This is a genomic window from Marinobacter sediminum (assembly GCF_023657445.1).
Taxonomy (GTDB): domain Bacteria; phylum Pseudomonadota; class Gammaproteobacteria; order Pseudomonadales; family Oleiphilaceae; genus Marinobacter; species Marinobacter sediminum_A.
The window spans coordinates 803,217-1,264,589 of sequence record NZ_JAGTWY010000001.1 but is presented as its reverse complement, the minus strand read 5'-3'; the positions used below and the strand labels follow the sequence as shown (position 1 = coordinate 1,264,589).

The window sequence follows — 461,373 nt, the reverse complement described above, 5'->3', positions numbered from 1 at the left end:
CCGTTTCCCATGGTCGCAGACGATAAGCCTTGGATGCAGCGGAACTGGTCACTGCAGCTTACCTTGCCGCCCCTCGGAGCCGTCGTTCTGAGGCCAGCATCATGAATCGGGTGCTGTTTGCGACCAGCGAGGTCTATCCTGTGGTGAAAACCGGCGGGCTGGCCGATGTATCGGGAAGTTTGCCCGAGGCTCTTTGTCGAAGCGGATACGATGTACACATTCTCCTGCCGGGCTACCCTTCCGCTATTGCGGCAGCTCGCAAGGCAGGTTCAAGGCGTAAAGCACGATTCAGCATTGGCCAGTACGACGTCAGCCTCTGGCGCACCCGACTTCCGGGTACTGCGGTTACACTGTGGCTGGTTGATTGCGCCCCCCTGTTTGACCGGCCAGGCAATCCCTACCAGAACGACGAGGGTGAAGACTGGTGGGATAACGCCCATCGCTTTCATCTTTTTGCCCGGGTAGGCGTCATGATGGCAATGGGAAGAGCGGGCCTGAGCTGGGTGCCCGATATTGTTCACTGCAATGACTGGCAAAGCGGTCTGATACCCGCTCTCCTCAACTCCTGCCATAATCGCCCCGGAACCGTATTTACCATTCACAACCTTGCCTATCAGGGTCTGTTTTCATGGGACATGTTTCGGGCGCTTGGTCTTCCGGATTCACTCTGGCGACTTGAGGAGCTGGAATTCCACGGTCAGCTATCGTTTATCAAGGGCGGCCTTGTGTTCAGTGACCAAATAACCACGGTCAGTCCCGGATACGCAAGGGAAATCCAGAGCCCCGAATTCGGCTATGGCCTTGATGGATTGCTTCGCCACCGGCAGGCCCGGCTTTCCGGTATTCTCAACGGCATTGATACCCGCCAATGGAATCCGGAAGACGACGAACATCTGGAATTCCACTATGGAAAAGATCACCTTAAAAGTAAGGTTCAGTGCCGAACCAGGCTTCAGCAGGAGCTGGGGCTGGAAGTGAACGGTGCACCGGTGCTGGGATTTATAGGGCGACTGGTTGAACAAAAGGGTCTGGACTGGCTGCTTGATGTGATGCCACCGCTACTGGAACGCGGTTGCCAGTTTGCCTTGCTCGGCTCCGGAGAGGCCCGGTATGAGGAACCACTGAAACGCCTGGCCCGGGGATGGCCGGAGCAGGTCTCACTAACCCTTGGCTATAACGAGTCACTCGCACACCGCATCACGGCCGGGAGCGATTTGTTCCTGATGCCTTCACGGTTTGAGCCCTGCGGCCTAAACCAGATGTACAGTCTCCGTTACGGCACGATTCCGGTGGTCCATGCTGTAGGTGGTCTGAAAGATACCGTCTTTGACCCGTCAGAGGCAGGGATGAACGCGGCCAACGGATTCTCCTTCCGTGACCCCGATGCTGCCAGCTTCCTGGAAGCCATCGAACGTGCTCTGGACTGCTTCAAAAGCAGGAAGACCTGGCGTCGGCTTCAAGCCAATGGCATGTCCGCCGACTACTCCTGGAAGCAGAGTGCCAGGCACTATGGGGAGCTTTATCAAGAGATATTGGCCCAACGACAACCGTCTTTGCAGGCTTGATGTGAGCGTTTGCCCAAAAGGAGGCAACCAACATGCATAAAGTTACCCATTTCCGGCTCGAAGCGAGTCCGAGTATCCCGGAAGCTCTGGAACGACTCGACGAACTGGCCAACGACCTTTTCTATAGCTGGAACCATGGCGTGCGAGGCCTGTTCGCGCGAATTGACCTGCCCCTATGGCAAAAGGTGGAGCACAATCCCAAGCTCTTTCTCCGGCGAGTGGCTCAGGAACGTCTGGACGAAGCTTCCGAGGATCGCGCGTTCTTATCAGAATATCGAAGAGTTCTGGGCAGTTACGATGCATATCTCGAGTCCGAACCAGGTCCCGAAGTGGCCGAAAGGCTGGACCCGGAAACCTCTTTGGTTGCCTATTTCTGTGCCGAATTCGGCTTTCATGAAAGCTTCCCGATCTACTCCGGCGGGCTCGGCATTCTGGCAGGGGATCACTGCAAGGCAGCCAGCGATCTGGGGCTTCCCTTTGTCGCCGTCGGGTTGTTGTACCAGCAGGGCTATTTCATCCAGAGCATTGATCCGAAGGGGCACCAGGTTGCCAGGTACAAGTCTCATGCCAGCGATGAATTACCGATCACTCCAGTGGAAAAGGACGGCGAACTCCTGAAGGTCTCTGTGCCCTTCCCCGGACGTTCAGTGGTAGCGCGCGTCTGGGAAGCCCGGGTGGGTCATATCCGGCTATACCTTTTGGATACCCATACCGACGAAAACAGCCACGAAGACCAGGAGCTCACGTTACAGCTCTATGGCGGCGACGAATCAACCCGTATCAGCCAGGAAATGTTACTGGGGATCGGGGGTACCCGCGTGCTTGAGGCGCTCAACCTTAAGCCGACGGTATGGCATATCAATGAGGGGCACGCCGCCTTCCAGATACTGGAGCGGTGTCGCCAGGCCATGGCCGGTGGGCTGGACTTTGAGTCCGCCCTGGAAGCCGTTGCCGCAGCCACGCTATTCACGACACACACACCGGTGCCGGCCGGGCACGATGTCTTCACCAGGGAACTGATGAACCATGCACTAGGGACCTATCTGGAAGAGTCGGGGCTGGATTTTGCAAAGGTGTTCGGGCTTGGCTCAAAAACCGAAGGTGATACGTTTAATATGACCAGCCTTGGTCTCCGGGGCTCACGGTTCCACAATGGTGTCAGTCGTATCCACGGCACTGTGGCATCTGTTATGGAAGGCGATATCTGGCCCCAGATTCCGGCCGACGAGAATCCTATCGGGTACATAACCAACGGTGTTCACGTGCCAACGTTTCTTGCCCCCGAATGGTCCAGCCTGTTTGATATACAGACGCCCGCCTGGAAGAGCGAACTGCGTAATCCGGAATTCTGGAGTTTTGTCGACGGCATTCCTGATTATCACTACTGGAGTGTGCACAAGGCCCTTAAGCAACAAATGGGAGAGTACGTTGTCGAGAGGCTCGGGTATCAGCATGCCCGCAATGGTACGGGGCATTCAGTAACCGATCGCATGACACGTCAACTTGTCTCGCCGGACAAGGACACACTGGTAATAGGCTTCGCCAGGCGCTTTGCGACATACAAGCGGGCCACGCTGATATTTTCGGACCTTGAGCGGCTTGAGCGCATTCTGACAGATCCGGAGCGGCCAGTGGTACTGGTCTTTGCAGGCAAAGCCCATCCGAAGGACGATCCCGGACAACACCTGATCAAGGTGATTCATGACCTTTCCATGCACCCCGCCCTGATCGGCCACATCATTCTTCTGGAAGATTACGACCAGGCCATGGCCCGAAGATTGGTGAGTGGTGTCGATGTCTGGCTGAACACCCCGGAATATCCGAAGGAAGCCAGCGGCACATCGGGAGAGAAAGCAGCTATCAACGGTGCGCTTAATCTCAGCGTACTGGACGGCTGGTGGGGCGAAGGCTATGACGGTCAGAACGGCTGGGCGATTACTCCCCGGGACACCGGTCTGGACCCGGAATTTCGCAATGAGGAAGAAGCCCGAGATCTATTGGACCTGCTGGAATTCGAGATCGTACCGCTTTATTACGACCGGGCATCACAGGGATACTCGAAGGGTTGGGTAGAGCGGTCCAAAAATTCCATGAAGTCGATTATGCCCCGGTTCAACGCCCAGCGAATGGTGATGGACTACGTAGAGCGCTATTACCGCCCTGCCTCTGACCAGGGTAAAAAAATGGTTGCGCAAGATGGTGCAGTGGCTTCTGAATTGGCCGGATGGAAGCAGCGGATCCGTGAGGCATGGCCCGGTGTCTCGCTCAGAGTCCAGGGTTGCGTTGAGAGTCGTTGCTCTTTTGATGAAACCGTCGAACTGCGGGTGGAAGCTGAACTCAATGGCTTAACGGCCGATGATGTGAGAGTCGAGTGTCTGGTTAATCCGGAATGTACCGGAAGCCATGAGTCGTCCGGCCCGGATCATTTTCTGCTGGAGCAGGTAGAGCAGCGCGAAGGAGTAACCGTCTTCGCAGCCCGGATTCCTCCGCCGTATCCTGGCTTGCAAACACTGAAGCTGCGAATGTACCCGTTTTCCGACTCACTCTCCCACCCACTGGAGATGGGAGCCATGCTTTGGGTTTAGAGCACGTGTTTACGGATGAAGCGGCCGATATCCAGAACTTCCTCAAGACACACGCTGTGTTCCATGGGGAAGGTCTGATAGGTCGGGCTGAATCCCATCGCCTTGAGGGTTTCCACACTCCGGACACCGAGTGATTCCGGAACGACCGGGTCAAAGCTGCCATGATAGATGCTGATGGGAATCTCGGCGTTTGCCTCAGAGACCTGAATCGTTTTTGCCGTTGCGAAATAGGTGGACAAGGCAAGAACACCGGCCAGACGCTTCGGGTAGCTCAGCCCCAGTTCATAGGCAACCGCCCCACCCTGCGAAAATCCGGCAATGATGATTTTTTCTGCAGGCACTCCACGCTCTATTTCCCGGTCTACCAGCTTTCCAACCGACCCGGCGGAACTCATTAACTGATCGGTGTCCACGATCCGATCAATGTCCATGGCCTTAATGTCGTACCAGGCCGGCATTGTCATACCGCCGTTGATCGTAACGGGCATATTCGGAGCATGCGGAAAAATAAATCGTACCGCGGCATCCTCTGGCAAACCCAGTTCGGGAACCACCGGTTCAAAATCGTGCCCGCTGGCACCAAGGCCGTGCAGCCAGATCACTGTGGCCGTTGGGCCAGGGGCGGTTTCCAGTTCAATATACTCAAGATCCTGCACTCAGTACCTCACTATAAATCGGTGAATATGTTGCCGACATCAGCCGGTGACCTGCTGGTCGTCATTGGCTTCCAGCGCAGTAGTGACCGGGTTGGCATACATGTCGAGAAGATAGGGACGGATTGCCGCATCACAGCCATCCAAACGCCGTTCCAGCTCGGCTTCGGCTGCTTCCAGTTCAGCAGGAGACCAGGTTTCTGCCGTTACTACCGAATCACTGACCCGTTCCGGCGTGGAGTGTGCTTCCGGGTGAATGCCCCGAAGCTGATGGGCGGCCAGGTTAGACGCATGCAGATGGTAATTAGCGTGCATTTCCCGGTCGATGCGGGAAGACAGTTCTTTCGGTGTCTCAGGGCAATCCATGATAGGTGCACCGAAATGCACGTGCACATGGCCCTTGAAACCTGTAAGCCCGCGCATTATCTGATCGGTGTCTTCACCCTCAGTCTTGGTGTAGCTACCGGTTCGTGCGCGCGTTTCCAGTTCCTTTGCCTTGTCTACATCGCAGGGGTCGTATTCATAGGCAATCGACACCGGCACGATGTGAAGACGGTTCATGGCTTCGGCGAAGCTCAAACCGCTCTTTTTACAGCTCATGTAGAACATCTTGATGATCGCAGGATCGGTAAAGTCCAGCCCGTCTTTGGCCCGACCCTCTCGCTGGGCGATCCAGATGCTTTGGTTGGTCTCAATGCTGTGATTGATGAACGCAGAGAGCGTGATGTACGCATCGCGCATTTCCCGTGGACTGGTCATGTTCCGTCTTACAACAAAGCTCTTATTCAGCCTCATCATCTCGGCGAACACGCGATTGGAAAGAAGGTTGTCTCCAATCGCAATCCGGGTGGTATGAAAACCGTTCTGGAATAACAGGTAATTCACCACCATCGGGTCGAACACGATATCCCGGTGGTTCGAAATGAACAGATGGGCGCTGTGTTTATCAAGATTCTCCAGGCCACTGGCCGTCACCCGGGTTGTGGTGTGGTCCACCAGTTCTCCAACGTAGGAGGAAAGCCCTGCCTGTAGATCATCAACCCGGTGATACTTGCCAAAATGGCTCGCCAGCCAGCGGCGGACGAACACCCGCAGCACTGCGGGAGCCCACCGGGCAAGGGTCGGTGATTTAAAGCGGCCGACCATATCCAGAAATTCCTGATCATTGACCAGGCGACGGATGGCCGGGCCGGTTTCTTCGTCCGAATAAGGACGGATGGCATCAAAGTCCTGCATGTAAGCCCTGTTTTTTCGGTGTCTGACACAGAATGCCGTGAAACGGTAGTTTGAAAAGGGCGGTATTGTATCGTTTCTCTGGCTGCTTTGCCTCCATACTGCGCTTGATCTGGCCAACCATGGCAATGAATCTGTTATCATTTGCCGCCGTTGCCTGCGCGGCCCCGTATTCCTGCACCTATTCCGGCTCGAAACCGGACAACCGGTTACCCTATGCACTTTGAACAGGATTTTGAACAACTGGCAACAGAACGTCCGACTGCGTCCCGAAAGGAGCCGGAACAGGTACTCCACGAAGTGTTCGGTTATGAGGCGTTCCGCCCCTTGCAGGGAGACATCATCCGGGAAGTGGTAAACGGCGGTGATGCGCTGGTTCTGATGCCGACCGGCGGCGGCAAGTCGTTGTGTTATCAGGTGCCAGCGCTGGTGCGCCCCGGGACCGCCATTGTCATTTCCCCGCTGATCGCACTTATGCACGACCAGGTTGCGGCCCTGAAAGAGCTCGGAGTAAAGGCCGCATTTCTGAACTCCACCATGGATTTCGAGCAGGCCAGGGAAACCGAATACGCCCTGATGACCGGCGAACTGGATCTCCTCTACTGCGCTCCGGAACGCCTGATCCAGACCAGAACCCTGGATCTGCTGCATGACGCTTCCATTTCATTGTTTGCCATCGATGAAGCGCACTGTGTTTCCCAGTGGGGCCATGATTTCCGTTCCGATTATTTGCAACTCAGTATGCTGGCTTCTGAGTTTCCCGGGGTGCCCCGCATCGCCCTCACTGCAACAGCCGATGAACGGACCAGGAAGGAAATTGCGGAACGGCTGACACTGACCGAGGCTCGCCATTTCGTTAGTGGCTTCGATCGTCCCAATATCCAGTACCGAATTGCCCCTAAAATTAATGCAAACAAACAGTTACTGGATTTTATTAAAGCGGAACATGATGGTGATTGCGGCATCGTTTATTGCCTGTCGCGCAACAAGGTGGACGCGACCGCAAAGATGCTGGCAGGTAAAGGCTACACCGCTCTGCCCTACCATGCTGGCCTGCCATCGGAAGATCGCGCCAGGCATCAGGAGCGATTTCTTCGGGAAGACGGCGTTATTATCGTGGCCACCATTGCCTTTGGTATGGGTATCGATAAGCCCGATGTCCGGTTTGTGGCCCACCTCGATCTGCCCAAAAGTCTGGAAGCCTATTATCAGGAGACTGGCCGGGCCGGCCGCGACGGAAAGCCGTCTACCGCCTGGATGGTTTATGGCCTGCAGGACGTGATCAAGCTACGGCAGATGCTTGAGGCCTCCCAGGGGAACGATCATTTCAAACGAGTGGAACGTCAGAAACTGGACGCCATGCTTGGTTTGTGCGAGGTGACCCGGTGCCGCCGCCAGGTCCTGCTGCGCTATTTCGGAGACATTCTGGAGGAACCTTGCGGCAACTGTGATACCTGTCTGACCCCACCAGAAACCTGGGATGGAACCGTTGCAGTTCAGAAAGCCCTCTCCTGCGTCTATCGCACGGGGCAGCGATTTGGTGTCACCTACCTGATTGATGTTCTCCGGGGATCCGAAAATGAACGCATTCTTCAGTCCGGTCACCACCAGGTTTCCACCTATGGAATCGGCACAGAGCTTTCCTCAAATGAGTGGAAATCCGTGTTCCGGCAACTGGTTGCAAACGGATTTTTAAGAGCCGACCCCGAGGGCTACGGTGCGCTTCAATTAACGGAAGAGTGTCGGGCGCTGCTGAAAGGCGAACGGCAGGTCGAATTGCGCAAGGACCCAGTCGTCAAAAAAACCACCGGCCGTTCTTCAGGAAGCCGCAATGGTCCGGGCTTCAGCGAGCAAATCACGGATCAGGCGGGTTGGGACGCATTGCGGGCCTGCCGTAAAGAACTGGCGGACAAACAGGGCGTGCCTCCCTATGTGATTTTCCACGACACCACCCTGTTCGACATGCTGGAGCGCAGGCCCCGCAATCTTGATGAACTGGCAGAGGTGAGCGGCGTCGGGGCCGCCAAGCTCAAAAAATATGGCGAGATTTTCCTGGACGCCATCGTTAGGCTTGATCGGGCCTGACAGAGCCGGTGGATCACTCCGCCGGCTTGAAGCCTTTCTTTCTTACCCGATAGTGAGCGACAGACGTGGCCACGTGATTTCCTTCCTGATCGTGCAACAGCCCTTCCAGCGAAAATTTAGCCCTTCCGGTAGTGTCTGCCTCTTCGAGAATGGCTGTGACCTGCTCCGGTGAAAGGGAGAATTCAACGGTGACATCGGAATTTGCAGGCTGCATGAACTGTAAGGTCATTTCTTTCAGGATCGGTGTATAGGCAGGCCCGAGGTCAAAGAGCGAGAGCACTCCACCGGGAATCTCCGCGACTAGAAAATAGGCCCCGGCATACATACTTCCGAAGTGGTTCTTGTTGCCTTTCAGCTTGATTTTTGCCCGCACATAACCTGGCGTTACTTCCTCCACGCTGAACCCGTTCCTAGGTGCAAATGGGATGGAAAGACCGATGATTCGGTTTACAGCAGCGTAGCCACTGGTTTTTCTCAACCATGCCAGCGGCGTGGCCAGGGTGGCCTTGGGGTCTGTGCCTGCGACCCACTGTCCGGTTGCGCCAATGATGTTGTCGATAAGTGCCATAACGTCGTTCTGCTCATGAGAAAGTCCCGATGATTGCAATCACCCCTGCCTACCGCAAGATTCTTTTACATAATTTTTGAAAGTTTAAGCGTTTCTCCCACATTTTTTGTTCTAAAGTGGGGACATTTGGCGCGTTTTACCGCTCAATCCCGGAACCGATTCCGGCGACAGAAAGGATTCTGAACTTGAAACCAGCCGCTGCCATGTCATACAACATCAAGGCGCGAAACCAGGGTTGCCATAAGCTCTTTGTGATCTTGTGCCTGCTGTTTACATCGCTTCTTTTGCTTCCGAACGCTTATGGCTCATCAGACGAGACCCGTGACTACATCCTCTGGTACCGAAACTACGACAGCCCCGCCATTCGCGCTCTCGTTGAACTCGCACTGAAGGAAACCCCCGAATACGGGGCGTTCCGCCTGGTGAGAAGCCAGGAGCTCAGTCAGGGGCGGGTCCTTCGCGAACTGAGCCGGAAGCAATCGAGACTGGTTGATATTGCCAATGTTGCCACCGCCTCTGAGAGAGAACGTTTTCTGACCCCGATACCTATTCCGGTTGATGGAGGCCTGCTTGGCCTTCGTGTTTGTATCGTTCTCCCCGACAAACTTCCGCTCTTCGACGGTATTCACACGCTCGACGACCTTAAAGATGCCGGTATACGCATTGGTCAGGGTATACACTGGCCGGATACGCCCGTTCTGGAGTCCAGCGGAATTCAGGTGGTTACCCACTCACGCTATGAAATTCTGTTCGGAATGTTAAGGAACGAGCGATTCGAATGTTTCGCACGGGGAGTGAGCGAGGTTTTGTATGATCTTGAGATCGAACAAGACCCGAACCTTTTGGTGGAACCGGATCTATTAATTGCGTACCCCATGCCCTCGTTTCTTTTTGTGGGGCCACAGGACCAGGAAACTGCTCAACGGTTACAGCTCGGCATGGAGCGCGCAATCAACGATGGTAACTTTGCCGGTTTTCTCAAGGATTTCTATGGGCGTGCAATTAAAGTCCTGAATCTGGACAGGCGAAATATCATCGTTCTCGATAATCCGTTCCTCAGTGAAGAATCTCACAATATCGGACGACTGACGCAGGAAGACCTGCGTCGCCGCCTCGAAGTTCTGAGCAATTAGATTCTGAGACGGGAAACATTCTGGTCCAGGGTATGGCGTATGCTCCAACTGCATAAATGTCCGTGAACTTGAGTTTCAGCCTGTAGTGCGAAGTCTTTCGTTCCTTCTGATAAACTTCAACGAATTAACGCCATTTACCAGAGCGTTTTCTTTTCTACCAAAACGGGAGCCGACCTTAATGGCCCACGAAGAACTGCATCTTAACCTCCGCAATCTGACGCTGAACGACTATGGCCAGCTTCAGACGCTGATGGATCGGATTTATGACGATATCGGAGGAGCGTGGCCCGAGGAGACAATCAAGGCTCTTGTAGAACAGTTCCCGGATGGCCAGATTTGCATTGAAGACAATGGCCAGCTGGTGGCGGTTGCCCTGACTGTCAGCGTACAGTACGAACGCTTCAGTAACCCGCACACCTATGACGACCTTATCCTCCGGAACGAAAAGATCTGGCATAACGCCAAAGGCGATTCCCTTTACGGACTGGATGTATTTATTCACCCGGAATACCGGGGCTACCGTCTTGGTCGGCGCCTCTATGAGGCGCGAAAAGAGCTTTGCCGCTCCATGAATCTCAGGGCGATCCTCGCCGGAGGCAGAATTCCGAGCTACTACAAATACTCGGACCAATACTCCCCCGCAGAGTACATCGAGCGAGTAGATCGTAAGGAAATCTATGATCCGATTCTGACCTTCCAGCTATCCAACGATTTCCAGGTCACACGCCTGATGCACAAATACCTGCCGGAGGATGAGAAGTCCCTCGGGTATGCAACGTTGCTGGAATGGCGAAATATTCTCTATACCCCGCCGTCTTCAGTGCTCAATGTGAAGAAGACCCAGGTAAGACTGGGTGCAGTACAGTGGCAGATGCGTGAGTTCACGTCCGTTGAAGAGGTGCTGAAGCAGGTAGAGTATTTCGTAGATGCCCTGTCGGACTACAAAAGTGACTTCGCCGTGTTCCCGGAATTCTTTAACGCACCTCTGATGGGCCTGACCGACCAGATGGATCAGACGCGTGCGATCCGTTTCCTGGCTGGATTCACGGAGCAGTTCCGGGACGAAATGTCCGACATGGCTGTCAGCTACAACATCAATATAATTACCGGCTCGATGCCCCTGCTGGAAGATGACCGCGTTTATAACGTTTCTTACCTGTGTCACCGCGATGGCCGGGTGGACGAACAACGCAAGATTCATATCACACCGCACGAACGCCGGGACTGGGTACTTGAGGGTGGAAGCGAGTTCGAGGTATTCCAGACCGACGCCGGCCGGGTCGCGATCATGATCTGCTACGACATCGAGTTTCCCGAGCTTGGCAGGATCGCGGCCAGCCAGGAAGTGGATGTGATCCTGGTACCGTTCTGGACAGACACCAAAAACGGCTACCTGCGAGTTCGCCATTGCGCCCAGGCCAGGGCCATCGAAAATGAATGTTACGTGGCTATTACTGGCAGCGTTGGCAACCTGCCAAAGGTTGAAAACCTGGACGTCCAGTACGCCCAGTCGTCCGTATTCTCTCCATCGGACTTTGCCTTCCCCCACGATGCGGTCATGGCAGAAACAACTCCGAACACGGAAATGATCATGTTTTCCGACATGGATCTAGAGAAACTCAAGCTGGTTCGTAACGAAGGGTCTGTTACCAACCTGAAAGACCGGCGGGTTGATATGTACGAGTTGAAAAAGAAGTGAGTTTGAGCCTTCTTGCCCTGCAAACCAGTTGAAGAACTGTCTGAGGGCATTACCGTAGGACATTGAAGACGTTGTCAAACTATGAATCAGTGTCTATTGTTTAGACAATATCCAGCCCGCCTTGGGTCAGGCGGGTTGTTGTGGATACGGAAATCACCAGAGATGAATTGGAAATGAACGAAGCACTACCGGATCTAGTCGCATATTTTCGGGTCAAAAAGGGCCTGTTTCGTAAGGAGTTGGTTGAAGCAGCTCTCTATGGACTCGACTCTTATGGCTGTGTGATGAAAACGGACAAGGTTTTTGATCCAGGCGATAGCGTCATTCTGGATTTGGTGATGGACATGCCGTTCGACGAGATCCGGGCAGAAGGCGTAGCCGGCCTCGTGACAGAGAGAAGAAAGCACTGCAGTAACTTCTTTTACTCCATTGATTTTGTGGAACTCGATGTAGAAGGGAGCTCGCCGTTAACGGAAAAATTGCGCCGTATTCGGGAAGTGCTCTCAAAGAAGCAGTCTCTGAAATCAAGACGTTCCCCCGGGTCCATGTCCAGCTTCGGGCAAATGGCCTGACCGTAAATTGTCGTCCCAACCCCGCCCCAAGGAGATATTCCATGGCAAAGAAAGCCAAACAGAGCGTTGATAAGGTCGTAAAAAAGGTCAATAAGGAGTTCGAGAAAACGTCCTCCCAGATTGAAGGACTGATTAACGACGCAGTCAAGCAGTTCGACAGCCTGCAAAATCAGGTTCAGGATCCGGTTCGAAAGCTTCTGAAAGAGGTGGATGAACTCCGTGATCGTGAAATGAAGCGCTTTAACGAAGAGTTTGAACGTCGTCTGAACGAGTTTCATGAGCTTCAGAGCGCCATTCTCGAGCGGCTCGGGATGACATCCAAAGAGGCTGGCAAGAAAGCGAAAAAGCTGACAGACGAGGTCAGCAAGGAAGCCAAGTCGGCAGCCAAAAAAACCGCGCCCAAAAAAGCGGCAAAAAAGGCTTCGGCGAAAAAGGCTCCTGCGAAAAAGTCTGCGGCCAAGCCCGCTGCTAAAAAGTCTGCTGCCAAGCCGGCTGCTAAAAAGCCCGCAGCCAAAACTGCGAAGCCAGTGAACAAAAATGATCTGACCCTGGTGAAGGGTATCGGCCCTGCTACAGCAAAGAAAATGAAGGATGCCGGTATTACCTCCATCGACCAGATTGCCAATCCGTCAGATGCTGATCAGGAAAAGCTGAAGGCATTTTCCGGCGTAAAAGGATTTGACCAGTTCAGTACTGAAGCCAAGAAAATCAACTGATGCGAACGCCTGACCAGCCTGTATTACGGGACATTGTCCTGATTGGCGGCGGGCACAGCCACGTCGGGGTACTGAAGCGGTTTGCTATGAACCCTGTCCCCGGCGTGCGTCTGACCCTGATCTGCCGTGATACCCACACGCCCTACTCCGGAATGCTGCCCGGCTATGTTGCCGGCCACTACACCTATGACGACGTCCACATTGATCTGAGCAAACTGGCTGAATATGCCGGCGCGCGTTTTTACCGTGACGAAGCCATTGGCATCGACAAGGATCGCAAGCACGTTATTTGCCGAAACCGGCCCGATGTTCCATACGATATTCTGTCCATCAATATCGGCTCTTCGCCCCGGGTGAACGATGTTGAAGGTGCGTCAGAATATGCGGTTCCGGTGAAGCCGATAACCGGGTTCAACAATCGTTGGCTCTCACTGCTGTCACGCATCGAAAATCATGATGGGCCACTTACCGTTGGGGTTGTTGGTGCTGGTGCCGGCGGCGTTGAATTAACACTCGCGATGCAGTTCCGGCTGCAAAACGAATTGAAACAACGTGGCAAAGATCCTGACCAACTGCATTTTCACCTTTTTGATGCTGCCGACGAGATTCTTCCCACTCACAACCCAAAAGTCCGCGAGGTTTTCCGTAAAGCGCTCTCTGACCGGGGGGTTAAGGTACATCTCGGGTCTGCGGTCAAAAAGGTTGAGCAGGGCTTCTTGCTGACAGAGTCCGGGCAAAACCTTCAGACCGATGAGGTGCTGTGGGTGACAAGGGCCGGTGGCCCCGCATGGCTCGCCGATACAGGACTCGAGCTTGATGATGGCCTGTTTATTCGTGTTCGGGATACGCTGCAAACCGAGAACGACGACAATATTTTTGCGGCGGGTGATATTGCCAATGTGGTTAATCACCCTCGGGAAAAAGCAGGCGTCTTTGCCGTTCGTCAGGGGCGGCCGCTGGCCGACAATCTCAGGCGCGTGGCTCTGGGCAAAACAGCAAAAGATTTCCATCCTCAGAAAAAATGGCTGGCATTGATCAGCACTGGCAACAAGTTTGCGGTCGCTTCCCGTGGCGACGTGCAATTTGCTGGTTCCTGGGTATGGCGCTGGAAAGACTGGATCGATCGACGGTTCATGAAGAAGTTCACAGACCTTCCGCCCATGGAAGACGACGCCAAACTGCCCGATACCGGCGCAGCCCAGAACGCCGAAGAGGCGTCGCAGGCTATTTCGGCCGTTGCCATGCGTTGCGGCGGCTGCGGTGCAAAGGTTGGGAGCACGGTGCTATCCAGGGCCCTCGGTGAGCTCAAGCCGATAGAGCGGGAAGACATCATTATCGGTTTGCACGCCCCGGATGATGCCGCCGTACTTCGGGTTCCGCCTGGTAAGGCGGTGGTCCACACGGTGGACTTCTTCCGTGCCTTTATTGACGACCCTTATGTGTTTGGTCAGGTTGCAGCCAATCATAGCCTGGGCGACGTTTTTGCCATGGGTGCAGAAGCCCAAAGCGCCACGGCAGTCGCAACTGTTCCTTACGGCATCGAATCAAAAGTGGAGGACGTGGTCTTCCAGATGATGTCGGGTGCCGTAGAAGTGTTGAATGAGGCTGGATGTGCATTGGTGGGAGGCCACACAGGAGAAGGCAAGGAATTGGCTCTTGGTTTTGCCGTAAACGGCCTGATCGACCCTGAAGAGGTGATGAGCAAGGGTGGCCTGCGGGCCGGTGATGTTTTGATCCTGACCAAACCGATTGGTACTGGCACCCTGTTTGCCGCCCATGCCCGGCTTGCGGCCAGGGGCAGATGGGTTGATTCGGCCCTCGCTTCGATGATCCAGTCAAATAAGCTGGGCGCAGAATGCCTTCGCCGGCATGGTGCCAAAGCGTGTACGGACGTCACCGGGTTTGGTTTGCTGGGCCATCTTGTCGAAATGACCCGCCCGTCCGGCGTGGATGCGGAACTGGACCTGTCGGCTATCCCGGTATTACCGGGCGCGGAGGAGACGGCAGCTGCCGGCATTCTGAGTTCGCTGCAGCCGGCCAATATCCGGCTTCGCCGCGGCATTCGGGATCAGGAAAAGTGGATCAATCATCCGCGGTACCCACTGATCTTTGACCCCCAGACTGCCGGAGGCCTCCTGGCGAGCGTTTCCGCCGACCAGGCAGAGGCCTGCGTCCGCGAACTGAAAGCACTTGGCTATCCTCATACCGCGATTATTGGTCGGGTAACTGCCCAGGACATGGCAGGGGCTATCGAGCCGATTTCGTTGAAAGACTGAGCGCTCACGCGCTCAATCAGCCCTGCCCCCGGGGTGAACGGCGCTGGACAGCGAGCTCCAGCGCCTGTTCCAGGGTATGACGCTCATTATCTGGCGTAAACTTCGGTGCAAGCTCGCCCACCTGGTGTTCCAGACGCTCAAGAAATGTGGGATCGGTTTCTGCCCGGAGAAGCATGGCCGCCAGCATTCGTTCGTCACCTACGGGGTAATAGCCGCCATAGTCCTTCCCGAGAAGTCCCCGGTTTCCTGGAATATCTGAGGCAAGAACTGGCACGCCAGCCCGACACGCCTCGGAAACCACATTCGCCCCGCCTTCCATGATGGAGCTGATCACCATAACGCGGCTCTCAGCCATCAGTTTTGCTATGTCTGGCTTATCCAGTTCACCGAGCCATTGAAACCGGGGGTTCTCCCGCATTTCTCTTTCAGCAGCGGCCTGCCATTGGCTGTCATGAGGCTTTCCGGCACAGAGGACCCGCACCCGGGATCCTTCCGGCAGCAGTCGTGCTGCCAGAGCGGCCCTGAGCGAGTCCTTTTCCTCCCTCAGGTGCCCTATTACACAAACGTCAAATGTTGCCCTATCGCCGCCTCGAGCAGGCAACCCTTGAGCGACATCCGCGGACTGAAACAGCGTCACCAGCTTATCCGCGTAGTGTGGGGGGATATCCTGCGCAACCAGGGCATGTAGTCCGATCAGGACGTCCGCTGCCTCCATGGAAGCCAGGGTGTCGGTTGGATATTCGTGCTGATGACGGTAGATGTCCGTTCCGGTCAATACCACGATGAGCGGTGCTTCCGGCCAACAACGACGGAACGTTTCTATAGCCTCGTGGCTGCGCCATGCGTGCAGGGCCACGAATACGTCGCAGGGGGCGCCATGATACTCGGTTACCACCGAAGCCTGGTGGCCGCCTTCCTCAAGCAATGCCTTCCACCGCTCTGCAGTGGCGCGGTTTCCAGCTTTGGACCCGGGAGCTGCCGGCGTTATCATTATTATTTTCATAGGTCTCTCGAAAAAAATCGGGTTCCAAACTACAGTCCCTGAGGCTGAGCCAAACATACGTGCAAATCGTATAGCTGTTCAGAGTTAAGGTAAATCAAGGTATCCTTTTGGCGTCATGGATGCCGATGCAACCTCACCGCCATGCAATTCAATCCCAAATGTAAGGAACTCAAATGACTTTGAAGCTTATACGGAACATGATGCTTTCCAGTCTTTTCCTGGCGACTGCCACGACCGCCGCCGCGGAAACGTTCGTTTTTACCGCCATTCCTGATGAGGACGAGACCAAGCTGGTTGAGCGATTCAAGGGCGTAGCGGACTACCTCTCTGAAGAGCTTGACGTGGATGTTCGCTATATCCCGGTGAAGTCCTATGCTGCGGCCGTATCGGCGTTCCGCAACAATCAGGTGCAGCTGGCGTGGTTCGGTGGTCTCTCCGGCGTTCAGGCCCGCCGACTCGTGCCAGGCTCTGAAGCTATCGCCCAGGGTGTCGAAGACGAAGCCTTCCAGACCTACTTCATTGCCAATAGCAGTACCGGTATTGAGCCCGCCACAGATTTCTCCGAGCTGAAAGGTGAACTCAAGGACAAAACTTTCACGTTTGGCTCTAAAGGTTCGACTTCAGGCCGCCTGATGCCGGAATTCCACATCCGTGAAACCTTCGGCGCGCAACCCGATGACTTTTTCTCCCGCGTGGGCTTCAGTGGCAATCACACCCGCACCCTGCGCCTGGTCGAAGCAGGCACGTACGAGGTTGGCGCACTCAACTTTCAGGTATGGCAGAAAGAGCTTGAGGCCGGCAACATTGATACCGACGCCGTGCAGGTTATCTGGGAAACGCCGGCCTATCCGGATTATCAGTGGACGATCCGTGGCGACGTAAACGAGCGTTTCGGAGACGGTTTCAAGGAGCGCGTGAAGCAGGCTCTGCTGGGCCTGGATGACGCAGAGCTGCTTGAGAGCTTCCCACGCTCGGGATTCATCCCCGTGACCAACGACGCCTATGAGCCTATCCGGACGACCGCGCAAGAGATTGGAATCCTCGATTAATGTCCGGTTTCGATCTTTCCGGTCTTACGGCGTCTTTTGGTGGGGAGCGGGTAATAGGACCGCTCTCCTTGTCCATCAAGCAGGGGCAACATGTTGCGCTGGTCGGTAAAAGCGGCGCGGGCAAATCCACCCTTGTGCGATTGATCCATGAACGCGTAAACCGGGATTCCTCTCTGGTTCCACAGGATTTGGGGCTGGTCAACGCACTGCCCGTCTTTCACAACGTTTTTATGGGCCAACTGGACCGTCATTCGGCCTGGTATAACACGTTGACCCTTGTCCGGCCCTTCGCGGCGGACAAAGAGGCGGTGCGTGATTTACTGCGTGATCTGGGAATGTCCGAAAAGCTCTGGATTCCGACAGCGTCTCTTTCTGGCGGGCAACGTCAGCGAGTCGCTATCGCCCGGGCAATGTTTCGAAATGCCGCGCTCCTGCTTGCGGACGAGCCGGTTTCTGCGCTGGACGGCCCCATGGCTCACCTGGTCATGAAACGTCTTACCGATGGTTTTGCCACCAGTGTCATTGCGCTTCACGACGTTGAGTTGGCTTTATCCTACTGCAGCCGTATTGTGGGTATTCAGGACGGGCAGATTGCGCTGGATGAAACCACCGACCGACTGACTGCGTCTGACATCATGTCTCTCTATTAGGTAAAACGGCTGCTTCATGCTTTCCTCTCCCACGGTCAGAACCAGCCTGATTTTCCTTGCCATTGCTGTGCTGGGTCTGTTCTTTGCGGACATTTCCATCACCGCATCGAATCCGTGGCGTGATCTCGGCAACTTCTTCCTTGGCGTAGCAACACCGAATTTTTTCAGCTCCGAAGGTCTGATGACCGCACTGCTTCGCACGATTGCATTTGCGTTCGTTGGTGTCGCGCTGGGAAGTGTCTCCGGGTTTTTGTTGGCACTGGTGTATCGCTTTTTGCCCGTCCGGCTTTTTTGTGCCTTCATACGCGCCATTCATGAGCTCTTCTGGGCCCTCATCTTTCTGCAGTTCTTCGGGTTCCATCCGCTGACCGGCGTGCTGGCCATCGCCATTCCCTACTCAGGCATTTTTGCCAAGGTGTATTCCGAAATACTGGACGAAGCGGATCCCGAACCGGGCCGCCTGCTGCCACCCGGAGCCGGAGTTATTTCTGCGTTTCTGTACACGCGCATCCCTGATTGCTGGGTACAGATGAGAACCTACACCGCATACCGGCTCGAGTGTGGTTTGCGGTCCAGTGCAATCCTGGGCTTTGTGGGTCTGCCCACGCTTGGCTTCTATCTTGAAGCGTCTTTTTCCCAGGGGCACTACTCGGACGCCGGGGCCATGCTCATTCTCTTTTACATTCTGATCGCAACCATGCCCTTGTGGGTCAAACCGAAGCTCCTGCCGGTTTATGTACTCGGTGCGCCCTTTTTCCTGGGCGAGGGTCTGCCCATTGTGTGGGGCAACGTCGCACGCTTCTTCACCCAGGATATCGTCCCGAGCCCCCTGCGCAATGGCGAGGGTGTCGAGGGGCTCTTGCCCTGGTTCAATGACCTGATGATCAACGAGGCCCTGCCCGGCATCTGGAATACGGTGGTGCTGACCCAGATTGCGCTTGTGGCAACCGGTATTCTTACCCTGCTCGCGTTTCCGTTGATTTCCAATCATTTTGGCGGCCCCATCCGCCGGACGTCCGGGCATGTGTTTCTGGTTATCGCCCGGTCCACGCCGGAGTACATCCTTGCCTACATCCTGCTGCAGCTCTGGGGGCCATCGATGCTTCCGGCCGTGGTTGCACTTGCTTTGCATAATGGCGGCATTATCGGGCACCTCATTGGCCGTCAGACCAATTCAATCCATCTAAGGCCTGACGCGCCAACCGGCTTTAATCGCTATACCTGGGAGCTGGTGCCCAGAGTGTACCGGTCATTCCTGGCCTTCCTGTTCTATCGGTGGGAAATTATTATGCGGGAAACGGCCATTCTGGGGATTCTGGGAATCTACACGCTGGGCTTCTACGTCGACAGCGCTATCCAGAACATCCGGTTTGATCGCGCCATGGTGCTGATCCTCATCACCGCCCTGCTCAATATTGGCATTGATGCGCTTGGCCGCTTTATTCGACGCAGGCTCGCATTGCAGACCATGCCTACCTGTTAACCCGCCGTGGGCTGCGATGCCTGTCACACTTCCGTCAACTGGGCCAATTGAATAGTTGGTTCTGCCAAGCCGTTACCGTCACCGATAAGTTACATCCCGTTACACTCTGCTTACCTAAAGTAACTTCGGGATATTCGGCAAATGATGAGCGGGTTGGTTCTGGTCTCTCAGGTTGGCCTGTTAGCGCTGGTAGTGCTGCTGGGCCTCAGGATGCTGGCTCTGGCTCGCTCGCAGCCGCTGACCACAAATCCCTTCACAAAAGGCCACTCAGCTTTTCAAAAGCCTCTCCGCCCGGCCAGGCAAATGACTGCGGAGGACCGCACGGCTCTCTATACCCAACTGCACATATTGGCGGGCTTGCAGGAACGCGAGTGCCGAGTGAATGGTATTGAGCTGAAAGATGCTCCCGAGCCCGTTCGCAGTTACGCGGCAGCGTGGCTTTATGGTGCCGCCTGTGCACTTTGTGATCAGCATTCCCGGCATTCCGAAGCCCTCGAGGGAATGGTCTCACAGATCGCAAGCCGGAAAACCGGGATTCGACAGTCCCATGCGGTGCAGGCAATGGCTACCCTGACATCAAGTAGCGCTCTGCTGGCGTGTTTTCGGGGTGGCCTGGAGGGAGCAGGGTTCTGGCAGAAACACCATCATGTGTCGCCGCGCCATAGTTTGTATGAGGCGATTACAACCAACGCTTTTATCTGACAGCCGGCGATGGAGCATTCTCCAGTTCCCAGTCACTCCCCAGAGAAACCGACTCCGTATGGTCGGGCTGGTCTGCCGGCGTACCGTCAATAGCGGGCCGGCTGAATCCGCCATCATCGGTATTTTCCATGGATTCCACGTCCACTGAGCGGACCATGTAGGTATTGCCGCCGGAAACGACCCGGGCCCGGTGAGTCAGCCCGAACACAAAACGGCAATAGTCCAGTTTGAGCTGAACCAGATCCTGTTCGGCTTTGCGAATCTTGCGCAACAGCACTTTTTGAACGCTATCTCCGTAATCCATCCCGTTTTCCCTGGAGTTGGCGGTAAGTATCAAAGAGTTTACACAATACTGGCACGTTGTCAGCTCTGGGCGGTGAGGGTTTTGCGGCCATTCACAGGCTGTGGGCCTGAAACACCATCTTTATCGGAACGCCCTCGACAGGCGCCTGCCCCTGTTGCAGGTCAATCCGCCAGATCATATCGGACCCGGTACTACAGACGGGGGCGGTAAAGCGGGCGGAGAATTCCCCCTGGCCCTGCCGGGCCAGCGGTACCGGATATTCCCCCATGTACATGGATTCGCCACGCAGGACCGCAAGCAGCCGCTCTGGTGCCCCAGGTGCCTTGATCTTCAATCGATACTCCGTGCCTTGACCGCCCTCGCCCAATACTGAGAGCTCAGCCTGCCACTGATCCGAATCAATCACCCATTCACAGGGCCCGGCCAGCAGATCGCATTCTTTCTTTTCGATCCCGGCGGCTCCGCTGTCCGTGGTTCTCAGCAGCCGGGGGCCAAAAACCGCTGCCGAAAGCAGTAGAATGATCAATCCCACAACCATGACTGCTCGTAACATACCCGTACCTCAAAAAGCCAAAGCGGCATTATGGGGATAATCCGCAGCAAGGCAAAGGTTTCTAAATCGGCGCCAGTCATGAGAAAATACGGCGCCTCCACTTTTGACCAACTTTCAATACAGGACACGCCCGTGCAACCGGATATTTCCGTAAAGCACCTCAGCAAGGTCTATGACGACGGTTTCCAGGCCCTCAAGGACATCAACCTGGAGATCATCCGAGGCGAAATCTTTGCCCTTCTCGGTCCTAACGGAGCCGGCAAGACCACGCTGATCAGTATTATCTGCGGCATCGTGAATCCCTCAAGTGGCGAAGTAAAAGCTGCTGGCTACGATATTGCGAAACAGTACCGGAAGGCCCGTGAATCTATTGGCCTTGTTCCCCAGGAACTAAACACGGATTCCTTCGAGACGGTCTGGAATGCGGTTTCTTTCAGCCGGGGCCTTTTCGGTAAAGCACCCAAACCTTCGCACATCGAAAAAGTCCTGAAGGACCTCTCCCTGTGGGATAAACGCAACAACCGCATCATGTCACTCTCCGGAGGCATGAAGCGCCGGGTGATGATTGCCAAGGCCCTGTCCCACGAACCCCAGATCCTGTTCCTCGATGAGCCCACAGCCGGTGTCGATGTTGAGCTCCGCCGCGACATGTGGGAGATGGTGCGCAAGCTTAGAAAAAGCGGGGTAACCATCATCCTCACCACTCATTACATCGAAGAAGCCGAAGAGATGGCGGACCGTATCGGGGTTATTCGGGAGGGTGAAATTATTCTGGTGGAAGAAAAGGACCACCTGATGAGTAAGCTTGGCAAAAAGGAGCTGCGCCTTCATCTTCAGAACAGGCTCGACAAGCTCCCGGGAGAGCTTACTCTGGAACCGATTGAATTGTCTGAAGATGGATATGAGCTGATTTACACCTTTGATTCCCAACAGGAACAGGCCGGTGTTGCCCGCCTGCTTCGCACCCTGGGTGATCTTGGCATTGACTATCGGGACCTCCAGACTCGCGAAAGTTCCCTGGAAGAGATTTTTGTCGGCCTGGTGCACGAGTAACCCGCCTGACCCATTGGAGAAAGGCATGAACCTTTACGGCGTCCGCGCAATCTACAATTTCGAAATGGCCCGTATGAAACGCACCTTGATGCAGAGCGTGCTGGCACCCGTCATTTCCACGTGCCTCTATTTTGTGGTGTTTGGCTCGGCGATTGGCTCCCGCATGGGCGACATCGACAGCGTCAGCTACGGAGCGTACATCATTCCCGGACTGGTGATGCTGTCGTTGCTGATGCAAAGTATTTCCAACGCGTCTTTCGGCATCTACATGCCCAAGTTTTCGGGCACTATCTACGAAGTCCTCTCGGCACCGGTCTCTTACGTTGAAGTAGTGCTCGGGTATGTCGGGGCCGCTGCCACCAAGTCGGTGATCCTGGGGCTTATCATTCTGGCAACTGCCCGTCTGTTTGTAGACTACAGCGTGTTGCACCCATTCTGGATGGTCTCGTTCCTGGTGCTGACAGCCATCACCTTCAGTCTTTTCGGGTTCATTATCGGAATCTGGGCGGACGGTTTCGAGAAGCTGCAAATTGTACCGCTGATGATCGTCACTCCGCTGGTGTTCCTGGGCGGCACATTCTACTCCATCGATATGCTCCCTGAGGTCTGGCAGACCGTCAGCCTGTTCAACCCGGTGGTTTATCTGATCAGCGGCTTTCGCTGGGCCTTTTACGGCGTAGCTGATGTGCATATTGCGATCAGTGTAGGCATGACACTGGGATTCCTGACAATGTGTATGGTCGCAATCTGGTGGATCTTTAAAACCGGCTACCGGCTGCGCTCATGAGGAGGTTCCGCAGGGCTCTACATGCCGTGGTTTTGTTGTCAGTAACCCTGACCTCGGCCTGCTCTGCGGACTCAGCCATTCCCCAACCCCGACTTGAGACCACGGCGGCGTGCTTTGTCACGGCGGAAAAAAGCATTGCGGTCACCCTGGAGCTCGCCCGTGATTCCCAGCAACGCCAGAAAGGGCTGATGGGGCGGGAATCCATAGCACCAGGCAACGGGATGCTTTTTATCTATCAGCAAACCCGAAGCGCAAGCCACGGGTTCTGGATGTATAAAACCCTGCTCCATCTCGATATCGGGTACGTGGCAAGGAACGGTGTTATCGGGAGTATCCGGAAGATGACGCCCTGCACATCCTCTAATGGCGGCAACTGCCCCACCTACCCGGCGGGAGTCGAGTTTACCTACGCGGTTGAGATGAACGACGGTTTCTTTGAGGAGAACGACATAGAAGTCGGGGACCGATTGTTAATCGGTGCCCCCAACTGCCGTAAAGACTGATTAACCGGCTGGTCTTCAGCTGTCCTTCCATTCTGGCTTGCGCTTTTCCAGAAAGGCACAGATACCTTCCTGGGCATCATTCGCCTGCATGTTCTCTGCCATTACCTTTGAGGTGAATTCGTAGGCGTCAGCCAGCGGCATTTCAAGCTGCTTGTAAAAGGCCTCCTTGCCGACTTTGAGGGTGTAGCCTGATTTCCCCGCAATGGTCCGGGCCATGGTGTAGACCGTTTCGTCCAGAACCTGTTCATCCACGACACGATTTACCAGCCCAATCTTTTCCGCTTTCAGTGCACCAATCAACTCCCCCGTCAGAAGCATTTCCATGGCGTGTTTGCGGGAAACGTTGCGGGATAGTGCCACCATGGGCGTTGAGCAGAACAGCCCGATGTTGACGCCCGGAGTGGCGAACCGCGCAGTATCCGCTGACACGGCGAGGTCGCAACTGGCAACCAACTGACAGCCCGCTGCCGTCGCCACTCCGGCAACACGTGCAATCACCGGCCTGGGCAGGTTAACGATCTGCTGCATAACCTTGCTACACTGATTAAACAAGGCAAGCTGGAATTCGTGGCTGTCGAACTGCTCGCGGACCTCTCGTAGATCATGGCCCGCACAGAACACCTGACCGGAAGCCGCCAGAACCACTACCCGTGTTTCCGAATCATCGGCAACCAGGTCCAGCTCTGCCGAAAGTGCTTCCAGCATGGCCATCGAAAGACTGTTACGACGTTCGGGCTGATTCAGGGTGAGTGTCGTAATGCCGTTTTCTGAATATTTTTTGACCAGTGGTTCTGCTGCTGCCGTCATAACTGTACCCTTCCGGCTGATTCATATTTCAAAAGACTTATAGTTTCAGTATTAATCAGAGCTGGTGAACTGTCGAAGAGACTTTTGTAGGGTGCTCAGATAGGTAGATGAATGGTTGTTATCACCCCCAATAGCCCATAAGCATAAACTACCATCGGGAAAGAGAGCGGTGCTATCAACCGCGATTAACCCGCACCGAAACGGCTTAGCCGTGACCGACGCCCACCGACAACTGTAATACCATTAAATATGACCGAAAATAAACAATTGCGCCGCGAACTCGAAAAGCAGATGGCCGAAGCCGGCTCCTATCAGCAATGGTACGAGGCTGCGGAAAAGCTCGACGACCTGGAAGGCGCCATCGCCTGGCGCGAAGAGTCCGCCAGTGAACTGCTGCATGAAAGCCTTATTCGTGAGCACATGGACGCCATGAGGCGCTGCAGGGAACAGGGCGATTCCCGTGGGCTTATACGGGTCTTGCAGGAAAGTCTGTACCGACACCTGGGGGAGCTGGCTAACCCGGATCTGTATGTCGTCGCCTGGACGGGCACCAAGTACGTGGTAAGCGATTTTCTCGATGAAGTGGAGCAATCCATGAACTTCATCTGCGATAACGATATGCCCGGCGTCACAGCAGAACAGAAACTGCGCCTGTTCCAGGACGCGGAGCGGGTTTACGGTCAGCCGGCGCTTATGCTCAGTGGCGGCGCGGCCTTCGGTATCTATCACATCGGCGTAACCCGGGCGCTCTGGCAGCAGAACCTGTTGCCCAATGTGATGGCCGGATCCAGTATGGGCGCAATTGTGGCTGGCGCTATCTGTACCCGCACCGATGCCGAGCTGGAACGATTTTTCAACGAACCAAGTGAAATCCACCGGGAGGCGTTCCGCTGGCTGGAACCCGAACGAATCTGGCGCAAGCGCCACGCCATGGACCAGAAGAAACTCCTGGAACACATCCGCGCCAACACCGGAAGCATGAGCTTCAAGGAGGCTGAAGAGACCAGCGGTCGCACCCTCAATATCTCGGTCTCTCCCACGCGAACCCGGCAGAAGCCCCGGCTGCTGACAGCCCTGAGCTCACCGGAAGTGCTCATAGACTCCGCGATTCTTGCTTCCTGTGCCGTACCCGGCATCTACCCGCCGGTAACTCTTCAAGCCAGGTACTCCGAAAAGGGAAGCAACCATTCCAAGCCCTACATGCCATCTGAGCGCTGGATCGACGGGAGCGTGCATGGTGACCTGCCATTGATGCGGATGGCGAGGCTGCACAACGTCAACCGGACGATTGTGAGCCAGGCAAACCCGCATGTTGTCCCCTTTATCAGTCATCATCACCAGCGTGGGCCCAAAGCCATGGCTAAACAGGCCGCAACGTCACTGGCGCATGCACAGCTGTCGACGATCCTGAAACTGACCCGCAACGCGTCTTTCTCGGTTGTCCGGCCTCTGCTGGAGCAGGCTCACGCCATGACAGACCAGACCTACCTGGGCGATATCAATATCCATTTCCCCTTCCGGCTGTCGCTGTATCCCAAGCTGCTTGCTAACCCGAGCCCGGAGGACCTCAATATGTTCATTCATCTTGGGGAACAGGCCACCTGGCCCCGACTGGCCATGATTCGTGACCAGACCCGAATCAGCCGGACCTTCTCCAACTGCATTGCCCGGCTGAAGCAGGCCCGCGACAAACAGCAAACCGGCACGGAGTAACCTTTTGCACACGACCCGTATCAAGGGACTGACGATTGCCGCCCTCGGTGTCCTGTTCATTACACCGGACGCCCTGCTGGTCAAAATCACCTCCGTGGAACCGGTGGTCTTCCTGTTCTGGCGCGGCCTGTTACTCACCGTCAGTTTTTTCGCCATAAGCTGGCTGAGGTATCGCTCCCGGCTGGTCGGGGAAATACGCCGCTGTGGCTGGAAAGGGGCGTTCTGCGCCTGTGCGTTTGCCGTTAGCACCCTGGGCTTTGTGGTCGGGATGAAGAACACGGCCGCAGGTAACGTTCTGGTGATTCTCAACACGGCACCCGTTATCGCGGCGCTGATTGCCTGGCTGATCTGGAAGGAAACCCTGCCTCTGAGAACCTGGGTAATCATCGTGGTGTGCGTGACCGGTGCCACCATTATGGCTATCGGCGAATTGGGCCGTGGCGATCCTCTGGGACTGGTCATGGCAGCGGTCGCAGCTACCGCGCTGGCCTCAAACCTCAATGTGGCGCGATCAAAACCGGATTCGGATATGAGTGTTGTGCTCATGTTCGGGGCACTGGCACTTGCCGGTGCAGCGGCCCTTGCCGGAGGCGTTCAGCTTCCCAGTGCCAGAGATAGTTTCTTCATCGCCCTGCTCTGCCTGGTGTTCCTGCCGCTGGCATGCATTCTGATTCAGATCGGCCCCCGCTACATCCCGGCGGCCGAAGTAAGTCTCATGTTACTGCTAGAAACCGTTCTGGGTTCGTTTCTGGTCTGGCTATTTCTGGGCGAAGTCCCACCAACGCTGAGTCTTGCCGGCGGCGTTGTTGTATTTTCCGCGCTCGCAACCCATGGCTGGATGGAGGTGAGTCGATATCGCCGGGCAAAACGGACGCTTGGATAGTGGCGCTTCCGGCCCTTCACCACACTGACCCTATAAACCAATCAGTTACGGCTCCGGAAGCGCCAGGTGTACAAGGATTTTGCTGCTGGAATGGCGCTTCTATGTACAAGAAAGCCCCTTCAATGAGGGGCTTTCTTGTACATTTTAACGGGAGGTTCTCCCCGATCAACCAGATTTGGGTTTCGTGAAATCCAGGGCCCCTCTTTAAGCGACAGGGGGCCGGTCAGATCGGGCCGGGATCAGTCGTCGGCGTCTTCCTTCAACGCCTTCGCTCTTTTCAGATTCTCTTCCGCTTTGGGGAAATACCGCGGCGATACCTCGATAGCCTCCTCGAACAGCCTGATGGAAAAATCCACGTCGCCGTTCAACATGGCGATGTAACCCACATTGTTCAGTGCCGCCGGATCACTGCGGTCCGGGGACAGGGTGTTGATTGCGGAATCATAACGACCGGTGCGGGCACGGGCAATTGCAAGGTTATTGAGAATGCGATCCGAGTCGGGGAAAGCACGAGTGCCCCGGCTGAGCACGGCGATGGCCTCGCCATAGTCATGGGCCATCATGCGAGAATAACCCTGGTTGTTGATCAGCATTTCCATGTCGCCGGCGATGGACAGTGCCTTGTCGTAGTACTTTTGCGCCTGGTCGAATTCACCGACCATGTCAGCGGCCACGCCACGGCCATTCCAGCTGCGCCAGCGCTCCGCGTCTCGGGCCAGCACTTCCTTAAAGGACTTTTCCGCCGCCTCGTAGCGACCCAGGCGCAAGCGGGCAAGCCCACGCAATTCATGGGCATCTACATTTTCCGCTGCCTGATCCAGGCCCTTGTTGGCCCAGTGCAGAGCCTGCTCCGCATCGCCCTGACTGAGCAGGCTTTCACCCAACCCCACCATGGCGGCAACATTCTCCGGCTCTTTTTCCAGAACCCGGTCATAATGTCTCTGGGCAGCTGTTTCATTGCCCTGTTCGCGGGACAAAGCAGCCGCCTCCAGCAACTCCGGCACGTCCGGTTCACGTACCGACGGCTTGTCTTCGTTCTGCATGCCGGCACAGCCGGCGAGCAAGGACAACGCCAATGCCAGAAAAACAATACGCATCAATAACTCCCTATTCGAAACTGCCAATCAGGCCGGCGGCGATTTTTACCAGTGCCGGTCCCAGTACTACAAGAAACAGCGCCGGAAAGATGAAAAAGATAATCGGAAAAGTCATCTTCACCGGCAGCTTGGCGGCCTTTTCACGGGCGCGTTGAATACGGACCTCGCGCATTTCTTCAGCGTGTTCCCGCAGGGCCCGGGCAATACTGGTACCGAAGTGCTCCGCCTGGACAAGAATCGACACCAGCGACTGCATCTCGGGCATACCTGTGCGCTCCGACAGAGCACGCAGCGCTTCGTCACGGGCCTTGCCGGCACGCATTTCCAACGATACCAGGTGAAGCTCCTGGCTCATGGACGCGGAAGTGTGGACGATTTCACGAGCCACGCGCTGAATCGCCGCATCCAGACTGAGGCCGGCCTCAACACAAACCACAAGCAGGTCGAGCACATCCGGGAACACCTCGGTCAGCTCCGCCCGACGCTTTTGCTCACGGTGCAGCAGGTAAATATCCGGCGCCAAAAAGCCGAGAACCGCAGCCGTCACCAGCCAGAGTACGGCAACTTCCCGTTCGGTGGTGTGAAATCCGGCCAGAAGGATGGGCAGAAGTACCAGCAGCGGCAACGCAAAGGCAAGCAAGACCTTGAGCGCCATAAACACATGCAGCGCTCTGTCACTACGATATCCGCACCGCACCAATTGCTTGCGCATGCGCGATCGCTTCCAGTCATCGGTGGGCAACACTAACCCGCCCATGGGCGCAAGCCAGCGCACGGTGAACGCTCCCTCACGCCGAACCTCACCGGCATGATGATGTTGTCCTTCGGTCACCTCCCTGAGGCGACGCTGAACCGGCGATTTCCCGCTGCCCAGCCAGAAACCGAGCGCACCCACGCCCAGTACGGTAGCAACAAACACCATCCCTAGGGTCAGCGCATAGAGCATGGTTCCTTCAAACATTTCGCGTCTCCCGCTATACCCTGAAGTGCACCATACGGCGCACTATCCAGTAACCCATTCCCATGAGCAACAATTGAACACCCACGATGACCAGGCCCAATTCGGTGTTGAACAGCACGGCCAGATAACCCGGGCTGAGCACTGCCAGAATCAACGCGACAACGAAAGGCAGCGCCACGAGGATATTGGCCGAGTATTGCATCTCGGTTGAGAGAATCTTGATCTCCCGGTAGGTGCTGGCCCGCGCGCGCATTATGTGAGAAATCTGATTGAGAATTTCCGCCAGATTACCGCCGGTGGTGCGCTGGATAAGAACTGCGGCGATGAAGTAACGGATCTCCTCGTTTCCGCTCCGCTCTCCCAGATGATGCAGAGCATCTTCCATTTCCACGCCGTAGTTAAGTTCATCGAAGACGGCGCCGAATTCGGTGGCAATGGGGTCCGCCATCTCATGGGACACGGACCGAATGGCTGCCGAAAACGGATTACCGGCTCGCAGGCTTCGGGCAATATAGTCCAGTGCATCCGGCAGTTGCTGGGTAAAAAGGTCGCTGCGACGGGTCTTTTTCCTCACCACATAGATGTGCGGCACAAGAAACCCAAGCACCAGGGATAACGGCAGGGCAATCAACATCAATGCCCCGACCGCCCAGTAGAGAATGATGAATAACGCCAGCGACAGGCCCAGTTGGATGAGAATGAAGCGCGACACTGTAATACTGACACCTGCCTGCTCCAGCAACCGATCCAGAGCATGGGAGCGCGGAATCGAGTCAAGCAACCGGTTCAGGAACGGAACCTCACTGAAATGCCGTTCTCTGAGGATGGATATTGCCTCGCGATGTTTCATGCCCATGGCGGACATGGCGCGAAGGCGCTTGCTCACCTTGACGCTGCGCTCCACGTTGAGGCTGCGCCAGAGCAGGTAGCCCCCTTCGATCAGAGCCAACACGGCCACAAAGGCGAGAAAGGAAATAATGTAAACGCTGTACACGGACGCTTCCATGGTCGACTCCTATTCGAAGACCTTTTCCGGGTCGAAAATATCCTCGTCCACGCGAACGCCGCGCTCTTTAAGCCTCGCCATCAGCTGTGGCCGAACCCCGGTGGCACGAAACTCGCCAAGAATCTTCCCACGAGCATCCACGCCCTTGCGCTTGAACACGAAGATCTCCTGCATGTTGACGACCTCTTCTTCCATGCCGGTAATTTCCGAAATGGACGTGATGATCCGGTGGCCGTCAGCGAGGCGCTCCGTGTGCACCAACAGATGCAGAGCTGCAGAAATTTGCTGCCGGATCACGGAAGGCGGGATTGGCACACCGCTCATGCCCACCATGTGTTCAAGCCGCGTCAACGCATCGCGCGGCGAGTTGGCATGGACGGTTGACAGGGAACCATCATGACCGGTATTCATGGCCTGGAGCATATCCAGCGCTTCCTCGCCACGAACCTCACCGACAATGATGCGATCCGGGCGCATTCGCAGGGCGTTACGGACCAACTGTCGCTGGCGAGTTTCCCCCCTGCCCTCGATGTTGGGCGGCCGGGTCTCCAGGCGCACCACATGGGGCTGCTGCATTTGCAGTTCGGCTGAGTCCTCAATGGTAATGATGCGCTCGTTTTCCGGAATAAACCCGGACACCACATTGAGCAATGTCGTCTTACCGCTACCGGTACCACCGGAGATAATCATGTTGATCCGGCCCTTGACTGCAGCCTTGAGGAAATCGCTCATGTCCGGCGTCAGAGTACGGAAGTTAAGCAGGTCTTTGGCCGTGATTGGATCCACGGAAAACTTCCGGATCGACAACACCGGTCCATCCACCGCCAACGGCGGAATAATGGCATTTACCCGGGAGCCGTCTGCGAGGCGCGCATCCACCATGGGAGACGACTCGTCCACACGACGCCCCACACTGGAAGCGATCTTCTGGATGATACGCATCAGATGGTCATCGTTCTGGAAACGAATATCGGTCTGCTCAAGCACACCGTGGCGCTCCACGAAACACGAGCTGTATGTATTAACCAGGATATCCGACACGCTCGGGTCAGCCAGCAAGGGCTCGATGGGGCCGAGGCCCAGCACTTCGTTCTGGACGTCTTCGATCAGTTTCTCGCGCTCACGCGCATTGAGCACAAGACCTGTCTCGTCGATGATCTCCCGAACCTGGATAGCAATCTGCGTGCGAACTACATCGGCTTCCAGCTGGTCCAGTGCCCGGAGGTCCAGGCGATCCATCAAACGCCGGTGGACATCTGAACGGACCGCCTGCATGTCCTGTCCATTCTGTTTTTCGGTGTCGTTAACGGTCATCAGTCCCCTCCGTGCATTATGCGCCGGCCTTCTGGCCCGTGAAAATTCGCTTGAACAGGCCCGGCTTACGGGTCGCTCCCGGACTCACTTCCGCCGCGACGGTCTCGGCCATGTGACGAATATCTTTTGTCAGCTTGGATGTAGGCGCCACCGACGACAGCGGCTGCCCTCTGTCCTGCGCCGTAATGGCGGCAGTGTAGTCGTTGTGAAGCCTGACAATGTGCTCGACCTTGAGCGCATCAGTGATCTGCTTTTCGTTTACCGAGCCGTGCTTGGCCTCCGCACGGTTGAGCAGCACATCCACCTTATCGGGACTCGCATTGAAGGTTGGCATCTGATCAAGGATGGTCTTGGCATCGCGTACGGTGGTCAGACCATTCTCAATAACCAGCATGAAGTGATCAGAGATCCGCAGAAGCTCCTCGGTCCAGTCATTGAACAGTCGCGGTATGTCCAGTATCACGATGTCATGGGTGTCACAGGCGACATCCACCAGCCGACGCACTTCCTTCGCCGTGATATCGGACACCCTCGACAACCCACCCGGTGAAGGCAGCACGGCGAGACCACTTGCATGCTTCTGCAGAACCGCATCCAGCATGGTGCCATCCAGCCGACTGGCCTGACTCAATGCCTCCATTACGGTGGATTTGGCCGGCATGTCGAGAAACAGCGCCACATCACCGAACTGAATATCGAAGTCGATGATCGCGACCTTCAGGTCATGACGGGAGGCCACCTCATGGGCCAAGTTCACGGCCAGGGTGGTGGCGCCGGAACCGCCCTTTGCATTCATAAAGGCAATGACCTTGCCTCTTGCTTCGTCCATGGTTTCCCTCTTTCGATCCAGCAGTTCCGACATGATTTTCCTGTATTCATCTTCATCCAGCGGCAATGCCAGCGTATCCCGAACACCGGCGCGCATCAGGCGCCGCATGATTTCCATGTCCGCATTGTCATAGGTCACGAACACTTCGATTTCCGGGTGCGCTACGATGAACTGATGCAACAACTGGAGATCCGCCTCGCTGTGCCCTTCCAGTTCATAGATGACCACATCGGCACTATCGACGAGCTGCTCCGGGTCCTGCCCTCTGTGCAGAAACTCGGATTCAAATGTCCATTCGGCACCGTCGCCCGCACGGCGGAATGCCTCCGAGGTTTCCTGTTCGCTGTAGAGCAGTTTGATATCCAATACCGTGGTCATAATCGCTTCCTGTATCCAACGCACATCGGCTTCAAGGCACTGATGGCGTATGCAGATCCTCTGTTGTCCGTGTGGAGCGAAAATCAGGCAGGGTCAACTCGCCCTCCACTCCGATCAGGTTGGGGACTGCCAGCTCGTATGTGACATTCTCCAGAGCCACCTCGACCTGCCGTATGGCCAGCTCCTCCGGGCGTCCGGAAAACCCCGTAGATGAACAGCGATAGGTGACTCGCACGTTAGCGCCGTCGACCCAGGGGAGGTAACCCTGAACTGTCTCCAGCAAAGTGCCGCAACTGGCGTCCCCACAGGTCACCGAAACCTCACCGCCCGGGCAACTGAGCCCCGACAAATCGGTAACCGGCGTGGAGACAATGGCATATCGGCTAGCCGCGCGCGTGGCTTCACTGGCCTTGCTCCAGGTGTGAAGCAGGATGGCCATTTCGATAATGGCAAAGAGCAGCATCATAAAGATGGCAATGGTAATGGCCATCTCCACCATGGCGGCACCGCGCTGCTTCCTGACGCTGTTAATCACCAATGTAGCGCTCCTCGCTCTCGGCATGGAGGTTGATCAAATTCTCCTCCATGAAGGGAATAACACTTTTTCCGAAAATGGCATCGAATTCAGCGGCCGCACTACCCATCACCACACAGGCATCGCTGGCACCCGCTATGGGCCGGGACTCCACGGAAAAACTGACACCGCCGGCATCCAGACCGGGCAGCAGGGCATTACCTGTTCCCGCTTCATTGCCATAGACCACCAGATTAGTGGCAGAGGCTTGTGCGCCAGCCCAGGTGGAACCCGTGGAGCAGTCATCATCAATGGCGTCATAGCCACGGGCCAGATAACGAACACCGGATTCCACGCTCTTGCCAAGAATGTTTTTCTGGTAAAGCGCCCGTCCCAGCTCGGTAATCCCGAATGCCAGTATCAGCAGAATCGGCAACAGGATGGCGAACTCCACCAGCGCGGATCCGCGAGTGTTATTCATAGAGCTGGACATCCACATGGTAGTCCGCCTCCGATTCATCGCCCCAGCCCACATATTCGCCGTAGATCTCACCCACCGGGGGACCTTCGGCCTTGCGCATCATAAAGATTTTCGCGAAACCGTCATGACCAAACACCGGCGCAGTCCTCTTGCCGCCAGTAAGGCCAAGAGCCTCACAACTCAACATGGCGACGTGGAACAGACGCCGCCGTGCATTGGAAACCGGCGGCGGATAGTCACCGGTATATACATGGGACGGATCCGGCTGACCGGCCGCCGACACTTGCCCGTTATCAATTTCCCAGCTATAGACCTGCCAGCGGGAAGGGGGTGCGGCATTGTTCCAGCCGTTCGGCGCCGGCAGGCCCGGATGAGCACTGTTCCAGTAGCCCATAAAGTCCCAGTCGCCGGTGCCATAACGTCCGTCCTGGGGCAGCGTATTCTGGTCCGGCGGGTATTCCATGACGTTCGGCGCCGGAGGCCAGTCGGCCGGCGCACTCGGACTGTTGAATGGTGCCGGCGGACCATAGTCATCCATGCGTGTATTGAGAGCGGCCGCCGTCTTATTGGTCATGTTACCGGTCTTGGTGGTAACAATAGGCGGTTGGCAACCAGTCAATCCTTCGTCGGCCAGATACAGGGCCACGTCACTGGCACCCGGCCCACCGGCCAACGGCTCGAGAAAACCGAAGTTGCCGTGGGTCCATTGATTGGCACCCTGCTGCTTGAGCTGAATGTGGCCGCCCACCGGCATATCGTCACGAAAATTACCGCCACTGCTTTCGAACGGATCACAGATGGCCATGGGCGGATAATTACACTGGAAGAAGGTACGACCGGCCACGGCACGAGCTTTCAGCTCCACCTGCTCCAGCGTTTCTTCACCCAGGGCCTGCAGGACCGGCAGGAAAATCAGATCCAGGGTGTAACGCCCCTCTTCGGTGGCCAATTCCGGGTCCAGTCGCACCTGGACATAATGAGACTCGGCATCGCTGGTTGCCGCGAACTTGTTTGGCTCGACTTCACCGCCACCACAGAAATCAGCAAACCCCGGAATGTCCGCCTCGACATCCTGGTTGCTGCCAATAACACAGAAAAAGGTAATGGCATCGTCCGGCAATCCCCGTTCGCCAAGCAGGTCAGAGGCTTCGGCAAAACCGCTATCATGCTCAAGAAGATCCCGGGCGGCGGCTCGCGCGCGCTCGCGCGCGCCGTCCCGGCCATTCAATTCCACAGCGGCCGCCAGTGCCGCGGCATCGGCCGCGTTTTGCATCTGCATGCGCAGCACCAGCACTCTGCCGACATCCAGCGCCAACGCCGCGACGCCAATCAACACCACCATCAGCAGAGCCATCATGGCGAGATAGGCGCCACGGTTGCGACCGGGCATGGAACCGAAAGCCTTCATTACTCGGACACATCCCGGATCAGGCGTTCGTCATCCGCATCCGCCTTCTCGGAATGATACTCCTCCACAGCCTGGTCGGCTTTGATGCCATCCATTGTGTGAGGCGGTTGCGGCCCCTTGCCGGCACCGGGGTTAAGCACCTGGGCGTCGCGATTTAGCGCCGTGCTATTGCCCCAGTCCGGACCCAGCGACTCTGTGTGAGTGCAGCCTCCCAGCACGATCAGTGCCGGCATCAGAATCCATGCTTTCATTGCTTCTCTCCTTTCTGAACCTGGTGGCCAAAGCTGCCTCCCATGCCACCTGAGGTATTGGTCTCAGGCGCGACTGACTTGTCGCTGCCTTCCAGGTTACGCTGGGGGCTCGGATAATGCTGTTGCCAGCCCATCAGATACTGGTCCAGTCGATTGGCCGGCAGGAATACCTGGGTGGGATCGGCAAGACTCCCGGCCTCGCGAGGTGTTACCAGTCGGGGGGTTACGATCACCACCAACTCGGTTTCGTTGCGCTGGTATTCCGTGGAGCGGAACAGAGCACCCAGTACCGGGATACGACCCAGTCCGGGCACTTCATTGACCACGTCGTTAAGGTTGTTTTGCAACAGGCCGGCGATGGCAAAAGACTGACCATCACCCATTTCGACCGTGGTGCCGGCACGCCGCGTGGTAATACCGGGAATATTGAAGCCCGCATTCTGGAAGCCGATGGCGTCATCCAGAGACGAAACTTCCGCGTTCAGCTTCACATTGATAGTCTGGTTATCCAGAACCGTGGGCGTGAACTTCAGACCCACACCGAATTCGCGATAGTCCACGGTAATGGCACCAGCAACGGCACCGGATTGACTCACCGGAATGGGGACTTCACCACCGGCGAGGAAGCTGGCCTCCTGGCCGGACAGTGCGGTCAGATTGGGTTCGGCGAGAATCTTGGCCAGGCCATGACGCTCCAGAGCGCTCAGGGTCGCTTCGATACTGTCCACCCGGCCACCGGCGTTACCGCTGACAACACCGGAGAGGAACGGCGTGTTGTTGGGCACGAGGCCAGTGACGATATCAAAGACATCATCGTTCGTCTCGAGCAAATCCAGTTGTACGCCCAGTTCACGCAATGACTGGCGGGAGATTTCGGTGATGCGCACTTCCAGCATCACCTGGGAGCCACCCGCCACCTGCATCATATTGACGACCTTGTCCTCCGGGACAAAGCTCTCAGCCACTGAAAGTGCTTTCTTCAGCGCCGCCGGGCTGCTCACCTGACCGGACAGAATCACCGAGTCGTTGGAGCCTCGAACCTCGATGCCGTCCTCCCTGGGCAGCACCTCCCAGACCTTGCGCTTGATCTGATTAAGGTCATAACCGACCACCACATCCATCACGGCGATCAGGCTCTGGTTCTTGTCCCGAAATACCAGATTGGTGTGCCCCGGTTTCATGCCCAAAATCAGCACCTGCCGGGAAGACAGCAACTTGATATCTGCAATATCGGGACTGCCGATGACCACCTGATCCAGCGGCGAACGTGAATAGATGATCTGTGACTTGCCGATGGACAAATGCAGCTCGGTGGTTTCGTGGCGATCGCCGAACTCCAGCACATAGCGATCGGCAGCCTCGGCCATGCCGGTGACTGCCACAAGCAGGAAGGCTAGGCTCCGCATCAGTTTTCCGTATTGATTGGTCATTGCATTAATCACCATGTTTCTCCTTATCGGGCGGCGTCGGACTGCTGGTCCAGAGGCTCGCCTTCCTTCACTTCTTGCTTGCGAATATCGAGACCGCGAATGACTTCCACGCTGGGACGACGCTCGCGCTTGTAGATCTTCGTCTTGCGATTTTTCTCGATGGTGAGAAGGTGCTCGTAGCTGGCCACCTGCTCCTCGATCAGGGATGCATCGAATTCGTTACGCAGCATCAATCCCACCTCACCGGTGGCAATGGCCAGATTGACGCGCTGCCCGTCAAAAGGCGTCACCAGCAAGGTTACAGCGTTGGCCACATTGGGGTCGGTTTCCGATTCGCTGCTCTCCTGATCCACACCCAACACGCGCGCGTTCTGGATCAGCATCCGCGTCACCGGACGTTCGTCACGGCGCCCCAGGTTGGTGGTATGCAGCACATCCACATAATCGCCGGGGCTGACAAAGCCCGCGACGCCGCGAATTTCATTAACCGGCATGGTGATCGCCCGCATATCTTCGGGAATGCGCGCCGGCAGCCCCCCACGCGCACCATGAGGGGAAAGCTTGTAGGGCAGCAACGGCTCGCCCCGACGGGTTTCCCGCAGAACCACTGGCGGCTTGTCGCCCATCACTACATCAATGGACTGATAAGCATTCTCCGGAACACTCTCCTCCGGCCACTGAACGACCTGCAGCATCAGACGATCCAGGCGTGTCGTGATCTTCAGGTTACTGGCGGCCACCACCACGGGCACCGTCTTGACGACTTCACCCTCGGAGCGAACTCCGACCTCCTGCTGTAGGTAGGTATTCGCAAGATAGACAGTCACGCCGCCCAAGATGAGCGAGACCGCCAGAACAATTAGCGCCCGAATCTGCATGGAAATCTCCTTTTAACGGCCGGACCGGCCCTTGCTTCAAAATGCGATCCACCCGTATGTGGCGATCGTGCCCACCGCTATAGCGAGAGCATAGGGAAGCCGAACGTCTTGCTCGGCCTCGTCTGGCCGTACATACACCCCGCGCCGCGAAACCATGCTTAGTGACAGCGATGCCCAGTACCGCCTGACGGCGGAACCGAGAATGCCTTCATGAAGCAAGGCGCCAAGCGCGAGAAACAACCCACTGATGCCGATGGCCGCCAGTATCGGCCAGACCAGTTCGGGACCCACCAGCGCCCCGATCGCCGCCACCAGCTTTACGTCACCGCCACCGATCCAGCCGACCAACCAGAACGGCAATCCCACCAGCAGGGCGGAGCCCATACCGGTCAGTGCGTCCAGTCCGCCGGTAACGCCATTCACCACCACGCCCAACACCAGGGCGAGCGCCCACGCCGGAAAAACCAGCAGATTGGGAATGCGGCGATAGCGCAGGTCGCTGACCACTGCGGGAACCAGCAACAACAGGAGCGCGGTGACAGTGATCATGGGTTGCGTCATGACTTATCTCCCAGACAAAAGGCGGGCAGCCTCAGCTGCCCGCCTTTTGACCCGGCGTACGCTGCCGGTTCGGTATTACCCTGATTCTGCGTCGCCCTTCTGTAGTTCCGTGACCACACTGTTGAAGGCATCGTTAATCTCGTTGCCAAGCACGCCGATGATGACGATGGAAGCGGCAGCGATCAGAGCCACCAGAACGGCGTACTCGACCATGCTGGCGCCGGACTCGTCTTTAATAAATTTTTCGATGATGTTTTTCATTGCAATCTCCTTGCGTTTTGTAATTGCCTGGCACTGACTTTTCAGCTACCGGACTACTTTCAGCTGGCATGCCCGCCTGGGACCATATTCGCAGCGCCGAACGATCACCCGTCTGCCAAAGATCACCGTACCCTCCCGGCGGAAGGTAAAATTGACCAGAATCAAATTGTTATACAGGTCCGCCGCAATAGTGACGACAAACAGGCCCAAATAGTGATTGAGATCAATTGATGAAAGCGGGCAGCCCGGTAACCCTATAATAAATAAAGCGATATCGGCACAAAAAAGCTCCATGCGAAGCTCGGCACACCCTAAAGTAAAAAGCACAAACATTAAACCCGCATTAACTATGTGTAATATCATTGAGCCGAGGTTTATCAATCAACCGTCGATCCGGGCAGCTCTCCATAAATGGCGATGTAGAGGAACAGGTACTCACCCATGACCGTGGTCTTGGCGACACCCCGGTGACACAGGTTGGCAATCTGTCGGCCACCCTCTGAGATGGTGTCCTGCATGTGGTAGTGAACCAGGGGCGTCAGGTGTTGCGGTATGCCGGGGGGCGGAACAGGCGGGCCAAAGGCCCGCGCTTTACCCGCACCGGCCGGCCAGGAACGGTAGGATGGGCGACCCAGAAATACGCCATTCAGTCACCGGCTTTGTGTGAAAGAACTCCAATACCGCTTCAGGACACTCAGCCCGGAAAATGTCGAACAACTCGTCCTCGCTCACCCACTTGAACGCCACATTCACGCGCTCCGGTAACTCACCGTTGTAGGTCGGGCAGATAAAGAACGCCGTGCACTCATCGTCGAAGTAATCCAGAAGCTGGCTCTTCCTGGCGCCAGAGGGATAATCGAAGTACACGTACCGTGGGTCGTAGTCACGCTCCGGCATCGTCAGACTCTCCACGCCAGTGGCAGTCGCTTGATGCCTGAACGCTTCATTTCCTGTCCCTCTGTGTACCCCCGAACTGTGAGGGCACAAAGAGGGGTACAAGAAAAGCAATTATAGTGTGGATTAGTCTGGTACGGCTCTGATCGTCAATTCCCCGCCAAGCCCTGTGTTTATTGGCTTTCTGGGGCGGCTGCGATTAGTGAGGGTCTTTGAAATGGTGCTCCGGGCCGGAATCGAACCGGCACAGCCTTGCGGCCGAGAGATTTTAAGTCTCTTGTGTCTACCAATTTCACCACCGGAGCATCGGGGGGGGGTTGGACGGGCAGAATTGTATAAGGGCGCGTTCGGTAACGCAATTCCGATTCCCTTCTCCCCTGAAAATCAGGCTTCTACTGACTTTACGGCCCGGCCTTTATAGACGTAACCGGCTATCCTTGGCGACTTCGGGATATAGAGGTTTTCGAGTTCCTTGATTTCAAATCCCCCTCGGCGAATCAGGTCGGCGATGTCGCGGTTCAGGTGGCAGCCGCCAGCCAGTTTTTTCCATCCAGGGGTTATCCGATGCTGCCATTTCCGGATGCCGGTATCCGGGGATTCACCATGTTCCAGGAACAGCAATTCGCCCCCGGGTTTTAGCACCCGCTTCATTTGCTCAAGGGCTGCGTTCCAGTCCGGGATGGTGCACAGGGTGAATGTCAGCAACACGGTATCCACGCTTTCATCCGCCAGCGGGATTTTCTCACCGGGTAAATCCAGCCATTCAACGTTGATGGGGGAGCGCGCCAGGTTCTGCTGCGCTTTCCGGCGCATGCCGTGGGAGGGTTCCAGGCCGTAAACAAGGTCGACGCTGTTCGCATCATAAAACTCAAGATTGATGGCAGAGCCCATACCTACTTCAAGGACCGTTCCCCTGGCATGAGGAACCACCTGACTGCGCAGTTTCATAACCTGGCCCATGGAGCAGGCGCTGTCTATTATGTGAGGGAGTATCCGGTCTTCGTAAAAGCTCATTTGCTTCACCACAATTGTTGTAAATCAAGGCTGCGACAAGATGCCCCTATCGGATTTGCCCGTAGTTTAAGTAGCATGGCAACTAACTGCCGGTAATAACAATACACAATATGAGCCCAGGCAGCGGCCGAACGGGAAGCTTGTCCCCGTTTTTTTTGATGTGTGAGTTACCGGAGGGTTCCCATGGAACTAGATCCTCTTATCCTATCGCGAATCCAGTTCGCATTTGTGGTGTCGTTTCACGCTATTTTTCCGGTATTTACTATCGGTCTTGCCTCCTATATCGCTGTACTCGAGGGCCTTGCCTTCAAAACAGAAAATCCGGTGTGGATTAAGCTGTCTGCGTTTTGGACCAGGGTATTCGCCGTCGTCTTTGGTATGGGCGTGGTTTCGGGCATTGTGATGTCGTTCCAGTTCGGCACAAACTGGAGCAACTTCGCCCAGGCAACGGCCAACTATCTCGGGCCTATCCTGAGTTATGAGGTCGTCACCGCCTTTTTCCTGGAAGCGGCGTTTCTGGGGGTGTTGCTGTTCGGCCGGGATAAGGTTCCGGCGGGACTGCACCTGTTTGCGGCGATCATGGTGGCAACCGGTACCTTTATCTCTTCGTTCTGGATTCTTTCGGCCAACAGCTGGATGCAAACTCCGGCCGGGTTTGAACTGCGCGAAGGCGTTTTTCATGTTACCTCCTGGAGCGAGGCCATCTTCAATCCCTCCTTCCCCTATCGCTTCATGCATATGGCGCTGGCATCCTTCCTGACCGGCGGATTTGTGGTCGCCGGGGTGAGTGCCTGGTATCTGCTGCTCGGCCGAGAGGTTGAAGCCAACCGAAAGGCGCTGTCCATGTGTCTCTGGTTGTTGCTCTTTATTGCCCCGGCCCAGTTGGTTGTGGGAGATTTTCATGGCTTGAACACGTTGGAACACCAGCCCACGAAAGTGGCAGCGATGGAGGGTAACTGGGAAACCTCACGAAATGTCCCGCTCCTCCTGTTCGCGATTCCGGACCAGGAAAACCAGCGAAACCTATACGAAATTGGCATTCCCAGCCTTGCCAGTATGATTCTCACCCACGATTGGAATGGTGAGGTGCCAGGCCTGAAGGACGTGCCGGTTGAGGAGCAACCTCCGGTCGCCATCGTGTTCTGGTCGTTCCGGGTAATGGTGGCTCTGGGCATGCTGATGATTGCCTTTGCCGTGGCGGGTCTGCTTTTGCGGGCCGGTGGTCGGTATGCACGTAATCCGTGGTTCCTCCAGGGACTCCGGTTCATGAGTATTGCCCCGTTCTTTGCGGTGCTCAGTGGCTGGTTCGTCACCGAAGTGGGCCGTGCCCCCTGGTTGGTCTACGGGATCATGAGCCAGGCGGAGTCAGTCACGCCTTCCCTTACCGGTGGCATGGCGCTCTTTACGCTCATCGGCTATATCGTTGTCTACGGTCTGGTGTTCACCGCCGGCGTTTATTATCTGATGCGGGTTCTCTATGTGGGTCTGGAAGAGCGTCATGATGAGGACGAGCACGAAGCCGAGCGGCCCAAGCGGCCATTCTCGGCGGCCCATGTGCCGTTTGAAATTGAAGAAGACGATCATCACCGTAAACCGGCCAACCAGGGAGGTCTCTGATTATGGAACTGTTTGATCTGCCCTTGATCTGGGCGTTTATCATCGGCTTCGGGATCATCATGTATGTGCTGATGGACGGATTCGATCTGGGCGTAGGCATTCTCTTTCCCTTCGCGCCCAACGAAGAAGCTCGGGATACCATGATGAATTCCGTAGCGCCGGTATGGGACGGCAACGAGACCTGGCTGGTACTGGGTGGCGCCGGACTGCTCGCGGCCTTCCCGATGGTGTACTCCATCTTCCTGCCCGCACTCTATATTGGTGTTTTCCTGCTGCTGGCCGGCCTGATCTTCCGGGGCGTGGCCTTTGAGTTCCGCTTCAAGGCCCGCACCTCCCGGTACCTCTGGAACTGGGCCTTTGCCGGTGGTTCCACCGTGGCTGCCTTCGCCCAGGGAGCGGTGGTTGGCGCCTATATCCAGGGCTTTGAAACGGCGAATGGTGTCTACGTGGGTGGTGCGCTGGACTGGCTTACGCCGTTTACCGTGCTTACCGGCCTTGGCATGCTTGCCGGCTATTCCCTGCTCGGATCCACCTGGCTGATCCTGAAGACCGAGGGCCGGCTGCAGGAATGGGCCTACAGGATCACATTGCCCCTGTTGGCTGCAGTGCTTGTGGTTTTCGGGCTCATCAGCGTATGGACGCCGTTTGTGGACGAACTGGTCCGGGACCGCTGGTTCTCCAACCTGAGCGTGATCTGGATTCTTCCGGTGCTCACCCTGCTGTGTGCCTATCAGATCTTCCGTTCCGTACGCGGCCGTTATGAGGGATTGCCGTTTGTCGCCACCATGGGGCTCTTCATTACCACCTATCTGGGCCTGGTCGTCAGTCGCTGGCCCTATGTGGTGCCACCGGACTACACACTGTGGGAAGCCGCTTCAGCGTATGAGTCCCAGCTCTTCCTGCTGCTTGGGCTGTTGTTCGTGATTCCTATTGTGCTGGCTTACACCGCATGGACCTACTGGGTATTCCGGGGCAAGGTTCGCGCGGGCGAAGGCTACCACTAAGTGGCAGGGCATCCGGGCGAACGCGAACGGGCAGGAGCTGGGGAGGTTTCTCCGGCCCCCGACCCTGGCCAGGTTAAAAACTGGCTGGCAGCGCTCGCCCAAAGCAACCGGCGGTGGATTCGGGCAACTGTGCTTGCGGGAATTGTCGTCGGCTTAGCGACCATTGCCCAGATGGTCTTCCTGGCGCGCATTGTCCATCAGGGCATTATTGAAGATATTCCCGTTGCCAGCCTGTCACCGCTTTTCGCTGGTCTCATATTGGCTATTGTTCTACGCGCCCTCGCCCAGGGGTGTCAGGCGCGTTTCGCTGCCGGTTGCAGTGAGCACGTCCGTGTCGATGCCAGACGACAGATTCATCGTCACTGGCAACGGACCGGCCCTGTGGCCATCGGGCATTCGTCTGCGGGCGAACTGGCCCGCGAGTGGATTGATCATGTCGAGGCGCTGCACGGCTACTTCGCCCGCTTTCTGCCCCAAATGACCCTCTCCCTGATTGTGCCGCTGACCATCCTGGTCCTGGTCTTTTACCTGGACTGGCTGGCCGGTATTTTTCTGCTGCTCTCTGCGCCGCTCATCCCTCTCTTCATGGCATTGGTCGGGATGGGCGCGGAGAAACTGAACCAGCAGCATTTCGAGACCATCAGCCGGCTCTCCGGACAGTTTCTGGACAAGGTGCGCGGGATTACCACGTTGCAGCTCTTTGGTCAGACTTCGGAGGCCACTGAGCTTATCCGGAAGCGGTCAGACCGCTACCGATATATCACCATGAAGACACTCCGGGTGGCGTTTCTCTCTTCGGCAGTACTGGAGTTTTTCTCCTCCGTTGCAATCGCCGTCGTTGCGATTTACCTAGGCTTTGGGCTGTTGGGCTCAATCACCTATGGGCCGTCGGACGAACTTACGCTGTTTTCCGGCCTGCTGATTCTGCTACTGGCACCGGAATTTTTTCAGCCGCTGCGGACACTCTCACAGCACTATCATGACCGGGCTGCAGCGTTGGGCGCGGGGGCGGAAATACTGGCCAGGCTGAACACGGATTATGAAGGTAAACGTCCTGTTGAGGGGGTTGCCGGCGACCGCCCTACCGATAATTGCGACGAGATTCGCGTTGACGGGGTTTCTCTTGCCTATCAGGAAGGCAAACCGATTCTTCGCAACCTTGGCCTCACTGTCCAGCGAGGCGAGTGTGTTGCGCTTACAGGACCCTCTGGCGGAGGCAAGTCTTCCCTGCTCCACCTATTGGCCGGATTCATGCGTCCGGACGCAGGCTCTATCGTAGTTCTTGGTCAGGCTCCCGGTGAGTTCAGCTTTGGCTGGTTGGGACAAACCGGGTTTCTGGTACATGGCACCTGGGCGGACAATCTCCGGCTAACTACCCCCGATGCATCCGACATTGCCATTGAAACGGCACTGCACAATGTCGGGCTCGGACCGCTTTTGGGAGACCGAAAAGACGGTATCTACAGTCAAGTGTCGGAAGACGGACAGGGACTCTCCGGCGGCCAGGCGCGACGCCTGAGCCTGGCGAGAATCTTCGTTGCGGATTATGATCTTATCCTGCTGGACGAGCCTACGGCAGGCCTGGATGCAGACAGTGAGGCCTTTGTACTGGCGAGCCTGAGAAAGCTTGCCCTGGCCGGCAAGACACTCATTTTTTCCACTCATCATCACGCGCTTCTGACGCTGGCGAACCGGGTCTTGCTGGTCTCTGACGGGGAGGTTCGCGATGCATGAACTCATGCCATGGCTGCGACTGATTTTCTGCCGACCCGGTCGTCTCGTTCTGGGTGGTGTGTTGATTTTCCTGACTCTGCTTTCCGGCATCGGCCTGCTGGCGCTTTCCGGCTGGTTCATAACCGAGACAGCCCTGGTTGGTCTTGCTCTGGCTGCCGGTCTTCAGGCCAGTATTAATCTTTACGTGCCAGGTGGTGGTATCCGGTTCTTTGCGATTTCCAGAACGGTCTCACGGTATCTGGAGCGGGTCTATAACCACGACACCGTGCTGCGCCTGCTGACGGATATACGCGTTGACCTGTTCGGTAAACTATCAACAGCCAGTCGTGGGAATCGTAGCAGCCTTACCGGCGCACAATGGCTGTCCAGGCTAACGAGCGATGTAGACGCCCTGGATACCCTCTATCTCCGGCTTATAGCCCCTTTCTCGCTGGCGCTCCTGGTAACGGCCGTGGTGGTCGTTGTGACAGGCATTCTGTTCGATGGCGTGATCGCACTTGGCCTCGCAAGTATTCTTGCGGCTGCCCTGCTACTGGCAACGCTTGGTGTTTATCTCCGCACCGCCGGAATCGCCCGACGGCAAAGCGACCGGCAGGAGCAGCTCCGCACGGCTGTGGTAGAGCACCTCGAAGGCTTTGCGGAGCTGACAGCTGCGGGGCGGACGGGAAAACATGCAGCCTGGCTGATGCGACAGGCACACCGGTTTACATCAGAACAGGCGAAGGCCGATGGCCGGGTGGGCTGGCATCAGGCTATGACCCATTTGTTGATAAATCTTGCGGCGGTATTCGCCCTGTGGACGGGCTTTACGCTTTTCGAAAAAGGGCTGGTCTCCGGGCCGGTGCTGGTTTTGCTGCCTATTGCGCTGCTGGGACTGGCGGAAATCTACGGGATGCTTCCAGACGCCTTCGGCAAACTTGGAGGTACCCAGGCCTCGGCTAACCGGTTGAACCATGGCAGCCAGCCGCCGGAGGAGCTGACGACCGTCGGGCACTCACGGGAGAAACTCCCCCCGGGTCTGTCATTGCTGGCGCAGGATCTAAGCGTGAAACACGACGATCATGCCCCGCTGTTTACTCACTTTGATTTGCAGCTGAAAAAGGGCGAGCGGCTTGGGATTATCGGGCATTCCGGCAGTGGCAAATCGTCCCTGGCTGACACCTTTGCCGGTCTTGTAACGCCATTTCGTGGGACCGTGGTGACCGAGAAATTTAGCTACCTCACTCAGAGCACCGTTCTTTTCGAGGATACGCTCCGGGCGAATCTGTTGTTGGGGAATCCCGAGGCCGGCGATGCCGAGCTCTGGCGTGTGCTTGAGCTGGTGGGGATGGCCGATCGATTTGCCAACGAGCCGGATCAGCTTGATACCTGGTTGGGTAGCGCCGGCAGCCGTCTGTCCGGTGGCGAGGCCCGGCGTATTGCTCTGGGTCGGGTGCTGCTAAGCCGGGCTCAGTTGCTGATCCTTGACGAACCGTTTACCGGCGTTGACGCGGGAACCCGAACGGCCATCAGCCAGAGATTGAACCGGTGGCTCGAAGGCAGAACGGTGATCAGCCTGGCCCACGGGCCGGATGCCCTTCCGGACACCGACCACGTGATTCACTTATAGACGTCAGTACCCGGTTTTAACGGGTCTCGAGCACGTCAAAAGTCAGCCCGGCCTTGCTGGTCAGACGCTCCATCAGTTTACCGTCCAGCAGCGATGAAGGCGTCCAGAAGCCGCCCGGCTGGTCGGCTGGCAAATCGAAGGCCAGACACATGCCCGCTTCACCCAGCATCTTGCTGGTCGAGCCGTAGCCGGGGTCCCTGTCTCCTGTCACCTTGGTGATGATGGTCTTGCCGTCTGCTGTACGGCCAACAAACCGCAGATCGTAGTAACCTGCTTCCTGGGCCTCCGGGCTTGGACCTTCACCCGGCTGTGGTACAAACTTTTCTACCAGCCAGCGAGTGGGCTTGATGGCAGAGGCCGTGAAGAACGCGCCGAGGCCCCCTGTTATACCGTAAGCGGCCAGTCGCCCTTTCATTCCGCGGCCAGTCATCATGGCCTCGTCATAGGTGAACTCTTTGCCGTAGCGCGCGTTTTGCAGCGCGTTTGAACGGTGAACAATCCGGGTATTGATTGCGCCCATCACAAATGGTGCCAGCCAGGCATCAAACGTTTTGTCGTACTCGGCGCCTTTCAGGCTCGGCTGCCGCGTCTCAGACCGGTGATCCGGTGGGCAGATGGAAAACGGGTTGGCAAGCTCCTTGCGCAACTTCGGATCTGCCGCCGCTTCTTTGGCAATGTTCATCATCGATGCCACAGTGCCACCCGAGAACTCACCTTTCATAACCTTGACCCGCATGCGGACATCCTGGCAAGGCGTGCCAAAGAGCTCCTCTGACTGATTCTGCAGGAACCACACTCCCATATCCGAAGGAATGGAGTCGAAGCCGCAACAATGGACAATTCGGGCCCCGGAGGCCTTCGCCTCATCCTCGTAACGATCTACCATTTTACGGATCCACTGAACCTCGCCAGTCAGATCGCAGTAATCGGTTCCGGCGCGGACACAGGCCTGTACCAGTGGTTCACCATAGAGCGCATAAGGGCCAACCGTAGAAATAATGACACGGGTCTGTTCGCACATGCTTTTGAGGCTGCTCTCATCCGCGGCGTCGGCGAGAATGACAGGAAGCGCTGCTCCGTCTTTGCCTAACCCGTTTTTCAGCGTGTTCAGTTTTCCTTCAGAGCGGCCGGCAATAGCCCAGTTAACTGATTTACCCACTCCGTAGGTGTCGAGCAAATAACGAGTAAGTATCTGCCCTACAAAACTGGTGGCGCCGAACACAACCAGGTCGTAGGTCGTTTCTGCTGTTTTAGTCATTGCTCATCCTTACTGTACTGTGTGATTGAGTGTACGAAATGGGGTCAGGCGGCGGAGGCTGGCGCCCGAGCGCCCATAAGACGCATGAACATGGCAACACCGAGCCCCCAGAAGCCGTTCAACATCAAACCGCCCACCCAGGTTTGTGCCGAGACATCAAGCCCCTTCATGGGAAAGACCACCAGCATAGCGACGGCGGTCGGGCCAATAGCACCCAGCAGAACATGCCCCAGCCAGAACCCTATGCCGGCCAGGCGGCCGAGAATCAGCCAAAGTACAATGCCCCAGAGCCCGCCGAAGAAAGCCAGAGACACAACTGCCGGTACTCCGAATGGTGGAACGGGAGCCAGATTAAACGGTGCAACCGGGACCATACCGCCCAAATAGAACACCATAAAGAGACCCTGATGAAAAATAAGGGTTGCCAGGAAACCGGCAATCAATGCCTTGAACCAAACCATGATTTCTTCCTTTAGCGTTAGGTGGTCGGTCTTAACTGTTTGATTCTGCATAGTGACAGATCATACTGCAAACGATCTTGCCAGTTTTGCCGCCGGTCTACTTTCCCGGGCGCATTCCCACTGACGTCGTCCGGGCCAATCGCTTGTCATCCGTACTCAGGCAAACTGCAGGGCACCAATTGCACGATACCGTGGAGGTTCGATTTGACCACATTCCTGGTAATACTCAGCCTGCTACTCGTTCTTTTCAGCGGATTTCTATGCTGGCAGGTTCGGGAACAACGCAAGCTCATTGCCCAGATGATGGAGAGCGACAACATAACAGGCCCGGAGCAAGACCCGGAGCTCATTCTTACGTTACGGGTAGTGAATCCGATTGCCCTGGCCAAGCGCGAATCCCGGTCGGCCCGTGTGTTGGCAGACAAGCTGCCTGTGATGGTCCGCAAAATGGTTTATCAGGAAGTGATGAAGGAACTTGAGGAAGAACTGGCCGAACGGGAAATTGACGTGAAAATGCAGATTGAATATCGATAGGAGCACTGCATCATGATCACTACAGCCATTGCGTCCGCCCTGCTTCTCATTGCCACCGGTGGGCTCTGCTATGCCTATTGGCAGCTCCTGCTCTGCCGCAGACAGACCAGAATCCTGAACTCTCACCGCCGTGCAGCAAACAGTGCTATCCAGAAAAGCCGAATGGATCTTATGGAGGTTCGGAACCGGGCCAGACTTCTGGAAGATTCCGTGTCCGGCGGTGCCAGTGCCGTCGAAAAGCTGCATAAAGCTATCTCGAACACCACGTTTGGCCTGATCGACCTATTCTCCCGGGATGAAGAATTCCGGAAGAGCGCACGCAAGGCAAGGGAAACGCACGATGAGACCAGCCAACAAATCTATCGGACCGTGCGGACCACGAACAAGGCCCTGCACATCCTGGCGGATACCCTGATTATCGGGAAGGCGGAAAAGCGGATTGTCTCCAGAAAACCCGGAGAGAAAGGTTCTGCAGACGGTAGCCGCTGATTGCCTGGAATCACAACTTCTCAAAACGCTTCAGTACCACGTCCACGGTGACGTCCAGTGATTCAAGTGCGGCTGCTTTCTCAAGACCCTCGGCATTGGCCCGGTAAAGATGTGGAGTCATCGCCAGCAGGTCCGCAATCCGTTCCTTGTCAGGCAGGGAAACCTCAAATCGTAACGCTGTGGAATCGATCAGGCGAAAGCCATCAGGAGACATTGCCCCGGCCTCACCGGATGGTTTCAACTCGGGATAGATAACCTCACGCAGTTCCCGGAGGTGATCTGCCCCGGCATCAACCTGCACCAGTTGTCCACCGGGCCTGAGCACTCTGGAAAACTCGCTGTAGACCGGGAAACCAAACAGGCAAAGAACCAGATCAACCGACGCCTGCAAGGCTGGCAGGTTGGCGTTGCTTCCTACCACCCATCGTACCCGGCGATCCTGTTTTGCTGCCGCCAATACCGCCCATTTCGATATATCGACACCCATCAGGGAAAGACTGTTTTGGCCGTCAACGGAAGATGCCAGCCGGCGGAGGTAATACCCTTCACCTGAACCTGCATCCAGTATCGAGACAACTCGGTCAGTGGGCAGCGCTTCAATAACAGCGTCGTTTACCGCATGGGAAATCGGCTCGTAAAAACCTTCATTCAGGAATCTTTGGCGGGCGGCCACCATCTCCTTGCTGTCGCCAGGCTCCAGTGAGCGTTTCTTTTGAACCGGTAAAAGATGCACGTACCCCTGACGGGCCACATCAAAGCTGTGCCCATTTTCACAGCGCCAGCTTTTGTCTATGGGGGCGAGAGGGCATCCGTCCAGCGGACAGGCCAAAGCGTCAAAGGGGGTTATCGTCATTGCTCTCGTATCCGTTCAGGCATCCAGAAATCGTTTTCATGGGTGGTATTTTATGAGCACCCAACAAAAAAGGCACCCGTAGGTGCCTTTTTCAAGCTATTCAGAAAGTTACAGAACTTTCTTCAGCTCTTCTTCAAGCTGCGGAACTGCTTCGAACAGGTCCGCTACCAGGCCGTAATCGGCAACCTGGAAGATCGGAGCTTCTTCATCCTTGTTGATCGCAACGATCACCTTGGAGTCAGACATACCGGCCAGGTGCTGGATGGCACCGGAAATACCAACAGCGATGTAAAGCTGCGGAGCAACAATCTTACCGGTCTGGCCAACCTGCATGTCGTTCGGAACGAAGCCGGCGTCAACCGCAGCACGGGAAGCGCCAACAGCTGCGCCCATCAGATCGGCAACCTGCTCCAGCATCTTGAAGTTGTCGCCGTTCTGCATGCCGCGACCACCGGAAACAACGATACCGGCGCTTGCCAGATCAGGACGGTCAGACTTGGCCAGCTCTTCGCTTACGAACTGGGACAGGCCAGCGTCTTTTACAACGTCCAGTTGTTCAACGGCGGCAGAGCCACCTTCGCCAGCAACCGGGTCGAACGCGGTCGGACGAACAGTAACCACCTTGATGCTGTCACTGGATTTTACAGTGGCAATGGCGTTACCAGCGTAGATCGGGCGAACGAAGGTGTCTTCGGACTCCACACGCATGATGTCGGAAACCTGGGCAACGTCCAGCAGTGCAGCAACACGTGGCATGAAGTCTTTGCCCACGGTGCCAGCGGCGGCCAGGATGTGGCTGTAGCCCTTACCTACTTCGGCAACCAGCTCACCCAGGTTTTCGCCCAGGAAGTGACCATAAGCAGCGTTATCGGCAACCAGTACCTTGTTAACGCCTTCGGCCTTGGCAGCTGCTTCAGCAACGGCACCACAGTTCTCACCGGCAACCAGTACGTCGATGTCTCCGCCGATGGCCTTGGCAGCCGCTACAACATTCAGGGTAGCCTGTTTCAGGCTGCTGTTGTCATGTTCAGCAATTACAAGGATGCTCATTTAGATCACCTTCGCTTCGTTCTTCAGTTTATCGACCAGCTCAGCAACATCAGCCACTTTGACACCTGCCTGACGGGAAGCGGGTGCTTCAACCTTCAGAGTGGACAGGCGCGGAGCAACGTCGACACCCAGATCAGCCGGGCTCACCGACTCAAGCGGCTTCTTCTTGGCCTTCATGATATTCGGCAGAGAAGCGTAGCGCGGCTCGTTCAGACGCAGGTCGGTGGTAACAACCGCCGGCAGGTTCAGGGAAAGGGTCATCAGACCACCGTCTACCTCACGGGTAACGTTAACCTTGTCGCCTTCAACAACCACTTCGGAAGCGAAGGTGCCCTGAGCCATACCGGTCAGCGCGGCCAGCATCTGGCCAGTCTGGTTGTTGTCGGAATCAATGGACTGCTTGCCGAGAATAACCATTTTCGGCTCTTCCTTCTCGACAACAGACTTCAGCAGCTTGGCCGCTTCGAGAGACTGAACCTCTTCATCTGTTTCTACGTGGATACCGCGGTCCGCGCCCAGGGCAAGTGCAGTGCGAATCTGCTCCTGGCATGCTTTCGGGCCGATAGAAACCACCACGATTTCACTGGCAACACCCTTTTCCTTCAGGCGAACCGCTTCTTCAACCGCGATTTCACAGAACGGGTTCATTGCCATCTTGACGTTGGCGAGATCAACACCAGTGTTGTCCGGCTTGACACGCACCTTTACGTTGTAGTCGATTACTCGTTTTACAGCGACCAGAACCTTCATAGATTCCTCGTTCTTCTACGATGGGTTTAAAGACTCGCAATCAGAAACACTCTTTAAAGGACCCCGCAGTAGCGGTTAACAGAGCATTCTTGATTCCTGTCGTATCGGTATGAAGCTAGAATTATGGGCCTTCAGACCGAACGTTACAAACAGCTTCCTCACGCGGGGCCTGCTGTCACGGCGGACTAATACTGCAGGCAAAGGTTGAGCGGGTCAATAGCCCCGTTCGACGCGCCAGGAGCGTTTTTAAAGCCGATTGACCGGTGTTGACTCGGCATCGCCGTGAGACGATACTAAAAAACGACTCAGAACACACGATGTTTCGGTGTTCACGTACAATGCCAAAGGTCAGCCAGAATTTCAAACAAACGTTTGTTTGATTCTTCAAATACGCTATCCTTTTGTCTGGACGAGTTGGCGAATTCAGCCTTTTAGAGTCGTCTATAGGCATTTTTACCGGTATGATGACGCCCCTGAATTCGCCTGTGGGCACACAATATCCATTCAAGAAGTTTGAGGAGACCAACGTGGAACGCGAATCGATGGAATTTGATGTTCTGATCGTCGGCGGCGGCCCTGCTGGCCTGTCGGCAGCTTGTCGTGTCATGCAGTTGGCACAGGAAGCTGGCGATGAACTGACCGTATGCGTGGTAGAGAAAGGGTCTGAAATCGGCGCGCACATCCTGGCCGGTACTGTATTCGAGCCCACTGCCCTCAACGAGCTCTTTCCGGACTGGAAAGAAAAAGGTGCCCCGCTGAACACGCCGGTCACCCGCGACGATATTTTCCTGCTGAAAGACCAGGACAAAGCGACCAAGATCCCGAATGGTTTTGTGCCCAAGAACATGCACAACCACGGCAACTATATTATCAGCCTCGGTAACCTGTGCCGCTGGCTCGCCGAGCAGGCAGAACAGCTGGGCGTTGAAGTTTATCCTGGCTTTGCGGCTTCCGAGACCATCGTTGAAGATGGCCAGGTTAAAGGCATCATTACCGGTGACATGGGCGTAGCCCGTGACGGTTCCGAAAAAGACGGCTATATGCCGGGTATGGAGCTGCGCGCCAAATACACCCTGTTCACAGAAGGCTGCCGCGGCCACCTCGGTAAGCGTCTGGTCAACGATTTCAAGCTGGACGAAGGCAAGGATCCGCAGCACTACGGCATCGGTATCAAGGAGCTGTGGGATATTGATCCGTCCAAACACGAGCCGGGCCTGGTTGTGCATACGACCGGCTGGCCACTGAAGGAGAGCGGTTCCACCGGCGGTTCTTTCCTGTATCACCTGGAAAACGGCCAGGTTTACGTGGGCCTGATCACGGATCTTTCCTACAGCAACCCGCACTTGAGCCCGTTCGAGGAATTCCAGCGCCTGAAACTGCACCCGGAAATCAAAAAATATCTCGAAGGCGGCAAGCGCGTTTCCTACGGCGCCCGCGCGATCACCAAAGGTGGCTACAACGCCCTGCCGAAGATGAGCTTCCCGGGTGGCCTGCTGCTGGGTTGTGATGCCGGCACCCTGAACGGTTCCAAGATCAAGGGCTCCCACACAGCCATGAAGTCGGGCATGCTGGGTGCAGAGGCAGTTTTCGCGGCGCTCAAGGACGGCAAGAGCGGTGAAGAGATCAGCAGCTTCCAGAAGAAGTTTGAAGACAGCTGGCTGTTCAAGGAGCTATATGCGGAGCGTAACTTCGGCCCGGCCATGCACAAATTTGGCAACGTGGTGGGTGGTGCGATCGCCTTCTTTGAGCAGAATATCCTGCGCGGCAGTCTGCCGATTACCTTCCACGACACCACGCCGGACTATGCAACTATGAAGCCTGCTTCCGAGGCGAAGCAGATCAGCTATCCGAGGCCGGACAACAAGCTGACCTTTGACCGCCTGACCTCGGTGTTTATTTCAAACACCAACCATGAGGAAGATCAGCCGGTTCACCTGCAACTGACTGATCCGGAGGTCCCACTGCGGGATAACCTGCCAAAGTACAACGAGCCCGCGCAACGCTACTGCCCGGCCGGCGTGTATGAAGTGGTCGAAAAAGACGACGGCAGCGGCAAGAAGTTCCAGATCAACGCCCAGAACTGTGTTCACTGCAAGACCTGCGATATCAAGGACCCTGCACAGAACATCAACTGGGTGACCCCGGAAGGTGGCGGCGGCCCCAACTATCCGAATATGTAAGTTCGGATTCCGGTTAAAAACGGCCCTTCATGGGCCGTTTTTTTTGGCCTTCGGATTTTTCTTCAAGCCATAAAAAAACGGCTCCCGTGGGAGCCGTTTTCGATAACGCTTCAGAACAGCTTAGTGAGCGTGACCGTGCTCTTGCTCTTCGTCAGTCGCTTCGCGAGCTTCTACAACTTCAACGTCGAAGTGCAGAGTTTCGCCTGCCAGCGGATGGTTGGCATCGATGGTTACGGTCTCATCGCCAACTTCCACAACACGAACAACCTGAGGGCCGCCCGGAGTCTGTGCCTGGAACTGCATGCCCGGCTCGATGGTGTCGACACCTTCGAAAGCGGTAAGCGGAACCGGCTGAACCAGCTCTTCATTGACTTCGCCATAGCCTTCAGCAGGCTCTACAGATACCTTGACCTGATCGCCAGGGTTCTTTTCGTTCAGCGCACTTTCCAGTCCACCGATAATGTTCTGCGCACCTTCCAGGTAAGACAGCGGCTCGCGACCTTCTACACGGGAGGAATCAAGCTCTTCTCCCTGGTCGTTGGTGAGCGTGTAATGGATGGTGACAACACGAGGTTGGGCCATGTGATCTCCTTGCGAGTCGCAATGACTGTTTAGTTGAATTAAGGCAATCGAAAGTGATCTTGGACAGCCAAACTGCACAGAGGGACTAACGACCACCGGGCCTCGTTAGAGAGCCAGGCTCATAACAAGTATGAAAACACAGTTTAACAAGTGACATAGTGCGTTTTCTACCGTCATTTTTGGGGGCACCGTAGGGGTTTTCAACCACTCTGCCCGATTTTGTAGAAAATTCCGTGACTAAACACGCCCAGAACCGGGTGGCCGTCCTCATTTCTCTCTACAACATGCTCCGCAAGATCGTAATAGGCGGCAGTAACCAGGCGAGCTTCCACGCCATGACGAAGCCAGACAACCGGCCGGGGCTCTTGAGAGCCGGGGTAAGTGCCAATCTCGAGGGGATGGTGTTTGCCGATTTCCAGGTTTTCGCCCACGTTAGTGGTGAGTGAAATCACCTGCCGGTCGCCCTGCCCCTCCACCTGCAGCGAATGGGCCAGAAGCGGGGTGTCCTCAACCTGAATCCGCCACTTCTCTACCGGTGTCACCAGGTAATACTCGCCATCATCTTCCCGGCGCAGAATGGTGGAGAACAGCCGTACGATCGCTTCCCGTGCAAGCGGCTCGCCCTTGAAGATCCACTGCCCGTCCCGGCTGATGCGTAAGTCCATGTCGCCGGACAACTCGGGATTCCATTGTTCAAGAGGCGGATTGGCGGGATTTTTCACGGTTTCCTTAATCTGTGATGCAAGACTTTCCGGATTCGTGCTCATAAAGGTGGCTCCCGGCCAGGTGAATTACAACCCGCGCATCCATTCCGCCCGAAGTGGCGCTGCTCCGGGGTTGGTGATAGCCAGATTTACCTGGTCCAGCATTTTCTGCTTGTCCCGGCCCAGAGTGCCCTTGAGAACCAGATAATTGGAGGCGTGATCACTACGGAAGATCGTTTTCTCAAGTTCCAGGTTTTCAAGGAACAAACGAATCTCCTCAAACAGGCCCTGCTGGGACAACGGTACAAAATCGTCGCCAAAGCCCTCCCGGAAGCGCTCTTCGCCTTGCGGGAAGCTCACCACCAGCGTTGACAGATAATCCGGCTGGGTCTCGTTGCAAAGCGTGGCGGTGTTAATGGCATGTTGCCGGGAAAGCGTCTCGCCGCCCAGGCCATTCAGGACCATGACAGAACTGGTCAGGCCGGCTTCACGGATTTTAAGCAGGGCCGACCGGGTGGACTCCCAGGTTTCGCCCTTGTTGACCCGGCGCAGGATTTCATCGTCGCCGGATTCCATGCCGATATAGAGGATCTCTAAGCCAGCCTCTTTCAGCTGCGCCAGCTCTTCCACAGTTTTCTTTGCAAGGTTGCGCGGTAGGCAGTAGCTGGAAACCCGCTGCAGATCCGGAAAGGCACTCCGAAGCTGGCGAAGAATTTCGAGTAGCCGACGCGTGGGTAACACCATGGCGTCCCCATCCGCCAGGAAAACCCGGCGAACACCGCCCAGGCTCCGGGCTGCATTCTCAATGTCCTGGAGCACGTCATCCGGCTTACGGGCCCGGAACTTCTTCTGAGGCTGGGTGTACATCTCGCAGAACGTACATTTATTCCATGAGCAGCCATTGGTTACCGGGAGAATCAGGGATTTGGCTTCACTGGGCGGCCGGAAGACCGGCTCAACGTAATCAATCGGGAAGCTGTACATACAGAGGTCTCACTAAAAAATGTGCCGATGCGGTGAGAGATCAGGGCAAAAACTGGGCTTTCAAGTCCGCGCAACCGGGACCCACCACCGGCATATCGAGCAGAACAGCCTGGGAGGTCATGAACGGAATACCTCGCCGGTGACCATCCACCAGCAAAGTAGCCAGACTGCCAACAAAAGGCATATGGGATATCACCATAAGCGGCGACACCTCGCTTTCCAGTAACGCATCAAGGCACTGTCCCGGGTCATCGTCCGGGGTGATAAATGGCTTTTCTGCCACCGGGCAGTTCAGTATTTCCGAGGCAATGGCGGCGGTCTGTCTGGCCCTGATGTAAGGGCTGCTCCAGATCAGTTTCGGCCGCCAGGGAGATTCAGCAATTTGTGCGGCCGCTTCCGCGACATGATCTCTGCCAGACTCGGTCAGCTCACGCTCCTGATCCAGCGTGTGCCAGCCGGCTTCACCGTGGCGCATGATGAGCAATTGCACAGACAAACCTCCGCTCGATTGCCTTATTCGCTGATGGTGCGCGGCAGAATGAATTCCACATCGGAATTCTGAACAGCCATCATAAGACTGTTAATAACGGCACTGATGGAGGCTGTCCCATATAAAATCTCGTACAGGCCGCGCACCAGAGGCATATATATACCAATATCCGAAGACTTTTCCTGCACCAGTTTCAGGGTGTAGATGCCTTCTGCGACCTGCCCTAATTCGGCGACTGCGTCGTCCAGATTTTTGCCCTTACCTACAGCATAGCCAACACGGTAGTTCCGGCTCTTGGAAGACGTACAGGTGACAATCAGGTCGCCGACACCGGCGAGCCCCATGAAAGTCATCGGGTTAGCGCCCAGGCTAACTGCGAAGCGGCTCATTTCGGCGAGCCCGCGAGTAATAAGCATGGCCTTGGCGTTCTCGCCCATGTCCAGCGCCGTCGCCAGTCCAGACACGATGGCGTATATGTTTTTCAGTGCACCGGCCAGTTCGACGCCATAGATATCGACATTGGCGTAAACACGAAAATACTCACAGCCAAGCAGGTCCTGGACGGTACGCCGAACGTCCGGGTCCTTGGCAGCGATGACCGTTGCCGTCAGATCGCGGTTTACAATCTCACCGGCCAGGTTCGGGCCGCTCAGGACACCAATTCGGCAGCGAGGAATCTCCTCCTGGAGAATCTCACTCATGAGCTTGAAGCCGCGTTCCTCGATGCCTTTGGTGAGGCTGACAACAATCTGGCCATCGCGGAACTCATCGCTGTGCTCCCGGATAACAGCGCGAAAGGCCTTGCTGGGAATGGCAACAAAGACGACTTCCGCCCGATCGACGGCACCGGCGAGATCGGTGGTAGGAAGAATGTCTCCGCTGAGTTCGACATCCGGCATATAGCGGCTGTTGACGCGCGTATTCTGTATTTCCTCCACCTGGGCTTCATCACGCATCCAGAAATGAACGCGGTGGCCATTTTCGCCCAGCACCTTGGCCATGGCGGTACCGAAGCTGCCGCCACCAAGAACCGCAACGTCGTGTGCTGGCCCTCTGGCCCCGTTGTCTTGAGGCTCGTTCTTTTCAGGCATAATTAATCCGTTGTGTCGTCTGATCGGGTGAGAATCCGAATTGTACCCGTTATACAAGTCGCCGGAATGGTACCGGGTCAGCCGGGCTCTTCACATTCCAGTGCGCGCACCAGATTCTTGAACTCTTCCCTGTTCCGGCTGTTAAGCCCCATCAAAACCTTGTGCGCATCGAGAACCTTATCCCGAACCTGCTGTTCACTGGCTTTTAATACAGGAATTTCTTCAAGCTCTTCAATACGGGATGCGGGTTCGCGGACAATGATAAAGATCTTGTTGAATCCCATGGAAGTGATAATGCGGGTGATATCCGGGTTGGTGGAAATCAGTGTGGGCAGGAAGTGGCTTTGTTTCTGGGCCGCCATGGCAATCTTGGCCAGCAGACCCAGCGTGGTGCTGTCTATGATCTCCGTTTCCGTGAGATCAACCACCACTGTCTTGAACTCGGGATCCTCGGTAATAGACTCAACCAGATTGTCCAGCGTCGAACACAGGTTCAGCCGGATTTCCCCGATAAACTTCAGGACGTATATGCCCTGTTTTTCAGCTTGCAGGATCTTGTAACCAGCCATAGCCATGCTTCGCACTGCCACTATTTCGACGACGTGTTGTCGGTACCATTTATGGTATCAGTAACCGATACAATAGCGATATCGTCCGGTAACTCCGTAATCTCGTCGAGATCCAGCGCCTCGCTCAAAGATGGGATAGTGTGACGACCTCCTGATACGAGTTCAAGTAGCGTCCGTTCCTTTTCATCGAGACTTTTCGCCTTTATGACCTCCAGAATCCCGTCCGAGAACAGGATCAGGTGGAATGGTTTGCCTAAAGGCACCTCATAGACTTCCCATTCGGGGGTCTCGAACAAGCCCACCGGCAGCCCGGTACCCTCCAGGAAAGCAGTTTCTCCGCCCTCAAAAGAGAGAATGGGCATCGGAAAATGCGCGCCGACGGCATAGCGTAATGTACGTTTGCTGAGGGTAATTATGCCTACAAATACCGTGACGTGTTTTCCAAGCCCGGTGTCCAGTAGCTCTGAGTTGATACGCTCAAGAAAACGCTCGGGATAGAGAATGTCATCGCTGGACTCCCGGCGCAGATTACGCTGCAGGCGATTGGTCAGGTTTTTCAGCAGAACCGTCACAAAGGCAGAGCTTGCACCATGCCCCGATACATCCGCTATGTAGACCAGAACCTTGTCATCGGAAATGCGGAAATAGTCCAGGAAGTCGCCGCTAAGGTAAAGGGAGGGCTTGATCAGATGGTCTACCTGCAGCCCGGCCAAACCCTGATCACGATCCGGAAGCATTCGTAACTGAACCTTACGACCCGCACGCTGATCCGCCCGGAGTTCGGCGATACCATCGCGCAGATCACGGTTGGCCTCTTCCAGCTCCTGGCGGTACAGCTGATTAAGACGGTTTACGCGGACCCGGTCGAACAGCTTTTCAATGACGTCGTCGAGAGCGCCTTTGTCATCATTGCAGGGTTTGAGGACGAAATCTGCTGCCCCCGCCCGGAGCGCGCGGACCACGTCCGCGCTGGCTTCACTGGAGGAGCAGGCGACGACTGGTGTGAAAGTTTCGGCCTCTTCCAGCCGGTTAGCCAGATCCCGGATTGCTTCCGGGGACAGGTCTGCAAAGATGACATCCGGAATGTTATCTTCGAACAGAGAAACGGCAGACGAAAGATCCGGATAGCCGGTAACATAGAAGCCTCGGGCTTCCAGATAGCGGGACAGATCCGCACGTGCCTTTTTGTCGGCATCAATGATCAGTATGCGCTCGGTGCGCGAAGTCATGGTTACTGCCCTAAACTACCAGCGATAAACGGAAAATCGGCTTCAATAAGCCTATTTTGGCACGACCCTGTGATATAACAAGGCCAGTTTCGGGAATTCGGGAGATTCATAGCGATGAGACGTGCCGTAAATGATTTACTCGGTGCTTACGACAAGCTGATCATGGATCCGGTACATGGCGGGATTCCGCTTTACCGGCACGAGATTCAGGTTATTGACCACCCGCTCTTCCAGCGCCTCAGGAATATCTGTCAGAACGACATCCTGAGTCTGGTATTTCCCGGCGCAACCCACTCCCGTTTCCTTCACAGTATCGGCGTTATGCATGTCGGTACCCGCATGTTCCGCTCCATGATTGATGCCTATCTGCGTGAGCGGCAGCTCAGCGAACAGACTGATCTCAGCCTCAGTCAGCTGGATGCCATCGATTACCTGGCGAAAACCATTCGCCTGGGTTGTCTTCTGCATGACAGTGGCCACTCGAGCTTTTCGCACCAGTTTACCCAGGCACGGCGTATCCGGGAGCTGATGTCCCGGCCAAACCGCTTCAGGGATCTCTGGTACGGCGTTGATTATTCCGCTTATCACTCGGAAGAGCCGGAAGAGCTGGAGCATGAGCACTATTCGGTCAGGGTTGCTCACGATGTGCTTTCTGCCATTGATCTCGAGGGCGCCGGACTGTTTGCCCGGGATGTGATCGGCATCATGGAGACAACGGACGTGCGCCCAAGTGAGACGTTTCGCAGGCATGCACGAACCTTCTGGGGCTTTATTGCCGGGGAAGACGCAGAGTCGGGATCACTGATCAGCGACGATATCCCCCGTTTGGTGATGGACTTGCTCTCTTCCATAGTCTCGGGCGAAATCGATGCCGACCGGGCCGACTATATGCTTCGCGACGGGTTCCATTCCTCCGTAACCATTGGTGGCTTTAACCTGGACCATCTGCTCAGCAATCTACGGTTTGGCTGGGATGTTTCTGAACCGTGGCTCGGGCTGGCGATCACCCAGAAAGGCCTGGGTGCACTGGAAGACTTTGTCTACAGCCGGCACCAGATGTACCGGAAAGTCTACGCCCACAAAACCGCCCTGGGTTTTGACTGGTTGCTCCGTGAAGCTATTAATGAAGTTCTTGAAGACCCGGAAAGCTTCGAATGGGTAGATACCTGTCTGAACGACATGGGCTTCTTTGCCGAACTCACGGACAACTTTTTCTGGGAAGCTTTCCGCAAGGTTGCCCGCAGGGATCCGGGAAGTTTTTCCTTCTGCATCGTTAACAGGGTCAAACTGAACCACCTGGACACCCGGGAAGACCTGTCTGAGAAAGGTATCGCCCGTCACAGTGCATGGCTGGCCCAGGAGCTCAAACTCAACCCGGACCACGTTGTAACCTGCTCCATGAGGGCCCGGTTCTCAAACATTCAGGACAACTTTAACGGCATCAAGGTATTGACCCGTGATCCCATCGACCGAAAAAGATCTCTCAAAAAGATCACGGATGTCAGTGCCTTTTTCAGCAAATTCAGTGATGGCACGATCACCCACTTCTACACCCGCCCGGATGTGACCACCGCTGATATCGAAGGTCTGGCAGAGTAACTTCAGCTATCAGGGACCATGGTCCGGATGAGACTGCAGGCGCTATTAAAGGCACCCTCAACCCGGCCGCCACTGAGCCAGTCACCCGCGATCCCAATCCCGTCTTCGGAAAACCAGAGATGGCCGGGCTGGTCTCCACCTTCGGAGCGGGCATACAGCCAGCGGTGGGTGACCACCTCATCCGGCTCATCGTCGAATCCCGTGACTTCCCGGAAGGCATCAATTAACCGGGCCGCAGCCTGCTCAGCGGGCGTATCGACATTCTGTTTCGTCCACTCCGGGTCGCCATGAAGTACCCACCACTGGCCAGAATCTTCACGCCCGGGCTTGCTGGAATTGTTGGCTACCCAATAAAGCACCGGGTGATCCGTTCGCATGCCTTCATGGTGAGACCATGGGGTCTGCTCAAAATGAATGGCGACTGCCCAGCATGGCAGAACCCGCTCGACCGGGTCGTCCAGATGGCTCGCCAACTCCGCAAGCCCGCTGTCTGCAAGTAGATCTCTCGACTGTGCCGGCGGTGCAGTGATAATGACCTGATCAAAATGACCGAGAGGGTTTCCGTTTACGTCTTCCAGAGCCCACTCCGAGTCATTTCGGGTCATTTTCCCCACCCGCGTTTCGGCAACTACATTCACATGGGCCGAGAGTGCCCGGGTAATCGCCGTCATCCGCGGCGTGCCAACGTAACGAGGCTCTTCCGGAAAGCTGCTCCACTCTCCACTCGAATCACGAAACCCGAACCGCCCTTGCCAGGTTTCGAAGCTTTCCTCACCGGCGTATTTCCGGAGAAACGGCAAAAAGTCAGGGTTTCGTGCGGTAAAATACTGGGCGCCGATATCCGCCGAGCCCCCACTGACCCGTTTCGCTGCAAGCCTGCCCCCCGGACCGCGACTTTTTTCAAACACGCTTACATCGTGACCCTGCTCTTGCAGGATGATCCCGGCTGTTAGTCCAGACAAACCTGAACCAACGATGGCAATGCGGCGTATAAGTGGTGTCTGAAAGGATTCATTAAACATAGTTACTGGTGCATCCAAAATCAGTGGTTAGATCGTACAAACCCGCAAGTATGATCTCCGGCCGAAAGCGCTTACGAGGCTGTTCAGTTTCATTTACACGAAGAAGGGCAATAAGGGTATGACCCGAGTGCAAAACTGGCTTACAAACATTCTGAGATGGTTCGATTCTGCCGCTGGTTCGGATCACATCGACACCAGTTCACGGTCTTTCAACGTAATCCGCGTCATTCCTTTTATAGCGCTCCATCTGGCTTGCCTGCTGGCGCTGTACACGGGGGTAAGCGCATTTGCCGCAGTCTTTGCACTGGGCTTCTTTCTAATCAGGATGTTCGCCATCACAGGTTTTTACCACCGCTACTTTGCCCACAAGACCTTCAAGACCAGCCGGCCCGCACAATTTGTTTTCGCTGTCCTGGGCGCCAGTGCAGCTCAAAGGGGGCCACTCTGGTGGGCAGCTCACCATCGCCACCATCACCAGCATTCCGATAAAGAGCAGGACCTGCATTCCCCGCACCAGGGTGGCTTTTGGTGGTCGCACGTCGGCTGGTTTACCTGCGACGCAGGCTTCGCCATGGATGAACGCAGGGTAAAGGACTGGCTGAAGTACCCAGAGCTCCGTTTCATCAATCGCTTCGATTCCATTGTGCCTGCGCTGGCGGCAATCGCAATCTATGCTTTGGGTGAAGCACTCGAAGCCTGGGCGCCCGGGCTTGGAACCAATGGACTCCAAATGCTGGTCTGGGGATTCTTTATTTCTACTGTCGCTCTGTTTCACGCGACCGTCTCAATCAACTCCTTGTCCCACGTCTGGGGCAAGCGCCGCTTTGAGACCTCCGACGACAGCCGTAACAATTTCTGGCTGGCTCTGCTCACCCTCGGGGAAGGCTGGCACAATAATCATCACCGGTGGCCTCAGTCCGCCAGGCAAGGCTTCCGCTGGTACGAGATCGACATCACCTGGTACGGGCTCTGGCTTCTGTCACGTCTGGGGATTATCTGGGAACTCAACCCGATACCGAAACATATTAAGGAAGAAACACGCCAATTGGACAAGATGAAGAGGACACGTTCATGAGCACCGCGTCAGTTATTGAAGTCGGTTCCCGTAACTCCGCCGTTCCTGCAACACTTGATCACTTCAAGGCACTGTTCAATGAACTGGACAAGGGCAACCTGAACAAGCTTCCCCAGGTTTACAGCGAAGATATCCGGTTTCAGGATCCTCTGGGTTCAATAGAGGGTCTCGATGAGCTCACCCAGTACTTTGCCGGCGCCTATGCCAACGTAATCAGCTGCCGATTCGAATTTCAGGACGCTGTGGTAAATGGCCCCTTTGCGGCGATTCCCTGGGTCATGCATCTTCAGCACAAGCGGATCAATAAGGGTCGGGAGGTAAAGGTAGACGGAATAAGCCACCTGCAGATACAGAACGGCATGGTGTGCTATCACCGTGACTACTTTGATGCCGGCCAACTACTATATGAAAACCTGCCATTGGTAGGTGGTGTTATTCGCTGGGTGAAGGACCACGCAGGATGAACATGCGTCTTCAGGATACATCGAATATCTGGATAACCGGTGCGAGCTCCGGAATTGGCGAGGCGCTGACCGAGGCGCTCGCTCGCGGAGGCCACCGGTTGATCATCACAGGGCGGCGAAAGCAACCTCTGGAGCAGCTCCAGTCCCTGGCCCCTGACCGCATCATGCCGGCCCCCGGAGACACCACCAGCAAATCCGATCTGAAGGATATTGCCGGTGTACTTGAGGACCAGGGTGACCTGCACATGGCGATCCTCAATGCCGGAACCTGTGAATACCTGGACATCACCCACTACAACAGTGATGTCATTGAAAAGAACATCCACACCAATGTGATTGGAACGGCACGATGCCTGGATATCGCCTTACCGGCGCTCAGGCGAACCCGTGCCAAGGGTCTCGCGGCAACGCTGGTCATTGTCAGCTCGTCCGCCTGGTGGTTTCCATTTGGACGGGCGGAGGGATATGGAGCTTCAAAAGCTGCGCTGACCTACTTCGCACAGTCCCTGCGAGCCGATCTGGCCGCGGAGGGCATTGATGTGGTTGTTGTCTCTCCCGGTTTTGTAAAAACCCCGTTAACCGATCGGAATGATTTCCCTATGCCCTTCCTCGTAGAGGCTGATGATGCTGCAGAGCGCATAGTGAGCGGGCTGGCCAAAGGCCACAATGAGATAGCCTTTCCGAAGCGTTTCACCTGGATGCTTCGCATCCTGGGAGCACTGCCCCGGCGAACGATCGACAAGATGGCAGCCAGCATGTCCCGCAAGAATAATCATTAACAGGATCACAATGGATGAGTAACGAGCGTCAGCGTATTGCTGTTATCGGGGCCGGCGTTTCCGGCCTCACGACCGCCTGGCTATTGGCCGAAAAGCACGACGTACAATTATTTGAAGCCGGTGACTACGCCGGTGGCCATACCAATACCGAGCAGGTGGACGCGGGAGGCCGTAGCTGGCCGGTAAATACCGGCTTTATCGTCTTCAATGACTGGACTTATCCGAACTTCATGCGCCTGATGGATCGGTTGGAAGTTCCCTCCGAAGTCAGCGATATGAGTTTCAGTGTGGACTGCAGCGCAACGGGGCTTCAATACAACGGCACCAATCTGAACACCCTGTTCGCGCAGCGCTCAAACCTGTTTAACCTGCCCTTCCTCAAGATGGTCAGAGAAATACTCCGGTTTAACAAGGAATCCCGTGCGGACCTGCAGGCTGGTGTTATCAACGATGAGGAAACACTGGGCGAATACCTGAACCGGAATGGTTATTCCCGTTATTTCCGCAACTATTACATTGTGCCGATGGGCGCTGCGATCTGGTCTGCCCCGGAAATCGTGCTGGAGCAGTTCCCGATCCGCTTTTTCCTGCAGTTTTTCAACAACCATGGAATGCTGTCTGTGGATGATCGCCCGACCTGGAGAGTCATCTCCGGCGGATCTGCACAGTACGTCCGGAAGATGATGGAACGTCTCGGAGACCGTACCCACCTCAACAGCCCCGTTGAGGGCGTAACACGGGATGAAGAAGGCGTCACGGTTCGGGTAAATGGAAAGGACGAGCGGTTCGATCAGGTTGTTCTTGCCTGTCACAGTGACCAGGCACTGGCCATGCTGGCCGATCCTTCGGATGAGGAACGTGACATCCTCGGTGCCATAGGCTTCCAACAGAACGACGTTGTCCTGCATACAGACAGCAGCGTTTTGCCGGATAACCGCAGAGCCTGGGCCGCCTGGAATTACTACATTCCTGCCCACAGCACCGAGCCCGTATCTGTCACTTACAACATGAACGTTCTACAGAACTTTGACGATGCGCCTGAGACCTTTTGCGTAACCCTTAATCGCAGCCATGACATTGCCCCGGATAAGGTGATCAAACAGTTCAGTTACGCTCACCCTGTGTTCACCCTGGAGGCCGTTGCAGCCCAGGGTCGCTACGACGAAATTGGCAATCGCAATCGCACCCACTATTGCGGCGCATACTGGTTTAACGGCTTTCATGAAGATGGCGTTTGCAGTGCGTTGAGAGTGACACAAGCCTTCGGGCTGGAGTTATAGCAATGAACAGCCAATGGCTGGAAGGCTCCGTCCGGCATCGCCGGAAATACCCTGTGCAGCACGAATTCGAATACAGCACCGGCATGCTGGCGCTTGATGTGGATGAATGGAATCAGGTGACGGAGATAAGCCCCCTTTTTTCGCTGGAGCGCTTCAACTGGTTGTCTTTAAAGCGTAAGGACTATTTCCGACCGGAAGCCGGCCCACTGTCTTCCGCGCTTCGTGATTACGTAGCCGAGGCAACGGGTTGGCGACCAGATGGCACCATAGAGCTTGTAACCCACCCTCGCTACTTCGGTTATGTATTTAACCCGGTCAGTTTCTACTTCTGCTACAGCGCGGGAGACGCGCCCGGTGAAGGTGCTGTGCCGAGGGTCATTGTCGCCCAGATCACCAACACTCCCTGGCATGAACGGCATGCCTACTGTCTTGAGACCACCGGAGCCGACCCCAATGACGCGGGCTGGCGTAGCGAACAGTTCGGCTTCAGCAAACGGTTCCACGTTTCTCCGTTCAACGGCATGGAGCAGCATTACCAGTGGACGTTCAGTTTCCGCGGTCCGGACCTGAGAATCCATATGAATGTTCTGGAAGAAGGCAAAAAGCATTTTGATGCCACCGTTGTAGTCCATCGCACCCCTCTCACTCGTAAAGAAGTACATAGAAGTCTGCGGAAGTTTCCTCTCGAGGCAATCAAGGTTTCGGCGGGAATTTACTGGCATGCCCTGAAACTGAAACTGAAGGGCGCTCCGTTTTACACGCACCCGGACAAGCTATCCGCAGACGATCCTGCCTACCGGCGGGGTTCAGATGATTCAGGCCTGGATATCTCCGGGACCGGAAACCTTAACAAGAAACGTGGAAGGGTAAGTTCATGGAGAACCTGAATACCTCAATACAATCAGTTGACCAGCAAGAGCGCGCTCGCCCGGTATTTAGTCGCATTGCCCGAAATCTGGTGATTCAGCAGCTAAGCCAGCTCCAGGACGGCCTTTTGACAATACGCGAAACCGGTTTCGACGATCTTGTTTTCGGAGACGGCGACCTTGACCACCAACCAGCGGAGCTGGTGATCCATGATCACAGCACCTGGAAGGACCTGCTGACCGGAGGCAGTGTTGGCGCTGCCGAGGCGTATGTGTCGGGTGACTGGTCCAGCCCTGATCTTGTCGCCCTGCTCCGGTTCTTTACCCGCAATGTGGATCGCATGAACGAGTTCGAGGACCGGTTCAGCTGGGTCACCAAACCCACGCTCAAGGGCCTGCATTGGCTCAACCGGAACACGAAAGAAGGCTCCCGAAAAAATATCAGCGCCCATTACGACCTGGGCAACGACCTCTTCGAGCTTTTCCTGGATACAACCATGATGTACTCCTCTGCGATCTATCCGAGCGAGGACTCAACGCTGGATGAAGCGGCAGTGCACAAATTGGATACGATTTGTCGCAAGCTGGACCTTCAGCCCGGTGACCGGGTCATGGAGATCGGCACTGGCTGGGGCGGCTTTGCCATTCATGCCGCCAGGCATTATGGCTGTCACGTGACGACGACGACGATTTCAAAGGAACAGCTGGAGTTGGCGAAATCCCGGGTCAGAGCAGAAGGCCTGGAAAACAGCATTACTCTCCTGTTTGACGACTACCGTGACCTCGAGGGGCAGTTCGACAAGCTGGTGTCGATCGAGATGATTGAGGCAGTGGGCCCGCAGTTTCTGGACAGCTATCTATCCCAGATCAATGCGCTGCTAAAGCCTGATGGTTTGGCGTTGATACAGGCCATCAACATGCCGGAACAGCGCTATCAGCGTGCCCTGAAGAACGTCGATTTTATCCAGCGGTTCATTTTCCCGGGGAGCTTTATTCCGTCTTTCGGCGCGATCCTTGATTCCGTCCGTAGCCAGAGCAACCTGGTGCTGACTCACGCCGAAGATATTGGTTTCCACTATGGCCGCACCCTGCGTGACTGGTGCGAACGGTTTATGGCCAAAACAGACAAACTCGAATCCCTTGGCTACGATCAGTCATTCCGTCGGCTGTGGCATTTCTATTTCGCCTACTGTGAAGCGGGCTTTAGTGAGAGAGCAATCGGTGTATCCCAGATACTCCTGGCCAAACCGGGCAATAAACGTGGGAATATACTAAGCGTATGATTGCCTCAAAAACCACGCGCAATATACTGAACTTCCTCATCTTCCAGATTGGCTGGCTGATGTGCATCCTGTATCCGGGCCTGCCGGCTGCAGGCCTGGTCGTGCTGTTCCTGGTATTGCACTTTGTGCTGGTCAGCCAAAGACGAATGAGTGAGCTGCAGTTTATCGGACTCGGTACCGTGGCTGGCGCAGCTCTGGATTTGTTGTGGTTCCGAACGGGCGTCCTGGCGTCCGTAAGTGGCGAGGTGCTGCTCACCCCACCCTGGCTTGTTGCTATCTGGGCGATCTTCATGACGACCCTGAGCCACTCTCTGGACTGGATCAGCCGCAAGCCCTGGCTGCCGTTCGTTCTGGCCCCCATCTCCGGTCCATTCGCTTACTGGTCCGCCAGTGAGCTTGGCGCGGTTGATTTGCCCCAGCTCATTCCATCTCTGATAGCGCTGGCAGTCGGCTGGTTTGTGGTGTTTCCCCTGCTTCTTTCTCTGCGGAAATCCCTGTACCCGGAGCTTGTCCAGTGAAGACAGTTTCAGTAATTGCTCTGGCTGGTATGGCCCTTGCGGCAGGTCCAACCATGGCCGCTACGATGATCTTCACTGGCACGGCAAAGGGGGCTCAGGGCGAAACCCTGTACCAGGAAACACACACCGCCACTGGCTCATGCATCGATGGGCTATTCCAGCCGCAATCCAACCAGATTGACTACCGCTGGCCCGACAGGGATGAAGTATTCGCCCGCAAGGCACTGGAATACCCTGGCTCAAAGCTCCGCCCTGTCGTTGACTTCCGACAGCCGGAATTCAGTGAGTCGCTGAGTATCCGGTATCCAGAGTCCGACGTGCTGGTCATCGACTGGCAAATGCCAAAAGGTGAAACCCGGACTTTTGACGTGCCCTATTCCAGTGACGTGGTGGTCGACGCCGGCTTTGATAACCTGGTTCGCAAGCACTGGTCTCAACTCATTCAGGGTCAGTCTGTAGAGTTTCGGTTCCTGGGCCCAACCCGTGGCGAACACTATGCTTTCGTGCTCGAACCAACGGAAAGCGCCGAGGTTGGCGCAGATTATGTTTTCCAGATACGCCCAACCGGCATGGTCCTGAGTTTTCTCGTCGATCCTATCGTTCTTGGGTACGATGAAAACGGCGCGCTTACTGACTACCTGGGGCTGACCAACATCCGCGAAAACGCAGACGCTAATTACACGGCCCATATCCGCTATTCCGTGGATAACTGGCCAGAATGTGAACTGACACCCTGACCCCGTCACCCTTGCCAAGGCATTCCCCCTCTATCAGTATGCTAAACTCCCCGGCGGAACCAACGCCGGAGAACCAGCGCTCATGATGTTCGTGTCTTTCAACGTCAATAGTATTCGTACCCGATTGCATCAACTAGAAGCCGTAATCGAAAACCTGAACCCGGACTTTATTGGTCTTCAGGAGACCAAGGTCAGGGATGAGGAATTCCCAATAGAAGCGATTCAGAAGCTCGGCTACCACGTCTATTTCCATGGGCAGAAGACTCATTACGGCGTTGCGTTGCTGTCACGAAAAGAACCCGACAAAGTCATTAAGGGCTATCCTTGGGATGGAGAGGACTCGCAGCGACGCCTGATTACCGGATGCTTCAACGTGAACGGTGAGAAACTGGTTGTCATCAATGGCTATTTCCCCCAGGGCGAGAGCCGCGACCATCCGGTCAAATTTCCGGCCAAGGAAAAGTTTTATGCCGACCTTATGAGTTACCTGGATGAGTTGAAGCAGGAAGGTGGCCAGGTGGTGGTCATGGGTGACATGAACATCTCCCCGACCGACAAGGACATCGGCATTGGCGCTGATAATGCCAAACGCTGGCTCAGAAGCGGAAAGTGCAGCTTCCTGCCGGAAGAACGGGAGTGGCTGGGCCAGGTTGAGCAACGCGGTTTCACGGATGTGTTTCGCTACCTGCATCCGGAAGAAGCTGATACCTTCAGCTGGTTTGACTACCGAAGCAAGGGGTTTGAGCGAGATCCCAGGCGTGGCCTGCGAATTGACCTGATCATGGCCAGCGACGGTCTTCTCACAAAAGCAAAGGACGCCGGTGTCTCTTACGATATCCGGGGCATGGAACGCCCGTCAGACCATTGCCCGGTCTGGGCGAGCTTCGAACTTTAGGGATTGGCCGGGCGCGATATGGCGAAAATTAAAACCCGCGACCGTATTCTCGATACCAGCCTGGCGCTGTTTAACAGCGTCGGGGAGCCGAATGTCACCACCCTTTTGATATCGGACGAAATGGATATCAGCCCCGGTAATCTTTATTACCACTTCAAAAGCAAGGGTGACATCGTGGAGGAGTTATTCGAGCGGTATGAGGCGGAAATGCTGGATTTATTGGCTGTACCGGAAGATGCGGATATCAGCCTGGATCAGAAAGGTTTTTTCCTTCACTTGCTGTTCGAGAGCGTTGCCCGCTACCGTTTTATTTACCAGGACCTGGTCAATGTCCTCTCACGCTATGATCGGTTGCAGTCACGATTTCGGCGCATTCTCAAAAAGAAGACATCCGCTTTCATGACCATCTGTGAGAGTTTCCGGCGTCAGGAAATGATGGATATTGAACCGGAGCAACTTCAGTCACTTTGCGAGCAGTTAACGCTAACAGCTTGTTACTGGAGTAGTTTTGATACTCTATCCCATCTTAATGACCGGGAGTCTGTTGATCCGGGCAGAGGTGTTTATCAGATGATGCACCTTGTTATCCCCTTCCTGCAGCCCGCGGAACAGGAAGAGGCAAAACTGATGAGCAGGGACTACCTGTAAACCAGAGCTACCCCTCTTCGTCGTGGCCGGATTGTTTCTGCAGGCGCACCAATTCACTCTCCAGGGCTTCGATCCGTCGCTCCAGGGCTTCGATCTCATCCCGACGATGGATTCCCAGCCTTCTCAGCGCCCCGGACACGCGTTCGTCGAACAGGTGTTCAAGTTTGTCCCAGGTACCGGTGGCCCGATCGCGAACATCGCCCACCCGGTCTTCAACAGACTTGATCTGTTTCTCAACCGCGCCACGGGTTTTGCTCTCAAGTTGCTCACCTTCCTGGACCAGCCGATCAAAAAAACGTCCGGTGTCTTCTTCGGCTTTCGTGTACGCCCCAAGGCCAGCAAGCCAGATCTGGCGAGCGGAACCCTTGATTTTTGCAGCCAGTTGCGGATCATTCTCCGGCTTATTGTCGTTTTCGTCAGACATGTAACAACCTCGGGGACAGAATATTGCTATAGGCCTCTATTGTATTACAGTGTGAGGAGGATTTCAGTCAGGCTGAAAACCGCGTCACCAAAGGCCGCAGTATAAACACGCATCCAATATGAAAAAATGTTTTCAAACGAAAGTGAGTCTCGCTTGAAGTGTTCAAAATATAGTCAATACTTCCCTATACCGGTGTCCCTGCTGATGCCGGTTTGTCTGGAAGTCTTTCATGGATACTACTCGCACGCCTCTGCCCGGCACACATTGCCGGGCTTTTTTTTGTTATTATTGCCCCCAGTTATATCCTTATTCCACTATTGAACCATGAAAAACCTCGGAGACACTGAATGATCGAAATTGCCTGGAGTAACTTTACTCCCTGGTCCGCGCTTGTGGGCGGTATTCTTATTGGCCTTGCAGCTGCCAGCTTCCTGCTTCTGAACGGCCGGATTGCCGGAATTAGCGGCATACTCGGCGGCCTGCTCACGCCAGCTCGTGGTGACATTGCATGGCGGCTTGCCTTCCTCATCGGGCTGATCGGCGCACCAACTGTCTGGATTCTGGCTTCAGAAATGCCTGCCATAGAGATCAACGCCGGTTACCCAGCTCTCATTATCGCCGGCCTCTTGGTCGGCATAGGCACCCGCTACGGTTCGGGGTGCACCAGTGGCCACGGCGTATGCGGCCTTTCGAGGCTATCCCTGCGATCTCTGGCAGCCACTCTGAGCTTTATGGCTGCGGGGTTCATCACTGTTTTCGTTATTCGTCACCTGCTGGGAGCCTGATGCCATGAAATACTCTATTGCGTCTTTCATTTCAGGATTGGTTTTCGGACTTGGCCTTATTGTCTCCGGCATGTCGAACCCGGAAAAGGTTCTTGGTTTTCTCGATCTTGCCGGCCTCTGGGACCCTTCCCTCGCATTCGTTATGGGAGGCGCCATCCTGGTGGGCCTGGGCGCTTTCGCCGTGGCCAGGAAACGCACATTGTCGTTCCTCGGCTTCAACATGACGATTCCCGGGCATACCCACATCGATAAGCGCCTGGTCATCGGTGGACTGACCTTCGGTGCTGGTTGGGGCATTGCAGGTTTCTGCCCGGGGCCCGGTCTCGTCGCACTTGGCGCAGGCGAGAGCAAGGCCATGGTTTTTGTGGCTGCTATGTTGGCCGGCATGGTGATCTTTGAAGTAATTGAACGCGCGCGAACAAAAGCCTGACTGAATTCATCAATTTCTTGAGCCGCCGGTCTGACACGCAGCAAGAGCTGTGCGATCATTGCGGCAGCTCGTTTACTGTCCTCGGAGACAAAAACCTATGGATATCAGAAAGATCGATGACACTATTTCGGTAGCACCCCAGATTTCTGTCGCCGAAGTAGCGGAGGCTGCCCGCCTCGGTTTCAAGACCCTGGTTGCCAACCGCCCGGACCAGGAAGAGCCTGGTCAGCCGACAATGGCAGATATCGCAGCCGCAGCCAGCGAGAACGGTCTCGACTGGGTTTATATGCCTGTTGAATCCGGCAATATCACCGACCAGGACATAGAGCGCTTCGCGCCAATGATCCGGGATGCCGAAAAACCCGTATTGGCTTTCTGCCGCTCAGGAACCCGTTGTACCGTACTCTGGGCACTGAGCGCGGCCCGTAACGCCCCGGCTCCTGAAATAGTTGATAAAGCCCGCAACGCAGGCTATGACATCAGTGGACTCGCGCCCCGAATGGCCCAGCAGGCCAAACACGGAGGCTGAAGGGCTGACCGGTTCCCCCAAGAATTAACGATCAGGATTCAGCGAATGCAGTTCAAAGGCTCAGAGAATTTCAGCCACAACCAGGCCGAGCGTCTCGGTATTCTGGTAACCAATCTTGGTACTCCCGACGCCCCCACACCATCCGCACTCCGTCGGTACTTGGCCGAATTTCTCTCAGACCCGCGTGTGGTAGAGCTTCCCCGCCCTCTATGGTGGCTCATTCTTCACGGCATCATCCTGCGGATCCGACCAAAACGCAGTGCTGAGGCTTACTCGGGTGTCTGGCAGCCAGAGGGCTCACCTCTGCTGATTCATACGGCGAAGCAGGCAGAAGGCATTCGCGAGGCCCTCAAAAAGAAATACGGCCCCAATGTCGTTGTTGGCTTCGCCATGCGGTACGGCAACCCATCCATCCCAAATGTACTTGATGAAATGCAGAATCAGGGGGTACGAAAGCTTCTGGTTTTACCTCTCTACCCCCAGTATTCCGCGTCAACATCGGCCTCGACCTTTGATGCAATCGCAAAGGACTTCAGCAAACGACGCTGGTTACCGGACTTTCGCTTTGTGTCCCACTACCCGGATTTTCCTCCATATATCGAGGCGATGGCGAGGCACATTGAGGCGCACTGGGCGAATCACGGTCGCAACGAGAAGCTGATTCTCTCTTACCATGGCGTACCCCTTAAATACCTCATGAAAGGGGATCCTTACCATTGCGAATGCCACAAGACCTCTCGCCTGCTGGCTGAGCGGCTTGGGTTGAGCAAGGAAGATTACCTCACCACATTTCAGTCCAGGTTTGGAAAAGAGGAGTGGCTCAAACCCTATACGGACGAGACCCTCAAGTCCCTGCCTGGAAAGGGCGTAAAATCGGTGGATGCGTTCTGTCCCGGTTTTTCCTCGGATTGTCTTGAAACAATTGAGGAGATAAACGAGGAAAACCGCGGGTACTTTATGGAGTCGGGCGGCCAGGCATTCAGCTATATTCCGGCGCTTAACGCCACCCCAGGACATATCGATGCCCTGGTGAAGCTCATCGAAGAAAATCTTCAAGGATGGCAGGTACCCAAAAATGAGCCCGAAGAGCTTGCTGATCGCCAGAAAGAGGCAGATGAGCGAAAAGAGGCCACATACCCTGGCCGTGATATCTAGTCGATCGCAACCGACAAACTGCTTATAGCAACAAGCCTGGGCTCATCATATCGGCGTGCTCAGGCTTTCCCGCCTTCCCCTGAACCTGAAAGCTCCGGGACCGCCTGGCAGAGTGTGCAGTCTTCCATATCCACGGCCGCGCCACCAGCTTCGACGTAACGAACCCTGTGACTTGCGCGCCCACGATTGCTCGACACCGAGAACTTTCGATTCTCGCGTAAATCGCGCTCCTCATGTGTTTCTGTAAACTTTTTCGAGTCAGACATGGAGACCTCCATCATGTGCCACAGACATTATGGGGACGGGACAACCACAAACAAAATAGGCAATAACACGGGGTTAAACGTGAGGTCTGTTTTGCCATGAGCCGCCGTGTTCCGGTGCCCGCGTTTCAGTTTGTAACCAGACCGGTTAAGTCCTATGGTGAAAATTGGAATGCATTGACCCGCTGAATCTGCCCCTTGAGAACTGCCCGGCCTAACGGCTCCGCTCACCTGGCGCATTTCATTGTGGGCTTAGTTCTGAGCTAACCAGTAAGGAGAAGCTAGCATGTCGATAACGTCAGAAACGCAATCAGCTACAGATGTATCAGGCTGGCTCGACCCAACCATGGACTCGGTACGCGGGACGGAAACGCCCAAGGATCCGAACAAAGGCTACATTGCCCTGCTTGGCTGGAGCTTGAATGCGGTCAAGGCCGCGCAGAAGTTCGACCGTCGCTATATTGTGGTCGCTCCCGATTGGGCTGCGGATTTCTGCACCGCAAACAAGATACCTTTCATTCCATGGGATTTTACCCGCCTGAATGACCGGTCCATGGAGATTGCAGAAAGGCTAAAAGCGGAAGGCGTTGATGTAGCGCTACCTCTCTTCGAGGAAACCGTCGAGTGGTCAGGGGCGATCAACTCAGTCCTGTTTAAAGAACCTCATATGTACGGCCAGTCTATTTTGTTTCGTGACAAAGCCCTGATGAAGCGCCGCGCACAACTTGGCGGTATTCGCGTCGGGATCTTCGAGGAGGCATATGAAAAAGACGACATTGTCCGCTTCATGAGGCGCGTCAATCAGACACTCTTGCACCTTGAGGGTGACCCGGACGACCCGATTCACGTCAAGGCCTTCGACAAAGCCGGTTGCCTCGGCCACCGAATGATTCGCAAGGTAGAAGACATTGACGCCATTCCGCCGGAAGAATATCCCCTGCTGATGGAAAGTCACCTGAGTGGCTGGGAGTTTGCTGTCGAGGCCTGGATCCACGACGGGAAAATCAAGTTCCTTAATATTTCCGAATACGTCACGCTGGGTTACTCGGTGTTCGTCCCCGCTACCAATGAGCTAGAGAGCTGGCGCAACGCGATCACCAAGCAGATCGAACTGCTGATCAAAACCTTCGACATCAAATTCGGGTTTATCCATCCCGAGTACTTCGTTACGGCTGACGGCGAAATGTATTTTGGGGAAGTTGCGTATCGTCCGCCGGGGTTCAAGGCGTTCGAGCTGATCGAGCGAGCCTATGGATTCAGCGCTTACCAGGCATCAATGCTGGTGTTCGACCCCAAGAGCACGAAAGAAGAAGTCGATGCCTTTTTCCCCCGCGAAGTGGTCGACGCGAAGGGCTACGCCGGTTGCTTCGGTGTGTATCCAAGACGTCGTGTGATCAGCAGGCTGGAAATGCCCAAAGAAACGGTTGAACACCCCTACTTCGAGTCTCACGAATTGGTCCCGCCTAAAGAAGAGACGGTTCCTGACCGTTTAGCCTACGGCACGCACTGGGGCCTGATCTTCTTCTTCGGTGACGACCCCATCAAGATGCGGGACCTGCTCAAAGCCCAGGAAGATCTGGACTTCTACGTTTAGAGGCTGTGCTCAGCGCGGCTATGGATTTGGCATGGAACGCCGCTGCATCGGACGCGGCCGCACAACCGGGGTCATCCGCCAGGACATTAAGCGCTGGCACCGGTTTCCCTGCCAGCGCCTCGCTCACAGCATAGGCGCTATCAGCCAAAGCCTTGGCGTTGTAGCCGCCTTCCAGCATCAGTACCAGTCGGCCATCACAGAGCTCGTCGGCCAGGCCGCTCATGCGCTGGGTGACGGCCGCATAGCCGGTCTCGTCCATGGCGCAGACCATGTCGAGGTGATGGCAGTCGAAGCCGGTGGATACCAACACAATATCGGGCCGGAATGCATGTGCCGCCGGCCTCACCACCTGCTCGAACACCTTCAGCAGCGCGGCGTTGCCAAAACCAATGGGCAGTGGCACGTTGAGATGGTAACCGAGACCGGCTCCAGCTCCGGTTTCAGCCAACAGGCCGGTGCCCGGGTAGAACGGTGCCGCGCAGTGGCTATCGACCACCAGCACGCTGGGGTCGTCATAGAAAATGGCCTGGGTGCCGTTGCCGTGATGCATGTCCCAGTCCCAGATCATTACGCGGTCATAGCCAAGCGCTTTGCGCGCATGCGCCGCAGCGACTGCCAGGTTGTTATAAAGGCAAAAGCCCCGGGCACGGTCGGCCGGAGCATGGTGACCTGGCGGACGCACGATACAGAACGCCCGCCGGGCTTCACCGGCGGTGATAGTTTCGATCGCGCCGATCCCGGAACCGGCCGCCAGGCGGGCCGCCATCACACTGCCCGGCGACACTGCGGTCGTGTCTTTGGCCAGCCAGCCGGACTGTCCATCCAGAGACTCGATATGAGCCACATAGGCTGCATCATGTGCCCGCTCGAGCTGAGTGGCGCTGGCCGGGTCTGGCAGCATCCACCGCACGCCGTCGATGGGCTTGATAACCAGCCGATCGACGATCGCGGTAAGGCGCTCCGGACGTTCCGGATGGCTATAGGTGTCCAGGTTGCTGTTGGGATACTGCAGCTCAATCATTGCCTTGACGGCGTCGGTCCATTCGGGACGGTCAGGATCCCAACCGTGTGGATTGTGACCGAGCATGCGGAAGTCGTAATAGATCAATACGGTCGCCGTCATAGCTGTCATCCCAGACATGGTGTTTTGACCTGCCCATCTCGGCAGCATGGATATACTGATATGGTCACTTACCAACACACAGCCCTAGTTGAGAGGGCTCGCCATGAAAGAGTCTAATTTAGAAATCAGTGAACATAAAACCCGGTCGGTCAACCCGAAGCACCGATGAATTGCTTTTTATACAAGCATTCCAACACACCAGTGCCTAAGTTCACCTCTGACGGGCGGCGAAAAACACCGTTCCAACAACACAAAGGTCAATACTGCCGCCTGTGCTTCTGAACAACGAAAGAAGCTTAGGCATCGAATGGCTGCAGTTAATTGTAGGGCCTTAGCTCAGGCCGGAAATTAATACTGTAAAGCCTGCTTAGGTCGCAAAGCGAACGTTCAGGATTAGGTTACGCCCAGCTCACGCGACGGTTTCGAGTTGTAAAACGATAGTTCAAAAAGCGCGGAGCCTGCGCCCTACCGCTTGAAAAGCCTCCTAAGAAAAATATTTCCAATTTAGTTGATCCATAAACTAGTTAGTTCAGTACTAAATCAAAACCGAGGATGTTTTGATGGCGAACACTGAACTTACCCAAACGCGAGCCGACTCCTGGCGCGCCGTTGTTGAAGCCTACCAAGTCTGCAGTCAGCGGTATGGCTCAGCCCTGAATCACGTCGACCTGACGCCCGCTCAGTTCGAGGTAATGATCCTGATTCGTTCGCTCAAGCAAAACGCCACACCAAAACGAATCGCTGAACGACTGCTGGTGACCAAGGGCAACATCACCGGGGTGACCAATCGCCTGCTGTCCCGAGGCTTGATTGATCGGCAAAGCCACCAAACCGATGGCCGATCCCTTGTATTCGAGCTCACTTCTCAGGGCCATCATCTTCTCCTGGACGCCAATAAAGTGGCCGCTGAATTTGTTCGCCAGCAGCTGCAGCCATTCACCGATGAAGAAGTTGCAATTGTCGGGCGTCTGATGCGCCAAATGAAACAGCACCTGTTGTCGATGGACGCATACAGCATTGTGAAAGCCGCCCTGGATTAGGCGAAACCTCTGGAGAATGTTCATGTTGAACTCACCGTTTCTCTCCGTGCCACCTGCCAGCTTGAGAGCGCTGGAACTCAGAGCTGCAGCCGACGTGCTGGCATTGCCACTCTGGATGACCAGACTTGCGTCACGCAACGTCACGGATATGGGCCAGAACAGGGCCGTGTTCGTTCTACCGGGGTTTGGAGCAAGCGACAGGGCCATGGCTCCGATGCGCTATTTCTTGCGGCGCCATGGCTTCAATCCACTGGAATGGGGGCTCGGCGTCAATAAAGCCGGCCTGGATCTTCCCCACGATCCGCACATGCTGTCCTGGGACTTCGAGATACCCGAAAAAGTCGCAGGCGAGACCGGTGTTCCCTATCTGTGTGATCAGATGGTAGAGCGGGTATCACGTTTCTGCGAGGAACATTCAACCACCGCATCGCTGGTAGGCTGGAGCCTCGGCGGAACCATCGCCCGTGAAGTCGCAAGAGATCTGCCACAGTATGTCGACCAGGTGGTCACCTTGGGTTCACCGGTGATCGGCGGTCCCAAATACACCAGTGCGGCAGGCCTTCTAAGTAAGCGGGGCTTAGATCTCGACTGGATTGAGCTGGAAATAGAAAGACGCAATCAGAAGCCAATCAAGCCACCCGTCAGCGCCATCATTAGCCGAACCGACGGAATAGTGGACTGGTCCGCCAGCATCCTGGCCAATGACAGCACCACCCGCTACATAACCACCGACGTCTCCCATCTCGGGATGGGCATCAACCGGCACATGATGGAGCTTGTGCTGCAGGAACTGACCCGTGAGCGGAAGGCGCAATGACAGAATCCCGAAACTCAGAACGGGTGGTCCTGTTTGTGCCGGGTGCAATGACCGGTGATTGGATCTGGGAAGACAATTTTGCCCAAGCCTTCTCTGAGGCCGGTTACATCGTAAGAACCATGAGTTTTCGTGGCCATGGCGCAGGCTTGGTTGAGCGGATGTCACTGCGCTTCGACGATTACGTCAAAGACTGTGTCACGGAGATATCCAGATGCAGTCGTGCGCCTCACATCGTTGGCCATTCGCTCGGCGGCCTGGTGGCCCTCCATGCAGCCACCCGAGTGCCGGTCGAATCAATGGCATTGCTGTCACCGGCACCTATCGGTGGGATGACTCGGAGCATCGCATCGCTGGCTGCGACGTCCCCGATGTCCGTTGTCAAATTTTCGGCCGCGCTCTTGAACGCGCGCGTTACGCGTTATGGCACGCCACCCCTGGGCGTGTATTCGCCTTCATGCGAACCCGAACGAGCCAACGCCATCACCGCCCAGCTCAAGTCTGAGGCGTTACCGGTCATTTTAAAGCTCCTCGCGCCGCCAACGCTGGCAGTGGATAGACTCGACGCCAATCGAATTCTGATGGTTGGCGCCGAAGGCGACATGATTATTCCAGCCTCTGAAGTCAGGCGCTCTGCCACTTTTATCAATGCACGATTCAAATCCTACAAAGGGCTGAGTCACACATTTCAGGCGGAGCGGGAGTGGCCGGTTGTCGCTAATGATCTTCTTCGTTTCTTTGCGAGAACTTAGCACCAAATGGCTCATCCCCGATGCCTGCTAGGGTCGCAAAGCGAACATTCAGATCGACCACAAAGCAGACCTTTTTGCCGGCCCGAATGACCCCGTTACTTTCCCTCACCCGCGCTTTCAGAAGAGTTTGCCAGTGCCTCGGGTCAGTATTTTGACAACGACAAAGGTCAACTCGGTCCGCCCCATGCGAATGCTTTGAATAATCGGCAATGCCAGAGGACTGTCGTGGCGATCGAAGATGTTCTCACGCAGGCAGGTTAACCCTGCGCTGAGACCTGTATGACTAACTTCCCTGCGTACCGTTTTGCCATGAAATCCTTCTGAGCCTGCAACACATCATGCAGAGCGTATGTCTTTGCCACCACGGGCCGGATTTCATCCAGTTCAATGTAGCCAATGAGGTTTTCGAAAACCTGCTTGGGCTGCCAGGTGGAACCGAGCAGAGTCAGATCCTTCAGATATAGCGTGCGCACATCCAGCTCCACCATCGGGCCGGCAATGGCACCTGAGGCCACATAACGGCCGCCTCGCGTGAGCACGTCCAACAGTTCCGGCCACTGCGGACCGGCTACCAGGTCTGCCACCACGTGAACGCTGTCTTTCTCCAGAACGTCCAGCAGTGGCTGGCCCCTTGCAATCACCTGATCAGCGCCGAGCTCTCGGACTTCGTCAAATTTGGATTCACCACAAATGGCGATTACTTCTGCCCCACGGCGCTTAGCCAGTTGGATAGCGGCTGACCCGACGCCCCCTGAGGCACCGGTGATCACGATCCGTTCGCCGGACTCCAGTCCGGCCCTGTCCAGCATGCCTTCGGCGGTTGAGTAGGCGCAGGGAAACGAAGCCAGCTCGGCGTCGCTCAGTGTGCTGTTAACCGCAAACACTTCGCTGGATCGCGCCACGGCGTACTCGGCGTAGCCGCCATTGCACTCGGAACCGAATGTGATGAGGTTGTAGGAGGACGGGTTATCAGGCGCCTGTTGCATGGGGCGAACCAGCACTCGCTCGCCGATCCGTCCCCGGTCCACGCCCTCTCCGACCGCAATGATGGTTCCGCACACATCCGCTCCCTGAATACGCGGAAAGCTCAGGGGCTTTCCCGACCAGGTACCGTCTTCCTCGTTGGCCGTCTCAAATCCGCCTGCCGCTCCTTGATCCGTTCCCGTTGTCACGCCCTTGGAATACCAGCCTGTGCGGGTATTTATGTCGGTGTTGTTGATGGCACTCGCGCCGACCTTGATAAGCACCTCACCCGCGCCGGCCTTGGGCACGTTAAGGTTCTTCCGGAATTCGAGTTTATCCAGACCGCCATGACCAGTGAGAACTACTCCTGTCATGGTCTCAGGGATATCGATGTGGCTCATGGTGTCATCTCCTCGCTCGTGCCGGACCTATTGGTCTGATCAATTAATCGTCAATTGCAATAACTATGGCGGCATCATAGAACTGCAGAGTGATTCACTCAAACGAATATTGTTGATATGCTAATTTAGGTTTTGTGATACACGAACGAAGACGAATCCTATGAAACCCTTACTGGATCTGGACCTGTTGAACACCTTCGCCGCTGTGGTAGAAGCAGGCGGTTTTAAAGAGGCATCGAGTCGTTTATACCGCTCGCAAGCAGCTGTCAGCATGCAGATCAAACGACTTGAAGAACAGCTGGGGCAGCGACTCCTTGAGCGTAGCAACCAGGGCATCAAGCTTACGGAGCCCGGTAAGACGATGCTGAGTTACATTGACAGGCTGCTGCGTCTGAATAACGAGACGCTGAGTGCGCTTAGCGCGGAGCCCCTGCGAGGTCCGGTGCACTTCGGAATACCCACAGATTATGCCCACCCGTTCCTGCAGCAGTTCATTCCTCGTATTCGGGAGGCCTTTCCCGAGCTGGTGCCCCGGATTACCTGTGGCCGCAGCCGTAAGCTCCGGGAACTGGTAACCACCGGGGATCTGGATGTGGCCATTGTTACGGGCGAGCCTCAGTTCGCCCCGGAGAAAAACTTGTGGTCGGAAGCACTGTACTGGTATGCCCCGGCCGGGCTACCGATCAATACAGAGGAAGCGCTCCCGGTTGCCTTGCTGGAGAGCGACTGCGCGTTGCGGGATCTCGCTGCCTCGGATCTGAGGCAATCCGGCTTGGACTATCATCCGGTACTGACCAGTTCAGACATGGCCAACCTACGCTCGGCGGTCGAATCAGGACTGGCAGTGGCCCTTTTGCCAGAGTCGTCGATTACGTCCTCAAGGGTTCGTCCTTTACAAATCGATCAGCTACCCGGGCAAAGGCTGCTGACCATGAATATAATTGACGCAGGCACCCTGAGCCCCAATTTCATGCAGCCCCTTCAGGAATGCGTCTTGTCGGCTGCACGGGCCCTTGTCAGAGGTTGATGACCAGACACACAGACAAAGCCGGTATTACTGAAGAAGTCTAGGCACACCCCGATATTCTTTAAATACTTCGCCTCTCCGCGATCAGTAGGAACGGATCATTGGACATCAGGTGCCAATGTTATTAGATGATCGCGAGGAGGAGGCATCGAGAATCCTTTTATTTAGGGTAGTTGGGAAGGCGTAGAGGTCGCAAAGCGGACATTCAGGTTAGCCAGGCCGAGGCTTCTCAAAGCGGCGGGTAATTGATCGGTAAATGTCAGCTAACAATGGCTCCGAACCTGAACATCAACTGGATCGAGATCAAGCCTGCTCGATACTTCAAATTTCACTTGCGCGATCCGAGACAAATTGCCGGATTCGATGTGAGCTCGCGCCAAACCGGCGCACCTTTATCTCATTCAGAATGTTTTGCGAGTATCTGATCACGCTTGCGATCGTATCGCTCGTTTTCTATGCGAAGCTTCTCTTCAAATTTCCGATACGCCTTGTCCACTTTGCGATCAAGCTTTTCGCGCTTTTTCTCAATCTTTCCTGGTTTATCTTCTTTTCCAGCCTCGCGCCTGAATTCCTGCTCCGCTTTGTTTAAGTTTCTTTCTAGTTCTTCTTCCAGCTTCGTTACCTTACGATCATACTCGCTATCCAAGCGGCCAAGCTCATTGACCGATTCTTCGTTGAGGTCTGAGGGGGCCGGACGATAATCGTCATGATCGCCGTAACCGCGGTCGAGAGGATCAATGCCGGTTTTGCGACGAACCTCTGCTCTGGCAGCGTCGGCAGTTTGGTGAATCACGTCCGTTATGATGTCATCGACAAGTTGTTCACCGGTCGATTGGGCATAGCCGGCTGTTGATAGACAAAGGCCTGTCGCTAACGCAATCGCTATCATTGACTTGTTCATATCGGAGGGAATCCTTGTGCATCGAGTTGTTCGTGAATCGATTATAATCCTATCACGAAGGCCACATTAAATTGCTGTTGTCTCGCAGTATTGGTGGATGGCCAATGTTCGCTTCTGTTTAGCTGAGCTCAGAGGATGCCCTGGTCGCAAAGGGAACATTCACGTTGGGCGATCAGCGCCAAGCTTAAACCGCCGTTTCAAAAAACGTAAATGAAGCCAATACCAATTTCCGCTTCATAATTATTGCGAGATATTGGGCTATCTTTAACGTCGCTTCCATAGGCTTCGTAAAGGGCTTCACCGAATACCTGCCAGCTCTCGTTCAAGTAGTTTCGATAATTAACATTGAAACCAGTTGACCTATACCCGCTATCAACATCGGTTTCTGGAAGACCTGAGTCTATGGATTGTTGTGTGTTCACACCAAAGTCACGGTTGGCTAATTTACCATCGTGGAAAGTGACAACAGCACCAACTTCCCAGCCAGTGCCGTTGGGTTGGCAACCCAAGCAGGTTCCTGCGCCGAATATCCCGAGCGTTCCGATCTCTCCGGTCAATACACGGCCGTCCAGAAAATAGCGCCAATCTTCTGCAAGGGCATAGCGCATTTCCAACAGCGCTGTAACCCCAGAATTCGATTCGCCTAACCCATCCAGTCTGCCATCTTCTGAGTCGCCCTCTTCACGGCCTTCTTCGTAGCCTAAAGAGGCTTGAAACAACCAGGCATCCTTGGCCAATGTTCGCCACCCAATTGCTTCACCTGCCCAGAAAAAAATATGGTCACTGGTACGCCACTGAACACCTCCAGCCGGATCAATCTCAAGCTCGAACTCGTCCGAACCCTCATAAGCAGACTCATATTCAATTCCCAGCCCTAGCCCAACACCCCAACCATCACCATTTGTAAAATCAACGATAGAGGGAAGCGGCACCAGAGGAGTTTTTGGCTCTGTCGCACTTACCGATCCAAAACACGAAAGAGCGCCAAGAAATAGGGCTACTTGGAGGACTATTTTTTTCATTGTTTCTTTTCCTATCAACCAGCAGGTGGTGATGCGGCTTGCTTTTCTACATCTTAGATCATTAGCTTTAATTTGTTCTGAAGCGCATGCCTCGGCATCTTTCAGTGTGAACTTTTAACTTCGCTGGAGATTGATTTTAGGGAGGCTGAACGGTCGCAAAGCGGACATTGGGATCGGCCGATCAAGGCCTGTGATGGACCTCAAGCTGTGATCTTGAGCATCCGACACACTGATTCCTCAGTAAAGGCCAGGAATCAGCCGGTAGCGCACCCGTCGGGTGTAGTCCCGGTAGCCTGGCAGCTCTTCGAGCAAAGTCTGGTCTTCAAGCACGGTTCTAGTCACCGAGATGAGCAAGGCCATTGCTGCTGGAATAAGTGCCCATACCGAGCCCAGAGCAAGAACAAATCCGAAGAGTGCAAGACTATTTCCAGCATAGCCTGGGTGCCTCACGAACCGGTAGGGACCGGTATCACAGACCACATGACCTCGATCTGTCTGGATACTTACCACACTCAAAAAGAAGCGATTCTCTACCACGGCCCATGCAGCAAAGGTGTAACCGGAGGCGATAACAATGAAGCCTATTACGCTGAGCCAGATTGGAAATTCGGGGGACCAGTTATAGCGATGGTCCAACCCTGCTGCCAACCAAGGTCGCCACCACATATGAAGAGAACCAGTGGTATCAGGCAATACGCCACTACTAACCTGAGCCACTGGCGAAATGAAACCGCGTGGGTCGTTTTTTTATCACTCATCATCACTGATACATCTTTTCCAAAGATTAAGCGTTCGTGTGTGGCTGCCCCGGGTTGCGTTCACTACGCCTGGCCATACTCCTCGAAAGACTGCTCAACGCCCCAATGAACCCGGTACACCACATACCGAGAAATTTGAAGTTCCTCCTTTTCAAACCACTCTCGTTGTTCCAGCGCTTTCATTGACGGCCAACTTTCCACACCGATGTAGTCCCACTCATCATCACTTTTCGTACAGTCGATCATGGAAATTGCCTTCATGCCCAAAGCGTCGAGGTTAGCCCGGTCACGAGCCATGAACTGCCCTTGCTCTTCCTCGGATAGTTGAAAAAAATCCGGCTTCATCTTGGCAAAAAATACTCTGATTATCGGAGTTGCATTGTCCATGGGGAGATGTGCCATTCAGTGGTTAACTGGGAAAGATAGCGCTGCAGCCATGCAGCGACCTTCGAATGGTTCAGAAGCTTTCAGTCTCTGCGAGGGAATATTGGGACCCATTTTCTGACCGATCCGCGGCCAAAGGCGTCTCCCACAAAAAATTCCGGCGGAGTGCCCGCAGGCTCGCTCAACGATGCGCCGTAATAACTTCTCACCCAGGATTCATTGTAGCCTGCGAGGCTAATCAACGTCGGAAATACCTGAAAATGGCTCGTTTGGTCATAATTCGTTGATTGCGATGCCTCAAATCGCTCCAGGGTTTCCGGGTCGTTCGAGAAAACCATCATGGGCACAATACCTTCGAAACGGTTCGCTCTCGGCCTGCAGTGTGTGGCCAATGTCCCGTCATCGACTATGTTTTGTCCATGGTCACTCGTATAGATGATGACGTACTTCCTGAATTCGTCGCTTTCAGACAACAAGTCCCTGAACCAATCATCCACGCTCCAGCGCATTCCATTAATGTATGAATTCAGGGATCTTTCTCGATCATTCATTGGCTCACCTGGAACGAGAGCCGGAGTGAAGAGCTCGAACCCGTCGGGATAGCTCCTGAAGTACGGAAAGTGAATGCCATACTTATTAAGCATTATAAAGGTCTTGCCTGGTTGTTTGAGGAGATCAGTTAACCTGTCGCGAGCCATTGTGTCGCTGTCATAGGCAATGTCCTGGCGAAGCCTTAGTATTTCGTCTACGTGAATAGCTTCATGCTCATTCATGAAGTTCTGGTAGTTCGCCCACTCCTCTGCGCTCTGAGCATCCAGGTAGACATTGTCATACCCTGCCCGCCCGGTAAGTTGCCAGATCGACGGTATCTTTAAACTCCTCTCAACCCGATCCGGGATCGCCTCTTTTCTGACCCCTGTCCTGAGGATGAGGTTGGAATAATCACTGCAGTTTGAAGCCGAAGCGGCCATACCGAAATTCACCAGTCCCTCTTCCACCGAGCGTAGATAGGGGGTCGTATCTTTCACGTACCCATTGATGCCAAGAATGTCCGCTCGGATACTTTCATCGACAATCAGAACTATTTTCTCAACCTGCGATTCAAAAGAACCGGAGTAGCTGACCTCTGATCGCTCTCCCCTGTAAAGATCGCTTTGGCCCGCAAATGCAAGTAGTGCCGGCACCCTGAAAAAAGAGGGGTATCGATCAAAAATGCCATCGCTAATTAGCAGAGCGATGAAGACAAGCGGTACTGTGATGACTGGAACGGCGTAGAGCCTCCCGAGAATATTCAGCTTGAAAAGGCGAGGCAAACGTTCGACGACAAGAATAAGCGGTACAAGGACTATGAGAAGCGGCAGTACGGCCAGACCAATATTCTCAACCACAGCCCCGGCCCACCACTGGAAGTAACTCACGATCAGGTCTGCCTGCTGGAAATCGATAGGTCCGTTTGAGACGAGGAAGGATCCGATATTGGAAAGATAGAAAAATATAAAAAACGGGAGGGTGATTGTTCGAAACAGACTGCGGCCACCGAAAAAGACCAGAAACACGCCAGCCAAACTCCACAGGAAAACCACCACCGACAGGACAAGCTCGGTTATAAGGCCTTGGCCCCACAAAAACCGAAACGGGTAAAAAAAATCGTAGAACATACCGAACTCTACGAGCAAAACAATTGAAACCGCCGCGAGGCCGATCGCCTTTCTCAAACCCTGATTTGCCATATAATCCTCGCCACGCCGGTCATGCAAGACAGGCCGAATGCCGTCACCTTACAGGCAGACCTTGGCTTTCTCCCTTTTCGAGGTCGCCTTTTTTGGCCTCGTCGTTCGCATTGTTATGTATTTTTCACTTTCTCGTTATCAGGCTATTAATCGACAACGAGAGTCCGTTAAAACTAAGCCATGTCGGTTTGCCGTCTCTCGTTGCCTCAATATGCAGGTGTGGCTCAAGCGTATTTCCTGAATTGCCGATTTCAGCCAACGGCTGGCTCTCGGTTACGACCTGGCCAGGCCTTACCATAATGCTTTCTTGCCTCAGGTGAGCCATCAAAATATCCCCCATGGGACACAGCAGCACTATGTAATTACCTTTCGGGTGCTTTGTATCGGGGTGTCCCGGAGGATTATCCGGCAAGCTGTCACGAACCTCTAAAATTCGCCCGTGGCATGGACTGTAGAGTTTCTCGCCAAAGATTTGATAGTCACTCAGCACTCGCGGCGGTATATTTTCTGCCTGATTGCCGAGCGGGTTTAGCTTAACGATATCTATGGCCTTCTTGTTGCCGGCCAGCGCATGGAAAGGATTCGTCACTATACTGCCGCCCCCTTGTAGCACGTAATAGGTGCCTGATCTGAGCGGAAAAGTTACGTCAATCGTCCGCCCAGATGGATAATAGGACTTTAGGGCCAGAGCATTCAGAACCGCAAAAAGAAGAAAAACAAATATCGAGGCAATCGGGATTCGATCAGCGCAGATTCCAAAGTGAGGGTTACGGCGTTCTATTCGGAAATAAGACAAAACAACGGTTAAGGCGAATAGCACGAGAAAAACGTATCGCAAGTAATAACTCGTGAAGGCCCAAGGTCCCGTCATAAAAGTGAAAGCAATGATACTTCCGCACGCCAATACCCGCGCGATCCAATTCGGCCAACTGCACCGTTGCAGACAGAGCAGCCAAGCCAGAGTGATTCCTGACAAAAACACCGGGTAAATCCCGAATAAAACGGGAAGGTTTTCACTCATGATGCGGACTCAGAAACGGATAGCATTTAGCACCGATGCATGGGCTCCAGCTGCTTTAGTCGCTTCAGCTCTGACGGACCCAGGCCGGCTCGAATCGTTCCTGCAGCCATGCCTTGATCTCGTCGGACTCTTAGAGCCAGCGCTCACTGCCGTCATCCCGCTGAACCTTCAGACAAGGCACTTTAATGGAGCCGCCACCGGCCTCCAGCGCTGCACGATACTGCGGGTAATGCTGGGCATTGCGGGTTTCAATGTTCAGGCCAAGGCGGGCAATTTCCTTTCGTATCTTCATGCAGAACGGGCAGGCGCTAAACTGGTAAAGAGCGAGATTTTTGCTGGCCTCGTCAGCGAGGGCCTGCTCTTCAGCGGTGCGGGAAAGGCTTTTGGGGGTATTGAGTTTTTCGCTGAGCAAAATAAAGGGCGTCAGAATCAAGCGCAGGGTGCGGAAAAAATAACGGACAATAACTCTCATGGTTAAGGCTCAAACTCGGGATTGAAGGTGGCCTGCCGCGTGTCGGCATTCAGGCATGATCTGCGTACTTTATAGCTGTGCATAGTGATATCACCGTGTAACCATCTCCTAAAATCGTTGCATGCTTGGTTAGAGTTATTTTCACATCACAGGCTGTCATTCGAAATGAGTAAATCCTGCCGAAGCCAGCCTCTACCAGCGAGAAAATCTCATGAATAAGAATAGCAGCGAACTCCCCAAAACCTTCGTTTCCTTCAGCAAGCGATTTCCGGAGCTGCAACAGGCTCACGAATAGGTCGGCAAGACCCTTGCCGAGGCTGGCCCTCTGGATGAAAAATGCGCGCTTTGGTGAACTGGGGGTTTGCGTGGGTGCCGGACGCCAATCAGCATTGCAATCCCATGTTCACCGCAGTCTCGAACTGGGCCTCACGCGCGAGGAAATTGAGCACGCGCTGGTGCCGGGCATGAATTCAATAGGCTTTCTAGAGACTATTGCCGCCTGGCAATGAGCTCAGGACGTACTCAGCCAAGAATAAGATTTATCTGAAAAATCAGGGTGGCAAGCTCCCGCTTCCGAAGCCTCATTTTCCGGCCGGGAATTGCGCTCCGGGATAGAAGCGCGAAACGTCGGGAGTCTAAAGCGCCCTCAAAGAGCAACTAGGTGAGACTGCCACTACGCCCAGCCTTAAACGGGAGAAAAATTGAGGCCGCGAATGTCCGCTTTTGTTTAGCGGCGCCCCTATTGGCGAACTCGCGGCTTAAAAAGCGGTGTTAAAACCTATCTTAGGCTACATAAAACGGGTGCCTATTCCGCTAGAGGCAAACCGAGTAACAGAGGTAAAATTCGCCCGGTTTTCAAACCTGTTTTATACAAGTGTATAAAAGTCGCGTTGCGTAAGGACGCTTTCGGACAATTCGGAGAAAGGATAGAGGATCGGGATATGCTGAAAAGCTTGAAAAAATGGCGGTGGGCCAGGGATTCGAACCCCGGGAAGGCTACAAACCTTCGGCGGTTTTCAAGACCGCTGCATTAAGCCACTCTGCCAGCCCACCGTTTTTTCCATTACTGCCTCTGAGACAGCGGTGAGCATGATACCGGAATTGCCTGTGCTGTCAACGCCCTGCATAAAACCCGCCTCATTTTTAAACATTAACTCTATTTAATGGAATCCATGGGGTAGTTTTCGGTCGTAAATGATTGAAAGTCCAGAAAGCGGCACTATCATCTATCGTAGATTCCTCAATCTGTTTCATTTACAGTTCATGGATGTTCCGCGATTAAAAAGCAGGAACCCAACGGAGAGAAAGATGCAAAACCGAGAGAGTACATACCAGCAGAATCGGGGAAACATGATTGCCCGCGGCTCTGCCACGGATGCGATCAGCCCGGAAGCTTCCAAAGTTCTGAAAAATACCTACACATTGCTGGCAATGACGTTGCTGTTCAGCACAGTAATGGCAGCAGCATCCATGTATGTCGGCCTTGGCCGCGGTACCAGCCTGCTCTGCAGCCTGGGTGCTCTGGCGTTGGTCTGGTTCGTTCTTCCGCGGACAGCAAACAGTGGCGCTGGCATTGGCGTGGTCTTCGCTTTCACCGGCCTTCTTGGGCTCTCTCTTGGCCCGACACTGAATTATTACCTGCAGTTTTCAAACGGTAGCCAGATCGTTATGCAGGCCCTTGGTGGAACTGCACTCGTCTTCTTCGCCCTGTCCGGATATGTCCTGACCACGAAGAAAGACTTCAGCTTCATGCGAGGCATGCTGGTAGCCGGCCTGGTTGTTGTACTGATTGCCGCTCTGGGTGCCATCGTTGCAAGCTTCTTTGGCGTCGAGATAACAGCGTTCAGCCTGGCAATTAGTGCCGCCATCGTTTTCCTGATGTCTGGCTTCATCCTTTACGACACAAGCCGCATCATTAACGGCGGTGAACAGAACTACATCATGGCCACCACCGGGCTGTACCTGAACATCTACAACTTGTTCCTTGCCCTGCTCCACCTGATCTCCGCGTTCAGCGGTAACGATTGATACCAGGGCGTGCCCCGGAATCAATAAGCCCCGGCTCTTGCCGGGGTTTTTGCTTTCTGTAAACTGAAAAGCCTTCTGGCAAGACGCATCAGCATGACCGACTCAAGCTCTGAATCGTTTACCCTGGTTATTACCGGCGCCCCCTATTCCTCCCAGGCGCCCCAGACCGCGCTGGCATTTGCCAGGGCGGCTCTTGAGCAGGGCCATAGCCTCGACCGGGTGTTTCTTTACGGCGACGGCGTGCACCTGGCCTCTGCGCTGGTCACACCGCCATCTGATGAGACTCACTGGCCCCGAACGTGGGCCGGCTTTTTGCAGGAGCACGGTGTCCCCGGCATCGCATGCATCGCGTCGGCCCTGCGCCGTGGCCTGATCGACGAAGGTGAAAAGCAGCGTTACGAACTCACTGCGAGCAACCTGCTGCCTCCATTTACCATTGCCGGACTCGGAGAATGGGTGGAAGGCAATATCAAATCTTCAAGAACCCTCTACTTCCACGCTGGAGATTAGTATGGGTATGCTGATTATCGTGGATCAGCCTCCTTATGGCACCTGGGCTGGCCGTGAGGCACTGGACATGGCCTTTTCGCTGGCAGCATTCGACCAGCCCGTGACACTGCTCTTTACCGGCACTGGCGTGAACTGGCTACGTAAGGGGCAGGATGCGTCAGCCATTGAGCAAAAATCGGTTGAAAAAAACCTGGCGGCGGCCCCGGTTTTCGGGATAGACACCATCCTGGCCGATCGCATGTCATGCCAACGCTATGGCCTCAATGCAACGGATTTGCCGGATGGAGTGACCCTTACGTCCGCGGATGCTCACCTTCTGGCACAATACACACAAACGGTTTTCTCCGGCTGACGGGGATTCAGTGGGATGATCACGGGTGATGACTATGATTTCGCTCAACACACTGCATATTCTTAACAAGACGCCAGAGCATCCCCGCTTTAAGGAATGCCTGAGTATGCTCGGAGCTGACGACGCCCTGCTACTAACAGAAAATGGAGTGGTGGCTCTCGAGGGCGCTCACAACCTTAAGGCAGGCCGACTCTATGCCCTCAGCTCCGATGCCTGCGCCAGAGGACTCGGGAAAAACCCGGGCGAAGCCCACTACGTAGACTATACGGAGATGGTGGCTCTTACACTGCAAGCTCAACGGGTAATCAGCTGGTAAGCCATGACCAATACCGCACCCCCTAAACGAAATAACGAAGGCTTCCTGGAGGATGCCTGGACCTGGAGTCCGGCAGTCGCCGAGAACATAGCTTCTGAAGACGGGCTGACGTTAGATGAAAACCATTGGGAAATCATTAGCTTCCTGAGAGATTTTTACAAACAACATGAAATCTCTCCACCCTCGAACAGGCTTTTTGTCAAAGCCGTCAAGGAAGCGATGGGCGAGGAGAAAGGCAATAGCATTTACCTTATGCAGCTTTTCCCGGGAACACCTGCCAAAACTGCCTGCCGGATCGCTGGCCTGCCCAGGCCGACAAACTGCCTTTGACCATTAGTCGCCGGGTTTCTCCCCGTTACGCTCGCTGCCGGATTTTCTCTCCAGGTCAGCAGCGTTTCCGAGAAAACTGCTGAGTCCGTTTTCAAACAGCCCGGACCCGAACTTCAGAAACTGACGGGTAGAGTCCTTTACGGTGCCGTCCAGGGCATTTTCGGGCAGTTCCCGCAGCGTTTCAGCAACCCCCTTTTTTACACCACGGGTTACACCAGGCTCGATTTCCCTGGAAGCAGCAATCAACTCTTCTACCTTCCGGTCGAGATGTGGACGAACAATCCATTCCCAGAAACCCCAAAGCACCAGACCGACGCTGGTTGCTGTCGCCAGAACCTGTATTGCAATCACTCCCCATACCGGCATCTTGCCTCTCCTTGTGCCCGATAGAAGCTCGAACACTGATCATTGCTTAAAATGGCAGGTACACCAGCGAGAAAAACTGAATAGCGCCGGCCAGAGCCCCAAAGATACCACCTACGAACATCAGCTGAAGCTCCTCCTCCCGAAAGGCGGGCCGAAGGATATTCTGAAACTCCCGGGGAGCCAGAGCCTTCATCTGACCCGAAAGGACCTCTGCAACCACCGGCGCCCGCTCTCGATTAAAGGCCGGGTCACTGAACACATCCCGTGTGGCCAGTATTGCCTTTTGGTTCATCGCTTTTTTGAGCTCAGTGTAACCGGTCATGCCAACGGTAACTTGTGCCGTCAGCCTCATGACGGCCGAATTATCCAGCAGAGGTCGTAAATGCTTCTGGATAATGGCTCGGGTTCTGTCACCACGGCCTCCGTTAATCATGGCATCGGCCACTTTTTCAACGGTGATCAGCTCTTCTGCCACAAGCCTGGCCCAGACATCACCTATCTCAGGCTGCCTGCGCAGAAAAAGACCCTGAACTTTCCAGAACAGCACTCGTCTTGGTTTGACTGGTGAAAAAATCAGGTTGATGGCAATCCAGTTCGTGATAAATCCGACAACAAAGCCCCCTGCCGGTAAGAGCCAGGGCTCCGGGTAATGACTCCAGAGCGGTGCGAGGAACGCGCCCAGTATGCCACCAACAATGGCGCCCCGATTGATCACGGACTTTAACTCCACCGCGCCGGCCTGTTTGAAAATGCGGTTCATAAAATCCGGGTGCTGCTCCAGCTCACGGCTCAGCAAGGCTTTGAGATCGACCAGGTCATCAAGATCATCGCCAAAGTCCTCAACCAGCTCTTCCACGCGGGAAGGCAGCTGCTCCCTGGCCCACCGGTAGATCCGGTTTTTCGCAAACAGTGGCAGGTTGTCCCACAACACCGGCTGAATTTCGTACATGACTTCGTCAATGTATTCATCCAGCCTGGGGGTTACCTGCGAAATGACCTGTTCGACGATCTTTTGGGGCTCAAGTTTCCGGTAAACGGCATTCAGGTCACCGAAATGCTGCAAGGTCTGGTCAATGCAGATATGGGCCATTTTCTCGGCCTTTCTGGGTATCACCCCCTGCCAGCCAATGAACCCTACCCCTATAAACTGAACGGGGTAGAAGGACATCTGGATAGCTAGCCAGTTCGTAAACCAGCCCACTGCAGCAGCCACGATGGGCACGGACAGAAGTGCAACGTCGATCAAGTGAAACCCCGGTTAAACTTTTTGGCCGGTGATAATGCCGTTAGTAGGCAAACAGGATAATACCTGCGTGCTGTCTCTGCTTCTATGGCGAATGATGGAGCAATTGAACTCACGGGACATTGGCCGTGCAGCCATGATCGGGGCGGAGTTGCGGCAGATTGGCAAGTTCCGGGGGTGCGCCGCGCCGTCGGAGGCCCGGGGCACCCTCGAAGAGTGTGCTACTGGTAGTAAGCGTTCTCGGTGTTCGAGTGATCTGTGACGTCGCGAACGGCCGTGATTTCGGGCACGCGCTCTTTCAGCGTTGACTCGACGCCCTGTTTCAGGGTCAGGCTAACGGCAGAACAGCCTTGGCAGCCACCACCGAAACGCAGAACCGCCAAAGACTCATCAACGATTTCAACAAGGGAAACTTCACCACCATGGGCGGCGAGGCTCGGATTGATCTCGGACGCAAGAATGTAGTTGACCCGATCCGGCAACGGAGCATCGTCGTCAATCTTGGGCACTTTGGCGTTTGGCGCCTTGATCGTCAGTTGACCACCCATCTGGTCTTTCGAATAGTCCACGTACGCTTCCTCGAGGAAAGGTACGGAGTTGTGATCCAGATAAAGTGTGAATTTGTCCAGATCAACCTGCTCATCGGTCGGGACAATCTCATTGGGCGGGCAATAGGCCAGGCAGGTTTCGGCGTTTTTCGTGCCGGGCTGGGTTACGAAAATACGTACGCCCATGCCTTCAACGTCCTGCTTTTCAATAAGTTGTGCAAGATAATCCCGTGCGGGATCTGTCACAGTAACCAATGCCATGTTTTCAACCCGTTTGAAAGTTTGAGTTCATTTTAAGGGACTTCGCGTGAACATGAAAGACCTAGTAAAATAGTCAGGCTTTGAGGGCATAATGAGTTTCACCTATGACGCAGTCTTGCGACGCACCGGTAAATCCGGCACCCGAAAATGGCCATTGGTACTAAGACGGGCTTGCACATTTTTGCTATGATCCCGCGCCACTGACACTTATACGACGCTATAAACGACTTCCTGGAAGTATTGATATGACCGATCGCAACACCCGCCTTAAACAGCTTCACAAAGCTCTGCAGGAGCGCATTGTTATTCTTGACGGCGGCATGGGCACCATGATCCAGAACCTGAAACTGGATGAGACGGCGTTCCGGGGCGATCGGTTTGCCGGTTACGAAAGCGAAGTTCAGGGCAATAATGACCTGCTCAATCTCACGCAACCTGCCCTCCTCCGCAATATTCACGCGGATTACCTGGATGCGGGCGCAGACATTATCGAAACCAACACGTTCAACTCCACCCGGCTTTCCCAGGCCGATTACGGTCTTGAGTCGATCGCAAAAGAGCTGAACGTGGCGGCCGCCAAGCTCGCCCGTGACATTGCCGATGAATTTACTGCCAAAAATCCGGATAAGCCGCGCTTCGTCGCCGGCGCCGTTGGCCCGACTTCCCGGACGGCATCTATCTCTCCGGACGTGAACAACCCAGGCTATCGCAACGTCGATTTCCAGTCCCTGGTCGACAACTATTACGAAGCGGTGGAAGGCCTGGTAGAAGGCGGTTGTGACCTGATCCTGATCGAAACCATCTTCGACACCCTGAACGCAAAGGCTGCGATCTACGGCACCCAGCAGTATTTTGAAGACAGCGGTATTGAGCTACCAATCATGATTTCCGGAACCATCACCGACGCCTCCGGCCGCACTCTCTCCGGCCAGACGACGGAAGCCTTCTGGAACTCCGTGGCTCACGCCAGGCCCATTTCCGTCGGGCTGAACTGCGCCCTCGGTGCAGACGCTCTGCGGCCATACGTTGAGGAGCTTGCCACCAAGGCTGAAACTTATATCAGCGCGCACCCCAACGCCGGTCTGCCAAATGAATTTGGCGAATATGACCAGACCCCTGACGAGATGGCCGAAATCGTGGAAGGGTTCGCACGGGATGGTTTTCTCAATATTATTGGCGGTTGCTGCGGCTCCCGTCCGGATCATATCGAGGCGATTGCTCAGGCCGTTGCAAAACACCCTCCCCGGAAGATTCCCGAGCGCGATAAGGCCCTGCGCCTTTCCGGTTTGGAGCCGTTTACCGGCGATGAAAACACCCTGTTTATTAACGTGGGTGAGCGCACCAACGTAACCGGCTCCAAGCGATTCCTCCGCCTGATCAAGGAAGAGCAATACGAGGAAGCACTCAGCGTAGCGCGGGACCAGGTCGAAAATGGCGCCCAGATTATCGATATCAACATGGATGAAGGCATGTTGGAGTCGAAGGAAGTGATGGTGACCTTCCTGAACCTGGTAGCCTCCGAGCCGGACATTTCCCGCGTTCCCATCATGATTGATTCTTCCAAATGGGACGTAATTGAAGCTGGTTTGCGCTGCATCCAGGGCAAACCGGTGGTAAATTCCATCAGTCTGAAAGAAGGCGAGGAAGAGTTTATCAAGCGGGCAAAAGACTGCATGCGCTACGGTGCGGCGGTTGTCGTCATGGCCTTCGACGAACAGGGCCAGGCGGATACCTATCAACGCAAAACCGAGATTTGTAAGCGCTCTTACGATGTCCTCGCAGGTATCGGCTTCAACCCGGCGGATATCATTTTCGATCCGAACATCTTTGCCATCGCAACCGGCATTGAGGAACACAACAACTACGCCGTCGATTTCATCAACGCGACCCGCTGGATCAAGGAAAACCTGCCCTACGCCTCAATCTCGGGGGGCGTGAGTAACGTGTCGTTCTCGTTCCGGGGCAACGATGTGGTTCGTGAGGCGATCCATTCCGTGTTCCTTTACCACGCCATCAAGGCGGGCATGAACATGGGCATTGTGAACCCTGGCCAGCTGGTGATTTACGACGAAATCGATCCGGAACTCAAAGAGCTGGTGGAGGACGTCGTTCTCAACCGCCGGGACGATTCCACAGACCGGCTTCTGGAAATTGCCGAGCGCTTCAAGGGTAAGGGTGGCAAAACCCAGGAAGAAGACCTCGCCTGGCGCGAATGGCCCGTTGAAAAGCGACTTGAGCACGCGCTGGTCAAAGGAATTACCAACTACATCCTTGACGATACCGAAGCCTGTCGCCTCAACGCGAAGCACCCTATCGAAGTCATCGAAGGTCCGCTGATGGATGGGATGAACGTGGTCGGCGACCTGTTCGGCGACGGCAAGATGTTCCTGCCCCAGGTGGTCAAAAGTGCGCGTGTCATGAAACAGGCGGTTGCCCACCTGATTCCGTTTATCGAAGCCGAAAAGACCGAGGACCAGAAGGCCAAAGGCAAAATCCTGATGGCCACGGTGAAAGGCGACGTACACGATATCGGCAAGAACATCGTGGGCGTGGTGCTCCAGTGCAATAACTACGAGGTCATCGATATGGGCGTTATGGTGCCCTGCGACAAGATCCTCGAGAAAGCGAAAAAGGAAAATGTCGATATCATCGGCCTGAGCGGACTGATCACCCCGTCCCTGGACGAGATGGTCCACGTCGCCAAAGAAATGCAGCGTCTGGACTTCGACATCCCCCTGATGATCGGTGGCGCGACCACATCCAAGGCACACACTGCCGTCAAGATCGAGCCCCAGTACAAGAACGACATTGCGCTGTACGTCTCCGATGCATCCCGCTGTGTAAGCGTTGCTTCACAGCTGCTGAGCAAAACCGCGAAGCCCGCGTTGATCGAAGCGTCCCGTACCGAATACGACGACATCCGTGAACGGAGAAAGAACCGTGGGGACCGAACCAAACTGGTTTCCCTGAGAGAGGCCAGAGAACGCGCACCAGAAGTCGATTTTCGGGACTACGAGCCTGCCAGGCCGGCATTCACCGGCATCAAGGTTTTCGAAGAGTATGACCTGAAGGAACTGGCGGAGTATATCGACTGGACGCCGTTCTTCATTGCCTGGGACATTTCCGGGAAATACCCCGCCATTTTTGATGACCCCAAGCGAGGGGAAGCGGCTCGAAACCTGTTTGACGATGCCCAGAACATTCTCCAGCGCATGATTCAGGAAAAACGGGTGACAGCTCGCGGTGTGATCGGGTTCTGGCCGGCCAGCCGCCGTGGAGACGACGTTGTCGTTTACAAGGATGAAGGCCGCACCGAAGAGCTCACCGTTTTGCATCACCTTCGTCAACAGGATGAAAAGGCTCCGGGCAAACCCATGATGGCGCTTTCCGATTTCATAGCGCCCGAGGGTTCCGGTGCCTGTGATTATGTGGGCGGATTTGCGGTTACCACCGGCGTGGGTGCTGAAGAGTTCTCCGAGGAATTCAAGAACCAGCACGACGATTACAATGCCATTATGGTCAAGGCTCTGGCTGATCGGCTTGCGGAGGCCTTTGCCGAGAGAATGCATGAGCGGGTCCGCCAGGAATTCTGGGGCTATGCGGCGGATGAAAAGCTCGGCAATGACGACCTGATCAAGGAGCGTTACCGTGGCATACGGCCCGCTCCGGGCTACCCTGCCTGTCCGGACCATACGGAAAAGGCCACACTTTTCAGTCTGCTGAACGCCACTGAAACCACCGGTATCGAGCTGACAGAACACTTCGCCATGTTCCCGACAGCAGCAGTATCCGGCTGGTATTTCGCCCACCCTGAATCAAAGTACTTTGCAGTGGGCAAGATTGGCGCCGATCAGGTTGAGGACTATGCTGAACGCAAAGGCATATCCAAAGCCGAAGCAGAACGCTGGCTGGCACCCAGCCTCGCGTATGACCCGGCGGAGTAAGAAGCAGGGCTAACCCAAAATTCCGGACCAGAGGGGGAGATATGACAGGCACTTCCGACAATGAGAACAATAAAAACCGGAAAACGGGTGGCCCCGGCGTATTGAAAATCATGCAAAGCATTCTTGCCGGCGCTTTTGGTGTGCAATCAGACAAGCGCCGGGAAGAGGATTTCTCCAGTCACAGCCCCTGGCCTTACATCATTGCCGGCGTCCTTTTCACCGCTGGCTTCGTAGTGGGGCTGATCCTCATTGTCCAGATGGTTCTTTCCAGCCAGTGATCTACTGCCCGGACACCCACACTACTGCAAATGCCACGACGAGCATCACCAGCAAAACGGCAGCTACCGCATCGGCCTGACTGTCTGAACTCGCGTTTTTCTTCATCGGACTTTCCTCTTTGGGATCTTTTGAATGGGATCTTCTTTTTCTTTACAGGAGGACCTTCAGAGCCCCCTAACCTATCCCACAGTAAAGCCTTCAATTTGATGCTCGTCCAGTCTAAGGCGCTTTCTCCTTATCGCCTGAATCGATAAACATATCTTGAAATAATCATTTTAAGAATAAAAACACGATGATATCCTGCCTCGCAGATATAAGGACCCGAACTACCGGGCCGCCCGGACAACGTCCGGGACGCCGCAACGACGCTTTAAAGCAGGACGTTCCATTATGTACGTATATGACGATCACGATCGGCAAATTGCTGCCGAACGGGTTGCCCAATTCCGGGACCAGACTGAACGAGCCATGGCGGGCGAACTCGCCGAGGAAGAATTTCTTCCGCTTCGCCTTCAGAACGGTCTGTACGTTCAGCGTCTTGCCCCTATGCTGCGAATCGCTGTGCCTTACGGCATGATGAGGGCTGACCAGCTTCGCCGTCTGGCCCGGGTCACCCGGGATTACGACAAGGGCTATGCACACTTCACCACCCGCCAGAACGTTCAACTGAACTGGCCGGCGCTCGAAGACGTTCCGGATATACTCGCGGAACTGGCAGAAGTGGAAATGCACGCTAACCAGACCAGTGGCAACTGCATTCGTAACACAACAACGGATCAGTTTTCCGGCGTGCAGTCTGATGAAATTGCGGATCCCCGCCCCTATTGCGAGATTATTCGTCAGTGGTCCACATTTCACCCGGAATTTGCCTTCCTGCCCCGGAAATTCAAGGTGGCAGTGAATGCTTCAGAGAAAACTGACCGGGCAGCCATCCAGGTTCATGATATCGGCCTGCAGATGGTGCGCAACGAATCCGGAGAACTCGGCTTCCGGGTGCACGTAGGTGGCGGCCTGGGCCGAACACCCATGGTTGGCCCTGTGGTTCGTGATTTCCTGCCCGAGCTGGATTTGCTGACTTACCTTGAAGCGGTGCTTCGCGTGTACAACCGCTACGGGCGTCGTGATAACAAGTTCAAGGCGCGCATCAAGATTCTGGTAAAAGCCCTGACTCCGGAGGGTTTTGCCGAGAAGGTGGAGACCGAGTGGGCGCACATCAAAGATTCTCCCACCCGCCTGACACCGGAAGCCATTGAACGCATTCAGGCCTACTTCACCGAGCCTGACTATGCCTCAACCGGCAATGCAACTGACTTGCTGGCTGAGCAGCGCTTCGAAAACCGGGCATTCGACCAGTGGTTGACCCATAACGTAGACACCCACAAGAAGCCCGGCTATGCGATTGTCAGCCTGACCATGAAAAAGACCGGGACAGCTCCCGGTGACGTTACCGATCGTCAGCTCGACCAGATTGCCGACCTGGCGGATGAGTTCAGTTTTGGCGAGGTGCGGGTAACCCACCAGCAGAACGTGGTCCTCGCGGACGTTCGCCAGGATCGCTTGCTGGAACTCTGGCAGGCCATAACGCCAATGGGCTTCGGTACCGCCAACCTTAACACCCTGACGGACGTCATCTGCTGTCCCGGTGGCGACTATTGTGCCCTGGCCAACGCAAAATCCATCCCGGTGGCGGAGGCCATTCAGCGCCGTTTTGATGATCTCGACTACCTGTATGACCTTGGCAACATTGACCTGAATATTTCAGGTTGCATGAACGCCTGTGGGCATCATCACGTTGGCAATATCGGGGTGCTGGGGGTCGACAAGAAAGGTGAGGAATTTTACCAGATCAGTCTTGGCGGCTCGTCCCATCATGACGCCACAATCGGCAAAATTCTGGGGCCATCATTTGCCCGGGAAGATATGCCAGACGTACTCGCCAAGATCATTGACGTATTCGTCGACAAACGCACTGAGGAAGAAACCTTCCTCGATACCTATCGTCGAGTTGGAATAGATCCTTTCAAGGAGCGGGTATATGCCTAACGTAATTCACCAGGATGGCAGCATTCGTCAGGATGACTGGACCCTCGTTGCGCGCCCGGCCGAGGGTGAATCCCTCGACATTCCCCAGCAGCCTGCCCTGATTCCGGCAGATCTATGGCTTGCTGGTCATGAGCATTATGTCGGACGTGACGATATCGGGGTCTGGTTCGACAGTCATGACGAGCCAGAAATCCTGGAAGGCAAGGTGAACGAATTGCCGGTCATCGCAGTCAATTTCCCGAAGTTCAGCGACGGTCGCGGCTATAGTATTGCCCGGCTTCTTCGGGAGCGCTTCGGCTATGGTAACGAGTTGCGGGCCGTTGGCGACGTACTTCTGGACCAACTCCAGTTTATGAAACGCTGCGGTTTCGATACTTATGTCTTGCGTCCGGACAAGGACATCAACAAGGCCGCGCGTTGCCTGAACTTCTTCAGCCAGGGTTACCAGGCAGCGACCGACACGCAAACTCCGCTTTTCCGGCGCAGGGCTTCCTGAGCCCTGCCCCAGGAAGCAATAAGTCTGATACGAGGGGGAGTGCCTTTCAAACCCCGCTAAATCAAGCCAATTAAGTGACTGGGCTTTGCCATCCGTGGCTATGCGGGCTGGAAAGATTCCCCCTGGTTGGAGCCAGCTACCAGCCTACTTCGAGTGGTCCAGAACGATTTTTCCGGAAGACTCGCCCTTCAGAAACGCCTTCAGCGCGTCATCAAGCTCACCCCGGCCAATATCGCGAGCTGAAGCCTCGGTTTTCGGGCATGCCCAGTCGCCGGAGAACTTTTTCCACACCGATTCTTTTTCGGCCAGAGGGATTTCAACCGAGTCGACCCCGAGCAGGTTAACACCGCGCAGAATGAACGGCAGTACTGTAGTCTGAAGGCCAGGCCCTGCGACCAGACCACAGCATGAGACTGAGCCCCCGGGTCTGATTTGCTTGAGAAGTTCAGCCAGCGGGGAACCGCCTACCGTGTCCACCGCATTGGCGAACACTGGCTTAACAAGGGGCTTCTTTTCTTCGGCCAGGGTTTCTCGGCCGACCACTTCTGCCGCTCCAAGGGCTTTCAGCTCGTCCGCATGGTCAGCCTTGCCACTGATAGCGACCACTTCAAAGCCCAGCTGTGCCAGCAATTCCACTGCAACGCTACCAACAGCTCCAGACGCGCCGGAAACAGCGACTTTGCCCTGTTCAGGACTCGCCCCCATGGTCAGGAGTTTCTGGACGCAAAGTCCCGCTGTGAGACCGGCGGTGCCATATATCATGGCCGTTCTTGCATCCCAGCCCGACGGCATGGGTACACACCAGGCAGCGGGTACACGGATGTACTCGGCAAAACCACCATCATGGTTCATACCGAGGTCGTAACCGGTGACAATCACAGGAGTGCCGACGGCAGGCGTACCAGTGGCGGACTCCACCACCTCGCCCCCGGCGTCAATGCCCGGTGTATGGGGGAAGGAGCGCGTTACACCCTTGTTGCCGGACGCCGAAAGGGCATCCTTGTAGTTCAGCGACGAGTGACTTACCCGGATGAGAACCTCACCCTCGGGTAAATCTGCAGTATTCAGGGTCTTTTCAGCCCCGACGTATTCGCCGTTTTGTTCTTCAACACGCCAGGCTTTGAATTCGGTATTGGTTGTCATAGTTTTGCCCCGTTTCTGTCAGCTACTGGATTTTCTGATTGCGGAAGGCACTCAGAACTTTCCAGACGGTGTGTTCGAGCGCGGCACTGGTGGCTAACCCGAGCTTTTCCGGGAGAGACCGTTTACGCTGATACGCAACAGAGACTACGTCTGCCCTGTCACACGCTTCAATGAGATATTCGTCGGAGGTTTTTATCTCATCAACGAGTTTCACCTCCAGGGCCCGCTTTCCAAACCAGATATCACCATTCGCCACCGCAGCGATATCGACGTCAGGACGGCGTTCGCTGACGTACTCCTTGAACAGAACATGGGTATCTTCCAAATCTTCAAGGAATTTCTGACGGCCCTTCTCGGTGTTCTCCCCGAATATGGTCATGGTTCGCTTGTGCTCGCCCGCCGTAAGGACTTCGAAATCCACATCATTCTTTTGCAGGAAACGGTGAAAATTCGGAAGCTGGGCGACCACGCCAATGGACCCGACGATTGCAAAAGGAGAAGCAATGATTCGATCAGCAACACAAGCCATCATGTAACCGCCACTGGCAGCGACTTTATCGACACAGGCTGTCAAAGGAATGCCTTTGCTTCGGATCCGGTCCAGTTGCGCCGCTGCCAGGCCGTAGGAATGAACCAACCCGCCGCCACTCTCGAGCCGGATGACCACCTCATCACTTTTGGGGTCTGCCACACTGAGAACGGCAGTAATGGCGCGCCTCATGGTATCGGTGTCGCTGGCCTTTATGTCACCATCGAAATCCAGGACGTAAATCCTCGGCTTACTCTCAGGTTCGGAAGCACCTTCTTTCTTCTTTGCCTTATTTGCCTTCTTTTCAGCCTTCTGCTCTTTTTTCTGCTGCTTTTCGAAGGATTTTCTTTCCGAATCAGACATCAGTCTCGCCTGAATGGTTTCACGCAACTTGCGGTATTTTTCGTTAAGTTTCCGAATCTTGAGCTCACCCGCATCTTCATGGTCGTCACGATCCTTGTGCGCCGCAGACATGATGATAGAGATCACTATCACCGCTGCCACCACAAAGGTAACGACCTTGGCCAAAAACAAACCGTATTCTGTCAGGAACTCCAAAGTGCTTCTCCAACTGATTGTGCAAATGCGAAAGTGTAACTTACCGAATTTGTTCTGATAAGAAGAGCAAAAAGATTAAAACAAGCGTTCGATCGAGCTTGACACACTATGCCACTAACCATAAAGTCGGATTGCGAGGTCGGCTCTAACCGAGCTCCCGCCAAGGCTTACACAGCCAGGGACATCAAAGCCGTCGTCATGACAAGACCACCACCAAAAAGGGTAAACCAATGTCTGTAGCTCAGGTATTTGAACAACTCGAACAGAATTTCAACGCAGACGCGGCTCAGGGCCTGGATCTGGTTTTTCAGTTCGATATCGAAGACGACAAAACCTATAACCTGGTCATTAATGATGGTGCATGCAAGCTGCACGAAGGCGCCAACGACGATCCTTCCGTTACCCTGATCATGAACGCCGACACCCTGAAGGGTATCGTATCCGGTGAGACCGATGGCATGCAGGCATTCATGGCCGGCCAGCTGCGCGCCGAAGGTGACATGATGCTCGCGACCAAGCTGGGCGAACTGTTCAAAATGGGCTGATTGCCCTTTCGGACACGTAAAAAAACCTGCGCCACGCGCAGGTTTTTTTTATACCCGATAAATCATTATTGATCCCACAACTGGACCGCTTTGCGCGCCTCTTCATTCACTGGCACCGCAACGAGACCAGAGACAGAAAGGCGCACATCAAACATCGCGCCATCCCTCATTGGCATAAACGTAGCGTTGCTATAAACCCCTTCAACAAACGGCAGATTGAATTGCCTGTCCAGCGCCCAAAGGTCCGGCCAGATCCGCTCACTGAGACCAACAACCGAGCGGGGTGAGCTGCGTTCCTGCTCCAATGAAGTATATCGCCCCGCCAACCGCTCCAGGCGATAGCCGGGGGCAATGCCCAGCCAGCGTAACGGACCGGAGAACCGGATTATCTGGGCATCTATCTGCCACTGGTCACCCCTGAGCGTTTCTGTAACAGGGCTTTCACCGGATGGTTGAAGGGTTACGCGCCAGATTTCATCCCCCTGGCGCTGGGTGGCTATAGACGCGACGGTCTGCAAACCGTGAATTGACCGGTATCCGCCAATATTGATCGCAATAACCAGTGAATAAAGCCCGAGAAAGATTAACCCGAAGACTGCCATCCCCTTCAGCCAGTCAAGCAGCCAGTGAGGACGAAGAAAGAAAAGAAGGCCTCCAATAACCAGTGCCGCCCCAAAGGAGGCAAGCACGATCGTTGCGACCACAAAAGACATAACGCTACAAACCTACGTCGTCCAGAGAGGTTTCAGCGAGCTTGAGCAAGTCTGTATTACACTCTTCACGCTTACCAATACTCTCAATGTAGTATTCGAGCGAGGTCAGCGCATCCGCCAGCGCCTCAAGCACCTGCATCGCCGGCACGTCACTGGCATCCAGCAACCGCTCCTGAATCGATGCTGCAACACGCTCCAAAACACCGGCCGCTGCCGGGTCATCCAGCATCTGCAAACCACCCCAGATACTGTGAAGCGTTGCCGGCAAATTCGCCAGATGGAGCTTGTCGTAGTCCGATTCCATAAAGGCAGTTATCGCCCGCTTGGCAAGTGTCAGAGCCCCACGGGCCTCGTCTGCAACAACAAAAAATGCTTCTCGCAAATAAGGAGATTCTTCCCGACTGCGCTGCCCGCTTGCCAAGGCGTCGGTTTCTGACGTGATGCCACGGATAACGATCTGCATAACGGCATCTTCGATACCGAGGACGGAGTCTGCCAGCCTGTATAACTCGTCGTCACCGGGCAAGCGTGAATCCTCCTCCCATGCCCGAAGTTTCGTAGCCTCCTCACGGGAAACGGACGCAAGCTGATTGAGGTCGAGCATAACCAGGGTATTGGCAAGGCGTTCCAGAGCATCTGCGATGGACGAAAATTCAGCAAGATCCGGCTCGATCCCCCGCTCGATGATATCCAGCTTATCCTTGAGCTGATTCAGCTCGTCCTGAAGCGCCTCAGAAAGTGACCTGAGAACATCGGAACCAGGCCCATACAGCCTGCGAGCATGCGCCTCCAGCATGGCATCGGGATAATCAGCCGGGGTCAGATTATAGGCGGACAAAATTTCGGTCACTTCCGGATTAGCCGAACCACTGCGGTAGAGGATGTAGATCAGATCCCTAATGAGGGAGTCCGGCGCATCTTTAGCTGTCGCCACCTTACCGACATAAACCACTTCCCGGGCGTATTTCTCAATACGCATGAACATCCGTTTGCGAGCTTTGGTGAGGACCATCGCCCGATCAAGCATCGTATCTGCGACAGTTGCCACAAGGCACCACATCTGACCCATGGGCGCATCCTGACAAAGACGGGCAAACCCGCGAGCAGAACGGCTTATAAGCTTTTTACTGACGACATCGTTGCGCTCCCTCAGAACACCCAAAAGCGCAACCTGAAAGGTCAGGCGCATACGACGCGCGAGAATCTCGTACTCCGATTCATCGCCCTCAAAAGGGTGTAACCCTATTGCCGAGCAATAGTTCGGACGTTCCTTGACATCGACGTCGAAAAAGCAGGATTCCGGATACGGTTTTTCGCGGCGGGCTTCGCGTAAATCGTTAATGACAGGCAGCAGCAATTCAGGATGGTCTTCCCGCTGCTGATGGTAGTACTCGACGTAACGACGAAGAATAAACAGCGCGCTATTGAGTGTTGTGAGCAGAATGTTCTTGTCGTCATTGGCGCCGACAGGAACATCGTTGGCCATCGTCACCGCTTCCTGACACAACAGAATCCCTCCCCTGAGCTCTACCAGGATAAAGATTCCGCGAAGCTGGTTGATGAAGTCCACACAGTTCTGGAGATCTTCGCCACTCTCACGGTTTTCCTGAAAGCGTTCAAGGCTGGATTCTGCCTGTTTGATAGTCTGCTCAATTTCATTTTTGACCAGATCAAACGACTGCGATTTCGTCGCCAGAGACGATTGCACCATAAACGCTTCCTGTTAAATGCGCGGAGACTACCGCTTCCTCATAATGACTGTGGTTCGCTGTGTGGGCCGCAAACCTTTTTGTTATGAGCCGGCTGAACCCTTCCCGGCCAATACCGCTCTTATACAGCGACGTCCGCGAAAAAATGGCGAACTTATCATTACTTATAACACAAAACTCAAGTAGCTCAAGAAAGGCAGAATGTAACATTTGGTACACCCCGACACAGTTCTCATTCCGTTTGCTCAAGTTTTCCCCACACAGTCCCTCCTGCCTTTTTCTCCAGCATTGACATGAATTCTTCATGGGCACCCATTTCGTCATCAGACGCACGGACGACAGAGAGCCTGCTCCGGTCAGCAGGCAACCTGCGGATACCTCCGGAAACACCACCGCTATCGGAACCCGCATCCAGAGAAAGGGCCGTTTGGCCACCGGTCAGAAGAAGGTAAACGTCCGCCAGGATTTCCGCATCTAGCAAGGCGCCGTGCAGGTCCCGGTTACTGTTGTCGACCCCGTAGCGCTTGCACAGTGCATCCAGATTATTCTTCTGACCCGGATGCTTTTTGCGGGCAATGGCCAACGAATCCACGATGCCGCAGTTCTCTGCGGTTTTTCTGACTGGTTTGAGGCGCGCAAACTCAGAGTCCATGAAGCCCACGTCGAAGGCCGCGTTATGGATGACCAACTCGGCACCCTTGATGAACTCGAAAAATTCGTCGGCGATTTCGGCGAACCTGGGCTTGTCCACCAAGAATTCGTTGGTGATACCGTGGATGGTTATCGCCTCAGCCTCCACTTCCCGCTCGGGATTGATATAGACGTGGTAGTTTCGGCCGGTAGGCTGTCGCTCCATCAACTCGACGCAACCGATTTCGATAATCCGGTGTCCTTCTGAAGGGTCAATACCGGTCGTCTCTGTATCCAGTACGATTTGTCTCATGACACTTGCTACTCACTATTGTCAGTTTCAGGCGTTAGTCAGTTCGGCCACGCCGCGATTAGCCAGTTCATCGGCCAGTTCGTTGTCGGGAATGCCTGCATGACCCTTGACCCAGTGCCAGTTAACCCGGTGCCTGCCTACCTCCGAATCCAGCTCCCGCCAGAGATCCTCATTTTTTACTGGTTTCTTTGCTGCAGTTTTCCAACCATTTCGTTTCCAGCCGGACATCCACTCGGTAATGCCCTTGCGCACATACTGGGAATCGGTATAGAGCTCAACCTCACAGGAGCGCTTTAGTGCCTCCAGCCCCCGAATAGCCGCCATCAGCTCCATTCGGTTATTGGTTGTATTTGCCTCTCCGCCATGCATGGTTTTACGCGCATCACCGTAGCTCAGAACCACGCCCCAGCCGCCGGGACCGGGGTTGCCTTTGCATGCGCCATCGGTATAAAGAACTACCTTGCCGGACATGACTTCTCCTATCACTGAATCATTCTTGTGGGGTGTGCATACGCCGACGTGCCAACCCCCTGGAAGCACCGACCGTTCCCGTACCGGGAAGCGTGATTACTTTTGCCTGGCGCCAGGCCGGACGCCGAGGAATTCGGGCGCAAACCCGTTTTTTGGCAAGGATACAGTAATAGGCACCCACAGGCAGGAGGGTCTTTCCCGAAAGCATCAGATCAATACGACTTTGGGTCTTGCGTCCACTTCGCTGAACGGGAAGACGAAAAAAGCGGGTAACGGACAGTTCAACATTGAATCCCAGCAGATGAAGCCAATCCTCCATGCGCCCACGGAGCATGAAGCGACCACCCCAGGGGCCTTCCCGATGCCGCGAAACAAGCTTTCTTGCCCCCCATAAACTCATTGGGTTGAAACCAACCAGGGCAATCGAGCCCTCACCACGGAGTACCCGGGCCGCTTCACGAAGAACCTGATGAGGATAGCGGGTGAAATCGGCAGTGTGATGCAGCACCACAAGATCCATGGAATCGCCGGGGAACGGCAGCTCATCGGCATCACAAATGGCGACACCATCCGGAATGTCCGGATACCAGCGAGGTGTGGTAATGATTTTCTGGGAGAAATCTGTACCAGTGGCAAGGGGCAAACGATGGCTGACACCTACCTGCAACTGCCTGGCCCCCGTGAGTCGCCCCAGTTCGTTCTCCAGCATAAGCCTCTGATCCGCCAGCAATGCCCGACCGAGAGGAGTCTGGAACCATCGTTCAAAACCCTCGTTTCGGGCCGGATAATCGATTGCTTTAGGCTCATTCACGCCGTGTCACTCCCGCAAACCACAGATCCCGTTGTTGGGGCCGTGTGTTTAATGCTCTATCATATCAGTCACATTCGTCTAGCACATGTGGGGTCTTATGCTCACCATTTCTGCCATTCCTGCGTTTAGCGACAACTATATCTGGTGCCTTTCAGACCCGGAAAGCTGCAAGGCCCTGGTGGTGGACCCCGGCCAGGCAAAACCCGTTCTTGATCATCTGAAAGACCGGAACCTTATCCTCGACACCATTCTCATTACGCATCACCACCCAGACCATGTCGGTGGCGTGGACGAGCTGGTAAAAGCCTTTCCGGACTGCCGCATCACCGGGCCTGCGGAGTCTCCCTTCCAGGGCTCCACCAATGCGGTCCACCCCGGTGATGAGGTGATCTGGGAAACCATGACCTTCCAGGTACTCGGGGTGCCCGGGCATACACTGGACCATATTGCCTATTTCTCTGACGTTGAGGTGAACCAACGGCCCGTGCTTTTCTGCGGAGACACCCTGTTTGTCTCGGGCTGCGGTCGGCTTTTCGAAGGAACTCCGGAGCAAATGCGGCAATCCCTGCAGACCCTGCGTGCCCTTCCAGACAGAACTGCGGTCTATTGTGCCCACGAATACACGCTCGCCAACCTGAAATTTGCCCGCAGCTGGCTGCCCCAGGACGAGGGGCTGCAAAGCTTTGAGCATCGCTGCAAAGAGCGACGGGAAAAGGGAGAACCAACGGTACCGTCGATTCTGGGTGAGGAAAAAAAGTTAAACCCGTTTCTGCGCTGGGATGACCCGATGGTCGTTGATGCTGCCAGGAACTACTGTGCGCGCAACGGACTGCCTGCCGATTCCGAGAATGCCATCTTTGCTGCCATCAGACATGGCAAAGACAACTTCTGATCGGTTAACAATTTCTCTCAAGGCCGTAACGAGAGGTTTCTTGACCGCCCGAAAAGGCGTCCCATAGAATTAGTAAGACTTTGTGGACGTAACCCACTAAATATGCCGGATTTTCAGACATACGATCCGGCTTCAACTCTGAGCCGGAAGTATTCTATGTCGGTCAAACGATTGTCACTGCTCGTTCTAACAGGTGCCCTTGCCAGTGGCTGCAGCGTCTTTGAACAACCGGGTGATTCCTGGGTAAACCCCACCACCTGGCTCAACGATGCAGACACGCAGGAAAGCTTTGGCAACCCTCTGGAATCCGATGAAGTCACCGTCGCAACGGGCGATGAAAGCCTGAAGCAATCGGTTGAATCCGGACAGGAAGATGCTGCAACACCTGAAGCCGCACTGGATGAGGCCATTGCGCCGGAACTCCGGGTGGCCGCCCGGGAAGCCCGTCAGAAACTTGATAATCCCGAGCAGCAGACAGCGGATGAGTCGGCACAGCAAACCGATCTCTGGCAGCGCCTCAGGAGTGGATTTGCCCTGGATCACGACATAGACAATGATCGGGTCCGCGATCAGCTCAACTGGTACTCAACACACCCTGGCTACATCAACCGGGTGGTCGAACGCGGCAGTCGGTACCTTCATTACATTCTGTCAGAGACGGAGAAACGCGGGCTCCCCACGGAGTTTGCGCTGCTTCCCGTGGTTGAGAGCGCCTTCGACCCATTTGCCTATTCCCATGGCCGCGCAGCCGGTCTCTGGCAGTTTATCCCATCAACAGGCAAGTACTTTGGCCTGACCCAGAGCTGGTGGCATGATGACCGCCGCGATGTGGTTGAAGCCACAGACGCTGCACTGACCTACCTGGAGCGGCTGACAGGGCGTTTTGACGGCGACTATACGCTTGCATTGGCGGCGTACAATAGTGGTGGCGGGACCGTCTCCAGTGCTATGCGCCGGAACCGCAAGCTGAACCGGCCGCAGGACTTCTGGTCACTTCAACTTCCTCGCGAAACGCGTCATTACGTGCCGAAACTGATCGCGCTGGCCAAGATCTTTGATAAACCGCAGGACTATGGCATTGAACTCCCTGCCCTGAAGGACGAGCCCTACTTTGAGATCGTTGAAACCGGTTCCCAGCTGGACCTCGCAGAGGCCGCCAAACTGGCGGCCGTCGATGTGGATGAAGTCTACCTGCTGAATCCCACTTACAACCGCTGGGCCACGAATCCCGACGGCCCTCACCGGCTCCTGGTCCCGAAGGAAAGCGCCGAAACATTCCGGACCGCCCTGAAAGAGATTCCGGCCAAACAAAGGGTTTCCTGGCAGAACTATCGGGTGAAGTCCGGTGACAGCCTGATCACTATCGCCCGTAAGTTCTCTACCACGCCTGCGGTTATTCAGCAGGTAAACAAACTCAACAGCGACCTGATCAGGATCGGCCAGAGATTAATGATACCTTCGGCCAGCAAAGGTTCGGATACCTATGCCCTGAGTGCCTCCCAACGCCTCGAACGAAAACAGGACCGCAAACGGGATGGCAACAAAGTCCGCTACACCGTAAGGAGCGGCGACACGTTCTGGGATATCGCCCGGGAGCACAGGGTCTCTGTACGAGAAGTCGCCGCATGGAATGGCATGGCGCCAGGTGATCCTCTGATTCCCGGCAAGAAGCTGGTAATCTGGTCAAAAACCAGCCAACCCACGCTCGTGGCTTCCAACAGCACCAGGGGCAACGCCATGGTCAGGAAAGTTGGATACCGCGTCCGCAAGGGTGACTCGCTATCGACAATCGCCAGCCGGTTTGCGGTGAATGTGCGGGACATCGCAAGCTGGAACGACCTCAACACCTCGCGTTATCTGCAACCGGGACAAAGTCTGGTACTCTACGTCGATATTCGGAACAGCCCCTAGCTCACAGAGCACGAGAGCTGGAACTTTCCGTAACGACAAGAATCATAAGGGCTCTCCAGGGGCCCAACGGTGCGCCGAATCGGATTTCGGTGCACCGGCCTGACATTCCGGAACGTGCGAGAACTATGACAAGCATACGGACAGCCTCATACCTTACGTCGATCCTCACTTCCCTTACCTTGCTGGCCACTTCTTCCCCCTTGTTCGCCAGCGTAGATACATCGGATTCCATCGCGCCTCAGGCCGGTATAGCGATGCACGGTTCGCCCAAATACCCCGGCGACTTTGCACACTTTGACTACGTGAATCCGGATGCTCCGAAAGGCGGCACTCTGAAAATGGCGGTTGTCGCCAACGGCTTTGATTCGTTCAACCCATTCGATATCAGGGGTGTAGCAGCGGCCGGTATCAGCACCTACCTGTACGATACCCTGCTTGAATCCTCCGCCGATGAACCTTTTTCTGCCTACGGTCTGATAGCAGAATCTCTTGAGACGCCGACCGACCGCAGTTACGTCATCTTTAACCTTCGCAAAGAAGCCCGTTTCCATGACGGAGAGCCCATTACGGCTGAAGATGTAAAATTCTCGTTTAATATACTTACCAACGAGGGGCACCCGTTTTTCCGAAACTACTACGCGGACGTTTCCAAAATCACGATTGAGAGTCCCCACCGTGTCCGCTTCGATTTCGGGGAAACCAAAAACCGCGAACTTCCCCTGATTCTCGGTCAGATGCCCATTCTGCCGGCTCACTACTGGGAAACCCGGGATTTTGGTGAGAACGGACTTACACCGCCTGTTGGTAGCGGCCCCTATCGTATTGGCGAATTTGAGGCCGGACGCTCCGTCACCTATGAGCGTGTGAAGGATTACTGGGCCCAGAATCTCGGGGTTCGCAACGGCCGGTTCAACTTTGACAGCATTCGCTATGACTACTACACGGATGACACCGTGGCTCTGGAAGCGTTCAAAGCGGGCAACTTCGACTTCCGCCAGGAAAGCTCAGCCAAGAACTGGGCAACGGCCTATACCGGACCAAAATTTGATGCCGGCAAAATCGTGACCGAAGCTATTGAACATCACCGGCCTACTGGCATGCAGGGTTTCGTGTTTAACACCCGCCGGAAGGTCTTCAGTGATCCCAGGGTGCGCGAGGCACTCGCGTATGGATTTGATTTCGAGTGGGCGAACAAGAATCTGTTCTACGGACAGTACACCCGAACTGGCAGCTACTTCGAAAACAGTGACCTCGCCTCTTCCGGGCTTCCAGAGGGTCGCGAACTTGAGATTCTGGAACCATTCAGGGGAGATCTGGCCAAGAAGGTATTCACAGAAGTCTATACTCCGCCCGAAACCGACGGGCAGCAGGGATTGAGAAAGAATCTCCGGGCCGCTCTGGAGCTACTGCGTTCTGCCGGCTATGTTGTCCGCGACGGCAAGATGATCCATGAAAAAACCGGTGAGCCCCTGGCCTTTGAAATCCTGCTTTTCCAGAAGAGCTTTGAACGGGTTGTCCTGCCTTTCAAGAATAACCTGGCCAAACTCGGCATTGACGTGTCCGTCCGACTCGTGGACAGCAATCAGTATGTCCAGCGAGTGCGGGAGTTTGATTTTGACATTATTACCCAGGTCCTGCCCCAGTCCGACTCCCCCGGCAATGAGCAGCGGGAATACTGGCACTCATCCAACGTCGACGCGGTTGGGTCCAGGAACTATATGGGTGTTAACGATCCCGTCGTGGACGAGCTTGTCAGTATGGTTATCCAGGCACCGGACCGTGAGGAGCTGGTCCAGCGAGTCAGGGCACTTGATCGTGTGCTGTTGCATGGCCACTATGTTATTCCCCACTGGTACCTTGCCCGGGATCGCGTGGCTTACTGGAAGCGGTTCGTGCGCCCCGAAATGACGCCCAAGAACGGTTTTGACCTGAACAACTGGTGGGTAAAGCCCTGAGCAACCGATTCTGAACCGAGTAGTAACGGAAGGAACCCTGCGCTAGATGGGTATCTATATTCTCCGAAGGCTGGCCCTGATTATCCCGACACTGATCGGGATAATGCTGCTGAACTTTGTCATTGTTCAGGCCGCCCCGGGTGGACCGGTAGAACAACTGATCGCCGAAATGGAGGGGCATGGTGGCAGCGCTCTCGCACGGGCATCCGGTGGTGACACCGGCAGCGAAGTCTCGACCGCTTCAGGAGACAGCCGGGGTTCCCGGGGCATTCCCGACGAACTTCTGAAAGAAATTGAAGTGATGTACGGCTTCGACAAGCCACCCCACGAGCGTTTCTTCAAAATGCTTGGCGACTATGCCACCTTCGATTTCGGCGACTCCTTCTTCCGGGAAAAAAGCGTTATCGACCTGATTCTGGACAAGATGCCGGTGTCCATTTCGATCGGGCTCTGGTCCACTCTGATCATCTACTTTATTTCCATTCCCCTGGGCATCCGCAAGGCCGTTACAGACGGTTCCCGGTTCGATGTATGGAGCAGCTCCGCCATTGTGATTGGCTACGCTATTCCCGGGTTTCTGTTTGCCATTCTGCTGATTGTGCTGTTCGCCGGCGGGAGCTATTTCGACTGGTTCCCTCTCAGAGGCCTGACTTCGGCTAATTTTGATGACCTCACCTGGTACCAGAAGGTTGGCGACTATTTCTGGCATCTGGCACTCCCGGTAACAGCTAACGTCATTGGCGGCTTTGCCACCCTCACGCTCTTGACCAAAAACTCGTTCCTGGATGAGATCGGCAAACACTACGTCGTCACCGCCAAAGCCAAGGGCCTGGACGAGCGGCAGGTGCTCTACGGCCACGTATTCCGCAATGCCATGTTGATTGTGATTGCCAGCCTCCCGGGGGTCCTGGTATCCCTCTTCTTCACCGGATCTCTGCTCATTGAGGTTATTTTTTCACTGGACGGCCTTGGCCTTCTGGGCTTTGAGGCGGCACTGAACCGAGACTACCCGGTGATTTTCGGAACACTCTATATATTCACGCTCATGGGTCTGGTTCTGAAACTGGTGAGCGACATTACCTACGTGCTGGTAGACCCCCGCATTGATTTCGAAAGCCGGGAGGGGGCCTGACCATGAGATCCCTAACCCCGATCCAGGAACGCCGCCTCAAAAACTTTCGGGCCAACCGTCGCGGATACTGGTCGCTATGGCTGTTCATCGTCCTGTTTGGCCTCGCCCTGGCCGCAGAGTTCCTTGCCAACGATTCGCCTCTCATCGTCTCCTATAAGGGCGACCTTTACTTCCCGGTCGTCGAATCAGTACCGGAAGAAACCTTCGGTGGCTTCCTGCCCACGGACGCGGATTACCGTGATCCCTTCATCGCCCAGGAAATCAAGGACAACGGCTGGATACTCTGGCCGCCGATTAAATTCAGCTACGACACGATCAACTATGACCTTGATGTCCCCTCACCTGCACCGCCTAGCCCAGAAAACTGGCTGGGAACAGATGACCAGGGGCGAGACGTGGCCGCACGTGTCATCTATGGTTTTCGCATCTCCGTGCTGTTCGGTCTTACCCTGACCTTTGCCAGCTGCATTGTCGGGGTGGCCGTGGGTGCAATACAGGGTTATTACGGCGGCAAAATCGATCTCCTTGGCCAACGCTTCATCGAGGTTTGGTCCGGGCTACCGGTGCTTTACCTGTTGATCATCCTGTCCAGTATCGTGCAGCCAAACTTCTGGTGGCTGCTCGGGATCATGCTTCTCTTCAGTTGGATGGGGCTGGTAGATGTGGTTCGTGCCGAATTCCTGAGGGCCAGAAACTTCGAATATGTTAAAGCCGCGAGGGCGCTGGGGCTGGATAACAGAAAAATCATGTTCCGGCATATCCTACCGAATGCAATGGTGGCGACCCTGACGTTCCTGCCCTTCATTCTGACGGGCGCCATCACCGGGCTGACGTCCCTGGATTTTCTGGGTTTTGGCTTGCCGTCCGGCTCTCCTTCTCTCGGCGAGCTGATCGCGCAGGGCAAAGCGAACCTTCATGCGCCCTGGCTCGGAATCTCCGCGTTCGTATCGTTGTCCATCATGCTGACGTTGCTGGTGTTCGTTGGTGAAGCCGTGCGCGATGCCTTCGATCCGAGAAAGAACTGATATGAGCAAATTGCTTCAGATATCCGATCTATCCATCTGCTTTGATCACGGTCCCCGGGTCGTCGACTCGCTCTCGTTTGCCATTCAGGAAGGTGAAACCCTGGCCCTGGTTGGTGAGAGTGGCTCCGGCAAATCCATCTCCGCACTTTCGGTCCTGCGACTACTGGATGAACGACACGCCAGTTACCCGACCGGAGAGATCCATTTCCGCGGCGAGGACATGCTCAAGGCCAATGATAAGCGGCTGCGCCAGATTCGGGGGCGCCAGATCAGTATGATCTTCCAGGAGCCAATGACCTCCCTCAACCCGCTTCATACGGTGGAAAAGCAGATTGGGGAAACCCTGGCTCTGCACAAGGGCATGCGTGGTCCACAGGCCCGAGAGCGCTGTCTTGAACTGCTGGAACTCGTCGGCGTCCAGAACCCGGAGAGTCGCCTAGGAAGTTACCCCCACCAATTATCCGGCGGGCAGAAACAGCGGGTCATGATCGCTATGGCCCTGGCCAATGAACCCGACCTCCTGATCGCGGACGAACCGACAACGGCGCTGGATGTGACGGTGCAAAAACAGGTTCTGGAGTTGCTCCGGGAGCTACAGCATAAACTCGGTATGGCGATTCTGCTTATTACCCATGACCTGACCATTGTCCGGCGATATGCGGACCACGTTGCCGTTATGGAGCAGGGAAAGCTTGTAGAGTATGCGGAGACGCCGACATTGTTCGAGTCACCCCAGCATGCCTACACCCGGAAACTACTGGATGCAGAGCCCCCGAAGGCACCGTTGGCGCTGGCAGAGAGCGGCGAGCCGCTTCTGAAAGTGACAGACCTGGATGTCCGGTTCCCGACCCAGAAATCCCTGTTCGGAAAGGTGAAGGCCTATTTTCACGCGGTTAACACCGCCAGCTTCAGCCTGGACAAGGGCGAAACCCTGGGCATTGTGGGTGAAAGTGGCAGTGGCAAGACCACCATCGGCCACGCCTTGCTGAAACTCACAGCCAGTACCGGCAGCTTTCAGCTTGGAGGCAAGGAACTGGCTGACCTCACGCAAAAGGAGTTTCGTCCCTGGCGTCGTCGGGTACAGATTGTATTTCAGGACCCCTTCGGAAGCCTGAGTCCGAGAATGTCTATCGCTGAAATCGTGCGGGAAGGCCTGGAAATTCATGACCCCGACAATCTCGCCAGCCATGACCAAAAGGTTATTCAGGCCCTGACGGACGTCGGGCTGGACCCGGAAGCCCGCCATCGCTACCCCCATGAGTTTTCCGGCGGACAACGCCAGCGCATAGCCATAGCCCGGGCTCTGGTACTGCAACCGGATCTGATCATTCTCGACGAACCCACGTCGGCCCTCGACCGTACGGTGCAGAAACAGGTTATCCAGCTCCTTCGAGATATACAGGGCCGCTATGGTCTAAGCTATATTTTTATCAGTCACGATCTTTCGGTCGTAAGGGCGCTGAGCCACAAGCTTCTGGTGCTCCAGCATGGGAAGATCGTGGAGTACGGAGACGCCGCTGAGATTTTCCAGTCACCCCGTGCAACTTATACCCGGGAACTTCTGAGTGCGGCTTTTTTCTACCAGAACACCACTACGACCAATTGAGTGTTACCCCAACCGCAAGGGTTCGGGGATAATGCTCCAAAATCAGGAACACAGGGAGAATTACCCATGGGATTACTCAGTGGCAAAAGAGCACTGATCGTTGGCGTAGCCAGCAAACTATCCATAGCCTACGGCATTGCCGAAGCATTCGCCCGGGAAGGGGCCGAACTGGCGTTTACCTACCAGAATGAAAAGCTCCAGCCGCGTGTGGAAAAATTTGCCGAGGGATGGGGCAGCAAACTGACGTTTCCCTGTGACGTAGCCAGCGATGAAGAAATCGAGAATGTCTTCACCGAACTCGGCAAGCACTGGGACAACATTGACATCATCGTGCATGCAGTGGGTTTTGCACCGGGACACGAGCTGGATGGTAACTACGTTGATGTAACGACCCGAGAAGGTTTCCGGACCGCCCACGACATCAGTTCTTACAGTTTTGTGGCATTGGCCAAAGGCGCACGCAAGATGATGCACGAAGGCAGCTCACTGATCACCCTGAGCTATCTTGGTGCCGAACGGGTTCTGCAAAACTACAACGTAATGGGCCTCGCCAAGGCGTCACTGGAGGCCAATGTCCGTTACATGGCGGCCAGCCTGGGCAGGGACGGCATTCGGGTGAACGGCATCTCGGCTGGACCAATCAAGACCCTGGCAGCCTCCGGCATCAAGAGCTTTCGCCGCATGCTGGCCGAAAATGCCAAACGTGCACCTCTCCGCCGGAACGTAACGACCGATGAAGTAGGCAATGCAGCGGCGTTCCTGGGCTCGGATATGTCCAGCGGCATTACCGGTGAAATCATGTACGTCGATGCCGGCTTCAACATTACCGGTATGGCGGAAATGGAAGACTGAGACCGCCACGCGTTGGTTCCTCAGAAAGTAAAAAAGCCGGCTTCATGCCGGCTTTTTTCTTGCTCCGAAGTTTATTCCTCCGCCATCGCCGAGGCTACAGCCTCAACCCACTCCACATAGGGAGTGCCATCAGACTCGATAATCTGAACTCCCACAAGGAAGGCAGAGTCGTTCGGGCGGCACCAGACAACCTCGACCGTCAGTTTGAACTCTTCGGACTGGTTGCCCAGTGATACAGACGCCGTGAGCAAGGCCCCAATGGATAAGGGTTCGCTGGAGAAAAGACAGAGCCCCCGTGCTGAAATGTCACGAATCCGACATATCAGGTCGCGACCACTGCCTCCGTCAGCCGTTCCGGGAACCTCCGACTCCAGTTCAAGGATCGCCCTCGCACGCGCCGTCAGACGGTAATCAGAGCGATTGTCCTGTCCGCGCGCCCCACCATCAGAACTGCCAAAACTGTAATCAGTGTCGATCATTATTGTTATTCCTGCTTTCGTTTCTCATTATCAATTCCTGCCTACGCGAATCCGACCCACGACACGGCTCAACGTATCATCAAACTCGGCTGAACTGCCCAGTACGCGGATACGCCCGTCAACAATGCCTTCGACCAGCTCACCTTCCGTGAACTGCCTTCGGTTGAGGCCCAGACGGTCCACAAACACCAGCTTGTGAGAAGCACTGATTCTTACTGCCAGTTTCAGACGACGAGGCTCGTCCGCAGATGTTTCCGGGGACAAAACGATCCAGCCACCAAGCTTGATACCATCCAACTGTTTCTGGGCAAGAAGTACTTTTTCTCTCTCAAGCCGCTCCGCTTCGGCCTGTTCGTCGGCAAGCCGCTGTTGTTCCGCTTCCTGCTGCTGATGCTTGAGTTCATCCTCCCGGGCCGCTGCCTGTTCCTTGCGGTCTTGTTCAACGGCTTCACGTTCCCGCCTGAGCACCTCGGCGCGCTCTCGAGCTTCCTGTGCTGCCTTCTCGCGCTGCCTGCGTTGCTTGTTACAAACGGTGGCAAGCAGGTCCACGGTTTCCACCAGCACCTGGCCAAAGGGTGTCAAAGTCGGCAGTGGACGGATGCTGCCCTCAGCGCACGCAGCCTCGAAAGCCTGCCATGGCTGTAAACCCAGCTTTACGCCGGCACCGTTCGTCCAGAGTATTTCCGAGGTGTCTGTCAGCAGAGTAAAGAAGTACCGGCGATGCTCCCGGGCACCCTCGCCCTCCACATACCATTGGCCCTCCGCTTCACTGGCAACGCTGGCTTCTGGCGGGCTGAAGTGCAGCCACGAACCATCCCAGCTGAACGCCTCTGGATTCGGGATCGCCTCAGCCAGTTCAGGGGTCTCGCCCCGTAGCCTGGTCATCATTACCTCCTCGATACCCGCGAAGCTTTGGGCAGGGAGCGGCTTGCCAAAGACCCGGTTCCAGACGTCCAGTATACGGTCCCCAATCTGTTCGCCTACGTGGTAAAGCCGATCGCGATCTTGGTCGGACAAGGAGGGATCACCGATCCAAACCAGCCACTCCAGGAGTTTCGAGCCATGCCGAAAGGCCTCGCCTTCAACACCGGCGTCCCAGACAGATTGCTTCAGCAAACCATGCCAGTGCTCAAGTATAAAGCGGGTCACCGAGGGTGGAAGGCTGCGCCCCTGTAATGCCCGTCCGATAAGGGCTCGGGCGGTCTGATCCGAGCGACGCTGGCGAGCAGCCCCCTGTTCCGTCGCCTGCAACCTTTCTCTCAGTTTGATGACCTGTGCATTGCGTTTAACCGCATCCTCGCGCCATTGACGACAAAAATCATCAACTGGCTCCGAGCCCCCTGCTTTAAAGCTATCGGACACCGCGACCACCAGCGCGTCCAGCTGGTCCAGCAGGCCCTTTGCCGAGCGGCCACCCGAATGGCTCCAGCCCCGGTATTCGTGAAGGCTGTCCAGCCACTCAATCAGGGTATCGCTGAAGGCTTTCGGGCCTTCGAGATTCATGCGCCAGGCCAGATAAAAACGCAATCTGGCAATCCGGCGAGCCAGCTCCTGGTGCAGACCGCTGGTTTTCAGGAACACGTCCATAATGCGATCAGCGATGTAGGCCGCATTGACTTGCCGGGCCGACCAATCGAGATCGACAGACCGAATGACACGGGTGACCCGCTCATCCCTCTGCTCGGTCCAGCAGGACAGCAAAAGCGGACGCCAGTCGCTCACAGATTCCGGGGAAAGCTTACCGGCCGGATAAGGCAGGTCTGGGACACGGATGCCATCAAGGACTTGGCCGATTTTGCCGGAAACCGCTTTTCGGGCAGCTATATCTCGCGGTTTCTGCCTGTTTTGTGACATCCGGTCCCCGTACGTAAGAAGCGTTGAAAAGGCCTACCAAATGACGCAGTATAACCACCTCGTCGGGGTTTATCGCAACCGGAGACCGGCGTTATTCGCGTTAATATGCAATCCGGTTGGCATTTATTGGCCACTGGAGTTGCAACGATCAGAATCGGGGAAACAGAACAACATGTCGGGCAACAAACTAGAGAATCTTAACGTGGCGAGCCAGGAACCTCTGATTACTCCTGAAGCGCTTAAACAGGAGATGCCGCTCTCCGACAAGGCTGCTGAAACCGTAGCCAATGGCCGCCAGGCGATCTATGACATCATGGACGGGAAGGATCACCGCCTGTTCATCGTTATCGGCCCCTGTTCTATACACGATGTTGAGGCTGCACGGGATTATGCCCAGCGGCTGAAGAAGCTGGCAGATGAAGTCAGTGACACCCTGCTGATCGTTATGCGCGTCTATTTTGAAAAGCCCCGCACCACCGTAGGCTGGAAAGGCCTTATTAATGACCCGCACCTGAACGACACCTTCGATATCGAACAAGGGCTGCACATCGGCCGTCGCCTGCTTCTCGATATCAACGAACTGGGCTTACCTGCCGCAACCGAGGCTCTCGACCCGATTTCCCCGCAATACCTTCAGGACACCATCGCCTGGTCGGCCATCGGAGCCCGTACCACTGAATCACAGACTCATCGCGAGATGAGCAGTGGGCTGTCAATGGCCATCGGCTTCAAGAACGGGACCGATGGCAGTCTTGATGTTGCAGTGAACGCCATGAAGTCCGTCTCGCATCCCCACAGCTTCCTGGGTATTGACCAGCAAGGGAAAGCGGCCATTATCCGCACCAAGGGGAACAACTATGGCCACGTCGTTCTTCGTGGCGGTGGCGGCAAGCCAAATTACGACTCGGTAAACGTTGCTCTGTGCGAACAAGCATTGGATAAAACCAGTCTCCGGAAGTCAGTTATGGTCGACTGTAGCCACGCCAACTCCAACAAGGATCCTGGATTGCAGCCCCTGGTTATGCAGGATGTGACCCACCAGATTCTGGAAGGCAACAATTCGATTCAGAGCCTGATGGTCGAGAGCAACATCAACTGGGGAAGTCAGTCCATTCCGGAAAATCTGGCGGACCTGAAATATGGGGTGTCGGTGACAGACGCCTGTATCGACTGGCCAACCACCGAAAAGGCCATTCGGGAAATGCGTGACAAGCTGAAGGATGTTTTGCCCCGTCGCAAGATCGGGTAATAATAACTGTCCGATCCAGACAAAAACGGGGAGCCAGAGCTCCCCGTTTTTTTATCCATACCCTGCCCGGGCTTTAATGACTGCCTTATACGCCCGCGCCCGCTCTCGCAGGTAAGCCGCCAACCCAGTCCAGCCGGTCACGCAACGCCACTACATGGCCGATAATCACCAAGGTAGGGGCCTGCACCTGCTGTGCATTTACCCGCTCGACGATATCTGAAAGGTTACCCGTAACCACAACCTGCTCCGGGGTGGTTCCTTTGGACACCAGAGCGACTGGCATCTCTGGCGACATACCGTGAGCAACTAACTGACGACAGATAACCGGAAGACCCACCAGCCCCATATAAAACACCAGAGTCTGGTTGTTCTGGACGAAATCTTTCCAGGGTAAATCACAGGTATCGTTCTTAAGGTGGCCGGTGACAAACCTGACGGACTGGGCGTGATCGCGGTGCGTCAGTGGGATACCGGAATAGGCGGCGCAGCCCGATGCCGCAGTGATGCCCGGTACTACCTGAAACCTGACGCCTGCTGCTGCGAGGGTTTCGATCTCCTCGCCTCCCCGCCCGAAGATGAACGGATCACCGCCTTTAAGGCGAACCACTTTGTACCCCTTTCGAGCCAGATCAACGAGGCGCTGGTTGATCTGGTCCTGAGGCAATACGTGGTTCGAACGCTGTTTGCCTACATGAATCATTTCAGCGGTTTCCGGCACCAGGGCCAGAATCTCAGGAGAAACAAGACGGTCGTACAGTACGACCTGGGCGGAGGTAATCAGCCGCCACGCCTTGAGTGTCAGCAGCTCCGGATCTCCCGGCCCCGCACCTACCAGCGCCACTTCGCCGGCCGAGTTGTTCGGGTTATGTGTTATCGGGTTAACCCGGTACCGAACTGGTGCTGGTGTTGCGGCGATGCCCTTCCCTGGCGTATTTCCTGACTGATCACTCATTGAATTCGATCAATGCCGCCCATGTACGGCTTCAATACATCCGGAATCACAATACTGCCGTCTTCCTGCTGATAATTCTCCATCACAGCGATCAGGGCACGGCCTACAGCCAGGCCAGAACCATTCAGAGTATGCACCGGTTCCGGCTTTCCGGTTTCCGGATTGCGCCAGCGGGCGTGCATGCGTCGAGCCTGAAAATCACGAGTGTTGGAACATGAGGAGATTTCACGGAATTTCTTTTGTCCGGGCAACCACACTTCCAGGTCGTAGGTCTTTGCTGCCGAGAAGCCCATGTCGCCACCACAGAGGGTGACAACCCTGTATGGAAGTTCCAACAGCTGCAGTACCTTCTCGGCATGTCCTGTGAGTGCATCCAGAGCTGCGTCGGAGTCTTCCGGCCGTACGACCTGTACCAGTTCAACCTTGTCAAATTGGTGCTGGCGGATCATGCCACGGGTGTCACGTCCGTATGACCCCGCTTCACTCCGGAAGCAAGGGGTGTGACAGACCAGCTGCAGAGGCAGCTCACTGTTATCAAGAATGGTATCGGCAACGAGGTTGGTCGCAGGCACCTCTGCTGTCGGAATCAGGTACAGCGGATTCTCGCCCTCGGTTTTGAACAGGTCTTCCTCAAACTTCGGAAGCTGCCCGGTACCGTATAGCGTATCGGCATTGACCAGATAAGGGACATAAGCTTCGGTATAGCCATGCTCAGCGGTGTGGAGGTTCAGCATGAACTGAGCAAGGGCACGGTGCAGGCGGGCAATCGGACCACGCATCACGGCAAATCGCGAATGCGCCAGGCGGGTCGCAGTCTCGAAATCCAGTCCTTTCAGCGCCTCGCCAAGCGCGACGTGATCCCGGGCTTCGAAATCAAAAGCCCGCGGTGTACCCCAGGTTCGGATCTCAACGTTATCGTCTTCGCTTTCACCGGCAGGCACGCCCTCGTCTGGCAGGTTGGGGATACCGGCCAGGAAGCCATTCAACTCTTCCTGCAGCGAACGCAGCTCATCTTCCGCTTCGGATTTCTGCTTTTTCAGGTTCTCCACTTCATCCAGCAGCGGCTGAATATCTTCTCCCGCCGCCTTCGCCTTGCCAATGGACTTGGACTGCTTGTTCTGCTCGCCCTGCAGTGTTTGCGTACGCACCTGAATGGCACGACGGCGCTCCTCAAGCTGCTCGAAGGTGGCAACATCAAAATCAAAATTCTTGATGGCCAGCCGACGGGCGATCTCTTCAGTCTGAGTACGGACACGTTTTGGATCGAGCATGGTTATCCTGAGTTTTCCGGTTAGCGAATTGAGTTAAAAAGACACGTCATTATACCTGCACTGGCGCTTGTGGCTACCGCGCGGCCCGCTCAGGGATAACGTTTGCGGGCACTGCCCGCGTTACGCTGGTCCAGCCGCTCCCGCTTTTCACCGAGTTTGATTTCAAGACCACGGTTTACCGGCTCGTAGTATCGGCGCTGATGGATATCTTCAGGCAGGTACGATTCACCAGCGGCAAAAGCTTCGGGCTCGTCATGGGCGTATCGGTATGACTCACCGTAGCCCATACTCTTGAGCAACTTGGTCGGGGCATTGCGGAGGTGGACCGGAACTTCATAGTCCGGGTCCTGGCGCACATCGGCCATACAACGGTTGAAGGCGTTGTAAACTGCGTTACTCTTGGGCGCCATCGCCAGGTATGTAACCGCCTGAGCCAGTGCCAGCTCACCTTCCGGGGAGCCAAGGCGCTCCTGGGCATCCCAGGCATCCATACTGAGCTGGAGCGCACGGGGATCTGCGTTCCCTATATCCTCACTGGCGATGCGAACAAGCCGTCGAGCCACATAGAGTGGATCGCAGCCTCCATCGAGCATCCGGCACATCCAGTAGAGAGAACCATCGGGGTCAGACCCTCGCACTGACTTGTGAAGTGCAGAGATCTGATCGTAGAAAACGTCACCACCCTTATCAAACCGCCGCAGACTGGTCTGCATGACCTGTTCAAGCTGCTCGCTGGCAATACGGTCATGGCCTTGTTCATCCGGTTCAGCCAGGTCTGCAGCCACTTCCAGTATATTCAGCGCCCGTCGGGCATCGCCACCTGACGCCGAGGCCATCACCTCAAGGACATCCTTTGATACCGACAAACGCCCGCCAAACCCCTCCTCAGATACCAGGGCCCGCTCAAGCAGGCTGAGCACATCCTTTTCTTCAAGATTCTTCAGAACATAAACACGGGTCCGGGACAGTAGCGCGCTGTTCAACTCAAAGGATGGATTTTCTGTGGTGGCGCCCACAAAGATGAAGGTGCCGTCCTCAATATGGGGTAGAAAGGCATCTTGCTGGCTCTTGTTGAACCGGTGAACCTCGTCAACAAACAGCAGAGTATCTCTGCCTTCGGATTGTTTTCGGTTTCGGGCCCGCTCCGTCACGGCGCGAATTTCCTTCACGCCACTGAGAACCGCGGAGATGGTTTCAAAGCTGAGATTGCTGAGGTTGGCAAGGAGCTTGGCAAAGGTGGTCTTGCCCACCCCGGGAGGCCCCCAGAGGATCATGGAATGAAGCTGACCCTGTTCAACGGCACGGCGCAAAGGCTTGCCAGGCCCAACCAGATGGGACTGGCCAACGTAATCGTCCAGAGTGCCCGGTCGCATCCGTGCCGCCAAAGGCCGGAAACCGGTCTGATCCTGAAACAGGCTGTCCTGCATCAGGCTCCGTCCCGGATGATGTCCACGCCCTCCGGATACTCGAGGGTGAAGGCATTGCTATCGACCGGTTGATTCAGGCGAATTTGATCAAAGCTGAGAACACTCAACTGCGACAGCGAATCCTTCATGCGCATTTCCTGCAGCTCGCCATCAAAAAACGTCAGGCGCAAGGAAACAAACAGGGAATCCGGGCTGCGAGGCTCCAGGGTGAATTCCCGGGTGTGATCACCAATCGAGCGCCGGGATACTTTGTAGGTTTCATCGAGATTACCTACCTCCCCGCTGAGCAGGAGCGCCGGCGTCGTTTGGACGCGTTCGTCCAGCGTGTGGACAGTTACCTGCTCAAGGTCGGGATCATAGACCTCTACGGTATCGCCATCACTGACAACGAACTGCGACAAAGGTGCACTGGTTTCCCAGTAAAACAGGCCCGGCCGTTTCGCTTTCAGTGACCCGCGGGTTTCCTGGACATGGTGCCCCCTTTCATTAACAACGATCTGAATAAAATCCGCCTGAAAGGACTTATAACTCTTCAGAACCGAGGCCAGCTCTCCGGCTGCGTCACGCCCGTTTCCAGTGGCCTCTGAGGCCTTTACGGAAACCGCAAATACAGTGGCGAGCAGCAGGGTAAACAGTTTCAACAGCAGACTCTGTTTCATTCAGTGTTACTCCTAATTTCTGGGTGGCGGCGGCGCCAGAACTTCCCGGGCACCGTTATGCCCGGCGGCGCTGACAACACCCGAGGCTTCCATGGCATCGACCAGATTTGCAGCCCGGTTATACCCAATCTTGAATTTACGCTGAACGGAGGAAATCGATACCCGACGGCCCTCAGTGACAAACGCCACTGCTTCGTCGTAAAGAGCATCGCCTTCGCTGTCTCCCCCTCCCTCAGCCAGGCTTGGCACACCAGGGAGGCTCTCACCCTCGGCGCCATTAAGTACATCGTCCACGTATACCGGTTCACCGCGGGCTTTCCAGGCACTGACGACACGGTGAACCTCATCATCATCAACAAAAGCGCCATGAACACGGACCGGGAGACCGGATCCGGGCGGCAAATAAAGCATGTCACCATGGCCCAGAAGTTGTTCCGCACCCCCCTGATCAAGCACCGTTCGGGAGTCTATCTTGGACGAGACCTGGAATGACATCCGGGTGGGAATGTTGGCCTTGATCAGTCCCGTTATAACATCCACAGATGGTCGCTGGGTCGCGAGGATCAAGTGAATACCAGCTGCCCGGGCCTTCTGGGCGATACGCGCAATCAGTTCCTCCACTTTTTTACCGACAATCATCATCATGTCGGCAAACTCGTCGATTACCACCACAATGAACGGCAGGGTTTCCAGCTCCGGGCGTTCCTGTTCGTCATTCGCAACATACTCATCCGGCTTCCAGAGCGGGTCGAGCAGCGGCTCGCCGGCGGCAGCAGCGTCCCTGACCTTCCGGTTGTAACCGGCAAGATTACGCACGCCGAGACTGGCCAACAGTCTGTACCGGCGCTCCATCTCGGCAACACACCATCGAAGTGCGTTGGCCGCCTCCTTCATGTCCGTTACTACCGGAGCCAGCAGATGGGGAATGCCGTCATAGATGCTCAGCTCCAGCATCTTGGGGTCTACCATGATGAAGCGAACTTCTTCGGGTGTTGCCTTGAGCAACATGCTGAGCAGCATGGCGTTCACGCCCACCGACTTGCCTGAGCCGGTAGTACCGGCAACCAGCAAATGCGGCATCTTGGCAAGATTGGCCACCATCGGATTGCCACCAATGTCATTCCCCAGGGCAAGGGTCAGTGCCGAGGAGGAGTCTTTAAACACACGAGCCCCAAGCACTTCACTCAGGCGAACCATCTCCCGTTTCTCGTTAGGGATCTCAATCCCAACCACAGACTTGCCGGGGATAACTTCTACGACACGGACGCTCAAAACAGCAAGCGAGCGGGCAAGGTCCTTGGCCAGATTCGATATCTTGCTGACCTTCACACCGGCTGCAGGTTTGATTTCAAACCTCGTGATCACCGGGCCGGGATTAACCTCAACCACCTCTACAGACACGCCAAAGTCAGCCAGCTTTTCTTCAAGCAAGCGGGACATGTGTTCGAGGGCTTCCTCCGAGTAGCCGCTTTCCTTGTGTTCCTCCGGAGGATCAAGCAGGGAAATAGGTGGAATCGGGCTTTCGATATCCTCAAGCAGTGACGGCTGCTTGCTTTTTTTATCCTTGCTCGCCGGAGGTTGATCGTCCTTTTTAAACGGAGAAATCTTGAGAGAACGACCTGAGGCCTGGGGCTTTGGCGCCTCAGGTGCAACCTTCTCTTGCGGCGGCGCTGCCGGCTCGGCAACCTCACGCGAGCTGAAGCTTTCAAGGCGCGCAGGTTCAGGCTCCTCAATGGCAGACAAACCATCGAGTTCGGGTTCCCTGCGCTCGGCTACCGGTTTTTCCGCTTTCTTTGGTTTGCGCGGTCCAAACCCCGGAATCTTGTGCCACCATTTCGAGCTCGTCTTGTTGTCTTTCCCGGTGCCACCGGTTTTTGGCGCAACCACTCGATCCTCAACAACCGGGGGCTCGACTTTTGGCGCGTCTTTTTCTGGTCTGGCTTTCGCACTTTTCTTTTCAGGATCGGACGAGAACAACCTCTTGAAAGCCATACCGACACGAAGTGTAAGCCCGCCAACCTGGTCCATCAGCCAAAACCAGGAAAGACCGGTCGTAACCGTCAGCGCAAACAGGAATATGGCAATGAGCAATAGCGTGGTCGCAGGCAAATTGAAGAACCGAACCATCGCGTCAGAGACCGCTGTACCCAATACCCCTCCGGAGGATGCACCGAGGCCAAAAACGGAATACAGGGATAGCAGGCTGGTCGCAGACATCAGGATCAGGAAAAAACCACCAAAACGCATCAGGAACAATGGCCAATGCAGATCAAGGGAGTCATTCCTGCGCCGAATCAGCATGATGGCATAACCGGCGATCATAACCGGAAACAGGTAGGCGACATGGCCAAAGAAATCCATAAAAAGACTGGCCAGCCAGGCTCCGGTGCGTCCGGCATAATTCTGGACATGGGTGTCGTGGCCGATACTGGCCCAGCCGGGATCAGACGAACTGAACGTGACCAAAGCCATCGCAAGGTAGATACAGAGGGCGATCAGCGCGATGACCGCGCCTTCCCTGGAGCCCTGTGCCACAAGACGGCGAAAGCGCAGCTGCTTCTCGGTCAGTTCCTGTGGTGCTTTCTTCGCTTTTGCGGATTCGGCCATGAATACTCAAACGTTTCCATTGCTTGGGTTCTGAAGCACCTGAAAGCCACGTTGCAGATCGGTTTTCAGGTCTTCGACTGCTTCTATGCCCACGGAAAGCCGGACCAGGTTCTCGGTGATACCCGCCGCTGCCTTGTCTTCGGGTGACAAACGACCGTGGGTTGTCGTGGCCGGATGGGTGATGGTGGTTTTCACATCTCCCAGGTTGGCAGTAATCGAAATCATCCGGGTAGCGTCTATGAAACTCCAGGCCTCTTCACGAGCACCCTTCAGACGGAATGACAACACCCCGCCAAACCCGTTCTGCTGCTTTTTGGCGAGTTCATGCTGCGGATGACTCGGAAGCCCTGCATAGAACACTTCCGCCACCTCCGGTTTCTGCTCCAGCCACAACGCCAACTCTAACGCATTGTCGCAATGGGCACGCATACGGATTGGTAAGGTTTCCAGGCCCTTCAGAAAAACCCAGGCATTAAACGGGCTCATGGTCGGACCGGCTGAACGAAGGAAGCCATAGACCTCCTCCATCAGCTTCGACGGGCCTACGACAACACCACCGACGCAGCGTCCCTGACCATCAAGGTACTTGGTTGCGGAGTGGATGATAATGTCAGCACCATGTTCCAGTGGACGCTGTAATACCGGTGTGCAGAAACAGTTGTCCACAACAAACAAAGCGTCGTTGCCATGGGCGAGGCGTGCGAGCCCTTCCATGTCGGCAACTTCGCAGAGGGGGTTGGACGGCGTTTCGATGAACAGCATCCGCGTTTCAGGACGGACCACACTGTTCCACTCGTCCATATCCGTCAGACTGACAAAGGAGGTTTCCACCCCGAACTTCGCCATGTACTTCTGGAACAGAACATTTGTCGTACCGAAAACACCTCTTGAACATACGACATGGTCACCACTTTTCAGCAATGCCATGCAGGTGCTGAGAATTGCTGCCATACCAGACGAAGTAGCAACGGCCCGTTCTCCGCCTTCCATCGCAGCGATCCGTCCCTCAAAGGCCTGAACCGTCGGATTGGTGAAACGGGAATAGATGTTACCGGGCTCTTCACCGCCAAACCTTGCGGCCGCCTGTGCAGCGCTGCCATAGACGAAACTGGAGGTGGGAAAAATCGGATCGCTGTGCTCAAGTTGACCGGTGCGAATCTGGCCAGCCCTTACCGCCAGGGTATCCAAAGACATACCCTCCAGATCCGATTCCGGGATCCAGACATTTTCTTCACGGCGAAAGGTCATGCACGTCTCCTGAACAGGCTCTGTGAACGGTTAATCTTCGTCATTATACAGATCGATGATGCCGTTATCCCCGGAACCCCCGCCTTGCTGCGTAGCACGCTTGTCGTCATTGCGCGCTGCGTCCAGACGGTCCAGATAGGCCTGATCCACATCACCGGTTACATAATCACCGGTGAACACGGAACATTCCCAGCCTTCAATATCGTCATTCACATCGCTTACGCACGTTATCAGGTCTTCCAGATCCTGATACAGGAGCCAGTCAGCACCGATCAACTCCTGGATCTCGTCCACCGTCCGTTCATGGGCAATCAGTTCGCTGGCAGACGGCATATCGATGCCGTATACGTTCGGATAACGAACCGGGGGCGCTGCCGACGCAAAGTACACCTTGCGGGCTCCAGCATCCCTGGCCATTTGCACGATTTCCTTACAGGTGGTTCCACGCACTATGGAATCATCAACCAACATGACGTTCTTGCCGCGAAACTCCAGATCAATGGGATTGAGCTTCTGGCGAACAGACTTCTTCCGCATTTTTTGGCCTGGCATGATAAAGGTCCGGCCGATGTAGCGGTTTTTGATGAAGCCTTCGCGGAACTTCACACCAAGGCGATGGGCCATCTGCATGGCAGACGTGCGGCTGGTGTCAGGGATGGGTATAACCACATCAATATCGTGGTCGGGACAATCTCGAATGATCTTGTCTGAGAGGGTTTCGCCCATCCTCAGGCGAGCCTTGTACACCGACACCTTATCAATAATGGAATCCGGTCGGGCAAAATACACGTGCTCGAAAATGCAGGGATAGAGGTGAGGCTCCTCGGCGCACTGCTCGGTGTATAGCGTGCCATCGGTTTCAACATACACAGCCTCACCCGGCGCAATATCACGAACCAGAGTAAACCCAGCGGCACTGAGGGCGACGCTTTCGGACGCAATCATGTACTCCTTACGGCCATCTTCGGCCTCACGTACCCCATAACAGGCCGGCCGGATTCCGTTGGGATCGCGGAAACCAACGATGCCATAACCGGTAATCATGGCGATAACAGCGTAGGCACCGCGGCAACGCTTGTGAACCGCCCTGACCGCAGAGAAAATTTCGTCTTTGGTGGGGTTCAGCTTGCCAAGCTTTTGAAGCTCATGGGCAAAGACGTTCAGCAACACCTCGGAATCAGAGTTGGTGTTGATATGACGAAGATCCGTACGGAACAAATCGTTGCTCAGGTCGTCCGCATTGGTCAGGTTGCCATTATGGGCAAGGGTAATCCCGTAAGGGCTGTTAACGTAAAACGGCTGGGCTTCGGCGGAGCTGGAACTGCCGGCCGTCGGGTAACGAACGTGGCCGATACCGACATTGCCCACGAGCCTGCGCATGTGGCGGGTATGAAAGACATCGCGAACCAGTCCATTGTCCTTGCGAAGATAAAATCGTTCATCCTGAAACGTAACAATGCCCGCCGCATCCTGGCCCCGGTGCTGAAGAACGGTCAGCGCATCATAGAGCGACTGATTCACGTTGGAAGTACTGACGATGCCGACGATGCCACACATGGATACGGTAATCTCCGAGTGTTAAAACTGAATGTTAGCGGGACGCGGACGCGGGTTCCACGCTTTCCTGCTCATGACTAGTTTCTGATGCGCCCTGGCCATCCGAAGCCGGTCCCAGAAAACGGGCAAATTCATCACCCAAAGTGCGCCGTGACCAATCCTCCACGACGGCCAGTCGATTGATCATGATCGATTCCCGCCACCAGGTATCCTGCGCCAGCGGTGTATATCGGGTAAAGGCAATGCCGACGATCACGACGACAACACCACGCAACAGCCCAAATCCCATACCCAAGACCCGATCGGTTGCGGACAGCCCAGTCGCGCGAACCAGGTGACCGATCATATTGTTAATGATCGCGCCGACGATCAGCGTTCCGAAAAAGAGTATCGCAAAAGCGGCGATCAGGCGGACCAACGGTGTCTCGACCGTACTCTCAAGAAGAGTCTGCATTTGGGGGTGAAAGGTTCGGGCAAGTATAAACGCGCCCACCCAGGTAACCAGAGACAAAGCTTCCTTGACGAAGCCCCGCTTCAGGCTGATGAGCGTGGAAACTGTAATCAGGGCGATGACGACCCAGTCAATCCAGATCAGCTCTTCCATGGAGAACCCGGTGAAAAAAAGGAAGCGCGAATTCTATCAGGAAACGGGTCGCCACCAAACTGCCTGGAACGCATAAACAGTCAGAAATGACGGTTATTTGTCACCGGTTGTGACCAGACTATTGAGACTGAAGGCCTGATCAAGGACGCGTTTCGCTGACTCCGCATCGGATTTACTGGCAAAGGGACCACTGAACACGCGGGTGAGCGTGGTATCGGCACGAACAACTTCCTGCAAGTGCGAGCCATACCCCTTTTCGCGAACTTGATCCCTCAGGCGCCGGGCATTTTCAGCGTTTCCAAAGCTGCCAAGCTGAACAACCCATGCGTCTTCCAGGGACCGAGTATACTCTATGGATTCAGGCTCGGCGCTATCTTCTGCAACACTGGCGTCTCCAGCAGGCTCAGGAGCGTCGGTAACGTTTTCAGATTCAGGTGCCGGCTCCTCAGTGGGCATGTTACTGACATTTCCGCCTGCTTCAGGATTTTCGGCGTCTTCAACAATCTTGTAGGCGGGCGCTTCACTGGCAGGCTCGTCAGAATCTCCGCTGCCCGTTGCCGAAGCAGGTTCCTGGTAAGACGGAGGGGCAACCGTCTCAGAGTCGGGTGCCGTTACCTCAGGAAAAGGCGGTTCTTCCGGAATATTGATCGTTGTAGAGGTGCGCTCGGAATGGGGTTCATCAAACACCATGGGAACAAAGATAACTGCCAGGGAAACCAGTACCAGCGCCCCGATTATTCTTTGCTTCAATCCATCCACGTTTTTCAGCTCCCGTTTATTGATGACCCACTGCGCAAGGGCTAAGGACCTGATACTAACTGTCTACCCGACAGAACTCAAAGCGTGAGGTCCCGCCATGGACAAAGTTTAAGACACATCTCCGCCCAGCCGGGCACGAGCCTCCGCCACAGTGTAAAACGAACCAAATACGATGATCAGGTCCGTTTCTTCCGCCTCACTCAGGGCACTATTGATCGCTTCGGTCACCGTTTGCCGGTGTTCAGAGACATGGATCCCGGACTCGTCAGCCCTGGCCCGGAGCGATTCCGAAGAAAGGCCCCGATTTACTGTCAGACCAGCGAGCCACCAGACATCCACTACCGACCTCATAGCCTCGAAAACGCCCTCCACGTCCTTGTCGGCCAGCGCGGCATAGACAGCATGAACCCGCTGCCCTGCCCGCTTTAGCGAGGCAAGCCGACTCGAAAGCCATCTTGCTGCATGGGGGTTGTGTCCGACATCGACGAAAATGTCCGGGTTACGCCCCATTTTTTCAAAACGCCCGGGCACCCTCACATCAGCAAGGGCTTCCTCAATAACCTCAATACCAAGATCTGGCTGAAGCAAGCGAATGGCAACAACGGCAGCGGCTACACTTTGCACCGGCAATGGTCCGGCAGGAACACGAATCTCACTGCCCTGGTAACTTATCAGAGCAGTCGCCCCCGCTTCCCCAGAGGCTTCAGGCTCGCGCAGCTGGTATTCACGGCCCGCAAGTGACAGAGGAACCTTTTGAGCCGCAACCTGCTGCAACACGGAGCGAGGCGGATCGACGTCGGCATACACCGCCGGAATGCCGGGTCGCAAAACGCCAGCTTTCTCAAAACCAATGACTTCGCGGTTGTCACCCAAAAAAGCCACGTGATCGATGTCTACCGACGTGATGATGACCAGATCGGCATCCAAAACATTGACTGCGTCGAGCCGGCCACCGAGTCCCACCTCAAGAACCCAGTCGTCAACGCCTGCCTCATCGAAGGCAACAAATGCGGCAAGGGTTCCGAACTCGAAATATGACAGCGAAACGTTTTGACGTGCCGCCTGGACCCGCTCAAACGCCGATACCAGTGCGGCATCGTCAATATCGACGCCGTTGACCCGTACCCGCTCATTGTATTTTTGAATGTGCGGTGACGTATACGCCCCGGTACGACGGCCCGCGGAATGCAGCATTGCCTCCACTGCAGCGACGGCACTCCCCTTACCATTGGTTCCCGCGACTGTAATGATCCGCGCATCCGGCTTTCGCGGGAAAAGGCGCCGCAAAACCACAAGCACCCGGTCAAGACCGAGATCAATTTCAGTGGGATGAATCGCTTCAAGGTAGGCAAGCCACTGATCAACAGTGGCGCCAGCCCCCGGTTGTAACAGGGGCTGGACCGACTGCTTATTCGGGGGGGACATCGATTTCCGGTTTTTCGCTAACTTCAAATTCGATCGGCTCTTCCGTTCCCGGACGTTCCTGACCAGAAAACTTCGCCAACACGTGAGCAATACGCTCGCGCATCTGGTGACGGTGGAGGATCATGTCAATAGCACCATGATCAAGCAAAAACTCACTACGCTGGAAACCTTCAGGCAACTTCTCGCGCACGGTCTGCTCGATAACCCGTGGACCGGCAAACCCGATCAACGCGTTTGGTTCAGCAATATTGAGGTCACCCAGCATTGCCAGGCTGGCAGAAACACCACCGAAGACAGGGTCTGTCATCACCGAAATATACGGGATACCTTGCTGCTTCATGCGCTCCAGCACAGCCGCAGTCTTGGACATCTGCATCAGCGACAGGATCGCCTCCTGCATCCGGGCACCACCACTTGCAGAAAAGCATACCAGGGGAATCCTCTGTTCAAGCGCCACGTTCGCCGCCTGCACAAATTTTTCGCCCACTACCTGTCCCATCGAACCACCGAGGAAGTTGAATTCGAACGCACAGGCAACGAGAGGAACACCGAGGGTCGTACCTCTCATTGCAATCAGGGCATCCTTTTCTCCGGTCGATTTCTGTGCCTGGGACAGACGATCCTTATAGCGCTTGCTGTCTTTGAACTTCAGGCGATCCCAGGGCTCCAGCTCTGAGGCAATCTCTTCACGACCATCGGGATCGAGGAACACATCAAGACGACGGCGCGCAGTTACCCGGAGGTGGTGGTTGCACTTGGGGCAAACTTCCAGATTTTTCTCAAGTTCCGGCTTGTAGAGAAACGCACCGCATTTAGGGCATTTCTTCCACAACCCCTCCGGCACACCGGTTCTCTGCTTGGATTCCGAGCGAATCTTGCTCGGCATGATCTTGTCCAGCCAGTTACTCATGATCTCATCCTGTCCTTTGAGGCCTGTCCGTACCGACCTCCCTATCAGGAGGCCAGACTATCCAGTGCTTCGCGCATCGGGTGGAGCAGATCCGTCAGCGCTCGCTTGAGCTGGTCGATATCTGCCTGATTTCTAGCTATTGTATCGACCAGAACACTACCAACAATTACACCATCGGATACCCGGCCAACCGCAGCAGCTGTTTCGGCGTCACGAATACCAAAACCGACACCGACCGGAAGTGCGGTCAGCTCGTGAATATGCGCAACCTTGGAAGCTACCTCTTCCACATTTATTTTGGCAGCACCTGTCACGCCCTTGAATGAAACATAGTACACATAACCGGAAGAGTGCTCGCTAATTGCTCGAATGCGATCATCCGTTGTGGTTGGCGACAAGAGGAAAATCGCGTCCAGCTCACGCTGAGTGAACAGCGGCGCCACGTCATCCGCCTCTTCTGGCGGCAAATCCACCGTCAGGATGCCATCCACACCGGCATCCGCAGCAGCATCAGCGAAGACTTCGTAGCCCATGGCCTCCATCGGGTTAAGATAACCCATCAGGACCACAGGGGTATCGCCGTCCTTCTTACGGAATTCCTTAACCATTCCGATGACCTGCCGCAACGACGTTCCATGCACCAGCGCGCGCTCGCAAGCTAGCTGAATAACCGGCCCGTCCGCCATCGGATCGGAAAAAGGCACACCCAGCTCAATGATGTCCGCACCCGCCTGCACCAGCGTATGCATTAGCTCCACCGTCAGGTCGGGATGGGGATCACCGGCTGTAATATAGGGAATAAGTGCCTTTCGGCCCTGTCCTTTAAGGGTTTGGAGAACCCCTTCAATTCGGCTCATGCCTGCTCCTGTCTAATTTTCAGACCACAATGCCTTCTAGCTTGGCAACGGTATTTATATCTTTATCGCCCCGACCGGACACGTTTATCACGACGGTTTGATCCTTATCCATGGTAGCCGCGAGTTTGATGGCATAGGCCACCGCGTGCGCGGTTTCCAGAGCGGGCATGATGCCTTCAACACGGGTCAGCTTACGGAATCCTTCCATCGCTTCATCATCAGTCACAGAAACGTAGTTTGCCCGACCGATATCTTTCAACCAGCTATGCTCCGGGCCCACACCAGGATAATCCAGGCCGGCGCTGACGGAATGAGTACCGGCAATCTGACCATTCTCATCTTCCATCAGGTAGGTGCGGTTGCCATGAAGCACACCGGGGCGACCGGCACATAAAGGCGCCGCATGCTTCCCGGTATCAATACCCAGACCACCCGCTTCAACACCATAAAGACCGACTGACTCGTCCCCGAGGAACGGATAAAACATACCAATGGCGTTTGATCCGCCCCCTACACACGCTACAAGGGCATCAGGCAGCTTACCGGTTTTCTCCAGGCACTGACGGCGGGTCTCGCGACCAATAACAGACTGGAAGTCACGAACCAGCATTGGATAAGGGTGTGGCCCGGCAACCGTTCCGATGATATAGAAGGTGTCGTCAACATGAGAGACCCAGTCGCGCATAGCCTCGTTCATTGCGTCCTTAAGGGTGCGCGTACCACCTTCAACCGCATGAACCTCAGCGCCGAGCAGCTTCATCCTGAAAACGTTCAGTGACTGCCGCTGGACGTCTTCTGCACCCATGAATACATGACATTCCAGGCCGAGACGTGCACACACGGTAGCCGTCGCAACACCGTGCTGCCCAGCCCCCGTCTCCGCAATAATCCGCGTCTTCCCGAGAAAACTGGCGAGCAATGCCTGACCAACGGTGTTGTTTACTTTATGAGCACCGGTATGGCAAAGATCTTCACGCTTCAACCAGATTTGCGCGCCACCAGTCTCGCGGGTCAGGCGCTCGGCAAAATACAGGGGCGTTGGCCGGCCAACATAGTCCGCAAGCTCTTTGTCGAACCGCGCCTGGAAATCAGGATCCTTTTTAAGGCGGTTGTATTCCTGCTCAAGAGTCATCAGGGAATCCATGAGCGTCTCGGAGACAAACCGTCCACCAAAGGCCCCGAAGTGCCCCCTTGCATCCGGCAGTGCGCTAAGCATTTCTTCAGTCAGTTTTACAGACACGGTGAACCTCTTTAATAAAGTCGGAAATTTTCTCGATATCCTTTATGCCTTTGGCCCGCTCAACACCACCACTAACGTCGACGGCCCAGGGTCTCACCTGCTCTACGGCGCGGGATACGTTATCAGATGACAATCCACCGGCCAATATGAGCGGCAAAGGGCGATTCTCCGGGATCAGATCCCAGTTAAACGATTGCCCGGTACCTCCGTAGCGATCAGGATCCCACGCATCGACCAGTAGTCCTGATGCACCTTTATATGCGTCAAATGCCCGTTCAATGTCGCCGGATTCACGAACCCTTTTCGCTTTGATCCAGCGCCGGTTGAATTGAGCACAGAAGCTGGCCGTTTCATCGCCATGGAATTGCAACAAATCCAACGGCACACGACTTAGCACTTCACAAACATCTTTTTCCTGTGGATTAACAAACAACCCTACAGCCGAAACAAACGCCGGTACCTTTTCAATCAATGCCTCAGCCTGTTCGATCGTCACTGACCGCGGGCTAGGCTCATAAAACACGAAACCAACCGCATCGGCACCCGAGTCAACCGCTGCTTCAACATCCTCTACACGGGTAAGGCCACAAATTTTAACTCGCGTACTCATGAGTGTTGCACCGATTGCTTGCGATGGATATGGGTGGGGGAAATGGGCCTGTTTTGATCGCGTGTAAACCAGGGCCTCAAAAACCCAGGGCCACACTCCGCCTCGGGAATAGCATATTCTTCCGGGTAACCAACATCCACCAGATACAAGCCGTAGGGCGGTGCCGTAACCCCCCCAACCGTTCTGTCCCTGGCATCAAGTATCTCACGAATCCATTCCACAGACTGCTGTCCGGTTCCAACCGCCATGAGTGCACCTGCAAGGTTCCGCACCATGTGGTGGAGAAACGCATTGGCCTGAACATCTATTACGACGAATTCACCACGACGGGTTACCGAGATTTGCTCCATAAACCGTATCGGGCTACGGGATTGGCAGCCGGCTGCGCGGAACGATGAAAAATCATGTTCACCAACCAGAGCCTGGGCAGCCTGGTGCATTCGATCCGCATCCAGCGGCCGGAACGTCCAGCTAACCTGGCCACGCTGGATGCCAGGCCGTACCGGACCATTGTAAATAACATATCGGTAGCGCCGATAAACCGCCGAAAACCGGGCGTGGAAATCACCTGTCCCGTTTCCAGCCCAGTGAACCGATATATCGTCTGGCAATGCTGTATTGATGCCCATTACCCAGGACCGAAGGTTACGGATTGAAGGCGTTTCAAAGTGGGCAATCTGATAACTGGCGTGGACACCGGCATCCGTTCGTCCGGCGCATACAAGATCCACTGGGTGGTTTGCTACTTTTGCCGCCGCTCTGGCCAGCTCTCCCTGGACAGATCTGACGCCTGACTTCTGGAACTGCCACCCGTGAAACTTGCAGCCATCATATTCGAAGGCAATTACGACGCGTCCTGCGCCGATGGCGTTGTCAGTAGTGAGTTGCTGAGATTCGAGAAACAAGGGCTAACCCGGAAGAGTGATTTCATAAAAAACAAAGCGCCGGCTTTTGCCGGGAGAAGTCCCGGCGGCCGGCGCCTGCTGTCTTGTTGACCCGATTATAACCAATCAGGACAGTTTTTTAAGGAGATCCTGCGCTTCGGATTTCTGATCCTCATCACCCTCAAGGGCTACTTCCTCAAGAATATCGCGAGCGCCATCACTGTCCCCCATCTCAACGTAGGCTCTGGCAAGATCCAGCTTTGTTGCCGCCTCGTCGGTTCCGGCCAGGAAGTCGAAATCATCGTCATCGCCGAGATCGCGTTCATCGATATCAAGCGATTCTGACTCCGGTACTTCACCACCTACTTTCTCAGAGGCTACAGGCAAGTCAACGCCATCATCGGAAGCTTCGGAGGACTCCTCCTGTTCAGCTACATCTCCAGGGGAACCCAGATCCTCCAGCTCTTCTGCACCGGATACTTCCTCTTCCGGGCCAGCAGATTCGCTCTCCCCAAGAACATCACCTTCACCAAGGGTGTCCTCGAGCCCAAGTTCCTCGTCCAGGGAAGAAGTTTCTTCTTCCTGCTCCGAGGAGTCAGATGAGTCGGAGAACTCTTCCATCAACGCCAAATCTTCATCGGACACGTCCAGCTCAAGATCATCCAGAGAGGACTCCTCCATTTCCTTGCCACCAAGTTCCTCTTCTTCATTGGCAACCTTGTCCAGCTCGGCATCGAGCTCATCAAGGAAAGACTCGTCCAGAGAATCAGCCTCACTCTCTGCGCTGCTTTCGTCAGACCGCAGCGTTGTTTTTTCACCCGGCTCATCCTCGTCCAGCGCCAGACTCAGGTCATCGCCAGCACTGTCCTTTTCGGCTTCGGCAGGTTCGGATTCGTCTTCTAGTGAGGACTCCAGGTCAACGTCTTCGGACAGGTCCTGAGTATCCTCAGGCTCCTCCAACTCCATCTCAAAGGCGGCAGGCTCTTCATTTTCATCAAGGTCCAAATCATCTGTACCGGTCGACAAATCCTCACTATCAGAATCCGTGGAGGTGCCGGAAAGATCATACTCAATGAAGCCTTCTTTACCTTCACCTTCCGACTTCTCATCGGCTTTCGACTCTTCGTCCGCCACAGCAGAAGTCTCGGCGCCTTCAAACTCGCTCAAATCGAAGTCGGCCAGATCCGAGTCAAAATCACCAAACTCGTTCTCAACCTTTTCTTCCCGCTCGGAGTCGTACTGATCAGCCAGCAATTCATCAGAAAGCTGATAATCTTCTTCGGATTCAACCGGAACCCTGGCTTCGCCTTCCTCCTGGGTGCTTCCGAACGAATCAGATCGAAGTTCAGACTCAAGATCGTCAATGCTCGGCATCGACTCGGCCTCTTCGAGCCTCGAACGCAATTCGGAAGCCGAGGAAAGCGCTTCTTCGTCATCCAGCGCTTCAATTTCACCGAACTGCTTTTCAAAGGACTCACGATCCTGGATGTCCGCGTAAACGCCAAGCAGTTTCAGTCGGAGGTCGACGCGGCTGGGCTCACGTGAAATAGCAGTTTCGAGAGACTGGGCAGCCTGATCGTGGCGGCCATAAGCAATGTAAGTATCGGCTTCGGTGACAGCGTCGCCAGCAACCATTTGTTCGGATTCATCGTCATCGAGACTCAAATCAAAGGAGTCTGTGTCGTCATCCGACTCACTGTTCAATTGCTCATAGAACGCCTTTTCGCGATTTGCATTGCGGCGGGCCAGTAGAAGGAGCAGCAGAAGCAACAGAATCAAGCCGCCACCAAGTGCAATCTGATACATCAGATTGTTGGTGATCAGATCAATGATGTTACCCGGGAACGCCTTCTCGGCTGCAGGCGCCTGAGATACAGGCTTCGGCTCAGACTGGGCTGCAGCCTCCTCCTCAGTCGCTGTTGGCGCAGCTTCAGCAGTTTCAGCGGGCTCAGCTTCCTGAGCGACCGGTTCGACAGCGTCTGCAGGTTCGGGTTCTTCAGCACCGGCCATATCGGTGTCGCCGGCACTTTCGCCCTCAGCGGCCACCATATCATCTGCCGCTACCGGCGCTTCACCCGTGCCCATTGACTCGCTTTCAGAGCCTTCTGCAGGCACCGTCTCGGCTTGCTCACCGGCTTCTTCTGTCGCAGCCTCACCAGGCGCAGAAGTGTCCGCACCCTCTTCGGTCATGGCAATTTGCTCATTGCCGGCGGCGTCTGTGCCCGCTTGGCTTTCCGCAGGAGCCTCATCACTGCCGGCTTGGCCAGCCACGGACTGGAGATCGGAGAGCTGGGTATTCTTTAGTTCTAACAGCCGCTGGAGGGTTTCGACCTGATCCTGTAAGTCGTCAACACGGTTGTTCAGCTCATCATTCTCACGACGAGCACTCTCAAGCTCCTCCATGGCTACAGCAGAACCTGCGTCAACACCACCCGGGAGCTGACCATCACCGCCAGCGGAACCACCTTCACTGGTTTCCCGGCTATCGTTCTCCGCTACCAGCAGTTTCAGCTCGTCACCACCCGCAGAAGCCTGAGCGGGAGCTGGAGCGGCCTGCTCCGGGGTGCTCTCTGAAGCGTCAACGGTTCGCTGGGGAGACTGGAAATCACGGTTTTGCTCACCGACCACTCGGGTGGCTTCCGCACGGGTGCGACTCTGAATCTGATCGAGAGTAGGTACCCGCAAAACTTCACCGCGCTTGAGGCGATTAATATTTTCGCCGATGAAGGCATTCGGATTGAGGTCCTGAAGGGCGAGCATCACCTGCTGCATGGATACGCTGCTGTCCGGTCGGACACGGGAAGCAATGGTCCACAATGTATCGCTCGGCCCGGTCGGCCCAAAGGTTTCTGCCTGATAGCCCCGGCTAAGCGTTTGCTCGGCCTGCGCCTGACGGCGAACAGATTCCGCGCTACGTGTCGATGTGGGCTGGCTGGCAGCTGCAGCCGAGCTTGTTGAAGGCGCTGCGACGCGTTCCTCAACACCCGACTCTTCAGCATAAACAGGGGGGTCAACCAGAACTGCGTATTCGCGCATCAAACGCCCACTCGGCCAGGTCAGCTCGAGCAGAAAGTTCAGATACGGTTCACGCAACGGCTCCCTGGAGGAAACGTTTACCGCCAGACTACCGTCATTCTGTGTAATAACCTGGAACCGCAGTTTACTCAGAAACTGGTTGCGGCTGAGCCCGACTCTCTCATAGGCGGTTTCCGAAGCGATGTTGACGAATACATCACCAGGATCCACACCGCGGCTCTGAGGCAGAACAATTTCCGCGTCCAGGGGCTCATTCAGATAGGACTGAAGTTCAATTTCTCCAAGCCCGAGGGCTTGTGCGACGCCGGATCCGAGCCCTCCCGCCAGAGCCAGGGCAACCGCAAGCTTGCGTACCTTCATGCTTTTTCCTTTCCAGTCTCCGTTATTCGTTACTGCTCTATTTCAAACAGAATCGGACGAGGTTGGATGACTTCCGTCTGGATAATTCTAGTTATTATGTCGTGTTATCAACGCTCAATTCGGCAAGTATTGTTGATAACATCCCTTTTATCAATCAATCAGCTGCATTCCTTGCACCATTTTTTTATCAATCGAGCGGAACTCCCTAGCGCTCTTGAAAATAACAGGGGCGAAGGCTGAAATCAGCCTTCGCCCCCAACCGGTTTCCTGAAACCGGACACAGTTGGCATTAATTACCCCTGTGTAACATTTCTTAACGCTCCTGCAGGACTCGCAGCATGCGTCTAAGGGGCTCGGCCGCACCCCACAATAACTGATCACCAACCGTGAATGCGGAGATATACTCCGGACCCATGGTCAGCTTCCGAATTCGGCCAATCGGCACGCTAAGAGTGCCAGTGACCTTCGCCGGAGTCAGCTCTTCGATTGTTGCGTCACGATCATTTGGGATAACTTTTACCCAGTCGTTCGCCTTCGCAAGAATGGATTCAATCTCCGAGACCGGAATGTCTTTCTTGAGCTTGATCGTCAGGGCCTGGCTATGAGAGCGCATGGCACCGATCCGGACACAGATTCCATCAATAGGAATCGGATTATCGGAGCGACCAAGAATCTTGTTGGTCTCGACGCCTGCCTTCCACTCTTCCTTACTCATACCATTATCGAGCTGCTTGTCGATAAAAGGAATGAGGCTGCCAGCGAGGGGCACCTGAAAATGCTCGGTCGGGAAAGTCCCGGAACGCATGGTCTCTGTAACCTTGCGATCAATCTCGAGAATCGCTGAGGACGGATCTTCCAACTCAGTTCTGACACTGCCGTTAAGCTCACCCATCTGGTTCAGCAATTCCCGCATGTTCTGGGCACCGGAACCGGAGGCCGCCTGATACGTCATGGGAGAAACCCACTCGATCAGATCCTGCTCCAGCAGACCACCAAGGGCCAGCATCATCAGGCTCACCGTGCAGTTACCGCCAACATAGTCTTTGACGCCCTTTTCCAGCGCGGCATCAATGACATTGCGGTTAACCGGATCCAGGACAATGACGGAATGATCAACCATGCGCAGGGTTGATGCTGCATCGATCCAATAGCCTTCCCAGCCTGCATCACGCAGCTTCTGGTAAACTTCCGTGGTGTAGTCCCCACCCTGACAGGTGACAATTACATCCATGGATTTCAGAGTGTCTATATCGAAGGCATCCTGCAGCGGAGGTACACCTTCTTTGCCAACATCGGGGGCCGGCTTCCCGGTCTGGGAAGTCGAGAAAAACACCGGATCAATATCGGCAAAATCGTTTTCTTCACGCATGCGCTGCATGAGGACTGAGCCTACCATGCCACGCCAACCTACAAGTCCAACTCGCTTCATGTGCGACCCTTGAACCTCTGTTTATGCCCGCCCTCTACGGTTATCGCTGGCAGGGACAGGATGGATGATCCCGCAGCAACAGCATGTTGTTGCCGTCGGGTCTCAAATTCGACTGGAACCGGAAGCTACAGCTTACAACGCCGCCAACACGGCGTCTCCCATTTCCCGGGTGGAGACCTTACGGCCGTTCCCGGACATGATGTCAGCGGTGCGCAAACCCTGATCCAGTACTTCGCTGACTGCCGCTTCGATGGCTTCAGCAGCCTTTTCTTCGCCCAGGCTGTAACGCAACATCATTGCAGCACTGAGAATCGTAGCCAGCGGATTGGCAATGCCCTGACCGGCGATATCGGGTGCTGAACCGTGGCAAGGCTCGTACATGCCTTGCTTTTCAGAGTTCAGCGATGCCGATGGCAACATACCGATCGAACCCGTCAGCATAGCCGCTTCGTCCGAAAGAATATCACCAAACATGTTGCCAGTCACAATCACATCAAACTGTTTGGGTGCCCGTACAAGCTGCATTGCGGCATTATCCACGTACATGTGGCTAAGCTCGACATCCGGGTATTCGCGGCACAGGTCGTTCATGATTTCCCGCCACAAAACAGTCACTTCCAGCACATTAGCCTTATCGACAGAGCAGAGTTTCTTGCCACGCTGCTGCGCCGCTTCGAACGCAACGCGACCGATCCGACGAATTTCCGATTCTGTGTAGGCATAAGTGTTGTAGCCCTGGCGCTCGCCGTTCTCAAGCTCCCGAACACCTCGGGGCTGACCAAAATAGATACCACCCGTGAGCTCACGAACTATCATGATATCAAGACCGGAGACGACTTCCGGCTTGAGGGACGAGGCAGACGCCAGCTGTGGATACAGGATTGCCGGCCGCAGGTTCGCAAACAGCTCCAGATTTGAGCGCAAGCCCAGCAGACCCTTCTCAGGCCGCTGCGCCATCGGCAGGCCATCCCATTTGGGTCCGCCAACAGCCCCCAGTACTATGGCGTCGGCCTTCCTCGCTTTTTCCAGGGTCTCATCCGGCAAAGGGCTATCAGTTGCGTCAAGCGCAGCGCCGCCAACCAGAGCGGTTTCGAAACTGAGTTCAAGGCCGAACTGGTCGTTAACCTTGTGCAGCACCTTTTCGGCTTCAGCGACAATTTCCGGCCCGATACCGTCACCCGGCAACATCAATACGGTTCTGGACATAATCCCTTCCTGTGTCAGATCACTTCAATTTGTAAGAATCAGTTTCCGGCGCCAAACAACCAGGGTGCGGTCTGGCGACGCTTGTCTTCGTACCCCATGATTACCTCGGCGTCCTCCAGGGTTACACCGATATCGTCCAGGCCATGCAGCAGGCAGTGGCGGCGAAAGTCGTCCACATCAAAACCGAAGGACTCTCCGGACGGGGTCGTAACCGTTTTGGCCTCAAGATCAATGGACAGTTGATATCCTTCTTGCGACTCGGTTTCGTTAAACAGCTTATCAACAATTTCTTCTTTAAGAACAATAGGTAAAAGTCCATTCTTAAAGCAGTTATTGTAAAAAATATCAGCGAAACTCGGTGCAATAATCACCCGAAACCCGAAGTCCTCCAGGGCCCACGGCGCATGTTCACGGCTGGACCCACAGCCAAAGTTTGCACGTGCCAGCAGTACACTGGCATTCCTGTACCGATCCTGGTTCAGGACAAAATCAGGGTTAACTGGCCGCTGAGAGCAGTCCTGATCCGGCTTACCTTCATCGAGGTAGCGCAGCTCATCAAACAGGTTCGGACCAAAGCCGGTGCGCTTGATCGATTTCAGGAATTGCTTGGGAATGATCATGTCCGTATCCACATTGGAACGGTCCATGGGGGCTACCAGCCCCTTGTGTTGCGTTAATGCTCGCATGGTCTCTCTCCTGTGGATCAGTTCATCAATTCGCGGACATCAATAAAGTGGCCGGTGACCGCTGCGGCTGCTGCCATTGCGGGACTGACCAGATGCGTGCGGCCGCCAAAGCCCTGACGACCCTCAAAGTTCCGATTTGAGGTAGAGGCGCAGTGCTCACCCTGCCCCAGCTTGTCGGCGTTCATGGCCAGACACATGGAACAACCCGGATCGCGCCATTCCAGACCGGCTTCAAGGAAAATCTTGTCCAGGCCTTCCTGCTCTGCCTGGGTTTTGACCAGGCCGGAACCGGGAACGACCATCGCCTGCTTGAGGCTTGGCGAAACCTTACGCCCCTTGACCACAGCTGCGGCTTCACGCAGATCCTCAATACGGCTGTTTGTGCAAGAACCAATGAACACTCGGTCCAGCTTGATATCGGTAATCGGCATGCTGGCTTCGAGCCCCATGTACTTGAGCGCACGCGCAATGCCTTCCCGCTTGATGGGGTCCTGCTCTTTTGCCGGATCCGGGACCGTGCCATCGACACCAACGACCATTTCCGGAGAGGTTCCCCAGCTGACCTGCGGTTTGATTTCCGAACCATCCAGCTCGACGACCTTGTCGAATACCGCATCGTCATCGCTGTGCAGTGAGCCCCAGTATTCAACTGCCGCATCCCACTGATCGCCTGTGGGCGAAAACGGACGCCCTCTGACGTAGTCGATGGTCGTGTCATCGACCGCCACCATACCCACACGGGCGCCGGCCTCAATAGACATGTTGCAGATGGTCATGCGTGCCTCCATGCTCAGGTCACGGATGGCTTCGCCACCAAACTCAATAGCATGGCCTGTCCCGCCTGCGGTACCAATCTTACCGATAATTGCGAGCACCACATCCTTGCCGGTCACACCGGCCCCAAGCTTTCCGTTGACCTTCACCAGCATGTTTTTCATTTTCTGCTGGACCAGGCACTGGGTCGCCAGCACATGCTCGACTTCCGAAGTCCCGATACCATGGGCAAGACAACCGAAAGCACCATGGGTCGAGGTATGGGAGTCCCCGCACACGATACTCATACCCGGCAAGGTTGCTCCCTGCTCAGGCCCGATAACGTGAACAATACCCTGACGCTGGTCCTTGATCTTGAATTCAAGGATGCCGAATTCATCGCAGTTCTTGTCGAGGGTTTCGACCTGAATCCGTGAAACCGGGTCAACGATACCCTCGATCCCCTTTTCCCTGTCGGTCGTCGGAACGTTATGGTCCGGAACCGCCAGATTGGCATCAAGACGCCAGGGTTTGCGACCAGCCAGACGAAGCCCCTCAAAGGCCTGCGGCGAAGTTACTTCATGCAGTAACTGCCGATCGATATAGATTAATGCGGAACCGTCATCCCGCTGCTTGACCAGGTGGTCGTCCCATAATTTGTCGTATAACGTCTTGCCCGCCATGATTACTCTCTCATCCTTCGGGTTTTCTGATTTTGACTGCTATGGCGCTATCTTACTCCTTCCCGACCAATAACCCCAATTCATGTTTTTTATCCATTGCATTCCTTGCAGGCATACTTTAGTTTCGGTTTCATAAAGGACTCAAACTGGTGTAGCCGAGCATGGACTCAAATTCTCTACGGGCATTTTTAGCCATCGTTGACCATGGCTCCTTCTCCGAGGCTGCCGAGGTTCTGCACCTCACGCAGCCGGCAATCAGCAAGCGGCTCGCAGCTCTCGAGGTTCAGCTTGGAGCATCGCTCGTCGATCGCAGTCACCGGCAAATCCGGTTAACGGATGCGGGTACGCGACTCCTTCCGCACGCCCGCCGGATTCTGGATGAAATCCACAATGCCCGGGTGGCACTCTCGCCGGATTCAGCTCATGTGGAGGGCGAGCTCCAGATCATCGCCAGCCACCACATCGGCCTCCATCACTTGCCCAACTGGCTTCGGCGGTTCAAGAGAGAGTATCCCCAGGTGGATCTGAATCTGCAGTTCATGGATTCTGATGCGGCCTACGAGCAAATGCGTAAACGCAACGCTGAATTGGCTTTCGTGACCTTGAGCGACAGCATGGAACCAAGCTTCAACGTATTTGCACAGTGGCCCGACCCAATGGTGTTTGTTACGGCGGCAGATCACCCACTCGCGGCCCTAAAGCATCCGACGCTGGAAGATCTCTCAAAACACCCTGCGTTATTGCCCGATACGGCAACTGCGACCTACCGTGTCGTGAGTCGGCTGTTTCTGGAGGACAATCTGCACCTCAACCCCCAGATGCCGACCAACTACCTTGAAACCATCAAGATGATGACAAGTGTCGGGCTGGGCTGGAGTGTACTGCCGCTGCGCATGGTGGATGACGGATTGCGTCCGCTGGAAATCGGGCATTCTGTTACCCGTGTACTGGGAGGAATCGGGCTCGCCGGTCGTCAGTTGAGCAACGCAGCGAAAGCACTGCTGGCCATCGTTCAGGAAGAGGAATTGGTTTAAGCCTCAAACCTCCTCTGGCTCCGGCGGCGGCCTGAGGCCATGCCAGGTAATAGCAATAGCAACCGCCATTGCAACCGCGCCACCCCAGAAAGCAGCAGAGGTACTGAAGCCATCCACCAGAAACCCAGATAGCCATGCACCCAGAGCACCACCGGCACCGAAGGTCAGCCCGCTATACAGCGCCTGCCCCTGACCGTGATGATGCTTACCAAAGAACCCCTGAATATACTGAACCGAAATCGCATGCAAAGCCCCATAGGAAGCGGCGTGCAGGCACTGGGCAAAGATCAGCACAAACACTACATCCGTCACCTCGGCTATAAGCACCCATCGAATCATCGTAAGCACCAGTGAGCCAATAACAATCTGCCTGACGGTCAGTCGATGGGTTAGCCTGTGCATTACGAGAAAGAGGCCGATTTCGGCAATGACACCCAGTGACCAGAGCAAACCTATCGGCAATTTGCCATAGCCGTGCTGTTCAAGGTGAATACTGAAAAACGTGTAATAGGCGCCGTGCGAAACCTGCAGCAGGAAGTTCATCAAGAAGAATGCAACCACCGCTGGGTGCGTCACGATAGCCTTTAAACTGCCCTTCGGCGCCTTTGGCTTGCGCTCACCCTTTTCCGACGGGACCAGGAATGCAGACACCGCGATGCCTGCGAACACTGGCAAAAGCAACCACGGAAGACTCTGAATCGGCACAAACTCCAGGATCCCACCCACAGCCCCAACGGCTACAATGAATCCGACCGACCCCCATAGCCTGACCTTTCCGTACCTTTCCTTTTGCCGGCCCAGCGTCCTGAGAGTTATGACTTCATAAAGCGGCAGAATGGCATTCCAGAAGAACGTAAATGCCAGCATGACCAGCAGCAGACCATAGAAGCCGGGTTCAAGAAACACGCCTGCAAAGAACAGTGATCCGGTAATCGCCCCGAACCTCACAAGACGAACACGCTGTCCGGTTCGGTCGCCGAGCCAGCCCCAGACACTCGGCGCTACGATCTTGGTTAACTGAATGGTCGCCATCAGGGTGGCAATTTGAAGATAGGAAAAGCCCTGGCCGTCCAGATAGAGCGACCAATACGGCAGGAGCCCGCCAAGGAGGGCAAAAAACCAGAAGTAAAGGTTGGAAAGTCGCCAGTAGATATTCAACTCTCCCAAGCCAGACTGACCGGCTTCACGGAGACTGAAGCCGGTGCTACGCGTCGGAAAGCCGTATGGAGCAGCTGTTAAAGCTGCCCGAGCACCGGCGTAGAAACAGACACATCGCCATTCTGACCGCGATGACGGAGGTAGTGGTCCAGCAACACAATCGCCATCATCGCCTCTGCGATAGGCGTAGCGCGGATACCTACACAGGGATCATGTCGCCCGGTCGTGATCACCTCTACCGGGTTGCCATTCACATCAATACTTTGGCCCGGCAGACGCAAGCTGGACGTCGGTTTCAGCGCAATGCTGGCGACAATCGGTTGCCCTGAGGAAATCCCGCCAAGGATCCCACCAGCGCTGTTCGAGAGAAACCCCTCCGGCGACATCTCATCCCGGTGTTCAGTGCCTTTCTGCTCAACACTGTCAAAACCTGCGCCTATCTCAACACCCTTTACCGCATTGATACTCATCAGCGCGTGCGCGAGATCTGCATCCAACCGGTCGAAGACCGGCTCACCAAGCCCGGGAGGAACACCATCCGCGACCACGTTAATGCGGGCACCAATGGAATCACCCTCCTTCCTGAGCGCATCCATATAGGCCTCCATTTCGGCGACCTTGTCAGTATCCGGACAGAAAAACGGGTTCTGGTGAACCTCATTCCAGTCAAATTTCTCGGCTTTGATGGGACCAAGCTGTGAGAGGTAGCCCCGTATCTGGATACCAAGACGCTTCTCAAGGAATTTTCTGGCAACAGCCCCGGCCGCAACTCGCATGGCAGTCTCGCGGGCAGAGGAACGGCCGCCGCCCCGATAATCACGAACACCGTACTTGTGCATGTAGGTGTAGTCGGCATGGGCCGGGCGGAACTGCTCCGAGATTTTGGAGTAATCTTTGGAGCGCTGGTCTGTATTTTCGATCAGGAGTCCGATCGGGGTACCGGTGGTTTTCCCTTCGAAAACACCTGACAAGATCCGGACCTCATCAGCCTCACGCCGTTGCGTGGTATGACGTGAAGTACCCGGCTTACGGCGATCCAGATCCCGCTGCATATCGGCTTCTGAAAGCTCCAGTCCCGGAGGACAGCCGTCGATGATGCAACCCAGGGCGGCACCGTGACTTTCACCAAATGTGGTGACAGTGAACAATTTTCCGAAGGAATTTCCTGACATGATTCAGTATCTTATCCAGTATTTATAAGAACTTGGTTTAAGCTTTGCCCTGCCATTGCCTCAAATCTTCCGCACTCACCAGGAAGACGCCGTCACCACCATTTTCAAAGTCCAGCCAGGTCAATGGCAGGTCCGGATAGAGTTCATCCAGAGCGACCCAGCTATTGCCCACTTCCACTACCAGCAGACCGCCCGGGGTAAGATGATTGGCAGCCTCGGCGATGATCCGATGGGCAATCTCCAGACCGTCTGAGCCTGCCGCTAATCCCAGCTCCGGCTCATGACGATATTCATCCGGCATAGCCGCCAGATCCTCTGCATCGACGTAGGGCGGATTACTCAGAATGACATCGTACTGGCCATCAATATTCGCGAAAACATCCGATTGTACGGTACGAACCCGATCACAGACACCATGGAGTTCAATATTGGATGCCGCAACTTCCAGTGCATCGGTCGATATATCGGACAAGTCCACTTCCGCTTCGCCAAATACGCTCGCCGCGCCAATTCCAATACAACCGCTTCCCGTACACAAGTCGAGAACACGCCCGACCGCTTTATCACCGAGCCACGGCTGAAGCCCCTTTTCGAGGAGTTCCCCGATCGGTGAACGAGGCACAAGCACGCGCTCGTCCACATGGAACGGCATACCCATGAACCACGCCTCGCCAAGCAGATAGGCAAGCGGGACACGCTCATTGATACGACGATCAATTCGTTCATGTATCAACTGACGCTCCTCACGAACGAGCCGCGCATCCAGAAACAGGGTATTGTTTTCAAGGGGCAGGTTCAGGGAACGCATGACAAGATGGACCGCCTCATCCCAAACATTGTCGGTGCCATGGCCAAAATACAGCGGTGAAGCAGCAAAACGCGAAGACGCGTACCGCAGGAAATCGCGGACACTTTGAAGATCATCAATATGGCTGGTCACAGATATCGGTTCCCGTTCGGAGCATGTCAGCGCGCGATTATACGCTGTTTAGCAACTGTACTGCAGCCTCCCAAGGGGACTATTCCGGGTCAGATTGCCATAGGGCCAGAGCTGTTCCGGCTTTCCTCAAAGCGATCCAGGGCGGCCGACATCCGTTCCCGTCCAAGCTGAATCAGTTCCGGTGCCTTATGGTAGTCGTAACTGCGGCAGGCGTTCTTCGGCACGTTAACGAGCAAATCAGGGGGGTATCCCGCAATTTTGTACTGAACGAGGGCACTCTGCATGGTTTCTATGGTGAGGTTCATGACATCAAACTTGCCGATACCCAGCTTTTCCCAATCAATGGTCTCGTGATCGTCATGATGCTTCTTAGCGGCAAGTTTCTTGTCTTCGGCCTTGTGGTGTTCTTTTTTCCGAATCTCACGGGAAATCTTGTCTTCAGGAGTCCCGCCATCGTCGGGTTTGCGCGCTCCAAGGGATTTAAGGGTGTCCCAATCAAACCAGCGCGAAGCCTTGTCCCGAATCGTATCCATCCACTCATCCATATCCGCGCCCTCCTCACCACCGGTAAAAGCAGCATCGGGAATACGCTGGCGCTTGTCATCCTCGCCACTCAGATTCACCGCCACAACGATGTCGGCATGGGAAGAAATCGTTGGAATAATAGGGAGTGGATTCAGCAGTGCTCCATCGACCAGGACACGGCCCTGGAGAACCAGGGGGGTTACAACACTGGGGATGGCAACCGAAGCACGGATTGCCTGGTCAAGTGGCCCCTCCTGAAACCAGATCTCCTTGTGAGCCAGAAGATCCGTGGCAACAGCAGTGTAGGCAATTGGAAGGTCTTCAATGCGGGTATCGCCTAGCATTTCCCGGACGACCGAGAATATCTTTTCTCCGCGAATGGCACCGCTTGAGTTAAACGTGACATCCAGCAGTTTCAATACATCGAACTGACCCAGCCCCGTAACCCAGTCCTTGTAATCCCGCATTTTGCCGGTCGCGAACATGCCACCGACCAGTGCGCCCATAGAACAGCCGGAGATGGCAATAATGTCGTAGCCTCGCTCTACCAGGACCTCTATGGCGCCAATGTGCGCGTAGCCTCTTGCGCCCCCGCTTCCCAGTGTCAAAGCGACCGTTTTACGCCGCCCGGTCTGGGAAGGTGACTTCGAAGGAATCCCGGACGCTGCCGGTGACACATCCGAGCTTCTGACAACTGTGGACAGGCTGTCGGTGCTGCCTGATTCCCCGTTATTCCCTGGCTCGCGCTTCTCATCATCCCTGGATGTGCCCATAGCCGTTTACCTCGTAATAACCGTCACTTCCACCCGATCACCCTGGCGTTCAGGATCCGACAACGGGATAGCAGGGCCGACAACAATAAGTTTTTGCTGCTCCCCTGAAACGCCAGTCTTTGCGAGCACTTCCGAAAGGGATTCCGTCGCCTTGCGCGCGCGCGCCAGGGACTGCTCCAGCGTTTCGTCCTCACCCAGAGACGAAAATCCAGTGAGAACAACCACCGCTCCTTCACTGGATGACCACTCACCGATTTTACGCCGATCTGTAGCCGACCAGTCAAATCGATAAGTGACACCACCCTGCCAGGATACGATGACGGGGCCATGAATCCGGTCATCAACGCCCCCTAGGCCAGGAATCGTTACACCAGGCTCAACTTCCAGGTGCTCTACCCAAACATATTCCCTCAGATTCCCGCGGGTAACTGTATAAACAAGGGTCAACCAACGGCTACCATCGCTCGCTACACTTCCAGCAATGAGGTAATCCTGGCTCTCATCACGACCATACAGCACCCTTTGCCCGAATATCTGGTTCGCCCAGACATTGCTCCGACCACATTCAACGCCGGTGCATTGATAAAGTATCTGAGCCCCCCTTGCCTGCAACAGAGTGATGTAGTGGTCCCTTGCCTTTTCCCGGCTCGAGTCCCGGGCAATTTCATAGAGCCGCCCCTCTCCAAGCACGGGCAGTCGTGCCATGGTTTCAGAGCGGATCTGGTTGTTTACCTCCCGAATTGGACTGAAAAGCACCAAATGCCCGGGCGAGCTAATGGTAGTGGTCGTCTCCAGAGTGGATTGTGGAAACGGCTCAGGCGCAGCAGCAGGGATTACGGCCAAAGCGGAAAGTGGCAACAGTCCTGCCAGTGCGATGGTATAGAGTGAAATAAGGCGTTTCAGCAAGGGATTACTCATCAGTTAGGAATTGTTTGACCGCATCAGCGACTGGGCGGGTATCACCATCCAGATGGCAATGATGGCCTCCCGGCACCTGAGCGACCTCAAGTGTTTTGATAACGTTCGCTCGCTCGTCGAGCCCTTTTCTGGCAGACAACAAGCCCTTCTCAGCCCTGACAAACTGAGTGGGCGTCCTTATCGCCGTCAGGGACGCCAGAACCTGCTCTTCGCTCATCATCAGCGGAGAAGGATGCCTCAAACGCGGATCTGTCCGCCAGACGTAGCCCTTACCTTCCGCCTTCATGTTCCGCGGGGTCAGGGTAAGTGCCGCTTCCGGACTCAGGGGACTTAGTCCGCCCTCCCGCGCCCTGGCTGCCGTTTCTATATCCGGATAGACAACCTGCCGGCCAGAACCGGCAATGCGCTTCTTGATAGCTTTACGGAGCTGGGGAACCGTTTCCTCAACAGGGCGGCTGATTGCCCCGAGGCTGTCAATCATCACAAGCTTCCGGACCCGTTCCGGGAAAGCAGCCGCATAAAGCGCTCCTACAATACCGCCAAGAGAATGTCCGACCAGATCCACTTGTGAATCTCCGGCCTCAAGGAAATGGGTCTCCACAAGTTCGGCCAGGTCGGCCACATAATCCATGAGCAGGTAACTCTGGCCTTCCGGCCTATGGCCAGAGTGGCCGTGACCAGCCATATCGACGGAATGAACACCGGATAGCCCGGTCAGCTCAGGCGCAAGCTTAACGAAGGTCAGGCTGTTATCGAGCCAACCGTGAAGCATCAGAACAGGACGACGACATTTGGCTTGCGGGCGGGCCGGCCAACTCAGGCCGGCAAGACGAATATGCTTAAGGGTCCAGACGGATTCACTGAACGATGCGGCGCTCTCTGCAGCAGCCGTGGACATGGCAATATCATTCATGGCAGACACAGGCCTCACATTGTATGCGTGGGCCGATCAGAACTCAGTGAGCCAGCCAGGTAAGATTCGATCTTGGTGCGAGCAGTTTCATCGTCTCCGTTGAACTGCACACCAATGCCGGCCGCACGGTTGCCTTGCGCGCCCTTTGGTGTAATCCAGATGACCTTCCCGGCGACAGGAATCTTTTCCGGCTCATCCATCAGGTTCAGCAGCAGAAATACCTCATCACCCAGCTGATACTGCTTCTGGGTCGGAATGAACAGTCCACCCTGGCGGATGTATGGCATGTATGCGGCGTAAAGCACCGCCTTGTCCTTGATGGTCAGGGTAAGAATACCACTGCGTGCACCAAATCCGGGCCCCATAACAGACACCTTTCTTGTGTTTCACGGTTACTCGTCTTTCAGGGATACAAAACCCCTGTCTTTTCGCAATCATAGCAGTTGTTGGCGGCGAAAGTGCAACGGCCTTTGATTAAGCCGTTATCAACCTGCCCGGCGCTTCACCGGCATCAGCTTTTGCCACGCAATCAACAACCTGCTGGCCTCCAGTTCCGGGTTGGCGTTGTAGACACCTGCCGCCCTGGACTCCTTAACCATGTCCATCAGTTCGTGGGCCCGCCAGGCCGGATTGGTACGTGCCAGAAATCCCAGCATCTCTTTGGCTTCCGTATCGACCGCCTCTCCACCAGCACTCATTCGCGCCAGGTCTGCAGCCCAGACTTCAAATAACCAGAGGCTGTTATCCAGCCCCAGCGCCTTAAATGACTTGGCCGCTTCGGCAACGGGGATTTGCCCCTTCATAAACAGCTTGAAGCGCTCAAAGGCTTCATCCCGCAGCCCAATGAAATCCCCTGTCGCGTAATCCAGTGCCAGGCGCGGTGCGTTGCCAGAGAGCACCAGCGCCTTGGCCAGAACTTCGGCCGACGGCCTTGCGGACTCATCCATCGCCTGAACCTTTTCAACCAACCAGTGATTCGCTGTTTCCGAATCGGGAGTGGGTATGGTTAAGATCTGACAACGTGAGCGAATCGTTGGCAAAACCGGGCGGCCACTCTCCTGCAGCAACAGCAGAGTTACGTCGGGAAGCGGTTCCTCCAGGGTCTTTAACAAGGCATTGGCAGCGTTAATATTTAGTTGATCGGCACGATCAATAATCGCGACCTTGTGATGGGCCACCTGGGGGGATGCCACTGCAAACGCCGATAGTGCCCTTATCTGATCGACCTTAACCATCTTGGACTTTTCCGGCGCGTAGACCCGTACATCAGGATGACTTGATGCCCGGTAGAGTTCGCACTGTTTGCAATGCCCGCAGGCAACAGGCTCTCCGTTGTCCCGGTTTACAGGATCCGCGCACAGGAGCAGCTCAGCCACGGCGTTCGCCCAGGCTCGCTTACCCACCCCGCATTCACCGGTGATAATCAGCGCATGGGGAAGCCGGTCTTCTGTCAAACGATTCTGGATCACGCTCCAGGCGCGCTTGAGCCAGGGCATATCACGGGCAATGTCGGTCACGAGCGTTTTCCTGCGGTTGAATGCGAGCGACGTAGCTGTCGCTTCATAGTGGTGAGTATGCGTCGCATGCGTTTCAATTCGACATCATCACCTTCAGCGGGCGCATCGCTATAATAATGGCTGTTAACGATGCGGGCAAAAAGTCGCGCAGAATCAGCCGCGACAGGTTTGGCTCTTGCCAGGCGTGACGCCAGTGCAGACGGCGTCTCTCCGGTGCGCACCGGGACGCCAGCGCTCGCACATAGCTGGTGCCATGACCCGAGGATTCTCCGGAACCGATCCCGGTGTTCTCCACGGCGCATCTGCCAGGCCGACAACAAGCCGGCAATAAGAAGCCCGACACCGACGATACCGGCCGTGAGATAGCCAAGCTCCCTCATTCCAATACCGCCTGGCAACCGGGACATCAGGTCCATCTGGCTCTGCCCCTGATAGCCAACGATCCAGCGTTGCCACTGATAGTTGATCCGGTCCAGCTGCAGGCTCGCCCACTGGACAAGCGCAAGATCGCCGTACCTTTGTGGTGACGCCCAGTCGTTCTCCAGGAACGACCCCTCATCAGCCACCGCGTCCCGCAAGCCGGATTCAATCCGCTCCGGGGCAATGGCCGCCGTGGGGTCTATCCGGACCCAGCCGCGGCCGCCGATCCAGGCCTCCACCCAGGCGTGGGCATCGTATTGCCGGACGATCAGATAATCCCCTCCGGCTCCGTTCTGACCGCCCTGATACCCGACGACAACTCGCGCAGGGATGCCCGCCGCGCGCAACACAAAGGTGGTGGCCCCCGCATAATGGGCGCAAAAGCCCCGCCTGGCATCAAACAGTAACGTGTCGATGCCATCTTCGGGCATTTCGGGAGGCCGTAGTGTGTAAAAATAGGCCTGTTCCCGAAAACGGGACAGCAAAGTCCTAACAACACCGAGGTCGTCAAGCCGGCTTCCCAGATCCCGGGCGAACTCTCGGGAACGAGCATTCCCTCCCGACGGGAGCTGCAGATATCGCCTTGCCTCGGCAGGTGCAAGTTGGGCGTCATCGTATACACCTGCCCCCTCTGGCCCCAAACGATACCGGACCGCCGAATCTGCCGGGCGGCGGAAACGGAAAAGATCCTCCGATTCCTCGATAACATTGTCGGATAGCGCACGAGACCCCTCCAGCCCGAAGGCCCAGCGCTGATCCGTAGGCTCCAGTAGCACGTCGTATTCCCCGGATTTGAGGTCGCCGATGCCCCCATCCACCGCAACCCGTCCGGGTCGCTCAAACACTTCAGTGCGGCCCTGTTTCCAGGTTTCTCCATCCAGGTAGTCCAGTATCAGACCGCGCCAATACCGGTCACGATATTCCGGCATTTCCCCGCCGAAGGTCACCCGGAAAGCGCGCTCACTACTCTGGGCAAGGCTGGATATATCGCCGGGGCGCATTGTGTCGCTAATCCCCGTTCTTGCCTCGCCCGAAACCAGGGGGACACTCCAGAGCGGCGCCATGCGCGGAAAGAAGATAAACAACAGCACCACAATGGGAAGAACCTTCACCAGCAACAACACGAGCCGTCGCCAGCCTGACTGCATGCCCTTTGGTAAATCGGGTGCGTTCAGGACCTGTAGCCCAACCAGCAAAAGCGCGATGGAAGTCAGGTTGACCAGCGTCCAGAGAATTTCCTGGTGAAAAAGAAAGTTCACCGTGGTCAGGTACACCAGAATAAAAAAGAGCACGTAAAAATCCCGTACGGTTCGGGTCTCCAGCCATTTCAAGCCAACAGCAAGCACAAAGAAAGAAGCCGCCGTATCCACGGTAAACCGGCCCTGAACCGTAGCCACATAGACCGAGATCAGCACAAGCATGATGCCGGTTCGCAGCCAGCGGCCGGGCAAGCGCACGCGACCATATTGTGCCAGCCATCGCCATGCCGCCAGCACAACGCAAGCGGCAACCAGCCAAAGCGGGAGCCGATCCCACTGAGGCATCAGCGACAGTGCGAAACTGGCGATGAGCCAAAGCAAGGCCCTGGAAGGCAGGCTGACTGATGCCGACGCATTGGTCGGCTCGCCAGGGGAAAGCCGGTACCTGCCACTCATACCCTCGCCCCTCTTTGGCGATCCATCGTGTTATCAACGCCTCTGACGCGGGTTCCATGGGCCTGAGGCACCGTATCTCGGGGCTTTTCCTCACCCCAGACAGCAAGCGCACGGAGACACCTCAACGCATGGGCCGGTCCGGAATCCGGCTCTATGATCTGCCCAGGCAGATTCAGTCCAAACCTGGCCCCCACACGCTCCCTCTCCCGAACAAGCCATGCCAGGTAACTCAACCGTAATTCATTATCCATTCCCGGAAAGGCGTTAAAATCCAACCAGTCGGGGCTGCCGCTTTCTCCTTCCCAGTCCGCTACAACCATTTGCCCGTTCCTGGCAAAGCGCTTCCACATCACTCTCTGGCTCAAGTCACCTTCCCGCCAGGGACGAAGGTCTACGTGATCATTCCCTTCGACAGAACGCGCAATGGATGACTCATCGCCGTCATCGACTGAACTCAAAACGTCCGGGGCCGGCAAGGGTCTGGGAAAAGCGATCGCCGCTGAGATGGGCCGAACCCAGGACCATGCTTTCAGAAGCCCAAACGGAAATCGGGTTTCAATACGAATGCGGTCAGGCCGAAGGTACCCTCGGTGAGCAGATGGCACCGGCAACACAAGATCCTTAGCCTGGCCGGCCGGAACATGCATTGGCGCAAGTGAAGATTCCTCACAGGAAAGAACAACGGCAATGGCATCATCCCGCCCTGCTGTCGCACGAAACCGAAACGGAACCTCCTCCCCTGCGGTGCCCTCTCCGGGTTGAACCAAGCTAAGCTCCAGGCCAGACAAATTGCGGTGGGTCTGGTGCATGGCTCCGACAAAGACGGCGCCAAGAAGAAACGTGATGAGATAAATCAGACTGTTCTGGTAGTTGATTCCGGTAATCAACATGATCAACAGCAAGGCACCAAACACGACACCTGGACCAGTGGGCAGGATGAAGATGTTTTTCTGGTTAAAAATCTGGGCATCCGAACGGGGAATACGGCGATTCACCCATCGTTGCCAGCGCTTCCTGAAGAATTTTCTCATTGTACCCTTGAGGCCGGTGTATTTATGAAAGGTTCCGGGAATATACCCCCGTCTTTACAGGGCTTTATAACAATACTGGAAATTCAAAGATTCTGATCACAAACTCGACAGATCCGGCTTGAATTAGTCAGAGACAAGCAGAATACTCCCTTTAAGGAGTGCGCTGACCAAAGCAGTGTCAGAATCGTCCTGTATCAGCGTTATCACATGAAAAGGCCCGATTATGAAACGCCGACACCTGCTTGCCGCCTCAATTGCCGGTATCACTGCAGCCCTTCCGGTCATGGCAGACGTTCAGACCATGACATCGGACGAAATGGTGGAAACCTACGTAAAGGATTCTGCCGTCATTGTGGTCCCCAAAGAACGGAGAAAGTCTGAAGCGGACCGACAGCGTATCATCCGCTCGCTCACAATTTCTCCTGGCGAACCTGTGTTGAGCGAAGCCGAAGAAGAAGCTTACAGGGATGCCCTGCAGCGATACGTTGATGAAGGGAAAACTGATGCCCTCGAAAGCGCCGAGGAAGAATTTCTGAGGCGGGCCCTGCTGCTTCCCCAGGAAGAACTGGCGAACGCACAACCACTGGCAGAATTTACCCCGACGATTCCGCCCCTGGTTTTTGGGCAGCAGATGGAGATTCCGGATGAGCCGTTTACCCAGACCTTCCTGAATGATCAGCTGGGCATCGGTTTTGACGGACAGAACCTGAACTTCTCGATCGGTAACCCGCCGGGCATAGATCAGATTCAGATTCCACAAGCGATCAACCAGGGCCCTATCAGCCTGACACCCAGGCCGGGCGGCGGGTTTGATCTTTCTATTGCGGTTCCGGATCGATAACCCGGACCTTTTAAACGCAAAAAAACGGCAGCCCTCGGGTTGCCGTTTTTCTTTGGGCCTCATAATTTCAAGACCCAAAAAAACGCCCCGCAATGCGGGGCGTTTCACCAGTTCTGGTGTCAGGTCAGATTAGTGACCGTAGACAGCCAGCTTGGTGTTGGTAATCGCAACGTTATCCATTGCGACGGAACCGATGGAAGTACCACCGATTTCGATGGCGCCGACGGACATGTCCATGTAAACGTTGTTAACGTCAACGCGCAGCACGCCAGTTGCAGTAGAAGCACCCAGACCGGCGCCTTTGTAGACGTCAAGGTTCACGTTAGCATAAGCGGACAGAACGCCCAATTTTTGCGGATCGGTGAGGCCAAATTCGCCGTCAGCGTCTGCACTAAATACAGAACCATCGCCATCATAGTCGAAGTTTTTGCCGGCACCGGTGATAACCATGTCACGGATACCAACGCCGAGGAACTCAACGTCGAAGTCCATGTCCGTCACGTCGAACGCAGCAGCAATGTTCAGGTGATCAGTTGCGGTATCGACTGAGATATCCAGCTGAGCCAGGTTACCATAGCCGCTCATGTTGGAGATCAGGGTAGTGCTGTCAGTACCGGTAGCGCCAGCCTGCAGCTCCATGGAGCCAACAGTCATACCCCAGTCGATCGGATTGCCGTCGAGGGTGTGAACTGCAATGGTGGCGTCGCCGTCATCAGCAACGTCGATATCAATCTTCAGTTGGTCCAACAGGTCGTTATAACCGGCAGTGGCACCCTCAGCAGTGACACCGGCACCACCAAGAACGATGTCATTAACCGCGAAAGAGCCTTCATCGGTGTATTTGAACTGACCGATGCTAACCTTGGTTTCCAGCTCGATGGTCACACCGGCCTGGCCGGTAACGTTACCCATCGCGCCGTCGTTCATGGCTTGCAGTTCAGCGTTGGCAGCAAACGGAGCCGCGGCGATAGCTGTTGCAAGAGCAATTTTTTTCAGGCCTTTCATTCTTATCTCCTTATAAACTCATTTTGTTCTTATCTGAGTCTTTTAGTTTTGGGTGTGGAGTCCGTTACTCCACAATTCCATTTAAGATTGTTTTACAGTCCTAGTCCGTGACTGCATTCACACTTCTTTACCCAGCACTTACAACCTGAAACAAATCGCGACTACTTCTCATCTCAACCCTGGTTAGCAAGAGCCTCAGATTTGTTGTCATAAAACATTTGAAAAGGCTTTTTGCTCGTAACCGGCTCTGAATAATATACTTTCCCGTTCTTCACCTCGAAAGGAATGACTTTATTTCCTGAAATCCCCAGTCGATGCTCATGCTCAATCACCAAGGCTTCCTTGTCGCTATCTTCATTGACTTTACCCGTGTACAGAATTGCCGCCGCATTGATCTTGCCCCGCCTGGCGATAGATTTTAGGGCAGCCCGGTACATGAGTATGCGTACCTGCGCCGGTGCATCGCCGGCCTGCGAGTCCAGATTGATCCGTTTTACCGTCTTACCGTCGTCAAGAAGCATCCACGCACCAGGCATATTAGGTTTGGCGTCCGCCAGTTCATCAGAGTACTCATCTGTCGCCTTTTCCGTCAGATAAACGACCTGACGCTGACCTATTACCGCGTATTGCGCCAACTCTTCTTTGGTGAGCTTTCCATCAGAAATCACGCTGTTTTCCGGAACCTCTGCTGTAGGAGCTTCTTCTGCACTCACCAACGGCGCAGCGAGAAACACAGAGAGCAAAGTGGCATTCAAAAGGGACTTTTTAAGGTACGCCATGGCTTATTATTCCTGTTTTATTTGCGATGATTACCACGCGACAAATGGCCGACTCGGTTAGAATACCGATACTCCGGTTCACAGCAGGCCGTCGCGGTATGTGACTCTTTTATTAGATCAGTGGCACTCGCGCACCGACAATGCCCGTTTTGTGGCCTGATTATCATTCTTCCGATTTTTCCGAGGGCAAATTGAATCTCCCCGTCACATCACCGATTAATCAACATCAGTACGAGCACTTGCGATCTCATGCCGCTCGTGAGTCTGACTTTGTTTATATCGGGAGCGTTGGAGAAGGTCCGAGCCGCGGCTCATACAGTGGGTTTTCCGCCTGCACCATTGAGTCCTTATCCCTTGATTACCCGCTCTCAGCTCCGAACGATATCAGGGCTCTGGAGGCCAGGATGGAATCCCTCGCGGATCGCTTTCGCGTCCACCCCGAACCAGCAGGCAAAGACTATCTGACCGGTGGCTGGATCGGGTTCCTCAGTTACGAACTCGGATATGTGAAAGAAAAACGGCTGGCAGATCTCTGCCCGGATTTGCCGGTGCCGCTACTCTCTGCCGGGTTTTATCTCTGGACAGCCAGCCACAATCGAAGCACCGATACCTACTACCTCTGGATTCACCCGGAATGCCCTACCGGGCTACGCCAGACACTGGACCACTGGATGTCGACGGCGCCTCCTTCAGACCCGGAGCCATGGCGAATGGCCTCACCGTTCACAGCCCGCCAATCGCCGGAAGCATTCAAAAAAAGCGTAGAGACGATCCGCGAATACATTGAGGCGGGCGATTGCTACCAGGCAAACCTTTCCCAGGAATTCACAGGCAGCTACAAAGGCGACCCGTGGCAGGCTTTCCAGGCGCTGGCAACCGCCAACCCGACCCCATACAGCGCCTACATCCGGGTGGGCGATGCGTCCGTTCTATCCGTTTCTCCGGAGCGATTCCTTCAAATCAACGGGAAGGTTGTCACCACAAGCCCGATTAAAGGGACACGCCCACGAGGATCAACACCTGCAAGCGATGCAGCCTACGCCGCTGAACTGGAAGCCTCGACAAAAGACCGCGCGGAAAACCTGATGATCGTGGACCTGCTGAGAAACGACCTGAGTCTGAACGCGGCAAAAGGCAGCGTCATTGTCGACAAGCTGTTTTCACTTGAATCTTTCAGGAACGTTCATCATCTGGTGAGTCACATTCGGGCTGAGCTGGCAGACGGTGTCACTCCGATGAAAGCCCTCCTCGACGCTTTCCCTGGCGGCTCTATCACCGGTGCACCGAAAATCCGGGCCATGGAGATCATCCGGGAACTGGAGCCACACTGGCGTGGCCCTTACTGCGGGTCTGTGTTCTATCGCGGCCTCGACGGCACGCTCGACAGCAATATTGCGATCCGAACCATGCTTTGTGACGGTAAGGGCACAATACGCTGTTGGGGGGGAGGAGGAATTGTTGCGGACTCTGACCCTGAAAGTGAGTATCAAGAGACCCTGACCAAGGTCAGACCGCTAATGGAATTTCTCGAACGCTTTCAGGGGGCGAGCTAGAATCTTGCCCCCATGGTCAGGGCTGGTCACGCGCTGTGAACAGCACTCGCCTTGAGAAACTCCTGCTTCAGTTCCTCAAAGTCATGAACCGCGGGAAACTGCGGGAACTCATCAATCACATTCTGGGGTGCATGGAACAGAATGCCCTGCTCTGCCTGCCCCAGCATGGTGGTGTCATTGTAAGAGTCACCGGCGGCGATCACCCGGTAGTTCAGCAACTGGAATGCGCGAACTGACTGGCGCTTCGGGTCCCGCTGGCGCAACAGATAGTCGGTAATCTGTCCATTATCAGCCACTTCGAGTTTGTGACACAACAAAGCCGGGAAACCCAACTTGGCCATCAGCGGCATGGCGAACTCGTAGAAGGTGTCAGACAGAATAACCACCTGGAAGCGTTCACGCAGCCAGTCGAGAAACTCCCGCGCACCCGGCAGCGGATCCAGCTCGCCAATAACTTCCTGGATCTGTGGAAGACCATAGCCGTGCTGGTCGAGGAGCCTCAGTCGTTGCGTCATCAGCACATCGTAATCAGGAATGTCACGGGTAGTGGCCTTGAGTTCTTCAATACCGGTCTTCTCGGCAAACGCGATCCAGATCTCCGGGATCAGTACTCCTTCGAGGTCAAGGCATGCGAGTTCCACAGTGGTCTCCTGATTAACGGTTTGGTGTGCCGGAGCAGAACAGCCCCGGATATCAGCGCCGTATGATAAGAAAATCCGGCAAGGAATGCATCGTGCATTACGCGCTAGCGATTTTCATGCAGCAGGAATAACCATATAGATCGTCATTCCTTCAGGCTATGAGGCATTTAATGGTAACCTTTTCACACATTTAGATCAGGTAGTGATGAAATGACCGACATCCAACAGCTGCAGGATGAGCTCGAAGGCCAGAGCCCCCGTTCAATCCTCAAGGCTGCCTTGAAGCAGTACGACAGCATCGCCATTTCCTTCAGTGGCGCAGAAGACGTTGTGCTGATAGAAATGGCCCACAAACTCACCGACAACCTGCAGGTGTTCACCCTGGATACCGGCCGTCTGCATCCGGAAACCTACGAGTTTGTCGAACGCGTCAGAAAGCATTACGGAATAGAGATCGAAGTTCTCTGCCCGGATACGACACAAGTCCAGAACCTGGTAAACAAAAAAGGGTTATTCAGCTTCTACGAAGACGGCCACTCTGAGTGCTGCGGCATCCGCAAGGTCAATCCCCTGAAACGGAAGCTGGCGACGGTCGATGCCTGGATTACCGGCCAGCGCAAGGACCAGAGCCCCGGCACCCGTAATGATGTCCCGGTCATTCAGGAGGACACAGCGTTCTCTACAGAAGAAAAAACCCTGATCAAGTTCAACCCGCTCGCCAACTGGACATCAAAGGAAGTGTGGGACTATATCCGGATGTCCGAAGCGCCATACAACGAGCTGCACGAGAAAGGATTTGTGAGTATTGGCTGCCAGCCCTGCACCCGTCCGGTGCTGCCGGGTCAGCACGAACGCGAAGGCCGCTGGTGGTGGGAGGAAGCCACAAAGAAGGAATGCGGGCTCCATGCAGACAACCTGATCGCCAGCAGTTGAACGGAAATCAGGCAACAAAGCCCACCTGATTAATAGGTGGGCAACTCCACGTCCTTGAACAGCTCTTCTATTTCCGTTCTGCTGCCCTGATGCGCTACAGCTTCATCCACTTTTTCCTTGGTGAGATGCGGCGCAAACCGTTGAATAAAGTCGTACATATAGCCTCGCAAGAACGTCCCCTTCCGGAAACCAATACGTGTCACGCTCGGTCGGAAAAGTTTTCGGGCGTCAAGGGCGACAAGATCCGGATCCGCTTTCGGGTCAAAGGCCATACTGGCAATGATGCCAACGCCAAGTCCGAGGCGAACATAGGTCTTGATAACGTCAGCGTCAGCGGCGGTAAACACAACCTTCGGAGTCAGTCCCTGAGACTGAAACGCCTCATCAAGCTTGGACCGGCCGGTGAAACCGAACACATAGGTCACCAGGGGATATTCAGCCAGTTCCGACAGTGTCAGCTCAGGTATTTTCGCCAACGGGTGATCCTTCGGGACGATGACACTGCGATTCCACCGATAGCAAGGCATCATGATCAGATCGTTGAAAAGCTCCATGGCCTCAGTGGCAATGGCGAAGTCCACGGCTCCGTTCGCCGCCATTTCGGAGATCTGCATCGGGGTGCCCTGGTGCATATGAAGGGACACGTCAGGATACTCTTCAATAAAACCGCTGATAATCGACGGTAACGCATACCGGGCCTGGGTGTGCGTTGTTGCAATGCTAAGATCCCCACGGCGCTGGTTACTGAACTCCTGGGCGATCTTCTTGATGCCTTCCACCCGGCGAAGTATTTCTCCTGCTTCCCGGATAATGATTTCACCACCGGGTGTGATTCGGGTCAGATGTTTTCCACTGCGGGCAAAAACCTCCAGCCCCAATTCATCCTCAAGCAGACGAATCTGTTTCGAGATTCCCGGTTGAGACGTAAAGAGACTTTGAGCGGTTGCGGACACATTCAGATCGTGATGCGCAACTTCCCAGATATATCGCAACTGTTGTAATTTCATTGACTCTGTTGCTCCCTGGATTCCCGGCCTTCGGCAGATTGCATGTTCGAGAAGATTATTTGCTTTCGCCAAGAATACGCATAAAAATATTATTTTTCATTCTTTTTGAGTCTAGGCAATGCCTCTCAGACAGTTTAGACCAAAATTGCATTCCCGCAGGTAATGACGCAACGCTTTGTTTCTATAGCCCTTGACTTGTATGTACCAGAGCACACAATCCGTAATCGACACTTTCCGCATTCAGGGAACCAATGCTGCTTAACACCAAATTTCTTCGGCCCACATCTGATCCTCGCGCTGTACGTCGTGATCGGTTGAGCGAGTTATTGGATCCCCGGAGCCCGAAAAGACTGAACCTGGTCATCGCCCCTGCCGGCTTTGGCAAGACGACCCTGGTTGCGCATTGGTGTTCCCGCACCCCGTCTGCAACCGCGTGGCTTTCGCTTGATGAGCACGACGATGAATCCCGACGGTTCTGGCAGTATCTGATAGGCGCTTTTGAGCATTCAGGCCTGGCAGGTGTCGAAGACTGCCGCAAACAACTCGGTCATAACTCCGTGGACGCGGTTACCGCGGCAATCACGGGCCTTATAAACATTTTGTCTGCCGACGGTACTCCGTGGAATCTGGTTCTCGACGACTTTCACTTCATCCGCGGTAATGAGATCCAACGCCAGTTTGCTTACTTTATTGACTACCTTCCGCCGGGCATCACGGTAACCATTGCTTCCCGTACCGAGCCTCCCCTGCCGCTCGCACGCTGGCGGGTCCGGCGGTGGGTGCAGGACATTCATCCCGGATTGCTCGCCTTTTCGGAAGAGGAATGCCGAGCATTTTTCCATGACACAATGGGGCTCAACATCCCGGAGGAGGAAGTACGCTCCATATGCCGCAGAACGGAAGGCTGGGTGGCGGCCATGCAGCTTTCCGCGCTATCCGGCGGTGTGCAGCCCAGCCCTGGTAAAGGCGCGACGGCAACCAACCTTAAATCAGCCCATCTCGATGTCGACGAGAGGCATATCAGCGATTATGTTCTGGCCGAAGTGCTGGACCAGCAGTCAGAGGAAGTCTCCCGGTTTCTTCTGGACACAGCTTGTTGTCCCCGGCTGTGCGCCTCGCTGTGTGACGCAATTCGGGGTGCAAACGACAGCCAGCAGCAACTTCAACAGTTACTCACCCAGAACCTGTTTCTGATCCCCCTGGACACCCACAACGAATGGTTCCGCTATCACGATCTTTTCCGTGACGCCCTGCTTCAGAGAATCGGGCAAAGGGACCCCGAGAGAGCGTCGAGACTCCGACAAAAAACCGTTGAATGGTTGCTTGATCACGCCCATGTACAAGAGGCCATTGCCCAGATCGTCCATCACCAGGACTGGCCACGGCTGGCCAATGTGCTCGCAGAACATGGCAACAACCTGATTCACGGGGGCTACCACCTGCCCGTGCTTGACTGGATTCAGGCCCTGCCCGACGAGTTCGTGAAAGAGAGCCCCCAATTGCAGATGCTGAGAGTGTGGGGGCTGTTTTTTGCCAACCGGGTGGACACGCTCGAACCCCTTCTGCTCTCGCTCGAAGATCTTCTGGACCGTCAGGTGGCCGATTCTCATCCGGACGCCGAAGGCGCCCTCGGCCTGCAGAGTGAAATATCACTGATTCGCTCCTACCTGGCGAGAACCCGCAGCGATGATAAGAACGCCAGTGACCTGACACGACAGGTGCTCAAGGATATCGACCACACCCAGATTCCCCTCAAGTCCGTCACTTACTATGGTCTCGGCCTGGACTATTTTGGTAAAGGCGATCTTGCAGACGCTGAAGAAGCGCTTCAATCGGCAGTGCGGTATGGCCAGGTTGAGCGAAAGCCCAGCACCGTGCTCTCCAGTGGCGGCCTGCTCGCGTGGATCCAGTACAATCGTGGCGATATCGAAATGGCGCTTGATACCTGCACCGAGGTACGGCGCTGGGTCGACCAGCATTACGCTGACCCCAGTCAGCCGCGCCTGATCTCCTGCTGGCAAAACAGTGCCCTTACCGAAATTTACCGGGAACGCAACGAACCACAGCTGGCGGCAACGCATCTGGCCCCTCTTCTGGAGCATGTTCGTGGTGGCACCGAAGCAGGCCAGCACGTTGTGATCCAGTACGTTCGAGGTCACCTTGCTTTCAGTGAGGGGCGTTTTCAGGAGGCGATAGAAGTGCTGGAAGATGCCGCCGACATGGGCCGCAGGCGCAGGGATCATATTGTTTTTGAGCCACCCGCAAGTTCTGCGTTACTGGCCCGCTGCTTTCTGGCGACCGGGCACCCGGAAAAAGCCCGCGCCTGCCTCGGCTCACCGGACGATGACAGGTTCACCAATCCACTGAACCGGGAGCAGAACCTGATCAGTATTGCCCGGGTAAAGGTTGCGCTTGACCAGCCCGGAGAAGCCCAGGAAATACTTTCGAAATTGATTCCTGCCGCAGAACGATCTGCCCACAACCGACACCTGGTCGAGATCCTTTTGGTTTATGCAGAGGCTCTGGATTGTCAAAACCGGCGCCAGGAGGCTCAGGAAATGCTGAATCGCGCCATTATCAAAGCTGCTGATGCGGGGTTCATGCGCCTGTTTGCCGAGGAGAGTCCGCGGTTAAGGGCCTTGCTGTTGGACTTACCATTGCTGAAAGCGCCAGGATCCTGGAATACCAACCTTGTCACCATGCTCAGGGAACAGGCGAACGCAAAAAGTGAGCCTTCTGATGCTGCATCGCCGACGCCCGTAATCAAAACCAACGCCGAAGCCGCTCCCCTTCAGGAACCCCTGAGCCACCGGGAAAAGCAGGTGCTCACGCTGATCAATGAAGGTCACGCCAACAAGGAGATTGCGGCGACGATGGAGGTGGCGCCGACCACCGTCAAGGCGCACATCCGAAACCTGTATGGCAAGCTAGGTGTAGGCCGACGCACCGAAGCGCTTGCCCGGGCCCGGGATCTGGGATTGCTGGATTCGTGAGTCAAATGCAACCATTTTGAGACTTGCGTCACATTTTGCGATCTCTTTTTACGCCGACTACGCCCTTTGGACGATCCGTCTACGCCCTCGATTCCCCTATTATTCTTCCAACGGTGAGGCAAACACCTCACCCTGAATTCTGAAACTTCAGGCCTTCAGATTTCTTGTTCCGCGTTGTTTCGACGCCCGGGTTCGAAAGAACCCTTTTGATGAGAGCCAACCCGCGAGGGCTGGCTCTTTTTTTATGCCAGGAAGATCAGTGGGAATCAGCGCTCAATAATGCGCCGGAAAGGCGGCAATGCGTCCAGCAGCAGCTGCCCATAACGTCGGGCAACGATGCGTCGGTCGAGGATAGTCACCCGGCCCGTATCATTTTCGGTGCGCAGTAAACGGCCTACCGCCTGCACCAGCTTGATGGACGCCCCCGGAACCGTAATTTCCATGAACGGATTGCCTCCCCTCTGGGTCACCCACTCGGCAAGGCTCGCTTCAATAGGATCATCCGGAACGGAAAACGGTAATCGGGTGATGACAACGTGGTGCAGGTACTTCCCTGGCAGGTCGATACCCTCGGCGAAGCTTGCGACACCAAACAGGACGCTCGGGCGGCCGGCATCCACGCGACTGCAATGCTGGCGCAACACCTCGCCCTTTGCCATATCATCCTGGGTGATGATCAGGTCCGGGTACTCGGGCGCAAGTGCATCCCGAACCTGCTGCATCTGACGCCGGGATGTGAAAAGTACCAGTGTGGCCTTCTCCCCGGCCCACAGCCCTGGCAAGCGTTCAATCAGTTCATCCACGAATGCATCGTCGGTAGGCATCGCCGACATGGCCGGAACCTCCACAGTGGCCATTTCAGCGTAACGGAAAGAGCTGGGGACGACGAGATAACGCGTCGCTTCTGGCAGTCCGGCACGAGTCCTCAGACGATCAAACCGGCCAAGGGCGGTCAATGTAGCGCTGGTCAGAACCGCACCATAGGTTCGGGACCAGAGGCGGGAGTAAAGGAGGTTATCAGCCAGAACCGGAGAACTATACAAGGTGATGTCTTCCGCATGATCCCACCGTTGTTTCAGGGCCCACCGGGCCGGTGGAGGACTTCTGTAGCTGGAAGCGCCGGTTCCAGGCTGCCCCGCCCCTTCCTTCTCATCTGCAGTCTTGGCCTGCTCACTCCCCGTTTGCTCACTCCAGGCCGCCCACAGCCGCAACTGTTCCTCAGACCGACTGTGAAAGGAGCCAATCACCGGGAACCAGGCTTCGGCCGTATCCCGGTCTATCTCATGCTCCTTCCGTTCATCAAACGCGCTCTGGAGTTCATCTGCCAGGGAACCAAGTTGACGAACCAGGTTAGCGGTAGCAATGCGCGTTTCTGCTGCAAGTTCTGCCAGCCCATCGGGCAACTCCCCTTCCGGATAGCGCCACTGCGCTGTCCGGCGTTCCTCATTGAACTCCCAGCCGGTATTCTGCTCAGCTTCTTCATAAACCCGGCTGAGTGCCAAATCCACATCACGGGAAGCTGTGCTGATTCGATCCAGAGTCTTTGCACCCTGGGTAGCGGGCGCCAGGTAGGGCTGCATTTTGCTTAACGCCTGGGACAGTTGTTTTAGCCACTGCCGGGTAGAGTTCAATGGAACAGACGCCGCAAAATGATTAAGCGCCTTGTCCGGCAAGTGGTGCGCCTCATCGAAGATGAACAGGGCATTTTCAGGTTCAGGCAGGATAGCCCCGCCGCCCAATGCCAGATCTGCCAGAACTAAATCATGATTGGCCACAACAATGTCTGCGTCATCAAGATCCTTACGGGCATCAAAGAAGGCGCAACTGTCGAAATAGCTGCAATGACGGTTTGTGCACTGGCGGTGATCGGTGGTTACCTGGCGCCAGACATCATCCGGAATCTGCTCCGGCCAGTGATCCCGATCACCATCCCACTCTCTGGAACCGTAGCTCGCCAGCATTTCCTCAAAAAAGGCCCGGGTGCCTGGTTCTTCACTTTGATGACCGTCGAGCAGAAACAGGGGCATGGTATCGCTGTCACCATTTCCCTCGTCATGCAGACGGGCTTCCAGTCGGGACATGCACAGGTAGCGCCCACGGCCCTTGGCAAGGGTCCAGCTGAAATCCATTTTGCTGTGCTTTTTCAGGTCTGGCAGATCTTTAAGTACGATCTGGTCCTGCAGGGCCACGGTTGCAGTGGAAATCACCAGCGTTTTCCCTAGCGCCTTTGCGACCGGAATGGCCGCTATCAGGTACGCGAGGGTCTTGCCTGTACCCGTACCCGCCTCAACCACGCAGGTCGAAGGTGGTGATGTCCGTTGCCCGTCGTTGTCGGTAATATCGCCCATATAGCGGGCAATCTCGGCGATCATCAGGCGTTGGCCGTAACGGGCCCGTATGTCTTTGCCCGCCAGAACATCCCGATATCCCTGCTGAATCTGCTGTTTGATTTCATCCGTTAAGGCCATCAGCGCGGGCTCACCCAGTCCCGGACAATACCAACCCGGAAACGCTGACCCTGCTTGCTCAGGACCACGCCATCCTCAGTAATATTATCGACAACAAGCCCTGAAAAGCTGTCGCCCCTGCGCAGGTAATTGTTGTTGATCATCACACGGCGTGCAGCAGGATCGGAGGAGTATATATGGCTGTTAAAGGTCAAATCAGGAACACTCTTTTGAAAAGAAAGGGGTAGCTCAACCAGGTGCGGAACCCTGCCAGTCAGCTCGGGTTCCGGCAACGCCGGATTGTCACTGGCCGGCGAAGAAGAGGGCACGATAATAGTCGGGCGTTCACGTTCGGGCAGGACATCGACATTGAGGCCGCTCTCAGCCAAAGCCTGTTCAGGCTCTGGTGGTTGCTTCACCAATACGTCCCTGGTATTGGTTCCATTGGCCGTGACCGCATCTTCGGAAACTGCCGCGGCTTCAGCGTTCCCTGCCGTTTCCGCCGTGACTGCAAGCGGCGTTACTTCCGGGATGGCGGGTACAGGTTCCGAAGGTGAAGACGTTTCGATCAGGTCACGCGGGAACATGTCAGGCCAGAAAATCACGGCCAGCACCGCCGCATTCAACAGTAGCGCAACAGTGATCCACACAATCGGAGAAACCGGCTTTTTTCGGGGGCGGTGAATCAACTGAACCTGCTGACCCAGATCCGGTATCTGGCCCTGGCGGCGCTCTGTCTCCGATTTTCTGAGTGCATCCAGTATGTAGGACATAAGACTAACCCCGCCCTGGACGCTCTGATGGAACCAGTCTGGGAACGGAGATTTCCAGGTCGTTGTTCATCTGAATAATGGTCATGGCTCCTGCTATGCCGTCGACAGTCAGGCCTTTGCGCTCCTGATACCAGCGGACCTGGGCTTCCGAAGGCATTCGCTTGACCTTTGCGCTCTCGGCTGAGGACTTACCAAGTTTGTCAGCCAGCTCCATCATTCGCGATCCAATCCACAACTGCTCGCCGGCCCCATTGCCGTAGAACTTATCACCAGTCTGGAACTCCGGTAAACGCCAAAGCACACGATACTCGCCAAACCAATAGGGTTCGATACTGGCAAACGAGAATTCCCGAGATCCATCCGACAGCATAATTTCAGCCAGGTCGCCTTTCAGGCTGCGCAGGACCACATAGCTCCGGTTTCCCGCCCCATCCTGAAGCAAGAGTATTGAGGGCCGGTTGAGAAACTCCAGACTTCTTCGGCTACCCTGCTTTTCAAGGCAGCCCATGCCCTCCTCCAGCGCAAAGTCACACGCCATGGGAAACTCGGACGGCCGATACTCTCGCCCCCAGACATCGAACAATAACCGGAAGGCATCAGCCAGGTTCACCGTCTGTTCGGAAAAACTGAAAGTCGCCGGTGCCTCCCCTGCTTCCGGAACTCCCCCCGACGGTTGCCCCGATTCCATTTTTCCATCCGGCTGTTCCGATAGGCTATCGGGGGCCTCACGCTCTATGACACCAGACGGTTGCACAGGTGCGTTTTCTTCAACGGGCACGGCACCCTTTAGAGGCCATCGCTCCAATAACCATGCCGTTCCAATTACTGCCAATAGAAAGGAGGCCAGAAGCATAAGGTATCGTGATCGATCAGCAGCCTGTCCGCTTCTGCCCGATACCTTCCCGGTAGCAGCCCCCCGGACCTCTTTCGCGGCCTGGCGGATATGAGCAGTGGTAATCTGATGCTCACCTTCCGCATAGGCACCCAACAGGGCACGATCACTGATCAGGTTGATGAGGCGGGGAATACCCTGGCTTTGCCGGTACAGCTTCTGAATCGCACCAGGGGAGAAAATGTCTCCGCGCATACCGGCAACACTCAGGCGATAGCGCAGGTAAGCCGCCAACTCGCCTTTGCCAATCGCGTCCAGGTGGTAGCGTGCGGTGACCCGCTGATTGAGCTGTCGAAGCTCTGGCAACTCGAGAATCTGTTGCAGTTCCGGCTGGCCCAGCAAGACGATCTGGAGCAGCTTCTTTTCGGCCGTTTCGAGGTTGGTCAAAAGACGCAGCTGTTCCAGCACATCGGCGGACAGGTTCTGCGCCTCGTCAATCATAAGGACTTTGTGTCGGCCTGCGGCGTGGGCTTTCAGCAAATCCTGATTGATCAGATCAACCAGTTCCTTGATGCTGGCCCCGATACCGTGCGGGATCTCCAGTTCATCGCAGATGGAAGACAGCAGTTCCCTGGCGGAGAGCCGCGGGTTCAATATCAGTGCGATATCGACGTTGTCCGGCACATTTTCAATGAAACAACGGGAAACAGTGGTTTTTCCGGTACCGACTTCACCGGTAATGACGATAAAGCCGCCCTGCCCCTTAACACCGTACATAAGGTGGGCAAGCGCTTCTTTATGGCGCTCGCTCAGGTATAGATACCGAGGGTCAGGCGCTATGGAAAACGGGGGTTCCCGAAAGCCAAAAAATTCGTAATACATGGGTATCCAGTCTGGTACTCAGGCGTCGGGTTGATCGGCCAATAGCCAGCCCCGGCTTTGTATCGCGGTATCATACCGCCCGGCTCGCGAGGCTGTCACCCTACGAAACCCCGGTATCGGCATTACTTATCAGCCTGAGCTCTGCGGTATGCCGGGTCTGCTGCTTAAGGCGCCGGACACAGCGCTCCAGGGTCTTGGAGATCCGGGCGTGGGAACGAATCATGGAGATTTTGGGCCAGGTCGCGCGCTCACCTGCCAGGATCATCTCCCGGACATAGGCAGGCTCAGGATTGGACAGCATGCGCCGATAATCCCTGAGTGAGTATGACGGCGCTATGGTCACATCACCTGAATAACGTTGTGCCATGATCGTATACAACTGGCCCGACACCTGACGGAGTAACTCCGGCTTAACCCGTTTTCGCAGATAATCAAAAACCCCCTGGCCATGAAACTGGACTTCCGACTTCAGCAGATGCATGGGCAGGCTGGAGATCGACAGTTTTTCGTCCTGGCCACGGTTACTGAGGAAAGGAACTACATGCGGGTTGGTCTGACTGGCAATCGTAAAGTTCACATCATACAGGTGCATAAGACGTTCGATCGGAAGGTCGCTTACCACCGAACCGTCCACGAACTTCAACTTCGGCATGTATGGCAGAGCATTGCCATGGATGTCCTTTTTCATCAATGTCACCGGTGGGAAAATTCCCGGCACTGCAGCACTGGCAAGCACGGCACTCCAAACCATGAGATAGGGAGAGGTATAACCGCACAACAGACGCGCTTTTTGATGGGTCTGCACCGGTGACGCGCTTACATTGATGGAGCGCCCGGTCCGCTGGTATGCCTCCTCAAACGTATATTCGCCGATGTTGGCCTTCAGACAGGAGCGGAGCTGTTCCTGATCCATCAACCCATCGCCCCTTACAGCGCTCAGTAGCCCGCGCCATTTCCACGCCTTGAGGTCATGGTTTTCGGGAACCAGCATTTCGGGAATTTCCGCGTCGGTGTGAACTCCGAGCATACCGGCAATAATGGCACCAATACTGGACCCGGCAATCACCTGCGGCAACAGTCCCTTCTCCCAGAGTGCTTTGATGACGCCAAAGTGAAACATGCCCAAAGTAGCGCCGCCGCTCAGCAGCAGCGCGGGGCGGCCATAGCTGGTCAGGGTATCGCGAAAAAACTGGAGTTTGTCAGCAATCGGAAAGTCGGGGACCGGATGATCACACAGAAAGTCTAGAGCTTCGCATACCTGGGTGATGTACTCCTCGATAAGGTGCTTGGTGCCCACCCTGGAGCGCGTGTAAAGAGCCGGATTCCCCATATTTCCGAGATCATGGTGCAACCCTTCCCTTATCGCCCTTTTCAGCCGATCAAAATCATTTTGCTGCCGATATTGCTTGAGGTTACTCAAACGATCATAAACAAGCTCGTAATGATAAAATTCAGAGGCAAAATCTTCCTTCCAGTCGGCGTTACCTTCGAGGAAATCCAGTTCCAGTGCCGCCGCCTTCCACACCTCGTAATTTGGCGCTTCAGCCAGCATCTTCCGGAATTTGCTAATCCTTGGATCCTTGATCACCGCTGACCTCCCAATTCCACTCGCCCTACTCAGAAACCCTCAAGCATCAGATCTTCATCGTCGCCGCTAGCAAACGGATCCTCCACCACCTTACCATCATTAATCATGAATTCTCGGCGCTGAAGAAAAGCATTGCGCACAAAGATGTACCGATCTCCGGAAATAAAGCTCTCCGCCGGAATCAGATCGGCCCGTTTATCCACGATCTGAAGCGCACGCGCGTAGTAGTTTTCCGGACTCTCAACATAATTCCAAAGAGACGGGAGGACGAAGCCATCGGTAGCTAGACCACCAAAATGTCGGGGATTGGATGGCCCAAGAAAGGGAAGCATGAGGTAAGGCCCGGAGGGCGAGCCCCAATACCCCAGAGTCTGGCCGAAATCTTCCGGTCTTTCCGGCAATTCAAAGACGGTAGCCACATCAATAAGACCGCCAAGGCCAAACACCGTGTTGTAGGTAAAGCGACCGGCCGCGACGACCGCCGACTCGCCCTTCAGCTGCAACAGACTGTTGGTGAAATTTCTGACTTCCTGGAGGTTGTTGAAGAAATTGGTGATCCCCCGGTCGGCAAAGTTCGGCATAAAGGTGCGGTAAGTCTGGGCTACCGGCTTAAGGACCCAGCGATCAATAGTCTCATTGAACCGGAAAACCTTGCGATTCCAATCTTCGTAGGGATCTTTTGTGTCAACACGGGCTGCCCCCGCAGGCGCGGGTTCCAGCATTGCCTGTGCTGAAACCTGACAGACAGGCACGGAGGACAACAGCGTCATCAGTATCAGGGCGGAAGGCCAGCGCCGGGAAAAAAGTTGTCTCATCGTCAGCTCTTGGGTTGTTAATAACGTTACGATTCATCAAAAATACCGGCGCTTTTTTATCATTATTCAAACCGTTGTTTTGAAAGAACCCGATGTCGGTACCGGGAAATCATGTCAACAGCCTGTCCCCAGCGACCCTTCGCTGGGGCGACATAAATGCTTACAGCCACGTCAACAATACGGTTTATTTCCACGTTTTTAGAGGAAGCCCGGATGGTCTGGCCACCTCTCTTGGTCTATGGCCCCTAATGAGCCCCCAGGCCCGCCATTATAAAGGCCGGCGCACCATTTCTGGAAGAGCACAGCCACCCGACCACCGTGGTGGTTGAAACATACGCCGACCTGGTCGGGAATGCCAGCCTCGAACCCGGCTCAGTTCTCATGGATACCGATAAGTTGAGGATTACGCGGGAGGGGTTATGCGGAAACTGTGGACACTGACAGAAAAACGGGGACATCAGCCCAGCTGCCAGGCACTCGGGAGGCCCTGGCAGCCGAACAGAAACTCAATCATCGGCGGCGAACGACCACGCTTCCGATTGAATAGCCGGCACCGAAGGAGCAGATTACCCCGAGGTCGCCGGCGTTGAAATCCTCTTTGTGTTTGTGGAAGGCGATGATGGAGCCTGCCGAACTGGTGTTGGCGTATTCATCCAGAATAACTGGAGCCTCATCCTCCGTGGCATCACGACCCAGCACTTTCCGGGCAATGAGCTGATTCATGTTCAGGTTGGCCTGATGCAACCACATGCGACGCAGGTCACCCGGGGCAAGTGACAACCCCTCCAACTGGTTCAGAATGGTTTCGGCTACCAGTGGTGAAACCTCCTTGAACACTTTCCGTCCCTGCTGGATGAACAACTTGTCAGGCTTACCAATACCGGACTCATCCGCTCGATTGAGAAAACCGAAATTGTTACGGATGTTATTGGAGAACTTGGTCTTCAGGCTCGTGCCGAGAATTTCGAAACCCTGCCCGGCACTGGTATCTTCCTCTCGCTCCACCAGGATGGCCGTACACGCATCGCCGAAGATGAAATGGCTGTCTCGATCCCGGAAGTTCAGGTGCCCGGAGCAGATCTCGGGACTTACCACCAGCACAGATCGTGCGGCTCCATTCTCGACAGAATTCACGGCTGCCTGAAGGCCAAACGTGGCAGAACTGCATGCAACGTTCATATCATAGGCAAAACCGTTAACCCCGAGGGCCTGCTGCACTTCGATGGAAATGGCCGGGTAGGCCCGCTGCAGATTTGAGCAAGCAACAATTACGGCGTCCACATCATCAGCGGTCTTGCCAGCCTGTTCCAGCGCTTCTTTACAAGCCACCAACGCCATCTCGCACTGCACAGAGGGCTCGTCATTACCTCGGTCCGGAATGAAGGGGATCATCCGTTTCGGATCGAGAATGCCGTCCTTGTTGATAACATGCCGACGCTTGATGCCCGATGCCTTCTCAATAAAGGCCGAAGAAGATGGCTGCAACGGCGCCACATCGCCCCGAGCAATGTCGTCCGCATGCTCGGAGTTGAAAAGCTCAACGTACTGGTTATATGCCTCAACCAGCTCGTCGTTATCGATGGTTGCCGGCGGTGTGTACAGGCCGGTTCCGCTAATGACGGCTTTAATCACGCTAACCCCACGTCATGGTTATGAAAACAGAAGACTTGAATTTCATGCTGCCGGAAATACTAACACAGTCTTCGGCTTTTGCCCGCCAGCAAACCGTGCAATGGGCACCGGATTAGTGCAACACGCCTGCTATCGAACTAGACCCGGGTCAGTTCCCACTGTTTGTCCAGGCGTTTAACGGAAACCGTCACTACTGTGCCCAGTTGCTGTGCGAAGAAGGAGACACGGAACTCCTCCAGCATCCAGCGGTACACAGTCAATTCCGGATCCCGCACCCCCTGACGTTGCTGCTCGTCCCGCTTGCTGGCATAACGGGACCACAAGGGCTCAATGGTGTGCAGAAATTCTCGTTCCCGCCCCATTTCCCGTGACATCTTCTCTAACCGGATAAGGGCCGCCTCAAAGTAGCGTCCAAACTCTGCCAGCCATTCCGGAGGTGTCTGCACGAGAAATCCGGGATAGACCAGATTCTGCAACTGGAATTTCAGATCCGCCATACTGTTGGCAAGGGCAAGATTGATCTTTCCTTTCAGCTGCTTTGCAACCTTCTGATACCCCGACATCGCCTGATACAAACGCTCATCGGCCGCTTCCAGCGCAGGAATAAAGTCACCCCGGTGGCGATCAAAGAGCGCCTCCAGGTCGTTCTGGCTGCGGGGCAGTTGCTCGCTGAGAAAATGCTGCATAGCGGTTGCCAACAGTAAATCATCCAGAAGCACCCTTGCCTGGCCAACCGGAGCGAACATAAGGGCAGATTGCTTGAACCGCGGCAACTTGCGTTCAAGATCATCGAGAGTTCTTCCGAACCGGTTCAGGATCAGGCGGGCAATGGCCTTGCGTGTCATGTCCTCAGCTGTCAGCCGGTCCAGGCACCGAATCTGACGAACGCTCTTACCCAGGTCTTCCAGCGCAGGGTACACCGTGACCTGCATGCCGCCCTTTTCAGTCTGAACCTGCTCTGGCAAATCGCCAAACTGCCATTCGGCATACTCGCCGGACGGTTGATTTTCAGAAGTTTCACTGGTGGCATTGGCCAGAGCCTCCTCGGCCTTCCCTTCAAGCTGGCCCTGAAGTTCGTTGGTTTCCCTTCCTTCTGCCATCACCTTTCCGCCGTCTCCCAATACACGGAGATTCATGCGCAGGTGCCTGGGCAATTCAGATTCAGGCCAGGCCTGAGGGTCAATCTGCACACCGGTCATACGCCGGAGCTGGTCTCCCAGCTGAAGCGCCAATGGCTCGTTGGAAGGCTGCATATTGGCAAGGGCTGCGTCGACAAAATCAGGTACGGGAACGAAATTCCTTCGCAAAGATTTGGGCAGGCCTTTGACCAACGCTACGCACTTTTCCCTCAGCAATCCGGGCACCAGCCATTCCAGCCGCCTGGAAGGAATCTGCTTAAGCGCCATAAGCGGCACCTGAAGTGTTACGCCATCCCGTTCACTGGTGGGTTCAAACTCGTAGCTGAGCGGGTAACGTACCCCCTCCCATTCCAGGTAATCCGGGTAAAGCTCCGCAGCCTGCGCGTCCACCGGGCGCTGCAGGATATCTTCGTCAGTAAGCTCGAGGCTCTTCAGCTCTTCCGCAGACAGCTCTTTCCACCAGGCCTCAAAGTGGCGACCACTTACAATGTCCGTCGGTAACCGCTTATCGTAAAACGCCACCAGGACTTCATCATCCACCAACAAATCCCGGCGCCGGGTTTTCTTTTCCAGGTTTTCGACGGTATCGAGCATCTCCCGGTTGCGGGCGATAAATGGCGCTTTCGAATGATAGTCACCTTCCACCAGCGCCCGTCTTATAAAGAGGTTTCGGCATTCGGCCGGATCTACCTTGCTATAGGCAATACGCCTTCTGGGCACAACATCAAGGCCATACAGAGTGACCTTTTCGTAGCCCATCACCTGGGCTCTCTTCTGTTCCCAGTGCGGTTCAAAATAATGATGCTTGACCACGTGCCCGGCGAGAGGTTCGATCCATTCTGGCTGAATGGCTGCAACCATACGGGCGAACACCCGGCTGGTTTCGACAATCTCCGTCGCCACAATCCATTTGGGGCCGCTCTTCGAGACTTTTGAGCCCGGGAAAATCATGACCTTGCGGTTGCGGGTGGCCAGATATTCCTTCTTCTCGACCTTGACGGCCACCTGGCCAAGAAGGCCAGCAAGAATCGCCTTATGCAAGGCTTCATAACTGGCAGCATCCTTGTTAAATGCCAACTTCTGTTCACGGCAGATCAGAGTGAGCTGGCGGTGAATATCTCGCCACTCACGCATGCGCATCCAACTCAGGAAACTTTTCTGGCAAACCTTCTTCATCTGGTTCTGAGACAACTCCTGACGCTGTTCCTCGTAGAAGTTCCAGATGTTCAGCAGTGTTAAAAAGTCCGATTCCTTGTCATTAAACGGCGCATGGGCCTGGTCGGCAGCCTGCTGTTTGTCCTGGGGTCGCTCTCTGGGGTCCTGAACACTCAGCCCGGCTATAATGATGAGCGTTTCATGCAGACTGCCGTGAGCGGCCGCTGTCACGAGCATGCGCGCAAGACGCGGATCCAGTGGCAGCCTGGCCATGGTCCGCCCCAGTTTGGTCACACGCCGCTTGCCATCGACCGCACTGAGTTCTTCAAGGAGCTTGTACCCGTCGTTCACCTGGCGGCTATCGGGAGACTCCAGAAACGGAAAGTTGCGTATTTCACCAAGACCGGAGGTGGCCATTTGCAGAATAACGGACGCGAGGTTCGTGCGCAGAACCTCCGGATCAGTGTATTCCGGACGATTGATGAAATCAGTCTCGTCATAGAGTCGAAAGCAGATACCCGGGGCAACCCGCCCGCATCGCCCAGCCCGCTGATTGGCACTGGCCTGGGAAATGGGCTCAATGGGCAGGCGCTGGATTTTGGACCGCACACTGTAACGGCTGATACGAGCAACGCCCGTGTCGATCACATAACGAATACCAGGAACCGTCAGAGATGTCTCCGCCACGTTGGTGGACAGGACAATCCTCCGCCCACGATGAGACTGGAAAACCCGGTTCTGCTCCTGGTTGCTAAGGCGTGAATACAGCGGCAAAACCTCGGTGTGCTTGAGATCCACATGCCGTAGTACTTTGCTGAGGCTACGGATTTCCCGTTCCCCTGGCAGAAAGACCAGCACGTCGCCAGGAGGCTGTTTCTCCGAGCGCTCGTGATGTTCAATTTCATCCAGCGCACCAAGTACCCCATCCGTCCAGCCCTGGTCACGATCATCTTCATCGCCGGCCAGGGGTCGATAACGAATATCTACCGGGTATGTGCGCCCGCTGACCTCAATAACCGGCGCCTGGTCGAAAAACTCACTGAACCGGTCCACCTCAATGGTGGCGGAAGTGATAATGACTTTGAGATCGGGACGCTTGGGAAGCAGCTGTCTCAGGTAGCCCAGCAGAAAATCGATATTAAGACTGCGTTCGTGGGCCTCATCGATGATCAGTGTATCGTAACGATCGAGAAACCGGTCATGCTGGACTTCAGCCAACAATATCCCGTCCGTCATCACTTTGACCCGGGACTGTTCCGACGTATTGTCCGTGAAGCGCACCTGGTAACCAATTTGCTGGCCCGTCTGCTCGCCCAACTCCTCGGCGATTCGGGCCGCCACACTGCGGGCCGCAATCCGGCGCGGCTGGGTATGGCCGATCAGGCCGCGAATACCACGACCACTGTTCATACAGATCTTGGGAATCTGCGTTGTCTTGCCGGAGCCGGTTTCACCGGCGATGATGACGACCTGATGATTCTCGATTGCCTCCCGGATATCGTCTACCCGCTCCGATACAGGCAGGCTCTCCGGGAATGTTGCAGGCTTATGAAGGCCCTGGCGCTGTTTTACCTTTTCCAGCCCCCGCTCCAGCCACTTCGACATTTTCTCCAGATCTTTTGGCCCCGGATTGCCTTTATTACGGGCCACGGTTTTTACGATCCGCGCCGCTTCCTGCTGGTTGCACGCATCCAGCTGCTCCATCATGGCCTTGACAGAGGTTTTCCCATCGGGCTTGAGGTTCGAGGTGTCAGTGCTGGTGTGTGTCATCGAAATGCGGAACTGCTCTCATTCAGTGTCAATCATTGGGAATGGCGACAGTCTATCGGGAAAGAGCTCCGCTTAAAAACGCAAAAACCCCGCCTGGGCGGGGTTTTCATACCAACGAGCTCAATCACCGGAAGCGGGCAAGCCAGGCTGCCCGCCCAGATTTACTTGTTGTTGGCTTCATCACGCAGTTCACGACGCAGAATCTTGCCCACATTGGTCTTGGGCAACTCCTCACGGAATTCGAAGTGTTTCGGAACCTTGTAGGCGGTCAGGCGTTCCCGACAGAATTCCTTCAGTTCGTTTTCAGAAACACCCTCAGCCGTGGGGACCAGGTAAACCTTGACTGCTTCACCACTCTTGGCATCCGAAATACCGACCGCGGCACACTCAACAACCTTCGGGTGACCGCTTACCACGTCCTCGATTTCATTCGGGAATACATTGAAGCCGGACACAATGATCATGTCTTTTTTCCGGTCGACAATGCGGATAAACCCGTCTTCCTGAATCAATGCAATATCACCGGTTTTCAAGAAGCCATCGTCAGTAAAGGACTTCCGGGTATCTTCAGGACGCTGCCAGTAGCCGCGCATCACCTGGGGCCCCTTAACGCAGAGCTCGCCCGGCTCACCCAGGGGTGTTTCATTACCTTCGTCGTCAATGGTCTTCACCTGGGTTGACGGTATTGGCAGACCAATAGTGCCCAACTGTATGGCGCTCTGTGGGTTGAAGGTGACAACCGGTGAGGTCTCTGTCATGCCGAAACCTTCGGCAACCTCACAGCCGGTTACTCGCTGCCACATTTTGGCGGTGTCGCTGGTCAGCGCCATGCCGCCGGAAGACGTCAGTTTCAGACTTGTGAAATCCAGGTCCTGAAATTCTTCGTTATTGCACAGCGCAACGAACAGTGTGTTCAAGCCCAGGAAGGCCGTGAATTTGTGGTTTTTCAGCTCCTTCACAAAACCCGCAATGTCACGTGGATTTGGAATCAGAACGTTGTGCGCTCCGGCTTCCAGCATGATCCCGCAGTTCAGGGTAAAGGAATAGATGTGATACAGCGGCAGTGGCGCAATCACCACTTCCTTACCGTCCTGCACAGTATCTTCCATCATTGGACGAACCTGGAGCAGGTTTGCCACCAGGTTGCCATGGGTCAGCATAGCGCCTTTGGCAACGCCTGTTGTGCCACCGGTGTACTGGAGAACAGCGATATCATCCTGCTTGCAATCAACCGGTGTAAATTTTTCACGGGCACCGGCGCTGAGCACAGCCGGCAACTTGTGTGCCTGCGGGATGTTAAAAGGAGGCACCATTTTCTTGACGTGCTTGACCATTGCATTCATCAGAGTCCGCTTGATAGGCGAATGCATGTCCGCGATTTCCGTCACGATCACGTGCTCAATGCCGGTTTGGGGCAGAACCTTTTCAGCGTTCTCCGCCATATTGGCCAAAACGACCAGTGCCTTGGCACCAGAATCGTTGAACTGGTGTTCCATTTCACGCGTTGTATACAGCGGGTTGGTGTTCACCACAATCAGGCCCGCGCGCATGGCACCGAACACGACAACAGGATACTGGCTGATGTTTGGCATCTGCACCGCAATCCGGTCTCCAGGCTTGAGATCGGTCTTGTTTTGCAGCCATGCCGCAAAGTTGCGACTCTGAGTGTCCAGGTCACGGTAAGTGAGAGTTGCGCCAACAGCACTGAAGGCCGGGCGGTCCGCATACTTCTTTACGGCCTGCTCGAACACATCCACCATGCTCTTGTACTTGTTCAGGTCGACCTCGCGCGGCACGCCGGCGGGGTATTTATCCTGATAGAACTGCTCAAAATCCATCACCATCTCCTGTTTGGCGTTTTGATTTTATTGATTCACCAGTGCAAAGCCGATCAAAAATCAACCCTACAAAAGTATCAGCCTCAAAAAAGTCGGGAGAGAATAGCAGTTTTGTTAACGATGAGGTAGTTTTCGGGGCACCAGCCAGAACACTTGTATTCAAATGACAAAGGTGCGGAACACATTATGAGCGACACCCTTGATACTCTTGAAAATATTACCTATGACGAGCTGAATGAGGGTGACACTGCAACCTTCACGCGCACACTTTCAGAAGACGAGCTCGTCCTTTTCGCTGCGGTGTCAGGCGACGTAAATCCGGTGCACCTGGATTCCGAATTTGCCGCCAGGTCCATGTTCAAGGAGCGTATTGCGCACGGAATGTGGAGCGGTTCGCTGATCTCGGCAGCACTGGCAACCGTTATGCCGGGGCCTGGCACAATTTATCTGGAGCAAAACCTCAGTTTCAAACGCCCGGTAAAACTGGATGACACACTTACTGTGACGCTTACCGTTTTGCGAAAGGAGCCCAGGAACCGGGTCGTGGTCCAATGCGATGTGCGTAACCAGAATAACCGACAGGTCGTTGGTGGCGAGGCAAAGGTCATCGCGCCAACCGAGAAGGTGTCACTTCATAAACCGCGCCTGCCAAAAATCACCATCGAAGCGTGATACCCGACTTGCAGGGTAAACTGGAACAGCCTCAGCATCTTCCCCGGCTCTAACCGGGGAGGAAATCCACCGGGAAACGGACCTTCCTGGCTTCAACATTGTCAGAGCCAAAATTGAACAGCCGAACCCTCATGGCAATTCGACGTTCCAGGGCCGGATTCTCCAGCTCCGAATTGACGACATCACAGGCCGAGACCGAACCATCCGGTTCAATAACAAGCTCCAGCAAGACTTTGCCCGCCAGCGTCGGATCCTGGCGCAATTCACGGCGGTATAGCGAGTAGAGAGCTGTTTTCTGTGTGGCAAAGACTTTGCGAATGTTGCTCATCGCCCTCTCTCCGGCCGACGGCTTCGGAGCCTTTGCCCCGGCAACCTTCCGGACCGGCTCTGATGTGGGTTTAACCTGCTTCACCTGATGGCTGTCGACCGCTACCCGGGCACGGGGGGCGTCAGCATCCTCAACCCCTCCACTACCCTGCAATGCAGTCTCGGACTCTGTAACAACCGGGTCTCCAGAAAGTCCCTCGGCACCAGCATTTGCCTGTAAGCGCTTGGCTGGTGCTGGCTTGGATGCCCTCAAGGACGCCAACCGGTCTTTCATCGCCAGCAGGCCTGAACTGGACGCCTTTTCACGAGCCTGCTCAACAGTCTGTCGTTCAGGTGCGTTCTGAACAGGTTCGGGATCTTGCTCCGGCTGAGCCAGTTGGGGCTCAGGCAAATCAGGGGAAGGCGTTGTTACTTCAGGTTCCGGTTCCGCTTCCGGTTCCGGTTTTGGTTCTGGTTCCCGCCCCGGCTGTATTTTCTCAGGCTGCGCCGGAGGTTTGGGCCGCTCAATCAAACGCGCAAGCTGTGGCGGGACCTTTTCAGCCTCCGAGCGTTCAATTTCGGGCACCTCAAGTGTCGGAATGAGGAACGCGGGTGGCACAAAAACGATGAGGGTTAACCCGAGAATCACGCCAAACCGACGCCTTTCTCCGGCGTCTGCGCTCCAGGGTAAACCGGGTGACGCCCCCATTTCCTTTTGGGGTTCAGCCATTACGCACCTCCGCCTCGACCGCAAGCCGAACCTGACGGAACTGCTCGTCTACACAGGTTTGCATAATCTTGCGCAACAACCGGTAATCCGTATCACGGCCCGCCATGATGGTGATTTCGAGTCCCTGCTCCGGAACCCCGGACCGACGGGCTCTGCGATAGGCAAGCTCATCAGACAAACCCGCAATATGGGAATCGCCCACCTCGATACCTTCAATACGGGCGACTTCACGACCCTGAACCAGGATTGATCCGCCATTCACCTGAACCGTCAGATTCTCCACGGCTTCGTTTTCAGATGTGGACTTCGGCAAGGGCACATCCGCGGTATTCTGCATTACCTTTACATCAGAAGAGTTAACCATCAGGAAGAACACCAGGATGGTGAAGATATCCATTAGCGAAACCAGATTCAGGCCACCGGTCCTGTGCATTCGGCCATAATGCCGTTGAACTCTCCGGGCTCTCCGCGACTTTTTCATGCGCCCTCCCGGTTATGCGCCGGATTCACAGCAGCCAAAGGGCGATCCTCCGGCGCATCCATCAGTGACACATCCGGAAACAACTCCCCCTCAACCACGCTTGCAGCAACCACCGCCGGATAAGAGCGAACCGTGTCCATGGCCTTTACCAGGGTCTGGTAGTCGATATCCGGCCCGACCTCGAGGGTGACGTCGGTCTTATCCGGCACACGTTTTTTGATCTGTTTGAGCACAGTCCTGAGGCTCTCAAAGTCCTGTTCGGCGCCATTAACCGGTAAAACCCGGATAACGCCGCGGTTACTGTCAGCCACCTCAATCCCTGCCGGTATCAGGGTCACGATCAGATTCAGTTCCTCAGAGGCCGGAGCCTCTCCTGCCTCCATGCCAGGAAAGTTAAGCTCAATTGTGCGCACCTGGCTGAACACCATTCCCAGAAGCAAAACCGGCACCAGCACAATCATCAGATTCATAAAGGCTGTAATGTCCAGTTCGGGGGAACGGCTGGATTTTCGATGTCGGCGTCTCATGCAACCTCACTCAGCAGCTTTTCCAGTTTCAACGGGCGTTATCACGCTGCTGCGCTCTGATTCGTCGGGTCAGAAACTATATTGAGTAACTTCACGCCCGCCATTTCGAAGCTGTCCACGATTTCGTTGGTGCGGGTTTGCAGGACTGCGTGAAACATCAGCATAGGGATCGCCGACATCAAGCCGAAGGCGGTAGTGTTCATGGCCACAGAAATGCTTTCGGAAAGCAGGCTGGCCTTCTGGGAAGGGTCAGCCGCCGCAACTGCGGTGAAGGCAGAAATCAGACCGATAATGGTGCCCAGCAGTCCTAGCAACGTTGCAATATTGGCGAGCGTGGCCAAGTACTGCGTGCGTTTTTCCAGCCGGGGAAGCACCTCCATCAGGCCCTCCTCCATTGCATACTCAATGTCTTCCCGGCGACTGTTATTAAGGAGTCGACCAATTCCGGCACCCATGATGGAGGCGATGGCACTGTCCGAGTTACTGGCGGCTTTCATTGCCTGCCGATAATCCCTTCTCTGCAAGAGCGGTAAAATCCCTTTCTCAAACGCGGTGCGGTTTCGGTGCCGAACCGCTGCAAGATAGAAAAAGCGCTCGAGGGTTATTGCCAATCCGATCGCAAGGACCACGGCGATGGGGTACATGAAGGGCCCACCTTCCTGGAAAAACCGTACCATTGTATCCAGCATGCTTACTCTCCGTTTTTACTGCACTGTCACGGCTGAATCCATTTCCGGACTCAGAACTAAAGGGTTCAGGGTTTGACGGAACAGCCGATGACGCTCCAGCGCCCTCGGGGCTATCGGCTGCACCAGTTGCGGCACCTTGTCATCAAGGTTGGCTCTTGGCCTGCGCGGCAAGCTGGGGGCCTGCCATGGCAGAATATAAAGCACCCTTGGATCGTCTTCGCCGATACTGGCGGAAATACCTTCAACTTCCAGGCGCACAGACGATGATTCTGGTGCTGGCTCAGAACGAACACTCAAGGTTAGGAAAGCCAGAACGAAGGCTGCCAAAAACAACTCCGGGCTTCGCCGGAACGGTCCATAAAGGCGTGCGACCAAATTCATTTAATCCAGCCTCCGCTGCAGGTCCGCAATCCAGCCCGCCACGGTTTTATCCCCGGCACCACTAATCTCCCGGTATTCCTCGTAGTGCACCAGTGCCTTCTCAAGATCCAGCAAATAAAGCTCGGCAATCACCGCAAGGTTGTAATGCAGCTGGGCAACGTCGGGCGAATACTGCAAACCGGCTTCCAATAAACGCACGGCTTCTTCAAAGCGATGTTCTTCCTTAAGGAGTAAGGCGAGGTTGTTCACGGTGACTGCATCTTCCGGATTCAGCTCAAATGCCTGATGCCAGGCCTCTACGGCGGCCATATTGCGACCCTGCTCATAGGCCCGCTTGCCTTCAAGGGCGTATTTCATTGCCACTTCCGGGTTCGTAGGTGTTGGTTCGGGTTTCTTGACTGCGGGAGCCGAACACCCGGCCAAACCAGCCAGAACAACAATTACCAACACATAACGGATGAGTGATGTCTCAGGCACCATCGTTGGCCTCCCTATTCCAGCTCATCCAGCGGACCGAACGGTTGTAACGGCCGGGATTGAGCTCCGCCAAAACTGCCAGACTCTTACTGACCCAGGCGTCAAATCCCTGAGACGTAATGCGCCGGTGATTCTCTGAATGTAATCGGATTGCCTTTTCCTCAAATGGAAAGGCCTCTTCTTCAAGCAACATCTGATACTGCATACGTTCAAGCTCGTTAAGGTCCCCCGGTACAGACGACGTCATCAGGTCGCGAGCGAGCAACCGATAGAGCTCGGCACGACGGTACAGGGACTCAGAGCGGACCGCTTCCCCGCCCAGGGTTTCAGCGTCCAGGAATCTCTGCCGGGCTGTCTCGAGAGCCTTCTGCTTCCGATCCAGGGATTCATTCAGGGGCTGGATTAACTCCACACTGCTAAAGGTTGCTGCTGCCCTCGCTCCCAGCGCGAGCGAATTCCGTGCAGCCCAGGAGAGCGTGTGTTCGGAATGCCATTGACTGGCAAGCTCGCTGGCGACCAGAGCCTTGCGCCAGCTCGCAGGTTCGTTATCAGATTCGACCAAACGGTGGCGCATGGTCTGCAACCGGATGTGCTGCTCGGCAGTTTGTGGGACAGGATTGGTAGCGAGATAGTCCAGATAAAGCTGGTTACGTCTCTTGATTTCACCCGTTTGATGGAACAGTGCCGCAGCCCTGAGCCGGGCCGGCCAGGGATCAGCAGCACCGATGGATGCATTCAGAAGTTCAGAAGCTGCACGAACCGGCTGGGCAGAGGAAACATAGGCATAAACCAGTTTGTCACTGACCCTGCCAGTAAGCGGATGCTCCGGAAAGTCATTACGGAATTGTTTTAATTCGTCGATGGCTGCAACCAGCTCGGATGCTTTCAGAAGAGTGTTGGCAGCATCAAAGCGCCCCTGAACAGCAATGGCTGAGCCGGGAAGTACCGCTTCTATTCTTCGGAAATGACTTACAGATGCGTCGACTCTACCGGCTTCCGCATCCTGCTCACCCTGTCGGTAAATAACGGTCGCGAGCTGCTGCAGGACGGAGTCTTTCGCATCGGATTCCAGGTCCTCAACGGTTCCTGTTTCAATAAAGTCCAGTGCCTGTTTCCAGGCACGTTCTGCCAATCCGAACTCTCCCCGGCGTTGCCTGACTTTGGCCGTCACGATCCAGCCAGCATACCGCTCAGACGATGAGGCCCGATCATTCCCAATCGCTTTTTGACCATACTCCAGAGCAAGGGCTCCGTTATCTGAAGAGAACCATCGGGTCGCAAGGTCTGCCATCAAACCCGGCAGGCGAGTATCTTCAGGGAATCGGCTGGCGAAACGGTCAGCCTCGGTCGAGAACGCCGTCAAATCCGGTGCAAACCCCTCCTTCTGTTTAGCGCCATCAACCCCGTCACGAAGCAGGGCAACGGCGGCCCACCCGGCATCTGAAGCCTCTGAATACTCGTCAGTTTCGTAGGCAGCCGACCTGAAATCCGCCAACGCTGCTCCATACTGCCCAGCTTGCAGTCGGGCATCACCCGCCAGGCGCAGCACGGCACCGTCCTTTTCCAGGCGCTCTGCCAGAGCCTCATAATAATCACCCGCCAGCGAAAAGGCATTGACGGCCGAGCTGCGACTGCCCTGTTCAGAGGCAATAAACGCCCGATTGTAGTGGTAATCGCCCAACTGCCGGCTGAACAGTTGCCAACGCGCCTGGTCAGATTCGTCAAGGACAGCATATTCGCTGGCGCTTCCGAACATTGCGATATAGTCCGCCTTCGCTCCCCGAAGTTGGTCTTGCGACCCTGCCCGGCTCCAGACATCAGCAATCTGGGCCATGAACCCCGGGTTTTCGGAATGCCCTGGCGCATAGCGAACAAAAGCACGGTTGACCGCGACACTCGCATTAAATTCTCCATTGATCGCGTAGTAGTCAGCCAGCCTGTCGAAAACAAGGTACTCCCAATGCCGCGCAGGCGCATCGCCAAGCCAGGACAGGAGGGTTTCGGCACCATTGCGCCGGGCCGCCATCAACGCGAGGACCCGGAAGGTATCGTCAATCGCATCGACATTGGACTCATTCACGTCGGCAAGACTTTCCTGCGTTGGCAGGAACTCGTCGAGAACGGAAAGAAACGTCTTACCGGCACGGTCCCAGGCTGGGGCCCCCTGTTTGAACTGGCTCCAGCCCAGCATGTAGCGCGCCTTGGCTTCCAGGCCGTCAATGCCTTCCGAGCCGATCAGCGCCTGATATCCGGATTCCGCCTCTGCGAACTCACCGGCCGAAAAAGCTGACTCGGCAATCCGGAACCGGGCCTCCGGAACAAAGGCCGATTTTGGATAGAGCCCTACCAGTTGCCTGAGCCGGTCGATCGACGCCTCAGTCTGTCCGGTCAGTGCGTGAGCCTTCGCCATCTGGTAGAGCAATTCGTCCAGCCTTCCGCTGAAAGAACCACGAGCGAGAATCGATTCGTAACTGTCGATCACCTGATGGTATATGCCTTCCTCTTCTGCGACCGAGAATCCAATGTCCTGCCCCGACTGATCCCGGATGTTGGTCAGACGATTGAGGGCGTCCACCCGGACCTCAGGCTCATCAGAAGTTCTGAACAGACGCTGATAGCGCCGGGCAACCTCAGCAGGCGAAATAGCGGGCAACGGACGCGACTCAAACTTGAGAAAAACCGGGCGCATATCACCGATGGTTTCTCCATCACGCCCCAACTCAACACGGAATGTTTCTTGAGCCAAAGCCTGATTAACCAGAGACAATGCGCAGATGAATCCGACAACCAGGCGATTCATGGCTTCCCCTCATCCAGGTTTTCGAGGGCCAGGTATTCGTAGAGGTGGGCAATCTGCTGCTCGGTTTTGTCGAGGGCAAAAGCCATCCGCCGGTCCTGCTCAGCCACATACTCAAGGGCAAGACTGTCGAGTTTTTTTCCGGCTTTGTTCGTCAGATGATCAACCGAGGTTCGGTATTGATCGGTCTGCGCTTTGAGTGTCCTGGATTGCTGAAGTTGATGGCTGAGTTCTGACGGACGTCCGGCGACTCGGCCATCGAGACTGGTCAACCGGCCGGCTGTGGTCGCCAGTGACTGACTCAGCGCTTTCAGTTTTCGCCTCTGGGCGTCGGTCGTGGCACTTTTTGACAACTGCTCCAGGCCCGCTTGCAGGACCTCCTGCTCATGAAGAAGACCGGAAGCGGACACGTGTCCCCCGGCTCCTGCAATGCTTTCCAGCTGTTGCTCAAGAGTCTCGATAAACACCTTCAGATCACTAGCCTGGCGATCCAGGGTATGGCCCAGAGCAACCAGATCCGCCACTCGACTCACCGCAGCCTGCGCCGCCGGTCGCTCAAGGAACTCGAGTAAATACGCCATTCTCGGCTGCGTCAGGGTCCGGCTGTCGGCAAGAAACCATTCGATGTCAGAGTCACGGGCGTCTTCAACAAGTGTTTTGTAGGCGCCCTGTTCGCCGATTCTGTCAGCCAGCTTTCTGAGCGTTACCCGTTCACTCTCATAAGCAGCATTCGCCGCAAGGTATGCTTCCCCTGCCTGCCCCAGATATCCGGAAAGGTCATACCCACGTCCCATTCCAATCCAGGCATCGGCAACACCCGGGTATGCCAGCGGGTACTTTTTCGCCCTGTGCCAGCTCTGCATTGCAGCCCGCTGATTTCCCCGTTCGGACAACGCCAGACCATGTAAATAGAGAGCCTGAGGCGTGCTGAAACTCTCAAGTGACACGTTCTCCAGAAAGCCAATTGCCTTCTCATATTCACCGTGCTGATAAGCCAGGTAACCGGCCCGTACCAGCAGGCGGCTCCTCAGCTCCGCATTCCTGCCTTTTACTTGATCCCTCTCTGCCATCGCCAGGGCGACCCGAAGTGCCACAAGAGCACGGGCCGGGTTCAGGTCTTCCCGGGCGTAGTCGCTGGAGAGGTTCAGATACCCCACACCTGTCCAGTAGCCCTCGTCCATACCGGCCAGGATCTGCCCGGCCTTGTCCGTGGCACCACTGGATCGAGCCAACTCGGCCAGCTCGTATAACGCCTGTTGCCGGGTTTCCCCGAACCCTGCCCTGGCAGCCAGGTGGAACCACTCTTCCGCCTTTTCAGGCTCCCCCCTACCGGATAGATGCCGCCCCAGAATCAGTGCTGCCTGGCCTCTGTGATACTGGCCTTCAGCCACTTCTCGAAGCGACTCAGTGCCCTCGCTGACCTTCCCGCTCTCCAGCAGCAGCCGCGCATGGAGGAATTCACCGGATTCACCCTCAAGGCTATCGGAAAACGCCATTACGGGGGTCAGGTTGCCAGTCGCGAGGGCGTAGCGTGTCAGTCCTGCTACCAGTTCCTGTGGCATCAGAGGCGAAGCCTGGACAGCCCCCGCTGAGGCTAACAACAGAGCAACGCTTTGGACGCCAACCTTGAACAAAACTGATTTCCAGAAACGGAGCCTCATAGCCGCTTACTTCCACTCAACAAAAGAAACCCGGGGTTCATAGTCCGGAGCGCGAGCATCCAGACTCACCTGCAAACGCAGTGTCCCCGGTTGTTTCTGAAAGCGATGGATCGCCTCCCTGCGAACGAAGTGGTCATTGGCGGAACGCGCGGTAACTATTGTTTTTAGCTCATGGGCGCCGTTAGGGAGGTTTCCGGTAAAGAGCTGTTGAATCCCGCCTTCTTCCAGAGAGCCCCGCTCACGTTCTGAATAGAGGTGTGACGCCACAGGCTTGCCATTGACAAAAAGCTCAACTGAATCGAGATCCAGCGAATCACGAGTGCCAAGTGTCAGGAAAACTGCCAGTCGCGTATCCGCTGGATGAAGGAGCTTTTGCTCCAGTGCATATACCTGTGCGGAGTGGTCTGACACGGCAGCCCTGAGCTGCTCAATCTCGTCATCGATACCAGATGCTGATGCCATTGCCGGGATAACGAGGACCAAAGCCACACAGCCACAGCCCGCCCAGTGCGATGGGATTAATCGACGCTTTGCAGATTGTTGTATGCCGACCATAGCTCTTCTGCCGCCTCCTGCCATTCTCATCTCGGGCAAACTTTTGTAACAAACCGGCAGAAAGCGTAACACTTGGTAACGTCCAAGAACGGTATCCAGATCACCAAATGAAAAACGTTCAGTGGGAAAGTAAAAGTGTCGAGGAATTTGACAGGCAAACCGAAAAGGCAGGCATGAAAATGAGGGGAAAGTAGCGGACTAAACCATAGGATGCTGTTTAGTCGAGGTTTATTATTAGTGGCCCTTTAATTGCTAAAAAGAGGGTGGTGGGGAAGCCTTTCAGGCAACCCCTCTTGATATGCCGAGCTTTGCCGATGCCCTCAACCGCATCGGCTTTTTTTATTTGGTCAGTTGCTTCATGGCTGACTCCAGCCCGTCGATGGTCAGCGGATACATGTGATCGTTGACCAGTTGCCTGGTCATACCCAGCGACCCGCCCGTTCCCCAATAACTCTCAGGCAACGGATTCAGCCAGACCACCTTTCGGAAATGATCCGAGATGCGCTGAAACCAGGTAGCTCCAGCCTCTTCATTCCAGTGTTCAATCGAGCCACCAGGATGGGAGATCTCATAGGGCGCCATGGTGGCATCACCCACGAAAATAACTTTATAGTCCGGGCTGTACTTGTGAAGTATGTCCCAGGTACTGGTAGTCTCGTTCATTCGCCGGATGTTGTTCGTCCACAGGCTTTCATAAACGAAATTATGAAAGTAAAAATACTCCATGTGTTTGAACTCAAGACGCGCCGCTGAGAACAGCTCCTCGCAGACCCGCACATGAGGGTCCATGGAGCCACCCACGTCGAAAAAGATCAGCACTTTGACCGCGTTGTGCCGCTCCGGGACCATTTTCAGATCCAGATAGCCGGCGTTGCGGGCGGTTGAACGGATGGTATCGTCCATATCCAGCTGATCAGCAGCGCCCTGTCGCGCAAATTTCCTCAGGCGACGCAAGGCCACTTTAATGTTGCGGATCCCCAGCGTAATGCTGTCATCCAGGTCCTTGAACTCGCGCTTCTCCCAGACCTTGACCGCACGACCGTGGCGCCCGTTCTTCTGACCAATACGAAAGCCTTCCGGATTATAGCCGTTAGCACCGAAGGGCGAAGTACCCCCCGTACCAACCCACTTGTTACCACCGGCATGGCGTTCGTCCTGCTCCTCCATCCGCTTCTTGAACGTCTCGATCAGCTCTTCAAGGCCGCCCAGAGAGTCGATTTTGGCCTTGTCTTCCTCGGACAGGTTCTTTTCGAATTCGGCCCGGAGCCAGTCATCCGGGATCAGCATTTCCATCAGATCATCGAGATTCTCGATGCCCTCAAAGTAAGCCTTGAATGCGCGATCAAACTTGTCGAAATGACGCTCATCCTTTACCAGGCAAAGTCGTGACAGGTAATAGAACTCTTCCATATCTGCAAACGCCAGACGCTGTTGCAGAGCTTCCAGCAGGTCCAGAAACTCACGCAGGCTAGCTGGCACTTTTGCCCGGCGCACTTCGAGAAAAAAATCAATCAACATAAAGCGAAACTCTTGCTGCGTATCAGCTGCGACGACGGGCCATGAAGGCCAGTTTCTGCAGCAGGTGTACGTCTTGCTCGTTCTTCACCAGGGCGCCATACAGTGGCGGCAACGCGGAGCTGGTGTCCTTCTCCTGAAGCATTTTGGCAGACAGTTCGTCCGCCATGAGCAATTTCAGCCAGTCGATCAATTCAGAGGTGGACGGCTTCTTCTTAAGGCCTGGCACCTTCCGAACATCGAAGAACACTTCCAGTGCATCACGGACGATTTGCTGCTGCAATCCCGGAAAGTGAACATCCACGATTTCCTTCATGTTGTCATGATCCGGGAAGCTGATGTAGTGGAAAAAACACCGGCGAAGGAAGGCATCTGGCAACTCCTTCTCGTTGTTACTGGTGATAACCACGATCGGTCGCTGTCTGGCTCTAACGAACTGCTGAGTCTCGTAAACATAGAACTCCATGCGGTCCAGTTCCAGCAGGAGGTCGTTCGGAAACTCGATGTCGGCCTTGTCGATTTCGTCGATCAGCAGGACGACCTGCTCATCCGCATCAAAGGCTTCCCACAGCTTGCCCTTGACGATGTAGTTGCTGATGTCCTTGACCTTCTCGTCACCCAGCTGTGAGTCCCTGAGGCGCGATACGGCGTCGTACTCATACAGTCCCTGCTGCGCCTTGGTCGTGGACTTGATATGCCAGGGGATCAGCTTCATTCCCAGTGCCGAAGCCATTTCCTCAGCCAGAAGCGTCTTGCCGGTGCCAGGCTCGCCCTTGATCAGCAGCGGACGCTGAAGCGAAATCGCTGCGTTGACGGCCATTTGCAGGTCATCGGTGGCTACGTAATTTTCGGTACCGGTAAACTTCATGAGTCTTATCCTGTTGGTTACTTTTTCTGATCTTTGTCTTCAGTTTTCTTTTTAGGCGCCTCATCCGACGCCTCTAAGTCATCGTCTTCGTAGTCGGGAAGATCGTCGAATTCGGAAAGATCGAAATCTTCCAGACCAAACTCATCCTCGTCATCCTCGCTATCCGGCTCGTCGGCTACTTCATCCAGCTCGGGAATGGCCTCGTCCTCATCAGACGCCGCACTGGAATCGACGACAGCATCTGCAACAGGGATGTCCTCATCCTGGGCATCGACGACAGCTTCAGGTTCTGCCGGATCATCTTCCGGGACCGCTTCGTCCGTCACCTCCGGAATTTCCTCTGAATCAGGTTCTGACTCTGGCGTTTCGACCGGTTCCGGGACTTCAGGCTCAAGTTCCTCATCCAGGTCAGCGATGGTTTCCCGTTCTGCTGCGGCCTGGGCAGCCGTTCGGTTCTTGCGTTTCTTTACTGCAAACCAGGCAAGCAATAGAACCGCAAGACCACCTCCCCCCGCTCCGAGCATCCACAAGGGGAACGGCAACTGGTTCGTTTCGTCGTTTTCGATCGCTAAAGGCTCGGTATCAGCAGGCTTCTCAGCCTGTGGCTGCTCCGCCTGGCTGACGTCAATTGGGCTCTCGATAGTGGGCGCCGGCCCGGCTTCTGATTCCTCTCTGGCAACAGGTTTCCCTTCCTGTTCAGGCTCAGAGGCTACCTGTGGCGGTTTTTCTTCACCGGGGCCATCATCCTCCTGAACAACAGGCTCCACTGGAGCAGCGCCCTCAGGAACACTGAACCTGGCCGTTGCGGTAAACTTGCGCCCGAACGTCTGGCCGTCTGCCACTACGTCAATTCGGTAAACTCCCTCAGCCGGCAGCCGGCCAATAGAGTCGGAATAAACGCCATCTTCTGGCGGCTGTTCCGCGGAAAGAACCTTGGTGCCGCTTCGACCATCTTCGGACGTTATTGTAAGGCTGACGTTCAAGACTTTGAGGAAGTCCTGGTTGGTGATTTTCTCCGCACTTTCGAAGAATGCAATCCGCAAATCAACGGGAGCTTGCTCTGAAAATGTTGACGGAACCGGACTGACCACCATCCGCAAGTCGCTGACAACTGTCACCCGACTGCCCTCGCCCAACTCCCCTTTGATACGCCAATCACCCGCTAACGGTTCGTTAACCGTTACCAGATCATAGCCGGCCTCTCTGGCCCAGCGCATGTTTTCCGGGGGGCTGGACAGCGTCACAGCGACACCATCGGGTCGCACCAGCTCCAGCTCCCGGGTGGCCCCTGTTTCATCCTGCCCCCAGAAGATCAGAGCAGTAAACTCTTTTACATCGTCATCCACGGTGAAGGCATTGCCTTCAATAGGAATCTGTTCCTGAGGAACCGCCGTGTTCAGAGCCTCCAGAAATACCCGGTTCAGTGCTTCCGCGCTCTCCGCTATCTGGAAACGCCCTCCGGATTCGCTGGCGAGCTGCTTAAGAAATTCAGCATCCGCCTGGGAAGACAGGGCAACGGGATGCAGCGTTGCGCCCTGGGCCACGAGTTCCGGAAGAACTGTTTGAAGAATTCGTTGCTCTTCCAAACGATTACGTTCCGGATCATCCGAAATATCGACCTTGCCATCAGTCAGCAGAATGAAATGGGTATTATCAAGAACCCCGTTGGTGTAGTAGCCATCGCTTGCAACCTCAATGGCCTTGCCAAGGTTAGTTCGCAGGGCAACAGAGTTAATCTGGCGGGAGCGATCGATAGCCGTCTGGCGCCACTCATTCGTAACGTCACGGTGGGGAACGAGCATATTCACGAACTCCCCGAAGGTCCAGAGACCCGCCGTGGTTCCTTCCGGGAGCATACGGGCAAGGAGCCTGACCGCTGGCTGCCTCAGGTTGTCAGGATCGTTATCCTTCATGGAGCCCGAAATATCAACGATAACCCGGATATCGGACTGGTCCGGAAGTGCGAGTTCCGGCGCCTCCTGGGCACGCGCTAAGGCTGGCAAAACGATGAACGTCAGAACGGTCATCGTCAGAAATTTACGCATTATCGATCTCGGGGATTATCCATTTGGTTATTTCTGATCTTCAAGTTAACGCCGGACAAGACGGTAGCGCACAAGATCCAGAACCCAGACAAGCAACATCACAAGGCCGGCAATGCCGAGGTTAAACAGCGCCCGCCCCGCAGCGTCTGCTTCGCCCAGAATCAATTCGTAACCGCCATAGAGCCAGGCAGGGATCCACCAACCAGCCAGATCCGGTGACTCAACCGGTGTCAGAATCAGTACCACCAGGGCGGCATGCAACAAGGTCCTGAGCCCGTAAAACGGAAGAAAACGGAACAAGGCCTTCATCATGTAGAAAAACACGACGAAGGCGATTGCGTATGCAGCCCAGAAAATGCCAAAGGCCAATTGTGCGTCGGTATCAATCATTACAGCATCCAGTGAATGATGTGTTCTTCCCAATCTTCTTCGGGGACCTGGTCCTCGGAAACCGTTTTGTGACGGATTGAAATACCCGCCTCATGAACCGAATCGGGACTGCCACTCCTTAACGGGTGCCAGTCCGCCAACGGTCTGCCTTCGGCCAGGGTACGGTAGGCACAGGTGTAAGGGAGCCAATGGTAATTGTTCACGGTATCCGCTGTCAGCACTGTACACCCGGGCACTTTTTTCAATCGCTCGGAATAAACCGTGCAGCGACAGGTTTCCTGATCCATATAACGACAAACTAGATCGGTATGGTAAACCTCGCCGGTATCTTCATCCTCCAGCTTGTTCAGGCAGCACTTTCCACAGCCGTCACAGAGTGACTCCCACTCGCCAGAGGTCATCTCGCTCAGGCGTTTTCGTTGCCAGAACGGAATCTGCGCAATCATCTATCCTGCTGCTCCGGTTTTCGGCGAAAATCGACCACATATCCACCCTGCTCTTCCGGCATTTGCAGGAAAAAATCCTTTTCTTCGAGGGCATCCAAAATCTGCCTGCCGTTCGTTCTGGCCAGTTTCCGGTCCGGTGTCAGAATAAGATCCATCGAATGGACCGGCTCTCCGAAAATAACGGTAAGACTTTCTGGAAGCTCTTGCCAGTTCTGTCCCCGGCGAACAAACAGGTAAGTGTCATTTTTCTTGCTGCTGCGGAACACAGAAACAAATTCTCGTTCTTTCATGATGTCAGCAATTCCTCAATTTCGGGTCTGACAGGAGCCAGTATCTGTTCGCGCCAGCCATGGAAAAACGGCTGGCCACTCAGACTTTTTTCCTGGACCACCTTTTCAAGTCGTTTTCTTGGCGCAAGCAATTCAACAGGTATATCAGCATGTTCAGCAGCTTTTCTGAATAAGCGCTTTAAGATTTTGAGAAAGGCCTGCTGGTCCCTGTTGAGCGGAGGCGCAATGCGTTCCAAGCCTGAATTATCTGCGTTAACGGCGCCTTCAACAAGGTGTTGCAGTGTTTCACCATAGCGCCTGACAGCCCCGGTCGGCAGCCCTTGAATGTTGGACAGCTCCCTCAGGGACTTTGGCATTTTGTCGGCAATCGCAATAAGCAAAGGGTCTGCCAGCACCCGATTACGGGGACGATCCCTGCGTTGGCACTCCTGCTCTCGCCACTTTACCAACTCCTTCAACACGCCCTGTTGCTGCGGGGTTAGTGTCCAGCCGCCCCGCAATTTCAGGTAATGTGTTCCGGGGTCGTCCTGTTCTGCCAATTCGTCAGCAAACCGCGTTGATTCTTCGGGAAGCGCATGCTCCAGGCCCCGCTCGCGCAAATGGCCCATCACCCACCGGTACATCGGTTCCAGAAACCGGATATCGTCTACAGCGTAACGCTGCTGGGCATCTGACAAAGGCCGGGCCAGCCAGTCGGAGCGGGTCGCCGACTTATCCAGAGTCTCACCGAACAGTGTCTCTACCAGCCGGGCGTACCCCAGAGAAAAACCCGCGCCAGCCATCGCCGCCCCGATCTGAAGGTCCAGCACTCCCTTCGGTTCAATGCCCAGCCACTGGCGAAACAACTCCAGATCCTCGCTCATTGCATAAAGGAGTTTTGGTGTTTCGGTATCGGACAATACCTCCCGAAAACCCTTCGATCTTTCTGCAACGGCTGGATCTACCAGACAGAACTCCCCGTCCAACCCCAGTTGCACGAGCCCTGGTATTGGGTGAAAGGTATTTACCCGTTCGAATTCGGTATCCAGTGCCAGAGGGCTGCCAGGGGCCTTGGCCAGCCATTGATCAAGAGCCTCTGGCTCCCGGATCCAGTGAATCGTGTCAGGTGCCGGAGGTACATCAACAGCCGGAATGGATGGTGCCATAGAAAAGCCTGGTAGGGTTTATTCGGAGAGTGGTTTGCGTCCGCGGAAAGCGTGGGTCAGCGTAAAGCCGTCCACATAACCCAGCTCGCCGCCGACAGGAATGCCGTGGGCGAGCCGAGTGATCAGGATCTCGCGTCCATCCAGTCTGTCAGCGATATAGTGGGCCGTCGCCTCACCTTCAACCGTCGGATTGGTTGCCAGAATAAGTTCAGTAACGCCCTCCTGGTTTATCCGCTCCAGCAGTCGCTCAATCCCGATCTCTTCCGGCCCCACGCCATCGATTGGCGAAAGATGACCCATCAAAACAAAATAGCCCCCTTTGTAATCGCCTGCCTGCTCGATAGCCAGCAGATCCGAGGGGCTTTCAACCACGCACAGTGTGCCATTGCTTCTCGATGGCGTTTCACAAATACCGCATAACTCTGTATCAGCAAAGTTCTGACAGCTTTCGCAACGGCGCACACCGGTCATCGCGTTTTCCAGCGCATCTGAAAGACGTGTGCCACCGGAACGACCACGCTCCAGCAGATGGAACGCCATTCGCTGGGCTGTTTTCTGGCCGACACCCGGCAGACAGCAAAGGGATTCAACAAGTTCATCAACCAGCGGGCTGAACGCCATGAAAAGACCTCAAACTGCAATTCAGAGGGAAGATCCTGCCTTAAAAAGGCATCTTGAAACCGGGAGGCATTCCCATTCCGGACATCATGCCCGACATTTTGTCTTTCTGGTTGGCTTCAACGCGACGAACCGCGTCGTTAACCGCCGCCGCCAGAAGGTCTTCCAGGATTTCCTTCTCTTCGGACAACAATGATGGATCGATGTCTACCTTTCGAACATCGTGACGACCATTCATGGTTACCTTCACAAGCCCCGCGCCCGCTTCGCCAGTTACTTCTGCCTTGGCAATCTCTTCCTGGGCCTTCTGCATATCTTCCTGCATCTTCTGGGCTTTTTTCATCAGGTCGCCCATATCGTTCATCATGTCTTATCTCCTGCTTGTCTCGATCGGCCGGATACTCTCTTCGACTACCCGTGCCTCAAATCGTTCAACGATGGACTGCACTGCCGGATCTTTCCGGATAGACTCCTCCGCAGCCTGCTGACGGACTTTACGCAAGCGCTCCTCATAAGCCGCCGGCGTATGAGGGCCTGGACTGCCCCGCTCTATACGTAACTGAATGGTGTCACCAAACCGACTTCTCAAGCCTGCAAGGATCTTTTCCTCATGCCGCCCGTTCAACAACCGGGCATGGCCATCGTCAATGGTGAGAACAATGGTTTCATTTTCCCATGCCATAGCACCATGACTGGCCAGATTACCGGGCATTCCGACGATCCCCAGTGAGCGGAAATCCCGTTCCCAGACAAACTCTCCGTCCTGCTCCTCAACCGATTCGAATTCAGGTTCCGCAGAGGTTACAGGCTCAGACCTGTGCTGAGGTTCTGGGGCCGGCTCCGGCGCCCGCGATTCTTCAGCCACCGGGTCGACACTGGGTTCTACAAGAGACTGACTGTAATCGGTGGGCTCCTGGTACCTCGCGTCCTCATCCGGCACTGAAGCCTCGGCCTGTGCATCAAGGCTCGCCAGCCAGGAATCATCAGCTGGCGGCTCAGGTTCCGGCGGCAGGCCGGGCTCGGGAGCTTCCGGATTTTGACCCTCTTTCGGGAGCGGCGCCGGTTCTGGCGGATCAACGACAGGTTTTACCTCGGCAGCCCGTTCCTGCAGGTCTTCAGCCTGACTTGACTCAACCGCAGGTGCAGCCTGATTGGCTTGCGCAGGCTCGGGTTCATCCCGGGATTCTCCGGCACCTGACTGCCCAGCGGAGCTCACTGCCGGCGGCTCTCTCCTGTCCGCACCCGGGCGAAACGCAAGCATCCGCAGCAGGGTCATCTCGAAACCCATGCGCGCATCCGGTGTGATCGCCAGATCCTTTCGCCCCATCAATGCCGCCTGATAAAAGAGCTGTGCATCTTCGGCACTTAGTCTGCGGGCCAGTGCCTGCACCTGCCCGGCATCGCCCAGGGCATTATCTGCGCTGCCCGGTACAACCTGCTCCATGGTCACACGATGAAACAGCGAAAGAAGATCGGCAAGAATCACACTGTAATCAGGTGCAAAGTCAGAGACCCTGCCTATTTCCGCCAGCATTCCGGGACCATCACGCTCAACCAGCGCATTAACCAGACGCTCGATATCCCGCTGATCGATGGTTCCCAGCATAGTGCTGACATCGTTGGCTGCCAGCTTCTGGTTGCCAAAAGCAATCGCCTGATCGGTGAGACTCAGGGCATCCCGCATACTTCCATCAGCCGCGCGTGCCAGAAGCCATAAGGCCGGCTCTTCAAAAGGAATCTGCTCAGCCGTCAAGACATGCTGGAGATGACCGGCAATGTGTTCGGGTGTCATCCGCTTGAGATTAAACTGCAGGCAGCGTGAAAGCACCGTCACCGGCAGCTTTTGGGGATCCGTAGTCGCGAGCAGGAATTTAACGTGGTCGGGCGGCTCTTCCAGGGTCTTCAGAAAGGCGTTGAACGACTGGTTGGTCAGCATGTGCACCTCATCAATGAGGTACACCTTGTAGCGGCCGCGGCTGGGCGCATACTGGACGTTATCGGTGAGTTCCCGCATATCATCAACGCCAGTTCGGGACGCGGCGTCAATTTCGATCAGGTCGACAAACCGGCCTTCCTGAATCTCCCTGCAACTGGAACACTCGCCGCAAGGCTTTGGCGTAATACCGGTTTCACAGTTCAGGCAGCGCGCCAGCAGTCGCCCAATGGTCGTTTTGCCAACACCGCGGGTGCCGGTAAACAGATAGGCATGGTGCAGGCGCTGATTTTCCAGGGCATGAATCAATGCCTGGAGCACATGTTCCTGGCCCACCATATCCTCGAACGTGCGGGGGCGCCATTTACGGGCAAGTACCTGGTAGCTCATGTTCCATCAACTGCTGTGAAAAACGGGATTAACCTTAGCATGGACCCGCGTTGATAAGAAGCAAAGATCGACCGCAAAAAGTCGGCGAAAAACATCCGGAACGCGGGAAAATCAGGGGATTACAGAAATCGAAGGGGAATATGGGGGTGACCCCATCAGCGACACTCCGGCACACAATTCCACCGCTTCGGCTGCTCCCTTCCGGGCCTGACCGGGTTCACGGTTTCATGTTGCGGAGGCACCAATGGGGCCACCATAACGGCGTTTCAGGAGATTCCCCTGAAAGCGGCGCGCATATTAGCAAAAGGGTTGGTGGACTACAACGGGCAATCCCGTCGAAATCAAAAACCGGTTCGTTAGAGCGGCAGTGGCACTTCGTCCTGGCGGAACCAACAGGCAAGACTATAGCGGGTGCGGTTGGCAGGAAGTACCTCGTGGGGAATCTCCTCGCTCAGGAACAGTGCCATGCGCCCCAGCTCCGGCAAAACCAGCCCGCAGACTTCGTTGTCATTTTCCTGATTAAACACCTGCAGCGCGCCACCATCTGCAGCCTGCCAGTTCTCATTCAGGTACAGCACCAGACTGACCACCCTGGAAGCCCGCCCCTGAAAGCTGTCCAGGTGCTTCTTGTAAAAGTCCCCGGGCTGATAGGTGGCATAGTGGGTTTCAAATCGCTTCAGACCCAGGAACAGTCGGCGGTTCAGGCCTTCGCGAAGGGCATCAAGAAATTCGAACAGGGCGGCCTGAGGTGTCGTTATCCCCTGAAGCCAGGCAATCTTGTCTCTGCGTACCGAGCGGTCGCGCATGAGGTCATTGCCACGGCCGATACCCGCCTTTTTCATGGCGTCAGTACGGTGCAGAATCCCAACTTCAGCAGCAAGCGCCTGCAGCAGCCCCGTGCCCATCCGCTCGCGCACGTCCAACGTCACCCAACCGTGACTGCAGAGACCGTCCGCCAACTCATCAAGCCATTGCTCGCTACCCTCGCTTAGAGGCTGCAGATGACCGGCCGTGGGAGGTAACTCGTCCCCGGCAACGGCGTCCAGCAAAGTATCGACAGACCTGACCAACGGATCATTAATGGCGGTGACAACCGGATTATTCATTGAGAGCTTCCCTGTAAATCTGCTGGTATTTTATGCGGAAATCTCGCCCGAACGTCAGTTTTAATTTACTCTCATGGTACGCAAATACACTTAACTCAGTACGACCTCAGAAACCAATCATGTCTGAAAGCAGTAACAGACCGCCAATCTCGCTTTCCCCGGGCCAATGGTCTTTCACCCGCTGGAACACCATCGGGCAACTGGAGGCACTGGAAGTTCATCACCCCCTGTTTCAGGCGACCATCTTTCTTCAAGGGGCTCATCTGGCCCACTTTGCGCCTCAAGACCAGATGGAGTGGCTTTGGCTGAGTGACACCGCCCGCTTCGAGCCAGGCCGGCCGATCCGGGGGGGCGTACCCATCTGCTGGCCCTGGTTCGGAGATCCTGCCCGGAATCCTCCCGAAGTCCGCAAGCGGATCCATAGCGACGCTGCTCACGGCTTCGCCCGGTCGGTCTTGTGGAAACTGGAAGATGTACGGGAAAGCGCCCATGAAGTGGAAATCAGCTTATCACTCGACGCTAACGAAGATTTCGCGGATGTCTGGACCGGACATGCCCTGGCACTGCTAACTTTCAGCTTTTCAGTCAGGGGCTGCCAGCTCGCACTGACAACAACCAATCTCGACAGCAACCCGATGGCTTTCAGTCAGGCACTGCATACCTACTTTTCTACGGCCGATATTTCCCGCACCCGCGTCCTGGGCTTAGGCACAAGCAACTACATCGACGCGCTGAACGACTGGGAGTATTGCACTCAGGATGGCCCGGTCTATTTTGAGGGTGAAACCGACCGGATATACGAAAGCGGAGAGCCTCTGACCATCGTCACTCCGGCAGGCAGCCGAAAGCTAACGGCCGTTGGGAGCGACTCGACGGTGGTCTGGAATCCAGGACCGGACAAAGCTGCCAGGCTCTCGGATTTTCCGGACACAGCCTGGAAAACCATGCTGTGTGTCGAAACCGCCAATGCAGCCGGAGACTATCGCGTGCTTAATGAAGGCCAGAGTCACACACTGGGCGTTTTCATAGGACGAACGTGACCACGTTAATGAACCCGATATCCAATAGGGAGTCAGCATGAGCCTGGCATCGTTTCTCAAATCCAGACTGATTCCTGCCGAGCTGGACCAGCATATTAACCGTATCCGCAAACCCATCGGAAGTCTGGGCTACGACCCCTGGGGATACAACAATGAGGCCATGAAATACGGCTTTGCGCTCACGAAGCAGCTTTATGAAAAATACTTCCGCGTCGAAGCACACGGGGTGGAAAATATTCCGGCAGAAGGCCCGGTGCTGATCATTGGTAATCATAGCGGACAACTGCCCCTGGACGGCATTCTGGTCGGCTACGCTCTGGCCGCCCGTCAAGAAAACCCGCGAATTCCGCGCGCAATGATTGAGCGCTTTTTCCCTACCGTCCCCTGGCTTGGCAACCTGCTTAACGAAGTGGGCGCAGTGCTGGGTGACCCGGTCAACTGTGCCAAGATGCTCGCCAATGACGAGGCCGTTATTGTATTCCCGGAGGGTGTAAGGGGCTCGGGAAAGCTCTATCACGATCGCTACGAGCTGAAACGGTTTGGCAACGGGTTCATGCACCTCGCCATGAAATACAAGGCACCAATTGTTCCCGTAGGCGTCGTGGGGTGCGAAGAAACCATACCTGCTATCGCGAACATCAAGCCTCTCGCAAAGGCCCTTGGCATCCCCTACGCTCCGGTTGCAATGCCCGTTGTGTTGCCAGCGAAGGTCCACCTCAACTTTGGCGCGCCCATGCATTTTGATGACCTTGAGATCCCCGAAGAACAGGTCACTGAACGTGTGGAGAAAGTAAAGGCTGAGATAAACCGGCTGATTGACAAGGGATTGAGCGAAAGGAAAAGGCTGTTCTGATGACCAACCAACGAAGACCACACATACTCGTGACCGGCGCTGCTGGCGCCCTCGCAAAGAGAGTTATCAATCAACTTCGCGATCACTGTGACCTGGTTGCCGTAGACTTCCGGGAACAGGTTTATCTTGGTGATGACATTCCCAGCTACTGCATCGATTTCAACAAGCGGGTGTTTGAAGACCTGTTCCGTCGCTACAAATTCGACGGCGTGATCCATCTCGGCCGAATCCAGTCCAGCCAGCTCACCCGAATGCGGCGCTACAACGCAAATGTCCTTGGCACCCAGAAGCTACTGGACCTTAGCCACAAATACGGGATCAAACGCGTGGTGGTGCTTTCCACATTCCATGTGTATGGCGCTGTTGCCTATAACCCGGCACTGATTGACGAATCAGCACCCCTGAAAAGTGCCGGCTTGAGTGCGGATCTGGTGGATTCTGTTGAGCTGGAGAATCTGGCCAACATTTACCTCTGGCGGTACCCGCAGCTGAACATCACAATTTTGCGCCCCTGCAATATTGTCGGGCCCGGTGTACGCAATACCATCAGCTCGCTTCTTGCCAGCGGGCGGGCCCCAGTGCTAGCCGGATTCTCACCCATGATGCAGTTCATCCACATTGACGACATGGCCGATGCCATCGTACTGGCTTATAGAAAACCCGCCCGGGGTGTTTTCAATGTCGCGCCGCAGGATTGGATCGCCTATCAGCATGCCCTGAAACTCTGTGGCTGCAAACGAATACAGATCCCTTCGGTTCCACCGATAGTTCCAAGGTTGATACTTCGCACACTCAACCTGCGAAGTTTTCCTTCGTATCTTATGGCGTTTTTCAAGTATCCTGTCGTTATTGACGGCAGAGCGTTCGCCAGGGAATTCGAATTCCAGCCAAAGCGTTCGCTCAAGGAGATTTTCCGGTTCTATCGGGAGAACAAACATCCCGTGTGATACTGGTATAGCCTTCGATAATCGTCGAGATACTCACGCAGGATGCGGGGATGCTAAGTAACTTCAGCCTAATCAGTCATGCCGCAGCGGCCATCACCTTCGGACTGCTCTCAATACTATTGGCTGCAAGGTACTTAAGGCGAGACGTAGACCGCGCCCTTTTTCTTGCCGCACTTGTTACAACCTTGTGGTCCTCAGCCCTTGTTACACAGAGCCTGTGGGGATTCCCCGGTTTCTTTATACGCTACCTGCTTGAACTCCTTCGCTACGCGGCATGGATCCTGCTCCTTTTTGCGATACTCCGCGATGCATTTCGCCAGGGAAGTCTCACGGGGCAGCTAAAACATGTTCTGGGCATTTCCACCGTCGCTGTGCTCTTTGCCTTGATCGGGTTTGGTCTACTCGAGTACGTGTTCGGATTATCCATACTGAGCGGTAAAACCAAGCTCCTGGGTCAGATTGCGCTCTCTCTTCTTGGCCTGTCCCTGGTTGAACAGATCTGGCGGAACTCGCCGGGATTTGGCCGTTCAAGCATGAAATACCTGTGCATCGGCATAGCAACGCTCTTTGGCTTCGATTTCTTCATGTATACCGACGCGTTGCTGTTCGGACAGGTATCGGATTCCTTCTGGAATGCCCGTGGATTCGTCAATGCGTGTCTTGTTCCGCTCTTTGCCGTCAACGTAATCAACACCGTCAAACAACCAGTTGATTTTCAACTCTCACGCTCCGCCGTTTTCCATGCCGGCACAATGATGTTCGCCGGGGCCTACCTTCTGTTCCTGGCCATCGGAGGATATTACGTCCGGGTTCTTGGCGGCGACTGGGGCGAAGCACTGCAGGTTCTGCTCTCCACCCTCTCTCTGACCTTCCTGGCCACCCTGCTCCTTTCGAGGCGGATACGCGCCAAACTGATGGTATTAATCAGCCGGAACTTCTTCGACTACAAGTACGATTATCGTGAAGAATGGCTGAAAATGACTCGTGAGCTTGCCGACTTCAGCAATGATCCTCCGCTCCCACAAAGGGTAATCCGCATTCTGGCCGGGCTCGTGGAAAGTAATGCGGGCGCCATCTGGATCAAAAGTGAGCAGGACACCTACGTTCTTAAAGCCTCGGTGAATGTCTCGACCCCGAAGTTCACGATCATTGACGAGGATGCGGAGCTCGTGCGGTTCTTAAATGAACGCGAATGGATTGTAGACCTCAACGAATACCGCACCGATCCACTGATCTATAACCTTCTTGAAATACCCGATGCGATCGCAAAAACACCAGAGGGCTGGCTGATCATCCCGCTCTATCTCGGTAATGATCTTTATGGGATTGCACTGGTTGGCAACCCCTATGCCCGTGTAGAACTGAACTGGGAAAACTTTGACCTGATCAAAGTGGTAGCCCGGCAGACATGCAATCTGCTGGCGCAGGCTGATGCGCAGAACCGGTTATCACGGGCAATGCAGTTTGAGGCTCTGAGCAAGGCCTCCGCCTTCATGGTCCATGACCTCAAAACGGTGATTGCCCAACTGTCACTGCTGGTGAAAAATGCCCCGAAGCACCGCGACAACCCGGCATTTATCGATGACATGATCCAGACAACCGACCACGCGGTTCGGAAAATGTCCAATCTGGTAGACCATATTCGCAAACCGACTGAAGAAACACCCGGAGAATCCGCGGCACTGGACCTGACCGGACTCGTTAAAGACCTCCTGACTCACTATAGCCGCCAGCGTCCAGAGCCCCACCTGGAAGGCGACCCTCCCGCTACCAAGATAAACGGAGACGCCGAGCAACTGAGAAGTGTGCTTGGGCATCTCATCCAGAACGCACAGGACGCAACACCGCCCGATGGTGAAGTCACCCTTACGCTGAAAAATGCCAGAGGCAATGTCGTATTGTTCATTCAGGACACTGGCGTTGGCATGAGCGAGGAGTTTATCAGTGAGCAGCTGTTCAAGCCGTTCGCCAGCACCAAAGGCTTGACCGGTATGGGGATCGGGGCATACCAGGCACGAGAGTATATCCAGAAGCTTGGAGGCAACATCGACGTTACCAGTGAGCCCGGCATTGGCTCATGTTTTTCCGTTCGTATCCCTCTGGTCGAAAAGGACACGGAATCCAACTCGGCAGACCAGACATGGCTGATATCTGACGGGTTTCAGTCACGGGAAAACGCCAATTAATCGACACATCAATACTTCAATGCAAACGGCCATTGCAAAGTGTCAATGTTCGGTTAAGAATCAGGTGTATGGAAATATTCCAAAAAAGGATTTGTTGCTGTTGTGAGTAGACGACTTCTGATAGTAGAAGATGATCCGGGCCTGCAAAGCCAGATGCGCTGGTGTTTCAGCGAGGATCTGGAAGTAACAGTAGCCTCTGATCGGGACTCTGCGCTTGCCGCTTTAAGGCGAGTAGAGCCCGAAGTGATCACACTCGATCTTGGACTCCCACCTGATCCTGGTGGAGCCTCCGAGGGGTTTACCCTTTTGGAAGACATCCTCCGGCTTGCTCCCATGACAAAGGTCATCGTTGTCACCGGTCGTGAGGACAAGGAAAATGCGGTCAAAGCCATTGGCATGGGCGCATCAGACTTCTATCAGAAGCCCCTTGACGCAGATATACTGACCTTTGTCGTTAATCGGGCCTTCCGTCTCGCAGAACTGGAACGGGAGAACCGGGAGCTTGTCGCCGACAGAGAACAAGGCAACAACATCAAAGGCATAGTGGCTTCTAGCCCGCAGATGCTAGCCGTGTGCCGCACACTGGAAAAAGTGGCACCTACCGACATTACCACCCTGATTACCGGTGAAACTGGTACCGGCAAGGAACTGCTGGCCAGGGCCCTTCACGACCTCAGTTCGCGTGCCCGTGAGCCCTTTGTCGCCATTAATTGCGCCGCTATTCCCGAAAACCTCCTGGAAAGCGAGCTTTTCGGCTTTGAGAAAGGCTCCTTCACCGGAGCCACGCAATCCAAGAAAGGCAAAATTGAAAACGCCAATGGCGGCACCCTCTTTCTGGACGAAATCGGCGACATGCCCATGGCGCTACAGGCCAAACTGTTGCGTTTCCTGCAAGAGAGAGTGGTCGACCGAGTCGGCTCGGTAAAAGCAATCGCAGTTGACGTTCGCGTGGTCTGCGCCACCCACCGGGATGTAAGACAACTAATTGATAGCGGTGACTTCAGGGAAGATCTTTACTACAGAATCAGTGAGATCACCCTCGATGTGCCTGCACTCCGCGAGCGCGAGGGCGATGCCCTGGTTATAGCCCAGTCCCTCCTGAAGTCCCTGGGTAAGCAAATGGACCGCCCTAACCTCTCCTTTAGTGAAGATGCAATGAGCGCCATCAATAGCTATCCGTGGCCGGGCAACGTTCGAGAGATGATCAATAAGATAAAAAGATCCACCATTATGGCAGATAGCAAACGTGTGACCGCTGACGATCTTGAACTCAATGACGATCTAGAGATCCAAGACCACCAACTTAACCTGCGGAAAGTGCGCGAAAAAGCGGAGAGTACGGCAATTCTACAGGCACTTCAGTGCTGTAGTTTCAATATGGCGCAGGCCTCGCGCCTGCTGGGTGTTACCCGGCCAACGCTATACAACCTGACCGACAAATACCGGATAAAAACTTCATCCGATCATCAAGTGCCTGACTAGCGGGCAAGGAATCCAAGACAAGACCTAAAAGGGAAAGGAACAGGGCCATGAAACCAGTGTCAGCAGCACGTGCCACCCTTCTTTCAGTCGCCATTTCGCTAACCCTCGCTGGCTGTGGTAGCGAGAACAATGAAATGAGTCCAGAAGAAATTCAGTACATCAGCCACCTGGACCAGTCGCTTTTTTTCCAGCGTCAGGGTGAGCTCAAGGCCAGTACGCTGGAGGCACGCAGCGCGATTGAAATGCAGCCAGACCGCGTTGAGCCGTACCTTGTCATCATCAATAACCTGCTTACCGCGGGTGATGCACGCAATGCGGAGCGGCAGCTGGATCAACTTTTCTCAAGCATTGACGAAGAGTCCATAAGCCAACAAAACCTGAACGATGCGGCACTCATTAGAGCCGAAGCCAACCTGATGCAGGGCAAGTTCGACGAAGCTCTCGCGGCCCTCGATGCACTAGAAGAGCCCGATCGCGTTCAACAGCTCAGAGGCGAGCTGATCAAAGGGGATGTGCACTTGGCGGCAGGTCGCCCGGGCGCGGCCAGGAAGGCCTACTCAATTGCTCAAGACATTGATCCAAGGGAGGTAGAGCCACTGATCGGGCTGTCGAAAGTAGCTTACAGCCAAAACGAGCAGGAGCAAGGAAATGAATACCTGGCGCAGGCAGAAGAGCTGAATCCGAACAATGTGGAACTCTGGCTCTGGAAAGCCAGACTGGCCCATAACACCGGCGACTGGGCTGACGCCGAGCAGGCTTACGTCAATGCACTGGAGACAATCGGCCAGTTCGATGTGATGACCTACCAAAAGTTTGAAACCATGTCGGCACTAATTGATGCCTTACGGGAACAGGGCAAGTCCTCAGAAGCCTTTGTTTACGAGGAAATCCTCGCTAAATCAGCGCCCGGCACCATTCGAAGCAACCTGATAGCAGCTCAGGAGGCCTTCAACAAAGGCGACCTGAACGACGCCGCACGCTATCTTGAAGAAGTACTGGCCCAAGCACCTGGGCAGGAACAGGCCGCATTGATGCTGGGCATCATCCGCTATCGCCAGGGCCGACCTCAAGAAGCCGAAACCCTGCTAGCGCCAGTTGCAAACATGGGAGACTCTGAACAGGCGAGAAAACTGCTGGCAGCTACCCGCCTCCAGATGCGCAACCCCGAGGGTGCGCGGGAAATCCTCGCCAACCTGGAAGACCAGGATTCAGACCCCGAAACCCTGGCACTCGTGGGCATTGCCTCGCTGGTCAGCGGCGATACGGAGAGCGGTGAGCAGTTCATCGAAAAATCCCTGGAAATTGCACCAGACAATAATGGCCTGCGGCTGCGGTATACGACGTATCTGGTGCGCACAGGCGAAATTGAAAGGGCCATCGATCAGGCCAATCAGGTACTGAAAAACGATCCCGAATCAGAGCAGGCACGATTGCTGATTGTACAGGCGTATGTATCTGCCAACAAAAACGATGCAGCCATCGCCGCTGCTTCCGACTGGGTAAAAGAGCAACCAAAAAGTGTTGCCGCACTGGTTACTCGTGGCAATGTCGCTGCCAATGCCGAAAATATCGCCGAGGCGAAACAGTATTACCAGAGAGCCGCAGAAGCGGATAGTGATAATCCTGCCGGACTTAACGCCCTTGGCAACCTCGCACGGCTACGCAATGAGCCGGACCAGGCAAAAGACTACTTCCGCCAGGCCATTGAGCTGTCCCCTGACGACCGTCAGGCACTTCAAGGTCTCACCTCCGTAATGGAACGAGAAGAACTGACAGCGCTGATGGAACAGGTACGTGAACAACATCCAAATGCCTACGGCCCCAGGCTGATATTGCTGGAATCGGCGCTGATCGACAATAACAGCCAACGGGCCGATGACCTGACAGCAAGCCTGATGGAACGTGAAAACGAATCCAGCCCGGCTCCGGCAGAATCCGTGGTTGCATCCGTTTATCACCGCATTGCGACCCAACTTGCCCAGCGGGAACGACTGGGTCAGGCATCCGATGTGCTACGTCGAGGACGCATACTCTTCCCGAATAATGAAGAAATCGGCATTCAGGCGGCTGCTATCCAGTTCACCGAAGGCAACACAAAAGAGGCCCGGGACATCCTTAGAGACGTGAAACAACAACACCCCGAGTCCGCAGCTCCATTCCGCATCGAAGCCCGTTATTTTGAAAGGCGGGAAGAGTACCAGGAAGCCGCCGAGCTCTATCAGCTTGCCCTTGAGAAGGAAAAAACTGCCGAACTAGAGGTTTCATATGCCCGGACCCTCGCCAGGTCAGGACAGCGCGACAAGGCTACCGAAGCCCTCGAAAACGCGAGCCAGGCGTTCCCGCGCAACCCTCAGATTTTGATGAACCTTGCCATGTTGCATCAGGAAAACGAGGCGCCTGAAAAGGCGATACCACCCTACGAACAATTGCTTGAGATAACTCCCAGGAACGTGATCGCGCTCAATAACCTGGCGTGGATCTACCATCAAAAAGGCGATGACAGAGCCATGGAACTGGCCAGGCAAGCCTTCGAATTGAACTCCGATAATGCCGCTATAGCGGACACCTATGGCTGGATCCTTTACAAAGCTGGGGAAACGGAAGAAAGTCTGCCAGTGCTGGAGAAAGCCCACGAACTCCAGCCTGATTCAGAGGAAATTGCCATGCATCTTGCCGAAGCCTATCGTGCCAACGACCGCGATGCTGATGCAAAACGTGTTTTGGAGAAGTTTGGGGGCCAGGGTTAAAACTGTTTAGAGATCGGCCATGGCCCCGTGGGACTTAATAGATCGTTGCGCATGGCCTAATCGAGCTATCCCCGATAGTGCCTATCAACCTGGGTAACAATTATCGGCATGATTTCTTTCACCAGGTCACCAACAGCGGCTTCGCCATCACAGTCGTCACACGCCACACCGAAAACAACCAGCGAAGCGTCCGTGCGTGTGCTAAAAAAGCTAACAACCTGGGCAAGCTTTGCTCGCCACTGATCGGTCTCCCATAGACCGGCTACATAGTAACCATAGGCCAGTTGAATCCTTTCTCCGGACGACAGGTTACGCAGAGTCACACCCTGCATAGGGATGTCTGAGGGAGACATTACCGTGAAAAACCGCTCTGGCATCCACTCCTCACTGTCATATATGCGGTTCCAGTACTGAACAAGTTCCGCTCTATGGCGCTGATACTCGTAACTATAGACCCCCACAAACAACCGCTGCGCTGCTCCTTCCTCACCGGTAACTGTCTCACGATCGAACAGGGTTTGGGCAAAAACCAAGTCCGGATTCCGCATTTGTGGTCGCCAGCCACTAAGCCGGTTTCCGAACAACGGGGCATAACGCTCCCCGTTAAGGCTGAAGTCAAAAGCATCCGGCGACGGCTTTATCTGCCCTACAGAAGATGGAAGAAACACTAATACAATAACCGGCAGTGCTGAAGCCGTTAATGTGCCAGCCCAAAGTCGTCGGGGGTGTCTTTCAGTCACACCTTTTGCAAGTTCGCCTGACGGCTTCTGCTCTGCTTTGCTAAGTTCCAGCTTCCGCCCAATGAAAAATAAAGGCACCAGAGTCGCCGCAAACACCCACCAGCCGAAGTTATCGTGATTTCTGATCAGGCTCGATTCCATGTTGGTTTCGTAACCCATATAAATGATTACGAATACTCGAATCCAGTTTGCCAGCAATGCAAAGCCTACCGCTGTCAGGAAAAAGACGATCCTTGAACGCAAGCACCTGAAATTCAGCTCGCCATACAACGCAGCAAGGGATTGGCCAACCAACAGATACCGCAAACCAGAGCAACCATGCGCCACCTCAAAGGTGCCTACGCCAATCAGGTGTACAAAGACCCCCTCCACCTCGAAATCAATCTCAAAAAGCCCGAGTAACAGTTGGTTTATTTCAACGGTCATTAACTGGAGCGTCCAAGACAGGTAATCCCACACCGGCACCGCAAAGAAAAGTAAACCAACGGGGATAATGAACGCCTTCACCTGTCGCCATCCCAGCAGGATAGCAAGCGCGCCAAGTAAAAGAGGAACAAGCGTTATTTCCTGAAGCGCCTGCAGACGCAGTATATCGCCCAGGCCATATGCCATTAATGCCAGAGCAAACGGAAACAGCCAGAAGGAGTAAAATCCGGGAACGGGGGATTCCCGTTTTACCGTCCGTACGATCAGGACAACGGAAACCAGAAGAAGCAACAAACCATGGGAATAGGATTCGTCAAACTTGAACCAGCGACTGACAATGCCTTCAACGGTTGGCCAGATGACGAGAAAAAGGGCACCGAATACTATAAGAAACGGAAATACCCTCTCAATCAAACTACGAAAATGCATCCTTTCAATCGTCATGCGTCTACATCCCTTACATGTCAGCCAACTCCAAGCATATTGTGCCTGCATGTAGCGGTTTACGCCACGACAGGATCACAACCAGATCCTGCTAATACCACTCCTTTCACCGTCGCATCCTTTGTCATCGCCGAGGCACGATTACGCGGTAAAGCGCTCGCCAGACAACCGGGGCCAGCGGCGCTTGCCAGAATGCGCGGGCAATGGCGCCAATGGCCATGCCCCTTTCCCGCACACTGGCAAAATATCGCGCCTTGCGACAGAAAAAACGGGCCAACCCCCAGCGGCGCTCTCGGACAGACAGCGCCTCACCGTAATGCTCCAGAAATGTGCGGATAATCCGCTCGTTTGCCGCAAACCGCCTGCGCTTGTCGGAGGAAATCTGATCCGCCATCACACGGTATGAGGCAACAATGCCCGGCTCGTAGTGGAAAAGGTACCTTGCGGAAAACCTCAGCCATAGCTCGTAGTCATCAGCAACGCCCACTGAAGTATCAAAACCACCCATCTCATAAAAACACCTGCGCCTCACGAGAGCCGTGGTAATACTTACGCTGTTGTCAGCCAACAAGTACCGTGTGATCGACCCTGAATAACGCCTCATGTTCTCTAGACTGATAACCGCCCCCCGCTCATCAATCATGGCCTCGTCACCATGGACAATATCAACGTCGGGATTTGCCTGAAGAACAGCCAACTGTCTCTCCAGCTTGCCCGGCGCCCAGAGGTCGTCGGAATCGAGAAAGGCGATAAAGTCTCCCGTCGCCTGCTCGAGGGCATGATTACGGGCATGGCTCTGGCCCTGGTTTTCCTGGTAGAAATAACGCACCCGCCCATCAGCCAGGAAGGGCTCCAGGACTTTGCGGGTATCATCAACAGAGCCATCATCCACAACGATTAGCTCAAGATCAGCGTACGTCTGCGCCAGGACACTCGCGACGGCATCCGGCAGAAACCGGGCCCTGTTGTAGGTCGGCGTCACTACGCTAACGGTTGCCATTGCAAGTCCCCTACATCTTCCACTTCAGCGTAAGCGTTCATTTCACGACGTAGCTGACTTACTTCGCAAACACATTATCCGGATTTTCAAGCACGTTCCGGACGTTATGTATAGTCTCTGGGTTCCAGTTTGGCGGGTCCCAACGCATGTTCGTCTCGATAACCACAGGGCCGTCCTCTGTAATTGCAACGTCCCACCCCAACGATCGGATAGGTTTAAAACACTCAGCATTTTTAATGACTAATTCTTTTGCGTGCTCCCATAACGGTATCGTAAGTTCCTGAAACTTTCGTTTGGTTCTGGGATGAACATCAAATCTATACCACAGCATATCCGGACTTCTCGTAATCGCAGACTCAAGCTGGCCTGACTCTATATCTATCGGTGCGATAAAATTGCCCAGCGAGCCATGCTGGAAGTTGTCGATCGCAGCATCCCCACCAATGACCTTTAGAAAAGCATCAATGATAAAAATCTTCCCACGTTTATCAACGTGGGTATAAATTCTCATAGTTTGAAGATGTTTTGTGCCAGAAAACTCGGATAACGCAGAATGTGATTGAATTCGTTCCTGAACAATCCAGCTCGTCAACTCTGGCAGGTCGAACATATAATTTGCCAGCTCTTGCACAGAGTCAAATTTGATGTTGTTCACTTCTATCCGGCCTTCACGGACCAAAGGCACCAGGAGACCACGACCGTAACTATGCCGGCACGGTTTAATAACAACTTTATCCAGATCAAGCCGGGATATTACCTCTGCCCACGCGCTTTTGGTTGCAGGCACCGGGCGCCCTGAGGAAATGCCTGACGAATTGCGGAAAAGAAGAGCCAGGCACTTAGGCGTCTGTATTTTATTTGCATCGCAAAAAGACTGAAAGATTCCCTTATCCTCAGTCACCCAAAACCAGTCTTGGGGGTTAAGGCGTGACTGTAGGACCGAGCACGTCCTTTTGCTTAGATAGTCTGAGTATTGACGCGCCCCGGAAGAAAATGCACCGTATTCAAGTGCCTCCATCGGGCGCATCTTGGTTTCCCATGTGAAACGCAACGCTTGAAAAAATAAACGTATTCTTGTGCCACCATAGTATTTGACACAGAGACCAGCAACTATATATGCCTCTTGAATGAGGGAAAAGTTATCTTTATGTCGACGCCATAACTTTTTCATTTAGGATCTCAACGCCTTTTATTTTGAAAGTAACGAAAACCGGAACGAATACTTCGATTTAGATATTTATCGTCAATTAGTTTTATGATTTGCCTGGTTATAGAAATTGAGAGGGATTTTCGAAGAGCTTGCGCCATAGATGCATCGCCTTGCTCCATTGCAAACCTGTGCAAATCTTCAAACTTACCTCGATAATCCGGCGGAAGGGATAATTTAGCAACGTATGCAGGGGAAATAGAACTCAAAAAAGCATCAGTCTCTATGCCAAGTATTTTCAAGCTGATCATCGTGCTTATGCACTTTAAACACCGGCCACAATTTCTGTCTGGATATTTCCAGCAGACAACCAGGTTGTCGAGCACGGTTTGAGACCTCTCCGCAATTCTCTGAATTTTTTCGGAGCGCTCAAGGTCTGCCGTGTCATGAACGATCTCTGTTACCTCAGTAGACCAAAGATTGTCCGTCAAAGGATGTGTTCCCCAGGGACGCAGATCTCGATAGGTAAAGCTGCTAGGCACAATACATTTAGCTGGTTGCAGCAGCAAGGCAACACTTGCCAGGCAAGCTCCATGACTCCAGTGACGCCCGATGCCGTACAACCTGTCAAATTCATAAAAGTTCGTTTCTACGGGAATGATTTCCTTTCCGAAAGGCTCTGACAAATCTTTTAGCCTCTGAGAATTAATCGCAAACTCTTCCGGAGAAACGTGAAAGTCAAAACCGTTGATGTAAACCAAGTGGGTAATTTCACTTTCATTATTAACAAGAGTATATAGACCATCAACGCCGCCCGAGAAAAAGCTACAAACCATTTCGTTGCCGGCACGCGACATCGCGGCCTGAACATTAATGGTGAAAGGTCTTAAATCTGGTTTCCAGGTTTCGAATATGCGTTGCAGACGTTTAAAATTTGCAAGAAGACGAGGCGAGGCCGTCTGCGAGTCTTTAACCTCCAGAGGCTGATCTGACCGAGATGCTGCGAAAAATGAAGCTGCCAAGAATGGTTCAGCAGAAGACGAGACTGAAAACTTATCGGGAAAGCGATACCAAAGCCGATATCCATCTATTAAGGCAGAAACCTCCACCTGGTTTTCTATTTTTCTCGAGCTGATGCTGCTAATTATCATGAGTTTTGCCTAATTCCTTTAACCAAAACAACAGGTCGTTAATTTACCTTACAGCCCGAATTTTAATGCCGTCAGCGGATCCGACTTCACAACCGTGCAAGTCGATTTAGTGATCTTCGCAACCCCTCCGGGAGAAAAGCCTGCGCCCGATAAATTCCTCGCATGAGCGGGTGACGCGCAAACTGAACGGTTACAAACTGAACCGTTTCTCCCTGGAAGCGGCTTTTGTAAAAGCTGTTTTTGCCATAACCAGCAAGCAGATCGTAATAACAGACGCTCTCGGCACTGAAGCATTCCTCAATGGCATAACCTAGATGCAGAGTTCCCAAAGCCACCTTCCGGTCAAAATCCTCCTGAAATCCCGCTTGCAAATTGTACCTGCTAGATCCCGCCAATATATCGTAAAGGACTGATACGGTTTTTCCGTTCAACTCCAGAGTTGTCAAAGCCAGCTGATGCGATTCAAGGCGAGCTATGACCTTTTTGTGAAAGGCGACAGCGTTGTCATCGAAACAGTTCTTTCCCCATCTATGCCGATGGAACTCATTTAAATGCTCGAAAAAAACCGCCACCTGTTCCTCGGTGACACGTGTTAAAACGAGATCTCCCCTCTTTTGCTTGATGTATTCGCGTCGATTATAAAGCTTAAGGCGTGTGTTAGCTCCGAGTTTGCCGAGCCACTCCCGGAATGACCCTTCTGTAGGTACGCGCACCCCGAAATCTCTGGCCCGAGGTACCAGAGCAATTTTTCTACCTCCAAGTAATAAGCCCTTTTTCCAGCGGGAAAGCTCAGGCAACAATTGGTCGCATACGATCATTTCATGCCAGTTGAGCCGGGAGACCTCTGCCAAAAGAGCATTTGTGACAACAGCCCCCATTCCTTTCTTGATGATAAGGCTTGAATACTCTGTACGGACAGTCGGGCTAATATGCCAGGCGTTACCCAAAAAGTGGGCGCGGCGAATTCGCAGCCCGAAAGGAGATAAAAAATCATGTAGATAAAACGGCGCGAGGCCAACAAGGCGTGAATTGGTGTCATAAGCTCCAAAGAGCGCCAGTTCCAACCCCAGGGCCTTGCCCCAGATTTCCCACCAGGAAAAAAGCCAGGGCCAACTCATAAAAAGCGGGTCAGCATCGCTACTTTCCAACACTTCCTGCCATTCCCCCGCGAGCTTGCCGAAATCATCAGCGGTAAGACGATGCACGGAAACAGAGGGTTCACTCACAGAAGTGTCTGTGTTTGAGCGCATTCTACCGCCTGCCTTTCAACAAAATTGCCGCCAAGCTGCGCCATGGCACCATCACAAAGGGACGATACTTCAGCGCCGTCCCAATGTTTTGCATTGCAAGCCACTTATGCCCCGAACGTGCCAGGTAGCGTGCCTTGCGTGAGTAAAAAAATGCGAAAGCCTCATCAAATTGCCCTTCAGTTAATGCTTCCGGGTAGTTCTCTCGAAAGTCCTTAATGATTGACTCGTTAGTCTCGAAACGGGCTTCCTTGTTAGAGGAGATCTGGTCATCCATCACCCGATAATAGGCCAGATAACGGGGAACGTATCTGAAGCGATAACGAGATGAAAATTTCAGCCAAAGATCATAGTCGTCCGCTACTCTGCGTTTTCCGCTCATGCCACCCATCTCTTCAAAGCATTTGCGACGCGCCATCGTCATATTCATACCGACGCAGTTATCCTTGAGCATTTGGAAGGCGATATACCCCGAGTGTCTTTTTATATTTTTCCGGCGGAGTTCGTTGCCCTGTTCGTCGATAGTGATGCCATCCCCATATACAATATCTGCGTCTGGAGTCTCGTCAAATGCAGCTAACTGTGATGCCAGATGAATTGGCAGCCAGATATTATCCGAGTCCAAAAAACAGATGAATTCGCCGCGGGCGTGCTCGAGAGCCAGGTTTCGCGCCACGCTCTGGCCCTGATTTTCCTGATAAAAGTATCGCAAGCGTTGATCAGCAAGAAACGGCCCCAATACTTCCCGAGTATTGTCGGTAGAGCCATCGTCCACAATGAGATGCTCGAAGTTTTGATAGGTCTGATCCAGAACGCTTTGCACGGCCTCCGCGATAAAATCCGCGCGATTGTAGGTCGGCGTAATAATACTGACCAGTGGCTCTTCCTTTAGCATTGCCCTTCACCCGCTTACAGTTTGTTTGCTTTTGTGGTCACGGCATCCATCTATTTGCATGGGCCCTGCACGATTTCCAGCTCTCCCGATTCCATTTCGGAAAGAAATTGATTTTCTTCAAACCCGGAACTTCAACGGAGAGGTGATACATCAATTTGAAACTCTCATTACATGCCATAGAGTTTCTCACCGAACTAAGATTATTCACCCCGACAAAGCTCACCGACTGTTCAAACCCCTGCTCCGCCAGCAGGCTCTTGCGCTGTAAATCAAGAAACCTTTGCAAGCAATGACCACGATATTCCGGTTTTACGTAGCTGAGATGCAGGAGGCCCGAGCTCTTTTCAGTGAGGGGAACTTGCGCAAACGAAGGCCATTCAGTATTCCGACCCAAGGCAACCCAGCTCATTGCCACATACTGGTTTTCGTGCTTCGCAACGATACACCTGTCTGCCCGGCCAGAAGTGAGTGCGAGGTTTTTCCTTACCACCTGACCTGTTGATCCAAAGTACCCTCCCTCTTTGCAGAGATTTACCAACAATAGATCTTCCGCCGGCTTCTCAACGATGTAAAAATCAACGGTAAGGGTTTTAGGGTAAACGTGCGAATATTGCTCTAACAGCCCGCTTTCCAGTGAATCAGAAAACAGGAAATAGGCATCCAGATCAAAACGAAATGCCCGCCGCAAAAGGTTTCTAACCGCCCTCATACGGAATGCTTCCTTGAGAGCGCTTTTTTTAGATGTGCTCGAAACGGTTTTGTGTCCCGCAAATCGAAATATAGAAACTGAAAATGGCGAATAAAACCGAGCGTTCTGATTAACTGGACGCTAGCCTTCAGCAATCCCATCGACTTGGCGTATCGATAGGCTGACAACTCATCCACCCAAATGCAATTTGCTTTGGTCTTTTTAGCAAATCGGCCCTCGTCGTCAATTCCGAGATACTTTTTTACCAAAACTGCGGTAGGATTATTTTCATAAGCCAAAGCCACTCCTGACTGATAGTCATTTCGACCCACCGTTGGCTCAGTAACGAGAAACTTTCCGGTTCTTGGATCACGCTTGAATTCGATAGACCCTAGACCGGTCATTTTCAGCCTGATGGCAATTGACGTTGCAAGCGAAATCAACTGAGGTGCGTCTATCAATCGGCAAACAGCGGTTGACCCACCCAATGGTGGCCATTGCCATAACTTCTGACCAGCATGTTCGGCTAACATCACGCCGTTCTCATCAAACGCGAAAAGCACGAAAAAGACCTCAGAGTCACCCCCGGGAATCCATTCCTGGAGGATGTAACGGTCGGAGAGGCGAAATGGGTCAGAAGACCGAACAAACTCGTTCAACTCTTTCTCTGAATTCAACAAGAAAAACTTCTTATTCTTATGCACGGTATCCCAAGCCGACGTGCGCACCAGGGGTTTCAGTATGCAGGGGAAACTTAAATCTGCCGCTAAATCAATCAGACCATCAAGGCTTGCCACGATTTCAGATCGTGGCACGTCGACCTCATTCTCAAGGGCCCATTGATGGAATCGAGTTTTATCCATCATAATTTCGCCCTCCATGCGGGGCGGAATCGGCACGATAAAATATCGATCCAGCTCCTCAAGCCGCGCCCAAGCGGAGATTACATGGCTATCCTGGGAAAAAAGCAATATAGGACGGCCTGGAAATTCGGCCCCTTCTGCTTTTTTTATCAACGAATCAAGCTGCTCGTCCGGGCTTCCGGGTAAATAAACCAGTCGATCCCAATGCCTGGATTTAATCGAAGGTGAGCCTCTCTCCTGAAAAATGCCATTAACCGTGACCGGCAAGCCTTTCAGCGCGCGCGCGGTCGTAAGGCCTGTAGGCGTATCTGCTCCGGTAATGATCACGCACGGAAATTCAGACATTCACGCGGGCCCGTTCGATGATATAAGGTCCGCACTGCCTGTGTTCGCGAGCCATGCCTGAAACATCAAAATACCCCACAACTCAAAACTGTAGTCTTCCCGGCCTGAAAGATGTTCATGCCACACCTGCCGAACCATGTCTGCTTTCCAATAGCCCTGCTCACGCAGGCGGGACGGTTCCAGCAACTCTTCTGCCCACTCACGCAAAGCCCCCCTCAGCCAGGCTGATACCGGAACAGCAAAACCCTGTTTCGGCCGATCAATCAGCTCCCTTGGCACATGGCGATAAAGTACGGACCGAAGCACCTGCTTACCGACCTTCCCGTTCATATTCAGTGATGCAGGCAGTCCCATGGCAAACGACACTACCCGATGGTCCAGCATGGGAATACGGGTTTCCAGGCTGCAGGCCATGGCGGCGCGATCCACCTTGGTCAGTATATCGTCTGGCAAATACCAGTTCAGGTCCCGCCACATCAGGGTTTTCAGATCATTATCCGGCACCTGGCCCGGAAGCGTCCCCGTCAGCCCATAACTGCCCTCACCTGGCTCCACCAACGCCATGGCCGGATCGGGCCAGAAAGATACAGATTGCCGGTAAAACTCAGACAGGCTCCTGGCAGAGGCAATCGCTCTGGCCCGCGCCAGACGGAACCGAATTGCTTCCACACTGCGCCCTTTCTGGGATGGCACCAGCGCACGGATGGCCTGAGCGGTCACGCCGGACGGCAGCCGACCGGAGAGCCCTTTCAGACGAGACCCAAGCGAACCGCGCCGCTGCCACCCACGAAGCATGCTTGGGTAACGAGTGTAGCCGCAGAACAATTCGTCACCACCATCACCAGACAGTGCAACAGTAACGTGTTTGCGGGTCATTTCACTGACCAGGTACGTGGGCAGCTGAGAAGAATCCGCAAACGGCTCATCGTAGATCTGCGGCAAACGCGGTACCAGATCCCTTGCATTCTGCTCTGTTACATATAGCTCAGTATGGTCCGTGCCCAGATGGCGCGCCACCGCCGCCGCGTGCACAGCTTCATTAAACCCCTCTTCATTGAAACCAATGCTGAACGTTCTAACAGGCTGACTAGCCTGTTTTTGCATCAGCGCCACGATCGTGGAGGAATCCACACCACCGGACAAAAACGCTCCCAAGGGGACGTCCGAAACCATCTGATCACCGACCACTTCCTCAAGCAACGTTTCGAGATGGGAAGAGGCACCGTCCAAGGTCCAGTCCCGGCCATCATCAAACTGATCTTCCAGGCGCCAATAGCGAGAGGGTTCAGGCAGCACCCCGGGCACTAGCTGATCCAGGTCCAGACTAATGAATGACGCGGGGAGCAGTTTATGGATACCGGAATAGATAGAATGGGGCGCTGGAATAAGGTTGTGACGCAACAACAACGGCAACGCGCCACGATTAATCTCCCCTTTCCAGGAGGGATGGCGCGCAAGAGCCTTGAGTTCTGAACCAAATAGAAGGGTACACCCCTGCCAGCCGTAATACAGCGGCTTTTCTCCCATCCGGTCCCGGGCGAGATAGAGCTTACGCTGGCTCCTGTCCGCCAAGGCAAAGGCAAACATCCCGTTGAAACGGGCCAGTGCCTGCTCCACGCCCCACGCCTCGAAGGCGGCAAGCATGACTTCCGTATCGGAATGACCGCGAAACCGGGCACCGGCGCATTCCAGTTCTGTTTTCAGGTTGCGGAAATTATAGATCTCACCGTTAAAGGAGATCACGTAACGGCCAGACTCCGATACCATGGGCTGGGCACCAAGTTCAGACAGGTCGATAATAGAAAGGCGGCGGTGACTCAGCCCCAAACGCAACTCCCCGTCAAACCAGACACCGCCCCCATCTGGCCCCCGGTGCAAAATAGCCTGCCCCATTCTATTCAGTAACGTTTCACACTGGTCTCTGGGACCAGGCAACTCCGGCCCGACAAATCCTGCGAAACCACACACTTAGAAAACTCCCTTTTTCATACACCCTGCCTGAAACGCGCAGGCACCAGTCGCTTTAGCACGTCACGTTCGTCCTTCCCAATGGAAATAAACCAATACAATAGGCCATACACCGCTCCAGATACCACAATGGCGGCGACAATATCGAAGTAGCCGGGCAGCCCGTACTCAAACCGCCACCAGGCTAAGCCACCGCCCATAACCGTCGCCGGAATAGTGGCCGGCAGGATCGCGTGCTTCACATATTGAAGCATGGTGATTCCTAAATTATCAGCAACAACCTTGAGGAATATTGGCATTGAGACAAATACCGGCAACACCGAACCCAACGCCGCACCTATAACGCCGTACTCCAAAACCAACCATATGCTTAAGCCCAAATTAACAAGTGCTGCCGGAGGTGCCACTTTCGCAAAAATCACATGCTTGTTAATAGCGGTCAGATAACGACTCGCAAATGGGTTGAGCTTTGGAACACCCATGTAGATAACCAATAGAATGAGAATTGCATCGACCAATGCTGGATCAAACTGACCGCCCATCCAAATGGCAATGAAGGGCCCTCCTACGAGACAAATGCCCACACCCATAGGTATAACCAACGCAACCAGCAACTTGCTAGCCAGAAGATAAACAATTTTACTTTTTTCTCGCTCGCCCCTCGCATCAAGGTCGCTGAACAACGGCATAAACGTGTGACTCAACGTCATGCTTATCGTTGCCATATAGGTTACGAGTGTAGCCGGTATCGTATAAACAGGGATCATTGCCGGGCTCATTATCGTACCGATAACAATTCGGTCGGACATCTTTTCTACTTTTCCCGCCGCACCCTGAATAAAAGATTTAAAACCAAAAACCAGCATTTCTTTGAATTTTTCGCGGGAAAACAGGCGCAAATTCGGATAAATTGCGCCCACCATTGGTCTCATAAGTATAGCGGCAAAAATGATCAGTTTAATTATCGTAGTGATAGCGGCTAACAAAGCTAAGAGTGCCAGACCGTTTTCCGGAGTCATGTAGTGATACGCCAGCACTGAGATAAATAAAATAGAAAAAATATTAACCAAGTTCTTGAAGTAGTAACGCTGTAGGCCTTCAAGAAAACTTTCACAAACAAAGCCCGGAAACAGAAACATCAACTGAGCACCGACCAGCAGCAGAAAAAGCATGTACTTCGTGCTACCTTCCATGCCCTCCGGGTTAAGTATGTCGGGGAAGGAAAGCGCCCAAAGCCAGAAGAACAGTCCAAGCACTACACCAACCAACGTCATAAACACGAGACTGGTGCCATAGACAGTCAATAGAGATTCCCGGTCATTCTGCGCGTTATGCATGGACGCAAACCGACTCACCGTTGGGCGCATGCCTAAGTCCAGCATTCCCATATAGCCGACCAGAGCAAGCACCATTTCCCGCAAGCCATAGTCGTGGTGCCCCATTAGCTTAAGGTATATTGGCGCCATAATGAACGTCGCCACCATGCTAACCATAAGTTGGGCAACATTAGAGCCGGTATTAACTAAAACTCGTTTCAACATTGATTCTACAATCTTGGTTAAGCGATTTGTTTTGCAATTATCAGGTATTCAACCTTCAGCCAGACATCATCGAATAGAAGAATAATTGGCATTAACTGCGCGACTAGCATCATGACCAACACATTGGAGCCTGTATCTGCCATGATAAGACGAAAAAGTTACCTATCCTTGGCTGCGACTGTGGCGTATAGCTCAGCGAGATGCCGAGCGGGACGTTCAATGCCAAAACGCGCCACAGCGGCTGGTTGATAGACCTCGAAGACTTGCCGTCGACGCTCAATGTCATCAATCTCTGCCACCAAGGCCTCCGCCAGTGCCGCTGCATTACCGACAGGAACCTGTCTGGCTGGGCTACCGTCAAGCACTTCTCGAAGCCCGATGGAATCACTTCCAACGATTGGCACCCCTGCCGACAATGCCTCCATGGCAACAAGTCCGCAAGCTTCCCAGCGGGAGGGCATTGCGATCAAGTCAACCCCTTTCAACGCACCAGGCATGTTATCCGTCTTGGGCATCTGGTGGAAATAATCACGCAGCCCCAATTCTTCAAGATAAGCATAATCTTCACGAATAAAGCCACCCCAGCCAAATGTGACTACATGAGGCATAGGACTTACTTTCAGACGTTTTCGAACAATATCCATGGCATCCACCAAGACTCTGAAGCCCTTGGGGCTCATGAAGCGCCCAAAAAAACCGATCAGTGGCACGTCAGTTGACAAGCCAATTTCTTTCTTGAGATCAGAAGCTGTTCCGAACTGGAAAAATTTGGCGTCTACCCCGTGAAGAATCGGGTGGACTCTCTCATTAGGAACACTTGGGAAGAACTCTAAAAAATTACGCTTTGCATCCTCAGTGACGGTATGAACCGCAGCCATTCGATTAAACAATTGCGCCATCAACAGGCGTTTTATGTGGCCCCTGAAACCGAGAAACAAAGGCTTGGTGAACATATCATGCCCCGTCATCAAGTGAGGCGTAGTGTTACCAGTTAAAGCCAGCTGGGTAAGCAAGCCGGCCGAGAAGCCATGAGAGTGCACAAGGTCATACGAGTGTTGCCTCGCCAGTTTTCGTACCTGCCTCATAAAACCGGCTTTACCGGGATCGGCGGAGACCAGTTCAATACGGCCTGCCGGGAGAAATGTTGACAAAAAACCTTCTAACCCACCTTGATCTGGTGCTAAAAGGGTAAAGCTATAGCCCTCAAAAGCTGGCTGACCGTAAACGTAGCGAAAGAAAGTGCGAATGCCGCCTCCTGGCTGCAAAGCGGTCATCAAAACCTTCATTGGCTCGTAGCTCCCTTCATTACTTCTCCCAACTTCAAAGTCGCATGGATAGTGCGCCAGCCTAAGGGTTCAAACACCGATCGATACCTAAGAAAAGCATTTCCTTTTTCGACCATTCAAGGCCTCAGAGGGGCGGCTGTCTTACCTGGTTTTTTCCTTTCCGGTAAGCACCTTCAGCGCCCGAACCGGGTCCAGCGCTCCAGACTTTAACAGGTGCCCTAACGCAGAGGCACTGTTATTCTCGCGCCAACAAACCTGAGCCATTCGGAAATTAAGTAACGCGCGCCGCTTGCGAACAGTAGATTTATTATACGAATAACGGGCCTGAGCACGGCGAAGAATCTCGAAACCATTCTCCCAGCGTTTACGCTGGCCTTTATTGCTGATCGAATCACCATGGCGGCGATACTGAAAAACCTTGACCGGAATAAACGCGAATCTGGTTTTCTCAGCTATCCTGATCAACATGTCATGATCTTGAGCTGCCCGAAACCCCTCCTCGAAACCACCAACCTGCTCATAGATAGAACGACGTACCAAAGCGTTCACCGGCAAAGAAAAATAACAATCCAGCAACACCGTATTTGGGTCATTCGGTTCAATATGATCCGGAGAAAGAATGTTATAGAGCCACCGCCCCTCCTCATTTACCGCTTCACCCATACCATACACAAGCCCAACCTCTGGGTGAGCCTGAAGATAATCCACCTGAGCGCGGAGCTTGCCTGGCAAGAAAATGTCATCGCTATCAAGTATGGCTATAAGTTCACCGGACGCATTCTCAAGCGCCCGATTCAATGCGACTGATTGCCCTCGATTAGCGCGGTTTGGATGGGTTAAAAGCTTCAGATCTCCCTTCTCCGCATATTCAAGAAGAATCTCGTACGTTCCATCTGTAGAACCGTCATCAACGACGATAAGCTCCACCCGCGGATAGTCCTGCGAAAGCACCGATTCCACCGTTTTCCTAATATACTCAACTCGGTTGAATGCCGGCACAACCACGGAAACTAATGTCTTCCCTGAACCGTCCATTTTTGACCTGCTATCGGTTGGTTAGTCTAAAATTTCGATTAAAAATTTAACATCTAAAAGCCATTTTTTCATGGCTACACACGAGATTTCGATAGCGGGTTCTGGCTCGTTAAAACCCACAATGTATCACGAGATAGCAAGACCTTATCTTCGTACACGGTCGGCTAAGGGATAACTGGAACTGGGCTTGTTCGCTTGGTCGTTTTGTAACTTTGTATCACTGGTTGAAGGCAATTCCTGTTCAACGAGACGCCCAAACGCAATCACCAGGCCACCCAAAAGATACCAATAGTACTGGGATAACCCCCAATAGTTCAGGCTGTACACCGCGTACATCCAGAACACCGCAATAAGACACTTATTCAACCGCGAATAATAGGATTGCTCGCTTCTGTTCAAGGCCGCAAATTGCGACCGAACGACGGAAAGCTTACGGGCAATCTGGTAAAGAAAACGTAGAAAAATCACAAATCCGATCAACCCCAATTCAATCATCAACTCGGCATAAAGATTGTGGCTCGCTCTGCGATTTCCCAATTTATTAGCTTTTGCTTCAGGTGTAGTCCCAAGACCGTGGCCCACAACAGGCCGCGTAAGACCCAGCTTGAACTCCCCCACCATTCCTTTAAGACGCCCTTCCGCAGTCGCACCCCCTTTGGTATCGCTATCAACCAGGGATAGATAACGATCTTTCTGGATAGGTGTCATTACATTCAGTGCACCCACAACAACCATAACAGCCACGAAAATCAGCTTCATCTTGTGCCGTGATTCCTTGAATACCAGAAACGCAACAACCAATAGCGCAATGAACGCACCTCTGGACATGGTGAGTATCAGTGCGTATAAAATCGCCGGCATCATAGCCAAGTAAAGCAGCTTGGATTTCCAGCCCAAGGGCCACAGCAGATAATGAAGGAACGGAATGGCAGTAACGATCACAAAACCCAACTCGTTGGGGTTGATCACATCCGCCGGAGCCCCGGCGAGTCGAGCCGCAAATTCTCCCCCACCCAGATGCGTGGAGCTCCCCCAGTAACCTTGTGTAATATGAAGATACAGCGGTTCCAACACACGAAACACCTGGCAGAAAACAAACACTCCGATAAACCATTTCAGTCGCTTATCCGTGTCAATAATCAAGGCAGTGAAGAAAAGAAAAGCAACGGCTTTGACGAAGGGGTCAATGTTTGTGCGAACGACACTCCCGGGCCATTCCACCAATGGCAGGCTGATAACGAGATAACCAAACAGCACAAAGAGTGCTTTGAATATCGGGTCCTGAAAGCGGCCTTTTAGCTTGTCACGCTGTAAAAACAGCAAAAGACTGATGGCGGCGACGGCCACCAATGTTGGCCTGATCACAGCGTAGCCAGGAATTCGAACTGAGAAGCGAAGAAAGAAATCGAGGATAAAATACAGATAAAGAACAAAGCTGAACTGGTTTACAATCGTTGTATCCAGTTTTGCAAGGGCGCTCCGCTTTTCATCCTGAACAGAAGCCATCATTTCCTGTTTCATGGTGCTGAATAATCCAGCTCAAGCTTTCGATCACCTTTTACGCGATGCCCCAAGAGCTCAAGACCCGAAACAGCTTTATCGAACTGAAACATATTGTCTCCACTGGCGTGCCGACGCATAAGATACCTGTCGCTGATACCCAGGGAATCGGGGAACGCCGTTACCGCCCCCAGGAAGCCAGCCTCTCGAACCACTTCCGGCAGGAAATGCTGAAAATCCGACGGTTGGCCGTTGGGGTAGCAGAATGTGCGGTCCTGCTGCCCGAGATGTTGATTCAATGCATCACGGCAACCGAATATTTCATCCCTTGCCTGAGTCTCAGTAACCCGCCCCAAAGATGGGTGGGTTACTGTATGCCCACCAATCTCAATGTCCGCTTCTTGCATTCTCTTCAGCTCATCCCAGCTTAACGGTGCAAAGGACTCCGGTATTTCATCGGGAAAGACAAGCCCCAGCTCGCAGGCCAAGGCGGATATGAATTCATGTTTTACTTCGTCAGGTAGCGAGAGGGCGTGGGCAATCGAGCGTTTCCAGAGCTCGTTTCGAGATTCACCATTTAAGGCACCTTGGCTCACTGTGAAAGAACCAATAGTGAATTCCCGGCTGATATGGGAGAGCTGGCCCAGAATCCAGGTAATCTTGTCCGGCCACAGCCATAGCCGTCTGTCGATGAAGCCCGTTGTTGCAAACAAGGTTGCAGGAACGCCATGACATTGAAGAATGGGAAAGGCGTGCTCAAAGAAGTCCCGGTACCCATCATCCACCGTAATCACGATCGCATGCGGGGGCATACGGCCATGTTCACGATGATATTTCATCAGCCCGACCAGGGAATAGGGGTTGTAGCGCTCCCGAATATGCCTGACCTGCTGCTCAAAACACTCAGAGCTTGCCCAGCCTTTTACCGGTGAGTCTGAGAAACGATGGTACATCAGAATACGGGGCTGATTTCGACAGATCTGCCGAGCAAATTGGTACCCACCCATCGGGCCAATCTTACGGATTGATCTCGACAACAGCTCCATTAGCCGCTCCTCTCGGGTCAGATAAGCCCTTCATATATTTCCTGATGCTTTGCCACCATAGTCTCCATACTGAAACGCTCCCTGGCACGCCTGAAAGCATTGTCGCCTATTCGCTGGCGTAATTCACTACTGTCACTCAACCTCTGCAGATGGCTCGCCAGTGCTGCAACATCACCGCAGGGATACAGATACCCGGTTTCGCCATGCTCGACCGCCTCCGGGTTTCCTCCCACATCACTGCAAACCACCGGTAATCCCGCCTGCATATACTCAACAATGGCATTCGAAAACCCTTCAGACTCTGAGCATAACAGGCCAATATCCAGAGCCTTGAGGCAGGCTTTTACGTCCGCTCTTGGACCGAGAAAATGAACCATTTCAGCGACACCCTGCTCTGAGGCCAGCAACCGAAGGTCCGTTTGGTTGCCGTCTCCGATCAATATCAGGTGTACATCGAGGCCGCTTTGATGAAGCTGACCGATCCCCTTAACGGCATCCTCCATTCGCTTGATTGGACGAATATTAGCGACCAGCGCGACGAAAACGGAGCTCGGATGCTTTTCCCGAAGGCCTGTAACGTCAGCTGGCATGTCACAAGATGCCTCCTCTGCCTGGTAGCCATTATAAACCACATGAACTTGTGACGGATCGAACGGTTCCGTCCTTAGCGTCACTTGCTTCACCGCATCACTGTTTGTGATAACAGCAGAAACAAACCGACCAGATACAGCCAGCATTGTTCTATAGGCCGGAGTATACCAATACCCCGTATCGCGCCGGGAAATAATGGTTTTTATGCCATTCAACCGGAATACCGGAGGGCAGATAATAGAGGGATCATTAAAAAATACATGGGCAAGGCGAATCCCGGAGGCTCTGAACTTCCGAGCGAGCTTCCACATCGCAGCCCAGGTTACAGGAGCGGATAAACGTGTGTGCCCCAGAACATGATATTCACATGGGAAGCCGTTATCCTGCAGATATTCAGAATCGCAAAACACCAAAAGAATGGGCTCAAACCTTACTCTGTCCAATCCTTTAATCAGATTAAACATCTGGCCTTCCGTGCCCGCATTGGGATTGCGGAAGTGGTCTATGACAAAAAGAATTGGCTGAGGAACTTCCTGCTGTGACATTACCTTTGCTTCCTGCTGAAACTCCTTGCCCCGAACCCGAATCTAAACATGCCCACAGGCAAGGATAACAGAGAAGGTCCGGGCCAGGTTTAAGGCCCCCCGGCGGTAGCCAGATACGGCAATACCTTTAACTCGCCATTTTCCCGCCAGTTGTTCTCGCCGTAACGGAAGAATGGAACGGCCTTGCACCGCGAATCGCAGTCCTGCGATAAAAATAACTCTAGCCAGCGTTTCTGTAAATTTTTGTTTAGATGGCGATCTGGTCTCGTTAGGTTTATGCGCCTAGTGTACGATTCTGGGAAACCTTACCGCAAGACGAGCCGGAGATTATAGTTATGCCCATCCCATCCCTTATCGCGCCCAGAACGCTTTTCCTAGGCGCTCTAATCGCCGCAGGTATTGGCCAAGCGATGGCAGCAAACGCTGTTTTTGAGTCCTATTCAGTTGAAAAGCAGACCGAAGATGAATCCTCGCTAATCGTAATGATCGAGGGGACTGGCTTTGGCGCCAAGCAACAGACGGCGCCCATTCTATGGTTGTTCGGAGATGACGTCCGCCAGAACGGTCGAACGATCGATTATCCTTCCTTTAATTTCGGCGATTCTGTTGCCACCAACGAAGCTAAAATATGGGAGCATGTTGATAGTTCGGTCGTTTATCACTCCAATTCGCGTTATCCCAAACTTAGCCATTCCTACTTTGTGGGCAATGACGGAACAGTAAGAAATCCTCTCGCGTTCGGTGGTAGCAATCCACCTTACGCAGAAAAGATTTACCTCTCGGCTCGAATCAAGCCTGTTGAAGCCTGGCATGGATTTCGGTCAATCGGCTTTGACGACATTGCTGGGAACTTCGATCTAGGTCCTTCGCGCTATGAGGCTGGTGAAAAAATTTCCGTATTGCATGCTGATGGCATCAACCAGACCGAAGGCCGCATCATCTATGCAGATACGGAAAACAGGTTCGCAACCATCAAAACAAGCGAGAATTGGGGGAAGTCAGACTTGAACGGCGCAACGCTTGTCGGTCAAAGAACAGGCTCGAAAATGGCGCTCAACGCAGATCAACATTATGCTTTCGCAGTCGGGTCAAAGTACTTAAGGATGTGGTCTGGTGGTAAACCGGGGATGTATAGCACCATGTCAACTAACCGGTTAATCGTCGGTTACCGCGACAGTTCGGGTAATCTCGTGGCAAAGCCAGAAACCTCCGACGGCTCGCAGGATACAGGCTACGGTATCCCAAATCTCACCAGTAAACTCGACTGGCGCCTGCTGGAAACGTTTATTGATCAGGAAACTGACATTCTCAGCGCCTATGTTGATATTGATAATAGTGGACGGAGGTATTTGGATAATTTAGACATTTCAGACAAGAATAAACTCATGGATCGCTCTCCCACCATATCACAGCTAGGTCTGGATGCAGCAGGTGGTGCGGACTCTATTGATGCCGCGTTGTATTTCGGAGAAATATATTTCGACAATACACCCAAGAGAATTATGATAAGCAATAAACAAACATATGAGGAGGCGGGAAGCGAGCTAGAAATACAATTCCCTATTCAGTGGACAGATAATAAAGTTCAATTTGAGCTCAGAGCGGGCGAACTAGACACAAATGAAACTCTCTATGTATATGTCTTTGACGAAAACAGTAACCCAAATTATGAAGGGATCGAGATTTGCATATCGTGCAAGCTAGGAGTGCCTGCCCAGATTGATCTCGATGTAAAATAAATAGTTTGTAAATTATTTTGAGCTTAAATTGCACAGAGGTATCTCTGCTTTCCAGCGGCACTAAAGTAAACTCTGTAACTCCCTGCAACTGAGTATTCTTTTGGAAAAGGTATTCAGTTGTAGCAGTGCATAAATACTCATGTAAGACACTCTATAGAGTAGAAACCCTCTCCATAAAACTGAACCACTGTTCCTCCCATAGTTGACGCTCCGCTTCAGAAAAAGCGCTCATTTGCTCACCGTATAATTGAATATTACAGCATACTTTGGTAACTGCCTCAGCTATAGCTTCCGAATTTGGCTCTGTATGAAACGCATGCCCTTGATAAAACCCTAAAAGCGCTTCGGTTTTTGAGGTGATCAGCGGCTTTTTCGCCGCTGCCGCTTCATAACCACCACAGACAATAACCCAGTCAGAGGTAGTAAGTACCATGATTACATCGCAGGAAAACACGTAAGCATCGTAATCTTCTTTGGATATGAAACCAAGCAAATGCACATTGGACGGCAGGTTTTTTGAGTTCGGGTCAAGTCCGGCCTTTTTGTAATTTCCCGTGATGTGAATATGGAAACTCTCGTGGAGTTGGCTTGCAGCTTCTATTACTCTCATATAAGGCTCGTCCGGAGCATAGGTACAAACAAAAAGTACATTTTTTCCGGCCGGCAGGTCTAGTTTCTTTTGGGGTGTTCGTATATCCGGAATCTTATCGTGCAAAATAATTGCCCTGCCTCCCTTTTTCTCCACCAGATTTTTAAGAAAATCATTAGTGACTATGGTCAAGTCAGCCACTCTAAGGCTGAATTCACTGCAAAGGATTACAAACCAAACTGCGGGATTAATGCTCATCCTCTTTCCCAACCTGAAATTTGTATGCCGATCTACAACCAGTGGAAAGCGAAGAAATAGCTTCATCAGTGCGGCCAAACCGGCGAGAACACGGCTTGGATTTTGAACTACGACCAGCCCTTTTCTGTATCGAAAAATGATCAAAACTGTTTTCAGCGTTTTGAATAGATGCCGGAAAATAAAAGTTTCATTTGATGTCACAAAGTGATAGTCAGCATCCAACTCTTTCGCCAGTTCAGTTGAACGTCGGTGATCTTCCCAGGTAATCCAACAGATTTCTCGTCTCAAGTTATCAACCTTAGTGAATGTGTTTCAGATTTCTTTGATGCCTGTTAATAAACAGATCATGCTCTTCAAAGGCTTTATAAACTTCGGGATTTTTAAGGATAGGCCCTCGTGCCCGCTCTAAGCCTACATTATCGTAGCCAGAATTGATTTCAATCAGTAATGGGCCGTTCAAAGTCACAGCGATGTCCATACCAAGCAGTGGATAAAAATCAAACGAATCCTGCACATGTTTCGCTAAACAAATAACCTCACCCCAGAACGGTATTTTATAGCCCTCAAAAGCAACACCGGAAGTTGGGTGGGCATTAAAAATATGACCTAGCCGGTCAAAAGCAACCTGCGCCAATTCTCCCGTTCTAATATTTGCGGAAACACAAATTCCGCCTTGGCTCAGATTATCTACCTTACTATTTCCTACGCCAAAACGTGCGTAGGTGCCAACGATCACCACCTCACCATTTCTTTTTCTGATTGTGACCACCCTAATGGTATTAGTAGACGTGGAGATCCTGCTCATATCTTTATGCTGGGAGATGAACGCCTGGACAATCAATTCACCCTCAGCTCTCATTCCCGCTATTGGGATAACCTCACCTTTTCTGATTGCCCTTACAGAGCCGTCCGCGAGCTCTGTGCAGGTGATATCCCCACCGCCTTTACCAGACCGAGGTTTGAATATCAGACTGTAAAACCCCGTTTCAGCCAGGTTTTTTGCAACATCCTGAACATACTCCCCCTTTTGGACCACTCTGATCACTTTAGGGGTCAATATATTATTGGCTCTGCAAAGCATTTCAGAGAGGACCTTATCCTGAAATACGATTTCATAGGTTGCCGGTTGCACATGTCTTCTTAGCTGTCTGCGCTGGTAAGGGTCGTAGTTTGATCCGTAATAATATACCCATTCGGACCTGTTTTTTTCCCATAACCGGCACGGTGAGTAGTTATCTGGGAAATATTTAAACCGGAAGAATATATACAAAAAATCGAACGCAACCTCAATTTTGCTTTTTGTACATTCGCTCCAATTTACTTGCACAAAACAATATGGCAGCGCAATAAACCGGAGAAACCGCCTGAAGTAGGGGACACTGGCTTCTCTGATCCGAAAAACCTTCTGCTTGCCCCGATCGGAAAGTGCTTCCAAATCAATTTTCATGTTAATACAACGCCACTAGCAGTCTCACGAATTCTCTGTACGAAATAGGACTTTTCGGCTAATTCGACAGATTTTTCGCCGACGAATACATTAACAACAATATCTCGACCTGTTTTTTCTCGAATACTATTTTGGATGAACTGCTGGAGACTTACCGGGCCATTCGAAGGTACTGAACTGATGTACAAATCAATCGCACCAAATTCACTTTGAATTATACGAAAACTGAACACCTCGTTTTCCATACACTGGTATTCATTCATGGCATAGCCCAAGTCCACTGAGTGAAAACGAGTCTCAGGATCAATATAGGCAAAACGATGTATGGTCCGTCCCTCTAAAGCTGCCAAATAGTGGGTGCCTCCAATCACAGTACATTCGGAATCTTTTATCATCCCGGAGTCCCCAATGTCATAATTAATGAAGCTTGTTGATTTCCGTGAAACGTCTGAAACCAGAAGCGATCCATAGCTCTCCCTCACCACAAGCCAAGGATTTACAAAGTGGCGATGGCCCGTACCGCACTCAAATGCCACAATATCAAACTCAGTAGCTCCATACTCTTCAACTACTGGTGCCTTGAAGACGGCGGTCAAATATTCTTTCTGTGCTGGCATTATTGTTTCTGCAGTGCAAATCACGCATTTTGGAGGCATGAATCTTAAGGATTGTTTGTCTACCAGTGCTGCAGCTTCAAGCAAAAGAGATGCGTACCCATACAGATAGTCAGGTTTCCAGCTTAATATGCACGCCACCGATTCCTCAGCTTGGTCACCCATTGGAAAACAAACTTTTCTATTGAGAGCGAAGTCCTTGAGATTGCTCTTCAATCCGTGTCTTGGCCTACCCCAGAATCTCGCCTCTCTCTGGCCAAGCTTTATTCCGTAGTGACGAAAACAATAGTCACGAACTCCTAACATGCGGCCAAGCTCAGTCCGGCTAAGCGATATTTGAGTTGGCTCTCCGGTGGTACCTGCTGTATGGCGCCCAAATTTGCCACTGCTCTTATTACCCAACAGGTTATCTTGACGCCTTAGCGCCTTCTTCGACAGTGAGGGTGAGCTGAAGAGTTTCTCAAGACTGCTTACCTCTTCCCCGTCTGCGTTTAATGGCCTGTTTTTATAGAGTAGTACTTCGAGTTCCTTGTTTCGATCAGACTCTGGCAAAGCCCATAAAGTCTTAACTTCTTTCCTGTATTTTGACACGTGCAGGCCCATACAAAGAAAAAATAGACGCGTGAGTGCGTACCGGAACTTTCGAATCACGGTCTCTGCCCCATCACTGTGTTATAGAGTGATAGGTAATTGTTTGCCATAGCCTCTGCCGAGTAATGTCGCGCTACGGCTTGGGCCGACCACTTTATTTTCTTTTCAGACCTTGTATTCTTTAGCTCGTTCATGATCGCACCTTCAAGAGCAGTCGGCTCGATGGAACCGGTGATACGGCCTCCCTCGCCGAAACCCAGTACCTTGGGCATTTCACCCACTTGGGACACTAATACCGGGGTTTCTATGGCCATAGCCTCAAGCAGTGTAATGGGTAACCCTTCTGTAAGTGATGGCATAACGAGAAGCCGGGCCTGCCGAAGTAATGAAGGTACGTTGTTACAATAACCTGGCATTAATACGGCTTCGCTGAGGCCTGTTTCGTCAATCAGGCTTTCCAACGTGTCCCTTTCTTTGCCCTCTCCGACCAGAATCAACGATGCTCCGTTACTTTCCTTTTTCACTTCCATGAAAGCGCGCAGAAGATGATCAAAGCCCTTTTCCCGCGATAGGCGACCGACGGCGACAATCACAAACTCACTATTATTTATGAACTGCTGAGTGTGATCATCGAGGGCATTCGCTGATCTTTTTCTCAGCTCAGGTATATTTAGGCCATTGGGTATCACTCTGGTGCTTGGGGAGTTTTGCAACCTCTTCGGAATATCACGCTTCATTGCCTCCCCGACAAGAACCACGCCATCCAGTCGTTTAATTGCAATGCGGTCCAGACATTCATAGATCCACATTTTAGTGAAAGGCTTCGCGTGCACGTACCCGTGTAGGGTTGCAAGCACAGGAAGTTTCCTCAGAAACCTGGGAAACAACCCCACCAGCACATTGAACTTGAAGCCATGGGAGTGAAGAAGTTGGTAGTTTTCCCTCTGCGCCCACTTGAGGATGCGCCACGCTTCAATTAGATTGAGCCCTGGCGCCATTCTCCAGGGAGTTACAGGCAAAGCTAGTCTTTTCGACTCGGCCTCGATTGGTTTTTCTTCAACCTGATGTTCGCCGGCGCTTAAGATCATTGGCTCGAGACCCTGATTCACCTGTTCCTGCACTAGAGTCAGCAGCATCTTTTCCGCACCATACAGGCCACCGCTATCAATCAGGTGTAATACTTTGAGTCCCATAACGGGGGCTAACCCTTCCTTGGATTCCAGATGACCTTCTTCTCTCCCTTCATAAAGGCAACGCACGCTTTATAGGAAGCAACATTCAGAAGCATGAAATAGTAAGGTATCGAATAAATGACGGACAGCGGCTGTCCAACCGCTTCCCGCTTGTGTCCTGTCCAGGCCAGGGCCAGGAAAATAACCAGCCCCAGAAATGCCAGTGTGTAGACGCCGCGGGCCGGCGCTAGTAGCAGTGTTGCCAATGCGAGCGTTGCCAGTGGAATAAAGGCGGCGTAGCGAAGCAGCTTGTGGGAGATTAACTGCCAGGCGAACACCGGATCCCGGAAGGGGTTCATTAGGTGCCGCATGTCTTTGAGGGCCCACAAGGCACGCAGGCTGACCCTCACCCGCATGCTCAATTCACTGTTACTGTCGATGAGGGCTTCTTCTTCCAGCAAGGCCTTGGGTTCGTAAACGACCCGGTAGCCCTGCTCTACCACTTTCAGTGGCTGCACAAAATCTGGCAACTGATCTGCTCGCAGGGGTTGGTATAGCGCTTTGCGCATGCCGTCGATACCGCCGTCGACACCGACCACTGAACCAATGAGGGTTTCCTGTTCGCGCAACCAGTTCTCGTATTTCATGTAAGCACTGCAGCCATCCCCTACCAGGGTGCCGTCGTCGTTCACATAGACCATCTTGCCGGTGACGTAGCCCACTTTCGGGTCCGCGAAGTTACTGCAGAGCTTGCTGACGGCCTGGGTATCCCACTGGGAGTTGGCATCGGAGAAAAGAAGGATCTCGCCGGTGGTTTCCGGTACCAGGGTGTTCAGGCCAGCGGTTTTACCCTGACGGGGTATCTGGCGAAATAGGCGAATGGGAAAACGGGCAGAGCTTGCCACGCGCTCTATGATCTCATCGGTGCCATCGTCCGATTCGTCTGAGATGACAAGGATTTCCAGCTTGTCCGACGGATAGTCCAGCGCTAGTTTGTTCCTTAGGGTGGCTTCGATATCGTTTGCTTCGTTGTAAGCTGCAACGAGGATAGATACCCTCGGAACATAATCTGCTGATTTTTGAAAGGGTGCTGGTCTGACTGATGCAACAACCTTCACAACAAATGGGTAGCCGAAATAGATGTAAAACAAGACGAACATCGAGAACCAGAACACGAACTGCATTATTCCAGCCCGCCTGCAGTCTCATATCTTGTTGAAGGCGCTGTTTCAGAGTCAAGAAGCCCTTGGGTACGAAGTACGTCGCTCATGGTGGTAAATGAAAAATCGCCCAAGAGTTTTGCCAGCCTTTGTTCACACACATCCAGGTTGTTGTAGTGCCGGAATTTGGAAAACCACTTCACATTAAGTCTGGGCTGGCCGGAATCTATCTCCCAGGGGTGTAGGTAAAAGACGAAAGGCTTTCCTTGCCGATTGAGGGACGCTAGACCGAACCGGCTGAACCAGTATGGGAACAAGCGGAAATATCCACCTCCAGCAATAGGGAGAATATAACCCGGCAGTTTCAAAGTGCTGAGTGGAAACTCGGCCAGTTCATAGCCTTTATCAGTATTCAAACGGTGTGGCCAGCGAGGGGTACCCGGCATTCCGTAGCGGTCGTGGTGAATCGGGAAAATCGATGAGTCCCAGGTAAATCCTTGCTCCGCCAGAATATCCAGTGCCCAACGGGAAGCATTGGTGATGGAGTAGCTTGCTGCGCGGTAGCCGGTAACCGGTTTGCCCAGAATATCCTCAAGAATGCCTTTGGAACGAATGGTTTCCTCTCGAAATACATCCGGGGTCTGGTTGTAAATCAACTGGTGGCTGTAACCGTGGCTGGCCAATTCATGGCCTTCATCCGCGATGCGTTTGACGAGTTGAGGTGAGCGCTCAGCAACCCAGCCCAGTGTAAAGAAGGTTGCTTTAACGCCTGCTTTTTCAAACAGAGCCAGAATACGGTCTGTGTTGGCTTCTACGCGGTACTCCATGCTAGACCAATTCTCATATTTGACGGCCTCGGCCAGAGCCGCGACCTGGAAGTAGTCTTCTACATCGATAGTGAGCGCATTCTGGACTTGTTCTGTCATCGCAAAACCCCAAACACATCCTGTGACATTACCGAAAACGGTATTTCAAGCCTATCAACACCCAGTTCTCATCATATTCCCGGCTAGCAACGTCGCTTTCCTTCCACTCATGCCCAAAACTAGTGGCTATGTCAAAATCCCGACTTGCTTGGTAAGTAAGTCCGAACTGGATTCGGGCGGCCTCATCGTCGACTTTGTCCTGTTCAAACTTCGAATACTGATACCGAAACGCTGTGGAACCACTCATTTTCTCACTCACGGGCCTTGAGTAACCGAGATTCAAGCCCACACTCTCTTCTAGTTGGTCCGATTCCAGATAATCAGACCTGTTTGCAAACAGATCAACAGTCAAATTACCCTGATCCGAAAACTGTTTGTTAATGCCGGTGGAAAGGGTGCTGACTTCCACCGTGATGGCCTCGCGCAGGTTGAATTCAAACTCCCCGAAACGGATATCAAAACTGGATGTTCGGTCGGTCAGCTCCCGGGCGCCTTTCAGATACCAGTCCGTGGTTGGTGTCACTTCACGGATCAGGTTTAGCTCTCCTACCCAACCATCACTCTTGGAGTTACTGCCTAAATTACTGTCGAAGCGGCTCTCTATCTCACTAATACCAAACGCTCCGGATAATATCGTTGTTGACCAGAGCTGGCTAAAGGTCGCACGCATGGTCTGAACATCGATCTCGTCTCCGGAATCGAGTTCCGTGCTGCTGTATGAAACACTGAGGCCTCCATTGAACGTCTGGCTGAACAGATGGGTCCAGTCAACTGAGCCAATGTAGCGCTTGCTATCCGTTTCTTCCGGTTCGCTGAAATCGGTATTCTGGTATTTTGTTTCAAAGGTGACGGTGTCGAGGTCAGTCAACCGCCAGAGGTAACGGGGGCCAGTACTGAATACGTTTTTGCGGGTTCGGTTATCAGGTGTGTTGCTCTTTGTTGAATCTTGGGTCACTTCCCTGAGGTTATTATCCAGATGCCAATAAAGGCCTGTTGCCACCTCGCATTGGCTGGCAAGATCCATACTTGCGTAGGCTTCACTGTCGAACGAATTATCCAGCCAGTCAGAATACCCGAGCGTACCAGTAAAAGTTGCAGCACACCGGCCAGGATCCGTTATGTAGGATGCCGTAAGGTAGGTACGGCTCTCCAGATCGCTAGTTTCATTGCTGGCGGATTTTCTGGCATTGTCCGTGAACCTCGCGTCCTGACCAGCCTGGATCCCCAATTGCGCAAAACTTGCCATGGGTACCAGCGCGAGTATGCCTGCCAGGCAACAAAGACCCCTGCAGCGGCGTGTCCCTGCCCCATTCCGGTTAGCCATTGATGATCGCTCCAACAAATTTTTCCGGATTGAATGCCGTAGCCGCCTGTTCTGCTGTGGCGGAGGTGATCTTGCCGTGCGGAATTACCAGCATTCCGTAATCACAGAGTTCGGTCAGTATGCGGGCATCTGGTGAGTCACTGATGGAACCCGTATCTAGCACGATAAATCGATCCGGATAACGTCGACGTACCGCTTGGATAAACTGCTTCATGCGGAAGGATGTAAAAAACTCTGCAGGGGTTTCCCGGCGGCTACCGGCAGGTATTAAGCGCAAGCGCGGGATACCCGTGGGGTAAAGAATCCTGCCAATGTCATAATCCGGATCGTCCAGAAAATCCGTAAGCCCGGCCTCCGGTGTAATATCAAGCAGACTATGCAAGGAGGGCTCTCTCAGATTACAGTCGATGACCAGCGCCGTTTTCGCCTGGTCAAACGCAAACGCTGCGGCAAGGTTAAGCGCAATAAAAGAAGACCCCGCACCTTCACTAGCGCCGCTGACCACCAGAGTAAAGTTATTCCCTCCAGAGAGCTCAAGGAGTTTTGTGCGCAGGTCCCTGAACTTATTGACCAAAGCTCGATTTTTCGACTCCGGATAAATGATTCTGCGCTCATCCAGATCGTCGGGTGTAAGCCTGTGCGGCTCCTGCATACGCACAATTTGTTTACTAATAACATACTTGTCAACGGCGCCAGGCCCAAGTTCGAGAGAGCTCGGCACGAGCATCTTGGAATCATCTGATTCCCCATGGCCAAGTTCTCTCTTGAGCTTTTCCTTACGTTTGAGGAAATACGCGCCCTCCTCAGTTGCCATATTGTCTGCCTTCTGTTCTTCTTCCGCTGAATCCCGCCCACTCAGACCAGCCCGATCTTTTCTCCATTCAGACATCAGATAACCCCCAACTGAACGAGCGCAACAATCGTGACATACACTGCAACGGCCAGCACAACCAGCACACCGATGACACCAGTAACTTTTCTGTCCCGACGTTTCTCGTAAGGTGTTCGGACTTCCGGGATTTCCGCCAGTACAGGTAAGCCAAGATCATCCTCCAGCTGTTTTCGGGCCCTTACGCGGGGGTCGATCTGGAGAACACCGGCCGCTAAGCCGAACGGAGCAAGTGCGCCGAGAATCAGGCCTGCGGAGGCAAACAGAGGAAACTTGGGGCCAATCGGACCCAGTGGGTATTGGGCGGTCTCGTTGATGCGGAAATTCAGGCCCTGACCTTCAATGTCGAGGTGCATGGATACCCTGGCTTTTTCACGGCGTTTGAGCAGGTCGTTGTAGATCTGTTCGTTAACTTCCATGTCGCGGGTTAGCTCAGAAAATTGTGCCTTGTTCTCCTGTATCCGCTCCATACGCTTTTCCTGCTCGGCAATCAGCTTTTCAAGCGAACTAATACGTGATTCCTGGGTGCGGATGCTGGCCCGGGTTTTAGCCACTTCTGCGCTGATGTCCTGGTAAAGCGGGTTGACCAGCTGATCACCTTCACCGATGGCCTGGTCCAACTCACCGCTTTGGGCAGCTCTATCCCTTTGATTTCTCAGTTCTGCAATCTGTTCCTTGAGGATAACAATATCCGGGTATGTATCGTGGTATTGCAGCCGCATTTCATCAAGCACGGCTTCTTTTTGACGGATATTGCGGGTATAAGCATCCGCAGTTCGGCCCTGGCTGAGCATCGGTTGTACGTTCTGCAGCTCGGAGTCCAGCGACTCAGCCCGTGCTATCAGTTCAGTACGCTCCATCTCGGCCAGCTCGAGTTGCCTGCGCAGATTGGCCATGCGCGAATTTGCCTCGCCCTCAGTGCCGTCGACATTCTCGGAGAGAAACTCTTTCAGTTTCTGTTCTACGTCGGCGAGAATCGATTCGTAGTTTTTAACCTGCTTGTCGATAAAATCGTAGGCGTTGCGGCTTTCCTTGCGTTTTTTTGCCGAGTTCTCTGCGATAAAAAGCTGTCCCAAGCGCTGTGCAATGCGAAAGGCCTGCATGGGTGATTCGGAGGTGTAGCCAATACTGAAATAGCGGTCGCCACGGGGGCGCACGTTCATGTTGGCGCGAAGCATGCCGACCCTCCGCTCCAGTGCCTCGCCCGTGACCTGGTCTGCATCCTGCCCGAATATGTCTCTATCCTTCGCAATCTGCAACATTAGGTCCCTGGACCATAGCATTTCCTTGACTGCGGACGTGCGCTCGCTTATCTCCGTGGTTACGGCACTGCCTTCCATCAGTGGACGAATAATGTTCTGATCATCCACAAATATCACGACCTGAGACTGATACTTATAGGGCCAGACAAACCCCGCACCCAATACGGCGAAACTGACAATTGCGAACAGGAGGAAGGCCAGCCATTTTCTTGACCGTACCTCTCTGATCGCTTCTGAAGGGATCTGACTTAATGGAAGTGCCATCTTTCTTACCTGTTAACCGGGTTCCGAAGTCTGCTTTAAAGAACGGTTGTAGCCAACCCTAAAAGTTCCGTTCCGGCACCGTCAGGATATCCCCAGGCCGCATGCGGTAGTTGGTGGATACATCACCCTTGTTCAGGATGTCGTCCAGACGAACTGGGATCGCTACCATCTTGTCTCCCACAAGGCGGTAAAGTATCGAATCATTAAGCTTGGCAAAGGGGTTCGCACCGCCGGCGCTCAACACCATGTCCAGAACCGTCATTCCAGACCTGTGAGGCACAGAGATGGATTGATTGACAGCACCGGTTACCCGTACACGGTCACTGAACTCATGGCTGCCCATGGAGGTAACGACAACAGTCACCTGAGGCTCACGAATGTATTCCGCTAAGTCCAGCTCAATTTCATCGGCGAGCTGTTCTGGTGTTTTCCCGGTGGCTTTGACATCGCCGATCAGCGGCATGGAAACCCTTCCGTCCGGCCTTACCGGTACGCTGATACTGAGATCTGCGTTGCGCCAGACAGAGATCTGGACTGAGTCCGTTGGCCCAAGTATGTACTCGTCTACGCTGGTTGAGGTCTGAAGACTGAGGGCTTCGTTGATGGCTTCCTGCGAAGAGGGCTGCGGGCCAGCACAACCCGCAACTAATGCTGCCGCAGTCAGGGACACCAGAAGCCCCTGCAGTGAATACTTCGATGACATTGTCATTCCTCTCTGATTCCGTGTCTCTATCCATGTCTCGGGGAGAACTGATCCCGAAACTACCTTGATCCCTTTTTGAACAATACCACTTCTACTGTCTGAATTATAATCAGCAAGTCCAGCAAAAGGCTCTGATTCTTGATGTAGTACAGGTCGTAGCGGAGTTTTTCTCGCGTGTCCTCTTCGTTGTCTGCATAGGCAAAACAAAGCTGGGCCCAGCCGGTCAAACCCGGTTTGACACGGTGGCGTTCGCTGTAAAACGGAATCTTTTCGGACAGCTGCTCCACGAACACCGGTCGCTCGGGGCGTGGGCCAACAAACGCCATGGTACCGTTCAGTACATTGAAGATTTGTGGCAGCTCGTCAATTCGTACCTTGCGAATAAACTCGCCTACTTTGGTTACGCGGACATCGTTTTGACTCGCCCAGACGGCACCGTTTTTTTCGGCGTCAGTAATCATCGAGCGAAACTTGTGGACCTTGAACACGCTGCCGTTAAGCCCTACTCGTTCCTGGCTGTAGAAAATGGGAGCCTTGAAGCCGTCCTCGATCTTGATGGCGATGGCCGTCAACAGCATTAATGGCAGGCTGGCCAACAGCAGGGCGCTGGCCGCAAGAATATCCAGGGACCGTTTGCCGAAACCAAATACCGAGGAAACTGTGAATCCGTCAGAGAATACCAGCCAGCCTCTGGTAACCATTTCCAGGGCCACTTTTCTGGATTCACGTTCATAAAAGCTGGCGCCATCAACAATTCTCACGCCTTCCATTTTGCATTCCAGCAAGTCTTCCATGGGCAGCCCCTTACGTCGGTCGTCCACCGCCACCACGATTTCATGCACAGGATTCTTGATAATGTACTCCTGCAAGCTGGTCGTAATGTTCAGCAGATAGTCTTCGCTGATTTCGATCGGTTCGTTCGGCAGGGGGGCAAAACCCGTGAGAATAAATCCCTTTCGGTTGAAGGGTGTTTTGAGGTCCTCGTGAATTTGCTTTGCGCGGTAACCGGCACCCAACACCAGAACTTTCCGTTTGAAAGCTTCCTTTCCAACGGTTGCGAAGAAAATGGAGCGCACAATACCCAGCAGGAAAAAGCCGAAAACAGACCCCGTGGTCAGTACACTGCTGGAGCCGGTGTACCAGAGCCAGTCCACCGCAAGCAGGTGGGCAAAGCCGCATAAAGGAATACTTACAATCAACGCCATCATGGTGCGAAGCATCATGCCCGACATGCCTTCTTCCAGGCGGGACTGGTGCACTCCGATCGCCACCATGACCAGGAGGTTCATTGCTGAAAACACGGTAGCTGATGGCAACACGAAAGTCAGGTTTTCAAGAAAGAAGGAAAGGTCACCAAAGTAACCAAAAAACACCGCCAATGCGAAGGCGAACCCCAGCACCAGAAAGTCAATAAGACCGAGGATGACATACGGAAGGTGGATGTAGTGCTTGAACAATCTGACGTGGGCCACGTCAACTCCTTTTGCTGTTTACAACAGTAAAACGCATCCAATGCGCTATACACAGCTATACATGCAAAATAGTTTAATGCAATTTCCAGTTACTGCAATCGCAAGCAAACAAAACGAATCTTCTTGACTCCAAAGGAAACTGACAAACCAAATCTCCGGAGTTATCACCTTCCTCCCTGTATCTAGCTGTGCTCCTGCTTGCGCTTCCGAGCCAATAGAAGCCCGACAAGCGCAAGACCTAAAAGTGCCAACGTTCCTGGTTCAGGAACCACAACTTTACCGATGGTTACGTTGTCCAGCCCGTAGCCATCACCTGAGTCGTTGGAAAAAATGGACACTGTCCCCAGGCCCGCACTATCAAACAGAGTTATGTAGAAAATGCTTCCGTTACTTACCCCACCTTCGAAAATGTCTGTGAAGTTGAAAAAATCGTCACCGATTGCGATACGGCCATTTGCGTCATTGGGATCTGTCATATAGAAGCCCATGGCATTGTAACCGGCTACCGGTGAAATGCTCATCTCCTCGGCATCCATACTATCCAGCCAGTTGTCACCGGAGACAGGATAACGGCCATTAAAAGGGCTTGTCCCTGCGTCAAGAACAGCAAGGCCTTTGTCACAATCATAACCGGAACTACCGCAAAGACCGCCAGAACCGGCGGCTTCACTGGTAAAAGTGCCGACCCCGGCCTGGGAAATGAAGGTTATCGACTGCTCACCGGGGTCATTATAAGTTATCCCATCTTTCTCAAAAGATTCGAAGGTTTCGGTAATGGCACCCTGCACCGTGGCAAGGAAGCTATTCTCTGCATTGCCGGAAGCCGAGTCACCCTGCGCGCTAATGGACAGAATAGGTGCTGCGGAGGCCAAAGAACAGATGCCAAAAAGCAGTCCGGTTGCGACGATGGTCGTCAGCTTGGTCATATCAGTACTCCATTTACCTGATGTAATTCGCTTTCTATGGAGTACCCAATGCATGGCTCGTGCCACAAGAATATTTTCTTAAATACCAGTTACTTATCACACCCTGTTTTTCACTATGTAAAATAAACTGACATACCTGTAACGCTCTCATATCACTTTCAAATCACGAAAAAAGCCACAAACTCATGAACCGGCGTGCCTTCCAGCGCTTTCTGATCCTTGCAGAGCTGATAAATCCGATCACAGCGCTGGGCCGGGAATCGGGTAGCAAGGTTGTTCTTGAATTTGTCTTCCAGTAGCGGAATGCCTTCTTTCCTACGGCGGCGGTGGCCAATGGGGTACTCAACGGCCACCTTGTCAGTACTGCTGCCATCCTTGAAGAACACCTGGATGGCATTGGCGATGGAGCGCTTGTCCTCTTCCAAATACTCACGTGTATACCTTTCATCTTCCACTACTTCCATTTTCTCCCGGATGCTATCGATGATCAGGTGGGCGTTGTGGAAGCTGTCTTCGTAATGCTCCGCAGTCAGGCTGCCGAAGATAAGCGGTACCGCTGCCATGTATTGCAAGCAGTGATCCCTGTCCGCGGCATTCGCCAGCTTGCCCTGTTTGGAGATAATGCGTATGGCGGACTCGTGGGTGGTAATCACAATCCGGTCGATCTCGCCGAGACGGTCTTTGACCTGCGGGTGCAGTGTAACGGCAGCCTCTGCAGCTGTCTGGGCATGGAACTCCGCAGGGAAAGAGATCTTGAACAGGATATTTTCCATTACATAGGAGCCGAAGTTCTGGGATAAAGAAAACTGACGTTTATCCTCGGGCTTGAGTTTCTGGTCTTTGTTAGTTTTGCTGAAAAGAACATCGTAGAACCCCCATTGGGCAGCTGTCAGCGCACTCGGAATACCCATCTCTCCGCGCATGGCAATATCGGCCAACCGCACTCCACGGGAAGTCGCATCCCCCGCCGCCCAGGATTTTCGGGAACCTGCATTCGGCGCGTGACGGTAGGTGCGCAGTGACTGGCCATCGACCCAGGCGTGAGACAGCGCCGACAAGAGTTGCCCCCGGCTTGCGCCCATCAGCTTTGCGGTGACAGCGGTAGATGCCACTTTGACCAACACCACATGGTCCAGCCCGACCCGGTTGAAGGAGTTCTCCAGTGCCAGCACACCCTGGATTTCATGGGCCATGATCATAGCTTCAAGCACATCTTTCATGGTCAACGGTTCTTTACCTTCCGCCACCCGTTTCTGGGAAAGGTGATCCGCTACCGCAAGAATACCCCCCAGGTTGTCGGACGGATGGCCCCACTCCGCGGCCAGCCAGGTGTCGTTGTAGTCCAGCCAACGGATGATGCAGCCAATATCCCAGGCCGCTTTTACCGGGTCCAACCTAAAAGAAGTTCCGGGAACACGCGCGCCATTGGGGACTATTGTCCCCTCGACAAGAGGGCCGAGGTGTTTTGTGCATTCTGGAAATCGCAGGGCAAGCAAGCCGCAACCCAATGTGTCAATCAGGCAGTTTCGCGCTGTCTTCCAGGCCTCTTTGCTTTTTATCCGATAGCTAAGGGTGTAGTCGGTAATCTTTTGCAGGAGGTCGTCGTAGTCCGGGCGTTCGTTAAGATCGAATGTTGCTGACATAGCAAGAGCTCCAAAGTGTCTCTTTTCGTGCTGCCCGAACCTAGCTCAAGGTTTGGTGCAGGCAATCCTTAATGCTGAGTATCAAAAAAGAACAACGCTTAATTGTTTCAATAACTTATATAATTTCAGATCAGCTGAACGGCTCCAAATTACTCTCATTGATAAGTTATAACGCAAACTAAGTTAATTTGTTTTAATAAATAGGTCCCGCCGTATTTCTCTAATTTCACTTCAACTGTTTGTTTGCAACTCAGTTCTCTCACTCAAATCGTTTTCAAAGCCGTAATGCTACAATATAGTTAATCGTGCGCTAACGAGCCTATAATTCTGCGCCATTGATGAACAACCTGTCAGCAAGCCTTAACGACGTATTCATCAATTCTTTGATAAACCTTGGAAACGCCAGTGAATAGCACTTCTACTGAGTCTGCCATTGCCGAATGGGCCGCTATCCTGGGTGATTCCGGGATAGTCGCGGCTGGCGCAGCAGATTTTGGCGCCTCCACAATAGGAACGAAGCGTTCTATTCCGGCTGTGCTTCGCCCAGACAACCAAGAGCAGGTCGCAGCGGTTCTGAAAATCGCGCAACGGTGGCAAGTTGCCATCTATCCCGTGAGCACAGGCAATAACTGGGGCTACGGCAGTGCCAACCCGGTTGAGGACGGCTGCGTTATCCTTGATCTTAGCCGGCTTAACCGTATTTCTGATTTTGATCCCGAAATGGGCGTTGTTACTGTAGGGCCCGGCGTAACCCAAGGCGCCCTGAGGGACTTCCTCGATCACCATGATGGCGACTACCTCGTTCCTGTGACCGGCGCGGGGCCCACATGCAGCATTCTTGGCAACGCGCTTGAGCGTGGCTACGGCATCACGCCGATTACGGACCATTTTTCCGCGGTGACAAAGATTGAAGCGATCATGCCCGATGGTACCCTTTACCAGACGCCGCTCAGCGAACTTGGCGGTACGGAAGTAGACGGGCTTTTCAAATGGGGCGTCGGCCCTTATCTCGACGGGCTTTTCAGCCAAGGGAATTTCGGCGTGGTTGTGAATATGACCATCGCCCTTGCACCGATTCCCGAAACCGTAACTGCGTTTTTCTTTTCCACAAAAGATGACGCCAGACTGGAGGCGCTGGTGCCCACCGTCAGGGCCGTGTTGCGAGCGCTTGGTGGTTCGGTAGCAGCGATCAACCTGCTTAACAGCCAACGCATGCTCTCGATGATGACGCCCTTCCCTGAAGACAAGGCCGTTGACGGGGTTTTACCCAGCCACGAAGTCGAAAGTCTTGCTTACAGATATGGCGTTCCTGCTTGGAGCGGGGTTGGTGCAATTTATGCGACAAAGGAGGTAGCCCGAGCGGCCCGACGCACACTACGGCGGCTTCTCGGCCCAGTGACCGACCGTCTCGTTTTTATCAATCAGCGAAAAGTTGACATGGCACGCACCATTGCCCGCGTACTGCCCGGTAGGCTGGCAACACGGGTTAAGGGCATGGCGGATACGCTCTCCGGCGCACTGGAAATCATGCATGGCACACCCAATGATGTCGCGCTGTCGCTGGCCTATTGGCGATCAGGCAGCCTGCCCGATACCGGACGACCAAAAAATCCCGCACGCGATGGCTGCGGACTCATATGGTTTGCGCCGCTGGTTCCGATACGTGGAAAAGACGTTCGCCGCTATATCGATATGATTGAAAGAATATGCCCGCAGTACGGTGTCAATCCGCTAATCACGTTGACCACAGTAAACGATCGCTGCTTCGACTCTACCGTTCCCCTGCTCTTTGATCGCGGGGACGCAGACGCAACAGCACGGGCCAACGACTGTTATCGAGCATTGTTCAACGCGGGGCAACAAGAGGGCTTTCTGCCCTACCGCCTCAACATCGACGGAATGGGCGCCCTGAATACCGGCGATTCCGCTTTCTCAAGACTCACCAGTCAGCTGAAAGCTGCCGTTGACCCCAACTTCATCCTGGCGCCCGGACGTTACGTGCCCAGAGTCAAGCATTCCGAGGTCTGATGAGCTGTAGCCTCGATACACCCGTAGTACGCCGTCCGTTCAAGTTAAGGCGGTGCTTTTTTTCACTGCGACTATCGCTATAACAGCTCCCTGAACAGGGACGAATGAGGACCTAACAATGCGCAGAGATTTTTCTCTTCAGCATGAAACAGGAAGCACAAAAAGCCAACAACATCAGGAAGATGTCAGCACCATTTTCAACTCGGTATTCAGCGTAGAGTTGGCGACCTCTCCAGAGGCGATTAACGAGGTCTTCGAAGTTCGGTATCAGGTTTATTGCATTGACCGGCCTTTCGAGGACCCCAATTGCTTCATCGATAAACGCGAGCACGATGCATACGATTCGCGATCGGCACACGCTTTAATCCGACACCGGAAAACAGGACACAGCGTCGCAGCCGTTCGTCTCGTTATGGCGGGTGATAATCCGGAACAGTCCGAATTTCCCATGGAAGGCCCGTGCGTCCATCGGATGAACCAGCGCGCACAGGACGCAATTGCAGGCGCACGCCGTGAACAGGTCGCAGAAATATCCCGGATGGCGGTAAGCCGGGAGTTTCGGCGGCGCCTCAATGAGGAACAATCAGTCTCCGGGATCAGTGAGATGGCTTGCTATAAAGATTCGGAAAAGGGCAAACGCGCCGTGCCGTATATCAGCCTGGGGCTTTTCACTGCCATTCTCCAGATGTCGGTCAAACATGGCATAACCCACTGGATGGCGGTTATGGAGCCGGCACAGCTGCGCCTGCTAAAGCGATTTGGCGTGCAATTTGATCATGTGGGCCCCGTACTGGAGTACCATGGCCTCCGACGGCCTGCCTTCACCGAAGCCGCATCACTGATTGCAGGCATAAAGAAGCGCCGCCCGGATGTCTGGTCGCTGATTACCGATGCAGGTCGGTACCTGCCAGCGAGGCCAAATACTGACTAAAACGAAAGCCAGTTTAGTTGCTTCGCCCCGAGCATCTGAGCGATTCTGAATTGCCCTCAGTACTTTGGATTTAGGTAAGAGCTAAAACTGAAAAGCCCCCGCTTCTGGGCGGGGGCTTTTTTATCAACACTGCCATCTGAACGTGATGACTGATCAAACGTTATGACTTCGCAGCTTTTTTCCTGCGTGACAGACCAAGTCCGGCGAGGCCCATGCCCAGCAGCGCCAAGGTGCCTGGCTCAGGTACCTTTTTAGCCGCGATCCGGAACTCTGTATCGAAGTTGTTAACCGAGTTCTCTTGAGTCAGAAGACCAACGCATCCTTTTGTAGCATTTGCTTCCTCACAGGTGGCGTCGTCCAGAGTTGTGAGACCAAGCACCGAGAGGAATACCGTATACTCGTATTCACCAATAACGAATGACTGAGCGAACTCGAATCCGCCTGAACCGTTATCTACAGCATTCAGGTCATCAAAATTGTCTATGGTGAAAATGTCATCACACGCAGAGGTTGATGGAAAACCACAATCTGCAGCGTCATCTTTATTGTACGTTTCGCTAAAGAAGCTCAGGAAGGTAATAGATGTCGGGCCAAGAGACGGAAGGTCAGGAACAGCAGGATCTAACGTCAAAGTTGAAGTGAGATCGAAGCCAGTCAGCGCAACATAGTCGGCATTGATCGAGTTATTGGTATGGGTAAATACGCCACCGTCAACAGCTCCTAAGTTGGTAATTAAGCCACTTGCTGCAGAAACGTTGGTGATCGCAACGGATGACCGATCGTCAGCATCAGTGCCTCCCCATGATATTTCATTGGTGCCAACAGATTGAGTGCCATCATTAACACCGTCTGCGGCAGTAAAAGTCGCATTATCGAAGGCGCTGTCAACAGTATATCCCCAATCGGTAATCATAACAGCGCTGGCAGACTGAGCGACCAGTGCAAATGGCACGACAAGAGATGATAGAAGGGTTCTTTTGAGTACGGTGTTCATTTTGATCTCTCCTTAGACTTTGGGCGCTGACTGTTGAAATTCGGAAACCCAATCAACGTTACTAACACTCTAAGCAGGATTTGGGCCATTAAACTTTTTTCTTTTATTTTCATGGTATTGTAGAATTTTAGAACAAGCGCCCGGATTCAGGTGTAAATACTTTCGACATTGCCCTCCCCCCTAGAGTGCCTATTGCAGGCGTCACACGATCGTTGGCAGGAAGTGAGATTCGACGGCTCATCAAAGACTCATCCGAAAAGCGCTGTTATAGCTCACTGAAATCGCGAGAAATCCTCGATGGCGCTTATTTTTGGGAGATGAAAGGAAAGCAGAACAACGAAAAGAGAACAACGACCAGACACTATGTCAGAGCGCTTTACACTTTGACTTAATGCCCCTGCCAATAATCCAAGTCAGCCCCGTGCCCCATTTGATACAATAACTTTCCAGAGAAAATTTAAAACATATAACCATATGGTGACTTTCAAGTATCAACCCCTTTACCCTAAACAATGTAAATAATTTTGACGTCTGCGTGACCTAAAATCTCTAAGAGTAATTAAGTGAACCTGACCTTCTGCCAACTTCCTGCCAGCAGGCGGCGATCGTTTCTTGCCCCCATAATAGAAAACGCCCGGTGCAATGAGCCGGGCGTTTCGGGCCGAAACCAATTGTGGGCATTGTCAATAGGTAAACTATCCGCCGCGCTGAGCCAGATAGGCAATTTCGCCAGGCACCCTCACCCAGCCTTCCATCAAAACTCGCGCACTGCGACTCATAATGGCTTTGGTTGCCGTCCACTGGCCATCCACTTCTTGTGCTTCCGCACCAACCCGCAAAGTGCCGGACGGATGCCCGAAGGTGACATGGGTTCGGTCTCCGCCGCCAGCGGCGAGATTCACCAGAGTTCCGGGAACGGCCGAAGCAGTCGCAATGGCCACGGCTGCGGTACCCATCATGGCGTGGTGAAGCTTGCCCATGGAAAGTGCCCGGACCAGTACGTCCACATCCCCTGACCCGATGCTCTTGCCGCTTGAGGCGACATAGTCCGAAGGTTTCGCCACGAACGCCACTTTCGGCGTGTGCTGGCGGCTGGCAGCCTCCTCGACATTCTGGATCAACCCCATTTTCACCGCACCGTGGGCACGGATGGTCTCGAACATTGCCAGGGCTTTCGGATCGCTGTTGATGTCATCCTGCAACTCCGTTCCCTTGTACCCGATGTCTTCGGCGTTGACGAAGATGGTGGGAATGCCGGCGTTGATCATGGTGGCTTTCAGCGTGCCCACACCGGGCACTTCCAGATCGTCTACCAGGTTACGGGTCGGGAACATGGAACCTTCGCCGTCGGCGGGATCCATGAATTCCACCTGCACTTCCGCAGCCGGGAAGGTAACGCCGTCCAGCTCGAAATCGCCGGTTTCCTGCACCTCACCGTTGGTGATGGGCACATGGGCAACAATGGTTTTCCGGATATTGGCCTGCCAGATCCGGACAGTACAGGTGCCGTTTTCCGGGATACGATCCCTGGCGACAAAGCCACCGTTTATGGCGAACGCGCCAACCGCTGCCGTCAGGTTGCCGCAGTTACCGCTCCAGTCGACAAACGGCTTGTCGATGGAAACCTGGCCAAACAGATAGTCCACATCGTGATCCGGCTGCGTCGGCGCCGCCAGAATCACTGTCTTGCTGGTACTGGAGGTCGCGCCCCCCATGCCATCGGTTTGCTTCTGGTAGGGATCGGGGCTGCCGATCACGCGCAGCAGCAACTTGTCCCGGGCTTCACCCGGGACCTGGGCGGTTTCCGGCAGGTCCTGCAGCCGGAAAAACACGCCTTTGCTGGTGCCGCCACGCAGGTAGGTGGCAGGCACTTTGATTTGCGCTACATGTGTCATGCGGCACCTTCCGATTGCAGGAAATCCTCTGCAAAACGCTGCAGCACGCCGCCTGCGCTGTAGATGGAGACTTCTTCAGCGGTATCCAGACGGCAGATGACTGGCACATGTTCGGTGCTGTCATTCTTTCGGTGGATAACCAGCGTCAGCTTGGCGCCGGGCGCCGGAGTGCCTTCTACGTCGTAGGTTTCGGTGCCGTCGAGGGCCAGAGTCTGGCGGGTGGTGCCTTCCTCGAACTGCAGGGGCATCACGCCCATACCTACCAGGTTGGTACGATGAATCCGCTCAAAGCCTTCAGCCACAATCGCCTCAACACCGGCCAGAGCGACGCCCTTCGCCGCCCAGTCACGGGAAGAACCCTGACCGTAGTCGGCGCCGGCGATGATGATCAGCGGCTGTTTGCGCTCCATGTAGGTTTCAATAGCTTCCCACATGCGGGTGACCTTGCCTTCCGGCTCGATCCGCGCCAGCGAGCCCTGCTTCACGTTGTCGTTTTCATCCCGAACCATTTCGTTGAACAGTTTCGGGTTGGCGAAGGTGGCTCGCTGGGCCGTCAGGTGGTCGCCCCGGTGCGTAGCGTAGGAGTTAAAGTCTTCCTCCGGCACGCCCATTTTGTGCAGGTATTCACCGGACGCACTGTTCATCAGGATGGCGTTGGATGGCGACAGGTGATCTGTGGTGATGTTATCCGGCAACACCGCCAGAGGACGCATACCCTTGAGGGCTTTCTCGCCCACCATGCCACCTTCCCAGTAAGGCGGGCGGCGGATATAAGTGCTCTGCGGGCGCCACTCGTACAGCGGGTTGGTGTTGGCCTGAGCATCCCGGGTAATGTCGAACATCGGGATATAGGTGCTACGGAACTGTTCCGGCTTCACGCTGGATTTCACGATAGCATCGATTTCCGCGTCGTCTGGCCAGATGTCCTTCAGGGTGACGGGATTGCCGTCTTTGTCGTAGCCCAGAGCATCCTTCTCGATGTCGAAGCGAATCGTGCCGGCGATGGCGTAGGCGACAACCAGCGGCGGCGACGCCAGGAACGCCTGCTTGGCGTAGGGGTGAATCCGGCCGTCAAAGTTCCGGTTACCGGAAAGCACGGCGGTGGAGTACAGATCCCGGTCGACAATTTCCTTCTGGATTTCGGGGTCCAGCGCGCCGCTCATACCGTTACACGTGGTGCAGGCAAAGGCCACCACACCGAACCCGAGTTGTTCCAGCTCCGGCATCAGTTTGGCTTCTTCCAGGTACATTTTCACCGTCTTGGAGCCCGGTGCCAGGGAGGTTTTAACCCAGGGCTTACGGGTCAGCCCCAGCTTGTTGGCGTTGCGGGCGATCAGGCCTGCAGCAACCATGTTGCGGGGGTTGCTGGTGTTGGTGCAGCTGGTGATGGCGGCGATGATGCACGCGCCGTCCGGCATCTTGCCCTCTTCCTGCTCCCATTCACCGGCAATGCCGCGCTCTGCCAGCTCGGACGTCGGCAGGTGTGCATGGGGGTTCGAGGGGCCGGCCAGGGTTCGGGATACCTTGGACAGGTCAAACTTCAGAACGCGCTCGTATTCGGCGTTTTTCATGCTGTCTGCCCAGAGGCCGGTTTCTTTGGCGAAGTTTTCGACCAGCGCGACCTGATCATCTTCACGACCGGTCAGCTTCAGGTAATCGATGGTCTGGCCGTCGATATAGAACATGGCCGCGGTGGCACCATACTCCGGAGTCATGTTGGAGATGGTAGCACGGTCGCCCACGCTGAGACTGTCGGCGCCTTCGCCATAGAATTCCAGGTAGGCGCCTACCACTCTTTCCTTACGCAGGAATTCGGTGATAGCCAGGACCATATCGGTACTGGTGATACCCGGCTGCAGTTTACCGGTCAGTTCCACACCGACGATGTCCGGCAGGCGCATCATGGAGGCACGGCCAAGCATAACGCTCTCGGCTTCCAGACCGCCGACGCCAACTGAAATGACGCCCAGGGCATCGACCATCGGGGTGTGGCTATCGGTACCTACGCAGGTATCCGGGAAAGCCACTCCATCACGGCTCTGAACCACCGGAGACATCTTTTCCAGGTTGATCTGGTGCATGATGCCGTTGCCGGGGGGAATCACGTCCACATTCTTGAACGCGGTCTTGGTCCAGTTGATGAAGTGGAAACGGTCGTCATTGCGGCGATCTTCGATCTGACGGTTCTTCTCGAACGCATCTTTCTCGAAACCGGCATGCTCTACCGCCAGGGAGTGATCCACGATCAGCTGGGTGGGAACGACCGGATTGACCTTGGCCGGGTCACCGCCCTTCTCCGCAATCGCATCACGCAGGCCAGCGAGATCGACCAGTGCCGTCTGGCCCAGGATATCGTGGCAAACCACGCGGGCCGGATACCACGGGAAGTCGAGATCGCGTTTGCGTTCGATCAGCTGCTTCAGTGAATCCGTCAGCGTCGCCGGGTCGCAGCGGCGAACCAGCTGCTCAGCCAGGATTTTGGAGGTGTACGGGAGTTTATCGTAGGCGCCAGACTGGATGTCTTCCACCGCCTGACGGGTATCGAAATAGTCCAGGTCGGTGCCCGGAAGGGATTTACGGTATTCAGTGTTCATAGGCAGTAGCTCGTGTCAGGGAATCGAAGGTTCAGGCGGGGATGGGCACCCGGAGTTAACTGGGTGCCCTTCCGCTTTTACGGGCGCTCGTCGATAGGCACCCACTTCGAATCCGCCGGGCCAGTGTAATCGGCACTCGGACGGATAATGCGATTGTTTTCACGCTGTTCTTTCACGTGGGCGGTCCAGCCAGACACCCGGGACATGACGAAGATGGGGGTGAACAGCTCCGTAGGAATGCCCATGAAGTGATAGGCTGAGGCATGGAAAAAGTCGGCGTTACAGAACAGTTTCTTTTCACGCCACATGACCTCTTCACAGCGAAGGGAAACCGGGTACAGCACGGTGTCGTCCACTTCGTCTGCCAGTTTCTTTGACCATTGCTTGATAATGGCGTTACGCGGATCCGATTCCTTATAGATCGCGTGGCCGAAGCCCATGATCTTCTCTTTGCGCTCCAGCATACCCATCAGACCTTCCTCGGCCTCTTCCGCCGTCTTGAACTTCTCGATCAGGGCCATGGCTGCTTCGTTTGCGCCACCATGCAGCGGACCACGCAACGTACCGATAGCGCCGGTCACACAACTGTGAATATCAGACAGCGTAGAGGCACAAACGCGGGCTGTGAACGTAGAGGCGTTGAATTCATGCTCAGCGTAAAGAATAAGGGACACGTTCATCACGCGTTCATGCAGTTCGCTGGGCGTTTTACCGTGCAGCAGCTCAAGGAAGTGCCCACCGATGGAGTCGACGTTACTCTCGGTCTCAATGCGGATGCCCTCGTGGGCAAAACGGTACCAGTAGGTGATGATGGACGGGAAAGCCGCCAGCATACGATCGATTTTATCGTCCTGCTCACTGAAATCCTGCTCGGTTTCAAGGTTGCCCAACATGGAGCAGCCGGTACGCATAACATCCATGGGATGTGCGTCTTTGGGGATCTGCTCCAGCACGGTCTTCAGGGCGGCCGGCAAGCCACGCAGGCTGTGCAGTTTTTCCTTGTAGGCATCCAGTTCCTGGCGATTGGGCAGTTTACCCCGCAGTAGGAGGTATGCAATTTCCTCGAACTGGGCCTTTTCCGCCAGATCGGCAATGTCATAACCGCGATAGGTCAGGCCAGCGCCACTCTGGCCAACGGTACACAATGCAGTCTGTCCGGCTACCTGGCCACGGAGGCCCGCCCCTTCCAGTTTTTTTGCTTCAGCCATCGTTGCTTCCCCTCATCTTTACTTCAATCGTGAAACCGGGGGGCAGATGGTGCTTCCATCAGCCCCCGTAATAATCAGTCTTTGCTCTGCTGGAACAACTGATCCAGCTTCTGCTCGAACTCGTGATAGTTCAGGAAATCGTAGAGTTCCATCCGCGTTTGCATCAAATCAACCACATCTTTCTGGTCGCCTTTCTCGAGGATATTCTGGTAAACCGCTACCGCCGCCTTGTTCATGGCGCGGAAGGCACTCAACGGGTACAGAACCATATCAGCTCCGGCATCAGCCAGCTCTTTACGGTTGTACAACGGTGTGGCACCAAACTCCGTGATATTGGCCAGAATCGGCACATCCAGCGCTTCGGAAAAGGCCTTGTAATGCTCAAGCTCGGTCACGGCTTCGGCAAAAATGCCATCCGCGCCCGCCTCGACACAGGCCTTGGCACGCTCAATGGCAGCCTCGAGACCTTCCTTCTGGAAAGCGTCAGTGCGGGCCATGATAAAGAAGTCATCATCCTGGCGAGCATCAACAGCGGCTTTGACGCGGTCGACCATCTCTTCCTGGGACACAATTTCCTTGTTCGGGCGATGGCCGCAACGCTTCTGCGCCACCTGATCTTCGATATGGACAGCCGCAGCTCCGGCACGTTCCATTTCGCGGATGGTGCGGGCAATGTTAAAGGCGCCACCCCAGCCGGTATCTATGTCCACCAGCAGAGGCAGGTCAGACGCAGAAGTGATACGACGAACGTCTTCAACGACATCGTTCAGTGTGGTCATGCCGAGATCCGGCAGACCGTAGGAAGCGTTGGCCACGCCGCCGCCAGACAGGTAGATGGCCTGATGCCCGACTTTCTGGGCCATCATAGCGGCATATGCGTTAACAGTGCCTACAATCTGCAGGGGCTGGTTTTCTTTCAGGGCCTTGCGGAAGCGTGCGCCCGGGGAAAGCTTGCTGGACATAATGCTTTTCCTTTTTTTATCAGATGGTTAAAACGCCTTCTTGAACCTTTTTCTCAAAATTTCGGCGAGCGGCGTTAATGTGTCGTTTCATCAGGAATTCGGCGAGTTCACCATCGCGCTGGGCAATGGCTTCGACGATACGGCGGTGTTCACCAAGCGCCCGGTGGGGGCGCCCGGTGGAGGTGCTTAACCGGTAACGGTACATCCGCACCATGTAATACAGGTCGCCCAACAGCATCTGGGCCAGTTTTGTGTTGCGGCAGCCGGTGGCAATCCGGTAGTGAAAATCATAGTCACCTTCGGCCTGATAATAGGCCTGCCCCTGAGCCTCCTCAATCATCTTCTCGTGAGCATCCAGCGTCGCCTGAAGGTCAGAGATTTCCTCGTCCGTCATGCGCTCTGCCGCCTGGCGCGCAGCCAAGCCTTCCATCACCTCACGGATCCGATATAGCTCCATGAGCTCTTCCGTGCTGACAGATACCACTTTTACACCGGCATGGGGGCGACGAACAAGCAGACCACGAGACTCCAGACGCCCTAACGCTTCACGCAACGGCCCGCGGGTCAGGTTAAAGCGGGAACAGAGCTCCACTTCCCCGATTTTCTCGCCGGGGGCCAGGTCGCCCATAACGATTGCCGTTTGCAGACAATCGAAAGCTTCGTCGGCACGGGTTTGGGTTTGAATTGCGGCTTGGCTCATACTTTTGTCAACAATGTTGAACGGAATGAATAGAAAAGTACGCCTGGGTTGGCTTATTGTCAACAATAAATCGACCAAGAACGGATGCATTGTCGACATAAATAGAGTACAGGGATTGAAAGTCAAAGACTTACACGCTTTTTCCGTTCATGGGAACCCAAGTTGTTAACAAAAGGTCTAACACCACCTTAAAGCCGGTCCTGCACAAATAGCGCTCATTAATGGTGCATACTCAACGCATGTAGCGGGAGATCAGCCTGCATGAACCTCCTTTTAGACTGCCGGGGCTCCATTTATACAAGCAACTTGGTTACACTCGGCACACTTTGTGAATGCACTTTCAGATACGCAGTTGTGGCTCATGGCAGAAACCAAAACCAAAGGACGATTCGTATGATCAAAAAATGCCTGTTCCCCGTTGCTGGCTACGGGACCCGCTTTCTTCCCGCGACCAAGGCCATGCCCAAGGAGATTCTCCCGGTTGTTAACAAGCCTCTCGTTCAATACGGAGTTGAAGAAGCAGCGGAGGCCGGTATTCACGAATTCGGCTTTGTCACTGGCCGAGGCAAACGCGCCATCGAGGACCACTTTGATATCAGCTATGAGCTGGAGCACCAGATTGCCGGCTCCGGCAAGGAAGACTTGCTGGCATCCATCCGGGACCTGATTGATCACAACAGCTTCGCCTTCACCCGTCAGAACGAGATGAAGGGCCTGGGCCATGCCATTCTTACCGGACGGAACCTGGTGGGCGACAACCCCTTTGCGGTTGTGCTTGCCGACGACTTCTGCATCGGCCCGGAAGGCGAAGACGGCGTCCTGGCGCAAATGGTAAAACTGTATAACCAGTTCCGCTGCTCTATTGTGGCCATTGAAGAGGTCCCCGAAGACGAAACTCACAAATACGGGGTGATTGCCGGCGAATCCATGAAAGATGGCCTTTACCGCATTACGGACATGGTAGAGAAGCCTGCGCCGGAGGATGCGCCGAGCAACCTTGCCATTATCGGCCGTTATATCCTGACGCCGGACATCTTCGATGTCATTGAGCGCACGCCACCGGGCAAGAACGGTGAAGTTCAGATTACGGATGCGCTACTGGAGCAGGCCAAAAATGGCTGCGTTCTGGCCTACCAGTTCAAGGGGCGTCGCTTTGACTGTGGCAGCATTGACGGGTTTGTGGAAGCAACCAACTACGTTTACGAGAACATCTACAAGAAAGGCAAGTAAACGCCGATTCAGCGGCCAAGTATCTGAAGGATCATGCGCCGGTTTTCCGCGGAGGTTTTACGGAACCGGCGCAGCAGTTCAACCTCTTCATCGGATAACTGAACCCGGTTAATCTCGAGCTCCAGTTCTTTCAGTGCAACCGAGAGATCATCACTGTTGCTGAAGGCCAGTCCGGGCAGTTCCAGCTGGCCGCTATCACCGGATTCATCCAGATCCAGCATGCTCTCCAGGGGCGTTTCAGTCCTGATGCAAAAATCCAGAAGCTCTGTCACACTCGGGTAACTACGCTGTCTGGCGTCGGACGCCTCCCAGCTTTTTACCCGGGCTTCGTCGACACCACACATCTCGGCAACATCTCCGGGAGAGTATTGCCCAGCCTCCCGCGTCCGTCTCAGGCGGCGATTGAAGGTTTGCAGGTATCGCATAGCTGATTGCCTCTACCCTGTAACGGGACGCCAGGATCTCCGGGGGTCATACGATCCGGAAATGCAGGAAAAAGTGAATCAAAGAAGAAATGTAACGTACATATAGGCTTGCACACAATCTGCCTCTAATGAATCCAAAGGCAATGGAACAGGATGTTTATGGCCGAGAAACCACTGGACACCGACGCTGCCTGGGAGCTGGTGCTCAACGCAGTAAACCGCAGGAATGTGACATTGCCACTGCCTGAGAGCCAGCAAGATGCTGTCAGAGTCAATGGTCATGGCAGCTGGCATCTTTTACACCCGGCCACGGAAGCCGCAAGAAACCTGCTCTCGGTATTTATGCCTCTCTGCCGGCCACTTGAACAGGACTCTCAGCCAAGGGTTATCGGTCAGTTGGGCCAAAGCCTGGATGGGCGGATTGCAACGGTCACCGGGTGCTCCCGCTTTATCAATGGCGACGACGGTATCACCCACCTTCACCGAATTCGTGCCGTATCCGATGCTGTCGTGGTTGGCACAGGCACTGCCGTCACCGACAACCCACGCCTGACAGTACGCCGCTCCAGCGGCCCCAATCCGGTTCGAGTCGTCATTGATCGTCATCGCCGGGTGCCAGACAGTCATCACCTGTTCACCGATGGCGAGGCACCCACCCTCAGGCTGGTTGCAGGGCGCTATCAGCCGCAAACCCTATCGCTGGCCCCGGGCACAGTGGTGGAGGTGCCCTGCCTGGGCGAAACCGTCGAGAACGTGCCCGCAGATCCTGCCGTTATTCTCAAGGTATTGAATAATCTGGGTTTGAGGAAAGTTTTCATTGAGGGCGGCGGCGTTACCGTCTCGTCGTTTCTCAAGGCCGGACTGCTCGACCGCCTGCACGTGATGGTCGCTCCAATGATAATCGGCAGTGGGCGGCCAGCGTTTTCCCTGCCGGAAATAGACCTGCTTGATGATGCCTTGCGACCACGGGCACAGCTTATTAATCTCGGCAGCGATATGCTGTTTGATCTGGATTTCTCCCAATGAACCCAGTCACTGGGCGGGCTGCCTTTGTTTCACTCCCCTGAGCAGGACCAACAGCCCCGGGAGGCCGGACACAAACACCAGAACACCATAGCTCACACTCAGCGCCACGCCCTGCTCCGAAGGCAGCCCCGCCAGGGGCCATAACAGCGCCGCAACACCCTCACGGACACCCCAGCCAGCCACGGTGACAGGAATCACCATGCTCAGCAGTAAAAGAACGGACAGAGCTGTAATGAGGAACAAAGAGGCCACGCTGTGCACATAACCGGCACCCTGTGCCAGTACCAGAAACGCGGCCAGGTAGCTGGCCAGTAAAAGTAGCGAACTCGAAAGCTGAACTGGCAACGCGGGCCAGCCGAGCAGCGAACGCCTGAGATCTCTGCGAAGCTGACCCAGATAATCAGCCAACCGACCGCTTAGCCGGCTTACTAGAAAAAGCCCGGCAATGACTGCCACCAGCACAATGATAAGTAGCCAGAGTCGATCGAACGGCACCGCCAGGACGTGTCCATTACTGGCCAACCAGACAACCGCAAATACGACGGCCATTGCCAGCACCAACTGCCCGGACAGGCGCTCAATCGCGACACCGTGCAGGGCGGCAAGACGCTGGCCGCTATCGGCACTGTGGCGCCAGGCCCGGTTGACGTCGCCAAGCACACCACCAGGCAACACTTGATTCAGAAAGGTCGCAAGATAGTACTCTCGTACCGCCAGACCATAGGGCAGTGAGAGGCCAAGCCTTGAAACGGTATAACGCCAGCGCCAGGCCGAAACCATAACCTGAACTACGGTCACCGCAAGAGCCGAAAAAAACACCACAGGAGACAGCCTTGCCATTTCCCGCCACAGGAGCGCTGTATCGACGGTGAAAAAAACAAGACCGATCAACGAGACTGCAACAACCCAGCGCAAGACTGGCCGAATCCGCCCACGCAAGACTGTCATCGCATGTCTTCGTTGGGCGGTAATGCCAGCAAATCCAGGTGGTGCACGGTTATTCTGAGCCCACCTCCGGCCAACTGATGTTTCCGGTCAGCCAGCCAGGCAGATAATCGCTCACCCTGGGTCGGATCCTGCTCAAGAGCGGCATCAACCCAACCCTCCATCAGGCGCTCCGCCAACTCGGAATCATCGCCGTTCAGGTGCCAGGGGCTTTCTGCAAGAGTCACCAGATACCCCGCCTGGGCCAATCGGTTTTTTAGAACCAGACTCGCATCGGGACCCAGCGCAGCGCCCGCCCCTTTGTCGCCGTGCTGATGCCGGTTAACCAGGTTTTGCAGAAGCTCATCATCCGGATGTGGCGGGGCCAGTTCAAACGAACCGCTGTAACTCAAAACCACCAGCAAGGCAGCCCGTCGGGACTGTGCGGCATCGGCCAGAGACGCCAGCCAGCCCTCCGAAACCAGGTCGATCAACGCCGAGGCGGTGATCAGTTTCGCATCAGCGGGCAGACTCTCTTCCAGAGACGCCGCCGTGAGGCGCCTCCGGAGAACAGTAAAGGGAACGTCCAGACGCTTAAGTCGTTTTCCAGCCTCCCTCAGAAGCTCATCGTCATGATCCATTAGCAGCCACTGCTGCGGCAACTGCAGACGAGGTACCAGATAAACGGCATTGGAACCTCGGCCCACACCCATGTCGACAATATGCACAGGCGTCTGCCGGCTGCCAACGCTCTGCTCTGAATACAACGACTGCAGCCAGTGATTCAGGGTATCGGTAAGCAACACTGAGCGGGCGGCGTGATCCACCGGCTCCCGCAATGCCAGCCATCGACTGTCAAAGGTACTGTGGTGAAGCCGGATCTCGAAATAGGCCAACGCACTCAATATGTCACTTGCCGTATCTGCCCAGCGTCTTACCCTCAGGGACTCCAGCGCAGCGAGATTGGTGGCGTCTTCCAGCTCTTGCGGGTTTTCCAGCCAGGCCCTGAGACGGGCAGTCAGGGCTCGTACATCTCCGACACTGTACTGAACAACACCCGGCCGCGCCGATGTCTGGGCCAGAGCACCACCGGTGGAAGAAATCACCGGCAAGCCCGCGGCGATCGCCTCATCAATGACCATGCCGTAGCCCTCGTACAGGGAAGGCAATACAAAGATCTGCGCCGACCGGTACAACTTCCCGAGGGAGTCACCGCTGACCTCGCCCGTCAGGGTAATCCGATCCTGCAAACCAAAGGCACTCAACATGTCCGCCACCTTTCGCCCATAGCCAGGATCACGTTCGAGCGAGCCCGCCAACGTACATTGCCAGGGGAGATCGGTCAGACTCGCAAGTGCTTCGACCAACTGATCCTGGGCTTTGCGCGGCGAAAAATGGGCGACAGAAAGAAGATGAGGCCCCTCACCACTGGGCATTTTCGCAATAGGTTCCGGGTTCGCCTCAGACAGCCTCTCAACACCGGGTACAGCGGTCTTGATACGCTCGGCAGCGACGCCGAAATCCGCGAGCCGATCGGCGGTAAAATCGCTGGTGGTGATGACCTTGCCGACAACGTCGAGAGCACGCCGTTCAGCCTCAAAAAACCATTCCCTGTCCACCTCCGAAAGTCCGGTTTCGTCAGCCAGTGGATGGTGAATCAGGGCGACCAGGTTCAACCGCCCGGCATGTTTCCCGAAAACCTCTGAAGGCATACCGCTCATCGCCAGACCATCCAGCACCACACAAGTGCCCGGCGACAAACGTCCCAGACACTGATCCATGGCTGCAATGGCTGCCTTATCAGGCCGGGGGAACCGACCCTGCAACCCCGTGATGCGTGTCTTACATCCAGTCAAACCCAGCGCATACGCCACCATACGGACATAGCGATATCCACCGGTATTCTGGCCGGGATCACCCGGTACAACGAATTCGATAACGGGGATCGAATCAGATTCCGGCATGGTAACTGGCCCAGGCGATATGAGACTCGGACAAGGTCACCTTCAGGCTCGAAATGCCCTTGCCCGATTCCCCGAGGCATCCTGACCGGACCGCTTCGGCCAGGCGGTCAAAAACCACGCCGGCCATAAATTCCGTGGTGGTGTTGCGCCCCCGAAAAGTCTCCAGCTCGTCCAGGTTGTGCATATTGAACTCGGCCAGCACCTCCTTGAGCACCTTAGACGCCAGGCCGATGTCGACGACCAGATCAACCTCATCCAGATGCTCCCGTTCAAAGGACACATCAACCACATAGGTGGCACCATGAGTTTTCTGGGCCGGGCCAAATATCTCCCCATTAAAGCTGTGGGCAATCATCATATGATCCCGCACCGTCAGACTGAACATAGAACCTCCTCGGGCAATGATTGAAGATCAGTAAACAATTCGGTGACACAGAGTCTGCGAGCCATCCGTCAGGATCCTTGCCATGGTTTCGGGCATCTCGCTGAACCGGCTCTCCCCGCTAATCAGCACATCCAACGCATCATCCCGGAGTAACTCCAGTGCAAGTTGCATTCGCTTCTGGTAATTCCAGCGGGGCTGTCGCACCGGCGGAATCTGGCCAACCTGGCTCGATTTGATGGTTAAACGGCGGGAATGGAAAGTCCTTCCCAGGGGCACTTCAACCTGGGTGTCTCCGTACCAGCTCATTTCCACGATCGATGATTCAGGGCCTGCCAGCTCGAGTGCCGTATTCAAACCTGAAGGGTGGCCACTGGTATGAAACACCAGGTCGTGATCATCCGCATCAACGGACGTCGCAAAGGAAAGCCCCAGCCGCTCAGCGACCGCCTGCCGCTCTGGGTTCACGTCGACAGCGGTCACGCGGGTTCCCGGTATCCGGTTTGCCAGCCATGCCACCAGCAGCCCCACAACCCCCAGACCCACTACTGCAATCCGGTCGCCGATGCCGGGGGCACCGTCCCATAAGCCATTTATGGCGGTTTCCATATTGGCGGCCAGAACAGCGCGGGCTGGCGGGAGGTCCCCGGGAAGAGAGGCGACTGCTCCAGCAGGAACCCGGTAACGTGTCTGATGGGGGAAAAGGCAAAAAACGGCAGTGCCCTCAAGATGGGCGGGGCCCGACACCACCCGTCCCACATTGGCATAGCCGTATTTCACCGGAAACGGAAAATCACCCTGCTGGAAAGGAGCCCGCATTCGGTCGTATTCACTAACGGGCACCTGTCCCTGATAAACCAAAGATTCGGTGCCTCGGCTGACACCGGAAAAGAGGGTCTCAACGGAAACTGCGGGCTCGTCAAATCCCGGTGGGCATGCATCAATCGGGGCAGGAAAAATATCCCCCTTGCCTTCGCCGGTCACCCACCAGGCCAGAGAATCCTTCAAACTGCTATCATTACAAGAGTCAAAACTCACCAGGCACTCCCTGTGTCTCGGAGGAAAATCGGCGCGCAAACTGCTCAGAGGCAGGAGAGTCCGACCGGGCTGGCGAATCGTAAACACATCAGGACACAACGCGTTGTCCGGTGTGTGATCCGCCTGACGTGATCAGGCGCTGCAAAGCTATACGCTGGAGCTTGTTTATGGATCCTAACAAAGATTCAGCATCAACCGGAGTTCCATCTTCGCTTGATCTGGCCTGGGGCCTGACTCTCACGACGATACTGTGCCTCGGGGCTATTCGGCTTTGGGCACTGCCCTACGCGCCCCTGTTACTCGCTGGTAGCCTGTATGCCGGGCTCAGTGTTTGCGTGCTTAAGTACTGGCCTGCACGCCGTGACTTTGGATGGGCCAATCGAGCCACCCTCCTGCGCGGGGCCATGGTTATTTCACTCTTCGCCGTCGCGCCTTTCAGCGGGCAAATGGGCACCGGCCTATGGCTGTACGGTATAACGGCATTGATCGCACTCGTTCTCGACGGGGTAGACGGCAAAATCGCCCGTAAGACCGACTCCCAAACCGCTTTCGGTGCCCGTTTTGATATGGAACTGGATGCGCTTCTGATCCTCGGACTATGCCTCGCTGTGATTGCGCTCGAGAAGGCCGGCATCTGGGTAATTGCCCTGGGTCTCATGCGATATGTTTTTGTTGCTGCCGCCCATTTCCGGGCATGGCTTAACCACCCCCTGCCAGAGAGCTTCCGACGCAAAACCGTGTGCGTCTGGCAGATTGTGACACTTATGGTGGCCATTCTGCCGCCAGTCTCTCCCCTATTCGCCAGCACGACGCTGGCAACGGCGCTTATGCTGCTTGCCTGGTCTTTCTTTGTGGATGTTCGCTGGCTCTACCAAAGGAGTTATTCCCATGAAATGGTCTAGCAAAGCTTCATTATCTCCACTTTGCGCCTTGTTTGCCGTAACCCTCGTTGCCTCTCCGCTGGCAACTGCGGAGCCAGAGAAGTTTGTTGTCGATGATGAACACTTCTCCATGGCCTTCGAAATCATGCACATTGGGTATGCCCCGGTGATGGGCATGTTCCGGGAAGTCAAAGGGGAATTTGTCTATGATGAGGAAACAAAGGAGCTGAGCGCGGGCGAACTGGTATTCAAAAGCAACAGTGTGTTTACCAACCATGAAAAACGAGACGACCACCTGAGGAAAGATGATTTCCTCCACACCAGCCAATACCCGCAAATCACCTTCACCGTAACCTCATTTGAAACAACCGGCGAAAACACCGGGACAGTGGTCGGTGATCTGACCATGCTCGGCCAGACACATCCGGTTGAACTCGATGTAACACTCAACAAGGCTGCGGTGTATCCCATAGGACATGAGGATTACACCCTGGGTATCACCGCCACGACAACACTGAAAAGAAGTACCTGGGGAATGACCTATGGTCTCGACCCGGCTCTGGTGGGCGACGAAGTCTCACTGAAGTTTGGATTCGAGGCGAACAAGGATTCGGGCTGGTTCTGAGGTTGCGGTTCCCCGGCCCCGGCGCTGACCATATAAAGGCTCATGGACGAGCCTCCACACCCTCGGCAGTTTTACTATCTTTATTTTTTAGTTCGCAAACTATACATTGTTCCGCTCTCCCGACTCACTGGCCGATGGTTTCGCGAATCCTCAATGTCTGACACACATAAATCCGACCTGCTACTCGTTGCCGTTACGCTTCTGGCCGCGATCAGCTGGATGTTCTCCAAGGAGGCTGTTCTGTTAATGCCTCCTCTGCTTTTCATGGCGGTAAGGTTTCTGATCGCCGGTTCGTTGCTTGCCGTTATCGCCCGCCGGTCCCTGATGCGGCTGAGCGTTGACCAGATCCGCCGAAGCGTTGGCGTTGGGTTAGTATTCGGAGTCGCCATGAGCTGCTGGGTAATGGGACTGTTCCACGGAACCAGCATGGGCGAAGGCGCCTTTCTGACCAGCCTCGGCGTGGTGATTGTCCCCATCATCGCCAGGCTTGTTTTCAAGGAGCAACAACCGCCAAGCACCTGGCTGGCCATTCCGATCGCTGTCGCCGGACTTGCCCTGCTGTCACTGAGAAACGGCTTTCAACCCGAGCCCGGGCAGATGTTCTTTGTCGCCGCCGCGTCGATTTTCGCCCTCTATTTCACGCTCAATACCCGCGCCGCTAACCAGCGAACCGTCACCAATCGACGTGGCGAAACCGTTCAAAAGCATCGGGTTCCCGCGTTACCTCTTACTGCTTTGGCGTTGCTGACCGTAGGTCTGGTCACACTCACAGAGTCCGTAATACTGGAATCCTGGCAGGGAACTTTCACGGACTCAGGCCCCTTGCTGATCTGGTGGGTACTCGCCAGCGCCGTCATTGGAACCGCGGGGCGTTTCCTGACCCAGACCTATGCCCAGAGTCTTTCCGCACGCAGCCATGGTGTCGTTATTCTCGTTCTGGAACCGGTATGGGTAGCCCTTTTCGCCGCCGGGTGGTTTGGGGAAACCATGACCTCCATGCAATTGGGTGGGTGCGGGCTGATCTTCGCAGCGCTGATCGTCAATCGTTGGGGCGTGTTGAGCAAAGCACTCAAGGTCTGGCTGAGGAATCGGAAAACCGCATAAAAGTGGTTGACCGGATACGGGAGAATCAGTATATTGCGTCCCCGTTGCAGGACACAGGACCATAGCTCAGTTGGTTAGAGCGCTGCCTTGACATGGCAGAGGTCGGCAGTTCGAATCTGCCTGGTCCTACCAATCCTGCAAAGAAAGTCAGTGACTTACGGGCGACGTGAGAACTGGCTTTTTTTATGTCCGGCCACTTTCCGGAACCGCCCATGCGAACCTCCATAGACCTTACCCTCGACCACACCGAAACCGCAGTGGATGCCCTGGCGACAGCCTCAGGGCTGCCAAAGCAGCGAATCAAGGACGCCATGAATAAAGGGGCGTGCTGGTGGACGCACAAAGGCAAACAGGTCCGGCTTCGCAAAGCAAAACGGGAAGCCCGGGCGGGAACACGGCTGCAGCTGTTCTATGACGACGTGGTGCTTGCCCGCAAACCGGAAGCCGCCGAATTGCTTGAGGATCGAGGACGCTATTCAGTATGGTTCAAGCCACACGGCATGCTCGCACAGGGCTCCCAGTGGGGAGATCACTGCAGTCTGTTGCGTTATGCGGAGGTTGAACTTGCCCGCAACTGTTTCCTGGTGCACCGGCTGGATGCCGATGCCGCTGGCCTGATGCTGATTGCACACGACTCCAAGGCAGCCGGAGCGCTGTCCCAATGCTTTGCGGGCCGGACTATGGCCAAGCACTACCAGGCCCGGGTAACGGGACTCCTTGAGGCCTCTGACCGGCTTATTGATGCCCTGGTTGACGGAAAATCCGCAAAGAGCCGCGTGACTACTCTTCATATCAATGAGGAAAGCCAAACCAGTCTCGCCCTCGTGGCTATCGAGACTGGCCGAAAACACCAGATTCGCAGACATCTGGCGGGCATCGGGCATCCGATTATCGGTGACCGACTATACGGCCACCCTGCCAAGGTACCCTTGCAGCTACTGGCCTGTACCCTCGAATTCGACTGCCCACTAAGCAGGCAGCGCGCAACCTTTGAACTGCCAGGTCGCCTCAACGACCTGACCGGGCAGCCATAAAAAAGCCGGCGAGAACGCCGGCCTTAGGTACAGCTAGACTGCCAAATCAGACTTTGTAAAAATCCCGATACCAATCCACAAAATTGGCGATACCTTCCTCAACGGTCGTTGACGGCTTGTAACCCACGTCTGTGATCAGATCATCGACATTGGCGTAGGTGGCTGGCACGTCACCCGGCTGCAGGGGCAGCAGGTTTTTCTCGGCCTTCTTCCCGACCTGCTCCTCAATAATCTCTATGAAGCGAGACAATTCCACCGGGTTGTTACTGCCGATATTGTAGAGGCGATAAGGGCCTTTACCGGTACCGGGATCCGGGGTCTCGCCGGTCCAGTCGGGATTGGGCTCGGCCACATGATCCAGCGTGCGGATTACACCCTCAACGATGTCATCAATGTAGGTGAAATCACGTTTGTGATGACCATGATTGAAGACATCAATGGGCTCACCGGCCAGAATTTTTTTGGTGAAAATAAACAGCGCCATATCCGGCCTGCCCCACGGGCCATAGACCGTAAAGAATCGCAGCCCGGTGGTTGGCAGGTTGTAGAGATGGCTGTAGGTGTGCGCCATCAGCTCGTTGGCTTTCTTGGAAGCCGCGTAAAGGCTCAGCGGGTGGTCAACGTTATCATGTACCGAGAATGGCATGGTTTCGTTGGCACCATAGACAGAGCTGCTGGACGCGTACACAAGATGCTTCACGCTATTGTGGCGACAACCTTCCAGGATATTCATGAACCCCACGAGGTTGGCATCAACATAGGCATGAGGATTCTCGATGGAATAGCGAACGCCGGCCTGTGCCGCCAGATGAACTACCCGCTCCGGTTTATGTTCGGCGAAGAGCGCCTCCATAGCGGCACGATCAGCAATATCCTGGCGAACCTCGGTGAACCCCGCCTTGCAGGTCAATCGCTCAAGGCGGGCCTCTTTCAGGCTCACATCGTAATAGTCATTGACGTTATCAACGCCGATGACCTCATCGCCCCTGTCCAGCAGACGATGGGCCAGGTGAGAACCTATAAAACCGGCCGTTCCGGTGACGAGAATCTTCACGTTTCCTGCTCCTTAAAACGCTACGCCTGCACTGATAAATGGACCGTCGATGTCCACGTCCAGACGCTCGTTGCCGTCTTCATAATCGATCGACATCTGACGATATCCTGCGCGCAGCTGGAGAACAGCGATTTCATACTGGCCATAGGCGTTGAAATCATGGATGGAGTCGCCGTCGAAGCTGATGAAGTTCCCTTCGGCGCCGAGCGAGACGCCTGTTAGAGGCAGGTCAAAGCGCGCAGCAAGGTAACCCATGGGAAGGACACCATCAATCTTGGTTTTACTTACCTGCGTTCCGCCAACCTGCTGAACGATCAACTCTCCAGACAGGTCACGGGCGGTCAATCCCAAATCCAGGTTCGCCCAGTTATCCAGCACTTCGTAATACAAAGTAAGATCCAGTTGTTCGAGATCCAGATCGGACTGAACATCACTACCGAGAATGATTCCGCCGAAATCCGCATCCAACTGTCCCCGACCACTCTGCTCTACCAGGGTGTAGTTAAGGCGTACGTTCGGCAGCACGGGAACCGGGTGTTCGAAGTACAGTGACGCATTGGCATTTGAGTCACTGTCCAGATTAAGGTTGTTCTCGACATCGACGACATCACCGCTGTCAGACGCTTTGCCGGACAGCTCAGAGTCCCAGTAGCTCACGCTGGCGCCAAGACCAACCACATCAGCCTGGGCCAAAGGCGCCGCCAGAATCATTGAACCGCCCATAGCAACCATCAGTTTTCGCATAAAACACCTTTCTGCAATTGTTGTCTTTATCTATCAGTCGAACTGGATGCCAAGCCTGCGACCGACTTCTTCATAGGTCTCAATCACGTCTCCCAGACCCTGGCGAAAACGGTCCTTGTCCATCTTCCTGCGGGTTTCCTTATCCCAGATCCGGCAGCCGTCGGGACTGAATTCATCGCCCAGAACAATGTCACCGTCGCTGCGACCGAATTCCAGCTTGTAATCAACGAGCAGCATGCCTGCTTCTGCAAACAGGGCGTTCAACACGTCGTTCACCTGATAGGTGAGCTCTTTCATACGTGTGAGCTCTTCGGTTTTTGCCCAACCAAAGCTGACAGCGAGAGACTCATTGACCATGGGATCATGCAGTGCATCGTTCTTGAGAAACAGCTCAAAAGTTGGCGGATTGAGTTCCAGGCCCTCTTCAACCCCCAGACGACGGCAAAGGCTGCCCGCAGATACGTTGCGGACCACACACTCCACCGGAATCATATCCAGGTTCTTGACCAGCGATTCGGTTGAAGACAAAAGCCCCTCAAAGTGTGTGGGCACCCCGGCCGCTTCCAGTTTTTCCATGATGAAGGCATTGAACTTGTTGTTCACCATGCCCTTTCGGCTCAGCTGTTCTTTCTTTTCGCCGTCGAACGCAGACGTATCGTCACGAAACTCCATGACAAACCGTTCTGGATCGTCGGTCTTATAGACCGATTTTGCCTTGCCCGCGTAGAGCTCTTCCCGCTTTTCCATCAAAGGTCTCCGAAGTGGGGCCGGTTTTAACGGCCGCCCACTGAATCAGTATAGGTAATCGAAAAGTTGTGTCAGCAAGTCCGGAGCGCCATGGTCTCCGTCGTAGCTATCCAGCCGCTCTGCGGTGATGACGATTCCGTCGGCATGCTCTTGCAGAGTAATGGTATGGGTGTGCTGGGGCTTTTCCTTGTCGCTGAACCAGTCGAACCAGCCGGATTCGCGCTCATCTTCCGTCCGGAAATCAACATAAAACCACCCTTCGCTGCGATTCAGATCGACAACGCCGATGCCCGCCTCGGTCAGTGAGCGGCTAACTTCGGCCCATGAGCGGCCATAATCCAGGAACATCCGGATCGCCACGGCGTCATCATTTTCAGAAACGAGCTTGACCAGCGGGGTGCTGACCATACCGGAAGCAGCTCGGGAGAACGACTTGTTCTCTTCCCTCGCTTTCAGGAACTCACCCATGTCGGCAAGCAACCGCTTTTGAAGTGCCAGGGCATCCGGGCCCGGATCGGTAACACCTGACCAGGGAATAAGTTCGTCCGGCTGACTGTCTTTCGACAGTCTACGAACCTGAACCTCAGTTGTCTTGCGCCGGACGCCGGGCGCCATTCGCACCTGGAGGACAACCTCCGGCTCCCGGGCGCTCGGATCGTCGGTCAGCTCAACCAGCTGACGGGCCCGCTTGCTGAAGTTTACAAGTTCACTCTGCAACAGTCCGAGCTGGGGACTATCGTATTCAACACCCAGTCCCCGGTCTGCCATATAGGCGTTGGCAGCAGGCCAGATACGACCGGGCACATCGTTCACCAGCAACCAGACACGCCCATCGAGCTCTTCGATAACATAGTTTTCCTCGAGAATCTCCGAGGTCATGTCGGGCGGACGCGGAATATCGGACGGATACATTTTGCTGGCGTCCGCCACGGAAATATCGCGAACGGGCATCTTCTGGCTGAAACGGGATTCGTCTGCACTCTCCGGCAACTGAAGAGACTCACCTTCTTTTGCGTTCACATAGCGCTCGGAACGGTCTTCCATCACGCCGCACCCGGAGACTGCTGTCAAAAACAACAGTCCGGATGAGAGAACCAGATATTTGGCAGACAGGGTACTACGGGTTCTTTGAAGAACCGACATCGGGTTACTCCGGGTCAGAGATGATTTCAACAAACTCAGAGCACACCTGAGGCTTTCAGAGCGTCTTCGACTTCGCCATGGAATTTCTCGCTCAGAGGCGTCAGTGGCAGACGAATACCCTCACTGATCAACCCTATATGATGCAGTGCCCACTTGACCGGAATCGGGTTCGCCTCAAGGAACAACTTCCGGTTCAGTGGCATGAGCAGCTCATTCAGACGCTCGGTCTCCTCACGATTGCCGGCAATAGCGGCTTCACAGAGCTGTGACATACCTTTAGGAGCAACGTTAGCCGTTACGGAAACGTTCCCTTTGCCTCCGGCCAGCATCAACTCCGCCGCAGTGGCGTCATCACCAGAATACACGGCCAGACGACCATCCAGCGCTTCGATCAGTTCAGCGCCCCGGGGGATATTCCCGGTGGCATCCTTGATCGCGACAATGTTTGGTATGTCAGCCAGACGGAGCACCGTTTCGTTGAGCATGTCACAAGCGGTTCGACCCGGAACGTTGTACAGCATCTGCTTCATGCCCGGCACCGCCTCTGCGATAGCCTTGAAATGCTGATACAAACCTTCCTGAGTCGGTTTGTTGTAGTAAGGAACAACAAGCAGACAGGCGTCGGCACCCAGTTTGTGAGCTTCGGTGGTCAGTTCAATCGCTTCACGCGTACTGTTACCGCCGGTGCCCGCGATTACGGGAATTCGGCCATCAACGCGTTTTATGATGTGACCGACAACCTGGCAATGCTCTTTGGGGTCCAGGGTTGCAGATTCGCCGGTGGTGCCCACAGCAACAATGCCGTGCGTGCCGTTTTCAATATGAAAGTCCACCAGTCTATCCAGCTCCTCCCAGTGAATGTCACCGTTGGGATGCATGGGTGTGACCAGTGCGACAAGGCTACCCGTAATCATAAAAGCTCCGTCCGAATAAAACCGATATGGTAATGTTGGGCACGAACTGACACAAGGGAATTAAAGGAGATGTCATGTCATCCGTCGAACTGAACAAAACTGTGCCGGACTTTGAAGTGCCGGCCACCGGAGATCAAACCATACGTATGGCGGATCTTCGGGGGCAAAATGTGGTGATTTATTTCTACCCTAAAGACAACACGCCCGGCTGCACAACCGAAGGTCAGGACTTTCGTGACCGGATGAAGGAGTTCGCCGAACTGGATACCGAGATCTTTGGTGTTTCCCGCGACGGCCTGAGAGCTCACGAGAACTTCAGAGCGAAGTACGAGTTTCCATTCCACCTGATTTCAGATAAAGACGAAACACTGTGCAAATTATTTGACGTCATCAAGCTCAAGAAACTGTACGGAAAAGAACATATGGGTATCGAGCGCAGCACCTTCCTGATTGATTCGAAAGGTACTCTGCGAAAGGAGTGGCGTGGGGTCAAGGTTAAGGGCCATGCCGACGAAGTGCTCGAGGCAGTCAAAGCCCTCTGATCACGCATCAAGGTTGCCCGGCGGTCGGTGGAGGTGCGGATTCCTTTACCGGCCATGCGGAGAATACTGCTTTGAGCATGGTTGCCAATGGAATTGCGAAGAACACGCCCCAAAGCCCCCAGATGCCCCCGAAAAACAATACCGCCACAATAATCGCTACCGGGTGTAGATTGTTCACTTCCGAGAACAGGACCGGCACGAGAACATTGCCATCAAGCGCCTGGATAATGCCGTATACCGCCATGACCCAGATGAAATGACTGCCCCAGCCAAAGGCAAACAATCCAATAACGGCAACCGGAATCGTGACGACTGCGGCCCCAATGTAGGGAATTACTACACTCAACCCCACCAGCAAGGACAGAAGCGCGGCATAGGGCATACTAAGGAACTTGAACCCAATATAGGTGGCACCCCCAACAATCAGAATCTCAAGGGCCTTACCCCGGACGTAATTGGCGCATTGAAGATTCACCTCATGCCAGATCCTGAACATCATTGGGCGCTGGGAGGGTAAAAGACGCGAAATTGCGCTAAGCAACACTTCCCGGTCCTTGAGGAAAAAGAACACCAGAATAGGCACCAGCACCATATAGATCAGAAGCGCCACGAGATCCGGAATACTTGAGAGCGAAAACGACACCAGCCACTGTGTCATGTGCCCCACTTCCGTAGAGACCTGCTGATACAGCGTATTCACCGCCTCCGCAGAAACCAGCTGGGGGTATTCTTCCGGCAGTAGCTCAAGGTAGGACTGCAATTCTCTGAAAATCCGTGGGGTTTCGCCTGCCAGGTTGCTGACCTGGGTCCATATCAACGGCAACAGGCCAAAAATAAATCCGACCAGCACCCCGAGAAACACCAGGAAGACCACAATGATGGAAATCGGCTCAGGCAGGCCCAGCCCGTTCAGTTTGGTAACAAGCCCCTGAAGGATGAAAGCCACAATCAGGGAGGCAATGGCCGGCGCAAGCATGGCCCCAAACCAGATAACAAAAATCGTTCCCGTCACAAGAATCAGAAAAAGAATGACCGCTTCTTCATCTGAAAAGTATTTGTGCGCAAGACCGCGTAATATCCTGATCATTGGTGTCTCCGAAAGATTAACCGCCGCACTTTATCATAAACCGGTACTGACCATGAGCTTCCGAGGAAGTCAGGAGCTGATGCCTGGAAAGCTCAATAAACGCAGGAATATCACGGGCAGAGCCGGCATCCGTGGCAATAACCTCAAGCTCCTCTCCGGGTGACATGTTATTGAGTTCCAGCTTGGTTTTCAGCAGGGGCATCGGGCAACGAAGCCCGGAAGCATCCAGAGTACGGTCAGCCATAAAAAAGGGACACCATTGCAATAACAGTAAGCGGATTTAACAGGCACGCATTATGCCGACAGTGATAATGTATTGCACCACAATCGTGTTTAACCAGAAGTTCAGAACTTTTTATCGTAACCTGCTGTCACACAAACGGTTCGAAGCAAAGGCAAACTGCATTACATGAAAGTGTCCAAAACCAGGTTTTACCAAACCCGCAGGCTAATCCGGGCCTGTTTTCTGGCCATCAGCCTAGCGACGGTTTATTCACCTGCAATTGCACAGGAAACCCGATTACCCAGCATTGGCGGCAGTGGCGGAGGTCTCATCTCGGGCCAGCAGGAATCCGACATTGGCCAGCAGGTGATGGTTTCCATACGCCGATCCGCACCGAGAATTACCGACCCGCTGGTCTACGACTACCTCAGTGCAATCATTTACCGACTCGTCCCCTCTGCCCCGCTGCAGAACAGGAATCTGACACTTGCCCTCATCGACAGCCCTGCGATTAACGCCTTTGCCGTGCCCGGGGGCATTGTCGGTGTAAACGGAGGCCTGTTTCTCAACGCCGCCACCGAGCAGCAGTTTGCCTCGGTACTCGCTCACGAACTTGCCCACCTCAGTCAGCGCCATTTTGCGCGACGGCTGGAACAACAGGAAACCAGCGCCCCCCTCACGCTCGCAGGCATGATTGCCGGCATCGTGTTGTCTGCGGTGACTCAGTCTGACATCGGAATAGCCGCTATTGCAGGCACTCAGGCCCTTGCCGTGCAGAACATGCTGTCCTATAGCAGGTCCAACGAACAGGAAGCAGACCGGGTTGGCCTGGACATCCTGGCGACAGCTGGCATGGATCCGCGGGGAATGCCGGAAATGTTCGAGATCATGATGCGCCAGAACCGGCTACAGGGGAACCAGGTTCCGGAGTACCTTTCCACCCACCCTTTGACCCAGAGCCGGGTATCCGACACACGAAACCGCGCGGAACAATACCCCCAGCAGGACATTCCTGACGGCCAGGAGTACCACCTGATTCGTAGCCGGCTTCAGGTGCATTACGCATCTTCCCCCGAAGTCGCAATGCAAACCTTTGAAGCCTATCTTAACCGTCCTGATGCCAAACGAAACGACGCTATTCGCTACGGCCTCGCTGTCGCTTACCTGGAAAATGGCCAGCCGGACAAGGCGGCAGATGTCCTGAAAGACCTGCTTTCGCGGAATCCCGGCCGCATTACCTTTCAGGTAACCCTGGCAGAGGTCCTGATTGACCAGAAACGCCTCGGAGAGGCCAGAAAACTTCTGCAAGAAGCGCTGGCACGAAATCCGGGCAATTACCCGATTACGTTCACACTAGCGCAGACTGAAATCGCTGACGGGAACGGTGTTGCCGCCGCGGAACACCTGCAGCAACTCGCCAGACAGCTGCCCGCACAGGAACACCTCTGGCTAACGCTTGCCGAGGCTGAAGGCATGGCACGGAATATCGTCGGTGTGCACCGGGCGCGGGCAGAATACTACGCACTGATGGGAGATCTGGAATCAGCCCAGCGACAACTCAGACAAGCCCAGGAAAAACTTCCGGCAGGCTCACCGCAACGCCAGGTCGTTACCGAAAGGCTGGCCGAAATAACCAGCCGACTGAATGCCAGGAGGAACAGCTAGGTAGAAGGACAGCCCCAACTTTCCATAATCTTCCCCCCAGCAATCTCAAGCGTTGCCAGCTGCCTTGAGGTTCATGTTCGAGGTGAAATCCAGCATCCGCCTCAGGGGCTTGAGCGCCTTTTTCCGAAGTTCCTCATCAACCAGAACTTCCTGGTCGCCGCTTTCCAAAACATGCAAAAGATTCTCAAGGCCGTTCATCGCCATCCAGGGGCAGTGAGCACAGCTGCGACAGGTCGCGCCGTTACCGGCGGTCGGCGCTTCAATCAGCGTCTTGTTCGGCGCCAACTGCTGCATCTTGTAGAAGATGCCGTTATCGGTCGCGACGATGAATTTCTCGTTTGGCAGCGTCTGAACAGCGTGAATCAGCTGCGAGGTTGAACCCACCACATCCGCCATTTCTACCACTGCGTCCGGAGATTCCGGATGAACCAGCACCGCGGCGTCAGGATAGAGGGCTTTAAGGTCTTCAAGTCCTCGGTACTTGAACTCTTCATGGACAATGCAGGAACCATCCCACAACAACACATCAGCACCCGTCGTCTTCTGAACGTAATGCCCAAGGTGCTTATCCGGTGCCCAGAGGATTTTTTCACCACGAGCGTCCAGGTCTTCCACGATAGCCTGGGCGCAGCTGGACGTTACAACCCAGTCTGCCCTCGCCTTCACAGCTGCTGAGGTGTTGGCATAAACGACAACCGTTCTGTCCGGGTGCTGATCACAGAACTCTGCAAATTCATCTGCCGGGCACCCTACATCCAGGGAACAGGTAGCCTCCAGCGTTGGCATCAGTACCCGTTTTTCCGGATTAAGAATCTTGGCAGTTTCTCCCATAAAACGCACACCGGCGACCACAACTGTGGACGCAGGGTGCTGGTTACCGAAGCGAGCCATTTCAAGAGAATCCGCGACACAGCCACCGGTTTCCTCGGCCAGACGCTGAAGATCCGGATCGGTGTAGTAGTGAGCCACAAGGACTGCATCCCTGGCCTTCAGGCTCGCCTTGATGCGGGCCTCCAGGTCAGCCTTTTCTTCAGCACTGAGCGGTTTTGGCTCAGCGGCATGAGCAAGGTGTTCATGAACAAGGATACGATCTTCAGCTCGTGTCATTACTGCGTCTCTGTGTTGCATTGTCTTTTGGAGTATATCATTTCAAACCCTGTTTTCATGGTCCTGAAACCAGCCTGTAACGAACCTCTGAACGGGAATTGAGAGACCTCTCCGAGTAGGTAAGAACGTATACGCAAAAAAAAAGAGCCCGGAGGCTCTTTTTTTCACAAAAACCTTTAAGGCTTCTGTTATTTGGTGGGTCGTGAAGGATTCGAACCTTCGACCAATTGGTTAAAAGCCAACTGCTCTACCAACTGAGCTAACGACCCGCAACTACTGACCAGCGCCTGAGACCCTGATCGATCCCGAAGTGACTCAGCACACTTCCGGATCTCAAATTTGGTGGGTCGTGAAGGATTCGAACCTTCGACCAATTGGTTAAAAGCCAACTGCTCTACCAACTGAGCTAACGACCCAAACGAGGCGCATATAGTAATGATTTTTCGGCGTTGATCAACCCCTTTTTCCAGGTTTCTCAACATTTTTGCCATGGCTGTTCCTCAGCCTTTATCAGACTCCAGAAACTTTCGGGCAAGTTTGGCAGCACTGCTGTTCGGATAGTCTTTTACTACGCTTTCCATTCGTCTTCTGGCATCCTGGCTCTCACCCAGTCGATCAAGAGTAACACCAAGCTTATAGACTGCATCCGGCGCTTTGCGGTGGTCCGGATAGCGGGTAGCCACGATGGTAAACGCCTGTTTGGCCTGTTCAAGCTGGGGCTTGACGAGATAGACCTCACCCAGCCAGTAATAGGCATTGACTGTCAGATCGCCCTCCGGGTACTTGTCGATAAACTCATACAGCCGGCTGATCGCCTCGTCGTACTTCTTCTGATTCCGGATCAGATCCTGAATCTGCCCGTAGGCCTCCCGCTCTTCAGCATCGGGCTGACGGTATTCCTTTGCGACCATCCCGGCACTGGCGCCGCCGTCTTCCGCCCCGGATCCGCTTGCAGGCGCTGCGGCTTTCGTCGATACCTTTTCAGAAAGGTCCAGAATACGCTGATCAAGATCGATATAGCGGTCTCTGCCCTGCTCCTGCAGACGGTTGATAAGATGCCTTTGCTCCTCCACCTGGCCCTGCAGGCGGCGCACCTCTCCCTGCAATTGCTGAATCATGTAGAACAGCTCGGCAGTGGCCTGACTGCTGTTAGCCTTTCGCTGTGCTTCCGAGGCGTTAGACTGGAAAGCGGGCGTAGATGACTGCGCCAGGGCCACGCCCGCTTGCCCGAAGGCAAGCGAGAGAGCCACTGTCGCCATGAGTCGTTTTCTCATGGTAATTCCTGACTTCAGGTGGGTTTACTCGAACACGAGTTCCACACGACGATTCTGGGCCCAGGCACTTTCAGTGGAACCCATGACCGCCGGCTTTTCTTCACCATAGCTTACGGTTTCCATCTGGCCACGTGAAGCACCGTTCACGATCAGGAAGCGCTGGACAGCATTGGCACGACGCTCTCCCAATGCCAGGTTATATTCCTTGGTACCGCGCTCATCGGCATGGCCTACCAGGCGAACCTGCTGGCCGGGGTTGGCAGACAGGAACTGTGCATGAGCGACCAGAACATCACGAGCCTCTGGCTTGATTTCCGCGGTGTCGAAGTCGAAATAGAACGTCGTGATATCACGCAGTGCGTCCTGTTCAGCCCGCTGTTGGGCTGCCATCCGCTCTTCTTCCGTCAGCGCTGAGGAAGAAACACCGCCCTCGTCATCACCGCCGTATACAGTGGAGCCACCTTCCTGGTCAATCGGTTCAACGTCAGAGCCATAGGCGCCTCCATCGACCGTTTCACCTGTAGAACTACAGCCGGCGAAAAGACCGACAGACAGCAACAGTGCAAATACCTTGGTTTGAGCTGACAATTTCATAATCATTTCCTTTCAGTTGGTTGACTTGTGTCCTTAAGAACTAAACAGGCGACACCGGGCCAGTTGCTAGCGAGCCAGCGGCCCCCATGCAGGTTCGCGCACATCCCCTTCCGACGCCGGCAGGCTGTAGGCAGCCCCTCCATCGGCCGAAATCACGGTAAGCACGCTGCTGCCGCCGTGTTTTGTGGCATAGATCAGCATTCGGCCATTGGGCGAAACACTCGGAGATTCATCGGATTCTGTCCGGGTGAGGACGGTCTCTTCACCGTTTTTCAAATTGGTTCTGGCAATATGGAATGCCCTGTCCCGCTGATGCACGTAGTAAACATATTTACCATCGTTGTCCGGCCTTGGGCGGGCATTGTAACGACTGCCAAACGTGATACGTCTCGGCTCTGCGCCTGTACTTTTCTTATGATAGATCTGCGGTCCACCGGACCGATCCGAGGTGAAAAACAAGCCTTCTCCGGTATGATCCCAGCTCGCTTCGGTATCAATGGCCCAATGGCTTGTAAGCTTGGTCAGTTGCCGATTCTGCAAATCCATCCGGTATATTTCAGCGTTGCCATCCTTCGACAGGGTCATCAGTATTGACCGACCGTCCTCAGACCATGCCGGCGCCGAATTGAGACCGGGAAAATCTGCGATTTTGGTACGCTTGCCGCTCGACAGCTCGTGAACAAAAATTACTGGCTTACCAGTCTCAAACGATACGTAAGCAAGCTTTTTACCGTCCGGTGACCAGGCGGGCGAGAGCAGCGGTTCCTCGCTTTCCAGCCGTATTCGCGCTCGCTTGCCGTCGACGTCACTCACCTGCAGACGATACCTTGGCTTGCCGTTAAACGTGTCGAGGGTGATATAGGCCAGCTTGGTCGAGAAAGCGCCCCGGACGCCGGTAATCGCCTCATACACCTTATCGCTGATGTGATGAGCGAGCGATCGCATATTGGACGCGGGGGCTGCCGCAGTTTCACCCAGAATCCTCTCTTCGGTGTTTACATCGAAGAGCTCATAGCGAGCCTGAACACGATCAGCGCTTCTTGTCAGCCCGCCCACCAGGACATAACGCTGCCCTAATAGTCGCCAGTCTCGGAAAAAGACTTCCTCACGTTTGGACGGCAGGCTCAGCATTTTTTCAGGTGACAGCGTGCGAAATTCCCCACTCATAGTGAGATCGCTCTGAACCACATTACTGACTTTGTCCCCGGGAGGAATCGCTCCGCTCTCAGCGAACGGGACAACCGAAATGGGAATAGCCGAGTCAGCGCCCTCGGTAATCCTTATCAACAACTCACCATGGGCAGAGGCCGCTGCCAGAGAAAAAAGGACCACGGTTGCGAGTAATCTGCGTAACGGCATAGTACGAATCCGATAGGTCATTGTGTTGTCCGCTTACTTATCTCAAACGGCGCGGGTTGAATTCAATCTCGAACTGACGGAAATACCGCTCAAACGTATCCCGCTCGTCCGGAATCGGGTAGCGACCGACACCTCTCACAGCACTCAAAGCCGAATTGTCGAATGCGGTATTACCACTGCTACTGACAAGTCTTACATCTGCCAGTTCGCCGGTTGGTAACAACGTTATTTGCAGCCGGGCCACCATGTCTTCGGTAGCCGAAGATGGCAAATACCATGCGTTCTTCAGCCGTTCGCGGATAAGCGCCTGATATTTTTCGCTTTCCGTCAGCATCTGCGCTTCCCGGGCTCGTGCGGCGGCCGCCTGGGCCTGCCTCTGGGCTTCGGCCTGCTTGGCTTTCTCCGCCTCGTCTGCCAGCGCTTCCAACTGCTGTTCTTTCAGACGACGCTCAGCCTCCTGCCGCTTTCGCTCTGCCTCCTTGCGGGCCTCTTCTTCCCGTTTCTTGCGCTCGGCTTCTTCCCGCTTACGCTGCTCCTCCAGACGGCGCTGTTCTTCCTCCGCCTTCCGTTTTGCCTCTTCCTGTTTTCGCTTCTCTTCTTCAGCCTTCTTACGCTGGCGTTCCTTGGCTTCCGCTTCAGCCTTCTGACGCGCGGCCTCTTCTTCTGCTTTAGCCTTTTCCTCTTTACGCTTTTGGGCCAGAGCCTGCTTACGCTTACGTTCCTCTTCGGCTTTTTGTTCAGCCAGCTCACGGGCTTTTTGCTCAGCCGCCTTGCGAGCTTCTTCCTGTCGCCGCTCTTCTGCCTCGCGCTTTTGCTCCTCGGCCCTTCGCTCTTCCTCACGATCAGATTGATCGACAGGTTCCACTACAGGGCTTGGCTCTGGTTGCTGAGAGATCAATCTCGCCGAAATACTTCGGGGCGGTGGCTCATGATCGGGACTGGTCCAGGTCCACCCTGCCAACGCAATGCCAATAATCAGCAGATGCAACGCTACCGACAACGCAACCGGCGATTTCCACGGCGGCGTCCCGGTGCTGGTTACTTCACGCTCATGACCTTTCACAACAACCCTGCCTGCACCGGTATCACTTCTCGTCCAAAGGCGATTCGGTAATCAAACCGATACTGGTCGCCCCCGCACCCTGCAATTCCGCCATAAGCCGAACCACGATTCCATACTCAACATGCTCGTCGCCGCGCACCAGTATCTCGCTAGCAGCCCTCTGGGACAGGATCTTGGTGACCTTCTCGCGCAGCTCCCCCAACGACATTGGGTCGCTGCCTTCGTCCCCAATTTCAACGTAATACGCCCCATTGGTGTCTACCGATACAACAATGGACTCCACATCCTTATCAGCCTGGATGGGATCGGACGTTGTTTCCGGAAGATCTACTTTCACACCCTGAGTAAGCATTGGTGCAGTGACCATGAAAATCACCAGGAGCACCAACATCACATCAATGTAAGGTACGACGTTTATCTCCGACATCGGCTTACGCCGATGTTCCGGCATCATTCCCATGCCTTTCATAGCGTTATGCTCCGGTCTTTGAGGAAAAGGCCATTATGCCGAACTCTTTTCACTGCTATGTACCCGCCGGTGCAAAATGCTTGAAAACTCCTCAGCAAAGGTTTCGTAGTTCTTGAGCAGCGCATCAGACATAGCAGAAAAACGGTTGTAGGCAATCACCGCCGGAATGGCCGCAAAGAGGCCCATGGCGGTTGCGATCAAGGCCTCGGAGATGCCGGGCGCTACCGTTGCCAGGGTAGCTTGTTGCACCTGGGCCAGACCGCGGAACGAGTTCATAATGCCCCAGACAGTGCCGAACAGGCCTATGTAAGGACTCGTTGAACCGACAGTGGCCAGGAACGGAAGATGCGTTTCCAAACGCTCCTGCTCCCGGGAGAATGCTACCCTCATCGCCCTTTGCGAACCTTCCATAACGGCGTCAGCGTCGCGACTCTGCTGACGAAGACGGGAAAACTCCTTGAACCCTGCACGGAATACAGACTCCATTCCGGAGAAAGGCGTCGGCTCGGCATTCACCTCCCGATAAAGCTGCCCCAGGTCCATGCCTGACCAGAACCTTTCCTCAAAGGCGAGTTGAGCCCGCCTGGCTTTTCGGAAGACCTGCAGACGCTGAAATATCAGGGCCCAGGACATGATTGATGCCAATGCAAGCAACAGCATAACGAGCTGTACCAGCACACCGGCATTGGAAACGAGATACCAGACTGAAACTTCGGATTCCACCTTTTACTCCTGGCTTGTTCTGTTGTTCGCTTCGACGGTTTGAATACTTTTCTTGAGCAATTCCTGCATACTTTCGGGTAAACGCCGGGGGCGACCGGTGTCCAGCGCCACACATGCTACCCTTACGTCTGCCTCACACAGCAATTTCCGATCATCAGCCCGGAATACCTGCTGCCGAAACCCCATCCACACTCTGCCAAATCCGACCGGCTCCGCTGTCACAAGCAACTGGTCATCCAGACGAGCCGGCACGGAATAGTGAATTGCCATTCGCTGCACAACGTAACTGATATTGTCCACCAGCCCCGCGCGCAAACTCACGCCACAGTTACGTACCCACTCGGTACGGGCGCGCTCCATGTAATGAAGGTATTTCGCATGAAACACGATACCACCGGCATCAGTGTCCTCAATGTAAACCCGGACAGGTAACTCAAATAAGGTGCCCGCTGCCTGCTCAAGCAAAAAGATCATCCTCCCTGCCGGATTTCGGCGCCAGAGCGCCAAAATGCTCGTAGGCATTGGAGGTTACCATTCTGCCCCGCGGTGTCCGAATCATATAACCCTGCTGAATCAGGAAGGGCTCCAGAACATCCTCAATCGTGCCCCGCTCTTCGCTGATCGCTGCGGCCAGGCTTTCAACGCCAACAGGACCGCCATCAAACTTCTCTATCATTGCAAGCAGCAGGCGACGATCCATATGATCGAATCCCTGACTATCAACCTTGAGCATGTTCAGCGCCTGATCGGCTATATCCGAGCTGATATGGCCGTCCGCACGAACTTCAGCAAAGTCCCGAACCCGACGCAACAAACGATTGGCAATTCGCGGAGTGCCTCGTGACCGACGGGCAATTTCAAAGGCCCCGGTCTCATCAATATCCACGGAAGACAGCCGGGCGGACCGCACAATGATGGAGGTAAGGTCCTCGGTGTTATAAAACTCGAGCCGCTGGACAATACCAAAACGATCACGCAAGGGGGACGTGAGCAGACCGGCGCGTGTCGTCGCGCCAACCAGGGTAAAGGGAGGCAAATCCAGTTTGATAGAACGGGCAGCAGGACCCTCTCCGATCATGATATCCAGCTGGTAGTCTTCCATGGCTGGATAGAGCACTTCTTCCACCGCCGCGCTGAGACGATGGATTTCGTCGATAAAAAGAACGTCACCCTCTTCCAGATTGGTAAGCAGCGCGGCGAGATCACCGGCCTTTTCAAGAACCGGGCCGGAGGTTGTCTTGATTGAGACCCCCATCTCGTTTGCAATGATATTGGCAAGCGTGGTTTTGCCAAGTCCCGGCGGGCCAAAAATCAGCACATGGTCCAGCGCTTCCTGGCGACCACGCGCCGCAGAGATGAAAATATCCATCTGTTCCCGCACCGCAGGCTGGCCAACGTACTCAGCCAACAAGGTGGGGCGAATAGCCCGATCATGTACTTCTTCGTATTCACCGGCCCGTGCTGAGATCAGTCGGTCGGATTCGATCATGGCATCACCCGTTTTTGGGGAATCAACATCATGCCTGTGCGCCCGCCTATGTTTAACGTTGCCCCAATTGTACAAACGGGCCCTAGCGTGTCACGTTACGCTCTCTACACGTTTGGCGCCATACAGGCGACACATTAAACTGGCGTCATTACGCCGGTATCATATTACGCAGAGCGAGACGGATCAGAATTTCGCTGGACATCCCCTCTTCCGCAACCTTGTTGATCGCCTTGGCTGCCTCCTGAGGCTTGTAACCCAGCGCGATAAGCGCCTCTTCGGCTTCCGCTCGCGCGCCTGGCCCGCGAGCGGAAACTTCCGTCGGGACCGCTTCAGATCCGGAAGTCCCCGGAGACGTGGGCACAAACTGTCCCTCAAGTTGCCCTATCCGATCCGTCATTTCAATAAGCAGGCGTTCAGCGGTCTTTTTGCCAACGCCCGGAAGTTTGACCAGGGCATTCAAGTCACGTGCCTCGATGCAGCGAATGAACTGTTGGGCATCAAGGCCCGAGAGAATCCCGACCGCGAGTTTAGGGCCAACACCATTAACCTTGATGAGCAGTCGAAACAGGTCCCTGTCCAGACGGGATGCGAAACCGTAGAGACTCTGGGCGTCTTCACGAACCGCAAAATGGGTATGAAGAATGAGTTCCTCTCCGGTTTCGGGAAGGTGGAAAAAAGTAGTGTAGGGAATATCAATCTCATAACCCAGTCCGGAGCATTCCACCAATGCCTGACCAGGCGCTTTCTCTATCAGAATTCCTCGGATACGACCAATCAAGGCGAATCTCCTGTCGCTCCTGAGAGCAGGTTATCGTTGTCGCACTCGCCCGCTGCGGACTTTACCCCCGGCACCAGCGACCCGCAAAATACTCTGACTCATGTGCGCATGGCACAAGGCTATCGCAAGCGCGTCCGCTGCATCTTCCTGAGGCTTTCGGGATAGAGACAGCAGAGCCTGAACCATATGCTGCACCTGGGACTTGTCTGCCCCGCCCTTGCCGACCACCGCCTGTTTGACCTGGCGGGCGGAGTACTCGTGAACAGCAAGTCCACTGTTGGCGGCACTGACAATAGCGGCACCACGTGCCTGGCCCAGCTTCAGTGCCGAGTCCGGATTTCTCGCCATGAACACCTGCTCAATGGCGAACTCTTCCGGACGATACTCGCCAATGAGTGTGGCAAGACTGTGGAAAATTGTCTGCAGGCGCTCGGCCATCGGCTTTTCGCCCACCCGAATGCAGCCGCTATCAAGGTATTCTATGCTACGACCTTCTGCCCGGATAATGCCAAAGCCGGTGATTCTCGACCCGGGATCTACGCCCAGAATGATCGCCAAATTGATACCCCTGTCGCGTCAGAGCGAATCCATGATTTCGCCGGAAATATCGGCGTTATAGTAGACGTTCTGAACGTCATCCAGATCTTCCAGCATATCAATCAGCTTAAACGTAGTTTCTGCGCCATCCCGATCCAGCTCGACACGCGTGGCAGGCACCATGGTTACCTCTGCATTGTCGGGTTTCAGGCCAGAGGCCACCAAAGACTCCTTAACATCCAGAAACTGCTCGGGCGTGGTTACAATTTCGAAAGAACCATCACTCTGTTCCGCGAGGTCCTCGGCACCGGCATTAAGGGCTGCCTCCATAAGCGAATCCTCGGAAACATCCGGGCCATAGCTGATAATACCCTGCTTACTGAAAAGATAGGCCACGGATCCATCAGTACCCAGATTGCCGCCCATCTTGTTGAAGGCATGCCGGATTTCCGCCACGGTACGGTTTTTGTTATCGGTCATCACTTCCACGAAAACCGCGACACCACCGGGGCCATAGCCCTCATAGGTAAGCTCTTCGTAGTTGGTATCATCGCCACCACCAGCGCCCCGCTCCACGGCACGCTCGATGGTGTCCTTCTTCATATTGGCGGTGAGAGCCTTGTCGATTACCGCACGCAGTCGCGGATTATCTTCAGGATTACCACCACCCTGACGGGCGGCGACTGTCAGTTCCCGGATGATTTTGGTGAAGATTTTGCCCCGCTTGGCGTCTTGCGCCGCCTTGCGGTGTTTGATGTTGGCCCATTTGCTATGACCAGCCATAAAACCACTCCATCCATCGCCCAGGTGGGGCGCCGACCACCGGCACACCCAGCCTGATGAATTTACTCGCTCTTTGCGTCTTCGCTTTCGGCCTTGTTGCCTTCCACGGCTTTGGTGGATTTTCTCCGGCGAATATGCAGCTCCCGCAATTGCTTGTCATCCACTTCGCCCGGCGCCTGAGTCATCAGACAGGTGGCGCTCTGGGTCTTCGGGAAAGCAATGACGTCACGAATGGACGAAGCTCCGGTCATCAACATGACCAAACGATCCAGACCAAAGGCCAGACCGCCATGGGGCGGACAACCGAATTTCAGAGCGTCCAGCAGGAAGCCAAATTTGGCACGGGCTTCTTCCTCGCCAATTCCGAGAATACGGAATACCGCTTCCTGCATTTTTTCGTTGTGAATACGGATGGATCCACCGCCCAGCTCAGTGCCGTTGAGGACCATGTCATAAGCCCGGGACAGAGCAGTAGCCGGGTTCGCGGCAAGCTCTTCTGCACTGCAGGACGGCGCAGTGAACGGATGGTGAATCGCAGTGAGGCCTCCGTCCGGCAGTTCCTCGAACATCGGAAAGTCCACAACCCAAAGCGGCGCCCACTCGCATGTCAGCATGTCCAGATCGTGGCCAACCTTGATGCGCAGTGCCCCCAGAGCCTCATTCACCACGGTGGTCTTGTCAGCACCGAAGAACACGATGTCGCCATCTTCGGCACCAACCCGCTCCATGATGCCCTGAGCCACGTTGTCACCCAGGAACTTGATAATTGGTGACTGCAGCCCCTCAACACCTTTGGACAGGTCGTTGACCTTGATATAGGCGAGCCCTTTGGCGCCGTAGATTCCAACAAACTTCGTGTAATCATCAATCTGCTTGCGTGTGAGTTCACCACCCTTCGGCACTCGCAACGCTGCAACACGACCCTTGGGGTCCTTGGCAGGGCCTGCGAAGACCTTGAAATCCACACTTTCAACCAGATCTGCCACATCAATCAGCTCAAGCGGGATACGCAGGTCCGGCTTGTCGCTACCAAAACGCTGCATGGCTTCGGAGTGCGGCATGCGCGGGAATGTCGGCAGTTCAACGTCAAGCACATCCTTGAACAGGGAACGAATCATATCTTCGTTCAGCCCCATCAACGTCTCTTCGTCGATGAACGACGCCTCGATATCCACCTGGGTAAACTCGGGCTGGCGATCGGCACGCAGATCTTCATCACGGAAGCACTTGGCAATCTGGTAATAACGGTCCACGCCGGAAACCATCAGTAGCTGCTTGAACAACTGGGGCGACTGCGGCAGGGCAAAGAAAGAGCCCTCATGGGTACGACTGGGAACAAGGTAGTCACGCGCACCCTCGGGAGTGGCACGGGTCAGGATGGGCGTTTCCACGTCCATGAAACCGTTGCTGTCCAGGTAGTTACGGATGTAACTGGTAACGCGTGAGCGGAAACGCAGGCGATTGATCATTTCCGGACGACGCAGATCAACAAAACGGTAGCGCAGGCGCACATCTTCGCCCACATCAACGTGCTCATCCAGAGGGAACGGTGGCGTCGCTGCCGTGTTCAGGATATTCACTTCCTTGCCCAGAAGTTCCACCTGCCCGGTGGGCATATTGTTGTTCTCGGTCCCCGCAGGGCGACGACGAACCCGGCCGGTTACCCTGATAACAAATTCGCTGCGAACTTTCTCTGCAAGGGCAAAGCTTTCCGGGGTGTCAGGGTCGACAACCACCTGCGATATGCCATCCCGATCCCGCAGATCAAGGAAAATGACACCACCATGGTCACGGCGGCGGTGTACCCATCCGCAAAGTGTGACTTCCTGATCAATGTGGGATTCGTTGATCCCACCGCAATAATGACTGCGCATACCGGTTCCCGTTGTTTCTGATGTGTGCGTAATGTCTGGCCAAGTAGGCGGGCATGGCTACTCAAATGTGGCCCGCAAGAATATCGTCGCGACCATACTGGAAAAGCCGCCCATTATAAACACAATGGAATTGAAAATCAGGCGTGATTCTCGCTGAAACCCGTCGCCAGATGACTCCCTCACAACAGACGGCTAGAATGCACGATTCACGCAGCATATGGAGCCTCACCTTGTCGTCCAGAGCCGAGCAAAAACTCCGAACCCGGAGAGCCCTGATGGATGCCGCCCTTTCGCAACTCAGCGCCGATCGCGGTTTTGGAAGCCTCAGCCTTCGGGAAGTTGCGCGCGAAGCGGGTATTGCTCCCACCTCGTTCTATCGTCACTTTTCCGAACTGGACGAACTGGGCCTTGCCCTGGTTGACGAAGGCGGTGTCGCGTTACGCCAGTTGATGCGCCACGCGCGAAAACGTATTGCCCGTGACGGTAGCGCCATATCCACATCGGTGGAGACCTTCATGGAGTACCTCGGCAATAACGCCAACCTGTTCCGGTTGATGCTTCGGGAGCGCACCGGCGTATCCAAGCCCTTCCGGACAGCCATCAAAGCGGAAATTGATCATTTTGCGACCGAGCTGGCCGATGACCTTCACAGGTTTGCAGAGGAACAGGGGAAACCCCTCTCAGACTCCAGACTCGTTGCCGAAGCCATGGTGACGCTGGTTTTCAATCAGGGTGCCGAAGCCCTGGATGCAGCGCCGAAAGAACGGGAAGACCTAAAGGTCAAGCTGAAAACCGAACTGCGTATGATTCTTATGGGTGCGCAGAGCATGGCCAGGCGCACAACCAGAGGCTAACTCCGGCCCGACTTGCCCAAGCCTCACTTCAGCAATGACAGGACAGGCGCGAGGGACTGCCTGATAGTGGCAAGCTCGTCATCGGCGTAAGGTACCGGATGCTGCTTTCCCCACACAGGCCCTGGCCATGCGGGATCGCCTTCAAAGCGAACAATATGATGCAAATGAAGTTGAGGCACCATGTTACCGAGTGCGGCCACGTTCATTTTATCGCCAGAAAACAGCTCCATCATACCGCGGCTTAAAGCAGAAGACTCTTCCATCAAGCGTTGCTGCTGCTCACCGCTAAGCTCATAGATCTCCCTGATACCTGCAACCGCAGGCACCAGAACCACCCAGGGCCAGGTCCGTTCATTCATTAACCGGATTTCGCACAACCGGGACGAGCCGAGATCGATAGTGTCAGCCGCCAGTCGATCGTGAAGCTGAAACTCCCGAACCTCGCTCATACTTACTCCGAATGGAACTGGTTTCTGCCACGACCAATGGCGTAATAAATCAGACCATAGCGATCGAGCATTTCAGGTTCGTAAAGGTTTCGGCCATCAAACACGACCGGCTCTTTCAGCGCAGAAGCAATCACATCAAAATCCGGGGAGCGGAACTCTTTCCATTCGGTGCAAATCACCAAAACATCTGCACCTTTCAGAGCTTGCTCCTTCGTGCCGCACAGAGCCAGCCCTTCCTGATCGCCATAAATACGCTGGGTTTCTTCCATGGCTTCCGGGTCAAAAGCCTGAACGACAGCACCGGCTCTCCAGAGGTCCTCCATAAGCGTGCGGGAGGATGCTTCACGCATATCATCGGTATTTGGTTTGAACGCCAGTCCCCACAGGGCCACGACCTTACCTTTCAGGCTGCCCCTGAAATAATGGCTGACCTTGTCGAAAAGCACGTGCTTCTGGGCGTAGTTAACAGTTTCTACAGCATTCAACAGGGGAGCGTCGTAATCGCAGTCCCGGGCTGTCCGGGCCAGTGCCTGAACATCTTTCGGGAAACATGAGCCACCATAACCACAGCCCGGATAAATAAAGTGGTAGCCAATCCGGGGATCTGAGCCAATGCCACGACGTACTGCTTCAATGTCGGCACCCAGGCGCTCCGACAAGTTTGCAATTTCATTCATGAAACTGATTTTGGTCGCCAGCATGGAATTTGCGGCGTATTTGGTGAGCTCGGCGGACCGCACATCCATAAAAATCATGCGATCATGGGAACGGTTAAACGGGTAGTAGACTTCCCTGAGAAGTTCCGCCGCCTTTTCACTGTCAGTACCAACGATAATGCGATCCGGCTTCATGAAATCGTTGATCGCGGCGCCTTCTTTCAGGAACTCAGGGTTCGATACCACATCGAATTCCCACTCAAGGCCACGACTGTCAAGCTGTGCCCGGACGGCCGCTTTAACTTTGTCGCCAGTTCCGACAGGGACAGTGGACTTATCGACCACCACCTTGTAATCGTCCATATACTTACCGATGGACTTCGCAACGGCAGTCACATACTGAAGATCCGCAGATCCGTCCTCATCAGGAGGTGTGCCTACGGCAATAAACTGCAGGGTACCGTGCGCGACAGCCTCTTCGGTGTCATTGGTAAACGACAGCCTGCCCGCCTCAACTGTGTGTCTGACAATATTATCGAGCCCTGGCTCGTAGATCGGTATCTGTCCGTTCTTCAGTTTCTCAATTTTTACCTGATCAACATCCATGCAGAGCACATGATGGCCTACATCTGCGAGACACGCGCCTGTTACGAGGCCAACATATCCGGTGCCAAAAATCGTTATCTTCATCCGTTAAATCCCGACCAAAACAAAAATTAAGTTCAGTTTGTGCGCGCAGCTTTCTTCTTCTGCCAGATTTTTTCCCAGGCAAGAGCGGTCCCGACAATGGTGTCCAGATTGTCAAAATCCGGCTCCCAGCCAAGAGTAGCCTGAATCCGGGAGTTGTCCGCCATCAAGGCTGCCGGATCCCCCGCCCGGCGTCCGGTTTCGGTCACCGGGAAATCAATACCGGACTGCCTTTTCACCACATCAATCACTTCCCGGACGGTGAAGCCACGCCCATAACCACAGTTCAACACCCGGGAATCCCCACCTCGGGACATGTAATCCAGTGCCATCACATGCGCCTTGGCCAGATCTTCCACATGGATATAATCACGAATACAGGTACCGTCGCGGGTATCATAATCGGTGCCGAACACACTCATACCCTCCCGCTGACCAGTAACGCATTCGCAGGCAACCTTGAGAAGATGCGTTGCTTCCGGAGTTGCCTGGCCCAGCAGACCATCAGGATTGGCGCCGGCGACGTTGAAATAGCGAAGTATGACGTAATTCAGATCCGAGGCTTCGGCGAGATCCATGATCATCCGCTCACTCATCATTTTGGAAGCACCGTAAGGGTTGATCGGCGCAAGCGGGAGATCTTCGGTTAACACGGTTTGCTCTGGCATACCGTAAACCGCCGCGGTTGAGGAAAACACCATATAGGGAATCCGGTATTTCTCAACAGCCTTGAGCAGGTTCAGGGTATTGCGGGTGTTGTTGCTGTAATACTTCAGAGGATTTTCGACTGATTCCGGCACTACGATATTGGCCGCGAAATGAAGGACGGCCTCGAACTCGTGATTTGAAAACAGGTCATCGATGGCAGCTTCATCGGCCAGATCGCCAACTATCAGCTCGCCGGCTGTAACTGCCCAGCGATACCCGGTCGAGAGGTTATCAAACACCACAATATCATGGCCCGCCTCGCCGAGCTGGCGCACAACGTGACTGCCAATATACCCGGCTCCGCCGGTAACGAGTACTTTCATGACCGAGGACCACTCCTTCCCTGATTATTACTTACGCTGACGACGTATTTCTTCCCGTCGCCGGCTGAAAAAGTCGCTTATTATCTGGCTACACTGATTCTGGAGTATGCCGGAAGCGGCTGCCACCTCCCAATTAAGGTGAGGCTCTTCCAGAGTGCGCCGGGCAGACTCTACGGCCCCGGCTTTTGGCTCAGCGGCACCGTAAACCAACCGACTTATGCGACTGTGCACTATTGCTCCAACACACATGGTACAGGGCTCGAGCGTTACATAAAGAGTCGCGCCGGACAAACGGTAATTGCCCACGCGCGCCGCTGCATCCCTGAGCGCCCGAATTTCCGCATGTGCTGTAGGGTCGCAACCGGTAATCGGGGCATTAAAACCGGCGCCAATCTCCCGGTCACCAAGAACCACCAATGCTCCGACAGGAACCTCTCCGATGCTGGCAGCCTGAGCCGCCAGTTCAAGCGCCCGGCCCATCCAGTATTCGTCGCGTGCATCATGATGAGACATCGGATCTGTCAGCGTCTGATTATTCCCACTCGATGGTCGCGGGCGGTTTGGATGAGACGTCGTATGTGACCCGGGAAACCCCGGTGATCTCGTTGATAATCCGGTTGGAAACGGTTTCAAGGAGATCGTAGGGCAGATGCGCCCAACGGGCGGTCATGAAATCGATGGTTTCAACAGCACGGAGGGCCACCACGTATTCGTAGCGGCGGGCATCCCCTACCACACCAACGGATTTCACCGGCAGGAACACCGCAAACGCCTGACTGGTTTTGTGGTAAAAATCCGCCCTGTGGAGTTCTTCCAGGAAAATCGCGTCAGCCCGGCGCAGGATGTCGGCGTATTCTTTCTTCACTTCGCCCAGAATCCGCACCCCAAGACCCGGCCCGGGGAATGGATGGCGGTAGACCATGTCGTACGGCAGGCCGAGCTCGAGACCGATCTTGCGCACTTCGTCCTTGAAGAGTTCTCGCAGTGGCTCCACGAGCTTCATCTTCATGGTTTCCGGCAAGCCACCAACATTGTGGTGGGATTTTATGACATGCGCCTTACCGGTTTTGGATGCTGCGGATTCAATGACGTCCGGATAAATCGTGCCCTGCGCCAGCCAGTTCACATCCTTGATGTTCGCGGCCTCATCATCGAAGACGTCGATAAACGTGTTGCCGATGATCTTTCGCTTCTGCTCGGGGTCGTCAACACCTTTGAGTTTTGACAGGAACAGGTCTTCCGCATCCACACGGATAACCTTCACACCCATGTTGCTGGCGAACATGTCCATGACCTGATCGCCTTCGTGGAGGCGCAACAGGCCATTGTCCACGAACACGCAAGTCAGCTGCTCACCAATCGCCTTGTGCAGCAATGCAGCAGTCACGGAGGAATCGACACCGCCGGAAAGCCCCAGCAAGACCTTGTCACTACCCACCTGCTCACGAATCTGGCGAACGGCATCATTTACGATTTTGGCCGGAGTCCAGAGTGCCTCACAGTTGCAGATATTCAGGACGAAGTGCTCCAGAATTCGCTTGCCCTGCAAGGTATGGGTTACCTCCGGATGAAACTGTACGCCGTAGAGGTTACGGCTCAGATCCTGCATCGCCGCAACAGGGGCGCTCTCGGTGGAAGCCAGCAGTTCAAAGCCTTCGGGCATGACCACCACCTTGTCACCGTGACTCATCCAGACATCCAGAAGAGAATCCCCTGTCGCGGTCAGATGGTCGGTGATATCGCGAAGCAGTGGACCGTCAGCACGCACCTTTATCTGCGCATAGCCAAATTCACGCTTCTCGGAACTGGCTACCCGACCACCAAGCTGCTCTGCCATGGTCTGCATGCCATAGCAGATACCCAGCACCGGAATGCCCCGGTCAAACAGGCCCTCTGGAGCCCGTGGCCCTCCCAGTTCCGTGACAGACTCGGGGCCACCCGCAAGGACGATGCCTTTCGGATTGAATTCATCAAGCTCTTCGGCGGTAATATCGAACGCCCTGATCTCACAAAAGACGCCAATTTCCCTCACCCGTCGAGCAATAAGCTGGGTGTACTGGGAACCGAAATCGAGAATCAGGATACGGTGGTCGTGGATGTTCTGGGGCATGGAGTCCTCGGATCAAAAAACAACGCGGCCCAGTTGTTGGGCCGCGTTCAGATAAGGCGATAATCAGCCGATACGGTAGTTGGGCGCTTCCTTGGTGATCGTCACATCATGAGCGTGACTCTCACGCATACCGGCACCGGTAATACGAACAAACTCGGGTTTAGTCCGCATCTCTTCCATGGTGGCGCTGCCGGTGTAGCCCATGGAGGCCCTCAAACCACCCATCAGCTGGTGAACAATATTCCGCATCGGACCTTTACAGGCCACGCGACCCTCAATGCCCTCCGGAACGAGCTTTTCAATACCCTTGCTGGCGTCCTGGAAATAACGGTCGCTGGATCCCTGCCCCATGGCACCAATCGATCCCATTCCACGGTATGCCTTGTAACTGCGTCCCTGGAACAGCTCAACCTCGCCCGGCGCCTCATCAGTACCGGCCAGCAGGCTGCCAATCATCACGCAATGAGCACCCGCGGCAATGGCTTTGGAGATATCGCCAGAGAACCGCACACCACCATCAGCAATCAAGGGAACACCTCGATCCTTCAGGGCGGATGCAACATTGGATACTGCGGAGATCTGCGGCACGCCGATGCCAGCAACGATCCGTGTGGTACAAATAGAGCCAGGACCAATACCGACCTTGACTGCATCTGCTCCAGCATCAGCCAGAGCGATGGCTGCCTGGGTGGTGGCGATGTTGCCGCCGATAACCTGAACCTCCGGGAAGTTCTGCTTTACCCAGCGCACACGATCAATCACGCCTTTGGAATGCCCGTGGGCAGTATCCACCACGATCACATCCACTCCGGCTTCAGCCAGCGCGGTAATACGGGCTTCGGTATCACCGCCGGTACTCACAGCGGCACCTACGCGCAGGCGGCCCTGGTCGTCCTTGCACGCCAACGGATAATCCTTGGCCTTCTGGATATCCTTTACCGTGATCAGGCCGCGCAATTCAAAATGGTCGTTTACAACCAGAACCTTCTCGATACGGTGACGATGCAGGAGTTCCTTTACGTCCTCCAGACTGGCGCCTTCCTTGACAGTAACCAGCTTTTCCTTCGGGGTCATGATCTCACTAACCGGCGTATCCATACGGCTCTCAAACCGGATATCACGACCGGTAACAATACCCACAAGATCATGGCCATCAACCACCGGCAGACCGGAAATGTTGTTCGCCAGGGTAATGTCAACCAGTTCCCGTACAGTGGTGCCAGGCGTTACCGTGATAGGATCCTTCACCACACCGCTTTCGAACTTCTTGACCTTGCGAACAGCCGCCGCCTGTTGCTCAACGGTCATGTTCTTGTGCATGATACCGACGCCGCCCTCCTGCGCCATGGCAATCGCCAGCTCCACATCAGTGACGGTATCCATCGCAGAGGATATGAGAGGAATATTCAGAGTAATGCCCTTGGTCAACTGCGTCTGCAGACTGACCTCGTGAGGAAGAACTTCGGAATATCCGGGGACCAGCAGAACATCATCAAATGTCAGGGCTTCTTCGGCAATTCGCAGCATTGGGATCCGCCTTTTGATCGTGCTAAATTGGGAGTTTCCGTGCTGCACCCGCGGTGGCACAGCAGAGCAAAATCCTTAATCGACCTATTATAAAGGGGCGCTCGGGGACAGTAAACCGCGCCTTTCTGAAGGCCTCATTGCATCTTCATGAATTTTCGGTATTTTTACCCTTCCACTTTTCGGCTTTTGCGTATGGATGACCACGAAAAACCCTCCCCGACGGCTGTATTTCAGGATACCAGACCCCGCGCACTGAGCGTCAGCGAGCTGAATCATCAGGCCAGGCACCTGCTTGAGTCCAGCTTTATGCAGGTGTGGGTGGAAGGTGAACTGTCCGGCTTCTCGCGCCCATCATCCGGCCACTGGTATTTCTCGCTGAAGGACCGCAAGTGCCAGATACGCTGCGCCATGTTCAAGGGGTTTAATCAGCGCTTACGCACCATACCGAAGGAAGGCGATCAGATCCGTATTCGCGGTAAAGTGACTCTCTATGAGAACCGCGGCGATTTCCAGATTATCGTTGAGCACATCGAGCCGGCCGGCCTTGGCCAGCTGCAGCAGGCTTTTGAGGAACTGAAACGCAAACTGCAGACCGAAGGCCTTTTTGACACCTCGCGCAAGAAACCAATTCCAGCTGTTCCAGCACACATCGGCGTGGTCACATCCCCGACAGGCGCCGCCATCCACGATATCCTTACCGTTCTTGCCCGTCGCTGCCCGGCGATACCGGTCACTGTTTACCCAACGGCCGTGCAGGGCAAGGCCGCGACTGCCGATATCGTGCAGGCTATCGAGAGAGCCCAGGCGCATGGTGCGGCTGACGTTCTGATTGTTGGCCGGGGGGGCGGTTCCCTGGAGGACCTCTGGTGCTTCAACGAAGAAGCCGTAGCACGAGCAATCGCCAATTGCAGGATTCCCACGGTCAGCGCTGTTGGTCATGAGGTGGACGTCACTATCGCCGATTTCGTCGCTGACCTACGAGCGCCAACACCCTCGGCCGCTGCAGAAAAGATATCCCCGGATCAGCAAAACTGGCTACGGCAGATTGCGGAACGGGAACTTCGACTTACCAACGCTGCCCGGCGAGCCCTGACGAGGTTTGGCACCCAACTTGAACATTTCAGTGCGCGCCTGAGGGACCCCCGGCGTGAGCTACAAGAAAAAGCGCAGCGCATGGACGAGCTGGACTTGCGGCTCGGCAAAGCCATGCGCCAGCGGCTAGACCGCGTTACTGTGCGTAGCGAACATCTCATCCAGCGCCTGGCCATGCAGTCTCCTGCCAGACAGCTGACCAGCAACAGGGAGAGCCTGGCTCGGATTGAAGAACGATTGGGCGCTGCCATTCGCCAGCGCCTGAAGCAGCGGCGGGATCACTACGAGTATATTGCGCAAACGCTTCACCTGGTCAGCCCCCTTGCCACGCTGGGTCGTGGATACGCTATCGTCCGGGATGGGGAGGGAGCCATCGTTCGTGACGCACTGACTCTCGCAACGGGCGACCGTATCAGCGCACGCGTCGCCGAGGGAGAGATCATGGCGGAGGTGACATCCATCAATTCCGCTAAAAATTAGCGTTCAAATGTGGCCTGACTAAGCCAATGGTCTACTAGTCCATGATTTCAAACGGCCTAAAGTTGTGCGGAAAGGCAATAAAACAACAACAGGCACAATGAGGTGGAATATATGGACTACCACTCAGAATTCCGGCGGTCGATTGACCAACCGGATACCTTTTGGCGTGAACAGGCGGAACAAATTGACTGGTTCGAGCCACCGAAAACCATCTGGCAGCCAACGGATAATGGCCATGGCCAGTGGTTTCCTGACGGAGTTCTGAACAGTTCCGATGTCGCACTTGATGCCAACATTCGTGCCGGCCGGGGTGACCAGACAGCCCTGATTTACGATTCCCCCGTAACCAACACCAAACGCTCCTACACATACCAGGAGCTCACCGACGCAGTCGCCCTTTTTGCTGGCGCTCTCAAGGACCGGGGTATCACCAAAGGGGATCGGGTCATTATTTACATGCCGATGATCCCGGAAGCGGCCATCGCCATGTTGGGCTGCGCCCGTATCGGAGCCATTCACTCAGTTGTCTTTGGCGGCTTTGCGGCCCACGAGCTTGCCGTCCGGATTGACGATGCAAAGCCCAAGGCAATCATTACTGCATCCTGCGGCATCGAAGTCGCCCGTGTAATCGAATACAAGCCTCTGGTTAACAAGGCCATTGAGCAAGCCCGCCACAAACCCGAAAGCTGTATCGTTTACCAGCGGCCTCAGGCCACAGCCGACATGGCAGCGGGAAGAGATTTTGACTGGAATGATCTTGTAGCCTCAGCCCAACCCGCTGCACCCGTGCCGGTAAAATCCACGGATCCGCTGTACATCCTTTATACCTCCGGCACGACCGGGAAGCCCAAAGGGGTCGTCCGGGACAACGGCGGCCATGCGGTAGCTCTGAACTACAGCATGAAACTGGTGTACGACGCCAATCCCGGAGACGTTTACTGGGCAGCATCGGATGTAGGCTGGGTCGTTGGTCACAGCTACATTGTCTATGCGCCTCTCTTTGCCGGATGCACAACCGTCCTTTACGAGGGCAAACCAGTGAAGACGCCGGATTCCGGTGCTTTTTGGCGTGTAGTACAGGATCACGGCGTGAACCTCTTGTTTACCGCCCCGACTGCCTTCCGTGCGGTACGCAAGGAAGACCCGGAGGCTGACCAGCTGTCGCGCTACAACATCAGCTCACTTAAACGAATCTTCCTGGCCGGCGAGCGGCTGGATCCGCCGACCTACGAGTGGCTCAAGGAACATACCAACCTCCCGATTCTTGACCACTGGTGGCAGACTGAGACTGGCTGGGCAATCTGCTGTAATCCGGTTGGCATTGAAATGATGGCGACAAAGCCGGGCTCCGCCACCGTGCCGTCGCCCGGTTATAACGTCCAGGTGGTAGGCATGAACGGCAGTCAGATGCCGGCCGGAGAGCAGGGACAGATAGCGGTAAAATTACCATTACCTCCAGGCTGCCTGACGACCATATGGGGCGATGATGACCGCTTCCGGAACAGCTACCTGGATCCCATCCCGGGCTTTTACAGCAGTGGAGACGGGGGCTTCATCGATGACGATGGCTACGTCTTTGTCATGGGACGCACCGATGATGTTATCAACGTAGCGGGTCACCGCCTGTCTACCGGAGAAATGGAAGAGGTCGTCGCCTCTCACCCGGCCATTGCTGAGTGCTGTGTTGTCGGGGCGCACGACGACATGAAAGGCCAGATTCCGGTTGGTCTCGTACTTATCAAAGACGGAGCAACCATTGACCATGACGAACTGGAGGAGGAGCTTGTTGAGATGGTTCGCGACAAGATCGGAGCCATTGCCTGCTTTCGTCGTGCCATGGTGGTGGATCGCCTGCCGAAGACCCGCTCCGGAAAGATATTGCGACGCGTCATCCGGCAGATTGCTGATGGAGAAGAATATGCGGTTCCCAGCACCATCGATGACCCGGCTATCCTGGAAGAAATAAGCGAGCAGTTCCGCGGCTGACCTCATACTCCGGGAAAATCCATCTGGCTCACCTAACGGGCCAGATGGATTCGTGCTTAACCCATCCCAAACCCTTGTTTTTAAACCACTAAACCCAAAAACCAAACCTTTAAAAAAACTTTGACGCCCCCAAAAGTCGGTCTATACTGAAAATGCTGTGAAAAAACAGCGGTATTTGGTGAATGCGCTACAACGTCCTGCCGAAGAGCTCTTCGTTGCCCCTTTCTAAGTACTCTCTGGATTTCTCAGCAATGGTTCCAACAAGGAATATGATGGTCCCGTGAGGGCAAATTTCAGAAAGACAGGAAAGATAAATGTCCGATACAAAAACCGGCCACGTGAAGTGGTTCAACGAGTCCAAAGGCTTTGGCTTCATCGCTCAGGACGGTGGCAGTGACGTATTTGTTCACTACAGTGCAATCAACGCAAGCGGCTTCCGTACCCTGACCGAAGGTCAGCAGGTACAGTTTACCGTAACTCAGGGCCCGAAAGGTCCCCAGGCGGAAAACGTAACCCCGGTCTGAGGTTACAACTTCCGTCCTTTGCCCCTCACGGGCATGGGATAATCAATAAGCCGGCATTCGTGCCGGCTTATTTCGTTCAAGCTTCTACCTTAATCTCTCAGGCATCGACCTCTTCTTCCCTGGTGCTCTCAGCAGGCATCTTAACGCCCACTGCCTGAGCGACCGCAGAAAACAGTGCCTGCAGGGTTGCAGATGTGGTGTCCTCTGCAAGCGCGGCCGCACTGCAATGCTGTCCATTAGCCGTCAGACGGATACAGGCAAGCGCATTGGCATTGGTGCCCTCGCCCAAAGCAAATTCATCATAAGCCTCAACCGCTATCGAGATACCAAAGCGACGCTTCAGCGCATCGGAGACAGCTTCAACCGCACCTAACCCGTAGCCCTGGAGCGTCACCACTGCATTTATCGAACCCACTGAAACATCTGCACGTACGCCATTCTCATCACGATGCAGATCATAGGAACGCAGCTCCCAATCACCGGGAACCTCCAGATAACGGTCCTCGAATAACCGGTGGATCGTCAACGAGTCGATTTCGCCCCCGTTGGTTTCAGCTTCTCGCTGAACCACCTTACTGAATTCAATCTGCAGCCAGCGTGGCAGACTGATGTTGTAGTCACGCTCCAGCACATAGGCGACGCCGCCCTTTCCGGACTGGCTGTTGATGCGCACCACTTCCTCGTAACGACGCCCGACATCAAATGGGTCAATGGGCAGATAGGCCACATTCCAGGTGTCATTTTCCTGGCGACACGACAGGCATTTACGAATCGCATCCTGATGGCTACCGGAGAAAGCGGTGAAAACCAGCTCGCCAGCATAGGGGTGCCGCGGATGAGTGGAAATTTCGGTGCAGGCTTCAACCACTTCAGTGATTTCCGCCATACCAGACAAATCCAGCGTCGGGTCAATGCCCTGGGAATACAGATTCATGGCCATGGTAACCAGATCCATATTGCCGGTGCGCTCACCGTTACCCATCAATGTCCCCTCGACACGGTCAGCGCCGGCCATCACCGCCAGTTCGGCCGCAGCCACAGCACAACCACGGTCGTTATGTGTATGCACGCTGATACTGATGTGTTCACGGCGCTGAATGTTGTCGCAGATCCATTCAATCTGATCAGCGAATACATTCGGCGTCGCCATCTCCACCGTCGCCGGCAGATTGATAATAACCGGCTGACCGAGATCCGGCCGCCAGATTTCGGTGACCGCATCAATAACCTCAGCCGCAAAGTCCAGCTCGGTTCCAGTGAAGCTCTCGGGGGAATATTGGAATGTCCACTCCGTCTCCGGATGGCGGGCTGCAATATCCCGAACGACCTTGGCACCATTGACTGCAATTTCCGTGATACCTGCGCGATCAAGGCCAAAAACCTGCTCGCGCTGGACTGTGGAGGTCGAGTTGTACACATGTACGATCGCCCTTTCCGCCCCTGCGAGAGCCTCATAGGTGCGCTCAATCAGCTCCGGCCTTGCCTGGGTCAAAACCTGAATTTTGACATCGCCCGGGATTCGGTTTTCCTCAATCAGTTTCCGGCAGAAATCGAAATCCGGCTGACTTGCCGCCGGGAAACCGATCTCAATCTCCTTGAAGCCCAACTTCACCAGAAGATCAAACATCCTCTGCTTCTGAGCAATGGACATGGGTTTGACCAGCGCCTGGTTGCCGTCCCGAAGATCAACCGCACACCAGAGGGGTGCCTTTTCGATAACCTTGTCCGGCCAGCGACGATCGGTTTTTGCAACAGGCTTAAAAGCAACATACTTGCGATGATCAAATGCCATTGGGGTGATTCCTTGCGGTTGCCATGATTACTATTTCGATACCAATAGAATAACGCAACTTACCAGGCATTTGATTGCTATTTTTCTGAAATCAGGGTCATATGAGCTATAATATACTCACATACGATATTTTGATGGCATTTTATGACACAAAAATCAGAAAACCTTGTCAAAATCGACAAAACTGACCGGCGAATCCTGGAGCGGATCCAACAGGATGGATCGCTGACCAACCAGGAACTGGCAGACCAGGTTGGCTTATCACCCTCGCCATGCCTGAGGCGCGTTCGGGCTCTGGAGGAAGCAGGAATTATTGTCAGGACAGTGACCATTCTCGATCACAAGAGGCTGGGTCTCTCCCTGACCGCCATCATTTTAATTGGCATGGACCGCCACACACCCGAACGTTTCTCGGCTTTTGAGGAGCAGGTCGCCGAGTATCCGGAGGTACAGGAGTGCTATTTGATTACCGGCCACGATGCGGACTACATGCTCAAGGTTGTGGTGCCCGACATGGATCATTACCACCACTTTCTGCTGAACCGCATTACCCGGATTCAGGGAGTAAGTGGTGTGCACTCCAGCTTCGTGCTCCGCCGGGTGATCGACAGTACCGCCCTGCCCCTGGGCTATCTGTCCTGAATCAGCGAATCAGTTCACGGACATAGGCACCCGCCATGCACTTGAGCTCTTCAACCAATTGGCGTCCCTGGGTTTCCGGAAGCGTTACTGCCAGGCGGAGTATGGTTCCGGTTGAGCGTGGCAACAACAGACTGGCAGTCCATCGTCGATGCCCGGGAATCTGCGGACATTCTTCTTTGAGTCGCGCGTCCAGTTCACGGGCATTGCTGTAGAGCTCTCGGAGGTCGAGATCCCTGAGTTCCGGCATGGCCTCCACACCACTCCAGATGGCGGAATAGGCAGGCTCGCTTCGATAGAACTCATAAAACTGGTCTATCAATTCGTCCACTGCATCGGTCAGACTGAGCTCCGGCAGCCTCTCCCGAAGGGCTGTTTCCATCTTCTCCACATGAAGCTCGGCAATGGCATGAACGATCGCCGCCTTATTGGGAAAATACCGATAGAGGGAGGCCAGAGACATGCCCGCCTCACGTGCTATGGAGGACATACTGGCGGCATCGACGCCGGTCTCATGAAAGATGGCTGCAGCGTGTCGTAGAATGGTGTCGACTCTTTCCCGACTGCGCGCCTGGACCGGGCGACGCCTTGGTGCAACATCGATAGTTTCGTCGGTCATCATCTGTACCTTGTGATGCTGGCTCCGTACAATAACCACCACTTTACGACAAATAAAGGCTTCGGCGGGCCAACCGCCGCCTGTCCATTAGTCTAACAACACTGATCTGAACCAAACGGAAGACACGATGCGAGCAAGCCGTTACCTGATTGCGACCCAGAAAGAAACTCCAGCAGACGCCGAGATTATCAGCCACCAGCTCATGCTGCGTGCGGGCATGATCCGCAAGCTTGCAGCCGGACTCTACACCTGGCTGCCAATGGGGTTGCGTACCCTGCGCAAGGTTGAACGGATTGTTCGCGAGGAGATGGATAAGAGCGGCGCCCAGGAAGTGCTGATGCCGGCTGTACAGCCGGCTGAACTCTGGGAAGAGTCCGGACGCTGGACCGAGTATGGTGGTGAGCTGCTTCGCATGAAAGACCGCCACGGTCGAGAATTCTGCTTCGGCCCGACCCACGAGGAGGTCATTACCGATCTGGTCCGGAATGAACTGAGTAGCTACAAGGAGCTGCCTGCGAACTTCTACCAGATCCAGACCAAGTTCCGCGATGAGCGCAGGCCGCGCTTTGGCGTTATGCGTGCCCGCGAGTTCCTCATGAAGGATGCCTATTCGTTCCACCTGAACAGCGAATCCCTGAATGAAACCTATCAGGTGATGCATCGCACCTACTGCGCCATTTTTGACCGACTGGGCCTGGATTACCGGCCGGTACAGGCCGACTCTGGCGCCATCGGCGGCAGTGCCTCCCATGAATTCCATGTTCTGGCCTCCTCGGGCGAGGACGACATCGTTTTCAGTACGGACAGCGATTACGCAGCGAATATCGAAAAAGCCGAGGCCGTTGCGCCGGCGGGCGACCGTCCGGCACCCGCTGAAGAGTTGAAAGAGGTATCTACCCCGGACCAGCACACCATTGATGCCGTCTCCGATTTCCTGGGGGTCAACGCCACCCGTACCGTGAAGACACTCCTGGTTAAGGCCGAGGCTGAGGCCGATGAAGACAGTGATGCAGGCCTCGTTGCCCTGATCCTCAGGGGTGACCATACCCTGAACGAAATCAAGGCCGAAAATCTTCAGGGCATCGCAGAGCCCCTCACCATGGCAACAGATGAGGAAATCGAAAAGGCGGTAGGCTGCAAGCCGGGGTCAATCGGACCGGTCAGTCTGACGATACCCGTCATCGTCGACCGCAGCGCCGCTCACCTGGCAGACTTTGTGTGCGGTGCCAACAAGGATGGTTACCACCTGACCGGCGTAAACTGGGATCGTGATGCCCCCCTTTCCCGGGTAGAAGATATCCGGAACGTTGTTGAAGGTGACCCAAGCCCCGATGGCAACGGCACTCTGGAAATCCGTCGAGGCATTGAGGTTGGCCACATCTTTAAGCTCGGCAACAAGTACAGCAGGGCCATGAATGCCACCGTACTTGATGAAAACGGCAAGAGCGTGGTGACGGAAATGGGCTGCTACGGTGTCGGGGTATCCCGGATTGTGGCCGCCTCCATCGAACAGAACCATGATGACAAGGGCATTATCTGGCCAGACGCCATTGCCCCGTTCCAGGTTGCTATCGTCACCCTGAACGCCCACAAGTCACCTACTGTGGCGGAAGCCGGCGAAAAGCTCTATGAACAGCTGCGTCAGGCAGGTTACGACGTGCTACTCGATGACCGGAACGAGCGCCCGGGAGTGAAGTTTGCGGATATGGAACTGATTGGTATTCCGCACCGCTTTGTGGTTTCCGAGCGCGGACTCGGTGCCGGCACCCTGGAGTACAAGGGGCGCAGTGATGAAGACAAGCGCGACATTCCCGTCGCAGAGGCCCTGCCATTTCTGATTAACCAGTCTCCGCGCAAAGGGCTGTGAAGACGATCGGGCCAACAGCAGTCAACTGACTGGTGTTGGCCCGGACCACCTTATCCGACGATGCCCGGCTCCATTTCAAGCTCGACACCGAACCGCTCTTTCACCGACTCCCGAATCCGGTCAGCCAACTCGAGAATGTCCCGTCCTGTTCCTGCTGAGTGGTTGATCAGCACCAGTGCCTGGCGGTTGTGTACGCCTACGCGCTCGTTGCGAAAGCCTTTCCAGCCAACCTGGTCAATGAGCCAGGCCGCTGCAAGCTTGACGCCTTTTATCTGCGGGTAGCCAACAATATCGGGATAACCGGACTTGAGCTTTACAAATGTTGCCTCCGATACCACCGGGTTTTTAAAGAAACTCCCAGCGTTGGGAATCATCCCCGGGTCCGGCAGTTTACGTCGCCGAATAGCCATGACGGCTTCGGCTACATCAATCGGTTCCAGCTCTTCATGAGGCCTATCACCCAGATACTCTTCAAGGTCCCGGTAACCCAACTGCATCGGCTTCTCACGGGACAGCCTCAGGTGGATCTCAGTGATGACATACCGCCCGGGCGACTGCTTGAAAAGGCTGTCCCGGTATGCGAAATGGCAGTCTTTGTTGGTCAGCTCAACCAGAGTATTTGAGTGGCGATCGAGGGCGGTAACCGAAACCAGCGTGTCGCACAGCTCCACACCGTAAGCGCCAATATTCTGAACTGGTGCTGCACCAGCAGTCCCGGGAATCAGGGCGAGATTTTCAATACCCCGATAGCCAGCACGGGTCGCATACAAGACTGCTTCATGCCAGTTTTCCCCGGCACCCAGGACAAGCGTGGCTTCGTGCCCCAACACTCTCTCCCAGGAACAACCTCGAATACAGATACGGACCACCAATCCCTGATAATCGCCGTTAAATACGAGGTTACTGCCACCGCCGAGAATCAAGACGTCGACATCATTGTTCCGCGCCCATTCGAGCGCTTCCGCCAGTTCCCCGGCGGTATGGACTTCCTGATAGAATCGCGCGACCGCTGGTACATGAAGGGTGTTGAGGTCGCTGAGCTCAAAATTCTCCCTGGGCTCCACTGTTCGGTTCAAGCCAGACGCTCCTGAATATCCGCCAGCAATCCCTCGCCGGCCTCATGAATGAGGTCTAGTACCAACTCGAAACCGGCATCACCACCATAATAGGGATCCGGCACTTCCTGATGCCCCGAACGACCGTAGTCAAGGAACAAAGTCGGTTGAGCTCCCCCGTTCTGGCGCCAGAGTTCCTTTACATCGGCCAGATTCTCTCGATCCATGACAAGTACATAATCAAAGTTATCCAGGTCGTCGGCCTCAATCTGGCGCGCCCTGAGATCGCTGATATCAATCCCTCGTTTGCTTGCAGCTTCCACTGCCCGCGGATCGGGAGTCTTACCGATGTGCCAGTGACCGGTTCCACAGGAATCGATCTCTATACGGTCCTCAAGTCCCGATCTCTCGACCAGTGAACGGAATATCCCCTCAGCACTGGGAGAACGACATATGTTTCCGAGACAGACGAAAAGTACCTTTACCCGTTCAGTCATTACCTTCTTTCCTTGCCTCCAGCCATCCCCGGATACGCTCCAGATCAGATTCGGTGTCGACACCCGCTGGCGGATTCTCTGCCGCCACATCCACGTGAATGAGGGCACCGTTGTATAGGGCGCGAAGCTGTTCCAGTGACTCAACCCTTTCAGTTGGCGCCGGGGCCCAGTTCACAAACTGTCCAAGAACACTAGCGCGGTATCCATAAATTCCGATATGGCGGAAATAGCCGACACCGTCAGGTAAGGAAACGTCGACATTCGTCAAAGGGTTACCGCCCTGCCAAAGGTCCCGGGCCCAGGGAATGGGAGCGCGACTGAAATAGTGGGCCATGCCGCGATGATCGAAGACAACTTTCACCACATTCGGGTTGAACACGTGGTCGGTATCGTGAATACGCTCACACAAAGTGGCGATCGCGGCGTCTGGATAAAGATCCAGGTTATCTGCCACCTGATTGATAAGCGCGGGCGGAATAAGCGGCTCATCACCCTGAACATTTACCACCCGGTGGTCAGGTCCAAACTCCAGCTTCCGGGCGACTTCTTCCAGACGATCCGTGCCACTGGCGTGGTTGGGAGACGTCATCACGACTTCCGCACCAAAACCCTCGCATACCGAATGAATGCGATTGTCATCCGTGGCAATAACCACACGGTCGGCCCTGCTCTCCAGCGCGCGATCATAGACGTGCTGAACCATGGGTTTACCGGCGATCTCCGCCAACGGTTTCCCGGGCAGACGACTCGAGGCGTAGCGGGCCGGAATCACGACAGTAAAAGACATGGGATACTATCCTGAAAAATGATTTAGTGTTTTTCGAGACGCTCGTCGGTGGACAGAGTTCGAGCTTCCGTCGCCAGCATCACCGGAATACCCTCACGGACAGGAAATGCCATGGCATCCTGATAACAAACGAGCTCGGTTCTGTCTTCATTGAGCTTCAGATCGCCCTTGCATACCGGGCAGGCCAGCATGGCCAACAGTTTTTTATCCATGATGCATTCTCACTGATATTTAAAGGTTAACTGTTCGGAACATTCCCGGATTTTTGACATGATCGACTCCGAGAATTCCGAAGGCAAACGGGCTTGGACGGTCAGGGCCCAGACGTTTTCACGTGCAAAGCGTTGGCATTTTACGGCGTCCTTCGCAGTCATCACCACCCACTCGCCCTCATCGGCATCCAGGTCCTCGGCCCTGAACCCGTGATGATCCGGAAATGGCGCCTCAGTGACACGGGCACCCAGCTCTCTTAGTGTATCGAAAAAACGGACGGGATTGCCGATGCCTGCCACGGCACGAACTGGTTGATCGTGCAAATCGCTCGGGGAACGTGTTTCGCCGGTTTTGAGATTGATGAGGGAGGACGGTTCGAGCGTCATGGAATAAATCCGGGGATGCTCTATTCCGTCGAAGTTGTCCATATGTCCGCCAGGTTCAGGATCTCCGCCATTCACGACAACGTAGTCGACCGAAGAGAGGCGCGATACCGACTCACGAAGAGGGCCAACGGGGATTAAAGCGCCATTGCCAATGCCGCGAACACCATCAAAGACTGCCAGCTCAATGTCCCGGGGCAGTTTGTAGTGCTGAAGACCGTCGTCGCATACCAGTATATTGCCGAGTTTCTGCTCAAGCGCCCAGCAAGCCCCCCTCCGACGATCAGGGTCTACCACCACAGGGCGCCCCGTTGCCTGAGCGAGCATGACCGGTTCATCACCGGCCAAAGAGGGATTGGTATCCGCCGTAACCAACAATGGATAGTCGGATGATTTACCGCCATATCCGCGGCTAATGATGACCGGCTGCCACCCTGACCCCGAAAGCTCCGTAACAAGCCAGCCCGCCAAGGGAGACTTGCCGGTTCCACCGGCAGTGATATTGCCGATTACCAGGACCGGAACCGGCAGCGATTCGTCCTTTGCATCCCAGGCCCTGCGCCGCCGGGATGCAGCAATACTCCCGTAGAGCCAGGACAGGGGCGTGAGGAACCTCAGGGGACGCCCCTTCCCATACCACAAACGATCAATCAGCGATGTCATGCATGCTCGCTGAACTGCATCTGGTGCAGCTGCGCGTATGCTCCACCCGCCGAAAGCAGATCATCGTGTCGGCCAGACTCCACGATTCGCCCGTTGTCCATCACCAGGATCCTGTCCGCCTTTTCGATGGTGGAGAGGCGATGCGCGATCACCAGTGTGGTCCGGCCCTTCATAACCGTCTCCAGAGCGTCCTGAATATGACGTTCCGACTCTGTATCAAGCGCCGAGGTCGCTTCATCAAGAATCAGGACAGGAGCATTCTTGAGCAATGCGCGAGCGATCGCCAGTCGCTGCCTCTGACCGCCAGAAAGCATCACGCCATTATCGCCGATCATGGTATCCAGGCCGTGCGGCATCCGATCAATAAACTCAAGAGCATGGGCCTTGGCGGCCGCCTCACGAATTTCCTCACGACTGCACTCACGCAGTGCGCCATAGGCAATGTTAGCGGCAACCGTGTCATTGAACAGCACCACATTCTGAGTGACGAGAGCGATCTGCGCACGCAGGGCCTTGAGGGAGTAATCCTTCAGTGAGTGATCATCAATACGGATATCGCCACCCGTATACTCGTAGAACCGGGGCAACAGACTCACCAGCGTGGATTTACCGCTACCTGAACGGCCGACCAGAGCAACACTCTGCCCTGCAGGGATCTCCAGGGAGATGCCCTCCAGTACATTGTCCAACTGCTCGCGATAGCGGAAAGACACATCATCGAAGGAAATGCTGCCATCAACCCGATCTGGTGAATAAGTGCCCGGGTCCTGCTCGGGTTTCTCATCAATGGTTTCGAACACATCATAGGCGGCCGCCACACCTTTCTGGATCTTGGCGTGAACAGAGGTAACCTGCCGAATCGGTTTGGCCATGGTGGTAGCCGCGGTAATGAACGCTACCAGCTGGCCGGTCGTCATTCCCCCCCGGATATCCGGGGCAAGCATAGTCCAGACCAGTGCCGCAATCGCAATGGCTACCAGCACCTGAATAATCGGTACGCTGATCGCTTGGGTCGACGCCATCTTGAGGCTCTGCTTCAGGTTGCGATCATTTACCTCGCGGAATCTCTGCTGCTCATATTCCTCGCCACCAAAGGTCCGAACCACCCGATAACCGGTTATGGACTCAGAGGCCACGTGGGTAATGTCACCCATCGAGCCCTGAATTCGTTGGCTGATTTTGCGGAAGCGCTTGCTCGCATAGCTTACAACCGCGCCGATGACTGGACCGACGGTCAGAAAAATGAGGGTCAACTTCCAGTTCGTGTAAAGCATAAAGCCGAGCAACCCGACAATGGTCAGTCCTTCGCGCAGGGTGATGGTGACCGCATTAGTGGTAGCTTCAGCTACCTGCTCGACGTTGAACGTCAGTTTGGAAACCAGGCGACCAGAAGCATTGTCGTCGAAGTATCGGGACGGCAAGGTCAACAACCGGTCAAAGACGTTGTTACGCAACGCATTGATGACCTGGCGCCCCACATAATTGATGAAGTATTGGCTCATGAACGTACCGAGGCCGCGAAAGGCAAATACGCCGACGATCACCAACGTCAGTAACAGGCGGTTTTTATCGGTCGGATTTTCAATCGCCGCAATGACATATTCCATTGCAGCCGCCATGCCTGTGGAAGCCCCGGCATAAATCACGTTACCAACCACGGCAAGCGAAAAGGCTAACCAGAACGGCTTCACATAGGCGAGCAGACGCTTATACGTCTCCCAGCTGCTGCTGGGAGGTACCGGCGGCGGGACAGGTTCGGAGTTACTCACTGGCTCTCAGCCTCCCGCTCCGTGGTAATGCTCAGTTTTGCAAACCCCAGACGGCCGGCAACATCCATAGCACGAACCACGAATTCGTGGGGAGTGCGGGCATCAGCGGTGATGATGAATGGGAGAGCGGTGTCGCCTTCGGCCAGTTCGCTAACGCCCCGCTCAAGAGTTTCGCGGCGATTGTTGACGAGGGCCCTGTCATTCAGGCTGTACTGCCCTTCAGCATTGATGACGACGTCAATCTGCTTCACTTCAGCAGGCGCGGCAGGCTCACCACTGGCCTCCGGCAGCTCAACCTGAAGGTGACTCTCCCGGGTAAAGGTCGTGGAAACCATAAAGAAAATCAGCAACAGGAATACCACGTCGATCAGTGGCGTCAGGTCTACCCCGACTTCCTGACTTCTCTGGCGCTTGAACTTCACAGTGTTCAGGCTCCTTCCACGTCGATTTCGCGGTCTCCGTGAACAACCTCGACCAGCTTGATAGCCTCCTGCTCCATACCAACAACCAGCTCGTCGACCCGGCGAATAAAGTAGCGGTGAGCAATCAATGCTGGAATGGCAACACTAAGGCCGGCAGCGGTCGTAATCAGCGCCTCGGAAATACCTCCGGCAAGATTGCCGGCATTGCCAACACCGGCCAGCTGGATTTCAGCAAACACCTTGATCATGCCGATCACCGTGCCGAGGAGCCCCAGAAGCGGGGCAATGGTGGCGACGGTACCCAAAGGGTTCAGGAAACGCTCAAGATCATGGATAACCTGGCTCGCTTCATGCTCTATGCTCTCCTTCATGATCTCACGACCATGCTTGGCATTGAGCAGACCTCCAGCCAGTATCTGCCCCAGAGGAGATGAACCCTGCAACGCCTTGAGCTTGCGCCCATTGAGCTCTTTTTTCTTGATCCACCGCCACAATTCGTTAATGGTCTGCGACGGCGCAACTCTGGAGGGGCGAAGGGTCCAGAAACGCTCCAGAATTATGGCGAGCGCCAGAATAGAACAGGCAACAATTGGCACCATCAAAATGCCACCGGCTTTCAACAGCTCGAACACGCTCGGTCTCCCTGATTAATTACAAGCCGCGCTACTTTAGCATAGCTGCAGGTAGAGGCCACACCCGGAATGTCACGGTATTTTACATTGGTCACGCGCCAGGCCATCGGCGCCAATCCAGAACGGTGAAAAGTCTGTCATTTCCTTCATCGTCAGACGGTTAGCCTCAATGCTCATGGACACGAGCCCGCTACAGGCAGTATTGAACTGACGAACCCCTTTTTTACGGTATCGGGCGATAACATCCGGATGAGGATGCCCGAATTGATGCCGGTAACCGGCTGAATAAATCACGATGTCCGGCCTCACTGCATCTACCCAGGCCGATGAAGACGAGGTCTTACTTCCATGATGGGGAGCAAGCAGCACCCGCGTCCGTGCTCCCGGGTGCCCCTCGCTGCCGGCCAGATACTTGCGGTGTGCGGTCTCCGCGGTTTTCGTTATGTCACCAGGAAGAATCCAGTCGATTCCGGATCTCCGGTGCCGAACCCTTACAACACAGGATGTGTCGTTTCCTTCCGTCACATCGGGTGCCTGCCAATAACTGATGACCAAGTCTCCAAGTGGCTCATTGAGGTTCTCGCAGGGCTGGATTGGCAGATCCCCAGCGAGGGGCAGTTTCGCCCGAATGGCGCCGGGCTCACCGGTCACAATCCTTCCGATATCGAGTGACCTGGCAAGCAGTGCCAGTCCACCGGAGTGGTCGCTGTCGGCGTGACTGACCACAAGGGTATCTATGCGTCGAACCCCCAGGGCCGTCAGATTCGGCAATATTGTGGACTCGACTGCAGAAAACACACCCGATACGGCGGGACCCGTGTCGTACAGCAAAACCTCATGCCCATGCCGAACCAATACGGATACCCCCTGCCCGACGTCCAACACCTTTACCTCGGGACTGGCGACCATCTGGTTGATCTCGCGCTCCGGGGCCTTCGACAGGAGACTCCAGAGCACAATCACAGCCAGAGTTACCAGCCGGAACCGCTTCAAGGGTAAACAGATCAGGCAAAGGGCCAGAATCGCCAACAGCGACACCTCCGCGAGGGATACCGCCATACCAGTGACGGCAATATTTGCCAGCCAGGTCAGCACACGCCAGAGGACGCCAATGACAAAATCAAAAACGGGGACGATCAAATCGGTTACCGGTGGAGCTATGGCGACGCAAACACTGCCTGCAATCAGCACCGGCATCACCATCAACGATACCCAGGGAATGGCAACCAGGTTAGCCGCCGCCCCAATGACCGGCTGCTCCTGGCCGAAGATCTGAAGAATCGGCCAGAGCCCGGCAAAGACCGCACACTGCGCAAGGAGCAAGCCACGGAGCCAACCCGGGGTACCCAGACTGCCTGCAAAAACACAGATCAACACCGCTACCGCACCGAAGGATAACCAGAACCCCTGATCGAGGGGTGCAAACGGATCCAGTAGCAAAATCGCTCCAAGAGCCATTGCCAGCGAGTGCCAGACCGATACCTGACGGGCAAACAACAGAGACCAGCCAGCAACCATCACCATGATGAACGCCCTGCGTGTAGGGACCGTAAACCCGGCCGCCAACGCATAGAGGATGCAGCAGCTTGCAATGGTTACAAACACTGCCCGTCGCCGGGCCGTTTCACTAAGCCAGTTCAACGGCACCAACAACAGAATCTGCCGGCAAACAAAGCCCGCACCCAGCGCAATCAAGCCGAGATGGAGGCCGGAGATAGCGACCAGGTGAATGGTTCCTGTCGCCGTCAGAACATCCCACTCGGGCTCGCCCATATATCCGCGATGACCCACGAGCAAAGACGCGATTAGAGGAAAGTACTCAGCCTCGGCAAACCGATGCTCCACCCACTCCACCAGGGCGGCATGGGTTTCCCGGTACTGACAATGCCAACCACAATGGACGTCAGGGTCATAACGGGCAGATCTGACACTGCCCGTGGCCCCATACCCCTTTCGGAACAGCCAGTCTTCGTAGCGAAATCCGGCCGGATTCAGGGTTCCGTGGGGGCGTTTGAGCACAACATCGAGTTGCAGTCGATTGGCTGGCAGCGGCGCAGGGCCATGCCCGTACCAGGACAACCGAAGCAGATCCGGTAAATGGTGCCCCACATCCGTTTTTTCCGAAACGCCGTGCCAATCGGTCACACAAACACTGAACCGGAGGCTGTTAAAACTGCCCGAGGACGGTATACCACACAGGTAACCGGAAACGGACAGCTGTTGCCCCTCCAACGTGCCCGGAAGACGCTCGGAAAGGCGATTGCCCGCGTGCCAGGCAGCCCACCCTGCGCCCAGAGTGACCCCTATACACAAGACGGCAAGCCGGCCGAAAAGCGAAGACCGGTAACGGGCGACGATGCAAAAAGCTGTCACAAAGCATGCCGCGATCCATTCCGGAGGTGGCAACACGGACAACCGATAAAGTAAGATAACGCCGCAAGAGAAGGCGAAAACGCCCGAGACCGCAGAACCGTGCCCATCAAAGGGCCATGGTTGGCTGTGAAAGCTTCCGGACAATCCTTGTCCTCCCGAATTCTTATACTCGCCGGCCGCTTCCGTGCTGCCGGGGATTTCAATCTTTTACAGGCAGAACTTCCAATGCCGAAGAAGTTCATGAAACGCTATCTGCCAACACCGGAGAAAGTGCAAGCGATGCGATCGCTGCACTTTCTTGGCGATATCCTTCATGAGCCCAATCTGTGGCACATTAACCGGCACAGCGTAGCCCGCGCATTCCTTATCGGCATCTGGTTCTGCTTTATTCCCATGCCATTTCAGATGATTGCCGCTGCCTTCTTCGCGATCTGGTTCAACGCAAACCTTCCACTTTCCGTGGTTCTCGTTTGGATCAGCAACCCCGTTACCATGCCGCCACTTTTTTACTTTAACTACAAAGTAGGCGCCTGGGCGCTGAACAGACCGGTACTCAACTTCGACTTTCAACTTTCCTGGGCATGGATCAGTGAACGGCTGCTGGACATCGGCATCCCTCTTTATCTGGGCTCGATGATCGTCGGTACAGCTTCTGCCTGCATTGCCTACCTGATCATTCAGTATCTATGGCGCCGCAAGATCCGCTCCGATTGGCAGGTAAGGCGTCAGGAACGAATCAAAAAGCAAAAAGCCGCAGATCAGGCTTCCTGAACCAGCCGGCCCTGTTCCAGCCGGAGCACTCTACCGAGACTTCGCGCCATTTTCATGTCATGCGTCACCATTACAAAAGAAATGCCGAACTGATCCCGCAAAGATTCAATCAGCGAGCGCACACCCTCTCCAGTATGTTCATCCAGGTTGCCCGTAGGCTCATCCATCAGCACACAATCAGGCTCGTTGACCAAAGCCCGGGCGATGGCCACCCGTTGTCGCTCACCCCCGGACAGCTCTCCCGGCTTATGCGCCAGGCGCTCTGCAAGCCCGACTCTGGCAAGCAGGTCTTCGGCCTTTTTCTTGGCCTCCGGGACCGCCATACCACCGAGCACGCAGGGCATCATCACATTTTCCAGCGCCGAGAACTCGGGCAACAGATGATGAAACTGGTAAACAAAACCGAGATGGCGATTTCTGAAGCGCGCCCGGCCGGCCTCGGAAAGACGATGGATATCCTGACCACAGATAGAAATCTTCCCGGATGAAGGCCGATCCAACCCTCCCAGCAGATTCAGAAGCGTTGTTTTCCCTGCACCACTACTACCCACAATGGCGACTGTCTCTCCGCTGGAAATCCGGAGCGAAATATCCGAGAAAATAGTGAGTTTTTCCGGGCCCTGACTATAGGTACGGGTAACCTGATGACAATCGATAACCAGAGACGACTCTTGCATGACCGCTTTTTCCTCACTCATAGCGCAGCGCCTCCGCCGGATCGATCCGCGATGCTCGCCAGGCTGGATAGATAGTCGCCAGCAGGCTCATCGCAAGACCTGCACCACTTATGATGAACACGTCCTGCCACTGCAACTGTGACGGCAGATAGCTGATGAAGTAGACATCGGCACTCAGGAATTTGTGCCCCAAAACACCCTCAAGCCAGGAGATAAAGGCACTGATATTGAGAGCACCCAGGACCCCCAGCGAAGTTCCAACCAGAGTCCCAAACACACCGATCACGGCTCCCTGTACAATGAAGATGCGCATAATGCGCCCGGGCGTGGCGCCCATGGTGCGAAGAATGGCAATGTCTGCAGTTTTGTCTGTCACGACCATCACCAGAGTCGAGACAATGTTAAAAGCCGCAACCGCGACGATGAACATCAGCAGGAGGCCAATCATGGTCTTTTCCATACGAATAGCCTGAAAAAGATTGCCATGAGTGCGGGTCCAGTCCGAAATGAAATAGCGACCATCAAGCGAACGGGCGGCTTCTTCCGAAACCCTTGGAGCGGCAAACAGATCATCGACCAGTAACCGGATGCCTTGAGCTTTACCCCCGGTGCGCATGAGTTTTGAAGCATCCGCCATATGCAGCAGGGTGTAGTTGCCATCCAGCTCTGCCCCCACGCTGAAAATCCCCTTCACCGTAAAACGCTTCAACCTGGGTAACACACCGGCCGGGGTAACGGATGCTTCAGGCAGGACCACGGTCACCTTGTCCCCCAACCCGAGCCGGAGACTCGATGCCATCAGCCGACCGATAATAATGCCAAACTCGCCGGGAACCAGATCGTCCAGGCTACCCTCGACCATATGGTTCTCAATGATTGATACCGATTTCTCCTGCTCTGGCAGCACGCCATTGAGCATGACACCACGGACATTGCCTCCACCGGTCACCATGCCCTGCCCCTGAATGAACGGCGCCGCTGCCAGGATTCTGGGGTGCTGCTCCACCTGACGATCCACTGACTCCCAGTCCTGTAACGGCCCAGAGCCCTCAATAACAGCATGGGGCACCATACCCAGAATTCGCTGTTTGAGCTCCCTGTCGAACCCGTTCATGACCGAGAGCACGATGATTAACACCGCAACGCCAAGCATGAGGCCGATCATGGAGGTCAGCGAAATAAAGGATATAAAGTGATTGCGGCGTTTGGCAGCCGTGTAACGTAAGCCAATATAAAACGATAAAGGTCTGAACATAGGGAGGCGCCTGTCGCTACCTTCGGGTTTGTCGTGGTCTGGTTTTTCCCGGCACCTTCCAGAGGAGCGGGAAACTGCTAAACTGTTCTATACTAATAAAAATTACGAGTTCCGGAGCCAGAATGCCGCCAGACAACCCTCCCAGCGAATCGACAGATTACTCACCTGAACGCCGGGACTTTTTCCGTATCGAAGATCGAATCGGCCTGGAAATCCGAAAGCTATCACCAACCACGACCCCTGAGGAAGAGGCGTTTGACGGCGATCACCTTGAAAGCCTGAAAGCGGAATTCAGGCGACTGGATCAGGACGTAAAATCTCAACTTGCCAGCCTTGCCGAACAGGACCGCCTTCTGACGGGCCTGATAAAATCACTGAACAGCAAGCTGGATACGCTGGCGCGCATTATGGCCTTTGAGCAAAATCCGTTGCAACCGGAGGACTGGCAGGAGGTGACCCTGAGCGAGGGAGGTCTGGCCTTCTTCAGCAGCACTCCGGCCTGGAAGACTGGTGACCGGCTCGCCATCCGCATGACTCTTCCACCAGAGCTATTTCAGCCCCAGGCGACCGCGCAGGTTATCGAGGTGCAGCCGGATACCACCGGGGGAGCAAGGGTTCACACGGAGTTTGTACACATTCAGGACAGTGACCGCCAGCAGATCGCAAAGCATGTGATGCGTTGGCAGATTCGGCAGCGCCAAAAAGAGTAGACTGACGAAAAACGAGTGACTTTTGCTAGTCTTTTTCGGATATTACGCTTTATCCATGTCCTTTTGGGGGCTTCCCGGGGACCCAAGTATTAATGGAGATCCATCAATGAGAAAAAACAAAGCCCTGTTCGGTGCACTGACCCTGGCTGCCACACTGACCATGGCCCCGGTTTCCGGCGCCATCGCGGAAGAGCTCCGGATTCCGGTGGGCACTCAGGCAGATCGTTACCAGGGGAGCTTCCCGAAAACCGGGATGACCCAAGACTCTGTCCGCAGCTCATGGGGCCAGCCCGCAGAGATTCGTGGGCCGGTAGGAGAGCCACCGATCACCCAATGGTACTATCAGGATTTTGTGGTCTATTTCGAGAACAACCGCGTACTCCACACTGTATTAAAGCGTCGGCAGTGATCGATAATAAAAATCAAACGTTTACGGGTAGTGGATTCCCGTTCCCTGCCCTGACGAGACGCCGACTGTCGGTTAAGATGGCAGTTTTTATAACTTAAGGTGGCAGTAAAGTGACATCCAGACGCGTGTTGCCCTCTGAGTGGGCCCCGCAAAGCGCCGTAATGCTGACCTGGCCCCACCCCGGAACTGACTGGGCTGACATCCTGGAAGAGGTGGAGCCGGTCTTTACGAACATTGCCAAAGCCGTTCTCCGCTTCGAGCATCTGCTGATCAGCTGCGAACATGTAGTTAAGCTGCAGGAGCTGGAACGGGACCTCAATGCTTACGCCGAGCGTAACGGTTTGCCGGGAAGGGTCGTTGCGGTGCCAGCGCCAGCCAATGACACCTGGGCGAGAGATCATGGCCCGATATCGGTGCAGACTGAAGAAGGCCTCGCGCTCCTGGACTTTCGCTTTAACGCCTGGGGCGGCAAGTTCCCCTGGGAAAAAGATGATGCTCTCAACCTGCACCTTGCCAACGCGGGTGCCTTTGGCAGCACACCTCTTCAAACGATAGATTTTGTCCTGGAAGGTGGTTCGATTGAAGCTGACGGTCACGGTACCCTGCTGACCACCAGTGAATGTCTGCTGACACCAACTCGCAATCCCGCACACGATCGCACCGCCATCGAGCAGCTTTTATCCGAGTTACTGGGAGCTGACCGAATCCTCTGGTTGAATCACGGGTATCTTGCAGGGGACGACACAGACAGTCACATAGACACCCTGGCTCGCTTTTGTGCGCCGGACCATATCTGCTACGTGACCTGCCCCGATGTCGCCGACGAGCACTACAGCGCGCTGGCAGCAATGGAAGAGGAATTGCTGGAGTTCCGGCAGCGAGACGGCAGCCCATACAAGCTGACCGCACTGCCCTGGCCCGATCCACTCTTTGACGAGGATGGGGAGCGCCTGCCGGCAACCTATGCCAATTTCCTGATCATCAACGGCGCGATCCTGGTACCCACGTACGGTGTTCGCCAGGACGAAGACGCTATTGCCATCATGAGGGAGATCTTTGCTGATCGGGAAATTATTCCCATCAACTGCAACGCTCTCATTCGCCAGCACGGAAGTCTGCACTGCATCACTATGCAAATTCCTGCAGGAGTCGTAACCCCATGAGCAACCCCGCAAACACCAGACACCTGAATATCGCCGCTATCCAGCAGGCCTGTAGCGACGACAAGGTTGCCAACCTCGCTGCCACTGAAAAACTGGTGAGGGAAGCAGCCGCGAATGGTGCCCAGCTGATCGTGCTGCAGGAGTTACACTCTACCCTGTATTTCTGCCAGACCGAGAACACTGACATCTTTGATTTGGCCGAACCTATTCCTGGCCCCACCAGCAACCGCCTAGCGGAACTTGCCAGGGACCTTGGAGTTGTACTGGTCGGTTCCATTTTTGAGCGCCGAATGAACGGCGTGTATCACAATACCGCCGTGGTTTTTGAAAAAGATGGCTCCCTGGCTGGCCTTTACCGGAAAATGCACATCCCGGACGACCCCGGCTTTTATGAAAAGTTCTACTTCACACCGGGTGACGTGCAGTTCAATAGTGGCCAGAGTGGTTTTACTCCCATTGAGACATCCGCTGGCAAGCTCGGCGTGCTGGTTTGCTGGGACCAATGGTATCCGGAAGCCGCTCGCCTGATGGCACTGGCTGGTGCGGAAGTCCTTCTTTACCCGACTGCCATCGGCTGGGATGTCACGGACGACCCTGAAGAGCAGGCAAGACAACTGGATGCATGGGTGACCGTTCAGCGGGGCCACGCCGTGGCCAACAACCTTGCCGTGATCGCACCTAACCGCGTTGGAACGGAGCCGGATCCGTCCGGGCAATCTGACGGCATACGGTTCTGGGGCAACAGCTTTATTTGCGGCCCTCAGGGTGAATTTCTGGCCCGCGCCGATGACACAACGGAGTGCATTTTGAGTGTCAGCCTGGACCGCACTCGCAGCGAATCGGTCCGCCGTATCTGGCCGTACTTCAGGGATCGTCGGATTGACGCGTATGGCGATATTCTCAAGCGGGTGAGGGATTGAACCGGGAATGAAAAAACTGGTCGACGCCGTTGTCAGCGAACTGAATCAGATACTTCTCGGAAAAGACCAACAGGTTCGCCTCGCTATTTGCGGGTTGCTTGCCCGGGGACACCTACTGATCGAGGACATTCCCGGGATGGGTAAGACCACCCTGTCCCATGCATTGGCCAAGATCATGGGGCTGAGCTATCAGCGCATCCAGTTTACGAACGACCTGCTACCTGCCGATGTCCTGGGCTATTCCGTGTACGACAAAGAGGCGGGCAATCTGGTTTTCCATCAGGGTCCAATTTTCGCTCAGGTTGTTCTCGCCGATGAGATCAACCGGGCGTCTCCACGGACCCAGAGCGCGCTGCTGGAAGCAATGGAAGAACGGCAGGTTTCCATCGAAGGTGAAACCCGCCCCCTGCCCCACCCATTTTTTGTGATCGCCACGCAAAACCCGATTGAACAGGGCGGCACATACCCTCTGCCGGAATCACAGCTCGATCGTTTCCTTATGCGGCTCCGGCTGGGCTACCCCGACCCGAGAGCCGAAAGGGAACTGCTCGAAGGAGAGGATCGTCGCGTCATGACCGAACGCCTCCAGCCACTACTGCCCCAACAGGAACTGGCGACACTTCAACAGGCTGTCACCCGTGTCAGTGCCAGCCCGGCACTGCTTGATTACATACAGCGGCTGCTTGAACAGAGCCGCCGCATGCCTGGCCTCCTCTATGGTCTGTCGCCAAGGGCCGGGTTAGGGCTGTTGAAAGCAGCAAAGGCCTGGGCGCTCATGGAGGGACGTCACCACGTATTGCCTGACGACATCCAGGCTGTCTTTCCCGCCGTTGCGGAGCATCGACTCGAGCAGGGAGAATCCGGGAAAAGTGCAGACCGGATCAGGCAGCTCCTTGCTACGGTTTCTGTCCTTGAATAAATAGAAAAGTTTTATAAGCGGAATTGGCCAAAACGAATGGCAGGCCGTTTCTTTCGTGTTAGCCTTTCGCACTTTCCTCGCAAAATTGAGCCCTCTCGGGCACAAACGTCGTACCGTATTTTTCAGTGAGAGACATACAAATGAGCGAAACCAAGCATTCCCGACTGATCATTCTTGGCTCCGGCCCTGCCGGCTACACAGCCGCGGTTTATGCAGCCCGGGCCAACCTTAACCCGACACTGATCACCGGTATCGAAGTCGGCGGTCAGCTCACAACCACCACCGACGTGGATAACTGGCCCGGAGACAACGACGGTGTTCAGGGCCCGGAACTGATGCAGCGCATGCTCAAGCACGCAGAGCGGTTTGAAACCAGTATCGTCTACGACACCATCAACGAAGCTGACCTGCGCAACCGTCCGTTCCGCCTCAAGGGCGATGGCGGCGAATACACCTGCGATGCGCTCATTATCGCAACCGGTGCATCCGCCATGTACCTGGGTCTCGAATCTGAAGAGAAGTTCAAAGGCCAGGGCGTATCCGCCTGCGCCACCTGCGACGGCTTCTTCTACAAGAAGCAGAAAGTAGCTGTTATCGGTGGCGGCAACACCGCTGTGGAGGAGGCCCTGTACCTTTCCAACATCGCGGATGAAGTGACACTGGTTCATCGCCGCGACAGCCTCCGTGCGGAAAAAATCCTGCAGGACAAACTGTTTGAAAAGGCAGAAAACGGCAACGTCAAAATCGTCTGGGACCACACCCTGGATGAAGTGCTAGGCGATGGCACCGGCGTGACAGGCATGCGCATTAAGAGCACCAAGGACGATTCCTCCCATGAAATCGACCTTGCGGGCGTGTTCATTGCTATCGGGCACAAACCCAACACCAATCTGTTTGAAGGCCAGTTGGACATGAACAACGGCTACATCCATATTCGTTCAGGCCTCGAGGGCATGGCGACCCAGAGCAGCATCCCGGGCGTGTTCGCCGCCGGTGACGTAGCAGACCACGTCTACCGCCAGGCGGTTACCTCAGCAGGCTTCGGTTGCATGGCGGCACTGGACGCTGAAAAGTTCCTTGATCAGCAGGACTAACGCAGATTGAGCTAGACTGGGGAGAATAACTCGTTAGTCTGCAACGGCTGGCAGGAATCATCTTCTGAAACTGTGCGGAGCCAGGGATGGCGGAGCCAAGCGTACAAGGATGTATTTACAGCGTGTTTCAGAAGGTGATTCCTGTCAGCCGATACTCTCGAGTTGAAGAACAACCCAAACTCCAGCACAAACCGGAGCAGGATGACCTCACTACCCTGGCTTGACCCGGACCAACTCTGGTTCCCATCCGCAAGCGAAGCACTGGATGATCCGGACGGGCTACTCGCCCTCGGAGGAGATCTGTCCACTGAACGACTCATTCTCGCTTACAAAAGCGGCATCTTCCCGTGGTACAGCGACGACCAGCCGATCCTGTGGTGGTCCCCTGACCCACGCTGCGTGCTCTTTCCTGAAGAAATACACGTTTCCCGCAGCCTTCGTCGCACGTTGAACCAGGGACGCTTTACCGTAACCGCAGACCAGGCTTTTGGTCGGATTATTCGCCTCTGTGCGTCGACCAGAGCTGAAGGGACCTGGATCACTGAAGACATGATAGCCAGCTATTCCGCTCTTCATCGTGAAGGCGCCGCCCACTCCATCGAAGTGTGGAACCACAAAGGCGAACTTGCGGGGGGAATGTACGGAGTGGCGGTCGGACAATGCTTTTTTGGCGAGTCCATGTTTTCCCTGGAGACGAATGCATCAAAGGTATTGATGGTGCATCTGGCCAATCAGCTCAGGGAATGGGATTACAAAATCATGGACTGCCAGGTGGAAAGCCGGCATCTGCTCACCATGGGTGCTCGCACTATTCCCAGAAAAGAGTTTTTATCTATACTCAGGACATGTGTGGATCGGAAACCGAATCAGCACGACTGGATAATTCGCTGGCAATGGACCGGGCCGGAGGCATAGATGAGTAATCTCAGGACCCTGGTGTTTTTCGCAACGCCACCCCACGATTGCAGCTACCTCCCTGACCGCGAAGCCACAACCATGTTCGTGGACCCCAGGGCCAACATCGACAAAAAGCTTTACAGCCAGTTGACCGCCCTGGGCTTTCGTCGCAGCGGCTCCCACTACTATCGCCCGCACTGCGAACACTGCAATGCATGTATTCCGGTCAGGCTAAAGGTTGACGATTTCCAGCCAGACAGGAGCCAGCGACGGGTACTTCAGAAAAACGGAGACCTGGAGTGCACCATGGTGCCGGCGACGTTTGACGAACGCTATTACCGCCTTTATGCCGACTATATCGAGCAGCGCCACAAGGATGGTGATATGTACCCTCCTTCAAGGGAGCAGTTCACGTCATTTCTGGTAGACGGCGCTACGGATTCATGGTTTCTGGAAATTCGCCTGGGAGATGAGCTGGTGGGCCTCGCGGCAGTTGATATGCTGGATGATGGTCTCTCGGCCATCTATACCGTGTTTAACCCGGAACAGGAACACCGAAGTCTTGGTACCTATGCCATTTTGTGGCAAATCGAGGAAGCCCGACGAAGAGACCTGCCACACCTCTATCTGGGCTACTGGATCAGGGAATGCCGGAAGATGAACTACAAAACGCGATTCAAACCGATTGAAGCACTTCGGGAAGGCCACTGGCGAGCATTGGATGTGAACTGATCTTTGCCATACGGGAATAATTCAGGCAGAATTGCGCAATTTAAAATCACGAGAAGTACATTCAAAGAGAGGTTTCTACTGAATGGCAAAATCAGATGTCATTGAAATGGAAGGCGTCATTATCGATACCCTTCCGAATACCATGTTCCGTGTCGAACTCAGTAACGGCCACGTGGTGACTGCTCATATTTCCGGAAAAATGCGCAAAAACTACATCCGCATTCTGACCGGCGATAAGGTCAAGGTTGAGTTGACTCCCTACGACCTGAGCAAGGGCCGCATCGTGTACCGCGCCCGTTAAGCCTGACCGACATCTGAAAAGCCCCGACATTCGGGGCTTTTTTGTTTCTGCAGCAAACGTTCAGACATAAAAAAAGACCGCTCCGGAATGGCAGCGGTCTTTTCGCAGGTGCAAGAGCAATGGGGACTTAGACGGCTTCGGCCGGCTCATCCTCATACTCAAACACCAGTTCATCATCACGCAGGTGTATGAACACATCCCCACCCTTCTCAGAAAGGCGCCCGAACAGAATCTGCTCAGCAAGGGGCCGCTTGATCTTGTCCTGAATCAGACGAGACATCGGACGTGCACCCATGGTGACATCGTACCCCTTCTCTGCCAGCCATACCTTGGCATCTTCATCCACATGGAGGACCACATGCTTCTCATCCAGCTGCGCCTGCAGCTCAGTGAGAAACTTGTCCACAACGTGAGTGATGGTCGCTTTCTGCAGATCACCAAACTGGATGATGCCATCCAGACGATTACGGAATTCCGGTGTAAAGGTCTTGGTGATGATTTCCATCCCGTCCGAGCTGTGATCCTGCTCATTGAAGCCAATTGAACGGCGAGCCATGCTTTCTGCCCCGGCGTTGGTCGTCATTACCAGAATGACATGGCGGAAATCCGCCTTGCGACCGTTATTATCCGTCAGGGTGCCATGGTCCATAACCTGCAAGAGCAAGTTGAATACTTCCGGGTGAGCCTTCTCAATCTCGTCCAGCAACAGCACACAGTGAGGATGCTTGTTAACCGACTCGGTCAAAAGGCCACCCTGGTCGTACCCAACATATCCCGGAGGCGCGCCAATCAGACGCGATACGGTATGCCGTTCCATATACTCGGACATATCAAACCGCACCAACTCGATACCCAGCACCTTGGCCAACTGTTTGGTGACCTCGGTCTTGCCGACACCCGTGGGACCAGCAAAAAGGAATGCGCCTTCCGGTTTCTCCGGCGCCTTGAGTCCCGCGCGAGCCAGCTTGATCGCGGTGGAAAGCGATTCGATTGCCGGATCCTGGCCAAACACCACCATCTTGAGGTCCCGCTCCAGATTCCGGAGCAGGTCCTTATCACTGGTAGAGACATTCTTCGGCGGAATACGGGCGATGTTCGCAACGACATCCTCGATGTCTGATACATCAACCGCTTTCTTACGCTTGTCTTCCGGCTGCAGGCGCTGACGTGCACCCGCTTCATCGATCACGTCGATGGCCTTGTCCGGCAAATGGCGATCCGTAATGTAACGGTCAGCCAGTTCGGCAGCCACCCGCAATGCCTTGTCGGTATACTTAAGATCGTGATGCTTCTCGAAATTCGGCTTGAGGCCCTTCAGAATCTGGTAGGTATCCTCAACGCTTGGCTCATTGACGTCAATTTTCTGGAAACGCCGGGCAAGCGCGCTGTCCTTTTCGAAAATTCCACGGAATTCCTGGAACGTGGTAGAACCGATACAGCGGATTTCACCAGAACTTAGCATCGGTTTGAGCAGGTTGGACGCATCCATCACCCCGCCCGACGCAGACCCGGCTCCGATAATGGTGTGGATCTCGTCAATGAAGAGAATTGCGTGCTTCTCTTTCTGCAGATCCGCCAGCAATCCTTTAAGACGCTTCTCAAAGTCACCACGGTATTTGGTTCCCGCCAGCAACGCACCAAGATCAAGCGAGTACACCACGGCATCGGAGATAATCTCCGGTACCTGTCCATCGACGATGCGTTTTGCCAGCCCTTCTGCGATAGCGGTCTTACCTACACCCGCCTCACCGACCAGCAGTGGGTTGTTTTTGCGACGGCGCACCAGTATCTGGACGACACGTTCAACTTCGTGCTCACGGCCAATCAGTGGGTCAATCCGCCCCTGACGAGCCTGCTCATTCAGGTTGCTGGCGTAGCTTTCCAGCGGTTTGGAATGACCACTTTCTTCTCCGGTTTCATCAGGAGCAGCCTGGTCATGACCTTCCTGATCCTCAGCGCCCTGAACGCGCGATATTCCGTGAGACACAAAGTTAACGACATCAATGCGGGCGACACTCTGCTTTTTGAGTACGTAGACCGCCTGACTCTCCTGCTCGCTAAAGATGGCTACCAGCACATTCGCCCCGGTCACCTCTTTCTTGCCGGAGGACTGGACATGGAACACCGCCCGTTGCAGAACACGCTGGAAGCCCAATGTCGGCTGGGTTTCCCGTTCGCTATCGTTACTGGGTATCAACGGTGTCGTGGAGTCCACAAACTCCACAAGCTCTTCCTGAAGCCGGCTAAGATCTGCACCACAGGCCTTCAGAACGCCCACCGCCGATTCGTTGTCTAGCAGGGCCAACAATAAATGCTCCACCGTCATGAATTCATGACGCTTGTCCCGGGCATTTTTGAAGGCCGTATTCAGCGTAATTTCAAGATCTTTGCTCAGCATGGGCCACCCCAACGTCTTTCAGTCCGCACGTTCAATCTCGCAAAGGAGCGGATGTTCGCATTCCGAGGAATACTGGTTCACCTGTGCCGCCTTTGTTTCTGCGATGTCTCGGGTATAAACCCCACATACGGCTTTTCCTTGCGTATGGACGAGCAGCATCACCTGCGTCGCCTTTTCTTCATTCATTTCAAAGAACGTCATCAATACTTCTACCACAAAATCCATGGGTGTGTAGTCGTCGTTCAGAAGAACCACCCGAAAACGCGCAGGGCGCTTGAGGGCTGGCTTCTCGGGAGCAACGCTGAGGTCATCCTGTCGCCCCGGTTGTTCGTCCTCCCCCTGATTGAATACTAGTAGAGAATTTTCGATAGTCCGCATCATTCTTTACCGGTTTATCGGTGCCCCTGGTTAAATGTGGTTGTCCGGCCCCGTGTTTTCAAGCTGTGCCGAGGACCGGGCGTGAGATATTTATCAATACGAACATGATACCGCTTCCGGACCGCGTTCAACCACACATTCCGGCAATAGAAACTATTGACTAGAAGACCTGATTGGTCGAAAGTTAAACTGGACTGTAAAATAATGTAAACCAATGCAATGTTTATGTAACGGGATTCGGGCCGGGTTCGCTCGACCGAGTGTCAGACAACACCAATAATAAAGTGTGACAGCAAAGGAACAGGGGAGTTCATCATGCCAAGAGGCAAGGTCAAGTGGTTTAACAATGCCAAAGGGTACGGATTCATCATCGAAGATGGCTGCAGTGACGACCTGTTTGCTCACTTTTCTTCGGTTCAGATGGACGGCTACAAGACACTGAAAGCCGGTCAAGCCGTAACCTTTGACAAGAAGCCCAGCGACAAAGGCACCCACGCGGTCAATATTGTTCCGGAAGAACAGCTCCAGCAGCAGGCTCAGGACAGTTCCGGGGCATCTACCGAAAATAAATCCGATTCGCAGGAGTCTGGCCGGGGGGACTACCCACCCCGTGCAGTGAATGCCTGATCAGGCATCCACCGGGTTTGTTTCCGCTACGCCCACCGGTTTTTGAGGTGGGCAGGGTTTGGTCGTATCTAGCAAATACTGCCCCCTCTCACCAGCTACGCCATTGAACGCTGCCTTTTGCTGCCACCCCGGTCATTCAACCCCGTAGACCCTGACCTCTTGCCAATTGAGGCCATTGCAGTAACCTTGCGAACTGAACTCACACCACTAGCAGAGCCCACTGACCGGAATGGCAGATCTTATTCTTTTCAATAAACCGTTTCGTGTTCTCAGCCAGTTCACGGATGACCGGCGTGATACGTCGAAACCTGTCAGGGCAACACTCGCTAACTGGATAAAGATCCCCGAGGTTTATCCGGCAGGAAGACTGGATTACGATTCTGAGGGACTGCTACTGCTGACCGGTGAGGGGGCTCTCCAGCACCGTATCGCTTCCCCCTCCCTGAAAATGCCCAAGACCTACTGGGTGCAGGTTGAGGGGCAGATTACCGACGCGGCCCTCACGCAACTTGAACAGGGCGTCAAACTCAAGGATGGCATCACCGCACCAGCCAAAGCCAGCAAGATGAGCGAGCCATCCGTTTGGGAAAGAAAGCCCCCCGTGCGATATCGTGAGTCCGTGCCCACAAGCTGGCTGGAACTCACCATAACTGAGGGCCGAAACCGTCAGGTTCGCCGCATGACCGCGGCAGTAGGCTTTCCCACCCTCCGGTTGATCCGCTACCGTATAGGAGACTGGACACTGGATGGACTCGAATCCGGGCAGTGCCGGACCATCAAGGTTCACGTTCCTGCCCCGCCGACGAGGCGGCCGGGAAAACGGAAGCCGGGAAACCCCAAAAGGAGACCGCGAAAGCCATGACATGGACCCCACATGCCACCGTTGCAGTGATCGTAGAAGACCAGAAAGGCCGCTTTCTGGTTGTGGAGGAGTTCAGCGGCGGTCGCGTCGTGTTCAATCAGCCGGCCGGACACGTTGAAGAAGATGAAGCCATTCTCGATGCCGTGCGACGGGAAACCCTTGAGGAAACCGGCTGGGAGGTAGAACCCGAGCACTTTCTGGGCGTGTACACCTATAAGGCGCCTGCAAACGGAGTCACCTATTACCGGTTCTGTTACTCCGCCAGGGCCCTGAAGCGTGTAACGGACGAACTGGACGCCGGAATCATTGCCGCACACTGGTTGCAGCTGGATGATATTCGTCAGCTGGGAGAGAAACTGCGAAGCCCTCTGGTGCTTGAATGCATAGAAGATTACCGAAACGGAAAGCGCTATCCGCTGGATGTTGTGGTCGATGCGCAGACGTAACCCCGCAAGAATGATAAACTCGGCGGCTTTTCACCGTTACCAAAGTATTCATGACAAACGCATCTGAAAAACGTCCTGTAGAAAGCACCCGAGTGATCGTCGGCATGTCCGGCGGCGTGGATTCGTCCGTTGCAGCCTGGTTACTGAAGGATCAGGGCTATCAGGTCGAAGGCCTGTTCATGAAAAACTGGGACGAAGACGACGGCACTGAATACTGCACCGCCATGACCGACCTTGCCGATGCTCAGGCTGTTGCCGATGCCATTGGCATAAAACTCCACACCGCAAGTTTTGCAGCCGAATACTGGGACCGTGTGTTTGAACACTTCCTGTCCGAGTATAAGGCCGGGCGGACGCCAAACCCGGATATCCTCTGCAATAAAGAGGTAAAGTTCCGGGCGTTTCTCGATTATGCCGTCACGCTGGGGGCCGACTATATTGCAACCGGGCATTACGCACGCCAGCGGCCGCTTGACGGAAACCCGGAGAAGGCACAGCTGCTGAAAGGCCTTGATGCAAACAAGGACCAGAGCTACTTCCTTCATGCTGTATCCGGCGACCGCATTGCCCGCACGCTCTTCCCCGTGGGCGAGCTGGAAAAGCCGGAAGTCCGCAGGATTGCCGAGCAGCAGGGCTTTGTCACCCATGACAAAAAAGATTCCACCGGCATCTGCTTCATCGGCGAGCGCAAATTTACCGATTTCCTGAAACAGTATCTTCCGGCGCAACCCGGAGACATAGAAACACCCGACGGTAAGGTAATCGGACGCCATCAGGGCCTGATGTATCACACCATTGGTCAACGACAAGGCCTCGGGATTGGCGGGTTGAGCGAGTTCGGCGACGAACCCTGGTACGTGGCCGAGAAAGATCTGACGCGGAATATACTGATCGCGGTGCAAGGGAAGCATCACCCTCTCCTGTTCTCACGGGGATTGGTCTCAGGCCCTGTTGACTGGATTGCAGGCGAACCACCCGCCAGTCGGTTTCGCTGCAAAGCCAAAGCACGTTACCGCCAGCCGGACCAGGATTGCGAAGTGCTGATTATCGATGGCGGCGTAAAGGTGGTATTTGATGACGCCCAACGCGCGGTTACACCAGGCCAGTCCGTGGTGTTTTATGATGGTGAAATCTGCCTCGGTGGTGGCGTGATCGAAGAAACATGGCGCGATGGCGCCCCCCTGCCCGACCGCCTCCCCCAATCGCCGGAACAGGAAACACAGGTATGAGCGGATCCCTTCACGACCAGACGCTTGCCCTCGCCGGGGTGTTCCAGGCCGCCAACCTTGTCCAGCAGATTGCCCACAACGGCCAGTGTTCAGAGGCCAGCCTGGAAACCTGCATTCGATCCCTGTTCGCTACCAACCCGGCATCCACACTTGATGTCTATGGCGGTGAACTGACAGATATCCGTGAGGGCCTGGTTACACTTTCCTCGGTACTGAGTCAGCAGAGCAAGCAGCCAGATGTCGAAGTACTGCGTTACGTACTGAATCTGATCCACCTGGAATCAAAGCTGAACAAACGACCGGACATGCTGGACGTAATTGGCAGTCGAATCGACCAGGCCCGGCATACCGCGAGCCATTTCGGCTATATTCACAGCAACCTGATCAGCAACCTCGCCTCAATCTACGCAGATACCATTAGCACCTTTCGGCTGCGCATTCAGGTTAGTGGGGACCCAACAGTGCTCCAACGCGAGGAAAATGCCGCCAGGGTTCGCGCACTGCTGCTGTCAGGTATCCGCTCAGCCGTGCTTTGGCGCCAGACCGGCGGCCGCCGCTGGCAGCTGATCTTTTCGCGCAAAAAGGTCATTCAGCACGCCCGTGAGCTGGCCGAGGAAGCCAATCGCTCCCTTTACCACTGATCCGACTGATTCAGGAGCAGTGGTGGTGTATCATGTGTGCCCCCAATTTTTCTTTTGACCCGATTCTTTGATGATTTGAGAGGTTTTCGATGGAACTCACCGCCCTGACCGCCATTTCCCCGGTCGATGGACGCTATGGCAGCAAAGTCAGCGTTTTCCGTGACATTTTCAGTGAGTATGGCCTGATCAGGAACCGCGTAACCGTCGAGATCCGCTGGCTGCAGAAACTGGCTGCCCACACCGGAATTACGGAAGTGCCCCCACTCTCCGGCGATGCCAACGCATTTCTGGACAAGATGATCAGCGATTTCAGCCTGCCGGACGCTGAACGCATCAAGGACATTGAGACCACTACCAATCACGATGTCAAAGCGGTCGAGTACTTCATCAAAGAGAAAATTGCAGGGGTTCCTGAACTGCATGCGGTGACCGAGTTCGTTCATTTCGCCTGCACCTCTGAGGATATCAACAACCTGTCTCACGCCCTTATGCTGCGTGAAGGCCTTGACCACGGCATGCTGCCAGCCATGGATCGTGTCATCGACCAACTGGCCAAGCTCGCACAGGAACATGCGGAACAGCCGATGCTGTCCCGTACCCATGGCCAGACAGCGTCTCCGACCACCGTCGGCAAGGAACTGGCGAACGTGGTTTACCGCCTGCGACGCCAACTGAAACAGATCAGGGCAATCGAACTGTTTGGCAAGATCAACGGTGCAGTCGGTAATTACAATGCTCACCTGTCTGCCTATCCGCAGATTGACTGGGCCGCCAATGCCAGGGAATTTATTGAGAGCCTGGGCCTCGACTGGAACCCTTACACCACCCAGATCGAACCTCATGACTACATTGCCGAGCTGTACGACGCGGTCGCCCGTTTCAACACCATCCTGATTGATCTGGACCGCGATATCTGGGGCTACATTTCCCTCGGCTATTTCAAGCAGAAGACCGTCGAAGGGGAAGTAGGTTCTTCAACCATGCCCCATAAGGTCAACCCGATTGATTTCGAGAACTCCGAGGGCAACCTGGGCATCGCCAATGCGCTGCTCGGCCACCTGTCTGCCAAACTGCCAATTTCCCGCTGGCAGCGTGACCTGACTGACTCCACGGTGCTGCGAAACCTGGGCGTCGGCTTCGCCCACAGCCTCATCGCCTATGAAGCGTCCCTCAAGGGCCTGGGCAAACTGGAAATCAACCCCGCTCGCCTGGACGAGGATCTCGACCACGCCTGGGAAGTTCTTGCAGAACCGATCCAGACAGTGATGCGCCGCTACAATATCGAAAAACCCTACGAAAAACTCAAGGCCTTGACCCGGGGCAAGGCAATGACACCGGAAGTGATCAAGAATTTCGTAGAGACGCTTGATATCCCTGAAACGGCCAAGGCCGAGCTCATGGCGCTCACGCCGGGCAACTATATTGGCAACGCCATAGATCAGGCGCGCAACATTTAACATCTGGAGCAGCACCATGGACATGCTTGGCGGAGTGACACCCTCTGAATTTCTGCGTGACTACTGGCAGAAGAAGCCGCTGGTGATCCGTCAGGCGTTTCCGGGATTCCAATGCCCTGTGAGCGCCGATGAGCTGGCAGGTCTGGCCTGTGAAGAAGGCGTCGAGTCCCGAATTGTCATTGAGGATGACGATGGCAAGCCCTGGCAACTGCACAACGGCCCCTTCACACCGGACAGGTTCAGCCAGCTTCCGGAACATGACTGGACGCTTCTGGTTCAGGGTCTGGACCACTGGGTTCCCGACATCGCCGATCTGCTGGAGCACTTCCGGTTCATACCCAACTGGCGTCTGGATGACATCATGGCCAGCTATGCCCCAAAGGGAGGTAGTGTCGGGCCACACTTCGATCAATACGATGTGTTCCTGCTCCAGGCACAGGGCCATCGGCGCTGGACCTTCGGCGGTCAATGCGACCACACCTCACCCCGGGTTGAAGGCACCCCACTCAGGATACTGAGCAGCTGGGAGGGCCAGGAAACAGTCACTCTGGAACCGGGTGACATGCTGTATCTACCGCCGGGCGTCGGCCACCACGGTATCGCAGAAGACGACTGTATAACCCTTTCCGTGGGATTCCGGGCGCCGACCATCGACGACCTTCTGACCGGTTTCACAGATTTTCTTTGCGGTCAGTCCGATGCAGCGGACCACCTCACAGACCCGGACCTGAAGATCCAGGACAACCCCGGAACCATCCAACCGGAAGTCATCGACAGACTGGACAGCATCATTCGCGAAAAAACGGGCAACCGACGTCAACTGTCTCTCTGGTTCGGTCAGTATGCCACCGCCCCCAAGAGCATGGACATTGTTGTCCCGGCCGAGGAACCGGCATCGCCGGAAGACTTCGACGTTGCCCTTCGCGCAGGCGAACAGCTGCGCTGGAATGAAGGCTCCCGGTTTGCCTACCATGAACTTGGTGATGAAACAGCTCTTTTCGTGGATGGCGAACAGTATCTGCTCAAGGGGGATGCAAGACCGTTGGCACCGCTACTATGCGCCAATGCTCGGATTGACATGACTGCCCTGGAATCTTTTGCGAAAGATGAGACTCTCCTTGGTCTCTTATCTACCCTGTACAATCAGGGCTCAGTCTATTTCGAGTAGTTGCTCGCCATGACCGTGAGATTCAGGAAATACAGCTGGCAACTCGCCCCGCACCATATCCGCGAGATTCGCCAGCAAGTTTTTATTGATGAACAGAAAGTCCCACCCTCGCTGGAATGGGACGATACCGACGAGATTGCAGACCATTATCTTGCCGTTCTCCCGGACAATACACCGGTTGGGGTGGCCCGACTGTTTTCCACTCTGGACGAAACCGCCCATATTGGTCGCATGGCAATCCTGCCCGGGTTCCGCGGCCGAGGAATTGGTGAGGCCTTGCTTCAGCACCTGATCGGTGAGGCTGCCGGCCATTTCAATGAACTGAAACTTTCAGCCCAGAAACATGCCATTCCCTTTTATCAGCGATCCGGCTTTCACATCTGTTCCGATTTTTACGATGATGCTGGCATTCCACACGCCGACATGCGCTGCCTGGCACCGTCATTACTTGCACAGGAGCAGGGAAAGCGGGAACAACCAATGGTTCTGGGGCAAGACTCACAAACCTGGCTGTTTGCCGGGGAAAGTCACATGCTCGGCCTGATGGACTCCATGACCGGTCAGGCAGGTCAGCGGCTTTGGCTCTACGACCGGTTGCTTGAGCACGATTTGTACGATCGATTCCGCTTCCGTGAACTCATATCCACCCTGGCGCGCCAGCATCGATTGAGCGAGGTAAGACTGCTCATTCACGATGACAAGCCACTGGTCAAACGCCGACACCAACTTGTGGAGCTAATGAGGCGCCTGCCAAGCAAAATCGAATTACGGCTGGCAAACGACGACTACCCCATGGAAAATCAGCCCTTCCTTCTGGTTGACCGGGAAGGCGTGGTATACCGCCACGACTTCTACAAACCGGAGGGATTTGCCAACTTCTCGGATGGCGGTCGGGTAAAACTGCTTTCCGAAAGCTTTCAGCGCATGTGGGATGCAGGCCGAAGTTCTCTTGAACTCAGGGAATTACCGCTCTGAATGGTGTGCCCGAGGCGCCTCAGCCGATTCAAACTGGGCACCAAAAGGTGCAAATTCGGTATCTACTTCTTCAGCCACCTCGGCAATCAGCTTCCTTAGCCATTGATGATCCGTGTTGTGCTGCAACAACGGACTCCATGCCATTTTCAATTCAAAGGGTGGGATTTCGAAAGGTGGGACCTTGACCACCAGATTGGCGTTGTCCTTTTGCAACCACGCCGCACGGGAGGGCAAGGTCGCAATAAGGTCGTGCTGCTCGGCCAGCAACATCGCCACCTGGTAATGCCGGGTAAACACCGAAATCTGACGTTTGCGCCCCATTCTTGAGAGCGCTTCATCCACCCAGCCAAGCCGCTGCACATCCTTTGGATTAACCCCAACACCAACACCAAAGCCGGTTTTACTGACCCAGATATGACTCGCCTCCAGATAGGTATCCAGGGTGAACGGCTCCTTCAGAATCGGGTTACGAGCATTCATCAAGCAGGCAAAGTATTCAGTCCACAGGGTCTTCTGATGAAATGACTGAGGGATCTTGTCGAACCGGTTTATGGCCATATCAAGGCGACCCTGTTCCACATCCAGAAAACTCACATCACTGGGGGTGAGTACATCCAGTGTCACGTGGGGAGCCTCCTGACGGATTCGCCTCAAAACTCGGGGCATCAGGCAGGATTCCGCATAGTCACTGGCCATAATGCGGAAAACCCGCTGACTTTCCAGGGCCGAAAACGGTGTTTTTTCGTGCACCGCCTGTTCAATATCGGACAGGATTCCTCTCACCAGCGGCTGCAACTCTCTTGCCCGCTCTGTAGCAGTCATACCCTCACTGGTTCTGACCAGCAAAGGATCACTGAACAGATCACGCAGCCTTCTCAGGCCGTTGCTCATGGCCGGTTGGGTTATGCCCAGGTGATTGGCCGCCTTGGTGACATTGCGTTCCCGCAACAATACGTCCAGATAGACAAGCAGATTAAGATCAACGCGGGAAATGTCCATGAGTTACTCCGGGCTTTACGCGAAAAACATTCTTTATTGCCACTTAACCTTATCAACCGTCATTCATAACGACAATATTATCGACATACTGCATTCATAATCTAAATAAAAGCCCTTCGATCTTTCACATTTCTAAACGGTTTCAATGCCCCATCTCTGCTACTCTTTCTGTCACTTACTGAAAAGTATCGGTATTTTGAGGCCGGTTTCACCCACCAGCCTCCATTTGAGCCCGAAGCCGGAGTCAATACTGACAACATGGATACCACTACGATTGTCCTTTTGCTGGCGGCCGTCGTTACCGTCTCGATCGTCATCATCGTTCTTAGTCAGATGCGCGAACGCGCCCGTATCGAGCGTGTTCGTAAGATTACCGCTCAGGAAGACGCCTACAAGAGAGCCCATAGCCTACTTTCGGAGATTCCGGGGCAATATCTGAGTGCTGATCTGAAACTCCTGCTGATCAAACGCATGGAGGATGCCTGCGCTGAACTTACGAGGCTGAAATCGGATCTGCCTGTAAAAAAATGGCAAGAGTCCGCCCAGCACCTCAAGAACGAGATCGTCGAAAAGCGGGACCCCCGAACACCCGTCAAGATCGATTCTCCGGAGAAGTCCGCCCATGTTAAGGAGCTTCTACAGAACTTATTCAAGATGATTGAGGCGATGCACAAGAGCGGGCGCGTTGATACTTCAACCGCCAAGAAGAACCTCAAGTATGTCCTGTTTCTGGTTCACAAGACGCACGCCGACCTGCATGTTTTCCAGGCTCGGGATTATGTCAAACAGAATCAGATCCGTAAGGCTATACATGCCTACCACCTGGCCAGCACCGAAATGGGCAAATCCCGTGAAAACCCACTGGCAATGAAAGCGGTCAAAAGCTTCCGCACCCGCATCAAGGAGCTGGAAGCCATAAGTTCTGAAGGCAAAGATACCGCCATTTCCGAGTCACAATCCAAGCTCGATCGGGAATGGGATACCTTCCTTCATGACGATGAATGGAAGAAAAAGGCAGACTACGACGACTAAGGGCAGCAACTACTCGTGATCAAAGGCTTCAGACAGCGGCTTTCCTACCGGCTCACCCGAGATACGGTATTGGTCGCCATGGCGCTGGGTCTGATCCTCAACATCGCGCAGATCACTCTGGATTATTTCAATGCCCGGGATGCCATGGCGGCAGAAGTCCGGGCATTGATCGACATTAGTGTCAGCCCTGCCTCCCAGATTGCCTACAACATTGATGTCCGGCTCGCCGAGGAGCTGCTTGACGGCCTGCTTCGCCATCCGGCGACCATTGATGTCAGAATAACTGACAGTGAAGGGCAGACTATGGCCGCGGCCAGCCAAAGCAGCCCGGTTTCACCGTATCGATGGGCCAGCGATCTGATGTTCGGCTCAAGCCGGGTCTTCAGCCAGGAACTCCGGGTACCCCAGCTTGAAGACCTGCCCCTGGGTCAGCTGATTATCACCATAGACACCTATCACTACGGCCTTCAGTTCCTTGAACGCGCGAGCTACACACTGATCAGCGGCCTGCTCAAGAGCCTTATTTTATCGGTAGCCTTGCTGGGCCTCTTTTTCATGGTGCTTACCAGGCCGATGTTGAATGTGATTAGTGCCCTGAGCCAGGTTAAGCCCAGCACACCGGAAAAGGTCCGATTGCCGGTTCCTGCCAACCATCAGGAAGACGAAATCGGAGCCATGGTAGGGATAATAAATCAGCACCTCCAGACCATGGATGCCACCCTTGCCCAACTCCGAACCGCCGAAAGCGCGATGAAGAATTACTCCAGCCAGCTGGAGCGGGAAGTTGAAGACCGTACCCGCCAGATCTCGGAAAAGAGCGACGCCCTTCAGCGCGGCAACCGGGCACTGGTAAAAGCCAAAGAGGATGCAGTTCGTCGAGCCAGGGGCCGGGCCAATTTCCTCGCCAGTATGAGCCATGAAATCCGGACACCGCTCAATGGCGTGCTCGGCATGCTGGGCCTTGCACTTGAAGGCAATCTGGATACCGGACAACGCAACCGCCTGGAAATTGCCCTGAATGCCTGTGAAAGCCTGCTTTCTTTGCTGAATGACATCCTCGACATTTCCAAGGTTGAGGCCGGTAAGCTCAGCCTGGAAAACATACCTTTCAGCATCCGAGACCTGATTGAAGACTGCACCACCCTGCACGCCCAGCAGGCTCGAAGGAAACACATTGATCTGGTAAACGAGATCGACCCCACCCTTCCGGAAAGCTTCCTGGGTGACCCCACCCGGACAAGGCAGATCCTTAACAACCTGCTAAGTAACGCAATCAAATTTACCGAAGGGGGCTCGGTGCGCATTAAGACCACTTATTCGGGCGGCAGTTTGCGCATTGACGTCATCGACACCGGTATTGGCATGTCCAACGAGGGATTACACCGTATTTTTTCCCCCTTTTCTCAGGCGGATGCAGATACCACACGACTCTATGGCGGCACTGGCCTTGGCCTGACACTGTGCCGCCAGCTGGTTGAACGCATGCACGGTCAAATCCTGGTGGATTCCCGGGAAGGAAGCGGCACTCACTTTACCGTAACCCTTCCCCTTCCGCTCCATGACGATAGCGGTTCACAAGGTCTGCCCGACTTCGCAGCCAGGCTTCGGGATACCGGCGTGGCCATGTCCATTCCACCCAACAACCCTCACAGGCTCGCCATTGAGTCACAACTGAGGGCATGGGATATCCCGGTCCGGGGCGCAAGCAGGTACCCGGAAGGCATTCTGGTGGTTGCGGCGACTGCCGAAGATCATGAAGCGATAGCGTTCGCCAATGCCTGGACCGGACAAGGTGTCATCCTGGCTGACCGCACAGGTACTGTCAGCCCCGGAAAACCGGGTCAGCAGGTACTTTCACTCCCGTTGCGCAGAAGTGAACTGCACCGCTGTCTGTGTCTGGCCGCCGGAATCACCCCGAAGGAGCCCAAAGATCGAGAGGCACAGAAAACCACCAAAGAACTGCCCTCTCGTTCGCTAAACATCCTGCTTGTGGAAGATAATCAGGTTAATCAACTCGTTGCCAGCAGCCTTCTGAAAAAGCTGGGGCACCAGGTCGATCATGCCGAGAACGGCCAGAGAGCCCTTGAGGCCCTGAAGATCAAGGGCTATGACCTGGTTCTGATGGATTGCCAGATGCCCGTGATGGACGGTTACGAAGCAACCCGCAAAATCCGCGAGAACAAAGACTGGCAGGACCTGCCCGTTATCGCAGTGACTGCCAACGTTATGCAGGGTGACAGGGAGGACTGTATTGCATCCGGGATGAATGACTACATCACCAAACCTTACAACCGTGAGGAGCTGAAATCAGCCATCAACCGCTGGGCTCCCCTTCTTCCTCCAAAGCCATAAGCACGGCCTTAAGCTCCTTCCGGAGAGCCAGCAGACGTTCAGGGGCAATCCGAAGCCCACACAAAAGTCGCCCCGGCACGGCCTCAGCTTTTGCCCGCAAGGCTCGACCCGATTCGGTGAGCGACAGCGTCACCACGCGTTCATCCTCAGTGCTTCTCTGCCTGAGAACCAGCCCACGATCAGCCAGTCTCTTAAGCAAGGGCGTCAGCGTGCCTGAATCAAGGCGCAGCCGTTTCCCCAGGCTCGAAACGCGAGTGACATTCCCCGCAAGTTCCTGCTCCCAGAGCACAAGCATCACCAGATACTGGGGATAGGTCAGCTCAAGATCTGCCAGCAGTGGGCGATAACGCGCAGTTATTTCCCTGCTCGCCGCATAAAGGGCAAAACAGATCTGGTTATCCAGAGCCAGCAGATCATTTGAGGCATCCATGATTACAGTAAGTTCTCGATGTCTTTTCGAATGTCCTGCGGCTTGGCTGTCGGCGGATAACGACGAATCACTTTTCCATCCCGGCCAATCAGAAACTTGGTGAAGTTCCATTTAACCTTCTCGGATCCCATCACCCCCTTCGCTTCTTTTTTCAAAAACTGGAAGAGCGGGTGAGCGCCATCCCCATTGACCTCAATCTTCGAGAACATCGGGAAATCTACACCGTAATTGAGGCTGCAGAACTCACTGATTGAATCATTATTGCCCGGATCCTGGTTCATAAACTGATTACAGGGAAAACCCAGTACCTCCAGACCACGGTCGCCCAGCTCGGCATGCAGGCCCTGCAACCCTTCAAGCTGGGGTGTGAACCCACATTTGCTTGCAGTATTGACGATCAGAAGTACTTTGCCCTGATAGTCGGCCATGCTTTTTTCATTGCCCTTGATATCGCTCACGGTGAAATCGTAAATGCTTTGTTCAGACACGGCAGCTCTCCATTTTTCTGTATTTTGTATTTTGCACATTTATATTGTGCACAACTCTTTTGGGAAATACACGACTTTCCGGTCCCTGAGAGGAGCTATCTGAAAATTGACTTCAGCTTTGCCCGCTAAATATCCCTGACTACGCCACAATTCATCATAATTACCCTGTTGCCCGCGCCCTTCGCTCCGCTAGAATAAAGGCCTGCCCTACGGCAAATCTTATTTTCCGCACTCAGATGAAGGAAACCCGGGTCTTATGCAGAACTACTACAAATCCGCCAAGCTGGATAACGTGTGTTACGAAATACGTGGCGTAGTTCTGCGGGAAGCGCGTCGCCTCGAAGAGGAAGGCCACCGGGTACTCAAACTCAATATCGGCAACCCTGCCGCGTTTGAACTGGATGTTCCGGAAGAAATTCAGCAGGACGTCATCTACAACATGCACCAGGCTCAGGGCTATGTTGAATCCAAAGGCCTGTTTTCTGCCCGTAAGGCCGTGATGCACTATTGTCAGCAGCGTGGTATCGACAAGGTCGATATCGATGATATTTTCCTCGGCAACGGCGTCAGCGAACTGATCGTGATGACCATGCAGGCGATGCTGAATACCGGCGATGAAGTCCTGATCCCGGCACCGGATTACCCCCTCTGGACCGCAGCCGTGACCCTATCCAGTGGCAAGCCGGTGCACTATCGATGTGACGAACAGCAGGACTGGTTCCCTGATATCGATGACATCCGCAAGAAAATCACCCGACGCACCCGGGCCATCGTTCTGATCAACCCGAATAACCCCACGGGCGCTGTCTATTCCACGGAGTTGCTTGAACAGGTCATCGAACTGGCCCGTCAACACAACCTCATCGTTTTGTCGGACGAGATCTACGACAAGATTCTTTACGATGGCACCACCCATGTGTCTACCGCGTCTTTGGCGGATGACGTGCTCTTTTTTACCTACAATGGCCTTTCAAAGAACTATCGGGCGGCCGGGTACCGCTCTGGCTGGATGATCATCAGTGGCGCCAAGCATCGGGCAACAGACCTGATGGAGGGTATTGAAATGCTTTCCAACATGCGCCTGTGCGCCAACGTTCCCGCCCAGCTTGCCATTCAGACCGCACTCGGTGGATACCAGTCCATTAATGACCTGGTGGCCCCGGGCGGACGGCTATTTGAACAGCGCGAGACGGCCTGGCGGATGTTGAACGATATTCCCGGTGTTAGTTGCGTCAAACCACAGGGCGCACTTTACCTTTTCCCGAAACTGGACCCGAAGAAATTCCCGATCGCCAATGACGAGAAGCTCGTGCTGGATCTTCTGATCCAGGAGAAGATTCTGCTGGTGCAGGGCTCGGCTTTTAATATCGACGACAAGCAGCACCTGCGCGTTGTGTTCCTGCCCAGGGAGGATACCCTCGAAGACGCCATGTCGCGGCTTGGACATTTCCTGGGCAATTATCAGCAGTAACGGAGTTTTCATGGCGGACATTCACGTCGAGGAGTTTTATAAAGATGTTGCCATTGCACTGGTGCAGCTCTATGGGGCCTTTCCAAGAAGGGTAAACCTGTTCGTCGAGGATATAGCAGGCCCGGACGAACCGGATGAATTCGGGCTACACAGCAAACGGCATATGGCCTGTTTCGGGGCCCTGCTGTGGCTTGAGGAAGAAGGGCTGCTCCGATACGTGGACACCATCCGTCAGGAAGCTCTGGATCAGGCCGTACTCACTCGTACCGCCTTTGTTCGCCTTAGCGCCCCGGCACCGGCTTATCTTACCCGTGAATCCGGACACGACCCGGACCAGGCCGGAGGAAATCTGCCGCCTTCGGTAAAGAAAGACCTGTCGACCTATATTCACCTGATCCGCACAGCTCTGAAAAGCGGTCACTCCGGGCATATTAGCGAGACCGTTCAGGCCACCTTCTTTGCCGACAAGGAGCGTTAAATTCCTGTAAATCCATTGAACGTGTGAACCATGGCCACATATTGTGGTCCCATGCATGGCTTGCAGGTGTTCGATTAACAGATCAAGGAATTCACATGCGCATTCTGTTGTTTTTGGCAACAAACCTGGCCGTCATTCTTGTGGCCAGCTTCACGCTGCGACTGCTGGGCGTGGACAGCTACCTGTCTCAGTATGGCATTCAATATGGGCCACTACTGGCATTCGCCGCGGTCTTTGGCTTTGCGGGTTCAATTATTTCGCTACTGATCTCCAAGCGCATGGCCAAATGGAGCACCCGTGCGAAGATCATTGAATCTCCGCGTAGCCCGGCTGAGCGCTGGCTGGTAGATACTGTGGCTGAACTGGCAAGCAATGCCGGTATCGGAATGCCTGAGGTTGCTATCTTCCCTGCATCCCAATCCAATGCCTTTGCCACAGGGTGGAACAAGAATAACGCCCTCGTTGCCGTCAGCGAGGGTTTGCTGCAGCGCTTTGACAAGAATGAAATTCGGGCCGTGCTCGGCCATGAAATAGGCCACGTTGCCAATGGTGACATGGTCACGCTTGCGTTGATTCAGGGCGTCGTCAACACCTTTGTGATCTTCGCGTCCCGCGTCATCGGCTCGTTTGTCGACCGGGTGGTATTCAAAAACGAAAGCGGCCATGGCATCGGTTTTTTTGTTGTCAGTATTGTCGCCGAGATCGTACTGGGCATACTGGCGAGCACAATCGTCTTCTGGTTCTCCCGTCGCCGTGAGTTCCGGGCAGACATTGCAGGTGCCCAGCTCGCGGGCCGGACAGCCATGATCAGCGCTCTCGCGCGGCTGAAAGAGGAAAGCGAAGTGCCGGATCAGATGCCGGACACTCTGCAGGCTTTTGGTATTAACCGGGGAGCGCGAGCAGGCTTGAGTGCCCTGTTCATGACCCATCCGCCCTTGGAAGACCGCATTAAGGCCTTAAAACAGGCGAACCTGTAAATAAAAAACCGGGGCAATGACCCCGGTTTTTTATTCATCTTCGTGCCAGAAATCAGTCAGATCTTCAGCTTGAATCCAATCGCACGGAAACTGTCCTGCAAGGACTTACTGGTCCCTTTGAGCTGGACTTTCAGACTGGAACATTCCCTTCGCACTGGATAGTCCCGCCGCAAGCGGTCAAAGGCGGCGGCCCGCTCATCCGCCGACCCTCCCATGGCGGCTCTCAGGCGTGTATCGTCCCGACGCGGATCGTAACAGACTCGCAAAGCAATTCTGACAGCATCATCCTCATCGGCAGCACTGGTGAAGGACACCTTGCTCAGCGCAGGTTCTGGCAGAAACTGCCCCGCTTTCTTACGGACTGGCAAACCAAGGAAACGGCTCAATGCCTGGTAAATCATCTCCGTACCCTGAACCTTACCTTCAAGGCTATACCCGGCAACATGTGGCGTTGCAAGCCAGAGCTGATCAACGAGATCCGGACTGATCCGAGGCTCCTGCTCCCAGACATCCAGAGCCACCAGAGGTGCATCGCCCTGCTCCAGCCGGGCCTGCAGTGCAACTGTATCGACAACCTCACCACGACCTGCGTTGATCAACAGCTGGTCCGAGGTCAGCGCATCCAGCTCCCGCTCCCCGACCATATGGTATGTGGAATAAGGCTGCTCTTTGGTAAGCGGGGTATGCAGAGTCACTACATCGCACTCAAGGGCCTCAGCAAGGGACACGAACTGCGGACCACCTTCTTCTTCGCGCTCGGCCCTCGGTGGGTCACAGAGCCGGATATCAAATCCAAGCCTATCCAGTTTGTGGGCGATTTCTCCGCCAACATTGCCCACACCAACAATACCGACGCTGATCCGGGTCCAATCTTCCAGGCCACGCTGTTCGGCGTGAAGGGAAAGGATCGACAGCACATACTCGGCGACGCTATTGGCGTTGCATCCGGGCGCCGCTGAAAAACTGATACCGTTCCGCTCCAACCACTCCCGATCTACGTGGTCGGTCCCGATCGTTGCCGTACCGACAAAACGAACCCGGCTGCCTTCGAGTAATTCACGACCTACTCTGGTTACGGAGCGCACCAGAAGGATATCTGCATCCCTGACATCATCGGCACTCATGGTCCGTCCAGACACACGACGTATCTCGCCGATATCTCCAAAAAAAGAGTCAAGTAACGGAATATTCTCGTCTGCTACGATCAACATTGTCATTTCCGGCTCTATCAGTTCCTGCGCGGTCGCTGATTGCGACTACCCGGACCACGTCCACCCTGAGGGCGACGACCACCGCGTTTACGGGTAATGGGCGGGTTCTCCATCGTTGCCATGAGTGCCTCATCGGGAACCGCCGTCTTCAGTTTCTGGCTGATGTAGCTCTCAATCGCCGGCAGCGCAAACGAATCATCTTCACCCGCAAAACTGATGGAAACCCCATGCTTGCCCGCACGGCCGGTGCGACCAATACGATGTACATAATCCTCCGCATTGTCGGGAAGATTGTAGTTAAACACGTGAGTCACACCATTAACGTGAATACCACGACCGGCCACATCCGTAGCCACCAGGACCTGAATGCTGCCTTTCTTGAACTGATCCAGAGTTTTAAGGCGTTTATTCTGGGCTATTTCGCCCGACATCAGGGACACCTTGACTCCCTGGTTGCGCAGATCCTCTTCCAGGTCACGACACTGGTCCCGACGATTGGCAAAGACAAGGGCCTTCTCCACTTCCGGGCGCTTGAGGTAATTCACCAAAACAGGCAGTTTCTCGTCGTCACCAACAAGATATACCGTCTGTTCGACCCGTTCTGCCGTCTTTTGCTCGGGTTCGATTTCCACAAACTCGGCATTTTTGGTCCACATGGAAGCCAGGTTGAGAACATCCTGATTAAACGTGGCACTAAACAGCAGTGTCTGACGATCGTCCTTCGCGGTGCACTTGCGGATGATCCGCTTAACATCGGGAATAAAGCCCATGTCCAGCATCCGGTCCGCCTCATCGAGGATCAGGATATCAAGCTGGTCAAGGAAAACGTCCTGGGATCCTAGAAAATCAATCAGGCGTCCGGGAGTGGCTACCAGAATATCGACAATTCCGTTCTGCAACTGATCCCGCTGCTTGTCGTAATTCATCCCACCAACAACAGTTACAACATTGTGACCGGTATATTGGCAAAGCTGCTCCGCATCCTTGGCAATCTGCATCGCCAGCTCGCGGGTTGGCGCCAAAGCCAGAACCCGTGGTTCAGAAGCAAACCTCTCCTTTTCAGGAATCGGTGTTTCCAGCAAAGTCTGAATAGCGGTAATCAGGAATGCCGCTGTTTTCCCGGTGCCAGTCTGAGCCTGACCGATGAGGTCTTCACATGCCAGAGTCCACGGGAGAGTTTCAGCCTGAATGGGCGTGCAGTATTCGAATCCAATCGCCGTAATGGCATCCAGCAAACGCTTGTCCAGATTCAGATCATGGAACCGAAGGTCGCCAGTGTGCTTTGGGTCAGATGTCATACAGTCTCAGTTTTCCTCAGATTATCCAGTTCGGAATACGACGGAGCGATTCGTCGGATATCCTGCTGCCAGGCCTCGACAAAGTTATCTCCGGTTCCATAAAAATATTTCAGAGTGTCCAAAAAGTCTAAGGCCCGGCCTGGGAGCTCGTCCACCAGGTACAACCCGGCCTGCTCCACCACCTTGTGCCTGAAGCTCATGTCGTCCGCAGCTCCGTCTCCGGAAAGGTTATCCACGCTAATGTGGAATCGGGAGCCCGCTGCCACTGAAAAAAGCCACTCCAGCGCCTGCGGCCTGACTTCCACCTGTTCAAACGCGCGCTGCTGTTCAGGCGTACGACCGTCCGGACAGTACCAGTACCCATAGTCATGAAGTGTGCGCCGGTGCTCACCAGCGATACACCAGTGGCTGACTTCGTGCAGAGCACTGGCATAATAGCCGTGTGCAAAAATGACCTGGGCAAGGCCATTGGGCCCGCTCGCAGGCAAGTACTCAGGTTCATCGTTGCCTCTGACCAGAATCGTCCGGTAAGTTTCCCGGAACAGGTCATTAAACAGCATGATAAGATCATTTGGACTGTGATTCATTGGGTGGCTATTGTGCGACTTTACTGCGTTCAATACCAGAGGGAACTTTGGTCCTCCACCCTTGTCCATTGACGCTGAAACCAACACGGTCAGCGTGACAAGTAACCCGTCACGGACACTTCGCCTCGAAACGATGACCAGACAGGAATCAGAAAAACCTATGACAGCCTTCGCTGCGGTACTCGACGACTGCCAACAGAAAACACGGCTATTGACTCCAATTCTAGCCTTTTTGACGCTGTTACTGTCCACTGGCAGCGTGATGGCTCTCGGGAACAGCAGCAGTTCTTTGTTCGGTGGTACCGATAATGGCTTTCTGCCTGTCGATGAAGCGCTGCCTTTCAGTTACAGCACAGATAACGGCGCCGTCATTCTTTCCTGGAACATTACGCCGGGTCACTACCTCTATCAGGGCCGCGTGCGCATTACCCCTGTCACGGAAGGCGTCGAAACTGGAAAGCCACAGTTCTCGCTCAAAGGCGAGACTATTCAGGACGAATACTTCGGAAAAGTGTCCGTCTTTTATGATCCGGTGGAGGCCCGGGTCCCGATAACCCTGCCGGAGGGCGTCAGCGAAGCTCAGCTGCAGGTTACCTACCAGGGCTGTGCCAAAGCGGGGCTATGCTACCCGCCCCAAACCCGGGATGTACTGTATTACCCCGGGAGCTCTTCCGGCACCGCCTCAAACGTCTCTTCGAATGATTCCGCGGTCAACCGCGTCCAGAGCAGTGATAACAGCACCGGCCCCAGGGATGTGGTCGATACCTCTTCAGCGACGGGTCTCGCCGGGTTTCTTTCCCGCCAGTCCACCGCGGTGATCGCTGGCGTGTTTTTCCTTTTGGGGCTGGGGCTGACCTTCACACCCTGCGTCCTGCCGATGGTACCAATCATCTCGACACTGGTCTCCGGGCACAACACCCGCACAACCGCTCACGCCCTCATGCTTTCTGGAAGTTACGTACTGGGAATGGCCCTTACTTACGCTGCGGCCGGCGTCGTTACGGGTTTGCTGGGTGCAAGCTTTAATCTTCAGGCACAGCTTCAGTCGCCTCTGGTGCTTGGTGTTTTCGCGGCACTGTTCGTCGCCTTCGCGTTATCCATGTTCGACCTGTTTGAAATTCAGCTGCCCCGATTTATCCGCGAACCACTGAACGAGGCCAGCCACCGCCTGACTGGCACCCGCGTCGTCAGTATTTTCGGGATTGGTGCACTGTCGGCCCTGATTGTTTCCCCATGCGTATCAGCACCGTTAGCAGGAAGCCTGCTGTATATTTCCACCACACAGGATGCATTCATAGGTGGCGTTGCGCTGTTTGCCATGGGTCTTGGCATGGGGGTTCCCCTGATCCTGGTTGCTGTCGGCGGCCGAAAACTGCTGCCAAGCTCCGGTCACTGGATGACCACAGTCAAGCATTTCTATGGTGTCATGCTTCTGGCCGTCGCTATCTGGCTGATCGAACGGCTGGTCCCTGCCTGGCTGGCGCTGATGCTTTGGGGAATTCTTATTGCCATTACCGGGGTCCAGCTTGGGGCCTTTGATGCAGCAAAGGCCGGCTGGGAGCGAACCCGTAAGGGACTTGGCCTGGTTTTATTCGCCTACGGCCTGGCCCTGCTTGCCGGCGCCGTTGGTGGTGCCAGTGATCCATTAAAACCTCTGGCACCATTCACAGCGGCACCGGTCACTTCAGGCCCTGGAGTGACCGCCGGGCAGGCCAGCTTCGATCGAATGGAAGCTCCGGAGAGAATACGTGCAATGCTGGCGAAAGCCAGCAATGAAAACCGTCCGGTCGTCCTCGATTTCTACGCGGATTGGTGCATCTCGTGCAAAGTTATGGAGCGGAACGTTTTCAGTGATCCCCAGGTTATTCAGGCGCTGGCACCCTATAAACTCCTGCAGATTGACCTGACGGAAAACACCGCCGCCCAGCAGGCTCTTCTGAACGAACTGGGACTTTTTGGCCCGCCAGCCATTCTGTTCTACCGAAGGGATGGTCAGGAGCTGGCCGGCCAGCGGGTTCTCGGTGAGATGGACCGGGACGAGTTTCTAAACCACCTCACAGAGCTGGGTATTGACGCATGAAGACGATTACGCCCCCCCGCCTCGGCGGATCATGAAAACAAACTCTCCACCCTGCTCCTGCTCACTGATCAGTTCATGCCCCAGAAACTGGCAAAACCTTGGTATATCCCTGGTTGTTGAGGGATCCGTCGCAATAACCCTCAAGGTGCCCCCGGGATCAACGTCATTGATGCGATTGTGCAACATCATCACGGGCTCCGGGCAAAATAGCCCGCGGGCATCCAGCTCCGCGTCGTATTTTTCAGCCGTCAAAACACTTCTCCTTTCCACTAACCTGATTTTTCAGGAATACGTGCTAAATTATTGTTTACACCAGTTAAAACGAATGGAGGTGAGTCATGATCCGGGTTCTCATTGAACGTCATATCGCGGAAACCCTGGAAGATGCCTATGAGGAGCGCGCCCGCAAGGTGCTGCAACAGGCTGTCAGCGCGCCCGGGTTTATTTCAGGCGAAACACTGTCCGATAGCCATGATCCCAACCACAGAATAACCCTGGCCAACTGGCGATCGGAAGTTGACTGGGACCGGTGGTACCATTCACAACAGCGCCGCGAACTCATGTTAGAGCTTGTTCCCATGATGGACCGCAACGAAATAATCACTGTTCTGGAACACAGTGCGGTCTAACCCGTTCGTTCGATGAAGCAGGTGATCTCCTCCCGGTCATGGTAGAGATGGCGCGCCTTGAGCCTGTACCCAATGCCAGCCTCTGCCAGACCCTTAACGATGATATCGCGGCAGATCAGCCACTCATCGTAACGTTTCTTCATCGGTAGCTTCAGGTTAAACACCGCGAACCGGGCGTAGCCGCCGCCAACCCAGTCCACCGCAAGATTTGCGGTTTTTCGTGGCTGATCGACTATATCGCACACCATCCAGTCGATCCCGCGTTTCGGGCGCCAGCTGTATCCATCCGCCTCCACATGATCCACCTGTCCAGACGCCATCAGTTCCGCATCCATCGGCCCGTTATCCACCGCTGTAACAAACATGCCCTGACGCACCAGCTGCCATGTCCAGCCGCCGGGGGCGGCCCCCAGGTCGGCCGCCTTTTTGCCGCCGCCCAGATAATCCAGTTCCTGCTCCGGTGGCAGAAAAACCTTCCAGGCTTCTTCCAGTTTTAGCGCCGATCGACTGGGGGCGGAAGCAGGCAGACGCAACCTGGGAATACCGCCGACATAACGCGCCCGGTTGCCTTCAACACTGAAGCCTATAACTGCCTGCTGAAAATCCGGCAACAGGATCTCAAGCCTTGCAGGCGCCGGCGCATTCTGGTCAGCCTTCAGCAAACCAGCCCCTCTCAACCCGCGAGACAAAGGCGACATCCACTTACGGGCAAAGTTTCCCAGATCACGATCGCCATTATTCTCCGGCAATCTGATTTCCAGTCGGGCGCACCCCGGATAACCCCGGTTCAGATCACCAAGACCGGCAATCACGGCCCCCACCCGGTCCTGCTCAGGCAGAGGAAACTGTCCAAGCACAACAAACCAGTCCCGGACAAAGACCAGGTCTTCAAGGTCTACCCGAGCCAGCATCGTTTCTGCCGTTTCGGGCCCAGCCAGGGAAAACCGTACGAACCCCTGCCCCTTTTCCGGCTCGAAATATCCAAAAACGCCGCATTCGGCGCCTTTGTCGGTAAGCTCACGACCAGCCTCGGCCTCAAAGCCTGGACGGCAAAACGCAAGAATCTGTTCCATGCAAAACCTGTAATCGGGGGAAGCAAAGGCAACCCTGTAAATTTGAAACTGTTTAACAGAGGAGTTTGTGTGGTTTAGCTACACTCCCTGACCTGTTGTCTGTGGGAACGCCTGTATGTCGCTGAGTATGCGCCTGTTTGCCATCATGATCCTGTACCTGATGCCGGCCACCGCTCTGCCGGATTCTCCGCCATCCGACATGAAATGCCCGGTTCTGGAAGCGACAGATAGCCAAGCCAGACAATCGCTTATGCACTACATCTGCTTTTACAGTGCGGGGCCCGGTGATCCCGCCCACGACGCAGTAAGGCCGGATGAATTGCCAGACGGCCTGGCCTGGACTCCCGCCATGGGTCACGATCTGGTGTTCAGTCACACCAACTCGGTGTACTGGGTACATCTGAACGTAAAAAACTCGGGACCGGCCCAGGATCTCTGGTACCTGAAACTCAATTATCCTCTGCTTGACGAAGTCTCGTTCTGGCAATCCGGCAACGGCCAGTATGATCGCCTCAAAACCGGCGACCAGTACCCTTTCAAATCAAGGGGCATAGACTACCGCTATTTCCTCCTCCCCGTCACGCTCGCCCCGGGCGAATCCCGCGCGATAACCCTGCGAATCAGAAGCAGCGGGGCCCTCAACGTGCCACTGAGCTTCGAAACCCCGGAACAGGTGATTGCCCAGAGCAATCACCTGACTCTCACCCACGGTCTGTTTTACGGAGCCCTGCTCGTATTTGCGGTTTTCAATATCCTGCTGTTCTTCAGCTCGGGCACAGTCCCATACTTCTACAATGCGTTTTATATGGCAGCCATGGGGCTGTTCATGTTCTCAATGGGGGGTTTTGCCAACCAGTACTTCTGGCCAGACAGTGCCGGTTTTGCCAACACATCTATCCCGCTGGCCCTCGCTTTGTGCGCCCTCTCCATGACTCTGTTCGGCCGCTCATTCCTGGAAGTGGAGAAACAAACAGTTGCCGAAAACGTGCTCAAGGCGCTGGCCTGGCTCTGCGTTGGATTCCTGATATTTACCGTGATTCTTCCATACAACAAAACCATCCTGCTCAATACAGTATTGGCCCTGACTGTCATTTCCAGCCTGTTTTTCATCGCAATAGTGCGCTGGCGCCAGGGCTACCAGCCGGCCATGTGGTATGTGCTTGCGTGGCTGATCATGTTGATAGGCGGACTTGTCTATGCGCTGGCTGCCTTCGGATACCTGGCAGATTTTCTCGCCCGGGAATCCCTTATGCAGGTCGCGGTTGGCGGGCAGGTAATACTGCTGAACTATGCCATGGTTCAACGTTGGCGCCTGTTGAACGAGAAGTTGCTGGCCGTTGAGCACAACGCCCGGACAGATCTGGAGTTCAAGGTCCACGAGCGTACGGCCCAGCTGAGGAATACGATGAGAGAACTTGAACAGGCCAACCGGCAATTAGCCACTCTCAGCCTCAATGACGCCTTGACCGGACTCCATAATCGCAGGCACATGGACAACATTCTGCCTGAACTCTGCGCCGAATCTCGTCGAACAGGCCAGCCGTTTACGCTGGCACTGATTGATGCAGACCACTTCAAGGTCGTTAACGACACCTGGGGCCACAGCTTCGGCGATACCTGCCTTCAGCTTATTGCGGAAATCCTGACCGGGCATGTAAAGCGCCCGCGGGATATTGCCATCCGGTTTGGTGGAGAAGAATTCGCCTTGCTCCTGCCAGGTACAGATGTCGAAGGCGCCCTCAAGGTTTGCCAGGAGATTCTTCACGAGGCAGCGACCACCTCGTTAACCGCCCCCGACGGGGCCGACGCCAGCATTACTCTGAGCGCGGGTGTTGCGGCGCTCAACTACGGCGAGGGGCAGAGCGACTTATTTGCAAGGGCGGATGAGGCGCTTTATCAGGCTAAGGCCGGAGGGCGTAACCGGGTGATCGTGTCGGAAACCATACCTGCGGACTGACCTCAGCGCTTGAGATGCTGATCCACAAAGTGTCTGGTTTCCTTGGCGGCTTCAAAAATCAGATGCCTCTGACTGCTGTTCTGCCGGGCCAGCGGCTGAAAATCATGATTGCCCCCTTCAAGCCAGTGCACTTTTATCCCGCTCATTTCTGACTCCACCTCCACCAGCTCTTCCCGTTTCCCGAACGGATCCCGGGTGCCCTGAACCACCAGCATCGGACAGGTCAGTTGACTGAAATGCCCGGTGCGCCACCGATCTGGCTTACCCGGGGGATGAAACGGATAACCAAAACAGGCGACGCCGTCAATACCGGTGCGCTCGCTGGCCAGAATACTGGCCATGCGGCCGCCCATGGACTTCCCACCTACAAGCAGCAGACATTCAGTGCCAACCTCCTGCCGAACCTTATCCACAGCCTCCGAAAACCGCTCCAACAGCTTTGGCTGACGATCCGGCGGCCGTTTCTTGCCATCATCCCGACGTTTCTGCATGTAGAGAAATTCAAAACGCGCACTGGGAATGCCATTTTGGTCGAGCGCTTCAGCCAGCTCCTTCATAAACGGAGAATCAGCCGGTGCACCCGCCCCATGAGCCAGAATCATTACAACTTCAGTGCCTTTTTCATATCCTTTGGTCTTAATCAATTCCATTGCATGCACCTCGGCTTTTAAAGGGACTATCATTAGACCGCAGGCAACAGCATATTCCCACGCGAAAAGACCCCAAAATTGAAACAGGGAAGAGTGCCATGTTGCTGATTTAGGCGCATTTGACAGGGTTCAGGAGTTGACCTGAGTCATTGCAAAGAGCTTAGGGTTTCTCCATACTTGCGCCCGCATATTCCCCCATTTTAAACCCATTGGTAAGGCTATGAGCACAGTAAATGCAAACCTGACATACAACTACAAGGTGGTGAGACAGTTCGCCATCATGACAGTGGTATGGGGTATTGTAGGTATGGCGCTGGGTGTGTTGATTGCAGCACAGCTGGTCTGGCCGTCCCTCAACCTCGACCTGCCCTTTACCCACTTCGGCCGTCTCCGGCCGCTGCATACCAACGCCGTCATCTTCGGCTTTGGTGGAAGCGCTCTTTTTGCTACCGCTTATTACGTAGTGCAACGTACCTGTCAGGCCCGTTTGATTTCAGACAGCCTGGCAGCGTTCACGTTCTGGGGCTGGCAGGCGATTATTGTATCGGCGGCCATCACCCTGCCAATGGGCCTGACTACGTCCAAGGAATACGCGGAGCTCGAGTGGCCCATCGATATCGCCATTGCGGTCGTCTGGGTTGTCTACGCACTCGTATTCTTCGGCACCGTCATGAAGCGCAGCACGCCACACATCTATGTGGCTAACTGGTTCTACGGCGCCTTCATTATTACCGTTGCCGTGCTGCATATTGGTAACAACCTTGCCCTGCCTGTATCAGCGTTCAAGTCCTACTCCGCTTATGCCGGTGTGACTGACGCCATGATGCAGTGGTGGTATGGCCATAATGCGGTAGGCTTCTTCCTGACGGCTGGTTTCCTCGGCATGATGTACTACTTCGTTCCGAAGCAGGCCGAGCGACCGGTATATTCCTACCGCCTTTCCATCGTTCACTTTTGGGCCCTGATCGCGACCTATGTATGGGCCGGCGGCCATCACCTGCACTACTCTGCCCTGCCTGACTGGGCCCAGACTGCTGGCATGGTCATGTCCCTGATTCTTCTGGCTCCGTCCTGGGGCGGTATGATCAACGGCATGATGACCCTGTCCGGTGCCTGGCACAAGCTGCGTACAGACCCGATCCTGCGCTTCCTCGTTGTTTCCCTGTCCTTCTACGGTATGTCCACGTTTGAAGGTCCGATGATGTCCATCAAGACCGTCAACGCTCTGTCCCACAACACGGACTGGACCATCGGTCACGTTCACTCTGGCGCCCTGGGCTGGGTAGCAATGATCAGTATCGGTGCGGTTTATCACCTGATTCCCAAACTGTGGGGCCTGCAGGCAATGTACAGCACTGCCCTGATCAACGTTCACTTCTGGCTCGCAACCGTGGGCACCGTACTCTACATCGTTGCCATGTGGGTCAACGGAATCATGCAGGGCCTGATGTGGCGTGCAGTGAACGAAGACGGCACGCTTACCTACAGCTTTGTTGAAGCGCTGGAAGCGTCTTATCCGGGCTACTTCGTCCGCTTCCTGGGTGGCGTCATCTTCCTGAGCGGCATGCTGTTCATGGCCTACAACGTGTACATGACCGTTCGCCAGAAGCAGGCGGTTGCGCAGGACAACGCAGCAGTTCAGGCGGCGTAACGGGAGAGAGACCAGATGAAACACGAAACTATTGAAAAGAACATTGGTCTGATGATCGTTCTGATCATCCTGACCATTAGCGGCGGCTTCCTGGTTGAAGTTGTCCCACTGTTCTTCCTGAAGCAGACAAATGAGCCGGTGGAGGGCCTGGAGCCCTACTCCGCACTGGCACTGGAAGGCCGGGACATCTACATCCGCGAAGGCTGCCACGTGTGCCATACGCAGCAAATTCGTCCGTTCCGGGCAGAAACCGAGCGCTATGGCCACTACTCCGTTGCGGGCGAGTTTGTTTATGACCGCCCGTTCCTGTGGGGCTCCAAGCGCACCGGTCCGGATCTTGCCCGCGTTGGTGGTCGTTACTCGGATGCATGGCAGCGCCAGCACCTGTACAACCCCCGCAGTGTAGTGCCGGAATCCAATATGCCCGCTTTCCCCTGGCTGTTTGAGGATCGTGTGGACCACACTCAGATCACTGCAAAGATGGAAACCCTGCAGACTCTGGGCGTGCCGTACACCGATGAGCAGATTGCCAATGCAGCATCGGAAATTGAAGGCAAATTTGAAATCGAGGCTCTGGTCGCATACCTGCAACAGCTGGGTACTGTGATTTCAGACAAACGGTGATCCCATGGATTTAAACGAGCTACGCGGTATTCACACCCTTCTGGTCATGGCGGTCTTCCTTGGCATCGTCTGGTGGGCATATAGCGCACACCGTAAGAAAGCCAACGACGAGGCAGCACACCTGCCGTTCGACGATGACGAAGTTGGAAAGCGTACTCTCGAACAGGAAAAAACGGAGAAGAAACAATGAGTACCTTCTGGAGCGTCTGGATCAGCGTGATCGTGCTCGGTACTGTTTTTGGCTGTGTATGGCTTCTGTGGTCAACCCGAAAGAGCCAGACCACGGACGTGGAAACAGACCGGACAATGGGCCATTCCTTCGACGGAATTGAGGAGTATGATAATCCTCTGCCGAAGTGGTGGTTCTATCTATTCCTCGCAACCTGCGTGTTCGCGTTGGGCTATCTGGCCCTCTACCCGGGTCTCGGCAACTGGAAGGGCCTGTTGGGCTGGACCTCCCAAAATCAGTGGGAAGCAGAAGTCGCTGCCGCTGAAGAGAAATATGGTGAGATCTACGCACAATACGGGAGTACGCCGGTAGTTGAGCTGTCTGCCAACGAGGATGCACTGAAGATTGGTCAGCGTTTGTTTGCCAACAACTGTGCCGTATGCCACGGCTCTGCGGCCCGAGGCCAGGTTGGCTTCCCCAACCTGACAGATGACGATTGGCTATATGGCGGTACGCCCGATGCCATTCTTGAGACGCTGCATAATGGTCGGATGGGTAACATGCCTGCTAAAGGTGTAATGCCCAACATGACCGGCGAGCAGGTTGATCAGGTTGTGAACTACGTGCTCAGCTTTAGCGGTCGTGAGAAGGATGCCGAAGCAGCCGAAGCCGGGAAAGCCGTATTTGCACAGGGCTGCGCGGCCTGTCATGGCGCGGATGGCAAAGGCATGGAGTCTGTCGGTGCGCCTAACCTTACCGATAACACCTGGCTTTATGGTTCCACTTACAAATGGATCAAGGAAACCGTAATGAACGGGCGTCAGAACCAGATGCCGGCTCAGGGCGGTCGCCTCTCCGACGATCAGATTCAGATCCTGGCAGCGTACGTTTACAGCTTGTCGAACTGAGTCTTCCGGCCGGGGTTTTCCCCGGCCTGGTCTGTTCAACCCTGTGTCTGCTCCATCGCGGGCACAGGCTTGAAAAGATCAGCAGCCCTTTCCGGGCCAGCTCCCCCGCTCTATCATTTCATCGGGAGGTAACGATGAGCAGTGAGATTCCGGTCAAGCAGGTTGACCCGTCCTCTGATTCCTCCGACAAAAACAACAAAACCGGAACTGTAGAACTCTACGCCAGCCGCAAAAAGATTTACGTAAAGGAAGTCAAAGGTTTCTTCCAGCGTATCCGCAATGTCAGTCTTCTGATGTTGATGGGCATGTATTTTCTGTTTGTGTGGCTGACGCTGGACGGCCAGCCGCTCATCCACTTTGACCTCCCCGCCCGGGAATTCCATCTCTACGGCATGACCTTCTACCCCAAGGATTTCATCCTTCTGTCCGGGATGCTGATCATCTGCGCCTTTGGCCTGTTCTTCGTCACTACCCTGTTTGGACGGGTCTGGTGTGGTTATACCTGCCCGCAAACCGTGTGGACATTCATTTTTATGTGGGTTGAGGAGCGCATTGAGGGTAGCCGGAACAAGCGCATGAAGCTCGACAAGGCACCCGGCTCGGCGGAGAAAATGGCAAAGAAGTCAGCCAAACATATAGCCTGGCTTTTGATTGCACTCGCAACGGGTCTGACCTTTGTTGGTTATTTTTATCCGATTCGGGAGCTGATCGCGGACCTGTTTACTCTGCAGGCCAACGGCTGGGCTTATTTCTGGGTCGCCTTTTTCACCGTCGCCACCTACCTTAACGCCGGCTGGATGCGTGAACAGGTTTGCCTGTATATGTGCCCGTACGCCCGCTTTCAGTCGGTGATGTTCGACCCCAACACACGAGTCGTTTCATACGACCCTAATCGTGGTGAGCCCCGCGGTGGCCGAAAGAAAGGCGTAGACCCGGCCGAGGCCGGCCTCGGTGACTGCATCGACTGTGGCCAGTGTGTTCAGGTTTGCCCCACCGGTATTGATATCCGTGATGGCCTCCAATACGAATGCATCGGTTGTGCCCTGTGTATTGATGCCTGCGACGAAATCATGGACAAGATGAATTACCCCAGAGGGCTTATCCGCTATACCACGGAAAATGAGCTCGAGGGCAAGACCTCCAAATTGCTACGCCCGCGAACCTTTGGCTATGGTGCCGTACTATCACTGATGATTGGAGCCATTGTATTCACGATTGCCACCCGCGTACCGGCACAAATGGATGCCCTCCGGGACCGGGGTGCGCTCTTCAGTTTTAACGGCCAGGGCCGTATTGAGAACTCCTACACCCTGAAAATCGCCAACATGACGGAGGTCCCGCAGACCTTCTCACTGTCGGTGAGTGGCCTCGAGGACATTCAGATTCTGACAAAGACATCCGTCACTGTAGAAAGCGGAGAAAACCGTGCGTTACCGACCGTGGTCGATGTGCCGCCTGAATCTATAAACGAGTCCAACAATGAAATACGTTTCCGGGCCGAATCGACAACCGATAATTCCCTGAAGCTGGAAACTGAAAGCCGATTTGTCGGTCCAACGCAATAATCGATATTGCGGCAACCACACTGTTTTTTGACGAGATTGAGTAATATGACCGAACAAGCTCCTGTAGCACCCTGGTATCGCCAGCCCTGGTTCTGGTTTCTGACCATTTTCCCCCTGGCGGCTATTATCTGGTGCACTGTCATGATCATCGTTGCGACCAACATGAAAGATACGATGGTGACAGACGATTACTCCAAGGCAGGTCGCGGAATCAACCTCGAGATAGCCCGGGATCAAAAAGCGGCTGATCTGGGGATCGTGGCACAACTCAACTTTGATAGCCGCGCTGTTTCCCTGGACCTGAATACTGAAAGCGGTCCTGCCGATTTTCCGTATCTGGTATTGAACCTTTTCCACCCAACCCTGGCAGACAGGGACAGAACGATTCAATTCCAGAGAACCGGAACCGGGCATTACAGGGGGCAAATGCTGGAGGACATCAACGGTCGCTGGTATTACGACCTGCGTGGCCCTGACAATGAGTGGCGACTGAAAGGTGAAGCCCAGCTGCCTGCCCAGAACGGGATCACCGTCCGTGCAGAAGGTTCTGCCCGAGGGTGACCCCCCTGGAATGCTTTCATTGCGGCGAACCGGCGACCGGCGATCCGCCCATTACTCTCGAACTGAATGGTGAAGCCCGGCACTTCTGTTGCCAGGGCTGCAAGGCTGTTTGTGAAACCATTCATACCGAGGGGCTGAACGGGTTCTATGACTTTCGCACCGAGCCCGCAGTCACCCCACGCCAGTTAACCTCCTCCGAGCTTGGCCGCCTCAGGGAACTGGATCACCCTGTGGTCCAGGACTCTTTCGTGTCCCCTGTTAAAGGTGGCCAGGAAGCCCAGTTGCTTATTGGCGGGATCACCTGCGCCGCCTGCATCTGGTTGCTGGAAAACCACATGAAAAAGCAGCCGGGCGTGCTGACCTTTTCAGTGAATCATACAACCCAACGAGCCCGCCTGATCTGGGCTCAGGATAAGGTCAGGCTGAGCGACCTGCTCATCGCCATACACGAACTTGGCTATACTGCCCGGCCCTATCAGCCAGACGAGGTAGAACAGGCGCTTAAAGCGGAACATCGCTCCATGCTCATCAGGCTGACCCTCGCAGGTATCGGTTCCTTTCAAAGCATGATGCTGGCCTTTCCGCTCTATTTCGACATGGTGAATGACATTTCACCGGAGTTTGTCGTTTTCTTTCGCTGGTTCAGCCTGCTGATCGCCACTCCGGTGGTTTTCTACAGCGCGCGTCCCTTCTTTCGCAACGCCCGCCGGGACATAACTAGCCGACAACTTACCATGGACGTCCCGGTTGCCATTGCCATCGGCCTTGCGTATCTGGCCAGTACCTGGGTGACAGTTTTCGGTGGCGAGGAAGTCTACTTCGAGTCCGTGTGCATGTTTACCTTCTTCCTGCTACTGGGCCGCTACGTTGAAGTGCAGGCACGTTACCGGGCGGGGCTGACAGGTAATGCACTGGCTGGCTTTCATCCTACGGTCGCAGCCCGGGTGGAAGGCAGTCAGACGGATATCGTGCCGGCCCACCAGATTAGGCCGGGCGACATTGTTCGAATCCGTCCAGGCGAAACCCTGCCCATTGACGGGGAAATCATTCGTGGCCAATCCACTCTGAATGAAGCCGCTCTTACCGGAGAATACCTTCCGGAAACACGATCACCGGGTGATATCGTTCACGCTGGCAGCATTAACGGGGAAAACCCGCTCGACGTGCGCGTCAACAAGGCAGGCGCACAGACTCGGCTTTCAGGCATACTTCGTGTGCTCGACCGGGTTCAGGCCGAAAAGCCACCCGTAGCCCGAATGGCGGACCGGATCGCGGGAAAGTTTGTCGGGCGGGTTCTGATTCTCGCGCCGATTGTCTGGGTTGGATGGTGGCTGGCAGGAGCGAATAACGCCTTCGACATTACCCTTTCAGTACTGGTTGTCACCTGCCCCTGTGCCCTTTCCCTCGCGACGCCTACGGCGATCACCTCGGCAACGGTAAAGCTGAGACGACTGGGCTTTCTGCCCACCCGTGGTCACACACTGGAATCGATGAACACCATCGACACCATTATTTTCGACAAAACCGGCACTCTGACAAAAGGCGAACTGAGCCTTATCGGACAGCAGACATTCGGCAGTCTGGATGAGTCAGCATGCCTGAAGTTGGCAGCAGGGCTGGAGAAACACTCGGAACATCCTGTCGCGCGGGTTTTCCACTCCCGCCCTTCAGCAGCGATAGAGCAGGTAGAAAACTTTCTCGGTGGCGGTCTGTCGGGCATGCTTGACGGGCAGATTTTCTACATCGGCCACAAGGAATTTATTCAGGATCGAATCCAGGCGCCTGCACCTGACTCCATGAGTCATCAGGGCATGGAAATCTGGCTGGCGTCTGATCAGGAATGGCTCGCCAGTTTCAGGCTTGATGACGAGCCCAGAGAAGATGCTGCAAGCGCAATCAAAGCCCTGCGGGAAGCCGGGATCCGAACCATTCTGCTAAGTGGGGACCGGTCTGGCCATGTCGCTGAAGTGGCCAGGACTCTGGGTATTGAGGAGGCGATTGGTCAGGCATCACCGGAACAAAAACTGGAAGTACTGGAAAAACTCAGAAACGAAGGCCGTAGCATCATGATGGTTGGGGATGGCCTGAACGATCTACCCTCTATGGCCGGTGCAGGGATTTCAGTTGCGATGGGCACCGCAGCAGACCTTACCCAACTCAAGGCCGATGCAGTTTTGCTGAATGGGCAGCTCATGCAACTGGTTGAAGCTTTGAAAACCAGTCGTCAGACCCGAAAGGTTATCCGCCAGAACCTTGTCTGGGCCCTGGTCTATAACGTATGCGCTCTGCCCCTGGCTGCGGCTGGCATGGTCCCTCCCTGGCTTGCCGCCATCGGTATGTCCCTCAGCTCGTTGGTCGTAGTACTGAACGCCCTCCGGCTTGGCAGAGCACCAGCTCAAGAGGTGGCTCAAGACAAGCCAGCAGTTGGCGCTCAGGCGCTGTCCTGATACCTTACCCCCATACTTTATCCGCCTCAGCGAGGTCTGCCGTGCAAATTGTAATGATCCTGGTTCCGCTCGTGCTGATTGTAGTGGCCCTGGGCATTGTCCTGTTTTCGTGGGCCGTCAAGAACGGCCAGTACGACGACCTGGAAGGTCCTGCTCATCGGATTCTCTATGACGATGACAAAGACATGATTCCGGACGAAGCACGTACTGATAAACCCTCTGCGAAAGATCAGCAAAACACGACGGACGCCGGTGACCCGGACCAGGAACCTCCGAAAAGCTGATGGCACCGGAACTCTACCTCAGCTATCCCAGTGCATTTTTGATTGGCCTGCTCGGGAGTACCCATTGCCTGGGTATGTGCGGCGGCATCAGTGCATCACTGTCCATGGCTCTGCCGGTAGGCAGAGGCTTCCGATTCCGCCAGACACTGATGTTGCTCGCGTTCAACTTCGGCCGGATTGCCAGTTACGCGCTGATTGCTGCCCTGGTGGCGCTCTTGAGCACTTCTGCTGCCAGCCAGTGGGCAGACCTCGGACTGGTACTGCGCAGCATTGCCGGCCTGCTGCTGATTTTTATGGGGCTCTCCATGGGGCAGTGGTGGCAGGGTATCCGGTATGTCGAGAAACTGGGTGCGCCCGTCTGGAAACGCCTTTCCCCGCTCACACGGCGGTTTTTGCCCGTCAATCACGTCGGCCAGGCGTTGGCGCTCGGGATACTCTGGGGCTGGCTGCCTTGCGGACTCATCTACAGCACGCTTGGGTGGGCTGCATTGCAACCTACGGTAGGTTCGGCGTCCCTGACCATGGTGTTCTTCGGGCTGGGTACCCTGCCATCCATGCTGGCTACCGGCTACGCTGCCAACTGGGTACGCGGACTTCAAAGCCACTCGTTCGTCCGTAAGGTGACCGGCGGCCTGCTGATTCTGTTTGGGCTCTGGACAATGCCCCTGAGGGCTTTAACAGGTTTTTGAAAACAGGGCCTGAAAGCCCTCTCTCAAAGACCCCCAGTCTCTCTTCCTAGATATTCAGCACATCCAGACGGCCAAAGCTCGAGCTTTCCTCGGGATCCGCCGTCTCAACAGCCTGGCGCTTCCCACCCAGTCGCTTACCTTCCCGGAAATCATACAGATCGGTGTCCGCAAGATGCGAAGGCTCAACGTTGCACATAGCCCGAAACATGGTTTCAAGGCGCCCCGGATGTTGCTTGTCCCAGGACTGGAACATGTCCTTGATCACCTGGCGTTGAAGGTTTTCCTGGGAACCGCACAGGTTGCAGGGAATGATCGGAAACTCCCGTAGCGCGGCATACCGTGCAATATCCTTCTCCCGGCTGAACGCCAGCGGCCGGATGACGGTGTTGCGCCCATCGTCACTGTGCAACACAGGGGGCATGGACTTGAGCTTGCCACCGTAGAACATGTTCAGGAACAGGGTTTCCAGCAAATCATCACGATGATGGCCCAGCGCGATCTTGGTCACACCATGCTCTTCAGCAAAATTATAGAGGATCCCACGACGTAGTCGGGAGCACAGACCGCAGGTAGTCTTCCCTTCTGGTACTTTTTCCTTAACAATACTGTAGGTGTCCTTCTCGATGATGTGATACTCGATACCCAGGGCTTTCAGGTACTCGGGCAACACTTCCTCAGGGAACCCCGGCTGCTTCTGGTCCAGGTTGACCGCAATCAGATCGAAAGAAACCGGTGCGCTTTTCTGCAGGTTGAGCAGAATGTCCAGCATGGCATAGGAATCCTTGCCACCAGACAGACAGCACATAACCTTGTCTCCGGCTTCAATCATCGAGAATTCAGCAATAGCCTGGCCGACTTCACGGCGCAGACGTTTCTGCAGTTTGTTCAGCTCCAGTTTCTGGCTGCGCTCAAACTCAGCGGTCTGAGACTGTTCGGGACTGGCTATCATGGCTTCGGACATACCAACTACGTTCACAGGATAAATGAGCGTGGGATTATACGCGTCACATGGATTCAGGGACAGGATGCCAACATGGATATGTTGCAGTCGAAAGAAGCAATCACCGGAAAACGGGAACTTAACCGGGCCCGAAACCGCAACGCCATTCTTGATGCGGCCCGGGAATGTTTTCGGGAACAAGGCTACGACAACTCCACCATCCGGGACATTGTCCGTCACACTGGTCTGGCTGCGGGCACCTTCTATAATTATTTCTCAAGCAAACAGGATATTTTCGCGGCCCTGCTGACGGATTTTCTGGCCCGTCTCAACGACAATCTGATCCAGAACCGGCGCGCTGCAGATAGCAGAGAAGACTTTATCCATTACGCCTATCTATCGCTGTACACAGCCACCGCCCGCGACCCGCTCGTCTACGAGTTGGCGCACCGTAATGACCGGGCCCTGCGCGAGCTCTTTGGCTCCGATATTCTGGGACTGGCGATGTTATCGCTTGAAGAAGACTTGAGAAAAGCCATGAAGCGCGGCTTGTTACCCGAGCTGGACCACGAGTACCTGTGCGCCGCATTCTTCGGGGTTGCCTATGAAATGAGCCTCGCGGTTGCACGCCGGGCTCGTCAGGCACCGGAAACCGCTGACCGGGAAGCCCTCCTGGCGACCCGTTTCTCCACCGCCATGTTTATGGGCGGGATCCCCGAACTCTCCGCCCTTTCCTGATCGCGCCCAGTCCCCTACCATGGGTCCATGGCGAACTTCACTTCTGGCCCGAAAATACCGCGGGTCCATCAAAGCGACAGCGACGCTGTGCTGGAACAGCAAATTCAGCATATGCTGGTAGCCGTTGAGCATGAGCTGCGTCGCGCTCCGGCAGGCATCAACGAGCTGGGGCTGATCAAGTCGTTGCAGCAACCGCCATGGCAACTGATTGGCGAGGTTCGGTTCAACGAGCCGGAAAACCTCTATCCGGTACATTTTCTGCTGTTTCACGTACTTTATAGGTTACGCGACCAGCTTGCCGAAACGGGGGAAATCCTCGTCATCTCCCCCCTCAACATCCGCCTTTCGGTTGCAGATGTGGTTGGTGGCCTTGGCATGCCCGATAGCCTGGACAGCCTCAGGCAGTTCTATCTGGATCTCTCCCAGTACCGCCTCCCGGAAGATGCAATACAGAGGATGATGGACGATTTCTGGACCGGCAGGCAGGGCATTGCACCAGAGCACTCAGAGACTCTGGCTGCGGCAGAAAGCCTCGGCTTTGACGGCATGCCAGAGAGCTTTCCGGAAGTGAAGAAACGATTTCGAAGGGCTGTCATGCAGTCGCACCCCGACCGCGGGGGGGATACCGAAACCATCCAGAGGCTCAATCACGCATTTTCAGTGCTCAAAACTCATTTCCGCCTGATCAGTTGAGCAGAGATCACGCTGGTTTTCATAACCATTTCAAAGGACACCCCATGGCCAAACGAACCTTTCTGAATCTATCGATATTTATTGTGCTGACAACCATCGCACTCGGTTCTCGAGCTGACCTCGCGGTGCTCCAATATCATCATGTCAGTGATTCCACACCCCACTCCACCAGCACATCGGTTTCACTTTTCGAGGCACAGATGCAGTTTATCCGGGAGACCGGACTGTCAGTCGTACCACTGCAGGCAGGCACCTCAGAGGCCCTTGATGGCGAAAATACCGGAAACAACCGGGTTGCGATAACGTTCGACGATGCCTACGACTCCGTTTACTCCTCAGCAGCACCGATGCTGGCCGAATATGGCTTCCCCTATACTATATTCGTAAACACCTCTGCCGTAGGCGGGTCTGGATATATGACCTGGGAGCAGCTCTCCACGCTCACAGAACAGGACGGAGTAACCATTGCAAACCACAGTGCCGATCATGGCCACCTGGCCAGAAAGCCGAACGAATCCCAAAACGAATGGCGAAAAAGAGTCAGGCACAGCCTGGATGATGCCCAGACCCAGCTGAGTGCAAAGCTTGGAACAGATGCCCCGATGTTCGCCTACCCCTATGGAGAGTTTGATGAGGCTCTGGAGGGCATGATCTCCGATAGAGGCTGGTACGGTTATGGCCAACAAAGCGGGCCCATCGGTGAAAGCTCCGGTAAAACCAGGTTGCCACGCTTCCCTATGGCCAACGCTTATGGTCAGCTCGACAGTCTGGAAAACAAACTTCGAAGCAAGGCACTTCCAGTCGACGCAAAGACGCTCCCTGACGGAGTTATCAACTCAAATCCTCCGCTACTGTCCCTGAATCTGCCTGCCGATATGACGGCCTCAAGGCTCACTTGTTTTGCGTCCGGAATGGGTCGGATCGAATTCAGCGAAACGGCGGAGGGCCCGGTTCAGGTTCAGGCACCAAAGGCATTCAACAGCCGACGCTTCCGTTACAACTGCACGTACCCTGCCGGCAACGGTCGTTTTTATTGGCTATCACAGCAATGGCTGGACCTGAGCCAACCGGAGGACTGAGTGTTGCGGATCAGTCCTCCTCTGCCATCATCAGACCGATTTCACCGTCGGACACGTGAGGAATGGCTTGTGGCCCCTGCCTTGTTTCTATGACTTCCTGGCCATCAAGGTCCTGATCCCGGGTGAAGAATACAATCCAACGCTCCCCCTGGCCCGGGAATACAGGTATCCATGACTCAAGAAAGCCCCTACGGTGCCAGTTTTCAGGCTCATACTTGCCGATCAGATCTGTCACGAGTCGGACCGGGGCAAAATTCCGGTCCAGAAACAACAGGGATGGCACGAACACGCCGCCTTTGGCATAAGAGCGCATACGCATAATGAAATCCGGATGCGTGATTACACTGGACAGAGCGACCAGCTGATAGGGACTTTGGCCCGTTATGAAGTCATGAACGGGGGAATCGTCGGTGATATTGATACCAAACTCACGGCCCTGCTGCCATTCCTCGTGATCCCTTGTGTCCAGCCCCTGACAACAGGACCTGGAAAAGCGGGTAAAGAAGTCCTCTGCACCAGACTCAATACCCAGAACGGCAAACGCGTCGGGATCACTGCCTGAGACGGGCTCTGCGAGCTTCATGTCCGGACCGGCATGATAGATACTGGCTGGTGTTAGTTCGATGGGAGCCGGCGCCTGCCCCTTTTCGTTATCCGTGCGAGTATCCGGCTCGTAATAACTGACCCGGACATTACCGTCTGCATCTCGCCAGGTGAAGTAAGGCTGTCGCTCACCCGGACGAACATATCCATCCTTTGCAAGCTGATCCGCGTCCGGGTAGTTTTCAAGAGTGTATTCGGATTGCTCTTCCAGCGTTCGGGATGCCCCGCCCCCGACAGACTGACCCATCGTTTCTTTTTCCTCTGGCGCTGCGCTCTGCTTTGGTGGCCGATTACTGACGGTTTCCAGTTTTTTTGCCGAATCCCTTTCAGTCGACTCCACAATGGGTGAGTAACGCACTCGGCCCTGTTCATCCACCCAGGTGAAATAACCTTCTCGATCGGAAACGGCCGAGCCACCTACCTGGCAACCGCCGGCCAGAACGGCCATTACAGAGAGTACTGCTGATCTCATAATCACGCTGGTTTTCATGGCGTCAACTATCCCATCTTTCGGGGCCGGCACTCAGAACCTGGTGCGGAAGCTCAGACCCGCCATCACAACCCGGAGGGAAGTTTTGACATCCAGCCCGGCATAGGGGTTGTAAATTATATTGGTGATATTGTCGCAGTTCAGGTTACAGCTGGTATCTGCCGGAATGGTTTCGATGGAATGCAGGTAGCTGAGATTCATATCAATCTCGGTATTCTTGTCCCATTTATAGCCCATACCAATGCTGTAGAGGTTAGCGCCACCAAAGGGTGCCATCACCTGGCGCTGGTCATCGGGGATAACTGAATCCCGGATTTCAACGCCGGCCCTGAGATCCAGTCGGGATGAGGCGTGGAACTCAGCTCCAAAAGCCCAGTTCCACTGGCTTTTGAAGCCTAGAGGAAGCCTAAGGGTATTGGGCGTGGCGTTTTCAGGAGACAGAATCCTTGCGGCATTCAGGAACTCCAGATTGCGATCAAAGCGAAAGACAAAGGCGTCCCACTGCTCGTAATCGGTCCAACCAATATCGGCATTCAACGTCAGCTTCGGGTGGACATCGACACTGATACCGGTCTGGAAGTGCTGTGGATACACCAGATCCATACTTACGTTGCCCGCTTCTCTCGGGGCCCCCGAGGGCAAACTGAGAATGGCTGAAGTAATGGCACCGAGTACCGAGCCGTTAACACTCTGCCAGAATCCGGACCAGTCGTCGGTATACTGGATTTCAAAGGTGCCCTTCATGTTCATTTCAGCTTCGGAGGTATAGCTCGCCCCCCAGCTGAACCAGTCTGTAGGCTCCCACATGACACCCAGAGCATAAGTCGGCGACAGGGTTTCCTGAACATTGATGCTCAGAGCACCGATATCATCCCATGGGCCAACGTTACCACCGCACAGGGCCAGCCATGGCTGAAGCGGTTCATCACCACTTTCACAGTTGAAGGCGTCCTGAAGAATCTCTGCAACCCCGAGAAGCAGGTTTGGGGCACGCATATACTGGTCGGCCGCAATCCCCATATGGGACAGATGGATGCCCGCACCAACTGACCACTCGTCGTTAATTTCATAGCCAACAGTTGGTGAAAGATAGGTTGTCCTCTGTAGAGCCGTTGCCTGTGGTTGATAACGCCCGGGATCATCTTTATCCCGGTAGAATCCTGCTGCCAACGGCAAATAGAATGCATTGGCGAAGGTCAGTTTGGAGCCTGGAGGGTTGATGCTGATACCGGCAGATGGAGCGAGCGCCGGGCCGGGAGGTGTTCTCAGGATGCCGAAGCCGGGAACGTAAAGGGCCACGTTATTGGTATGGCTGTGGGTATTTGCCACCGGGTCTTTCTGCTTCCCTGTCAGAGGGTCGGTTTCCAGTCCATCAATGCCAAAAATTTCGTACCCGTCTGGCGCGATAAAGTCAGCATCTATATCCAGATAGACGCTCATCAGGTTCACTTCCAGCTGACGACCATCCAGTTTGGTCAGGCCAGCCGGATTGTAGTGAATCGCCATTATTCCCGGGGGATCCGCCGTTACGGCATTACCCAGAGCGAGGGCCTTCGGGTGAATAGTGAGATTCTGCGCAAGCTGAGCCTCGGCACCACATGAGATGGTCGCGGCAATCAAAGCCCCGAGAATCTGACGCTTGTGGCTATTTTTTCCCATGAAGTCCTTCCCTTCCCGTAAAACGTCGTCCGCACCAATCACTCTTTAAGGCCAGAGAAATTAATGGGCAGGGATACACCCAGGGAAAAGTCCGGGGCATCCTCGGTCAGACCAATACCGAGACTGGTATTCACTATGGTGGTGTCACTGACACGAGTTCCGAGGGACATGCTCAGGAAACCGGTCATCTGGTCCTGGGCAATGGCCTGCTCACCATTACTGAATGTGAGGGTGGTTTCATCGCTGTAGCTGATCTGCGCTGAAATACTCAGGGATATATCGTAGGAGAGCGAGTAAGCAAAACCGGCAGAGCCTGACAACCCAAAGCCCGGATCTACCTCTTCCAGCAATCGGGCACCACGAACCTGTTGCAGGTCCTTGGCAGGAAGATTATAGGTTGCACTCAATGAACCAAAAACAACGACAGGATCCAGCACCTTGGAAAGGCTCGCGCCGCCGCCAATGGAGTAGTATCCGCTACCAGTGGAAAGCTGCTCCTTAATATCGATTTCATAGGGGCTGACGCCGGTTTTGGTGGTCAGTGTGCCAAAAAACGTTGTAGACATTTTCCCGGGCACATACGCAAATGGTTGCCAGCGTCCGGTGAACGAGATATCACCAAAGTCATAAACGTTGAGCTCGTCCTCGGTGTCGTATTTGACCACCAGAGGCACCCGCGTCCCGATGGTGAGGTTATCCAGAAAACCATAGTCGTAGGAAAAGGAATTCGTAAAATTATGGGTGGCAGATGGCACCACATCGAGATTCCTGACCGAACCTCCGGTAATCGCAAGGTCGAGTCGTTGGTCGGCGGTGTAGGAATAATCAAATGAATAGTTCAGGGAGTGAGTACCCTTTTTTTGCAGGGAGTAGTTTTTTTCTGCAGCCTGAAAAACTTCTTCCAGCTGACGGGAGGAATCCTCATCGCCCTCCTGTTTTGCCAGCGCCTCCCGCGCCTGGTCCACACTTCCTTCCTGCGCCAGGGCCATGCCTGGAAGCAGACCTGCCGTGGAAACAAGGATAAGGCCTCGCACAAACCAACGATTCATCCTGACTCCCTTAATTTTATTTGTAGTGTTCCTGATCCAGGTCTGTTGACCCGGAGAATTAGTTTCGACGGTAATACAGTTGCTTCCGGGTGTTCTCGACACTGCCGTCGGGATTGTTCTTCTGACGCTCCAGAAGATTCTGAATACGTCTTTCTGTGGCCTCGTGAAACGCAGGAATCCTTTCCAGCGCCAACAGGGTCATGGTCTGGTCGTCAACAAAACGTAGGTCTTCTTCTTTCAATTCCAGGTTATCGAGGGGCTTGTCGCTGCCCGGGAACACGATGAAAAGGACGTTGTCGTCCCACTTTTCCTCAAACTGGGGAAGCGGAAAGGAAATGTTGCCTACTGACGGATCCGCCATATAGACACGGCCATCCCGGATGGAGCGCAACACGACAAAGTGTTTGAAGCCTGCGTGGTGAATAGGGACTATCGCGGGGTGATCGAGGTCCTTCAAATCATCAATGGTCGCCCGAAAGCCACCGGAGGGATAACCGAGCGCCGTCACAAGCCGCTTCATATCCAGCATGGAAAATGCACGGCGCTCTACAATTCGCTCACTTTCACCATAATGCAGCAAGCCCTCCATGACTTGTCGCTCCGACAGCGTCCGGCCAAGGTAATAATTCAGAACCGTCGTCAGCGCAGCACTCCCACAACTGTAGTCATAGGCCTGGCGCACGATGTTACGGTACTTCTGCTCCACAAGAGGCTCGACCCGCACATCAGAGCGCAGTTTCACCGGACCGGAGTCCACGTCCTGTTCAATGACGACAGTGCCTTTCTCGAAAGGCTCAACCACAGTCGCTTCCTGCACCATGGTGAATGTAAGAATGGATCCGGCGAGAACCAGCAGCATGTCAGACGAAGCCCCTGTTTTTATTGGCTATGACATTTATAGGGTTACATGTTGTTACGGTAAGATACCGAAAACACTGCCGGCTTAAAGATAACTGTGCCTCAAATCTGCCGCTGCAGAAGGGGCCTGAAGAAATGGATTTGAGAACTGATTCAAGGCCTCAGGGATTGAGGCCTGCTCGCGAGTTCATGCAGTCATATAGAGTTGGCTTTCGACTGTCAGACAGTGAATACCAGGCCAAGCAGGCCATAGCACATCAGGGTGACAACCACGATGCCAACCAGGTTGAGGGCAAAGCCGGCGCTGATCATGTCGCTGATTCTCATATGTCCGGAGGAAAACACGATTGCATTGGGCGGTGTCGCAACCGGCATCATAAAGGCACAGCTAGCGGCCACGGCAGCAGGCACGGTCAGTAGAATCGGCGATACGCCCTGTGACATGGCGAGAGCTCCAAGCAGGGGTAAAAACGCCGCTGCAGTCGCCGTGTTGCTGGTGACTTCAGTCAGGAAAATGATCACGCCGGCGACCAGCGCGATCATGGCCAGAGTGGGCAAAATGCCTGCAGCGCCCAGACTTCCGGCAATCCATTCGGCCAGGCCGGAACTGCTGATAACCCCGGCCATGGCCAGGCCTCCGCCAAAGAGAAGTAAAACGCCCCAGGGGATCTCCTTGGCGGTTTCCCAGTTCAGAAGAAACACCCGTTCGCGGGTATCCACAGGAGCGATGAACATCACAATGGCAGCTGCGATAGCAATACCAGTATCACTGAGCCAGGGCATCAGATTTGCTGAAAGCAGCGGACGAAAAATCCATGCACTGGCAGTCAGCAGAAACACCAGTCCAACGAGCTTCTCGCCCCTGCTCAATGGGCCCAGGGCTGCCAGCTCGTCACGAATCATCTGCCCACTGTCGCCTTTTTTGCCGAGACCGAAGTCCCGGCGCGTCAACCACCACCACGCGGCAACCAGCATTACTATGGTTATTGGAAGACCCAGCAGCATCCATTGGGCAAACCCGACAGAAATTCCCTGGTTTTCACTCAGATAAGCGGCCAGCAAGGCATTGGGGGGCGTTCCAATCAGGGTCGCGATGCCACCTATGCTCGCTGAATAGGCGATGGCCAGAAGCAGCGAGGTGGCATATCGGCGAGCACCATCCGGATTGGACGCATCCATCATCGCGATGACAGAGAGACCAATCGGAAGCATCATGATTGATGTGGCGGTGTTACTGACCCACATACTGAGAAAGGCCGTGGCCAGCATGAAGCCACCAATCTGGCGTCTTGGCTGATCGCCCACAGCTTTCAGTGTCAGCAATGCAATTCTTCGATGCAGATTCCAGCGCTGCATCGCAAGGCCCAGGGTAAATCCCCCCAAAAAAAGAAATATGATTGGATTGGCGTAAGGAGAGGTTGCTTCACCAATGCTTCCCAACCCCAGTGCCGGCACCAGAACAATAGGAAGAAGTGCAGTTGCCGGTATCGGGATGGCTTCCGTGGACCACCAGGTGGCCATAAGCAACATCATGCCGAGAGCCGCCCAGGCATCGACGCCCATGGTTTGAGGGGGTGGCAAAATGAGTGTGACCAGCAGAAACATTGGACCCAAAACCAGGCCAATCACTTGGCTTTTGGGGAGACCTTTGGGACGGGTTTCGGAGGTTTCAGTCATAAATAATGCCAGTCAGATAAGGAATAAACTTTTTTCAGTGTCGGGCGAGCGCCGCAATCTGGCGATCCTGGAATCGCCTGAGCAACACCAGAGCCAGGATGGCGCCTGAAAGCGCCCACGCCATGTCGGACTGGGTATCCCAGACATACCCCTGGGTTCCCAGAAATGACTCTGCCGCCTCTTCACTGGCCAGTGCAACCCACCATTCAATTAGTTCGTAGAACGCACTGACAGCAAGACAGAAGCAGATAATAAAGAAGGGCGCCCAGCCAGGGCGGGCAAACACTGAAAGCCTGACCACCAGTTCACGCGCGATCAGGGCCGGAACGAAGCCCTGGGCAAAGTGCCCCAGCTTGTCATAATTGTTACGTTCCCAGCTGAACCAGTCGCGGAACCATTCAAACATTGGCACTTCCGCGTAAGTGTAATGCCCTCCCACCATGAGAATAATGGCGTGCACGAGAATCAGCCAATAAACGATGGGCGTCAACGGATAGCGGAACCAGCACCAGATTACCAGCACAAAACCAATAACCGCGGGCAAGACTTCAAGCACCCAGGTTGCCCGGTCTTTCGGCCCAATCCCGGACCAGACCAGAACTGCCAGAAACATGGCCACCCAGACCAGGGCTGCTAATGATATCCGAAACATAACACCCGTCCCACCAACTGATTCATTGCGCACCGATGCGGGTGTTGCCACTCAAACCTGAGGAACATCAGCAGGAAACAGCCCGAAGAAAGCGCCCGAACCCGGTCTCCTTCCCCAGGCCCGGCTCTATCTGCTCATCCGTCACTGCCGGGCGCCCATTAATCAGCACATGCCTGACGCATCCCTGAACCCGGTTGACCATTCGTTCCAGACCAAAATTCTCCATCTCAGCCCAGTTTACCTCCTCCAGATCCTGTTTTAGCCCGCCTGGATCCAGTATTACAATGTCTGCCCGATCGCCCTCCCGGATGTGGCCGGCATCGATACCAAGCCAGTCAGCCTGTTCCCCGGTGAGGCGATGCACGGCTCTTTCCAGCGACATGATCGGATCACCTTGCTGATCGCTTTCCTGAACAAGTTTCAGAAATCGAAGCGGGAGGTTGTAGAAGGCCATGTTGCGAATATGGGCACCCGCATCCGAGAAGGTGATCAGGGCATGGGGACTTTTCACCATCTGGCGAAGCCGTTCCTTGCGATGGTTGCCTATGACGGTAAACCATCTCAGCGCGGGCCCATGCTTGACCACCATATCCAGAAAGAAGTCCACCACATGTATACCGCGTTCAGCTGCCAGCTCCGCAAAGTTGTGACCAACCAGTGAGCTGTCCGGGCAACCAAGGATAACGGCGTCGCCGAAATCCCGCTGCCAGACTCGTGGCGACAGTTTCTGCTTGTAGAATTTGCGGAAAGTCCGGCGATAACTCTCATCCTTCAGAAGCTCATTCCGCTCCAGCTGGTCCCGGACATCCAGTGCCATTTCTCCTGCCCCGAATTCCTCGAACAGCACAATATCCATACCATCGGCATAAATGGTGAAAGGCGTCGGAAGGAGCTGCCACCGGAAATTGCCCCGGAAGGCGTTGGCGATCCAGCCAACCAGGTTGGCCATTGGCCGTACGGTCGGGTTGCCTTTTAGATCGATCATGGCAATGAGCGTCGTTTTAAGCGGTTTCCGGAACCAGCCAAGCGTTTCTCTCAGATACTGGGTCACCTGCAGCGGGTTGGCGGCATTGGGCGCACCCTGATGAACGCGACCGTATCGACGCAGCAACCGGTTCAACCGACTCACCTCGCCCCAGCGCGCGTAAGTGCTCGGCAGGCTTTTCGACCACTCCCGGTCACCATCCACTTTGTCCCATTTCAGGCACATGGTCGACAACCCCAGAAACCCCTCTTGCAGCGCCTCCTCGAGAAGCTGCTCCATACGCTCCTGCTCTGCTGCTGTCGGCTTTATGTTTCGATCCGTGGCCCGGTGCAGCCCCATAACCGCGGTCCGCAAATCGCTGTGCCCGAGAAAGCTGATCACATTGGGTCCCAGTGGATGCCGGCTGATAAATTCAACCCACTCCGAGGGCGTGCCCCAGCTTTTATTGCGCTTGAGAATCGGAAGCACTTTTTCCCGGGGCACTGTTTCCACCCGGGTAAAAATATCCGACGCATCCTCTGCGCCGGAGCAAACCATACTCAACGAGCAGCTGCCGATCAAAACGGTTGTCACACCGTGGCGCACGGATTCCGAAAGAGACGGAGCAACAATCAGTTCGGCGTCGTAGTGGGTATGAGTATCGAGGAATCCAGGCGTAACCCAACATCCTTCTGCATCAATCACCCGGTTTGCCAGCCCCAGATCGGGCTCGGATTCAAAAACCCGCGCAATCCGACCATCGCGGATGGCAACATTGGCAATACGGGAAGGAGAACCGGTGCCATCAAAGTAACGCCCGCCAGTAATAAGGGTGTCGTACTGTCTCACAGGGCAGACTCCTCACTTGTTGTTTTTGTGGTCAATCAGTCTAGCGGGCAAAACGTGACATTTCCTCCTCTTTGGATTCTGCCGCTATCTTTCCCGAAGTCGCACACCGGCTTCCAGCTGCCGGTCAGGATGACGCACAACCCGGTCACCTGCTGTCAACCCTGCGCTAACAGCGGTATACAGGCCGTTGCTTCTGCCTGTCGTTACTTCAGCGAGCTCGGCAGTTTCGTCCACCGCCCGGAATACATGATCTTTCCCCTTATGGCTGAAGATGGCCGAAGACGGAACCTGCAGCACATCTTCCGTCGACCAGAGCACGAACGTCGCATCCACCCGATAGCCGTCACCCAGACTCCGCCAGTCCTCGGCCGGACTAACAATATCTGCGAGCACCTGAACCCTTTGCTCCTCCACTCCCAGAGCAGAAACATCCTCAAATCCAACAGGCTCAACCCGCCTCACCAAGGCATCCAGAGTCTGACCGCCCCACCCTGTGAGCCGCACTTTTACCCCCGGTGAAAGCTTGACGGCATCGAAACTGAGCACATCCACGACAACTTCCAACGCTGACGGGTCTCCAACTTCAAGAATTGGCTCACCCGCCTGGATTACCCCTTCGCTCTTTCGCACGATCCCCAGAATGGCCCCGTTTACCGGCGACTGGATCGCAACTTTTTCAATGGCTCCGTTTCCGGATGACCGGGCCGCAGAAACCTCGAGGCGGGTCCGTGCCGCCTGCAGCTCATGCGCCATTACCTCTTCATCAAATGTCGCTGATCGCAGGTTCGCCTGAGCACGATCCGCTGCTGATTCAACCTGCTGGAGCCGCTCATCGGAAACAAAGTGAGCATCAGTAAGAGCCTGCAAACGGACCAGTTCCTTGTCCGCCAGATCAGCCTCCGCCCTGGCCATAGCCACTTTCTGCCGCGCGGAATTCAACGCAGATCGAGCAGCCCCGACCATGGCCTCTGCCTCGGCACGGCTGCGGGCATCCAGAACGCCGGCCGGCAGTGGTTCGACACTTGTGAGCAGTTGACCGGGCGTAACCGTATCCCCGACATCCAGTGGTACCCGATGCAAGTAGCCAGCCACTGGCGAAGAAACCAGATAACGATCCTTTACCCGGGTCTTACCTTCCTCGGTGACCGTGACTTCCAGCTCTCCCCCTGTAACGGTTGCCAGACTGACCCAAACCGGATCCGGGCGCAGAGCAATGAAAACGGCGACCGCAACCAGGAGAGCGAACACTCCCCAGAAAATCCATTTACCTGCATAACGCTTCTCTGCCATATACTATCCATTCCCCAGTTTTCCGATTCCCAACCAATCACGCCACGGTTCATTCCCGGGTTTTCAGGACCGCCACGAGGTCCAGTTCCCTGAGACGCCACCAGGCAATCACACCCGAGCCCACCGCAGAGGCAATCACCACAGTGGCTGAAATACCCAGTGTCTGTGGCGTAATCGTTAACGGCACACGGTAAAGCTCTGTCTGCATGGCGATAATAATAAGGTACGCAAGACCCTCACCGAACAGCCAGCCAAGCGGGATACCAACCAATAGAAGCAAAGCCATTTCGCCAAGAAGAATGTGAGCCACTTCGTTATGGGTGTAACCCAAAACCCGGAGACTTGCCAGTTCACGGCCCTTTTCTGCCAACGAGATGCGCACGGTGTTATAGACCACCCCGAATGCGATAACACCCCCCAACAAACTATTAAAGAAGGTAAACGTCAGGAACGTTCTGGCCAGGGTCTGGAAAAAACTGTCGAGCATGGCTTGCCGGATACTGACGCCCAGCACGCCCGGGGTTTCCCGTAGCTGCTGATACACATCGTCCGCATAAGCCGGATCAACATTTAACAGTGCCTGGTTAATCAGAGGGCCCTCACCCAATACACGGTTGAGGGCGTTTAAGTCCATATAGGCACCGACACCAAGAAACTCGCTGGTGGTGCCAGAAACCGGGACTGAAATGGTTCGGCGATCACCTTCAAGTATCTCGATATCCAGGGTATCGCCCGGTTTTACCGACAGTTCCCTGGCCAGATAATCGGTCAGCAGAAGCCCCTCTCCGGGCAGGGTCACCGGTTTGATATTCTTGTCCACCACAAATTGCAGTTCTGCGTTGGCCGGGATACCAGTAACGGCGCCTCTCCATTTCCTGTGCCCGTTCGCCAGCCTGGCCGCCACGGTTCGCCGGCCTTCAGCGTAACGAATACCCGGTTGCCTCTGCAGTGTGAAAAGCACGGCAGCGTTCTGTGGATCGATCAGGGGGACAGTGAGATCCTGCTGCTGGACACGCGCAAACTGGGTTTGCACCATGAGCGACACGGAATCAAACTGGAAGTTGCCCACAACAATGATGGCTGTCGCCATAGCCACCCCCGTCAAAGACAAAAAAGAGCGCAGTGGCCTCCGTGCAGTCTGCCGAATAATCATGCGGGAAGGCTGACTGAATCGAACAACGGACAGCCATTTCTCAGCGAGGGTGATGCGAAATTTTGCGGGACCTTCCGGGCGCATGGCCTCCGCAGGCGGCAATGAGGCAGCCTTGCTGATAGCGCGCCAGCCACCGAGCCAGGCAACGAGTAACGATATTCCGGCGAGCAGGAATATCCAGGCAGGATTAATTCTGAGGAGCAGCCCCGGAAAGCGATAATACTGCATATACATCTCGCCCAGTCCCCGGCCTAGCCAGAGGCCAAGTCCCAGCCCAAGCGCAAACCCGATTATTCCAATGGTGAGTATGAGCTTGCTGTAGTGCCAGGCGATTTGACGGTTGCTGTAACCAAAGGCCTTAAGTACGGCAATGATGTCCCGCTGGGTGGCGATAAGGCGGCTGACAACCACGTTAAGAAGAAACATGGCCACACCCATGAAGATAAGCGGAAACACTGTCGCCATGGTTTTCAGCTGGTCCATATCATCATCGAGAAACCGGTGCGAAAACTGGTCTTCGCGACCATAGGCCCCGGTGGCACCGTAACGATCCAGCAACCGGTCCAGCGCATCAATCACCGACGCCACCGGATAGCCGGCCTCAACCCGAACAACCAGGCTATTGAATGCCCCCTTCATATCCATGGCGGCCGCCAGAGCCTCACGACTCATCCAGAGCACACCAAAACGTTCGTAGTCCGGCAGCATACCGCCTGGAGGGATGACATAGATAAACTCGGGGGATTCGGCAATACCGGTAATTGTCAGCACTTGCCGGCGACCATTGATAATGGCAGGGAACTGGTCACCGAGTTGCAAATCGTGAGCCTCGGCAAAGCTACCAATAACTGCGACCTCACGGCCCCTGCCGGGCGCAGGAACGCGCCCTTTCCGTATGAAAAGCCCGTTTACGTCAGGCTGCCCGCTGGGGGGCAGGGATACCAACCTTGCAGACACCGGATCAGAGAATCCTGAAATCTCCAGCTTGGCTCCACCTTCGACTCTGCCAGTCAGCCGCGTAATGCCCGGTATTGCCGATACCTCATTCAACACGTGCCTTGGCGCACGTTTCAGGGACGCAAAAACGTCCGCAAACCGGTGCTCGTCATAATACTGGCTGCGAGTTGCAGAAAGAGAGGAATAGTTAAGCACCGACATGACACACACTGCCACGCCTCCGGCGATTACCAGGGCGATAGCCAGAACCTGCCCCCGCATCTGCCAGAGCTCCCGGCGCAATTTGGTGTTCAGGGCGCTGCTGAAGAGAGACATTCCGCTACCAGCTCAGGGTTCGTGGGTCCTGGCGCTGGTCATTGCGCCGCTCGCCGCTGATGTTGCCGTCTGACAGAGTTATCACCCTGTCCGCCATGCCAGCAATTGAGGCATTGTGGGTAATTATAACGGTGGTGGTGCCGGTTTCCCGGTTGGCTTTATTCAACGCTTCCAGAACCAGAATGCCAGTTGCTGAATCCAGCGCGCCCGTTGGCTCATCGCAAAGAAGAACTTCCGGACGTTTGGCAACAGCACGGGCAATGGCGACCCGTTGCTGCTCTCCACCCGACAGCTGGGCCGGAAAGTGGTCCATTCGATCCTGCAAACCCACCAACTCCAGAGCTTCCTCGGGAGACATGGGATTACTGGCAATTTCGGTCACCGCGGCGACATTCTCCCGGGCGGTCAGGCTGGAAATCAGGTTGTAAAACTGAAAAACAAAGCCCACGTGCTCTCGCCGGTAGCGGGTAAGCTCCCGGTCTCCGGCATTGCTCAGTTCTACATCCCGATACCGGACTTCACCCGATGTTGGCACATCCAGGCCGCCGAGAATATTCAGCAAGGTGGATTTACCAGAACCGGAGGCGCCCAGCATGACGACCAGCTCACCTGAATACAGGTCAAGATTGACACCGCGCAGGGCGTGCACCTGGACTTCACCCTGGTCGTACGTTTTGGTGAGCCCCTTAGTATGAAAAACCGGTTCTCGGCTCATCAACGTCTTCCGTGGCTTCTCGCCGTGATTCACTCATCCGCGCAATTAATGCACAAAGTGGTGTAAGGCAAAACCTGCAAACGACGGGGATCAATGGCTTCGCCACACGATTCGCAGTCGTCACCTACCCCGCTTTCAATTCGCTCCAGAGCATGTTCAATCTGAGCCAGTTCAGCCCGGGTTTCCGTTTCGAGGGAGTCGACAACTTCATCATTCTGGGTCTGGGCAGCCTGCTCTTCGAAGTCCTTTTCCAGCGCTCCGTCCTCCCGGTGCTGATGCGCTTCATAGCGGGACAGCCGGACCTTAAGATCCGCCCTGAGGGTTTCCAGTTCCGATTTACGACTACTCATCACACGCCTCCTGCAGTTTCTGAAATCAGGACGATTTCACATAAAACCATACACTAAAGCATAAGCTGAACATTGGTTTGATGCCTGTCAAAATTACGCAACCAAAGGTGGGGCAGAATGAGAATTCGGAAATCCTGCAAACAAAGGAGCTGTCAGCGTGAACAATGAGATGCTTGAAAAGGCAAACCGTCTTAATGAGACCCTTTTCCAACAGTTTAGCAAGGCTGCAGAAATGCAAATGAATGCCTTCCGTCGCTATGCGGATGTTGCGATGGGTCAGGCCAGAAAAGTGTCGGAAGTCCGGGATCTCGACAGCCTGAAGGCTCTTACTGGTGACCAGGCGGAGACCCTGAAATCACTCAGCGAACAATTCACTTCTGACTGGAAGGCCTGGCAGGACTACCTCACTGAGACCCGGGACCAGGTTCAGAAGGTGTTGCGGGATGCCCCGTCAGAATCAACCGAAGCAAGCCCCACCGGCCCGAAGACGGGCGTCGCGGCGTCCGACGGCAAGAAGGCGGCCTGATCACTGACGCATCGTCGCGGCCGGGGCGTTCTTATCTCGCTCCGGCCCTTTTATTATCGGTAATGAAGGAAGTTCTATGTTGGGTATGGATTTGCTCAGAAAAGCCGCCAATCAACTGGTAGGCACATTTGAAACCAACGTGCGGCAGGGTCAGGAACAATTGGAAAAATGGCTTGGCGACAATGGCGTCATGGAGGATACCAAGCTGTCCACAATTACAGAGATGTCCGACGCTTATCGAACAATGGCGGAGGACTTGCTGTTGCACCCATTGCGGTTCGCGAGCAGCGAGCTCGACCTGGCCCGAAAGCACATGGCACTGGGCTATTACATCCTTGTTCGCCTTACCGGAAAAGAAAAAGAGGCGGTCGTTCAGGCAGATCACGATGACCGCCGCTTCCAGGCCGAAGACTGGCACAAGTACCTGCCTTTTGATGTTTTGCAGCAAGCCTACCTGATCAATTCCAGAGCTTTCCTCGGATGGGTGGAAAACATGGAGGGCCTGCCCTCCGCCAACCGCGACCAGATGTTGTTCTACGCCAGACAATTCACCAGCGCACTCTCGCCATCCAATTACCTGGTCACTAATCCCGAGGTTCTCAGAATCACCTGGGAACGCAAAGGCATGAACCTGGTGGATGGCGGGCGCCAATTGCTTGAGGATGTGCGCCAGAACCCGGCGCTGTTCAACGTGGGTATGACCGATCGTTCTGCCTTTGAAGTGGGAGGTAACCTGGCAACGACGCCAGGCAAGGTGGTATACCAGAACGAACTGATGCAACTGATCCAGTACACACCCTCGACAGAAAAAGTCAGTAAGCGCCCAGTGCTGATTGTTCCACCCTGGATCAACAAGTATTACATCCTGGATCTCACTGCCCGTAACTCATTTATTCAATGGCTGGTCGATCAGGGCCAGACTGTATTTATCATATCCTGGCGTAACCCTGGCCCATCCCTTCGGGACAAGGGCTGGGACGACTATATGCAGCAGGGCCCGCTGGAAGCAATGGAGGCCGTCACCGACGCCACCGGTGAAGACCGGATGAACGTAATTGGCTACTGTATCGGTGGCACCCTGCTCGGCTCAACGCTGGCATGGCTGAAGAAAAAACGCCGTAACCCGGTGGTCAGTGCAACCTATCTCACCACACTCCTGGATTTTTCAGACCCGGGGGGCATTGGCGTTTTCATCAATGACCATTCAATCCGTGGTATTGAACGCATGCTGGAGCGCAAAGGCTATCTCGATGGCCGGGCCATGGCGTTTACGTTCAATCTTCTGAGAGAGAATGAACTGTTCTGGTCATTCTGGACCAACAATTATCTGAAGGGACAAAAGCCCGCGGCATTTGACCTGCTGTACTGGAACACCGATGGCACCAACCTTCCGGCAAAAATGCACAGTTTCTACCTGCGGGAAATGTATCTGAATAATCGTCTGGTAGAGCCCGATTCTCTGACTGTGGCCGGCGAGTCGATCAACCTTTCAGAGATAGATGTGCCGTCATTCTTTCTTTCCGCGCGACAGGACCACATTGCCAAATGGAAAACCACCTACAAGGGCGCTCTGGTGCACGGTGGGGATGTCCGGTTTGTACTCTCCGGGTCCGGGCATATCGCCGGCGTTATCAACCCGCCCTACAAGGAAAAGTACGGGTTCTGGACCAATGACACCCTGTCAGAGGATTCCGATGTGTGGCTTGAAAGCGCCGAACATCATCCCGGATCCTGGTGGCCTCATTGGTTGGAATGGCTGGGACAGTACGCAGGTGAAGAGGTTCCGGCACGGATCCCCGGTGAAGGCAAACTGGAAGTCATCGAGGATGCTCCGGGCAGTTACGTGAGGATGAAAGCGGCTGAGGCGATAAAAGCCTGACCCAGAGGGCTGTCCGTGGAAACAGCGGGGCATGGTCGCCGAAATACGGGGGATATGGCACTATTGCCTACCCTGTAAACGGCAGAGATTTTTCGCATGCTCTATACCACCATGGCAGCCCTGGCCGCTGCACTCCTCGTTTTCACCTGGCTCGGCCTGCGGGCAAGGCTCGCGGATGGCGGTCTGGACGACTACGTTACCGCTCGCAACACTCAGGGGGCCCGGGCACTGGGCCTATCATTCCTGGCCTCAGGCATGGGAGGCTGGATCCTGTTTGCGCCCCCGGAAGTTGGCGCCATGGTCGGGCCAATGGCCCTGGCAGGCTATGCGCTGGGGGCCGCGTTGCCCTTTCTCGTGTTCGCCTTTTGTGGCCCGGCTATCCGTCGCTTACTCCCTGAGGGGCGAAGCATTGGTGAGTTTGCCCAGACTTGTTATGGGCGCGGCGTTCGCCACTATGTTTCCCTTATTTCCGTTCTCTATATGCTGTGTTTTCTTACCGCTGAACTCACAGCCATCGGTGCCATAACCTCACTCCTGTCGGACCTCAATGGCAACCTTGTCGTTCTCGGCGTGGCCATCACCACCCTTATATACACGGCCTGGGGCGGCTTGCGTGCCAGTATCGTAACCGACCAGTGGCAGGCATTTCTGCTGATCGCACTGCTGGCAATCGTGGGGTTTGTGGGATTGCAGCAGCTGCCCGACGTCACTACAGCCAGGCTTCCCGATGTCCCGACCACGAGTGCCCTCAGCGTGGCGCTGACACTGGTCATTGCAGTTACTGCTGCGAATCTGTTCCATCAAGGTTACTGGCAGCGGCTCTGGTCGGCCCGAGATACAGCTACCCTCAGTCGCGGCGCCTTACTTGGCGGCATCACCACGATAGTGGTGGTTGCTGTGGTTGGCGGTCTCGGCATAATGGCCGCCCTCAGTGGGGCCAGCCTCGGCAATCCGCCCAAACCCTTTTTTGCCATGCTGAGTGAAGCACCGGCGTGGCTGACCATTCCGGCGCTTATCCTGGCCATTACCCTGGTGGCGTCGTCCGTAGACACTTTGCAGAACGCCCTGGCCTCCCTCGCAGTGACCGAAAAACAGGGCTTATCCATAAACTCCGCCCGATGGTTTACCGTGGTGCTAATGATTCCCGTGGTTGTGGTGGCGCTACAGGGTATTTCCGTACTCAGACTTTTCCTGATAGCCGATCTTCTGTGTGCAACCGCCGTGATACCCGTCCTTCTGGGACTATGGCAAAAGATGACCACAACTGCGGCAATTCTGGGCGGGCTGGCGGGGCTACTGGGGGCGATCCTGCCAGGATGGATTGCAGGGGGTAGCATGGTGGCAGGCCTGGAAGCGGCCAGTTTCCCGGGCAGCATTCCGACACTGATGCCATTTGTCGGGGCGCTGATGGGTTCCGGGCTGACCAGTGTCGCGATAGCGCTTACGCGCCCGCGCCGTCAGGCGCGCAGCTGAAATACAGACAAGAAACCAATGTCCGGTGCGCCTCAGCCGGACATTGGTTTAGGCAGAGGAGATGAAGAAGAGGAGATCAACGCTCGGACAGCGACTCCTCGTGATTCAGCAAAGCCCGTTTGCGCCTGACACCCCACCTGTATCCAGACAAGCTGCCATCGCTTCTGAGCACCCTGTGACAGGGCACCAGCACAGCCAGTGGATTGGCGGCACAAGCACCAGCAACCGCGCGTGACCCCGAGGGCATCCCCACCATTCGCGCCACTTCACCATAACTGGCACTGCTCCCAGGCGGTATTTGACGTAGCGTCTCCCAGACCCTTCGCTGGAATTCGGTTCCCCGTATATCAAGGCTGACCGACAGGGTTTTCCGGCTATCCACCAGGTAATCCATAACCCCGGCAAACCAGTCATCCATGGAGCCGTCAGAATGCATGAGCGTTGCCCGAGGAAACCGCTGGCCCAGATCGGCCACAACTTCTTCCTCGGAGTCTCCTGGAAGCACGGCGCAGACCCCCTCGGACGTTCGCGCAACCAAAACTGCTCCGAGATAACAGGTACCGACCTGATAGGTGATGGCCTCCCCCTGATCACTGCGTTTTCCCGACATGGCTTTTAGCCCTCCTGCGCAACTCCGCGGTCGATCCGCTCCAACAAGATTCCCACCATCAGGATGAGTAGAACGTCCGGTAAATTCAGTATGGCTCAAGTCTGATTAAGTGGGAATGAACAACCACAAATAACACCAGCAATCACCTGATACCGGATCACCAAAGTACTAACGCGGGGTACGCTGATGACCTTGAAAATTGCTATATATCAATGACCTACAATTTGTTACTCAAACTTCCACTTAAGTCCCATTGTTGGCCTCATGATCTCCGATGAAACTAATGCGCGCATAATAAATAACCAAAAAAGCACGCAATTCCGAGATCTTGCGGAATCGCAACCCAGAGGCCAACATCCATGAATTTCAGAAAAATGCTCTTTTCTGCGTGCCTGCTTTTACTGGCATGCACCACCGTATCAGCCGAAGCCCTGAAAATCGGCCTGAATTACCCCCAGACCGGTCGATACAAGGACCAGGGCCTGCAACAGCGCCTCGGGGCATTTCTGGCGGTTGATGAAATTAACGACGCCGGAGGCGTTATGGGGCGGCCGCTGGAACTGGTAATTCGCAACACACGTGGAGAACCGGCACGGGGCGCAGAAAACACGGCAGAAATGATTGATCGTGACGGCGTAAAAATGGTTTTCGGTGGCGTCTCCAGTGCTGTTGCCATTGCCTCAGGCAAGGCCGCGAAAGACCGTGACCGCCTCTACTTCGGCACCCTCACCTACTCCAATGCCACCACCGGCAGCGAAGGCCACTCCCATATGTTCCGGGAACCCTACAATGCCTGGATGACCGCCAAGGCTCTGAGCCAGTATCTCAGCCAGAATCACAACGATGAGAAATACTTCTACATCACTGCTGACTACACGTGGGGCTGGTCTGTTGAAGAATCTGTTCGCAAATTCTCCGAAACAGAAGATACGGACGCACACCCTGGGGTAAAAACGCCATTCCCCCGTGCACTGATCAGCGACTTCCGGGATGCTCTTGAGAAGGCCGCAGCCAGCGATGCCAAGGTTCTCATGATGGTTCTGTTTGGTGACGACATGGTCCGCGCACTCAACGTTGCCTATGAAATGGGGATTACAGAGGAAATGCAGGTGGTTGTCCCCAACCTGACTCTGGGTATGGCACGGCAGGTAGGTCCTACCATCATGGAAGGCATTGTCGGTGGCTCGCCCTGGGTCTGGAACGTGCCATACGAGCTGAATTACCCCCGTGGCAAAGAGTTCGTGGAAGCCTTCTCCAAGCGTTATGAAATGCGTCCGTCAACAGCCGCGGCCTCAGCCTACAGCATTGTCTACCAGTACAAGGATGCGGTTGAACGGGCAGGCACGACGAATTCCCGAAAACTTATCGGAGCTCTCGAAGGCCATCGTTATACTTTCCTGAAAGACGAGCAATACTGGCGGGAATTTGACCATCAGAACGTTCAGACCGTTTACGTGGTCAAGGTCAAGCCCCGGAACACGATCGTGGCAGACGAATACAGCTCGGATTACTTCAATATTATCGACTCGATGCCTGGTGATGAAGCCGCCCAGACCCGCGAGGAATGGGAAACGCGGCGGCGTAAGGCAGGCAAACCTTTGGCACTGTAGCCGGCGCGACCGGTTCCGGAAAAGGCCTCCCCGGGTTTACACCGGGGAGGCCTTTTTTATTTTGAAAGCAAGCCAGGGAACGCCTAAACTTTCGTTTCCGAAAAATACCGAAAGGCTTAATCATGTCTCAAAACCGCCGCCTCGACCATATCATGGAGATCATAGAGCGCAGTGGCTTCGTCACCACGGAACAGCTGGTGGAACACTTTCAGGTTACTCCGCAAACTATCCGGAGAGACCTGAATGAATTGGCCAAGCAGAACAAGCTGCGCCGCCATCATGGTGGCGCCGGAATCGACTCAAGCACTGTAAACGCCGCATACCAGGATCGAAAGATCATGAACCTTGAAGCCAAGGAGCGGATCGCGAAGTCTCTGGTCGAGCATATCCCCGATGGCTCCTCGATGTTTATCAACATCGGCACCACCACTGAAACCATAGCCCGAGCATTGCTTGCCAAGCACGATTTACGGGTGGTTACCAACAACCTCCACGTTGCCTCCATCCTGTCCGCAAGAGAGGACTTTCACATCATCATTGCCGGCGGAGAAGTCCGCAATCGTGATGGAGGCATTGTTGGAGAGGCTGCTGTTGATTTCATCAACCAGTTCAAAATGGATTTTGGAATCATCGGGATCAGTGGAATCGACAACGACGGATCGCTCCTCGATTTTGACTATCGGGAGGTTCGGGTAGCTCAGTCGATTATCAGCAACTCCAGTCAGGTGCTGCTGGCAGCAGACCACTCGAAATTTGGTCGGAACGCCATGGTACGCCTGGGCAGCATTGAGCAGGCCGACCACGTATTCACGGATGCCCGACCACCACGAGCGATCGCCCAGATCCTCAATAGCCATAACATTGCCCTGCACATTGTTTAAGATCACGAAAGCCGTTTTAAATTTTCCTTTACGAATCTTTTTTCGTTATTCATAATCGAAAACACACATTTTTATTCGTTTTAGGGAATTTCGCGTGGAAAAGGAACCCGATCATTACGACGTCCTCGTTGTTGGCGGTGGCGTCAATGGCACCGGCATTGCCATGGATGCGGCAGGGCGAGGCCTCAAGGTCCTGCTATGCGAAATGAATGACCTGGCATCGGCAACATCCTCAAGCAGCAGCAAGCTTATCCACGGTGGTTTGCGCTATCTCGAACATTACGAGTTCCGTCTTGTACGTGAGGCGCTGGCCGAGCGAGAGTCCCTGCTTCGCAACTCACCACACATTATGTGGCCCATGCGTTTTCGTTTGCCGCATCGCCCTCACCTGAGACCTGCCTGGATGATCAGAACGGGACTGTTCCTCTATGACCATCTGGCCAAACGTGAGTTGCTACCCGGTTCGCGCTCCATCAAATTTGACGACTCAGATCCACTTAAGCCTGAAATCACCAGGGGCTTTGAGTATTCCGATGGCTGGGTGGATGATGCTCGCCTGGTGGTACTCACCGCGAAAAAGGCACAGCAGTTCGGCGCGACAATACTGACCCGGACCAAGTGTGTAACTGCCGAGCGTGGCTCCACAGCGTGGAAGGTCACACTTCGGGATATGACCGACGACTCGGAACGGACCATTTCAACCAAATCGATTGTGAATGCGGCTGGCCCCTGGGTCAGTAAACTGTTCGGCGAAACCCTGTCCATGCCTGCCCCCAAGATGATCCGGATGGTAAAAGGCAGTCATATCGTTGTGCCTCGCCTGAACAAGGGTACCGAAGCCTATATCCTCCAGAACGAGGACGAGCGGATTGTGTTCGTCATACCCTACGAAGATCAGTTCTCCCTGATCGGCACAACGGATGTCGACTACGAGGGCGACCCGAAGAAAGCAAAAATATCCCCGGAAGAAACCGAATACCTACTGAACATCGTTAACTCTCACTTCAAACGCCAGCTGAATGCCAACGACGTGGTCTGGTCCTACTCCGGAGTCCGGCCGCTGATGGATGACGAAGAAGGAAACGCCCAGAAAGCTTCCCGGGACTATTCGTTCGAAGTCAGTGCAGAGAAAGGCATGGCACCACTCATCTCGGTGTTCGGCGGCAAGATCACCACCTACCGGAAATTGGCCGAGGCGGCCACCGACAAGCTGTGCCAGTTTTTCCCTGACGCCGGTGGGCGCTGGACCAAAACGGCCGTTCTACCCGGCGGAGACTTCGATAACCAGGACAACCTGGAAGCCAGGTTCAAACAGGAATTCCCCTGGTTACCCGTGAAAGTCATCAGTCGCTATGTTCGAACCTACGGTACAAGTGCCTACCATTTTCTTCGTGGGCGCAACTCCATAGAGGATCTGGGCACTCTGTTCACTGGCACATTGTTCGCGGCAGAAGTGGAATATCTTGCCAGAAACGAGTGGGCCATGACTTCGGACGATATTCTCTGGCGCAGAACCAAACAGGGACTCTATGCAAGCCAGCAGGAATTCGAAGCCCTGGACCGGTTCCTGATGAATGAGACCTCTCACCTGACCCTGAAAGCGGACCTGCACCGCAGTGCCTGATGTTATCGGGGGCAGTCCGCTGCCATCAGCTCTCATCATCTTCTGAAAGCAGCTCAGAGATCCGGTTGCGAAGTGCAGGGACAACATCCTCCTCAAACCAGGGATTTCGGCGCAGCCACATATTGTTTCGGGGACTGGGGTGGGGCATTGGTACGACGACAGGCCAGTAATGTTCCCAGTTACGCACGTTTTCGGTTACTGACCGGGCGCCACCGGGCAGGTGCCAGGCGTGGGCGTACTGACCAATTACAAGAGTCAGGCCAATGTTTGGAAGTCGCTTCAGTAGCGCCTCCCGCCATGCATCTGCGCATTCAGGCCGCGGCGGCAAATCTCCCGATTTTCCGGTGCCCGGATAACAGAACCCCATGGGTAGAATTGCCATTTTCTGCTCATCATAAAACGTATCCCGGCTTACCCCCATCCATTGCCGCAACCGGTCACCACTCGGGTCGTTGAACGGCAACCCCGTCTCATGAACCCGCCGCCCCGGAGCCTGCCCAACAACGAGAATGCGCGATGCCTCAGACAGCTGAACTACAGGCCGGGGGCCCTGGGGCAGCACATCAGCGCAAATGGTACAGGCCCGCACTCTCCGAACCAGCTCATCAAATGACAGCTCATCAAGATTGTCGTTCATCATCCCCCTGTTGCCCCGTAATTGCATAACGGTCTGTTTGAAGTAACCATAGAGCGACGAGAACAACACGACAAGTCAGCTCTTAAGGACCTAACATGAATGCAAAGGCAGACGCGCTCCCGGCCATCGACGTGGAAGAGTTTCGAAAGGTAGTTCGGAGTCGCCGATCCATCCGCCGATTTACCGACGAGCCGATACCGGACCGGGTGCTGGACGACTGCCTTGAACTGGCCACGCTGGCACCGAACTCCAGCAACCTTCAGCCCTGGGAGTTTTTCGTCGTAAAAACTCCCGCATTGCGCGCAAAGCTGGCGGAGGCCTGCCTGGGGCAGAACGCGGCGAAAACGGCGCCGGTCCTGATAGCAATCGTTGCTCGCACCGATACCTGGCAGAAGCATTCTCGTCTGGCCCTGGAACAGTGGCCCGAGGAAAAGCTGCCATCGATTGTCGAGAAGTACTATCGCAAGATCGCGCCCATTCATTACAACCAGGGGCCCCTGGGGCTTCTGGGAGTCGCCAAAAAGGCCGCAGGCCTGGTTGTCGGATTGTCCCGCCCGGTTCCGAGAGGGCCCTACTCACCGAACGAGATGAAAGTCTGGGCCACAAAATCCACCGCGCTGGCGGCAGAAAATCTCATTCTGGCCCTTCGAGCGCACGGCTATGACTCGTGCGCCATGGAAGGATTCGACGAATGCCGGGTGAGAAAATTGCTGAAGCTTCCACGGAAGGGGCTGGTCACCATGATACTGGCGGCGGGACGACGGGCCGAAAACGGTGTCTACAACCGTCAATATCGATTTGATCGCAATAACCTGATCCACTATTTGTAATGGTGGAGGGCGGGCCGCCAAGAGGCAGGCAAGACCCGGCTTATACTTCCGGATTTGCGAGTGCTTCTGCGGCCCCGAACAATCCCGTGTAGGGCTCAGTAACCACAAACACCGGAGTGAATTCCACCAGCGGGCGCATACGCCCTTTGTCTTCAAACCCGCTGCGAAACGGGCTCTGGAGGAAGAAATCCAGGACGCGTGGAAGGATACCGCCACACAGATAAACCCCTCCCGTACTCCCCAGCGTCAACACGGCGTTACCGGCGGTTCGGCCGAGAATCTCACAGAAATGGCCCAGCGTATGGCTGGCCAACGAATCGACGTGCTCCAGCGCGGCCGCAGTGATGTTCTCCGGGGCGTCCAGCGGTGCCGCGATACCTTGAATTTCAGCGTGAGCCTGGTAGAGATTAAGCAAACCCTGACCGCAAAGAATACGCTCCACTGAAACGCGCCCAAACCGGCCCTGCAATATCCGAAGAATAGACATTTCGTTGTCATTCGTTGGAGCAAAATCCACGTGGCCACCTTCGGTAACCAGGGGCACCCACCCATTCCTGGTCGGCACCAATCCGGAAACCCCCAAACCGGTTCCCGGCCCCATCACAAGCCGCGGACGATGTTTATCACCAGGCCCGCCACAAATGTGGACCAGATTATCTTCCGGAACATGGAGCACGCCCAGCGCCATTGCGGTGAAATCGTTAATCACTTTAAAGGCCCGCCAGCCAAATTGCTGACGAATCTCTTCCGTATCGAATTGCCAATGGTTATTGGTCATCCGTACCCGGGTTCCACGCACTGGAGACGCGACGGCGAGGCAAGCCTCGCTGACTTCGCTTACACCGACACGGCGCAGATACTCGATGATCGCTTCATTCAAGTTGGCGTAGTTGCCACATGGCAGGATTTCAATGGACTGAGGGCGCACACTGCCCCGCTCTACCAGGGCAAAGCGGGCATTGGTGCCACCGACGTCACCGACCAGTGAGTATTCCATTACTGTTATGCCTCGTGATTCCAAAAGAAACTGGCACCTTCCTCCGGGGTGCTGGCCGAACGCCGAAGCCAGCCAAACAATTCCCGTCCGTACCCATGATGATAACTGGTCAGATCCACTGTTGCGGACTCCCGATCAGAAAATTCCTTCTCGGCGACATCCAGACTCAACTGCCCGGCTTCGGCATCAAGGCAAACCACATCGCCATTTCGGACCCTGGACAAGGGGCCGCCATCAAGTGCCTCCGGATAAACATGAATCGCCGCCGGCACCTTTCCGGAAGCACCCGACATACGCCCGTCAGTCACCAGCCCCACTTTAAAACCACGATCCTGGAGGACACCGAGGTAAGGGGTGAGCTTATGCAACTCTGGCATTCCGTTGGCCTTTGGCCCCTGGAACCGCACAACCACAATACAATCTTTATCAAGGTCACCCGCATCAAACGCGGCCTTAAGCTCATTCTGGTCATCGAACACAACGGCCGGCGCGTTCACCTTGCGGTGCTCTGCTGCAACCGCAGACACCTTGATGACGCCACGTCCCAGGTTGCCATCCAGAACTCTTAGTCCGCCATCAGGAGCAAAGGGCTCAGCCGCTGAGCTCAGAACTTCCGGACGCAGGCTTTGTTCCGGCGCCGGCTTCCACACCAGCTTGCCTGCGTCCAGTTCCGGGCACTCGCTGTAACGCTCAAGACCATGCCCTACCACGGTATTCACATCATTGTGCAGGAAACCGCCGTTCAGTAGCTCGCGAATCAGAAACGGCGTGCCACCGGCCTCATGGAAGGCGTTCACATCCTCCTCGCCATTGGGATAGATACGGGTCATGGACGGAACTACAGAAGACAGCTCGGCATAGTCATTCCAGTCGATAATAATGCCGGCAGCGCGGGCAATCGCGATCCAGTGAATAGTGTGGTTGGTCGACCCGCCGGTGACCAGCAGTGCTACCAGAGCGTTTACAATACTCTTTTCGTCCACCATGTCGCCCAGCCCCAGCTCACCTCCATGAGGCTTTGACAAACGAATAACCTGCTCGGTAGCGGCACGGGTAAGCTGATCCCGCAGCGGCGTATTCGGATTCACAAATGCGGAGCCCGGCAAATGCAGCCCCATCACTTCCACCAACAACTGGTTGCTGTTGGCGGTGCCATAAAAGGTACAGGTGCCAGGGCTGTGATAGGACTTGCTTTCGGCGTCCAGCAATTCATCCCTGCCAATTTTGCCTTCCGCATATAGCTGGCGGATGCGCTGCTTTTCCTTGTTCGGTAGCCCTGACGGCATTGGGCCGGCGGGCACCAGAATGGCAGGAAGGTAACCGAAACTGAGGGAGCCAATCAGCAGGCCCGGTACGATTTTGTCACAAATCCCCAACAACAACATGGCATCAAACATGTTGTGGCTAAGTGCCACAGCAGTGCTCATGGCGATGGTGTCGCGGGAGAAAAGGCTCAGCTCCATCCCGGGCTGTCCCTGTGTAACACCGTCGCACATCGCTGGCGTCCCCCCCGCAAACTGCGCAACCGATCCCATGTTATGGGCCGCCTCACGAATAATATCCGGGAACTTTTCATAGGGCTGATGGGCCGAAAGCATATCGTTGTAGGCTGAAATCATGGCCACGTTGGCTTTGTTCATGAACTTGAGGGTGTCCTTGTCCCCCTGGTTACACGCCGCAAAACCGTGGGCAAGATTGCCGCAGGAAAGGCTGCTTCGGTGCGGAGACTGCGCCTTGAGCTCATTCATGCGGGAAAGGTAATCCTGCCGGCTGGCACGACTGCGCTCAATGATTCGCTGTGTAACCTTGTCAACGGTTGGGTGCATGCTGGACTCCATTCATCGGCTTATTAGTGCGTCACTTTAAATGTAATATTACTTTCTTTACTTGCATTAATCACTCTACAACCGTTCAGTTTTTGGCTTTATGTTGTTATATTTACTACGTTGCCGCTCAGTATCAGACAAAGAGCAACCATAGCAGGAGTCAACAGATGACTATCCGCATCGCAATTAACGGTTTTGGCCGGATCGGTCGCAATATTCTCAGAGCACTGTATGAAAATAACTACCGAAATCAGCTTCAGGTAGTTGCCATAAACGATCTTGGTGATGCCGAAACAAACGCACACCTCCTGAAATATGATAGCGTGCATGGCCGGCTTGATGGAGTGGTAAGCCACGATGCTGAATCGCTGACGGTTAACGGTGACAGAATTACCATTACCGCCATTCACAACCCGGAGGGGCTTCCATGGAAAGGTCTCAATGTTGATGTTGTCCTTGAGTGTACCGGACTGTTTACCAATCGCGACAAGGCGGCGGCACACCTCAAGGCAGGCGCCAGCAAGGTTATAATTTCCGCGCCCTCTCCCGACGCCGACGCCACGATCGTATACGGCGTCAATCACAAGACGCTGTCCTCAGAGCACGACATCATCTCCAATGCTTCCTGTACTACCAACTGTCTGGCACCGGTCGTTCAGGCCCTTCACATGGCCGTCGGTATCGAAAGCGGGCTGATGACCACCATTCATTCCTATACCAACGACCAAAAGCTAAGCGACACGTACCATTCAGACCTGTATCGTGCTCGCTCGGCTACCCAGTCCATGATCCCGACCAAAACCGGCGCGGCCGCAGCCATCGGCAAAGTCATTCCGGAGCTGAATGGAAAACTTGATGGCCTCGCCGTACGCGTTCCCACCATCAATGTTTCATTGGTGGACTTCAGCTTCATTGCCGGCAAGGACACCACCATTGAAGAAATCAATGGAGCGGTCAAAACAACCGCCAACACCAACCCGGTACTGGGATACAACACCGAAAAGCTCGTGAGCGTGGACTTCAACCACAATGCTCTTTCCAGTGTATTCGATGCCAATCACACCCGCGTTCTGGGCCGTCATGTAAAGGTCATGGCCTGGTACGACAATGAATGGGGATTCTCGAACCGGATGCTGGATAACGCGATTGCCCTGATCAAGGCTGGCCAATAAAGCCTGACGGCGTTGCGCGAATCCACTAATCTGACTTCAAAAGCCTCTCACAAACCAAAGGACACCAAACATGCTCAGGCGTACCAAAATTGTCGCCACCCTCGGTCCCGCGACCGACTCTCCGGAATCTCTGGCTGCCATTATCGAAGCTGGCGTGGACGTGACACGACTGAACTTCTCTCACGGCAGTGCCGAGGAACATATCGGCCGCGCAGAAAGAGTCCGTGAAACCGCTTTGGCGCAGGGGCGCTTTGTAGCCCTTCTGGCGGATCTTCAGGGACCGAAACTCCGGATTGCACGCTTTAGCGATAACAAGGTCACCCTTGTCGCCGGCCAGACCTTTGTCCTTGATGCGAAGATGGACAAGGAAGCCGGCACAGAAGAGCGCGTGGGCATCGACTACGAGCAGCTGATCCAGGACGTCGAGCCTGGCGACATCCTTGTTCTGGATGATGGTCGTATCGAGATGGAAGTAAAGTCGGTGGATGACCAAAGCATCACCTCCATCGTTCTCATTGGCGGCCCTCTGTCCAACAACAAAGGCCTGAACAAACGCGGCGGCGGCCTATCGGCCGATGCGCTGACAGAAAAAGACAAGCAGGACATCGTTACCGCAGCACGTCTCGGCGCCGACTATGTTGCCGTCTCCTTCGTGCGCACTGCCGAAGACATGCACACCGCCCGCCGGTTGCTCAAGGAGGCAGGTTCAGACGCTGGCCTGGTCGCCAAGATCGAGCGAGCAGAATTGGCTGACGACGAAGCCGCACTGGATGCCGTCATTGAGGCTTCGGATGCGGTTATGGTTGCCCGTGGCGACCTGGCAGTAGAAATCGGCGACGCTCAGCTGGTCGGGGTTCAGAAACACATTATCAGTCGCGCCCGCGTTCTTAATCGGGCCGTGATTACTGCGACCCAGATGATGGAGTCTATGATCACCAGCCCGATGCCCACACGAGCCGAGGTTTCAGATGTCGCCAACGCGGTAATGGATTACACCGATGCCGTCATGCTGTCTGCGGAAACTGCCGTCGGCGATTACCCGAAAGAGGCTGTGGAATCGATGGTTCGCATCTGCCTCGGCGCCGAGAAGCATCCGTCCATGCACCAGTCCAAACATCGGATTCACGAAAGTATGGAGCGGGTGGACGAAGCCATTGCCCTGTCTTCGATGTATGCCGCCAACCATCTCGAGGGTGTCTCCGCAATTATCTGCATGACTGAAACCGGCGCAACACCGCGCCTGATGTCACGTATCAAATCCAGCCTGCCGATCTTTGCGTTTTCCCGTCACCACTCAACCCAACACCGGGTTGTGCTCTTCCGTGGCGTTCAGACCGTGCCGTTTGATTCGGCGAAGATTCCCAATGAGCAAACCAATGCCCTGGCCGTGTCTGAGCTGGTGAGCAAAGAAGTGGTGAAGGAAGGCGATCTCGTGGTTATCACCAAGGGTGATTATGTGAACGCCCAGGGCGGAACCAATACCATGAAGATTGTTCGGGTTGGTTCGGACATTCACTGACCGGTTTTCTCGCAGGCCTCTCCGACTGGCATCTGACCCATTAGCCTATGGGCCGGGTGCCGGACAGTGAGGGAGTTTCGGGTTAAAGCTCATTGAGTACGCGCGGACAGTCCGGACATCAGAGATCCGCCAGGCTACCGCGAGCAATCTCTGTCACCTTGGCCCAGTCCCTGGCTGCAACAACATCCTCAGGCGTCAGCCAACTGCCACCAACAGCCTGAACATTCCTGAGGGCCAGATAGTCCTTGGCGGTCTCCCGTCGAATGCCACCGGTAGGGCAAAAAGTCACATCTCCGAACGGGCCACTGAAGGCCTTCAGCGCCGGAACACCACCGGCAACTTCCGCCGGGAAGAATTTGAATTCCCGGTAACCGAGCGCATACCCCAGCATCAGCTCGGACACCGTGGAAATTCCCGGCAGCAGCGGAGCTTCTGAGGTAAGCCCAAACTCGAGGATGGACTCGGTAACGCCGGGTGTAATCACGAATTGGGCACCGGCGGCTTCAACCTGGCGATACTGGGAAACACTGGTGACGGTCCCGGCACCCACCCACGCATCTGGAATGGCCCTGCGTACTTCCTCAATGGCCTTGATGCCATGCTCCGTTCGCAAGGTTATTTCGAGCACAGTAATGCCACCATCAACCAGCGCCTGACACAGAGGAACGGCATCCTCCAGGGCATTGATTGCAATGACCGGTACCAGAGGGGATGCATTCAACACAGCCCTGACGCGCTCTCGGTGAAATTCGGACAGTTGGGGCATGGTCTTCTCCGTAAACTATTCAGGGCGAATATCAAGGACTCCAGAACACTTGCAGGCCAGGCTTCAGAAATCCACGAATGGGCATCGCCATCACGTCAGCCGGATCGGTAAGCGCCTGTCTCAGAGTGTCGAGCTTGTCGTTACCCTTGATATGCAAGGCAGTAAAGCGTGCATCGCGAAGCGGCGGGAACGTCAGTGTAATACGCCTCTGAGGCTGGGACGGCGGTGTCATTGCAGCGACTATTTCCTGGCATTCGGGGTCCATGGCACCGGGCAGCTCCGGAGCATCCGGAAACAGCGACGCTGTATGGCCATCATTGCCCATACCAAGTATCAGCACGTCCAATGGCAAGGCCAGGTCCGCCAGCTCGGACTTCACGGAGTCAAGACCATCGCCGGGAGTGTCGCCTTCCTGCTTGAGAGAGAAAAAGCGTGCGCTTGAGGCCTCATTCTGCAGAAAACTATCCTTAAGGAGACGGGTGTTACTAGCCGGATCGTCTTCAGCCACCCAGCGCTCATCCGCCAGGAGCACATCCACCCTGCCCCAATCCAGATCTTTACGGGAAAGCGCCTCGAAGAATGGCAGGGGTGTGGACCCACCGGAGACAACAAGACTAACGCGGGACGCTTCCAACAGCCGGTCTCTCAGAAAACCGGCGACGGCCTCAGCCAGATCCAGCGCAACCTCATGGGGCGTGTCGCCGAAGTGGGCCAAGACGCCATCTGGAAACCGGATATCAGACGTCTTCATACCAACTCCTGCCATCCCGGGTAATCATGGCGATGGAAGCCACCGGGCCCCAGGTACCGGCGGCATAGCGTTTTGGCGGTTCGCCGCTATCACGCCAGTTCTGGATAACCTGATCAACCCAGCGCCAGGCATACTCGACTTCGTCACGGCGGACAAACAGGTACTGATTACCCTTCATAACCTCCCACAGGAGCCGCTCGTAGGCATCGGGTATCCGGTCGGTATCGAAAGTTTCCGAAAAGGTCAGTTCCAATGGTCCCTGACGCAGACGCATCCCCTTATCCAACCCCTGGTCCTTGGTCAGAATCTTCAGCGACATGCCTTCATCTGGCTGCAAGCGAATGATCAGCTTGTTATTGGCCAGGTGCTTCTGGTCCGGATCAAAGATGTAGTGAGGTGCGGGCTTGAAGTGGATTACGATCTGGGACAACTTCTCCGGCAGGCGTTTTCCGGTTCGAATGTAAAACGGCACCCCGGACCAGCGCCAGTTGTCGATCTCTGCCTTGAGGGCAACAAAGGTCTCAGTTTCACTACCCTTGTTGGCGCCCTCTTCTCCCAGGTAACCAGGAACTGGCTTGCCGTCGCTGGTGCCAGCGGTGTACTGGCCCCGGACCACATAACGCTCCATCATGTCCGGCGTAATCTGACGCAGAGCCTTAAGTACCTTTACCTTCTCATCCCGGATACTGTCGGCCGAAAGATCCGACGGTGGATCCATGGCGATCAGGCAAAGAAGCTGGAGCAAGTGATTCTGGATCATGTCCCGAATCTGGCCAGCCTTGTCAAAATAGCCCCAGCGACCTTCGATCCCCACGCTCTCGGCTACACTGATCTCGACGTGGGAAATGTGGTTCTGATCCCATTGAGATGCGAACAGGTTGTTGGCAAAACGAAGGGCTATCAGGTTCTGAACCGTTTCCTTGCCCAGGTAATGATCAATACGGAACAACTGATTCTCGTTATAGACCTCACCCAGCTCATCGTTGATCACCTTGGAGGACTCCAGGTCATGGCCGATCGGCTTTTCCACCACAACCCGGGTCCTTTCGGTACAGCAGCTTGCTGCCCGCAGGTTCCGGGACAGGACACCATACATGGAGGGCGGCGTAGCCATATAAACAATCAGCTCGTTATTGGCACCATCCCGCCATTCGTTCAGGACACTGAATTCCTCGGGGTCATTGAAATCGAGAATCTGATATTCCACACGCTGCAAGAACTTCTCGGCAACAGATTCCTCGAACTCTTCCGCCTTCACATGATGCTGGAGTTTATCGAATAGCAGCTTGCGCACAGCAACAGTATCCGAGTCCGTGCGGGCGATGGCCAGAATACGACTGCCATCGGCAACCAGGTTCGCCCTCTCCAGCTGGTAAAGCGCAGGGAACAGCTTGCGTTGTGCCAGGTCGCCGAGTGCGCCAAACATCATAAGATCACAACGGGTATTGATCCTGTTGACCATCGATTCCTTCTCTCTGGTGGGTGGAGTGATTACAGGCATCACCCGATTCAACTTGTAATGTAGTAGTTTTATAAAAATAATGACATCGATTATTGGGCCGCCCAAGGACAAAATCGAATTTATGACACTTTTACTACCCAAAAAACCCCAAAAAACCGGTATAATCGGCGCAACTTAAAAAACGATCGCCTCAGATTCAGGGAGTACCATTGATGGCCACGAACCAGGCGCAACGTGACGACAACCTGCTTGAGGACATCCAGTCGCGACTGGACACCCTCAACAAATCCGAGCGAAAAGTGGCCGAAGCCATTCTTCGTGACCCAAGCGCAGCTACTCGTTACAGCATAGCTGCATTAGCTCGCGCTGCAGATGTCAGTGAGCCTACGGTAAATCGTTTCTGTCGGGGGTTTTCGGCAACAGGCTTCCCGGATTTCAAAATCCGTCTCGCCCAGAGCATTGCCACCGGCACGCCTTACGTCGGCCAGAATGTTGAGCCGGACGACACCGTCGCCGAGTTCGCCGACAAGATCATGCTCAGCACGATTGCCAGCCTCGACAAGGCCCGTCAGGCCCTTGACCCGAAAGCCCTGGCCACCGTCATTGATTACCTGATCCAGGCCAAGCAGATCAATTTCTTTGGCATGGGCGGGTCAGCTTCGGTAGCACTGGACGCCCAGCATAAGTTTTTTCGCTTCAACATTCCGGTAATGGTCTACGACGATGCCCTGATGCAGCGTATGGTCGCCGCCGGCGCCAATGTCGGGGATGTCATCGTGCTGATCTCTTACACGGGCCGCACCCGTGAGACAGTCGATATTGCACAACTGGCGCGAGACAATGGCGCCACCGTAATCGGCATCACAAACCCCGACTCGCCTCTGGCAGAGGTTTGCACCGCTGTTCTGGGCGTGACCGCGCCGGAAGACACCGAGGTATACATGCCCATGTCATCCAGGATTATCCATCTGACGGTCATCGATATTCTGGCAACCGGCGTCACTCTCAAGCGTGGTGCTGACTTCCTGGGACACCTGAAAAAAATCAAGGAAAGCCTGAAGCCAACACGATTCCCCCCGAATTACGAGAGCTAGACTACAACGCTCACTTGAGCCGAAGACAAATCCATAAAAAACCCGGGAAATCCCGGGTTTTTTCGCATGGCCAGAGAGTGTTACCCCCTGGCTCGTTCCGGCCCCTTAATCAGGGCCGCTCAACTTCTGCGCGGTTTCTGAGAAACTCCTGATAGGCTGCGTATTCTCGCTGCCCCTCCATAGATGCCAGGACCTGATCCAGCTGTTCATACTCGGAGCCATCCCTGTCGACTTCGCCCTCGTTTACCGCATCCAGCGCCACTACGGCCGCACTACCGGAATTAACCGACTGACCGTAACTGACCGCACCAGCACTGGGACGAGCCAGCGAGAACACCGTTTGTATCACGCCAGGAGCAACCTCGGATGCATTACGGGGCTGTTCCTCATAACTGACCCATTCACCTAACCCGAGATCTTCCAGGGACTCACCAGCCTCAAGACTGGAAATGATTTCCTCGGCACGGCTTTCCAGAGCCATACGAGTCTCCCTGGCAGTCAGAGTTGCCCGGATATTATCCCGCACCTCATCCAGACTCAGTTGCTGGGCATCACGGCGCTGGCTAACACGAGCAACGACGGACACGCTATCACCAACATCAATCAGCTCAGTGTTGTAACCATCGTCCAGAACATCGGAAGAGAATAGTTGACGCACCAGCCCCTCGTGATCAAACGGCGCGGTCCCGCCGCTCCGGGTAATGCCAGTCGCTTCACGGATTTCCAGCCCCAGCTCTTCCGCAGGCCCGGCAAGATCATCAGCAGCATAGGCAGAATCGGCCAGTTCGGCACGCACCTCTGCATAGCGTTCTTCGGCACGATCGCGAGCCAGCTCATTTTTCAGCCGACCCCGGATTTCATCAAGAGGTGGTACTTCGGAGCGACGAACATCATCAAGTTTGATCAGGTGCACCCCGAATCTGGTGTTAACGGCATCAGAAATCTCCCCCTTGCTCAACTCAAACAGGGCTTGTTCAAATGCTTCGTCGTAGACACCGCGCCCTGCAAAGCCAAGGTCGCCACCTTCCTTCGCAGAAACCGTATCAATGGAATATTCCTTTGCCAGCTCTGCAAAGGATTCTCCCGCTGACAGACGCTTCTTAATCGACTCAATCGTTCCATCAGCATTTTCACCGTCTTCAATAAGGATATGAGAAGCGCGACGCTCCTCCCTCGCAAGATCGTCGGCCTGCTGCTGGTAATACGCTTTCAGGTCGTCATCACTGATATCCATGTTATTGGCCAATGCTCCCAGAGAGAGCGTGATGTATGCAGCATCAACCTGTTCCGGCTGCTGGAAGGCACTGCTGTTCTCATCATAAAAGGCCTGAATTTCCTCCTCAGTGACATCCACCATCGCTGACACAGAGCTTTCAGCAATGGTTACCATCCTGAAATCGCGAGTCTGATTCTGGATGCGCAGTAACCTGGCCACGTTCTCATCGGTCGCTACCGCACTCTGAACAATCCCTGCACGAATCTGATTGGTGACATACTGTTTACGAAGTGCCTGACGAAACTCCGAAGGACCCATGCCCATGTTGCGCACAGCTGCTTTGAAGCGCTCAGGATTAAACGCGCCATCAACCTGAAACTGCGGCATCTGGGTAATCAGAGCATCAACATCAGCCTCCGTCAGCGCCAGGCCCTGCTTTTCAGCATCCTGGGTCAGAACCTTTTGCTGAATCAGCGACTCCAGTACGTCTTTGCGAACCTGATCTTCGTCCAGAAGGGAGGGGTCCGGAGTCTCCATGCGCGATAGCCGGCGCTGGCTTTCCATCTGAACGAGGCGTAAAAATTCCCGCTCTGTAATATCCTGACCATTCACTGTTGCCACTTCCGGCTCACCGGAGAATCCGCCGATAATGGCGTCCATTCCCCAGATAGATAGGGACACGATCAACAGACCGATGATGATCTTGGCAATAGTGCCCTGGGCATTTTCCCGAATATCTTGAAGCATGTTTCTCCCGAATCCCTGTTCAAGGTCGTGCGGTTTTTATCGTTTGGCGATGAGCGTTAGGTGCGCTGAACGTAAAAAGGCGCACCCTATCCGGAATGCGCCTTGAATTCTTCTTGGACAGCTCCCTGCGACAGGAGCTGCCAGAGAAAGAACCGTTACTTAACGGCGTCTTTCAGGGCCTTGCCTGCTTTGAATCCAGGCACTTTAGAGGCCGGAATCTTTATTTCAGCACCAGTCTGCGGGTTACGACCAGTGCGGGCAGCTCGCTCTTTAACAGAGAAAGTACCAAAACCGATCAGAGTAACCTGATCGCCTTTTTTCAGGGCACCGGTAATAGAGTTTGTCATTGCGTCCAGAGCACGGCCGGCGGCTGCTTTGGAGATATCTGAAGACTCTGCAATTGCATCAATTAGTTCGGACTTGTTCACACTAAACCCCTTCGATTCCAGGTTGAAGATGTTATAGGTTGGTTTGTTTTTTCTCGGACGTTCTCGACTATCGCATATGCTGTCTGAGAATTCCATTCTTCAGTTTTCTTATTCCTTGCGGTTTTTCACCGGTGTTCGGAATAGGCATTCACTGCGCGGGAGCCCTTGGTATTGGCTGCTTCACGGCGAAACAGTTATACCAACGGGCTCTCTGGCATGTCAACAACTCATCAAGTCTTTAATGTGTATTTATGCGTTCCGGGTTGTCGTTTTCCTCGTCACGGGGCTTCCCTGAACCCGCATCGGAAGACGTATCTTCGTCACGGGGCTCGGGCGGATAAGCCAGTGCAATATCCAGCACTTCATCAATCCACTTCACCGGACGAATCTCCAAAGACTCCTTGATATTTTCGGGTATCTCCTTGAGATCCCTCACATTATCATCTGGAATCAGGACCGTCTTGATGCCACCCCGGTGCGCTGCAAGGAGCTTTTCCTTAAGACCGCCAATGGGTAGCACCCGGCCCCTGAGGGTAATCTCACCGGTCATTGCCACGTCTGCCCGAACCGGAATTTTGGTCAGTGCAGAAACCAGGGCTGTGCACATACCAATACCAGCGCTGGGGCCATCTTTCGGTGTCGCACCCTCCGGAACGTGAATATGGAGGTCATGCTTTTCATGGAAATCATCGGCAATACCGAGCCCCGGGGCGCGGCTACGGACAACCGTCAAGGCCGTCTGAATGGACTCCTGCATGACATCACCGAGAGAACCGGTCTTGACTACACGGCCCTTGCCCGGCGTCAGTGCACATTCAAGGGTCAGCAATTCACCACCGACCTGGGTCCACGCCAGTCCGGTCACCTGACCAATCTGGTTTTTCTCTTCTGCCAGACCGTAGTTGAACTTCTTCACGCCGGAGTAATCTTCCAGCATGTCCGGCTGCAGCGTCACAGAGACCTTCTCACCGGCTTCAACGTGCTCACGCACAACCTTACGGCAGATCTTCGCAATTTCCCGCTCAAGGCCACGTACGCCCGCCTCACGGGTGTAATAACGGATCAGGTCGCGCATCGTCTCTTCCGGAAGCTGTAGTTCGTCCTTGCGCAGGCCGTTGGCCTTGATCTGCTTTGGCAGCAGGTAACGCAGGGCGATGTTCACCTTCTCGTCCTCGGTATAGCCAGGGATTCGAATGATCTCCATCCGATCCAGCAGAGCTGGCGGAATATCCATGGAGTTGGATGTACACACGAACATCACATCTGAAAGGTCGTAGTCGACTTCCAGGTAATGGTCGTTGAAGGTGTGGTTCTGTTCCGGATCCAACACCTCCAGAAGGGCCGACGCGGGGTCGCCCCGGTGATCCATCCCCATCTTGTCGATTTCATCGAACAGGAACAGCGGATTCTTCACACCAACCTTGGAAAGCTTCTGAAGAAGCTTGCCCGGAAGCGCACCGATGTATGTTTTCCGGTGACCGCGGATTTCAGCCTCATCACGCACGCCACCCAGAGCCATACGCGTGTACTTACGATTGGTCGCCCGGGCAATGGACTGACCCAGAGACGTCTTGCCGACACCGGGAGGCCCGACGAGGCACAGCACCGGACCCTTGACCTTCTTCACCCTGCTCTGAACAGCAAGGTACTCAAGAATGCGTTTCTTCACCTCGTCCAGGCCGTAGTGATCCCGGTCCAGAATTTCACGGGCCTTCTCGATATCATGGCGAACCCGACTGCGCTTTTTCCAGGGCACGGCCAGCATCCAGTCGATGTAACCACGCACCACCGTCGCTTCGGCCGACATCGGCGACATCATTTTGAGCTTGTTCAGCTCGGTTTCAGTCTTCTTGCGGGCTTCTTCAGGCAGGCCGGCTTCTTCAAGCTTCTGCTCAAGCTCTTCAAAGTCGTTGTTACCCTCACCCAGGTTACCCATTTCCTTCTGGATAGCCTTCATCTGTTCGTTCAGATAATACTCGCGCTGGCTTCGCTCCATCTGTTTTTTCACGCGGCCACGAATACGCTTCTCGACCTCAATCAGGTCGATCTCGCCATCCAGCTTGCCCAGCAAAAGATCAACGCGCTTACGCAAATCCAGGGCTTCCAGAAGCTCCTGCTTCTCCGGAATCCGCATTTCCAGGTGGGCGGCCATGGTGTCGGCCAGACGCTCCAGCTCCTCAATGCCAGTGAGGGCATTGGAGACTTCGGAGGGAACCTTTTTGGAGAGCTTTACATACTTCTCAAACTCATCCATCAGGGTTTTGATCAATACTTCCTGTTCCCGCTCAGGCAAGGACTCTTCGTCCATCAGCACAGCACCACCAGAGAGGTACTCTCCTTCGACTATATCGCTAATGGTGGCGCGAGCATTACCCTCAACCAGAACCTTGACGGTGCCGTCCGGGAGACGAAGCATCTGGAGCACGGTCGCCATGGTGCCCATATCAAACACATCATCAGCTCCCGGCTCATCAGTGGAAGCGTCCCTCTGGGCAACCAGGAGGATTTCCTTGCTTCCCTCCATCGCGGCCTCGAGGGCCTGAATGGATTTTTCACGGCCCACAAACAAGGGGACCACCATGTGCGGAAACACCACCACATCACGGAGCGGAAGCAGCGGGTATTCTTGCACAACATTTTCGGGTATCCGGGTCATAAGGATTCCTCTGACGGCGTTTCATTCAGCATATCACCCTTCATTGGGGCGCCCTTAAAAATTGCAATCTTTTTACGAAACGAAACAGGACGGGAATGAGGGGACACAAAACGTGAAAAAGGGGCGTTCCCGCCCCTTTTTTTTGAATCAGCCAATACCCAAAGACGACTCAGTCTTCAGGGACAGCCTTGGCATGATCGCTACTTGCGTAGATCTTGAACGGCTCCGAGTCACCGTCGATCACACTCTCATCAATCACCACCTTGGTGACGTCATGCTCGGAAGGGATCTGGTACATGGTGTCCAGCAACGTGCCTTCCATGATCGAACGCAGCCCCCGGGCACCTGTCTTCCTCTCCATGGCCTTGCGGGCAACCGCACGCAGGGCGTCTTCACGGAAGTCCAGTTCAACGCCTTCCATATCAAACAGCTTCTGATACTGTTTGGTCAGTGCGTTCTTCGGCTCGGTCAGAATCTGAACCAGGGCGGCTTCATCCAGCTCGGTCAGCGTCGCAACCACGGGCAGACGGCCAACAAACTCGGGAATCAGACCAAACTTGACCAGATCCTCGGTTTCCACGTCCTTAATGATCTCACCGGCGCTCTTCTTGTCGTCCTGACTAGCTACCGTTGCAGAAAAACCAATGGAGCTGCGCTCAGAACGTTCCTGAATGACCTTATCCAGGCCGGCGAACGCGCCACCACAAATGAACAGGATGTTGCCAGTGTCTACCTGCAGAAATTCCTGCTGGGGATGCTTGCGGCCTCCCTGCGGCGGAACCGATGCAACCGTGCCCTCAATCAGCTTCAACAAAGCCTGCTGGACGCCCTCACCGGAAACATCCCGGGTAATGGAGGGGTTGTCCGACTTGCGAGAGATCTTGTCGATCTCATCAATGTAGACGATACCACGCTGGGCCTTGTCGACATCGTAGTCACACTTCTGCAGCAGCTTCTGGATGATATTCTCGACATCCTCACCAACGTAACCAGCCTCGGTCAGCGTGGTCGCATCTGCAATCGTGAACGGCACGTTCAACATGCGGGCCAGGGTTTCAGCGAGCAGAGTCTTACCGCTACCGGTAGGACCAATCAGCAGGATGTTACTCTTGCCAAGCTCGACCTCAGCCTTGCCTTCGCCGTAGCGCAAACGTTTATAGTGGTTATAAACCGCTACAGAAAGCACCACTTTCGCACGATCCTGACCAATCACGTACTCGTTCAGCGTGTCACGGATCTCGGCGGGTGTCGGGAGACGGTCACTGGCCTCTTCCTGAGCATTCTCCTGAATTTCTTCACGGATAATGTCATTGCACAGGTCAACGCACTCGTCGCAGATGAACACCGAGGGCCCTGCAATGAGCTTACGGACTTCATGCTGGCTCTTTCCGCAAAACGAGCAGTAGAGCAACTTGCCGTTATCGTCGCCTCTGCCGTTTCTTTCATCTGCCATTGAAATACCTCTGATCTTGGTTCGCCGGCGTTACTGGCTAATACGCCGGCCAAGGATGATGCGATTAGTTCCAGTATTATTTATTCGGTACGCGCTTATCAAGTATAGAATCAATAAGCCCGTACTCTTTCGCCTGGGACGGATCCATAAAATAGTCACGATCCGTATCTTTGGCGATGGTCTCAAGATCCTGGCCGGTGTGGTGGGCCAGAATTGAATTCAGTGTGTGACGAATCTTGAGAATTTCACGGGTGTGGATCTCGATGTCCGTTGCCTGCCCCTGGTAACCACCGAGTGGCTGGTGAATCATCACCCGAGAGTTTGGCAGACAGGCACGCTTGCCCTCGGCACCACCCGCCAACAGGAACGCGCCCATACTGGCCGCCTGACCAATACACAATGTTGCCACATCAGGCTTGATGAACTGCATGGTGTCATAAATGGACATACCAGCAGTTACCGATCCGCCAGGACTGTTAATGTACAGGTGGATATCCTTGTCCGGATTCTCGGATTCCAGGAACAACATCTGGGCCACAATCAGGTTCGCCATATGGTCTTCTACCTGGCCAACCATGAAAATCACCCGCTCCTTGAGCAGACGGGAGTATATGTCGAACGAACGCTCGCCGCGGGCAGTCTGTTCGATAACAATTGGCACCAGGCCGGAACTGGTAACCATTGCGGGACCATCAATTGGTTTCTGCGTCATGATGCGCCTGAACTCCTTATGGACAATGGGTCGTGGACTCGCGCCACGACGTGCACTACAGGTGTTATTGCACCCTATACTTTGCCAGCAGCGGGCCCAGATGAAAACAGCCGGACAAGCCGGCTGTTTTCTCGGGTCGGCCAGCGGAGCCGGAAACCTCTCCGGCCCCGGCAAACTCAGCGCTGGGGCTGACCAGCCTGAACGGCCTCTTCGTACTTGACCTTCTTCTCTTTGACCTTGGCCTGCTCCAGCACATGATCAACTACCGAATCTTCCAGAACGGAAGACTCGATCTGCGACTTCTGCTCAGGATCGCTGTTGAAGTGTGCAATAACTTCCTCAGGCTGTTCATACGTAGACGCGATCTCCTGGATCTTTTCATCTACCTTGGTCTGATCTGCCTTCAGATCATTTTTCTTGACTACTTCCTGGAACAGCAGGCCGGTCTTCACACGGCGCTCAGCCTGCTCCTGGAAAATTTCCTTGGGCAGCTGCTGGAAATCAACCTGACCACCAAAACGCTGAACGGCGTCCTGACGGAGACGGTCGATTTCCTGGTCAACCAATGCTGTCGGAACGTCCAGTTCGGTGCTCTCCAGCAGGCCATCAACCACATCGTTCTTGACCTTGTTGGAGACCGCCTGCTTTAGCTCACGCTCCATGTTCTTCTTAACTTCTTCACGGAAAGCGGTTTCATCTTCCGCATCGATACCAAATTTCTTGAAGAATTCGGTATCCAGTTCAGGCAGCTGCGGCTCTTCCACCTTGTGAATCTTGATATCGAACTTGGCCGGCTTACCCGCCAGATCTTCGTTGTGGTAATCCTCAGGGAAGGTCACTTCAATTTCCATGTCCTCACCGGCCTTACCACCCTGGATGGCCTTCTCGAAGCCCGGAATCATCTGGTCGGAGCCCAGAGTCAGCCGATGGCCTTCAGCAGAACCACCTTCGAACTCTTCGCCATCAATGGAGCCCTTGAAATCAATGGTCAGCACGTCCTTGTTCTTGGACTTGCGCTTGACTTCCTTCATGGTGGCCTGCTGGCGACGCAGGTTATCGATCATGTTGTCGATATCCTTGTCGGTAATCTCAGAGGTCAGCTTTTCAACGGAGATCTTGCTCAGATCGCCCAGCTCAATTTCAGGCAAAACCTCGAAAATAGCGACAAACTCAAGGTCCTTGCCTTCTTCCATGGTTTTAGGCTCAAACTTCGGCCAGCCAGCAGGGTTAATGTCCTGCTCCTGCAGTGCCTTGATGTAGTTATCGCGCATAACCTCGCCGACAATTTCCTGGCGAACGCTGTCACCGAAACGACGCTTGACCACGCTCATGGGCACCTTACCCGGACGGAAACCGTTCAGTCGTACAGTGCTCGCAGTTTCCTGCAGGCGCTTCTGGACCGCCTGGTCAATTTCCTGGGCGGGCACACCAATCGTCATGCGACGCTCGATGTTGGAGGTCGTTTCAACAGACACTTGCATGGAAGATCCTCAAATTACAGGTTCAGTATGTGAATGAAATTAAACCTAAAAGTCCGCTCCCGGGCGAATTCCCGGAAAAGGACCGAAAATTAAAAGCCGGTAGTTTATCACGGTTTGCCCCGCCGAGAGAATCACCTGTCACAGGCGGTGTCGGGCAACGCAATCTAACTGTTTTATCATCACGTGAAGAGAGTTGGGGACTAAAATCAAAAAAGAAAGGGGCTGCATTCTTCAATACTCACGAAGTATGCCGCCTGCCCTTTCTATCACCCATAAAAAAACCCTCTCAGGAGTTCTGAGAGGGTTTTCATGTTGGTACCTCGGGAGGGACTTGAACCCCCACGCCTTGCGGCAACAGGACCTAAACCTATCGTGTCTACCAATTCCACCACCGAGGCTTATAACCGGAATTCTAAACTTGTCACTGGATACACTCAACCGCAATCCAGCTTCACCACTTTCCGAGATTGCTTGCGGAATCTCACAGGCTGTCGCCCTACTGAGATTTAACAGAGCCTAAACAATACAAAAGGGAAAGTGGGGTGGACGAAGGGGATCGAACCCTCGACCGCAGGAGTCACAATCCTGAGCTCTACCAACTGAGCTACGTCCACCACATCGAGACATACCTTTCGGTACTTTCGAATCATCAACTTTGCTGGTTACGGTCGCTCCGGCGCAGACCAAGCCGAGGACTTGATGGCGCGCCCGGCAGGACTTGAACCTGCGACCACCCGCTTAGAAGGCGGGTGCTCTATCCAGCTGAGCTACGGGCGCTTGACCGTTCGCCCACCTGAACATTCAGAAAATGGTCGGGGTAGAGAGATTCGAACTCCCGACATCCTGCTCCCAAAGCAGGCGCGCTACCAGACTGCGCTATACCCCGTCTGAACTGAACAATAAGTGCATCAGCAAAGTTGGCGCGCATATTACCGGCGCCAAACGGTTCCGTCAACACACATTTCAAAATTACTGAAACATCAGACTTTTTAGTGACTCTGGTCGGCCGGAAAAGTTCCACCTGCCCTGCCTCCTTCCTGCCCGCCAATTGGAGTTCCGACGGAAGCATGAGACAATGCGCGGCCTTCATTTACCCATGCCCAACCGACAAGATTCGAGACATGAGCGCCAAACTGATCAACGGAAAAGAAATTGCCGCCGCAGTAAGACAGCAGGTCGCGACCGGTGTAGACGCCCGCACAAAACAGGGTTTACGCGCCCCGGGACTGGCTGTTGTTCTGGTGGGAACCGACCCTGCTTCGCATGTGTATGTGGGCAATAAACGGAAGGCCTGCGACGAAGCCGGCATTCTTTCCCTCTCCTACGACCTTCCGGAAGACACTTCCCAGGCTGCCCTGGAAGCACTGATCGACGAGCTGAACGAGAACCCGGCTGTAGACGGGATATTGGTCCAGCTGCCGCTGCCTGAGCACCTGGACGCTGACCCGATTCTGGTGAAGATTCGCCCGGACAAGGATGTAGATGGTTTTCACCCGTATAACATTGGCCGCCTGATGCAGCGCAAGCCTACCCTGCGCCCCTGCACTCCAGCCGGAGTAATCACCCTTCTGGACAGCATCGACACTCCCTACAAGGGCCAGCACGCGGTTATTGTTGGTGCTTCCAATATCGTCGGCCGGCCAATGAGCATGGAACTGCTTCTGAAGGGCGCCACGACCACTGTTTGCCATCGTTTTACACCAGACCTGGAAAAATTCGTCCGGGAAGCGGATATTCTGATCGCTGCCGTAGGCAAGCCCGGCCTGATCAAGGGTGAATGGGTTAAACCCGGGGCAACCGTTATCGACGTGGGCATCAACCGGATGGCGGACGGCAAGCTTCATGGCGATGTGGACTTTCAGGCTGCCTCTGAGCGGGCCGCGTATATTACCCCGGTTCCGGGCGGCGTGGGCCCAATGACAATCGCCACGCTGCTGCAGAACACCCTCTACGCAGCCGATGTCCTGCACAAGGACTTGGACGGTAACGGCAGTTAACCGGGCATGTGCTTTCGCCCGGATACCGGGCATGTGCTTTCGCCCGGATACCGGGCAATAAAAAACCCCGCTCAAGGCGGGGTTTTTTATTGCCATTTAAAGCTTAGGCGCCGTACTTGGCCTTCGCCTTCAGGCGGTAAGCATGCAGAAGTGGCTCAGTGTAGCCATTCGGCTGCTCGCGTCCTTTCAGAACCAGATCCATCGCCGCCTGGAAGGCAACGCTGTCATCAAAGCTCGGAGCCATGTTGCGGTATTCGGCATCGCCGGCATTCTGCTGGTCTACCACGGCGGCCATGCGCTTCATGGTTTCATCAATCTGCGCCTCGGTACAAACACCGTGGTACAGCCAGTTGGTCAGCAACTGAGAAGAAATCCGAAGCGTGGCACGATCCTCCATAAGGCCCACATTGTTAATGTCGGGGACTTTGGAGCAGCCAACACCATGCTCTACCCAGCGAACAACATAGCCCAGAATACCCTGCGCATTGTTGTCCAGCTCCTGCTGGATTTCTTCTGCAGACAGAGCACCCGGATCAGCCATTACCGGCACGGTCAGGATATCGTCCAGATTTGCACGTGTGCGGCTTTCCAGCTCTTTCTGTACATCCGCCACACTGACCTGGTGGTAATGGGTTGCGTGGAGAGTCGCAGCCGTCGGAGACGGAACCCAGGCGGTGTTTGCACCGGATTTCGGGTGACCAATCTTGGCCTCCAGCATGCCGGCCATCAGATCCGGCATCGCCCACATACCTTTACCAATCTGGGCCACGCCACGGAAACCTGTCTCAAGACCAATATCCACGTTCCATTGCTCGTAGGCATTGATCCAGGCGGCCTGCTTCATCTCACCCTTACGGATGAACGGCCCCAACTCCATGGAGGTGTGCATTTCATCACCGGTACGGTCAAGGAAGCCGGTGTTGATGAATACTGCACGCTCTTGCGCGGCGTGGATACAGGCTTTCAGGTTAACCGTCGTACGACGCTCCTCGTCCATGATGCCCACCTTCAGAGAGAAGCGTGGCAGACCGAGGGCATCTTCGACGCGACCAAAGAATTCATTGGTGAACGCCACCTCTTCCGGGCCATGCATCTTCGGCTTAACAATGTACATGGAGCCCTTGGTGCTGTTCTGGAACGTACCCTTGGCTTTCAGGTCGTGGACCGCAATCAGGGAGGTGATCAGACCATCCATCAGGCCTTCCGGAACTTCCTGACCGTCGCTGAGCAGAACAGCCGGATTGGTCATCAGATGACCAACGTTACGGATAAACATCAGGCTGCGACCCTTCAGGGCCAGCTCGCTGCCATCTGCAGCCGTGTAGGTGCGGTCAGCATTCATTTTACGAGTGAGCTGCTTGCCGCCCTTTTCGAACGTTTCCTGCAGGTCACCCTTCATCAGGCCGAGCCAGTTACTGTAGGCCAGCGCCTTATCGTCCGCATCGACAGCAGCAACGGAGTCTTCGCAGTCCATGATGGTAGTCAGGGCCGACTCCATCAGAACATCTTTGACGTTGGCTCCGTCATCCTTGCCAATCGGGTGGCTGGCATCGATCTGAATCTCGAAATGCATGCCGTTCTTGACCAGCAAAATGCCAGTCGGCGCATCAGCAGCGCCGGTGTAACCCACGAAACCGGATTCGTCTTTCAGACCGGTAGTTTCGCCATTCTGCAGTTTGACGATCAGCTTGCCACCGTCCACATAGTACTTTGCCGAGTCCTTGTGACTGCCGGCAGCTAGCGGTGCGGAGCTGTCCAACAGGTTACGGGCCCACTCGATTACCTTGGCACCACGTACCGGGTTGTAACCCTGGCCTTTATCGGCACCACCTTCTTCAGAAATCGCATCAGTGCCATAAAGCGCATCGTACAGGCTACCCCAGCGGGCGTTAGCGGCGTTCAGCGCGAAACGGGCATTCATGATCGGAACAACCAGCTGCGGGCCGGCCATGGTCGCCACTTCCGGATCAACATTAGAGGTAGAGATCTTGAAATCCGCCGGCTCTTCAACCAGATAACCGATGTCCTTCAGGAAAGATTTGTATTCCGCCATGTCCAGCTTCTGACCTTTGTGGTCGCGGTTCCAGCTGTCCATTTTTTCCTGAATCGCATCACGCTTGGCCAGTAGTTCGCGGTTGCGCGGGGCCAGCTCGTTCACGATCTTGTCAAATTCGGACCAGAATTTGTCTGCATCGACACCGGTTCCCGGGATCGCTTCATTATTTACGAAATCATACAGATTCTTCGCGACCTGAATGCCGCCGACTTGTACGCGTTCTGTCATCGTTGTCTGCCTCAGTGGGTTATATTTCCCGACTCCCCTTCGTCATCAGGGGCACTCTAATTTGAGCGCCGCATTGTACGGGAAAACACCTATAAGGTCATTGCCACCAATACAACACGGCTTTAGTCGGAGTCTAGCTCCGATCATCCCCGCCGCCAGGTAGTTCCCGCGCGGGAATCGTCCAGAATAATGCCCTTGTCCGCGAGATCGTCACGGATACGGTCCGCTTCCGCGAAGTCTTTCGCCTTGCGGGCATCGGCACGGGCCTGGATCATTGTTTCGACGTCCTCAGCACTCAGCTCACCACCGGTACCGGCCTGGAAAAAAGCTTCCGGATTCTGCTGCAGCAGACCCAGGACCGCCCCAAGACGAACCAGAACTGCGGCACTTTCCTTGGCCGCAAGGTCATGGCCTTCGCGGCGATGATGATTGATTTCATTGGCAACAGCGTGCAGCACCGCAATGGCGCCCGCCGTATTGAAATCATCATCCATCACTTCCTCGAAACGGCGATCGTGCTCCGTTTCAGCCACGTCCCCTGCCTTGGCCGGCACAATACCCCGCAGTGCGTGATACAGCTTCGTCAGTGTGCGACCGGCCTCCGCCAGATTTTCCTCGGAATAGTCCACCTGGCTACGGTAATGACTGGATACCAGGAAGTAACGCACCACCTCAGCCGGATACGTTTCCAGGATTTCGCGAATCGTGAAGAAGTTGCCAAGCGACTTGGACATCTTCTCTCTATCCACTCGAATTGCCCCGGCGTGCATCCATGCTCTGGCGAAATCATGCCCTGTTGCACACTCGGATTGTGCAATTTCGTTTTCATGATGTGGAAAAAGCAGGTCTGGGCCACCGCCGTGGATATCAAAAGTGTCCCCCAAACAGGTGGTGGACATGGCGGAGCATTCGATGTGCCACCCTGGACGACCATCGCCCCAGGGCGAAGGCCAGCTTACCTCACCTTCGCCGGCAGCTTTCCAGAGCGCAAAGTCTGCAGGGCTTCGCTTGGCCTCCTGGACATCGATGCGAGCCCCGGCAACCAGATCTTCCAGTTTCTTTTTGCTGAGCTTTCCGTAATCGGTGAACGAGTCGACGGCGAAATACACATCGCCATTATCGGCCGCATAGGCGTGGCCACTTGCAACCAGCTTGTGGATCATCGCCACGATTTCGTCAATATAGCCGGTAGCACGGGGCTCTTCGGTCGGAGACAAGACACCCAGGCGAGCCTCATCTTCATGCATGGCCTGAATCATGCGTTCGGTCAGGTCTGTAAAGACCTCACCATTCTCCTCCGCTCGCCGAAGAATCTTGTCATCAATGTCGGTGATATTGCGCACATAGTGCACATTGTACCCACGATGCCTCAGGTACCGGGTGACCACATCGAAGGCCACCAGAACACGGCCATGGCCGAGATGACAGTAGTCGTAGACAGTCATCCCGCATACATACATGCGCACCTTGCCCGGCTCGATTGGCCGGAACTCTTCTTTTTGCTGCGTGAGCGTGTTGTAGATACGGATCACTTGCCCCCCTTCCCCCAGGAATCGCGCAGAGTAACGGTCCGGTTGAACACCGGCCGACCGGCACTGGCGGTGAGTTCCTGATCGCAATAGAAATACCCTTCACGCTCGAACTGGTAAGGAAGATCGCCGCGAGGCTCGACCAGTCCTTTCTCCGCGCGTGCCCCCCTTAGAACCACCAGTGATTCAGGGTTCAGGTGATCGACGAAATCGCCATCCTTGTCACTGTCCGGGGATTCATGATTGAACAGGCGGTCATACTGATTTATGTCTGCCTCAACACTGTCGGTGGCAGACACCCAGTGCACGACGCCATTGGGCTTGTAACCTTCCGGATTCACACCGAGCGTACTCGGATCGTATTCACACTTGAGCTCGACAATCTCACCGCTGTCATCACGAACAATCTCACGGCAGGTCATCACATATCCGCCGCGCAGGCGAACCGCCTGATCCGGAGCAAGACGCTTCCACTTGCGTGGTGGCTCCTCCGCAAAATCCTCACGATCGATAAACAGGGTCTGACTCCAGGTCACTTCCCGCTCCCCCATATCCGGGTTCTGGGGGTGTACCGGCAGCACCAGCGTTTCAGTCTTGTCGGCCGGATAGTTGGTCAGGGTCACCTTGAGTGGGCGCATGACACACATGGCGCGTGGTGCCCGGGTATTCAGGTCCTCACGGATGGCGTGCTCAAGCATGCCCACATCCACGGTACCGCCCGCCTTGTTTACGCCGATCATGTCGCAGAAAGTCCGAATAGACTCGGGTGTGTAGCCACGGCGGCGCATCCCGGAGATGGTGGGCATCCGGGGATCGTTCCAGCCGTCCACAAAGTTCTCATCGACCAGACGCTTCAGCTTGCGTTTGCTGGTCATGGTGTAGTTCAGGTTCAGGCGCGCAAATTCGATCTGGCGCGGATGACATGGACCGGAGATATTGTCCAGCACCCAGTCGTAAAGCGGGCGATGGTCCTCGAATTCCAGTGTGCACAGGGAGTGGGTGATCCCCTCCATGGCATCGGAAATCGGATGGGTGAAGTCATACATCGGGTAGATGCACCACTTGTCACCGGTCTGATGATGTTCGGCGTAACGGATGCGGTAAAGAATGGGATCCCTCAGATTAATATTTGGGGACGCCATATCGATCTTTGCACGCAAAACGAACTGGCCGTTCTGGTATTTGCCGTCGCGCATATCGCGGAACAGTTGCAGGTTCTCTTCCACCGGACGATCCCGGTAAGGGCTGTTCCTGCCAGGTTCTTTAAGGCTGCCGCGAAACTCGGCCATCTCGTCAGCCGATAACTCGCAAACGTAAGCCTTGCCCTTTTCAATCAGCTCTTCGGCAAAATTGTAGAGGGCATCGAAGTAATCAGAAGCGAACCGAACCTCGCCGGCCCATTCGTAACCCAGCCACTCCACGTCCTGTTTAATGGCGTCAATGTACTCCTGGTTTTCCTTTTCCGGGTTGGTATCATCAAACCGCAGGTTACACTCGCCGCCGAAAGTTTCTGCGATGCCAAAGTTGAGGCATATGGATTTGGCGTGGCCAATATGCAGGTAGCCGTTCGGCTCGGGCGGAAAACGGGTTACCACTTTTCCGGTGTGCTCGCCCTTGGCGATGGCGTCTTCGATCAGGCTCTGAATAAAGTTATGGGCTTTCTTCGACTCGGCGCTCATACATTCTCTGTCAAAAAGGAGTGAATCTGAAACCGCCTATTATACTCACAAATCCTTGCCAGACTCATGCATAGCAGGAAACTCTTGAGTACAATACCGGGTTTTACGCTCTTCAACTTTCTGAACAGGAAATCCTGATGATTCTGCTGACAACCAACCACGGCGACATCAAGCTGGAACTCGATTACGACAAGGCTCCGGAAACCGCCAAAAATTTCGAACAGTACGTGCGCGATGGCTTTTACGACGGCCTGATCTTCCACCGTGTAATCAGCAACTTCATGGTTCAGGGTGGCGGCTTCGAACCGGGCATGACCCCACGCAAAACCCGGGACCCGATTCAGAATGAAGCTGACAACGGCCTGAGCAACATGCAGGGAACCGTTGCCATGGCCCGCACCATGGATCCGCACTCCGCGACCGCCCAGTTTTTCATCAACGTGGAGAATAACGGCTTCCTCGACCACACCGCCAAAAATGCCGAAGGCTGGGGCTATTGCGTGTTCGGTAAGGTTGTAGACGGCATGGACACGGTCAACAGGATCCGCGCCATCCGCACGACCATGCGTGCTGGCCACCAGGACGTGCCGGCCGATGACGTTATCATCGAGAAAGCTGAGGTACTGGAGGACGCGTGACGACGCTGTTTATCTCTGATCTGCACCTGGAAGAATCGCGCCCGGACATCACCGATGCGTTTATGGGCTTCCTGAAAGAAAAAGCCATGGGTGTGGATAAACTCTACATCCTCGGCGACTTTTTCGAAGCCTGGATCGGTGACGATGAGCGGACGCCCCTGCAGGAACAGGTTGCTGCCTCGCTGCAACAATTGAATGCCAGCGGCACGGAAATATTCCTGATGCATGGCAACCGGGACTTTCTGATCGGTGACGATTTCTGCAACCGCGCCGGCGCAACATTACTGGACGATCCAACCGTCGTCGACTTGTATGGCACCCCCACCCTGCTTATGCACGGTGACAGTCTCTGCACCGCTGACGTTGAATACCAGAAATTCCGCGCCAACATGCGTAGCCCCCAGTGGCAGCAGATGATTCTTCAGCGTCCCCTGGCTGATCGCCAGCAGATGGCCCGGCAGTTGCGGGAAATCAGCATGGCCAAGAATCAGGGCAAGGAAGAAACCATCATGGATGTCACCCCTGAAGAGGTGGTGAAGGAAATGGAAGCGCACGGCGTTCAACGACTTATCCATGGCCATACCCACCGCCCGGCAGAGCATGAACTGGCAGCCAATGGTAAGTTGGCCAAGCGGATTGTTCTGGGCGACTGGGACAAGCACGTCTGGTGGCTGGAGGTTAGGCCCGGCGAGGAGCCGGTACTCGACAAGCACCCCATCTAAAAAAAGAGGCCGGGCATTTGCCCGGCCTCTTTTTTTTCTACGTCTACTCAGTGTGCCAGTATTTGCTTGAGGAACGATTGCGTTCTGGGCTCCTGAGGATTGGTGAAGAAGTCGTGAGGCGGCGCCTCTTCCACGATCTCACCACCATCCATAAAGATCACCCGATCTGCTACCGTTTTTGCGAAACCCATCTCGTGGGTTACACAAAGCATGGTCATACCGCTTCCTGCCAGCTCAATCATGACATCGAGCACTTCCTTGATCATTTCCGGGTCCAACGCAGACGTTGGCTCATCAAACAGCATGATCTTTGGTTTCATGCAAAGCGCCCGGGCAATGGCTACTCGCTGCTGCTGACCACCGGATAACTGGCCTGGGTACTTGTTCGCCTGATCAGGAATCTTTACCCGCTTCAGGTATTCCATAGCGTCTGCCTCGGCTTCCTTTCTTGGCGTCTTGCGAACCCAGATTGGAGACAGACAGCAATTCTCGAGCACCGTCAGATGCGGGAACAGATTAAAGTGCTGAAACACCATGCCGACTTCCCGACGCACCGTATCGATATGGCGCACGTCGTCTGTCAACTCGATGCCATCAACAATAATCTTGCCCTGCTGGTGCTCTTCCAGGCGGTTTATGCACCGAATGAAAGTGGATTTACCGGAACCGGACGGCCCACAGATTACAATCCGCTCACCCTGACGCACGTTCAGGTTGAGATCTTTGAGTACATGAAAATCCCCATACCACTTGTGCATACCCTCCACCCGAATAATATCAGGCTGGTTGGCGGTCTGGTTGGGAACCGACTCTTGGGAATCAGTTGTTTGGGTCTGGTCTGTCATAGTGTTACCCATCAGGTCTTATGACCGGTGTCTAGTTTACGTTCAAGATTCTGGCTGTAGCGGGAAATGCCGAAGCAGAAAACCCAGAAACAGAAGGCCACGAAGACATAGCCCTCGACAGCAACGTTTTGCCAGGCAGGGTCGGTCACCGTGGACTGGACCGTGCCGAGAATGTCGAACAGGCCGATAATCAGCACCAGGGTCGTATCCTTGAACAACGAAATAAACGTATTAACGATGCCGGGAATGACCATTTTCAGCGCCTGCGGCAGGATGATTAGCCCGGTTTTCTTCCAGTAGCCCAACCCCAGTGCATCAGCCGCTTCGTATTGCCCTCTCGGAATGGCCTGTAAGCCCCCTCGAATTACCTCCGCCATATAAGCAGACTGCCAGAGCGTGATACCGATCAACGCACGAGACAGTTTCTCGAAATTCATTCCGTCAGGGAGAAATAACGGCAGCATAACCGACGCCATAAACAGCACCGTAATCAGCGGAACCGCTCGCCATACCTCTATGAACACGACGCAAAGGCCGCGCACAATGGGCATTTCCGAACGCCGTCCAAGCGCAAGCACGATGCCAATTGGCAAGGACGCGAGTATCCCGATATAGGCGAGAATGAGGGTCAGCATCAGGCCGCCCCACTTGGTGCTTTCCACTTCTTCCAGGCCAAAGGTACCGCCGGGAATCAGGAAATAGCCAATGACAGGAAGGCCGGTCAGACCAAAGATGCCGAACCACTTGCGCGCTGGAAAGCGCTCAATGAACTGCGGAACGAAAGCCACTGCGAGCAGACCAAATACGAGGTTCACGCGCCACTGCAACTCATCCGGGTAAAATCCGTAAATAAAGAAGTTCAGCCGCTCATTAATAAACAGCCAACAGGCCCCTCCACCATCACACTCACTGGGTTCGGTACCGCGAAAACTGGCATCAAAGAATAGCCAGCTGAACAAAGGCCCTACACTGGTCACAAGCAGATAGCCGACCGCAATTGTGAGCAGGCCATTGTACCAGCTGGAAAAAAGATGCTGGCGCATCCAGGCGACTGCACCAATGTTCTTCTTCGGTGGTTTCATCATTGACTCAGCCATCATCGCTCCTTAATCGCCACGGCCTTGTTGTAGATATTCATCAACAGGGAGATTGAAAGACTGATGGTGAGATACACCGCCATGGTAATTGCCACTACTTCCACCGCCTGACCGGTCTGGTTCAGCGTCGTACCCATAAACACGGCAACGAGATCCGGGTAACCAATGGCAGTAGCAAGAGAGGAGTTTTTGGCAAGGTTCAGATACTGACTGGTCAACGGAGGGATGATCACTCGCATGGCCTGGGGAATAACCACCAGACGCAGAGTCAGTCCGTTCGGCAACCCCAATGCCTTGGATGCCTCTGTCTGACCCTTGCTGACTGACACGATACCGGACCGGACAATTTCGGCGATGAAACTTGCCGTGTAGAGCGACAAGGCAATCCACAGGGCAGCCAGCTCAGGAATGATGGTAATTCCACCACCGAAGTTGAACCCTTTGAGCGCCGGTAAATCCCACTCCAGTGGGCTGCCAGCTAAAAAGTAAGCCAGTACCGGCAACAACACCAGAGCCGCAACGCTGACTTTAAAAACGGGAAAGATCTGGCCTGTCGCCAACTGACGTTTCTTGGCCCACTTTTTCAGTACGAGGACGCCGACAATGGCAGCGATAATCGCACCCCATACAAGACCAAAACCGTCTTGCGTCAAAGGCTCCGGCAAGTAAAGCCCTCGATTATTCAGGAAAAAGGCACCGCCTACGTCAACGCTCTGCCTGGGTGAAGGCAGGCTACTGAGAACGGCGAAATACCAGAAGAAGATCTGCAGAAGCAGAGGGATATTCCGGATGACTTCGACATAAACCAGAGCCATCTTGGCAACAAGCCAGTTGCTGGATAGTCTCGCCACGCCAAGGATGAAACCGAGCAGGGTTGCTGCAACAATACCCATCGCAGAAACCAACAATGTATTGGTGAGACCGACCCAGAAGGTCCGTCCATAACTCATGGTGGAATCGTAAGGCACCATGGACATGATGATGCCGAAGCCGGCTGTCTCATCAAGGAATCCAAAACCAGTACTGATACCACGGCTTTCCATATTGGAAAGCGTGTTACTGACAAGTGTCCAGCCACCCCAGAAAACAAGGGAGATGACGACAACCTGGAAGAAAATTGATCGGACCCGCGGGTCATACCAGGGCTTGGGACTCGCAGGTCTTGAATTTATCGTTTGCTTGTTCATGCAGGTTCCCTGAAAGCTTAACCGCGAAGAAACAAATCACAGCAAACAACGGATGGTCCGGCTGAGCCGGACCATCCACTGCACGCTTTCAGGTCTTAGCGAACGGGTGGCGCATAAAGAACGCCGCCGTCGGTCCAGAGCGCGTTGATACCGCGGTCGAGACCCAGCGGAGTATCCGGGCCAACGTTACGCTCATACATCTCGCCGTAGTTACCGACGTGCTTGATGACCTCGTAGCCGAAATCATGCGGCAGACCCAATTTGGCACCCATATCGCCGTCTTCACCCAGCAGACGCTGGATGTTGGGGTTGTCGGATTTCAGCATCTCCTCAACGTTTGCACTGGTCACACCCAGTTCTTCGGCGTTGATCTGAAGCGCGAGTACCCACTTCACGATGTTGAACCACTGATCGTCGCCCTGACGTACAACGGGGCCCAGAGGCTCTTTGGAAATCGTATTAGGCAGGATCTTCGCGGAGCTCGGATCGGACAGCTTGGAACGCAGGGCAGCCAGCTGGGAACGGTCGGAAGTCAGTACGTCGCAGCGACCAGCGGAAAAGCCCTGAACGGTCTGCTCTGAGGTGTCGAAAACAATCGGTTTGAACTCCATGCCCTTGGCACGGAAGTAGTCAGAGAGGTTCAACTCAGTGGTTGTACCTGACTGGATACAGATGGTCGCACCGTCCAGTTGGCTCGCATCGTCTACGCCAATGCCTTTATTGATCAGGAAGCCCTGACCGTCATAGTAGTTCACACCGGCAAAGTTCAGGCCCAGTGACGCGTCTCGCGTGAGCGTCCAGGTAGTGTTCCGTGACAGCATGTCGATTTCGCCAGATTGCAGAGCCGTGAAACGCTCCTTGGCAGTCAGCGGGGTGAATTCAACGGCCTTGGGGTCCGAGAAAATTGCGGCGGCGACAGCCCGACAGGTGTCCACGTCGATTCCGGTCCAGTTGCCTTCTTGGTCCGGCTGGGAAAAGCCGGGCAGACCACTGGTTACACCACACTGAAGGTGACCTTTGTCCTTAACATTCTCAAGGGTAGTTGCAGCCAGTGCGTTCGTGGCGGTAAATGCACCTGCTGCAAGTGCGATTCCCAAGGCGATCGATTTCGTCTTTTTCATTATATTCTCTCCGAACTTCGGTTGGTTACTTCACAATAACTGGGAGCAAATTGCTTGCCACTGAATACACGTTATTGTTTTTCGTACTTTTTCCAATTTATCCCGATCCCAAAGCTTGCTCCGGCAGACCATCGCCAGGACGCATGCACTCATTTCGCACGCATGCCGGAGATCAATGCCCTTTAACGAGGCACTTTTAGAGACCATGCTCTTTCAAAGTAGAACAAAGTTCGGGAAATGAACTACTTTTTTTGAACTTTATCCGGAGAAATTCATTTCGTCCGGCTCTTTATAGGTACCAAGTCTCTTCAGCCAGCCATTGAGCCAACGTTGTTTCTCGATGGGATCTTCAGCATTATCGGCACGGCGCGTCAGAATCTTTGCCGCAGCGTCTCGAAATTCCTCAAGTGTCGTGGCGTCAGGGTCCGACTCCATAGCCAGAAGAACCTGCAAAAGCCCCCAGCCCTGGCCCTTATATCGTTCCGTCTCTGAGAGTCCTTCACCTTTAAAATTGACATAATCCATCAACGCGTAAACGCCCCCTGGCGTGGAACTCAGTGATCCCAGGTGCTCCCGTGTCTGCTCACGCCGGCTCCCAGGCACAGCCATCACAATTTTTCCAAGTGAGTCCTGCGCACGCCTGAATATAAACTCGGCCTGAATGCCCTGGGTGCTCGCCAGAAACTCGCGTAATTCGACGACCCGGGGCGTATCCGCCTGCGACTGGAAGGCTGCCTTATCCGGCCAGGGTGCGTCGAACGGTTCAAGCTGGCGAAGCCACCGGGGAACAGGCGCCTGCCGCTGGACCATGTACTGAATCAGTGTCGGAAAACTCTCGATAAACCGGGCATCCACACCCTCCGGATACCAGATAAAATGACCGATGCCGAGCGAAGGAAATGCCTCACCGTCGTTCCAGTGCACAAGGCAACGGAACTGCGCCGCACATTCATTCTGGAAAATCCGGCGCCCAACCCACTCCATCTGGTCCCGACTCAGGGACAGTGAAACGCCCCCCGAGACATCCACTGCCGCCCGGCCTTGTGTCTTTTCCGCGCCTCCTTCTACCGTTTCAGGCCTGAAGTCGCAGCCGGCGATCATGGAAACAGCCGACAACAGGATCAGAGCGGATAATTCTTTTAGCAAGCAACCACCTCATTGATTTGAGAACAGCTCATTGCCGAGGGGCATCAATCGGGTTCAACTGCGTGGTAAGCGCAGCATTAACGGATATACCGGACGCCATTGCATCTGCATTGCACATATTTTTGACTCTCATCAACTTTACAAAATCCTATAAATGAATAATAAAAAATGAAAGCAGTCGGTATGTATATCGAGTGATTAAGGCGTAGAAAGTGCCAAGGAGTAAAGGATGAAGAGTATCAGGGTGAAAACATTACCATCAGCCGGCATAGGCATTAGTGCTGTCATTGCATTGTTATTGAGCGGATGTGATGGCGGCAGCTCATTAAACGGAACTGCGGAAGGACAGGTGATTGAAGAAGCCTTCCTGACTGAAAAGGCAGTCCAGATCGGGGGCGCGACGACCGCAACGGCGCGCGCGGACATGGGAGATACCGACTGGGCGGTCTACAACATGGCCAACCGCTTGGCCATGACCCCGATCCAGACCACCGCCGGCTCAGTGCATGAAATCGAACTGGAGAGCTTCATCCAGGACATCCTGGTGGTTCCCTACAATGGCCGCACGTACGCTTTGGCGGCCGTCCGGGAATCCGGCATTGCGGTGGTGGATATTACCGACCCCGCGGCCATGCAGGTCCTGCATACCACCCCGGTCAATTACTATCAGGACGGCATTGTTTACGCCGAAGGTGGCGGTGACCTGGTGCAGGACGTCATTATCGAAGGCCACGGATTCATAAAGTCCCTCGAAACAGATGGTACCGACCTGTGGATCGCGAATGAGAGCTACGGGATTCACCGTACAGCGCTTGCCAATGTGATCACTGAAACACCGGCTACCGAGGAAGACGGTACGCTGCTGATCGATGCAGAGGAATACACGCTGCAATACTCCGGGGAACATCCCTGGGGCGCCCCTGCCGACCTGCAATTGCACAGCGATGGACGCCTTTATGCTGCAATCGGCTTCCTGGGCCTTGGTATCTATGACCCCGAGACGTTGGACCAAGTGGGTTATTACAATCTCTATACGGACGCCAGCGTTTCCGAAGACTGGTTCCTGAATATGGACGTGACAACCCAGGTCCAGACCGATCCCACTGCCGATGGCGAAGGGTATCTGGACGCCGATACCGGCATGCCCAACCACAACCAGGCTTCCTTCGAGATCCAGACAGTCTGGCACGACAAAGTTGATGCACCCACACCGTGGGCCGACTTTGACCGTTACGGCAAATATTACTACAAGGCCAACGCCCTGGACGTAGAAACCTATGGGCCTGAAGGCAGTGAGCGCACCACTGTCTATATGGCCTATGGCCTGGCCGGCATTGTCGCCATTGACGTAGACCCGACCAACGCCGCCACCGGCTATCTGGGGTATGCCCCGGCCGTGCCCGCGCACGGCCCGGACGAACCAACCGGCGAACAGTCAAAAAGCCTGTTTCCGTACTTCGGCGTGGGTATGCTCAAGGAAGCCGGGGTCGTTGATGTTGAAGCAGACATGGCCAACAACCGGGTGTTTTACTCTGACCATTTCGCCGGCCTGGTTGCACTTGATGGCGCCGATGAGCCAGAGGCAAACTGGCAACAAGGTGCGGGCGGCTTCGATAACGATGACAACCCCCTTCTCCACTGGCCGGACTACGAGTTTGTCACCTCCTACGACATGGACGCCTGGAATCCGGACGACAACGAGTCACTGCCCATCTGGATGTACGAGGCCCCGAGCCTGCTGGTTACCGGTGAAGTCAGCGGCCACGGAAGTGCTATGTTCCTGATGCCCACGCTCAGCGATGAAGCCGGTGGGGTGGACGTCGTCCAGGCGACGGGCGCAGGTGGTCTTAACTTCATGGACCTTGGCGTTCTGACCCCTGGCGGCGCTGACTTCACGGTGCCGGCCTATTTTGCCAGCACCACAGAAACCTTCGCTGCCGCCGATGGCTTGCCAACCTCACCCCTGGCGATTGGCCACACCCAGGGCGTCGCAGCCAGCGGGCAGTACCTGTATCTGGCGGATGGGCCCCACGGCATGAGCGTATGGCAAATTGCCGATGCCACCGGCAATGCAATGGATGAGCCGCACGTGGTCGCCAACACCGTGGTGGATGAATACCAGGTCGACAATCCGGATGGCTCGACCGTATTCCCGACGCCCCATGCCTACAACGTCATTCTGAGTGAAGATGACAGCTTGGCCCACGTTATGTCCCAGAGTCTTGGCCTGCGTCGGGTAGACATCAGCTCGGCGGAAGCCGGTCAGGGTGTGCCGGGTGCGCCCCTACTCCTGACACCGCAACCGTCAGACTTCTATGAACATAACCTGGACTCGGGCTCGTACGGCGACATCAAGCGCCAGGACCACGCCTACGATGTGGATTTCCACGGCGACTATGCTGTTGTGGCAGACGGCAGCAACGGTCTGACCGTCTACGATATGACCATGAATCCGGCGGATGGATCCGGTAATCACGTGGTCGCCAACCTGGGCGCCGCGACCGGTAATCCGCTCCTCGGTCGCGCGTCCGGCGTCGAACTCTGGACCAACCCCTCCGATGACAAAATCTACGCCTTTGTCGCCTCCGGCCACTCCGGTATTGCCGTGGTCGACATGACCGGCCTTCTGGTGGACGGCGTCACCCCCGGCATGGAACTGGTCAAGATCTTCCAGCCAATCAAGATCGAGGAAGAACTGGACGGAACCGTTCATATCGGCAAGGCGGACAGCCGCAGCGTAGATGTCGATGTGGTGGGCGACCATGCTTACTTCAGCTATGGAGGCTTCGGTTTGCTGTCCTACAGCATTGACGATCTGTTGGCACCGCTGCCGGAGGGTGTTGATCCGAGCAAGATCTGGACCCCGGGCGGCTCAGGAAACTCTGAAGACTATCGCCCTGAGGCCGTCGCCCAGTACCGGCTCCAGACTGAGCCGGGGCTTGAGGACTCTGATCCGGAAGCCCTGTACATGACACCGCAGTACTTCCCAGCCAACAAACTGCTGATCGACGGTGATGGCAAATGGTTTACACTCGACGAACCCAAACTGCTGTTCTATGTCGCCTATGGCGAAGCAGGGGTCGCCAAGCTTGACTGGAGTGATCCCGCCAATCCGGTACTGATGGAACATCAGCAGACTGTCGGTGAAGCGACCGGAACTGCCATCGCTCATGGACGGGTCTATGTCGCCGACGGCGGCGGCGGCCTGGTCATTTTCCGACCTTAACCGATCTGTACTGTACATAGAAAAGGCCGGGATATTCCCGGCCTTTTCTTTGCAAGCTTCAAAACTTTAAGACAACTTCTATTCAGAATCTGTAGCCCGCGCTGAGTGTAAATATCACCGGATCCACTTCCAATTCGATATCTTCATCAACGGCGCCATTGAAATCGGCGGTGGGCTGTAAATCGATGTAGCGTAAATCAAAACTCACCATCAGATTACTCGGGAACGACATTTCAACACCGGCTACCGCGGTAAGGTCCATCGAATCCTCAAAATCCACAGCAAGACCCGGCACCTTCATCTCTTCATCATAAAATCGGGTGTAGGCCACGCCAACGCCAACGTAAGGCGTCACGGCGGAGTAATCGGTCAGGTAGAAATTCATCGTCAGCGAGGTCGGGATCTCCTTGACCTCCGCCAGCTTACCCAGACCGAGATCTTTCAGTCGGTTGTTACCCTCCAGATCATGCTGATAAGGCAGAGACGTTGTGAGTTCTACCGCCGCATAATCACTAAGATAATAAGCAGCCGATGCACTCAAAGTGACCGCATCATCCAGACGAACACCACTTCTGGGAATCGCACCGAAACTGTCACTGCCGGAACTCGTATTCATCGCGCTGACCCCTGCCCGAACGACCAGGTCGCCAGTGGCAGCCATAACAGGCTGACTCACAACCCCCACTCCCATTGCGGCAATGACAACCGAACACCGCATGCCGCTGACCAAAGTTCTATTTTTCATGGTTCCTCTCCTGTGGAGCCTGTTTCATCGAAAAAAAACAACAACATTCCCAGTTTAAGTGTTCACGGACGACACCCTTATGATGAGCGTCAAACAAACTGATTAATTTGCGATCAAACCGGCAAGCCACACTACATAGAAAACACTCTTCGTTATTTGCTTCAGGAGCTCAGTGCCCGAATTGACATCTCTTCTCGCGCCATACAGTCTGCAATCTGTATCCTTTAACGACAGCGATTGAAATCATGCCGACGGACTCTCCTTCTCGACCATACAGTCATCAACGGATCGTCATTTTCGGGGCCGGGAGTGTTGGCTGTTACTTGGGTGGTCGATTACTGTCAGGCGGGGCCGATGTGATTATGATCGGACGGTCGCGTTTGAGGGACGTGTTTCATCAACACCCCCTGACGGTCACGGATTATGATGATTTTCGGTTTGAGGCCCGGCTTTCCCCGCAACAGTTCACCGACGACGCCTCTGTTGCCGCTGACGCCGACCTGGTTCTGGTTACGGTAAAATCCGCGGCGACAGACGAGGCCGCCAAAACACTGTCGAAATATCTGAAGCCGGGTACTCCGGTAATCAGCCTTCAGAACGGTATCTCCAACGCCGACGCGCTGGCCGCTCACCTGCCGGATGCTCGGGTCTGCGCAGGCATGATTCCCTTTAACGTTTTGCAAAAGAGCCCGGGCCACTTCCATCACGGCACCGAAGGTCACCTGACTGCCGAGAGGGATTCTGCTCTTGACGCTTTTTTGCCTGTTTTTGAGGCCTGCGGACTGCCACTGGAGCTGCGCGACGATATGATGTCGGTGATGTGGTCCAAGCTATTGCTTAACCTCAATAACCCGGTTAATGCTCTATCCAATGTTCCCTTACTGGAAGAACTGTCAGATCGCTGTTACCGACGCTGTCTTGCCATGGCCCAGCGAGAAACCCTGGCGCTGCTGGAACAGGCCGGCATCGAGACCGTGAAGCTTACGGCTGTGCCCATGAGGCTGGTCCCTCTGGTGATGAGTCTCCCGGACTGGCTGTTCACCCGAGTCGCGAGCAAGATGCTGGCCATTGATCCCATCGCCCGTTCCTCCATGTGGGAGGACCTTGAAGCGGGCCGCCCCACCGAAGTCAACTGGATAAACGGGGAGGTAGTCCGGCTCGCCGAATCCATGGACAAGCAGGCACCGGTGAATCGAAAGCTGACGAAACTGGTCCATGAGTGTGAGCGAACCCGCAGACACTGGCCGGGCGATGAATTGCTGGCAGAGCTTCAGGCCGCGAGGCGCACCGGGGGCAAGGCGTAGACTTCACTCATTTCTCAACCAGATGCTCGGACAGCTTCGCGCGGATATCGTCAGGAATGGGCAAGGCCTTTTCGTTGTCGTAATCGAAGTGAATCAGCACGGCGACGCCACGGGCAACCTGTTTTCCATCCTGCCAGGCTTGCTGAATCACATGGAATGACGAATTCCCGATCTTGCCGATGCCGGTCCGGATGGTCACCGGCGAGTGCCAGTAGCTCTGGGCCATCAGATCAATCTCCATCCGCGCTATGATCAACGGCCAGGCCTTAACATCAAGGCTCGGATGAAAAATCCTGAATACCGGGGTGCGGGCCTGCTCGAACCATACCGGAAGCGTGGTGTTGCTGATATGGCCGAGGCCATCGGTATCACTGAAGCGGGGTTCAATTTCGAGATCAAACATCGAGGCTCTCCTGTTCTGAAAGCGCGATACTATACACCTAGCCTCGCGCGCCTCACACAATGAGAAGCAAAATTGGCAGCAAAAGTCTTCAGCGACCGGGTGAGACTCTCAGGACCCGACCGTCGGGGCTGTCCGTGAGCAGGTAAAGGGCACCATCCGGCCCGGTAACCACATCCCGGATACGCTCACCCAGATCCGCAAACAGGGTTTCCACATCCCTGGCCTCCCGGCCCGCCAGTTCAACGCGGTGAACACTCCGGTCCGCCAGCGCCCCCACAAACAGGCTACCCTGCCACGCAGGAAACAGCTCTCCCCGGTAACGGGTCATTCCCGAAGGGGCAATGGAGGGCGTCCACTGCAATGCAGGCTGCTCCATGCCCTCGCGCTCAGTGAATGGCGAGACCATGGCGCCCGTGTAATCCAGCCCATAAGTGATGACCGGCCAGCCATAATTGTCGCCCGGTTCAATAATGTTGATCTCGTCACCCCCCCGGGGACCATGCTCATGGGCAATCAGGAGGTTGTCGACGGGATCGTATATCAGGCCCTGCACATTACGATGGCCATAGCTGTAGATTTCCGGACGGACATCCTCCCGGCCCATAAAGGGATTGTCCTGCGGCACCGATCCATCAGGCCTGAGGCGAACGATACTGCCGAGATGATTGGACAGCACCTGTGCCTGCTCCCGATAATCAAAACCGTCACCCAGGGTAATGATCAGAGTACCGTCGGGAAGAAACGCCATTCGCCCGCCGTAATGGGCATTTCCCTGCTTGCCAGGCTTGGCCCGGAAAATCTCCATCACATCGTTAAGGGCTCGTCCTTGCAGCCTGCCACGGGCCACACACAGATGATTGGCTGTTGCTGAACCACAGGCGTAGGAAAGAAATAGTAGTGAGTCAGAAGCAAACTGTGGAGAAATGGCCACATCAAACAACCCGGCCTGTCCGGAATGGAAAATTGCCGGCACCCCCGTTATTTCCCCGGACTCAAGGGCGCCCTCTTCCGACAGCAGACGCAAACGCCCCGGGCGCTCGGTGACGATCGCGCCGCCACTGGGCAGAAACACTAATGACCAGGGATGCTCAAGCCCTTCTGTATAGGTCTGCACCTGATAGGCATCCGCCGATTCAGCCCGGGCCTGAGCGCCGGGCCAGAGCATGCCGGCGGACAGAAGAAAAACCAGGGCCGGCCCGGTAGAAAAGCCGCCAGCGGTACGCCTGCTTCCCGCCGTTAGCCAGGCAAAGAGCCAGCCCGCCAGCGCCGCGGTAAACAGCATGGCCACCAGCCCATCCGGGGTGCGAGTTGCCGCAATCAATGTCGGCATAGGCGCCAGAGCATTAACGATGGAGAGTGTCACCCATAATCCGGCGGCGCCTGCCAACGCATAAAAAGGTGCGCGCGCACCCAGTCCCAATAACCGGAGCAAGGCCGCGGCAACGAGCAAAGAAAGGAGGAAGCTGACGCCAAACAAAACCGCATAAAGCGGCGCAAAATGAAGCAGGTCCTGGAATGAAGTGGACAACCGGGCACTCATATCCACACTCACACCGAGCTCTTGAAGCGCCAGCAGGTTGAACTGGGTTTGTACCAGACTTCCCAGAATCACACCCACAACAAAAGCGGTAACGAAGCCCGCAATTATGCGCTTGCCTCTGTGCCTGTCGGTCATTATCGTTTCCTCTCCAATAGCTGGTGTCATCTTTACACTGACTATAGTTGCCCCGGATGGAGTAACACGAAAAAACCCCGGTGCTTTCGCACCGGGGTTTTATTTACCCGACCAACGGGGATTGTCGGCAGACGGAGGCCTTCACTGTTCAACGAAGGCCCGTTCAATTACATAGTGTCCCATGTCGCCGCCGCGAGCCTCCTTGAAGCCCATCTTGTTGAGAATTGCACAGGTGTCCTTGAGCATGCTCGGGCTTCCACAGATCATGAACCGGTCATTGTCCAGATCAAAATCAGGCAGGCCGAGGTCTTTGGTGATCTTGCCGTTCTCCATGGCGTCCGTCAGGCGCCCCTTGTTACGAAACGCTTCCCGGGTAACCGTCGGGTAGTATTCCAGCTTGCCCTTGACCATTTCACCGAAGAATTCGTTCTCGGGCAGCTCTTCAATTTCCTGCTGGTAGGCAAGCTCCGAAACATACCGCACGCCGTGAGTAAGAATGACCTTATCGAAAGCCTCGTAGACTTCCGGATCCTTGATGATACTCATAAACGGCGCGAGGCCAGTACCAGTACTGATAAGCCAGAGGTTCTTGCCGGGCAGCAGATTATCAAGAATCAGCGTACCAGTAGGCTTTCGACTGACGAGGATTTCGTCGCCAACCTGAATTTTCTGAAGGCGTGAGGTCAGCGGGCCGTCCTGTACTTTGATCGAGAAGAACTCAAGCTCTTCCTCATAGTTGGCACTGGCAATGCTGTAGGCACGCATCAGGGGCTTGCCCTCGGTTTCCAGACCGATCATTACGAAGTGACCGTTTTTGAATCGGAATCCCGGATCCCGACTCGTCTTGAAGCTGAACAGGGTGTCGTTCCAGTGATGCACGCTGGTGACGGTTTCTTTAATCAGGTTGCTCATGTAGACCTCATGCCTGTTCGAATCGCTTTTTACAGCAAATGTTTCAATCTTGAATTGCGTAAAGCCTAACTCAATATTAATCTATCGGTAAAATGGGATATTCTCATAACCTTATTCGAGCGAATCGATTTAGGCTTTTCATATGAAATACAGTTTCCGCCAGTTGGAGGTTTTTCTCGCTGCAGCACACTTCCAGAACATCACCCGTGCAGCCGAATCCCTTGCCATGTCCCAGTCCGCCGCCAGCAGTGCTCTGAAAGAGCTGGAAAACCAGTTTGATATCCAACTGTTCGACCGCGTGGGTAAGCGGCTCCAGCTTAACGAGCTCGGACGGCTATACAGGCCCAAGGTCGAAGCCGTCCTGGCCCAGGCCAATGAACTGGAGCAGGCCTTCAGCAAACACTCCGAACTTGGCGCCCTGAAAGTCGGCGCCACCCTTACTATCGGTAACTATTTGGTTGTCGGTGTCATGGCCCAATACATGAATACCCCTACTCAACCCCGAGTGTCCCTCGAAGTAGCCAATACGAGCACGATTGCGCGCCGGGTCATGGATTTCGAGCTGGACATCGGCCTTATTGAGGGCGAGCTGCAGTCGTCCGAGCTGGAAGTTCTGCCATGGCGAGGCGACGAACTGGTTGTTTTCTGTTCCCCCACGAATCCGCTGGCGCAGAAGCAGACACTGACCGATGAGGACTTGCGCGACGCGACCTGGATCATGCGCGAGCAGGGTTCCGGCACCCGGCAAAGCTTCGAAAGAGGCATGCATGGGCTGCTACCGGACCTCAATGTACTGCTTGAGCTTGAGCATACTGAAGCCATCAAGCGTGCCGTGGAGGCCGACCTCGGCATTGGGTGCCTGTCTGAAGTGGTACTGGAAGATGCGATCAAGCGAGGAAGTCTGGTACCACTTACTGTCCCGGAACATCGGCGTTTCGACCGGCAGTTTTATTTTATCCTGCACAAGCAGAAATACCGGAGCGCGGGTATTGATGCCTGGATGCAGCTCTGCCGACAGCTGTAGGTTACTGAACAGGCCCGCTGTGGAAGCGGAATTCTGTATCAGGCTCGACAATCAAACGGTGCTCGATATCGAGAAACTGCTGAATACGCTCATCAACCGCTCCCCCGTTGGCCTGCTCCGCCAGCTTGAGGTAATCCTGATAGTGACGGGCCTCGGACTTCAGCAGGCTCCTGTAGAACTCTGCCAGCTTCTCATCCAGAAACGGGGCCAAAGCCGCAAAGCGTTCGCACGAGCGGGCCTCGATAATGGCTCCGACGATCAGCACGTCAATCAACCGACCGGGATCCTCTGCACGCACTTCCTTTCTCAGCCCGGCAGCATAGCGGGCCGGAGTGAGGTGGCCGTACTCCACTCCGCGCTTGTTCATAATCGCCAGAACTTGCTCGAAATGCCGTAATTCTTCCCGCGCCAGACGGGACATCTTGTTCAGAAGGTCGCTGTTGTCCACATAGCGATACATGAGGCTGAGTGCCGTTGATGCGGCCTTTTTCTCACAATGGGCATGGTCAATCAGCATCAGATCCTGATTGGCCAGGGCATTGTCGATCCATTGCTGCGGCGTGCGGCACGGCAGGAAATCGTGAATCTCTTGTAGGGCGTCAGTCATGTCGGCATCGGGCTTGAAAATGGGACGCGGGAGTATAGCGCAAATAACAGATCTCTCCGACCTCTGTCCAACTTAACTTCGTAAGGGGTTTCCTATAGAATGCAGCGCCAGTTTAAGGCCTTTTCCGCCATAAAACTCCCGCCAGGCATTGAAGCCGAGAACGCGGGACATTCCAACTGAAGATGAGGGTCCATATCGTGTTAGAAGCCTATCGTGAACACGTAGCCGAACGTGAAGCTCTGGGTATTCCTCCCAAGCCTCTGAACGCCGAGCAAACTGCAGCTCTGGTGGAGCTGCTGAAGAACCCGCCTGCCGGCGAAGAAGAAACTCTCGTTTATCTTCTGGAAAACCGCATTCCGCCGGGAGTGGACGAAGCCGCTTATGTTAAGGCCGCTTTCCTGACCGCGATCGTCAAGGATGAAGCCACTTCTCCCCTGCTGAACAAACAGAAAGCAGTTGAACTTCTGGGCATGATGCAGGGCGGCTACAACATCGCAACCCTGGTCGACCTGCTGGACGATGCTGAACTGGCCGAACTGGCTGGCGAGAAACTGAAGCGTACCCTGTTGATGTTCGATGCCTTCAACGATGTGAAGGAAAAGATGGACGCGGGCAACGCGGTCGCCAAAGCTGTTGTTGAATCCTGGGCCAACGCCGAGTGGTTCACCAACAAGAAGAAGGTTCCCGAGAGCACCAAGATGGTGGTGTTCAAGGTCACTGGCGAAACCAACACCGACGACCTGTCTCCGGCTCCGGATGCCTGGTCCCGTCCTGACATCCCGCTGCACGCGCGCGCTGCCTACAAAATGGAACGCGATGGCCTGAAGCCGGAAGAGCCGGGGGTTACCGGCCCGATGAGCCAGATCGACGAAATCAAGTCCCAGGGCCTGCCTGTTGCCTTCGTCGGTGACGTTGTAGGTACCGGTTCTTCCCGTAAGTCTGCCACTAACTCGGTACTGTGGTTCTTCGGTGAAGACGTCCCGGGTGTCCCGAACAAGCGCGCCGGTGGCGTCTGTATCGGTAACAAGGTTGCTCCGATCTTCTTCAACACCATGGAAGATGCAGGCGCCCTGGTATTCGAAGCCCCGGTCGACGACCTTAACATGGGCGACGTCATCGATATTCGCCCTTACGAGGGCAAGATCCTGAACGAGGCTGGTGAAACCATTTCCGAGTTCGGCTTCAAGTCTGACGTAATCCTGGACGAAGTGCAGGCCGGCGGCCGTATTCCGCTGATCATTGGTCGTGGCCTGACCGCCAAGGCCCGCGCCGCACTTGGCCTGGGCGCTACTGACACCTTCCGTCTGCCGAAAGACCCGGAAGCGGGCACCAAGGGCTTCTCACTGGGCCAGAAGATGGTCGGCAAGGCCTGCGGTCTGGAAGAAGGCAAAGGCGTTCGCCCTGGCACATACTGCGAGCCGCACATGACCACCGTCGGTTCCCAGGACACTACTGGCCCGATGACTCGTGACGAGCTGAAAGACCTGGCATGCCTGGGTTTCCAGGCGGACCTGGTTATGCAGTCGTTCTGTCACACGGCGGCCTACCCGAAGCCGGTCGACGTGGAAATGCAACACACCATGCCGGACTTCATGCAGACCCGTGGCGGTGTTGCCCTGCGTCCGGGCGATGGCATCATCCACTCCTGGCTGAACCGTATGCTGCTGCCGGACACCGTCGGTACCGGTGGTGACTCCCACACCCGCTTCCCAATGGGTATTTCCTTCCCGGCCGGCTCCGGTCTGGTTGCGTTTGCAGCCGCGACTGGCGTTATGCCGCTGGATATGCCGGAGTCTGTTCTGGTTCGCTTCAAGGGCGAAATGCAGCCGGGTATCACCCTGCGTGACCTGGTACACGCAATTCCCCTGTACGGCATCAAGCAGGGCATGCTGACCGTTGAGAAAAAAGGCAAGATCAACGAATTCTCCGGTCGCATCCTGGAAATTGAAGGCCTTGAACACCTGACTGTTGAGCAGGCGTTCGAGCTTTCTGATGCCTCTGCCGAGCGCTCCGCCGCTGGTTGCACCATCAACCTGTCTGAAGAGTCGGTTGCTGAGTACCTGCGCTCGAACATCACCATGCTGCGCTGGATGATCGCTGAAGGTTATGGCGACCCACGTACTCTGGAGCGTCGCGCCAAGCAGATGGAAGAGTGGATTGCTGATCCGAAGCTGATGCGTGCCGACAAGGACGCCGAGTATGCTCACGTGGTGGAAATCGACCTGGCCGAGATCAAGGAGCCCATCGTTTGTTGCCCGAACGATCCGGACGATGCCCGCACCCTGTCCGAAGTTGCCGGCGACAAGGTCGACGAAGTCTTCATCGGTTCCTGCATGACCAACATCGGTCACTTCCGTGCCGCTGGTAAGCTGCTGGCACAGAACAAGGAACCCCTGAAAACACGTCTGTGGATGTCTCCGCCGACCAAGATGGATCAGGCCCAGCTGATGGAAGAAGGCTACTTCAACATCTACGGCACGGCCGGTGTACGCACCGAGATGCCGGGCTGCTCCCTGTGCATGGGTAACCAGGCACGTGTGGCTGCCAAGTCCACGGTGCTGTCCACCTCCACCCGTAACTTCCCGAACCGTCTGGGCGATGGTGCCAACGTGTACCTGACCTCTGCGGAACTGGCGGCGGTTGGCGCGGTTCTGGGCAAACTCCCCTCCGCCGCGGAGTACATGGAGTACGCCAAGGACCTGAACAGCATGTCGAAAGAGATCTACAAGTATCTCAACTTCGACCAGATGGAGAACTACACCAAGAAGGCCTCTGAAGCGAACGTTGCGTAAGCTTCATAGCCATACGGTTTAGTGCCGTTATAACGCCAGCCTCCGGGCTGGCGTTTTTTATTGTCTGCTAAAACATCGCAAGTCTTATCAGGATTGCAACGACCATAGTCAGGGTGATCCACTTCACCCACTTTGCGCCCTGCTCGCCCATATTCACCCTTGCTGCAATAAAGGCCCCGGTGACATTGCCAACCGCCAGCGTCAGCCCCATGCCCCAGCGAACCTGACCGCTGAATGCAAAAACCAGAAGCGCTGCAAAAGTGAATAGCAGAACGATGGAAACCTTGAGGACATTCACCTGCCGCAGGTCGATTTTGAGCATGTGGTAAAGAACCACGATGAACAGCACTCCGACCCCGACCTGAATAAAGCCGCCGTACACCCCAATGACGAACATCGCCAGGTAGATCGCAGGCCCGAGACGATCCGTGGTCAATGGTCTGGTATCCAGCTTTGGCTGCGGCAAGAGCATGAATACGGATGCTCCGATCATGGCGACTACCAGCACGAACTGGAAGACCGCGTCCGGAACCCCGGTTGCCACCCAGGCCCCCAACAGGGACCCCAAAACCGCCGGAATAGCAAGGTGCAGGCTCACCATCAGGTTGCCATGGCCCATGCGATGAAAACTGCTGACTGCCATGACGCTCTGCAGGGTAATGGCGACCCGGTTGGTGCCATTGGCCACCTGTGGCGGCAAGCCCAGGAACATCAGCAAAGGCAACGTGAGCATGGAGCCACCGGCGGAAAGCACATTGATAAATCCGGCTATACCACCGATCGACAACAATGACAGGACTTCAGGGACAGTCACTTAAGCTGCTCCATAGTGGGGGGTCTGCTGATCATGATAATCGCCATCTTATATTGGATACTAACCATCCGGTTAACGTATACGTCGCACGAACAGGATGCCCGGGCACAAAAAAAGGCTCCCGGACGGGAGCCTTTCTCAACACGGAACCGCCGGAATACCCCGGCGATTAGCGCGCGTTACGGCAGGTTGTGATAGCGGGCCTTGATTGCCTTATCAAAGCCTTCCAGGATCTTCGCGTGCGGCGTGTCCCCAAACTTGGAAACAAGAACAATCGCAATCGTGGCAAAGATGAAGCCCGGGATAATCTCGTACAGGTCGAGAATACCGCCAGACATGTTGCCCCAGACTACGACAGTCACACCGCCGACGATGATACCGGCAATGGCACCGTTTCGGGTCATCTCACGCCAGAACAGCGACAGGATCAAAGCCGGGCCAAAGGCCGCACCGAAGCCTGCCCACGCATAGGACACGAGTTCGAGTACCTTGCTGTCCGGATTCAGGCCAAGGATACAGGCGATAACCGCAATACCAACAACCGCAAACCGACCAACCCAGACCAGCTCTTCCTGGGACGCTTCCTTGCGGAAGAGCGCCTTGTAGAAGTCTTCCGCGAGAGCAGAGGAAGATACCAGCAGCTGTGAATCCGCAGTACTCATGATAGCGGCAAGGATGGCCGCCAGCAGGATACCTGCAATCACCGGATGGAACAGCGCATCAACCAGCAGCATGAACGCCCGCTCACCGTCTTCCAGTGGCGTTTCAAAATACCCAATGGCTGCGAAGCCACACAGAAGGGCGCCAAAAAGGCCCAGACCACTCCAGATCACAGCGATGCGGCGCGCGGCCGGAACATCGTCTTCGCTACGGATAGCCTTGAAACGTGCCAGGATATGCGGCTGACCGAAGTAGCCCAGACCCCAACCCAGCAGGGAAAGAATGGAGAGGATGCCCAAAGCTTTACCGTCGGTGCCCGTGAAGGCATCAAGAAACTCAGGGTTCTTGGCTTCCATTGCGGCCGCGGTGGCGGACCAGCCTCCGTCCGCATTGATTGCCATGATCGGAACCAGCAGCAACGCAGCGAACATCAGCAGACCCTGGATAACATCCGTCCAGGTTACCGCCAGGAAGCCACCAAAGAAGGTGTAAGAAACCACTGCGATGGTACCAACGATCACAGCTACGGTGTAATCGAGACCAAACACGGTCTCAAACAGCTTTCCGCCTGCAACCAGGCCAGAGCTGGTGTAGAACAGGAAGAACATCAGGATGAAGAACGCACTCACCACACGCAGAATACGGCTGGTGTCATGGAAGCGGTTCTCAAAGAAGGATGGCAGAGTCAGCGAGTCGCCGGCGGCCAGAGAGTATGTCCGCAGACGGCTGGCGACAAACAGCCAGTTAAGCCAGGTACCTGCCAGGAGGCCAACGGCAATCCAGATGGCCTCATAACCGGCTGCGTATGCATAACCGGGCAGACCCAGCAAAAGCCAACCACTCATGTCGGACGCACCGGCACTGATCGCAGATGGCAGGGGGCCAAGACTGCGGCCACCCAGGATATAATCGGAAAGGTTTGAAGTACGCTTCCACGCTACATAGCCGATGCCAAGCATCAACAGTATGTAGGCCAGGAAAGTAATACTTATCCCTACGCTGTTTCCTATCATTTTCGTTTTCTCCCCGTGCGCTATCTGGGTTGGTTGTTATTGGCTTGGAACGGCTCTCCTTCTGCACCCTGCGAACAGGATGAGAGGGACAACCCTGACTCAGGTGCAGGTCGCCCAAAGGCAACCAACACCCGAATTTATGACGACGTCCATATCGTTTCTTTCGTTTTGTAACTCCTAAACTTTTTCAATTCCCAGCGATAAAAGTGAGGCATTTCCACCCACCGCTGTCGTGTTGATTGTGCGCGTACGCTCTGTTGCAAACCGCTGCAAATAGTGGGGACCACCCGCCTTGGGACCGGTCCCGGACAAGCCTCGACCACCAAATGGCTGCACGCCGACAACTGCACCCACCTGGTTTCGGTTGATATAACAGTTGCCTACCTTAACCCTCTGTTCGATATAGGTGGCGGTGGACTCGCTGCGACTGTGAATGCCAAGCGTCAGGCCAAAACCTGCCCCGTTAATCTCGTCGATGATGTCATCCAGTTTTTCGGCCTGATACCGAACGACATGCAGAACCGGGCCGAAGTGCTCGGCTTTCAGCTCACAGATGCTGTTGATGCCGTAGGCTGAAGGCGCGACAAAGTGGCCGACAGAGCATTCGGGCGGAACCGGAGCCCGGGCAATGAACCGAGCATTCTGCTCCAGCTCATTCAGATGTTCCTGAAGACCCTTTTGTGCCTCATCGTCAATCACCGGCCCGACATCGGTGCTGTGCAATTCGGGGTTACCGACCGACAGTTCCTGCATAGCCCCCGCCAGCATGGCTTCCATACGCTCTGCCACCTCATTCTGGATATAGAGCACCCTGAGAGCCGAGCACCGTTGCCCCGCACTGACAAACGCAGACTGCAGAACATCACGAACCACCTGCTCCGGCAGTGCACTGCTATCCACGATCATCGCATTTTGCCCGCCTGTTTCGGCAATCAGGGGCACAATGGCGCCCTCCCGCTGGGCCAGGGCACGATTGAGCAGGTGAGCGACATGAGTAGATCCGGTGAAGGCGATGCCGGCAATCCTGGGGTCCGGGGTCAGTTTGCCGCCAAGTTTCGCGCCATCACCGGGTAACAGTTGAATCACATCCGGCGGAAAGCCGGCTTCCATCATCAGTTCAACGCTGCGATGAGCAACGAGGCTGGTTTGTTCGGCCGGCTTGGCGATCACCGTGTTACCAGACACCAACGCAGCCATTATCTGGCCGGTAAAAATGGCCAATGGAAAGTTCCAGGGGCTGATACACAGGAAAATCCCCCGGCCTTCCATATACAATTCGTTGCTTTCGCCAGTTGGGCCAGGCAAAGCAATGGCGTCGCCGAAACGGGCTTGCCCCTGAATGGCATAGTACCGACAGAAATCAACCGCTTCCCGCACTTCGTCGATTCCATCCTGCATGGTTTTACCAGCCTCACGGCAGCAGATGGACATCAACTCTTCCATATTCTGTTCCAGCAGATCCGCATACTTCTCGAGCAGTTGGGCGCGGTCGCTCACCGGGCGCTCGTTCCAGCTACGAAATCCGGCTTCGGCCACATTCATGGCTTCTTCAACATGCCTGTCATCTGCCCAGACCACCGAGCCAACCACTTTGGTCGTGTCATAAGGCGAAAGCACACTCACCCGCTCACCATCCTGGCGCCGGGTACCGTTAATCATCGGGCCCCCAGTCCAGCTGTGTCGGCTCCACTCACCAAGACGGTTCAGCAGAGGATCAAGGTACGATTCAACATGAATATTCATGCCCCTGGAATTCATCCGCTCTCCGCCGTAGATATCCGCTGGTGCAGGAATCCGGTCGTTCGGGAGTGAATCGTGCTTCTTAAGTTCCTCTACCGGGCTCTGCACCAGCGCGTCAACCGGCGTTGCGGCATCAACCAGCCGGTGTACAAATGATGAATTCGCCCCATTCTCCAGCAGGCGACGAACCAGGTAGGGCAGCAGATCCTTATGCGCGCCCACCGGCGCATAGATGCGCACCGGAATATCATTTTCCTGCAGGATGCTGTTATAAAGCGCATCTCCCATCCCGTGCAGGCGCTGAAACTCTATTTTGCGTTTCTTGGTCTTGGCCATTGCCATCACCGATGCCACGGTATGAGCATTATGGCTGGCCAGCTGCGGGTATAGCGCACCCTCGGTGTAGTCGCTAAGGAGATAGCGAAGACACGCAAGGTAAGAGGTATCGGTCGCTTCCTTTCGGGTGAACACCGGATAGCTATCAAGCCCCAATTGCTGGCATATCTTGATTTCGGTATCCCAATAGGCTCCTTTAACCAAACGAATGGGAATTTCATCGCCCTGCTCTTTCGACAACTTGGTTAACCAGCAAAGTGCCGGAAGGGCTCGTTTGGAGTAAGCCTGAATCACCATGCCAAAGCCGCCCCATCCCGACGCGGCCCTGGATTTAAATACTTTTTCGAACAGTTTGAGCGAAAGCTCCAGACGGTCCATTTCTTCTGCATCTATAGTTATTGAGACATTCTTCTCACGGGCAAACGCGATCAGGTCACGGACCGTCAGGTAGAGTTCCTTGAGAACGCGCGCCTCCTGGGCGACTTCATAACGAGGATGAAGCGCAGACAGTTTGATGGAGATGGAGGGACGTGGCGCCTTGCTGTCGGGAAAGGTGTCGTTGCCTACGGACTCAATAGCATTCATGTAGTCCTTCAGGTACCGGCCCGCATCGTCGCCGGACATGGCCGCTTCGCCCAGCATGTCAAAGGAATAGGTATAACCCATCTCCCGATAGTCGCGAGCGTTGTTCAGGGCTTCATCAATATCGCGCCCCAACACAAACTGCTTGCCCATGATGGCCATGGCCTTGTACATCGCGTTGCGGATGACCGGTTCACCGCTGCGTTTTACCAGCCGCCTCCAGATGTTCGAGGGAGCCCCATCCAGACGCTTATCCATCTTGACCACACGTCCGGTCAGCAGCAGCCCCCAGGTTGAGGCATTTACCAGCGTGGATTCGCTACGCCCCACATGTTTCTGCCAGTCAGCGACTGACATTTTTTCGTGTATGAGCGCATCCGCGGTGTACTTATCCGGAATACGCATCAGCGCCTCCGCGAGGCACATCAGCAAGATGCCCTCCTGGGTATCAAGGCTGTATTCCTGGAGCAGCGCGTCGATCATGTGAACGGAATCGTCCTGTTCGCGCACTTTTTCAATGAGGTGGGTAGCTGTTCTGGTAACGGCCCGATGTTCAGCAGCATCACTCTGGGCGAGAGGGATCAGTTCTTTCAGGTAGCTGGTTTCGTCCACAGCGTAACTTGCAATGATGCCCTGCCAGAAAAACGACCTTGGCTGTTCCTGAAACGCAGGTTCGAGAACCCTGCTTGCATGAAACATCTGGGAACCTCTTGCGAATGCCAAGCTCACTCCGGGGCATTCCGATTGTGTTTATTCAGGGCAGGTACAACGCCTGTTCAAGAACTGCGCCCCGACAAAGACCATTTACCGTGTAAGTTAGTACTACTACGGATCCCGAGCTTACAAATTCCTACGATTCTTTTTTAAATTCGTCCGAAAGGACCCGGCTTTTCGAAAATCAGGCTACTTTTTCGCCAAAACGTAACTTTGCCGGGGTAGTGCCCTTGTGTTTTTTCAGGGCATTTGTCAGTGCACTCTGGGATGAAAAGCCGGTGCGATAGCTGACTTCAGAAATAGAAAGAGATGTGGCAAGGAGGAGTTGAGCCGCCTGATCCAGGCGAGTCTGAAGGAGAAACTGGTGAGGTGTTACCCCCGTAATGTCGCGGAAAAGATCATGGAACCGGCTGACACTCAAACAGGCTACGCCCGCCAGGTCCTGAACCGTGATCTTCCGATGCAGGTTTTCCATGATATAGCGGCGGATAGTATCCGGACTCACGCTATGGCGGTTGGTGATGATCTTTCGACTGTCATTCAGTCGTTCAGCCATACAATGCAGAATACTGGCCGCAAGGTGACGCTTCATACCCTCATTTTTTGGCGCCCGGTCAAATTCTGCAGCTGCGAACTGGACAAGCCCCTGCAGGCTGTTATCCATATCCAGAGTTCGTGGCCGCTCAAATAGGGGGGCCAGACGTTCGTACTCTCCATGCTCCGGGGTATTGATGGCGGGGGTGTAAGGATCGAGGTTGATCACCAGAACGTGATTCTGATTATCGCCACGATAATCATGACGGGCCTCAGTAGGCACCAGGCAGGCCTTCCAGGTATCCAGATGAGAGCCGGTTCCATCGACACTCAAATCCGCTTCACCCTGAACACCGACCACAATCTGATGATGCTCATGACGATGCTGGTGAGATGCAATTGGAAGTTTCAGTAGTCGTGCATCCAACATAGACGCAGCCAGGACCTTTAACTGAGAATGTTACTCAATTAAACCAGATCCGAATGGAACTTGCACATAAGTTCGCTGATCCGGTCGCTTACGTCCTCCAACGGGGCCGCTGCGTCCACGATATTGTAACGCGTGGGTGCAGCCACCGCCCGAGCCAGATAGGTGTCGCGTATTCGTTGGAAAAAAGACACCGCTTCCTGTTCAAAACGGTCCAGTTCTCCCCTATGCCTTGCCCGGGTCATACCGGTTTCGACCGGGGCGTCCAGCAACACCACGTGATCGGGGCGCACCTCGCCCTGCACCAGATTCTCCAATAACGCGATCCGATCTTCGGGAACACCACGACCGCCACCCTGGTAGGCAAAGGTAGCATCAGTGAAACGATCACATAGCACCCACTGTCCCTGCTCAAGCGCCGGGAGAATGCGCGTGTGCAGATGTTGCGCCCGGGCTGCGAACATCAGCAGCAATTCGGTCGTATCGTTGACCGGCTCATCACGGGGCGCCAGCAACAGTTCCCGGATGGCTTCCGCCATCGGAGTCCCACCCGGCTCCCGGGTTACAATGAAATCCACACCCAGCGTTTCAAGCGTTTTCGCTGCATTGGCAAGCTGAGTGGACTTGCCGACGCCTTCAGTACCTTCAAAGGTAATAAACTGGCCACGCCGGCTCATCAGGAATCCCCGTTGCTGTTGCTGGCGCCATTCTCGGGTGCCGGCGATGACCGGTAATCGTCCCGCCGGTTGAGCTGGAACTCGCGCACCGCTTTCTGGTGCTCCGCCAGAGTACGGGAGAACTTATGTGTCCCGTCACCGCGAGCAACGAAGTAGAGCGCATTACCCTCATCAGGGTGCAGCGATGCGTGAATGGCCTCACGGCCAGGCAAGGCAATCGGCGTTGGCGGAAGACCGTCAATCCGATAGGTGTTGTAAGCTGTATAGGCGCGTAGATCGCGGCTGCCAATTCGCCCCTTATACTTGTCACCCATGCCGTAAATGACCGTTGGGTCCGTCTGCAATCTCATCCCTTTCTGCAAACGGCGGACAAACACGCCTGCCACCTGTCCACGTTCGTGGGGCGCACCCGTTTCCCGCTCCACGATTGAGGCCATTATCAGTGCTTCATAGGAAGAATCGTAGGGTAGCCCTTCCTCTCGAGCAGCCCATTCCTCCTCCAGGACAGTGTTCATTTTTTCGAAGGCCCGCTTGAGGAGGTCCAGATCCGACTCACTGCTGATGAAAAGGTAGGTGTCCGGGAAAAACCGGCCTTCGGGGTGTTCACCCTCCGCACCCATGGCTGTCATGATCTCCGCATCGGTCCAGTCAGTCGTGACCTTCTCAATACGATCCGTCTTTGCAAGCGCAGCCCGCATATCGCCAAAGGTCCAGCCTTCGATAAACTGCACTGACCAGTGTTTGGTATCACCCGATACCATCGCGCTGATCATATCCGAGGGTGTCATTCCATTGGTAAATTCGTATTCGCCGGCCTTGATTCGAGCCTGTTCCGGATAGATGCGACCATGGATGCGCAGCCAGAGACTGTGATCAACCAGCCCCTGACGTTCAAGCTTCCTGGCGACCTGGCTGAAGGCTGTTCCGCCGGGCACGTTGAAAAGCACCGGTTCGTCCAGAACGACCGGAGTTTCCAGAGTCTGCAGTCCCTGCCAGATCCAAAGACCAGTCCCGGCAGCAACCAGCACCACAGCACTTACACAGGCAATCAGTAACTTCTTGAGCAAACGAATTATTCCAGTGTTTCGAGAAGATTGCAGATTGTCGCAAGTCCGCCATCCACAGGCAAATCGTGGCCAGCCAAACTGCGAACCGAAACAACGCCGAGCACGCTGTTCAATAAATAAAGGCCGAGGCACTCTGCCCCGATCAGGTCTTCCGGCATCAGGGGGCGCTCAGACACCTGCTCGCCGCGGTCCCGAAGGCGCTCCAGCACCCACTCCCGCATAATTCCGGCGACTGCCAAAGAGCTCCTGGGCGGAGTTACCCAGCCATCTTTAGTCTTAAGCAGCAGATTCGTTCGTGTTCCCTCAAGCAGATGTCCTTCGCTGTTGGACATAATTACCTCGAACAGGGAATCATCCAGCTCTCGGGCGGCCATGACCTGCTCGAGGCGATTCAGGGACTTGATGCCCGCGAACAGGGGGTTAACCGTAATGGGAACCCGTGAGAAATCTGCAGCAACACCGGACGGATAGTCCATTGGTGGCAATGCCCCGCTGGAAACCAGCAGGTTTGGCTTCATCCCGGAATCCGGGCGGTAGCCACGCCCCCCTGCTCCGCGGGTGACTGTCAGCTTGAGAACCCAGTCGCCACCATCAAAGCTGCCGGCAAACCGAGCTGAAGCCTCTGAACAGATGGCACGCAGATCCCCACGGGATAACGCAATGCCAAGGCGACCTGCATCCCGCACCAACCGTTCGAGGTGGCGGGACAGGAGCACCCCGCAGCCACCTTCCATCCGGATCGTTTCAAACAGACCGTCACCGTAAGCAAGCCCCCTGTCATTGGCAGGAAGACCGCCTTCATCTGCCCAGAACAGATTGACCATGGCGCAGATCAGCCCTCGTAGCGACCGAAAATCAAAGTGCCATTGGTACCACCAAAGCCAAAGGAATTGGACAGGGCAACACGCACATCTGCCTTCCGGCTTTCGTTGGCCACGAAATCGAGATCACAGCCTTCGTCCGGATTATTCAGGTTGATCGTCGGCGGCAGAACGCCATCACGAATTGCCAGAACCGAGAATATCCCTTCAACGGCTCCAGCAGCACCAAGCAGGTGACCTGTCATGGATTTGGTGCTGCTCATGGCCAGATTTTCAGCATGGCTGCCAAAGACGCTTTTTGCAGCAGACACCTCGGCAATATCCCCGACCTGAGTAGACGTCCCGTGAGCGTTGATGTAATCAATCTCGTCGGGGTTCAGGCCGGCATCACGGATCGCATTCTTCATGGAACGCGCCGCACCCTCACCACTCTCGGGGGGAGCCGTTATGTGATGGGCATCATCACTCATGCCAAAGCCAAGAACCTCACCGTAAATGGTAGCGCCGCGCTTCTTTGCGTGCTCGAGGTCTTCAAGCACCATCACTCCGGCACCGTCACTCAAGACAAACCCGTCGCGATCCCTGTCCCAGGGTCGGCTGGCCTTTTCAGGCTCATCATTGCGGGTCGACAATGCACGGGCAGCAGAGAATGCAGCCATACCGGTACGCGTAGTTGCCATTTCAGAACCGCCGGCCAGCATAACGTCCGCATCGCCATAGGCGATGGTACGGGCAGCATAACCAATATTGTGTGTTCCCGTGGTGCAGGCCGTAACAATGGCAATGTTGGGACCACGATACCCGAATCGGATAGCGGCATTACCGGAGATCATATTGATAACGGAAGCCGGCACGAAAAAGGGTGAGACCTTGCGCGGGCCGGACTTGTCCATGGTAAGGACGCTCTTCTCAATATACTCCAGGCCACCGATCCCTGAACCTATTGCAATACCAACACGATCCCTGTCCAGAGCCTGGTACGCTTCCAACCCACTGTCGTCTACCGCCTGCTGTGCAGCGATCAGACCATAGTGAATAAACGCATCCAGTTTTCTGGCCTCTTTGGTGGACAACCAGGGAGCAAGATCCAGATCCCGGATGGAACCGCCGATTCGGGTATTGTACTCGGAGGCATCAAAGCGCTCGATCATGCCGATACCGCTTCGCCCTGCCTGAATGCCGTCCCAGGAAGCCTGTACATTGTTCCCCAGAGGAGAAAGCATGCCCATGCCTGTGATGACAACCCGTCGTTTACTCATAAATCCATTCACCTGATCTTTTCCGCGTGATTACGACCACCGATTGAACCTGATTCTCAGCCAATAAAAAAGCCGCCCTTCGTTTAGATGCAAGGACGGCTTTTTGCCTGGCTTTTAAAAATGCAGAGTATCAGGTATGGGCGACGATATAGTCGATCGCGTCCTGAACACTTGCCAGCTTTTCAGCCTCTTCATCAGGAATTTCAGTTTCAAATTCCTCTTCAAGTGCCATGACCAGCTCAACGGTGTCCAGTGAGTCAGCGCCAAGATCCTCTACAAAAGAAGACGTGTTCTGAACTTCGGACTCTTTAACGCCCAACTGTTCACAAACGATCTTCTTAACGCGCTCTTCAACTGTACTCATAATTTCCTCACTTTGTGTATCAACCAAGCAACTCAAGTGCTGCCAGTTTAGATTAAACCCTACCTTCTAACAAGCAGGGATTCGGTCAAACATGTTGTGCGACAAGGAGTTGCATATGTGCAACTACCGGCCGCTTATCCCATGTACATTGCGCCGTTCACGTGGATGGTTTCACCACTCACATAGCCGGCTGCATCTGACGCCAGGAAGGCAACCACCGCTGCCACTTCTTCCGGCTCACCCAGACGACCCGCGGGTATGATTTCCAGCATAGCCTCACGCTGCTTGTCGTCCAGTTTTTTTGTCATATCTGTATCAATAAACCCGGGCGCGACGCAGTTCGCCGTGATCCCGCGGTTCGACATTTCCTTGGCCAGACTACGCGTAAAGCCCTCTACACCGGCTTTCGCAGCGCAGTAGTTACCCTGCCCGGGATTACCCATGCCGGCAACCACGGAGCTGATGTTAATAATGCGGCCCCATCTGGCCTTCGCCATGCCGCGCAGGACGGCCTTGCTGGTGCGGTAGACGCTGGAAAGATTCGTCTCAAGAACCGATGTCCAGTCATCGTCTTTCAAGCGCATCAGCAGGTTGTCTCGGGTAATACCGGCATTGTTGACCAGTACCAGCGGCGCGCCAGATTTCTCTGTCAACGCCTTCAGACCAGCTTCAATGCTCTCAGGATCCGCCACATTCATGACCATGCCGTATCCTTTGAGGCCGGCAGATTTAAGGTCATTGGAAATGGATTCAGCGCCTTCAGCACTGGTGGCTGTGCCCACCACTTCAGCACCTTGCTCTGCCAACGCGCGGGCGATGGCCTTGCCAATACCACGAGTGGCACCAGTTACCAGTGCAGTTTTACCTTCAAGAGACATGAATAACTTCCTTTCGTTATGACTGGCGGAAAGCGTCCAGCGCTTTCGCCAGAGAATCCGGATCTTCAATACCCTGAACAGCCAGACCCCGGTCAATTCGCTTGATCAGACCTGCCAGCACCTTACCGGCGCCGCATTCAACAGCTACTTCAACACCATTGTTAACAAGGGTTCGCACAGAATCCGTCCAAAGTACCGGTGAATACAGCTGCTTGAGCAAGTTGGCCTTCAGTGTATCGGAGTCAGTCTCGGCCGCAGCGTTAACATTTTGTATGACCGGGATGACAGCATCATTAAAGCGCCTATCTTCAAGGGCTTCTGCCAACTCATCAGCCGCACCCTTCATCAAGGCACAGTGCGACGGAACACTGACCGGCAGAGGCATAGCCTTGCGGGCACCCTTTTCCTTGCATGCCTCAATGGCGCGTTCAACGGCTGCAGCCGAGCCGGCAATAACGACCTGTCCAGGGGCATTGAAGTTTACCGCCGACACGACATCGCCTTGCGCTGCACTCTCGCAAGCGGCCACCACATCGTCGTCCCCAAGACCAATAATGGCCGCCATTTTGCCTTCGCCAGCCGGCACGGCATCCTGCATCAGTTCACCGCGCAGACGAACCAGTTTGACGGCTTCGACAAAATCCAGGCTTTCCGCCGCAACCAGGGCGCTGTATTCGCCCAGACTGTGCCCGGCGACAAAATCGGGGGAGGCCCCGCCCGCCACCAACCACTGGCGCCACAAAGCCACACTGGCAGTCAGCAACGCAGGCTGGGTAACCATGGTTTGATTAAGTTCTTCTGCCGGGCCTTTCTGGCACAAATGCCACAGGTCGTATCCGAGCACATTGGAGGCCTCGGCAAAGGTTCTGTTGATAATGGGCCAGGCATCAGCAGCTGACGCGAGCATGCCGACTGACTGAGATCCTTGACCGGGAAAAATAAAGGCTGATTTCATAGTGAGAATCTTACCGTCATTGAAGGGTTTCCGGAGATTAGCCAATAGTACAAGTTCGGTTAATTATCCGCGAATACATGACAGAAAAGGGACAGACTTTAGTATCAGGCGCCTAAAGCATCAGGTCGTCGAGGCGCTCATTAATGCGCCGGGGCACTTCCAGATCCACTTCCCGAACTGCCTGACGAATAGCCGCAAGCATGGCACGTTCATTGGCATTACCGTGACTTTTAATGACCACCCCCTGGAGCCCCAGCAAACTGGCGCCATTGTGCCGGGAAGGGTCCATCAGCTGCAAAAGCCGACCTATAATTGGCCTTGCCAGCAAACCGACGAACCGGCCGTATAAGTTGCGGGAAAACGCCTGCTCCATCAGTTCGATAAGCAGACCGGCAACGCCCTCACCGGTTTTCAGGGCAATGTTGCCCACAAAACCGTCGCACACCACCACATCCGCCACATCACGGAACAGATCACTACCCTCAACGTAGCCGATGTAATTGATTGTGTCACACTGGGCCAGCATGTGAGATGCCAGTCGAACCTGCTCGTTACCCTTGATCTCTTCCTCGCCGACGTTCAGCAAAGCCACTCGTGGTTCTGACTGGCGCGAGATGGCCGATGCCATCAGGGATCCCATCAGGGCATACTGGTAAAGGTTTTCTGCGGTAGAGTCGACATTGGCGCCGAGGTCCAGCACGTGGCATCGACCCCGGAGAGAGGGTATCAGCTTGGATATGGCCGGACGCTCAATCCCCGGATACATGCGGATAATAGTACGCCCAAAGGCCATCAATGCACCGGTATTGCCGGCACTGACACACCCCTGAGCCTCACCATCCCGGACCAGACCGAGCGCGACCGCCATCGAAGAGTTCTTCTTGTGACGCAAGGCGTGGGAGGGCCGCTCATTCATGCGCACCACATCCGCCGCCTCAACGATTCGGATTCTGGCATGCCCTTCACGCAACAAAGCCTCAAGCTCGCTCCGGATTCCCACCAGAACGATGCTCAAGGCTTCGTTTTCTCGCACCGCCTCCAGTGCCGCGGAAACTACAACAGTAGCCCCACGGTCACCGCTCATGGCATCAATCGCGATGGCTACGGGTTTCACCGTTCCTCCATCCGGCATTGGGCGGCGCCTGATCGCAACGAGATTACTCGTCGCTTGCTTCGATTACCTGCTTACCACGGTAGAAGCCGTCCGGAGAGACGTGGTGGCGACGATGAACTTCACCGGTAGTCGCGTCAGTGGACAGAGCGGCAGCGCTCAGAGCGTCGTGTGAACGGCGCATGCCACGCTTGGAACGGGTCTTGCGGTTTTTCTGTACAGCCATGATTATGCTCCTGACCTGTTTACGTAAATAAACGTGTGTTCGTTATAATGCGCCAGCTCCCGATCAGAGCCCGCACCTGCTTAATGCTTCGTCTTCTTGAGATCCGCCAGCACGCTGAAAGGATTCTCTTTTCGTGGCTCGTCCGGCTGTGCCGGCGAACCATTTGGCTCATAGGCTTCCAGGTCTTCCCCCGCCGGACACTCGTCCCGGTCGTGAAGCGGAAACGGCGGCAGCACCAACAACAGCTCATCTTCTACCATTAACCAGAGATCCGCACTGAAGTCATTCGTCAGGAACGGTTCGAGATCCTTTGGCAGCTGTTGCGCCTGCTCGTCGCTGGTCACCAGCCCCAGAGTGAACCGGGAAACCAGTGCCGTCTGCATAGATCCCAGGCAGCGCTGACACTCCAGGTTCACCGGAGCCTCCAGCTCACCCGAGACAATGCGGCGACGCTCAGCATCCATATAAAAGGACAGCTTTACGCTGCACGCAGCACCCTCTTCAATACCTAAAACCGCTTCCCGGAAACGAGCCAACGCACTGAGGGGAATCTCTCCCTCCAGCGTGCTGTTCTGTTCCGCCAACCGGTAGGGATCGACAGATTTGGGCAACTCGGCGTGTGACGCTTTTGACATAGGCGCGCAATTTTAGGGGCGCGGCCCTCTGGTGTCAAAGACTTCGTTGCCTTTTGGCCAGGGGTTTCGATGAAGATAGGTGTATTCTACGATAACCAGCCATTCGCGCCACCGAAAAACACCGCAAGGATCTCACGAATGACAGCACCCCCACTGCTATTGGCCTCATCGTCTCCCTACCGCCGGGAACTCATGAAGCGACTGGCCTTGCCGTTTGAAAGCGCAAGCCCGGACATCGACGAGACTCCAGGGCCCGGTGAAACGGCAGACCAGCTTGCCAGGCGCCTGGCAGAAAGCAAGGCGCGGGCCCTGACCACACAATATCCGGGGCACTGGATTATAGGATCCGACCAGGTTGCCAGCCTGCCAGATGGAACCCTGCTCAATAAACCAGGCAACCACGAACAGGCGGTTGGGCAACTGAGCCAGAGCAGCGGCCATACCGTACTTTTTCTGACAGGTCTGACCCTGCTCGATGCTCGCTCAGGAAACATCCAGAACCATTGCGAGCCATTCTCCGTGCACTTCAGAGACCTGAGCTCTGCCGAGATCGAAGCCTACCTGCGCAAAGAGCAGCCTTACGATTGCGCCGGTAGCTTCCGCATGGAGGGTCTGGGCATCACCCTGTTCAGCCGAATGGACGGCCGGGACCCGAACAGCCTGATCGGCCTCCCCCTGATCGCACTCAACGACATGTTGAGAAACTGGGGACGAAACCCGCTGCTTGAGCCCTGACCCTCAGGAAGAGCCCGCTTACCGAAGCTCCAGCCGGGACTCCAGCATCTGGCTGGCAAATCCTTCACCAAAGGCCATGCCGAGCTGGTCAACAATGTCCTGCAAAGGCGACTTATGCCGACTGTAGTCCACCAGCTTTTCCTGACCCACAATCTGGCGAGCCACCCAGGAAGAACTACCAAGGCCATCAATCAGCCCAAGCTCCACAGCCTGCTCGCCACTCCAGACCAGACCACTGAACAGGCGCTCATCATCGGCCAGCCGATCACCGCGACCTGCTTTTACCGCTTCAATGAATTGCTTGTGGGTGTTTTCAAGAACCCCCTGCCAGAACGCAACCTCTTCCCCCTGCTCCGGTGAAAACGGATCCAGAAACGCCTTATTCTCGCCGGCGGTATAAAGACGACGCTCCACCCCCACCTTTTCCATGACCCCAGTGAACCCGAAGCCACCGGCCACGACACCAATCGAGCCAACCAGACTTGCGCGATTGGCATAGATTTCGTCGGCTGCCGAGGCAATGTAGTAGGCGCCGGAGGCCCCGATATCCGAGATCACCCCGTAAACCTTCTTGTCGGGATACTCCTCCCGCAGACGATGGATTTCATCGTAGATATACCCCGACTGGACCGGACTGCCGCCGGGACTGTTGATCCGCAAGACAACGGCAACTGCGTTTTCCTCTTTAAATGCCGAACGCAACGCACCCACAATATTATCGGCGCTCGCCAACTCATCGGCCGCAATCGGACCATCAACTTCAACGAGCGCTGTGTGCTTGCCGGTGGCTGAATCAATCGTGTCACCGAGAGGAAAATTGAGCATAAACAGAATGGCAATCAGGTAGCCGAAGGTCAGAAGCTTGAAAAAGATACCCCAACGACGGCTTCGCCGTTGCTCAGACTGCAGCGACATGACCAGCTTTTCAATCAACTTCCAGTCGCGGCCGCTCTCCGGTGGCATATTAGGTCCCTTCCGGCCGGCCCGGACTTTACCGCCTTCTTCCGGCGCCACTGGTTTATCACCCCACTCGTGGGTCTTATCGGAATCCCAGTCAGTCATGCACACTTCCTGTCAGCAACATTCGTTTGGATTTTATTCAGAGCCCCAGCACCCGACGGAGATCGGCCACTGTGTCGACAATGGCATGAGGTGAATAGCCCGCCAGCACATCGCGCTTGTGCACACCCCACTCAACCCCGATTGCCGGCATTCCCATTCGCTGGGCCATATCGAGGTCATACCTCGTATCGCCAATCATAACGGCTTCAGACGGGTCGACACCGTAAAAACGGACAATCTCCTCAAGCATGGCAGGATCCGGCTTGGAACGGGTCTCATCGGCACACCGGGTTATATCAAACTGATCACCAAGACCACTTGAAACCAGTGCCACATCCAGCCCCCGCCGGCTCTTGCCGGTAGCCACTGAACAGCCTCGTCCGGAACCACGGATGTCCGAGACAACATCCGCCATGCCGTCAAAAACATTCTGGGGGGTGGTGACCTTGCTGAAAAAGTATCGGCCATACCCTTCACGGATTTCATTCATCTCGTCCCGACTGATACCCGGGTACAGCTTTTCCAGAGCCTCAACCATCCCCAGACCGATAATATCCCGGTACGCTTCCCGCTCCAGCTGCGGATAGCCGAGCTCGGTGGCAGCCTGGTGCAGACTTTCAGCGATGTGATCAACGGAATCCACCAGCGTCCCGTCCCAATCAAAAATAACAACCTTGACCTTCATCTATTGATTCCTGTTACGCGCTTCCAGTTTTCTGAGCACGTCGTTGAATGCATCGTCGTAGGGCGCCTCCAGGCGCATGGCCTCGCCGGTTGCGGGCAAGGAGAATTCGAGAGCCCGGGCATGCAGCATAAGCCGCTGACCGCCGATGGCTCGAAAGGCCTTCAGGCTTACATCATCCATATACTTGTCATCGCCGGCAATCGGATGACCTTCCCAGGCACTGTGTACGCGTATTTGATGGGTTCTGCCCGTAACAGGCGATGCCTCCACCAGGCTATATCCGCCATAACGCGTCAGACAGCGGAACAGAGTCAGCGAGGGCTTACCCGTTTCATCAACCTTCACCCGACGCTCACCATTGGGCATCTCGTAGCGCAGGAGCGGCACATCCACCCGGGCCACCGCATCAGACCAATGACCCGCCACCAGAGCATGATAGTGCTTCCGGATTCGTTTCTGACGCAGTTCATCCTGCAGGAAACGAAGCGCAGACCGTTTTTTGGCCACCATGATCAGGCCTGAGGTATCGCGATCAAGTCGATGTACCAACTCCAGAAAGCGGGCATCTGGCCGAGCCGAGCGCAGCACCTCAATCAGCCCGAAACTGAGCCCACTGCCACCATGGACGGCAATACCCGAAGGTTTGTTGACCACCAGCATCTGATCATTCTCAAAAACGACAGCGGCTTCCATCACTCCCTTAACACGACTGCCCGGCTCCACCTGAGCCGGCTTCTCCTTGCGCGTGACCGGCGGGATTCGGACCTGGTCACCGGCCTTGAGCCGGGTATCGGGCTTGACCCGCCCTTTGTTAACGCGCACCTCGCCTTTACGGACAACGCGGTAAATGATGCTCTTGGGGACTCCACGAAGCTGCGCCAGGAGAAAATTGTCGACCCGCTGCCCCTCATTATCCTCATCGACAGTGACCCACTGGACCCCTTGTCGCACTTCGTTCCGACCGACAGACTGAGCCCGCGGCCCGGCCTTCTGAGCGGGAGGCGAGGCCGCTTTCGCCGGGCGATTTCCGGCGGATTTTCTTGTCGCGGACTTGCGGGACATGGGATTCCTTAATCACAGATGAGTACAGGATTGAACGGCCACCCGAATACTGTTATATTCCGGCGTGATCTGCCGTTTGTCTACGGCCTGACAGACTCTAGTCAGAAGCCGGAGCGGCAGAAGTATACCGACACTATTCGAGAGTTTGAACGCCGCATACCCAATCACTATCGGGAACGGCGTAAAGAAGTGCTCCCGGGGCTTCAGGACAGACCGATGACGGCTGTGAACCTGCTCCCGGGAGAAGAGGAAAACCGTGCGGAAAACCGACGGGCGACATCGCGAAGAATCATTGCCACGCAGGGCCGGGCCGTCCAGCTTACGAATACGACGTGAGACCCAGGCACCTGAGTGAACCTGAAAACGGATAACATGCGTCAACAGACACGAACCTTACACGACCTCTCGCTGCCTTCAGGCAGCCGGACCGTCGGTGGTCTCAGACCAACAGAATCACACCCTGTAAGGGCCTGATTCGTCTGGCCGCCGGCCGCTCTTGTTGCACAGGAGCCCCGCGGCACGCACATCCTGTTTCGCTGATGCGATCCCCTCCGGTTTTCTGTCAAAATCAAACGACAGGAACCCTTTCTTTCCATGAAAAGAATGCTAATCAATGCAACTCATCCCGAAGAGTTGCGCGTCGCTCTGGTCGACGGCCAGCGTCTGTTCGACCTAGATATCGAATCCAGCTCCCGCGAGCAGAAAAAAGCCAATATCTATAAAGGCCGCATAACCCGCGTCGAGCCCAGTCTTGAGGCCGCCTTTGTTGATTTCGGCGCGGATCGCCATGGCTTTCTGCCCCTGAAGGAAATCTCCAAAGAGTACTTCAAGAAATCACCAGGCCAGATCGAAGGCAAGGTCAACATCAAGGATGTGGTCTCTGAAGGCCAGGAAGTGATTATCCAGGTCGACAAGGAAGAACGTGGCAACAAGGGCGCCGCCCTGACCACCTTCATCTCCCTGGCCGGGCGCTACCTGGTCCTGATGCCCAACAACCCTCGTGCCGGTGGCATTTCACGCCGCATTGAGGGCGATGAAAGGGCCCAGCTCAAAGAAGCCATGAACGATGTACAGGTGCCCAAGTCCATGGGCATCATCGTGCGCACCGCCGGTATCGGGCGGACCACAGAAGAACTCCAGTGGGACCTCGACTACCTGGTACAGTTCTGGGAAGCCATTACCCAGGCGGCTGGCGAGCGCAAGGCGCCCTTCCTGATCCATCAGGAGAGTAACGTCATAATCCGCGCAGTACGCGATTACCTTCGCCAGGACATTGGCGAAGTTCTGATCGATGCCAACACAGTGTATGAAGATGTACTGAATTTCGTACGCGCTGTCATGCCGACCTTTGAGAACAAGATCAAGCTGTACAAGGACGAGATCCCCCTGTTCAGCCGTTACCAGATCGAAGGGCAGATTGAGACCGCCTTCCAGCGTGAAGTAAAGCTTCCCTCGGGCGGCTCTATCGTCATCGACCCAACCGAGGCCCTGGTTTCCATCGATATCAACTCCTCTCGTGCCACCAAAGGTCACGATATTGAGGAGACGGCGCTGCAGACTAACCTCGAAGCGGCCGAAGAGATCGCCCGCCAGTTGCGCCTGCGCGACATGGGTGGCCTGATCGTGATCGACTTCATCGACATGACGCCTGCCAAGCACCAGCGCGAAGTCGAACAGAAGATGCGCGAGGCCCTGGAAATTGACCGTGCGCGCGTCCAGGTCGGCAAGATTTCCCGTTTTGGACTGTTGGAGATGTCCCGACAGCGCCTGCGTCCTTCACTGGGCGAAACCCGCAGCGAAGTATGTCCTCGCTGCGAGGGTCAGGGCACCATCCGGGGTATCGAGTCCCTGGCTCTGAGCATCATGCGCCTGATCTATGAGGAATCCTCCAAAGATAAGACCGGTGAAGTTCGGGCGGTGGTTCCGGTATCAGTAGCCACCTTCCTGCTGAATGAGAAGCGCAAGCAGCTGGCCGATATCGAAACCCGCCAGGAAGTCAGTGTTGTCGTGGTGCCGGTTCCGCACATGGAAACACCACAGTTTGAAATCCTGCGCATGCGCGAAGATGAAACCACGCCGGAGCACATTTCAAGCCACCAGGTGGCACAGGAATACAGTGAGCGCGAAGAGGAAGTGTTCGAGGCACCCGCACCCGAGCGCCCGGAGCGCGAACAGGCCGCAGTGAAGGCTATTCGGCCAAGTGCACCAGCGCCAAAAACCACCCCGAAGGCGATTGAAACTCCTGAACAGGAAGAAGGCCTGTTTCGCCGGATGGGCCGCAAGATTTCAGCGTTCTTCAGTGATGACGAAGAGCAGCCTACGGAAACCGGCAACAAGGACCAGGCTGCGCGTGAAGACCGCCGCAATCAGGGCCGCCAGGATCGCCGTAAATCCCGCGTAGCTCGTGATGATCAGTCTTCCGGCGGTAACCGCAGCGGTAACGATCGCCGTCAGGGCGGCCAACAGGGTCGTGGTGATGACAATCGTGGCCGCGGTCGGAATCGCAACCGCAATGACGACCAAAGCAGCGGCAATCAGAACCGTCAGGCGTCCGATAAGGGCGGTGAAGGCCGCAAGGAAAACCAGAGCCGCGGCCGCGGCCAGGGCCAGGGCCGAAACAAACCCCAGCGCGACCCGAAGGACACCCGGGAGCAGAAAGGCCAGAAGGACATCCGGGAGCAAAAGGGGCAGAAGGACCAGAAGGACCAACAGGATACCGCCCAGAAGCCATCCAGCGCAGAAAAGACGGGCAATGGTAGCGATGACAAGCGTCGCAAACCCCGGCGCCAACGTGCTCGTGACGGCTCTCCTTCGGAGACACCTTCTTCCACACCGGCAGCTCGCAAGGCTGAACGCAGTGAGAAGCACCAGAAAGACACCCAACCTGAACAGGCTGGCGAAGACAATAAGCCCCGTGTAAACGCAGAGGCTCGCCCGAACCAGTCCGACAAGGGTACGGGGCCTGCTGAAACACCTCGTAGCGACAAGCCAGCCGAGACTGCGGAGGCGCCCGCAACGAAGAAGCAGGAAAAACCGGAGCCGGCCAAAGCCGCTCAGGAACCGTCAGGGCAAGAAGAGCCAAAACAGGCGAAACCTGAAAAAACAGAAGAGCTGAAGGCTCCCCAAAAAGCCGAGGACCAAAACGGGACCAAGGCTGAAGAAGCGAAATCATCCGAGGAGCCTGCCCAAAAGCCAGCGCCGATGGAGCCGGAAATGGGCTCCGAAGCCAAGGCCGACCAGAAGCCTGCGGTCGAAGCAGGTGAGCAGGCAGATTCCGCCAGGGACAAAATGCCGGAGCCGGCAAAACCAGCTGCCAAAGCCGAAGGGGAAGCAGAGACCAGGACGGAAACGGCTGCTGAAAAGACCGAGAGCCAACCGGCGAAGCCGGCTGAAGCAACGCCCGCTGAAAAGACTGAGAACGAGCCTGCGAAAGCCGCTTCAAACGTTGAACACGGCGCAGAAGTGAAGCAGGCCGCGAAGGCTCCGGCGAAAGCGGAAAAGACTCCGGCTAAGCCCAAGGCCAAGGCCAAGCCCAAGGTAGAGCCCGAGGTATCTGAACCGAAAACCGGCGAACAGAAGGCTCCCGAGCAAAAAGCTCCCCAGCCGAAGCCGGCCGAAGCGCCAGAGACTGAAGCTAAGCCCGAAGGCAAGCAGGCTGAAAAGCCTGCCAACGAGGATTCGGACAAGGCTAACACCGGGGAAAAGCCAGTGGCTGACGTCCCGGTAACCCCCGGACGCGCCTACAATGACCCAAGGGAAGTCCGTAAGCGCCAACGCGCTGCGGAAGAGGCCAAGAAAGCCGGGAGTAATTGACGAATGCTATCTAATGCCGACATTGAAGCGCTGGAAGACATCCTCTTCGCCGAACCTTGGGGGGATGACGCCCTGGACTTTTTCGGCCTGCACGGGGTCGTTTGCGCCAGTGTGGTCGGCCCGGCTGAATTGCAGGCGGAAGAAATCTTTCGCCTCGCCACCGGCACCGAAGCTGTGCCCGGTGGCGAGATTCCGGAAATCTTCAGCCGTTGCATAAAGCAACTGGGTGCGGATATGGCCTACTCGCTTGACATGGGCCAGGCCCTGGAACTGCCAGAGCCGGAAGATGGCGACCCGATGAACGCCTTGGAAAACTGGTGTGCCGGCTTTGTGGACACGTTCCTGGAGCATGAGGAAGAATGGCTCGAGGCCGCCAGTGAGGAAGAAGCAGCAGACCTGATGGTACCTATGCTTACCTTGTCAGGCCTGTTCGATGACGAAGACTTCCAGAAGGTTCGCAACAGTGACAAGCTGTCGCGGCAGATGGCCGATGCCATTCCCGACTCACTGACCGATCTTTACCTCTTGTTCCACGCGCCGGATTAAACCGGCGCAGGGTTTCCAACAGGTGTTCTGAAATGATGCCAGACAGGCTCCAGCCCGTCTGGCATTTTCATGATACGGCCCAGTTCGCACCAGGGCGGGCCCGGAAAGTGGAAATCACTGCCCTGGGAAGCCAGCAGCTTCTCCCGGTGACAAAGCTCCGCCAGAAATCCAAGATCACCACTGGACTGGCCAGAAGTTGAGACCTCAATTCCCCTCCCACCCGCGCGACGAAAGTCGGCAGTAAGCTCTCGCAGTTTTGTGGCAGTAAGCTGATACTTGCGAGGATGTGCCAGAACGGCAATACCACCTGCCTCGTTAATCCAGCGAACCACTTCCGGAAGTTCCGGCCAGTAGGCCTTTACGTCTCCCGGCTTGCCATTACCCAGATGGCGTTTAAAAGCCTGCGCAGGATTACGGACAACACCCGCCTGCACCAGTACATTCGCGAAATGCGGGCGGCCTGGCACATCCCCGCCAGACGCCTCGGTAGCGCGCTGCAAGAGATCCGGCACATTGAGCCGGTCCAATCGGTCCGCAATCATGCGAGCCCTTGCCCACCGATTATCATTCTGCTGATTCAGGGCGGTCAGAAACCGCTCGTCCTGTCCGTCAAAATCAAGGCCAACAATATGGATGGTGCGACTCTTCCAGAGGCAAGACAGCTCAATTCCCGGAATAAGGACAATCCCGTGTTCCCGGGCGGCGGCACTGGCTTCCGCCTGGCCCGCCGTGGTGTCATGGTCGGTGAGAGCCAGATGCGTTACCCCCCGCTCAGCAGCACGGGCAACCAGCGCAGAAGGCGAGAGAGCGCCATCAGACGCCGTACTATGGCAATGCAGATCAATGCACAAACCGGGGTCTTGCGGTATAGTCACAAAAAGTCCTGAATCAGGTGATTGGTAACAGCGTCAGCTCATCCGCTAGTGTACCAGCCATCCCCTGAACCTGTATTACATCCGGCCGCCGGCATTAACGGCAGTGAGACAAATAACGGAGAGCAGTATGCATTACGCCATTATCAGTGAGGATGTAGAGAACAGCCTGTCCAAGCGCCAGGCCGCTCGACCTGCCCACGTTGACCGCCTGCAGGCACTGAAAGCCGAGGGCCGATTGCTGGTCGCCGGTCCGCACCCGGCAATAGATACCCCTGAGCCACAAGAGGCCGGTTTTACCGGCAGCCTGGTAGTGGCCGAATTCGATTCGCTGGAAGCAGCCCAGGCATGGGCCGACGCAGACCCTTACGTTGAAGCCGGGGTTTATGAGAAAGTCACTGTGAAACCGTTCAAGGCTGTGCTGCCCTGATCCTTCAGTGCCGCACCATGAGTTTATCGTAATGATGGCTCGCTTGAACGGCCGAACAGCTGTGACAGAATTGCGCTCTTAACGACTGACCGCTATTTTTTTATCGTCTAACTCAGGGAACGTAACCAGTGACGCCTTTCCGTCTCTTTATCAGTGTACTCTTTATTTTGTCCTCGGTAGCCGCGGCCCAGGCCAAGACCGTTTGGGTTGATGATCAGCTTTACCTGCCCGTGCGTGCAGGTGCAGGCACACAATACCGGATCATTGAGAACGCCGTTCCCAGTGGCACGCCATTGGAGTTACTGGAGACGACTGACTCAGGATATACCCGGGTTCGCACCCCCAAGGGCACGGAAGGGTGGGTCTCAAGCCAGTATCTGAGCGATACGCCCATTGCTGCCGACCGACTTCAGCGCGCCAACCAGCAACTGGAGCAGACCCGGAATGAGTTGGCTCAGGTGAAGGAGCAGCTTTCCGAGGTGACAAAAGAACGTGACTCCCTGGAGAGCTCAGAGTCATCATTGTCCAATCGTTCAGCGGCGCTGAAGGAAGAGCTGCAACGGATCAAAAACATCGCTGCGGACTCCATTAACCTCGAACGCCGCAACCGTGAACTTCGCGAGGAAAATCAGAAGATCCGCAATGATCTGGAAGTCCTGACCGCCGAAAATGAGCGTCTCGAAGCCAGCAAGGAATCTGATTTCATGCTACTGGGGGCCGGCCTCGTCCTGGGTGGTGTCCTATTGGCACTCATCATTCCGATGCTCAAACCCACAAGAAAAACCGACAACTGGGCCTGATCTCTCATGAAGGACTATTCGGAAAAGCGTGACTTTCACCGAATGCAGATGGACTCGGAGATTGAACTTACTGACAGCAAGGGCGAAACATTCATTGGCACTTGCCGGGACCTTAGCGCAACCGGCATGCAGTTGTTCGTCAAAAGGCCCGTAAGAGAGGGTGAGGAATTGAAAACAATTCTTCGCTCCACCGACGATCAGATCCCGCCGCTGGAAACAGTTTGCGAGGTGGTACGCTGCGATGAAAATGGTGACGGGTATTTACTGGGCACTACAATCAACGAGGTGACCTGACCCTACGGGGGAGTTAACGCCGGAGCGCAGTTCAAACCGCGCCCCGGTGTAACAGGAGCCTCAGACCAGAGGCTTTTCCGCGACAATAATGCCGTTGTTATCGGCGTACACATAGTGACCCGGCTGGAAGGTCACCCCGCCAAACGTAACCGCAACGTTCAGATCTCCCAGGCCACGCTTTTCGCTCTTGCGAGGATGCGTTCCCAGAGCCTGCACGCCCAAAGCGGTTTTGCCGATTTCATCGACATCCCGTACGCATCCGTAGATGATCAGACCTGCCCAGCCATTATTCGCGGCCTTTTCCGCCAGCATGTCACCAAGCAGAGCGTGGCGCTTTGACGCGCCACCATCGACGACCATTACCCGGCCATGGCCTGGCTGACCAACCTGCTCCTTAACCACAGAGTTGTCCTCAAAGCACTTTACGGTAACGATTTCGCCACCGAATGCCTTGTTACCACCATAGTTATTAAAACCTGGCTCGACCACCTGAACTTCCGGAAACTCGTCACACAGGTCTGGTGTAATAATGCTTGCCACGTTGTTGCTCTCCTTCTCCTGGAAATGAACTCAGTCGATCTTTTCGTCGGCCAGGAAGAACCAGGTATCCAGCACGGAATCCGGGTTCAGTGACACAGAATCGATACCCTGATCCATCAGCCACTTGGCGAGGTCCGGATGATCGGACGGCCCCTGCCCGCATATACCGATATACTTGTCAGCTTTCTTGCACGCCTGGATAGCACTGGCTAACAGGGCTTTCACTGCATCATTACGCTCATCAAACAGATGCGCGATGATGCCGGAATCACGATCCAGGCCCAGCGTGAGCTGAGTGAGATCGTTAGAGCCGATAGAGAAGCCGTCAAAGTGCTCCAGGAACTGATCCGCCAGCAAGGCATTAGCCGGCAATTCGCACATCATGATCACCCGCAGGCCGTTATCGCCACGCTTGAGGCCGTTTGCTGCCAGCAGATTTACCACCTGCTCAGCTTCACCCACCGTGCGAACGAAAGGCACCATGACTTCCACATTGGTCAGGCCCATCTCATTACGTACTTTCTTGAGAGCACGACACTCCAGTTCGAAACAGTCACGGAAAGTTTCGGAGATGTAGCGGGACGCGCCGCGAAAGCCCAGCATCGGGTTTTCTTCATCCGGCTCGTACAAGGTGCCGCCGATGAGGTTGGCGTATTCGTTAGACTTGAAATCCGACAGGCGAACGATCACCTTCTTCGGTGCAAAGGCGGCTGCCAGTGTGGAAATACCCTCCACCAGCTTGTCCACGTAGAAATCAACCGGTGAGCTGTAACCGGAGATGCGTTTTTCGACCGTCTGTTTAATGTCCCTTGGCAGTCCATCAAAGTTCAGCAATGCCTTTGGGTGCACACCAATCATTCGGTTAATGATGAACTCCAGGCGTGCCAGACCAACGCCTTCGTTGGGCAGCGCCTGGAAATCAAAGGCGCGATCCGGGTTACCCACGTTCATCATAATCTTGAACGGGATATTGGGCATGGAATCCACGGTGTTTTCGCGCAACTCGAAGTCCAGAGCACCCTCGTAAATCAGCCCCGTATCACCTTCGGCACAGGACACAGTCACTTCCTGACCGTCCTTCAGTACTTCAGTAGCATCACCACAGCCAACGACGGCCGGAATGCCCAGTTCGCGAGCAATAATCGCGGCATGACAGGTCCGGCCGCCACGATCGGTTACGATGGCGGAAGCACGCTTCATTACCGGCTCCCAATCCGGATCGGTCATGTCGGTAACCAGAACGTCGCCCGCCTGGACACGATCCATTTCCTTTATGCTGGTGATGATTTTTACCGGACCACTACCGATCTTGTGACCGATACTGCGGCCTTCAACCAGTACCTTGCCTGTTTCATTCAGCAGATAGCGCTCCATCACATTGGCGGAGGCACGACTTTTGACGGTTTCTGGCCTGGCCTGAACAATGTAGATCTTGCCATCATCGCCGTCCTTCGCCCACTCGATATCCATGGGGCGCTGGTAATGTTTTTCGATGATCATAGCCTGCTTGGCCAACTCTTCCACTTCAGCATCGTTTATACAGAAACGGTTCCGCTCTTCCTGCTCAACCTTCACGGTCTCAACAAACTCACCCTCGCCCGGGCTCGTGTGATAAACCATCTTGATCGCCTTGCTGCCAAGGTTGCGGCGAAGTACCGAAGGACGGCCGGCTTCCAGCGTCGGTTTATGGATGTAGAACTCGTCGGGGTTTACCGCGCCCTGCACAACCGTCTCACCGAGACCGTATGAAGCAGTAACAAACACCACATCACGGAAACCTGACTCGGTGTCCAGGGTGAACATCACGCCACTGGCAGCGGTTTCACTACGCACCATTTTCTGAATGCCTGCGGACAGAGCAACCAGCTTGTGGTCAAAGCCATGATGAACCCGGTACGAAATAGCGCGATCATTGAACAGCGAGGCGAAAACCTCCTTTACGGAGGTACGTACCTGCTGCAAACCTACTACGTTCAGGAAGGTTTCCTGCTGCCCGGCGAAAGAGGCGTCAGGCAGATCTTCGGCGGTAGCAGACGATCGTACGGCAACCGCCATATGCTCATTGCCGGCCTGAAGTTTGGCATAAGCTTCTGCCAGGGTGTTT

The 461,373-nt window shown here is 54.9% G+C and carries 424 protein-coding genes, 9 tRNA genes and 1 other RNA gene (2 of these 434 running past the window's edge); 157 read left to right on the top strand and 277 right to left on the bottom strand.

Annotation, left to right across the window (positions count from 1 at the left end):
- The 3 genes in view from glgB to glgP are tightly spaced (at most 32 nt apart) and all read left to right on the top strand, a layout consistent with a single transcriptional unit that may run on beyond the window.
- A protein-coding gene (gene glgB / locus KFJ24_RS06065) for a 1,4-alpha-glucan branching protein GlgB (RefSeq protein WP_250830169.1) crosses the window boundary here: on the top strand, nucleotides 1-105 show its final stretch. 1,782 nt of this gene lie to the left of the window's left edge; 105 of the gene's 1,887 nt are visible here — the last part of the coding sequence; its start codon lies beyond the left edge, outside the window; its stop codon occupies nucleotides 103-105.
- Nucleotides 102-1,565: a glycogen synthase GlgA gene (gene glgA / locus KFJ24_RS06060; protein ID WP_250830168.1), complete on the top strand. Its 1,464-nt coding sequence runs from the start codon at nucleotides 102-104 to the stop codon at nucleotides 1,563-1,565. Before glgB ends, glgA begins: the two co-directional genes overlap by 4 nt.
- A gap of 32 nt (nucleotides 1,566-1,597) precedes the next feature.
- A complete protein-coding gene (glgP, locus tag KFJ24_RS06055; protein ID WP_250830167.1) occupies nucleotides 1,598-4,150 on the top strand; it encodes an alpha-glucan family phosphorylase in 2,553 nt (850 codons plus the stop codon).
- Here the strand turns inward: glgP and KFJ24_RS06050 are convergent.
- Nucleotides 4,147-4,806, bottom strand: coding sequence for an alpha/beta hydrolase (locus KFJ24_RS06050; RefSeq protein ID WP_250830166.1), 660 nt, complete (start codon nucleotides 4,804-4,806; stop codon nucleotides 4,147-4,149). The two genes, glgP and KFJ24_RS06050, sit on opposite strands and share 4 nt — an antisense overlap.
- A gap of 39 nt (nucleotides 4,807-4,845) precedes the next feature.
- Nucleotides 4,846-6,039, bottom strand: coding sequence for a 1-acyl-sn-glycerol-3-phosphate acyltransferase (locus KFJ24_RS06045; protein WP_250830165.1), 1,194 nt, complete (start codon nucleotides 6,037-6,039; stop codon nucleotides 4,846-4,848).
- A gap of 213 nt (nucleotides 6,040-6,252) precedes the next feature.
- Here KFJ24_RS06045 and recQ point away from each other — a divergent pair, with 213 nt between their 5' ends.
- Nucleotides 6,253-8,121, top strand: a complete 1,869-nt coding sequence (gene recQ, locus KFJ24_RS06040; protein ID WP_250830164.1) for a DNA helicase RecQ — start codon at nucleotides 6,253-6,255, stop codon at nucleotides 8,119-8,121.
- A 13-nt stretch (nucleotides 8,122-8,134) separates the two neighbouring features.
- Here recQ and KFJ24_RS06035 read toward each other — a convergent pair whose 3' ends face one another.
- On the bottom strand, nucleotides 8,135-8,689 hold the full coding sequence (locus KFJ24_RS06035; RefSeq protein WP_250830163.1) for a PaaI family thioesterase: 555 nt from the start codon (nucleotides 8,687-8,689) through the stop codon (nucleotides 8,135-8,137).
- 185 nt (nucleotides 8,690-8,874) lie between these two features.
- On the opposite strand from KFJ24_RS06035, the gene KFJ24_RS06030 reads away from it, so the two are divergent.
- The 5 genes from KFJ24_RS06030 (at nucleotide 8,875) to selD (ending at nucleotide 15,085) form a co-directional block, all read left to right on the top strand.
- A complete protein-coding gene (locus KFJ24_RS06030) occupies nucleotides 8,875-9,822 on the top strand; it encodes a hypothetical protein (RefSeq protein ID WP_250830162.1) in 948 nt (315 codons plus the stop codon).
- Nucleotides 9,823-10,000: 178 nt separating this feature from the next.
- Nucleotides 10,001-11,521: a bifunctional GNAT family N-acetyltransferase/carbon-nitrogen hydrolase family protein gene (locus KFJ24_RS06025; protein ID WP_250830161.1), complete on the top strand. Its 1,521-nt coding sequence runs from the start codon at nucleotides 10,001-10,003 to the stop codon at nucleotides 11,519-11,521.
- 173 nt (nucleotides 11,522-11,694) lie between these two features.
- Nucleotides 11,695-12,093: a hypothetical protein gene (locus KFJ24_RS06020; protein WP_250832566.1), complete on the top strand. Its 399-nt coding sequence runs from the start codon at nucleotides 11,695-11,697 to the stop codon at nucleotides 12,091-12,093.
- Between the two features lie 41 nt (nucleotides 12,094-12,134).
- Nucleotides 12,135-12,809, top strand: coding sequence for a helix-hairpin-helix domain-containing protein (locus KFJ24_RS06015; protein ID WP_250830160.1), 675 nt, complete (start codon nucleotides 12,135-12,137; stop codon nucleotides 12,807-12,809).
- The gene (gene selD, locus KFJ24_RS06010) at nucleotides 12,809-15,085 is read left to right on the top strand and encodes a selenide, water dikinase SelD (RefSeq protein WP_250830159.1); all 2,277 of its coding nucleotides are present in this window, start codon (nucleotides 12,809-12,811) and stop codon (nucleotides 15,083-15,085) included. The genes KFJ24_RS06015 and selD overlap by 1 nt, the downstream gene beginning before the upstream one ends.
- 16 nt (nucleotides 15,086-15,101) lie before the next feature.
- Here selD and senB read toward each other — a convergent pair whose 3' ends face one another.
- Nucleotides 15,102-16,088, bottom strand: a complete 987-nt coding sequence (senB, locus tag KFJ24_RS06005) for a selenoneine biosynthesis selenosugar synthase SenB (protein WP_250830158.1) — start codon at nucleotides 16,086-16,088, stop codon at nucleotides 15,102-15,104.
- Between the two features lie 173 nt (nucleotides 16,089-16,261).
- Here senB and KFJ24_RS06000 point away from each other — a divergent pair, with 173 nt between their 5' ends.
- The 4 genes from KFJ24_RS06000 (at nucleotide 16,262) to KFJ24_RS05985 (ending at nucleotide 19,972) form a co-directional block, all read left to right on the top strand.
- A complete protein-coding gene (locus KFJ24_RS06000; protein ID WP_250830157.1) occupies nucleotides 16,262-17,137 on the top strand; it encodes a putative selenate ABC transporter substrate-binding protein in 876 nt (291 codons plus the stop codon).
- Entirely contained in the window at nucleotides 17,137-17,787 is a 651-nt protein-coding gene (locus KFJ24_RS05995; RefSeq protein ID WP_250830156.1) for an ATP-binding cassette domain-containing protein, read from the top strand. The genes KFJ24_RS06000 and KFJ24_RS05995 overlap by 1 nt, the downstream gene beginning before the upstream one ends.
- A 16-nt stretch (nucleotides 17,788-17,803) precedes the next feature.
- Nucleotides 17,804-19,270: a PhnE/PtxC family ABC transporter permease gene (locus tag KFJ24_RS05990; RefSeq protein WP_250830155.1), complete on the top strand. Its 1,467-nt coding sequence runs from the start codon at nucleotides 17,804-17,806 to the stop codon at nucleotides 19,268-19,270.
- Between the two features lie 141 nt (nucleotides 19,271-19,411).
- Complete coding sequence (locus KFJ24_RS05985; RefSeq protein ID WP_250830154.1) at nucleotides 19,412-19,972, top strand: hypothetical protein; 561 nt, start codon at nucleotides 19,412-19,414, stop codon at nucleotides 19,970-19,972.
- Here KFJ24_RS05985 and KFJ24_RS05980 read toward each other — a convergent pair.
- Together KFJ24_RS05980 and KFJ24_RS05975 are read right to left on the bottom strand one after the other, a co-directional pair.
- The gene (locus tag KFJ24_RS05980; protein ID WP_250830153.1) at nucleotides 19,965-20,276 is read right to left on the bottom strand and encodes a hypothetical protein; all 312 of its coding nucleotides are present in this window, start codon (nucleotides 20,274-20,276) and stop codon (nucleotides 19,965-19,967) included. The genes KFJ24_RS05985 and KFJ24_RS05980 overlap by 8 nt on opposite strands.
- Before the next feature lie 91 nt (nucleotides 20,277-20,367).
- Nucleotides 20,368-20,829: a hypothetical protein gene (locus KFJ24_RS05975; protein WP_250830152.1), complete on the bottom strand. Its 462-nt coding sequence runs from the start codon at nucleotides 20,827-20,829 to the stop codon at nucleotides 20,368-20,370.
- Nucleotides 20,830-20,961: 132 nt separating this feature from the next.
- Here KFJ24_RS05975 and KFJ24_RS05970 point away from each other — a divergent pair, with 132 nt between their 5' ends.
- Genes KFJ24_RS05970 through KFJ24_RS05960 form a run of 3 tightly spaced genes read left to right on the top strand, consistent with a single transcriptional unit; the run spans nucleotide 20,962 to nucleotide 23,172 of the window.
- The gene (locus tag KFJ24_RS05970) at nucleotides 20,962-21,882 is read left to right on the top strand and encodes an ABC transporter ATP-binding protein (RefSeq protein ID WP_250830151.1); all 921 of its coding nucleotides are present in this window, start codon (nucleotides 20,962-20,964) and stop codon (nucleotides 21,880-21,882) included.
- A gap of 25 nt (nucleotides 21,883-21,907) precedes the next feature.
- Nucleotides 21,908-22,669, top strand: a complete 762-nt coding sequence (locus KFJ24_RS05965) for an ABC transporter permease (RefSeq protein WP_250830150.1) — start codon at nucleotides 21,908-21,910, stop codon at nucleotides 22,667-22,669.
- Nucleotides 22,670-22,695: 26 nt separating this feature from the next.
- Nucleotides 22,696-23,172: a DUF192 domain-containing protein gene (locus KFJ24_RS05960; protein WP_250830149.1), complete on the top strand. Its 477-nt coding sequence runs from the start codon at nucleotides 22,696-22,698 to the stop codon at nucleotides 23,170-23,172.
- Nucleotides 23,173-23,187: 15 nt separating this feature from the next.
- On the opposite strand, the gene KFJ24_RS05955 is transcribed toward KFJ24_RS05960, so the two are convergent.
- Entirely contained in the window at nucleotides 23,188-23,979 is a 792-nt protein-coding gene (locus KFJ24_RS05955) for an enoyl-CoA hydratase (protein WP_250830148.1), read from the bottom strand.
- 249 nt (nucleotides 23,980-24,228) lie between these two features.
- Between KFJ24_RS05955 and KFJ24_RS05950 the strand changes: the two genes are divergently transcribed.
- Together KFJ24_RS05950 and KFJ24_RS05945 are read left to right on the top strand one after the other, a co-directional pair.
- Nucleotides 24,229-25,692 (top strand): patatin-like phospholipase family protein, encoded by a 1,464-nt coding sequence (locus tag KFJ24_RS05950; protein WP_250830147.1) that lies wholly within the window; start codon nucleotides 24,229-24,231, stop codon nucleotides 25,690-25,692.
- A 4-nt stretch (nucleotides 25,693-25,696) separates the two neighbouring features.
- Nucleotides 25,697-26,575, top strand: a complete 879-nt coding sequence (locus tag KFJ24_RS05945) for a DMT family transporter (protein ID WP_250830146.1) — start codon at nucleotides 25,697-25,699, stop codon at nucleotides 26,573-26,575.
- Between the two features lie 239 nt (nucleotides 26,576-26,814).
- Here the strand turns inward: KFJ24_RS05945 and KFJ24_RS05940 are convergent, their stop codons facing one another.
- From KFJ24_RS05940 to KFJ24_RS05860, 17 genes are all read right to left on the bottom strand, one after another.
- Nucleotides 26,815-27,672 (bottom strand): tetratricopeptide repeat protein, encoded by an 858-nt coding sequence (locus tag KFJ24_RS05940; RefSeq protein WP_250830145.1) that lies wholly within the window; start codon nucleotides 27,670-27,672, stop codon nucleotides 26,815-26,817.
- Between the two features lie 10 nt (nucleotides 27,673-27,682).
- Complete coding sequence (locus KFJ24_RS05935; RefSeq protein ID WP_250830144.1) at nucleotides 27,683-28,633, bottom strand: type II secretion system F family protein; 951 nt, start codon at nucleotides 28,631-28,633, stop codon at nucleotides 27,683-27,685.
- Nucleotides 28,634-28,646: 13 nt separating this feature from the next.
- Nucleotides 28,647-29,639 carry a type II secretion system F family protein gene (locus tag KFJ24_RS05930; protein WP_250830143.1) on the bottom strand — a complete coding sequence of 331 codons (993 nt, stop codon included), beginning with the start codon at nucleotides 29,637-29,639 and terminating at the stop codon, nucleotides 28,647-28,649.
- Nucleotides 29,640-29,648: 9 nt separating this feature from the next.
- Nucleotides 29,649-30,953 carry a CpaF family protein gene (locus tag KFJ24_RS05925; RefSeq protein WP_250830142.1) on the bottom strand — a complete coding sequence of 435 codons (1,305 nt, stop codon included), beginning with the start codon at nucleotides 30,951-30,953 and terminating at the stop codon, nucleotides 29,649-29,651.
- Between the two features lie 16 nt (nucleotides 30,954-30,969).
- Entirely contained in the window at nucleotides 30,970-32,160 is a 1,191-nt protein-coding gene (locus KFJ24_RS05920) for an AAA family ATPase (RefSeq protein WP_250830141.1), read from the bottom strand.
- A gap of 31 nt (nucleotides 32,161-32,191) precedes the next feature.
- Nucleotides 32,192-32,695 (bottom strand): TadE/TadG family type IV pilus assembly protein, encoded by a 504-nt coding sequence (locus KFJ24_RS05915; RefSeq protein WP_250832565.1) that lies wholly within the window; start codon nucleotides 32,693-32,695, stop codon nucleotides 32,192-32,194.
- Entirely contained in the window at nucleotides 32,688-33,155 is a 468-nt protein-coding gene (locus KFJ24_RS05910; protein ID WP_250830140.1) for a TadE/TadG family type IV pilus assembly protein, read from the bottom strand. Before KFJ24_RS05910 ends, KFJ24_RS05915 begins: the two co-directional genes overlap by 8 nt.
- Nucleotides 33,148-34,563 carry a pilus assembly protein TadG-related protein gene (locus KFJ24_RS05905; protein WP_250830139.1) on the bottom strand — a complete coding sequence of 472 codons (1,416 nt, stop codon included), beginning with the start codon at nucleotides 34,561-34,563 and terminating at the stop codon, nucleotides 33,148-33,150. Before KFJ24_RS05905 ends, KFJ24_RS05910 begins: the two co-directional genes overlap by 8 nt.
- Nucleotides 34,563-34,814 (bottom strand): hypothetical protein, encoded by a 252-nt coding sequence (locus tag KFJ24_RS05900; RefSeq protein WP_250830138.1) that lies wholly within the window; start codon nucleotides 34,812-34,814, stop codon nucleotides 34,563-34,565. Before KFJ24_RS05900 ends, KFJ24_RS05905 begins: the two co-directional genes overlap by 1 nt.
- Entirely contained in the window at nucleotides 34,811-36,259 is a 1,449-nt protein-coding gene (locus KFJ24_RS05895; protein WP_250830137.1) for a type II and III secretion system protein family protein, read from the bottom strand. The genes KFJ24_RS05900 and KFJ24_RS05895 overlap by 4 nt, the downstream gene beginning before the upstream one ends.
- 8 nt (nucleotides 36,260-36,267) lie before the next feature.
- Complete coding sequence (cpaB, locus tag KFJ24_RS05890; RefSeq protein ID WP_250830136.1) at nucleotides 36,268-37,122, bottom strand: Flp pilus assembly protein CpaB; 855 nt, start codon at nucleotides 37,120-37,122, stop codon at nucleotides 36,268-36,270.
- 36 nt (nucleotides 37,123-37,158) lie between these two features.
- The gene (locus KFJ24_RS05885; protein WP_250830135.1) at nucleotides 37,159-37,683 is read right to left on the bottom strand and encodes an A24 family peptidase; all 525 of its coding nucleotides are present in this window, start codon (nucleotides 37,681-37,683) and stop codon (nucleotides 37,159-37,161) included.
- A gap of 75 nt (nucleotides 37,684-37,758) precedes the next feature.
- Nucleotides 37,759-37,944 (bottom strand): Flp family type IVb pilin, encoded by a 186-nt coding sequence (locus KFJ24_RS05880; RefSeq protein WP_250830134.1) that lies wholly within the window; start codon nucleotides 37,942-37,944, stop codon nucleotides 37,759-37,761.
- Nucleotides 37,945-38,321: 377 nt separating this feature from the next.
- Nucleotides 38,322-38,462, bottom strand: a complete 141-nt coding sequence (locus KFJ24_RS05875) for a hypothetical protein (protein ID WP_250830133.1) — start codon at nucleotides 38,460-38,462, stop codon at nucleotides 38,322-38,324.
- Between the two features lie 73 nt (nucleotides 38,463-38,535).
- On the bottom strand, nucleotides 38,536-38,841 hold the full coding sequence (locus KFJ24_RS05870; RefSeq protein ID WP_250830132.1) for a hypothetical protein: 306 nt from the start codon (nucleotides 38,839-38,841) through the stop codon (nucleotides 38,536-38,538).
- A gap of 215 nt (nucleotides 38,842-39,056) precedes the next feature.
- Nucleotides 39,057-39,143, bottom strand: a tRNA-Leu gene (locus KFJ24_RS05865).
- A 79-nt stretch (nucleotides 39,144-39,222) separates the two neighbouring features.
- Nucleotides 39,223-39,852 (bottom strand): class I SAM-dependent methyltransferase, encoded by a 630-nt coding sequence (locus tag KFJ24_RS05860; protein ID WP_250830131.1) that lies wholly within the window; start codon nucleotides 39,850-39,852, stop codon nucleotides 39,223-39,225.
- A 183-nt stretch (nucleotides 39,853-40,035) separates the two neighbouring features.
- Here KFJ24_RS05860 and KFJ24_RS05855 point away from each other — a divergent pair, with 183 nt between their 5' ends.
- The 4 genes from KFJ24_RS05855 (at nucleotide 40,036) to cydC (ending at nucleotide 45,816) form a co-directional block, all read left to right on the top strand.
- Nucleotides 40,036-41,469: a cytochrome ubiquinol oxidase subunit I gene (locus tag KFJ24_RS05855; protein WP_250830130.1), complete on the top strand. Its 1,434-nt coding sequence runs from the start codon at nucleotides 40,036-40,038 to the stop codon at nucleotides 41,467-41,469.
- 2 nt (nucleotides 41,470-41,471) lie between these two features.
- Nucleotides 41,472-42,473 (top strand): cytochrome d ubiquinol oxidase subunit II, encoded by a 1,002-nt coding sequence (gene cydB, locus KFJ24_RS05850; protein WP_250830129.1) that lies wholly within the window; start codon nucleotides 41,472-41,474, stop codon nucleotides 42,471-42,473.
- Nucleotides 42,474-42,557: 84 nt separating this feature from the next.
- Nucleotides 42,558-44,207 carry a thiol reductant ABC exporter subunit CydD gene (cydD, locus tag KFJ24_RS05845; protein WP_284709287.1) on the top strand — a complete coding sequence of 550 codons (1,650 nt, stop codon included), beginning with the start codon at nucleotides 42,558-42,560 and terminating at the stop codon, nucleotides 44,205-44,207.
- Nucleotides 44,200-45,816 carry a thiol reductant ABC exporter subunit CydC gene (gene cydC, locus KFJ24_RS05840; RefSeq protein WP_250830127.1) on the top strand — a complete coding sequence of 539 codons (1,617 nt, stop codon included), beginning with the start codon at nucleotides 44,200-44,202 and terminating at the stop codon, nucleotides 45,814-45,816. The genes cydD and cydC overlap by 8 nt, the downstream gene beginning before the upstream one ends.
- A 16-nt stretch (nucleotides 45,817-45,832) precedes the next feature.
- Here the strand turns inward: cydC and KFJ24_RS05835 are convergent, their stop codons facing one another.
- On the bottom strand, nucleotides 45,833-47,074 hold the full coding sequence (locus KFJ24_RS05835) for a saccharopine dehydrogenase family protein (RefSeq protein WP_250830126.1): 1,242 nt from the start codon (nucleotides 47,072-47,074) through the stop codon (nucleotides 45,833-45,835).
- Between the two features lie 44 nt (nucleotides 47,075-47,118).
- Complete coding sequence (locus tag KFJ24_RS05830; RefSeq protein WP_250830125.1) at nucleotides 47,119-47,535, bottom strand: hypothetical protein; 417 nt, start codon at nucleotides 47,533-47,535, stop codon at nucleotides 47,119-47,121.
- A gap of 204 nt (nucleotides 47,536-47,739) precedes the next feature.
- On the opposite strand from KFJ24_RS05830, the gene KFJ24_RS05825 reads away from it, so the two are divergent.
- Both KFJ24_RS05825 and KFJ24_RS05820 read left to right on the top strand, forming a co-directional pair.
- Complete coding sequence (locus KFJ24_RS05825; protein ID WP_250830124.1) at nucleotides 47,740-48,069, top strand: hypothetical protein; 330 nt, start codon at nucleotides 47,740-47,742, stop codon at nucleotides 48,067-48,069.
- Between the two features lie 12 nt (nucleotides 48,070-48,081).
- Nucleotides 48,082-48,558 carry a hypothetical protein gene (locus tag KFJ24_RS05820; RefSeq protein WP_250830123.1) on the top strand — a complete coding sequence of 159 codons (477 nt, stop codon included), beginning with the start codon at nucleotides 48,082-48,084 and terminating at the stop codon, nucleotides 48,556-48,558.
- A gap of 10 nt (nucleotides 48,559-48,568) precedes the next feature.
- Here the strand turns inward: KFJ24_RS05820 and KFJ24_RS05815 are convergent, their stop codons facing one another.
- The 3 genes from KFJ24_RS05815 to KFJ24_RS05805 all read right to left on the bottom strand — a co-directional run bounded on the left by KFJ24_RS05815 (nucleotide 48,569) and on the right by KFJ24_RS05805 (nucleotide 51,211).
- Complete coding sequence (locus KFJ24_RS05815) at nucleotides 48,569-49,411, bottom strand: putative RNA methyltransferase (RefSeq protein ID WP_250830122.1); 843 nt, start codon at nucleotides 49,409-49,411, stop codon at nucleotides 48,569-48,571.
- A gap of 108 nt (nucleotides 49,412-49,519) precedes the next feature.
- Nucleotides 49,520-50,461 carry an electron transfer flavoprotein subunit alpha/FixB family protein gene (locus tag KFJ24_RS05810; RefSeq protein WP_064230432.1) on the bottom strand — a complete coding sequence of 314 codons (942 nt, stop codon included), beginning with the start codon at nucleotides 50,459-50,461 and terminating at the stop codon, nucleotides 49,520-49,522.
- Complete coding sequence (locus KFJ24_RS05805; protein ID WP_250830121.1) at nucleotides 50,462-51,211, bottom strand: electron transfer flavoprotein subunit beta/FixA family protein; 750 nt, start codon at nucleotides 51,209-51,211, stop codon at nucleotides 50,462-50,464.
- 527 nt (nucleotides 51,212-51,738) lie between these two features.
- Here KFJ24_RS05805 and KFJ24_RS05800 point away from each other — a divergent pair.
- A complete protein-coding gene (locus KFJ24_RS05800) occupies nucleotides 51,739-53,391 on the top strand; it encodes an electron transfer flavoprotein-ubiquinone oxidoreductase (RefSeq protein WP_250830120.1) in 1,653 nt (550 codons plus the stop codon).
- 120 nt (nucleotides 53,392-53,511) lie between these two features.
- Here KFJ24_RS05800 and KFJ24_RS05795 read toward each other — a convergent pair whose 3' ends face one another.
- The 7 genes from KFJ24_RS05795 to KFJ24_RS05765 all read right to left on the bottom strand — a co-directional run bounded on the left by KFJ24_RS05795 (nucleotide 53,512) and on the right by KFJ24_RS05765 (nucleotide 59,040).
- Complete coding sequence (locus tag KFJ24_RS05795; RefSeq protein ID WP_250830119.1) at nucleotides 53,512-53,973, bottom strand: FKBP-type peptidyl-prolyl cis-trans isomerase; 462 nt, start codon at nucleotides 53,971-53,973, stop codon at nucleotides 53,512-53,514.
- Between the two features lie 200 nt (nucleotides 53,974-54,173).
- A complete protein-coding gene (locus KFJ24_RS05790) occupies nucleotides 54,174-54,740 on the bottom strand; it encodes a DUF1285 domain-containing protein (protein ID WP_250830118.1) in 567 nt (188 codons plus the stop codon).
- A 24-nt stretch (nucleotides 54,741-54,764) separates the two neighbouring features.
- Nucleotides 54,765-55,661 carry a radical SAM protein gene (locus KFJ24_RS05785; RefSeq protein WP_250830117.1) on the bottom strand — a complete coding sequence of 299 codons (897 nt, stop codon included), beginning with the start codon at nucleotides 55,659-55,661 and terminating at the stop codon, nucleotides 54,765-54,767.
- Between the two features lie 40 nt (nucleotides 55,662-55,701).
- Entirely contained in the window at nucleotides 55,702-56,151 is a 450-nt protein-coding gene (locus KFJ24_RS05780; protein ID WP_250830116.1) for a SixA phosphatase family protein, read from the bottom strand.
- A 23-nt stretch (nucleotides 56,152-56,174) separates the two neighbouring features.
- A complete protein-coding gene (locus KFJ24_RS05775) occupies nucleotides 56,175-57,242 on the bottom strand; it encodes an NAD(P)H-dependent glycerol-3-phosphate dehydrogenase (protein WP_250830115.1) in 1,068 nt (355 codons plus the stop codon).
- A 77-nt stretch (nucleotides 57,243-57,319) separates the two neighbouring features.
- A complete protein-coding gene (locus tag KFJ24_RS05770; protein ID WP_250830114.1) occupies nucleotides 57,320-57,811 on the bottom strand; it encodes an STAS domain-containing protein in 492 nt (163 codons plus the stop codon).
- Nucleotides 57,812-57,831: 20 nt separating this feature from the next.
- Entirely contained in the window at nucleotides 57,832-59,040 is a 1,209-nt protein-coding gene (locus tag KFJ24_RS05765; RefSeq protein ID WP_250830113.1) for a PP2C family protein-serine/threonine phosphatase, read from the bottom strand.
- A 114-nt stretch (nucleotides 59,041-59,154) separates the two neighbouring features.
- Between KFJ24_RS05765 and KFJ24_RS05760 the strand changes: the two genes are divergently transcribed.
- On the top strand, nucleotides 59,155-60,639 hold the full coding sequence (locus KFJ24_RS05760) for a phosphohydrolase (protein ID WP_250830112.1): 1,485 nt from the start codon (nucleotides 59,155-59,157) through the stop codon (nucleotides 60,637-60,639).
- 2 nt (nucleotides 60,640-60,641) lie between these two features.
- On the opposite strand, the gene KFJ24_RS05755 is transcribed toward KFJ24_RS05760, so the two are convergent.
- Nucleotides 60,642-61,661 (bottom strand): NAD(P)/FAD-dependent oxidoreductase, encoded by a 1,020-nt coding sequence (locus tag KFJ24_RS05755; protein ID WP_250830111.1) that lies wholly within the window; start codon nucleotides 61,659-61,661, stop codon nucleotides 60,642-60,644.
- A 118-nt stretch (nucleotides 61,662-61,779) separates the two neighbouring features.
- Between KFJ24_RS05755 and KFJ24_RS05750 the strand changes: the two genes are divergently transcribed.
- The 10 genes from KFJ24_RS05750 (at nucleotide 61,780) to KFJ24_RS05705 (ending at nucleotide 70,206) form a co-directional block, all read left to right on the top strand.
- On the top strand, nucleotides 61,780-62,736 hold the full coding sequence (locus KFJ24_RS05750) for an acyl-CoA desaturase (RefSeq protein WP_250830110.1): 957 nt from the start codon (nucleotides 61,780-61,782) through the stop codon (nucleotides 62,734-62,736).
- Nucleotides 62,733-63,200 carry a nuclear transport factor 2 family protein gene (locus tag KFJ24_RS05745; protein WP_250830109.1) on the top strand — a complete coding sequence of 156 codons (468 nt, stop codon included), beginning with the start codon at nucleotides 62,733-62,735 and terminating at the stop codon, nucleotides 63,198-63,200. Before KFJ24_RS05750 ends, KFJ24_RS05745 begins: the two co-directional genes overlap by 4 nt.
- Nucleotides 63,197-63,979, top strand: coding sequence for an SDR family NAD(P)-dependent oxidoreductase (locus KFJ24_RS05740; RefSeq protein ID WP_250830108.1), 783 nt, complete (start codon nucleotides 63,197-63,199; stop codon nucleotides 63,977-63,979). The genes KFJ24_RS05745 and KFJ24_RS05740 overlap by 4 nt, the downstream gene beginning before the upstream one ends.
- Nucleotides 63,980-63,993: 14 nt before the next feature.
- Nucleotides 63,994-65,259, top strand: coding sequence for an NAD(P)/FAD-dependent oxidoreductase (locus tag KFJ24_RS05735; RefSeq protein ID WP_250830107.1), 1,266 nt, complete (start codon nucleotides 63,994-63,996; stop codon nucleotides 65,257-65,259).
- Nucleotides 65,260-65,261: 2 nt separating this feature from the next.
- On the top strand, nucleotides 65,262-66,146 hold the full coding sequence (locus KFJ24_RS05730) for a DUF1365 domain-containing protein (RefSeq protein ID WP_250830106.1): 885 nt from the start codon (nucleotides 65,262-65,264) through the stop codon (nucleotides 66,144-66,146).
- Nucleotides 66,134-67,408 (top strand): SAM-dependent methyltransferase, encoded by a 1,275-nt coding sequence (locus tag KFJ24_RS05725; protein ID WP_250830105.1) that lies wholly within the window; start codon nucleotides 66,134-66,136, stop codon nucleotides 67,406-67,408. Before KFJ24_RS05730 ends, KFJ24_RS05725 begins: the two co-directional genes overlap by 13 nt.
- Nucleotides 67,405-67,926 (top strand): DUF2878 domain-containing protein, encoded by a 522-nt coding sequence (locus KFJ24_RS05720; protein WP_250830104.1) that lies wholly within the window; start codon nucleotides 67,405-67,407, stop codon nucleotides 67,924-67,926. The genes KFJ24_RS05725 and KFJ24_RS05720 overlap by 4 nt, the downstream gene beginning before the upstream one ends.
- Nucleotides 67,923-68,663: a hypothetical protein gene (locus tag KFJ24_RS05715; RefSeq protein ID WP_250830103.1), complete on the top strand. Its 741-nt coding sequence runs from the start codon at nucleotides 67,923-67,925 to the stop codon at nucleotides 68,661-68,663. The genes KFJ24_RS05720 and KFJ24_RS05715 overlap by 4 nt, the downstream gene beginning before the upstream one ends.
- Before the next feature lie 82 nt (nucleotides 68,664-68,745).
- Nucleotides 68,746-69,558, top strand: coding sequence for an exodeoxyribonuclease III (gene xthA, locus KFJ24_RS05710; RefSeq protein WP_250830102.1), 813 nt, complete (start codon nucleotides 68,746-68,748; stop codon nucleotides 69,556-69,558).
- A gap of 18 nt (nucleotides 69,559-69,576) precedes the next feature.
- Complete coding sequence (locus KFJ24_RS05705; protein ID WP_250830101.1) at nucleotides 69,577-70,206, top strand: TetR/AcrR family transcriptional regulator; 630 nt, start codon at nucleotides 69,577-69,579, stop codon at nucleotides 70,204-70,206.
- Nucleotides 70,207-70,213: 7 nt separating this feature from the next.
- Here the strand turns inward: KFJ24_RS05705 and KFJ24_RS05700 are convergent, their stop codons facing one another.
- Entirely contained in the window at nucleotides 70,214-70,630 is a 417-nt protein-coding gene (locus tag KFJ24_RS05700) for a phasin family protein (RefSeq protein ID WP_250830100.1), read from the bottom strand.
- 347 nt (nucleotides 70,631-70,977) lie between these two features.
- On the opposite strand from KFJ24_RS05700, the gene KFJ24_RS05695 reads away from it, so the two are divergent.
- From KFJ24_RS05695 to hemH, 4 genes are all read left to right on the top strand, one after another.
- On the top strand, nucleotides 70,978-71,415 hold the full coding sequence (locus KFJ24_RS05695; RefSeq protein ID WP_250830099.1) for a YeeE/YedE family protein: 438 nt from the start codon (nucleotides 70,978-70,980) through the stop codon (nucleotides 71,413-71,415).
- 4 nt (nucleotides 71,416-71,419) lie between these two features.
- Nucleotides 71,420-71,845 carry a DUF6691 family protein gene (locus KFJ24_RS05690; RefSeq protein ID WP_250830098.1) on the top strand — a complete coding sequence of 142 codons (426 nt, stop codon included), beginning with the start codon at nucleotides 71,420-71,422 and terminating at the stop codon, nucleotides 71,843-71,845.
- 97 nt (nucleotides 71,846-71,942) lie between these two features.
- Nucleotides 71,943-72,374, top strand: a complete 432-nt coding sequence (locus KFJ24_RS05685) for a TIGR01244 family sulfur transferase (RefSeq protein ID WP_250830097.1) — start codon at nucleotides 71,943-71,945, stop codon at nucleotides 72,372-72,374.
- A 45-nt stretch (nucleotides 72,375-72,419) separates the two neighbouring features.
- Nucleotides 72,420-73,529, top strand: a complete 1,110-nt coding sequence (gene hemH, locus KFJ24_RS05680) for a ferrochelatase (protein WP_250830096.1) — start codon at nucleotides 72,420-72,422, stop codon at nucleotides 73,527-73,529.
- 59 nt (nucleotides 73,530-73,588) lie between these two features.
- Here the strand turns inward: hemH and KFJ24_RS05675 are convergent, their stop codons facing one another.
- Complete coding sequence (locus KFJ24_RS05675; RefSeq protein ID WP_250830095.1) at nucleotides 73,589-73,795, bottom strand: hypothetical protein; 207 nt, start codon at nucleotides 73,793-73,795, stop codon at nucleotides 73,589-73,591.
- 283 nt (nucleotides 73,796-74,078) lie between these two features.
- Between KFJ24_RS05675 and KFJ24_RS05670 the strand changes: the two genes are divergently transcribed.
- Nucleotides 74,079-75,386 carry an ATP-grasp domain-containing protein gene (locus tag KFJ24_RS05670; RefSeq protein ID WP_250830094.1) on the top strand — a complete coding sequence of 436 codons (1,308 nt, stop codon included), beginning with the start codon at nucleotides 74,079-74,081 and terminating at the stop codon, nucleotides 75,384-75,386.
- On the opposite strand, the gene KFJ24_RS05665 is transcribed toward KFJ24_RS05670, so the two are convergent.
- Nucleotides 75,352-76,527 carry a histone deacetylase family protein gene (locus KFJ24_RS05665; protein ID WP_250830093.1) on the bottom strand — a complete coding sequence of 392 codons (1,176 nt, stop codon included), beginning with the start codon at nucleotides 76,525-76,527 and terminating at the stop codon, nucleotides 75,352-75,354. The genes KFJ24_RS05670 and KFJ24_RS05665 overlap by 35 nt on opposite strands.
- A 542-nt stretch (nucleotides 76,528-77,069) precedes the next feature.
- On the opposite strand from KFJ24_RS05665, the gene KFJ24_RS05660 reads away from it, so the two are divergent.
- The 3 genes from KFJ24_RS05660 to KFJ24_RS05650 are packed head-to-tail and all read left to right on the top strand — an operon-like array spanning nucleotide 77,070 to nucleotide 79,115.
- Entirely contained in the window at nucleotides 77,070-77,549 is a 480-nt protein-coding gene (locus KFJ24_RS05660; protein ID WP_250830092.1) for a MarR family winged helix-turn-helix transcriptional regulator, read from the top strand.
- A gap of 22 nt (nucleotides 77,550-77,571) precedes the next feature.
- On the top strand, nucleotides 77,572-78,366 hold the full coding sequence (locus KFJ24_RS05655) for an esterase/lipase family protein (protein WP_250830091.1): 795 nt from the start codon (nucleotides 77,572-77,574) through the stop codon (nucleotides 78,364-78,366).
- Entirely contained in the window at nucleotides 78,363-79,115 is a 753-nt protein-coding gene (locus KFJ24_RS05650; protein WP_250830090.1) for an alpha/beta hydrolase, read from the top strand. The genes KFJ24_RS05655 and KFJ24_RS05650 overlap by 4 nt, the downstream gene beginning before the upstream one ends.
- 257 nt (nucleotides 79,116-79,372) lie before the next feature.
- Here the strand turns inward: KFJ24_RS05650 and KFJ24_RS05645 are convergent, their stop codons facing one another.
- Nucleotides 79,373-80,479 carry an alcohol dehydrogenase family protein gene (locus KFJ24_RS05645; RefSeq protein WP_250830089.1) on the bottom strand — a complete coding sequence of 369 codons (1,107 nt, stop codon included), beginning with the start codon at nucleotides 80,477-80,479 and terminating at the stop codon, nucleotides 79,373-79,375.
- Nucleotides 80,480-80,639: 160 nt separating this feature from the next.
- Here KFJ24_RS05645 and KFJ24_RS05640 point away from each other — a divergent pair, with 160 nt between their 5' ends.
- A complete protein-coding gene (locus tag KFJ24_RS05640) occupies nucleotides 80,640-81,506 on the top strand; it encodes a LysR family transcriptional regulator (protein ID WP_250830088.1) in 867 nt (288 codons plus the stop codon).
- A 397-nt stretch (nucleotides 81,507-81,903) separates the two neighbouring features.
- Here KFJ24_RS05640 and KFJ24_RS05635 read toward each other — a convergent pair whose 3' ends face one another.
- The 7 genes from KFJ24_RS05635 to KFJ24_RS05605 form a co-directional block, all read right to left on the bottom strand.
- Entirely contained in the window at nucleotides 81,904-82,407 is a 504-nt protein-coding gene (locus tag KFJ24_RS05635) for a DUF1682 domain-containing protein (protein WP_250830087.1), read from the bottom strand.
- A gap of 197 nt (nucleotides 82,408-82,604) precedes the next feature.
- A complete protein-coding gene (locus tag KFJ24_RS05630; protein ID WP_250830086.1) occupies nucleotides 82,605-83,429 on the bottom strand; it encodes a MipA/OmpV family protein in 825 nt (274 codons plus the stop codon).
- Nucleotides 83,430-83,666: 237 nt separating this feature from the next.
- A complete protein-coding gene (locus KFJ24_RS05625) occupies nucleotides 83,667-84,077 on the bottom strand; it encodes a methyltransferase family protein (protein ID WP_250830085.1) in 411 nt (136 codons plus the stop codon).
- Between the two features lie 173 nt (nucleotides 84,078-84,250).
- A complete protein-coding gene (locus KFJ24_RS05620) occupies nucleotides 84,251-84,574 on the bottom strand; it encodes a hypothetical protein (protein WP_250830084.1) in 324 nt (107 codons plus the stop codon).
- A gap of 80 nt (nucleotides 84,575-84,654) precedes the next feature.
- Nucleotides 84,655-86,301, bottom strand: a complete 1,647-nt coding sequence (locus KFJ24_RS05615; RefSeq protein WP_250830083.1) for a sulfatase-like hydrolase/transferase — start codon at nucleotides 86,299-86,301, stop codon at nucleotides 84,655-84,657.
- A gap of 124 nt (nucleotides 86,302-86,425) precedes the next feature.
- Nucleotides 86,426-87,322, bottom strand: a complete 897-nt coding sequence (locus KFJ24_RS05610; RefSeq protein WP_250830082.1) for a M23 family metallopeptidase — start codon at nucleotides 87,320-87,322, stop codon at nucleotides 86,426-86,428.
- Between the two features lie 130 nt (nucleotides 87,323-87,452).
- Entirely contained in the window at nucleotides 87,453-87,794 is a 342-nt protein-coding gene (locus KFJ24_RS05605; protein WP_250830081.1) for a glutaredoxin family protein, read from the bottom strand.
- A 329-nt stretch (nucleotides 87,795-88,123) separates the two neighbouring features.
- Between KFJ24_RS05605 and KFJ24_RS05600 the strand changes: the two genes are divergently transcribed.
- Entirely contained in the window at nucleotides 88,124-88,303 is a 180-nt protein-coding gene (locus KFJ24_RS05600; protein WP_250830080.1) for a hypothetical protein, read from the top strand.
- A gap of 453 nt (nucleotides 88,304-88,756) precedes the next feature.
- Here the strand turns inward: KFJ24_RS05600 and KFJ24_RS05595 are convergent.
- Nucleotides 88,757-88,847: transfer RNA gene (locus KFJ24_RS05595), tRNA-Ser, on the bottom strand.
- A gap of 255 nt (nucleotides 88,848-89,102) precedes the next feature.
- On the opposite strand from KFJ24_RS05595, the gene KFJ24_RS05590 reads away from it, so the two are divergent.
- The 5 genes from KFJ24_RS05590 to KFJ24_RS05570 all read left to right on the top strand — a co-directional run bounded on the left by KFJ24_RS05590 (nucleotide 89,103) and on the right by KFJ24_RS05570 (nucleotide 91,330).
- Complete coding sequence (locus KFJ24_RS05590) at nucleotides 89,103-89,822, top strand: Bax inhibitor-1/YccA family protein (protein ID WP_350455567.1); 720 nt, start codon at nucleotides 89,103-89,105, stop codon at nucleotides 89,820-89,822.
- A gap of 93 nt (nucleotides 89,823-89,915) precedes the next feature.
- Nucleotides 89,916-90,332 carry a sulfurtransferase complex subunit TusD gene (tusD, locus tag KFJ24_RS05585; protein WP_250830079.1) on the top strand — a complete coding sequence of 139 codons (417 nt, stop codon included), beginning with the start codon at nucleotides 89,916-89,918 and terminating at the stop codon, nucleotides 90,330-90,332.
- A 1-nt stretch (nucleotide 90,333) separates the two neighbouring features.
- The gene (locus tag KFJ24_RS05580; protein WP_250830078.1) at nucleotides 90,334-90,684 is read left to right on the top strand and encodes a DsrE family protein; all 351 of its coding nucleotides are present in this window, start codon (nucleotides 90,334-90,336) and stop codon (nucleotides 90,682-90,684) included.
- A gap of 34 nt (nucleotides 90,685-90,718) precedes the next feature.
- Nucleotides 90,719-91,000 (top strand): sulfurtransferase complex subunit TusB, encoded by a 282-nt coding sequence (gene tusB, locus KFJ24_RS05575; protein ID WP_250830077.1) that lies wholly within the window; start codon nucleotides 90,719-90,721, stop codon nucleotides 90,998-91,000.
- A 3-nt stretch (nucleotides 91,001-91,003) separates the two neighbouring features.
- The gene (locus KFJ24_RS05570) at nucleotides 91,004-91,330 is read left to right on the top strand and encodes a TusE/DsrC/DsvC family sulfur relay protein (protein ID WP_250830076.1); all 327 of its coding nucleotides are present in this window, start codon (nucleotides 91,004-91,006) and stop codon (nucleotides 91,328-91,330) included.
- Between the two features lie 3 nt (nucleotides 91,331-91,333).
- Here KFJ24_RS05570 and KFJ24_RS05565 read toward each other — a convergent pair whose 3' ends face one another.
- The 3 genes from KFJ24_RS05565 to nfuA form a co-directional block, all read right to left on the bottom strand.
- Nucleotides 91,334-91,696 (bottom strand): hypothetical protein, encoded by a 363-nt coding sequence (locus KFJ24_RS05565; protein WP_250830075.1) that lies wholly within the window; start codon nucleotides 91,694-91,696, stop codon nucleotides 91,334-91,336.
- Nucleotides 91,697-91,742: 46 nt separating this feature from the next.
- Nucleotides 91,743-92,942, bottom strand: coding sequence for a DUF445 domain-containing protein (locus KFJ24_RS05560; protein WP_250830074.1), 1,200 nt, complete (start codon nucleotides 92,940-92,942; stop codon nucleotides 91,743-91,745).
- A gap of 218 nt (nucleotides 92,943-93,160) precedes the next feature.
- Entirely contained in the window at nucleotides 93,161-93,748 is a 588-nt protein-coding gene (gene nfuA, locus KFJ24_RS05555; RefSeq protein ID WP_250830073.1) for a Fe-S biogenesis protein NfuA, read from the bottom strand.
- Between the two features lie 245 nt (nucleotides 93,749-93,993).
- Between nfuA and metH the strand changes: the two genes are divergently transcribed.
- From metH to KFJ24_RS05535, 4 genes are all read left to right on the top strand, one after another.
- A complete protein-coding gene (gene metH / locus KFJ24_RS05550) occupies nucleotides 93,994-97,692 on the top strand; it encodes a methionine synthase (protein WP_250830072.1) in 3,699 nt (1,232 codons plus the stop codon).
- Between the two features lie 41 nt (nucleotides 97,693-97,733).
- The gene (locus tag KFJ24_RS05545) at nucleotides 97,734-97,970 is read left to right on the top strand and encodes a DUF2970 domain-containing protein (RefSeq protein WP_250830071.1); all 237 of its coding nucleotides are present in this window, start codon (nucleotides 97,734-97,736) and stop codon (nucleotides 97,968-97,970) included.
- Between the two features lie 391 nt (nucleotides 97,971-98,361).
- Complete coding sequence (locus tag KFJ24_RS05540; RefSeq protein WP_250830070.1) at nucleotides 98,362-100,014, top strand: nitrite/sulfite reductase; 1,653 nt, start codon at nucleotides 98,362-98,364, stop codon at nucleotides 100,012-100,014.
- Nucleotides 100,007-100,510 (top strand): DUF934 domain-containing protein, encoded by a 504-nt coding sequence (locus KFJ24_RS05535; RefSeq protein WP_250830069.1) that lies wholly within the window; start codon nucleotides 100,007-100,009, stop codon nucleotides 100,508-100,510. Before KFJ24_RS05540 ends, KFJ24_RS05535 begins: the two co-directional genes overlap by 8 nt.
- 144 nt (nucleotides 100,511-100,654) lie before the next feature.
- Here KFJ24_RS05535 and KFJ24_RS05530 read toward each other — a convergent pair whose 3' ends face one another.
- Together KFJ24_RS05530 and sohB are read right to left on the bottom strand one after the other, a co-directional pair.
- The gene (locus KFJ24_RS05530; protein ID WP_250830068.1) at nucleotides 100,655-101,653 is read right to left on the bottom strand and encodes a YhdH/YhfP family quinone oxidoreductase; all 999 of its coding nucleotides are present in this window, start codon (nucleotides 101,651-101,653) and stop codon (nucleotides 100,655-100,657) included.
- A gap of 22 nt (nucleotides 101,654-101,675) precedes the next feature.
- The gene (gene sohB, locus KFJ24_RS05525; RefSeq protein WP_250830067.1) at nucleotides 101,676-102,740 is read right to left on the bottom strand and encodes a protease SohB; all 1,065 of its coding nucleotides are present in this window, start codon (nucleotides 102,738-102,740) and stop codon (nucleotides 101,676-101,678) included.
- 230 nt (nucleotides 102,741-102,970) lie between these two features.
- On the opposite strand from sohB, the gene KFJ24_RS05520 reads away from it, so the two are divergent.
- The gene (locus KFJ24_RS05520; protein WP_250830066.1) at nucleotides 102,971-103,285 is read left to right on the top strand and encodes an SCP2 sterol-binding domain-containing protein; all 315 of its coding nucleotides are present in this window, start codon (nucleotides 102,971-102,973) and stop codon (nucleotides 103,283-103,285) included.
- Between the two features lie 65 nt (nucleotides 103,286-103,350).
- Here the strand turns inward: KFJ24_RS05520 and KFJ24_RS05515 are convergent, their stop codons facing one another.
- From KFJ24_RS05515 to KFJ24_RS05495, 5 genes are all read right to left on the bottom strand, one after another.
- Nucleotides 103,351-103,998, bottom strand: a complete 648-nt coding sequence (locus tag KFJ24_RS05515; protein ID WP_250830065.1) for a multidrug transporter — start codon at nucleotides 103,996-103,998, stop codon at nucleotides 103,351-103,353.
- Between the two features lie 4 nt (nucleotides 103,999-104,002).
- Nucleotides 104,003-105,709, bottom strand: a complete 1,707-nt coding sequence (locus KFJ24_RS05510) for a chemotaxis protein (protein WP_250830064.1) — start codon at nucleotides 105,707-105,709, stop codon at nucleotides 104,003-104,005.
- Between the two features lie 230 nt (nucleotides 105,710-105,939).
- Nucleotides 105,940-106,650, bottom strand: a complete 711-nt coding sequence (dnaQ, locus tag KFJ24_RS05505) for a DNA polymerase III subunit epsilon (protein WP_250830063.1) — start codon at nucleotides 106,648-106,650, stop codon at nucleotides 105,940-105,942.
- Nucleotides 106,651-106,677: 27 nt separating this feature from the next.
- Nucleotides 106,678-107,121: a ribonuclease HI gene (rnhA, locus tag KFJ24_RS05500; RefSeq protein ID WP_250830062.1), complete on the bottom strand. Its 444-nt coding sequence runs from the start codon at nucleotides 107,119-107,121 to the stop codon at nucleotides 106,678-106,680.
- 19 nt (nucleotides 107,122-107,140) lie between these two features.
- Nucleotides 107,141-107,932 carry a class I SAM-dependent methyltransferase gene (locus tag KFJ24_RS05495; protein ID WP_250830061.1) on the bottom strand — a complete coding sequence of 264 codons (792 nt, stop codon included), beginning with the start codon at nucleotides 107,930-107,932 and terminating at the stop codon, nucleotides 107,141-107,143.
- Nucleotides 107,933-108,029: 97 nt separating this feature from the next.
- Here KFJ24_RS05495 and gloB point away from each other — a divergent pair, with 97 nt between their 5' ends.
- The 7 genes from gloB to KFJ24_RS05460 all read left to right on the top strand — a co-directional run bounded on the left by gloB (nucleotide 108,030) and on the right by KFJ24_RS05460 (nucleotide 117,305).
- Nucleotides 108,030-108,824: a hydroxyacylglutathione hydrolase gene (gene gloB / locus KFJ24_RS05490; RefSeq protein ID WP_250830060.1), complete on the top strand. Its 795-nt coding sequence runs from the start codon at nucleotides 108,030-108,032 to the stop codon at nucleotides 108,822-108,824.
- Between the two features lie 156 nt (nucleotides 108,825-108,980).
- Nucleotides 108,981-110,735, top strand: a complete 1,755-nt coding sequence (locus KFJ24_RS05485) for a LysM peptidoglycan-binding domain-containing protein (RefSeq protein WP_250830059.1) — start codon at nucleotides 108,981-108,983, stop codon at nucleotides 110,733-110,735.
- Nucleotides 110,736-110,860: 125 nt separating this feature from the next.
- Complete coding sequence (locus tag KFJ24_RS05480) at nucleotides 110,861-112,690, top strand: extracellular solute-binding protein (protein ID WP_250830058.1); 1,830 nt, start codon at nucleotides 110,861-110,863, stop codon at nucleotides 112,688-112,690.
- Nucleotides 112,691-112,736: 46 nt separating this feature from the next.
- Nucleotides 112,737-113,822 carry a microcin C ABC transporter permease YejB gene (locus KFJ24_RS05475; RefSeq protein ID WP_250830057.1) on the top strand — a complete coding sequence of 362 codons (1,086 nt, stop codon included), beginning with the start codon at nucleotides 112,737-112,739 and terminating at the stop codon, nucleotides 113,820-113,822.
- A gap of 2 nt (nucleotides 113,823-113,824) precedes the next feature.
- A complete protein-coding gene (locus KFJ24_RS05470; RefSeq protein ID WP_250830056.1) occupies nucleotides 113,825-114,847 on the top strand; it encodes an ABC transporter permease in 1,023 nt (340 codons plus the stop codon).
- A gap of 1 nt (nucleotide 114,848) precedes the next feature.
- Nucleotides 114,849-116,453: an ABC transporter ATP-binding protein gene (locus KFJ24_RS05465; RefSeq protein ID WP_250830055.1), complete on the top strand. Its 1,605-nt coding sequence runs from the start codon at nucleotides 114,849-114,851 to the stop codon at nucleotides 116,451-116,453.
- A 66-nt stretch (nucleotides 116,454-116,519) separates the two neighbouring features.
- Nucleotides 116,520-117,305 carry an enoyl-ACP reductase FabI gene (locus KFJ24_RS05460; protein ID WP_250830054.1) on the top strand — a complete coding sequence of 262 codons (786 nt, stop codon included), beginning with the start codon at nucleotides 116,520-116,522 and terminating at the stop codon, nucleotides 117,303-117,305.
- Nucleotides 117,306-117,376: 71 nt separating this feature from the next.
- Here the strand turns inward: KFJ24_RS05460 and KFJ24_RS05455 are convergent, their stop codons facing one another.
- Together KFJ24_RS05455 and KFJ24_RS05450 are read right to left on the bottom strand one after the other, a co-directional pair.
- The gene (locus KFJ24_RS05455; protein WP_250830053.1) at nucleotides 117,377-117,784 is read right to left on the bottom strand and encodes a PilZ domain-containing protein; all 408 of its coding nucleotides are present in this window, start codon (nucleotides 117,782-117,784) and stop codon (nucleotides 117,377-117,379) included.
- 30 nt (nucleotides 117,785-117,814) lie between these two features.
- Nucleotides 117,815-119,638: a DUF1631 family protein gene (locus KFJ24_RS05450; RefSeq protein ID WP_250830052.1), complete on the bottom strand. Its 1,824-nt coding sequence runs from the start codon at nucleotides 119,636-119,638 to the stop codon at nucleotides 117,815-117,817.
- A gap of 172 nt (nucleotides 119,639-119,810) precedes the next feature.
- Here KFJ24_RS05450 and KFJ24_RS05445 point away from each other — a divergent pair, with 172 nt between their 5' ends.
- Nucleotides 119,811-120,887 (top strand): 3-deoxy-7-phosphoheptulonate synthase, encoded by a 1,077-nt coding sequence (locus KFJ24_RS05445; protein ID WP_250830051.1) that lies wholly within the window; start codon nucleotides 119,811-119,813, stop codon nucleotides 120,885-120,887.
- An 85-nt stretch (nucleotides 120,888-120,972) separates the two neighbouring features.
- Here the strand turns inward: KFJ24_RS05445 and cobA are convergent, their stop codons facing one another.
- The 20 genes from cobA to leuC form a co-directional block, all read right to left on the bottom strand.
- Nucleotides 120,973-121,839: a uroporphyrinogen-III C-methyltransferase gene (gene cobA, locus KFJ24_RS05440; RefSeq protein ID WP_250830050.1), complete on the bottom strand. Its 867-nt coding sequence runs from the start codon at nucleotides 121,837-121,839 to the stop codon at nucleotides 120,973-120,975.
- The gene (gene serS, locus KFJ24_RS05435) at nucleotides 121,836-123,110 is read right to left on the bottom strand and encodes a serine--tRNA ligase (protein WP_250830049.1); all 1,275 of its coding nucleotides are present in this window, start codon (nucleotides 123,108-123,110) and stop codon (nucleotides 121,836-121,838) included. Before serS ends, cobA begins: the two co-directional genes overlap by 4 nt.
- Nucleotides 123,111-123,199: 89 nt before the next feature.
- On the bottom strand, nucleotides 123,200-124,537 hold the full coding sequence (locus tag KFJ24_RS05430; RefSeq protein ID WP_284709158.1) for a replication-associated recombination protein A: 1,338 nt from the start codon (nucleotides 124,535-124,537) through the stop codon (nucleotides 123,200-123,202).
- Nucleotides 124,537-125,196 (bottom strand): outer membrane lipoprotein chaperone LolA, encoded by a 660-nt coding sequence (gene lolA / locus KFJ24_RS05425; RefSeq protein WP_250830048.1) that lies wholly within the window; start codon nucleotides 125,194-125,196, stop codon nucleotides 124,537-124,539. The genes KFJ24_RS05430 and lolA overlap by 1 nt, the downstream gene beginning before the upstream one ends.
- 12 nt (nucleotides 125,197-125,208) lie before the next feature.
- Nucleotides 125,209-127,803 carry a DNA translocase FtsK gene (locus KFJ24_RS05420; RefSeq protein ID WP_250830047.1) on the bottom strand — a complete coding sequence of 865 codons (2,595 nt, stop codon included), beginning with the start codon at nucleotides 127,801-127,803 and terminating at the stop codon, nucleotides 125,209-125,211.
- Between the two features lie 6 nt (nucleotides 127,804-127,809).
- Nucleotides 127,810-129,051: an O-succinylhomoserine sulfhydrylase gene (locus KFJ24_RS05415; RefSeq protein WP_250830046.1), complete on the bottom strand. Its 1,242-nt coding sequence runs from the start codon at nucleotides 129,049-129,051 to the stop codon at nucleotides 127,810-127,812.
- 30 nt (nucleotides 129,052-129,081) lie between these two features.
- Nucleotides 129,082-130,608, bottom strand: coding sequence for an amidophosphoribosyltransferase (gene purF, locus KFJ24_RS05410; RefSeq protein WP_250830045.1), 1,527 nt, complete (start codon nucleotides 130,606-130,608; stop codon nucleotides 129,082-129,084).
- A 34-nt stretch (nucleotides 130,609-130,642) separates the two neighbouring features.
- The gene (locus KFJ24_RS05405) at nucleotides 130,643-131,212 is read right to left on the bottom strand and encodes a CvpA family protein (protein ID WP_250830044.1); all 570 of its coding nucleotides are present in this window, start codon (nucleotides 131,210-131,212) and stop codon (nucleotides 130,643-130,645) included.
- 93 nt (nucleotides 131,213-131,305) lie between these two features.
- The gene (locus KFJ24_RS05400) at nucleotides 131,306-131,971 is read right to left on the bottom strand and encodes an SPOR domain-containing protein (protein ID WP_250830043.1); all 666 of its coding nucleotides are present in this window, start codon (nucleotides 131,969-131,971) and stop codon (nucleotides 131,306-131,308) included.
- A gap of 108 nt (nucleotides 131,972-132,079) precedes the next feature.
- Nucleotides 132,080-133,396, bottom strand: coding sequence for a bifunctional folylpolyglutamate synthase/dihydrofolate synthase (locus KFJ24_RS05395; protein WP_250830042.1), 1,317 nt, complete (start codon nucleotides 133,394-133,396; stop codon nucleotides 132,080-132,082).
- A complete protein-coding gene (accD, locus tag KFJ24_RS05390; RefSeq protein ID WP_250830041.1) occupies nucleotides 133,380-134,306 on the bottom strand; it encodes an acetyl-CoA carboxylase, carboxyltransferase subunit beta in 927 nt (308 codons plus the stop codon). The genes KFJ24_RS05395 and accD overlap by 17 nt, the downstream gene beginning before the upstream one ends.
- Nucleotides 134,307-134,350: 44 nt before the next feature.
- Complete coding sequence (gene trpA, locus KFJ24_RS05385; protein WP_250830040.1) at nucleotides 134,351-135,163, bottom strand: tryptophan synthase subunit alpha; 813 nt, start codon at nucleotides 135,161-135,163, stop codon at nucleotides 134,351-134,353.
- 19 nt (nucleotides 135,164-135,182) lie between these two features.
- Nucleotides 135,183-136,391: a tryptophan synthase subunit beta gene (gene trpB, locus KFJ24_RS05380; RefSeq protein WP_434968032.1), complete on the bottom strand. Its 1,209-nt coding sequence runs from the start codon at nucleotides 136,389-136,391 to the stop codon at nucleotides 135,183-135,185.
- Nucleotides 136,384-137,013, bottom strand: coding sequence for a phosphoribosylanthranilate isomerase (locus KFJ24_RS05375; protein ID WP_250830039.1), 630 nt, complete (start codon nucleotides 137,011-137,013; stop codon nucleotides 136,384-136,386). The genes trpB and KFJ24_RS05375 overlap by 8 nt, the downstream gene beginning before the upstream one ends.
- Nucleotides 137,010-137,918: a tRNA pseudouridine(38-40) synthase TruA gene (gene truA / locus KFJ24_RS05370; protein WP_250830038.1), complete on the bottom strand. Its 909-nt coding sequence runs from the start codon at nucleotides 137,916-137,918 to the stop codon at nucleotides 137,010-137,012. Before truA ends, KFJ24_RS05375 begins: the two co-directional genes overlap by 4 nt.
- 105 nt (nucleotides 137,919-138,023) lie before the next feature.
- Nucleotides 138,024-141,293 (bottom strand): FimV/HubP family polar landmark protein, encoded by a 3,270-nt coding sequence (locus KFJ24_RS05365; RefSeq protein WP_250830037.1) that lies wholly within the window; start codon nucleotides 141,291-141,293, stop codon nucleotides 138,024-138,026.
- Between the two features lie 313 nt (nucleotides 141,294-141,606).
- Nucleotides 141,607-142,722 (bottom strand): aspartate-semialdehyde dehydrogenase, encoded by a 1,116-nt coding sequence (gene asd, locus KFJ24_RS05360; RefSeq protein ID WP_250830036.1) that lies wholly within the window; start codon nucleotides 142,720-142,722, stop codon nucleotides 141,607-141,609.
- Nucleotides 142,723-142,854: 132 nt separating this feature from the next.
- Nucleotides 142,855-143,928, bottom strand: coding sequence for a 3-isopropylmalate dehydrogenase (gene leuB / locus KFJ24_RS05355; protein WP_250830035.1), 1,074 nt, complete (start codon nucleotides 143,926-143,928; stop codon nucleotides 142,855-142,857).
- A 38-nt stretch (nucleotides 143,929-143,966) separates the two neighbouring features.
- Complete coding sequence (gene leuD / locus KFJ24_RS05350) at nucleotides 143,967-144,614, bottom strand: 3-isopropylmalate dehydratase small subunit (protein WP_250830034.1); 648 nt, start codon at nucleotides 144,612-144,614, stop codon at nucleotides 143,967-143,969.
- Nucleotides 144,615-144,631: 17 nt separating this feature from the next.
- Nucleotides 144,632-146,050 (bottom strand): 3-isopropylmalate dehydratase large subunit, encoded by a 1,419-nt coding sequence (gene leuC / locus KFJ24_RS05345; RefSeq protein ID WP_250830033.1) that lies wholly within the window; start codon nucleotides 146,048-146,050, stop codon nucleotides 144,632-144,634.
- Nucleotides 146,051-146,211: 161 nt separating this feature from the next.
- On the opposite strand from leuC, the gene KFJ24_RS05340 reads away from it, so the two are divergent.
- On the top strand, nucleotides 146,212-147,084 hold the full coding sequence (locus KFJ24_RS05340; RefSeq protein ID WP_250830032.1) for a LysR family transcriptional regulator: 873 nt from the start codon (nucleotides 146,212-146,214) through the stop codon (nucleotides 147,082-147,084).
- A gap of 3 nt (nucleotides 147,085-147,087) precedes the next feature.
- On the opposite strand, the gene KFJ24_RS05335 is transcribed toward KFJ24_RS05340, so the two are convergent.
- The 10 genes from KFJ24_RS05335 to KFJ24_RS05290 form a co-directional block, all read right to left on the bottom strand.
- Entirely contained in the window at nucleotides 147,088-148,251 is a 1,164-nt protein-coding gene (locus KFJ24_RS05335) for an MFS transporter (RefSeq protein WP_250830031.1), read from the bottom strand.
- A 68-nt stretch (nucleotides 148,252-148,319) separates the two neighbouring features.
- Nucleotides 148,320-149,414 (bottom strand): chorismate synthase, encoded by a 1,095-nt coding sequence (aroC, locus tag KFJ24_RS05330; RefSeq protein WP_250830030.1) that lies wholly within the window; start codon nucleotides 149,412-149,414, stop codon nucleotides 148,320-148,322.
- A gap of 37 nt (nucleotides 149,415-149,451) precedes the next feature.
- A complete protein-coding gene (prmB, locus tag KFJ24_RS05325) occupies nucleotides 149,452-150,354 on the bottom strand; it encodes a 50S ribosomal protein L3 N(5)-glutamine methyltransferase (RefSeq protein WP_250830029.1) in 903 nt (300 codons plus the stop codon).
- An 89-nt stretch (nucleotides 150,355-150,443) separates the two neighbouring features.
- Nucleotides 150,444-151,652, bottom strand: a complete 1,209-nt coding sequence (locus KFJ24_RS05320; protein ID WP_250830028.1) for a patatin-like phospholipase family protein — start codon at nucleotides 151,650-151,652, stop codon at nucleotides 150,444-150,446.
- 6 nt (nucleotides 151,653-151,658) lie between these two features.
- Nucleotides 151,659-152,558 (bottom strand): DUF4892 domain-containing protein, encoded by a 900-nt coding sequence (locus KFJ24_RS05315; protein WP_250830027.1) that lies wholly within the window; start codon nucleotides 152,556-152,558, stop codon nucleotides 151,659-151,661.
- Between the two features lie 4 nt (nucleotides 152,559-152,562).
- On the bottom strand, nucleotides 152,563-153,483 hold the full coding sequence (locus KFJ24_RS05310; protein ID WP_250832561.1) for an alpha/beta fold hydrolase: 921 nt from the start codon (nucleotides 153,481-153,483) through the stop codon (nucleotides 152,563-152,565).
- A gap of 14 nt (nucleotides 153,484-153,497) precedes the next feature.
- The gene (locus tag KFJ24_RS05305) at nucleotides 153,498-153,848 is read right to left on the bottom strand and encodes a PilZ domain-containing protein (protein ID WP_008171779.1); all 351 of its coding nucleotides are present in this window, start codon (nucleotides 153,846-153,848) and stop codon (nucleotides 153,498-153,500) included.
- Nucleotides 153,849-153,968: 120 nt separating this feature from the next.
- The gene (holB, locus tag KFJ24_RS05300) at nucleotides 153,969-155,000 is read right to left on the bottom strand and encodes a DNA polymerase III subunit delta' (protein WP_250830026.1); all 1,032 of its coding nucleotides are present in this window, start codon (nucleotides 154,998-155,000) and stop codon (nucleotides 153,969-153,971) included.
- Nucleotides 154,997-157,075, bottom strand: coding sequence for a transglutaminase TgpA family protein (locus KFJ24_RS05295; RefSeq protein ID WP_250830025.1), 2,079 nt, complete (start codon nucleotides 157,073-157,075; stop codon nucleotides 154,997-154,999). The genes holB and KFJ24_RS05295 overlap by 4 nt, the downstream gene beginning before the upstream one ends.
- Nucleotides 157,072-158,106, bottom strand: a complete 1,035-nt coding sequence (locus tag KFJ24_RS05290) for a DUF58 domain-containing protein (RefSeq protein ID WP_250830024.1) — start codon at nucleotides 158,104-158,106, stop codon at nucleotides 157,072-157,074. The genes KFJ24_RS05295 and KFJ24_RS05290 overlap by 4 nt, the downstream gene beginning before the upstream one ends.
- A gap of 223 nt (nucleotides 158,107-158,329) precedes the next feature.
- Between KFJ24_RS05290 and KFJ24_RS05285 the strand changes: the two genes are divergently transcribed.
- On the top strand, nucleotides 158,330-158,947 hold the full coding sequence (locus tag KFJ24_RS05285; RefSeq protein WP_250830023.1) for a hypothetical protein: 618 nt from the start codon (nucleotides 158,330-158,332) through the stop codon (nucleotides 158,945-158,947).
- A 129-nt stretch (nucleotides 158,948-159,076) separates the two neighbouring features.
- On the opposite strand, the gene KFJ24_RS05280 is transcribed toward KFJ24_RS05285, so the two are convergent.
- Both KFJ24_RS05280 and KFJ24_RS05275 read right to left on the bottom strand, forming a co-directional pair.
- A complete protein-coding gene (locus KFJ24_RS05280) occupies nucleotides 159,077-159,952 on the bottom strand; it encodes a DUF6160 family protein (protein ID WP_250830022.1) in 876 nt (291 codons plus the stop codon).
- A gap of 173 nt (nucleotides 159,953-160,125) precedes the next feature.
- Nucleotides 160,126-160,731 carry a hypothetical protein gene (locus tag KFJ24_RS05275; protein WP_250830021.1) on the bottom strand — a complete coding sequence of 202 codons (606 nt, stop codon included), beginning with the start codon at nucleotides 160,729-160,731 and terminating at the stop codon, nucleotides 160,126-160,128.
- Nucleotides 160,732-161,135: 404 nt separating this feature from the next.
- On the opposite strand from KFJ24_RS05275, the gene pabB reads away from it, so the two are divergent.
- Nucleotides 161,136-162,284 (top strand): aminodeoxychorismate synthase component I, encoded by a 1,149-nt coding sequence (gene pabB / locus KFJ24_RS05270; protein WP_250830020.1) that lies wholly within the window; start codon nucleotides 161,136-161,138, stop codon nucleotides 162,282-162,284.
- A 26-nt stretch (nucleotides 162,285-162,310) separates the two neighbouring features.
- Here the strand turns inward: pabB and thrH are convergent, their stop codons facing one another.
- The gene (gene thrH / locus KFJ24_RS05265; protein WP_250830019.1) at nucleotides 162,311-162,925 is read right to left on the bottom strand and encodes a bifunctional phosphoserine phosphatase/homoserine phosphotransferase ThrH; all 615 of its coding nucleotides are present in this window, start codon (nucleotides 162,923-162,925) and stop codon (nucleotides 162,311-162,313) included.
- A 210-nt stretch (nucleotides 162,926-163,135) separates the two neighbouring features.
- Between thrH and KFJ24_RS05260 the strand changes: the two genes are divergently transcribed.
- Nucleotides 163,136-163,858, top strand: a complete 723-nt coding sequence (locus tag KFJ24_RS05260) for a phosphoadenylyl-sulfate reductase (protein ID WP_250830018.1) — start codon at nucleotides 163,136-163,138, stop codon at nucleotides 163,856-163,858.
- Nucleotides 163,859-163,887: 29 nt separating this feature from the next.
- Here KFJ24_RS05260 and cysB read toward each other — a convergent pair whose 3' ends face one another.
- On the bottom strand, nucleotides 163,888-164,865 hold the full coding sequence (cysB, locus tag KFJ24_RS05255) for an HTH-type transcriptional regulator CysB (RefSeq protein WP_250830017.1): 978 nt from the start codon (nucleotides 164,863-164,865) through the stop codon (nucleotides 163,888-163,890).
- Nucleotides 164,866-165,116: 251 nt separating this feature from the next.
- Here cysB and KFJ24_RS05250 point away from each other — a divergent pair, with 251 nt between their 5' ends.
- Nucleotides 165,117-167,858 carry a LuxR C-terminal-related transcriptional regulator gene (locus tag KFJ24_RS05250; protein ID WP_250830016.1) on the top strand — a complete coding sequence of 914 codons (2,742 nt, stop codon included), beginning with the start codon at nucleotides 165,117-165,119 and terminating at the stop codon, nucleotides 167,856-167,858.
- 266 nt (nucleotides 167,859-168,124) lie between these two features.
- Here the strand turns inward: KFJ24_RS05250 and dinG are convergent, their stop codons facing one another.
- From dinG to KFJ24_RS05210, 8 genes are all read right to left on the bottom strand, one after another.
- Complete coding sequence (gene dinG / locus KFJ24_RS05245) at nucleotides 168,125-170,326, bottom strand: ATP-dependent DNA helicase DinG (RefSeq protein WP_250830015.1); 2,202 nt, start codon at nucleotides 170,324-170,326, stop codon at nucleotides 168,125-168,127.
- Nucleotides 170,326-171,078, bottom strand: a complete 753-nt coding sequence (locus KFJ24_RS05240; RefSeq protein ID WP_250830014.1) for a general secretion pathway protein GspB — start codon at nucleotides 171,076-171,078, stop codon at nucleotides 170,326-170,328. The genes dinG and KFJ24_RS05240 overlap by 1 nt, the downstream gene beginning before the upstream one ends.
- 4 nt (nucleotides 171,079-171,082) lie before the next feature.
- A complete protein-coding gene (locus KFJ24_RS05235) occupies nucleotides 171,083-172,792 on the bottom strand; it encodes an ExeA family protein (RefSeq protein WP_250830013.1) in 1,710 nt (569 codons plus the stop codon).
- Nucleotides 172,793-172,892: 100 nt separating this feature from the next.
- Nucleotides 172,893-174,380, bottom strand: a complete 1,488-nt coding sequence (locus tag KFJ24_RS05230; RefSeq protein WP_250830012.1) for a DUF3336 domain-containing protein — start codon at nucleotides 174,378-174,380, stop codon at nucleotides 172,893-172,895.
- A gap of 29 nt (nucleotides 174,381-174,409) precedes the next feature.
- Nucleotides 174,410-175,195, bottom strand: coding sequence for an MlaA family lipoprotein (locus KFJ24_RS05225; RefSeq protein ID WP_250830011.1), 786 nt, complete (start codon nucleotides 175,193-175,195; stop codon nucleotides 174,410-174,412).
- Nucleotides 175,196-175,705: 510 nt separating this feature from the next.
- A complete protein-coding gene (locus tag KFJ24_RS05220) occupies nucleotides 175,706-176,827 on the bottom strand; it encodes a beta-ketoacyl-ACP synthase III (protein ID WP_250830010.1) in 1,122 nt (373 codons plus the stop codon).
- Nucleotides 176,828-176,964: 137 nt separating this feature from the next.
- The gene (hrpA, locus tag KFJ24_RS05215; RefSeq protein WP_250832560.1) at nucleotides 176,965-180,828 is read right to left on the bottom strand and encodes an ATP-dependent RNA helicase HrpA; all 3,864 of its coding nucleotides are present in this window, start codon (nucleotides 180,826-180,828) and stop codon (nucleotides 176,965-176,967) included.
- A 224-nt stretch (nucleotides 180,829-181,052) separates the two neighbouring features.
- The gene (locus KFJ24_RS05210; protein WP_250830009.1) at nucleotides 181,053-182,729 is read right to left on the bottom strand and encodes an AMP-binding protein; all 1,677 of its coding nucleotides are present in this window, start codon (nucleotides 182,727-182,729) and stop codon (nucleotides 181,053-181,055) included.
- Between the two features lie 186 nt (nucleotides 182,730-182,915).
- On the opposite strand from KFJ24_RS05210, the gene KFJ24_RS05205 reads away from it, so the two are divergent.
- Complete coding sequence (locus KFJ24_RS05205; protein WP_250830008.1) at nucleotides 182,916-183,401, top strand: MaoC/PaaZ C-terminal domain-containing protein; 486 nt, start codon at nucleotides 182,916-182,918, stop codon at nucleotides 183,399-183,401.
- A gap of 49 nt (nucleotides 183,402-183,450) precedes the next feature.
- On the opposite strand, the gene KFJ24_RS05200 is transcribed toward KFJ24_RS05205, so the two are convergent.
- From KFJ24_RS05200 to KFJ24_RS05100, 21 genes are all read right to left on the bottom strand, one after another.
- Nucleotides 183,451-184,437, bottom strand: coding sequence for an AgmX/PglI C-terminal domain-containing protein (locus KFJ24_RS05200; RefSeq protein ID WP_250830007.1), 987 nt, complete (start codon nucleotides 184,435-184,437; stop codon nucleotides 183,451-183,453).
- On the bottom strand, nucleotides 184,430-184,918 hold the full coding sequence (locus tag KFJ24_RS05195) for an ExbD/TolR family protein (RefSeq protein ID WP_250830006.1): 489 nt from the start codon (nucleotides 184,916-184,918) through the stop codon (nucleotides 184,430-184,432). Before KFJ24_RS05195 ends, KFJ24_RS05200 begins: the two co-directional genes overlap by 8 nt.
- Nucleotides 184,915-185,445 (bottom strand): ExbD/TolR family protein, encoded by a 531-nt coding sequence (locus KFJ24_RS05190; protein WP_250830005.1) that lies wholly within the window; start codon nucleotides 185,443-185,445, stop codon nucleotides 184,915-184,917. The genes KFJ24_RS05195 and KFJ24_RS05190 overlap by 4 nt, the downstream gene beginning before the upstream one ends.
- Before the next feature lie 41 nt (nucleotides 185,446-185,486).
- Nucleotides 185,487-186,134: a MotA/TolQ/ExbB proton channel family protein gene (locus KFJ24_RS05185; RefSeq protein WP_250830004.1), complete on the bottom strand. Its 648-nt coding sequence runs from the start codon at nucleotides 186,132-186,134 to the stop codon at nucleotides 185,487-185,489.
- Between the two features lie 15 nt (nucleotides 186,135-186,149).
- On the bottom strand, nucleotides 186,150-186,461 hold the full coding sequence (locus KFJ24_RS05180) for a hypothetical protein (RefSeq protein WP_250830003.1): 312 nt from the start codon (nucleotides 186,459-186,461) through the stop codon (nucleotides 186,150-186,152).
- A gap of 54 nt (nucleotides 186,462-186,515) precedes the next feature.
- Nucleotides 186,516-186,872 carry a tetratricopeptide repeat protein gene (locus tag KFJ24_RS05175; protein ID WP_250830002.1) on the bottom strand — a complete coding sequence of 119 codons (357 nt, stop codon included), beginning with the start codon at nucleotides 186,870-186,872 and terminating at the stop codon, nucleotides 186,516-186,518.
- Between the two features lie 112 nt (nucleotides 186,873-186,984).
- A complete protein-coding gene (locus KFJ24_RS05170; protein ID WP_250830001.1) occupies nucleotides 186,985-189,792 on the bottom strand; it encodes a tetratricopeptide repeat protein in 2,808 nt (935 codons plus the stop codon).
- Nucleotides 189,789-191,351, bottom strand: coding sequence for a tetratricopeptide repeat protein (locus tag KFJ24_RS05165; RefSeq protein WP_250830000.1), 1,563 nt, complete (start codon nucleotides 191,349-191,351; stop codon nucleotides 189,789-189,791). Before KFJ24_RS05165 ends, KFJ24_RS05170 begins: the two co-directional genes overlap by 4 nt.
- Before the next feature lie 105 nt (nucleotides 191,352-191,456).
- Nucleotides 191,457-191,912 (bottom strand): AraC family transcriptional regulator, encoded by a 456-nt coding sequence (locus KFJ24_RS05160; protein ID WP_250829999.1) that lies wholly within the window; start codon nucleotides 191,910-191,912, stop codon nucleotides 191,457-191,459.
- Nucleotides 191,913-192,344: 432 nt separating this feature from the next.
- Nucleotides 192,345-193,523: a vWA domain-containing protein gene (locus tag KFJ24_RS05155; protein ID WP_250829998.1), complete on the bottom strand. Its 1,179-nt coding sequence runs from the start codon at nucleotides 193,521-193,523 to the stop codon at nucleotides 192,345-192,347.
- A gap of 22 nt (nucleotides 193,524-193,545) precedes the next feature.
- Complete coding sequence (locus KFJ24_RS05150) at nucleotides 193,546-194,388, bottom strand: AAA family ATPase (RefSeq protein ID WP_250829997.1); 843 nt, start codon at nucleotides 194,386-194,388, stop codon at nucleotides 193,546-193,548.
- A 17-nt stretch (nucleotides 194,389-194,405) separates the two neighbouring features.
- Nucleotides 194,406-196,433, bottom strand: a complete 2,028-nt coding sequence (locus tag KFJ24_RS05145; RefSeq protein ID WP_250829996.1) for a VWA domain-containing protein — start codon at nucleotides 196,431-196,433, stop codon at nucleotides 194,406-194,408.
- A 45-nt stretch (nucleotides 196,434-196,478) separates the two neighbouring features.
- Nucleotides 196,479-196,823 (bottom strand): hypothetical protein, encoded by a 345-nt coding sequence (locus KFJ24_RS05140; protein ID WP_250829995.1) that lies wholly within the window; start codon nucleotides 196,821-196,823, stop codon nucleotides 196,479-196,481.
- Nucleotides 196,823-197,269, bottom strand: coding sequence for a YcgN family cysteine cluster protein (locus KFJ24_RS05135; RefSeq protein ID WP_250829994.1), 447 nt, complete (start codon nucleotides 197,267-197,269; stop codon nucleotides 196,823-196,825). Before KFJ24_RS05135 ends, KFJ24_RS05140 begins: the two co-directional genes overlap by 1 nt.
- Nucleotides 197,266-197,559: a YcgL domain-containing protein gene (locus tag KFJ24_RS05130; protein WP_250829993.1), complete on the bottom strand. Its 294-nt coding sequence runs from the start codon at nucleotides 197,557-197,559 to the stop codon at nucleotides 197,266-197,268. Before KFJ24_RS05130 ends, KFJ24_RS05135 begins: the two co-directional genes overlap by 4 nt.
- Nucleotides 197,556-198,704, bottom strand: a complete 1,149-nt coding sequence (locus tag KFJ24_RS05125) for a ribonuclease D (protein ID WP_250829992.1) — start codon at nucleotides 198,702-198,704, stop codon at nucleotides 197,556-197,558. Before KFJ24_RS05125 ends, KFJ24_RS05130 begins: the two co-directional genes overlap by 4 nt.
- Nucleotides 198,705-198,722: 18 nt before the next feature.
- Entirely contained in the window at nucleotides 198,723-199,325 is a 603-nt protein-coding gene (gene recR, locus KFJ24_RS05120) for a recombination mediator RecR (RefSeq protein ID WP_250829991.1), read from the bottom strand.
- A 40-nt stretch (nucleotides 199,326-199,365) separates the two neighbouring features.
- Nucleotides 199,366-199,689 (bottom strand): YbaB/EbfC family nucleoid-associated protein, encoded by a 324-nt coding sequence (locus KFJ24_RS05115; RefSeq protein ID WP_250829990.1) that lies wholly within the window; start codon nucleotides 199,687-199,689, stop codon nucleotides 199,366-199,368.
- A gap of 3 nt (nucleotides 199,690-199,692) precedes the next feature.
- Nucleotides 199,693-201,645: a DNA polymerase III subunit gamma/tau gene (gene dnaX / locus KFJ24_RS05110; protein WP_250829989.1), complete on the bottom strand. Its 1,953-nt coding sequence runs from the start codon at nucleotides 201,643-201,645 to the stop codon at nucleotides 199,693-199,695.
- Between the two features lie 150 nt (nucleotides 201,646-201,795).
- Nucleotides 201,796-201,892, bottom strand: an RNA gene (gene ffs, locus KFJ24_RS05105) — signal recognition particle sRNA small type.
- Nucleotides 201,893-202,001: 109 nt separating this feature from the next.
- A complete protein-coding gene (locus KFJ24_RS05100) occupies nucleotides 202,002-202,751 on the bottom strand; it encodes a 2OG-Fe(II) oxygenase (protein ID WP_250829988.1) in 750 nt (249 codons plus the stop codon).
- Between the two features lie 119 nt (nucleotides 202,752-202,870).
- Between KFJ24_RS05100 and KFJ24_RS05095 the strand changes: the two genes are divergently transcribed.
- The 6 genes from KFJ24_RS05095 (at nucleotide 202,871) to KFJ24_RS05070 (ending at nucleotide 212,006) form a co-directional block, all read left to right on the top strand.
- Nucleotides 202,871-203,791, top strand: coding sequence for a D-hexose-6-phosphate mutarotase (locus KFJ24_RS05095; protein WP_250829987.1), 921 nt, complete (start codon nucleotides 202,871-202,873; stop codon nucleotides 203,789-203,791).
- A gap of 37 nt (nucleotides 203,792-203,828) precedes the next feature.
- Nucleotides 203,829-204,644 carry a lysophospholipid acyltransferase family protein gene (locus KFJ24_RS05090; protein ID WP_250829986.1) on the top strand — a complete coding sequence of 272 codons (816 nt, stop codon included), beginning with the start codon at nucleotides 203,829-203,831 and terminating at the stop codon, nucleotides 204,642-204,644.
- Nucleotides 204,644-205,591 carry an SDR family oxidoreductase gene (locus tag KFJ24_RS05085; protein WP_250829985.1) on the top strand — a complete coding sequence of 316 codons (948 nt, stop codon included), beginning with the start codon at nucleotides 204,644-204,646 and terminating at the stop codon, nucleotides 205,589-205,591. Before KFJ24_RS05090 ends, KFJ24_RS05085 begins: the two co-directional genes overlap by 1 nt.
- A gap of 50 nt (nucleotides 205,592-205,641) precedes the next feature.
- A complete protein-coding gene (gene prsK, locus KFJ24_RS05080) occupies nucleotides 205,642-207,777 on the top strand; it encodes an XrtA/PEP-CTERM system histidine kinase PrsK (protein WP_250829984.1) in 2,136 nt (711 codons plus the stop codon).
- Between the two features lie 102 nt (nucleotides 207,778-207,879).
- Nucleotides 207,880-209,259 (top strand): PEP-CTERM-box response regulator transcription factor, encoded by a 1,380-nt coding sequence (gene prsR, locus KFJ24_RS05075; protein ID WP_350455566.1) that lies wholly within the window; start codon nucleotides 207,880-207,882, stop codon nucleotides 209,257-209,259.
- 47 nt (nucleotides 209,260-209,306) lie between these two features.
- The gene (locus KFJ24_RS05070) at nucleotides 209,307-212,006 is read left to right on the top strand and encodes a tetratricopeptide repeat protein (protein WP_250829983.1); all 2,700 of its coding nucleotides are present in this window, start codon (nucleotides 209,307-209,309) and stop codon (nucleotides 212,004-212,006) included.
- 65 nt (nucleotides 212,007-212,071) lie between these two features.
- Here the strand turns inward: KFJ24_RS05070 and xrt are convergent, their stop codons facing one another.
- From xrt to KFJ24_RS04995, 15 genes are all read right to left on the bottom strand, one after another.
- Complete coding sequence (xrt, locus tag KFJ24_RS05065; RefSeq protein WP_250829982.1) at nucleotides 212,072-213,616, bottom strand: exosortase; 1,545 nt, start codon at nucleotides 213,614-213,616, stop codon at nucleotides 212,072-212,074.
- Nucleotides 213,617-213,740: 124 nt separating this feature from the next.
- Nucleotides 213,741-214,616: a glycosyltransferase gene (locus tag KFJ24_RS05060; RefSeq protein WP_250829981.1), complete on the bottom strand. Its 876-nt coding sequence runs from the start codon at nucleotides 214,614-214,616 to the stop codon at nucleotides 213,741-213,743.
- A gap of 58 nt (nucleotides 214,617-214,674) precedes the next feature.
- The gene (locus KFJ24_RS05055) at nucleotides 214,675-215,787 is read right to left on the bottom strand and encodes a sugar-transfer associated ATP-grasp domain-containing protein (protein ID WP_250829980.1); all 1,113 of its coding nucleotides are present in this window, start codon (nucleotides 215,785-215,787) and stop codon (nucleotides 214,675-214,677) included.
- Nucleotides 215,788-215,795: 8 nt separating this feature from the next.
- Nucleotides 215,796-216,914, bottom strand: a complete 1,119-nt coding sequence (locus KFJ24_RS05050; RefSeq protein ID WP_250829979.1) for a hypothetical protein — start codon at nucleotides 216,912-216,914, stop codon at nucleotides 215,796-215,798.
- Between the two features lie 86 nt (nucleotides 216,915-217,000).
- Nucleotides 217,001-218,140, bottom strand: coding sequence for a GNAT family N-acetyltransferase (locus KFJ24_RS18225; protein WP_250829978.1), 1,140 nt, complete (start codon nucleotides 218,138-218,140; stop codon nucleotides 217,001-217,003).
- A 25-nt stretch (nucleotides 218,141-218,165) separates the two neighbouring features.
- Nucleotides 218,166-219,056 (bottom strand): glycosyltransferase, encoded by an 891-nt coding sequence (locus KFJ24_RS05040; protein WP_250829977.1) that lies wholly within the window; start codon nucleotides 219,054-219,056, stop codon nucleotides 218,166-218,168.
- Between the two features lie 37 nt (nucleotides 219,057-219,093).
- On the bottom strand, nucleotides 219,094-219,765 hold the full coding sequence (locus KFJ24_RS05035) for a hypothetical protein (protein ID WP_250829976.1): 672 nt from the start codon (nucleotides 219,763-219,765) through the stop codon (nucleotides 219,094-219,096).
- The gene (locus KFJ24_RS05030; protein ID WP_250829975.1) at nucleotides 219,762-220,952 is read right to left on the bottom strand and encodes a hypothetical protein; all 1,191 of its coding nucleotides are present in this window, start codon (nucleotides 220,950-220,952) and stop codon (nucleotides 219,762-219,764) included. Before KFJ24_RS05030 ends, KFJ24_RS05035 begins: the two co-directional genes overlap by 4 nt.
- Nucleotides 220,953-222,920 carry an asparagine synthase (glutamine-hydrolyzing) gene (asnB, locus tag KFJ24_RS05025; protein WP_250829974.1) on the bottom strand — a complete coding sequence of 656 codons (1,968 nt, stop codon included), beginning with the start codon at nucleotides 222,918-222,920 and terminating at the stop codon, nucleotides 220,953-220,955.
- Between the two features lie 17 nt (nucleotides 222,921-222,937).
- Complete coding sequence (locus KFJ24_RS05020) at nucleotides 222,938-224,461, bottom strand: oligosaccharide flippase family protein (RefSeq protein WP_250829973.1); 1,524 nt, start codon at nucleotides 224,459-224,461, stop codon at nucleotides 222,938-222,940.
- Nucleotides 224,462-224,619: 158 nt separating this feature from the next.
- Nucleotides 224,620-225,747 carry a glycosyltransferase family 4 protein gene (locus KFJ24_RS05015; RefSeq protein WP_250829972.1) on the bottom strand — a complete coding sequence of 376 codons (1,128 nt, stop codon included), beginning with the start codon at nucleotides 225,745-225,747 and terminating at the stop codon, nucleotides 224,620-224,622.
- A gap of 141 nt (nucleotides 225,748-225,888) precedes the next feature.
- The gene (locus tag KFJ24_RS05010; RefSeq protein WP_284709157.1) at nucleotides 225,889-226,782 is read right to left on the bottom strand and encodes a glycosyltransferase; all 894 of its coding nucleotides are present in this window, start codon (nucleotides 226,780-226,782) and stop codon (nucleotides 225,889-225,891) included.
- Between the two features lie 144 nt (nucleotides 226,783-226,926).
- Entirely contained in the window at nucleotides 226,927-228,303 is a 1,377-nt protein-coding gene (locus KFJ24_RS05005) for an O-antigen ligase family protein (protein WP_250829970.1), read from the bottom strand.
- The gene (locus KFJ24_RS05000) at nucleotides 228,300-229,328 is read right to left on the bottom strand and encodes a polysaccharide deacetylase family protein (RefSeq protein WP_250829969.1); all 1,029 of its coding nucleotides are present in this window, start codon (nucleotides 229,326-229,328) and stop codon (nucleotides 228,300-228,302) included. The genes KFJ24_RS05005 and KFJ24_RS05000 overlap by 4 nt, the downstream gene beginning before the upstream one ends.
- A 17-nt stretch (nucleotides 229,329-229,345) precedes the next feature.
- Nucleotides 229,346-230,464 carry a glycosyltransferase gene (locus tag KFJ24_RS04995; protein ID WP_250829968.1) on the bottom strand — a complete coding sequence of 373 codons (1,119 nt, stop codon included), beginning with the start codon at nucleotides 230,462-230,464 and terminating at the stop codon, nucleotides 229,346-229,348.
- Between the two features lie 335 nt (nucleotides 230,465-230,799).
- On the opposite strand from KFJ24_RS04995, the gene KFJ24_RS04990 reads away from it, so the two are divergent.
- The gene (locus tag KFJ24_RS04990; RefSeq protein ID WP_250829967.1) at nucleotides 230,800-232,203 is read left to right on the top strand and encodes a hypothetical protein; all 1,404 of its coding nucleotides are present in this window, start codon (nucleotides 230,800-230,802) and stop codon (nucleotides 232,201-232,203) included.
- A 151-nt stretch (nucleotides 232,204-232,354) separates the two neighbouring features.
- Here KFJ24_RS04990 and KFJ24_RS04985 read toward each other — a convergent pair whose 3' ends face one another.
- The 13 genes from KFJ24_RS04985 to prpD all read right to left on the bottom strand — a co-directional run bounded on the left by KFJ24_RS04985 (nucleotide 232,355) and on the right by prpD (nucleotide 247,443).
- The gene (locus tag KFJ24_RS04985; RefSeq protein ID WP_250829966.1) at nucleotides 232,355-233,338 is read right to left on the bottom strand and encodes a glycosyltransferase; all 984 of its coding nucleotides are present in this window, start codon (nucleotides 233,336-233,338) and stop codon (nucleotides 232,355-232,357) included.
- Between the two features lie 10 nt (nucleotides 233,339-233,348).
- A complete protein-coding gene (locus tag KFJ24_RS04980; protein WP_250829965.1) occupies nucleotides 233,349-234,497 on the bottom strand; it encodes a sugar-transfer associated ATP-grasp domain-containing protein in 1,149 nt (382 codons plus the stop codon).
- Nucleotides 234,494-235,327, bottom strand: coding sequence for a CoF synthetase (locus KFJ24_RS04975; protein WP_250829964.1), 834 nt, complete (start codon nucleotides 235,325-235,327; stop codon nucleotides 234,494-234,496). The genes KFJ24_RS04980 and KFJ24_RS04975 overlap by 4 nt, the downstream gene beginning before the upstream one ends.
- 431 nt (nucleotides 235,328-235,758) lie before the next feature.
- Nucleotides 235,759-236,895 carry a glycosyltransferase gene (locus tag KFJ24_RS04970; RefSeq protein WP_250829963.1) on the bottom strand — a complete coding sequence of 379 codons (1,137 nt, stop codon included), beginning with the start codon at nucleotides 236,893-236,895 and terminating at the stop codon, nucleotides 235,759-235,761.
- Nucleotides 236,896-236,903: 8 nt separating this feature from the next.
- Nucleotides 236,904-238,058 carry a glycosyltransferase family 2 protein gene (locus KFJ24_RS04965; protein ID WP_250829962.1) on the bottom strand — a complete coding sequence of 385 codons (1,155 nt, stop codon included), beginning with the start codon at nucleotides 238,056-238,058 and terminating at the stop codon, nucleotides 236,904-236,906.
- Complete coding sequence (locus KFJ24_RS04960) at nucleotides 238,058-238,960, bottom strand: XrtA system polysaccharide deacetylase (RefSeq protein WP_250829961.1); 903 nt, start codon at nucleotides 238,958-238,960, stop codon at nucleotides 238,058-238,060. The genes KFJ24_RS04965 and KFJ24_RS04960 overlap by 1 nt, the downstream gene beginning before the upstream one ends.
- Before the next feature lie 28 nt (nucleotides 238,961-238,988).
- A complete protein-coding gene (locus KFJ24_RS04955; RefSeq protein WP_250829960.1) occupies nucleotides 238,989-240,206 on the bottom strand; it encodes an outer membrane beta-barrel protein in 1,218 nt (405 codons plus the stop codon).
- 70 nt (nucleotides 240,207-240,276) lie between these two features.
- Nucleotides 240,277-241,173, bottom strand: a complete 897-nt coding sequence (locus tag KFJ24_RS04950) for a polysaccharide biosynthesis protein (protein WP_250829959.1) — start codon at nucleotides 241,171-241,173, stop codon at nucleotides 240,277-240,279.
- Nucleotides 241,173-242,699 (bottom strand): XrtA system polysaccharide chain length determinant, encoded by a 1,527-nt coding sequence (locus tag KFJ24_RS04945; RefSeq protein WP_250829958.1) that lies wholly within the window; start codon nucleotides 242,697-242,699, stop codon nucleotides 241,173-241,175. Before KFJ24_RS04945 ends, KFJ24_RS04950 begins: the two co-directional genes overlap by 1 nt.
- A gap of 58 nt (nucleotides 242,700-242,757) precedes the next feature.
- On the bottom strand, nucleotides 242,758-243,402 hold the full coding sequence (locus KFJ24_RS04940) for an XrtA/PEP-CTERM system exopolysaccharide export protein (RefSeq protein WP_250829957.1): 645 nt from the start codon (nucleotides 243,400-243,402) through the stop codon (nucleotides 242,758-242,760).
- A gap of 59 nt (nucleotides 243,403-243,461) precedes the next feature.
- Nucleotides 243,462-244,874, bottom strand: coding sequence for a TIGR03013 family XrtA/PEP-CTERM system glycosyltransferase (locus KFJ24_RS04935; RefSeq protein ID WP_250829956.1), 1,413 nt, complete (start codon nucleotides 244,872-244,874; stop codon nucleotides 243,462-243,464).
- Between the two features lie 182 nt (nucleotides 244,875-245,056).
- Nucleotides 245,057-245,800, bottom strand: coding sequence for a PEP-CTERM sorting domain-containing protein (locus tag KFJ24_RS04930; protein ID WP_250829955.1), 744 nt, complete (start codon nucleotides 245,798-245,800; stop codon nucleotides 245,057-245,059).
- 158 nt (nucleotides 245,801-245,958) lie between these two features.
- Nucleotides 245,959-247,443 (bottom strand): 2-methylcitrate dehydratase, encoded by a 1,485-nt coding sequence (gene prpD, locus KFJ24_RS04925; protein ID WP_250829954.1) that lies wholly within the window; start codon nucleotides 247,441-247,443, stop codon nucleotides 245,959-245,961.
- Nucleotides 247,444-247,848: 405 nt separating this feature from the next.
- Here prpD and KFJ24_RS04920 point away from each other — a divergent pair, with 405 nt between their 5' ends.
- Both KFJ24_RS04920 and KFJ24_RS04915 read left to right on the top strand, forming a co-directional pair.
- A complete protein-coding gene (locus tag KFJ24_RS04920) occupies nucleotides 247,849-249,471 on the top strand; it encodes an FAD-binding oxidoreductase (protein WP_250829953.1) in 1,623 nt (540 codons plus the stop codon).
- 118 nt (nucleotides 249,472-249,589) lie between these two features.
- Nucleotides 249,590-250,402 (top strand): PEP-CTERM/exosortase system-associated acyltransferase, encoded by an 813-nt coding sequence (locus KFJ24_RS04915; RefSeq protein ID WP_250829952.1) that lies wholly within the window; start codon nucleotides 249,590-249,592, stop codon nucleotides 250,400-250,402.
- Nucleotides 250,403-250,562: 160 nt separating this feature from the next.
- On the opposite strand, the gene KFJ24_RS04910 is transcribed toward KFJ24_RS04915, so the two are convergent.
- The 6 genes from KFJ24_RS04910 to KFJ24_RS04885 all read right to left on the bottom strand — a co-directional run bounded on the left by KFJ24_RS04910 (nucleotide 250,563) and on the right by KFJ24_RS04885 (nucleotide 258,755).
- Complete coding sequence (locus KFJ24_RS04910) at nucleotides 250,563-251,396, bottom strand: THxN family PEP-CTERM protein (RefSeq protein ID WP_250829951.1); 834 nt, start codon at nucleotides 251,394-251,396, stop codon at nucleotides 250,563-250,565.
- Nucleotides 251,397-252,091: 695 nt separating this feature from the next.
- Nucleotides 252,092-253,291 carry a 2-methylaconitate cis-trans isomerase PrpF gene (prpF, locus tag KFJ24_RS04905; RefSeq protein ID WP_250829950.1) on the bottom strand — a complete coding sequence of 400 codons (1,200 nt, stop codon included), beginning with the start codon at nucleotides 253,289-253,291 and terminating at the stop codon, nucleotides 252,092-252,094.
- Nucleotides 253,288-255,885, bottom strand: a complete 2,598-nt coding sequence (gene acnD, locus KFJ24_RS04900) for a Fe/S-dependent 2-methylisocitrate dehydratase AcnD (RefSeq protein ID WP_250829949.1) — start codon at nucleotides 255,883-255,885, stop codon at nucleotides 253,288-253,290. The genes prpF and acnD overlap by 4 nt, the downstream gene beginning before the upstream one ends.
- A gap of 77 nt (nucleotides 255,886-255,962) precedes the next feature.
- Complete coding sequence (gene prpC / locus KFJ24_RS04895) at nucleotides 255,963-257,093, bottom strand: bifunctional 2-methylcitrate synthase/citrate synthase (protein WP_250829948.1); 1,131 nt, start codon at nucleotides 257,091-257,093, stop codon at nucleotides 255,963-255,965.
- A 74-nt stretch (nucleotides 257,094-257,167) separates the two neighbouring features.
- The gene (gene prpB / locus KFJ24_RS04890) at nucleotides 257,168-258,055 is read right to left on the bottom strand and encodes a methylisocitrate lyase (RefSeq protein WP_250829947.1); all 888 of its coding nucleotides are present in this window, start codon (nucleotides 258,053-258,055) and stop codon (nucleotides 257,168-257,170) included.
- 19 nt (nucleotides 258,056-258,074) lie between these two features.
- Complete coding sequence (locus KFJ24_RS04885) at nucleotides 258,075-258,755, bottom strand: GntR family transcriptional regulator (RefSeq protein WP_250829946.1); 681 nt, start codon at nucleotides 258,753-258,755, stop codon at nucleotides 258,075-258,077.
- A gap of 393 nt (nucleotides 258,756-259,148) precedes the next feature.
- Between KFJ24_RS04885 and galU the strand changes: the two genes are divergently transcribed.
- Nucleotides 259,149-259,985 carry a UTP--glucose-1-phosphate uridylyltransferase GalU gene (galU, locus tag KFJ24_RS04880; RefSeq protein ID WP_250829945.1) on the top strand — a complete coding sequence of 279 codons (837 nt, stop codon included), beginning with the start codon at nucleotides 259,149-259,151 and terminating at the stop codon, nucleotides 259,983-259,985.
- 8 nt (nucleotides 259,986-259,993) lie between these two features.
- Here the strand turns inward: galU and KFJ24_RS04875 are convergent, their stop codons facing one another.
- A complete protein-coding gene (locus tag KFJ24_RS04875) occupies nucleotides 259,994-260,410 on the bottom strand; it encodes an XRE family transcriptional regulator (RefSeq protein WP_250829944.1) in 417 nt (138 codons plus the stop codon).
- Nucleotides 260,411-260,569: 159 nt separating this feature from the next.
- Between KFJ24_RS04875 and KFJ24_RS04870 the strand changes: the two genes are divergently transcribed.
- Entirely contained in the window at nucleotides 260,570-261,436 is an 867-nt protein-coding gene (locus tag KFJ24_RS04870; protein WP_250829943.1) for a RibD family protein, read from the top strand.
- A gap of 6 nt (nucleotides 261,437-261,442) precedes the next feature.
- Here KFJ24_RS04870 and KFJ24_RS04865 read toward each other — a convergent pair whose 3' ends face one another.
- Genes KFJ24_RS04865 through KFJ24_RS04850 form a run of 4 tightly spaced genes read right to left on the bottom strand, consistent with a single transcriptional unit; the run spans nucleotide 261,443 to nucleotide 265,714 of the window.
- Nucleotides 261,443-262,384 carry a lysylphosphatidylglycerol synthase transmembrane domain-containing protein gene (locus KFJ24_RS04865; RefSeq protein WP_250829942.1) on the bottom strand — a complete coding sequence of 314 codons (942 nt, stop codon included), beginning with the start codon at nucleotides 262,382-262,384 and terminating at the stop codon, nucleotides 261,443-261,445.
- The gene (locus tag KFJ24_RS04860) at nucleotides 262,381-264,324 is read right to left on the bottom strand and encodes a glycosyltransferase family 4 protein (protein ID WP_250829941.1); all 1,944 of its coding nucleotides are present in this window, start codon (nucleotides 264,322-264,324) and stop codon (nucleotides 262,381-262,383) included. Before KFJ24_RS04860 ends, KFJ24_RS04865 begins: the two co-directional genes overlap by 4 nt.
- The gene (locus KFJ24_RS04855; protein WP_250829940.1) at nucleotides 264,311-264,709 is read right to left on the bottom strand and encodes a 6-pyruvoyl trahydropterin synthase family protein; all 399 of its coding nucleotides are present in this window, start codon (nucleotides 264,707-264,709) and stop codon (nucleotides 264,311-264,313) included. Before KFJ24_RS04855 ends, KFJ24_RS04860 begins: the two co-directional genes overlap by 14 nt.
- A 27-nt stretch (nucleotides 264,710-264,736) precedes the next feature.
- Nucleotides 264,737-265,714, bottom strand: coding sequence for a zinc-dependent alcohol dehydrogenase (locus KFJ24_RS04850; RefSeq protein ID WP_250829939.1), 978 nt, complete (start codon nucleotides 265,712-265,714; stop codon nucleotides 264,737-264,739).
- A gap of 197 nt (nucleotides 265,715-265,911) precedes the next feature.
- On the opposite strand from KFJ24_RS04850, the gene KFJ24_RS04845 reads away from it, so the two are divergent.
- From KFJ24_RS04845 to KFJ24_RS04825, 5 genes are all read left to right on the top strand, one after another.
- Nucleotides 265,912-266,646 (top strand): CDP-alcohol phosphatidyltransferase family protein, encoded by a 735-nt coding sequence (locus KFJ24_RS04845; RefSeq protein ID WP_250829938.1) that lies wholly within the window; start codon nucleotides 265,912-265,914, stop codon nucleotides 266,644-266,646.
- A complete protein-coding gene (locus KFJ24_RS04840; protein ID WP_250829937.1) occupies nucleotides 266,633-267,250 on the top strand; it encodes a YceI family protein in 618 nt (205 codons plus the stop codon). Before KFJ24_RS04845 ends, KFJ24_RS04840 begins: the two co-directional genes overlap by 14 nt.
- Nucleotides 267,251-267,403: 153 nt before the next feature.
- Nucleotides 267,404-268,354 carry a DMT family transporter gene (locus KFJ24_RS04835; RefSeq protein WP_250829936.1) on the top strand — a complete coding sequence of 317 codons (951 nt, stop codon included), beginning with the start codon at nucleotides 267,404-267,406 and terminating at the stop codon, nucleotides 268,352-268,354.
- Nucleotides 268,355-268,409: 55 nt separating this feature from the next.
- A tRNA-Val gene (locus tag KFJ24_RS04830) sits at nucleotides 268,410-268,486 on the top strand.
- A gap of 80 nt (nucleotides 268,487-268,566) precedes the next feature.
- Nucleotides 268,567-269,388: an RluA family pseudouridine synthase gene (locus tag KFJ24_RS04825; protein WP_250829935.1), complete on the top strand. Its 822-nt coding sequence runs from the start codon at nucleotides 268,567-268,569 to the stop codon at nucleotides 269,386-269,388.
- A 46-nt stretch (nucleotides 269,389-269,434) separates the two neighbouring features.
- On the opposite strand, the gene KFJ24_RS04820 is transcribed toward KFJ24_RS04825, so the two are convergent.
- The 5 genes from KFJ24_RS04820 to dapA are packed head-to-tail and all read right to left on the bottom strand — an operon-like array spanning nucleotide 269,435 to nucleotide 273,990.
- Nucleotides 269,435-270,442, bottom strand: coding sequence for an NAD-dependent epimerase (locus KFJ24_RS04820; protein WP_250829934.1), 1,008 nt, complete (start codon nucleotides 270,440-270,442; stop codon nucleotides 269,435-269,437).
- Between the two features lie 12 nt (nucleotides 270,443-270,454).
- Nucleotides 270,455-271,186 (bottom strand): TIGR04219 family outer membrane beta-barrel protein, encoded by a 732-nt coding sequence (locus tag KFJ24_RS04815; RefSeq protein ID WP_250829933.1) that lies wholly within the window; start codon nucleotides 271,184-271,186, stop codon nucleotides 270,455-270,457.
- Nucleotides 271,187-271,219: 33 nt separating this feature from the next.
- Nucleotides 271,220-271,933, bottom strand: a complete 714-nt coding sequence (purC, locus tag KFJ24_RS04810; RefSeq protein WP_250829932.1) for a phosphoribosylaminoimidazolesuccinocarboxamide synthase — start codon at nucleotides 271,931-271,933, stop codon at nucleotides 271,220-271,222.
- A gap of 45 nt (nucleotides 271,934-271,978) precedes the next feature.
- Nucleotides 271,979-273,076 (bottom strand): outer membrane protein assembly factor BamC, encoded by a 1,098-nt coding sequence (gene bamC, locus KFJ24_RS04805; RefSeq protein ID WP_250829931.1) that lies wholly within the window; start codon nucleotides 273,074-273,076, stop codon nucleotides 271,979-271,981.
- Between the two features lie 35 nt (nucleotides 273,077-273,111).
- Complete coding sequence (gene dapA / locus KFJ24_RS04800; RefSeq protein ID WP_250829930.1) at nucleotides 273,112-273,990, bottom strand: 4-hydroxy-tetrahydrodipicolinate synthase; 879 nt, start codon at nucleotides 273,988-273,990, stop codon at nucleotides 273,112-273,114.
- A gap of 74 nt (nucleotides 273,991-274,064) precedes the next feature.
- Between dapA and KFJ24_RS04795 the strand changes: the two genes are divergently transcribed.
- Nucleotides 274,065-274,532 (top strand): peroxiredoxin, encoded by a 468-nt coding sequence (locus KFJ24_RS04795; RefSeq protein ID WP_250829929.1) that lies wholly within the window; start codon nucleotides 274,065-274,067, stop codon nucleotides 274,530-274,532.
- 7 nt (nucleotides 274,533-274,539) lie between these two features.
- Here KFJ24_RS04795 and KFJ24_RS04790 read toward each other — a convergent pair whose 3' ends face one another.
- Nucleotides 274,540-275,619 (bottom strand): AI-2E family transporter, encoded by a 1,080-nt coding sequence (locus KFJ24_RS04790; RefSeq protein WP_250829928.1) that lies wholly within the window; start codon nucleotides 275,617-275,619, stop codon nucleotides 274,540-274,542.
- A 16-nt stretch (nucleotides 275,620-275,635) separates the two neighbouring features.
- The gene (locus tag KFJ24_RS04785) at nucleotides 275,636-275,863 is read right to left on the bottom strand and encodes a sulfurtransferase TusA family protein (protein ID WP_250829927.1); all 228 of its coding nucleotides are present in this window, start codon (nucleotides 275,861-275,863) and stop codon (nucleotides 275,636-275,638) included.
- Nucleotides 275,864-276,028: 165 nt separating this feature from the next.
- Here KFJ24_RS04785 and KFJ24_RS04780 point away from each other — a divergent pair, with 165 nt between their 5' ends.
- A complete protein-coding gene (locus KFJ24_RS04780; RefSeq protein WP_250829926.1) occupies nucleotides 276,029-277,507 on the top strand; it encodes a M48 family metalloprotease in 1,479 nt (492 codons plus the stop codon).
- Between the two features lie 45 nt (nucleotides 277,508-277,552).
- On the opposite strand, the gene nadA is transcribed toward KFJ24_RS04780, so the two are convergent.
- The 15 genes from nadA to aspS form a co-directional block, all read right to left on the bottom strand.
- On the bottom strand, nucleotides 277,553-278,614 hold the full coding sequence (gene nadA, locus KFJ24_RS04775; RefSeq protein WP_250829925.1) for a quinolinate synthase NadA: 1,062 nt from the start codon (nucleotides 278,612-278,614) through the stop codon (nucleotides 277,553-277,555).
- Between the two features lie 193 nt (nucleotides 278,615-278,807).
- Nucleotides 278,808-278,883 (bottom strand) — tRNA-Lys (locus KFJ24_RS04770).
- Nucleotides 278,884-278,954: 71 nt separating this feature from the next.
- Nucleotides 278,955-279,030: transfer RNA gene (locus KFJ24_RS04765), tRNA-Lys, on the bottom strand.
- A gap of 84 nt (nucleotides 279,031-279,114) precedes the next feature.
- Entirely contained in the window at nucleotides 279,115-279,888 is a 774-nt protein-coding gene (gene ybgF, locus KFJ24_RS04760; RefSeq protein WP_250829924.1) for a tol-pal system protein YbgF, read from the bottom strand.
- Between the two features lie 24 nt (nucleotides 279,889-279,912).
- Nucleotides 279,913-280,482: a peptidoglycan-associated lipoprotein Pal gene (gene pal, locus KFJ24_RS04755; RefSeq protein ID WP_250829923.1), complete on the bottom strand. Its 570-nt coding sequence runs from the start codon at nucleotides 280,480-280,482 to the stop codon at nucleotides 279,913-279,915.
- 66 nt (nucleotides 280,483-280,548) lie between these two features.
- Nucleotides 280,549-281,841 carry a Tol-Pal system beta propeller repeat protein TolB gene (gene tolB / locus KFJ24_RS04750; protein WP_250829922.1) on the bottom strand — a complete coding sequence of 431 codons (1,293 nt, stop codon included), beginning with the start codon at nucleotides 281,839-281,841 and terminating at the stop codon, nucleotides 280,549-280,551.
- A 37-nt stretch (nucleotides 281,842-281,878) separates the two neighbouring features.
- On the bottom strand, nucleotides 281,879-282,904 hold the full coding sequence (tolA, locus tag KFJ24_RS04745; protein ID WP_250829921.1) for a cell envelope integrity protein TolA: 1,026 nt from the start codon (nucleotides 282,902-282,904) through the stop codon (nucleotides 281,879-281,881).
- A 22-nt stretch (nucleotides 282,905-282,926) separates the two neighbouring features.
- The gene (gene tolR / locus KFJ24_RS04740) at nucleotides 282,927-283,373 is read right to left on the bottom strand and encodes a protein TolR (protein ID WP_250829920.1); all 447 of its coding nucleotides are present in this window, start codon (nucleotides 283,371-283,373) and stop codon (nucleotides 282,927-282,929) included.
- Between the two features lie 33 nt (nucleotides 283,374-283,406).
- Complete coding sequence (tolQ, locus tag KFJ24_RS04735; RefSeq protein ID WP_350455565.1) at nucleotides 283,407-284,096, bottom strand: protein TolQ; 690 nt, start codon at nucleotides 284,094-284,096, stop codon at nucleotides 283,407-283,409.
- Nucleotides 284,097-284,099: 3 nt separating this feature from the next.
- Nucleotides 284,100-284,570 carry a tol-pal system-associated acyl-CoA thioesterase gene (gene ybgC / locus KFJ24_RS04730; protein ID WP_250829919.1) on the bottom strand — a complete coding sequence of 157 codons (471 nt, stop codon included), beginning with the start codon at nucleotides 284,568-284,570 and terminating at the stop codon, nucleotides 284,100-284,102.
- On the bottom strand, nucleotides 284,554-285,585 hold the full coding sequence (gene ruvB / locus KFJ24_RS04725) for a Holliday junction branch migration DNA helicase RuvB (protein ID WP_250829918.1): 1,032 nt from the start codon (nucleotides 285,583-285,585) through the stop codon (nucleotides 284,554-284,556). Before ruvB ends, ybgC begins: the two co-directional genes overlap by 17 nt.
- Nucleotides 285,586-285,733: 148 nt before the next feature.
- Nucleotides 285,734-286,363: a Holliday junction branch migration protein RuvA gene (gene ruvA / locus KFJ24_RS04720; protein ID WP_250829917.1), complete on the bottom strand. Its 630-nt coding sequence runs from the start codon at nucleotides 286,361-286,363 to the stop codon at nucleotides 285,734-285,736.
- 30 nt (nucleotides 286,364-286,393) lie between these two features.
- Entirely contained in the window at nucleotides 286,394-286,921 is a 528-nt protein-coding gene (ruvC, locus tag KFJ24_RS04715; protein ID WP_250829916.1) for a crossover junction endodeoxyribonuclease RuvC, read from the bottom strand.
- 18 nt (nucleotides 286,922-286,939) lie between these two features.
- On the bottom strand, nucleotides 286,940-287,683 hold the full coding sequence (locus KFJ24_RS04710) for a YebC/PmpR family DNA-binding transcriptional regulator (RefSeq protein WP_250829915.1): 744 nt from the start codon (nucleotides 287,681-287,683) through the stop codon (nucleotides 286,940-286,942).
- Nucleotides 287,684-287,745: 62 nt separating this feature from the next.
- The gene (gene aspS, locus KFJ24_RS04705) at nucleotides 287,746-289,557 is read right to left on the bottom strand and encodes an aspartate--tRNA ligase (protein ID WP_250829914.1); all 1,812 of its coding nucleotides are present in this window, start codon (nucleotides 289,555-289,557) and stop codon (nucleotides 287,746-287,748) included.
- 230 nt (nucleotides 289,558-289,787) lie between these two features.
- On the opposite strand from aspS, the gene fabR reads away from it, so the two are divergent.
- Entirely contained in the window at nucleotides 289,788-290,411 is a 624-nt protein-coding gene (gene fabR / locus KFJ24_RS04700; protein WP_350455564.1) for an HTH-type transcriptional repressor FabR, read from the top strand.
- 23 nt (nucleotides 290,412-290,434) lie between these two features.
- Here fabR and KFJ24_RS04695 read toward each other — a convergent pair whose 3' ends face one another.
- From KFJ24_RS04695 to guaB, 6 genes are all read right to left on the bottom strand, one after another.
- Nucleotides 290,435-290,860, bottom strand: a complete 426-nt coding sequence (locus tag KFJ24_RS04695; protein ID WP_250829912.1) for an HIT domain-containing protein — start codon at nucleotides 290,858-290,860, stop codon at nucleotides 290,435-290,437.
- Nucleotides 290,861-290,862: 2 nt separating this feature from the next.
- A complete protein-coding gene (locus KFJ24_RS04690) occupies nucleotides 290,863-292,206 on the bottom strand; it encodes a UDP-glucose dehydrogenase family protein (RefSeq protein WP_250829911.1) in 1,344 nt (447 codons plus the stop codon).
- 32 nt (nucleotides 292,207-292,238) lie between these two features.
- Nucleotides 292,239-293,234, bottom strand: coding sequence for a UDP-glucose 4-epimerase GalE (gene galE, locus KFJ24_RS04685; protein WP_250829910.1), 996 nt, complete (start codon nucleotides 293,232-293,234; stop codon nucleotides 292,239-292,241).
- A gap of 27 nt (nucleotides 293,235-293,261) precedes the next feature.
- Entirely contained in the window at nucleotides 293,262-293,747 is a 486-nt protein-coding gene (gene tadA / locus KFJ24_RS04680; protein WP_250829909.1) for a tRNA adenosine(34) deaminase TadA, read from the bottom strand.
- Between the two features lie 19 nt (nucleotides 293,748-293,766).
- Nucleotides 293,767-295,344, bottom strand: a complete 1,578-nt coding sequence (gene guaA / locus KFJ24_RS04675) for a glutamine-hydrolyzing GMP synthase (RefSeq protein ID WP_250829908.1) — start codon at nucleotides 295,342-295,344, stop codon at nucleotides 293,767-293,769.
- 63 nt (nucleotides 295,345-295,407) lie between these two features.
- Entirely contained in the window at nucleotides 295,408-296,871 is a 1,464-nt protein-coding gene (guaB, locus tag KFJ24_RS04670) for an IMP dehydrogenase (RefSeq protein ID WP_250829907.1), read from the bottom strand.
- A gap of 192 nt (nucleotides 296,872-297,063) precedes the next feature.
- On the opposite strand from guaB, the gene xseA reads away from it, so the two are divergent.
- From xseA to KFJ24_RS04655, 3 genes are all read left to right on the top strand, one after another.
- The gene (gene xseA / locus KFJ24_RS04665; protein WP_250829906.1) at nucleotides 297,064-298,443 is read left to right on the top strand and encodes an exodeoxyribonuclease VII large subunit; all 1,380 of its coding nucleotides are present in this window, start codon (nucleotides 297,064-297,066) and stop codon (nucleotides 298,441-298,443) included.
- 102 nt (nucleotides 298,444-298,545) lie between these two features.
- Nucleotides 298,546-300,429 (top strand): propionyl-CoA synthetase, encoded by a 1,884-nt coding sequence (locus KFJ24_RS04660; protein WP_350455563.1) that lies wholly within the window; start codon nucleotides 298,546-298,548, stop codon nucleotides 300,427-300,429.
- 314 nt (nucleotides 300,430-300,743) lie between these two features.
- Nucleotides 300,744-300,953: a cold-shock protein gene (locus KFJ24_RS04655; protein WP_008169155.1), complete on the top strand. Its 210-nt coding sequence runs from the start codon at nucleotides 300,744-300,746 to the stop codon at nucleotides 300,951-300,953.
- Nucleotides 300,954-301,050: 97 nt separating this feature from the next.
- Here the strand turns inward: KFJ24_RS04655 and leuA are convergent, their stop codons facing one another.
- The gene (gene leuA, locus KFJ24_RS04650; protein ID WP_250829904.1) at nucleotides 301,051-302,745 is read right to left on the bottom strand and encodes a 2-isopropylmalate synthase; all 1,695 of its coding nucleotides are present in this window, start codon (nucleotides 302,743-302,745) and stop codon (nucleotides 301,051-301,053) included.
- Nucleotides 302,746-302,889: 144 nt separating this feature from the next.
- Between leuA and KFJ24_RS04645 the strand changes: the two genes are divergently transcribed.
- A complete protein-coding gene (locus KFJ24_RS04645; protein ID WP_250829903.1) occupies nucleotides 302,890-303,387 on the top strand; it encodes an Lrp/AsnC family transcriptional regulator in 498 nt (165 codons plus the stop codon).
- A 1-nt stretch (nucleotide 303,388) separates the two neighbouring features.
- On the opposite strand, the gene KFJ24_RS04640 is transcribed toward KFJ24_RS04645, so the two are convergent.
- Nucleotides 303,389-304,003 carry a TetR/AcrR family transcriptional regulator gene (locus KFJ24_RS04640; protein ID WP_250829902.1) on the bottom strand — a complete coding sequence of 205 codons (615 nt, stop codon included), beginning with the start codon at nucleotides 304,001-304,003 and terminating at the stop codon, nucleotides 303,389-303,391.
- Between the two features lie 127 nt (nucleotides 304,004-304,130).
- Between KFJ24_RS04640 and KFJ24_RS04635 the strand changes: the two genes are divergently transcribed.
- Nucleotides 304,131-305,870, top strand: a complete 1,740-nt coding sequence (locus tag KFJ24_RS04635; protein ID WP_250829901.1) for a proline--tRNA ligase — start codon at nucleotides 304,131-304,133, stop codon at nucleotides 305,868-305,870.
- A gap of 50 nt (nucleotides 305,871-305,920) precedes the next feature.
- On the opposite strand, the gene murB is transcribed toward KFJ24_RS04635, so the two are convergent.
- The 9 genes from murB to KFJ24_RS04590 all read right to left on the bottom strand — a co-directional run bounded on the left by murB (nucleotide 305,921) and on the right by KFJ24_RS04590 (nucleotide 314,808).
- The gene (gene murB / locus KFJ24_RS04630) at nucleotides 305,921-306,946 is read right to left on the bottom strand and encodes a UDP-N-acetylmuramate dehydrogenase (RefSeq protein WP_250829900.1); all 1,026 of its coding nucleotides are present in this window, start codon (nucleotides 306,944-306,946) and stop codon (nucleotides 305,921-305,923) included.
- Entirely contained in the window at nucleotides 306,943-307,422 is a 480-nt protein-coding gene (locus KFJ24_RS04625; RefSeq protein WP_250829899.1) for a low molecular weight protein-tyrosine-phosphatase, read from the bottom strand. The genes murB and KFJ24_RS04625 overlap by 4 nt, the downstream gene beginning before the upstream one ends.
- Entirely contained in the window at nucleotides 307,415-308,209 is a 795-nt protein-coding gene (kdsB, locus tag KFJ24_RS04620) for a 3-deoxy-manno-octulosonate cytidylyltransferase (RefSeq protein WP_250829898.1), read from the bottom strand. The genes KFJ24_RS04625 and kdsB overlap by 8 nt, the downstream gene beginning before the upstream one ends.
- A 23-nt stretch (nucleotides 308,210-308,232) precedes the next feature.
- On the bottom strand, nucleotides 308,233-308,421 hold the full coding sequence (locus KFJ24_RS04615; RefSeq protein WP_250829897.1) for a Trm112 family protein: 189 nt from the start codon (nucleotides 308,419-308,421) through the stop codon (nucleotides 308,233-308,235).
- Between the two features lie 9 nt (nucleotides 308,422-308,430).
- Nucleotides 308,431-309,468, bottom strand: a complete 1,038-nt coding sequence (gene lpxK / locus KFJ24_RS04610) for a tetraacyldisaccharide 4'-kinase (protein ID WP_250829896.1) — start codon at nucleotides 309,466-309,468, stop codon at nucleotides 308,431-308,433.
- Nucleotides 309,465-311,237, bottom strand: coding sequence for a lipid A export permease/ATP-binding protein MsbA (msbA, locus tag KFJ24_RS04605; protein ID WP_250829895.1), 1,773 nt, complete (start codon nucleotides 311,235-311,237; stop codon nucleotides 309,465-309,467). The genes lpxK and msbA overlap by 4 nt, the downstream gene beginning before the upstream one ends.
- Nucleotides 311,234-311,659, bottom strand: a complete 426-nt coding sequence (locus tag KFJ24_RS04600; protein WP_250829894.1) for an ExbD/TolR family protein — start codon at nucleotides 311,657-311,659, stop codon at nucleotides 311,234-311,236. The genes msbA and KFJ24_RS04600 overlap by 4 nt, the downstream gene beginning before the upstream one ends.
- 5 nt (nucleotides 311,660-311,664) lie before the next feature.
- Complete coding sequence (locus KFJ24_RS04595; protein WP_250829893.1) at nucleotides 311,665-312,291, bottom strand: MotA/TolQ/ExbB proton channel family protein; 627 nt, start codon at nucleotides 312,289-312,291, stop codon at nucleotides 311,665-311,667.
- Between the two features lie 72 nt (nucleotides 312,292-312,363).
- A complete protein-coding gene (locus KFJ24_RS04590) occupies nucleotides 312,364-314,808 on the bottom strand; it encodes a DNA internalization-related competence protein ComEC/Rec2 (protein ID WP_284709156.1) in 2,445 nt (814 codons plus the stop codon).
- 3 nt (nucleotides 314,809-314,811) lie between these two features.
- Between KFJ24_RS04590 and KFJ24_RS04585 the strand changes: the two genes are divergently transcribed.
- A complete protein-coding gene (locus tag KFJ24_RS04585; RefSeq protein ID WP_434967999.1) occupies nucleotides 314,812-315,435 on the top strand; it encodes a DUF2062 domain-containing protein in 624 nt (207 codons plus the stop codon).
- Here KFJ24_RS04585 and KFJ24_RS04580 read toward each other — a convergent pair.
- Both KFJ24_RS04580 and KFJ24_RS04575 read right to left on the bottom strand, forming a co-directional pair.
- Nucleotides 315,423-316,112 (bottom strand): ABC transporter ATP-binding protein, encoded by a 690-nt coding sequence (locus tag KFJ24_RS04580; protein ID WP_250832556.1) that lies wholly within the window; start codon nucleotides 316,110-316,112, stop codon nucleotides 315,423-315,425. The genes KFJ24_RS04585 and KFJ24_RS04580 overlap by 13 nt on opposite strands.
- A 13-nt stretch (nucleotides 316,113-316,125) precedes the next feature.
- A complete protein-coding gene (locus KFJ24_RS04575) occupies nucleotides 316,126-317,367 on the bottom strand; it encodes a lipoprotein-releasing ABC transporter permease subunit (protein ID WP_250829891.1) in 1,242 nt (413 codons plus the stop codon).
- A 122-nt stretch (nucleotides 317,368-317,489) separates the two neighbouring features.
- On the opposite strand from KFJ24_RS04575, the gene KFJ24_RS04570 reads away from it, so the two are divergent.
- The 9 genes from KFJ24_RS04570 to infA all read left to right on the top strand — a co-directional run bounded on the left by KFJ24_RS04570 (nucleotide 317,490) and on the right by infA (nucleotide 324,512).
- Nucleotides 317,490-318,077 (top strand): PilZ domain-containing protein, encoded by a 588-nt coding sequence (locus KFJ24_RS04570; RefSeq protein WP_250829890.1) that lies wholly within the window; start codon nucleotides 317,490-317,492, stop codon nucleotides 318,075-318,077.
- A 106-nt stretch (nucleotides 318,078-318,183) separates the two neighbouring features.
- Nucleotides 318,184-318,486 (top strand): outer membrane protein assembly factor BamE, encoded by a 303-nt coding sequence (locus tag KFJ24_RS04565; RefSeq protein ID WP_250829889.1) that lies wholly within the window; start codon nucleotides 318,184-318,186, stop codon nucleotides 318,484-318,486.
- A 110-nt stretch (nucleotides 318,487-318,596) separates the two neighbouring features.
- Nucleotides 318,597-319,649: an agmatine deiminase family protein gene (locus tag KFJ24_RS04560; protein ID WP_350455562.1), complete on the top strand. Its 1,053-nt coding sequence runs from the start codon at nucleotides 318,597-318,599 to the stop codon at nucleotides 319,647-319,649.
- Nucleotides 319,646-320,569, top strand: a complete 924-nt coding sequence (locus KFJ24_RS04555; RefSeq protein ID WP_250829888.1) for a carbon-nitrogen hydrolase — start codon at nucleotides 319,646-319,648, stop codon at nucleotides 320,567-320,569. Before KFJ24_RS04560 ends, KFJ24_RS04555 begins: the two co-directional genes overlap by 4 nt.
- 7 nt (nucleotides 320,570-320,576) lie before the next feature.
- On the top strand, nucleotides 320,577-321,488 hold the full coding sequence (locus KFJ24_RS04550; protein WP_250829887.1) for an AAA family ATPase: 912 nt from the start codon (nucleotides 320,577-320,579) through the stop codon (nucleotides 321,486-321,488).
- A gap of 140 nt (nucleotides 321,489-321,628) precedes the next feature.
- Nucleotides 321,629-322,582, top strand: a complete 954-nt coding sequence (gene trxB / locus KFJ24_RS04545) for a thioredoxin-disulfide reductase (RefSeq protein WP_250829886.1) — start codon at nucleotides 321,629-321,631, stop codon at nucleotides 322,580-322,582.
- A 201-nt stretch (nucleotides 322,583-322,783) separates the two neighbouring features.
- Nucleotides 322,784-323,497, top strand: coding sequence for a leucyl/phenylalanyl-tRNA--protein transferase (gene aat, locus KFJ24_RS04540; RefSeq protein WP_250829885.1), 714 nt, complete (start codon nucleotides 322,784-322,786; stop codon nucleotides 323,495-323,497).
- Nucleotides 323,498-324,211 carry an arginyltransferase gene (locus KFJ24_RS04535; RefSeq protein ID WP_250829884.1) on the top strand — a complete coding sequence of 238 codons (714 nt, stop codon included), beginning with the start codon at nucleotides 323,498-323,500 and terminating at the stop codon, nucleotides 324,209-324,211.
- 82 nt (nucleotides 324,212-324,293) lie between these two features.
- A complete protein-coding gene (gene infA / locus KFJ24_RS04530; protein WP_014421226.1) occupies nucleotides 324,294-324,512 on the top strand; it encodes a translation initiation factor IF-1 in 219 nt (72 codons plus the stop codon).
- A 127-nt stretch (nucleotides 324,513-324,639) separates the two neighbouring features.
- Here infA and clpA read toward each other — a convergent pair whose 3' ends face one another.
- On the bottom strand, nucleotides 324,640-326,910 hold the full coding sequence (gene clpA / locus KFJ24_RS04525; protein ID WP_250829883.1) for an ATP-dependent Clp protease ATP-binding subunit ClpA: 2,271 nt from the start codon (nucleotides 326,908-326,910) through the stop codon (nucleotides 324,640-324,642).
- A gap of 18 nt (nucleotides 326,911-326,928) precedes the next feature.
- The gene (gene clpS, locus KFJ24_RS04520; RefSeq protein WP_250832554.1) at nucleotides 326,929-327,288 is read right to left on the bottom strand and encodes an ATP-dependent Clp protease adapter ClpS; all 360 of its coding nucleotides are present in this window, start codon (nucleotides 327,286-327,288) and stop codon (nucleotides 326,929-326,931) included.
- A 315-nt stretch (nucleotides 327,289-327,603) separates the two neighbouring features.
- Between clpS and KFJ24_RS18165 the strand changes: the two genes are divergently transcribed.
- The 8 genes from KFJ24_RS18165 (at nucleotide 327,604) to KFJ24_RS04480 (ending at nucleotide 334,693) form a co-directional block, all read left to right on the top strand.
- Nucleotides 327,604-327,915, top strand: coding sequence for a cold shock domain-containing protein (locus KFJ24_RS18165; RefSeq protein ID WP_284709155.1), 312 nt, complete (start codon nucleotides 327,604-327,606; stop codon nucleotides 327,913-327,915).
- 229 nt (nucleotides 327,916-328,144) lie between these two features.
- Nucleotides 328,145-328,777 carry a pseudouridine synthase gene (locus KFJ24_RS04510; protein ID WP_250829882.1) on the top strand — a complete coding sequence of 211 codons (633 nt, stop codon included), beginning with the start codon at nucleotides 328,145-328,147 and terminating at the stop codon, nucleotides 328,775-328,777.
- Nucleotides 328,774-329,223 (top strand): NUDIX hydrolase, encoded by a 450-nt coding sequence (locus KFJ24_RS04505; protein ID WP_250829881.1) that lies wholly within the window; start codon nucleotides 328,774-328,776, stop codon nucleotides 329,221-329,223. The genes KFJ24_RS04510 and KFJ24_RS04505 overlap by 4 nt, the downstream gene beginning before the upstream one ends.
- 50 nt (nucleotides 329,224-329,273) lie before the next feature.
- A complete protein-coding gene (mnmA, locus tag KFJ24_RS04500; RefSeq protein WP_250829880.1) occupies nucleotides 329,274-330,452 on the top strand; it encodes a tRNA 2-thiouridine(34) synthase MnmA in 1,179 nt (392 codons plus the stop codon).
- Entirely contained in the window at nucleotides 330,449-331,093 is a 645-nt protein-coding gene (hflD, locus tag KFJ24_RS04495; protein ID WP_250829879.1) for a high frequency lysogenization protein HflD, read from the top strand. Before mnmA ends, hflD begins: the two co-directional genes overlap by 4 nt.
- Before the next feature lie 89 nt (nucleotides 331,094-331,182).
- On the top strand, nucleotides 331,183-332,550 hold the full coding sequence (gene purB / locus KFJ24_RS04490; protein WP_250829878.1) for an adenylosuccinate lyase: 1,368 nt from the start codon (nucleotides 331,183-331,185) through the stop codon (nucleotides 332,548-332,550).
- A gap of 16 nt (nucleotides 332,551-332,566) precedes the next feature.
- Complete coding sequence (locus KFJ24_RS04485; RefSeq protein WP_250829877.1) at nucleotides 332,567-333,718, top strand: cupin domain-containing protein; 1,152 nt, start codon at nucleotides 332,567-332,569, stop codon at nucleotides 333,716-333,718.
- Between the two features lie 9 nt (nucleotides 333,719-333,727).
- The gene (locus KFJ24_RS04480) at nucleotides 333,728-334,693 is read left to right on the top strand and encodes a GNAT family N-acetyltransferase (RefSeq protein ID WP_250829876.1); all 966 of its coding nucleotides are present in this window, start codon (nucleotides 333,728-333,730) and stop codon (nucleotides 334,691-334,693) included.
- Here KFJ24_RS04480 and KFJ24_RS04475 read toward each other — a convergent pair.
- The gene (locus KFJ24_RS04475; protein WP_250829875.1) at nucleotides 334,682-335,692 is read right to left on the bottom strand and encodes a LysR family transcriptional regulator; all 1,011 of its coding nucleotides are present in this window, start codon (nucleotides 335,690-335,692) and stop codon (nucleotides 334,682-334,684) included. The two genes, KFJ24_RS04480 and KFJ24_RS04475, sit on opposite strands and share 12 nt — an antisense overlap.
- A 258-nt stretch (nucleotides 335,693-335,950) precedes the next feature.
- On the opposite strand from KFJ24_RS04475, the gene KFJ24_RS04470 reads away from it, so the two are divergent.
- Nucleotides 335,951-336,724, top strand: a complete 774-nt coding sequence (locus tag KFJ24_RS04470; RefSeq protein ID WP_250829874.1) for a hypothetical protein — start codon at nucleotides 335,951-335,953, stop codon at nucleotides 336,722-336,724.
- A gap of 15 nt (nucleotides 336,725-336,739) precedes the next feature.
- Entirely contained in the window at nucleotides 336,740-339,076 is a 2,337-nt protein-coding gene (locus KFJ24_RS04465) for a hybrid sensor histidine kinase/response regulator (protein WP_250829873.1), read from the top strand.
- Here KFJ24_RS04465 and KFJ24_RS04460 read toward each other — a convergent pair.
- Together KFJ24_RS04460 and KFJ24_RS04455 are read right to left on the bottom strand one after the other, a co-directional pair.
- Entirely contained in the window at nucleotides 339,039-339,506 is a 468-nt protein-coding gene (locus tag KFJ24_RS04460) for a MarR family winged helix-turn-helix transcriptional regulator (protein WP_250829872.1), read from the bottom strand. The two genes, KFJ24_RS04465 and KFJ24_RS04460, sit on opposite strands and share 38 nt — an antisense overlap.
- A gap of 2 nt (nucleotides 339,507-339,508) precedes the next feature.
- Nucleotides 339,509-340,033, bottom strand: a complete 525-nt coding sequence (locus KFJ24_RS04455; RefSeq protein ID WP_284709154.1) for a glutathione peroxidase — start codon at nucleotides 340,031-340,033, stop codon at nucleotides 339,509-339,511.
- A gap of 217 nt (nucleotides 340,034-340,250) precedes the next feature.
- On the opposite strand from KFJ24_RS04455, the gene KFJ24_RS04450 reads away from it, so the two are divergent.
- The 3 genes from KFJ24_RS04450 to htpX all read left to right on the top strand — a co-directional run bounded on the left by KFJ24_RS04450 (nucleotide 340,251) and on the right by htpX (nucleotide 342,920).
- On the top strand, nucleotides 340,251-341,465 hold the full coding sequence (locus KFJ24_RS04450; RefSeq protein WP_250829871.1) for a pyridoxal phosphate-dependent aminotransferase: 1,215 nt from the start codon (nucleotides 340,251-340,253) through the stop codon (nucleotides 341,463-341,465).
- 10 nt (nucleotides 341,466-341,475) lie between these two features.
- Nucleotides 341,476-341,943 carry a hypothetical protein gene (locus KFJ24_RS04445; RefSeq protein ID WP_250829870.1) on the top strand — a complete coding sequence of 156 codons (468 nt, stop codon included), beginning with the start codon at nucleotides 341,476-341,478 and terminating at the stop codon, nucleotides 341,941-341,943.
- Between the two features lie 95 nt (nucleotides 341,944-342,038).
- Nucleotides 342,039-342,920: a protease HtpX gene (htpX, locus tag KFJ24_RS04440; protein WP_250829869.1), complete on the top strand. Its 882-nt coding sequence runs from the start codon at nucleotides 342,039-342,041 to the stop codon at nucleotides 342,918-342,920.
- Between the two features lie 56 nt (nucleotides 342,921-342,976).
- Here htpX and pdxB read toward each other — a convergent pair whose 3' ends face one another.
- The 3 genes from pdxB to KFJ24_RS04425 are packed head-to-tail and all read right to left on the bottom strand — an operon-like array spanning nucleotide 342,977 to nucleotide 346,016.
- Nucleotides 342,977-344,131, bottom strand: a complete 1,155-nt coding sequence (gene pdxB, locus KFJ24_RS04435) for a 4-phosphoerythronate dehydrogenase PdxB (RefSeq protein WP_250829868.1) — start codon at nucleotides 344,129-344,131, stop codon at nucleotides 342,977-342,979.
- Nucleotides 344,132-344,148: 17 nt separating this feature from the next.
- Nucleotides 344,149-345,429 (bottom strand): DEAD/DEAH box helicase, encoded by a 1,281-nt coding sequence (locus tag KFJ24_RS04430; protein WP_250829867.1) that lies wholly within the window; start codon nucleotides 345,427-345,429, stop codon nucleotides 344,149-344,151.
- The gene (locus KFJ24_RS04425) at nucleotides 345,426-346,016 is read right to left on the bottom strand and encodes an elongation factor P hydroxylase (RefSeq protein ID WP_250829866.1); all 591 of its coding nucleotides are present in this window, start codon (nucleotides 346,014-346,016) and stop codon (nucleotides 345,426-345,428) included. The genes KFJ24_RS04430 and KFJ24_RS04425 overlap by 4 nt, the downstream gene beginning before the upstream one ends.
- A gap of 160 nt (nucleotides 346,017-346,176) precedes the next feature.
- Here KFJ24_RS04425 and dsbD point away from each other — a divergent pair, with 160 nt between their 5' ends.
- A complete protein-coding gene (dsbD, locus tag KFJ24_RS04420; protein ID WP_250829865.1) occupies nucleotides 346,177-348,096 on the top strand; it encodes a protein-disulfide reductase DsbD in 1,920 nt (639 codons plus the stop codon).
- 6 nt (nucleotides 348,097-348,102) lie between these two features.
- On the opposite strand, the gene tusA is transcribed toward dsbD, so the two are convergent.
- On the bottom strand, nucleotides 348,103-348,348 hold the full coding sequence (tusA, locus tag KFJ24_RS04415) for a sulfurtransferase TusA (RefSeq protein ID WP_250829864.1): 246 nt from the start codon (nucleotides 348,346-348,348) through the stop codon (nucleotides 348,103-348,105).
- An 86-nt stretch (nucleotides 348,349-348,434) separates the two neighbouring features.
- Here tusA and KFJ24_RS04410 point away from each other — a divergent pair, with 86 nt between their 5' ends.
- On the top strand, nucleotides 348,435-348,725 hold the full coding sequence (locus KFJ24_RS04410) for an antibiotic biosynthesis monooxygenase family protein (RefSeq protein WP_250829863.1): 291 nt from the start codon (nucleotides 348,435-348,437) through the stop codon (nucleotides 348,723-348,725).
- On the opposite strand, the gene rlmM is transcribed toward KFJ24_RS04410, so the two are convergent.
- Nucleotides 348,722-349,798 (bottom strand): 23S rRNA (cytidine(2498)-2'-O)-methyltransferase RlmM, encoded by a 1,077-nt coding sequence (gene rlmM / locus KFJ24_RS04405; protein WP_250829862.1) that lies wholly within the window; start codon nucleotides 349,796-349,798, stop codon nucleotides 348,722-348,724. The two genes, KFJ24_RS04410 and rlmM, sit on opposite strands and share 4 nt — an antisense overlap.
- Before the next feature lie 115 nt (nucleotides 349,799-349,913).
- Here rlmM and KFJ24_RS04400 point away from each other — a divergent pair, with 115 nt between their 5' ends.
- Nucleotides 349,914-351,755, top strand: a complete 1,842-nt coding sequence (locus KFJ24_RS04400) for a sensor domain-containing diguanylate cyclase (protein ID WP_250829861.1) — start codon at nucleotides 349,914-349,916, stop codon at nucleotides 351,753-351,755.
- A gap of 2 nt (nucleotides 351,756-351,757) precedes the next feature.
- Here the strand turns inward: KFJ24_RS04400 and KFJ24_RS04395 are convergent, their stop codons facing one another.
- Entirely contained in the window at nucleotides 351,758-352,405 is a 648-nt protein-coding gene (locus KFJ24_RS04395) for an alpha/beta family hydrolase (RefSeq protein ID WP_250829860.1), read from the bottom strand.
- A 220-nt stretch (nucleotides 352,406-352,625) separates the two neighbouring features.
- Between KFJ24_RS04395 and ccoN the strand changes: the two genes are divergently transcribed.
- The 9 genes from ccoN (at nucleotide 352,626) to KFJ24_RS04350 (ending at nucleotide 361,303) form a co-directional block, all read left to right on the top strand.
- Complete coding sequence (gene ccoN, locus KFJ24_RS04390; RefSeq protein WP_250829859.1) at nucleotides 352,626-354,056, top strand: cytochrome-c oxidase, cbb3-type subunit I; 1,431 nt, start codon at nucleotides 352,626-352,628, stop codon at nucleotides 354,054-354,056.
- 15 nt (nucleotides 354,057-354,071) lie between these two features.
- Complete coding sequence (ccoO, locus tag KFJ24_RS04385; RefSeq protein WP_250829858.1) at nucleotides 354,072-354,680, top strand: cytochrome-c oxidase, cbb3-type subunit II; 609 nt, start codon at nucleotides 354,072-354,074, stop codon at nucleotides 354,678-354,680.
- Between the two features lie 4 nt (nucleotides 354,681-354,684).
- Entirely contained in the window at nucleotides 354,685-354,870 is a 186-nt protein-coding gene (locus KFJ24_RS04380) for a cbb3-type cytochrome oxidase subunit 3 (RefSeq protein ID WP_250829857.1), read from the top strand.
- Nucleotides 354,867-355,757, top strand: a complete 891-nt coding sequence (ccoP, locus tag KFJ24_RS04375) for a cytochrome-c oxidase, cbb3-type subunit III (protein ID WP_250829856.1) — start codon at nucleotides 354,867-354,869, stop codon at nucleotides 355,755-355,757. Before KFJ24_RS04380 ends, ccoP begins: the two co-directional genes overlap by 4 nt.
- 134 nt (nucleotides 355,758-355,891) lie before the next feature.
- A complete protein-coding gene (gene ccoG, locus KFJ24_RS04370) occupies nucleotides 355,892-357,322 on the top strand; it encodes a cytochrome c oxidase accessory protein CcoG (protein ID WP_250829855.1) in 1,431 nt (476 codons plus the stop codon).
- A gap of 45 nt (nucleotides 357,323-357,367) precedes the next feature.
- On the top strand, nucleotides 357,368-357,883 hold the full coding sequence (locus tag KFJ24_RS04365) for a FixH family protein (RefSeq protein ID WP_250829854.1): 516 nt from the start codon (nucleotides 357,368-357,370) through the stop codon (nucleotides 357,881-357,883).
- On the top strand, nucleotides 357,880-360,330 hold the full coding sequence (locus KFJ24_RS04360) for a heavy metal translocating P-type ATPase (protein WP_250829853.1): 2,451 nt from the start codon (nucleotides 357,880-357,882) through the stop codon (nucleotides 360,328-360,330). The genes KFJ24_RS04365 and KFJ24_RS04360 overlap by 4 nt, the downstream gene beginning before the upstream one ends.
- 41 nt (nucleotides 360,331-360,371) lie before the next feature.
- Complete coding sequence (gene ccoS / locus KFJ24_RS04355; protein WP_250829852.1) at nucleotides 360,372-360,614, top strand: cbb3-type cytochrome oxidase assembly protein CcoS; 243 nt, start codon at nucleotides 360,372-360,374, stop codon at nucleotides 360,612-360,614.
- The gene (locus KFJ24_RS04350) at nucleotides 360,614-361,303 is read left to right on the top strand and encodes a sulfite exporter TauE/SafE family protein (RefSeq protein WP_250829851.1); all 690 of its coding nucleotides are present in this window, start codon (nucleotides 360,614-360,616) and stop codon (nucleotides 361,301-361,303) included. The genes ccoS and KFJ24_RS04350 overlap by 1 nt, the downstream gene beginning before the upstream one ends.
- A 46-nt stretch (nucleotides 361,304-361,349) precedes the next feature.
- On the opposite strand, the gene ttcA is transcribed toward KFJ24_RS04350, so the two are convergent.
- A complete protein-coding gene (gene ttcA, locus KFJ24_RS04345) occupies nucleotides 361,350-362,264 on the bottom strand; it encodes a tRNA 2-thiocytidine(32) synthetase TtcA (protein ID WP_250829850.1) in 915 nt (304 codons plus the stop codon).
- A gap of 72 nt (nucleotides 362,265-362,336) precedes the next feature.
- On the opposite strand from ttcA, the gene KFJ24_RS04340 reads away from it, so the two are divergent.
- The 3 genes from KFJ24_RS04340 to KFJ24_RS04330 are packed head-to-tail and all read left to right on the top strand — an operon-like array spanning nucleotide 362,337 to nucleotide 364,753.
- Entirely contained in the window at nucleotides 362,337-362,981 is a 645-nt protein-coding gene (locus KFJ24_RS04340) for a TetR/AcrR family transcriptional regulator (protein WP_250829849.1), read from the top strand.
- A 27-nt stretch (nucleotides 362,982-363,008) separates the two neighbouring features.
- Nucleotides 363,009-363,674 (top strand): DNA-J related domain-containing protein, encoded by a 666-nt coding sequence (locus tag KFJ24_RS04335; RefSeq protein ID WP_250829848.1) that lies wholly within the window; start codon nucleotides 363,009-363,011, stop codon nucleotides 363,672-363,674.
- A gap of 44 nt (nucleotides 363,675-363,718) precedes the next feature.
- On the top strand, nucleotides 363,719-364,753 hold the full coding sequence (locus tag KFJ24_RS04330; protein WP_250829847.1) for a polysaccharide deacetylase family protein: 1,035 nt from the start codon (nucleotides 363,719-363,721) through the stop codon (nucleotides 364,751-364,753).
- A gap of 10 nt (nucleotides 364,754-364,763) precedes the next feature.
- On the opposite strand, the gene KFJ24_RS04325 is transcribed toward KFJ24_RS04330, so the two are convergent.
- The 11 genes from KFJ24_RS04325 to KFJ24_RS04275 all read right to left on the bottom strand — a co-directional run bounded on the left by KFJ24_RS04325 (nucleotide 364,764) and on the right by KFJ24_RS04275 (nucleotide 378,334).
- Nucleotides 364,764-365,828: a MalM family protein gene (locus KFJ24_RS04325; RefSeq protein ID WP_250829846.1), complete on the bottom strand. Its 1,065-nt coding sequence runs from the start codon at nucleotides 365,826-365,828 to the stop codon at nucleotides 364,764-364,766.
- Nucleotides 365,829-365,879: 51 nt separating this feature from the next.
- Nucleotides 365,880-367,505, bottom strand: a complete 1,626-nt coding sequence (locus KFJ24_RS04320; RefSeq protein ID WP_250829845.1) for an OmpP1/FadL family transporter — start codon at nucleotides 367,503-367,505, stop codon at nucleotides 365,880-365,882.
- 38 nt (nucleotides 367,506-367,543) lie between these two features.
- Nucleotides 367,544-368,554: a transporter gene (locus tag KFJ24_RS04315; protein WP_250829844.1), complete on the bottom strand. Its 1,011-nt coding sequence runs from the start codon at nucleotides 368,552-368,554 to the stop codon at nucleotides 367,544-367,546.
- Between the two features lie 58 nt (nucleotides 368,555-368,612).
- Complete coding sequence (locus KFJ24_RS04310) at nucleotides 368,613-369,413, bottom strand: C39 family peptidase (protein ID WP_250829843.1); 801 nt, start codon at nucleotides 369,411-369,413, stop codon at nucleotides 368,613-368,615.
- Nucleotides 369,414-369,631: 218 nt separating this feature from the next.
- Nucleotides 369,632-371,089 carry an SLC13 family permease gene (locus KFJ24_RS04305; RefSeq protein ID WP_250829842.1) on the bottom strand — a complete coding sequence of 486 codons (1,458 nt, stop codon included), beginning with the start codon at nucleotides 371,087-371,089 and terminating at the stop codon, nucleotides 369,632-369,634.
- A 34-nt stretch (nucleotides 371,090-371,123) separates the two neighbouring features.
- Nucleotides 371,124-371,741, bottom strand: a complete 618-nt coding sequence (locus tag KFJ24_RS04300) for a DUF2238 domain-containing protein (RefSeq protein ID WP_250829841.1) — start codon at nucleotides 371,739-371,741, stop codon at nucleotides 371,124-371,126.
- A gap of 67 nt (nucleotides 371,742-371,808) precedes the next feature.
- Entirely contained in the window at nucleotides 371,809-373,554 is a 1,746-nt protein-coding gene (locus KFJ24_RS04295; protein ID WP_250829840.1) for an N-acyl-D-amino-acid deacylase family protein, read from the bottom strand.
- 84 nt (nucleotides 373,555-373,638) lie between these two features.
- The gene (locus KFJ24_RS04290; RefSeq protein ID WP_250829839.1) at nucleotides 373,639-374,844 is read right to left on the bottom strand and encodes an efflux RND transporter periplasmic adaptor subunit; all 1,206 of its coding nucleotides are present in this window, start codon (nucleotides 374,842-374,844) and stop codon (nucleotides 373,639-373,641) included.
- 49 nt (nucleotides 374,845-374,893) lie between these two features.
- Nucleotides 374,894-377,269 (bottom strand): ABC transporter permease, encoded by a 2,376-nt coding sequence (locus tag KFJ24_RS04285; RefSeq protein ID WP_250829838.1) that lies wholly within the window; start codon nucleotides 377,267-377,269, stop codon nucleotides 374,894-374,896.
- 4 nt (nucleotides 377,270-377,273) lie between these two features.
- Entirely contained in the window at nucleotides 377,274-377,984 is a 711-nt protein-coding gene (locus tag KFJ24_RS04280; protein ID WP_250829837.1) for an ABC transporter ATP-binding protein, read from the bottom strand.
- A 29-nt stretch (nucleotides 377,985-378,013) separates the two neighbouring features.
- Nucleotides 378,014-378,334: a TraR/DksA family transcriptional regulator gene (locus KFJ24_RS04275; protein ID WP_250829836.1), complete on the bottom strand. Its 321-nt coding sequence runs from the start codon at nucleotides 378,332-378,334 to the stop codon at nucleotides 378,014-378,016.
- 157 nt (nucleotides 378,335-378,491) lie between these two features.
- Between KFJ24_RS04275 and KFJ24_RS04270 the strand changes: the two genes are divergently transcribed.
- The 3 genes from KFJ24_RS04270 to KFJ24_RS04260 all read left to right on the top strand — a co-directional run bounded on the left by KFJ24_RS04270 (nucleotide 378,492) and on the right by KFJ24_RS04260 (nucleotide 382,212).
- Nucleotides 378,492-378,860, top strand: coding sequence for a phasin family protein (locus KFJ24_RS04270; RefSeq protein ID WP_250829835.1), 369 nt, complete (start codon nucleotides 378,492-378,494; stop codon nucleotides 378,858-378,860).
- Nucleotides 378,861-378,936: 76 nt separating this feature from the next.
- Nucleotides 378,937-380,739: a PHA/PHB synthase family protein gene (locus tag KFJ24_RS04265; protein WP_250829834.1), complete on the top strand. Its 1,803-nt coding sequence runs from the start codon at nucleotides 378,937-378,939 to the stop codon at nucleotides 380,737-380,739.
- Between the two features lie 96 nt (nucleotides 380,740-380,835).
- Nucleotides 380,836-382,212, top strand: coding sequence for a sodium:solute symporter family transporter (locus tag KFJ24_RS04260; protein WP_250829833.1), 1,377 nt, complete (start codon nucleotides 380,836-380,838; stop codon nucleotides 382,210-382,212).
- Between the two features lie 76 nt (nucleotides 382,213-382,288).
- Here KFJ24_RS04260 and KFJ24_RS04255 read toward each other — a convergent pair whose 3' ends face one another.
- Nucleotides 382,289-382,822 (bottom strand): methylated-DNA--[protein]-cysteine S-methyltransferase, encoded by a 534-nt coding sequence (locus tag KFJ24_RS04255; protein WP_250829832.1) that lies wholly within the window; start codon nucleotides 382,820-382,822, stop codon nucleotides 382,289-382,291.
- Between the two features lie 359 nt (nucleotides 382,823-383,181).
- Here KFJ24_RS04255 and KFJ24_RS04250 point away from each other — a divergent pair, with 359 nt between their 5' ends.
- From KFJ24_RS04250 to glpD, 3 genes are all read left to right on the top strand, one after another.
- Nucleotides 383,182-384,432 (top strand): substrate-binding protein, encoded by a 1,251-nt coding sequence (locus tag KFJ24_RS04250; RefSeq protein WP_250829831.1) that lies wholly within the window; start codon nucleotides 383,182-383,184, stop codon nucleotides 384,430-384,432.
- A 122-nt stretch (nucleotides 384,433-384,554) separates the two neighbouring features.
- A complete protein-coding gene (locus KFJ24_RS04245; RefSeq protein ID WP_250829830.1) occupies nucleotides 384,555-385,313 on the top strand; it encodes a DeoR/GlpR family transcriptional regulator in 759 nt (252 codons plus the stop codon).
- 94 nt (nucleotides 385,314-385,407) lie between these two features.
- Complete coding sequence (glpD, locus tag KFJ24_RS04240; RefSeq protein WP_350455559.1) at nucleotides 385,408-386,937, top strand: glycerol-3-phosphate dehydrogenase; 1,530 nt, start codon at nucleotides 385,408-385,410, stop codon at nucleotides 386,935-386,937.
- 25 nt (nucleotides 386,938-386,962) lie between these two features.
- Here the strand turns inward: glpD and KFJ24_RS04235 are convergent, their stop codons facing one another.
- Nucleotides 386,963-387,643: a uracil-DNA glycosylase family protein gene (locus KFJ24_RS04235; protein WP_250829829.1), complete on the bottom strand. Its 681-nt coding sequence runs from the start codon at nucleotides 387,641-387,643 to the stop codon at nucleotides 386,963-386,965.
- A 26-nt stretch (nucleotides 387,644-387,669) separates the two neighbouring features.
- On the opposite strand from KFJ24_RS04235, the gene KFJ24_RS04230 reads away from it, so the two are divergent.
- Nucleotides 387,670-388,404 carry a nitroreductase family protein gene (locus tag KFJ24_RS04230; protein WP_250829828.1) on the top strand — a complete coding sequence of 245 codons (735 nt, stop codon included), beginning with the start codon at nucleotides 387,670-387,672 and terminating at the stop codon, nucleotides 388,402-388,404.
- 40 nt (nucleotides 388,405-388,444) lie between these two features.
- Here the strand turns inward: KFJ24_RS04230 and glk are convergent, their stop codons facing one another.
- On the bottom strand, nucleotides 388,445-389,410 hold the full coding sequence (gene glk / locus KFJ24_RS04225) for a glucokinase (protein ID WP_250832551.1): 966 nt from the start codon (nucleotides 389,408-389,410) through the stop codon (nucleotides 388,445-388,447).
- Nucleotides 389,407-391,227, bottom strand: a complete 1,821-nt coding sequence (gene edd, locus KFJ24_RS04220; protein WP_250829827.1) for a phosphogluconate dehydratase — start codon at nucleotides 391,225-391,227, stop codon at nucleotides 389,407-389,409. Before edd ends, glk begins: the two co-directional genes overlap by 4 nt.
- A 167-nt stretch (nucleotides 391,228-391,394) precedes the next feature.
- On the opposite strand from edd, the gene gap reads away from it, so the two are divergent.
- Both gap and pyk read left to right on the top strand, forming a co-directional pair.
- Entirely contained in the window at nucleotides 391,395-392,399 is a 1,005-nt protein-coding gene (gene gap / locus KFJ24_RS04215; protein WP_250829826.1) for a type I glyceraldehyde-3-phosphate dehydrogenase, read from the top strand.
- Between the two features lie 70 nt (nucleotides 392,400-392,469).
- Nucleotides 392,470-393,918, top strand: coding sequence for a pyruvate kinase (pyk, locus tag KFJ24_RS04210; protein ID WP_250829825.1), 1,449 nt, complete (start codon nucleotides 392,470-392,472; stop codon nucleotides 393,916-393,918).
- A 118-nt stretch (nucleotides 393,919-394,036) separates the two neighbouring features.
- On the opposite strand, the gene KFJ24_RS04205 is transcribed toward pyk, so the two are convergent.
- Genes KFJ24_RS04205 through zwf form a run of 3 tightly spaced genes read right to left on the bottom strand, consistent with a single transcriptional unit; the run spans nucleotide 394,037 to nucleotide 396,897 of the window.
- Nucleotides 394,037-394,684: a bifunctional 4-hydroxy-2-oxoglutarate aldolase/2-dehydro-3-deoxy-phosphogluconate aldolase gene (locus tag KFJ24_RS04205; RefSeq protein ID WP_250829824.1), complete on the bottom strand. Its 648-nt coding sequence runs from the start codon at nucleotides 394,682-394,684 to the stop codon at nucleotides 394,037-394,039.
- 31 nt (nucleotides 394,685-394,715) lie between these two features.
- Complete coding sequence (gene pgl, locus KFJ24_RS04200) at nucleotides 394,716-395,435, bottom strand: 6-phosphogluconolactonase (protein ID WP_250829823.1); 720 nt, start codon at nucleotides 395,433-395,435, stop codon at nucleotides 394,716-394,718.
- Nucleotides 395,422-396,897, bottom strand: a complete 1,476-nt coding sequence (gene zwf / locus KFJ24_RS04195; protein ID WP_250832550.1) for a glucose-6-phosphate dehydrogenase — start codon at nucleotides 396,895-396,897, stop codon at nucleotides 395,422-395,424. Before zwf ends, pgl begins: the two co-directional genes overlap by 14 nt.
- Before the next feature lie 212 nt (nucleotides 396,898-397,109).
- On the opposite strand from zwf, the gene KFJ24_RS04190 reads away from it, so the two are divergent.
- Nucleotides 397,110-397,991 (top strand): MurR/RpiR family transcriptional regulator, encoded by an 882-nt coding sequence (locus tag KFJ24_RS04190; protein WP_250829822.1) that lies wholly within the window; start codon nucleotides 397,110-397,112, stop codon nucleotides 397,989-397,991.
- A 109-nt stretch (nucleotides 397,992-398,100) separates the two neighbouring features.
- Here the strand turns inward: KFJ24_RS04190 and KFJ24_RS04185 are convergent, their stop codons facing one another.
- The 6 genes from KFJ24_RS04185 to tig form a co-directional block, all read right to left on the bottom strand.
- The gene (locus KFJ24_RS04185) at nucleotides 398,101-399,954 is read right to left on the bottom strand and encodes a SurA N-terminal domain-containing protein (RefSeq protein ID WP_250829821.1); all 1,854 of its coding nucleotides are present in this window, start codon (nucleotides 399,952-399,954) and stop codon (nucleotides 398,101-398,103) included.
- A 155-nt stretch (nucleotides 399,955-400,109) separates the two neighbouring features.
- Complete coding sequence (locus KFJ24_RS04180; protein ID WP_041344017.1) at nucleotides 400,110-400,382, bottom strand: HU family DNA-binding protein; 273 nt, start codon at nucleotides 400,380-400,382, stop codon at nucleotides 400,110-400,112.
- 238 nt (nucleotides 400,383-400,620) lie between these two features.
- On the bottom strand, nucleotides 400,621-403,038 hold the full coding sequence (gene lon, locus KFJ24_RS04175) for an endopeptidase La (RefSeq protein ID WP_250829820.1): 2,418 nt from the start codon (nucleotides 403,036-403,038) through the stop codon (nucleotides 400,621-400,623).
- Between the two features lie 169 nt (nucleotides 403,039-403,207).
- Complete coding sequence (gene clpX, locus KFJ24_RS04170) at nucleotides 403,208-404,491, bottom strand: ATP-dependent Clp protease ATP-binding subunit ClpX (protein ID WP_250829819.1); 1,284 nt, start codon at nucleotides 404,489-404,491, stop codon at nucleotides 403,208-403,210.
- A 76-nt stretch (nucleotides 404,492-404,567) separates the two neighbouring features.
- Nucleotides 404,568-405,203: an ATP-dependent Clp endopeptidase proteolytic subunit ClpP gene (gene clpP / locus KFJ24_RS04165; protein ID WP_250829818.1), complete on the bottom strand. Its 636-nt coding sequence runs from the start codon at nucleotides 405,201-405,203 to the stop codon at nucleotides 404,568-404,570.
- A 176-nt stretch (nucleotides 405,204-405,379) separates the two neighbouring features.
- The gene (tig, locus tag KFJ24_RS04160; RefSeq protein ID WP_250829817.1) at nucleotides 405,380-406,684 is read right to left on the bottom strand and encodes a trigger factor; all 1,305 of its coding nucleotides are present in this window, start codon (nucleotides 406,682-406,684) and stop codon (nucleotides 405,380-405,382) included.
- Between the two features lie 29 nt (nucleotides 406,685-406,713).
- Between tig and KFJ24_RS04155 the strand changes: the two genes are divergently transcribed.
- Entirely contained in the window at nucleotides 406,714-406,983 is a 270-nt protein-coding gene (locus KFJ24_RS04155) for a hypothetical protein (RefSeq protein ID WP_250829816.1), read from the top strand.
- Nucleotides 406,984-406,997: 14 nt separating this feature from the next.
- Here the strand turns inward: KFJ24_RS04155 and KFJ24_RS04150 are convergent.
- The 4 genes from KFJ24_RS04150 to KFJ24_RS04135 all read right to left on the bottom strand — a co-directional run bounded on the left by KFJ24_RS04150 (nucleotide 406,998) and on the right by KFJ24_RS04135 (nucleotide 407,570).
- A tRNA-Leu gene (locus KFJ24_RS04150) sits at nucleotides 406,998-407,082 on the bottom strand.
- A 140-nt stretch (nucleotides 407,083-407,222) separates the two neighbouring features.
- A tRNA-His gene (locus KFJ24_RS04145) sits at nucleotides 407,223-407,298 on the bottom strand.
- A gap of 86 nt (nucleotides 407,299-407,384) precedes the next feature.
- Nucleotides 407,385-407,461: transfer RNA gene (locus KFJ24_RS04140), tRNA-Arg, on the bottom strand.
- A gap of 32 nt (nucleotides 407,462-407,493) precedes the next feature.
- Nucleotides 407,494-407,570 (bottom strand) — tRNA-Pro (locus KFJ24_RS04135).
- Nucleotides 407,571-407,805: 235 nt separating this feature from the next.
- Here KFJ24_RS04135 and folD point away from each other — a divergent pair.
- The gene (gene folD, locus KFJ24_RS04130) at nucleotides 407,806-408,681 is read left to right on the top strand and encodes a bifunctional methylenetetrahydrofolate dehydrogenase/methenyltetrahydrofolate cyclohydrolase FolD (RefSeq protein WP_250829815.1); all 876 of its coding nucleotides are present in this window, start codon (nucleotides 407,806-407,808) and stop codon (nucleotides 408,679-408,681) included.
- 103 nt (nucleotides 408,682-408,784) lie between these two features.
- Here folD and KFJ24_RS04125 read toward each other — a convergent pair whose 3' ends face one another.
- The 3 genes from KFJ24_RS04125 to KFJ24_RS04115 form a co-directional block, all read right to left on the bottom strand.
- On the bottom strand, nucleotides 408,785-410,965 hold the full coding sequence (locus KFJ24_RS04125; RefSeq protein WP_250829814.1) for a malate synthase G: 2,181 nt from the start codon (nucleotides 410,963-410,965) through the stop codon (nucleotides 408,785-408,787).
- Nucleotides 410,966-411,108: 143 nt separating this feature from the next.
- A complete protein-coding gene (cysS, locus tag KFJ24_RS04120) occupies nucleotides 411,109-412,497 on the bottom strand; it encodes a cysteine--tRNA ligase (protein WP_250829813.1) in 1,389 nt (462 codons plus the stop codon).
- Nucleotides 412,494-414,173: a glutamine--tRNA ligase/YqeY domain fusion protein gene (locus KFJ24_RS04115; RefSeq protein ID WP_250829812.1), complete on the bottom strand. Its 1,680-nt coding sequence runs from the start codon at nucleotides 414,171-414,173 to the stop codon at nucleotides 412,494-412,496. Before KFJ24_RS04115 ends, cysS begins: the two co-directional genes overlap by 4 nt.
- Nucleotides 414,174-414,310: 137 nt before the next feature.
- Here KFJ24_RS04115 and KFJ24_RS04110 point away from each other — a divergent pair, with 137 nt between their 5' ends.
- Nucleotides 414,311-414,811 (top strand): peptidylprolyl isomerase, encoded by a 501-nt coding sequence (locus tag KFJ24_RS04110; RefSeq protein WP_250829811.1) that lies wholly within the window; start codon nucleotides 414,311-414,313, stop codon nucleotides 414,809-414,811.
- Nucleotides 414,808-415,533 (top strand): UDP-2,3-diacylglucosamine diphosphatase, encoded by a 726-nt coding sequence (locus tag KFJ24_RS04105; RefSeq protein ID WP_250829810.1) that lies wholly within the window; start codon nucleotides 414,808-414,810, stop codon nucleotides 415,531-415,533. The genes KFJ24_RS04110 and KFJ24_RS04105 overlap by 4 nt, the downstream gene beginning before the upstream one ends.
- 47 nt (nucleotides 415,534-415,580) lie before the next feature.
- Here KFJ24_RS04105 and KFJ24_RS04100 read toward each other — a convergent pair whose 3' ends face one another.
- The 5 genes from KFJ24_RS04100 to KFJ24_RS04080 form a co-directional block, all read right to left on the bottom strand.
- Nucleotides 415,581-416,291, bottom strand: coding sequence for an amino acid ABC transporter ATP-binding protein (locus KFJ24_RS04100; protein WP_250832549.1), 711 nt, complete (start codon nucleotides 416,289-416,291; stop codon nucleotides 415,581-415,583).
- 98 nt (nucleotides 416,292-416,389) lie between these two features.
- Complete coding sequence (locus KFJ24_RS04095; RefSeq protein ID WP_250829809.1) at nucleotides 416,390-417,475, bottom strand: amino acid ABC transporter permease; 1,086 nt, start codon at nucleotides 417,473-417,475, stop codon at nucleotides 416,390-416,392.
- The gene (locus KFJ24_RS04090; protein WP_250829808.1) at nucleotides 417,475-418,662 is read right to left on the bottom strand and encodes an amino acid ABC transporter permease; all 1,188 of its coding nucleotides are present in this window, start codon (nucleotides 418,660-418,662) and stop codon (nucleotides 417,475-417,477) included. Before KFJ24_RS04090 ends, KFJ24_RS04095 begins: the two co-directional genes overlap by 1 nt.
- 95 nt (nucleotides 418,663-418,757) lie before the next feature.
- The gene (locus KFJ24_RS04085; RefSeq protein WP_250829807.1) at nucleotides 418,758-419,783 is read right to left on the bottom strand and encodes an amino acid ABC transporter substrate-binding protein; all 1,026 of its coding nucleotides are present in this window, start codon (nucleotides 419,781-419,783) and stop codon (nucleotides 418,758-418,760) included.
- A 258-nt stretch (nucleotides 419,784-420,041) separates the two neighbouring features.
- Nucleotides 420,042-420,929, bottom strand: a complete 888-nt coding sequence (locus KFJ24_RS04080; protein ID WP_250829806.1) for a hypothetical protein — start codon at nucleotides 420,927-420,929, stop codon at nucleotides 420,042-420,044.
- 229 nt (nucleotides 420,930-421,158) lie between these two features.
- Here KFJ24_RS04080 and KFJ24_RS04075 point away from each other — a divergent pair, with 229 nt between their 5' ends.
- A complete protein-coding gene (locus KFJ24_RS04075) occupies nucleotides 421,159-424,155 on the top strand; it encodes a hypothetical protein (protein WP_250829805.1) in 2,997 nt (998 codons plus the stop codon).
- Nucleotides 424,156-424,237: 82 nt separating this feature from the next.
- Here the strand turns inward: KFJ24_RS04075 and KFJ24_RS04070 are convergent, their stop codons facing one another.
- Entirely contained in the window at nucleotides 424,238-424,900 is a 663-nt protein-coding gene (locus tag KFJ24_RS04070; RefSeq protein ID WP_250829804.1) for an OmpW/AlkL family protein, read from the bottom strand.
- A 245-nt stretch (nucleotides 424,901-425,145) separates the two neighbouring features.
- On the opposite strand from KFJ24_RS04070, the gene KFJ24_RS04065 reads away from it, so the two are divergent.
- A complete protein-coding gene (locus KFJ24_RS04065; RefSeq protein ID WP_250829803.1) occupies nucleotides 425,146-426,204 on the top strand; it encodes a 2-dehydropantoate 2-reductase in 1,059 nt (352 codons plus the stop codon).
- Between the two features lie 7 nt (nucleotides 426,205-426,211).
- On the opposite strand, the gene KFJ24_RS04060 is transcribed toward KFJ24_RS04065, so the two are convergent.
- From KFJ24_RS04060 to KFJ24_RS04050, 3 genes are all read right to left on the bottom strand, one after another.
- Complete coding sequence (locus tag KFJ24_RS04060) at nucleotides 426,212-426,607, bottom strand: acyl-CoA thioesterase (protein ID WP_250829802.1); 396 nt, start codon at nucleotides 426,605-426,607, stop codon at nucleotides 426,212-426,214.
- Nucleotides 426,608-426,695: 88 nt separating this feature from the next.
- Nucleotides 426,696-428,282, bottom strand: coding sequence for a PQQ-dependent sugar dehydrogenase (locus tag KFJ24_RS04055; RefSeq protein WP_250829801.1), 1,587 nt, complete (start codon nucleotides 428,280-428,282; stop codon nucleotides 426,696-426,698).
- Nucleotides 428,283-428,423: 141 nt separating this feature from the next.
- Nucleotides 428,424-429,194 (bottom strand): ferredoxin--NADP reductase, encoded by a 771-nt coding sequence (locus KFJ24_RS04050; protein WP_250829800.1) that lies wholly within the window; start codon nucleotides 429,192-429,194, stop codon nucleotides 428,424-428,426.
- Between the two features lie 142 nt (nucleotides 429,195-429,336).
- On the opposite strand from KFJ24_RS04050, the gene KFJ24_RS04045 reads away from it, so the two are divergent.
- Entirely contained in the window at nucleotides 429,337-430,218 is an 882-nt protein-coding gene (locus KFJ24_RS04045; RefSeq protein ID WP_250829799.1) for a LysR family transcriptional regulator, read from the top strand.
- Between the two features lies 1 nt (nucleotide 430,219).
- Here KFJ24_RS04045 and KFJ24_RS04040 read toward each other — a convergent pair whose 3' ends face one another.
- Complete coding sequence (locus tag KFJ24_RS04040) at nucleotides 430,220-430,825, bottom strand: tRNA-(ms[2]io[6]A)-hydroxylase (protein ID WP_250829798.1); 606 nt, start codon at nucleotides 430,823-430,825, stop codon at nucleotides 430,220-430,222.
- A gap of 197 nt (nucleotides 430,826-431,022) precedes the next feature.
- Here KFJ24_RS04040 and KFJ24_RS04035 point away from each other — a divergent pair, with 197 nt between their 5' ends.
- Nucleotides 431,023-433,617, top strand: coding sequence for a bifunctional aconitate hydratase 2/2-methylisocitrate dehydratase (locus KFJ24_RS04035; RefSeq protein ID WP_250832548.1), 2,595 nt, complete (start codon nucleotides 431,023-431,025; stop codon nucleotides 433,615-433,617).
- Nucleotides 433,618-433,684: 67 nt separating this feature from the next.
- Here KFJ24_RS04035 and KFJ24_RS04030 read toward each other — a convergent pair whose 3' ends face one another.
- From KFJ24_RS04030 to KFJ24_RS03965, 14 genes are all read right to left on the bottom strand, one after another.
- Nucleotides 433,685-434,431 carry a sulfite exporter TauE/SafE family protein gene (locus KFJ24_RS04030; protein WP_250829797.1) on the bottom strand — a complete coding sequence of 249 codons (747 nt, stop codon included), beginning with the start codon at nucleotides 434,429-434,431 and terminating at the stop codon, nucleotides 433,685-433,687.
- 179 nt (nucleotides 434,432-434,610) lie between these two features.
- Nucleotides 434,611-436,101, bottom strand: a complete 1,491-nt coding sequence (gene putP, locus KFJ24_RS04025; RefSeq protein ID WP_434968031.1) for a sodium/proline symporter PutP — start codon at nucleotides 436,099-436,101, stop codon at nucleotides 434,611-434,613.
- 180 nt (nucleotides 436,102-436,281) lie between these two features.
- Entirely contained in the window at nucleotides 436,282-439,461 is a 3,180-nt protein-coding gene (gene putA, locus KFJ24_RS04020; protein WP_250829795.1) for a bifunctional proline dehydrogenase/L-glutamate gamma-semialdehyde dehydrogenase PutA, read from the bottom strand.
- Between the two features lie 199 nt (nucleotides 439,462-439,660).
- Nucleotides 439,661-440,440, bottom strand: coding sequence for a helix-turn-helix transcriptional regulator (locus KFJ24_RS04015; RefSeq protein WP_250829794.1), 780 nt, complete (start codon nucleotides 440,438-440,440; stop codon nucleotides 439,661-439,663).
- Nucleotides 440,441-440,478: 38 nt separating this feature from the next.
- Nucleotides 440,479-441,114, bottom strand: coding sequence for a dTMP kinase (gene tmk, locus KFJ24_RS04010; protein ID WP_250829793.1), 636 nt, complete (start codon nucleotides 441,112-441,114; stop codon nucleotides 440,479-440,481).
- Nucleotides 441,114-442,181 (bottom strand): endolytic transglycosylase MltG, encoded by a 1,068-nt coding sequence (gene mltG, locus KFJ24_RS04005; protein ID WP_250829792.1) that lies wholly within the window; start codon nucleotides 442,179-442,181, stop codon nucleotides 441,114-441,116. The genes tmk and mltG overlap by 1 nt, the downstream gene beginning before the upstream one ends.
- Before the next feature lie 5 nt (nucleotides 442,182-442,186).
- Nucleotides 442,187-443,005, bottom strand: a complete 819-nt coding sequence (locus KFJ24_RS04000) for an aminotransferase class IV (protein WP_250829791.1) — start codon at nucleotides 443,003-443,005, stop codon at nucleotides 442,187-442,189.
- An 8-nt stretch (nucleotides 443,006-443,013) separates the two neighbouring features.
- The gene (fabF, locus tag KFJ24_RS03995; protein ID WP_250829790.1) at nucleotides 443,014-444,261 is read right to left on the bottom strand and encodes a beta-ketoacyl-ACP synthase II; all 1,248 of its coding nucleotides are present in this window, start codon (nucleotides 444,259-444,261) and stop codon (nucleotides 443,014-443,016) included.
- 130 nt (nucleotides 444,262-444,391) lie between these two features.
- Nucleotides 444,392-444,625, bottom strand: a complete 234-nt coding sequence (gene acpP, locus KFJ24_RS03990) for an acyl carrier protein (protein WP_007154069.1) — start codon at nucleotides 444,623-444,625, stop codon at nucleotides 444,392-444,394.
- 134 nt (nucleotides 444,626-444,759) lie between these two features.
- Complete coding sequence (gene fabG, locus KFJ24_RS03985) at nucleotides 444,760-445,503, bottom strand: 3-oxoacyl-ACP reductase FabG (RefSeq protein WP_250829789.1); 744 nt, start codon at nucleotides 445,501-445,503, stop codon at nucleotides 444,760-444,762.
- A 16-nt stretch (nucleotides 445,504-445,519) separates the two neighbouring features.
- Nucleotides 445,520-446,458, bottom strand: coding sequence for an ACP S-malonyltransferase (fabD, locus tag KFJ24_RS03980; RefSeq protein WP_250829788.1), 939 nt, complete (start codon nucleotides 446,456-446,458; stop codon nucleotides 445,520-445,522).
- A 112-nt stretch (nucleotides 446,459-446,570) separates the two neighbouring features.
- The gene (gene plsX, locus KFJ24_RS03975; protein ID WP_434967998.1) at nucleotides 446,571-447,572 is read right to left on the bottom strand and encodes a phosphate acyltransferase PlsX; all 1,002 of its coding nucleotides are present in this window, start codon (nucleotides 447,570-447,572) and stop codon (nucleotides 446,571-446,573) included.
- 43 nt (nucleotides 447,573-447,615) lie between these two features.
- Nucleotides 447,616-447,795: a 50S ribosomal protein L32 gene (rpmF, locus tag KFJ24_RS03970; protein WP_250829786.1), complete on the bottom strand. Its 180-nt coding sequence runs from the start codon at nucleotides 447,793-447,795 to the stop codon at nucleotides 447,616-447,618.
- A gap of 80 nt (nucleotides 447,796-447,875) precedes the next feature.
- On the bottom strand, nucleotides 447,876-448,430 hold the full coding sequence (locus tag KFJ24_RS03965) for a YceD family protein (RefSeq protein WP_250829785.1): 555 nt from the start codon (nucleotides 448,428-448,430) through the stop codon (nucleotides 447,876-447,878).
- Nucleotides 448,431-448,568: 138 nt separating this feature from the next.
- Here KFJ24_RS03965 and KFJ24_RS03960 point away from each other — a divergent pair, with 138 nt between their 5' ends.
- Nucleotides 448,569-449,165, top strand: coding sequence for a Maf family protein (locus tag KFJ24_RS03960; protein ID WP_250829784.1), 597 nt, complete (start codon nucleotides 448,569-448,571; stop codon nucleotides 449,163-449,165).
- An 18-nt stretch (nucleotides 449,166-449,183) separates the two neighbouring features.
- Here KFJ24_RS03960 and KFJ24_RS03955 read toward each other — a convergent pair whose 3' ends face one another.
- Genes KFJ24_RS03955 through rluC form a run of 3 tightly spaced genes read right to left on the bottom strand, consistent with a single transcriptional unit; the run spans nucleotide 449,184 to nucleotide 451,974 of the window.
- The gene (locus KFJ24_RS03955; protein WP_250829783.1) at nucleotides 449,184-450,227 is read right to left on the bottom strand and encodes a S49 family peptidase; all 1,044 of its coding nucleotides are present in this window, start codon (nucleotides 450,225-450,227) and stop codon (nucleotides 449,184-449,186) included.
- 37 nt (nucleotides 450,228-450,264) lie between these two features.
- Nucleotides 450,265-450,912: an HAD family hydrolase gene (locus KFJ24_RS03950; protein ID WP_250829782.1), complete on the bottom strand. Its 648-nt coding sequence runs from the start codon at nucleotides 450,910-450,912 to the stop codon at nucleotides 450,265-450,267.
- Nucleotides 450,913-451,974 (bottom strand): 23S rRNA pseudouridine(955/2504/2580) synthase RluC, encoded by a 1,062-nt coding sequence (gene rluC / locus KFJ24_RS03945; RefSeq protein ID WP_250829781.1) that lies wholly within the window; start codon nucleotides 451,972-451,974, stop codon nucleotides 450,913-450,915.
- An 18-nt stretch (nucleotides 451,975-451,992) separates the two neighbouring features.
- On the opposite strand from rluC, the gene KFJ24_RS03940 reads away from it, so the two are divergent.
- The 3 genes from KFJ24_RS03940 (at nucleotide 451,993) to KFJ24_RS03930 (ending at nucleotide 456,333) form a co-directional block, all read left to right on the top strand.
- On the top strand, nucleotides 451,993-452,310 hold the full coding sequence (locus tag KFJ24_RS03940) for a hypothetical protein (RefSeq protein WP_250829780.1): 318 nt from the start codon (nucleotides 451,993-451,995) through the stop codon (nucleotides 452,308-452,310).
- Nucleotides 452,311-452,568: 258 nt separating this feature from the next.
- Complete coding sequence (rne, locus tag KFJ24_RS03935; protein WP_250829779.1) at nucleotides 452,569-455,787, top strand: ribonuclease E; 3,219 nt, start codon at nucleotides 452,569-452,571, stop codon at nucleotides 455,785-455,787.
- 3 nt (nucleotides 455,788-455,790) lie between these two features.
- On the top strand, nucleotides 455,791-456,333 hold the full coding sequence (locus tag KFJ24_RS03930; protein WP_250829778.1) for a YecA family protein: 543 nt from the start codon (nucleotides 455,791-455,793) through the stop codon (nucleotides 456,331-456,333).
- Here KFJ24_RS03930 and KFJ24_RS03925 read toward each other — a convergent pair.
- Nucleotides 456,330-457,208 carry a PHP domain-containing protein gene (locus KFJ24_RS03925; RefSeq protein WP_250829777.1) on the bottom strand — a complete coding sequence of 293 codons (879 nt, stop codon included), beginning with the start codon at nucleotides 457,206-457,208 and terminating at the stop codon, nucleotides 456,330-456,332. The genes KFJ24_RS03930 and KFJ24_RS03925 overlap by 4 nt on opposite strands.
- Nucleotides 457,209-457,335: 127 nt before the next feature.
- On the opposite strand from KFJ24_RS03925, the gene KFJ24_RS03920 reads away from it, so the two are divergent.
- From KFJ24_RS03920 to KFJ24_RS03910, 3 genes are all read left to right on the top strand, one after another.
- Nucleotides 457,336-457,635: a YciI family protein gene (locus tag KFJ24_RS03920; protein ID WP_250829776.1), complete on the top strand. Its 300-nt coding sequence runs from the start codon at nucleotides 457,336-457,338 to the stop codon at nucleotides 457,633-457,635.
- A 128-nt stretch (nucleotides 457,636-457,763) separates the two neighbouring features.
- Entirely contained in the window at nucleotides 457,764-458,435 is a 672-nt protein-coding gene (locus tag KFJ24_RS03915) for a TIGR04211 family SH3 domain-containing protein (protein WP_250829775.1), read from the top strand.
- A 6-nt stretch (nucleotides 458,436-458,441) separates the two neighbouring features.
- Entirely contained in the window at nucleotides 458,442-458,729 is a 288-nt protein-coding gene (locus KFJ24_RS03910) for a PilZ domain-containing protein (RefSeq protein WP_250829774.1), read from the top strand.
- A 60-nt stretch (nucleotides 458,730-458,789) separates the two neighbouring features.
- On the opposite strand, the gene rraA is transcribed toward KFJ24_RS03910, so the two are convergent.
- Nucleotides 458,790-459,269, bottom strand: coding sequence for a ribonuclease E activity regulator RraA (gene rraA, locus KFJ24_RS03905; RefSeq protein WP_250829773.1), 480 nt, complete (start codon nucleotides 459,267-459,269; stop codon nucleotides 458,790-458,792).
- 30 nt (nucleotides 459,270-459,299) lie between these two features.
- Nucleotides 459,300-461,373, bottom strand: the 3' portion of a protein-coding gene (gene ppsA, locus KFJ24_RS03900; protein WP_434967997.1) for a phosphoenolpyruvate synthase. It continues 335 nt past the right edge of the window; the window shows 2,074 of its 2,409 coding nt (coding positions 336-2,409); the start codon falls outside the window, past its right edge — the gene reads right to left on this strand; its stop codon occupies nucleotides 459,300-459,302.

Excerpts from the sequence above, each read along its gene's own strand:
- glgA (WP_250830168.1), top strand. The coding sequence starts at position 102 with ATGAATCGGGTGCTGTTTGCGACCAGCGAGGTCTATCCTGTGGTGAAA.
- glgP (WP_250830167.1), top strand. The coding sequence starts at position 1,598 with ATGCATAAAGTTACCCATTTCCGGCTCGAAGCGAGTCCGAGTATCCCG.
- KFJ24_RS06045 (WP_250830165.1), bottom strand. The coding sequence starts at position 6,039 with ATGCAGGACTTTGATGCCATCCGTCCTTATTCGGACGAAGAAACCGGC.
- recQ (WP_250830164.1), top strand. The coding sequence starts at position 6,253 with ATGCACTTTGAACAGGATTTTGAACAACTGGCAACAGAACGTCCGACT.
- KFJ24_RS06035 (WP_250830163.1), bottom strand. The coding sequence starts at position 8,689 with ATGGCACTTATCGACAACATCATTGGCGCAACCGGACAGTGGGTCGCA.
- KFJ24_RS06025 (WP_250830161.1), top strand. The coding sequence starts at position 10,001 with ATGGCCCACGAAGAACTGCATCTTAACCTCCGCAATCTGACGCTGAAC.
- KFJ24_RS06020 (WP_250832566.1), top strand. The coding sequence starts at position 11,695 with ATGAACGAAGCACTACCGGATCTAGTCGCATATTTTCGGGTCAAAAAG.
- KFJ24_RS06015 (WP_250830160.1), top strand. The coding sequence starts at position 12,135 with ATGGCAAAGAAAGCCAAACAGAGCGTTGATAAGGTCGTAAAAAAGGTC.
- selD (WP_250830159.1), top strand. The coding sequence starts at position 12,809 with ATGCGAACGCCTGACCAGCCTGTATTACGGGACATTGTCCTGATTGGC.
- senB (WP_250830158.1), bottom strand. The coding sequence starts at position 16,088 with ATGAAAATAATAATGATAACGCCGGCAGCTCCCGGGTCCAAAGCTGGA.
- KFJ24_RS06000 (WP_250830157.1), top strand. The coding sequence starts at position 16,262 with ATGACTTTGAAGCTTATACGGAACATGATGCTTTCCAGTCTTTTCCTG.
- KFJ24_RS05995 (WP_250830156.1), top strand. The coding sequence starts at position 17,137 with ATGTCCGGTTTCGATCTTTCCGGTCTTACGGCGTCTTTTGGTGGGGAG.
- KFJ24_RS05990 (WP_250830155.1), top strand. The coding sequence starts at position 17,804 with ATGCTTTCCTCTCCCACGGTCAGAACCAGCCTGATTTTCCTTGCCATT.
- KFJ24_RS05985 (WP_250830154.1), top strand. The coding sequence starts at position 19,412 with ATGATGAGCGGGTTGGTTCTGGTCTCTCAGGTTGGCCTGTTAGCGCTG.
- KFJ24_RS05980 (WP_250830153.1), bottom strand. The coding sequence starts at position 20,276 with ATGGATTACGGAGATAGCGTTCAAAAAGTGCTGTTGCGCAAGATTCGC.
- KFJ24_RS05975 (WP_250830152.1), bottom strand. The coding sequence starts at position 20,829 with ATGTTACGAGCAGTCATGGTTGTGGGATTGATCATTCTACTGCTTTCG.
- KFJ24_RS05965 (WP_250830150.1), top strand. The coding sequence starts at position 21,908 with ATGAACCTTTACGGCGTCCGCGCAATCTACAATTTCGAAATGGCCCGT.
- KFJ24_RS05955 (WP_250830148.1), bottom strand. The coding sequence starts at position 23,979 with ATGACGGCAGCAGCAGAACCACTGGTCAAAAAATATTCAGAAAACGGC.
- KFJ24_RS05950 (WP_250830147.1), top strand. The coding sequence starts at position 24,229 with ATGACCGAAAATAAACAATTGCGCCGCGAACTCGAAAAGCAGATGGCC.
- KFJ24_RS05940 (WP_250830145.1), bottom strand. The coding sequence starts at position 27,672 with ATGCGTATTGTTTTTCTGGCATTGGCGTTGTCCTTGCTCGCCGGCTGT.
- KFJ24_RS05935 (WP_250830144.1), bottom strand. The coding sequence starts at position 28,633 with ATGTTTGAAGGAACCATGCTCTATGCGCTGACCCTAGGGATGGTGTTT.
- KFJ24_RS05930 (WP_250830143.1), bottom strand. The coding sequence starts at position 29,639 with ATGGAAGCGTCCGTGTACAGCGTTTACATTATTTCCTTTCTCGCCTTT.
- KFJ24_RS05925 (WP_250830142.1), bottom strand. The coding sequence starts at position 30,953 with ATGACCGTTAACGACACCGAAAAACAGAATGGACAGGACATGCAGGCG.
- KFJ24_RS05920 (WP_250830141.1), bottom strand. The coding sequence starts at position 32,160 with ATGACCACGGTATTGGATATCAAACTGCTCTACAGCGAACAGGAAACC.
- KFJ24_RS05910 (WP_250830140.1), bottom strand. The coding sequence starts at position 33,155 with ATGAATAACACTCGCGGATCCGCGCTGGTGGAGTTCGCCATCCTGTTG.
- KFJ24_RS05905 (WP_250830139.1), bottom strand. The coding sequence starts at position 34,563 with ATGAAGGCTTTCGGTTCCATGCCCGGTCGCAACCGTGGCGCCTATCTC.
- KFJ24_RS05900 (WP_250830138.1), bottom strand. The coding sequence starts at position 34,814 with ATGAAAGCATGGATTCTGATGCCGGCACTGATCGTGCTGGGAGGCTGC.
- KFJ24_RS05895 (WP_250830137.1), bottom strand. The coding sequence starts at position 36,259 with ATGGTGATTAATGCAATGACCAATCAATACGGAAAACTGATGCGGAGC.
- cpaB (WP_250830136.1), bottom strand. The coding sequence starts at position 37,122 with ATGCAGATTCGGGCGCTAATTGTTCTGGCGGTCTCGCTCATCTTGGGC.
- KFJ24_RS05885 (WP_250830135.1), bottom strand. The coding sequence starts at position 37,683 with ATGACGCAACCCATGATCACTGTCACCGCGCTCCTGTTGTTGCTGGTT.
- KFJ24_RS05880 (WP_250830134.1), bottom strand. The coding sequence starts at position 37,944 with ATGAAAAACATCATCGAAAAATTTATTAAAGACGAGTCCGGCGCCAGC.
- KFJ24_RS05875 (WP_250830133.1), bottom strand. The coding sequence starts at position 38,462 with ATGCAGGACACCATCTCAGAGGGTGGCCGACAGATTGCCAACCTGTGT.
- KFJ24_RS05870 (WP_250830132.1), bottom strand. The coding sequence starts at position 38,841 with ATGCCGGAGCGTGACTACGACCCACGGTACGTGTACTTCGATTATCCC.
- KFJ24_RS05860 (WP_250830131.1), bottom strand. The coding sequence starts at position 39,852 with ATGAGCTTTTACGAAGACCGGATACTCCCTCACATAATAGACAGCGCC.
- KFJ24_RS05855 (WP_250830130.1), top strand. The coding sequence starts at position 40,036 with ATGGAACTAGATCCTCTTATCCTATCGCGAATCCAGTTCGCATTTGTG.
- cydB (WP_250830129.1), top strand. The coding sequence starts at position 41,472 with ATGGAACTGTTTGATCTGCCCTTGATCTGGGCGTTTATCATCGGCTTC.
- cydC (WP_250830127.1), top strand. The coding sequence starts at position 44,200 with ATGCATGAACTCATGCCATGGCTGCGACTGATTTTCTGCCGACCCGGT.
- KFJ24_RS05835 (WP_250830126.1), bottom strand. The coding sequence starts at position 47,074 with ATGACTAAAACAGCAGAAACGACCTACGACCTGGTTGTGTTCGGCGCC.
- KFJ24_RS05830 (WP_250830125.1), bottom strand. The coding sequence starts at position 47,535 with ATGGTTTGGTTCAAGGCATTGATTGCCGGTTTCCTGGCAACCCTTATT.
- KFJ24_RS05820 (WP_250830123.1), top strand. The coding sequence starts at position 48,082 with ATGATCACTACAGCCATTGCGTCCGCCCTGCTTCTCATTGCCACCGGT.
- KFJ24_RS05815 (WP_250830122.1), bottom strand. The coding sequence starts at position 49,411 with ATGACGATAACCCCCTTTGACGCTTTGGCCTGTCCGCTGGACGGATGC.
- KFJ24_RS05810 (WP_064230432.1), bottom strand. The coding sequence starts at position 50,461 with ATGAGCATCCTTGTAATTGCTGAACATGACAACAGCAGCCTGAAACAG.
- KFJ24_RS05805 (WP_250830121.1), bottom strand. The coding sequence starts at position 51,211 with ATGAAGGTTCTGGTCGCTGTAAAACGAGTAATCGACTACAACGTAAAG.
- KFJ24_RS05795 (WP_250830119.1), bottom strand. The coding sequence starts at position 53,973 with ATGGCCCAACCTCGTGTTGTCACCATCCATTACACGCTCACCAACGAC.
- KFJ24_RS05790 (WP_250830118.1), bottom strand. The coding sequence starts at position 54,740 with ATGAGCACGAATCCGGAAAGTCTTGCATCACAGATTAAGGAAACCGTG.
- KFJ24_RS05785 (WP_250830117.1), bottom strand. The coding sequence starts at position 55,661 with ATGTACAGCTTCCCGATTGATTACGTTGAGCCGGTCTTCCGGCCGCCC.
- KFJ24_RS05775 (WP_250830115.1), bottom strand. The coding sequence starts at position 57,242 with ATGCCTGAAAAGAACGAGCCTCAAGACAACGGGGCCAGAGGGCCAGCA.
- KFJ24_RS05770 (WP_250830114.1), bottom strand. The coding sequence starts at position 57,811 with ATGGCTGGTTACAAGATCCTGCAAGCTGAAAAACAGGGCATATACGTC.
- KFJ24_RS05765 (WP_250830113.1), bottom strand. The coding sequence starts at position 59,040 with ATGACTTCGCGCACCGAGCGCATACTGATCATTGATGCCGACAAAAAG.
- KFJ24_RS05760 (WP_250830112.1), top strand. The coding sequence starts at position 59,155 with ATGAGACGTGCCGTAAATGATTTACTCGGTGCTTACGACAAGCTGATC.
- KFJ24_RS05755 (WP_250830111.1), bottom strand. The coding sequence starts at position 61,661 with ATGTTTAATGAATCCTTTCAGACACCACTTATACGCCGCATTGCCATC.
- KFJ24_RS05750 (WP_250830110.1), top strand. The coding sequence starts at position 61,780 with ATGACCCGAGTGCAAAACTGGCTTACAAACATTCTGAGATGGTTCGAT.
- KFJ24_RS05745 (WP_250830109.1), top strand. The coding sequence starts at position 62,733 with ATGAGCACCGCGTCAGTTATTGAAGTCGGTTCCCGTAACTCCGCCGTT.
- KFJ24_RS05740 (WP_250830108.1), top strand. The coding sequence starts at position 63,197 with ATGAACATGCGTCTTCAGGATACATCGAATATCTGGATAACCGGTGCG.
- KFJ24_RS05735 (WP_250830107.1), top strand. The coding sequence starts at position 63,994 with ATGAGTAACGAGCGTCAGCGTATTGCTGTTATCGGGGCCGGCGTTTCC.
- KFJ24_RS05730 (WP_250830106.1), top strand. The coding sequence starts at position 65,262 with ATGAACAGCCAATGGCTGGAAGGCTCCGTCCGGCATCGCCGGAAATAC.
- KFJ24_RS05725 (WP_250830105.1), top strand. The coding sequence starts at position 66,134 with ATGGAGAACCTGAATACCTCAATACAATCAGTTGACCAGCAAGAGCGC.
- KFJ24_RS05720 (WP_250830104.1), top strand. The coding sequence starts at position 67,405 with ATGATTGCCTCAAAAACCACGCGCAATATACTGAACTTCCTCATCTTC.
- xthA (WP_250830102.1), top strand. The coding sequence starts at position 68,746 with ATGATGTTCGTGTCTTTCAACGTCAATAGTATTCGTACCCGATTGCAT.
- KFJ24_RS05705 (WP_250830101.1), top strand. The coding sequence starts at position 69,577 with ATGGCGAAAATTAAAACCCGCGACCGTATTCTCGATACCAGCCTGGCG.
- KFJ24_RS05700 (WP_250830100.1), bottom strand. The coding sequence starts at position 70,630 with ATGTCTGACGAAAACGACAATAAGCCGGAGAATGATCCGCAACTGGCT.
- KFJ24_RS05695 (WP_250830099.1), top strand. The coding sequence starts at position 70,978 with ATGATCGAAATTGCCTGGAGTAACTTTACTCCCTGGTCCGCGCTTGTG.
- KFJ24_RS05690 (WP_250830098.1), top strand. The coding sequence starts at position 71,420 with ATGAAATACTCTATTGCGTCTTTCATTTCAGGATTGGTTTTCGGACTT.
- KFJ24_RS05685 (WP_250830097.1), top strand. The coding sequence starts at position 71,943 with ATGGATATCAGAAAGATCGATGACACTATTTCGGTAGCACCCCAGATT.
- hemH (WP_250830096.1), top strand. The coding sequence starts at position 72,420 with ATGCAGTTCAAAGGCTCAGAGAATTTCAGCCACAACCAGGCCGAGCGT.
- KFJ24_RS05675 (WP_250830095.1), bottom strand. The coding sequence starts at position 73,795 with ATGTCTGACTCGAAAAAGTTTACAGAAACACATGAGGAGCGCGATTTA.
- KFJ24_RS05670 (WP_250830094.1), top strand. The coding sequence starts at position 74,079 with ATGTCGATAACGTCAGAAACGCAATCAGCTACAGATGTATCAGGCTGG.
- KFJ24_RS05665 (WP_250830093.1), bottom strand. The coding sequence starts at position 76,527 with ATGTCTGGGATGACAGCTATGACGGCGACCGTATTGATCTATTACGAC.
- KFJ24_RS05660 (WP_250830092.1), top strand. The coding sequence starts at position 77,070 with ATGGCGAACACTGAACTTACCCAAACGCGAGCCGACTCCTGGCGCGCC.
- KFJ24_RS05655 (WP_250830091.1), top strand. The coding sequence starts at position 77,572 with ATGTTGAACTCACCGTTTCTCTCCGTGCCACCTGCCAGCTTGAGAGCG.
- KFJ24_RS05650 (WP_250830090.1), top strand. The coding sequence starts at position 78,363 with ATGACAGAATCCCGAAACTCAGAACGGGTGGTCCTGTTTGTGCCGGGT.
- KFJ24_RS05645 (WP_250830089.1), bottom strand. The coding sequence starts at position 80,479 with ATGAGCCACATCGATATCCCTGAGACCATGACAGGAGTAGTTCTCACT.
- KFJ24_RS05640 (WP_250830088.1), top strand. The coding sequence starts at position 80,640 with ATGAAACCCTTACTGGATCTGGACCTGTTGAACACCTTCGCCGCTGTG.
- KFJ24_RS05635 (WP_250830087.1), bottom strand. The coding sequence starts at position 82,407 with ATGAACAAGTCAATGATAGCGATTGCGTTAGCGACAGGCCTTTGTCTA.
- KFJ24_RS05630 (WP_250830086.1), bottom strand. The coding sequence starts at position 83,429 with ATGAAAAAAATAGTCCTCCAAGTAGCCCTATTTCTTGGCGCTCTTTCG.
- KFJ24_RS05620 (WP_250830084.1), bottom strand. The coding sequence starts at position 84,574 with ATGGACAATGCAACTCCGATAATCAGAGTATTTTTTGCCAAGATGAAG.
- KFJ24_RS05615 (WP_250830083.1), bottom strand. The coding sequence starts at position 86,301 with ATGGCAAATCAGGGTTTGAGAAAGGCGATCGGCCTCGCGGCGGTTTCA.
- KFJ24_RS05610 (WP_250830082.1), bottom strand. The coding sequence starts at position 87,322 with ATGAGTGAAAACCTTCCCGTTTTATTCGGGATTTACCCGGTGTTTTTG.
- KFJ24_RS05605 (WP_250830081.1), bottom strand. The coding sequence starts at position 87,794 with ATGAGAGTTATTGTCCGTTATTTTTTCCGCACCCTGCGCTTGATTCTG.
- KFJ24_RS05600 (WP_250830080.1), top strand. The coding sequence starts at position 88,124 with ATGAAAAATGCGCGCTTTGGTGAACTGGGGGTTTGCGTGGGTGCCGGA.
- KFJ24_RS05590 (WP_350455567.1), top strand. The coding sequence starts at position 89,103 with ATGCAAAACCGAGAGAGTACATACCAGCAGAATCGGGGAAACATGATT.
- tusD (WP_250830079.1), top strand. The coding sequence starts at position 89,916 with ATGACCGACTCAAGCTCTGAATCGTTTACCCTGGTTATTACCGGCGCC.
- KFJ24_RS05580 (WP_250830078.1), top strand. The coding sequence starts at position 90,334 with ATGGGTATGCTGATTATCGTGGATCAGCCTCCTTATGGCACCTGGGCT.
- tusB (WP_250830077.1), top strand. The coding sequence starts at position 90,719 with ATGATTTCGCTCAACACACTGCATATTCTTAACAAGACGCCAGAGCAT.
- KFJ24_RS05570 (WP_250830076.1), top strand. The coding sequence starts at position 91,004 with ATGACCAATACCGCACCCCCTAAACGAAATAACGAAGGCTTCCTGGAG.
- KFJ24_RS05565 (WP_250830075.1), bottom strand. The coding sequence starts at position 91,696 with ATGCCGGTATGGGGAGTGATTGCAATACAGGTTCTGGCGACAGCAACC.
- nfuA (WP_250830073.1), bottom strand. The coding sequence starts at position 93,748 with ATGGCATTGGTTACTGTGACAGATCCCGCACGGGATTATCTTGCACAA.
- metH (WP_250830072.1), top strand. The coding sequence starts at position 93,994 with ATGACCGATCGCAACACCCGCCTTAAACAGCTTCACAAAGCTCTGCAG.
- KFJ24_RS05545 (WP_250830071.1), top strand. The coding sequence starts at position 97,734 with ATGACAGGCACTTCCGACAATGAGAACAATAAAAACCGGAAAACGGGT.
- KFJ24_RS05540 (WP_250830070.1), top strand. The coding sequence starts at position 98,362 with ATGTACGTATATGACGATCACGATCGGCAAATTGCTGCCGAACGGGTT.
- KFJ24_RS05535 (WP_250830069.1), top strand. The coding sequence starts at position 100,007 with ATGCCTAACGTAATTCACCAGGATGGCAGCATTCGTCAGGATGACTGG.
- KFJ24_RS05530 (WP_250830068.1), bottom strand. The coding sequence starts at position 101,653 with ATGACAACCAATACCGAATTCAAAGCCTGGCGTGTTGAAGAACAAAAC.
- KFJ24_RS05520 (WP_250830066.1), top strand. The coding sequence starts at position 102,971 with ATGTCTGTAGCTCAGGTATTTGAACAACTCGAACAGAATTTCAACGCA.
- KFJ24_RS05515 (WP_250830065.1), bottom strand. The coding sequence starts at position 103,998 with ATGTCTTTTGTGGTCGCAACGATCGTGCTTGCCTCCTTTGGGGCGGCA.
- KFJ24_RS05510 (WP_250830064.1), bottom strand. The coding sequence starts at position 105,709 with ATGGTGCAATCGTCTCTGGCGACGAAATCGCAGTCGTTTGATCTGGTC.
- dnaQ (WP_250830063.1), bottom strand. The coding sequence starts at position 106,650 with ATGAGACAAATCGTACTGGATACAGAGACGACCGGTATTGACCCTTCA.
- rnhA (WP_250830062.1), bottom strand. The coding sequence starts at position 107,121 with ATGTCCGGCAAGGTAGTTCTTTATACCGATGGCGCATGCAAAGGCAAC.
- gloB (WP_250830060.1), top strand. The coding sequence starts at position 108,030 with ATGCTCACCATTTCTGCCATTCCTGCGTTTAGCGACAACTATATCTGG.
- KFJ24_RS05485 (WP_250830059.1), top strand. The coding sequence starts at position 108,981 with ATGTCGGTCAAACGATTGTCACTGCTCGTTCTAACAGGTGCCCTTGCC.
- KFJ24_RS05480 (WP_250830058.1), top strand. The coding sequence starts at position 110,861 with ATGACAAGCATACGGACAGCCTCATACCTTACGTCGATCCTCACTTCC.
- KFJ24_RS05475 (WP_250830057.1), top strand. The coding sequence starts at position 112,737 with ATGGGTATCTATATTCTCCGAAGGCTGGCCCTGATTATCCCGACACTG.
- KFJ24_RS05470 (WP_250830056.1), top strand. The coding sequence starts at position 113,825 with ATGAGATCCCTAACCCCGATCCAGGAACGCCGCCTCAAAAACTTTCGG.
- KFJ24_RS05465 (WP_250830055.1), top strand. The coding sequence starts at position 114,849 with ATGAGCAAATTGCTTCAGATATCCGATCTATCCATCTGCTTTGATCAC.
- KFJ24_RS05460 (WP_250830054.1), top strand. The coding sequence starts at position 116,520 with ATGGGATTACTCAGTGGCAAAAGAGCACTGATCGTTGGCGTAGCCAGC.
- KFJ24_RS05455 (WP_250830053.1), bottom strand. The coding sequence starts at position 117,784 with ATGATCGACACTGATTACAGTTTTGGCAGTTCTGATGGTGGGGCGCGC.
- KFJ24_RS05450 (WP_250830052.1), bottom strand. The coding sequence starts at position 119,638 with ATGTCACAAAACAGGCAGAAACCGCGAGATATAGCTGCCCGAAAAGCG.
- KFJ24_RS05445 (WP_250830051.1), top strand. The coding sequence starts at position 119,811 with ATGTCGGGCAACAAACTAGAGAATCTTAACGTGGCGAGCCAGGAACCT.
- cobA (WP_250830050.1), bottom strand. The coding sequence starts at position 121,839 with ATGAGTGATCAGTCAGGAAATACGCCAGGGAAGGGCATCGCCGCAACA.
- serS (WP_250830049.1), bottom strand. The coding sequence starts at position 123,110 with ATGCTCGATCCAAAACGTGTCCGTACTCAGACTGAAGAGATCGCCCGT.
- KFJ24_RS05430 (WP_284709158.1), bottom strand. The coding sequence starts at position 124,537 with ATGCAGGACAGCCTGTTTCAGGATCAGACCGGTTTCCGGCCTTTGGCG.
- lolA (WP_250830048.1), bottom strand. The coding sequence starts at position 125,196 with ATGAAACAGAGTCTGCTGTTGAAACTGTTTACCCTGCTGCTCGCCACT.
- KFJ24_RS05420 (WP_250830047.1), bottom strand. The coding sequence starts at position 127,803 with ATGGCCGAATCCGCAAAAGCGAAGAAAGCACCACAGGAACTGACCGAG.
- KFJ24_RS05415 (WP_250830046.1), bottom strand. The coding sequence starts at position 129,051 with ATGACCTTTCGCCGTGAAGAAAATGTCTGGATCCCGGAATCGGATCTG.
- purF (WP_250830045.1), bottom strand. The coding sequence starts at position 130,608 with ATGTGTGGCATCGTCGGCATCGTCAGTACTTCCAACGTGAATCAGTCG.
- KFJ24_RS05405 (WP_250830044.1), bottom strand. The coding sequence starts at position 131,212 with ATGGAAGAGCTGATCTGGATTGACTGGGTCGTCATCGCCCTGATTACA.
- KFJ24_RS05395 (WP_250830042.1), bottom strand. The coding sequence starts at position 133,396 with ATGTCCCCCCCGAATAAGCAGTCGGTCCAGCCCCTGTTACAACCGGGG.
- accD (WP_250830041.1), bottom strand. The coding sequence starts at position 134,306 with ATGAGTAACTGGCTGGACAAGATCATGCCGAGCAAGATTCGCTCGGAA.
- trpA (WP_250830040.1), bottom strand. The coding sequence starts at position 135,163 with ATGAGCCGAATTGAAGGGGTTCTCCAAACCCTTAAAGGACAGGGCCGA.
- KFJ24_RS05375 (WP_250830039.1), bottom strand. The coding sequence starts at position 137,013 with ATGAGTACGCGAGTTAAAATTTGTGGCCTTACCCGTGTAGAGGATGTT.
- KFJ24_RS05365 (WP_250830037.1), bottom strand. The coding sequence starts at position 141,293 with ATGAAGGTACGCAAGCTTGCGGTTGCCCTGGCTCTGGCGGGAGGGCTC.
- asd (WP_250830036.1), bottom strand. The coding sequence starts at position 142,722 with ATGAAGCGAGTTGGACTTGTAGGTTGGCGTGGCATGGTAGGCTCAGTC.
- leuB (WP_250830035.1), bottom strand. The coding sequence starts at position 143,928 with ATGTCCAGAACCGTATTGATGTTGCCGGGTGACGGTATCGGGCCGGAA.
- leuD (WP_250830034.1), bottom strand. The coding sequence starts at position 144,614 with ATGCGAGCATTAACGCAACACAAGGGGCTGGTAGCCCCCATGGACCGT.
- leuC (WP_250830033.1), bottom strand. The coding sequence starts at position 146,050 with ATGGCGGGCAAGACGTTATACGACAAATTATGGGACGACCACCTGGTC.
- KFJ24_RS05340 (WP_250830032.1), top strand. The coding sequence starts at position 146,212 with ATGGACTCAAATTCTCTACGGGCATTTTTAGCCATCGTTGACCATGGC.
- aroC (WP_250830030.1), bottom strand. The coding sequence starts at position 149,414 with ATGTCAGGAAATTCCTTCGGAAAATTGTTCACTGTCACCACATTTGGT.
- KFJ24_RS05320 (WP_250830028.1), bottom strand. The coding sequence starts at position 151,652 with ATGGGCACATCCAGGGATGATGAGAAGCGCGAGCCAGGGAATAACGGG.
- KFJ24_RS05310 (WP_250832561.1), bottom strand. The coding sequence starts at position 153,483 with ATGAATGATATTGCCATGTCCACGGCTGCTGCAGAGAGCGCCGCATCG.
- KFJ24_RS05305 (WP_008171779.1), bottom strand. The coding sequence starts at position 153,848 with ATGGGGCCCGGATTTGGTGCACGCAGTGGTATTCTTACCCTGACCATC.
- KFJ24_RS05295 (WP_250830025.1), bottom strand. The coding sequence starts at position 157,075 with ATGAGTGGCAGGTACCGGCTTTCCCCTGGCGAGCCGACCAATGCGTCG.
- KFJ24_RS05290 (WP_250830024.1), bottom strand. The coding sequence starts at position 158,106 with ATGAGAAAATTCTTCAGGAAGCGCTGGCAACGATGGGTGAATCGCCGT.
- KFJ24_RS05285 (WP_250830023.1), top strand. The coding sequence starts at position 158,330 with ATGAAACGCCGACACCTGCTTGCCGCCTCAATTGCCGGTATCACTGCA.
- KFJ24_RS05280 (WP_250830022.1), bottom strand. The coding sequence starts at position 159,952 with ATGAAAGGCCTGAAAAAAATTGCTCTTGCAACAGCTATCGCCGCGGCT.
- KFJ24_RS05275 (WP_250830021.1), bottom strand. The coding sequence starts at position 160,731 with ATGGCGTACCTTAAAAAGTCCCTTTTGAATGCCACTTTGCTCTCTGTG.
- pabB (WP_250830020.1), top strand. The coding sequence starts at position 161,136 with ATGGAATCCCTCGCGGATCGCTTTCGCGTCCACCCCGAACCAGCAGGC.
- KFJ24_RS05260 (WP_250830018.1), top strand. The coding sequence starts at position 163,136 with ATGACCGACATCCAACAGCTGCAGGATGAGCTCGAAGGCCAGAGCCCC.
- cysB (WP_250830017.1), bottom strand. The coding sequence starts at position 164,865 with ATGAAATTACAACAGTTGCGATATATCTGGGAAGTTGCGCATCACGAT.
- KFJ24_RS05250 (WP_250830016.1), top strand. The coding sequence starts at position 165,117 with ATGCTGCTTAACACCAAATTTCTTCGGCCCACATCTGATCCTCGCGCT.
- dinG (WP_250830015.1), bottom strand. The coding sequence starts at position 170,326 with ATGGCCTTAACGGATGAAATCAAACAGCAGATTCAGCAGGGATATCGG.
- KFJ24_RS05240 (WP_250830014.1), bottom strand. The coding sequence starts at position 171,078 with ATGTCCTACATACTGGATGCACTCAGAAAATCGGAGACAGAGCGCCGC.
- KFJ24_RS05235 (WP_250830013.1), bottom strand. The coding sequence starts at position 172,792 with ATGTATTACGAATTTTTTGGCTTTCGGGAACCCCCGTTTTCCATAGCG.
- KFJ24_RS05225 (WP_250830011.1), bottom strand. The coding sequence starts at position 175,195 with ATGAGACAACTTTTTTCCCGGCGCTGGCCTTCCGCCCTGATACTGATG.
- hrpA (WP_250832560.1), bottom strand. The coding sequence starts at position 180,828 with ATGATGGAGCAGCTGGATGCGTGCAACCAGCAGGAAGCGGCGCGGATC.
- KFJ24_RS05210 (WP_250830009.1), bottom strand. The coding sequence starts at position 182,729 with ATGGATTTTGAGCAGTTCTATCAGGATAAATACCCCGCCGGCGTGCCG.
- KFJ24_RS05205 (WP_250830008.1), top strand. The coding sequence starts at position 182,916 with ATGAGCGACACCCTTGATACTCTTGAAAATATTACCTATGACGAGCTG.
- KFJ24_RS05200 (WP_250830007.1), bottom strand. The coding sequence starts at position 184,437 with ATGGCTGAACCCCAAAAGGAAATGGGGGCGTCACCCGGTTTACCCTGG.
- KFJ24_RS05195 (WP_250830006.1), bottom strand. The coding sequence starts at position 184,918 with ATGAAAAAGTCGCGGAGAGCCCGGAGAGTTCAACGGCATTATGGCCGA.
- KFJ24_RS05190 (WP_250830005.1), bottom strand. The coding sequence starts at position 185,445 with ATGAGACGCCGACATCGAAAATCCAGCCGTTCCCCCGAACTGGACATT.
- KFJ24_RS05185 (WP_250830004.1), bottom strand. The coding sequence starts at position 186,134 with ATGCTGGATACAATGGTACGGTTTTTCCAGGAAGGTGGGCCCTTCATG.
- KFJ24_RS05175 (WP_250830002.1), bottom strand. The coding sequence starts at position 186,872 with ATGAAATACGCCCTTGAAGGCAAGCGGGCCTATGAGCAGGGTCGCAAT.
- KFJ24_RS05170 (WP_250830001.1), bottom strand. The coding sequence starts at position 189,792 with ATGAATCGCCTGGTTGTCGGATTCATCTGCGCATTGTCTCTGGTTAAT.
- KFJ24_RS05165 (WP_250830000.1), bottom strand. The coding sequence starts at position 191,351 with ATGCCACAGGAACTGGTAGCAGGACTGACACGCTACGCCCTCGCGACT.
- KFJ24_RS05160 (WP_250829999.1), bottom strand. The coding sequence starts at position 191,912 with ATGGCATCAGCATCTGGTATCGATGACGAGATTGAGCAGCTCAGGGCT.
- KFJ24_RS05155 (WP_250829998.1), bottom strand. The coding sequence starts at position 193,523 with ATGTTGATTGATTTTTTTCTCGAAGTGCGCCGGGCAAAAGTGCCAGCT.
- KFJ24_RS05150 (WP_250829997.1), bottom strand. The coding sequence starts at position 194,388 with ATGAAGTTTACCGGTACCGAAAATTACGTAGCCACCGATGACCTGCAA.
- KFJ24_RS05145 (WP_250829996.1), bottom strand. The coding sequence starts at position 196,433 with ATGCGTAAATTTCTGACGATGACCGTTCTGACGTTCATCGTTTTGCCA.
- KFJ24_RS05140 (WP_250829995.1), bottom strand. The coding sequence starts at position 196,823 with ATGATTGATACCGACGCACAATTGGCCTTTGGCATTTTCTGGGCTGCA.
- KFJ24_RS05135 (WP_250829994.1), bottom strand. The coding sequence starts at position 197,269 with ATGATTGCGCAGATTCCGTTCTGGCAACGAAAACGCCTGAGCGAGATG.
- KFJ24_RS05130 (WP_250829993.1), bottom strand. The coding sequence starts at position 197,559 with ATGAAAGAACGAGAATTTGTTTCTGTGTTCCGCAGCAGCAAGAAAAAT.
- KFJ24_RS05125 (WP_250829992.1), bottom strand. The coding sequence starts at position 198,704 with ATGGCACCATCCATTCCGGCTGTTGATGTACCTCCGGCACCTGACACG.
- recR (WP_250829991.1), bottom strand. The coding sequence starts at position 199,325 with ATGGCGTTCAGCCCGCTGGTTGATGAACTTGTTGAATCCCTTTGCTGT.
- KFJ24_RS05115 (WP_250829990.1), bottom strand. The coding sequence starts at position 199,689 with ATGATGAACGATATGGGCGACCTGATGAAAAAAGCCCAGAAGATGCAG.
- dnaX (WP_250829989.1), bottom strand. The coding sequence starts at position 201,645 with ATGAGCTACCAGGTACTTGCCCGTAAATGGCGCCCCCGCACGTTCGAG.
- KFJ24_RS05100 (WP_250829988.1), bottom strand. The coding sequence starts at position 202,751 with ATGAATAATCCGGTTGTCACCGCCATTAATGATCCGTTGGTCAGGTCT.
- KFJ24_RS05095 (WP_250829987.1), top strand. The coding sequence starts at position 202,871 with ATGTCTGAAAGCAGTAACAGACCGCCAATCTCGCTTTCCCCGGGCCAA.
- KFJ24_RS05090 (WP_250829986.1), top strand. The coding sequence starts at position 203,829 with ATGAGCCTGGCATCGTTTCTCAAATCCAGACTGATTCCTGCCGAGCTG.
- KFJ24_RS05085 (WP_250829985.1), top strand. The coding sequence starts at position 204,644 with ATGACCAACCAACGAAGACCACACATACTCGTGACCGGCGCTGCTGGC.
- prsK (WP_250829984.1), top strand. The coding sequence starts at position 205,642 with ATGCTAAGTAACTTCAGCCTAATCAGTCATGCCGCAGCGGCCATCACC.
- KFJ24_RS05070 (WP_250829983.1), top strand. The coding sequence starts at position 209,307 with ATGAAACCAGTGTCAGCAGCACGTGCCACCCTTCTTTCAGTCGCCATT.
- xrt (WP_250829982.1), bottom strand. The coding sequence starts at position 213,616 with ATGACGATTGAAAGGATGCATTTTCGTAGTTTGATTGAGAGGGTATTT.
- KFJ24_RS05060 (WP_250829981.1), bottom strand. The coding sequence starts at position 214,616 with ATGGCAACCGTTAGCGTAGTGACGCCGACCTACAACAGGGCCCGGTTT.
- KFJ24_RS05055 (WP_250829980.1), bottom strand. The coding sequence starts at position 215,787 with ATGAAAAAGTTATGGCGTCGACATAAAGATAACTTTTCCCTCATTCAA.
- KFJ24_RS05050 (WP_250829979.1), bottom strand. The coding sequence starts at position 216,914 with ATGATAATTAGCAGCATCAGCTCGAGAAAAATAGAAAACCAGGTGGAG.
- KFJ24_RS05040 (WP_250829977.1), bottom strand. The coding sequence starts at position 219,056 with ATGCTAAAGGAAGAGCCACTGGTCAGTATTATTACGCCGACCTACAAT.
- KFJ24_RS05035 (WP_250829976.1), bottom strand. The coding sequence starts at position 219,765 with ATGAGGGCGGTTAGAAACCTTTTGCGGCGGGCATTTCGTTTTGATCTG.
- KFJ24_RS05030 (WP_250829975.1), bottom strand. The coding sequence starts at position 220,952 with ATGTCTGAATTTCCGTGCGTGATCATTACCGGAGCAGATACGCCTACA.
- KFJ24_RS05020 (WP_250829973.1), bottom strand. The coding sequence starts at position 224,461 with ATGTTGAAACGAGTTTTAGTTAATACCGGCTCTAATGTTGCCCAACTT.
- KFJ24_RS05015 (WP_250829972.1), bottom strand. The coding sequence starts at position 225,747 with ATGAAGGTTTTGATGACCGCTTTGCAGCCAGGAGGCGGCATTCGCACT.
- KFJ24_RS05010 (WP_284709157.1), bottom strand. The coding sequence starts at position 226,782 with ATGGACGGTTCAGGGAAGACATTAGTTTCCGTGGTTGTGCCGGCATTC.
- KFJ24_RS05005 (WP_250829970.1), bottom strand. The coding sequence starts at position 228,303 with ATGAAACAGGAAATGATGGCTTCTGTTCAGGATGAAAAGCGGAGCGCC.
- KFJ24_RS05000 (WP_250829969.1), bottom strand. The coding sequence starts at position 229,328 with ATGGAGCTGTTGTCGAGATCAATCCGTAAGATTGGCCCGATGGGTGGG.
- KFJ24_RS04995 (WP_250829968.1), bottom strand. The coding sequence starts at position 230,464 with ATGTCACAGCAGGAAGTTCCTCAGCCAATTCTTTTTGTCATAGACCAC.
- KFJ24_RS04990 (WP_250829967.1), top strand. The coding sequence starts at position 230,800 with ATGCCCATCCCATCCCTTATCGCGCCCAGAACGCTTTTCCTAGGCGCT.
- KFJ24_RS04980 (WP_250829965.1), bottom strand. The coding sequence starts at position 234,497 with ATGAAAATTGATTTGGAAGCACTTTCCGATCGGGGCAAGCAGAAGGTT.
- KFJ24_RS04970 (WP_250829963.1), bottom strand. The coding sequence starts at position 236,895 with ATGGGACTCAAAGTATTACACCTGATTGATAGCGGTGGCCTGTATGGT.
- KFJ24_RS04965 (WP_250829962.1), bottom strand. The coding sequence starts at position 238,058 with ATGCAGTTCGTGTTCTGGTTCTCGATGTTCGTCTTGTTTTACATCTAT.
- KFJ24_RS04960 (WP_250829961.1), bottom strand. The coding sequence starts at position 238,960 with ATGACAGAACAAGTCCAGAATGCGCTCACTATCGATGTAGAAGACTAC.
- KFJ24_RS04955 (WP_250829960.1), bottom strand. The coding sequence starts at position 240,206 with ATGGCAAGTTTTGCGCAATTGGGGATCCAGGCTGGTCAGGACGCGAGG.
- KFJ24_RS04950 (WP_250829959.1), bottom strand. The coding sequence starts at position 241,173 with ATGTCTGAATGGAGAAAAGATCGGGCTGGTCTGAGTGGGCGGGATTCA.
- KFJ24_RS04945 (WP_250829958.1), bottom strand. The coding sequence starts at position 242,699 with ATGGCACTTCCATTAAGTCAGATCCCTTCAGAAGCGATCAGAGAGGTA.
- KFJ24_RS04940 (WP_250829957.1), bottom strand. The coding sequence starts at position 243,402 with ATGTCATCGAAGTATTCACTGCAGGGGCTTCTGGTGTCCCTGACTGCG.
- KFJ24_RS04930 (WP_250829955.1), bottom strand. The coding sequence starts at position 245,800 with ATGACCAAGCTGACGACCATCGTCGCAACCGGACTGCTTTTTGGCATC.
- prpD (WP_250829954.1), bottom strand. The coding sequence starts at position 247,443 with ATGTCAGCAACATTCGATCTTAACGAACGCCCGGACTACGACGACCTC.
- KFJ24_RS04915 (WP_250829952.1), top strand. The coding sequence starts at position 249,590 with ATGCGCAGAGATTTTTCTCTTCAGCATGAAACAGGAAGCACAAAAAGC.
- KFJ24_RS04910 (WP_250829951.1), bottom strand. The coding sequence starts at position 251,396 with ATGAACACCGTACTCAAAAGAACCCTTCTATCATCTCTTGTCGTGCCA.
- prpF (WP_250829950.1), bottom strand. The coding sequence starts at position 253,291 with ATGACACATGTAGCGCAAATCAAAGTGCCTGCCACCTACCTGCGTGGC.
- acnD (WP_250829949.1), bottom strand. The coding sequence starts at position 255,885 with ATGAACACTGAATACCGTAAATCCCTTCCGGGCACCGACCTGGACTAT.
- prpC (WP_250829948.1), bottom strand. The coding sequence starts at position 257,093 with ATGGCTGAAGCAAAAAAACTGGAAGGGGCGGGCCTCCGTGGCCAGGTA.
- prpB (WP_250829947.1), bottom strand. The coding sequence starts at position 258,055 with ATGTCCAGCAAGCTTTCCCCGGGCGCACGCTTCCGCAAGGCCCTGAAA.
- KFJ24_RS04885 (WP_250829946.1), bottom strand. The coding sequence starts at position 258,755 with ATGAGCCAAGCCGCAATTCAAACCCAAACCCGTGCCGACGAAGCTTTC.
- galU (WP_250829945.1), top strand. The coding sequence starts at position 259,149 with ATGATCAAAAAATGCCTGTTCCCCGTTGCTGGCTACGGGACCCGCTTT.
- KFJ24_RS04875 (WP_250829944.1), bottom strand. The coding sequence starts at position 260,410 with ATGCGATACCTGCAAACCTTCAATCGCCGCCTGAGACGGACGCGGGAG.
- KFJ24_RS04870 (WP_250829943.1), top strand. The coding sequence starts at position 260,570 with ATGGCCGAGAAACCACTGGACACCGACGCTGCCTGGGAGCTGGTGCTC.
- KFJ24_RS04865 (WP_250829942.1), bottom strand. The coding sequence starts at position 262,384 with ATGACAGTCTTGCGTGGGCGGATTCGGCCAGTCTTGCGCTGGGTTGTT.
- KFJ24_RS04860 (WP_250829941.1), bottom strand. The coding sequence starts at position 264,324 with ATGCCGGAATCTGATTCGATCCCCGTTATCGAATTCGTTGTACCGGGT.
- KFJ24_RS04855 (WP_250829940.1), bottom strand. The coding sequence starts at position 264,709 with ATGTTCAGTCTGACGGTGCGGGATCATATGATGATTGCCCACAGCTTT.
- KFJ24_RS04845 (WP_250829938.1), top strand. The coding sequence starts at position 265,912 with ATGGATCCTAACAAAGATTCAGCATCAACCGGAGTTCCATCTTCGCTT.
- KFJ24_RS04840 (WP_250829937.1), top strand. The coding sequence starts at position 266,633 with ATGAAATGGTCTAGCAAAGCTTCATTATCTCCACTTTGCGCCTTGTTT.
- KFJ24_RS04835 (WP_250829936.1), top strand. The coding sequence starts at position 267,404 with ATGTCTGACACACATAAATCCGACCTGCTACTCGTTGCCGTTACGCTT.
- KFJ24_RS04825 (WP_250829935.1), top strand. The coding sequence starts at position 268,567 with ATGCGAACCTCCATAGACCTTACCCTCGACCACACCGAAACCGCAGTG.
- KFJ24_RS04815 (WP_250829933.1), bottom strand. The coding sequence starts at position 271,186 with ATGCGAAAACTGATGGTTGCTATGGGCGGTTCAATGATTCTGGCGGCG.
- purC (WP_250829932.1), bottom strand. The coding sequence starts at position 271,933 with ATGGAAAAGCGGGAAGAGCTCTACGCGGGCAAGGCAAAATCGGTCTAT.
- bamC (WP_250829931.1), bottom strand. The coding sequence starts at position 273,076 with ATGTCGGTTCTTCAAAGAACCCGTAGTACCCTGTCTGCCAAATATCTG.
- dapA (WP_250829930.1), bottom strand. The coding sequence starts at position 273,990 with ATGATTACGGGTAGCCTTGTCGCACTGGTCACACCCATGCATCCCAAC.
- KFJ24_RS04795 (WP_250829929.1), top strand. The coding sequence starts at position 274,065 with ATGTCATCCGTCGAACTGAACAAAACTGTGCCGGACTTTGAAGTGCCG.
- KFJ24_RS04790 (WP_250829928.1), bottom strand. The coding sequence starts at position 275,619 with ATGATCAGGATATTACGCGGTCTTGCGCACAAATACTTTTCAGATGAA.
- KFJ24_RS04785 (WP_250829927.1), bottom strand. The coding sequence starts at position 275,863 with ATGGCTGACCGTACTCTGGATGCTTCCGGGCTTCGTTGCCCGATGCCC.
- KFJ24_RS04780 (WP_250829926.1), top strand. The coding sequence starts at position 276,029 with ATGAAAGTGTCCAAAACCAGGTTTTACCAAACCCGCAGGCTAATCCGG.
- nadA (WP_250829925.1), bottom strand. The coding sequence starts at position 278,614 with ATGACACGAGCTGAAGATCGTATCCTTGTTCATGAACACCTTGCTCAT.
- ybgF (WP_250829924.1), bottom strand. The coding sequence starts at position 279,888 with ATGAGAAAACGACTCATGGCGACAGTGGCTCTCTCGCTTGCCTTCGGG.
- pal (WP_250829923.1), bottom strand. The coding sequence starts at position 280,482 with ATGAAATTGTCAGCTCAAACCAAGGTATTTGCACTGTTGCTGTCTGTC.
- tolB (WP_250829922.1), bottom strand. The coding sequence starts at position 281,841 with ATGCCGTTACGCAGATTACTCGCAACCGTGGTCCTTTTTTCTCTGGCA.
- tolR (WP_250829920.1), bottom strand. The coding sequence starts at position 283,373 with ATGAAAGGCATGGGAATGATGCCGGAACATCGGCGTAAGCCGATGTCG.
- ybgC (WP_250829919.1), bottom strand. The coding sequence starts at position 284,570 with ATGATCTTTTTGCTTGAGCAGGCAGCGGGCACCTTATTTGAGTTACCT.
- ruvB (WP_250829918.1), bottom strand. The coding sequence starts at position 285,585 with ATGATCGAATCCGACCGACTGATCTCAGCACGGGCCGGTGAATACGAA.
- KFJ24_RS04710 (WP_250829915.1), bottom strand. The coding sequence starts at position 287,683 with ATGGCTGGTCATAGCAAATGGGCCAACATCAAACACCGCAAGGCGGCG.
- aspS (WP_250829914.1), bottom strand. The coding sequence starts at position 289,557 with ATGCGCAGTCATTATTGCGGTGGGATCAACGAATCCCACATTGATCAG.
- KFJ24_RS04695 (WP_250829912.1), bottom strand. The coding sequence starts at position 290,860 with ATGAGCGAGGTTCGGGAGTTTCAGCTTCACGATCGACTGGCGGCTGAC.
- KFJ24_RS04690 (WP_250829911.1), bottom strand. The coding sequence starts at position 292,206 with ATGAAGATAACGATTTTTGGCACCGGATATGTTGGCCTCGTAACAGGC.
- galE (WP_250829910.1), bottom strand. The coding sequence starts at position 293,234 with ATGAAAGTACTCGTTACCGGCGGAGCCGGGTATATTGGCAGTCACGTT.
- tadA (WP_250829909.1), bottom strand. The coding sequence starts at position 293,747 with ATGTCTCATCATGATGCACGCGACGAATACTGGATGGGCCGGGCGCTT.
- guaA (WP_250829908.1), bottom strand. The coding sequence starts at position 295,344 with ATGCCCCAGAACATCCACGACCACCGTATCCTGATTCTCGATTTCGGT.
- guaB (WP_250829907.1), bottom strand. The coding sequence starts at position 296,871 with ATGCTGCGAATTGCCGAAGAAGCCCTGACATTTGATGATGTTCTGCTG.
- xseA (WP_250829906.1), top strand. The coding sequence starts at position 297,064 with ATGGATGACCACGAAAAACCCTCCCCGACGGCTGTATTTCAGGATACC.
- KFJ24_RS04655 (WP_008169155.1), top strand. The coding sequence starts at position 300,744 with ATGTCCGATACAAAAACCGGCCACGTGAAGTGGTTCAACGAGTCCAAA.
- leuA (WP_250829904.1), bottom strand. The coding sequence starts at position 302,745 with ATGGCATTTGATCATCGCAAGTATGTTGCTTTTAAGCCTGTTGCAAAA.
- KFJ24_RS04645 (WP_250829903.1), top strand. The coding sequence starts at position 302,890 with ATGACACAAAAATCAGAAAACCTTGTCAAAATCGACAAAACTGACCGG.
- KFJ24_RS04640 (WP_250829902.1), bottom strand. The coding sequence starts at position 304,003 with ATGACCGACGAAACTATCGATGTTGCACCAAGGCGTCGCCCGGTCCAG.
- KFJ24_RS04635 (WP_250829901.1), top strand. The coding sequence starts at position 304,131 with ATGCGAGCAAGCCGTTACCTGATTGCGACCCAGAAAGAAACTCCAGCA.
- KFJ24_RS04625 (WP_250829899.1), bottom strand. The coding sequence starts at position 307,422 with ATGACTGAACGGGTAAAGGTACTTTTCGTCTGTCTCGGAAACATATGT.
- kdsB (WP_250829898.1), bottom strand. The coding sequence starts at position 308,209 with ATGTCTTTTACTGTCGTGATTCCGGCCCGCTACGCCTCGAGTCGTCTG.
- KFJ24_RS04615 (WP_250829897.1), bottom strand. The coding sequence starts at position 308,421 with ATGGATAAAAAACTGTTGGCCATGCTGGCCTGCCCGGTATGCAAGGGC.
- lpxK (WP_250829896.1), bottom strand. The coding sequence starts at position 309,468 with ATGACATCGCTGATTGATCGTTTGTGGTATGGGAAGGGGCGTCCCCTG.
- KFJ24_RS04580 (WP_250832556.1), bottom strand. The coding sequence starts at position 316,112 with ATGCAAGAGTCGTCTCTGGTTATCGATTGTCATCAGGTTACCCGTACC.
- KFJ24_RS04575 (WP_250829891.1), bottom strand. The coding sequence starts at position 317,367 with ATGTTCAGACCTTTATCGTTTTATATTGGCTTACGTTACACGGCTGCC.
- KFJ24_RS04570 (WP_250829890.1), top strand. The coding sequence starts at position 317,490 with ATGCCGCCAGACAACCCTCCCAGCGAATCGACAGATTACTCACCTGAA.
- KFJ24_RS04565 (WP_250829889.1), top strand. The coding sequence starts at position 318,184 with ATGAGAAAAAACAAAGCCCTGTTCGGTGCACTGACCCTGGCTGCCACA.
- KFJ24_RS04555 (WP_250829888.1), top strand. The coding sequence starts at position 319,646 with ATGAGCAACCCCGCAAACACCAGACACCTGAATATCGCCGCTATCCAG.
- KFJ24_RS04550 (WP_250829887.1), top strand. The coding sequence starts at position 320,577 with ATGAAAAAACTGGTCGACGCCGTTGTCAGCGAACTGAATCAGATACTT.
- trxB (WP_250829886.1), top strand. The coding sequence starts at position 321,629 with ATGAGCGAAACCAAGCATTCCCGACTGATCATTCTTGGCTCCGGCCCT.
- aat (WP_250829885.1), top strand. The coding sequence starts at position 322,784 with ATGACCTCACTACCCTGGCTTGACCCGGACCAACTCTGGTTCCCATCC.
- KFJ24_RS04535 (WP_250829884.1), top strand. The coding sequence starts at position 323,498 with ATGAGTAATCTCAGGACCCTGGTGTTTTTCGCAACGCCACCCCACGAT.
- infA (WP_014421226.1), top strand. The coding sequence starts at position 324,294 with ATGGCAAAATCAGATGTCATTGAAATGGAAGGCGTCATTATCGATACC.
- clpA (WP_250829883.1), bottom strand. The coding sequence starts at position 326,910 with ATGCTGAGCAAAGATCTTGAAATTACGCTGAATACGGCCTTCAAAAAT.
- clpS (WP_250832554.1), bottom strand. The coding sequence starts at position 327,288 with ATGCGGACTATCGAAAATTCTCTACTAGTATTCAATCAGGGGGAGGAC.
- KFJ24_RS18165 (WP_284709155.1), top strand. The coding sequence starts at position 327,604 with ATGCCAAGAGGCAAGGTCAAGTGGTTTAACAATGCCAAAGGGTACGGA.
- KFJ24_RS04510 (WP_250829882.1), top strand. The coding sequence starts at position 328,145 with ATGGCAGATCTTATTCTTTTCAATAAACCGTTTCGTGTTCTCAGCCAG.
- KFJ24_RS04505 (WP_250829881.1), top strand. The coding sequence starts at position 328,774 with ATGACATGGACCCCACATGCCACCGTTGCAGTGATCGTAGAAGACCAG.
- mnmA (WP_250829880.1), top strand. The coding sequence starts at position 329,274 with ATGACAAACGCATCTGAAAAACGTCCTGTAGAAAGCACCCGAGTGATC.
- hflD (WP_250829879.1), top strand. The coding sequence starts at position 330,449 with ATGAGCGGATCCCTTCACGACCAGACGCTTGCCCTCGCCGGGGTGTTC.
- purB (WP_250829878.1), top strand. The coding sequence starts at position 331,183 with ATGGAACTCACCGCCCTGACCGCCATTTCCCCGGTCGATGGACGCTAT.
- KFJ24_RS04485 (WP_250829877.1), top strand. The coding sequence starts at position 332,567 with ATGGACATGCTTGGCGGAGTGACACCCTCTGAATTTCTGCGTGACTAC.
- KFJ24_RS04480 (WP_250829876.1), top strand. The coding sequence starts at position 333,728 with ATGACCGTGAGATTCAGGAAATACAGCTGGCAACTCGCCCCGCACCAT.
- KFJ24_RS04475 (WP_250829875.1), bottom strand. The coding sequence starts at position 335,692 with ATGGACATTTCCCGCGTTGATCTTAATCTGCTTGTCTATCTGGACGTA.
- KFJ24_RS04470 (WP_250829874.1), top strand. The coding sequence starts at position 335,951 with ATGGATACCACTACGATTGTCCTTTTGCTGGCGGCCGTCGTTACCGTC.
- KFJ24_RS04460 (WP_250829872.1), bottom strand. The coding sequence starts at position 339,506 with ATGGATGCCTCAAATGATCTGCTGGCTCTGGATAACCAGATCTGTTTT.
- KFJ24_RS04455 (WP_284709154.1), bottom strand. The coding sequence starts at position 340,033 with ATGTGCAAAATACAAAATACAGAAAAATGGAGAGCTGCCGTGTCTGAA.
- KFJ24_RS04450 (WP_250829871.1), top strand. The coding sequence starts at position 340,251 with ATGCAGAACTACTACAAATCCGCCAAGCTGGATAACGTGTGTTACGAA.
- KFJ24_RS04445 (WP_250829870.1), top strand. The coding sequence starts at position 341,476 with ATGGCGGACATTCACGTCGAGGAGTTTTATAAAGATGTTGCCATTGCA.
- htpX (WP_250829869.1), top strand. The coding sequence starts at position 342,039 with ATGCGCATTCTGTTGTTTTTGGCAACAAACCTGGCCGTCATTCTTGTG.
- pdxB (WP_250829868.1), bottom strand. The coding sequence starts at position 344,131 with ATGTTGATCGTAGCAGACGAGAATATTCCGTTACTTGACTCTTTTTTT.
- KFJ24_RS04430 (WP_250829867.1), bottom strand. The coding sequence starts at position 345,429 with ATGACATCTGACCCAAAGCACACTGGCGACCTTCGGTTCCATGATCTG.
- KFJ24_RS04425 (WP_250829866.1), bottom strand. The coding sequence starts at position 346,016 with ATGAATCACAGTCCAAATGATCTTATCATGCTGTTTAATGACCTGTTC.
- dsbD (WP_250829865.1), top strand. The coding sequence starts at position 346,177 with ATGACAGCCTTCGCTGCGGTACTCGACGACTGCCAACAGAAAACACGG.
- KFJ24_RS04410 (WP_250829863.1), top strand. The coding sequence starts at position 348,435 with ATGATCCGGGTTCTCATTGAACGTCATATCGCGGAAACCCTGGAAGAT.
- rlmM (WP_250829862.1), bottom strand. The coding sequence starts at position 349,798 with ATGGAACAGATTCTTGCGTTTTGCCGTCCAGGCTTTGAGGCCGAGGCT.
- KFJ24_RS04400 (WP_250829861.1), top strand. The coding sequence starts at position 349,914 with ATGTCGCTGAGTATGCGCCTGTTTGCCATCATGATCCTGTACCTGATG.
- KFJ24_RS04395 (WP_250829860.1), bottom strand. The coding sequence starts at position 352,405 with ATGGAATTGATTAAGACCAAAGGATATGAAAAAGGCACTGAAGTTGTA.
- ccoN (WP_250829859.1), top strand. The coding sequence starts at position 352,626 with ATGAGCACAGTAAATGCAAACCTGACATACAACTACAAGGTGGTGAGA.
- ccoO (WP_250829858.1), top strand. The coding sequence starts at position 354,072 with ATGAAACACGAAACTATTGAAAAGAACATTGGTCTGATGATCGTTCTG.
- KFJ24_RS04380 (WP_250829857.1), top strand. The coding sequence starts at position 354,685 with ATGGATTTAAACGAGCTACGCGGTATTCACACCCTTCTGGTCATGGCG.
- ccoP (WP_250829856.1), top strand. The coding sequence starts at position 354,867 with ATGAGTACCTTCTGGAGCGTCTGGATCAGCGTGATCGTGCTCGGTACT.
- ccoG (WP_250829855.1), top strand. The coding sequence starts at position 355,892 with ATGAGCAGTGAGATTCCGGTCAAGCAGGTTGACCCGTCCTCTGATTCC.
- KFJ24_RS04365 (WP_250829854.1), top strand. The coding sequence starts at position 357,368 with ATGACCGAACAAGCTCCTGTAGCACCCTGGTATCGCCAGCCCTGGTTC.
- KFJ24_RS04350 (WP_250829851.1), top strand. The coding sequence starts at position 360,614 with ATGGCACCGGAACTCTACCTCAGCTATCCCAGTGCATTTTTGATTGGC.
- ttcA (WP_250829850.1), bottom strand. The coding sequence starts at position 362,264 with ATGTCCGAAGCCATGATAGCCAGTCCCGAACAGTCTCAGACCGCTGAG.
- KFJ24_RS04340 (WP_250829849.1), top strand. The coding sequence starts at position 362,337 with ATGGATATGTTGCAGTCGAAAGAAGCAATCACCGGAAAACGGGAACTT.
- KFJ24_RS04335 (WP_250829848.1), top strand. The coding sequence starts at position 363,009 with ATGGCGAACTTCACTTCTGGCCCGAAAATACCGCGGGTCCATCAAAGC.
- KFJ24_RS04330 (WP_250829847.1), top strand. The coding sequence starts at position 363,719 with ATGGCCAAACGAACCTTTCTGAATCTATCGATATTTATTGTGCTGACA.
- KFJ24_RS04325 (WP_250829846.1), bottom strand. The coding sequence starts at position 365,828 with ATGAGATCAGCAGTACTCTCTGTAATGGCCGTTCTGGCCGGCGGTTGC.
- KFJ24_RS04320 (WP_250829845.1), bottom strand. The coding sequence starts at position 367,505 with ATGGGAAAAAATAGCCACAAGCGTCAGATTCTCGGGGCTTTGATTGCC.
- KFJ24_RS04315 (WP_250829844.1), bottom strand. The coding sequence starts at position 368,554 with ATGAATCGTTGGTTTGTGCGAGGCCTTATCCTTGTTTCCACGGCAGGT.
- KFJ24_RS04310 (WP_250829843.1), bottom strand. The coding sequence starts at position 369,413 with ATGCTGCTGGTTCTCGCCGGATCCATTCTTACATTCACCATGGTGCAG.
- KFJ24_RS04305 (WP_250829842.1), bottom strand. The coding sequence starts at position 371,089 with ATGACTGAAACCTCCGAAACCCGTCCCAAAGGTCTCCCCAAAAGCCAA.
- KFJ24_RS04300 (WP_250829841.1), bottom strand. The coding sequence starts at position 371,741 with ATGTTTCGGATATCATTAGCAGCCCTGGTCTGGGTGGCCATGTTTCTG.
- KFJ24_RS04290 (WP_250829839.1), bottom strand. The coding sequence starts at position 374,844 with ATGGCAGAGAAGCGTTATGCAGGTAAATGGATTTTCTGGGGAGTGTTC.
- KFJ24_RS04285 (WP_250829838.1), bottom strand. The coding sequence starts at position 377,269 with ATGTCTCTCTTCAGCAGCGCCCTGAACACCAAATTGCGCCGGGAGCTC.
- KFJ24_RS04280 (WP_250829837.1), bottom strand. The coding sequence starts at position 377,984 with ATGAGCCGAGAACCGGTTTTTCATACTAAGGGGCTCACCAAAACGTAC.
- KFJ24_RS04275 (WP_250829836.1), bottom strand. The coding sequence starts at position 378,334 with ATGAGTAGTCGTAAATCGGAACTGGAAACCCTCAGGGCGGATCTTAAG.
- KFJ24_RS04265 (WP_250829834.1), top strand. The coding sequence starts at position 378,937 with ATGTTGGGTATGGATTTGCTCAGAAAAGCCGCCAATCAACTGGTAGGC.
- KFJ24_RS04260 (WP_250829833.1), top strand. The coding sequence starts at position 380,836 with ATGCTCTATACCACCATGGCAGCCCTGGCCGCTGCACTCCTCGTTTTC.
- KFJ24_RS04255 (WP_250829832.1), bottom strand. The coding sequence starts at position 382,822 with ATGTCGGGAAAACGCAGTGATCAGGGGGAGGCCATCACCTATCAGGTC.
- KFJ24_RS04250 (WP_250829831.1), top strand. The coding sequence starts at position 383,182 with ATGAATTTCAGAAAAATGCTCTTTTCTGCGTGCCTGCTTTTACTGGCA.
- KFJ24_RS04245 (WP_250829830.1), top strand. The coding sequence starts at position 384,555 with ATGTCTCAAAACCGCCGCCTCGACCATATCATGGAGATCATAGAGCGC.
- KFJ24_RS04230 (WP_250829828.1), top strand. The coding sequence starts at position 387,670 with ATGAATGCAAAGGCAGACGCGCTCCCGGCCATCGACGTGGAAGAGTTT.
- edd (WP_250829827.1), bottom strand. The coding sequence starts at position 391,227 with ATGCACCCAACCGTTGACAAGGTTACACAGCGAATCATTGAGCGCAGT.
- gap (WP_250829826.1), top strand. The coding sequence starts at position 391,395 with ATGACTATCCGCATCGCAATTAACGGTTTTGGCCGGATCGGTCGCAAT.
- pyk (WP_250829825.1), top strand. The coding sequence starts at position 392,470 with ATGCTCAGGCGTACCAAAATTGTCGCCACCCTCGGTCCCGCGACCGAC.
- KFJ24_RS04205 (WP_250829824.1), bottom strand. The coding sequence starts at position 394,684 with ATGCCCCAACTGTCCGAATTTCACCGAGAGCGCGTCAGGGCTGTGTTG.
- pgl (WP_250829823.1), bottom strand. The coding sequence starts at position 395,435 with ATGAAGACGTCTGATATCCGGTTTCCAGATGGCGTCTTGGCCCACTTC.
- zwf (WP_250832550.1), bottom strand. The coding sequence starts at position 396,897 with ATGGTCAACAGGATCAATACCCGTTGTGATCTTATGATGTTTGGCGCA.
- KFJ24_RS04190 (WP_250829822.1), top strand. The coding sequence starts at position 397,110 with ATGGCCACGAACCAGGCGCAACGTGACGACAACCTGCTTGAGGACATC.
- KFJ24_RS04185 (WP_250829821.1), bottom strand. The coding sequence starts at position 399,954 with ATGCTTCAAGATATTCGGGAAAATGCCCAGGGCACTATTGCCAAGATC.
- lon (WP_250829820.1), bottom strand. The coding sequence starts at position 403,038 with ATGACCCGGATACCCGAAAATGTTGTGCAAGAATACCCGCTGCTTCCG.
- clpX (WP_250829819.1), bottom strand. The coding sequence starts at position 404,491 with ATGGCAGATGAAAGAAACGGCAGAGGCGACGATAACGGCAAGTTGCTC.
- clpP (WP_250829818.1), bottom strand. The coding sequence starts at position 405,203 with ATGACGCAGAAACCAATTGATGGTCCCGCAATGGTTACCAGTTCCGGC.
- tig (WP_250829817.1), bottom strand. The coding sequence starts at position 406,684 with ATGCAAGTGTCTGTTGAAACGACCTCCAACATCGAGCGTCGCATGACG.
- folD (WP_250829815.1), top strand. The coding sequence starts at position 407,806 with ATGAGCGCCAAACTGATCAACGGAAAAGAAATTGCCGCCGCAGTAAGA.
- KFJ24_RS04125 (WP_250829814.1), bottom strand. The coding sequence starts at position 410,965 with ATGACAGAACGCGTACAAGTCGGCGGCATTCAGGTCGCGAAGAATCTG.
- KFJ24_RS04115 (WP_250829812.1), bottom strand. The coding sequence starts at position 414,173 with ATGAGCGCCGAGTCGAAGAAAGCCCATAACTTTATTCAGAGCCTGATC.
- KFJ24_RS04110 (WP_250829811.1), top strand. The coding sequence starts at position 414,311 with ATGATTCTGCTGACAACCAACCACGGCGACATCAAGCTGGAACTCGAT.
- KFJ24_RS04100 (WP_250832549.1), bottom strand. The coding sequence starts at position 416,291 with ATGCACAAGTGGTATGGGGATTTTCATGTACTCAAAGATCTCAACCTG.
- KFJ24_RS04095 (WP_250829809.1), bottom strand. The coding sequence starts at position 417,475 with ATGGCTGAGTCAATGATGAAACCACCGAAGAAGAACATTGGTGCAGTC.
- KFJ24_RS04090 (WP_250829808.1), bottom strand. The coding sequence starts at position 418,662 with ATGAACAAGCAAACGATAAATTCAAGACCTGCGAGTCCCAAGCCCTGG.
- KFJ24_RS04085 (WP_250829807.1), bottom strand. The coding sequence starts at position 419,783 with ATGAAAAAGACGAAATCGATCGCCTTGGGAATCGCACTTGCAGCAGGT.
- KFJ24_RS04075 (WP_250829805.1), top strand. The coding sequence starts at position 421,159 with ATGAAGAGTATCAGGGTGAAAACATTACCATCAGCCGGCATAGGCATT.
- KFJ24_RS04070 (WP_250829804.1), bottom strand. The coding sequence starts at position 424,900 with ATGAAAAATAGAACTTTGGTCAGCGGCATGCGGTGTTCGGTTGTCATT.
- KFJ24_RS04065 (WP_250829803.1), top strand. The coding sequence starts at position 425,146 with ATGCCGACGGACTCTCCTTCTCGACCATACAGTCATCAACGGATCGTC.
- KFJ24_RS04060 (WP_250829802.1), bottom strand. The coding sequence starts at position 426,607 with ATGTTTGATCTCGAAATTGAACCCCGCTTCAGTGATACCGATGGCCTC.
- KFJ24_RS04055 (WP_250829801.1), bottom strand. The coding sequence starts at position 428,282 with ATGACCGACAGGCACAGAGGCAAGCGCATAATTGCGGGCTTCGTTACC.
- KFJ24_RS04050 (WP_250829800.1), bottom strand. The coding sequence starts at position 429,194 with ATGAGCAACCTGATTAAAGAAACCGTCACCAGCGTGCATCACTGGAAC.
- KFJ24_RS04045 (WP_250829799.1), top strand. The coding sequence starts at position 429,337 with ATGAAATACAGTTTCCGCCAGTTGGAGGTTTTTCTCGCTGCAGCACAC.
- KFJ24_RS04040 (WP_250829798.1), bottom strand. The coding sequence starts at position 430,825 with ATGACTGACGCCCTACAAGAGATTCACGATTTCCTGCCGTGCCGCACG.
- putA (WP_250829795.1), bottom strand. The coding sequence starts at position 439,461 with ATGTTTCATGCAAGCAGGGTTCTCGAACCTGCGTTTCAGGAACAGCCA.
- KFJ24_RS04015 (WP_250829794.1), bottom strand. The coding sequence starts at position 440,440 with ATGTTGGATGCACGACTACTGAAACTTCCAATTGCATCTCACCAGCAT.
- tmk (WP_250829793.1), bottom strand. The coding sequence starts at position 441,114 with ATGAGCCGGCGTGGCCAGTTTATTACCTTTGAAGGTACTGAAGGCGTC.
- KFJ24_RS04000 (WP_250829791.1), bottom strand. The coding sequence starts at position 443,005 with ATGGTCAATCTGTTCTGGGCAGATGAAGGCGGTCTTCCTGCCAATGAC.
- fabF (WP_250829790.1), bottom strand. The coding sequence starts at position 444,261 with ATGAGTAAACGACGGGTTGTCATCACAGGCATGGGCATGCTTTCTCCT.
- acpP (WP_007154069.1), bottom strand. The coding sequence starts at position 444,625 with ATGAGTACAGTTGAAGAGCGCGTTAAGAAGATCGTTTGTGAACAGTTG.
- fabG (WP_250829789.1), bottom strand. The coding sequence starts at position 445,503 with ATGTCTCTTGAAGGTAAAACTGCACTGGTAACTGGTGCCACTCGTGGT.
- fabD (WP_250829788.1), bottom strand. The coding sequence starts at position 446,458 with ATGAAATCAGCCTTTATTTTTCCCGGTCAAGGATCTCAGTCAGTCGGC.
- rpmF (WP_250829786.1), bottom strand. The coding sequence starts at position 447,795 with ATGGCTGTACAGAAAAACCGCAAGACCCGTTCCAAGCGTGGCATGCGC.
- KFJ24_RS03965 (WP_250829785.1), bottom strand. The coding sequence starts at position 448,430 with ATGTCAAAAGCGTCACACGCCGAGTTGCCCAAATCTGTCGATCCCTAC.
- KFJ24_RS03960 (WP_250829784.1), top strand. The coding sequence starts at position 448,569 with ATGACAGCACCCCCACTGCTATTGGCCTCATCGTCTCCCTACCGCCGG.
- KFJ24_RS03955 (WP_250829783.1), bottom strand. The coding sequence starts at position 450,227 with ATGACTGACTGGGATTCCGATAAGACCCACGAGTGGGGTGATAAACCA.
- KFJ24_RS03950 (WP_250829782.1), bottom strand. The coding sequence starts at position 450,912 with ATGAAGGTCAAGGTTGTTATTTTTGATTGGGACGGGACGCTGGTGGAT.
- rluC (WP_250829781.1), bottom strand. The coding sequence starts at position 451,974 with ATGTCCCGCAAGTCCGCGACAAGAAAATCCGCCGGAAATCGCCCGGCG.
- KFJ24_RS03940 (WP_250829780.1), top strand. The coding sequence starts at position 451,993 with ATGAGTACAGGATTGAACGGCCACCCGAATACTGTTATATTCCGGCGT.
- rne (WP_250829779.1), top strand. The coding sequence starts at position 452,569 with ATGAAAAGAATGCTAATCAATGCAACTCATCCCGAAGAGTTGCGCGTC.
- KFJ24_RS03930 (WP_250829778.1), top strand. The coding sequence starts at position 455,791 with ATGCTATCTAATGCCGACATTGAAGCGCTGGAAGACATCCTCTTCGCC.
- KFJ24_RS03920 (WP_250829776.1), top strand. The coding sequence starts at position 457,336 with ATGCATTACGCCATTATCAGTGAGGATGTAGAGAACAGCCTGTCCAAG.
- KFJ24_RS03910 (WP_250829774.1), top strand. The coding sequence starts at position 458,442 with ATGAAGGACTATTCGGAAAAGCGTGACTTTCACCGAATGCAGATGGAC.